Source organism: Cyanobium gracile PCC 6307 (genome assembly GCF_000316515.1).
GTDB lineage: Bacteria > Cyanobacteriota > Cyanobacteriia > PCC-6307 > Cyanobiaceae > Cyanobium > Cyanobium gracile.
Genome location: NC_019675.1, coordinates 166,213 through 614,419, shown reverse-complemented (window position 1 = coordinate 614,419; position 448,207 = coordinate 166,213). Strand labels below are relative to the sequence as shown.

Here is a 448,207-nt window from a genome sequence, read left to right as displayed (position 1 = left end):
TCGTCCCCCAGGACACGGTGCTCTTCGATGGCTCGGTGGAGGAGAACATCACCCTCACCAATCCTGAAGCGAGCACAGAAGAGGTGATCGAGGCCGCCCGCATCGCCGCCGCCCACGATTTCATCATGGAACTGCCGGCCGGCTACTCCACCGAGGTGGGTGAGCGGGGCAGCAGTCTGTCCGGCGGCCAGCGCCAGAGGATCGCCATCGCCCGCACGATCCTGCAGAAGCCCCGGCTGCTGATCATGGACGAGGCCACCTCCGCCCTCGACTACCAGACCGAGCGGGTGGTGAGCGAAAACCTGATGCAGGCCCAACGGGGTTGCACCGTGCTGTTCATCACCCATCGGCTCTCCTCGATCGTGAAGGCCGACATGATCGTCTGCATGGGTCAGGGTGCCGTGCTCGAGGTGGGCAGCCACGACGAGCTGATGGCGGCCCGCGGTCCCTACTACGCCCTCTTCCGCCAGCAGGGTCGCTCGTCATCGAGCAGTTCCCCCCCCCTCCCTCCCCGGCTGTGGCGTTCGCTGCGGCGCGGGGAGTGGATCCGGTCATCCCTCCAGGAGCGATCGAACCATGAGCACCTTCCGCAGCAGCAACGGCAACGGCAACGGCAATGGCAACGGCAATGGCAATGGCAACGGCCACGGGAAAGCTCCGGGACAGGGCCAGGCCGGTCGCACGACCACCCTGGCCCCCCCCGCGGAGGCGCCGCTGCCACTGGTGCGCCTCTCCCGCAGTCGCCGTCGCACCCATCTGCCCCGCTCGACCCGCGGCTGGAGCCGCGCCATCATCTGGAGCCTGATCGGACTGACCGGGTTCGGCGTGATCTACGGCTCCGTCGCCCGTATGGACTCCTCGATCAGTGCCCCGGGCAAGCTGCGCCCGATCGGAGGCACCTTCGACGTCATTGCCCCGTTCACCGCGCCGATCCTGCAGGTCCGCGTCCGGGATGGAGACCTGGTACAGGCCGGCCAGGTGCTGGTGGAATTCGACGGCCGGGAGGCTCGACGCGAACGGCGTGATCTGCTCCTGCAGGCGGATCTCTGGCGCAAGCAGGTGAACCAGGCGGCGCAGCAACTCGGGCTGCCGCCCCTCCCCGGCGGCAGCCAGGAGGAAAGACAGGTGCTGGCCCTGGAGCGGAAGGACATCCAGCTCCGCCATCGGGTGGCCCTGCAGCGGTTGCGGCGCAGCGAGGCCGGGGTGCAGGAGCAGGCCGATGTGCTGGAGGCCCTGCGAGCCCGCTACGCCCTCAACGCCAACATCCGTGCCCGCATGGCGCAGCTGGCCCGGGAGGGAGCGATCTCCCACCTCGAACTGGAGCGCCAGGACGAACGCCAGATGGATCTGCTGAGCACCATCCGCCGCACCGAGCAGCAACTGGTCGCCGCCGGGAGCGGTGTGATCGAGAGCCGGGTGAACCGGGAACAGGTGACCACGGAAAACGGACGGCGACTCTGGGATCGCTATGACGAGGCCCGCCATCGCCTGCTCGAGACCACCACCCGTCTGGGCCAGGTCGACGAACGGCTCCGCCTGGGCCGGGTGGTGGCTCCCCGCCCGGGTCGGGTGTTCGACCTTCAGGCCAGCAACGGGCAGATCGCCGGCCCGGGCCGTCCCCTGCTCAAGCTGGTGGGCCAGCGGGGCCTGGAGGCGGAGCTGGCGATCTCCAACCGCGACATCGCCTTCCTGCGTCCTGGCATGGAGGTGGATGTGCGCGTCACCTCCCTGCCCTTCACCGACTACGGCTCCCTCAAGGGAAGCGTGGTCCGGGTGGGGGCCGATGCCCTGCCGGCCGACTCGAGCACGGGTCAGGAATCCTTCCCTGTGATCGTCAGCTTCGATGGCCGCTCCCTGGGCCGGCGGGGCCAGTCCTATGGCCTGCGGGCCGGCATGGCCGTGACGGGGCTGGTGCAGCTTGGATCAAGGCCGGTGCTGGCCCTGCTGAACGATCGCTTCACCGACTTCTTCGACTCCGCACGCACCCTTCGCTGAGGTCCTCAGGCCGCCAGCCCCCCATGCAACGCAAGGGTGGCGGAGGTCTGGGCGGGGATGCTGTGGGTCAGTCGCAAGGAGGGGAGGGCGGCGATCGTGCTGTAGCTGCCGTTGGCTTCCACCTGAAGCAGGGTGCTGTCGGTGGCGCCGGCGGCGATTGCCAGCTGGGGGCCATTCAGGCCGCTGGCATGAATGCCCGCCAGCAACTGTTCGAGGGGGGCGATGGGCACCAGCCGGGGCTGGCCCAGCCCCTCGAGGCCGGAGGGGGTGAGGGTGATCAAGGTCCCCTTCGACCCATCCGGTCCCGCTGTGCCGGCCTGAATACCCTCCTGGCGCCATGCCAGGCTGTCGGTGAGACCGATCCCACCGCTGCTCGTGTTCTGGAGTTTCAGATCCGCCAGCACAGGCAAGGCCCTCTCGCCCGGTCCGTTGCCCGCCTGAATCGCCTCCAGGCCGGAGAGGACGAAGGTGTCTCGGCCTTCGCCGCCGAAGATCTGAACTCCCGGCTGGTACAGGCCGGAAGCCAGGTTCAGCAGGATCGTGTCGTCACCGGGGCCCCCGTCGAGGCTCAGCGTGTCCTGCCCGGCGCGGAGCTGGTCGTCCCCTGAGCCGCCGCTCACTTCCGAGAAACCGCTGATGCCGCCGAGGATGCCGCTGGCCTCTCCCTCGGCGAGGTCCACCTGCACCGGGACCTCCCAGGCGCTGTAGTCGAGCGCAGCGTGGCCGCCGGAAGCCGCCAATGTTCCGGACAACTCTCCCTGAGCGGCCACCGAAACCTCCACATCCGTGGAACCGAGGTGGAGGTTGTCGATGTTCCTGAACGCCAGGGAGCCCACGGTTCCCTCCCCCGGCGAACTCAGGCTGACTCGCAGGGGATCGGCGGCCACGTCCTGCTGAGGATCCACCGTGGCGGCGTCCTGCAACGGAGCAGGCGCTGAGGGCTGAAGCGCGGCAGGCGCTGTCGCCTGGAGCGTGTTGCCCCCCCCTCCCCCGTCCACGCTGCCGGACACCTGGCCCAGAGGCAGCAGGATCCTGTCATCCCCATCCCCCGTCTGCAGGTTCAGGCCGGCCTGAGCCCCCGGTGCGAGGCTGATGCTCAGGCTGTTGTCTGCCGCGCCGGGAAGGAGGATCCGGTTGGTGGAGTTCGGGCCCAGGATGATCTCGCTGTCCTGTACCGCGTCGCTGATGGTCAGCTGGTTGTCGGCGGTGCCCAGATCGATGCGGGACCCGATCACAGCGCCCACCACGTTCAGCAGGTCGTCGCCATCCCCCAGGCGCACGGTGGAGTTGAGCAGGGCGATCCTCTGATGGTCGGCCGCGTCGGCGATCGTCCCGGATTCGCCCTGGTCCAGCCAGGTCTCGATGCTGACCTGGTCATTGCCTCGACCCGTGTCCAGGCTGCTGTCCACCAATCCGAGGGCCCGGGCCTGCAGCTGGAGAGAGGGATCGCTTCCAGCCACGCCGGCGGCCGGGATGTCGATCAGGAGGCCCGGGCCTGGTCCGTCCAGGTCCCGGAAGCCGCTGGTGATGGTCACCCGGTCGTCCCCGTCCCCCAGGAGGATGGTGCTGTTCTGCATCGCCTGGGCCAGCAGGTCGATGCCCAGCTGCCGGTTCAGGGCGTCCCCAGGAGCCTTCAGGAGGACCCGCGCCAGGCTGCTGAGCTCCAGGGTGCCGCCACCACCGGTGTCCTCCAGACGGCTGTCCAGCATGCCGATCAGGGACTGGAGGATCTGCCCCCGGGCTGCGCCTCCCGCCACCAGTCCCACGACGAGATCATCGGACACCTGGAGGCGGATGTCATTGACCTCAGGACCGAACAGCAGACGCGCCCGATTCAGGCCGGTGTGCTGACTTTCCATGGTCAGGTCGGCATCGTTGAGCACCGAGAGGGCCAGCAGCTGCAGCTGGCGGTCGGAGCTCACCAGCGCCTTCGGGGTGGAGATGTCACGCAGATCGATCACCGCATCGGTGATGGTGCCCATGGTGTTGTGGTAGCGGGTGCTGGCCACGCCCTCCACCGAGCGACTGACGATGCCTTCGTTGCTGCGCAGCACGACGCGGAAGGCGGGGATCTCTGGCTCCGTCGCCAGGTTCTTCTGGGAAGGGACCTCAGCCGTCTCGGACGCCGATGTCCCCCCCGGCGAGCCTGATCGATCCGATCGGACGGGATCCTGGGGGCTGCGATCCGCGCCGCCGGCGCCGGTCAAGGGCATGGCGGAGGAGCTTGCGGCCATGGAGCGGGAGCCCGGCCCGGGTTCCTCCTGGGGTCCGGCGCTGGGGGAGGCTGCCGCCTCGGGAGTGCCCTTGGGCGTGATCCAGCCCCCCGCTCCACCCCCCGGGGGGGGCTGGCCCCCGTCACCAACGCCCACGCCGGCAGCGACGGGGGCGGCGGGCGGGCCAGACCGCTCAGCTCCCTGGGGGGAGGCCCCTGTTCCATCCCCAGAGGCGTCGGAGCTGGAGCCGGTGTCCTCCGGCCCCCCGCCCACGGCAGCGGGCCCGGCCGCAACCCGCTCGCCCTCAGCCGGCCCGGCCGCCATGGCCCCGTCCTGCATCAGGTAGAGGAGAGCCAGCCACAGCGCCGTTCCGGTCAGCACACTCTCCAGGGAGAGGCGACCGGAATCGCTCCGCAGGTTGATCGCCCTGCGGAGATGGCGGACGGCCTGGCTCATCTCCCTCCCCTTCGCCATGGGTGCCTTGCATGCATAAAACGCTTTTGAAGGCGGTTAGGCGTGGTGGTGCAATGACGCTGTGAACATGGCCACCGACTTCATCGTTCGCAACCGCTCAGCGTGTCGGCTCAGCTCCAGACGATGAAGGCTCCTGGGGTGAGGTTGAGCAGCGGGCAGGTCAGGTTCCGGGCCGCGCCGTCACCGACGTCCTCCCCAGGCACACCAGCCACCGATCCCGATCCCGTAGAGCCCGGTGCTGAGGGCACCAGATCGCCCAGCTGCCGCCGCTCGGGCTCCATGTCGATGCTCGGATGGCCCTTGCGGCGCGCATCGGGCGCCAGCAGCAGACTCACGCAGGAGGTGCCCTGCCAGCGGGCCATCTCCATCAGCGGCCCGGCCAGGTCGGCGGCGCTGAGTTGGCGGCTCTGGTGGGCCGCCAGCAGCAGGGCCAGCCCGGGACGGTCGAGCAGGGCCAGCAGGCGGGGATCCTCCTCCCGCTCGAGCAGCAGGCCCTTGCGCCGGGCCCACTCCCGCAGGGTCTCGAGACGGGCGGCCCCCACCAGCGGATCCAGCGGGCCATGCCAGCCGAGCACCGCCGTGAGGCCATGGGACTCTGCCTCCATCAGGTGGCCAAGCTTGGTCCGTTTCACCCGCAGGTAGGCGGCGTTGTGGACCCCGGGGTCCATCACCAGAGGCACCCGGTCCACCACCTCCAGGCCGTAGCCCCCGAGACCGGCGATCTTGCGCGGGTTGTTGGTGATCAGCCGCAGGCGCCGCACGCCCAGATCGCTGAGGATCTGGGCCCCCACCCCGTAGTTGCGCAGATCGGCAGCGAATCCCAGCCGCTCGTTCGCTTCCACCGTGTCGAGACCTCCGTCCTGGAGGCTGTAGGCCTTGAGCTTGTTGATCAGGCCGATGCCCCGCCCTTCCTGGCGCAGGTAGACGACCACCCCCTCCCCGGCCGACTCGATCATGCGCAGGGCCGCCTCCAGCTGGGGGCGGCAGTCGCAGCGCAGCGAGCCGAAGGCGTCGCCGGTGAGGCACTCGGAGTGCACCCGCACCAGCACCGGACCGCTGCTCCGTTCGGGGCAGCCCTTGACGATCGCCACGTGCTCGCTGCCGTCGAGTTCGTTGCGGTAACCGATCGCCCGGAACTGGCCGAAGCTGCTGGGCAGGGTGGCCTCCGCCTGGCGGGCCACGAACCGCTCGGTGTCGAGGCGGTAGCGGATCAGGTCGGCGATGCTGATCAGCCGCAGGCCGTGGTGGCGGGCGTAGTCGGCCAGCTGGGCCAGCCGGGCCATGGAGCCATCGGGATTCTGGATCTCACAGATCACACCGGCGGGATACAGGCCGGCCAGGCGGGCCAGATCGACGGCTGCTTCGGTGTGGCCCGCCCGCTGCAGCACCCCGCCCTGGCGGGCCCGCAGCGGGAAGATGTGGCCCGGTCGGCGCAGGTCACCGGGCCGGGTGTCGGGGTGGATCGCCACCTGGATCGTCCGGGCCCGGTCCTCCGCCGAGATGCCGGTGCTCACGCCCCGCTCCGGACCCGCATCCACGCTCACGGTGAAGGCGGTCTGGTTGCTGTCGGTGTTGCGATCCACCATCAGGGGCAGATCCAGGGCATCGAGCCGCTCGCCCTCCATCGCCAGGCAGATCAGCCCCCGGGCATCGGTGGCCATGAAGTTGATCTGCTGAGGGGTGGCGAACTGGGCCGCGCAGATCAGGTCACCTTCGTTCTCCCGGTTCTCGTCATCGACCACCACGATCGACTCACCGTTGCGGATGGCCGCCAAGGCATCGGCGATGGCATCGAAGTGAATGCCCGTGGACTGGCGAGGGCCGGACAGGACGGTCAAGGGAGCGGGATGGATCGGGGAAAGGATCGAAACTCATTTATAGGGTGCCGGTACGATCCAGCGTTCTTCTGCGTTCCGCATGGCTGGCAAGCGCGTTGCGGTGATCGGTGCCAGTGGCTACGGGGGACTGCAGACCCTCAGGCTGCTGCAGGGCCACCCGGATCTGACGGTGACCTTTCTGGGCGGCGAGCGCAGCAGCGGCAGGCGCTGGAGCGAACTGGTGCCGTTCCTCCCCCTGGAGGACGACCTGGTGGTCCGCTCGCCGGATCCGGAGGCCATCGCCGCCGCCGCTGATCTGGCCGTCCTGAGCCTGCCGAACGGCCTGGCGGCCGGTCTGGTGCCGGAGCTGCTGCAGCGCGGCGTGAAGGTGGTGGATCTCTCGGCCGACTATCGCTACCGCTCCCTGGCCCAGTGGCAGGAGGTCTATGCCGCCGAGGCCCGCCAGGCCGCCCGCCAGGATGAGGACCTCTGCCGGGAGGCTGTCTACGGGCTGGTGGAGGTGGCGGAGGCGCGGATCCGCCAGGCCCGCCTGGTGGCGGCCCCCGGCTGCTTCCCCACCGCCAGCCTGCTGGCCCTGCTGCCGTTCCTCGAGCAGGGGCTGATCGAGACGAGCGGCATCGTCATCGACGCCAAGACGGGCACCTCCGGCGGCGGCCGGGCCGCCAAGGAGAACCTGCTGCTGGCCGAAGCCGCCGAAGCCGTGGCGCCCTACGGGGTGGTGGGCCACCGCCACACCAGCGAGATCGAGCAGCTGGCGGGCCAGGCGGCGGGCCAGGCGATCCAGCTGCAGTTCACGCCCCACCTCATGCCGATGGTGCGGGGGCTGCTGGCCACCGTGTACGGACGACTGCGGGACCCCGGCCTGACGGCGGAGGACTGCACGACCCTGCTCAAGGCCTCCTACCGCCACAGCCCCACGGTGCAGGTCCTGCCGGTGGGGGTCTACCCCTCCACCAAGTGGGTGCGCAACACCAACCGCTGTCTGCTGTCGGTCCAGGTCGACCCGCGCACCGGCCAGCTGATCGTCATGAGTGCCATCGACAACCTGATCAAGGGGCAGGCCGGCCAGGGGGTGCAGTGCCTCAACCTGCTCAGCGGCCTGGAGGCGGGCACCGGCCTGCCGCTGCTGCCCTACTACCCCTGAGCCAGGCGCCGGGCGGCCAGGCTGACGGCCAGGGGGAGGATCCGGTGCTCCTGGTGCTGGATGCGGGCATGGAGTCGCTCCCGGTCGTCGCCCGCAAGCACCGGCACCGCCGCCTGCACCAGGATCGGCCCCGCATCCACCTCGGCGGTCACGAGATGGGCCGTGCAGCCGGCCAGGGTGACGCCAGCTGCCAGGGCCTGGCCCACCCCGTCGGCGCCACGGAAGCTGGGCAGCAGGGAGGGGTGGATGTTCACCAGCCGCTCCGGGAAGGCCTCGATCAGCACCGGGGTGACGATGCGCATCCAGCCCGCCATCACCACCAGATCCACCCGGTGCGCCTCAAACAGACGGATCAGGGCCCCGTCGAGGGCCTCCCGCGAGGGCTGGTGGCGGTGGTCGAGGACCTGGCAGGGGATGCCGAGCCGCTCGGCCCGGGCCCGGGCCCCGCAGTCCGCCCGGTTCACCGCGAGGACGACCACCTGCCCGTGCAACCGCCCCTCGCCGCAGGCCCGTGCCAGGGCCTCAAGGTTGGTTCCGGCGCCCGAGGCCATCACCGCCAGTCGCAGCGGGGCCTCGGCGACCGGAAGCGGCTGTGGCAACGGCCACTGGAGAGACCCGCCGGGATCGCTATGGTCAGCGGAATCGGGCATTGCGTCCATGTCCCATCTCTCCATCCTGCCCACCGTGCTGCGGGATGCCGAGGCCCTGGCGGCCACCCTCGCCAGCCTCGATCTCCCCTGGCGGTGGGGGGGTGAACTGGTCGGATTCGCCGGCGAACGCCAGGCGGTGACGCTGCAGCTGCAGCTCAAGGACGGCCAGGGCCTGGGATGGGCCGCCATGGACGATGGATCCCTCGCGCTGGTGGGCGATCTCCAGCGCCTCAGCCGCAACACCGCCCTGCAGCGCCTGCTGGGCCGGATCACCCGGGCCTATGCCGCCCGGGCGGCCCTCGAGGAGGCCCGCCTGGCCGTCCCCACGGCGTCGATCGAGCTCCGTGTCTGACGACCCACCCCATCCCGCCTCGGCCGCCGGTCCGGTCGTCCAGCTCGACCTGCGCGAACCCCATCGCCATCGGGTCCGGGTCCGCCTCCACCTCACCCCCCGGAGCCTGCGGACGGAGCTGCGGCTGCCCGCCTGGACCCCGGGCTCGTACCTGATCCGGGACCACGTGCGGAACCTGGAGGGTCTGGAGGTGGTTCAAGGGGAGACCCGCGTCGTACCGACGCGTCTGTCGGAGGCCTGCTGGCGGCTGTCCCTCACCAGCCTCGATCCCCTCGTCGTCCGCTACGACCTCCAGGCCACGGAACTGAGCGTGCGCACCTGCCACCTCAGTGCCGACCATGGCTTCCTGGCCCTGGCCGGCGTGGTGCTGGAAGCCACGGGCGAACGCTGGAATCCCCACCGCCTGGAGTTGCGGCTGCCCAAGGGCTGGCAGGCCTTCGTTCCCCTGCCAACCGCCGGCGACGGGGCCTGGATCGCCGGCGACTACGACCGGCTGATGGATGCGCCGCTGGAGGCTGGCCCCCATCCCTGCCACCCCTTCAGCGTCGCCGGGGTGCCGCACCGCTGGGTCACCTGGGGGGGCGACCTGCCCGTGCAGGATCCCGCCTGGCTGGCCGATGTGGAACGGACCGCCCTGGCCTGCTGCCGTCTGATGGGAGAGAGCGCCCCCGCCAGTGACGACTACCTGTTCGTGCTGCACCTGCTGGAGGCGGGCTTCGGAGGCCTGGAGCACGACCACGCCAGCGTGCTCCAGTACGGCCGCCGGGCCCTGGCGGCTCCCGGCGGTCGCCGCAAACTGCTGCAGCTGGTGGCCCACGAGTACCTGCACCAGTGGAACGTGCGGCGCCTCAAACCCGCCGAACTCACGCCGCTCGACTACGGCCGGGCCACGATCGTGTCCGGTCTCTGGTTCGCCGAGGGGGTGACCTCCTACCTCGATCTGCTGCTGCCGCTGGCGGCCGGCATCGGCACGGAGGCCGAGCTGCTCGAGGACCTGGGAGCCGACCTGAGCCGCTACCGGCTCACCCCCGGTCGCCGGGTCCAGGGACTGCGCCAGAGCGCCGAGGAGGCCTGGGTGAAGCTCTACCGCCAGGATGCCTCCTCGGCCGACAGCCAGATCAGCTACTACCTCAAGGGGGCCGTGGTGGCCCTGGTGCTCGACCTGCACCTGCGGCGACACGGCTCCAGCCTGGGGGTGGTGCTGCGGGCGCTGTGGCGCAGCCATGGGGCCGCCGGGCGGGGCTACACGAACGCCGATCTGGTCAACGCCTTCGCGGGCCAGGCCCCTGACCTGGCGGCGCTGCTGCCGCACTGGCTGGAGAGCAGCGACGACCCCGACCTCGACGCCTACCTGGCGGACCTCGGGCTGGCCCTGCGGCCCAAACCGGCCCGGGATCCGTTCCTCGGCTGGCAGCTGGTGGAGCCCACGGCGGCCACGTTGCGGCTGAAGCGGGTGCACAGGGACGGCCCGGCGGAGCGGGCCTGCCTGCAGGCGGGCGATGAGCTGCTGGCCCTCGACGACCTGCGCCTGCGGACCCCTGAGGACCTGGCCATGGCCCTCACCATCCCTGCGGCACCGGCGGAACGGCAGGTGCTTTACGCGCGGGACGGTCGGGTGCGCACCACCCGTCTGGTGCCCGGCCCCCCGGCCATCGACGGCTGGCAGCTGGTGATCGATCCGGATCTGGACAGCCCTCACACCCGCGACAACCGGCAGCGCTGGCTGTCGCTGCAGCCATGACCTCGGCCCTGCGCCCCCTGGTGCTGGCGGTGGCCGGTGCGGGCGTGCTCAGCCTGGGGGGACTCACCTGGCTGGGCCGTGACCTCATCGGCGCTCCAGGCAACGCCGGGGGCCGCGCCTCCCTGCTCGACCTGCTGGAGGAGGTCCGCCAGTCCCCCGCCGATGGGGGAGGGTCGCCGTCGCCCCCTGAGCAGGTCCTGCCGCCGCCCCAGGCCGCCTGGCGCGCTCCCCTGGGGGGGGCCTGTCAGGCTGATCCGACCCTGCGCGCCCGCCTGGCGGGCCTGGCGGAGCGACTTCGCTACGACACCGTCCGGCTGCGCATCGACCCGAGCAACTACGGCGAGCGTTTCCGCCGGGATGCCTTCGGCCAGACGCTCGACACCACCCCCCAGGTCGTCGTGCTGCACGAGACGGTCTTCGGCATCAACTCGGCGATCAACACCTTCATGACACCCCATCCGCGGGACGAGGATCAGGTGAGTTACCACACCCTGATCGGCCTCGACGGCCAGGTGGTGGAGGCGCTGGACCCGGCCAAGCGGGCCTTCGGTGCCGGCAATTCCGCCTTCAACGGCCGCTGGGTGGTGACGAACCCGGAGCTGGCCGGCTCGATCAACAACTTCGCCCTGCACCTCAGCCTGGAGACGCCCCTCGACGGGGAGAACCAGGAATCCAGCCACAGCGGTTACACGGCCGCCCAGTACGACGCCCTCGCCGTGGTCCTGGCCCGCTGGATGCGCCGCTACCGCATCCCCCCCAGCAACATCACCACCCACCAGCACGTGGATCTGGGGGGCGAACGCATGGATCCGCGTAGCTTCGACTGGCGGGAACTCCAGGAGCGGCTGGTCGCTCTCGGTGTGCTCTGCTGATCGGGTCGCGCAGAGGCGCCGGCTCCGATCAGCGGGCCAGCTCAGATCAGCGGGCTGGTGATCGGTTTTCGGGTTCCGTAGACGAGAGCGTGCAGCTCCGGGTCCTGCATGTAGCGCAGCACCCGACCGGGATAGTCCAGCTTGCCGTTATGCAGATAGGCCAGGGTGGCGATCGCCTTGGCGTCGGCTGGGGAGCTGCTGGCCATCAGCAGGGCGTTGCCGGAGAGCCCCAGGGCCTGCTTCAGCCGCACGAACTTGCCCACCAGCAGCCGGACGTTGCGGTCGGGGTCGAGCAGCTCCATGCGCGCCTCGTCGATCCGCTCCGGGGAGGCATTGGCGGGCAGGAGGCCCTGCTTGACGAGCTCGCCGACGCTCAACTGGGCGGGGCCGTGGGTGTTGAACAGGCCGCTGCGGGCGGCCAGGGGCAGGTCTTCACCGGGTTTGGCGTGCTGCAGCTCATCGAAGAGCACCGCGGTGACCAGCATCGGATTGATGTGGTGGCGGCGACTCTCGCTGAGGATCACCGGCCGGAGCTCCTCGAGCCGGCCGAGGGTGTGGCTGCGCAGGGGTTGCAGCTGGTCGATGCCCTCGGTGAAGAGCTGGGCCAGCCGGGGTTGGGGGCCGTGGACGCCGAAGCGGCGGTTGAGCTCGCGCAGTTCCTCGGGAGTGAAATCGACCGGATCGGGGCGCAACCCTTCGCTGGTGGAGGGTGTGATCAGGGGAAAGGACCTGCCCTCGCGCCCTCCATCGGTGAGCAGGAAGGAGCTGCGCAGGACCACCTGGGGTTGCCGGCTCAGGGGAACCAGGGCCATGCCGCCGGCCGCCAGCAGCAGGCCCAGCTTCCGTGCGTGGCGGTGCAGCCGATGGCGGTACAAGCCATGGCGACGCTGGCGAGCAGGGACGGCGACCGCCGACGTGCGGCCGGAGCGTCGTGGCTTAGTTCCGGCGAGGCGGGACAGCAAGCGAAATGGCGCTCTTTAGATCAATTGTAACGAACACGGCCGGATTCTTCCCACTCGGGGGCGCTGCCGGAGCCGGCCCCGTGGTGGAAAGCCCGCATCCGCCGATCCGCTTGCCGAACATGGAGGCTGATGGATACGGTTCGGGGGCCTTTCCCGGCGTCCCAGGAGCCATGTCCCCGCTGCCGCCGTTGAACGGCCAAGATTCCGCCGCCCTCTGGGAGCGATTCCGCCAGCTGCTCTGGCACGACCCTGATCTCGCCCTCTGGCTGGACGTGAGCCGGATGGGCCTGGAGGAGAAGGATCTCGAGGCCTTCGAAGCCCCCTTCGCCCGCGCCTTCGCCGCCATGGAGGCCCTCGAAGCCGGGGCTATCGCCAACGCCGACGAGGGTCGGCAGGTGGGCCACTACTGGCTCCGGGCCCCTGAGCTGGCCCCCGACCCGGCGGTGGCCGCCGCGATCGCCGCGGAGGTGGACCGTCTCGAAACCTTTGGACGGGATGTGCTGGCCGGGACGGTCACGGCCCCCGGGGGTCGGCCCTTCACCGACGTGCTCTGGATCGGCATCGGCGGTTCCGGCCTGGGCCCCCTGCTGATGCTCCGGGCCCTGGCGCGCCAGGGGGTGGGACTGCCGTTCCACTTCTTCGACAACGTCGACCCCGACGGCATGGCCCGCACCCTCGCCGGCCTGGCCGACCGTCTCACCACCACGCTGGTGATCGTGGTCAGCAAGTCGGGGGGCACCCCCGAACCCCATCTGGGCATGGTCCAGGCCCGGGCGCGGGTACTGGCCGCCGGGGGCGACTGGAGCGCCCAGGCGGTGGCCATCACCATGGGCGGCAGCCACCTGGATCAGGAGGCGAAGGCGGCCGGCTGGCTGCGCCGCTTCGACATGTTCGACTGGGTGGGGGGCCGCACCAGCATCACCAGTGCCGTCGGCCTGCTGCCCGCTGCCTTGATCGGCGCCGACCTGCGCGGTTTCCTGGAGGGGGCCGCCGCCATGGACCGGCTGACCCGGGTGCCCGACCTGCGTGCCAACCCTGCCGCCCTGCTGGCCGCCTCCTGGCATGTGGCCGGCGGCGGCCAGGGGCGCCGCGACATGGTGGTGCTCCCCTACCGGGACCGGCTGGAGGTGTTCAGCCGCTACCTGCAGCAGCTGGTGATGGAGTCGCTGGGCAAGCGGCTCGACCGTGACGGCGTCGTGGTGCACCAGGGCCTCGCCGTCTACGGCAACAAGGGATCCACCGACCAGCACGCCTACGTGCAGCAGCTGCGGGACGGCCTCGACAACTTCTTCGTGACCTTCATTGAGGTGCTGGAGGATCCGGCGGACATCCCCACGATCGACGGCGAGTGCCCGGCCGACTTCCTTGAGGGGTTCCTGCAGGGCACGCGGACGGCCTTGGCCGAACAGGCCCGCCAGAGCATCACCATCACCCTGCGCCGCTTCGACGCCCGCGGCCTCGGGGCCCTGATCGGCCTGTTCGAGCGGGCGGTGGGGCTCTACGGCGAACTGGTCAATGTCAACGCCTACCACCAGCCCGGGGTGGAAGCCGGCAAGCAGGCGGCCGCCGGGATCCTGGCGCTGCAGAGCCGGGTGGAGGGCCTGCTCGCCGATGGCCAGCCCCGCTCCCTGGCCGCCATCGGCGCGGAGCTGGGGCTGGAGGCGGTGGAGCCGGTGTTCTGGCTGCTGCGCCACCTCTGTGCCAATGACCGCGGCTATGGGGCGAAAGGCGACTGGGGGCAGCCCGACGGGCTGGTCTTCCAGCACACTTGAGGGGCCTTCCCCCTTAGCCATGGTCCGATCCCGCGCCGCGGTCGCCTGGGCCGCCGGTCAGCCCCTGGAGGTCACCGAGATCGATGTGGAGGGCCCCCGGGCCGGTGAGGTGCTGCTGCGGGTGGTGGCCACGGGCGTGTGCCACACCGATGCCTTCACCCTTTCCGGCGCCGACCCCGAGGGGATCTTCCCGGCGGTGCTCGGCCACGAGGGCGGGGCGGTGGTGGAGGCGGTGGGTCCGGGGGTGACCACCCTGGCGGTGGGGGATCACGTGATCCCGCTCTACACGCCCGAGTGCCGTTCCTGCCGCTTCTGCCTGTCCGGCAAGACCAACCTCTGCCAGGCGATCCGCGCCACCCAGGGCCGGGGCCTGATGCCGGACGGCAGCAGCCGCTTCTCCAGGAATGGCCAGCCGATCTTCCACTACATGGGCACCTCCACCTTCTCGGAGTACACGGTGGTGCCCGAGATCGCGGTGGCGAAGATCGCCCCGGAGGCGCCCCTCGAGAAGGTGTGTCTGCTGGGCTGCGGCGTCACCACCGGCATCGGCGCCGTGCTCAACACCGCCAAGGTGGAACCCGGCAGCAGCGTGGCCGTCTTCGGCCTCGGCGGCATCGGCCTGGCGGTGATCATCGGAGCGGTGATGGCCGGGGCGGAGCGGATCATCGGCATCGACACCAACCCCGACAAGTTCGCCATCGCCGGCCAGCTCGGCGCCACCGAATGCCTCGACCCGAAGGCCTTCGACGCCCCCATCCAGGAAGTGGTGATCGACCGCACCGACGGCGGCGTTGATTACTCCTTCGAGTGCATCGGCAACGTCCAGGTGATGCGCGCCGCCCTGGAGTGCTGCCACAAGGGCTGGGGGGAATCCACGATCATCGGCGTGGCCGGGGCGGGCCAGGAGATCGCCACCCGGCCGTTCCAGCTGGTGACGGGCCGGGTCTGGCGGGGTTCCGCCTTCGGCGGGGTGCGGGGCCGCAGCGAGCTGCCCGGCTACGTCGAGCGGTTCCAGCAGGGGGAGATCCCCCTCGACACCTTCATCACCCACACGATGGGGCTCGAAGACATCAACCGGGCCTTCGACCTGATGCACGCCGGCCAGAGCATCCGCTCGGTGATCCACTTCTGACCCCCCTGCGACCCCGGAGGTCGGCGTCCCCATGCTCGAGCTGCTCAGCGAGAACCGCAGCTTCGGCGGTCTGCACCGCCGCTACCGCCACCCATCGTCCGAGCTGAACGGATCGGCAACCCTGGCGGTGTACCTGCCGCCCCAGGCCCTCGCCGGGGAGCGGGTGCCGGCCCTCTACTGGCTCTCAGGCCTCACCTGCACCGACGAAAATATGATGCAGAAGGGCGGGGCCCACCGTCTCGCGGCCGAGCTCGGCCTGGCCCTGGTGGCACCGGACACCAGCCCCAGGGGAGCGGAGGTGCCCACGGACCCCGGGGGCGGCTGGGACCTGGGCCAGGGGGCCGGCTTCTACGTCGATGCCACCGAGGCCCCGTGGGATCGCCACTACCGGATGCACGCCTACGTGGTGCAGGAGCTGCCCGCCCTGCTGGAAGCGGAGCTGCCTCTGACTCAAGCCCGCAGCATCAGCGGCCACTCCATGGGGGGCCACGGCGCCCTGGTGGCGGCTCTGCGGCACCCAGGCCGCTACCGCTCGGTGTCCGCCTTCGCCCCGATCTGCCATCCCTCCGCCTGCCCCTGGGGCCGGAAGGCCTTCGGGGCCTACCTGGGCCCCGACCCACGGGCCTGGGCTGCCTGGGACGCCACCCTGCTGATTCCGGGTGCCGCCGAGCGCCTGCCCCTGCTGGTGGATCAGGGCAGTGCCGACCCCTTCCTGGACATCCAGCTGCGGCCCGCCGACCTGGCGGCGGCGGCCGAGGCGGCGGGCCATCCCCTGGAGCTGCGCCTCCAGGAGGGCTACGACCACAGCTACTTCTTCATCGCCAGCTTCATCGACGACCACCTGCACCACCATGCCGCCGCCCTGGGGGCCTGAAGCCCGGGGCGGAGGCCCTCAGGGCACCAGGTTGACCAGCTTGCCGGGCACCACGATCACCCGCCGGGGCGGCTGACCCTCCAGCCAGCGCTGAGCCACCTCGCTTTCCAGCGCCAGCTTCTCGAGGGTGGCCGCATCGGCGTCGGCGGGCACCTCCAGGCTGCCGCGCATCTTGCCCTTCACCTGGATCACCAGGGGGATCGTGTCACGCACCAGGGCCGCCGCATCGACGGCGGGCCAGCGCTGGGCATGGACGCTCGCCCCGGCGCTGATGGGCTGCTCCTCCCCGTGGCCGCAGAGTTTCTGCCAGAGCTCCTCGGCCAGGTGGGGGGCGAACGGCGCCAGCAGGATCAGCAGGGTGGCGAGGGCCTCGGTGGCCACGGCCGGGCCTGCCCCTTCCAGGTGGGCGGCCAGGGCGTTGCTGAGCTTCATCAGCTCGGAGACGGCGGTGTTGAGTTGCAGCTCCCCTTCCAGGTCTTCGCTGATGGCGGCGATGGCGGTGTGCACGGCCCGGCGCAGCTCCCTTTCGCCGTCGCTGAGGGAAGCGGCATCCGCTGACACCGGTTGGGGGGCCTCAGGGCCGCTCAGGCGCAGCCCGCGACCGTGGGCCGCGTCCACCAGGCGCCAGAGGCGCTGCAGGAAGCGGTACTGGCCCTCCACATCGGCATCGTCCCACTCCAGATCCTTCTCGGGGGGTGCCTTGAACAGGATGAACATCCGGGCCGTGTCGGCCCCGTAGCGGTCGATCACCACCGCCGGATCGACGCCGTTGTGCTTCGACTTGGACATCTTTTCGTAGAACACCTCCAGCACCTCGCCGCTGACGGGATCGCGGGGGTCGCTGGGGTCAGCCACCTGGGCCGGAGCCACGTACTGCCCGGTCTGGGGGTTGCGATAGGTGATGCCCTGCACCATCCCCTGGGTGAGCAGGCGGGCGAAGGGCTCGGAGAAGCCCAGCAGGCCCCGGTCCCGCAGCACCTTGGTGAAGAAGCGGGAATAGAGCAGGTGCAGGATGGCGTGCTCGATGCCTCCCACGTACTGGTCGACGGGCAACCAGCGGTCGACGGCGGGACGCTCGAACGGCCGCTGGTCGTTGTGGGGGTCGCTGTAGCGCAGGTAGTACCAGGACGAGCACATGAAGGTGTCCATCGTGTCGGTCTCCCGCTTGGCGGGGGCGCCGCAGCTGGGGCAGGGCACGTTCACCCACGACGCCAACTTGGCCAGCGGGGTGCCCCCTTTGCCGCTCAGGGGGATGTCCCGAGGCAATTCCACCGGCAGCTGGTCGTCGGGGACCGGCACCACGCCGCAGCTGTCGCAGTGGATCACGGGAATGGGACAGCCCCAGTAGCGCTGGCGGGAGATCAGCCAGTCGCGCAGGCGGTACTGCACCCGTCCCTGGCCCCAGCCCTGCTCTTCGGCCCAGGCGACGATGGCCGACTTGGCCTCGGTGGTGGTCAGGCCGTCGAAGGAGCCGGAGCCGATCAGAACACCGGATTCGGTCCAGGCCTGGCCCTCGTAGGCATGGGGGTCGGACCCTTCGGGGATCACCACCCGCCGCACCGGCAATTCGTACTGCCGGGCGAAGGCGAAGTCCCGCTGGTCGTGGGCCGGAACGCCCATCACGGCACCGGTGCCGTAGTCGGCCAGCACGTAATCGGCGATCCAGACGGGGATGCGTTCGCCGCTGGCGGGGTTGCGCGCCCAGGCGCCAATCGGCACGCCCCGCTTGGGCCGGTCCTCGGCGGTGCGCTCCTGCTCGCTCTGGCGGCTGACCAGATCGCAGAAGGCGGTCACCGAGAGACGGCAGTCATCCGTGGTCAGTTCCGCCACCAGGGGATGGTCCGGCGCCAGCACCACGTAGGTGGCCCCGTGGATCGTGTCGGGCCGGGTGGTGAAGACGGTGATGGCGGCACCGCTCTCCGTGGTGAAGGTCAGCTCGGCCCCGAGGGAGCGGCCGATCCAGTTGGCCTGCATCGTGCGCACCCGCTCCGGCCAGCCCTCCAGGGTGGGGAGATCGTCGAGCAGGGCATCGGCGTAGGCGGTGATCTTCAGAAACCACTGGCGCAGCCGGCGCTTCTCCACCTGGGCACCGGAGCGCCAGGAGCGCCCCTCCGCATCCACCTGCTCATTGGCCAGCACCGTCTGGTCGATCGGGTCCCAGTTGACGGTCGCCTCCTTGCGGTAGGCCAGGCCGGCATCGAGGAACTGCAGGAACAGCCACTGGGTCCAGCGGTAGTAATCGGCGTGGCAGGTGGCCACCTCCCGATCCCAGTCGATCGAAAGGCCCAGCCGCTTGAGCTGGTCCCGCATCTGGGCGATGTTGCGGTCGGTCCAGTCCCCCGGATCGACGCCCCGCTCGATGGCGGCGTTCTCCGCCGGCAGGCCGAAGGCGTCCCAGCCCATGGGATGAAGCACCTGCCGTCCCCGCAGACGGGCCGCCCGGGCGATCACGTCGGTGATGACGTAATTGCGGACGTGGCCCATGTGGAGGCTCCCCGACGGGTAGGGGAACATTGAGAGGGTGTAATAGGGCTCCCCGGCGGCGTCGTGCGGATCGGGGGTGGCGTGCAGTCCCAACTGCTCCCACTGCAGCTGCCAGCGCTGCTCGATCGCTTCGGGCCGGTAGCGGGAAGGGTCAGTCACGGGCCACAGGGAATGGGAGTGATCGTGTCACAGCCCATGGAAAGGTCAGCTGAGGGCCCGCAGCGAAGCCACGGCGGCCAGGCTGATGAGCAGCAGCGGCGTGCCCGGTTCAGTGCTCATCGCCAGGTAATGGCTGTCCTGCCAGCGGATGATGCCATCGAACTCCTTGCCGGAGAGCAGGACGACATTCACAGGGGTGCGGATGCGGATCAGCTCCTGGACGTGCCGCACACTGGGCAGGGTCGTGTCGAGCCTGGGTCCCCGTCGCTCAAAGAAACTCTGCATAGGATCGACCCCAACCTCCAGGTCTTACGGAACGGTGCTTCAGGTGCTCCAATTCAGCAAATACCAGGGTCTGGGAAATGACTTCTTGCTCCTTGACGGCCGCAGCTTAGAGGATCCTGAGGGCCTGTTCGGCCTGACGCCTGAACGGGTGCAGCGGCTCTGCGACCGCCGCTTCGGGGTGGGCGGGGATGGGGTGATCCTGGCCCTGCCGCCCAGGGAGGGCGGTGAACTGCGGATGCGGATCTTCAACGCCGACGGCACCGAGCCGGAGATGTGCGGCAACGGCATCCGCTGTCTGGCCCGTTTCCTGGCGGACAGCGACGGCGACCAGGCTCCGCGGAGCTGGGAGATCGAGACCCTCGCCGGTCGCATGGTGCCGGCCCTGGCCGAGGACGGTCGCATTCGCGTCGACATGGGCCCGCCGTTCCTGACCCCCGAGAGCGTGCCCACCACCCTGGCCGTGGGGGAGCAGGGGCTGCCGGTGGGTGAGCTGGAGGTGCTGGGCCAGCGCCTGGCGGTGGCGGCCGCCGGCATGGGCAACCCCCACGCCGTCGTGCCCGTCGCCGACGTGGCGGCGATCGATCTGGAGGGCCTCGGCGCCGCCCTTGAGTTGCACGGGGCCTTTCCGGCCCGCACCAACGTCCACTTCGTCCAGGTGCTCGCCCCCGACCATCTGGTGATGCGGGTCTGGGAGCGGGGGGCGGGGCCCACCCTGGCCTGCGGAACGGGCGCCTGCGCCACCCTGGTGGCCTGCCATCGGCTCGGGCTGGCCGCCCGCCACGCCCGGCTCGATCTGCCGGGGGGGCCCCTGGAGATCCATTGGGACAAGGCCAGCGGCCACGTGTTCATGACCGGTCCGGCGGAGGCGGTGTTCGACGGGGTCGTGGCCCCGTCGCTGTTCGGCGAGGACGGGGCGCAGCCTCCCGCCCTGGCGGTGGCAGCGCCGTCCAGCACCATCGATTGCGCCACCGCCTGCGTCAACGGCTGCCTGCGGCCGGAGGCCTGCCCCAGCGCCGAAGCCCGAGCCCGCGTCACGGCCCTGCTGGAGGGTCGCTCCCTCGACGACCTGGTGGCCCTGGCGGGCGAATCCCTGGAATCCCGCACCCGGGGCCGCCTCTCCCGCGATGTCTCCGCCGCCACCTGAGGTCTACCTCGATGCCTGCGCCACCGCCCCCCCGGCAGCGCCGGTGCTGGAGGCCATGGCAAGTGCCCACCGGGAGGCCTGGGCCAACCCCTCCAGCCTCCATGGCCCCGGCCTGGCGGCGGCGGAACGCCTGGAGCGTGATCGCCAGGCCCTCGCCGCCCGGCTCGGCTGCGGCGGCGATGAACTGCTGTTCGTCTCCGGGGGGAGCGAAGCGATCCACACCGCCCTGGTGGGCTCCGCCGGAGCGCTGGAGCCGGGTCGGGTGCTGCTCTCGGCGGTGGAACACCCCGCCAGCTATGCCGCCGCCGCCGCGTTGGCGCGCCGGGGCTGGGAGGTGCAGCTCCTGCCGGTGGACCGGCGCGGCGTGGTCGATCTGGAGGCCCTGCAGCGCCTGCTGACGCCGCCGACCCGGCTGGTGTCGGTGCTCTGGGGCCAGAGCGAGGTCGGCACCCTGCAGCCGATCGAAGCGATCGGTGCGCTGTGCCGGCAGGCGGGCGTGCGCTTCCACGTCGATGCGGTGCAGGTGGTGGGGCACCGCCCGGTCGATTTCAGCCGGTTGCCGGTGGACCTGCTCAGCTGCGCGGCCCACAAGCTGCAGGGTCCCCGCGGCGTGGGGGCCCTGTTAGTGCGGCGCGGCGTCCGGCTCGAGCCCCTGATCGGCGGGGCCCAGGAGGGGGGGCGTCGCGGCGGCACCGAACCGGTGGCCCTGGTGGCCGGCTTCGCCTCGGCCCTCGAGCTGGCCGACCGGCGGCTGGCGGCCCACGGCGGCGGCGATCCGCTGGCGTCGCTGCGGGATCAGCTGCTGGCCGACCTGCGGCGGCTGGAGGGCGTGCGGCTGAGCGGCCCGGAGCCGGACGACCCCGCCGGGCGCCTGCCGCACCACATCAGCCTCCTGGTGGACGGGCCGGACGGGCGGCCGCTGGGCGGTCGGCGGCTGGTGCGGGAGCTGGCCCGCCGGGGCTACGCCGTGAGCAGTGGATCGGCCTGCGCCAGCGCTGGGGCCGCTGCGGGTACGGCGGGCACCAGTGCGGTGCTGCTGGCGATGGGATACGACCCCACCGAGGCGACCAGCGGCCTGCGGATCAGCCTGGGCCCATGGGTCAGCCCAGGGGATCTGGCCGGCCTGCCGGCGGCCCTGGAGCAGGCCCGCCGCAGCGTGGCGGAAGCGCCTGGGTAGGGTCCGATCAGCCCTGCCGCCCGCCGATGCTGCCCGCCGACCTGCGCACCGCCGAAGCCGAAGCCCTCCAGGCCCTGCAGGCGGCCCTGGCGGCCGGATCGGGGGGGCGCTGGACCGTGGAGTTCCGTTTCGAAGGGCTGCGCCTGATGCCCGTGGTGCTGCGGCTGCTTGAAGGGCTGATGGCGGAGCGGCCCGCGGTGCGGCTGCTGTTTCCGGATGCCGGCGCCACCGCCCTGGCCCGCCGGGATGCGCCGGACCTGGCCGAGCAGATCGGCAGTTTTTCCGACCAGCGGCGTCGCCAGCAGGAGGAACCCTCCAGCGGCGTGCTGCTGCTGGTGGGGGCGAGCCAGGCCGAATACGAGCTGGTGGAGGAGGTGTGCGGCCGCCACGGGGACGCGGTGGTGCTCGTCAATCCGGCCCTGGAGGATGCCGCCGTGGGCATCGGCAGCGTGGCGCGCCAGCGGCGCCGCGGCTTTCTGGCCGGCTGGCGGGCCGCCTATGCCCTGCTGCCCAAGGCCGACCGGGCCCTGCGCATCGCCTACCCGGGCGACTGGGAGCTCTACCGGCTCGACCCCGACGGCTTCCGGTTGGCGGGGAGCTTTGAGCAGAAGCCCGATGCGGAGCAGCAGGATCTGGCCCTCAGCGGCCGCCAGGAGGCGGGTCTGGGCGGCAACCTGCGGGCCCTGGGCCAGATGATCGAGGACCTGCAGAACTGAGGCGGCGGATCGAAGGGTCCCCGGTTGGCGCGGCTGGTGCATCCCGGAAAGGCTGCGTACACTTCGCGGGCTTTCCCATGCCCATGCCCAGCGAGTCGCCCCGGCCCCGTTCCCTCAGCCTCGTCGACGTCGGCGCCGCCGCCGCCGCCCTGCTGGCGATCGGGGGCGTGATCTGGAGCCCCCGGCTGAGCGGGGCGGTGGCCCAGGCCACCGGCGCTCTCGAGCCCGTCACCGTGATGGTGGACGTGCGCGGTGCCCCCGCCGCCGCCCCCCTGGAACTGCTGGAGCAGGCCCGGGCCGAGGGCAAGGTGGCGATCGTGATCCGCAACCAGCCCCACGGCAGCGTGGCGGTCAAGCAGATCCTCCCTTTCGACCGGATCATCTCCACCCTCACCCCCGACGGGAAGGTGGTGAGCGCCCCCGATCCCAACCAGAAGACCTTCAGCACCTTCGATGGTCGTTTCGTACTGGAGGGCCAGGGGCGCCGCACCGCCGGTGGGGTGGTCTTCGGCAACCAGACGATCAAGATCGGCGCCCCGGTGGAGCTGGAGGGCACCAACTACCGCTTCAACGGCACCGTGACGGGCCTGAAACTCGGAACCTCCTGACATGACCGCGTCCGCCCGCCCCGGCCACCGCCGCCACCGCCATCCCCTGAGGCTGGTGACTCTGCTGCTGGTCGCCGCCGGCACCGGATCGGCGGGCCTGGCGGCCCGGGCCCAGAACGCGCCGGCCCTGCCCTCGCCCCGCAGCCAGCGGCCCCTGCCGATGGCGGCCCTGCCGCCGGCTCCGCCCCCGGTGGGCATGCCGCGGCTGGCCCGCGAGGTCAGCTGCCCCAGCCTGCAGCGCCAGGTGGCCCAGGTGCTGGGCGAGGAGCGCTCCCGTTGGAGCGTCAGCGTCGCCGACGGCAGCGGTCGGCTGCTGGCCGACGTCAACGGGCGCCAGCCCCGCGTGCCGGCCTCCAACCAGAAGCTGGTCAGCAGCGCCTTCGCCCTCGATCGCCTCGGCCCCGACTACCGGCTCAGCACCCAGCTGTGGCGGCTTCAGAACGGCACCCTGCGGCTCACGGGACAGGGGGATCCCGACCTGGCCCTGCCCCAGCTGCAGCGTTTCGCCCAGCTGGCCATGGCCGCCGGCGCCAACTCGCCTGAGGGTGGCGGTCCGGTGCGGCTGGAACTGGCGGAGGAAGCCTCCCAGAACTGGTGGCCCAGTGGCTGGCATGTGGCCGACCGGGCCTACGCCTACGGCGCTCCGATCACCCGGCTGGCGATCACCAGCAACGCCATTGACGATGCGGTGAGCAATCCCCCCTCCCGGCTGCAGACCCTGCTGCGCCGCGCCATGAACCAGGGCGGAGGGTCGCCCCTGCAGCTGACCCTGGTGTCCGCTCGCCAGCCCCTGCCCGCCGATGCCGTGCTGATCCACGAGGAACCCTCCACCTCCATGCACGGCCTGCTGAGCCTGGCCAACACCGAAAGCCACAACTTCACCGCCGAGGTGCTGCTGCGCCAGGCGGCCGGCACCTGGGACGTGGCCGAGGCCAGCCGCCTGAACACGATCTGGCTGGGCGAACAGGGCCTGCCCATGGAAGGGGTCAGGGTGGCTGACGGGAGTGGCCTCGACCGCGCCAACCGGGTGACCAGCCGCTTTCTGGTGGCCCTGCTGCTGCGCATGGACCATCACCCCTATGCGAGGGACTACATCAGCTCGATGGCCATCGCCGGTCGCCGCGGCACCCTGCGCAATCTTTACAAGGGCACCAGCCTCGATGGCCGTCTCTTCGCCAAGACAGGCACCCTCACCGGCGTGCGCTCAATCAGCGGCGTGCTCCAGACGCCGGATGGCCCCCGTTACGTCAGTGCCGTGTCCGCCGGAGCCGGGGCTCCGAACACCACCATCGGCCGCGTGCTGCGGGAGGTGCAGGCCGTGGGGGCCTGCCCATCGGCGATCTGAGCAGGCTCTGAGGCGCCTGCCTCAACTGGCGAGCCCCCGGCTGGCGGCCCGCCGCAGACGTCCTGCGGCCCGTCGGGCCCGATCCACGGTGGCATTCTCCAGGGGAATGGGGGCTTCCGGCGGACGACTGGCGGCCTGGGTCTCCTGGGCCTGCAGCCGCACCAGCTCCCGCCTGCCGCCGAGCACCACCTGGCTGAGCTCCTTGAGGCGCACTTCCAGCTCCCCCAGCACCTGCTCGGCGTAACGGTTGGCGCCCTCCTGGATGGTGGCCGCCTCCTGGCGGCTGCGGGCGATCAGGGCATCGCACTGCTGCTGGGTCTGCTGGCGGAACTGGAGCGCGTCGGCATGGAGCCGCTCGGCCTCGGCCTGGCTATCCCGCTGGATGCGCAGCCCTTCCTGGCGGATGCCCTCCAGTTCCTGCAGGGCCTGGGCCCGGCTGCGCTCGTGCTGCTCAAGCAGCTGGCGGTTGCGCTCCGCCGCCTCCTGCTCCAGCTGCTGGCGCCGCTGCTGGGCCTCCTGCTCCAGCTGCTGCCGGCGGCCGGCGAACTGCTGCTCGAACTGGGCCATCCGGGCCTGGTGCTCCTGTTCGGTCTGGGCCACCTGCTGGCGGGCCTGCAGCACCATCTGCTCGCACTGCTGGCGGGCCAGTTCCCGCTGTTCCGTCACCTGGCGCTCCGCCTCCTGGCGGATGGCGGCGGCGTTGATCAGCTGCTCCCGCTCGCGCCGCGCCTGGGTGACGATCTCCTCAGCCTGCACCCGGGCCTTCTCGATGAAGCCCTCCCGCTGGCGGATCAGGTCCTCGGCCTGGGAGATCTGCCCGGGCAGGGCCTCCCGCAGCGCGTCCATCATCTCGATGGCGTCCTGCTCGTTCACCAGACGGCCACCGCTGAAGGGGATCCGGCTGCCGTCGAGAACGATGTCCTCCAGCTGGTCCAGCTGATCGAGAACGGTGAATCGGACCTCAGCCATATCGGGTTCCGGGAGCTGCCTGTCGATTAAAGAGCCTCTCCAGGTCAATCGCCACTCCCGGCGGGACCATGTGACCCACGTCCCCGCCGAAGCGGGCCACCTCCTTCACCACCGAGCTGCTGAGAAAGCTGTGGTGCGCTGCGGTGGCCATGAACAGGGTCTCGACCCGGGGGGCCAGGGTCCGGTTGGTGTGTGCGATCTGCAACTCGAACTCGAAGTCGCTCATCGCGCGCAGGCCCCGTAGGATCACCTGAGCGCGGCAGCTCTGGGCGTAGGTCACGGTGAGGCCGTCGAAATGGCCCACCTCGATGCCGGCGATCCCCTCGGTGGCCAGGCGGATCTGCTCCAGCCGCCGCTCCAGGGGGAAGGCGGGTTGTTTGGAGGGGTTCATCAGCACCGCCACCACGACCCCGTCGAAGAGGCCGGCCGCCCGCTCGATCAGGTCAAGGTGGCCCAGGGTGAGGGGATCGAAACTGCCGGGATAGAGCGCTCGCATCGCCCCAGCCTATGGAGACAGGCCCGGGCGGGGTAACCGGCCCGGACGGGTTCCTAGAGTCCAACGATCCCTGCCGCCCACCCCATGACCGACGTTGCCCTGGACGCGGCCGCCAAGAAGACGCTCCTGCGCAAGATCCCCCACGGTGTGTTCATCTGCGGGGTAGCCGAGGGCGAGGAGGTCAACGGCTTCACCGCCAGCTGGGTCACCCAGGGCTCCTTCGAACCCCCCCTGGTGGTGATGGCGGTGCGGGCCGACTCCACCAGCAACGGCATGATCCAGCGCAGCGGGCGCTTCTGCCTGAACGTGCTGTCCGCCGACCAGAAGGACCTGGCGGCGGTGTTCTTCAAACCCCAGAAAGGGGTGGGTGGACGGTTCGATGCCGCCCCGTTCCACCTCGGCCCCCTCGGCCTGCCGGTGCTCGATGACGCCCTCGGGGCGGTGGAGTGCACCCTGGTGGGCCAGGTCGCCCATGGCGACCACACCGTCTTCGTGGGGGAGGTGAAGTCGGCGACCCTGCACCGCGACGCCGCCGCCCTGGAACTAGCCGCCACGGGCTGGCAGTACGGCGGTTGAGGCCGGACCATGGCTGAGCCGGTTGCGCCTCCGGGAGGCACTCCGGGCGGTGACGTCGTCGGGCCGCTGCTGCTCCAGCGCGAGCGGCTCTCGGCCCGGCTGCGGGAATTACCGGCGGAGCCCGGCTGTTACCTGATGCGGGATGCGAGCGACCGCATCCTCTACATCGGCAAGTCGAAGAGCCTGCGGGCCCGGGTGCGCAGCTACTTCCGCGATTCCCACGACATCAGCCCGCGCATCGCCCTGATGGTGCGCCAGGTCTGCGAGATCGAGTTCATCGTCACCGACAGCGAGGCGGAGGCGCTGGCGCTCGAGTCGAACCTGATCAAGAACCACCAGCCCCACTTCAACGTTCTGCTCAAGGACGACAAGAAGTACCCCTACCTCTGCATCACCTGGAGCGAGGCCTACCCGCGCATCTTCATCACCCGCCGCCGCCGGATGCGCAGTCCCCTCGACCGTTTCTACGGGCCCTATGTGGATGTGGGCCTGCTGCGCCGCACCCTGGCCGTGGTGAAGCGGGTGTTCCCGCTTCGCCAGCGTCCCCAGCCCCTCTACCGCGACCGCACCTGCCTCAACTACGACATCGGCCGCTGCCCCGGGGTCTGCCAGGAGAAGATCGGCTCCGAGGACTACCACCGCATCCTGCGCAAGGTGGCGATGGTGTTCCAGGGCCGCAACGATGAACTGCTGGATCTCCTGCGGCAGCAGATGGAGCGCTATGCCGAACGGCTGGATTTCGAGGCCGCCGCCCGGGTTCGCGACCAGCTGCAGGGCCTCGACCTGCTCACCGCCGACCAGAAGATGAGCCTGGGGGACAGTTCCATCAGCCGCGATGTGATCGCCCTGGCGGCAGATGATCGCGTGGCGGCCGTGCAGATCTTCCAGATGCGCGCCGGCAAGCTGGTGGGGCGGCTGGGCTACACCGCCGACGCGGCGATCGCCACCCCGGCGGAGGTGCTGCAGCGGGTGGTCGAGGAGCACTACAGCCAGGTGGAGCCGGTGGAGATCCCGCCGGAGCTGCTGCTGCAGCACCCGCTGCCGGCGCAGGAGCTGATCGGTGACTGGCTGGCGGAACGGCGGGGCCGCAAGGTGCGGCTCGCCGTGCCCCAGCGGCGCCAGAAGGCGGATCTGATCGAGCTGGTGGAGCGCAACGCCGGCTTCGAGCTGGCCCGGGCCCAGCGGGGGGCGGAGCAGCAGCTGCTGGCCACCGAGGACCTGGCCCAGCTGCTGGAGCTGCCGGTGCCGCCGCGGCGGATCGAGGGCTACGACATCAGCCACATCCAGGGCAGCGACGCGGTTGCCTCCCAGGTGGTGTTCATCGACGGCCTGCCGGCCAAGCAGCACTACCGCAAGTACCGGATCCAGAGCAGCAGCATCCGCGCCGGCCACTCCGACGACTTCATGGCCATGGCGGAGATCATGCGGCGGCGATTCCGCCGCTGGTCCCAGGCGAAGGCGGAGGGGGCCGACCTGGCCGCCCTGCGCCGGGCCGGCGCCTCAGCCCTGCACACCGATGGCCTCAGCGACTGGCCCGATGTGGTGATGATCGATGGCGGCAAAGGCCAGCTGTCAGCGGTGATGGAGGCCCTGCGGGAGCTAGACCTGCACGAGGAGCTGACAGTCTGCTCCCTGGCCAAGCAGCGGGAGGAGGTGTTCCTGCCCGGTGCCGGCGAGCCCCTCGACACCGAGGCCGACCAGCTGGGGGTGGTGCTGCTGCGGCGGCTGCGGGACGAGGCCCACCGCTTCGCCGTCAGCTTCCACCGCCAGCAGCGGGGCGAGCGGATGAAGCGCTCCCGGCTCAGCGACATCGCCGGCCTGGGGCCCAAGCGGGTCAAGGACCTGCTGGCCCACTTCCGCTCCATCGACGCCATCCAGCTGGCCAGCCCCGAGCAGATCGCCGCCGTCCCGGGCATGGGGCCGGCCCTGGCCCGCCAGGTGTGGGAGCACTTCCACCCCCCCATGGACGGGGCCGACGAGGCCGACGCCCGCCACGGGGAACCCCTGGAGCTGGCGGGATGAGGCCAGCCGTGCGGGCCTGGGGTGTGGGGGGTTGGGCTGGCCTGCTGCTGGCCCTGCTGCTGCTGGCGTTCGTCCCGGCGCCCGTGGCAGCCGCCCCGGGCCTCTGCGTCGGCCCGGTCTGCGGGGACGAGATCAGCCGCAGCGCCAAGCACCACTGGCAGCTGCGGCTGCGGGTCAGCGACCAGGAGAGCCGGCGGGAGCGGATCGTGGTGGATTGCCGCGATGGCGCCATCAGTCCGCGGCTGGGCCCCGTGGACCGGGCCTACAGCGCCGCCGTGGCCCGCCGCTGCTGCCGCCTGGTGGGGGAAGGCTGAGCCCAGCCCACCCCATGGCGATGAACCGCAGCACGGCGTCTAACTTGACGGTCCGTCGCCCATCGCGCTCCCCCGGGCCCTGACATGACGCTGCCGCTGTCCCTGCCCCTGACCCTCGCCGTGACGTGGCCCCCCGAGGCCTACCTCTGGTTCAAGACCCTCCACATCGTCGGGGTGGTCGTGTGGTTCGCCGGGCTGTTCTACCTGGTGCGCCTGTTCATCTACCACCGGGAGGCCGCCGAGCTGGAGCCGCCCCTGCGCCAGGCCTTCGAGGAGCAGTACGGCCTGATGGAGCGGCGCCTGGCCAACATCATCACCACCCCGGGCATGGTGGTGGCCGTGACCATGGCCGTGGGTCTGCTGATGGTGGAGCCCCTCTGGCTGAAGCAGGCCTGGATGCACGCCAAGCTGGCCGTCGTGGCTGGCCTGCTCGTCTACCACCACCTCTGCTACCGGCTGATGGGCCAGCTGCAGCGCGGCGCGTGCAACTGGAGTGGCCGCCAGCTGCGGGCCCTCAACGAACTGCCCACCCTGATGCTGTTGCTGGTGGTGATGCTGGTGGTCTTCAAGGGCCAGTTCCCCACCGGCGCCGCCACCTGGTTCCTGGTGGCCCTGGTGGTGTTCATGGCCGCGTCGATCCAGTTCTATGCCCGCTGGCGGCGGCTGCGCGCCGAACGGCTGGCCCAGCAGGAGAGTGGCGGTGCTGCGGCCTGAGGCTCTCGCCCATCCCCTCACCCCGGTGCTGCGCCAGGTGCGGGCCGACAGCTGCCCGGAGCGGTTCAACTTTCACTGCCACACGATCTGCAGCGACGGCAGCCTCCACCCCGAGGATCTGGCGGCCGAGGCCGTGGCCATCGGCCTGGAGCACCTGGCCGTCACCGACCACCACGGCCTGGCGGCCCATGGCGCCATCAGCGCCGCCCTGGACGACCACCGCCGGCGGGGGACGGCCATACCCACGCTCTGGCGCGGGGTTGAGATCAGCTGTCTGCTGGAGGGCTGCCTGGTCCATGTGCTCGGCCTGGGCTTCGCCGAGCAGCACCCCTCCCTCCACCCCTACCTGCAGGGCAGTGCCGTCGTGGGGGCGGCCCTGCGGGCCGAGGCGGTGGTGGCGGCGATCCGGGAGGCCGGGGGTCTGGTGCTGCTGGCCCACCCCGCCCGCTACCGGCTGCCCCACCAGCGCCTGATCGCGGCGGCGGCGGATCTGGGCTTCGACGGCGCCGAGGTCTGGTACGACTACGGCATGCAGAGCCGCTGGCAGCCGACGCCGCTGGTGTGCGAGGCGATCGCCGCCGACCTGGAGCGCCGGGGCCTTCTGATGAGTTGTGGTACGGATACCCATGGGCTGGTGCTCCGCGGCCGCTAGGGTTTGCTGACACCTTCCTCCTTGCGTCGATGGGTCTGTTCGATCGTCTGTTCGGTTCCCGTGCCGCTTCGGTGAGCAAGCCCGAGGCTGCCGCCAAGGCCAAACCCAAGGCCGAGACCTTCTTCCTCGATCCCGAGGCCTCCAGCAGCCTCGGTGATGTCAAGTTCATGAAGCGGTCGAACACGATCCGCCACACCTTCCCCGGCAACGCCGACAGCCCGGGTGAGAAGGAGATGGTGGCGGAGGTGGCCTCGATGGAGGCCCGGGTCGAGAAGATGACCCCCGGTCTGGCGGGCATCCAGCCCACCGAGAAGGGATCGGTCAACCTCACCGGCGGCATCCCCAAGCCCGTCAAGAAGACCTTCGCCCAGCAGATGAGCGCCGCCGAGCTCGGCCAGCGCATGAAGGGGGCGGCCGTCACCCCCACCAACCTGCCCGGTGGTCCGGCGGCGGCCAAGCAGCAGAAAGAGGCCGAGGCCCAGGGCCAGCCGGCCGGCTCCCAGGCGGCGGCCAAGCCGGGCACCACCGATCCGTTCCGCTCCATGGTGAGGGATCTGGAGCTCTGATCCCCGGGGCGCCTGGAGCCTGGTTCAGCGCTGCTCCACCAGGCTCTCGCTCTCCAGCACCAGCTGCCGCAGCCTCTCCAGCCGCTCCGGATCGGCCCCGTCCCAGAGGCCCCGATGGTGCGCCTCCAGGAGTCGTTCGGCCATGTCCCGCAGGGCCCAGGGGTTGGCACGTCCCAGGAACGCCCGCACGGCCCCGTCCTCCAGCCAGGCGGCACTGATGGCGCCGTAGCCCCAGTCGGGGACGCGCCCGGTGCTGGCGTCGTAGGCGAAGAGGTAATCGAGGCTGGCGGCCATCTCGAAGCCGCCCTTGTAGCCGTGCTCCTGCATGGCGGCGATCCAGCGGGGATTGAGCAGCCGGGAGCGCAGCACCTTGTCAAACTCGCGCTCGAGTCGGTGCAGCCGGGGGCGCTGGCTGCGGGAATGGTCGCCGAACCACAGGGCCGGGGCCCGGCCCTGGAGACGCTCAGCGGCGGCGCTCAGGCCCCCCTGGAACTGGTAGTAGTCGTCGGAATCGAGCAGGTCATGCTCCCGGTTGTCCTGGTTGTGCAGCACCACCTGCACCTGGGCCAGGCGCCGTTCCAGGCCGGCGCGATCGGCCATGGCGTCGATGGCGCCGCCGCTGGCCCCGTCGACGGGGTCACCGTCGTAGCGCCAGGCGCTCCAGTTGAGGAAGGCTTCGCCCAGGTCGCCGCGTTCCTCCCAGTGGCCGCTGTCGATCAGGCCCTGCAGCCCGGCCCCGTAGGCGCCGGGCGCTGATCCGTAGATGCGACCCCCATGGCCCTCCTGCCGGGCCGAGGCCGCCAGGGGGTTGTCTTCGGGGGCCTCGTCGAGGCCGGCCACCAGGCGGGTGGCCCGGTTGAACCAGCCCACCAGCTGGGGGAACGCATCACGGAACAGGCCGGAGATGCGCAGGGTCACGTCCACCCGCGGCCGGCCGAGCAGGCGCAGGGGAATCACCTCCACGTCCACCAGCCGGCGGGTGGGTCCGTCCCAGACGGGGCGCACCCCCATCAGGGCCAGGGCCTGGCCGATGTCCTCACCGCCGTTGCGCATGGTCGCGGTCCCCCACACCGACAGGGCCAGGGTGCGCAGGTCCTCGCCCTCCTCCTGGAGATGGAGCTGCAGCAGCAGCTCGGCGCTGCGCCGCCCCAGGTCCCAGGCCGCCTCCGTCGGCAGGCCGCGCAGGTCAACGCTGTAGAAGTTGCGCCCCGTCGGCAGCAGGTCCGGCCGCCCGCGGGTCGGCGCCCCGGAGGGACCGGCGGCGATGCGGCCGCCGGCCAGGCCGGTGAGCAGGGACTGCCGCTCCGCCGCGCCGCAGGCCAGCAGGGGCGGCAGCAGGGCCCGGCGCAGGTGCCCGAGGGCCCGTTCGGTGGCGGCTCCCAGCGCCACGGGCGTCCCCGGCAGCTCGGGCGTCTCCGGTGCAGACGCCGTTGTTCCGGGCGCTCCGCCCAGCTCCTCTTCCACCAGTCCCAGGGCGAGGGCCTCCAGCAGCGCCACCCCGTCGCCGATGTGGCGCAGCTGGGGGCCGCTGCCCCTGAGGGCGGCGAGCCGGCCGCGGTCGGCGGCGGAGAGGGGGGCCTCCTCCGGATCGGACCAGGGGTCGAGGTCGAGGCCCAGATCGAGGGCCAGGGCCTGGGTGAGCCCCGGCACCCCCGCCTGGGGCGGACGGGCGAGGCACAGCAGCAGTTCGGCCAGCTTCGCCGGTGCCGGCAGGGTGCCGAAGGTGTGCAGGCCGAGGCGGATCTGGGCCTCCTTGAGCTCGCACAGGTAGCCGTCGGCCGCCTCCAGCTGGCCGTCCAGATCCGGCAGGGCCGTGACGGGCAGCTGCAGCTCCTCCAGCCGCTGGCCCAGTCGCTCCCGCAGCAGCGGGGCCCGGGCGCTGCCCAGCTGGCGCGCCTCCCAGTACTCATCCAGCAGGGCCTCCAGGCCCTGCAGATCCCCGTGCAGCCCGGCCCGGCCCAGGGGCGGGGTCAGGTGGTCGAGGATCACGGCCTGGGCACGGCGCTTGGCCTGGCTGCCTTCGCCCGGGTCGTTGACGATGAACGGGTAGAGGTGCGGCAGGGGGCCGAGGGCCCACTCGGGGAAGCAGTCCTGCGACAGCCCCAGCCCCTTGCCGGGCAGCCATTCGAGGTTGCCGTGCTTGCCCACGTGGACCACCACCTGGGCCTCGAAGCTCTGGCGAAGCCAGAGGTACTGGGCCAGGTAGGCGTGGGTGGGGGGCAGATCGGGGCTGTGGTAGCTGAGGCTGGGATCCCGGTCGTAGCCGCGCTCGGGCTGGATCAGCACGAGCACCCGGCCGAAGCGCAGCCCGCGCACCGGGAACGCCGGGCCCATGACCCCGTCCGCCAGAGCCACCGGCTCCAGGCCCGCGTCGGTATCGGGCGGCCCCCAGACCGCCTCCAGCCGCTGGCGGCCCTCCGGCGGCAGGGTGGCGTACCAGGTCTGGTAGGTGGCGAGGGGCAGGTGGTCCAGGGGCGGGCGGTGGCCGCTCTCCGGGTCGTTACTGCGGCCCTCCAGCAGCCGGTGGATGAGGACATCGCCGTCGGCCGGCAGATCCACGGCCGCCCCCAGGTCGTAGCCGGCCTCCGCCAGCCAGCCCAGCATCAGGGCGGCGCTGGCCGGGGTGTCGAGGCCGACGCCGTTGGCCAGGCGGCTGTTGCGGTTGGGGTAGTTGGCCAGCACCAGGGCCACCCGGCGCCCGGCGGCCGGGGTGCGGCGCAGGTCGATCCAGGCGGCGGTGAGGCGGGCGATCCAGTCGAGGCGCCCCCGGTCGGGCACGTAGCGGTGCAGGGCCGTGGCCAGGCTGTCGCTGGTGGCGCACCATTCCTTGAAGGCCCCCACCCGGGTGGTGAGGCGCCCGTCCAGCTCCGGCAGGGCCACCTGGAGGCTGAGATCCAGGGGTGCCAGGCCGATGCTGCTGGCGCTCCAGACCCCGCGGCTGCGGCCGCTGCAGAGCACCTGCAGCACCGGCACCCCCAACCGCTCCCACAGGGGCGCCCCCAGCCCCGCCTCCTCGAAGGACACCGACGCGAAGCCCGTGCCGCAGAGCACGGCCTCCGCCCCTTCGCGAGCCAGCAGATCGGCCACCCCCCGCTGTACGGCCCCATCCCGCAGGCTGCTCACCCACAGGGCTCGCGGCGCCAGACCCTGGCCGCGCAGAGCCGCCAGCAGCGCCTCCATCAGGGCCAGATCCCCCGCCTGCCAGAGGGCCCGGTAGAGGATCACCCCCACCCGGGAACCGGGCTCGTCGCGCCAGTCGTGGGGGAGGGGGTCGGCGGCCGGGGCGGGCCAGGGGGGCTCGGGTGATTCGCCGGCCAGGAGGCCGGCCAGGGTCCGCAGCAGCAGGCGCAGGTTGGCCGGCCCCCCCTCCCGCAGGCAGGCGGCACAGGCCGACGCCAGGGGGCCGTCGAGGCTGCCGAGGCAGGCCAGGGCCTGCTCCTCCTCGGCGGTGCCGGCCAGCACCAGCAGCTGGCGGCCTTCCGCGGCGTCGGCCCACTGCCGCAGACACTCCAGCCCGTAACTCCAGTGGCCGCGACCCCCCAGCAGCCGCACCACCACCAGCCGGGTGCTGGCCAGGCTGGTGGTCACGTAGTGGTCGATCACCGCCGGGTGCTGCAGGGCCGAGAGGTTCAGGGCCCGCAGCGCGGTCGGCAGCAGCTCCGGCTCGGCCGCGAGCAGCTGGGCCACCGCCAGCAGATCCGTGTCGGCGCTGCTGAGCAGCACCACCGGCGCCGGTGGCTGCTCCACGAAGAGGCCGCCGTCGTCCTCCGTCCTGTCCCCGGCGATGGACGCGAGTCGATGCATCACCCCATCCTGCCGAACGCGATGAGAAGATCGCATCGTCGCCACCGCCTTCCATGCACCAGTTCCTGCCCTATGCCTGGTTCGGCGGACAATGCGTCCCCTTTGCCGAGGCGACCCTCTCGGTGGCCACCCATGCGCTGCATTACGGCACGGGCGCCTTCGGCGGCATGCGGGCCCTCCCCAACCCCGCCGACACCAGCGAGATTCTGCTGTTCCGCGCCGATCGCCATGCCCGCCGCCTCAGCCAGAGCGCCCGGCTGCTGCTGACGGAACTGCCGGAGGAGACGATCCACAAGGCTATCCATGCCTTTCTGCAGGCCAACCGGCCCACCTGTCCGATCTACCTGCGGCCCTTCGTTTACACCAGCGACCTCGGCATCGCCCCGCGCCTGCACAACATCCAGACCGACTTCCTCATCTACGGCATCGAGATGGGCGACTATCTCTCGCCCGAAGGTGTCAGCTGCCGGATCAGCAGCTGGTGCCGCCAGGAGGACCGCTCCCTGCCCCTGCGGGGCAAGATCAGCGGCGCCTACATCACCAGCTCCCTGGCCAAGACGGAAGCGGTCAAGAGCGGCTTCGATGAAGCCCTGCTGCTCAACAGCCGCGGCAAGGTGAGCGAGGCCAGCGGCATGAACCTGTTCATCGTCCGGGACGGCGTGCTGATCACCCCGGGGGTCGATCAGGACATCCTCGAGGGCATCACCCGGGCCAGCATCATGGAGCTGGCGCGCTCCATGGACATCCCCGTGCTCGAGCGCGCCGTCGACAAGACCGAGCTGATGATCGCCGACGAGGTGTTCCTCAGCGGCACCGCCGCCCGGGTCACCCCGGTGCGCCGGATCGAATCCACCGACCTCTCCAGCCACCGCCCCGTGATGGAGCGTCTGCGCGACCGCCTCACCGCGATCACGGAGGGCCGCGATCCCTCCTATGACCACTGGGTCACCCGCATCCGCATCGACGCCTGATGGTCGTCACCGCCGCCATCCACCACCCCACCGACCGCATCGGCTTCCTCGACTGGCTGCACGGTCCCACCCGGCCGGTGCTCGTCTTCGACGGCGCCACGGGCACCTCCCTGCAGGAGATGAACCTGACGGCCGAGGATTTCGGTGGTGCGGCCCTGGAGGGCTGCAACGAGAACCTGGTGTTCACCCGGCCCGATGCGGTCCAGGCGGTGCATCGCCAGTTCCTGGAGGTGGGTTGCGACGTGATCGAGACCGACACGTTCGGGGCCGCCTCGATCGTGCTGGCCGAGTACGGACTGGAGGACCAGGCCTTCGCCATCAACCGCCGGGCCGCCGAGCTCGCCCGCGAGATGGCCGCCGCCTACAGCACGCCGGAGAAGCCACGGTTCGTGGCCGGCTCGATGGGGCCCACCACCAAACTGCCCACTCTCGGCCACATCGACTTCGACACGATGAAGGCCTCGTTCCGCGAGCAGGCCGCCGGCCTGATTGCCGGTGACGTCGACCTGTTCATTGTCGAGACCTGCCAGGACGTGCTGCAGATCAAGGCGGCCCTGCAGGGGATCGAGGAGGCCTTCGCCGCCGCCGGGGAACGGCGGCCCCTGATGGTCTCGGTGACCATGGAGACCACCGGCACCATGCTGGTCGGCTCCGACATCGCCGCCGTCGTGGCGATCCTGGAGCCCTTCCCGATCGACGTGCTCGGCCTCAACTGCGCCACGGGCCCGGAGCAGATGAAGGAGCACATCCGCTACCTGAGCCAGCACAGTCCGTTTGTGGTGAGCTGCATTCCCAATGCGGGGCTGCCGGAGAACATCGGCGGCGTAGCCCACTACCGGCTCACCCCCACCGAGATGCGGATGCAGCTGATGCACTTCGTCGAGGATCTCGGCGTGCAGGTGATCGGCGGCTGCTGCGGCACCACTCCCGCCCACATCGGCGCCCTGGCGGAGCTCGCCTCCGGCCTGAAACCCGCCCCCCGCGAGGTGCGGCAGCCCCGGCAGCGGCTGGAGCGGCCGCCGCTCCACTACGAGCCAGCGGTGGCCTCGATCTATGGCGTCACCCCCTACTTCCAGGACAACTCCTTCCTGATCATCGGCGAGCGGCTCAATGCCAGCGGCTCGAAGAAGGTGCGCGAACTGCTCAATGCCGAGGACTGGGATGGCCTGGTGGCGGTGGCCCGGGGCCAGGTGAAGGAGAACGCCCATGTGCTCGATGTGAACGTCGACTACGTGGGGCGCAACGGGGTGAAGGACATGAACGATCTGGTGAGCCGCCTGGTCACCAACGTCAACCTGCCGCTGATGCTCGACTCCACCGAGTGGCAGAAGATGGAGGCCGGCCTCAAGGTGGCCGGCGGCAAGTGCATTCTCAACTCCACCAACTACGAGGACGGCGACGAGCGCTTCTTCAAGGTGCTCGAACTGGCCCGTGACTACGGCGCCGGCGTGGTCGTGGGCACGATCGACGAGGAGGGCATGGCCCGCACCGCCGAGCGCAAGTTCGCCATCGCCCAGCGGGCCTACCGGGATGCGCTCGAGTTCGGCCTGCCGGCCCACGAGATCTTCTACGACCCCCTCGCCCTGCCCATCTCCACCGGTATCGAGGAGGACCGGGCCAACGCGGCCGCCACGATCGAGGCGATCCGCCGGATCCGCCAGGACCTTCCCGGCGTCCATGTGGTGCTGGGGGTCAGCAACGTCAGCTTCGGGCTGTCCCCGGCCGCCCGCATCGTGCTGAATTCGGTCTTCCTGCACGACTGTTGCGCCGCGGGCATGGATGCGGCGATCGTCAGCCCGGCGAAGATTCTCCCCCTGGCGAAGATCAGCGAGGAGCACCAGCAGATCTGCCGCGATCTGATCCACGACCGGCGGCGTTTCGAGGACGGCATCTGCGTCCACGATCCCCTCACCCTGCTGACCAGCGAGTTCGAGGGGGTGAGCGCCAGGGAGGCCCGGGCCTCAGGGCCCTCGCTGGCCGATCTGCCGCTGGAGGAGCGGCTCAAGCAGCACATCATCGACGGCGAGCGCATCGGCCTGGAGGCCGCCCTGCAGGAGGCCCTGGCGGAGCATCCGCCGCTGAAGATCATCAACACCTTCCTGCTGGATGGCATGAAGGTGGTGGGTGAACTGTTCGGCTCCGGGCAGATGCAGCTGCCTTTCGTGCTGCAGAGTGCCGAAACCATGAAGGCGGCCGTCGCCTTTCTCGAACCGCACATGGAGCGCCAGGAAGGCGAATCCAGCAGCAAGGGCAAGTTTCTGATCGCCACCGTCAAGGGCGACGTTCATGACATCGGCAAGAACCTGGTGGACATCATCCTCACCAACAATGGCTATGAGGTGGTGAATCTGGGCATCAAGCAGAGCGTCGACGCGATCGTCGAGGCCCAGCGGCAGCACAGGGCCGACTGCATCGCCATGAGCGGCCTGCTGGTGAAATCCACCGCCTTCATGAAGGACAACCTCGAAACCTTCAATGAGGTCGGCATCTCTGTGCCCGTCATCCTCGGCGGGGCGGCGCTGACGCCGCGCTTCGTCAATGGCGACTGCCGCCAGGCCTACCGGGGCCAGGTGATTTACGGCCGGGACGCCTTCGCCGACCTGCGGTTCATGGATGCCCTGATGGAGGCCAAGGCGGCCGGCCGCTGGGACGACCACCGGGGTTTCCTCGACGGCGCTCCCGAAGGCCTGGGGCTGGCTGAGCCCCCGTCTGTGGCGGCGGCGGCCGATCCGGACGAGGCGACCGTGGTGGCTGGGGAAGACCCAGCGCCGGCCGGGTCTGGGGCAGCTGGGACGGTGGCGGCCGGCAACGACGACCGCTCCGCGGCGGTGCCGGCAGAACCGGCCATCGCACCGCCCTTCTGGGGCACCCGGGTGCTCACCGAGGCCGAGATCAACCTTGACGACGTCTTCGCCTACCTGGATCGCAACGCCCTCTTCGCCGGCCAGTGGCAACTGCGCAAGACCCAGCAGCAGAGCCGGGAGGCCTACGAGGCGATGCTCGCCGAGAAGGCGGAACCGGTGCTGCAGGAGTGGCTCGGCCGCTGCCGCCGGGAGGGCCTGCTCACCCCCCGGGTGGCCTACGGCTACTTCCCCTGCGGCCGCGCCGGCAATGAGCTGGTGGTGTTCGATCCGACGGCGATGGCCGACGGGGCACCGGCCACCGGCGGCGGCGGCGAGCTGGGGCGTTTTGCCCTGCCGCGCCAGCGCAGCGGCAACCGCTACTGCATCGCCGACTTCTACCGCGACCTGGAGGCCGGCCCGGACGGCGCCCTGCGGCCCGCGGACGTGCTGCCGATGCAGGCCGTCACCATGGGCGAAGGGGCCACCAGCTTCGCCCAGGAGCTCTTCCGGGCTGATCGCTACAGCGACTACCTCTACTTCCACGGTCTGGCGGTCCAGATGGCCGAGGCGCTCGCCGAATGGACCCATGCCCGCATCCGCCGGGAGATGGGATTCGCCGCCGACGAGCCCACGGCCCTCCGGGACGTGCTGGCCCAGCGCTACCGGGGCAGCCGCTACTCCTTCGGCTATCCCGCCTGCCCGAACGTGGCTGACTCCCGCCAGCAGCTCGCCTGGCTGGGCGCCGACCGCATCGGCCTGACGATGGACGAGAGCGACCAGCTGGAGCCGGAGCAGAGCACCACTGCCCTGGTGGCCCTCCACAGCCAGGCCCGGTACTTCAGCGCCTGAAGCCCTCCTCCGACACCGCCTGGGGGCCGGCCATGGCAGGCTTTGCTCACCTTTCGCAACCCTGGCCATGGCCATCGCAGGACCCGGCGGCGTCGATGACGCCATCGCGGCGGGCGTGGATCTGGACGGTTCCCCGATCCCGGCCGCCATGCTCGCCCTCTACGGCGAAGTGATGGAGCTGGAGAGCCGCCGGGCCCGCAGCGGGGTGAAGAAGTCGATGCGCAACCGCATCGTCCGAACCGGCGCCAAGCACATGGATCGACTCACCCTCGACCAGCGCCTGCGGGAAGCGGGCTGGGAGGGCCTCAAGGACAAGGAGATCGCCTTCTTCTACAGCTGACGACGGCCAGACCACCGCATGGCCTGGGGGCTCAGCTGCAGAGCTCCTCCAGGCTGTCGATCACGTCCTGCTGAAAGGCGTCGAGGGCGTCGGAGTCGCTCAAATCGATCCCTTCCCCCGCGGCGTTCTGGGTGAGCTCCTGGAAGTGGAAGGCGCCCTCGCCATGGGCCAGAAACTCCATGGCGGAGGGCTCACCGCTTTCCTTGTAGGCGTCGCAGAGGGCCAGGAAGGCCGCATCCTCGGTGAAATCCCAGCTCATGAAGGGGGTCGTGCTGAAAGACCTTTAACCCCTCTCCCCCGGAATTCGTCAACCTCCTGGGGGCAATTTGTGCCAGTCCTCCGTCAGACTCTCCCCGTTCCTGCACCGCCCCGGCCTTGGTCGCCTCCGCCCCGCAGCCCCCTGCCGAAAGCCGCAACGTGCTGGGAGAACCGTTGCAGGAGTGCGGGTGTGCGCCGCTCACCGGATGGTTCAGGGACGGCTACTGCCATGCCGATCCCGGTGATCTCGGCCGGCACACGGTCTGCTGTGTGGTGAACGAACCGTTTCTCACCTACAGCCGCGCCCAGGGCAACGACCTGTCGACGCCGATGCCGGCCTACAACTTCCCCGGCCTGCGCCCCGGGGATCACTGGTGCGTCTGCGCCGCCCGCTGGCTGGAGGCCTATGAGGACGGCATGGCCCCCCCCGTACGGCTGGAGAGCTCCGCCCTCTCCACCTTGGAGGTGATCCCCCTGGACGTCCTGCGCAGCCACGCCGCCTGAGCGGCGCCCGCAAGCCAAGGCCTCACCAGGGCACCGGCGAGCCGTCCCAGGCGAGGAAGGCGCCGCTGCCGGCAGGCGTCTGGCCCTCCAGCACATCGAGCAGGTGGCCGGCGGCCCGCTCCGGGCTGAACAGGGCCGTGGGCGGCACGGAGCGGCCGAAGGGGGCTGAGAGCGGGGTAGCGGTGGTGCCGGGATGGAGCAGGGTCACGCAGGCCTGGGGGAGGCGGCGCTGCCACTCGATCGCCAGGGTGCGCAGCAGCTGGTTCTGGGCCGCCTTCGCCGCCCGGTAGGCGTACCAGCCGCCGAGGCGGTTATCGCCGATGCTGCCCACCCGGGCCGAAAGGCTGGCGAAGTGCACCGGCCGGTCGCGAGGCAGGGCGGCCTCGATCGCCTGGGCCAGCAGCAGCGGGCCGAAGGCATTGACGGCGAAGCTGCGCTCCAGGGCCTGGCGGTTCACCTGGGAGAGGCGCTTCTCCGGTTGCAGGGGACCGTCGTGCAGCAGCCCGGCGGTGTTGATCACGACCCGGAGCGGCGCGAGCTCGCCGGGGGCACGGGCGGCCAGCGCGGCCAGGCTGGGGTCATCGGCCAGATCGAGCGGGATGTCCGCGCCGCGGCGGCCGGCGCTGCGGATCTGCAGGCCCGGCGCCCGTCGGGCCAGCTCGGCCGCCAGCGCCCGGCCGATGCCCCCCGGACCCACGATCAGGGCCTGACCCTCCCAGTCGTGCCAGCAGGGGTGGGTGGCGGTCGTCATGGCGGGCAGGGGGATGGCGCATGATGGCAGGGCCATCCGGGGATCTGCCCCGCGCGTCGGTCCATGAGTCTGCGCATCACCGTGCTGGGTCGGGGTGCCTGGGGCGGCACGTTGCTGCGGCTCTGGGAGCGCCAGGGGCATCAGCTCCGCAGCTGGTCGCGGCGGGATGGGGGAGACCCGGCGGCCCTTCTGCAGGACTGCGATCTGGTCGTGGTGGCCGTGTCGATGGTGGGGGTCACCCCCCTTGGCCTGGGCCTGCAGGGGCACTGGCCGCAGGGCCTGCCGCTCCTGAGCTGCAGCAAGGGCATTGACCTCGACAGCCTCTGCACCGCCAGCCAGCTCTGGCGGCGCCACCTGCCAGCGCTGCCGCTGGCGGTGATGAGCGGCCCGAATCTGGCCGAGGAGCTGGATCGGGGCCTGCCCGCGGCGAGCGTGCTCAGCAGCGACGACCCCGCGCTGGCCCGCCGGTTGCAGGAGCAGCTGCGGACCCCGCACCTGCGGCTCTACACGAACGCCGATCCGATCGGCACCGAGGCGGCGGGAGCCCTCAAGAACGTGATCGCCCTGGCCGCCGGCATCAGTGACGGGCTGGGCCTGGGGGCGAACGCCAAGGCCTCCCTGCTGTGCCGGGGTCTGGCGGAGATCGCCGTCGTGCTCCAGGCTCTCGGCGGCCAGCCCACCACTCTCTACGGGCTGGCGGGCCTGGGGGACCTGCTGGCCACGGCCAACAGCAGCCTCAGCCGTAACTACCGCTTCGGCAGCCTGCTGGCCGAGGGCTGCGACGAGGCCACCGCCCTCGGCCGCATCGGCGCCACCGTGGAGGGGCCCCGCACCGCCCGTGCCACCCTGGCCCTGGCCGAGCGGGAGGGGTGGCAACTGCCCATCTGCGGGCAGGTGGTGCGCCTGCTGGCGGGGGAGCTGGAGGCCCGCCAGGCGGTGCAGGAGCTGATGCAGCGCGACCTGCGGGCCGAAGCGGCCCCCTGAACGACACGGCTGTGCCGCCGTGCAATGGGGGGACCGTCCTGCGCCGGGCGGCGACGGAGACGGATTCTCCGGCATGATCCATGCACCCTTTGTGGATCTCCGCCGTGAGCCGGCACATCACGGCCGCCATCGTCGCTTTCCGCGCCACCGGCCGGCGACTGCTGCAGGGTTGTCGCCGCCACCCGATCCTGCTCACCGCCCCCCTGGCCGTCGTGGCAGTGGGGGCCGGTTTCGCTGCCCAGGAGCTGATCCCGGCGGGGGCCTCCCGCTCGGATCCCGACCTCCTCGAAGCCCTGATCGCCCAGCCCCGGGAGGTCTCCCAGACGGACACCGGGGCCAGCGAAGCCCCGGACAGGGATCTGCTGGCGGCGGCGTCCCTGCAGGCCCAGCGCACCAGCCTGAGCGATCCCGACCCGGCCCTGGTGGAGCCGGAGGCCGGCGCGGAGGTCCCCCTCGAGATCCGGGTGGCCCTGCTGGGCGCCTCCCCTTCCCCCCGGCTGGGCGCCAGCGGCGTCTGGAGGCTGGTCGACCGGGACGGGCGCCCCGTCCAGGAGGGCGGTCCCGCCGACACCCCCGACCTGGCGGCGGCCATGGACGGACGGGCCGAGGTCTGGATGGAGACGGGGTCCGACCACGTCCTGCAGGTGGACGGCCGTCCCTACGAAGGCCGGCTGAGGGTGCTGCGCGGATCCCAGGGCCTTCAGCTGGTGAACCACGTCTCCCTGGAGCGCTACATCAGTTCGGTGGTGGGTGCGGAAATGCCCAGCAGCTGGAACATGGAGGCCCTCAAGGCCCAGGCCGTGGCGGCCCGGTCCTACGCCATGGCCCACATGGCCCGTCCGGCCAGTGCCCACTGGCATCTGGGCGACACCACCCGCTGGCAGGCCTACCGGGGCCTGGGCAGCGTCACCGCCCGCACCCGCCAGGCCACCGCCAGCACCTCCGGGGTGATCCTCAGCTACCAGGGGGGCATCGTCGAAAGCCTCTACGCGGCCACCACCCGCATCACCCAGGAGGCCCATGGCCATCTGGGGGCCAGCATGAGCCAGCACGGCGCCCAGGATCTGGCGGAGCAGGGACTGCGGTACAACGAGATCCTCGGGCGCTACTACCGGGGCGCCTCCCTGGCCCGACTGCAGGCCGGTGCGAGCTGAGCGCTGTTGGCAACGGGCCCGTGAGGTAACGGAGCGGGCCCGCCGCCAGGGAGCCCTGGTGCCCCTTGATACGTGCATCCTGCCGGTTCCCGGCATGGAGCCGTTCGTTGTCCGCGAGCTGCTCTCCTCCACGCCCCGACACCTGCGCCAGGGTGGGCCCCGGCCCAACCCCTTCCTGCCCTGGGACAGGCCCCTGCAGGTGGAGCTGCTGGAGCCCGCCCACGTGCTGCTGCTGAACAAGTACCCGGTGCAGGAGGCTCACCTGCTGGTGATCACCCGGGACTGGCGCCCCCAGGCCGGCTGGATCGAGGCCTCCGACTGGCAGGCGGTGGCGCAGGTGGGCCGGGACACCGGCGGGCTGTGGTTCTTCAACAGCGGCGCCCGCTCCGGCGCCAGCCAGCCCCATCGTCATCTGCAGCTGCTGCCACGCCGGCCAGGTGAGCCCAGCTGCCCCCTGGCGCCGCTGTTCCTGGAGCAGCTGGAGACGGGGAAGCCCGCCTGGAGCTGGGCCTACCGCCTGAGCCGGCGCAGCGACCCCCTGGGCGGGTCCGATCTGGCGGATCTCTACCACGCCCATGCCAGGGATCTGGAGCTGGGGGATCCGGGCCGAGACAGCGAGCCCCTGCACCCCTACAACCTGCTCTTCGACGACGACTGGTTCCTGACCGTGCGTCGGGTGCGGGAGCACGGGGCCGGCTTCAGCGTCAATGCCCTGGGCTTCGCCGGCTTCCTGCTGATCACCGAGGGCTCCGACAGGAGCTGGCTGGAACGGCATGGCCCCTGGGTCCTGCTGAAGAATGTGGCCGCCCCCCGCTCCTGAGCCCAGCGGCAAACTTCCGTGTTTTCACGGTTGTGCGTTTCGGGCCCCCTGGCCCTCTCTGGAAAAGGAGCGCACCGCCAGCCGTCATCGGCGCAACGGCACGCCCCGCTGTCCCGACATCGCCGACGTCCAGGCCCCACGACCATGGCCCCCTCCCCTTCCTGCCACCAGACCCTTCCCCCCGCCGCCGCCCGCCGCAACCGGCGTGTGGAGCAGTACCGGGGCGTGGTCCGCCCCCTGGCCCTGCACTACGCCCGTTGCAGCCGGGAATCCTTCGAGGACCTGCTCCAGGTGGGGCTGCTGGGGCTGATCCGGGCCGCTGAGCTCTACAAGGAGGAACGCCGCACCCCATTTGAGGCCTTCGCCAGACCCCACATCCGCGGAGCCATCCTCCACTACCTGCGGGATGCGGCCCCGATGGTGCGACTGCCGCGGCGCCAGGCGGAGCTCCAGGAACGGTTCAACCGACTCAGCCGCCACCCCTCCCTGCTGGAGGATCCCGGCCGGGCGATCACCCTGCTCAGCGGCGCCCTGGGCGTCACCCCGGCGGAGTGGCGACGGCTGGAGCTGCAGCGGCTGCTGGCCAGGCCCGCCAACCTGGATGACCCCAGCTTTCTGGAGGCCGTGGCGTCCCAGACGACCAGCGAGCCTTGCCTCCGGGAGGAGCCGGGCCCGTCGGCGGCGATGCTGCTGGAGCTGCTGGATCCCCGCACCAAGCTGGTGGTGCGCCAGGTGGTTCTGGCGGGCTGGAGCTATCGCCGTCTCGGGCGCCAGATGGATGTCAGCCCGATGACGGTGAAACGCTTGCTGCACAAGGGGCTGGAGCAGCTGCGGCGGGAGCTGGACGCCCGCGGACTCACCCCTGGTGATCGCCCTGATCGCGGTGCATCTGCTGCTCAAGGGTGCTGATGGCGGCGTTCATGGCAGCCAGCTGACGCTCGATGCCATCGCGCCAGAAGCTGAGCAGGCGCAGCTTGCGTTCCTGATACCGCCGCAGGGCGCTGGCTCCGGACTCCGACCCGGAGCAGTACCCGAAGGGAGGAATCATGACAAAATCTGCATAGTGGGTCCGTTCTAGCGAGCCCGTCGTTCCATCCGGGGCTGCCCAGTTCCACGCACCCCCCCATCGGTTGGGACGGTCGCATCCCGCCTTACCGTCCTCTGGCCACCCACACCACCAGCCTGTCGCAATTTGAGATCAGTTTCCCCCATTGGTCCCATCGGTGTCTGGCTGACGCTGGGTCTGGGCCTCGTCCTGGCGCAGCCCACCCACGCCTATGTGGCCCTGATGGCGGGTCAGAAGGCCCGGCCGCTGAACGGCACCTTCAACAACGTGCCGGTGCTGCACTCCAACCAGCCCGAGGAGGTCGAGGGGCCGGGGATCCTGATCAACACCGCGCCTGGCTATGCCTACGCCGCCGAGACAGGCCAACCGCTGCGCAATGCCGAATACACCTTCAACGGGGAGTTCGGCATGCACCTGCACCACAAGTACTTCCCCCCCAACCGCCGTTCCATCTCCCCCGGCGACCGGCGGGCGGAGCTCACCCTGGCCGCGATCCTGATCAATCCAGGCGTGCGTCCGGTGCACATCCGCTTTGAGAAGGGGGCGGTGCGTAACAGCTTCGAGGCCCCGTACCTCGCCAACAATCTGATGGGGGTCAAGCCCTTGGGTCCCCGTCCCTGGAACACCGGCCCCGGTGACGCCACCGCCGTGCAGATGCTCCGCGGCCGGCTGGACAGCCGCCTGACCGACGAGATCACGATTCCGGCCCGCAGCCGCATCGTTCTCTTCCAGACCCAGCTGCCGGCCCTCGGCATCGCCAATGCCCTGCTGCGCGGCCGCAGCGACGGCCCCTTCCAGATCGCGGTGGTGGCCGCCAAAGCGCGCGACTCCTACAACGAAGTGCTGGCCGTGCTGGATGAGGGCCGGCTGGCCCCGGGAAGGGTCTACCTCAGTCGGATCAACGACATCCACAACCGGCGCATCTTCTCCCGGGTGGGCGGGGTGGCCCTCGGCGATGCCTACCAGGCCTCGATCAGCCACGACCTCGACATCAAGGGTCCGCTGCACGTGCCCTTCACCAGCACCGACCGGCACAACTTCGGTACCCGGGACGTGCAGGTCAACGCCCTGACCAGCCGCATGGTCGATTCCTCCCTCGACAACGTCGGCACCTACGGGGTTCGCTTCGACATCGACCTGAACCTCAAGGGCAGCGGCCCCTACGAACTGGTGATGAGCCACCCCACCCTGATCGGTGGCCAGCCGTTCACGGCCTTCCGGGGTTCGATCCAGATCCAGACCCCTGCCGGCCTGCGGGAGGTGCATGTGGGCCTGCGCTCGGGACAGAGCCTGTCCCTGGGCCCGATCGACCTGACGCCCGGAGTCGTGAACCCCGTGCGGGTCAGCCTCGTCTACCCAGCCGATGCCACCCCCGGCCACCTGCTGAGCGTGGTGAGCGCCAGCCAGCTGGCCATGGTCCAGGAACGGGAGCGGCAGCTGGAGCTGGCCCGGGCCGGGGCCACCGTCCGTCCGTCCCCGCCGCCCGTCGCTCCTCCGGCGGTCACCATCGTGCCGCCGGCCGCCGCCGTCGCCCCGGCACCCGTCGGCGGCACCGGTCCCCTGGTGCCGCCGTCCCAGATCCTCCGCCCGGCACCGGCCCCTGGCTGGCTGACGCCGCCGCCGCCGCTGCCCTCGTCCAACCGCAGCGTCCTGGCCCCGTCCCCGATGATCACGCCGATGCGCAGCCGCTCGGGCACCACCGCTGGGGGTGGGACGCTGGTGGATCGCTATCGGGAGGCCGTGGAGGCCCAGCAGCAGTTCCTGCGGGACCAGCGGGGACCCTGAAAAGCCGTCCGATGCCCGCGAATCCAGCACCGACGGAGGGCTGCCGTGGCTGAGAAGTCGAATGACGGTCGCCAGCGCATCAGCCTCGACCTCACCCGGGAGCTGGTGGCCCACCTGGATCATCTGCGCCGGGAGTGGGGCATCCGCAGCCGGGGCGATGTGCTCGAACGGCTGCTTGACGATCTGTTCGGCCCCGGCGACGACAGGGACGGCGAGGGAGAGGGTGAGGGGGATCGAGACGGGGATCGCGGTGGCGGCCATGGTCTGGTGCTGGATGGCCGGGCGCTCCAGCGCCACGGCGACGATCAGCAGGACCTGGAGGAGCAGGGGGCCCTGGTGCTGGTGGGACGGGGGGCGATGGACACCCTGCAGGCGGAATTCGAGTGGGAAGCTCCGAAGGAGCAGGCCCCACGCCCCCAGCCCTCGGGGGGGGGGATCGATCTGCCCGGCTTCGTGCGGCGCCGCTCCGATGTGCTCAAGCGCAGCCTGCGGCCGACCGTGTCGCAGGCTGCCGTGCCCCTGCCCCTGACCCCCCTGCCGCCCCTCGGCAGCGAGGTGGTGGAGCAGGCGATGGAGGAGGCCGGCAACCACTGGCGCACGCTCTATGGATCGCCGGCCGGGGCGGCAGTGCTGGAGGCGGCCATGCTCTGGCTGGGCCAGGAGATCTGGCCCCAGTCCGACCAGAGCGAGGGCCGGAGCTTCACCTGGTCGGCGGCCTGCCAGGTGATGCAGCAGTTCGTTCCCGGCTGGAGCGATGGACCGCCGACGTTCGAGCGGGTGATGGTGACCGCCGGGGTGTTGGAAGACCCGTTCAGTGGTTCGACCCTGAGCCTGCGGATTCCCACCCTGATCCGGCGCTTCGTGCACCGTTTCCGGCGCCGCCGCCGGGGCACCTCCTTCCAGACCCTGGAGCACACCATGACCCTGCACGGGGCTCTGCGACTGTTGCAGTTGCCCACCGATCCCGGCCAGCGCCTGACCCTGGCCCAGATCCGCGAGGCTTACCGGGAGATGGCCCAGAGCCACCACCCCGATGCCGGAGGCTCGGTGGAGGCGATGCGGCGCCTCAATGAGGCCTACCAGTTGCTCAAGGAGCTCTACCGGCAGGGGGCCGCGAACGAGCGCTGAGCCGCCGAGGCGAACGGCCGGACCCCCAGCGAGTGGACCAGCAGTCCCACCTGGGACGCCTTGCTGGTCTAGTCATGCGACACAGAGGCGACGTCCAGGACGAAGGATTCGGTTGCCAGGGCCGCCCCAGTCCCAGATTCTGCCGATGAGACTATTTGTAGGTCTCACAGCTGGACCAGAGCGGGTGCAGCGATACCGTGATTTTTCATCGATTTGAGCTGTCACCACCGATGGGACTATCCCCATCGACGCCGTGGGCGCTCGACGATCATCTGGCCGCGAAGCCGGAGAATGTCCAGGGGTTGCGAGTGGTGGACCGTCGTTCTGTCCATGGGTTGGACAGAAGTTGAAAAGGCAGATCCCAGCTAGCTTTCAATTCACTGCGTATCTGCCTTTGACACAGATACGCCGAGTCAATCAAGGCTCGAGTCGGTCATTGACCGCAGAAGCCGCTCGAGGACGGCTGGATAGATCCATCCCCAGGGCCTGTGGGCCTGGGGCGAGCATGCTTCCGTTCACGTGTCTCGCCCATCCAGCCTGGGAGCAGGTTCAGGACCAGGTAAGGGTCTCATCCTGGATAGCTGCGTAGCAGGTGTTGGACCCGTCTCTTCGAGAAGCGAAGGGCTCCTTGTCGACCAGGCGACAGGCCTGGCAACCACGGGTACCGCTGGGAGTCAACATCGCGAACGGCCATCCCATGAAGCCATCGGCGCCACAGCGAGTCAGTGCGTCGCGGCTGGCCGGCTCTGGTCCCATGCGTAGACCCTAGGCGGGTCCCATCGGAGACAGCTGGTGCTACACCAGCTCCTGATCAGATCGTCGTCGACGCGTGCCCTAAGGGACGTCGATCCCAATCCGGGAGGCAAGAAAAAACCCCGTCAGAAGAGTGACGGGGCAGGAGTCACGAGCGATGACGAGAGTCTGACCAACTGTCTTGGCCTGGACTCATCCTAAGCCCAGCTGAGACACCAGGATGGGACGGATGAACAGATCAGGTGGAAGTCTGCAGGCCCTGAATCAGGTAATCGAAGTAGGGGCCGGCGAGGGCGGCTTCCTCACCACCCAGGAGCACCAGGGCTGCCTCCTTGAGTGTGCGCATCGCCTCCACCATCCCGGGCAGGGGCACGCCAAGACTGTTGTACATCTCGCGGGCACCCACCACGCCGATCTGCTGGATCAGCTCGGTGCTGCCGGCCAGGATGCCGTAGGTGACCAGCCGCAGATACCAGCTGTAGTCACGCAGGCACTGGGCCCGCTGCTTCTGGCCGAAGGCGTTGCCGCCGGGGGCCACGTAGTCCGGCTTGCGCAGGAACAGCTGTTTGGACGCTTCGGCGATGATCTTCTTTTCGTTGTCGGTCAGAACCCTGACGACACTCAGCCGGCGGGCCCCGCCGCTGAGGAACTCCACCATCGTGCGCAGCTCGCCGCCGGTGGGATAGCGGAGCTGATCATCGGCCTGGAGGATCAGATCGCGAACGACGCTCATAGCAGCGACCACAGTCCGACGAATCCTATCGAGCCCGAAGCCTCCGCCAGGGCTCCGGGTGCAAGGTGTAACGCCCCTTTGCACGACCCCCGATAGGGTCGCAGCAGTGCAGCGGAATCCAGATGGCCTCGGTGGGCGACAGGCTTGAGCTGGAGATCACCGACCTGGGCCATGACGGGCAGGGGGTGGGGCGCCACGACGGGCAGGTGGTGTTCGTCAGCGGCGCGCTCCCCGGGGACACCGTGCAGGTGCGGCTGCAGGTGGTGGCGCGGCGCCATCTGGTGGGTCAGCTGCAGCGGGTGCTGGCGCCCTCGCCCAACCGCCGCCGGCCCCCCTGCATCCTGGCCGACAACTGCGGTGGCTGCAGCCTGCAGCCCCTGGCGGACGGGGCCCAGGCCGCCTGGAAGCAGCGCAGCCTGGAGCAGGCCCTGCAGCGCATCGGCGGCCTGAGCGCCCCGGTGCGGCCGCTGCTGGCGGCCGATCCGGCCCTGGGCTACCGCAACCGCGCCCTGATTCCGCTGGAGCGCCGGGCCGATGGCCGCCTGCGGGCCGGCTACTACCGCCGGGGTTCGCACCAGATCGTCAACATGGCCCGCTGCCCGGTGCTCGACCCGCGCATCGATGCCCTGATCGCCCCCCTCAAGGCCGACATCGAAGCCAGCGACTGGCCGATCGATCGCCACGGCAACGACCCCGAGGCCGTGGAGGGTCCCGGTCTGCGCCACCTGGGCCTGCGGGTGGGGGCGGCCACCGGGGAGTTGCTCATCACCCTGATCAGCAGCCATGACGACCTGCCCGGCCTCGAGGCCCTGGCCGACGCCTGGTGCGAACGCTGGCCAGAACTGGTGGGTGTCTGCCTCAACCTCCAGCCCCTGCCCACCAATCGCCTGATGGGCGAAGAGACCCGGGTGATCCGTGGACGGGAGTGGCTCCACGAGAGCTTCGCCGGCCTGCGGTTCCGCATCGCCGCCGACACCTTCTTCCAGGTCAACACCGGCCAGGCCGAACGGCTGGTGCCCGATGTGATCGAGGCCCTGGGCCCGGCTCCCGCCGGCGGCTCCCTGCTCGATGCTTACTGCGGCATCGGCACCTACAGCCTGCCCCTGGCCGCCGCCGGCTGGCAGGTCAGCGGCCTGGAGCTGCACCAGGGCTCGGTGACCCTGGCCCGGCTGAATGCCTCCGCCAACGGGCTGGAGGGACGGGCGAGCTTCGAGCAGGCCGACGTGCCCCAGGTGCTGGAGGAGCGCCTGCAGGGAGTGCAGGCCCTGGTGCTGGATCCACCCCGCAAGGGGCTGAACCCGATCGCCACCGCGGCGATCCTGGCGGCGCGACCGGAGCGGATCGCCTACGTGAGCTGCGATCCGGCGGCCCTGGCCCGCGACCTGGCCCAGCTGTGCAGCTCAGGGGTCTACCGGCTGAACTGGGTGCAGCCCGTCGACTTCTTCCCCAACACCAGCCACGTGGAGGCCCTGGCGGCCCTGGAGCGTCTCTAGCGGCGCTGTTCGGCGCCGAAGCGGCGCTCCAGGGCGTCGCGCACCCGTCCATGGGCCGCCTCCACCTCCTCGTCGGTGAGGGTGCGGGCGCTGTCGCGGTAGCGGAGGCGGAAGGCCTGGCTGCAGCGGCCGGCCTCCACCTGGGCACCCTCGTAGCGGTCGATCAGCTCGGCCTGCTCCAGCAGCGGTTTGCCCGCCTTGCGGATCGCCGCCAGCAGGTCTGCTGCCGTGGTGCTGGTGGGAACGACAAGGGCCAGATCACGCTCCGAGGCAGGCACGGTGGGGTAGGGGCGGAAGCTGGGCTGCCAGCGGTTGCGGCGGGTGCCGGCGCTGAGCAGGGGCTCCAGCTCCAGCTGGAACACATAGGTGGCCGCCGGCAGGTCGAGGGCGTCGGCTTCAGCGGGGTGGAGCTGGGCGAACCAGCCGGCGGGCTTGCCTTCCACCAGCAGCTGGGCGGCGCGGCCGGGGTGCAGCAAGGGGGCGTCGCTCAGGGGGCGATCCTCCAGGGGCAGCCGCAGGGGCTCCAGACCGGCCTGCAGCACGCCGCGGGCCTGGAAGTAGTCCGGAGGGGCGGGCTTGCCGGAGCTGCGCCAGCGTTCGGCGCGGCGCTCACCGGCGATCACCCCCACCAGCAGGGTGCGTTCCCCATGGCGCTCTTCGCCGCTGGCCCCACCACCCGGGAACACCCGGCCGATCTCGAAGCCCCAGAAGCCACCCAGGGAGGCCTGCAGGTTGCGGCGGGCGGCCTGGAGCAGCTCCTGGTGCAGGTTGTCGCGCAGGTGGCCGTAGTCGGCCAGGAGCGGATTGGCCAGGGGCACCCGGCCCGGCGCCGCCGCCACCAGCGACAGGGAGACGATCTCCTGGAGGCCGGCGGCGCAGAGGCTGCGGCGCAGACGTCGCTCCAGCTGCTGGGCCGGCTCGAGCCCCCCGGGGATCAGGGGATCGGGCAGGTGGGCGGCGAAATGGTCGTAGCCCACCAGCCGGGCCACCTCCTCGATCAGGTCCACCTCGCGTTTGAGGTCCATGGCGCGCTCGGGCGGCACCCGCACCTGCCAGCCTTCTTCGTCCTCCTCCAGCACGCAGCCGAGGGCTTCCAGGGTGGCGGTGATGCGTTCGTCGTCCAGGTCCTGGGCCTCGCCCTCCACCAGCACCGGACCCAGCAGGTTGTGCAGGGCGTCGCGGCGCAGGGGCAGGGGCGGCTGGGGAGAGGCCGGGAGCTGGTGCAGCCAGCGCCCCTCGACCCGGGCGCCGGCCAGCTCCCGCAGCAGGGCCACGGCCCGGTCGGCGGCGGCCAGGGTGATCTCCCGCGGCACGCCCTTCTCGAAGCGGCTGCAGGCTTCGGTGCGCAGACCGACGCTGCGGGCGGAGCGGCGCACGGCCTGGGGGGCGAACACCGCCGCCTCCAGCCAGATGGCCGTGGTGCTGTCGGTGACGGCCTCGGCGAGGCCCCCCATCACCCCGGCCAGGGCGATGGGCTGGTCGGCGCAGGTGACCACCAGGGCCTCCTCGCTCAGAGTGCGCTCCTGGCCGTCAAGGGAAACGAAGGCTTCACCGCTGCGGCCCTGGCGCAGGCCGATGCTGGCCGGCTCGGGCGTGGCGCCCGTGAGCGCCGCCAGGCGATCCCGATCGAAAGCGTGCAGGGGCTGGCCCGTTTCCAGCATCACCAGGTTGGTGATGTCCACCACGTTGTTGATGGGGCGCACACCGGCGCGCTCCAGCCGCTGGCGCAGCCAGTCCGGGGAAGGACCCACCTTCAGGCCGCTGAGGGCGGTGAGGCTGAACAGTCCGCCCGCCTCGATGGCCTCGCGGTCGGCTGCCGTGGCGGCCAGGGGCTGGGCCGCGACAACGGGGGCCGCGGCGGGGAAGGTGGTGCTGCCGCCGCTGAGGGCCGCCACCTCGCGGGCGATCCCCCGCATCGAGAGGCCGTCGGGTCGGTTGGCGGTGATCGCCAGCTCCAGCACCTGGTCGTCGAGGCCCAGCAGCGGGCCCACGGGGGTTCCCAGGGGGGGCACCTTGTCCAGCAGCTGGTCGAGTTCGGCAATGCCGTCGCTGCCGTCGTCGAGGCCCAGCTCCCGCAGGGAGCAGATCATGCCGCTGCTGGCCACCCCCCGCAGTTCGGCCGGTTTGATCGTCAGCCCCACCGCCGGCAGGGTGCTGCCCACCAGGGCCACGGGCACGTGCAGGCCCTGGCGCACATTAGGGGCGCCGCAAACGATCTGAAGGGGCTCGCCAGCCCCCACATCCACCCGGCAGACGCTGAGCTTGTCGGCGTTGGGGTGGGGATCGCGCTGCACCACATGGCCCACCACCACACCGGCCGCCCGGGCCGCCAGATCCTCGATGGCCTCCACCTCGAAACCGGCGATCGAGAGGCGCTCCGCCAGAGGCGCAGGCTCGAGAGCGGCCGGTTCCACGCTGACCAGCTCCCGGAGCCATTGGAGCGAAACCAGCATCGGTGGGGTGCACAGCAGCCGCCCACATTAGGAAGCGATCAGGGCCCTCCCCATCGGGAGGTATGGTGCAGGATCGTCTCTCTGCAACGCATCCGCGGCGCAACGTCCTTCCATGGCCAAGAACAAGGGCGTCCGGCTGGTGATCACCCTCGAGTGCACCGAATGCCGGTCCAACCCCGCCAAGCGGTCCCCTGGCGTGTCCCGTTACACGACCCAGAAGAACCGCCGCAACACCACCGAACGGATCGAACTCAAGAAGTTCTGCCCCCACTGCAACGCCTCCACCGTCCACAAGGAGATCAAGTGAGGCTGGTTTCCCTGCGGAATCCCATCGCCTGATCCTCCCGCGGCCCCTGCAGCGGCAGTTTTCTCCTTTCGTTCCCACACTCCGTTCCCATGTCCAGTTCCTTCTTCAAGAAGCGCCTGTCGCCGATCAAGCCCGGTGATCCGATCGACTACAAGGACGTCGATCTGCTCAAGAAGTTCATCACCGAGCGCGGCAAGATCCTGCCCCGCCGCCTCACCGGCCTGACGGCCAAGCAGCAGCGCGACCTCACCAATGCCGTCAAGCGGGCCCGGATCGTGGCCCTGCTGCCCTTCGTGAACCCCGAAGGCTGAGTTGCCCTCCGCCTCGCGTCGGTTCACGGCGGGTGACCTGGTCGGCCTCCACGACGACAGCCGCTGTCTGCTGGCGGTCGTGGTGGCCGAGAAAGGCACGCGCCTCGATCTCAAGGTGGGTTTCGAGGCCAAGGCCGTCCAGCGGGGGGTCCGGCAGGTTGATCTGCTGGCCGCTCTTCCGGGCGATCAATCCCCTCCCTCCCGCCTGTCCCAGCCCCCCTGGGGCCTGAGTCCGGAGACGTTGCAGCAGGCCGCCCCCCGCCCCCGGGAGCTGGGGGCGGCCTGGCTGTTGCTGCTGGACGACCCGTCGTCCCTTGAGCTGGGGGACTTCGTTGACCTGATCGGAGACGGCGGCGACGCGGTCCAGCGGGCCGCCTGCTGGCTGTGGCTGCAGGGCCCCCAGACCCTGTTCCGCTGGCGCCAGCAGCAGGTGGAGGCCCGGCCGCTGGTGGATGTGCGCCGGCTGCGGCGGGAAGCCCGCCGTCAGCAGCTGGCCGAGCAGCGACGGCGCCAGTGGCAGGACGCCCTGCGCCAGCGCCGCCCGATCGATCCGCAGCAGCTCGATGCCGAACAGCGCCAGCACCTGGCCCTGTTGCGGGAGTGGGCCAGCGGCGACACCAGCCGCCCCCTGCCCGACGACCTGCACCGGGTCCTGCAGGCGGCCCACTGCGCGATGGAGTCGGCGCCGATCCGGCACCTGCTGGTGGACCTGGGCCAGTGGGAGCGGCACCACCTCCCCTCGCTGGAGAACACCACCTGGCAGGCGGGTTTCTCCGCTGAGCTGGAGGCCGAGGCCCGGCGGCTGGTGGAGCTGGCCGACTCACCCCAGCCCGGAGACGAGCGCCGCCGCGACCTCACCGGCCTGCACACCGTCACCATCGACGATGCGGACACCCGCGACATCGACGACGGTCTCTCCCTGGAGCACGGCCCCGACGGGGCGCCGCGGCTGTGGATCCATATCGCCGATCCCGGCCGGCTGGTGGCACCGGAGAGCCCCCTCGATAAAGAAGCCCGGCGCCGCGCCAGCAGCCTGTACCTGGCCCGGGGCCCCCTGCCGATGTTCCCCGAGGTGCTCAGCACCGGCCCGATGAGCCTGCGCATGGGCGAGCGCAGCGCTGCGTTGAGCCTGTGGGTAGAGCTGACCGAGGACGGCGCGGTGGCGGGCTTTGGGCTGGAGTCCAGCTGGGTGCGGCCCGCCTATCGGCTGAGTTATGCCGATGCCGATGAGCTGATCGAGCTGGCCCCGCCCCAGGAGCGGTACCTCGAGGAGATCCACGCCCTGATGGAGCGGCGGCGCCGCTGGCGGCTGGCCCGTGGGGCCCTCGATCTGGATCAGCCCGAGGGGCGAATCCGCTGTGACGAGCTGGGGGCCCAGCTGGAGATCACCGAACCCTCGCCGGCGCGCACGCTGGTGGCCGAAGCCATGATCCTGGCCGGGGCGGTGATCGCCGGCCTCGGCCAGGAGCAAGGCCTGGCTCTGCCCTACCGAAGCCAACTGGCGGCGGAGCTGCCCCCCGAAGCGGAGCTGGCGGCCCTACCGGCCGGCCCGGTGCGGCACGCGGCCATCAAGCGCTGCCTCAGCCGGGGACTGCTTGGCACCAGTCCGGCTCCCCACTTTTCCCTGGGCCTGCCCTGCTACGTGCAGGCCACCTCACCGATCCGCCGTTACAACGACCTACTGGTGCAACGCCAGCTGCTGGCCCACCAGCAGGGGCAGCCGGTGCTGGAGGAGGCCGAGCTGGGTGCCCTGCTGGGCGAACTGGAGGGGGCCATCCGCCAGGGCCTGCAGATCGCCCGCGAAGACCAACGCCACTGGCAGCAGGTTTGGTTCGAGGCCCAGGACCAGCATCAGTGGCCGGGGGTGTTCCTGCGCTGGCTGCGGCCCCAGGACCGCCTCGGCCTGGTGCACCTGCCGGATCTGGCCATGGACCTGGCCGCGGAGTGCCATGGCGACCCCGCCCCCGGCGACGCCCTGCTGGTGCGGCTACAGCAGGTGGATTCCCTGCGGGACCTGCTGCGCTTCACGGCCGCGGGCTGACGCCGGCGGGCTCAGGGACTGAGGTTGTACTTGCCCATGGCCTGCTGCTTGCAGATGGCTTCGGCCTGGGGGATCGTTGCCCGGGCGTTCACCTGCTCGGCCACGCAGGTGCAGGTGTCCTTGGCCAGGCCCGGCGGCACCGGCTTGCCCGCCTTGGAGAAGTCGGCGTTCACCGCCAGGGTGCAGTAATGGATGATCAGCTGGTCGCGCATGTTGTTGAGGCCCTGGGCCCGGGCGGGCAGGCCGGCCAGCAGCAGTGCCGAACCCGCCACCGAAAGCAGCACGGGCAGGGGCCGATGGGCGGATCCTGGGTTGGCGGAAACCATGGGGCAGTGACGCTGATCCAGCCCATCCTGGCCGATCTCAGCCCGGACAGCCTGTCCGCGGTAAGCGCCGCCGCCGCCACAGCAGCAGCAGCACCACCCCGACGCAGGCCAGGCCCACCGTCGCCGGGAACAGGGCCGTGGTGAGCGTCAGCCGCTCCAGGGAGAGCAGCACCAGCAGGTTGCGCAGCACGAACAGGCTGAAGAAACCGATCCGTTCCTGTTCGGGGTGGCGGTAGGCCCGCCGCAAGGTGGGGCCGAAGCCCAGCAGATCCACCAACGTGAGCACCACCACCGCCCCGAGTGGGTCGGCAGTGAGGAACCAGAAGGGCAGGGCGGAAGCGGCGCCGGCCAGGAACAGCCAGTCGCTGGGGGTGATCTCCCGGTCGGCACCATGGGCATGGGCCAGCCAGGCGATGTGGAAGGTGATCAGGGCCGACACCCCGGTGGGCCAGGCCCCGACCCCACCCCCGCCGGCCAAGGTGGCCAGGAACACCAGCAGGGTGGTGACCCCCCAGATCAGCCAGGAGAACACATGGGGCCGGGTCCGCCCCGAGCGGATCGAGACGATGTAAGGGAGGAAGGCCGCGAAGGTGAGGGCGATGGCCGCACCGCTCAGCAGCAGCTTCACGACACGAGCCGCGAGACCCTCAGCCAGGGGCCCCAGGGGTTGGCGCAGCCGACCAGGGCCACAGAGGTTGGGCGATCGAGACCCAGCAGCCAGTGGTGCAGGGCCGGCTCCAGGGTGATCAGCGGCCAGGCCCCCGCGTCGCCGCGAAGCACGTAGCCGCCCTCGCCATCGGGCACCAGCTCGCCTCGCCAGAGCCGCTCGCCGGGCTCCGGCGGCGGTGCCCAGCCCGCCGGAGCCGCCAGCGCCGCGCTCTCCTCCAGCAGGCCATGGCGGTCGATCCGTTCCGGGGCCTCCAGAGCCTCAAGCTGCCGCTCGCGCCAGCGGGGGTGGTGCCAGGGGGTGTCCCACAGCGGCACCACGGCCGCCGGGGCCACCGGATCACCGATCAGAGCCTCCTGCAGCCGGCGCACCGGCAGGGCGGCCGGATCCACTCCATCACGCACGCAAAGGGCGGCCGCCAGTCCGGCGGCCTGGCCGATGTTGAGCACCAGGGGCTGGAGCCGCGTGGCCCCATTCGCCATGTGGCTGACGCCGAAGCCCTTGTCGGCCGCCAGCAGGTTGGTGACCCCCACACTCACCAGGGCGCCGTAGGGGATGGTGAACGGCGTGCCACTCCAGCGACCGCCCCAGCGGCAGCTCTTGGGGGCCAGGGGCCAGTCGCCGCCGGGGTAGTGGTGGTCGTTGGCGTAGTTGCCGACCCCGATGGTGCTGAGGCTGCCATCGGCGGTGCAGCTGAGGGGGGCGATGCAGGCGCCGCTTCCCTGCGGCAGCAGGTGTTGCTCCAGCACCAGCTCCCGGGCCACCAGCCGGCGCCCCTCCCGCCAGTAGGGCATCAGGGCCAGGTCTCCAGAGCCGCTGAGCCGTCCGACGGCGGCTTCCTCCGGTGTGGGGAACACCTCAGCCGGCCCCAGCCAGCCGCCGCTGGCCTGGCGCAGAGCGGCGGCGAAGGCCTCGCTGTGGTCGCGCATCGCCGCCAGCAGTTCGCCCCCTGCAGCCTCGGCGGCGGCGACGCCGCCGACCCGCTCGGGGAAGGCCCGCTCCAGGCCGTGGTGCCAGTCGTTGCCGTGCAGGGGCCAGTTCAGCATCACCAGGCCCCCGGGCAGGCGGCCGTAGGTGAGGGTGCGCTCCAGGCCGAAGGCGTCGGTGGCGGCCTCGAACGGCTCCGGCAGGCCGGGAGGACTGCGGCGCCAGGCTTCAGCCTCGGGGGCGCCCGCTCCCGTCCATTCGTCCAGCTGGCCCAGGCACACCCAGGTGGGCGACTGGATGGGCTGCCGCTGGAAGAAGGGGTCGTTCCCGATGCGCTCGGCCGTGGGGGCGCTGGGTTCCTGCCACAGCTCCCTGGCCTCCCAGCCGAAGCGGAAGGGGGCCCCGGCCAGGGGATAGAGCTCGCCCCGGTCGCTGCCATCGATCACCACCGTCGGCAGTAGGCGCCGCTGGACGCCCCTGTGCTGCACGGTCACGGCGCTGATGCGGTCGCCGTCGCGCTCCACCGCCTCCAGCCGTACGCAGGACCACCATTCCAGCCGTTCCTCGGCGGCCACCCAGCGGCGCAGGATGCGCTCGGCGCTGGCGGGGCGGTAGCCGAAGCAGCTCACCCAGTTCTGATCCAGCCCCTCCGGCTCGATCCATTGCAGGGCCCGCAGCAGGGCCCCCCACAGGCCGCTCTGCCAGGGGCTCAGCTCGTTGCCATCCGGGGCGCACACCCCGGCGGCGCTCACCATTCCCCCCAGCCAGGGCCCGGGGGTGAGCAGCAGGGTGTCGGCGCCGGAGCGGGCCGCCTGCAGCGCCGCGGCGATGCCACCGCTGCCGCCGCCCCACACGAGCACCTGGGCCCTGCGATCGAAACCCGTACGCATCGGGGAGAAGGGGCCGGGGGCAGGGGGCCAGCATCCCATCCCGGGGCCATGGGTAGGATCCGGTCCCCGGGCCAGTTCCCAGCGGTGTCACGGGGAATCTTCCAGCCGCCGGCGGATCCGGCCGACGTCGCCTGCCGATGACCTATACCCTCACCACCCCCCTCTATTACGTCAACGACCGCGCCCACCTGGGCAGCACCTACACCACCCTCGCCTGCGACAGCATTGCCCGCTTCCGGCGGCTGCAGGGGGAACGGGTCACCTTCATCACCGGCTGCGACGAGCATGGGCTGAAGATCCAGCGCTCGGCCGAGGCCGCCGACCTAACCCCCCAGGCCCACTGCGACGCCATCAGTGGCGAGTACCGCGACCTCTGGCGCCGCTGGGGCATCAGCAACGACCGCTTCATCCGGACCACCGATCCCCGCCACCGGGCGATCGTGGAGCAGTTCTTCGCCCGGGTCGAAGCCAGCGGCGATGTGGTCGAAGGGCGCCAGCAGGGCTGGTACTGCGTGGCCTGCGAGGAGTTCAAGGAGGAATCGCCGGCGGCCACCGAGCCCCACTGCCCGATCCACCTGCGCCCCCTGGAATGGCGCGACGAACTCAATCTCTTCTTCCGCCTTTCTCGTTACCAGGAGCCGATTGAGCAGCTGGTGGCGAGCGACGGCTTCATCGCCCCGCGCTCCCGCCGCCGGGAGGTGGAGAACTTCGTCGCCGGCGGCCTGCGGGACTTCTCCATCTCCCGCCTTGATCTGCCCTGGGGCATCCCCGTGCCCGGCTACGAGGGTCACACCTTCTATGTGTGGTTCGACGCCCTGCTGGGCTACCTCTCGGCCCTGCTGGAACCCGACGATCCCGCCGACCTGAGCCTGCTGGCGGAGCGCGGCTGGCCCGCCCAGCTGCATGTGATCGGCAAGGACATCCTGCGTTTCCATGCCGTCTACTGGCCGGCGATGCTGCTCTCGGCCGGACTGCCCCTGCCGGAGAAGGTGTTCGGCCACGGATTCCTCACCCGGGAGGGCCAGAAGATGGGCAAGTCCTTGGGCAACGTGCTCGATCCCGACGTCCTGCTCGAGCGCTGCGGAGCCGATGCGGTGCGCTGGTACCTGCTGCGGGACATCCCCTTCGGCGATGACGGCGATTTCCAGCAGCAGCGCTTCAGCGATCTGGTCAACAACGACCTGGCCAACACGATCGGCAACCTGCTCAACCGCACCTCATCGATGGCGCGCCGCTGGTTCGACGGGGCCGTGCCGCCGGCCGGAGCCGCTGCCGCCGCTGACCACCCTCTCGCCCTGCGCTGCCAGGCCTGCGGCGAGACCGTCGACGGGGCCCTCGAAGCACTGGATTTCCGCACGGCGGCCGCCGCGATCCTGGAGCTGGCCGAGGCGGCCAACGGCTTCCTGAACGATCGCGCCCCCTGGAAGGCGATCAAGGCGGAGGAGGGGCGCGCCGGAGTAGCCGAGGACCTTTATGCCGTGCTGGAAACGAGCCGCTGGGTGGCCGTGCTGCTGGCCCCCCTGCTGCCGGATCTTTCCGGGCGCATGCTCAAGCAGCTGGCCCAGCCGGCGCTGGCGGCCGACACCGGCTGGACGGCGGCCCGACACTGGGGGAAGCTGGCCACTGAGCTGGCCTTGCCCGAACCGACACCGGTGATGCACCGACTGGAACTGGATTCCCCCCTTTGACGCTTCCTCTCCCCGCGCGACGCTGGCGCCTGTCGGCCCTGCTGGTGCTGCTGCTCACGGGCTGCGGCCGCAGCGACGTCGCCCGCGAGACGGCGCCCACCCCCTTTGTCTTCCGTTCCCTGGATCTGCGCCAGCAGGATGTGTTCGGCCGGCCCAACTGGGAACTCACCAGCCCCGAGGCCCGCTACGACCTGCGCCGCCGCGTCGCCCGGGCCCTGCAGCCCCGCGGCGTGATCTACAGCGACGGCAAGCCGGCCTACCGGGTGGAGGCCTCCACCGGCACCGTGATCAATGACGGGGCCGTGATCCTGCTGGAGGGGCGGATCCGGCTGCAGCGGCTCGGGAAGGAGCCGGTGATGATCCAGGGCTCCCGGGTGCGCTGGCTTCCCTCCCGCAACCTGATGGAGATCGACCGCCATCCGGAAGGGTTCGACCCCCACACCCGGCTCTCCGCCGAGCGGGCCACGTTCCGCCTCGACAAGGACACCCTGGAGCTCCAGGGCAAGCCCCAGCTGCAGCGCTGGGCCCAGGCCTTCGATCCCTTCCGGGCCAACCCCGTCGGCGCCCCCCAGATCCTTGTGACGGTGGCCTCGGTGCTTTGGCAACCCGGCAGTGGTGCCCTCACCGCCCGCGGGCCGGTGCTGGGGGAACGCCGCCCGCCGGGCTCGGCCTCCAACCGCCCGCTCCAGACCCTCACCGCCACCTCACTGGTCGGCAACACCCGGACGCAGCTGTTCAACCTCGGACCGCCGGTGCTGTTCAGCGACCCGGCCGTGGCCGGCGGCGCCAGCGCCCGGGGCAAGGCCCTGCAGGTGGACGCCGGCCAGCATCTGGTGCGGATCCCCTCGGGCTGCTTCCTGCAGCAGGACGGCGCCAGCCTCGAGGCCCGCAGCTGCTCCTGGAACTGGCAGACCCAGGCGGTCACCGCCGATGGCTCGGTGCTGCTGCAGCGGCCGGCCAGCCGCCAGCTCACCCGCGGCAGCGTGCTGCGGGGCCAGCTGGGGAACAAGGGGGCCGTGGTGGTCACCAACCCCGGCGGTCGGGTGTTCAGCCAGTTCCAGGTGCCGCCGTCGACGACACCTCCTCGGCCGGTGGCGCCGCGCCCGAAACCCGAGCCAATTCGCCTGTGAGCCTGCGGGCCCAGCCCTCGATCCAGACCAGATCGCTGCGGCTGAAGCAGCGGGGCGACCAGCCGCCCAGCACCAGCACCCCCTCGGTGCCGAGGGGCTGAACCACCACCGCCGGCAGCCCGGTGGGGAAGCAGCTGAACTCGTCCCGGCCTGGGTAGAGCTTCAGATCCACCAGGGAGATGGCCTTGTCGTTGGCCATGCTGCGCCTGCAGATCGCCCCGGGGAGGAAGTCGCCGCTGCCCAGCACGCCTCGCTCCAGCAGGGTCTGGCCGCGCCAGTGGAGGAGCACCACCGCCGCCGGGGTGGCCGTCAGCAGCATGGTGCTGCCCCAGCCCAGCTCCTCGGCCAGGGACGCCTCCAGATCCGGCGCCAGCCGCAGCCCTTCGCGGCCCTCCAGCGGCACCCGCTCCGGCGCCACCGGCTCCACCCGCTGCCACAGCAGGGCCACCAGCAGCAGGAGCACGGCCAGGATGCTGGCCAGCACCGAGGCCCGCTCCAGGGGAGGGTCCAGGCTGGGGGCGGTCATCTGGTTGAGCACGGCCAGGGCCAGGCCCGTGGCGCCGCAGGCCAGAACGACGCGGGCTGGGGCGGACATCGTCATCGTGGTGTCCGGCACCGAGGCTGCCCTCAGGATGCCGGAACGGGGCCGCAACGGCAGACTGGTGGCGTCTCGCACGATGGCCTTGGCTTCAGTGATGCCTCCGGTGGCGGCAGCGCCCGCCGGCCCCACCGGCCGGTCCGGGCTGCTTCGGTCCCTGCTCTCCCTGGTGCTGGCCCTCGGCCTGGTGCTGGCCGCTCCTGTCGCCGCCGTCAGGGCCCTGTCGGCGACGGACCTCCCCGCCCGACCCCCGGCCGAGCACGTTCTGGACGGCGCCGACGTGCTCAGCCGGGCGGGCAAGGCCGAGATCGAACGCCAGCTTCAGGCCTTCGCCGCCGAACGGGTCGACGCCCGCCTGGTCACCCTCAGCCGGCTGGACTACGGCCTCGACCTCTCCACCCTGGCCGGTCAGCTGGTGGAGCGCTGGTCGGCCGATCCCCCCGCCGGCAGCAGCCCCGATCCCCTGCTGCTGCTGCTGATCGACACCCAGACCCGCTCCACGGCGATCGTCGCCCAGGCCCCCCTCGACCGCCAGCTTCCCGACGAGCTGCTGGAGAGCACCGCCGCCACCACCATGGCCCAGCCGCTGCGCAGCGGTGACCGTTACCGCCAGGCCGCCATCGACGCCCTGCAGCGCCTCACCGCCGTCCTTCAGGGTGGCGAGGATCCCGGCGAACCCGTCGTCGAGGAGGCCGCCGCGGTCGTCAGCAACATCCCCACCCGGGAGGAGACCTCCAGCAGCAACGCCTTCACCTGGGTCATCGTCCTTCTGGTGGTGGGCACCGTGGTGCCGATGCTCACCTGGTGGGTCTTCTCCCGTTGATTCCCCCGCGACCCGCCTCCCCATGGGACTGACGAACTGGATGGGTACCTTCGGGCGGGCCCGCTCCCTCGACCTGAGCTCCGATCTTGAGCGCGGCTACGAAGCCGCCCTGCTGATCCAGAGCATCGAGATGGAGCATTACAACGACCGCCCGGTGCGTCCCGAACTGGAGCTGAGCATCCCGCGGGCGATGCAGGCCCAGGTGCTGCGCCGCTTCCGGGCCGCCCTGCAGGTCTGCCGCCAGTCCAGGGACGTGCTGGCCCCGTACCGCCAGGAGCTCTCCGGCCAGGAACTGCGCCAGTACCAGCTGATCGACACGGTCACCGCCCGCTACGCGGTGGCCCGGGAGGAGCTGCCGGCCCTGAGCCGCACCCCTGAGATGCTGCCCCGCAGCCTGGTGAGCGTGGTCGACCAGGTGCGGCGGCAGCTGGACCCGGAGGCGGAGGCCAGCGTAGTGGCGGGCTTCCGCCGCCGCCGCGATTCCACCCTGGTGTCGCTGCGGATCCTGCTGCTGCTGGTGCTGGTGCCGGTGCTGGTGCAGCAGGTGAGCCGCACCTACGTGGTCTCGCCCCTGGTGGATCGGTTCGCCCCCGACAACAGCTTCCTCACCTACCCGAAACCGCACCTGGAGGAGCGGGCCGTCGAGAAGCTGCGCGTCTATCAGGCGGAGATCGAATTCGACGCCCTGCTGTCCGGCAAGGCCCTGCCCAGCCGGGAAGAGCTGCAGACGGAGCTGGCCAAGCGGGCCCAGGAGCTCAAGGAGGAGGCCGACCAGGAGAGCACCCACGCCATCAAGAACGTCCTGGCCGACGTCTGCGGCTTCATCGGCTTCGTGGTGGTGGCCATCCTCGGACGGCGCGACATCCAGGTGCTGCGGGGCTTCATCGACGAAATGGTGTATGGCCTGAGCGACAGCGCCAAGGCCTTTGCCATCATCCTGTTCACCGACATCTTCGTGGGCTTCCACAGTCCGGAGGGCTGGACGGTGCTGCTCGACGGGGTTGCCCACCATCTGGGACTGCCGGCCCAGGAGAACTTCGTCATGCTCTTCATCGCCACCTTCCCGGTGGTGCTGGCCACGATCTTCAAGTACTGGATCTTCCGTTACCTCAACCGCGTCTCGCCGTCCTCGGTGGCCACCCTGCGCAACATGAACGGTGGCGGCTGAACCCCCGGCCGGGGTCCAGCGCCATCCCCGCCTGACGCTGGTCAGCGGGCCCTCAAGGGGCGGCAAGAGCCGCTGGGCCGAACACCTGGCAAGCGTCAGCGGCCTGGCGGTCATCTACCTGGCCACCGGGCCCTCGCTTCCCGGCGACGTGGCCTGGCAGGAGCGCCTGCGGCGGCACCGCTTGCGGCGTCCGCCCGAATGGGGCTGCAGGGAAGTGGGCGGGGAGCTCGCCGCCGAGCTGGGACGTCTGCAGGACGGGCAGCTGGGGCTGGTCGATTCGCTCGGGACCTGGGTGGCCGCCCACCTGGATCTGGAGCCGCCGGACTGGGGGCTCCGCTGCGGTGAACTGCTCGGCGCCCTCGGCACCTGCCCGGCACCCCTGGTGGTGGTCTGTGAGGAGACGGGCTGGGGTGTGGTGCCGGCTACGGCGGCCGGATCCCGCTTCCGGGATCGGCTCGGGTCGATGCAGCAGACCCTCCTGGCCCGCAGCGAGGCGGCCTGGCTGGTCCTGCAGGGCCGGGCCATCGACCTGCTGGCCCTGAGCCAGCCCGTGCCCCCCGGCTTCTGATCGCACCCCGGATGCCCCGCGTCGTGCTCTACCAGCCCCAGATCCCGCCGAACACCGGCAACGTGGCGCGCACCTGCGCCGCCACCGGCTGCGAGCTGCATCTGATCGAACCGCTGGGCTTCTCGATCAGCGATCGCCACCTGCGCCGGGCCGGCCTGGATTACTGGCCCTGGGTGTCGCTGCACCGCCACGGCGACCTGGAGCGCTTCCAGACGGTGCGGCGGGGGCGGGGCGGCCGCCTGGTGGCCCTCAGCAGCCAGGCGGAGACGGCCTACACCGACTTCCGCTTCCATCCCGACGACTGGCTGCTGTTCGGACGGGAGACGGACGGATTACCGAACGCCCTGCAGGCGTCCGCCGAGGCCCGGCTCACCATCCCCATGGCCTGCCGGGCCCGGGAGGACCGGGGGGGCGTCCGCAGCCTGAATCTCTCGGTGTCCGTTGGCATCGTGCTGTTCGAAGCCCTGCGCCAGATCGGGCCTGCCGCAGCGAGCGACAGCTGAGACCTGGGCGGGACGGTCCCGATGTCCGGACCGCGTTGTGCCTGAGGAACCTTGCCCCCTGTGGTTCATGGCGCTACTCTCTGCCGGACCCGCAGATGTTGGCTTCTCTGCTGGGTTTTGTCCGCTGGATGTGAAATGCATGAAGCCTTTCCGCTTGATTCTTCCCTTTCTCCTCTCCACACCGGCCGTCGTGCCGCTCGTGGCCGTTCTCGCTGACGATTCCCCCAGCACCGTGTCCACCGAGACCCTGCTGGCCTCCCTGCCTTCCGCCACCGACCGGGTCTGGATCAAGGTCCGCCGTCCGGTATCCATCGAGGAGCTCTCCTCCGCCCTCGATCTCGATGAGAGCCGCCTGGCCCGCCTCAACGACGTCGATGAAGACCACCGCTTCGGCAACGGCGACTGGCTGGTGGTGCCGTCCCGCGGCAAGGAGCGCCTTGGCCGCATCGCCTCCCTCGACGCCTCCGTCCAGCGCCAGAGCCCGCCGGTCTCCACCCCGCCGCCGGTGGAGCGGGACGGGGTCGTCCGCTTCGGCGACACGGTGCTCAAGCTGGCCCAGCGCTATGGCCTGAGCGTGGCCGAGCTGATCCGCCTCAATCCGGGCCTGGAAACCGCCCGGCTCGTGGTGGGCAGCCAGGTGCGTCTGGCCCAGTCGGCCCCGGGCCGTTCCCGCATGCTGCTGGGCCTGAAGCCGTCCGTCAGCTGCGGCATCAGCTGGCCCGACACACCGGAGTTCGGTGACCCGCAGCCGCCCTTCAATGGCGGCACCACGGCCCCCTCCACTGCCTGGATCTGGCCCACCCGCGGGGTGTTCACCTCCGGTTTCGGCTGGCGCTGGGGCCGGATGCACAAGGGCATCGATGTGGCCAACAACGTCGGCACGCCGATCATGGCCGCCCGGGAGGGTCAGGTTGTGTTCGCCGGCTGGCATGACGGCGGTTACGGCTTCCTGGTGGAGATCGCCCATCCCGATGGCAGCCGCAGCCTCTACGCCCACAACAGCCGCCTGCTGGTGACCAGGGGCGAGACGGTGGCGCAGGGTCAGGTGATCAGCCAGATGGGCAGCACAGGCCGCAGCACCGGCCCCCACCTGCACTTCGAGATCCATCCCCCCGGCCGCGGCGCGATCAACCCCCTGCAGATGCTCCCCCCCCGGGCCTGACCCGGCCGGGGGCCGAACCGGTCATCGTCTAAAGTCCCATCGATTGGCTCGGTAGCTCAGCTGGTTAGAGCGTGGGATTCATAACCCCAAGGTCGGGAGTTCAAGTCTCCCCCGAGCCATTGTCCTGGGTCATTGCTTCCTGAACCCAGGGTTCCAGGTTGGATCCAATCCAGACCAAATCAACCTCAACGACTGTGGCTAATCCACCGCCGGGGAAGCTTTGATGCAGGCTTGACGCAACCTTGCTGCAATGCCAGAGGCGCTGATTCAGCGCATCTCGATGGCGTTAAGTCGCTCGCGGAAGCTGCGGGCATTGGCCGCCTCCTGGCTTTCCACACTCTCGACCCGGACCGGCACCGGAGCGATCACGGGCAGCGTGGGCGCGGGGGTGACGACGACGGGCTGGGAGGTCTGGACCGGACGGCGACTGCGGCCGTAACCCCCTGCCTGGGAACGGTTCTGGAGCGCGCGGGTGAGGCTCTTGCTGCGGTTGGCGGCGCCCACGGTTTCCCCGTCCTTGGGGCGGATCAGGGGGTTGCCCTTGAGTTCGGAGCGCAGCTGATTGATCAGGCGGAAGTGGCCGGTGGTGTTGTATTTGCGCAGGACGGTCGGATCCCAACCCATGGCAGAGGCATCGCTTCGTTGACAAACATCGTAGGGGCCGGGCTCCTTCAGGCCAGCATGGGTGCCATTCCCCTCCCGAGACGGTGGCCACCATGACCAGAAGCGGCAGGCTCGTGGGCCTCGAAGCCCCCGACTTTCGCGCCACCGCCGTGGTGGATCAGGAGTTCCGGGACCTGTCGCTGCGCGACTATCGGGGCAGGGATGTGGTGCTGTTCTTCTATCCCCTCAATTTCACCTTCGTCTGTCCCACGGAGATCACCGCCTTCAGTGATCGCCACGGGGAGTTCGCCCGCCTCGACGCCGCCATCCTGGCCGTGTCCGTCGACAGTCCCTACAGCCATCTGGCCTGGGTGCAGACCGAACGCCGGAGCGGTGGGCTGGGGGATGTGGCCTACCCCCTGGTGTCGGATCTCACCAAGGAGATCGCCCGGGCCTACCACGTGCTCGATGAGGAGGCCGGCACGGCCCTGCGGGGCTTGTTCCTGATCGATCCCGACGGCGTGATCCGCCACAGCACCGTTAACGACGTGGCCGTCGGCCGCAGTGTGGACGAAACCCTGCGGGTGCTGCAGGCGTTCCAGCTCGTGCGCCACCGGCCGGGCCAGGTGTGTCCGGCCGACTGGACGCCCGGGGCCCGCACCCTGGCCCCCGATCCCCGCGGCAGCCGCGACTTCTTCGCGGGACTGCACTGAAACCTCAGCCCAGCAGCGAGGCGAGCAGGCGACGGCCGTCGAGGCCGCCGGTGACCGGATCACAGGCGCGCTCCGGATGGGGCATCAGGCCGAGCACATTGCCCGCGGGGTTGCTCAGGCCAGCCACATCCCCCCGAGACCCATTGGGATTGGCGACGTAGCGCAGCACCACACAGCCCTGCCCCTCGAGGCGCTCCAGTTCCTCCGGCTCCACCTGGTAGCGCCCTTCCCCGTGGGCGATCGGCAGGCTGATGCGCTCGCCGGCGCCGTAGGCACCCAGCCAGCGGCAGGCCCCGGGCTGCACCTCCAGCGGGCTGCTCTGGCAGAGGAAGTGCAGATCCCGGTTGCGGGTGAGGGCGCCCGGGAGAAGGCCCATCTCGGTGAGCACCTGGAAGCCGTTGCAGATGCCGAGCACCGGGCCGCCGCGCGCGGCGAAGGAGCGCACCTCCTCCAGCACGGGGGCGAAACGGGCGATCGCGCCGCAGCGCAGATAATCCCCGTAGCTGAACCCTCCCGGCAGCACGACGGCCTCAAGGCCGGCCAGGTCGCGCTCCTCATGCCAGAGGAAGCGCACGGGGATGCCCAGGCAGCCCTCCAGGGCCCAGGCCACATCCCGGTCACAGTTGGAGCCGGGAAACACAACGATGCCGACGGTCATCGGTCTGGCCCCCTCAACCGGCTTCGGCCAGATCCAGCGACCAGTCCTCGATCACCGGATTGGCGAGCAGGCGGTCACTGAGCAGTTTGAGCCGGGCCTGGGCAGTGGCCCGGTCCGGCGCCTCCAGATCCAGTTCGATCGCCTTGCCGATCCGCAACCGCTTCACCCCCTCCACCCCGAGCCGGGCGGCGGCGGCCCGGGTGGCCTCCCCGGCGGGGTCCAGCACGGAGGGGCGCAGGGAGACCTGGACGCGGGCGTTGAAGAGCGGCACCGGAGGCACGGACGTTTGTTAAATCTTGGCAGCACGCCCCACCACCACCTCGGCACAGGACCAGCCTGGGGTTGGTTCTCCGCACCGCCGGTCGTGGTGCCTTCCCTGCGAAGGGTTCTGCTGGATCCGCTCGGGCCTCGCGTGCTGGCCTGGCTCATCGGTCTGGCCGTGGTCGCCACGGCCCTGCAGGCCCACTCCCTGCCGGGGCTGGTGGCCCTGAAGTGCCGCCTGGCGGACGGTCCCTGGCAGGACTGCCAGATGCAGGTCGAGGAGCTCGGCCTCCATTGGTTCCTGCTGGTGGGGGGGCAGCGGATCGAGTTCCGCCACGACGGCCGGGGCCGGGTGACGATGCTCAAACCCTCCGGCAGCTGGCAGCCGGTGAACAGCCGCTGGGTGGAGAACACCGATCTCTGCTGGGATGGGGTCTGCGCCAGGGGCGACATCCCCCTCGACTGAGACGGTCTGCGCGTCTGGCACCGGCCCGGGCGCCGCTCGACGCTCAGAGGCGATCGAGGGCCTGGCGCAGGGGGCCGGCGGCGCCGGCGGTGGCCAGCACCACCAGCTCCAGTCCGTCGGGGCCTGCGCCCTCGGCGGAGCCGGCGTCAGGGGAGGCCCCCGCGCGCTCCTCATACCAGCAGTCGAGGCGACGGCCGACCCCCTGGATCTGCAGCGGCAGGCGCTTGCCGCCCTGGCGCAGCCGTCCCTTGAGCCGCACGACGGGGTGATCGATCAGCAGTTGCTGCAGCTGGGTTTCGAGGGCGGCCCGGCCCCACTGGCCGCCGCGGCGCACGACGATCGACTCCATCGCCACATGGGCATGCTCGTGGTGATCGTGGTCGTGATGGTGGTGATCGTGGTCGTCGTGACCCTCGTCATGGTGATGGTCATGGTCATGGTCGCTGGCCGGGTCGAGGCCGGGACCATCCAGCACCAGGGAGGGATCGAGGCGGCCCCGGGCCATGGGCAGCACCACGGTGCCGGGGCGCAGGTCGGCGCGCAGCCTGGCGGTCACCCGGGCGAGGGCCTCAGGCTCCAGGCGGTCGGCCCGGCTCACCAGCACCAGGTCGGCGGCACCGAGCTGGTCGGCGAACAGATCCTCGATGGCGCTGATGTGGTCGAGGCTGGGGTCGGCGCGGCGCTGGGCCTCCACCGCCTCGGCATCCCCCACCACATGGCCGGCGGCCATCGCCTCCCCGTCCACCACCGTGACGACCCCATGCACCCGGGTGCGGCTGCGGATCTCCGGCCAGCCGAAGGCGGCCACCAGGGGCTCGGGCAGGGCCAGGCCGCTGGTCTCGACGACGATGCCGTCGAGCCTGTCGGCCCGCTCCAGCAGGCGCTGCATGGTGGGCAGGAACTCATCCTGCACCGTGCAGCAGAGGCAGCCGTTGGCCAGCTCCACCAGCCGGTCGCCCAGTTCCTCCTCGGGGCAGAAGCCGCAGGAGGCGATCAGATCGCCGTCGATGCCCACCTCGCCGAACTCGTTGACCAGGACGGCCAGCCTCAGGCCGCTCTCCAGCAGCAGGTGGCGCAGCAGGGTGGTCTTGCCGGCCCCCAGGAATCCGGTCACCACCGTGACCGGCAGCCGTCTGGAGCTGGTGGCGGTCATCGGCGCTGGGGCAGGAGACACCGAAACCTAGGGGAAGCCCCGCCGGGCGGTCTCAGCGGCAGCCGAGGCTCTCGCGCGTGTCGACGCCGGTGAGGGGATGGCTGCCGCTGGCCCGGGCGCAGAGGGCCTTCTGCTCCGGCAGATCGAGCACCGCGTCACTGAAGTCAGCCCCGTCGATCCGGGCATCCCGGAAACGGCTCTGCATCAGCATGGCGTTGCGGAACTGGGCGCCGCGCAGGTCGGCCCCATCGAAGCGGGTGGCGAAGGCCACCACGTCCTCCAGGTCGGCCCCGCGCAGGTCGGCCTGGCGCAGGTCGGTGGAGTTGAAGACAGCGCCACGCAGGTCGGCATCCCGCAGATCAAAGCCCTCCATGGAGGCCTTGAGGAACTCCTGCTGCTGCAGGTTGCGGCCCCGCAGGTCGGGGTCGAGGTCCTGGAAGGAGCGCTGGGCCCGCAGCTCGGGGGCGGTGATCGCCAGGGCCGGGCCCGCCGGCAGCACGGTCCAAAACAGCAGCAGGCCCAGCGCGGCGCCCAGGACCGACCCCAGCAGGCCGGCCCGCCGGGCCCGGCGGCGGATCTCGGGGGGAGTTGGGGAGCTGGGAACCATGCCACACCGGTACGCTGCCGGTTCAAGCTATGGCAGACACTCCCCGACATGAGCATGTCCCTGCGGGTGGTGGTTCCTCCCCATCCCCTGATCGGCCACTGGCTCACGCTGCTGCGCGACGGGGCCACCCCCTCGCCCCTGTTCGCCACCGCCATGGCGGAGCTGGGCCGCTGGCTCACCTATGAGGCGCTGCGCGACTGGCTGCCCCACCGTCCGGTGTCGGTCACCACGCCCCTGGGTCACTGCGACGGCCAGGTGGTCGACCCGGAGGTGCCCCTGCTGGTGATCCCGGTGCTGCGGGGCGGCCTCGGCCTGTGGCAGGGGGCCCAGTCGGTGCTGCCGTCGGCCCAGCTGGCCCATGTGGGCATCGAGCCCTGCGGGCCGGAGCACAAGCCCCACTGGTTCCTCGACGACCTGCCGGCCACCATCGAGGCCCGCAGCGGCGTGCTGGTGTTCCTGCCGGTCCTCGCCAGCGGCTCGATCCTGCTGGCCCTGCTCGACCGCCTGGCGGGCCTGGGGGTGGAGGGGCAGCGGCTGCGGGTGATCACCACCCTGGCGGCGAGCCCCGGGCTGAAGGTTGTCGGTGAGCGGCACAGCCAGCTCACCATCTACTGCGCCGGCATCGACCCGGAGGTGGACAGCCGGCACCGTGTCGTGCCGGGCTTCGGCGAAGTGAGCGAGCGGCTGTATGGAATCGCCGCCGCCACTGCCTAGGCTGAATCCCTCCAATCCGGAAGTCCCTTTCCGTGCAGGTCCATGGCTGATTCCAGGCAGCAATCGTCCGCCAGCGGCAGTCTGCTCCTGCTGGCCGGGGCCGCCGGGGCGGTCATGGGGGCCGCCGGCCTCGCCGTCTGGCTGCTGCGCCGGGCCGAACGGCACCGGCTGTCCCAGCGCCAGCTGCGGATGCTGCGCGTCTCGCGCCTCGGCGAAGGCTTCGAGGAGACGCCCGTGAGCAGCGACCAGCTGCACGACCGCGTGCAGAAGCTCAACCAGGCGATCGACGAGGTGCGCCGCCAGCTTGAGCAGCTGCAGCCCCAGCCCTGAACGTCCCAGGCTGAGGTCCCAGGCGTGGCGGTGCAGGCCCCTCGGTAAGTTGCTGCAGACCCGTTCCTCCCCGGCCATGCTGCGCTCCGACGCCATCACCAAGGGCCTCCAACGCTCCCCCAACCGGGCCATGCTGCGGGCCGTCGGTTTCGGCGACGGGGACTTCGGCAAGCCGATCATCGGCATCGCCAACGGCTACAGCACGATCACCCCCTGCAACATCGGCCTCAACGACCTGGCCCGGCGCGCCGAGCAGGCCGCCCACGGGGCCGGAGCCATGCCGCAGATGTTCGGCACCATCACGGTCAGCGACGGGATCTCGATGGGCACCGAGGGCATGAAGTACTCGCTGGTGTCCCGCGAGGTGATCGCCGATTCGATCGAAACCGCCTGCAACGCCCAGAGCATGGACGGTCTGCTGGCCATCGGCGGCTGCGACAAGAACATGCCCGGCGCCATGCTTGCCATGGCCCGCATGAACATTCCGGCGATCTTCGTCTACGGCGGCACGATCAAGCCGGGGAAGCTGGGGCCCTGTGATCTCACCGTGGTGAGTGCCTTCGAGGCGGTGGGTCAGCTCTCCGGCGGCCGCATCGATGAGGCGGAGCTGCTGGCGATCGAGAAGAACGCCTGCCCCGGCGCCGGCAGCTGCGGCGGCATGTTCACCGCCAACACGATGAGTTCGGCCTTCGAGGCCTTCGGCCTGAGCCTGCCCTACAGCTCGACGATGGCGGCGGAGGACCCGGAGAAGGCCGAGAGTGCCGCCCGCTCGGCCGAGGTGCTGGTGCAGGCGATCGCGGCCGACATCCGCCCCCGGGACCTGCTGACCCGGGAGGCCTTCGAGAACGCCATCGCCGTGATCATGGCGGTGGGGGGCTCCACCAATTCGGTGCTGCACCTGCTGGCCATCGCCCGCACCGCCGGTGTGCCCCTCACGATCGACGACTTCGAGACGATCCGCCAGAAGGTGCCCGTGATCTGCGACCTCAAGCCCAGCGGCCGCTACGTGACCGTCGACCTGCACCGGGCCGGCGGCATTCCCCAGGTGATGAAGCTGCTGCTCGACGGCGGCCTGCTGCATGGGGACTGCCGCACGATCGAGGGGCGCACCCTGGCCGAGGTGCTCGCCGACGTGCCCTCCGAACCACCGGCCGGTCAGGACGTGATCCGGCCCCTGTCCAACCCCCTCTACGCCCAGGGCCACCTGGCGATCCTGCGGGGCAACCTGGCGGAGGAGGGCAGCGTGGCCAAGATCAGCGGGGTGAAGAACCCGGTGATCACCGGCCCGGCGCGGGTGTTCGAGAGTGAGGAGGATGCCCTGGCCGCCATCCTCGCCAAGCGCATCAGCGCCGGCGATGTGGTGGTCATCCGCTACGAAGGGCCGGTGGGCGGCCCCGGCATGCGCGAGATGCTGGCCCCCACCGCCGCGATCATCGGCGAGGGGCTCGGCGATTCGGTGGCCCTGATCACCGATGGCCGCTTCTCGGGCGGCACCTACGGGATGGTGGTGGGCCACGTGGCTCCGGAAGCCGCCGCGGGCGGCACCATCGCCCTCGTGCAGGAGGGCGACAGCATCACGGTGGATGCGAAGCAGCGCCTGCTCCAGCTCAACGTGGACGCGGAGGAGCTGGCCCGGCGTCGCAGCGCCTGGACCAAGCCTGCCCCCCGCTACCGCACCGGGGTGCTCGGCAAGTACGCCCGGCTGGTGAGCAGCAGCAGCCTGGGGGCCGTGACCGACCTGCCTGCGGACTGAGGCCCAGGCCTTCAGTCCGCTTTCAGATACGTGCAGTTTGCGCAGGACGATGCAGGCCTGCACTGACGGCGCAGGCCCCCTGCTGCTATCCGCAGCAGGGTGAATCGCTGGCCAGCACTGGCCTCTCGCCCGTGGGGACGGCCGGGCCTTTTATGAAGCGGCTGGCTTCGCACCCTGGCGATGGGCTTAGAGCAGAGGAAGCAACCTCCTCGACCCATGCGAAGCCACTCCGAACCCGGTCCCTTCCTGCGGCCGGTGCGTGTCACGATCACGGTGCCATACAACGCCTACCAAGCTCTGGTGGAGCGCAGCAACGTGCAAGGGCGGTCCCTCTCCAATTTGGCCGCCTACCTGCTCGAATCGGCCCTGCAGACCACGCACCAGAGGGAGCTGCCCCAGGCCCGGCCGGAGTCGGCGGACACGTTCCGACGACGGGCGTGAACACGGCGGTCCCGGCTACAACCGCCGGGACTCCCGCAGCAGCTGGGACGGCTTGACGTGGAAGCGCTGCTGGAAATCCACGCTGAACAGTCCGAGGGAGCGATAGCCGCATTCGCGGGCGATGCTCCCCACCGTGTCGTTCAGACTCGGCCGCTCCAGCCGTTGCCGGGCACGGTCAAGACGCTGATTCTTGATCCACTTGGTAGCCGTGCAGCCCATGCGCTCAGCAAACGAGTACTGCAGCGCTCGGCGGGAGTAATGGCTCCTCGATTCCAGGTCGGTGAGGGTGAGCGACTCGCCCAGATTCTGCTTGATGTAGTCGATCAGTTCGTCGAAGGAATCACGGCCCTGGCTCTGCCGGTGCAGGAGCCGATCCAGGCTCTTGCCCTGGCAGATCCCCGGCAGCAGCATGGCCACCATCAACCGATAGATCTGGTCGTCGAACTGCAGCCGATCTAGCAGCCCACCGCCATACCCCGAGAGCTGTCCTGCCATGGCAATGGTCTGCTGCAACGCCGTCAGCAGGGAAGGGCCGGCGGGATTCTGGGGCGGGCTCCAGCCATGGGCCTGGGCAACACTTTCTTCCCAGCCTTTCGGCTTCTGCAGATAGCCCCCCATGGCCATGGCCGTCTCCAGGAGTCGGTCCCGCGTCAGGGCGAAGGCCACGGCCGAAGACAGGGTGCTCTCCATCGTGCAGGCTGCACTGGCCATCAGCACACAGCCCCCCTTGACACAGGGCCAGGTGGTGGAGGCCTGGCGCAGCCGCTGTTCTCCGCCGTAGCCCAGCACAACGATGTGCTCCTGGCGTGCGGAGAACGTCATCCGCATCGGCCTGGCTGTCCAGGCCGTCACCACGAGGCTGCCGAGGTGGAGATTGGCGCCGCGATACCACCAGGAGGCCTCGGGTTCCAGCGGAATGATCTCCACCAGTGGCAGGGCCTCCTGCAACAAAAACGTGCAGGACTGGGGATCCTCACTCAGCTGAAGCTGGGGCAGCAGGGGATTGGAGAAATGGACAGCTTCAGAGGGCCATTGACTGGAAAAGAAAGGCTCGCTGTACATACGAAGCCCCACCTCCTGTCCTTCTCCGTCTGATCAGACTATCACAAGCAACGCGCAGCCTCTGTGGAGTCGTTAGCTGTTCATAGTCAGACGAAGTCATGTTCTTGAGCTGCCATGTCACCCGGAATTGACATCTGGATGACAGATTTCATGATCGTTCATGACAGTGATCACCTCTGATGACACGTTTTTGAATCATCACGCTCCTTTTTGGGCTTGATCCGTCGCGCAGCCAGCGGTGCTGTCCTTCACGCAGCGTCAGCCTGGAGGGCCCCGGCGGTTTACATTGAGGCCCAACGTTCACGATGCGGGTGTCAATGGAAGAATCCAGTGACGCGGAATCTTCCCCGGCGCCATCCACTCCCCCCGGTTCACCAGCCGGCATGCATCTGGTGGCCATCGGCGCCTCGGCCGGCGGCCTGGAGGCCCTGCAGGCGCTTCTGAGCAGCATCACGCCGGGGGGCAACGTGGCCTATGTGGTGGCCCAGCACCTCTCGCCCGACCATGGCAGCCTGATGGTCGAACTGCTGGCGCGGTTCACGGCGCTGCAGGTGGTCGAGGCGGTCGACGGGGCCGCGTTGCTGGCGGACACGGTCAGCATCTGCCCCCCCAACCACGACATCAGCGTGGAAGGGAACCGGGTGAGGCTGGTGGCGCCCGAACCCCGCTTCGGCCCCAGCCCCAGCATCGACCGGCTGTTCGAGTCGATCGCCGAGCACTGGAAGGGCCACGGGGCCGCCGTGGTGCTCTCGGGCACCGGCTCCGACGGGGCCCGCGGCCTGCGGGCCGTGCGGGCCGCCGGTGGGCTCACCATCGCCCAGACACCCGAGAGCGCCCGCTTCGCGGCCATGCCCACCGCCGCCGTCGCCATGGGGGGGGCCGACCTCATCCTCGAGCCGGCCGCCATCGCCCATCACCTCACCGAGCTGATGGGCTCGAGTAGCGACTGGGTTGATATCAACACTCCCGATCCCCGGAGCCTCAACGTCTCCAGTGCCCTGGAGCTGCTGCTGCACAACAGCGGCATCGACTTCAGCCAGTACAAGGCCTCGACCCTGCAGCGCCAGCTGGCGCGCCGCATGGCGATCCGTCAGATGGAGGACATGGAGGAGTACCTGCGGGTGCTGGCTGCCGACACCAAGGAGGTTTCGGCCCTGGTCCACAACCTGCTGGTCACTGTGACCTCCTTCTTCCGCGACCCGGACTCGTTCACTGTTCTCGGCGAGCTCCTGCAGGCGTACATGGCCCAACGCACCCGCAAGGACCGCCTGCGGGTGTGGGTGCCCGGCTGTGCCACCGGCGAGGAGGTCTATTCCATCGGGATGCTGATCAGCGAGGTCCTCGGCCACCCCCAGGACCTGACCCATCACCTCAAGATCTTCGGCACCGATCTCGACGACGACAGCCTGGCCGTGGCGCGACGGGCCACCTATCCGGCGGCTTCCAGCCTGGCCATTCCGGAATCGCTGCGGGAACGCTTCGTGGTGCCGTTCAACGGCGAGGTCCAGATCTGTGAGGCCCTGCGCAACTGCGCGGTCTTCGCCCGTCACAACGTGGCCGTCGATCCGCCCTTCCCGCGGCTGGATCTGATCTCCAGCCGCAACACCCTCATCTACTTCACCCAGCCCCTTCAGGATCGGGTGCTGGCTCAGTTCCGTTTCGGCCTGCTGCCCGCGGGTCTGCTGTTCCTCGGCCGCACGGAGTCGCTGGGCCACAGGACCGCGGGATTCGAGGTGGCCAACGCCGAGCACCGCATCTTCCATCGCACCGCGGAACACCAGTCCAACCGCTCTAACTCGGCCGTCCAGCCCGCCCAGCGGCCACCGACCCTGTTCAGCCCGATCGGGCGCATTTCGATCCTGCGGGAGACCGTGGTCGAGGAACATGTCGCCACCCTCGAAGCGCTGGTCCGCAGCACCTCTCCCCCGTGCGTGATCCTCGATGAGAACCACGGACTGGTGGAAGTGATCGGCGATGTCAGTCCCTTCTGCCGGCTCACCGAGGGCCGCATCTCCACCGCCGCCACCACCTTCCTGCTCCCGGAACTGCAGGCCGAGGCCCGCGCCCTGCTGCTGATCGTGCGGGCCGACGGCCAGCCTGCCCGCAGCCGGCTGCTGCACCTGCCGGACTTCGCCATCCAACTGCGGCTGGAGGCCCGGCCGCTCCAGGTCAACGAACGGGTGCTGACCCTCCTGAGCTTCCTGCGGGAACCCCCCGACAGCGCTGAGCCGCTGCCCACGGAAGCTCCGCTGATCCGCGATCCGGAGTTCGACCGGCAGATCGCCCGGCTGGAGAAGGAGCTGCTCACCAGCCACGACACCCTGCGCCGCTCCCTGGCGGATCTGGAGGAGGCCAACGAGGAACTAGAGGCCTCAGCCGAGGAACTGCAGGCCTCATCGGAGGAGCTGCAGTCCTCCAACGAGGAGCTGGAATCCTCCAACGAGGAGCTGCAGGCCACCAACGAGGAACTGGCCACCCTCAACCAGGAGCTGCGGGCCAGGAGCTCCGAGCTGCAGCTGCTCAGCACCGACCTCGAGAACATCCAGAACTCCCTCAACCAGGGCATGGTCATCGTCGACCGGGAGCTGTGCATCACCCGGTTCACGCCCCTGGCGGTGCGGGTGTTCGCCCTGGTCGACGACGACATCGGCCGGCCTCTGCTGGGCATCCCCACCACGGTGCCCCTGCCGGGTCTGCGCTCGGCCCTGACAGAGGTGGTCGGCGGCGCTCCCCGGCGCAACATCGAGGCGGTCAACGAGGACATCGCCTACCTGGCCCAGGTGCTGCCCTACCAGGAACGGGAGGGGCAGCGGCTCGGAGCGATCATCACCCTCACCGACGTCTCGGAACTGCTGGCCCTGCGCAGGGCCGCCGAAACCTCCCTCGATTCCTTTGCCAGCCTCACCGATGCCCTCGAGGAGGCGGTCTGGAAACGGGACGCCAGCCTGCGCCGGGTCCTTTATGCCAGCCAGCGCATCCTGCCCCTGACGGGCTGGACCCCGGCCGAGCTGTTCGCCCATCCGCAGCTGCTCGACGACGCCATCCATCCGGAGGACCGGGATCGGGTCTGGGCCAGCCGGGATCCGGCCCGGGGGGGCTGGTCGGTGCAATACCGGATCATCCGCCGCGATGGGGAGCAGCGCTGGGTGACGGAGAACGCCAAGGTGCTCACCGAGGAGATGGATCGCTATGTGGTCGGCACCCTCTCTGACATCACCCAGCAGCGTCAGGCCCAGGAGCATGGCCGCGATCTCTCGGTCCTGTTCGAAACCCTGATCCGAAGTCCCAGCTTCTCGGTGGCGGTGTTCGACAGCAGCCAGCGGGTGGTGATGGTCAATGACAGCCTCTGCCGCAGGATCGGCTTCGAGCGCGACAGCCTGGAGGGGTCACCGGCCTCCCTGTTCTGCCAGCTGCCGGAGGCGGCCACGGCCCCCGTTGTCACCGATGCACCCGCCGATGGCCCGCTGTTCGTCAGTGCGTCCTTTCCCCTGCGCCATCGGGATGGCCGCACCCTGCAGACCAGGGCCGAACTCTGGCCGCTGCCGTCGACGATGGGGACCGGCTCGCTGCTGATGGTGCTGCCGACGCCTCAGCCCTGATCGGGCCGCAGCAGGGCCCGCAGGCGACGGGCCAGGGCCTCCAGCGGCGCGCCATCGGGCGGGCAGTGGCTGCGCAGCCCCGTCGCCCCATCCATCCACACCGGATGGCTGCCCTGCCAGAGCAGGGGGTGGTCCTCCCCCTGCCGCCAGGCCAGGGTGAGGTTGAGATCGTCCCCACTGCGGTAGATCTCCAGCTCCAGATCCTCGGCCGGCACCCGTTCGCCCTCAGGGGTACGGGCCTCCAGTCGCAGGCAGAGATCGAGGCTGTCCACCCCCTCCTCCTCCGCCCCCGGCTCGGCGCTGATGGCGCCTTGGTCGGGATTGACCACCGCATGGCGCAGGGGCCTGCGGCACAGGTCGGCCGCCGCCGCCACCAGCTGGCACAGATCGGTATTGGCGCTGCCGATGGGGGACTCAGGCGACGGCATCGATCGCCATCACCTCCAGGGTGAGCGGGCCAGCCCGGAAGCCCGGATTGGCGGAGCCGTCGTCGCCGAACTTCGAATGCAGAATCTGCAGCCGGGTGATGCGGCTGGGGTCGAAGCGCAGGGGCAGGCCGAGGGGCAGGGCCTCGATCGGCCTGGCCCGGATGGAGGCCCGCAGCTGGGCGAAAGGGATCCGCACCCGGCAGGGGCCCTCGGGATCGGTGGCGAAATTCGCCACCCAGCGCACGCCGCCGGGGATCATCTCGGTGAGACCTGCCACCCCATCGGCGCAGGCCACCGCCAGCTTGTAATGGCGGCCGTCACCTTGCAGCTCCAGTTCGAAGGCGGCCTGGCCGGAGAGATCGAGGGGCGGGGAAAAGATGGGCGAGCGGCAGCTGACGAAACCGCCACCCTGCTCCACCACCTCCGCCTCCAGCCGCAGTCCACGGCTGCTGACCGTGCACAGGCCCGAACTGCGGCCCCCCATGACGGTGTCGTTGAGGGCATGCCAGCCGCTGAAGCCATCGCCGCGGATCACCTGCATGACGGCCTCAGGTGCCGGGGAGGTCGGCGGCGGCGGCGGCATCCGCCAGGATCACCACCACACCGGCCGGCCGCACGAGCCGGGCGGGGGTGCGCTCGGCAGGCTCGACCGGATCGAGCAGCCGGGCGAGCGCCTGACGCTTGCCGGCGCCGCTGACCAGGAAGATCACCCGGCGGGCGGCCGAGAGCACCGGCGCGGTGAGGGTGATGCGGGGCAGGCCCTTGCCCTCGCCGATGGTGACCGGGCGATCGCTGACGCCGGGGGCCGCCGTGCCGGGGAACAGGGAGGCGGTGTGGCCGTCGTCGCCCAGGCCCAGCAGCAGCACGTCGAAGCGGGGCAGCGCGCCGGGGCAGAGCACCGCCAGCTCGGACGCGTAGGCCTCGGCGCTGGCCCGGGGGGTGGGGCGGTCGGTGGGCACCGGATGGAAGCGGGCGTGGCTGGCCGGCGGATGGGCCAGCAGGGTTTCCCGCAGCATGCGGGCATTGCTGGAGGGGTCGTCGGCCGGCACCCAGCGTTCATCCCCCAGCAGCACATCGACCCGCTCCCAGGGCAGGTGTTCCTCGGCCAGGCGGGCATAGGTCGCCCGGGGCGTTTCGCCGCCCGCCAGGGCGATCTGGGCCCGGTCCCGCTCGGCGAGGGCCAGATCGATGCCGGAGGCGATCTGCTCGGCCGCCAGGCGGGCCAGTTCTTCGGGGCTGGTGGCGACGATCAGCTGGTAGCGGGTGCCGGGTTCGGTCAAGCGAGCCACTCGGTATGGAACGCGCCGGGGCGGTCCGTGCGCTCATAAGTATGGGAGCCGAAGCAGTCGCGCATCGCCTGCACCAGGTTCTGGGGCAGGCGACCGGTGCGGTAGCTGTCGATGTAGTCGAGGGTGCTGCTGAGGCAGGGAACCGGGATGCCCGCCAGGGCCGCCCCGGCCACCACCTGCCGCAGGCCGGCCAGGCGCTGGTTGACCTGGGCGGCGAACCAGGGATCGAGCATCAGGTTGGGCAGGGAGGGGTCGGCGCCGTAGGCGTCCTGGATCCGCTGCAGCAGCCGGGCCCGGATGATGCAGCCCCCCTTCCAGATCTGGCCGATGGCCGAGAAATCGAGGTTGTAGTCGTGGAGTTTGGAGGCCTCCTGCAGCAGGGCCATCCCCTGGCCGTAGCTGGCGATGCAGGCCAGGATGCAGGCGTCCCGCAGCGGCGCCATGCCGGTGGCGGGCTCCCCGAGGGGGAAGCTGTGGGGGGCGGGGGCGTGCAGCACCGCTTCGGCCGCCATCCGCTCGCTGCGCAGGGAGCTCAGCACCCGGGCATTGAGGGCGGCGTAGATGGTGGGCACGGGCACCCCCATTTCCAGGGCGCTGACCACCGTCCACAGGCCGGTGCCCTTCTGGCCGGCGGCATCGACGATCAGCTCCACCAGATCACCGCCACTCTCGGGATCCTTGGTGCGCAGGCACACCTCGGTGATCTCCACCAGGAAGGAGGCCAGCTCCTCGGTCTGGTTCCAGCCACCGAGCACATCGGCCATGGCGTCGCCGTCCATGCCGGCGATGCGCTTCATCAGGTCGTAGGCCTCGGCCAGGATCTGCTCGATGCCGTACTCGATGCCGTTGTGGACGGTCTTGACGAAGTGGCCGGCGCCGCCGGGGCCGATGTAGGTGACGCAGGGGCCGTCTTCCACCTGGGCGGCCATCCTGGTGACCAGGCTTTCGATGGCGTCGTAGGCCGCCTTGGTGCCACCGGGCATCATGCTCGGCCCCTCCAGGGCCCCCTTGGCACCGCCGGAGACGCCCATGCCGATGTAGCCGAAGCTCTTGCTCTCCAGCTCAGCCGCCCGGCGTTCGGTGTCGGTGTAGAGGGAGTTGCCGCCGTCGATCAGCAGATCGCCTTCCTCCAGCAGCGGCGAGATGCTGGCGATGGTGGCATCCACCGGATCACCCGCCTTCACCATCATCAGGATGCGGCGAGGCCGCTCCAACGCCGCCACGAACTCCTCGAGGCTGGCCGCTCCCACGATGTCCTTGCCGGCGCCGCGTCCGGCCAGGAACTCCTCGGTCTTGGCGTAGGTCCGGTTGTAGACGACGCTTGAGAAACCGTTTCTCTCAGCGTTGAGGACCAGATTCTCACCCATCACGCCGAGGCCGATGAGTCCGAAATGCGCCTTGCCCATAGGAGCGTGGATGTCGTGATTCGTTGCCACTGTGGCCAGCGGTCGGCGGCGCGTCGGTGTCCCGGGCGGGGATGTCAGCAACTGCTGGCCCAGCCCTGCCCCGGGGCGGCGCTCAGATCACCGTGCCGTCGGCGATCGTGCCGTTCTTCACCACCACGACGATGCCGTTGCGGATGTAGAAGTTGAGCTCGGGCCGGTCGGCCTCCTCCACCCGGTCCTTGTTGACGATGGTGACGTCGCGGCCGATGCGCACGTTCTTGTCGAGGATCGCCCCCTTCACGGTGGTGCCACGGCCCACACCGATCGGGGTGCCGCCCCGCTCGCGCAACACCAACCGTTCCTCGGATGATTCGAAGAAGTCGGCCCCCATCAGCAGGGTGTCCTGGAGCACCACCTCGTCCTCGACCCGCGAGCGCACCCCGAGCACGCAGTGGTGGATGCTGCAGGCCTTGAGCAGGGATCCCTCCCCGATGATCGACTGGGTCACCTGGGCGTCCTGCAGCTTGCTGGGGGGCAGGTAACGGGGCCGGGTGTAGATGGGGAACTTCTCGTCATAGAACGAGAAGGCCGGATTGGGCTGGTCGGTGAGGGCCAGGTTGGCCTCGTAGAACGCCCCGATCGTGCCGATGTCCTCCCAGTAGTCGTCGAACAGGAAGGTCTGCAGATGGTCCCCCTGACCGAGGGAGGTGGGGATGATTTCCTTGCCGAAGTCGGTGGCCTCCGGATGGCTGGCCAGCAGGTCGAAGAGGGTGTTGCGGTTGAAGACGTAGATCCCCATCGAGGCCAGATAGGGCCGCTTGGCGGCCTCCTCGGCGGAGAGGCCGAGGCTCTCGGTGTTCACCCGCATGGCCTCCAGGGCGGCGCCCTTGGGCTTCTCGCTGAACTCCAGGATCCGGCCGTCGGAGGAGGTGCGCATCAGGCCGAAGCCCTCCGCCTGGGCCGCATCCACCGGCAGGGCCCCCACCGTCAGGTCGGCGCCGCAGTCGATGTGGTGCTGGACGAACTTGCTGTAGTCCATCCGGTAGAGCTGGTCACCGGAGAGGATCAGGACGTGGTCCACGTCCCACTCCTGGAACAGCCACTGGTACTTGCGCACCGCATCGGCGGTGCCTTCGAACCAGCTGGGGCTGTCGGGGGTCTGCTGGGCGGCCAGCACCTCCACGAAGCCCTGGCCGAAACCGGAGGAGAGGTTGTAGCTCATCGTCAGGTGACGGTTGAGCGAGGCGCTGTTGAACTGCGTCAGCACGTAGATCTTATTGATCTCGGAGTTGATGCAATTGCTGATGGGAATATCGATCAGTCGGTATTTCCCGGCGAGGGGAACGGCGGGCTTCGCCCGCATCTTGGTGAGGGGATAGAGACGCGTTCCCGCACCGCCTCCCAGAATGATGGCAAGAACGCGTTTCATGAGCCCAGTCCTCGGTCCTTGGCTGGCCAGACCGTACTGGAGCGTGGTGGCGCGGAGAGCGGCGCCGCAGCTTCTCGGTTCATGTTCCGTTGCAGTGAAAGGTGGGGCTGGAGCCGGTGAAGCGGTGTCCCCCCGGGAGGCGGGGCTCAGGCCTCCGGCGGGTCGTCGTGAAGCTCGAACAGGTCCTGCAGCACCCCCATGGCCGCCCGCCGCTGCTGGCGGGGCTGAGGGGCCCGCAGCCGGGTGACCGGCGTGTGCAGGATCTTGTTGATGATCCCCTTGCTCAGGGCCTCGACCACCTTCCGCTCCCGGGCGGAGAGGTCCGGGCCCATGCGGCTGAGGGCCTTCTGCAGCTCCTGTTCGCGGATGTCCTCCAGCTGCAGACGCAGGCGGTTGACCAGGGGCACCGCCTCAAGGCCGTCCCACCATTCCAGGAACAGCCGCGCCTCCTCCGCCAGCAGCCCCTCGGCCTCGGCGGCCATCTCCCGCCGGGCCTCCTGGTTGCGGGCGACCACCTCCTGGAGATCGTCGACGTCGAAACTGTCGACGCCTTGGAGCTCGGCCGCATCGGCACTGATGTTGCGGGGCACGCCGATGTCGATGAGCATCAGGCTGGAACGGCGGTTGAGCCCCTCCAGGCGCCGGGCGGTGATGATCGGCTCCTCGGCGCCGGTGCTGGTGAACACCAGAGAGCAGGTGCTCAGGCAGTGGTCGAGGTCGTCCAGGGGACGGCACTGCACCGGCAGGGCGGGGAAGTCGGCCGCCAGGGCTTCGGCCCGGGCGACAGTGCGGTTGAGCAGCACCACCCCCCGGCAACCCTTGGCCTGCAGGTGCTGCAGCAGCAGCCGGGCCATGCGGCCGGCCCCCACCACGGCCACCTGCTCCTGGTCCAGCGGAACCAGCTCATCGGTGCCCCGGGCCTGGCCCACCTTCAGCTGGGCGAGCTCGACGGCGGCCGAGCTGATCGACACCGCCCCGGTGCCCAGGTTGGTTTCCGTGCGCACGCGCTTGCCGGTGCTCACCGCCTGGTTGAGCAGGCGGTTGAGGATCGGGCCCACGGAGCGGTGCTCCTGGCCCAGACGCACCATCTTCTTCACCTGGGAGAGGATCTGGCCCTCCCCCAGCACCAGGCTGTCGAGACCGGCGGCCACCCGCAGCAGGTGGCCGACGGCCTCCTCGTGGTGGTAGGTGAACAGGTGGGGGCGGAGCTCCTCGACCGCCAGACCGGACTGCTGGCTGAGGAAATCGCCGACGGCGGTGATGCCCTGTTCGGGGTGGCGCAGGAGCGTGTAGATCTCCAGCCGGTTGCAGGTGCTCAGGATCGAGGCCTCGATCACCTGCTCATCCGCCCGCAGCCGCTGGAGGGAATCCTCCATGGTCTGCTCGGGGATGCTGAGGCGCTCGCGGATTTCCACCGGAGCCGTGCGATGGCTCAGACCGACGACGGCGATGTGCATGGAGGCGGGCTCCGAGGTCCGGACTCTGGTGGGATCAGCGCAGGGCGATGCTCTTGGCGCCTTCCTTGATGTGCACCGTATCGGTGAAGCGGGCGCTGCGGTCGAGGGAACTGATGATCAGGCTGCTGGTGCGGGTGCAGTCGGCCTCGAACACGACGCCCTTGAACAGCAGGCCAGGGGTGATGCCGCTGCCGGCGAAGACGACGTTCTCCCCGGAAGCCAGCTCCTCGGCCTCGTAGACCTTGTCGACGTCGGTGATGCCCATCTCGTTGAGCCGGGCGATGTTGCCCTCCTTGGTGTAGTCGGCCCACTCGCTGGTCTGGGCGACGGCGGGGTCGTACACCAGCTGGCCCTGGAAGTGGCCGCCCAAGCAGCGCAGGGCCGCGGCAGAAATCACCCCTTCGGGGGCGGCGCCGATGCCCATCAGGCAGTGGGTGCCGGTGCCGGCGAAGCCACAGGCGATGGCGGCCTGCACGTCACCGTCGCTGATCGGCTTGACCCGGGCGCCGGTGGCGCGGATCTCGGCGATCAGGTCCTTGTGGCGGGCGCGGTCCATGACCACGATGGTGAGCTCGCTGGGGGCCAGGCCGAGGACCTCGCTGAGGATGGCGATGTTCTCGGTGGCACTCTTGCGGATGTCCACCTTGCCCTTGGCGGCCGGGGGCGCCGCCAGCTTCTTCATGTAGAAGTCCGGCGCGTAGAACAGGCCGCCGCGATCACTGGCGGCGAGCACGGCCATCGAGCCGTCCTGGGCGTTGGCGCAGAGGTTGGTGCCCTCGCAGGGGTCGACGGCGAAGTCGACGCCGGGGCCGGTGCCGCTGCCGACTTCCTCACCGATGTACAGCATGGGCGCCTCGTCCCGCTCACCCTCACCGATCACGATCCGGCCCTGCATGGCGATGCTGCCCATGCGGGTGCGCATGGCCTCCACTGCCGCGGCATCAGCTTCGTCCTTCTTGCCGAGCCCGGTCAGGCGGGCGGAGGCGATGGCGGCCTGCTCGACGACTTCGAGCAGTTCCTGGATGAGAGTGCGATCCACAACGGTCCGGCAGGGGAAGGGGCCTCAACGAGGGGCCGGCACGCCGGAGGCGGACCGCAGGCAAAGCGGGGAACGTTCCAGCCGCTGCAAGGCCTCTCGGAATCGAAGCGGGGTCATCGTATCAGCGCGCCCGGGATCCCCCCGGGAGGCCCAAGGTGGGCGGCTCCTTACAATCGCCCCACTCTTCCGCTGCGGTGGCCGTCCATGAGCACCAAGCCCCTGGTGATCTCCCCGTCGATCCTCTCGGCCGACTTCTCCCGCCTCGGAGACGACGTCCGGGCCGTCGACGCCGCCGGTGCCGACTGGATCCATGTGGACGTGATGGACGGCCGCTTCGTGCCCAACATCACCATCGGCCCGCTGATCGTCGAGGCCCTGCGCCCGGTGACGACCAAGCCCCTCGACGTGCACCTGATGATCGTCGAGCCCGAGAAGTACGTGGCCGATTTCGCCAAGGCCGGCGCCGACATCATCAGTGTCCAGGTGGAGGCCTGCCCCCACCTGCACCGCAACCTCAGCCAGATCAAGGACCTCGGCAAGATGGCCGGCGCGGTGCTCAACCCCAGCACCCCCCTCGACACCCTCGAGTACTGCCTTGAGCTCTGTGATCTGGTGCTGATCATGAGCGTCAACCCAGGCTTCGGCGGCCAGAGCTTCATCCCCTCCCAGGTGGAGAAGATCCGCCAGCTGCGCCGCCTTTGCGACGAGCGGGGTCTCGATCCCTGGATCGAGGTGGATGGCGGCATCAAGGCCGGCAACGCCTGGCAGGTGATCGAGGCGGGCGCCAACGCGATCGTCAGCGGCTCCGGGGTCTTCGGCCACGCCGACTACGCCGAAGCCATCACCGGCATTCGCAACAGCCGTCGCCCCGAGCCGGCGTTGGTTTGAACGGTCAGGACCATTTGCCGGAGCGCCACGCACTGCCGATGGCGCCTTTCGAGCCCTGGCAGGCCTTCCGGTGATGCGGCGGAAGGGGTGCGACTTTCGAGCCGATCAGATTGTGCTCCTGTTCTTCGTGCGTCTCGCCATCACGGCTCAGCCGCGCCTGGCTCTTGATCAAGCCATAGGCATCCCCTCGGATGGAACATCCCGATGGGATCCCTATGTCCATCATTGACGCCTATGAACAGCGAGTTCTGATCTGCGAACCAGCCACTGGTGTCACGCCACCATACGGTCTGTTCCACAGTCTCCAAAAGGGAATTCCGCTCAGAAGCTTCCTACGCATCTGCTGCATCAATGCCACATAGCTAAGGAGAACCTGCCCAGTCGTTGCGACTAGGTTGACCAGAGATGTGTCAGGCCTCCTGAATCATGAAGAAGATTCTGCTGTCCATCCTGGTCTTCACCTCGGTCGTGGTGGGTGATCGGGCGGAAGCGAAAGTATCACTACTTCAGAACCTCTTCGTCTTCGGGGACAGCCTGAGCGATACGGGAAACAGCAGGAACGTGACGGAGAACTATGGCCAGATGAACAACCTGCCGCCTGGTTATCCACTCTTCTGGCCCCCTGACCCCCCTTATTCCATGGGCCGCAGTACCAACGGCCTCGTTGCGGCTGAATACCTTTGGCAGGCCTTCAACCCCCGCAGCCAGGGCCCGGTGGCCTCCCTGGAGGGCGGAACGAACTACGCCATCAATGGATCCACCACCGGGCTGGAGAATTTCAACAGTATCAGTCCAGGAGTCCTGCCAGGCTTCCGCCCTGCCTACAACAAACTCGGAGCTGCCTGGCAGCTCCAGGAGTTCGTCACACAGAGGCCCAGCTTCGCTCCAAGCAGCTCCCTGTTCATGGTGTGGTTATTCCCGAATGATCTCCTGTACTGGTTCAACTCAGGATTCATGACGCCTGGGACGGTGTCCGGTGGAGAAGGGAAGCCCGCGGATCCGAGCGGCCTGATCGTCAATGGCATCAGTAACATCGCAGGCACCATCGGAACCCTGGCCTCCTTCGGGGCCACCCAGTTCCTGGTACCGAACATGCCGGATCTGAGCCGCACCCCTCTCTTTCAGGGAGCACCAGATCCGCTGAGAGATCAGATCAGCGCCATCACTGATATTTTCAATGCTGGGCTGGAGTTAACATTGAACCAGCTGGAGAATGATCTGCAAGCGCAGAATCCCTCGATAGACATTATTTCATTCAACACCGAAGCGTTATTTGACACAGTTCTGGACGATCCATCGACCTATGGCTTCACCAATATCGAAGATCCATGCTTGACACGCGTGGAGACGGTGGTGCTCGTCTGCGATGCCCCCGATGCCTTCTTTTTCTGGGACGATTTCCATCCCACCACTGCCGCCCACCAGCTGTTCGGACAACGGTTTGCCGCCGCCATTGCCAGTCCCGTTCCGGGCCCCCTGACGGTCCTGGGGGTGGCTTCCGCCTTCGCCTGGTCCAGGCGACTGCGCCGCCGCGTTCGATCCAAGCGCTGACCGCTGCTCAGCTGCCCAGGAACCAGCCGTAGCTGTGCAGTCCGATGCCCAGCAGGTTGACGCCGATGTAACAGACGGCGATCACCACCAGGCCCGCCGAGGCCACGAGCGCCGGCCGGCGCCCCTGCCAGCCACGGATCAGGCGGGTGTGCAGGTAGGCGGCGTAGACCAGCCAGCAGATCAGGGCCCAGGTTTCCTTGGGGTCCCAGCTCCACCAGCTGCCCCAGGCCTCGTTGGCCCAGACCGCGCCGCTCACCAGGCCCACCGAGAGGAGCAGGAAGCCCACCGTGATCGTGCGGTAGCTGAGGCTGTCGAGCTGTTCACTGATGCGGAAGCTGCTGCTGCTGAGCGCCATGGCGCCGGGGCCGTCGCTGGCCAGCCGGGCCTGGCGGAAGCCGCCGCTGCCGATCGAGCTGCTGCGCAGCTCCAGATCCTCGTTGCGGTCGACGAACAGCACCGCCACCGACAGCAGCGAGCCCACCAGCAGGGCGGCATAGCTGACCATGATCACGCTGACGTGCATGACGAGCCAGCTGGAGCGCAGGGCCGGCACCAGGGGCGAGGCCTCCTGGAGGCGATCCGGCAGGGCGAAGCTGGCGAAGGCCACGCAGCCCAGGCCCATCGGTGTGGCCGCCGCCGCCACCAGGGGGTTGGGCCAGCTGCGCTCCACCAGCAGCTGGGTGAGGGTGCAGGCCCAGGCCAGGAAGCAGAGCGACTCGTAGAGGTTGCTGATCGGGAAGTGGCCCGACTCCCACCAGCGCAGCACCAGCTGGGCGGTGAGGCAGAGATTGGCCGAGGCCACCAGGATCCTGACCACCGGGTTGCTCTGGCCGCCGCTGACGGACCAGAAGGCGATGGGCAGCACCAGCAGGAGCAGGGCGAAGGCCGCGAGGCCGAGGCCGATGACCGGATCGTTCACCAAAGGAGCGGATCGAAACCGATCCACTTTGCCGTGTCGTCCCCCCGGTGGGGGCCTCAGCGGCTCGCCTGGCGCAGCAGCCAGAGTCCTCCGGCCAGGCCGATGACCACCGGCAGCCAGGCCGCCAGGAAGGGCATCAGGGTGCCCGTGATCCCCAGGGAGCTGAAGATGAAGGACATCAGGTAGTAGCCGAAGATCAGCAGGACGCTGATGCCGAAGCCCTGGCTGCGGCTGGTGCGGGAATTGGGGCGCACCCCGAGGCTGCTGCCGATCAGGCCGAACACCAGGCAGATGGCCGGGAAAGCAAACTTCTCCTGGATGCGCACCCGCAGCCGCCGCGCCTCTTTGGTGTTGTTGGCCTCCAGCAGCAGCCGCTCCGCCGTGAGGGCCTGGCCAACGGTCATGGTGCTGGCGTCGGTGGGCAGCTGGGCCACCTCGATCGGGTCCCGGGTGAAGGGGTAGAGGTAGCGGTCGAAGCTGGCGGAGGTGGTGGTGCCGCTGGCGACGTCGATGTTGGTGATGCGGCCCTTGTTGAACTCCCACATGCCCTCCTCCTCGTTCCACTTGCCGGTGAGCGCGGTGAGCATCTGCCGGTAGCCGTGGCGGGAGAAGTCGAGCAGGGTGACATCAAGCATGACCCCCTTGCGGAACTGGCGGGCATGGAAGATGTGGGTCAGCCACTTCACCGATTCGCCGTTGGCCAGCTTGACGTCGGTGAAGCGGGAATAGAGGGCGTTGTCGCTCTGCTCGGTGGCGATGGCCTTGCCGAGGGCCCGCTCCAGGCTGTTGGTGGCCGCCAGATTCGCCCGCGGCACGATCGCGTCGTTGAACACGAAGGTGAGGAGGGTCATCGCCAGGGCCAGGACCATGGCCGGCAGCACCATCCGACGGGTGCTCACCCCCACACTGCGCAGGGCGGTGAGTTCGCTGCTCCCCGACAGCCGGCTGTAGGCCAGCAGGGTGGCCATCAGGGTGGCCATCGGGAAGGAGAGGACCAGGAAGGAGGGAAGGCGCAGCAGCAGCACCCTGACGGCCGCCAGCACCGGCAGGCCGGATTCGGCCACCCGGCGCACCAGCTCGAACACCGCCCCCACCGAGAGGGACACGGCCGTGAAAGCGGCGATGCCGAACAGCAACGGGCCCAGCAGCTCCTGCAGCAGCCAGCGATCGAGCAGGGGCAGGTCCCGCCAGCGCGGCACCCGCTTCCACTCCCGCAGCCGCTCACCGCCCGGCAGCTGCAGCCAGGTGGGGCGCTTCTCCAGCAGGGCCCCCTTCAAAGCTGGAAACCCTCGCCGAGGTAATGACGCCGCACCAGGGGATCGTTGGCCACGGTATGGGAGGCACCGGAGGCAAGGATCCTGCCATCGGCCAGGATGTAAGCCCGGTCGGTGATCGCCAGGGTCTCCCGCACGTTGTGATCGGTGATCAGCACGCCCATACCCCGGCCTCGCAGGCTGTCGATGAGGGCCTGGAGATCGGCGACGGCCATGGGATCCACCCCCGCGAAGGGTTCGTCGAGCAGCAGGTAGCGGGGGCCCTGGTCGCCCACCGCCAGGGCCCGGGCCACCTCGCAGCGGCGCCGCTCCCCGCCGGAGAGCTGGAAGCCGCGGCGGTGCTGGAAGCCGCTGAGATGGAAGTCCTCGATCAGCACCTCCAGACGCCGGCGGCGCCCGGCTGGTTCCGAGCCGCTTTCCTGCAGGGCGAGCATCAGGTTGTCGCGGACGCTGAGCTGGCGGAACACGCTCGCCTCCTGGGGCAGGTAGCCGATGCCCAGACGGGCACGGCGGGGCATCGGCAGGTGGGCCACCGACTCCCCATCCAGCAGCACCTCACCGCAGTCGGGCCGCAGCAGGCCGGTGATCAGATTGAAGGTGGTGGTCTTGCCGGCCCCGTTCGGACCCAGCAGCCCCACCACTTCCCCCGGGCGAAGATCCAGGCTCACGTCGGTCACCAGGGGGCGGCCGGCGAGGGTGATCGCCACCCTCTCCAGAACCAGGCTCACGGCTTGGGGGGGGCAGGCTTGGCGGATCCCTGCTGCTGCAGGCGGAACTTGCTGAAGACCTGCTTGCCGGCCGGCGGCTCCGCCAGCATCCGCTCGCTGTCGAGCTGGTAGACCAACCGCTCCGCCCGCAGGCGCTGGCCGTCGGTGTCGATCACGTCGACATCGCCGGTGAGCACCAGGCGCCCCTCGTTGCTGAAGTACTGGGCCTGGCGCGAGGTGGCCGTCATGCCGCGATCGGCGTAGACGATGCGCACATTGCCTGTGGCGGTGACGATGCCGTTCTGGTTGTCGGCCTGCTGCACGTCGGACTCGATCGTGACCATGCCGGTGGCGGGCGCCTTGGGCCGCGGGGCCTGGGCCGTGCCGGCCGGCGCCTGGGCCGCGACAGGGCGGGACGGGAGCACCAGCAGGGCGGCGCCCACGAACCCCGCGGCGAGCACGAACAGCAGTGGGCGGGGGGGCAGGGTCAAGGTGGAAATCGTGGAGGCCTTGAGTGTGCTCAATGTACCGGCGCCGTGCCCGTTCCCCGCGCCACTTCCAGGCGCGGCAGGGGCAGGCCGCTGAGATCGGCCTGCTGCTGCAGGGCCTCCAGCCGCCGGGCGGCCAGGAGCCGGACGGGCCCAAGGGCCAGCCCCAGGGCCTCGTCGCCACAGCCCCGCAGCCGGCCCAGCCCCTCGCCCATCAGCACCGTGGCGCCGCGGCGGTTGTTGCGCTCGAGGTGCAGTTCGGCCACGGCGATCTGCAGCAGCCCCTGAAGCACGGGCCGCATCGGTCCCTGGGTCTCGTGCCAGAGCTCCTCGAAGCCGTCGTGGCAGGCGTACCACTCGGCCGCGTTGAAGTGCTCGACGGCCTGCCGCAGGCGGGGGTCGGCCTGCAGCAGGGTTTCCTCATCGGCGGACGGGGCGCCGGGGTTCAACGCTTGGCGGGCTTCTTCACCGGCATCTTGCGCAGCCGGATCGACTCGGGGGTGACCTCCAGCATCTCGTCGGGGCCGATATACTCCAGGGCCCGCTCCAGGGTCATCTGGATCGGCGACTGGAGGGTGTCGAGCACCTCGGCGCCGGCCGAGCGGATGTTGGTGACCTGCTTGGCCTTGCAGACGTTGAGTTCGAGGTCGGGCGGACGGTTGTGCTCGCCGACGATCATCCCCTTGTAGACCTTGGTGCCGGGGGTGATGAAGAACTGGCCCCGATCTTCGGCGCCCTTGAGGGCGTAGAAGGTGGCGGTGCCTTCCTCGAAGGCGATCAGGACGCCGTTGCGGCGGGCGTCGAAGTCGCCCTGCATGGGCCGGTAGTCGAGGAAGGAGTGGCTCATGATCCCCTCGCCGCGGCTGGCGCGGATGAATTCGCCCCGGAAGCCGATCAGGCCCCGGGAGGGAACCACGAACTCCAGCTGGGTGCGGCCGTCGCTGGTGGCCTCCATGTTCTGCATCTCGCCCTTGCGGATGCCCAGCTTCTCGATGCAGCTGCCCACCGCCTCCTCGGGCACGTCCATCACCAGGGTCTCGAACGGCTCGTGGGGTGTGCCGTCGATGGTGCGGAAGATCACCTGGGGCTGGGACACCTGGAACTCGAAGCCTTCGCGACGCATCGTCTCGATCAGGATGCCGAGGTGCAGCTCACCGCGGCCGCAGACCGAGAAGCGGTCAGGGGAGTCGGTGTCCTCGACGCGCAGGGCAACGTTGGTGAGCAGTTCCCGCTGCAGGCGGTCGCGCAGCTGACGGCTGGTGACGAACTTGCCTTCCTTGCCGGCGAAGGGGGAGTCGTTGACGACGAAGGTCATCTGCAGGGTGGGTTCGTCCACCTTGATCAGCGGCAGGGCTTCGGGGTGGTCGGGGCAGGCGATCGTCTCACCGATGTTGACCTCATCGAAGCCGGCGACGGCCACCAGATCACCCGCCCGGGCTTCGGGGATCTCCACCCGCTGCAGCCCTTGGAAGCCGAGCAGCTTGCTGATCCGGCCGCGCTTGATGCTGCCGTCGTCGCGGATCAGGGCGACATTCTGGCCGCCGGCGATCGTGCCGTTGTGGACCCGGCCGATCATGATCCGGCCGAGGAAATCGGAGTAGTCGAGGGTGGTGACCTGCATCTGCAGGGGCTTGGTGGGATCACCCACCGGCGGCGGAACATGCCGCAGGATGGCGTCGAAGAGCGGCTTCATGTTGTCGCTCTCAGTGGCCATGTCGGGCTTGGCGTAACCGCCCATGCCGCTGCCGAAGAGATAGGTGAAATCGCACTGGTCGTCGTCGGCGCCGAGCTCGATGAACAGATCGAGGACCTTGTCGACCGCCTGTTCGGGATCGACACGGGCCCGGTCGATCTTGTTGACGAACACGATCGGCCGCAGGCCCTTCTCCAGGGCCTTCTTAAGCACGAAGCGCGTCTGGGGCATGGGGCCTTCGTTGGCGTCCACGATCAGCAGACAGCCATCCACCATGCCCAGCACCCGCTCCACCTCACCGCCGAAGTCGGAGTGACCGGGGGTGTCGACGATGTTGATGCGGATGCCGTTGTAATCCACGGCGGTGTTCTTGGAGAGGATCGTGATCCCCCGCTCCCGCTCCAGATCGTTGGAATCGAGCACACAGGTGGGCACCGCTTCACCTTCGCGGAAGATGCCGGACTGCTCGAGCAGGGCATCCACCAAGGTGGTCTTGCCGTGGTCGACGTGGGCAATGATCGCGATATTGCGTATCGGGGCGCCTTTGATGTCGCCGCTCATGGGGATGTCGTCCTGCGAAGGTGTGGGAAGGGGTTCGACGGAATCGAATCGACGGTGGTCGTTTCCAGGGAAACGGGGCGTTGATGGCGAGACGAAGAAGACATGTCGCTGCCAACGTGGCGTTCAGCTGGACGTTTAGGGGTGGGCGGGACTGAAAGTCCGGGGCCCTGAAGAGGGACCGACCAGCGCTCTGCGCTTCGTCAGGGTTTTCGGGGAAACCCTGCCGCGCCGGCCCGGTGGGACATGTGGCGAACGTTGAAGCGATTCTTTATCCTACTCCCACCCCTTCCCAGGGCATCGGCGGCGGGTCCCCGAACCTCACGGCTCAGCGGGCCAGGCGCTGGGCCGGCTCGAACATCTCCAGGGCTTCGGTGGAACCTTCGAAGCGCCAGTGCCAGGGTTCGTAGCTCACGCCCTGGGGGTTGCCCCTGGGGAAGGAACGCACGAAGTGGAAGCGGGCCGCGTGGCGATCGAGCCAGCGGTAGGCCTCGGTGGTCTCGAAGCTCTCCATCAGATTGGTGGATGGCAGGCGACCGTCCCCCAGATCCACGGCGAAGCCGGTGCTGTGCTCGGAGAAGCCGGGCGGCGCACTGACCCGGGCCCGGTCGGCGGAGGTCTGGTTGCGTTCGGCCTTGACATCGAAGAACAGCTGCTTCTGCAGCTCGACGCTGCGCCAGGCGCTCAGCACGGTCAGGACGACACCGTCGGCATCGGCGGCGGCGCGCATGGCCTCGAGGGCACGGGCCGCCTCCGGCCGCAGGCGCAGTCCGGGGGCGATGGCCACCAGGTCGGCGGGCTCGGCCTCGGGGTAGGGAAAGTGGCCGAGCAGCCGACCGTCCGGCCCGAGACGGGCCGACAGACCCGGAACGGGCGTGGGCGTGATCCAGGTGCGCAGGGGGCCAATCAGCAGCAGAACGGCGCCACCGGCCAGCAGGGCTCCCGTGAGCCCCACCTGGGCGATCCGCCTGGGGAGGGAGGCCGGCCGGCGCGGGCGGGGCGTGGTGCGCCGGGCCAGCGGGATGTCGTCACCGAGGGGCATCACCGGCTGGCATCAGAAGCTGGCCTCAACGGCCGGCCAGCAGCGACGGGCCTCGGCGGAGCGTGGGCGGACATTCCCTCAGCCGCGAGCGACCCACCATCTTAGTTCGGGGTCATTTCATAGGTTTCTGTACCGGTCGGTTACCCGCACGGCGGTGTTAGCTTCCAACCCACATCCCAATGGCGGAGCAGGTTTCAAGATGTTGCGAGTGGCAGTCGTGGGCGGCGGCCCCAGCGGTTCCTGTGCTGCGGAAGTTCTCGCCAAGGCCGGCATCGAGACCTGGCTGTTCGAGCGCAAGCTCGACAACGCCAAACCCTGCGGTGGAGCGATCCCCTTGTGCATGGTCGAGGAATTCGACCTGCCGGAATCGATCATCGACCGCAAGGTGCGGAACATGCGGATGATCTCTCCCTCCAACCGGGAGGTGGACATCCATCTGGAGAACAGCAACGAATACATCGGCATGTGCCGCCGGGAGGTTCTCGACGGCTTCCTGCGCAACCGGGCCGCCGAACTGGGCGCCCACCTGGTCAACGGGCTGGTGCAGAGCATCGACACCGGCAACCAGCGCCAGGGTCCCTATACCCTCCACTACGCCGATTACTCCTCCGGCGGCCCCACCGGTGAACTGAAGACCCTGGAGGTGGATCTGATCGTCGGCGCCGACGGGGCCAACAGCCGGGTGGCCAAGGCCATGGACGCCGGTGACTACAACGTGGCGATCGCCTTCCAGGAGCGGATCCGGCTCCCCGCCGAGGAGATGGCCTACTACGAGGATCTGGCCGAGATGTACGTCGGCACCGACGTGTCGCCCGATTTCTATGCCTGGGTCTTCCCCAAGTACGACCACGTGGCGGTGGGCACCGGCACCATGCAGGCCAACCAGTCCCTGATCAAGGGGCTCCAGAAGGGCATCCGCGAACGGGCCAGCCGCCGGCTGCTGCGGGGTGAGGTGATCAAGGTGGAGGCCCACCCGATCCCCGAGCATCCCCGCCCCCGGCGGGTGGTGGGCCGCATGGCCCTGGTGGGCGATGCCGCCGGTTACGTCACCAAGAGCTCCGGCGAAGGCATCTACTTCGCCGCCAAGAGCGGCCGGATGTGCGCCGAGGAGATCGTCGCCGCCAGCGCCTCCGGCAGCCGTATCCCCACCGAGAAGGATCTCAAGGTCTACATCCGCAAGTGGGACCGCAAGTACGGCGCCACCTACAAGGTGCTGGAGCTGCTGCAGAACATCTTCTACAGCAACGATGCCGCCCGCGAGGCGTTCGTCGAGATGTGCGACGACAAGGACGTGCAACGCCTCACCTTCGACAGCTACCTCTACAAGCGGGTGGTGGCGATGAATCCCTGGCAGCAGATCAAGCTCACCGTGCTCACCCTGGGGGCGGTGCTGCGGGGTCAGGCCCTGGCTCCCGCCGGCTACAAGCCGGTCCCCAGCGCCGTGCGCTCGGTGGAGGAGGCCGAAGCGATCCTGGCGGCCGCCGAGCCCCGCTCGGCGATGAAGCCGGCCGGCGTCCATGCCGTCACGCCGCCCGTGGATCCCGATCCCGATTCCGTCAAGGAGCCCGTGCTGGTCGCCAAGTGACAGCCAGGCCGGCCTGGGGACATCCTCAGGCCGCACCTTTCATCGAGGCGGGGCTGAGCGGCTAACCATCAGCTTGTCGACCCGGTTGCCGTCCATGTCGACGACTTCGATGCGCAGGCCGTCCCACTCGAAACAATCTCCGGCCCGGGGGATGTGCTCCAGGTAGTGCATCACGAACCCTCCCAGGGTCTGGTAGCCGCCCCGGACCTCCTCCGGCAGCCGGCCTTTCCCCACCAGTTCCTTGAAGTCGGCGATGTCCAGGGCTCCGTCGAGGAGCCAGGATCCGTCCTGGCGAACGATGATCATCGGGTCCTCCCGGTCCTGGCCGGAGGAGAGATCACCGACGATCGCCTCCATCATGTCGTTGAGGGTCACCAGCCCTTCAATACCGCCGAATTCGTCGGTGACCAGGGCGATGTGGACGCCCGTGCTCTTGAACTGCTCGATCAGCTTCAGGGCCCGGGTGCTCTCGCCCACGTAGAGGGGCGGCTGCAGCAGGGCCTCGATGTCCCGGGGCCCGTCGCTGAGCTGGGCCGCCAGCAGGGTGCGGCCCCGGACCACGCCCACGCAGTCGTCGAGGTTGCCGTGGGCCACCGGGAACAGGGAGTGGTTCACCTCCATCACCCGCTGCAGGTGGGTCTGGGGAGATTCGGCCAGGTCCAGCCAGCAGATGTCGGTGCGCGGCGTCATGATCGCCTTGACGGGTCGATCGGCCAGGCGGAACACCCGCTCCACTATGGCGTGCTCGGCCACCTCGAACAGGCCGGATTCCGTACCCCGGCGCAGCAGGGTCCTGATCTCCTCCTCGGTGATCTCCGGTTCACCGGTCTCGCCGATGCCCATCAGGCCGAGAAGGCGATCGGTGGAGGCCCCCAGAAGGTGGGCCAGGGGGGCCATCCAGCGCGACAGGGCACGCATCGGAGGCGCCACGGCGCAGGCGATGCGCTCCGGGTCGCTCAGGGCGATGCGCTTCGGCACCAGTTCCCCCAACACCAGGGAGAGGAAGGTGATCGCGGTGACCACGAGTCCAAGGGACAGGGGGTCGGCCCAGGCCCGCAGCGGCGGTACGGCCTCCAGCAGCGGCCGCAGGCCCTCAGCCACCCGTGAGCCGCCCAGGGCACCACTGAGAATGCCGATCAATGTGATGCCGATCTGCACCGTCGAAAGAAAATCGTTGGGGGATCGGATTAGTTTCAGAGCCACTTCCGCCTTGTGGTCCCCGGCCGCCGCCTGGTGCTCAAGGCGCAATCTCCGAGCCGACATCATCGCCAACTCCGAACCCGAAAAGATCCCGTTGATCAGAATCAGAAGAACAATCAGAACACCGTCGAACAGCATCGGCAATTTCAGTGATGGCCCCTCGGCCAGCGGTCGGAGAGAACAGTCAAGTTAGGGGACGCCGGCTGCAGGTCCGTGCCGGAAGACCCTTCTCCGAAGTCCTGGGAGCCCTCCCATCCAGCCGATTCCCCCCACACGACGATGCCGCCCAACCCGCAGCGACGATCTCCGATGCATTGGCAGCCCCTGGGCGAGCGGAACCGACAACCGGAGTGGATGGACCAGGAGGGCATCGACGCCCCTGCCCATGAGCAGGCCCTCAAGGGTCTGCGACGGATCAATGCCCTCAGCGGCGCGGTGGGGTGCCTGTTCACCCCGGTCGAGGCCCTGGCCGCCGCCCTCGGCCCCGACCGGCCCCTGCGGATCCTGGATGTGGCCTGCGGAGGCGGCGACAACACCATCACCCTGGCGGAACGCTGCCGCAGAGGCGGGCTGGCGGTGCAGGTCAACGGTTGCGACCGCAGCGAGCAGGCGGTGGCCATCGCCAGTCGCCACGGCGCCGGCACCTCCGTGGGCAGCACCTTTTTCCAGGCCGACGTTCTGGTGGATCCCCTGCCGGCGGATTACGACATCATGGTCTGCACCCTGTTCCTGCACCATCTCGAGGACGCCGACGCCGTCGCGCTGCTCCGCCGCCTGGGCCAGAGCAGCCGCCACCTGGTGCTGGTGAACGACCTGATCCGCAGTCCTCTGGGCTATGGACTGGCCTGGGTGGGTTGCCGCCTGCTGAGCCGCTCAGCGATCGTGCATTTCGATGGGCCCGTTTCGGTGCAAGGGGCCTTCCGGATGGATGAAGCGCTTGATCTGGCGGCGCGGGCCGGCCTCGGCGGCGCCACCATCCAACACAGCTGGCCCGAGCGCTTCCTGCTCAGCTGGCGCCGTCCTGTTCGGGCGGTGGAGGCACCGTGACGGCTCCGCCGTGGGATGTGATCGTGATCGGGGCCGGACCCGCCGGGTCCCTGGCGGCCCACCAGCTCGCCCGGCAAGGGCTGCGGCTGCTGCTGGTGGAGAAGCGCGGCTTCCCCCGCTGGAAGGTCTGCGGCACCTGTCTCAATGGGGTGGCCCTCGGGGCCCTGGCGCAGGCCGGCTTACCAGACCTGGTTGACCGCCTCGGTGGTGTGCCCCTCACCCGCCTGCACCTCGGACTGCAGCGGCATCAGGCGGAGCTGGAGCTCCCTCTGGGCCGCTCCGTGTCGCGGGGCTGCCTCGACCTGGCCCTGGGTGAGGCGGCGGTGGCCGAGGGCGTGGTGTGGCGGACGAACACCGAAGCCACGGTGGCGGGGCCCTGCCCCGGTGGCCGGGAGGTGCGGCTGCACAGCGGCGCGGTGTCGGAACGCACCAGCGCCCGGGTCGTGCTGGTGGCCACCGGGCTGGGCAGCCCGGGACTGCCCCCGGCCGTCGGGATCCGCCGTCGGGTCCAGCCCCACTCCAGGGTCGGGGCCGGTTGCCGTCTGGACACCGGGGCCGGAAGCTATGGGCGGGGCACGATCCACATGGCGATCGGCCGGCATGGCTACGTGGGGCTGGTGCGCACCGAAACCGGCGCGATCAACCTGGCGGCCGCCTTCGATCGGAACCATCTGATCCAGACCGGTGGAGCGGCCGCCGCCGCCGCGGGTGTGCTGGCGGAGGCGGGCTTCGAGCCTGTTCCCGAGGCCTGTGCGGCCTCCTGGCGGGCCACGCCGGCCCTCACCGCCCGGTGTTGGCCCCCGGTGGCCGAGCGGCTGCTGCTGCTGGGGGACGCCGCCAGTTATGTCGAACCGTTCACGGGGGAAGGGATGGGCTGGGCCCTGCTGGGGGCCCTGGCGGCGGTGCCGCTGGCGCTGCAAGGCCAAGGCCCGTGGAGCAGGGAGCTCGAGCGGCAATGGGTCCGGCGTCAAGGGCAGCTGATCGGATCGCGCCAGCGCTCCTGCCGAGCCCTGGCTTTCGCCTTGCGCCGGCCTGGCCTCAGCCGCTGGGCCCTGGCGGCGGTGGAGCGCTGGCCGTCCTTGGCCGCCCCCTTCCTGCATGCCTTCGACGGCGCCGGCCTGAAGACCCTGGTTCCCGAACCATGTCCCTGACGATCCAGGGGCTGGGAACGGCCCTGCCTCCTGAACGGATCGCCCAGGCCGATGCCGCCAGCATCGCGGCGGAGGTGGCCCTGCCCCACCAGACCCCCTCCCCAGGCCAGCGCCGCCTGCTGGAGACCCTGCACCGCCGCTCGGGTGTCGCCAGCCGCCACAGCGTGCTGCTCCAGCCCGCCGGCAACGACCCCCGGCAGACCTTCTTCGGCACCACCAGCCCCGGCACCAAGGAGCGGATGCGGCGCTACGCCCTCGAAGCCCCGCCCCTGGCCCTGCGGGCCGTCCAGGCGGCCCTGGCGCAGGCCCGGCTGCCTGCCGAGCGGGTCACCCACCTGGTCACGGTCTCCTGCAGCGGCTTCCATGCCCCCGGCGTCGATCTGGCCCTGATGGCCGCCCTGCCGCTGGACGCCGACGTGGCCCGGACCCATGTGGGATTCATGGGTTGCCACGGTGCCCTGAATGGACTGAGGGTGGCCGCCGGGTTCACCGGTGCCGCACCGGAGGCCTGTGTGCTGTTGTGCGCCGTCGAGCTCTGCAGCCTCCATCTCCAGTACGGCTGGGATGCGGAACGGATCGTGGCCAATGGCCTGTTCGCCGATGGCGCCGCCGCCCTGGTCGCCACGGGGGAGCCGCCGGCGCTGCGGGCTGCCCCAACGACGCCGCTGGGGCGGCTGGTCGCCAGCGGCTCCCTGCTGGTGCCCGCCAGCACGGAGGCCATGTCCTGGGAGATCGGGGACCACGGCTTCGCCATGGGTCTGTCCCCGCAGGTGCCTGACCTGATCGGCGCGCATCTGCGGCCCTGGCTGGAGGGGTGGCTGGCTGGCCACAACCTCAGCCTCGACGCCATCGGCTGCTGGGCCGTGCACCCCGGTGGCCCCCGGATCCTCTCGTCGGTCACCAAGGGCCTGGACCTTGATCCACGGCTGATTGAACCCTCGCGGTCGGTGCTGCGGGACTACGGCAACATGTCGTCCCCGACCCTGCTGTTCATCCTCGAGCGCCTGCAGCGCAGCGGCGCCTCCGGACCCTGTCTGGCCATGGCCTTCGGACCCGGCCTATGCATCGAGGTGGCGCTGCTGGCCTGAGGCGGAGGCGGGGCACCCGAAGGCGCCGGGCCGCTTCAGCCCCCCAGACGGCTGAAGTCCGCAAGCACCGAGGCCTGGTTGCGCAGCACCGCCAGGAGCCGCAGGCGGTTGCGGCGCACCTCGGGCTGGTCGCAGAGCACCATGACGCTGTCAGGGCCATCAAAGAAGGCAGCCAGGGTGGTGCCGCTCTCGCCCAGCAGCCGGGCCAGGGGTTCGTAGCGGGCGGTTCCGGTGGCGGCGGCATGGACCGCCAGCCGTTCCAGCACCGCCAGCACGGCGGCCTCGCTGGGGGAACCGAACAGATCCGGATCCACCACCCCATCAGGGCTGACCCGATCCGCCGCCAGGTCGGCCTGCTCGGCCAGCCGGGAGGCCCGCTGCACCACCGCCTGTACCAGGGGCAGGCGGCCTTCGCTGCGCAGCCGCCGCAGCAGCTCCACCCGGGCACGGGCATCGGCCGGATCCCGCAGCAACCGCTCCAGGGAGACCCCGTCACCGGCCACCGCCTGGACCAGATCGGCGCTAAATCCTTCCTCCTCCAGCAGGCTGGCCAGACGCTGGCGCAGGAAGTCGAGCAGGTCGGCGGCGAGGGCCAGCGGCTGCACCGCCAGATCGGGCAGCAGCCGCTGCCAGTGGGCGGTGGCCTCAGCCATCAGGGCCACCAGGTCGAGTGACCAGTCCCGATCCCAGAGGATCTGCAGCAGTCCGTTTCCTGCCCGGCGCAGGGCATAGGGATCGGAGGAGCCGCTGGGCCGCTCCCCCCTGGCGAAGATGCTGAGCAGCAGCTCCAGCCGTTCGGCCAGGGCCAGCACCGCCCCCGCCTCGGAACACGGGAGGGCGTCACCGGCCCCGCGGGGCTGATAGTGCTCCAGCACCGCCAGGGCCACGGCGCGGGACTCGCCCTCCGCCAGCAGGTACTTGGCCCCCATCACTCCCTGCAGCTCCGGGAATTCCCCCACCATCTGGCTCACCAGGTCGTGCTTGCACAGAGGGGCGGCCCGGCGGGCGGCGACGGCGGCGGCGTCAGCCACCGGCAGGCGGCGGCAGAGCAGATCCGCCAGCCAGGCCAGGCGCTGGCTGCGATCGGCCAGGCTGCCGAGACCCTCGGCGAAGGTGACCCGCTCTAGGGCCTCCACCCGCCCGGCGCTGCTCTGACGACGATCCGCCGCCAGGAAGAAGGCCGCATCCGCCAGCCGGGCCCGCAGCACCCGCTCGTTGCCACGACGGATGGTGTCGGCGGCGGCGGCCAGGCCGTTGGACAGGCAGAGGAACCGGGGCATCAGGGCCTCCCCGGCCACCAGCGCCAGGGGGTCGGCCGGGGCGTCCGCCAGGCGCAGGGGCACGTAGCGCTGGTGGGAGCGCATCACGGTGCTGAGCACCTCCGGGGGCAGGGCCAGGTAGTCGGCATCGATGGAGCCTTCGATCAGGCGGGGGGACTCCACCAGGTCGACCAGTTCATCGAACAGGGCCTCCGGCAGATCCAGCTCGGCTCCCGCCGCTGTGGCCGCCGCCTCCAGGGCGGTGCGGATCGCGGCGCCCCTGGCCTGCCGGTCGACCTGGACATCGGCGGCCTCGAGGGCGGCGGCATAGCCCGCGGCGGTGGGGATCGTCACGGTCCCGGTATGGAGACGGTGCCCGCGGCTGAGACGGTCGCTGGCCAGGGGCGGATCCATGTCGGTGAGCGCCACCGGCACCACCGCCTCATCGAGCAGGGCCACCAGCCAGCGCAGAGGCCGGCTGAAGCGACCATCCCCGGCGCCCCAGCGCATGAAGCGCCGCCCCTGCAGGGCGCGGATCCAGCCGGGGATGCAGCCGGCCAGCACCTCGGCGGTGGGGCGGCCGGCCTCGGTGGTGCGGGCGAACACGAAGGGGCCCTTATCGGTGTCGCGGATCTCCAGCTGGTCGGGGCTGCAGCCGCAGCGCCTGGCGAATCCAAGGGCGGCCTGGGTGGGCTGGCCATCGCGGTACGCCTGCTGGGCCGGCGGGCCCTTGCGGTCCTCGACCAGATCCTCCTGCTCGCGGGGCAGGCCGGTGACGGTCACGGCCAGGCGCCGGGGGGTGCCGCCGGTCCTGATGGCGTCGCAGTCGAGGCGGGCCTCCCGCAGGTCGCGGGCCACGATCGCCTCCAGCTGGGGCTGGGCCAGGCGCACGAAATCGGCCGGCAGTTCCTCGGTTCCGATCTCCAGAAGAAAGGTGGCCATGCAGGGGAACGGGCAGGACGCGACTGTATGCAAAGGAGGGAAAGGGCAGGAACCTCCGGCGGAGCGCCCCGTGCCGTTCGCTAGTTTCAGTCCAGATACCCGTCCCCATGCCGATGTCCTCGACGACGGTCGCCGACAGCACGTCGCTCCCATCGGCTCCCCCCGCCAAGCCCCCCACCAAGCAGGAGGCGCTCAAGGCCGGCAGCGGCCACCTGCATGATCCTCTGGCGGCCGAACTGGGCAACGAGCTGCCCAGCTTCACGGATCCCGCCGTCCAGATCCTCAAGTTCCACGGCAGTTACCAGCAGGACGACCGGGACAAACGCCGTAAGGGCGCCGACAAGGACTGGCAGATGATGCTGCGGCTGCGCAACCCCGGCGGGCGCATCCCCACCTCCCTTTACCTGGCGCTCGATTCCCTCGCCGATCGGCTCGGCAACGGCACCCTGCGGATCACGACGCGTCAGGCCTTCCAGATGCATGGTGTCCAGAAGACCGACCTCAAGGAGGTGATCGGCGGCATCGTGCGGGCCCTCGGTTCCACCCTCTCGGCCTGCGGGGACATCAACCGCAACGTGATGGCCCCGGCCGCCCCCTTCGAGCGCGATGGCTACCCGGAGGCCCGCCTGCTCGCCGATCAGATTGCCGACCTGCTGGCTCCCCAGGCCGCCGAGGGCTCCTACCTCGACCTCTGGGTGGACGGGGACCTCAGCTACCGGATCAAGCCCAAAGGCCCCGTGAAGAAGGCGCGCCGGCTGCAGGAGAGCAGCGCCGTGTTCAGCGGTGACGCGGCCGAACCGCTCTACGGCTCCACCTACCTGCCGCGCAAGTTCAAGGTGGCCGTCACGGTCCCCGGGGACAATTCGGTGGACCTGCTCACCCAGGACATCGGCCTGGTGCTGTTCAGCGACCCCTCCGGCCGGCCGCTGGGCTGCAACGTCTATGTGGGCGGTGGCATGGGGCGGACCCACAACAAGGAGGAGACCTTCGCCCGCACCGCCGATCCCCTCGGCTATGTGGCCGCCGGCCATGTGCTGGAGCTGGTGCAGGCGATCGTCGCCCTGCAGCGGGACCACGGCGACCGGGAACAGCGCCGGCACGCCCGCATGAAGTACCTGATCCACGACCGCGGGGTGGACTGGTTCCGCAGCGAGCTGGGCCGCTACTTTCCCCATCCGATCAAGGGGATGCGCCGAGAGCCCCCCGCTGTCCTCACCGACTACCTGGGCTGGCACCGCCAGTCGCCGGGCCTCTGGTTCGTGGGCTTGCCGGTGCTGTGCGGCCGCCTGCAGGGGGAGCTCAAGAGCGGCCTACGCCGTCTCGTCAAAACCTACCAGCTGGAGGTGAGGCTCACCCCCAACCAGGATCTGCTGCTCTGCAACATCGGCAGCGCCCAGCGGGCGTCGGTGCGGGAGGGTCTGGCGGCCCTCGGCCTCTCCGCCCCCGAGGCCCCGGCCCCCCTGGCCCGCCATGCCCTGGCCTGTCCGGCCCTGCCCCTGTGCGGCCTGGCCATCACGGAAGCCGAGCGGATCCTGCCCTCCGTGCTTGAGCGCCTCGAGGCCCTGCTGGAGCGGCTGGAGATCAGCAAGCCCCTGCTGGTGCGCATGACGGGCTGCCCCAACGGCTGCGCCCGCCCCTACATGGCCGAGATCGGACTGGTGGGCAGCGCCGTGGACACCTACCAGCTGTGGCTCGGCGGCAGCCACGGCCTGAGCCGGCTGGCCAGTCCCTACCTGGAGAAGATGCCCCTGGAGAAGCTGGAGGCCACCCTGGAGCCCCTGCTGGTGGCCTGGCGCGATGAAGGCGGTCCCCGCAGCCGCTTCGGCGACTTCGTCGAGCGGATCGGGACCGAGCGGGTCACCCACCTGCTCGCCGCCGCCTGATGGGCAGCCCCTGCACCGGTCGCGTCCAGCCCCTGCTGGGGGCCCTCCTCGGTTCGGTGCTGGCGGGTCTGCTGCCCTGCTCAGGGCGGGCCAGTGACGCCGCGGAGCGCCCGCGCGCGCCCCAGGCCCCGGTGCAGTACTTCCAGTCCGACCCCCTGGCCTGCCAGCCCGACGCGATCCGTGCGGCCTACAAGGCCCATCTGCAGCCCTTCGCCGACCAGAGCCCGGCGGTGCTGGCCAAGCTGCGCCGGGTGCAGGACGACATGACCCTGGCCAGCCTCAAGCGCTGCGTCCAGAAGGGCCTGCTGACCCGCCCCCAGGCCAGCGTGCTGTTCCGGGAGCTGGGGCTGACCCTGCCGGGCACCGTGATCCCCGTGACCAGCGCCCCGGCACCCGGCGCCGCTCAGCCGGCATCGGCACCGGCAACAGCGCCGTAAAGCGCCCGCGGTTCGCCGCGGCGCCAGGCCCAGAGCTGGTCGCCGTGGCTGAAATGCCACCACTCCTTGGGGTGCTGGACGAACCCTGATGCCTCCATCACCGCTGCCAGCAGCCGGCGCCGCTGGTGCCAGTCGGCGGCCTCGCTGCCGGGGACGGCGCCGGCGTAGTGGTCAGGATCGGAGATGGCGCCGATCGCATCGATCGCCCCGCCCATGGCCAGGGGACGGCCACAGGCCTCGGCCAGGGTGAGATCCACCGCGGCACCGGTGCTGTGGGGGGGCGGGGTGGCCGGATCGGCACTGGGTGGGGCCCAGAAGCGATCCACCTCCGCCGCCACGGCCTGCTGGGCGAGGCCGAAGGCGTCGGGGTCAAGGCCCCGCGCGCGGCAGGCCTCACGGAAGGCCTGGCGCACCATGAACGCCTGAACGGCGATGGGACGCCAGGCGTCGAAGATGGCCAGCCGCATGTGGGGCCGGAGCTGCTGCAGCCGCTCCTGGGCCTGCTCCAGCCGCTCGATCGCGCCACGGCGCAGCCGGAACGGACTGGCGCCGGCCCCATAGGGCGCCCCCAGGGCCTGATACGGGTGGGGCTCCAGCCGCCACAGGCTCGGCGGCAGGTCGTTCAGGGGCTCGCCCTGATCAGCGATGGGGATCGGGCTCCAGGGGCGCAGGGGCGGCATGGGGGCAGCGGGTCCGGCTCGGCCCGGTGGTCTGGCTCAATTCAACTGGGCCGCCTCCACTGAGCGGCGGCGCTGGGCCTCGAGGGCTTCGCGCAGGTGTGGGTGGCGGGCCAGGTCGGGATCCTCCCCCAGGATCTGGCGCGCCGCCAGCCGCGCCTCCTCCAGCACGGCGCCGTCGTCGCTGAGGCTGGCCAGGGCCAGGTCCGGCAGGCCCGACTGGCGGGTACCGAGCACCTGGCCGGGGCCCCGCAGCCGCAGGTCCATCTCGGCGATCTCGAAGCCGTCGCTGCTGCGGGCCAGCAGCTCCAGCCGCTGACGGGCCATGGCGTTGTCGCCCTCGTGCAGCAGCAGGCAATGGGAGGCGGCGGCCCCCCGGCCCACCCGGCCCCGCAGCTGGTGCAGCTGGGCCAGGCCGAAGCGCTCGGCATGTTCGATCACCATCACGCTCGCCTCCGGCACGTCCACCCCCACCTCCACCACCGTGGTGGACACCAGCACCTGGGAGCGACCCTCCTGGAAGGCGCTGATGACCCGCTGCTTCTCCTCGCCGGTCATCCGACCGTGCAGCAGCCCCACCGTGAGCTCGGGAAACACCTCCTCGTCGAGGTGGCGGTGCACCTCCACCGCCGAGCGCAGGTCGAGCTTCTCCGATTCCTCCACCAGGGGCAGCACCACGTAGGCCCGCTGCCCCTGGGCCACCTCCTGGCGCACCAGCTCCCAGGCGCCGGCGCGCTCGGATCCCCGCAGCAGGCGGGTGCGGATCGGCGTGCGGCCCGGCGGCAGCTCATCGATCTGGCTCAGGTCCAGATCGCCGTGGATCGAGAGGGCCAGGGTGCGGGGAATGGGGGTGGCGGTCATCGTCAGCAGATGGGGCTGGAGCCCCTTGGCCAGCAGCCGGTTGCGCTGGCGCACGCCGAAGCGGTGCTGCTCGTCGACCACCACCAGCCCGAGGCGATCGAACTGCACCGGATCCTCCAGCAGGGCATGGGTACCCACCAGCAGCTTCACCTGGCCGTTGACCAGGTCCTGCAGGACCTGGCGGCGGCGGCGGGCGGGGGTGGAGCCGGTGAGCAGCTCGATGCTGACGTCGAGCTGGGGCAGCCAGCCGGCCAGCTTATGGAAGTGCTGGGCCGCCAGCACCTCGGTGGGCGCCATCAGGGCCCCCTGGCAGCCGGCGGCGATGGCCCCCAGCAGGGCCGCCAGGGCCACCACCGTCTTGCCGCTGCCCACGTCCCCCTGGACCAGCCGGGCCATGGGCTGGGGGCGCTCCATATCGGCGCGGATCTCCGCCAGCACGCGGCTCTGGGCGCCGGTGAGGGGAAAGGGCAGCAGGTCGAGGAAGCGGCTCACCAGGTCCTCGCCGCCGCTGGGCAGCAGCAGCGGCGGGGCCGGAGAGCGGCGCAGGCGCTCCCGCCGCTGCCCCAGGGCCAGCTGCAGCAGCAGGAACTCATCGAAGACCAGGCGCCGGCGGCAGCGCTGCAGCTCCTCGCGGTCGGCGGGGCGATGCAGCCCCAGCAGCGCCTCACCGCGGCGCGGCAAGGCCAGCTCCAGGCGCAGGGGCTCCGGCAGGGGATCAGGCCAGCGGCACGCCGCCGGCAGCACGGCGGCGATGGCCCGGGCCAGGGTCTCGCCGCTGAGCCCCTCGGTGAGGGCGTAGACGGGCACGAACCGGCCGATCCGCTCCGACCGCACCGGCGCGCCGGGGGCCTCCAGCACCTCCAGCAGGGGATCGGCGAAGCAAGGGCCGTAGGGGCTGTCCTTGACCAGACCGCTCACGGCCACCGTGGCCCCCACCGGGTAGAGCCGCTGCTGGGCCTTCAGCCAGCCCGGGCTGCTGAAGCGGCGGCCGGCGAAGAAGCGCGTCACCCGCAGCCGGCCGGTGACATCCTGCACCTGAAGCTCCAGGATCGCCAGGTTGGGGTTGCGGGGGCTGCCGAAGGCGTGGCAGCGGCGCACCGTGGCCACGATGGTGGCGGTCCGCCCCGGTTCCAGGGCCGCGATGCGCACCAGGTGGGCGTAGTCGAGATAGTCGCGGGGGTAATGGTGCACCAGGTCGCGCACCACCAGCAGGCCGAGGGCAGCCAGTCGGGTGGCGGTCTTCACTCCAATGCCGGGCACCTCCGCCAGCGGGGCTTGGGGATCAAGCCCCCGGGGGCCGCCGGCGGCCGGCACCGCCGGAGGTCCGGCGGGAGCCAGCCGCAAGCGGGGCGGACCGACGGGCCGCACCTCCTGCCGGCGGCGGCGCAGCTCGTGCAGCGCCTGCCGCAGGCGTCGCACCAGGGTCTGGCGACCCGCCAGCGCCAGATCGCCGTAGCCGGCGGCATCCCGGGCGAGGGCGGCCAGCTGCTGACGCTCGGCGGGCTCGAGCCCCTCGGGGGGCACCGCCAGCGTGGTGGCGAGGAAACCGCTGAACCGGTCGCGCCGGCCCTGGAGATCGCCGAAGCCGGCTTCGGCCTCCAGGCGGCAGGCCAGCTGCAGGGGCGTGCACCAGCTCTCCAGAATCTCCGGCGACGGCAGCGCTGGCCCCTCCACGGAGGGGGGGCCGTTCAGTCGTTCGGAATCGATGGGGGGCGGATGTCCTGCAGCCAAAGCTGTTCGGCCTGATGGATCCGTAGCCGCCGTTGCAGGCGACGGAACTGCTGGGCCATTCTGCGAACCTCCTGACGATGCTGCTGCAGCCGCCGCCGGCAGGTGCGCAAGCGGGGCTCCTCCAGCTCCAGATCGGTGGGCCGCAGCAGCACCGCCAGCGTCTGGGCCTGGGAAGCACGGGCGCCAGGGAAGGGCAGGGGCAGCCGCATCAGGTTAGCGGGGGCTGCCATGGTCTCGAGCTGGCCGGCCAGTACCGCATCCAGCAGGCTCACCGGCAGCAGGCTGCGGCTCACACCCCCGCGCAGCAGCTCGACGTTGACGGCGTGGGAAAGGTTGCGCAGGCGGCGGCCCAGGGCCAGCTCCATGCCGTCCATCCAGCGCAGCACCCGTTCGGGATCGTCAGGCAATCGCCCTGCCTGCCACAGGGTGTCCGCCAGCTCCGGGCCGGACCCTACCTTCGCCTCGTCCGAGGGGTCCTCCCCGGAGTCCTCCTCGGCATCATCGTCAGGGTCATCGGTCTGGGCGGCGTCCCGATGCTGCGGTTGCCCGTCGTGCGGATCCTCCTTCTGGCCTTGATCGGAGTCCGGCGGGGGGGCTTCGCCACGGCCCAGGGCCCCCCAGAGGAAGGATCCACCGGCCAGGGGCGGGGCGAAGGCGATCTGCACGGAACCGGGGGGCAGGGGCTCCGGCTCTCCACCCCCGCTGTCCCCCTCCCAGGTGAGTTCCTCCAGCAGCAGCTCCCGCTCATGTCGGTCGCGCCGCTGGCGCTCGCGTGAGATCTGGGCCGCCAGGATCACCAGCTGCTCCACCGTGAGCAGGCTGCAGCAGCGTCCCACCAGCTCCTGGATCTGGCGATGCAGCAGCTGCCGGCGCTCCACCGGGAGCTCGCTGTAGCGCCGCGGGTGGACCTGGGTGGCGAGATGGAAGCAGGCCTGGCGGACCTGCTGGGGCAGCACCTGGCGCAGCACCTGGAGATACAGGGCGACGTGGCGGTAGAGCTCAGGGTTCGACTGGCCCAGCCGCCGGGTCAGGGCCTGGAGCTGACCCGGCAGATCGATCGAATCGGACGGGTCGCTCAACGGCTCGGGCTCAGGCCGCCTTGCCCATCGCCGCCACTTCGGCGGCGAAATCCGACTGCTCCACTTCGATGCCCTCGCCGAGGGTGTAGCGGGTGAAGCGGCGCACCCGGATGTTCTCGCCGGTCTTGCCGGCGGCCGACTTGACCATCTCACCGACGGTCAGGGTGTTGTCGCGGATGAAGGGCTGGTCCATCAGGGCCAGTTCCTTGAGGCGCTTGCCGATGCGCCCGGCCACGATCTTGACCTTCATCTCCTCCTTCTTGCCGGCGAGATCATCGCGACCCATCTCGATGGCCTTCTCCCGCTCCGCCACTTCGGGGGGGATGTCGTCGGTGCTGACGTACTCCACGTTGGGGCAGGCGGCGATCTGCATCGCCACGTTGCGCACCAGCTCCTGGAAGAGCTCACCGCGGGCCACGAAGTCGGTCTCGCAGTTCACCTCGACCAGCACGCCGACGCGGGCACCGGTATGGATGTAGCTGCCGACGGCCCCTTCGGCCGCCGTGCGACCGGCCTTCTTCTCGGCGGTGGCGATGCCCTTCTGACGCAGCCATTCAGCGGCCTTCGTGGCATCCCCACCGGATTCGGTGAGGGCCTTCTTGCAGTCCATCATGCCGGCGCCGGTCTTGTCGCGCAGGTCCTTGACGAGCTTCGCTGTGATCTCAGCCATGGGGTGGGAGTGGGGGAGGTCGGGAGGGAGAGAACGGCTCAGGCGTCGTCGTCGCCGCCGCGCTGATCCTGCGCTCCATGGCGGCCTTCATTGATGGCATCCGCCAGCCGACCCAGCACCAGCTGGACGGAACGCACGGCGTCGTCGTTGCAGGGGATGGGAACGTCGCAGAGATCGGGATCGCAGTTGGTGTCAAGCATCGACACCAGGGGGATGTCGAGCTTGCGGCACTCGAGCACGGCGTTGGTCTCGCGGCGCTGGTCCACCAGCACCACCACATCGGGCAGGCGGCGCATGTTCTTGAGGCCGCCGAGGTACTTCTGCAGGCGGTCGAGTTCACGGCGCAGAACAGCCGCTTCCTTCTTGGGCCGCATGGCGATGGCGCCGGAGGACTCCATCCGCTCGAGATCCTTGAGGCGGTCGATGCGGGCGCGCATCGTGCTCCAGTTGGTGAGCATGCCGCCCAGCCAGCGCTGGTTGACATAGGAGGCGCCGCAACGCGCCGCTTCCTGGGCGATCACTTCAGAGGCCTGCTTCTTGGTGCCGACGAACAGGAAGCGCTTGCCGCTGCGGGCGGCACTGCGGGTCCATTTGTAGGCGTTGTTCATGCAGACGGCGGTCTGCACGAGATCGATGATGTGGACTCCGTTGCGCGCGCAGTAGATGTAGCGCGACATCTTGGGATTCCAGCGACGGGTCTGGTGTCCGAAGTGGGCACCAGCTTCCATCATCTCGGAGAGAGTGACGACAGCCATGGGGGTTGGGGGGGTTTCGGGTTGGCCTCCACCTGCCAGGGATGCCGTGCCACAGGAAGGGCAGCGGATCACCCGAAACGTGCAGGTGTGCGGTGTTTGATTACCAGGTCAACCTACCAAATGGCCCTGCTGGCGGGCTTCGGCATGGAGGGCCCGCACCCCGAAGCGGTTGAGGGGCAGCCGCAGCAGCTCCATCGCCAGCCCCGCCTGGCCACGGCGGATCAGCCAGCGCAGCAGGGGCCGCAGGCTGCGCTCATTGATCAGGCCGCCCAGGGTGAGAAGCTCCCAGAGCGCCAGGTGCAGCCAGGTGTACTGGATGATGAAACGCACCCGCCAGGTGGGGTGCTTGCGGTAGAAGACCAGGCCCATCCGGGCCCGTTCCCGCTCCACCCGCACCAGGTCCGGGATCTGCTCCAAGCTCAGGGGCGGATGCCAGTGATAGCCCACGGCCTCGGGGCAGCGCACCAGCCGCACCCCCATGCGGCGCAGCCGTTCCCCCAGCTCCAGGTCCTCCCAGCCATAGAGGCGGAAGCCGGTGTCGAACAGACCCGACTGCTCCAGCACCCGGCGATCGATCGCCACGTTGCCGGTGGCGAAGTAGGCCCAGGAGAGGTCGCGCAGCTTGTGGGGCTCCGCCGTTGGAGCTTCGAAGTTATGGGTGTTGATCACCGCGCCATAGGTGAAGCAGAGCCGGTCGCCGCTCTCTTCCCAGCTCCGGGCCAGGGCCGTGGCGTGGTGCAGCAGGAACCGCTCCGTCACCACCAGGTCGCTGTCGATGAACACGATCACATCGCCGCGGGCCTCGCTCACGCCGCGGTTGCGCCCTTCGGCCGGACCGCCGTGGTCCTGGCGGATCAGGCGCAGATGGGGGAAGGCGGTGGCATGGGCATCCAGCCAGCGCACCGTGTCGTCGGTGGAGCCGTCGTCCACCAGCACCACCTCATAGGCCTGCAGGGGGCCGCCAGTCTGCTGGCGCTCCAGGGCCTGCAGGCACTGGCGCAGGATCGGCAGCCGGTTGTAGGTGGGGATGACGACGCTGATGAACATCGGGTGTCGGTGCGGGGACGACGGACGGTGGGGAGGCCATGAAAAAGGGGGGATCCGCAGCGAATCCCCCCGGTGCCATGGCCGGACCCGCGCCGGTCAGTCGGCGGCGCCGCCGTTGTTGGCCGTACCGGTCACGCCGTTGCCGGCCCCTTCACCGCGACCGTCGTTACGCAGCTTGCGCTTCTTGAACTTGCGGGCGTAGGCCCGGTTGCGCTCCTGCTTTTCCTTCTTGAGGTTCCTGCGTTTCGACATAGGTGATGCGAGCCTTGAAAAGACTTTGATGCTCCACCCTACTCACCCGACCACGGCCTCCTCGGCCCACAGCCGGCCATCCTCCATCCGCACCAGGCGGTCGGCCACATCGAGGATGCGGGGATCGTGGGTCACCATCAGCACGCTGCAGCCCTCATCCCGGGCCAGGCGCTGGAGCAGTTCCACCACCTCCCGGCCCGTGCGGCTGTCGAGGGCGGCGGTGGGTTCGTCGGCCAGGAGCAGGCGGGGGTGGGCGGCCAGGGCGCGGGCGATGGCCACCCGCTGCTTCTGGCCGCCGGAGAGGTCGTGGGGCAGCTTGCCCAGGTGGTCGGAGAGGCCAACGGCCCGCAGCCATTCCCGCGAGAGATCGCGGCGGGCGCGGTAGCCCAGACCCGGCAGCAGGTCGGCCCCCATCTGCACGTTCTGCTCGGCGGTGAGGCAGCGCAGCAGGTTGTGGCCCTGGAAGATCATGCCGACGCTGCGCCGCAGCAGCTGGCGCTCCTGGCGGCTGGAGCCGTTCAGTTCGCAGCCCAGCACCTGCACCGACCCCTCCATCACCTGGCGCAGGGCCCCCACCAGGGTGAGCAGGGTGGTCTTGCCGCAGCCCGAGGGCCCCGTGAGCAGCACCACTTCGCCGGGGTGGATCTCCAGGTCGATGCCCTGGAGCACCTGGCGCCGCATCGCGCCGGTGCCGTACCAGTGGCTGAGACCCCGCACCGACACCGTGGCGAGGTCATCGGCCGTGGTGGCGATGGGCGGGGCGGAACCGGTGTGGAGCGTGGTCATCGGCTCAGAAGGAAGGGCTCGGAATCGGGATCGGCTCAGAAAATGTCGGCCGGATCGGCGTCGCCCAGCTTGCGCATCGCCATCGCCGCCGAGCCCATGCACATCACCAGGATCATCAGGAAGACGGTCATCGCCCGGTCGCCGGCCATCGCCACCGGCAGCTTGGTGGCGGCATGGATGACGCCGTAGAGCACCTGGCCGGCGAGGTAGGCGGGTACGTAGCCGAAGATCGCCAGGAGCAGGCCCTCGCGCGCCACCACCCCCAGAAGGGTGAGCAGGCTGTAGCCCATGGCCATCAGGGTGGCGTACTCCGGCAGGTGGTCGCTCACATCCGAGTAGAGGATCTGATAGACGATCACGCAGCCCACCACGAAGCCCATGGCGGCTCCCAGGGTGAAGATGAAGCCGATGGCGGTGCTGGTGCGCCAGTAGTCCATCTCCAGATCCAGGAAGCCCTGCTTGGTGAGCACGGTCACGTCCTCCGGGAGCAGGCGGCGCAGCCGCTCCACCACCTGGGCGGGATCGGCACCGGGACGCAGGCGGATCAGCCCCAGTTCGATGCTGCCGGGTGGGTTGTTCGGCACCAGGCTCAGGAGAGTCTCCCGGCTGGTGAGGATGTTGCCGTCGGCGCCGAAAGAGGGCCCTGAGCTGAACAGTCCCGCCACTCGCAAGCGATTGCCGGCCACCTCGCTCTCCACGACGCGGCCCTCCTGGAACCATTTCGCCACCGGTCCGAATTCATCCCGCGACAAGTCATCGAAGAGAACGCGGCCCTTCTGGGTGAGGCGGGGCGCCAAGGCCGTGACAGCCGGATCGAGAAACAGGGGATCCCCCGGCTCGAAACCCAGGGCCAGGATGGCCCGGGTGCCCTTCGTCTGGGGGTTGCGCCAGAGCAACAGATTCCAGTGCACCGGTGTGATGCCACTCACGTCCGGATCGGCCATGGCCTGCACCAGCCGGCGCTCAGGGAAGCCGGTCATGCTGATCGAACTCTTGCTGCGCGGGCTGAGCAGCACCAGATCGGTGTCGAACAGCTTGTGCACCGTGACGCTGGAGTCGAACAGGGCGTCGCGGAAGCCCAGCTGCATGAACATCAGGATCCCGGCGAAGGTGATCCCGGCCAGGGCCACCGCCAGTCGCATCGGCTGGCGGGTGAGCAGCAGCCAGGCCAGCGGGATCCGGCGTCCCTGCCAGAGGGTCATGGCTGCAGGCGGGCAATGACCTTGAGGCCGCTGAGGTCGGCGACCCGGGCTCCGTCCTGGGGATCGAGACGCACCCGCACTTCGACGACCCGGGCATCGGCATCGCCGGTGGGATCGGTGGAGAGCACCTCCCGCTGGCGGACCTGGGGGCTGATGCGGCTCACGGTGCCCCGGAGGGTGCCATCGAAACCGCCGTTCTCGCTGGTGAGGGTGACGGCCTGTCCGACGCGGACACGGTTGATGTCGCTCTCATAGACCTCCACGGAGGCCTCCATGCGGTCGCTGGCCCCCAGCTCGAGGATGCCCTTGTCGCCGGGCCGTTCGCCGACGCGGGACTGGATGCGCAGGACGGTGCCGTCGATCGGGGCTCGCAGTTCGGTATTGACCAGATCCTTTCCGGCCTTGACCAGGGCAGCCCTGGCCTCCTGCAGCTGGCCCTGGAGTTCCAGGGTGCGCTGCTCCAGCACATCGAGGTCGGCGGCGGAAAAGGCCCCGTCACTGGCCAGGCTGCGGTAGCGGGCCAGGTCCCGGGTCTGGATGGCGAGCCGACGGCTGAGGTTGGCGATCCGGGTGCGGATCAGCTCCAGTTCCGCCCGCTGCAGCGGCTGGTTGTCGAAGCGGGCCAGCAGCTGGCCCGCCCGCACCCGGTCGCCCTCGGCCACCAGCAGCTCGGTGATGCGGGGGCTGCCGCCGATGCCGGTGATCGGCGCCGCCAGGACGCGGACGTCACCGTCGGGCTCCAGCTGCCCCAGGGCTGCCACGGCCTCCACCGGCGCCGGCGGCCTGGCGACGGCGGCAACCGGAGGTCTGGCGGGCTGGAGGCGCTGATGCAGCACGACGCCTGCCACCACCAGACCCACCACGCCGGCGGCGATCAGGCCGTTGCGGAAGGGGCCGGTGGGTCGTCGAAGAGCAGGTCCTCGATGTAGCGGTCCGCCCACTGGGGGTTGAAGGCCTTCTCCAGCACCCTCCTGGTCTTGTCGTTTTGTTTCTGTTGCTTGCAATACCTCAGCTGCCCGCGCCATCGCGCAACCGTAGCTGGGTCGTCAGGGGCTTGGGAAGGGCTCGCCGCCGTCGCTGCGGCCAGCACGCCGAGGAACGTGTCCACCTCCTCGACGAACCCCTTCTCCTCCGCCTCCGATTCCGGCCGCACGAAGAGCACATGCGGGGAGAAGATCGAGCCCCAGGGGGGCAGCTCGCGCACCTGGGCGAAGGCGGGCCGGTCCCGTCCGGCCAGGGCCTCGGCGATGGGCTCCGGCAGGGTCTCCCCCACCGGCGAGAGATCGACGATCGCAGCGCTCACCCCGCCCCGACCCGCGACGATGTCGGCGCCGAACACCGGCAGGTCGTGGCGGGGATCGGGGAAGAACACGCAATGGAGGATCTGCAGCCCGGCCCCGAGGCGCGCCGTTTCCAGGTGCAGCTTGCGCAGGCCCCGGCAGCGATGCACCTCGTTGCGGATGAACAGGGCATCCCCGTCCAGGCTGCCGCTGATCGCCTCCAGGTCGGGATTGATCGCCAGGGGGGCGAGATCCGGCAGCGCGTTGCGACAGAGCCGGATCCGCTCCGCCAGGGCATCCACCAGGGGATGGATGCCACCGTCGACGGCCGGAGCGACCTCACCCATGGACACGGCGTCACAGCAGAATGCGGATCCTGCCATGCATCCGTGAGCGATTCCCTGGGTTGTTGCGGGTCCTTTCTGCCCGGTCTGGCCGCCCCTGTCAGCCACACCCTCGCCAATGGCGTCGAACTGGTGCAGCTCGACCTGCCCGACGCCCCCCTGGTCTGCCTGGACTTCTGGTGCCGTGCCGGCAGCGCCTTTGAGGGGCCCTCGGAGAGCGGCCTGGCCCATTTCCTCGAGCACATGGTGTTCAAGGGCAGCGACGGGCTGGCGGCCGGAGAGTTCGATCGCCGTATCGAGGCCCTGGGGGGCAGCAGCAATGCCGCCACCGGCTTCGACGATGTCCACTTCCACGCCCTGATGCCGCCGGACGGGGCGGCCGAAGCCCTCGATCTGCTGATGGATCTGGTGCTCCAGCCCCGGCTTGACCCCGACAGCTTTGCCATGGAGCGGCTGGTGGTGCTGGAGGAACTGGCCCAGAGCGAGGACCAGCCGGAGGAGGTGGCCCTGCAGCGGCTGCTGTCCCTGGCCTGTCCCAACCACCCCTACGGACTGCCGATCCTCGGGAGGCGCCAGGCCCTGCTCGACCATGACCCGGCCGCCATGGCGGCCTTCCACCACCGCCAGTACGCCGCCGGCCGCTGCGTGCTGTCCCTGGCCGGTACCGTCACCGATGGCGCCCTGATCGAGCGGGCCGCGAGCGGTCCACTGGCTTCCCTGGCAGCGAGCGACGTGCCGATGGTCCCGGCGGAGCTGCGGGTCACCCCGGGGGTGCACCGGCTGGCGGTGCCGCGGCTCGAGGCCGCCCGGCTGCTGATGCTGTGGTGGCTGCCGCCCGCCGCCGATCTGGAGGCCATGGCCGGGGCCGACCTGGCCACCACCGTGCTGGCGGAAGGGCGCCGCAGCCGCCTGGTGGAGCGACTGCGGGAGCAGCTGCAGATCGTGGAGAGCATCGATCTGGATCTCCATGCCATGGAGGGCGGCAGCTTCGCCCTGCTGGAGGCCGTCTGCGATCCCCAGGAGCTGGTCGAGGTGCGGCAGGCCATCGAGCAGGTGTGGCAGGAGCTCCGCCAGGACGTCCTGGGCGAGCAGGAGTGGGGGCGGGCCCGGCGCCTCGTCGCCAACGGCTACCGCTTCTCCCTGGAATCCCCCGGCGGCGTGGCCTCCCTGATCGGCAGCAGCCGGCTCTGGGGCCGGCCCCAGGCTCTCGGCCATCCCCTGGAACTGCTGGAGCGCTGGTCGCCGGTGCGGCTCCAGGAGCAGATGCTGCCCCTGCTCGATCCGAGCCGGGCCTGCGTGCTCGAGGCGGTGCCGGCATGAGCATCGCCCCACCCCCCGGCAACCAGCCCCCCGCCAGCCCCCCGACTGGCAGCGAAGACAGCCACGTCCTGGAGGGGGGCCTGCCGCTGCGGATCCTGCACCGGCCCGGGCCGGCGATCCTGGCGGCCCGCCTGGCCATTCCAGGCGGCAGCGGCCATGACCCCGCCGGCGCCCGCGGCGCCCACCAGCTGCTGGCCGGCAGCATGACGCGGGGCTGCGGCGCGCTCGATGCCGAGGCCCTCGCCGACTGCGTCGAGGGAGCCGGTGCGGCCCTGCGGGTGGAGGCGCACGAGGATGGCCTGGTGCTGGCCCTGAAGTGCGCCGCCGCCGACGCCACCACCCTGGTCCCCCTGCTGCTGGCGATGGCCCGGCGGCCCCGGCTGGAGGCCGAGCAGGTGACGATCGAGCGCCAGCTCAACCTGCAGTTGCTGCAGCGCCAGAAGGAAGACCCCTTCCAGCTGGCCCATGACCAGCTGCGCCGCCTGCTTTACGGCGACGGCCCCTACGGCCATGACCCGCTCGGGATCGAAGCGGAACTGGCCGGCCTCGGGCCGGACGACCTGCGGCCCCTGGTGGAACGACTCGGCAGCGACGGCGCCGTCCTGGTGCTCTGCGGCGACGCCCCGCCCGCCCTGGGGGAGGTGCTGGAGCGCGAACTGGCGGCGGCTCCCTGGAGCACCCGCCCGCCCCGGCTTCGGCCCTTCGACGGCCCGCCGCCGGCCACGGGGCCCCTGGGCCAGCTGGTGCAGGACACCGAACAGGTGGTGCTGATGCTGGGGGCCGCCACCGTTCCCCTGGCCCATCCCGACGCCCTGGCCCTGCGGCTGCTGCAGGCGCACCTGGGCCTCGGCATGTCCAGCCGCCTGTTCATCACGATGCGGGAGGAGCGTGGTCTGGCCTACGACGTCGGTGTGCACCTGCCGGCCCATGCCGGCGGCGCTCCGTTCGTCATGCACCTGTCCACCTCGGCCGAGCGGGTGGCGGAAGCCACCACCTGCCTGCTGGACGAGTGGCAGCGGCTCCTGGAGGAGTCGCTGGACGAGGGCTCACGGCTGCTGGCCCTGGCCAAATTCCAGGGGCAGGACGCCATGGGGCGGCAGACCTGCTCCCAGATCGCCGAACGGCAGGCCCTGGTGCTCAGCCACGGCCTGCCCGCCGACCACGTGCGAGGGGTGCTGGAGCGGGCCCCTGGCCTCGGCTCCGAGGATCTGCGCGAGGCCGCCCGCCGCTGGCTCGCCTCCCCGTCCCTGAGCCTGGTGGGCCCGGCGCCGGCCCTGGAGCGGGCGAACCGGGCCTGGCTCGACCACGACCTCAGCCGTCGGCCGGGGCCGGTTCCAGATCCGTCGCGTTGATCAGGAAGGTGCCGCGGCGGAAGCGGATGGCCCGCAGGTCCAGGGCCCGGATCTCCACCACCCGCCCCACCTCCGCGGGATCCACCAGGTCCGGCGGGCGCAGCATCGGCATCGGGTCGGCGGTCTTGAGGTAGCGGAGCGGCTGGCGCAGCCGCACCGCATCCCCCAGGTGGATCTCCGCCGGCTGTACCGGCGTCGCCGTCGCCTCGGGGGTCGCCTCGGGGGCGGACGGATCGGTGGGGATGGAATCCGGCATCGGGGCGGGGGGTCCGGCGGTAGGGGGTCCGCTGGGCGGCGGGCCCTTCTCAGCCGAACCTAGCTGCAGCAGGATGGGCGCCAGCCATGGACGGTTCATTGCGGGCCCTTGCCACCTGGAGCGGAGCGATCGCCGGCCTTCTCCTGATTCTCGTCGGCGGTCTGGTGCCCGCGGCCTTTCCGGTCCATGAGGCGACGGGCTGGGTCGTCCGCCCGCTCGGCATCACCCTGCAGGTGCCGGCCCTCCTGCTGACGGCCCTGGTGTGCGGCCCCCGCAGTGCCACCCTGGCCGCCGTGGCCTATCTCAGTGTGGGTCTGTTCCAGCTGCCGGTGTTCCACGAAGGGGGCGGCATCGGCTACCTGCTCGATCCGGGCTTCGGCTACCTGGCGGGCTTCCTGCCGGCCGCCTGGATCACCGGAAAACTGGCGCGCCAACCGGGCATGGACGACCCCCTCACCCTCGCAGGCGCCGCCGCCATCGGCCTGGTGGTGCTCCATCTCTGCGGCCTGGCCAACCTGCTCCTCGGCAGCCTGGCCGGCCGCTGGGGCGGCGGGACTCTGACCCTGGTGGTGGGCTACAGCCTCGCCCTGCTGCCCCAGCTGCTGCTCTGCTGCTCCGCCGGCGTCCTGGCCTGGCTGCTGCGCCGTCTTCTGCTGGTGCCGTCGTGATGGCGCGAACGCTGCGACTGCGGCTGGCCCCCCTGCTGCTGGCGGCCCTTGCTGTCGGGCTGGATCAACTCAGCAAGCGCTGGGCCCTCGAGCACCTGGCCAGCGGCAGCATCCAGCCGCTGCTGCCCGGCCTGCTGCAGCTGCAGCGCGTCAGCAACACCGGGGCGGCCTTCAGCCTCTTCGCCGGGGCGCCGAACCAGCTGGGTCTGGTGAGCGCCCTGGTGAGCCTCGGCCTGTTCTTCTGGATCCTCTGGCGTCCCCCCGCCGGCCTCTGGAACGTGCTGGCCCTCGGTCTGCTGCTCGGGGGCGCCGTCGGCAACGGCATCGACCGCTGGCGCCACGGGGCCGTGGTGGACTTCCTGGAGTTCGTCCCGATCCATTTCCCGATCTTCAACCTCGCCGACGTCGCCATCAACCTGGCCGTGGCCTGCTTCCTCATCGACCTGCTGCGACCCCATGCCGACCGCCATCCTTGAGGGACGGGAGCAGCGGCTGCGGCCCCGGGGCCCCGGCCCTCGGCTCACGGTGCTGCGGCCCGGCCTGCCGGATCTGGAGCAGCCCCTGCACGGCAGCGTCTACCGGATCGGCCGGGCCGCCGACAACGCCATCGTCATCGACCACACGGCGGTCAGCCGTCACCACGCCCTGCTGGAGAACCACGGCGGGCACTGGCTGCTGAGCGACGCCGGCTCCACCAACGGACTGTGGTGGCGGGGCCGGCGGGTGCGGGAGCTGGTGCTGCGCGAGGGGGACCGGGTGCGCTTCGGACCCGCCGATCAGGCGGATCTGCCCACCCTTCTGTTCGAGAGCGACGCCAGCACCCGCCTCGACCGGCTCGGCCGCTGGGGGGCCCGGGCCGCGGTGGCCGTGGCCGGCGGCGGCAGCCTGCTGCTGGCCCTTTCCCTGCTGCAGGTGCCTACTCGCGGCAGTCTGGCGACGGTGCGCGGGCCCCTGCTCCTCTACGACCGCAACGACCGACCGGTGGCCTCCGTGGCCGATCGCAAGCGACGGGAGCTTCCCGAGCTGGGGGCTTATCCCCCGGTGCTGATCGATGCCCTGCTGGCCAGCGAGGACAACCGCTTCTGGTGGCATCCGGGCGTCGACCCGATCGGCACCGCCCGGGCCCTGGTCACCAACCTGCTGGGGGGCCGGGTCCTCGAGGGCGGCAGCACCCTCACCCAGCAGATCGCCCGCAGCCTCTACCCGGAGCAGGTGGGGCAGGGGGAGACCCTGGGGCGTAAGTGGCGGGAGCTGCTGGTGGCCCTGCAGCTGGAGGCCCGCTTCAGCAAGGAGGAGCTGCTGCTCAGCTACCTCAACCGGGTCTATCTCGGGGCCGTCTGGGGGTTCGAGGATGCCTCCCGGCGCTTCTTCAACCGTCCGGCCTCGGCCCTGAAGCTCGAGGAGGCCGCCCTGCTGGTGGGCCTGCTCCCCTCCCCGAACGGCTACGACCCCTGCGTCGATCCCGCAGCGGCCCTCGCCTCCCGCAACCAGGTGCTCGACAAGATGGCCGCCACCAGCCGCATCTCCGCCGACCAGGCCCGACGGGCCCGGCGCCAGCCGATCCGGCTGGCCGCGGACGCCTGCCGCTCCGCCCAGCAGCGGGGTGCGCCCTTCTACACCGACCAGGTGCGACGCGACCTGGAGAACCAGGTGGGCAAGGCGGTGGCCGCCGAGGGCAACTTCCTAATCGACACCCACCTCGATCCGCTGCTGCAGGAGCGGGTCGAGCTGCTGCTGCGCCAGCGCATCGACGCCAGCCGATCCCTGGGGGTGAGCCAGGGGGCGGTGGTGGTGCTCGACAGCCGCAGCGGCGGGATCCGCGCCATCGCCGGTGGCCGGGACTACCTGCAGAGCCAGTTCAACCGGGCTTCAATGGCCCTGCGCCAGCCCGGCAGCACCTTCAAGCTGGTGCCCTACGTCGTCGCCCTGGAGCGGGGCGCCCGGCCCGGCGACAGGGTCGGCTGCGGACCGCTGGACTGGGGCGGCCAGCACTTCAGCAGCGGCTGCGGCGGCAGCCTCAGCCTGCGCCAGGCCATGGCGATCAGCAGCAACACCGCCGCCCTGCGGCTGGCCCGCAAGGATGGCCTCGATGCTGTTGTGAGCAAGGGCCGGGACCTGGGCTTCACCAGCCCTCTGGCCCCGGTGCCGGGCCTGGCCCTGGGCCAGAGCGAGGTGACCCTGCTGGAGCTCACGGCGGCCTATGCCGCCGTCGCCGCCGATGGGCTCTGGCGCGCCCCGACCACGATCCGGCGCCTCACCGATGCCGAGGCCTGTGCCGGCCCCCAGACGGGGGCAACCCAGGGCGGGGCCGATTGCCGGGCCTCCGCCGGCAGCGCCAGGGCCATCAGCAGCCCGGGGCGGCGGGTGATGAGCCCCGCCACCGCCAGGGCGATGCGAACGCTGCTGGAGGCGGTGGTCAGCGGCGGCACCGGCAGCGCCGCCTATGTGGGCGCCGGCAGCTGGGGCAAGACCGGCACCACCAACGAGGGCCGGGACCTGCTGTTCGTGGGCTATGCCCCCAGGCGCCAGTGGGTGATCGGCATCTGGCTGGGCAACGATGACAACAGCCCCAGCGCCGCCAGCAGTGCCCTGGCGGCCTCCCTGTTCGGCGAGATCGTGCGCTCCGCACCGCCAGGACCGTGAAGCTGCCGCAGCGGCTCTGGATCTGGGTCTTTCTGGGTCTGCTGGCGCTGGTGGGGCTGGGCATGGTGCTGCAGGCGATCCAGCAGCTGCAGTGGACCCTGAGCACGTGGCTGCCCTACTGGATGGTGGGGCCGCTGATGCTGATCCTGCTGGCCGCCCTGGTGGTGGCCCTGGCCCAGGTGGGCTGGCCCTGGCTGCGCCGCCTGCGGCAGGGCGGGGCCACGGGACCCGGCAGGTCCGTCCCGGCGGCGGTGCCCTCCAGCCGCCGCGAGGCGGCCCAGCAGAACCTGGGCGCCATCGACCGCACCCTGGCCCAGGTGCGCGACGCGGTGGAGCGGGAGGCCCTGCGGCAGGAACGCCAGCGGATGGAGGCGGAGCTGGAGCGGGGCGACCTGGTGATCGTCGTGTTCGGCACCGGCTCGACCGGCAAGACCTCCCTGATCCGGGCCCTGCTGCAGGAACTGGTGGGGGAGGTGGGGGCGCCGATGGGCTCGACCACCGCCGCCAGCCGCTACCGCCTGCGGCTGCGGAATCTGTCCCGGGCGGTGATTCTGGAGGACACCCCGGGCATCCTCGAAGCGGGCCGCCAGGGCAGGGAGCGGGAGCGCCTGGCCCGGGAGCTGGCCGCCCGGGCCGACCTGCTGCTGCTGGTGCTGGACGGGGACCTGCGCGCCAGCGAGCTGGAGGTGTTCGAGGCCCTGGCGGGGCTGGGCAAACGGCTGCTGCTGGTGCTCAACAAATGCGACCTCCGCGGCGAGGAGGAGGAGCGTCGCCTGCTGGCGCTCCTGCGGCAGCGCTGCGCCGCCCGCCTCGGCCCCGAGGATGTGATCCCCGCCAGCGCCGCCCCCCAGAGCGTGCCGATGCCGGGGGGCAAGCCGCTGCAGCCGGAGCCGGAGGTGGAGGCCCTGCTGCGTCGCATCGCCGCCGTCCTGCATGCCGACGGGGAGGAGCTGATCGCCGACAACCTGCTGCTGCAGTGCCGTCGCCTCAGCCAGGCCAGCCAGGATCTGCTCGACCGGCAACGCCGCAGCGATGCCGGCACGATCGTCGACCGGTACATGTGGATCGGCGCCGGAGTGGTGATGGTGACGCCGCTGCCAGGCATCGACCTGCTCGCCACCGCCGCGGTCAACGCCCAGATGGTGGTGGAGATCGGCCGCGTGTACGGCGTCAGCCTCAGCCGCGAGAGTGCCCAGGATCTGGCCCTGTCGGTGGGCCGCACCCTGGCGGGACTGGGCCTGGTCAAGGGGGGGGTGGGTCTGATCACCTCGGCCCTCAGCCTCAATCTGCCCGCCCTGGTGGTCAGCCGGGCCGTGCAGGCGGTCAGCGCCGCCTGGCTCACCCGGGTGGCGGGCCGCAGCTTCATCACCTACTTCGGCCAGAACCAGGACTGGGGCGATGGCGGGCTGCAGGAGGTGCTGCAGCGCGAGTACGACCTCAACCAACGGGAGGGGATGCTGCGCCGCTTCCTGGAGACGGCCCTCAGCCGGGTGGTGGAACCGCTGCAGCAGCGGCAGGCGCGGCGGCTGCCGCCACGCCCAGGGCCTCGGGGGGCGGGGGCTGAAGGGGACCGCGGGAATCCAGGACGGTGATCAGCACCAGGTAGGCGACCCCGATCAGGATCGAGAGGGCGCCGGTGAGGATCGCCACCCAGCGGCCGCGCCGGTCGTTGGCAGGGCGTGGCGGCGACACGGGGGTCTGCTTCGGTTCAGCCATCGGTGACCTCCGCCAGGCTCCGCTGCACCACCAGGGCCAGCCGCTCCAGGTGCTCACTGCCCGTGTGGGGGTTGCCCAGCACCGCCTTGAGGTGGTGGAGCCCCCGGTAGACGGGCCGCGAGAGCATCAGCTGCTCGCCCAGCAGGGCCGCCCGGGTGGCCGCACTCCAGCGTTCGGCGCCGGCGGCATCGCAGGCCTCGGGACGGAAGGCGAGCAGGTGCAGGGGGCCGCTGCAGAGGGTCAGGCCGCCGACGGCCCGCAGCCGCCGCTCCAGCTCGCTGCGGCGGCGGACGGCCGCGTCGATCAGGGCGGCCATGCCATCGAGGCCCAGCTGGCGCAGCCCCAGCCAGAGCTTGAGGATCTCCCCCGGCCGGGTGCCCTGCAGGCCCGCCTCCCCCTGGTGGCCGCCGCCCCAGCTGGGCTCCATGTAGGGCAGGCCCGTGCCGAAGGCCCGCTGCAGGTGGCGGGGGTCGGCCAGCAGCAGCAGGGAGGAGGTCTTGGTGATGCCGAGCAGCTTCTGGGGGTTGACCGTGATCGAATCGGCCAGCCCCAGGCCGCCCAGCAGGGGCCGGAGTCGTTGGCTGAAGGCGAAGATCGCCCCGATGGCCCCGTCCACGTGCAGCCAGTGGCCGTAGCGACGGCAGAGGGCGGCGATGGGCTCCAGGGGATCGAGGGCGCCCCGCACGGTCGTGCCGGAGGTGGCCACCACGGCGATCACCGGGATGGCGGCCCGATCGAGCCGGGCCAGCCGCTCCTCAAGAGCCAGGGGGTCGAGGCCGCCGGCGGCGGTCACCGGCAGCCGCACGAGGGCCTCGGCCGGCAGGCCCATCACGGCGACGGCCTTGATCAGCGAAACGTGGGCCTCCTCGCTGCAGAGCACCACCGCGTCGCCCCGGGTCGCCAGACCCCGGTGGTGGCGGGCGGTGACCAGGGCCATCAGGTTGCTGAGGCTGCCGCCGCTGGCGGCCACGCCGCCGGAACCCTCGGGCAGGCCGAGATGCCCTGCCATCCAGGCGCACAGGGCCCGCTCCAGGCGGCTCAGGCTGGGGGAAAGCTCCTCGGCCAGCAGGTTGTTGTTCAGCCCGGCGCAGATCAGGTCGGCCACGATGGAGGCCGACAGGGGCGGCGGGTCGAGGTGGGCCAGGGCCCCGGGATGGTTGGGGTTGTAGGCCCCCTCCATCACCAGCTGGAGATCGGCCAGCAGCCGGTCGCTGCCGAGGCCTTCGGCCTCCGGCTCCACCACCGGCAGCACGCTCAGTCCGGGAAGGGGGGTGCCGTGGCCGGCCTGGCCCAGCCAGCGGCACAGCAGGCTCGACGCCTGCTGCAGAAACGCCTCGAGGGCCGGATCCACCTGGAACGGATCCACGAAAGAACCGCACTCCCTGGGGGGCGGCGCTGGCCGCGGGGCGGGGGGGACGCTGGCCAACGGCGACGGTGGGGGCTTCGGCATTCTGCCGCTTGCCCCACCGGAGGCATGGCTAGAAGGAGTCCATGCTGAGTGACACCGCCAGCCTGCTGTGGATGGAGCGGCTCCTGCGCCTCGCCGACGCGGTCGGGGCGGGGGGGGAGATCCCGGTGGCGGCGGCCCTGCTGGATGAGGCCGGCCGCTGTGTGGGCTGGGGCAGCAACCGGCGCCACCGGCGGGCGGACCCGCTGGGGCACGCCGAACTGCTGGCTCTGCGCCGGGCGGCGGCGGCCCGGGGCGACTGGCGCTTCAACGGCTGCACCCTGCTGGTGACCCTCGAGCCCTGTCCGATGTGCGCCGGCGCCCTGATCCAGGCGCGGGTGGGCACGGTGATCTATGGGGCGGCCGATCCGAAGCGGGGCGGGCTCGGCGGCAGCCTGGATCTGTCGCGCCACCCCAGCGCCCACCACCACATGGTGGTGCGGGGGGGCGTGCTGGGCGAGCAGGCCGGGGAACAGCTGGAGACCTGGTTCCGCCAGCGGCGCCGGGCCAGGCAGGAGCTCCGGGCCGGGGAAGGGGGGCTGGTCTGACTCAGGCGACCCCGGCCGCGACGGCCGCCGGCGACGGCCGGAAGGCCGGCAGCTCGCTCTCGAAGATGGCGAGCAGGCGGTCGACGTTCTCGGGGGTGCTGTTGTAGCCCATCAGGCCGATGCGCCACACCTTGCCGGCCAGGTCCCCCAGCCCGCCGCCCACCTCGATGCCGAAGCGGTCGAGCAGGTGGCGGCTGAAGGCCTTGCCGTCGACCCCCTCGGGAATCCGGACGGTGGTGAGGGTGGCCAACCGCAGGGGCTCGCTGACATGCAGTTCGAGGCCCAGCCGCTCCAGGCCGGCCCAGAGGCGTTCAGCGTTGCTCCGGTGCCGGGCCCAGGCGGCCTCCAGGCCCTCTTCGGCCAGAAGCCGCAGGGCTTCCCGCATGCCGAAGTTCATGTTGACCGGGGCGGTGTGGTGGTACACCCGGTCGCTGCCCCAGTATTTGTTCAGCAGGGAGACATCCAGATACCAGTTGGGCACCTTGCCGGCGCGGGCGGCCAGCTTCGCTTCGGCCCGGGGGCCCATGGTGAAGGGGCCCAGTCCGGGGGGGCAGCTGAGGCCCTTCTGGCTGCAGCTGTAGGCCAGATCCACCTGCCAGGCATCGATGTGCAGCGGCACCGCCCCCAGGGAGGTGACCGTGTCCAGCAGCAGCAGGCAGTCGTGCCGGCGGCAGAGCTCGCCGATGCCCTCCATCGGCTGGCACACCCCGGTGGAGGTCTCGGCGTGAACCATCGCCAGGATGGCGGGCTTGTGGGCGATCAGGGCCGCCTCGATCTCGGCCAGGTCGAAGGCCTCTCCCCAGGGCCGTTCGATGGTGGCCACCTCGGCCCGGTACCGGCCGGCCATGTCGACCAGGCGCTGGCCGAAGTAGCCCATCACCGCCACCAGCACTTTGTCGCCGGGTTCGATGGTGTTGGCCAGCGTCGCCTCCATGGCGGCGCTGCCGGTGCCGCTCATCGGGATGGTGAGGCGGTTGTCGGTCTGCCAGGCGTAGCGGAGCAGCTCCTGCACCTCACCCATCAGGTCGATGTAGAGGGGATCCAGGTGGCCGATCGGCATCCGGGCCAGGGCCTGCAGCACCGTGGGGTGGGCGTTGGAGGGACCCGGACCGAGCAGCAGACGCTCGGGGGTGGCGATGGGGTCCAGGGTGAGCCGGTGGGCGCTGCTGACGGAGGAAGGCACTGGGAGAGAAGGCAAGACCTGGCGGGGAGGCAGTCGTGAAGGGAGATTAGGGAACGGCCGCCTCAGCGGGCCCGGACATTGCTGGAGGAGAGGCCGCGGCAGAGGTGTTCAAAGGGAGCCCGCACCAGGCCGGTGTCGGCCATGCCGGCATCGGCCAGCATCTCGGCGATCACCTCACCGAGCAGGGCGATGCTGCGGACGGTGGGACCGGTGGGCACCCCCAGGCTCTTGTAGGTGTCGTCGAGACCGTTGAGCACCCGCTCGTCGAGGATGGTGAAGTCATCGGCCACCAGGGCGTAGCTGGCGTAGCGCAGGAAGTAATCCATGTCGCGCAGGCAGGCCGCCAGGCGCCGGGTGGTGTAGGCATTGCCACCGGGCAGCAGCAGTTCGGGGTCCTCCAGCCAGAGGCGCTGGGCCGCCTCCCGCACGATGGTGGCGGCTTCCCGGTTGATCAGCTCGACAGCGGCCAGCCGCACCTCCGCCTGGGCGAAATAGGAATCGATCCGATCGATCGCGTTGCGATCGAAGTAGCGGCCCAGCTGGTCGTAGCGACCGATCAGACCAGTGATGGCATCTCGCATGGACGAAACGGATCGACGCACCTGAAGCGGAAGGTAGCACTCGCAATCCGCCAGATTCCTGTGCTGCGGCTGGTTCTGGGGAATCTGACAGAAACGGTTACGCGGCCACTGGCCGATCGGGGGGGCACCATCGTGGCGGCAGCCTTCCCATCCGCCTCCCGCCATGGTCACCTCCGCCCAGGACGTCCTGCGCCGCCTCGGGGACGACGGCATCGAGCGCATCGACCTCAAGGTGACGGACCTGGCGGGGCGCTGGCAGTCGATCAGCCTGGAGGCCCATCACTTCGGGGAGGGGGCCTTCCTGCACGGCCTGGCCCTCGACGGCCTGCTGCTCCACCCCGACCCGGCCACCGCCTGGATCGACCCCTTCCTCTCGCCCCGGAGCCTGAGCCTGATCGCCGCGGTCGAGGGGCCGCCCGACGGCGCTGGGCGCCTCCGCCACTGCCCCCGAACCCTGGCAACCCGCGCCCTGGCTCTGCTGGCGGGCAGCGGACTGGCGGATGCCGCCCGCTTCGGCACCGAGTCCGGCTACTTCCTGTTCCAGGAGCTCACGTCCCGGGCCGACGACCTCGGCTGCGGTTGCCGGGTCGCCCCCGGCGGCGCCATCCCGGAGGCGCTCCACAGCGAGCTGGGGCTGACCCTGGCGGCCCTGGGGATCCGGGCCCGCCTGCCGCTCCAGCGGGCGGCCGGTCCACTGCAGCACCTCACGCTGGCGAGCGACGATCCGCTGCGGGCCGCCGACGCCCTGATGGTGAGCCGCTACGTGGTGCGGAACGTGGCCCGCCGCCACGGCTGGAGCGCCACCTTCCTGCCCCGGCCCAGCCTCGACGCCACCTGTGCCGGCCTGGCGGTGCACCAGAGCCTCTGGAGGGTCGGCCATCCCCTGTTCGCCGGGGAAGGGACCTACGGGGAGCTGTCCCAGACCGCCCGCTGGTACCTGGGGGGGCTGCTGCGTCACGGCCCCTCCCTGGCCGCCTTCACCAACCCGGGCACCAACAGCTACCGACGGCTGGGAAGCGGGCCCCAGGCGCCGAGCCGGCTGGCCTATGCCCGCCATGACTCCGCCACCGTGGTCGCCATTCCCGAGCCCGACGGGGACCCCGGCCGCCGGCGGCTGGTGCTGCGCCAGGCCGACGGCCTGGCCAATCCCTACCTGGCCTTCAGCGCCATTCTGCTGGCCGGCCTCGACGGGGTGCGCCACCAGATCGATCCCGGCCCCCCCGCCGATCGGGAGCCCGCCCACCGTCCGGGCGATCAGCCTGCCGCGCTCCCCGCCGACCTGGGCGCCGCCCTGGCGGCCCTTGCCGCCGACCACGACTACCTTCTGGTCGGCGACGTCTTCAGCCGGGAGCTGCTGGATGACTGGATCGCCCTGAAACACTCGGACGTGGAGGCGCTGGAGCAGCGCCCCCATCCGCTCGAGTTCGTCGGCGAAGCCAGCGCCTGAATCAGGACCTCAGCAGCCAGGCCAGCAGCAGCCCGAGCCCGCCCCAGCGCAGGGCCGTCCAGAAGCGATCACCGTGGCGCCCGCGGGGCAGCAGGGCCTCCGGGAGCGGGTCCAGCAGCCGTTGGGCCAGCTCCAGGCGCTGGCGCCTACGGCGCAGGCTGACGCCGCTGCCGGCCACCGCCCCGGGGCGACCGGCCAGGCTCAGCACCGCCGCCAGGTGGTGAAGCACCCCCGGCGACGGGGGGCGGCGGGGGCGCTGGGGACGTCTCATGGGGGCGCGATCGACAGGGCGAGGCCTGGAGCGACAGGATGGATCCACTTCGGTCCGATCGTCCAGTGGAAGCCCCCGCCGTTCCAGCCGGATCGTCCTCGACGGCCGCCTCCGCCGTCCCGGCGAGCCGTTCCTGGCCCGCCGAGGCCCTGCCCCTGGCCGAGCGCCTGCACCGCCAGCTCAGCATCGGCGATCGGGAGTGGCACGCCCTGAAGCGTCAGCGCCCCCGGCGGGCCGCCGAACAGCTGGCGGCGGCGCTGGTGCAGCTGCTCGCCGCCGACGACCCCGCCGTCACGGCGCCCACCGACGGCCGCCTCCGCGCCATGGCCCTGCTGGAGAACGCCCAGGCCTGGCTCCGGGCTGAGATCAGCGATCCGGGCTGTCCTGCCCACGGGCGCTGACCGCCGCCCGCCGGGCCGCCAGCTGCAGCCGGTTGCCGCGACCGCTCCAGCGCACGTCGTCGAAGCAGTGGTGAATGAGGAACAGGCCCCGGCCGGAGGGGGCATCCTCCTGGCAGGGCAGACAGGCCTGGCGGGCATGGGCGGGCAGGCCGGGGCCCTCGTCCTGCACCTGCCAGATCACCCAGCGCGGCGTGACGATCCGCCGGATCCTCAGGCACTTGCCCGGATCGCAGCCGTTGCCGTGCCGCACCGCATTGACCAGGGCCTCCTGGAGACCGAGCTGGAGCTCCGCCTGGCGCAGGGCACAGCCGATGGGTTCAAGGAGCAACTCCACCAGCGGGGCCAGCTGCAGGGTGGAGGGGGTGATGTAATCGGCCCAGCGGAGCTGCATGAAGCAGGTAGTCCCATTCGCCTAACCGGAACCTAACGCGGGCGCCCCGCCGCTGCCTCCTCCAGGCGCGCCTGGATGGCGGGATGTTGCAGAAGGGCGTCCATGAGGCGCACCCCCCGCAGCTGGTTGATCAGGGGCATGTGGCCCTCGGGGGCCTCGATCGTCCACTGGAAGGAGCCTGGGTAGCGGGTCCAGGTGCCGTCGGTCTTCCAGCCCAGCCGGGGCCAGAGGCGTTCCCACTGCCCCTGGCAGGCCTGCAGCAGCCGGGCCTGGGTGGAGAAGCCGAAGCGCCCCTGGGAGTAGCAGGTCCAGAGGCGGTCAAGGCTGGTGAGATCGATGGCGGGCATGGCCGCCACCTCGCTGTAATAGACGTAGCCCCGGCGCACGGCCCCCTCGCCGGCCAGCTGACGCAGGTGGTCACTGGTGAGCCGGTCGGCCTCCTCGAACGCCTGCCGCATCAGGTGCTGCTGCAGCGGCGCGTAGTCGATCCCGGCGACGCTGGTGACGGCGAGCCAGCCCTGGGGATGGCGGGCCAGCAGGGCCTCCTGGCGAACGGTGTCACCGGAGGCCAGCAGCAGCTGGATCAGGTGGCCGGCGGCCCAGTCGTCTCCGGTGGCATCGAGGCGGTCAAGCCGGTCTGGGATCCGATCCAGCAGGGCGGTGCCGGCCTGACCGAGGCTGGCCAGCAGGCTGCGGCGCTGGCGGGCCGAGGCTGTAAGGAAGCGCTCCAGCAGCTGATCGGCATCGACGGTGCTGGAAACCGGAGGACCGGAGAGCATGGGGGAGACGACCGGCCGGAGAGGCAGCAGGGTGGGTCCCACTATGTCAGGAGCGACGGGCCCTGGCCTGGGGTCTGCGCCGTCAGGGGAGCGGGGACGGGCTCTGCCTAAAGTCACCTTTTGAGCGAGTGCCATGGCCGCCGCCATTCAGTTCTTCCGCGGGGTGGACGAGACGGTCGTGCCCGACATCCGCCTGACCCGCTCACGGGATGGCCGCACCGGCCAGGCCACCTTCGTGTTCGAGGAGCCCGAAGCCCTGGCGCCCCAGTCGGTGGGGGACATCACCGGCATGTTCATGCTGGATGAGGAGGGCGAGATGGTGACCCGGGAGGTGAAGGCCCGCTTTGTCAACGGCAAGGCCAGTGCCCTGGAAGCCACCTACACCTGGAAGAGCACCGCCGACTTCGAGCGCTTCATGCGCTTCGCCCAGCGTTACGCCGACGGCCACGGCCTCGGCTTCGCCGGCCAGGGCGACGAGCCGGCCGAGGAGGCTCAGGAGGAGGTTTGAAATTCGGCCAGTGGCTGGGCCTGATCGCCCTGCTGGCGGCGCTGGTTCTGCTGTGGAGCCTGCGTGACGCCCTGATCCTCCTGTTCGCGGCCGTGGTGCTCGCCATGGCCCTGTGCACCCTGGTGGGCGCCATCCGGGAGCGGATCGGCGTCGCCCGGCCCCTCGCCCTGCTGCTGGCCCTGCTGCTGGTGATCCTGGTGGTGCTGATCGTCGCCACGGTGGTGATCCCACCCTTCATCAGCGAGTTCCGTCAGCTGGTGCTGCAGGTGCCGCGGGCCTGGGACGAGCTGCTCAAGCTGCTGCGCCAGACCCTCGAGGGTGCCTCCCAGATGCTCTATGGCCGCAGGGATGGCAGCCTGGACTGGATCAAATCGACCCTGTCGGTACCCACCTCCCTGCCCCCCGATCTGCTGGGCCGGCTCGGTGGCGGTGCCATCGGCCTGGTGGGCGTGGCCGGCAACCTCGGCGCCGGTCTGCTCCAGACGCTGTTCGTGGTGGCCGTCTCCCTGATGGTGGCCGCCCAGCCCACCGCCTACCGGGAGGCGATGCTGCTGCTGGCCCCCTCCTTCTACCGGCGGCGCCTGCGCCAGGTGCTGGTGGCCTGTGGCACCGCCCTGAGCAGCTGGATGGTGGGGGTGCTGATCAGCTCCCTCTGCGTGGGCCTGCTGGCGGCGATCGGGCTGTCCCTGCTGGGCGTGAAACTGGTGGCGGCGAACGCCCTGCTGGCCGGCCTGCTCAACATCATTCCCAATGTGGGGCCCACGCTTAGCACCATCTTCCCGATGTCGGTGGCCCTGCTGGATGCCCCCTGGAAGGCCCTGGCCGTGCTCCTGGTGTACGTCCTGATCCAGAACCTCGAGAGCTACGTCATCACCCCTTCGGTGATGCAGCACCAGCTGCAGCTGCTGCCCGGCCTCACCCTCACCGCCCAGCTGCTGTTCACCCTGCTGTTCGGCCCCCTCGGCCTCCTGCTGGCCCTGCCGCTGGCGGTCTGCCTCCAGGTGCTGCTGCGGGATGTGCTGATCCATGACATCCTCGATCCCTGGAAGCGGGAACGGCGGCGGACATGAAGGCACGCACCCTGCTCGGGGCCCTGGCCCTGGTGGCGCTGCTGCTGCTGCTATGGGAACTGCGCTGGGTGCTGCTGATCCTCTTCGGCGCCGTGGTGCTGGCGGTGGCCCTCGATGTGCCCACCAGCCTGCTGCGGCGGCTCACCCCCCTGAACCGGGGGGCCTCCCTGTCGCTGGTGCTGCTGCTTCTGCTGACGATCGGCTGGCTGCTCGCCAATCTGCTGCTGCCGGAACTGATCGACCAGGTCCGCCAGTTCAGCCAGCTGGTGCCCGAACTGATCCAGCGGCTCGGCAAGGTGGTCCCCAGCACCCCCCTGCTGCGGGACCTGGAGCGGCAGCTGGCCGAGGGAACCCTCTGGGACCGGCTGCAGCCCCTGGGCGGCCAGCTGCTCGGCGTGGCCGGCGGCGCCGCCAACAGCACGATCCAGCTGCTGCTGATGCTGCTGCTGGCGATCCTGATGGCCCTCGATCCCGCCAGCCACCAGCGGCTGCTGATCGCCGCCACGCCCCGGTTCTACCGGCCGCGCATGCAGGAGCTGCTGGGGGAATGCCGTGAGGCCCTCGGGGGCTGGCTGGCGGGGATGACCATCTCGGGCACGGTGGTGTTCGTCACCACCTGGGCCGGCCTGGCCCTGCTGCAGGTGCCCCTGGCCCTGCTCAGCGGCCTGGTGTGCGGCCTGCTCACCTTCGTGCCCACCATCGGGCCCACCGCCGCCACCCTGCTGCCCCTGGCCGTGGCCCTGCTGATCTCGCCGGCCAAGGTGGTCCAGGTGCTGGTGCTGCGGCTGCTGCTGCAGAACGGCGAGGCCTTCCTGCTCACCCCGCTGCTGCTGAGCCGCACCGTCAACCTGCTGCCCACGGTGGCGCTGATGGCCCAGCTGAGTCTGGGGGCCCTCCTGGGGTTGCCCGGCCTGCTGCTGGCCCTGCCCCTGGTGGTGGTGCTGCAGGTGGTCTGCGAAGAGGTGCTGGTCCGGGATGTGATGGACCGCTGGGATTTGGCCTGATCGCAGGGATCCACCCTGGGGGCCTGATCGCCTCAGCCGCGCACGCGACGGTAGTGGTGCCAGAGGGAGGGCTGGGCCACCAGCACCGTGACGGCCAGGAGGTGGGAGCGGATGGCGGCGGTGAGGGAAGTGAGGGTGAGGTGGTCCCAGAGCAGGATCAGCTCCACCCGCAGGTCGATCAGGGCCAGCACCAGCAGCACCACCGGCAGCAGGGGCCAGCCGCGGCGGTTCGGTTCGCTGCGGTCGGGGCCCCTCATCGCTTCGAGAACACCGGCAGCAGGGTGGGGGCGATGCCGATGCTCGACCAGCTGCCGACGGCGATGCCCACCGTGAGTGCCACGGCGAACCAGAACAGGGTGCTGCCGCCGAAGAAGATCAGGGCCACCAGGGGCAGCAGGGTGGTGAACGAGGTGTAGAGCGAGCGGGTGAGGGTGGCATCCACGGCTACATCCACCTGATCCACCAGGGGAAGATCACCGAGGGTGCGGCGCTGCTCGCGGATTCGGTCATAGACCACCACCGTGTCATTGACCGAATAGCCGGCGATCGTGATCAGGGAGACGGCGAACAGCGAATCGACCTCGATGCCCTGAAGCAACCCCAGCCAGGCGAACAGTCCGCAGGTGATCAGCACGTCGTGGGCCAGGCACAGCAGGGCCAGCCCCGCGAAGATGCCGCTGTAGCTGAAGGTGATGTAAGCGGAGATCGCCACGAAGCTCACCAGCAGGGAGATGAGGCTGCCGCGCAGCAGTCGGGAGCCGAGGGTGGGCCCGATCGTGTTGACCGAGGTGCCGCTGGAGCGCAGCGGCCCGAACCGGGTGGCCAGGTCGCCGACCAGGGCCGTGCTCTGGTCGGCGTCGAGGGCCGGCAGGCGCAGCAGCAGGGAACGGCCGCCGTCCAGGACCTGCACCGAGGCGCTGCCCAGGCTGGGGGGGCGCTCCCCTTCCGTGGACGGCAGGGTGAGGCGGCTGAGGCCCTCTCGCACCTCGGCGGGGGTGACGGGCTTGCAGGGGGCGCAGTCCCGCTCCACCTGCACCTGGGTGCCGCCGGTGAAGTCGAGGCCGGGCCGCAGGGGGGCCCCGATGGCCGGGTTCAGCCAGCAGAGGGCCAGGCCCAGCAGGCTCAGGCCGCAGGCCAGCCCCGAGCCCAGCCAGGCCAGCCGCCGGTGGCGGTTGATGCGGAAGCGGGGGGAGGGGACGGAGGTCATGGCAGTCATTCAGGCCGCGCCCGCCGGGGCGGCGCCGGCCCGGACGGGCGGCAGCTGGCGGGCGGGAAGGAAGTAGGTGGGACGCCGCAGGGCCGGGTAGCTCATCAGAAGCCGCAGCAGGGTGCGGGTGCAGGTGAGGGAGGTGAACAGGCTGAGCAGCAGGCCGATCGCCAGGGTGACGGCGAAGCCCTTGACCAGGCCGGTGCCGAGGAAGAACAGGGCGGCACAGCTGATCAGGCCGGTGACGTGGCCGTCGATGATCGAGGACAGGGCCAGGGAGAAGCCCGTGTCGATGGAGCGGATCAGGGTGTTGCCGGCCCGCAGCTCCTCCTTGATGCGCTCAAAGATCAGAACGTTGGCATCCACCGCCATCCCCATCGACAGGATGAAACCGGCGATCCCCGGCAGGGTGAGGGTGACGGGAATCAGGGCATAGATGGCCAGGTTGAACAGGGCGTAGAGGCTCAGGGCCAGCACCGCCACCATCCCGGGCAGGCGGTACACCACGGCCATGAACACCGCCACCAGGGCCAGGCCCGACAGGCCGGCCACGAGGCTGGAGCGGATGTTCTCGGCCCCCAGGGACGGGCCGACGGTGCGCACCTCGACGATCTTCACCGGCAGGGGCAGGGAGCCCCCCCGCAGCTGGACCTCCAGGTCGCGGGCCTCCTCGGCGCTGAAGTTGCCGGTGATCGAGGCGGATCCGCCGGTGATGCCGGCCACCTTGAACTGCTCACCGACGCTGGCCTCGCTGATCGAGCGGCCATCGAGGACGATGCCTAGCACCCGGTTGGTGCCGGCGATCGACTGGGTGAGGGCGGCGAACTTCTCACCCCCTTCCCGGTTGAAGCCCAGGGTCACCTCCCAGCCGGTGCCGGTGGCCTGCTGCTGACGGCCGGCGCTGGTGAGGTCCTTGCCGGTGATCAGGGGAGGGCCGTAGAGGACAAGGATGCGGCGATTGGTCTCCCGGAGCAGCAGCTCGAGCTGGTCGACCTCGCTGCTGCCGGCGGGAACCTGGATCCCGAGGGAGGTGAGCGCCTTGGCCAGGTCCTCCGCCGACAGGGAGGACGGTGTCGGTGGCGGTGTTGCCGTGGGGTCGTCGAGGGCGGAGGGGGGCCGCTTGGAGCGCAGCACCGACTCGGCCTGGCGCTTGAGGCCCAGGAGGCCCTGCATTTCCTGCTCGGTGCCGGGCTTCTGGGCCCGGAACTCCAGCAGGGCCGTGCTGCCGAGCACCCGGGCCGCCTGGCTGGGATCCTGTTCGCCCGGCAGCTGCAGCACCAGCTGGTCGCTGCCCACGGCCTGGAGGGTGGATTCGGCCACACCCAGGCCGTTGATGCGGCGCTCCAGCACGTCCTTGACGGCCTCCAGCTGCTCGGCATCCACCCGGCTGATGGCCCCGGCCGGCATCACCTGGAGGGTGAGCTGGCTGCCGCCGCGGAGATCAAGGCCGAGCTGCAGGCCGTAGTTGGCCAGCAGGGCCCCGGAGGCGATGGTGAGGGCGAGGATGAGGGCGAACCAGCCCTGTTGGCGTCCCATCTCAGCGTCGACCCGCCTTCAGATCGTGCGCCGCGGCAACGATCTGGTGGGGCTGAATGATGGTGAGGTTCTCCAGATTGCCGTTGTACGGGGTGGGGATGTCCTGGGAGGAGAGGCGCACCGGCCGGGCATCCAGGTCGTCGAAGCAGTGCTCGGTGATCAGGGCGATCAGTTCGGCGCCGATGCCGCCGGTCTTCATGCACTCCTCCACCACCACCACCTTGTGGGTCTTGCGGATCGAGCGGGCGATGGTCTCCATATCGAAGGGCTTGAGGCTGATCAGGTCGATCAGCTCGACATCGACCCCCTCGGCCTCCAGCTGCTCCACCGCCTTGAGGCAGTGGTGGCGCATGCGGGAATAGGTGAGCATGGTGACGTCCTTGCCTTCACGCACGACCTCGGCCTGGTCGAGGGCGCAGATGTAGTCGCCCTCGGGGATGTCCTCGCTGAGGTTGTAGAGAAGAACGTGCTCGAAGAAGAGCACCGGATTGTTGTCGCGGATGGCGGCCTTCATCAGGCCCTTGGCATTGGTGGGGGTGCTCACCGCCACGATCTTGATGCCGGGCACGGCATGGAAGTAGGCCTCAAGGCGCTGGCTGTGCTCGGCTCCGAGCTGGCGGCCGACGCCGCCGGGCCCGCGCACCACCGCCGGGATCGTGTAGTTACCGCCGCTGGTGTAACGCAGCATCCCCATGTTGTTGGAGATCTGGTTGAAGGCAAGCAGCAGAAAGCCCATGTTCATGCCTTCCACGATCGGCCGCAGGCCGGTCATGGCGGCGCCGACGGCCATGCCGGTGAAGCTGTTCTCGGCGATGGGGGTGTCCAGCACCCGCAGTTCGCCGTACTTCTCGAACAGATCCTTGGTGACCTTGTAAGAGCCGCCGTAGTGGCCCACGTCCTCTCCCATGACACAGACATGGGGGTCGCGGGCCATCTCCTCGTCGATGGCTTCGCGCAAGGCGTTGAACAGAAGAGTTTCAGCCACGGAGCAGGGGCCTGTGCGCGGCCAACCTATCTCAGCCGCCGGCGGCGAAGGTGCTGAGCAGCAGGACCGACAGCAGCATGCCCGGCAGCAGCAGGACCACCAGCAGACCCAGATCGTGGGGTGTCATCGGGGGGAAGGGCGGCTGGTGGGCAGCTTAGGAAGGGGATTCGGCCTCGGCCGACCAAAGGCTGCGGATGAACACCAGGAACAGCCCCAGGCCGATGAAGGCGAAGGTGAAGGTGGCCAGGAAACACATCCCCACCATCAGCGTCTTCATGGCGGTGGCGATGCTCTGGGCGAAGGCCGAGTCGAAGTGGGGCGGGTGGGTCACGTACCAGCCCACCACCCGCTGGCTCACCCCCAGGCTCAGCCAGGCCAGCAGGCCGCTGGTGATGGCACCGGAGAGGAAGCTGAGGGGTCCCTTGCGCGGCGGCGGGGCGGGGCGTTCGTCGGTCATGGTGCGGATCCATCCGTCACCAGGCTGACACCGGATCCGCCGCAGCGGCAGCACCAGGTGTCGAAGCCCAGGGCCTCCAGCGGCTCCGCCAGGGCCTCCCGGGCCGCCTCCGCCGTGGCCAGATCCGGGTGCAGCGCGAACAGACTCGGCCCCGAGCCGCTCATCGCGACGGCCAGGGCCCCCGGGCCACTGCGCAGCAGCTCGAGGCCAGCGCGGATGCTCTCCACCTCCGGCTCCACCACCGCCTGCAGGTCATTGCGCAGGTGGGGCAGCGGGCCCCGGCCGGCCAGGGCCGCCACCAGGGGGCCCTGACGCAGGGCCTGGCGCCGCTGTTCGAAGTCCTCCTCGGCGTCGAGGTAGAAATCGCCCCGCAGGTCCCGGCAGCGGCCGTAGGCCCAGGGGGTGGAGACGCTGGCCTGGGGATGCTTGATCAGCAGCAGCGCCTGGCCGGGCGCCCCTGCCGCCGGGACGGGCTCGAGCCGCTCCCCGCGGCCGAAGCAGAGCTGGGTGCCGCCCTCCAGGCAGAAGGGCATGTCCGATCCCAGCTCGGCCGCCAGGCCATGCAGCCGCTCGCGGCCCAGGGCCAGGCCCCAGAGGGCGTCGAGGCCTGCCAGGGCGGCGGCCCCATCGCTCGAGCCCCCTGCCAGGCCGGCGCCGATGGGGATGCGCTTGTGCAGCGTGATGTCCACCCCCAGTTCCGGCAGGCCCACCCGGGAGCGCAGCAGCTCGGCCGCCCTGACGATCAGGTTGGTGCCGTCGCTGGGCAGCTCGCGGCTGTCGCTGCGCAGCCGGATCGTGTCGTCGGCGGTGGTGCGCAGCACCATCGTGTCGGCCAGGTCGATGCTCTGCATCACCATCGCCAGCTCGTGGTAGCCGTCCGGCCGTAGACCCAGCACCTCCAGGTGCAGGTTGATCTTGGCGGGGGCCCGCACCGTCACATCTGCCATCGGGATCACGCTCCGCCGGGGTCGGCGCTCGACGCCCGATTCAAGCCGGTGGCGAGGGCCAGCCAGCGCTCGGGCCCCAGCTCCTGGGGCCGCTGCTGCAGATCGACACCGGCGGCGGCGGCCACCTCCAGCAGCTGGGGCGCCGGCAGCAGGCCCGCCAGGGTGGTGCGCAGCATCTTGCGCCGTCCGGCGAAGCAGCGGGTCAGCAGCCGCTCCACCGCCAGGGCCTGGTCCCGCGGCGGCAGGGACTCCGGCGGGACGGGTTCGATCACGATCACCTCCGAGGTGACCTTCGGCGGCGGGGAGAAGCAGCGGGGCGGCACCGGGCAGATGCTGCTGCAGCGGGCCAGCAGCTGCAGACGCACGCTGAGGGCCGAAAAGGCGCTGGAGCCCGGCCGGGCCCGGATCCGCTGGCCCACCTCCTGCTGCACCAGCAGAACCAGGCGCTCGAAGCGGCAGGGGGCGGTCCGGCCCAGGCGCCCCACCAGCAGCTCTAGCAGCGGTCCGGTGATGTTGTAAGGGATGTTGGCGACCACCTTGGTCGGCGCGGGACTGTCGGGGAACGGCAGCGCCAGCTCCAGCACGTCCCCCTCGATCAGGGTGAAGCGCCCGTCGCCCACGAACCGCTGCCGCAGGCCCGCCACCAGGTCCCGGTCCAGTTCCACCGCCAGCAGCGAGGCCGCCGGCGAGGCCAGCAGCCGTTCGGTCAGGGCGCCCCGGCCCGGGCCGACCTCCAGCACGTGGTCGTCGCTCCGCAGGTCGGCGGCGGCGACGATGCGATCGAGGACCTGACCATCGGTGAGCCAGTGCTGCCCGAAGCGCTTACGGGCCCGGTGGCCGCTGAAGGTCATGGAGGCGCCGGCAGGTCTCCCCAGATTGCAGCGCCGTCCGGCCTGGCTAGAGGTGGAGCAGCGTTTCGCCCTCCCCGCCATGGCCCGTGGATTCCGACTGAGCGACGCCCGACTGAGCGACGCCAGGCGCAGCGGCCCCCTGCTGGCGGGGCCCCTGCTGGCCGGTGCGCTGGTGGCCGGTGCGCTGGCCGCCGTGGTGGCCCTGCCGGCGGGTCCCGCCCGGGCCGGCAGCGTCACCGCCGAATCGATCTTCGACCGTCAGGCGACCCGGCAGCAGGCCAGGAGCCAGGTGCCCAAGGGCGCCACGGTCACCCGCACCGTCTGCGAGGACCTGGAGGTGGGTCTGGACAACACCCGCTACCGCTGCACCGTGTATTACACGATCACGCCGGCCCCGACCCCGGCCGCCACGCCGGCCACAGCCGCCCCGGCCCCCGCCCAGCCCTGAGGCTCCTTCTCCCCCGCCGGAGCGGCGGGCCTTCGGAGGTTCGCTTCAGTCCCCCAGACGGACCCATCGCACCGGAGCCCGGGCAGGCGGCAACGGCACCAGGGCCGCCACCTGCTCCACCGGCGTCCGCTGCCAGCGGGGGTGGGCCGCCAGCCAGCAGTCCCAGGCCCGCGCCAGCCGCCGGCGCTTCTGCCAGCGCAGGGCCGCCGTTCCGCTGCCGTCCAGGCTGCCGGCGCGACGCCCCTTCACCTCCACCAGAAGCAGGCGTCCCGGCTTCCGGACGATGAGGTCGAGTTCCCCCCAGCGACAGCGCCAGTTGCGCTCCAGCAGCTCCCAGCCGCGCAGCCGCAGCAGCCGGAGCACCCGCTGCTCCGCCCAGGCGCCGTCTCGCTGGGCGGCGCTGCGGCAGCGGGCGGGGCCGGGGGCCATGGGCAGGGGATCCTCTGCCCCAGGGTTCCCGGTGGCCGCCACCCCCTGCGGGTGGCGGCGAGCAGACCCTCAGAACCAGTGATGCGGGTAGCGGCGGCCAGGAATCAGCCAGCCGAAGCCCAGGGCCACCAGCAGCAGCACCAGGGAACCGGACAGGACCGGCGCGACGACGTACGACGGCCCGGCGTGAAGCAGCACCCCGAGCAGGGCGACGGCGCCGGCGGGGGGATGGAGGCAGCGCAGCAGCTGTCCGGCGGCGATCGCCAGCGCCACCGCCAGCCCCATCACCCAGGGAGCCGTCCCCAGCCAGGCGACGCAGACCACGCTCGCCAGGGCGGCCAGCCCATTGCCCAGCAGCAGATTGCGGGGCTGGGCCAGGGGGCTCTGCGGATGCCCGAACAGCAGCACGCTGGAGGCCCCCAGGGGGGCGGCGACCAGCGGATAGCGGCTGGCGGCGCTGATCAGGCCCAGCAGCGTGATGGCGACCAGGGCACCGGTCCAGGAGAGGAGCACCTCGGTGGGCCGGAAGCTGGGCTGAAAGGCCCGCCCCTTGCGCCTCTGGGACTGGATCAGGGGGAAGAGGAAGGCCAGAGCCATGGCCAAACTGTATCGGATCTAACCATTCACGGCCCACCAAGTGCCGGCTCCGAGTGTGGCTCAGTAGTACCGGCGCGGGTTCTGGCTGATGGCCAGCTGCACCTCCAGCAGGAACAGCAGCAGGCCCACGATCATGGCGCCCATGGCCGCCACGAACAGGGGGACCACGATGGCCGTGACATCAAGGGCCGCCACCGCGCTGATGAACAGCACCGCCACCACCGCGGCCACCAGCAGGGCGGTGACGGTGACCGCCAGGATCGCCCGGTTGATCAGGAAGGTGCGGCGCCGCTGCACCGCCAGCACCAGCTCCAGCCGCTCCCCGTCCTCCGGATTGGGTTCCGGCTGCGCCCGGCACTTCGCCAGGGCCTCCTGCAGGACGCGGGTGCGGTCGATGATCCGTGCCAGCCGGGAGCTGAACAGGCTCAGCAGCCCGGTGACGCCGGTGAACAGGAACACCGGCGCCACCGACAGCTGGATCGCCTTGGAGAGCCCCGCCACCGAGCGCCCATCGCCGATGTCGATGGACAGCAGCAGGGGGACGCTCCAGACCATCCCGGGGATCCCCTCAGGCCTCCGGTGCGATCTGGCTCTGGAGCAGGGCCTCCAGCTCCTGTTCGGAGAGCGGGGCCGAGAGCTGGTACCCCTGGCCGTGACGACAGCCAAGGGTGAGCAGCATCTGCCGCTGCCGAGAGCGTTCCACCCCCTCCACGACCACCATGATCCCGGTGGCGTCACTGAGCCGGATCACCGCGCTGAGCATGGCCTGCTGCAGCTGGTCGTAATCGATCGCGGAGATCAGGCTCCGGTCGATCTTGACCTCGCTGAAGGGCAGCTCGGTGAGCCGCTGCAGGCCGGAATAGCCGGTGCCGAAATCATCCATGGCCAGCGCGAACCCCTGCCGCCTCAGATCCCGCAGCTGGTCGGCCACGTGGGTGGACATCTCCAGGATGCTGCCTTCGGTGAGCTCCAGAACGATGCGGTCGGGCGTCAGCTGGTGGCGTTCCAGGGCCATCAGCAGGTCGCTGCTCCAGGTCGGGTCCTGCACCTGCAGCGGCGAGACGTTCACGCAGATCCTGCCGAGCTGCAGCCCGGCCAGGTCCCAGCGGTGCAGGGCCTCGAACGCCCGCTCCATCACCCAGCGTCCCAGGGAGGAGATCTGGGCCGTGGCCTCGGCCACGTCGATGAAGTCGGCGGGAGACTGGCGCCCCAGCACCGGGTCATCCCAGCGGCAGAGCACCTCGGCGGCGATCACCCGGCCGGATTCCAGCTCGATGATCGGCTGGAAGGCCAGCTCCAGCTGCTCCTGCTCGATCGCCAGGGCGAGCGGACGGGCCAGGAGCTCCTGCAGCTGGACCGACCGCTCCACCGGCGCCGCGATGCAGCAGCTGGGGAAGGGCTGGCGATGGGTTTCCTCCAGCGCCCGGGTGGCGGCATCCAGCAGCAGTGGGAACTCGCTGCCGTCATCGGGAGCGCGGCTGATGCCCACGTTCAGCGACGGCTCGATGACGTGCTCCAGCACCGTGGTGGGGCTCTTCAGACTGGCCAGCAGCCCGCCGGCCATGTCGCGCACCGCGTCGATGCCCATCGCTCCCGGCACCAGGGCCAGCAGGCGGTCACCCCCCTGGCGGGAGAAGAATCCCCCGGCCGGAAGGGCTGCCTCGAGGCGGTGGGCGATCTCCTCGATCAGGGCCTCGCAGGCGGCGATGCCCAGCCGGCCGCGGACCAGGTCGAGCTGCAGCACCTGCAGATGCAGCAGCACGGCACCGTCCGCATAGCGGTCGGCCACCAGGCCATCCAGATCCGCCAGGTTCACCCGCTGGTCGAGCAGCTCCAGCAGGCACCAGACCGGCCCCGGCCCGACGCCGGAGGGCAGGCGGCTGAGGAACAGGGGAATCGCCGCATCGGCCTGCGGCACACCGACCAGATCACTGCGCAGGGTCGCTGCGCTCCCCGCCAGCAGCGGTGCCACGTCGGCGGCACAGAGCTCCTGCAGGGACCGCTGGCGCAGCGTCGCCGGCTCCAGCCCCGAACGCCGGCAGAAGGCCCCGTTGGCCGCCAGGATCGCCCCCTGTCCATCGGCCAGGGCCGCCGGCCGCTCGATCCTCTCCAGCAGGCCCTCGATCGCCCCGGCCCCCGCCTCGTCGACGTGGCTCACCATCGCGTCTCCGGGCTGTGGGGCCAGCGACTGGCCCCTGATCGCCGGAAGTCCCTGGGCTGGAAGTCCCTGGTCATCAATGGTTGCGGAGATCGAACGGGCCGCCGTTGCGGTCCTGCTTCACGCTAGTCGCCCTGTCACCATCGGCACCCCTCCCAGGGCCTTGGAGCGGCGTGGAGCCCTTGCCTAGGCTGGCCTTCTCCGCTTCATCGCCGATGACGCGCCCCCTCTCTCTGCCACTCTCCTTGCCCAGGTTCCCGGGCCTGCTGCTGGCCCTGCTGCTGGCCCTGCTGCTGGATGGCCTGCTGCTGCTGGCCCGTCCCATGCCGGTGGCGGCGGCGATGGACTACGCCAAGCAGGTGCTGATCGGGGCCGATTTCCACGGCGCCGACCTGCGCGGCGTCACCTTCAACCTCACCAACCTGCGCGACGCCGATCTCTCGGGGGCCGACCTGCGCGGCGCCAGCCTGTTCGGCGCCAAGCTCCAGGACGCCGACCTCAGCGGCAGCGACCTGCGGGACGCCACCCTGGATTCCGCCGTGTTCGAGGGCACCGACCTGCGCAATGCCCGCCTCGACGACGCCTTCGCCTTCAACACCAAGTTCCGTGGGGTGCTCATCGACGGCGCCGATTTCACCAACGTGCCCCTGCGCGGTGATGCCCTCACCAGCCTCTGTGCCGCCGCCAGCGGCACCAATCCCGTCACGGGCCGGCTCACCCGCGACACACTGAACTGCAGCTGAGTCCGCCCCGATGAGCTTCGATGCCCGCAGCCGCGAGCGGCTGGAGGCCCTGGGCCGCCAGCTGCCCCGCCCGCTGCCCGCCCCGCCGCCCCCCACCCCGGCCGCCGGCGCCCCTGCCCCCGGGTCCTCGGCGCTTGAGCGTCGCCATCCGGTGGAGACCGAGCAGGACCCCCAGAAGCTGTTCCGCGCCCTGATGAACGTCAGCGCCGACGGCAGCGTGCCCCCCCATCTGCTGGAGCGCCTGCGGCAGCTGGAGACGCCTCCCGCCGCCAGCGCCCCCCCTCCCGGGGCGCCCGGCGCCCGAAACGGCGAGCCGGGCAGGGAGCCCACCGGCGCCGACGCCTCCCCCGGGACCGCCTCCCGCCGTCCCGCCCAGACCCCCCGGAGCGGGGCGACGCGGCGACCCCCGGCCGACGACACCGAACGGGAGCTCTACACCGCCTTCCAGCAGCTGCTGCTTGAGGACGGGGACTGACCAGTACATCCGTACTAGAGTGAAGCCTGCCGCCCGGGGCCCGTGCCCGATCCCCACCACCCCGACCTGCACCCCCCGGCCGACCCCCGGCCCGGCGGGGACGGCCCCGGGGTCGACCTCAACGCCCAGCTGAACCTCCACCCCGACCGCAGCCTGCTGCTGCGCGTCTGCGGTGACTCGATGGTCGGTGCCGGCATCCGCCACGGTGATCTGCTCGTCGTGGATCGGGGGGTCGCTCCCCGCTCCGGCCGCATCGTGGTGGCCCTGCTGGAGGGGGGGTTCACCCTCAAGCGCCTGGTCCGCCGGGGGCCGCGCTGGTGGCTGGAGGCGGCCAACCCCGCCTACCCGCCCCTGGCCCTCGGCGGCAGCGACGACGACCGCCTCTGGGGCGTGGCCCTGCACGTGATCCGTTCGCTGCCGGGAGGTCGATGGCCCAGGCCACAGTCCTGATCGACGGCAACAACTTCTACGCGTCCTGCGAGGCGGCCCTCGATCCCACCGTGATCGGCAAACCCCTGGTGGTGCTCTCCAACAACGACGGCTGCATCGTCTCCCGCAGCGCCGAGGCCCGCGCCATGGGCATTCCCATGGGCACCCCCTGGTTCCAGGTGCGCCACGACCTGGAACGCCGCGGCGTGGTGGTGCGCAGTTCCAACTACGGCCTCTACGCCGACATGAGCCAGCGGCTGATGGCCAGCCTCGAAGCCTGGGTGGAGGAGCTGGAGGTCTATTCCATCGACGAGGCCTTCGGCCGCCTGCACCGCCCGCCCGGCGACGGCGACCTCACCGCCTGGGGGAAAGACCTGCGCCGCCAGGTGCGCCGCCAGCTGGGCCTGCCGGTGGCGGTGGGCATCGCCCCCACCAAGGTGCTGGCCAAGATCGCCAACCGCATCGCCAAGCGCGACCCCTCCCATGGCGGCGTGTTCGATCTGGGCCAGGCGGGGGATCCGGGCCCCTGGCTGGAGGCCATCGCCATCGAGGACGTCTGGGGCATCGGCCGCAAACTGTCCCGCTGGTGCCGCCTGCGGGGCATCGCCAACGCCCGGGCCCTGCGCGACAGGCCGAGCGGCGAACTGCGGCACCGCTGTGGCGTGGTGGGGGTGCGCCTGCAGCAGGAGCTGCGCGGCCACAGCTGCCTGCCCCTGGTGGCCGTACCGCCGGCGAAGCAGGAAACCTGCGTCAGCCGCAGCTTCAGCGAGCCGGTCACCAGCCTCGAGGGCCTGCGGCAGGCGATCGCCACCTACCTCAGCCGGGCCTGTGAGAAGCTGCGCCGCCAGGGGCAGCGGGCGGGCAGCGTCACCGTGTTCGTGCGCAGCAGCCCCTTCAACGGCACCCGCTTCTACGCCAACGCCGCCACCGCCCGTCTGCCGCTGCCCAGCAACGACACCGCCGTGCTGCTCGCCGCCGCCCTGCCCCTGGCCGAGCGGCTGTTCCGGCCCCACAAGCCGCTGCAGAAGGCGGGTGTGCTGCTGCAGGATCTGCAGCCGGTGGAACTGCTGCAGCACCATCTGCTGGTGCCGCTGCCTCCCGAGCAGCAGCGGCGGCGCGAGGCCCTGATGGCCGCCGTCGACGGCCTCAACCGCCGTTATGGCAGCGGCACGGTGCAGTGGGCCGCCTGCGGCCTGCGGCCCCGCTGGACGATGCGCCGCTCGCGCCTGTCCCGGGCGGCCACCACCCGCCTGAGCGATGTGCCGGTGGTGCGGGCCTGAGGCCCTCAGGGGCGCTCGAAGAGGCTGGCGACCTGGTCGCGGCCGTTGCCCTTGGCCAGCTCAAGGGCCCGCTCGGCCCGCAGGATCAGGTCGGGGAAGCCGTGATCCTGGGGGGCCAGGGCGGTAAGGCCGCCACTGATGTGCAGGCGGAAGTCGGAATGGGTGTACACGCCGGGCAGATGGGCGACGGCGGTGCGGAGGGCCTCCGCCAGGGCCATCGCCTGATCCGCGGCGATGTCCACCAGCAGCAGGGCGAACGCACCATCGCCGACGCGGGCGGCGAAGTCCTGCTCCTGCAGGAAGGTGCGGGCCAGCTGGACCAGATCGGCCAGCACCCGGTCGCCGGCGGCGTGGCCCCAGCGGTTGTTGATCAGCCGCAGATTGTCGACATCGAAGAGCAGCAGCGACAGGGGGTGCTGATCGCGGCGGGCCCGGGCGAACTCCCGCTCGCCGATGGTCAGGAAGGTGTGGCGGGTGGGCAGGCCGGTGACCGGGCAGAGGTGGGCGAGTCGCCGCAGTTCCAGCTCCCGCATGGCCAGCTGGGCCAGACGGTGCAGCACGGCGCGCTGCTCGGCGCTGAGGTCCCGGGGCTCCCGGTCGATGACGCAGAGGGTGCCGAGGTTGTGGCCCTCCGGCGTCTGCAGCGGCGCACCGGCATAGAAGCGGATGTGGGGATCGGCGAAGACCAGGGGGTTGCTGCGAAAGCGCTCGTCGGCGCGGGCATCGGGCACCACCAACACGTCGTCGTGGACGATGGCGTGGGCGCAGAAGGCCATCTCACGGGGGGTTTCCCGCACATCAAGGCCCCGGCTGGCCAGGAACCACTGACGGTCGGCCTCCACCAGGGAGATGGCGACGATGGGCGTCCGGAAGAGGGCGGCGGCCAGATCCAGGATCCGCTCGAAGTGCTCATCGCTATCGGCCTCGAGGAGGCCGTAGCGCTCAAGGTCGCGGAGCCGCTGGTCCTCATCGGGGGGGACGGGAAAGGCCGGATATGACGCCATGGGTCCTCGCCTCCAACAAAACTGTAGGCAGAACGGCTGGCGGCGAGTGGATTCCGGCCTCAGGCGGCCGGGGCGGTGAGGGTCTCCTCGTAGCCGGCGCGGCGGCCGTCATCCAGCTGATTCAGGTAGCGGCGTTCGGCGTAGTAGGCCTCCTGGAAACGCAGGGCGTCGCCGTTGAGCGCATCAAAGAGATCGTGGATGCGGGTCTCCATGTCGAGGCCGGCGCCGGCCGCCGGGGGGGCGACCGCCGGCGGGGGAGCGTCACGCTCCTCCTCCAGCAGCCGGGCGATGCACTGCTCGAGGGTCTGGAGGCGCTGGCTCGACCAGGCATCGAGCAGGTGACGGCAGCGGCGCAGCACCCGCTGGCGCTCCAGCGACGCCGTGGCCCCCCGCAGCTGCAGCGGTGGGTGGGCCAGGGCCAGCCGCTGCACCTCGCTGGGCTCCAGCAGGGGGGTGAGGCGACCGAGCAGGGCGCTCTGCTCCACCAGCAGCCGGTCGCCCAGCAGGCGGGGCAGATCGAGGTCGGCCAGGTCCAGCCCCGGATCGGTGCCCCGGTTGACGGCCTCGAGCCGGCCGGCCCCCAGGTTGTCCTCCTCCAGCTCCCCGATCGCGGCCCAGAGCTGGCGGTGGTGCTGGAGGGCGAAGTCATCGAGCTCCCGGCGCCGCAGCTCGGCGCGGATCACGCCGCGCCAGGCGGGGCAGTGCAGATAGAGGCGCAGGATCTCCGCCTCGGCCCGCTCCCGGTGGCCCACCTCCCCGGGTTGCTCCCATCGGGCCGAGCGGCCATGCCAGCGCTGGCCCTTGACCTGCTGGCGCAGGTCCTCCTCCAGCTGGATGGCCAGCCGGGCCTGACCGCCCGAGAGGCGCTCCGCCACCTGCTGTAGGTAGTGGCTGCGCACGGCCGACTGGGGCAGCTTGCCCAGCAGCTGCACCAGTCCGGAGACAGCCTGCTGGAACTGGTCGGCGCGGGCCAGATCCTTGCCTTCGAGCACCTGCTCGATCTGCCAGTCGAGCCAGAGGGGGGCCTGGTCCAGCAGGGAGCGGTACTCTCCCGGGCCGTGCTGCTGGAGAAACTCGTCGGGGTCCTTGCCGGCGGGCAGGTGCAGCACCCGTAGTTCCAGCTGGCCCTGCAGCGCCAGCTGCTCCACCTCGCCGATGGCCCGCTGGGCGGCCCGGATGCCCGCCCCGTCGCTGTCGAAGTTGAGGATCAGGCGCCGGCTGTCGCAGCAGCGGCACAGCTGGGTGATCTGGCTGGAGCTGAGGGCCGTGCCGAGGGCGGCCACCGCATTGGTGATGCCGGCGGCGTGCAGGGCGATCACGTCGAAGTAGCCCTCCACCACCACGGCCCGGTCATCGCGACGGATGGCGTCGGCGGCCCGATCCAGCCCGAACAGGTGCTTGCCCTTCTCGAACACCTCCGTTTCCGGGGAATTGAGGTATTTCGGCTCGGCCCCGTCCAGCCCCCGGCCGCCGAAGCCGATCACCCGGCCCTGGCGGTCGCGGATCGGCACCATCACCCGGTCGCGGAAGCGGTCGTAGAAGCCGCCGCCCCCCTTGCGGGCCACCACCAGGCCGGCCGCCTCCAACAGGTCGGGGCCGAGGCCCTCCACCTGCTGGAGGTGCTGCAGCAGGCCGTCCCAGCCGGCCGGGGCATAGCCGAGCTGGAACGCCTCGAGGGTGGTCTCGCTGAGGCCGCGGCTCTGGCGCAGGTAGGTGAGGGCCGCCGCCCCCTCCGACGAGCGCAGCTGGCCCTGGAACCAGCCCGCCGCCAGGGCCAGCACCCGGTGCAGCCGGTCGCGGCGGGAGAGCTGCTGGCGCAGGCGCTCCTGCTGGGGACCGTCGAGGGTCTCAACCGGCAGCTGGTACTTGCGGGCCAGATCCAGCACCACCTCGCTGAAGCTGGTGCGCTGCAGCTCCATCAGGAACTTGATGGCGTTGCCGCCGGCCCCGCAGGAGAAGCAGTAATAGAACTGCTTGGCGGGCGACACCGTCATCGACGGGGATGTGTCGTCGTGGAACGGGCAGATCCCAACGAATTCACGGCCCTTCTTCTTGAGCACCACGTGCTCCCCCACTACATCGACGATGTCGGCCCGCTCCTTGACGGCCTCGATCGTGCGGGGGTGGAGACGGGGAAGGTTCAAGGGTGCAGGCTCAAGGAGGACAGGCTCCGGGGGCAGGGGTGAAGGGGAACGGGTGCCGGCACCCACCAGCGGTGGTGGTCGGACTGGCGCCATTCTGGGGCCTGCCACCACCGCTGGAGATCGCCGTGTGAACCGAATCAGCCCTGCCGACGGCGGTGGTGCCCTCCCGGCCGGGGCCTGGATGGTGCTGAGCGCCCTCGCCTTCAGCCTGATGGTGGTGGGGGTCAAGCAGGTGGGCGACCGTCTCCCGCTGGCCGAGGTGGTGCTGGCCCGGGCCCTGGTGAGCCTGGCCCTGAGCTACGCCATGGTGCGCCGGATCGGCGTGGATCCCTGGGGGCAGCGCCGGGGGCTGCTGGTGCTGCGGGGTCTGGTGGGCAGTGCCGCCCTGTTCTGCGTCTACGCCGCCGTCGTGCGCCTGCCCCTGGCCGCCGCCACAGTGCTCCAGTACCTCTACCCCACCTTCACGGCGCTGCTGGCCTGGCTGCTGCTGGGCGAGCGGCTGGGGCGGCGGGTGCTGGCGGCCATGGGACTGGGCTGGCTGGGGGTGCTGCTGGTGGCCCGGCCCACGGCCAGCGCCCCCCTGCCCGCAACCTGGGTGCTGGTGGCGGTGGCCGGCGCCCTGCTCACCGCCGTGGCCTACGTGAGCGTGCGGCGCCTGGCGGAGAGCGAGCATCCGTCCGTGATCATCCTCTACTTCCCACTCGTGGCCGTTCCCCTCAGCCTGCCGGCGGTGCTGCTGGAGCCGGTACTGCCCACACCGCCCGAGCTGCTCTGGCTGGTGGCGGTGGGGGTGTTCACCCAGCTGGGCCAGGTGGGTCTCACCCGGGCGCTCATTCAGCTGCCGGCGGCCCGGGCCACGGCGATCAGCTACGTGCAGGTGGGATTCGCCGCCCTCTGGGGCTGGTGGATCTTCGGAGAACCCATCGATCTGCCCACCGCCGGCGGGGCGGGCCTGATCCTGGTGGCCACACTGATCGCTCTTCGGAAGCCCCCCGGAGTGGGCTCAGCGATGGAATCGGCACGGGAGCCGCCCGTACGATGACGCCGCCGGATTGGGTTCCTCCGCTGTCCCCGCCACTCGCCGTTGGGCTCCATTGCTGGCTGGCCACGGCGGAGGCCGGCCTGGGCCACGGAACCGGGATGAGCCTGCTGCGGCCGGCGATTCCTCCCAGTGTGGTGCCGTTGCCGCTGATGATGGTGACGGTCGGGGGCATCTTTCTCGGCACCCTGGCCATCAGCCGCTTCTCCCTGAAGATCGGGGTCCCGGCCATCCTCGGCGTGCTGCTGTTCGGGCTGCTGATCAACCCCTCGGTCACCCTGTTCAGCCAGGACACGATCCTGCGACTGCAGGCCCTGAGTCTGTCGATTCTGCTGTTCAACGCCGGCCTCGAGACCGACATCCGCTCGATCCGCGGTTTCCTCGAGTACGGCATCATCCTGGCGGTGGGCGGGGTGATCCTCTCCAGCCTGCTGCTGGGGGTGATCATCTGGCTCGTGGCCTCCCCCGATGCCGGCGGCATCGAACTGGGCTTCCAGCAGATGCCGCTGGCGGTGGCCATGCTGATCGCCGCCTGTCTGGGCTCCACCGATGCGGGAGCCACCATGAATGTGCTGCAGTCACTGCAGAAGGCGATCCCGCCGAAGCTGGCGGCCCTGGTGCAGTTCGAATCGGCGGTGAACGATCCCACCGGCATTCTTTTCCTCGGCCTGGTGATCGGCCTGACGAGCATCGATGGCGGCAGCAGTGGCCACACGGTGGTGCTGGAGCAGCTGCAGACGTTCCTGCAGAAGATCGGCTCGGGCCTGCTCGTCGGGGTGTGCGTGAGCTACATCGGCCGCTTCAGCCTCAACCGGCTGGTGCGGGATCCGAGCCAGCTGCTGATTCTTGGCATCTCCATTGGCCTGATCTCCTATGGCCTGGCGGAGCTGCTGGGGGGATCCGGCTTCATCAGCGCCTACATGGCCGGCCTGGTGCTCAGCAATCTTCCCTACAGCAACGAACGGATCACACCGGGGGCCCTGCAGCAGACCCTGCTGCCGTTCAACACCATGACCGAGATCACCGTGTTCCTGATCTTCGGACTCAGCGTCCATCCCCGGGCGCTGCTTCCCTCGGTGCCGGAGGGCATCATCGTCGCCATCGCCATGATGCTGGTGGCCCGACCGGTGAGCATTCTGCTGCTGCAGCGGTTCTCCCCCTTCGATCGGCGCGAGTCCCTGCTCGTGTCCTGGTGCGGTCTGCGCGGAACCGTTCCCCTCGCCCTCAGTTTCGTGATGGTGGAGGCCATCCCCCAGGTGCGCGGCATCGACCCGGCCACCGTGCCCAGCCTGGTGAGGAACGCCGGGGGCATCGTCTTCTGCGTCGTGGTGATCAACCTCCTGGTGCAGGGGCTGACCCTGCCGCGAGTCATCCGCTGGCTGCGGCTCTCCGAAGGGGCCCCCTCAGCCCCGTGAGCGCAGGGGCAGGGGGTCGGTGATCCAGTCCTGGCGGCTGCCATCGCTGCTGCCGCTGGGACGGGCCAGCCGCCAGCTCTCCCCCCTGGAGCCAGGCTGCAGGTAGAGCTCAAAGGGGCTGTCGACCCGGATGGCATCCCCCGGCAGGCGCCAGTCGAAGCGGCCGGTGAGATGCAGGCCGCGGTCCGCCCCGATGGCCACCGCCTCCTGGGCATCCACCCGAACCCGGCTCACCTCGGGCAGGCCGTCCGCCTGGAGGTCGAGAGCCCGGGCGATCGCCCCCTGGGTGAGCTGGATCTGCAGGGACAGGGCCTCGAGCAGCACCCCCCTGGGGGGCTGGCCGACCCGGCTGCAGCCCCCCAGAAGCAGCAGCACGGCCAGCAGCCCCGCCAGCAGCACCCCCGGCACCCGGGCCGGCACCGGGGCAGGCAGCGACGGGATGCGGTGCTGGGGGCTTGGCAGGAGGGGCAGCATGGGGGCTGACGCACGTTTCACCATGATCGGCTGGCTGCAGGGGCGACTGGCCGAACCATGGCAGCAGGCTCACCGATGCGGGGCGCTGCTGATCTGCCAGGGGGTGGGGTACGAGGTGCAGCTCACCCTGCGCCAGTGGCGCCGGTTGCCGGAGGAGGGCAGCGACCTGGGCCTCTACATCCACCACAGCATCCGTGACGACGGCTGGACCCTCTACGGCTTCCCCGATCGCCGCGAGCGGGACCTGTTCAGGGAGCTGGTGGCCGTGAGCGGCGTGGGCCCCCAGATGGCCCTGGGCCTGCTCGGGGCGCTGGAGGTGCCCGATCTGGTGCGCGCCATCGTCCACGCCGACCTGCGCAGCCTCTGCCTGGCTCCAGGGGTGGGAAAGCGCACGGCCGAACGGCTGTCGGTGGAGCTGCGGGCGCGCCTGCAGGAGCGCTTCGCCGGCCTGGTCGATCCCCTGGAGGACGACGGGGAGCCCGGCGATGGGGTCGACGGCGCCCCTTCGGCCCCCTGCCGCGAAGAGGTGCAGATCACCCTGGTGGCCTTGGGCTACGAGCCCCTGGAAATCCACCGGGCCCTGCGGGCCGTCGCCGCGGGCCTCGACGCCTCCGCCGGCGCCGACGACTGGATCCGGGAAAGTCTGCGCTGGCTGTCCCGCGCCGTGGCCTGAATCGGGCGGCTCCGGGGGTGGGCCAACGGGCCGCACGTTAAGGTGTTGGTTTGCACCGTCCGGGCCCCGATCCGCCCATGCCGCTCACCACCACCCAGAAACAGGAACTGATCAATTCCCATCAGGCCCACGGCACCGACACCGGCTCGGTGGAAGTGCAGGTCGCGATGTTGAGCGAGCGGATCCAGCAACTCAGTGGCCACCTGCAGAAGAACATCCATGACTTCTCCTCGCGCCAGGGCCTGCTCAAGATGATCGGCCGCCGCAAGCGCCTGCTCGGCTACCTCCGCGCCCAGAGCGAGACCCGCTACGCCGAACTGATCAAGAAGCTCGGCATCCGCGGCTGAGGACGGTTCCATGGCCCGTCGGCCGAAGCCGAAATCCTTCCGGGCAGACCGTCCCGTACCGACGACCCCGGCCAAGGCGCCGCGCCAGCAGGTGATCCCCGAGGCGGTGGCCAACCGCATGGTGCGGCGCATCGCCATCGCCACCGGCACCCCCACCGTCCTGGGCATGGGGGTGTTCGTCGCCAGCTACCTGCTGGTGAGCCGGGGTGTGCTCGACATTCCCCCCGGCCTCACTCTGGTGGGCTCGGGGGCCTTCTTCCTGCTCGGCCTGCTGGGCCTCAGCTACGGCGTGCTTTCGGCCAGCTGGGAGGATGGCCCGGGCAGCCTGCTGGGCCTCGAGCAGATCGGCGTCAACATCGGCCGGGTGCGGGCCTCGGTGCGGGCGATGCGCCAGGGCGCCGCGGGCCCGGGCTCCGGCTCAGGCACTCCCCAGGGGTGAGCGCAGCCAGGCCCTGAAGTCGGCCGAGGCCAGGGTCTGCACGGCCGCCGACGCATCGGCGACGCAGAACTGGCCTCCCAGGCGCACGAAGCGTGTTTCATCCTGGTGCTTCACCAGCGCCACCACCGGCACCCGCACCCCCGCCTCCTCCTGGCCAGGACGGTGGCGGGTGAGGCATTCCCGCAGGCGGTGCTGGACGGCGATGTCTCCGGCCTGCTCAGGGGCCAGTTCCACCATCACCAGCTGCAGATCCTCGATGCTGCGGCAGTCGTCCACGAGCAGCTGCACCCGGTCGTCGCGGCGGTCGACACCGGCCCAGAGCAGCAGCCGGGCATCCACCATCAGGTGATCGGCCAGGCGGGCGTAGCTCTTGGGGAACACCACCGCCTCGCAGGCTCCGGTGAGATCCTCCAGCTGGAGCACGGCCATGCGGTCCCCCTTGCGGGTGGTCACCGGACGGATCTCGCTCACCATCACCACCACGCTCACCTTGGCCTTGTCGGCCATCTCCTCGAGATTGGCCAGGCCGATCGGCGTGAGCAGCCGCACCTGGGAGGCGAGTTGGCGCAGGGGGTGGTCGGAGATGTAGAAGCCCAGCAGCTCCTTCTCCAGCTTCAGCTTCTCAGTGGGGGGATAGTCGGCCACCGGAGCGGCCTTGGGCGGGGCAGGGGCCTCCACGGCGGCGGCGCCCTCCGAAGCACCCGCAGCACCGCCGCCGAACAGGTCAAACAGATTCCCCTGGCCGCTGGCCCGGTCGCGGGCGCGGGAGCTGGCCCAGTCGAGCACCAGATCGAGGTCGGCCATCAGCTGGGCCCGATTGGCCTTCGGCTCCAGGCCATCGAGGGCCCCGCAGTGGATCAGGGACTCGATCGCCCGGCGGTTGAGCTGCTGGCCGGGGATCCGGTCGCAGAGATCGGCCAGGTGCAGGAAAGGGCCGCCGCTGGAGCGGGCCTCGATCAACTGGCGGATGGCGCCGTCCCCCAGGTTGCGGACGGCGGAGAGGCCGAAGAGGATCTTCTTGCCCACGGGCGTGAAGTCGATGCCGGAGGCATTGACGTCCGGCGGCATCACCTCGATGCCCATGGCCTGGCAGTTGGCGATGTAGCGCTGCACCTTGTCGGTGGTGCCCGCATTCACCGTGAGCAGGGCCGCCATGTAGGCCACCGGATGGTGGGCCTTGAGGTAGGCGGTCTGGTAGGTGACGGCGCCGTAGGCGGTGGAGTGGCTCTTGTTGAAGCAGTACTCGGCGAACAGCACCATCTGGTCGAACAGGGCTTCGGCAATGGCGGCCTCAACGCCGCGTTCGGTAGCGCCGGTGACGAACTGGTGGCGATGCTTCTGCATCTCCGACACCTTCTTCTTGCCCATCGCCCGCCGCAGCAGATCGGCTTCACCGAGGGAATAGCCGGCCAGATCCTGGGCGATCCGCATGATCTGCTCCTGGTAGACCATGATCCCGTAGGTCTCCTTGAGGATCGGCTCCAGCTTGGCGTGGGCCACGTCGATGGCCTCGCGGCCGTGCTTGCGGTTGATGAATTTGGGGATCAGGCCCGCATCGAGGGGGCCAGGCCGGTAGAGGGCCAGGATCGAGGAGATGTCCTCCAGGGAGGAGGGCTTGAGGTCGCGGACGATCTGGCGCATGCCGCTGGATTCGAGCTGGAAGATGCCCTCCAGATCGCCCCGGGCCAGCAGGGCATAGGTGCCGGGATCGTTGGCTGGCAGGGCATCGGGGTCGAGCCGTTCCCCCTCGGCCTGGGCCACCAGCTCGATCGTCTTCTCGATCATGGTGAGGTTCTTCAGGCCCAGGAAGTCCATCTTCAGCAGGCCCATCGCTTCGACGTCCTCCATGAAGTACTGGGTGATCACCTGGCCGTCGTTGTTGCGCTGCAGGGGCACCAGCTCGTCGAGGGGTTCAGCGGCGATCACCACCCCGGCGGCATGGACACCGAAGGTTTTGTTGGTGCCCTCGATGCGGCGGGCCAGGTCGACCCAATGGCGCACCTTGGGATCGTTCTCGTACTTCTCGCGGAACTCCGGCACGGGCGATTCGGGGCCGATCATCTCGGCGAGCTTGGCGGGCTTGCCCCGGGCCACGGGAATCAGCTTGGCCAACCGGTCGGCTTCGCCGTAGGGGATGTCGAGCACCCGGGCCACGTCCTTGAGCACCGCCTTGGAGGTCATCCGGTTGAAGGTGATGATCTGGGCCACCTTGTCCTCGCCGTAGCGGCGGGTGACGTAGTCGATCACCTCGCCGCGGCGCTCGATGCAGAAATCGGTGTCGATGTCAGGCATCGACTTGCGTTCCGGGTTGAGGAAGCGCTCGAACAGCAGGCCGTGCTCCACCGGGTCGATGTTGGTGATGCCGAGGGAATAGGCCACCAGCGACCCGGCGGCCGAACCCCGGCCCGGCCCCACCGGGATGCCGTTCTCGCGGGCGAAGCGGATGTAGTCCCAGACCACCAGGAAGTAGGTGGGGAAGCCCATCTGCTCCATCACCTGCAGCTCGAACGCCAGCCGCTCCCCGTAAGCCGGATCGATGGCGGCGTCGGCGGCGATCCCCAGCCGGTCCCGCAGTCCCTGGTGGCTCACCTCGCTGAGGTAGCTCACCGGCGTGTGGCCCTCGGGGATCGGGAAGCGGGGCATCTGGTAGCGCCCGAGGATGTCGTAGTCCTCCACCTTCTCCGCCACCTTGGCGGTGGTGGCGATGGCGCCTGCGATCACCTCGGGCTCAAGATGGTCGGCGAAGAGCCGGGCCATCTCCGCTTCGCTCTTGATGTATTCGGTGCCCGTGTAGCGCAGTCGCTTCTCGTCGCTGATCAGCTTGCCGGTGAGGACGCACAGCAGGGCGTCGTGGGCCTCGACGTCGTTGCTGGTGAGGTAGTGGGCGTCGTTGGTGGCGACCAGGGGAATGCCCAGCTCGGCACTGATCCGCGCCATCTCAACGTTGACGATGCGGTCCTCGACGCCTCCGTGGTCCTGGATCTCCAGGTAGAAGTCGTCCCCGAACACCTCCCGGTACCAGCTCGCCACCTCGCGGGCCACCTCCGGGCGACCGCGCAGGATCGCCTGGGGGATCTCGCCGCCCAGGCAGGCGGTGGCCACCATCAGCCCTTCGCTGTACTGCCGCAGCAGGGCTTTGTCGATGCAGGCCCGGGCGAAGATCCCCCGGCCGCGCATGCCGCGAAGGTGGCTGATGCTGGTGAGCTTCACCAGGTTGCGGTAGCCGACGGCGTTCTTGGCCAGGACCACCAGGTGGTAACGGCGCTCCTTCTTCGGCTGGGGGTCGTCGATCGAGCCGTTGATGACGTACATCTCGTTGCCGATGATCGGCTTGATGCCCGCCTTGGTGCAGAGCTTGAGCAGCTCGATGGCGCCGTACATCACCCCGTGGTCGGTGAGGGCCAGGGCCGGCATGCCCAGCTCCACGGCCCGCTGCACCATCGCCGGCAGCTGGGAGGCCCCGTCCAGCAGGCTGTAGTCACTGTGGTTGTGGAGCGGAACGAAGGCCACGGCTCGGAGGGCAGCGCCACCACATGTTGCGGCCACCTTACCTGGGACACCACCAGATCTGGTGTCCTGGCTATCGGACCGCCTGGAGATTGGGGCAGGGCGTGGCCCAGAGGTTCTGGAGCTTGGTGGCCTGGTCGGTGTCGCCCTTGGCCGTGAGCTGGTTCACCGTCAGCTGAATCCGCTCACAGTCGACCTGCTTCTCAAGCCTGGCGCGCTGGGTCCGCAGCTCCTGAAGGTCCCGTTCCGCCTGCTGGCGCCTGGCCTGCTGCTGGCCATCGGCGGCCTGGAGCCGGTTCGCTCCGGCGTCCATCTCCCTGAGCTGCAACTGCAGGGCAGCCTCACGCTGCGAGGCGGATTCCAGTTCATTCTTGAGGGCGATTTCGCCCTCCATCCGTTGCATGGCCTCCCGGTTGGCCTGATCCTGGGCCGCCTGGGTCTGGGCCTCAGCTTGAAGCCGTTGCTGATGCTGGTTGTTGAGGATGGCGAAACCGGTCACCGCCAACACCACGGCAGTGACCAGAGCCAGCCAATACCGATTCTGTCGATCCTGGGGACGGCGGTCTTGTGGAAATTGATCTTCTGGATGTTCCATACTTCTCTCTACTCAGGCTGCAGGGCCACGCAGCGAGAACCATGCGGCGGATCCGTGGCCGATGTGATGCAACCGCGTTCATGGAGCCGCAGCCAACCATCCCTGAGCGGGGCTGCCTAGGGCGGTGCCCAGGTGCACCGGCCGGCCTCCAGTGCATCAGAATCATCCACGAACTGGATGATCCTTCCATCGTTGCGGATGTACTGGAAATCATCAATCAGTGCCCCTTCGTTGGTGTAGACATACCGCCCTGCCGATTCAGGAGCGATCGCTTCCATCCACTGCGTCTCGAACTCCGATGGCCTTCCCCCTTCGACCCGCCTGAGCTCCGTCACCTTCAACAGTTTCAGGGGGATGGGCCCACGGCTGCCCTGGTAGAGCACGTAGGCGCTGGAATCACTGTTGGATCGAAGGCCGAACTGGATTCTCTGAAGAGGCTCCACGCCGATGGATCTCAGGCAGCGGACATTGTCCTGAGCGGCCCGGACGGGAAGGGCGGTGGCGATCAGGAACAGCAGGGCGGCCACGCCGCGTTTCATCGGGATCTCCTTGCTGGAGGGCATGATCCATCAGCCCCTGTCGATCGGCCTGGAGACATGCTGATGGGCAACCTTCCATCGTCCGTCACGCTTTCGCAGGCCGAACGTGATCCGCACCATATCGCTGAACATCTGTCCGTCCGGGAGTGTTCCCCCGCACTGGAGCAGGCCAAAGGCATAACCCACGTCGGCTCCTGCCTCGACAGCGAGATCCTGCAGGGCAAACAGCACGGCGCCGCGGGCGTCCGGCTGCCAGGACTCCCAGCTGGCGCGGTACTGGGCCGCCGAGGTGTACCGCAGCGGCGACAGGACATCGAAAATCACCAGGTCGTCCTGATGGTGGGCGAGAACGTCGTCCTGGCGACCCTCCCGGGTGGCTTCGGCCCACCGATTCAGCACCTGTCGGATCGCCGCTTCGTCCGGGTTCATCGCCGGCGACACCCGATCAAGATCACCACCCTAAGGGCGTGTCCGGTGGCTCCTCCGGGAAGGTGGGAATTCTCCCTTCTGATCAGGCCACCAGCGCCGCTGCGGGCCGGGCGTCCATCACCCGGGCCGCCTGCTCGTACTGGTGGGCCACCCGCAGCAGCTTGGGCTCCTCCAGCACGCCGGTGATCAGCTGCAGGCCGATCGGCAGGCCCTGGGCGTCGAAGCCGCAGGGGACACTGATGGCCGGCAGGCCGGCCAGGTTGGCGGGGATGGTGAGCAGGTCGGCCAGGTACATGGCCAGGGGATCGCCGGCGTGGGCGCCGCTGGGAAAGGCGGTGGTGGGCGAGGTGGGGGTCAGCAGCACATCGACAGTCTCGAAGGCGCGGTCGAAATCGCGGCGGATGAGGGTGCGCACCTGCTGGGCCTTGCGGTAGTAGGCGTCCACGTAGCCGGCCGACAGGGCATAGGTGCCGATCAGGATGCGGCGCTGCACCTCCTCGCCGAAGCCCTCGGCCCGGCTGCGGGCGGTCATGGCCGCCAGGCCGTCGCCGCCCGGCTCGCCGGGAGCGGCCCGGAAGCCGTACTTGACGCCGTCGTAGCGGGCCAGGTTGGCGGAGGCCTCCGAGGGGGCGATCACGTAATAGGTGGCGATGCCGTCGTTGAAACGGGGGCAGCTCACATCCACCAGCTCACAGCCCAGGGCCTCCAGCTGGGCGGCGGCCGTCAGCACCGAGGCCTTCACTTCGGGATCAAGGCCCTCCTGGTCGAAGCATTCCCGGATCAGGCCCACCCGCAGCCCGGCGATGGGTGTCTCCAGGTCGGCGGAGTAGTCGGGCACCGGCGCCCGCAGGCAGGTGGCGTCGCGGGGGTCCTCCCCGGCGATCGCCTGCAGCAGCTCGGCGGCATCGGCCACGCTGCTGCTGAACGGACCCACCTGGTCGAGGGAGGAGGCGAAGGCCACCAGACCCCAGCGGCTCACCCGGCCGTAGGTGGGCTTGAGGCCCACCACCCCGCAGAAGCTGGCGGGCTGGCGGATCGATCCCCCGGTGTCGGAGCCCAGCGAACCGATGCATTCACCGGCGGCCACGGCGGCCGCACTGCCGCCCGAGCTGCCGCCGGGCACCCGATCCGGACTCCAGGGATTGCGGCTGGCGCCGAAGGCCGAGGTCTCGGTGGAGCTGCCCATGGCGAACTCGTCGAGGTTGGTCTTGCCCAGCAGCACCGCGCCGGCCCGCCAGAGCCGCTCGGTCACCGTGGATTCATAAGGGGGGACGAAGTTCTCCAGCATGCGGCTGGAGCAGGTGGTGCGGATGCCCTTGGTGCAGAGGTTGTCCTTGATCGCCAGAGGAATGCCGGCCAGGGGGGGCAGGGTCTCGCCCGCCGCCCGGGCCGCGTCGATGCGATCGGCATCGGCCCGCGCCCGCTCGGCGGTGACCTCCAGAAAGGCATGCACGGTGGAATCGACCGCCGCGATGCGCGCCAGGTGGCGATCCGTGAGCTCCCGGGCCGACACCTCGCCCCGCCGAAGCTGCTCCCGCCATTCGGCGATGCCCATCCAACCGCTAGCCAGCTGCGATGGACGCTATCAGTCGGCCAGAATCAGTTGGCCAGATCTGGAGATTCGGTGAACGGCTCGCTGCGGCCGGTGCGCAGGCACTGGTGCTCCAGGGAGGCCGGTGACTCCGCCCGCAGGTCGTCCAGGAAGGCGGGCAGCGCCTGCTCCAGCGTCCGCCGCCGCACGAAGGGCCCGAACCAGTACACCGCGTCGGGGGAGTGGGTTTCCACCCGCGCCCACCAGGCCAGGCCCAGCCCATTGGCGATGCCGCGCATGGGCCAGAGCAGTGGGTTCATGGAGGGGAGGGGGCGGCGAGGTGGCCATTCTGGGGGGCGGCTGGGCCACCCCCGCCGGTGGCATCAGAGGCGGATGTCACCGTCAAAGCCCGGCTGGGGCGATGGCAGGTAAGGCAGGGGCTCCAGGGGAATCGCCGGAGCCTCGGGGACCGGGGGAGCCTCGGGGACCGGGGGAGCCGTCGCCTCCGGCGGCACCGGGAGGGCCTCCGCGGCCGGTTCCATGGCAGCGGTATCCAGCGGTTCGGCGGCTGGTTCGGTGGCTGGCTCGGCAGGTTCGAGCGGTTCGGCCAGCTCGGCGGCGGGCGTTTCAGCTGCCTCCTCCGGCTGGCTCTCCTCAGGCCCGTTCCCATCGTCGAGCTCCTCGGCCGCCGCGTCGTCCGGGAGTGCCGCCTCCACCTCCGGCCCAACCGCCGCTTCAGGCCTAACCTGGGCTTCGGGCCCAACCAGCGCTTCGGGCGAGGCTTCCAGCTCGGGGTCGGGGGGCGCCGGCATCGAGGGCCGCACGATCCTGGGGGCGGGGGCGGTGCCCGTCAGACCCCGCATCCAGCCGCGGCGGGCGACTTCGTAGAGCAGCAGCGCCGTCGCCACCGAGGCGTTCAGGCTCGGCGTGGCACCCCGCAGGGGAATGCGCACCAGCTGGTCGCAGGAGCGGCGGGTGAGCAGGGACAGGCCGTCCCCCTCCGAACCGGTGACCACCACAAGGGGACCCTCCAGGTCCACCTCCTCCAGGCTGACGGTGCCCTCCTCCGCCAGGCCCACCACCCGGTAGCCCTCCTGCTTGAGGGCGTCGAGGGAGCGGTTGAGGTTGACCACCCGGGCCACGGGAAGGTGCTCAAGGGCGCCGGCCGCCACCTTCGCCACCGAACCCGTCAGGCCGGCGTTGCGGCGCTGGGGCAGGACCATGCCGTGGGCCCCCAGGGCCTCGGCGCTGCGGACGATGGCGCCGAGGTTGTGGGGGTCGGTGAGGCCGTCCACCGCGATCAGCAGGGGCGCTTCACCGATGCTGCGGCAGCCTTCGATCAGGCTGGTCAGGTCGAGGGTCTCGGCGGCGGCGGGTTGCAGCACGATCCCCTGGTGCACGGCCCCCCCGGTGAGCTGGCCCAGGCGCGCCCAGGTCACCTCCTCCACCAGCACGCCGGAGGACTTGGCCTCCCGCAGCAGCTGCAGGAAACGGGGGTTGAAGCGCATCTCGGGCGTGCACCACACCCGGTGGATCGGCCGGCCGCTCTCCAGGGTGGCCTGGGTGGAATGGCGGCCCCAGATGAGGTCGGTGGGGGCGGCGGCGGCGAAGGCCTCCGCCGCGCCACGGAAGTCGACGTCAGAACCGTCGGATTCCGGCCGTTCCGGGCTGCGTCCCTGGAAGGGGCGAGGGGCGCGATCCGCGTCCCGGAACAGGGCCGGGCCCCGGCGGGCCGGAGCCGAGCGGGTCGGGCTGGGACGGCCGGTGGTCGGGCGTCCGGCCCCAGAGCGGCCGGGGACGGGTCGGCCGAAGGAGGGGCGGGCGGGGCTGAAGCGCTCGCCCGTGCGGCGCTCCCGGGTCGGGCGGCCGCTGCCGCCGCGGAACTCGCCGGATCCATCACCGCCGGGGCGGCCGTCGGAGGGGCGGCGGCCGTAGGGGCTGCCGGGGCCGCGATCGGGGGCACCCGACCGCTCGCCAGCTCGCTCACTGCCGCGTTCACCGCCCCCCTCAACGCCACGCTCCCGGTCGAAGGGCGGCCTGGCACGGCCAAAGGGATCGCCGGGACGGCGGGGGCGGGGCGAGGCGGAACCGCGGCTGACGGGGCGCCCGCCGGCACCGGAGCCGAGGCGCCGGGGGGTCCGGTCGGCGCCGGGATCGGAGCGGCGGTCAGGACGACGGTCGGGGCGGCGGTCGCCGCGGCGGTCAGGGGAGGGACTCATGGGCTGGCGGATGGGGAACGGGGTTCGGTCTTCTCGAGATGGTCCAGCAGCTCAGCCAGCCGTCTGGGGTCCTGCAGAAAAAGCCATCCCAGCATCGTCTCAAATCCCGTGGCCTGCCCATAGGCCTGGGGTGCTCCTCGGCGCGGGCCCCGCCCGGCCTGGTTGCGTCCCCGCAGGACCACACGGCGCTCCGCCTCACTGAGCAGGGGATCCAGTCGCCGCAGGGCCTCGGCCTGGGCCTCGGCCTGCACCTCCCCCACCACCGCCCGATGCAGATCGGCGGCCTTCGCCGGCTGGCGGCAGTGGCGCAGGCGCTGATGCAGTTCCCACACCGCATCCCCCAGCCAGGCCAGCTGGGCCGTGGCGAGGGCTGTCGCTGGAGGCTGGGGGGGCACGGAGGCCACCCAGTGGCCGGACCCCTCAGGAGGGGGCGAGGCTGCCAAGGGCGGACTCCAGGTCGGGTTGCAGGTGCAGGAAGGCCTCCAGGCGCACCAGCTTGACCGTCTGGACGACCCTGGCGTTGCCGACCACGAGGAACTGGCGGGCGCTGTCGTTGAACAGCTTGGCCAATTGCACCAGGGCACCGAGTCCGGAGGAATCGATGAAATCGATCCGGCTGAGGTCGATGACCACCGGGAGGGTCTCTCCCTTGTGGCGGTCGGTGATGAATTCGGTGAACTGCTTGTCGGAATAGGCGTCCAGCTGCCCTGTGAAACTGAACAGCAGGCACGCATCCCGCCGTTCGCTGCCCCCTCTCAGGGAGACGGTCAGTCGCTGCAGGTCGGTGATGGCCCCAGTCCTCAAGGTGTGGAACGCGCCGAACTGTAGAGACCCCCATCCCGAATGCGGGAACCGCAACGAAACGTGCCGATTCAGCGACGTTCCGCCATCAGCGCCACGAACCGGGCGAAGTGGTGGTCGGCGTCGTGGGGACCGGGGCTGGCCTCCGGGTGGTACTGGATGCCGAAGACGGGCTGATGACGCAGGGCCAGGGCGGCCACGGTGCGGTCGTTGAGGTTGAGGTGGGTGATCGCCACCCGCTCGGACGGCAGGGAGGCCGCATCGAGGGCGAAGCCGTGGTTCTGGCTGGTGATCTCCACCGACCCGGGGGAGCCGCAGGGGTGGTTGAGGCCGCGGTGGCCGTAGCCGAGTTTGAAGCTGCGGCCCCCCAGGGCCAGGCCGAGGATCTGGTGGCCGAGGCAGATGCCGAAGAGCGGCAGCTGCGGCAGCTGCAGCAGATCCCTGGCCAGGGCGATCCCCTCGGCCACGGCGGCTGGATCTCCGGGGCCGTTGGAGAGGAACACCCCTTCCGGCTCCAGGGCCAGCACCTGATCCAGGGTGGCGTCCGCCGGCAGCACGGTGACCGCACAGCCGTGGGCCACCAGGCGCTCCAGGATGGCGCGCTTGATGCCGAAATCGATCGCCACCACCCGGTAGGGACGGTCGGGACGGGGCTGGAGCCGGGTGTCGAACGCGGCCGTACAGCTGCGGTCCCAGGTGTAGGGCTCCCGCGTGCTCACCTGGGCCGCCAGATTGAGGCCGTCCATGGAAGGGGCGGCCCGCACCTGATCCAGCAACGTGGCCGGGTGGGTGCCGTCGCTGGCGATGGCGCCGTTGAGGGCGCCGCCTTCCCGGAGATGGCGCACGAGGGCCCGGGTATCGACACCCCGGATGCCCACCACCCCCTGGCGCACCAGCCAGTGGTCGAGCGTCTCCTCGCAGCGCCAGCTGCTGGGCCGGGGGGCGAGCTGGCGCAGGATGCAGCCGCGGGCGTGGGCGTGGTCGGCCTCCAGGTCCTCGCCGTTGACGCCGGTGTTGCCGAGTTCGGGGTAGGTGAAGGTGACCAGCTGGCCGGCGTAGCTGGGGTCGGTGAGCACCTCCTGGTAGCCGGTCATGCCGGTGTTGAAGACCACCTCGCCGCAGACATGGCCGCGGGCGCCGCAGGCCAGCCCCCGCAGCACGGTGCCATCGGCCAGAACGAGCACGGCCGGCGTGCCGCCATCGCTGCTGGGGGCCTCGGGGGCCGCCTGTGGGGTGTCCAGGGGGGCGTCGGCAGGAATCCCGATCATCCTTCAGACCCCGCCAGAGCGCCGCGCAACGCCTCCAGCCTGGCCCAGGCGCTGCCGTCGCCCAGGGCCTGGCGGGCCCGCTCCAGACCCGCGGCGATGGACGGCTCCAGCCCCGCGGCCCACAGCACCAGAGCCGCGTTCAGGGCCACCACATCGGCCTGGGCCCGGGTGCCGCCGCCCTGCAGGACTGCCTCGAGGATCGCGCGGTTGGCGGCCACATCCCCACCCTTGAGGGCCTCCAGATCCGCCGGGGCCAGCCCCAGCGCTGCGGGGTCGAGCCAGTCGCGACGTACCTCACCGTCCTCCAGCAGGCGCAGCTCGCTGGGGCCCGAGAGGGTGGCCTCATCGAGGCCGCCGTGGCCGTGGACGACGACGGCCCGGCGCTGGCCGAGGCGGCGCAGGGCGTCGGCCATCGGATCGAGCAGGTCGGGCCGGGCCACACCCAACACCTGGGCCTCGGGCGTCAGGGGATTGACGAGCGGTCCCAGCAGGTTGAAGACGGTGCGCACACCGAGGGTGCGGCGCAGGGGGGCCATGCCCACCAGGGCCGGATGCCAACCCGGGGCGAACAGGAAGGTGACGCCGGTGCGCGGCAGGGCCTCCACCACCGCGGCCAGGGGAGCCCCCAGGTCGAGGCCGAGGGCCTCGAGCACGTCGGCTGAACCGACCCGGCCGCTGGCGCTGCGGTTGCCGTGCTTGGCCACATGGGCGCCACAGGCGGCGGCCGTGAAGGCCACGGCGGTGGAGATGTTGAAGCTGTCGGCGCCGGCGCCGCCGGTGCCGCAGGTGTCGATCAGCTCCAGCGGCGGCCGCTCACCCGGCAGGGGGCAGGCCTGCCGCAGGACGGCGGCCATCGCCGCCAGTTCCTCGCCGCTGGTGCCCTTGGCCCGCAGGGCGGCCAGCAGGCCTCCGGTGAGCACCGGGTCGATGCTGCCGTCCAGCCAACCCCGCATCAGGGCCGCGGCCTGGTCGGCCTGGAGATCCCGGCCGTTGAGGAGCTGCTCCAGCAGCTGGGGCCAGGTGGGGGAGGCGGACATCACCGAACGCTGAAGCATCAGCGGCAACTTACGGGAGTCCGGCCATGGGCCGGAAGGGGAGTAAGGCGCGCAAGAAAAAAGCCCGGGTGCAGAGCACGCCGGGCCGGGTGATGGGGACGCTCCCACTATCGCCCGAAGTGGGCCGTTCTGACCAACGGGCCAAGTTGGCCGGCCGCCAGCCCTCAGCTGGCGTCGTCGGAGGCGGTGTCGAAGCCTGAGCCCACCGCTTCGGCCACCGGCGCGGAACCGGGCCGGAACCCGGCCGCCCAGATGGCCCGGGTGCGGGCATGGAGCGCCGCGACGTCCAGACCCCAGAGGCGCAGGATCCGCTCCAGATCGTCACGGATGTCGGCGGCGCCGGGAAAGCCCGCATAGCGCATCAGTAGCCGGGCCGCATCCACCAGGTGGCCGTCCTCGGGGCGCTCCACCGCCAGCAGCCGGTCGACCGTCTCCCGGTCGATGGCATGAAGGGGGTGGTTCTGGTCGTCCATGGCCCGGGCGGCCCGGGGGCCAGGGGAAGGATGCCTAGGTTAGGGACCCCCTTGCCCCGCCTTCCTGCATGGCTGCCCTGCGGCTGGATCTGATCGGGCGGTACCTACGGCCCCACAGACGCACGGTGCTCGTGGGGGCCGCCGCCCTAGTGGTGGTGAACCTGCTGGGCGTGGCGATCCCGTTGGTGGTGCGGCAGTCGATCAACGAGCTCAAGCCGGGCTTTGTGCTGGCGGACGTGCTGGGCGTGGCCGGGCTGATCATCGTGATGGCCACGGTGATGGGGGCCACCCGTCTCTATTCCCGGATGCTGGTGTTCGGGGTGGGCCGCCAGGTGGAGGCGAGCCTCAAGGAGCGCATCTTCGACCACGTGCTCACCCAGGACCCCGGCTGGGTGCAGACCACCGGCAGCGGCGAGGTGATCAGCCGGGCCACCAGCGATGTGGAGAACATCCGGCGGCTTCTGGGCTTCGCCCTGCTCAGCCTCACCAACACGGTGCTGGCCTACGCGCTCACCCTGCCGGCGATGCTGGCGATCGATCCGCTGCTGAGCCTGGCGGCCGTCTCCCTCTATCCGGGGATGCTGATGGTGGTGCGCCTGTTCGGCGGCCGCATGATGAAGCAGCAGCGGCGCCAGCAGGAGGTGCTGGCCAACCTCAGCGACCTGGTCCAGGAGGACCTCAGCGGCATCGGCGCCATCAAGATCTATGGCCAGGAGGTCACCGAGGAAAAGGCCTTCGCCGACCTCAACAAGGTGTATCTGGACGCCCAGCTCTCCCTGGCGCGCACCCGCAGCACCCTGTTTCCGATGCTGGAGGGGATCGCCTCCCTGAGTCTGCTGCTGCTGCTGGCCCTGGGCAGCGGCCAGCTGGAGAACGGTCGGCTGAGCATCGGCGATCTGGTGGCCCTGATCCTGTTCGTGGAGCGCCTGGTGTTCCCGACGGCCCTGCTTGGATTCACCCTCAACACCTTCCAGACCGGCCAGGTGAGCCTGGAGCGGGTGGAATCCCTGCTGAGCCATCCCCCCGCCATCGTCTCCCCCGCCGATCCCCTGCCCCCGGCCCGGCCGGCCCTCGGGGCGGTCGTGGCCCGGGGGCTCACGGTCCGGTATCCGGGGGCGGCGCAGCCATCCCTGGAGAAGCTCAGCTTCACGATCCGCCCCGGGGAACTGGTGGCGGTGGTGGGCCCGGTGGGCTGCGGCAAGACCACCCTGGCCCGGGCCCTCGGCCGGATGGTGGAGGTGCCGCCCGACCAGCTCTTCCTGGACGGTGTCGACGTGACGCGGCTGCGGCTCAGCGACCTGCGCCGCCAGGTGGCCCTGGTGCCCCAGGAGGGCTATCTGTTCACCGCCAGCCTGGCCGACAACCTGCGCTACGGCGATCCGGAGGCCGGCATGGACCGGGTCGAGGAGGCCGCCCGCCAGGCCCGCCTGGAGGGGGACATCAAGGGCTTCCCCGACGGCTACCGCACCCTGGTGGGGGAGCGGGGCATCACCCTCAGCGGCGGACAGCGCCAGCGCACCGCCCTTGGGCGGGCCCTGTTGGTGGACGCCCCCCTGCTGGTGCTCGATGACGCCCTGGCCAGCGTCGACAACACCACTGCCGCGGGCATCCTGCGCTCGGTGCGCGAGGAGCAGCGGCGGACGGTGGTGATGATCAGTCACCAGCTCTCGGCCGCGGCGGCCTGCGACCGGATCCTGGTGCTGGAGGCGGGCCACCTCGTCCAGGAGGGGCACCACAACGACCTCCTCCAGCAGGAGGGCACCTACCGCCGGCTCTGGGACCGGGAGGAGGCCGACCGCCAGCTCCAGGCCGCCTGAGTCGCCTTTGCCTGCTGGCCGCGAGGGGCGGTTTCAAACAGTTGTTGAGCAGCCCGCATCCGGGCCGCCGGCTGGGCTTATCTGGAATGGCCGTGGTTTCCTCAACGCCTGCCACGCCGTTCCCATGGCCCCCACCCCGTCGTTCCTCAGCCAGCAGCCATACAACGTTCGTTGCACCCTGACCTTCGGTGACATCTACGCCCAGGTGCTGATCTGGATGGCGGTGATCTTCGTCAGCCTGGCGGCGGGTCTGGCCCTGATGGGGGCGAGCCGGCCCCTGTTCGCCCTGGTGGGGGTAGGGCTGATCCTGGTGCTGTCGCTGCCCTTCCTGCTGTTCGCCTTCATCACCACCCTGCTGAACCACATCGCCCTGGTACCGCAGCAGGACCAACAGGGCGCTGCCTAGGCTGATTGCCCCGATACGAAACCCCTTGTTCGGCCTCTTCAGCAGCCCTGCGAGCGAAACTAACCCTGCGGGAGGCAGCGCCCTGCATGTGGTTCTCGGCACCCCCTTGATGGCCCCAGCGGCGGTGGGCCAGGCCGAGGCCCAGTTCGGCTGCGGCTGTTTCTGGGGAGCGGAGAAGGGCTTCTGGCGGCTTCCCGGGGTGATCACCACCGCCGTGGGATACGCCGGCGGCCAGCTCGCCTCCCCCACCTACGAGCAGGTGTGCAGCGGCCGCAGCGGCCACGCCGAGGTGGTGCGGGTGGTCTGGGACACCGCCCGGGTCTCCTTCGCCGACCTGCTCAAGCTGTTCTGGGAGTGCCACGACCCCACCCAGGGCAACCGCCAGGGCAATGACCGGGGCAGCCAGTACCGCTCGGCCATCTTCGTCGATGACCCGGAGCTGCTCGCCCTGGCCGAAGCGAGCCGCCAGGCCTATCAGAGCGCCCTCGACGCCGCCGGCGGCGGCCGGATCACCACGGAGATCGCCACTGGCCAGCGGTTCCACTTCGCCGAGCCGTATCACCAGCAGTACCTGGCCAAGCCCGGCAGCCGTCCCTACTGCTCCGCCCAGCCCACCGGGATTCCCCTGGGCGACTTTCCCGGCGCCACCTACCTCCTTCCCGCCCGCGTGTGGGAAAGCTATGACTGGGCCATCCCCCATTGCGTCCTTCGCGGCGACAATGCGCCGATCGCCCTCGTCTGACCGCCTCCGCCATGGCCGCCCCCCCGCTGCTCGCGCTCGGACTTCTGCCGCTGCTGGCGATGCAGTCCCCGTGGTGGGAGAACTACGACATCCGCGAACGGTTCCTCTGCGGTGACCGCCTCTCGGTGGTGCTTGAGCGCAACGCCTCCCAGGCCTCCCTGATCGCCGGCCGCACCCGCGCCACCCTGTTCCGGGAGACCTCCGATGCGCCGGGCCTGCGCTATCAGAACGAGTCCCTGCGGGTGATCCTGCGGGGCGATGAACTCACCCTCGAGCAGCTGCCCATCAAACGGATCTGCGTGCGCAGCGAACAGGTATGAAGCCCCTCTCCGATCGGGTCGTGATCGTGGCCCTGATCGCCGCGGTGGGGATCTGTTTCGCCCTGGCCTTCTGGACCGTGCGCCTGAACCCCTCCGGGGAGCCTCCGCTGCAGTGGCGCCAGGGGGGCCCCAGTGCCCTGCTGCCGGGAGCCCCGGCGGCGGCCTTCCTGCCGTGAGAGACCCCGCCGAGGAGCAGGACCCGCCGAAGCGCCAGCTGCATCCGCTGCCCAGAGGGCTGGTGGAGCTCTACGGCCTGCTGGCGGTGCTGTTCGTTTTGGTGCCCGAATGGATGGCCGGTGGGGCCCTGAAGGGCTTCCCGGAGGGTCGCGGGGGCTCGGAGCTGCCCCTGCCGTCGATGGCCTGGCAGCGGCTGCCGGAACTGCAGCTGGCCACCATGGGACTGGCGGAACTGCGGCTGCTGGCCCGTCGCGAGCACATCCAGGGCTACGCGGGCATGGCCCGCCAGCGGCTCACCAACTGCCTGATGCGACGGCTCTCCAGGCGGCGCGGGACCCCCAGGACGCTGTGATAGCTTCATGCCGCCGGGGCGTAGCGCAGCTTGGTAGCGCACCACTTTGGGGTAGTGGGGGTCGTGGGTTCAAATCCCGCCGCTCCGATTGAGCCGGTCCGCCGAACGTTCACCCTCCGGGGGTGTCGGTGGTTTTCCTTCCCGTCAGCTGATCCCGTCAGCTGATTTTTTTTGCCCCTCCCCAGTTCCCCGTGACACCGACGGTCGGCCTCAGCGCAGGCGGGTGAGCACGTTGAAGCGGACCAGCCAGAGGTTGACCCGTCGCCGCAGCCGGGGGGGCACCTCCTGCACCAGCTGGAACAGCTCCTGGGACGCCAGCCGGCGCAGGGCCCGCACATCGACCCGCCAGAGGGCTTCCGCTTCCCGGATCAGCCGCGCCCAGGTCCGGGCCGTCTGCCAGCGACGCACGCACTGCTGGGCGGGGTCACCGCCATCAGCGGAGCCGGTCGGCGACCGGGTGACCATGGCTCCGACGCCGGAAGAACAACCCAAGGGTGGGGAGGCTGGGCAGCAGCGCCCGGGATCCCCGGTTCTGCTTCAAGCATCGAAACAAAAACGGAAGAGTCCCGGCCGAGTCGCCGCCGGCCTCAGGCGCTGTGGGCCAGCCGATCGGCAGGAATCGGATCCGCCACCAGCTCGACGGGGAAGGGCAGCGCCTCCACTTCCCGCCGGCTCAGTCGGCGGCTCCAGGCGCGCGGCACGGCCTCGTTCCAGCGGAAACCGGCCTCCTTGGCGCGGTGACGCTCGGCGTAGGGCAGTTCGGCGCGATAGAGGCTGCGGGGCTCCAGGGCGGCCAGCAGCAGCGCCTCCAGATCGCCACAGCGCTCGAACACCTGGGCCAGGTAGATGCAGTCGGTGAGGGCCCGGTGGGCGGCCCACACGGGAACCCCATAGGCCAGGGCCAGATCGCGGACCGAGGGGGTACTGCGCAGCTGGCGCTCGGCCGGCCAGCGGATGTCTTCCATCGAGCAGATCCAGGGGCGCTCCAGGGGCGGCAGGGGCCCGAGGCCGAACCACTGGCGATCGAAGGCGGCGTTGTGGGCCACCACGGCGTCACAGGCGGCGGCCATGGCCGAGAAACAGGCCAGGGCCTCCTGCCGGGGCTGCTCCAGCCGCGTCACGGCGGCGGGGATGCCGTTGATGGCCTCGGCGGCGTTGGCCGGGCAAGGCAGCAGGAACGACACCTGGGTGAGCACGGCCCGGTGGGGCACGTGGAACAGGATCGCCCCCACCTCGATGCACTGCCCATGGAGGGTGGAGAGGCCCGTGGTCTCGGTGTCGAGGATCAGCAGGGTCTCGGGAGCCCGGGGAAGGGCCCGCTGGGGACGTCCCGCGCAGGCCGGCAGGGTGATGGCAACGGGCCGCGGCGGTTCGACGGGGGCCGCCAGGCCCAGCAGGTCGTTCTGCTGCCAGAGACCGGGTTGCTCCTGCATCGGCGCCATCCGCACGCTGCCCCATGGTCGCAAGCCGGGCAAGGCCTTCCAGGCCCACCCCTCCGGCCCCACCCTGCGGCCCCGTGCCCGACCCCGCCGGTGCCGGCTTCCTAGAGTCGGTCGATCCTGCCCCGTCCCCCGCTCCGTGGCCCCAGCCCTCGCCCCCGGCGACACCGCCCCCCTGATCGCCCTCCCCGACCAGGACGGCACCGAGCGCCGAAGCGACCGCCTGGAGGGTAGGGCCCTGGTGCTGTTCTTCTATCCCAAGGACGAGACCCCCGGCTGCACCATGGAGGCCTGCGCTTTCCGCGACAGCTACGCCGACCTGCAGGCGCTCGGGGCCGAGGTGTGGGGCGTCAGCGGCGACGATGCCTCCAGCCACCGGCGCTTCGCCAACCGCCACCGGCTGCCCTTCCCCCTGCTGGTGGATGGGGGCAACCGGCTGCGCAAGGCCTTCGGCGTTCCCAGCGTGCTGGGGCTGCTGCCCGGACGGGTCACCTACGTCATCGACGCGACAGGGGTGATCCGCCACGTGTTCAACAACCTGCTGGACGGCCCGGCCCACCGGCGCGAGGCCCTCGATGCCCTGCGCGGCCTCCAGGCCTCCTGAGCCGGCTCGCGATCCAGCACGGGGGGAGCGGACGATGACGGCATGGCGACAGCAGGGGGAGCTCTGGCGGCTGGAGTCGCCGGGGCGGCCCCGCGGGCTGATCGAGTTCATCGGCGGCAGCTACCTGGCCGCCACCCCCCAGCTGAGCTACCGACGCTGTCTCGAGGCGCTGGCGACGCGGGGCTGGCGGATCCACGCCTGGAGCTACGTGCCGGGATTCGACCACCAGGCCCAGGCCAACGCCGCCTGGCGCCTGTTCCGCCAGCAACGGGAACGGGAGCCGGAGCCGCTGGCCCCCGGCGGGGCCGCCTCCCCCCTGATCCGGCTGGGCCACAGCCTCGGCTGCAAGCTGCATCTGCTCGCCCCCGACGGCGGCCGTCGCTGCGATGGCCTGGTGGCCCTCAGCTTCAACAACTTCTCCGCCGAGCGCTCGATCCCCTTCCTGGCGGAGCTGGGCCAGCAGTTCCGCTTCCGCAGCGAGTTCAGCCCCTCCCCGGAGGACACCCTGCGGCAGATCGGCAGCAGCTACCGCCAGCCCCGCAACCTGGTGGTGCGCTTCAGCCGCGACACGATCGACCAGAGCGGCCGGCTGATCGGCGTGCTGCAGGCCAGGGCAAGCGATGCCTCCACCCTGCTGGAGCTGCCGGGGGACCACCTCACCCCGGCCAGTGGAGGCCTGCGCAAGCAGTTTCTGGGGGAATGGGCCGATGATCCAGCCCGCCAGCGGTCCATGGAGCGGCTGGCCGAGCAGATCTGCGCCTGGTCCAGGACGGCCTGAGGCCACCCGACCAGGCCTGCGCCCTCACACCCTCAGGGCATCGAGCACCGAACGGTCCTCCAGGGTGGAGGTGTCGCCGCTGACGTCCTCCCCCGCCGCCAGGGACCGCAGGATGCGGCGCATGATCTTGCCGCTGCGGGTCTTGGGCAGCGCATCGGTGAAGCGGATCACGTCAGGCCGGGCGATCGGGCCGATCTCCAGCCCCACATGGCGGCGCAGCTCGGCCTCCAGGGCCGCATCGCCCTCCAGGCCGACATCAAGGGTGACGAAGGCGACGATCCCCTCCCCCTTGAGTTCGTCGGGCCGGCCCACCACCGCCGCCTCCGCCACCGACGGGTGGCTCACCAGGGCCGATTCGATCTCCATCGTGCCCAGCCGGTGGCCGGAGACGTTGATCACGTCATCGACCCGGCCCATCACCCAGAAGTAGCCGTCCGCATCGCGGCGGGCGCCGTCGCCGGCGAAGTAGAGCCAGCTGCCGTCGGCGGGGCGGATGTGCTCCCAGTAGCTGCGGCGGAAACGCTCCGGGTCGCCGTGGACGGTGCGCATCATCCCGGGCCAGGGACGCCGCACCGCCAGGTAGCCCCCCTGCCCCGTCGGCACGCTGTTGCCCTCCAGGTCGACCACGTCGGCGGCGATGCCGGGCAGGGGCAGGGTGGCCGATCCCGGCTTGGTGGGGGTGGCCCCGGGCAGGGGGCTGATCATCACCCCGCCGGTTTCGGTCTGCCACCAGGTGTCCACCACGGGGCAACGGTCGCCGCCGATCACATCCCGGTACCACATCCAGGCCTCGGGATTGATCGGCTCGCCCACCGTGCCCAGGATCCGCAGCGAGCCCATGTCGTACTGATCCGGCACCGCGCGGCCGCTCTTCATGAAGGCCCGGATGGCGGTGGGGGCGGTGTAGAAGATCGTCACCCCGTGCTTCTGGATCACCTCCCAGAAGGCTCCGGGCTTGGAGGGGCGGGGCGCCCCCTCGTACATCAGCGTGGTGGCGCCGTTGGAGAGCGGCCCGTAGACGATATAGCTGTGGCCGGTGATCCAGCCCACATCGGCGGTGCACCAGTGGATGTCGTCCTCGCGGATGTCGAAGATCCACTGGAAGGTGAGGTGGGCCCAGAGGTTGTAGCCCGCGGTGGTGTGCACCACCCCCTTGGGCTTGCCGGTGGAGCCGGAGGTATACAGCACGAACAGCCGGTCCTCGCTGGCCATGGGCTCGGCGGGGCAGTCGGCGCTCTGGCCGTCCACCAGCTCGTGCCACCAGACGTCACGTCCGGCCTCAAAGGCGGTGGCCTCGCCGGTGCGGCGCACCACCAGCACGTGCTCGACGCTGGGGCATCCTTCTGCCAGGGCCTGGTCCACCGCGGGCTTGAGGGACACGGCCTTGTCCTTGCGGAAACCGCCGTCGGCGGTGATCACCAGCTTCACCTGCCCGTCGATCAGGCGGTCACGCAGGGCCTCGGCCGAGAAGCCGCCGAACACCACCGAGTGGGGAGCCCCGATGCGGGCGCAGGCCAGCATGGCGATGGCCGCCTCCGGCACCATCGGCATGTACAGGGCCACCAGATCCCCCTTGCCCACACCGAGGGCCTTGAGGGCGTTGGCGGCACGGCAGACCTCGGTATGCAGTTCGCGGTAGGTGAAGCGGCGCACGTCGCCCGGTTCCCCCTCCCAGATCAGGGCCGTCTTGTCGGCGCGGGGGCCGTCCAGATGGCGATCGAGGCAGTTGTACGAAAGGTTGGTGGTGCCACCCTCAAACCAGCGGGCGAAGGGCGGGTTGCTCCAGTCGAGCACCGTGTCGAAGGGCTTGAACCAGTGCAGCTCCGACCGGGCCGCCTCGCCCCAGAAGCCGTCCGGATCGGCTTCGGCGTGTGCCGCCAGAGCCTGGTAGGCCGCCATCGAACCGATGCGGGCCTCGGCGGCCAGCTGGGGCGGCGGGGCGAACTGCCGCTCTTCCTGGAGCACCGACTCGATGGTGGGGGAGGAGTCCTGGGTCATGGCGAGGCCTGCCGGGCAGGCTGGGGCATGGTGCATTCAACCGCAGCCGGGCCACGCTGGAGGCCTCCGCCCCCCTCCCATGCCCGCCTGGTTGACGATCCTGCTGGTGATGGGCCTGGTGATCGCCGTCCTCACTCCGAGCCGCCAGCAGTTCGCCTGGTTCCTGCGGCTGCGGCGCCCCCGCTGGCTCACCTTCGAGCGCTGGATCCCGTTGATCTGGTCGCTGATCTACCTCTGCTTCTACGCCTCGGCCCTGCTCCGCTGGCGGGCCGGGGGGGCGGCGGCCCCGCTGGCCATGGTGGGCTATCTGGTGCTGCTGGTTCTGGTGCAGAGCTTCACGCTGCTGATCTGCCGCACCCGCCGGCTGGCCTGGGGAACGGCGGCGGGCCTGGCCGGCTGGATCTGGGGCCTGGGACTGACTCTGGCGCTGCGGCCCGTCTCGCCAGAGGCCGCTCTGCTGCTGGTGCCGTTCCTGCTCTGGAGCCCGATCGGCACCTTCGTCACCTGGCGGATGCAGCGGCTGAACCGCTGAGAGCCGGGCCGTCCGGACCATCCGCCCGGCCGATCAGGGCTGCTCATCCCTGCTTGGCAAGATCGCGTGGCGGCGTTAGCCAGGGGACGACCCCACGGGACTGGAGCGGAAGGCCATGGAGGAGCAGCCGATCACGCCCCATGCCGGCCCGACGCTGGATGCCGACGGCAACCTCACCTACGTGGGGGACGATGGTCGCCGCTACGTGGTGGGGCTGCCGCCAGACATCGATGAGGACAACGTCGAGAAGGTGATGACCCTGCTGCGGGGCGGCACCGCCCTGTTCCAGCAGATCGAGGGGCTCTGCCACCGCTGGATCAGCGAGGTGAGCGGCAGCGAACTCGATGAGCGGGCCGCCCTGGTGCTGCTGCTCACCACCCTGGAGACCGCCCTGGAGGATCGCTACCCCGAGAACGATCCGTCCTGATGCAGGCTGGGGGGATGCCCCAGCGACCCGCCGCCTGCCTCTTCGATCTCGACGGTCTGCTGCTGGACACCGAACCCGCCCATGCCCGGGCCTGGCAGGCGGCGGCCAGCCGCTTCGGTCGCCGCCTCGATGACGCCGAGCTGCTCAGCCTGCGGGGCCGCCGGCGGCTCGACTGCGCCAGCCAGGTGCGCCAGTGGATCCTCGCCGCGGGCGGCCCCCGCCTGAGCGAGGAGGAGCTGCTGGCGGTGCGCCAGCCCATCGCCGAGGCCCTGCTGGCCTCCGCCCCGGCCATGCCCGGTGCCGAGGCCCTGGTGCGGCGCTGCCGGGCCCTGGGGATTCCCATGGCGCTGGCCACCAGCAGTGCCCGCCCGGCCGTGGACAGGAAGGTGGCCCCCCACCCCTGGCTGGCCCTGATCAGCGAACGGGTCCATGGCGACGATCCGGAGCTGGGCGACGGCAAGCCCGCCCCGGATCCCTTCCTGCTGGCGGCCCGCCGCCTCGAGGTGGCACCGACCGCCTGCTGGGCCTTCGAGGATTCCATGGCGGGCGTGTCGGCCGCCCTGGGCGCCGGCTGCCGGGTGCACGTGCTGCTGCCGCCGGGGGTGGGCTGCCAGGCCTATCCCGAAGACGTGGTCTGCCTGAACTCCCTGGAGGAGGTGGAGCTGGATCCCTAGAGCCGGATCAATAGAGGCGGCTGAGGACAAATTCCGGCAGGGCCCGCAGGGCGCTGCGGGGCTCCGAGGGGGGCAGCCACTCGATCGCCTCATGGGCTTCGCGGGCGAAGCCCTCCGCCAGGGCCCGGGAACGGCCGATGGCCTCGCAGCCGCGCACCATCGCCAGGGCCTGGTCGAGGTCGCCGGCCTCGCAGAACTCGCGCTCGATCAGACCCGCCAGGGCCGGACGCTCCTCGAGGGCGTAGAGCACCGGAGCGGTGAGATAGCCGGAGGCCAGATCGCTGGCGGCGGGCTTGCCGAGCTGCTGGTCGCTGGCGGTGAAATCGAGGATGTCATCCACCACCTGGAAAGCCAGGCCGAGCTGGCGCCCGAAGCGGTAGAGGGCATCGAGGCGCGGCTCGCTCAGGCCGGTGAGCACCCCGGCGGCCCGGGCGCTGTTGGCGATCAGGGAGGCGGTCTTGCAGTAGCTCTTCTCGAGGTAGGTCTCGAAGCTCTGGCCGGTGTCGTAGCGGAACAGGCCCTGGCGCACCTCGCCATCGGCGAGATCCATGATCACGCGCGAGAGCAGCTTGACGACATCGAGGTCGTCGAGGTTGGCGAGGTGCCAGCTGGCCTGGGCGAAGAGGAAATCTCCGGCCAGCACCGCCACGCGGTGGTTGAAGCGGCTGTGCACCGTGGCCACCCCGCGGCGGGTGGCGGCCTCGTCGACGACGTCGTCATGGACGAGGGAGGCGGTATGGATCATCTCGGTGATCTCCGCCAGCCTCCGGTGGCGGGGGCTGAGGCCACCGTCGGGAGCGATGGCCCGCGACAGCAGCAGCACGATGCCCGGCCGCAGCCGCTTGCCACCGGCCGCGAACAGGTGCTCGGCGGCCGCCTGCAGGATCGGATGGCCGGCGCCGATCAGGCTGCGCAGGTCGGCCAGCAGGGCATCGAGGTCGGACTCCACCGGCTGGAGCAACTCTGCAACCGTCGCCACGTCACCTCCACGATGAAAGGATCCTAGGGGCCGTGCCTCAGTAGGCGCGGGTGGGCGACTGCAGGCTGACGCTGCGCACCGCCGGCCGGCTGCCCAGCCAGGCGGCGGCGGCGCTGGCGAAGGCGTCGGCGGGGCCGGTGACACAGAAACGGGTGCGCTGCAGGGGCGGCCGCACCGACTCCCCCGCCTGGTCCACTTCGGGGGAATCCCCCAGGCTGGCCAGCAGCGGTCCGAGGCGCTGGGCCGCCGCCAGGGCCGGGTCCACCAGCTGCACATCGGGGGGGAGCAGCTCGGCCAGCAGGGCCCGCAGCAGCGGGTAGTGGGTGCAGCCCAGCACGATCGTGTCCACGTTTGCCGCCAGCAGCGGGGCCAGATAGTCGGCGGCAGCGGCCCGCAGCTCGGGGGCCTGAAGGTTGCCCGCCTCGATCAGGGGCACGAAGGCGGGGCAGCCCACCTCCAGCACCCGGGCCGAGGGGCGGCAGGCCTGGATCGAGCGCCGGTAGGCACCGCTGGCGGCGGTGGCCGGGGTGGCCAGCACCCCGACGTGATCACTGGTCAGTTCGCTGGCCAGGCTGTCAATCAGCCCCACCACCGGCACCCCCGCCTCCGCCACCGCCACGTCGAGGGCCAGGGCATTGGAGGTGTTGCAGGCCATCACCAGCACCCCCACGCCCTGGAGCCGCAGCCAGTGCACCACCTCCGAGGCGATCGCGCGGATCTCCTCCTTCGAGCGCTGGCCGTAGGGGACCCGGGCCGTGTCGCCCAGGTAGAGGCAGGGGGAGTGGGGGTAGAGGGCATGGACCTGGCGCAGCACCGTGAGGCCCCCCAGGCCGCTGTCGAACAGGCCGACCAGGAGGCTCAAGAGGCCCCCTGGAGAAAGTCGAGGATGCCGGCGCTGATCGCCACGGCCAGGCGGCGGCGGAAGGCGGGATCGGCCAGGCGCTGGGCGTCGATGCGGCCGGTGACGAACCCCATCTCCGCCAGGGCCGCCGGCATCACCGTGCGGCGGATCACGAAGAACCGCCCCGGGCGGGCGCCGCGGTCGGGCGTGCCCGGCGAGATCGCCATGATCCGGGACTGGATCGCCTGGGCGAGCCGCTGGGAGCTGCCCGACTGGAAATAGAACGTCTCGACTCCGTTCACATCGGGCCGGGCCATGCTCAGGGCGTTGGCATGGATGCTGACGAACACATCGGCGTTGCTGCTGTTGGCGAGGGCCACCCGCGGCGGCAGGTCGACGTCCACCTCCGAGGTGCGGGTCATCAGCACCTGCACCCCCCTGGCCTGGAGCAGCTGGGCCACCTGCAGGCTGACGTCCAGCACCACATCGGTCTCCCGCAGGCCGCCGATGCCCACCGCGCCCGGATCGGGGCCGCCGTGGCCCGGGTCGATCACCACCCGGAAGCGGCCCCGCGGCACCACCGGCAGCCCGTCGGCGGAGATGGGCCGGCCGGAGGTGGCCCGGCCGCTGCTGCCGAAGCCGGAGGGGCGTGAGGCCGTCCAGCTGGAGGAGGGGGCGTCCATGTCGCCCTCGCCCACATTGCGCGTGAAGCCGCTCAGGGGCAGGCCGGTGAGGGAGAGGCGCCAGCGGTCGCGGGCCGTGCCCACCAGACGCAGCTGGCGCGGATCCAGACGGGTGCCGGGTCTGAACTCCAGCACCAGCCGGGTGGTGCCGGGGTCGGGCCGCCCGATGCGCACCTCCCGCACCAAGCCGCCGACGGGGACCGAGCGGCTGCGCTGGGGGGCACCCGGCAGATCCACCCAGACCCGGGGCCCGGTGAGGCCGGAGCCCTCCTCGTAGTAAGCCTGCAGCCGCACCCCCGGGGAGGTGCGCAGCTCCAGCACCCCCTCCCGGCTCAGGCGCCAGGCCGACAGGGCACTCGCCGCCCTGGCGGGAAGGGCCCCGAGCACCAGGGGCAGGGTCAGCAACCAGGCGAATCGCGCCGCACGCACTCCCATCACCACTCAGAACAACGCCGGATGGCGGTGCTGGAGGCTCGGCATCTGGGTACGGACCCTGGCCTCGTGGGCCATGTCGACCGGGGCCATGGCCAGGCCCGGCTCCACGCCGGCATCCGCCATCACGGTGCCCCAGGGGTCGATCACCAGGGCATGGCCGTGGGTCTGACGGCGGCCGTAGTGGAGGCCCGTCTGGGCGGGGGCGAGCACGTAGGCGGTGTTCTCGATGGCCCGGGCCTGGAGCAGCACCTGCCAATGGTCCTTGCCGGTGTAAGCGGTGAAGGCCGCCGGGATCATCAGCAGCTGGGCCCCGGAACCGGCCAGCTGGCGGTAGAGCTCGGGGAAGCGCACGTCGTAACAGATCGACAGGCCGACCCGGCACAGGCCCGGCACATCGACCACCGGCGGCGGCTCGTGGCCGGGCTGCACCGTGGCCGACTCCCGGTAGGTGATCCCGTCCGGCAGGTCCACATCAAAGAGGTGGATCTTGTCGTAGCGGGCCAGGAGCTGGCCCTCCCGGCCCACCAGCTCGGCGCGGTTGAAGGTCTGGCCCTCTCCGGCCGGCACCGGGAATCCGCCCCCCAGCAGGGTGACCTGGTAGCGGCGCGCCATCGTCACCAGAAAGCGACTGCAGCGCTCGGCCAGGATCGGTGCCAGCTCCAGCCGGCGGGCGTCATCGCCCATGAAGGCGAAGTTCTCCGGCAGGCCGACCAGGTCGGCGCCGCGGCGGGCCGCCAGCTCGATCAGCTCCTCAGCTGCCGAGAAATTGGCGTCCGGGTCCGGCGTGCTGGTGAGTTGCAGGGCCGCCGCCAGAAAACTGCTCACCGCCGGACCGCTCCAAGACCGGCGAATCGTAAGGGAGCCGCCAAGGGGGGCAAGGCGCCGCTCAGCTGGCCCTCAACACCCCGGGTTCGGCCTGGATCGGCACGATCTCGAGGCTGTCGACGGCGGCGCAGCAGGCGAAATCAGCGTCGTGGTTGCCCAGCCTGATCAGGCGCTGGCCGTGGCTGGCGCTGCGCAGGCAGGTCTCGGTGTCATGGCGCCACTGCTGCCAGAGGGCGAGGGCCGCCAGCATCTCGTCGTTGGCGCAGCGCACCCCCATGTGGGGCGCCACCGCCTGCTCGATGGCCGCCGAGGCCACCGCCCCCGCCGCCAGGCTGTCCTCGAGCGAGTAATCCCCCTCCCAGCCGCTGCCGACGATCCAGACCCGCAGGGCCTGGCGCTCGATCAGCCGCCGGGCCACGGCGGTGCGGTTGGGCAGGCAGGCGGTCAGCAGCAGGGGCACGTCCCGGACCCGGTCGAGGGAACGGGTGCCATTGGTGGTGCTGAGGAAGATGCGCTTGCTCTCCACCCGCTCCCGGGTCACCGCCAGGGGGGAGTTGCCCAGGTCGTAGCCCTCCACGCGCTTGCCGCCGCGTTCACCGGCCCGGAGTCGCCGGGCGGCCGGCCAGCCGGCAGCGGCCGCTTCGAGGCTGCCCAGGTCGGCGAAAGCCTGGATCGCCTCGGCCCCGTTCTCCAGGGCCCAGGCGATCGTGGTGGTGGCCCGCAGCACGTCGATGACCACCGCCGCGTCGGGGCCGTCCTCCTCGGGGGGCAGCAGGGGGGGAACCGCTTCGGAGGTGTGGAAATAGGAGAGAAGCACGGAACGCGATCGTCACGGGGGTGCGTCACAGTAGTCAGCAGCTCGACGGCGCAGGACGACGTGGCGGGGGTGGTGGCAGACGGGATCGGCAAAGTCCTGGGGCGGCAGCGCAATCTGCGCGATTTCATGGGCCTGCTCGAGAGGCGCGGCCAGTTGCGGCGCATCACGGCGCCGGTGGATCCGGACCTGGAACTGGCGGCGATCGCCGACCGGGTGCTGGCCATGGGCGGGCCGGCCCTGCTGTTCGAGAACGTCATCGGCTCCCCCATGCCGGTGGCGGTGAACCTGATGGGCACCGTGGAACGGGTGCTCTGGAGCATGGGCATGGAGCGGCCCGAGGAGCTCGAGGCCCTCGGGGAGAAGCTGGCCCTGCTGCAGCAGCCCCGGCCCCCGAAGGGTCTCAAGGAGGTGATGAAGTTCGGAGGGGTGTTCTGGGACCTGGTGCGGGCCCGCCCCGACCTCGACCTCACCCCCCCCTGCCACCAGCAGGTGCTGAAGGGCGAGGCGGTGAACCTGGAGCAGCTGCCGCTGCTGCGCCCCTGGCCCGGCGATGCCGGCGGGGTGATCACCCTCGGGCTGGTGATCACCAAGGACCCGGAGACCGGGGTCCCCAACGTGGGCGTCTACCGGCTGCAGCGCCAGTCGATCAACAGCGCCACCGTCCACTGGCTGAGCGTGCGGGGCGGGGCCCGGCACCTGCGCAAGGCGGCGGCGCTGGGCCGCAAGCTGGAGGTGGCGGTGGCCATCGGCGTCCATCCGCTGCTGGTGATGGCGGCGGCCACGCCGATCCCGGTGCAGCTGAGCGAATGGCTGTTCGCCGGCCTCTACGCCGGCGAGGGGGTGCGGCTGGCCCGCTGCAAGACCCTCGATCTGGAGGTGCCCTCCCACAGCGAGGTGGTGCTGGAAGGCACGATCACGCCCGGGGAAGTGCTCCCGGACGGCCCCTGCGGCGACCACATGGGGTTCTACGGCGGCGAGGAGGACTCGCCCCTGGTGCGCTTCCACTGCGTCACCCAGCGCCGTGACCCCATCTTCCTGACCACCTTCAGCGGCCGCCCCCCCAAGGAGGAGGCGATGCTGGCGATCGCCCTGAACCGCATCTACACGCCGATCCTGCGCCAGCAGATCCCGGAGATCGTCGATTTCTTCCTGCCCATGGAGGGCCTCAGCTACAAGCTGGCCGTGATCGCCATCGACAAGGCCTATCCGGGCCAGGCCAAGCGGGCGGCCATGGCCTTCTGGAGCGCCCTGCCCCAGTTCACCTACACCAAGTTCGTGGTGGTGGTCGACAAATCGATCGCGATCCGAGACCCGCGCCAGGTGATCTGGGCGATCAGCGCCCAGGTCGACCCCCAGCGGGACCTGTTCGTGCTGGAGGACACCCCGTTCGACTCGCTCGACTTCGCCAGCGAGCGGCTGGGGCTCGGCGGCCGGCTCGCCATTGACGCCACCACCAAGATCGGCCCGGAGAAACGGCACGACTGGGGCCAGGCCCTGGGCCGGGATGCCGCTCTGGAGGCCCGGGTGGATGCCCGCTGGAGCGAACTGGGCCTCGATGATCTGGGCCGAGGCGAGCCCGATCCCGCCCTGTTCGGCTACACCCTGGAGCACGTGCTGGAGCGGCTCGCGGCCGGCCGCTGATGCTGCGCCGCAGCGGCATCTACGCCCTCAAGGCCCTGCTGGAGCTGGCCCTCGATCCGCCGCGCTGGCAGTCGGTGTCCGCCCTGGCCGAGGCCCAGGACCTGCCCGGCCCGATGCTGGAGCAGCTGATGCTCAAGCTGCGCCGCGCCGCCCTGGTGGAGGCCCGCCGGGGTCGGCAGGGGGGCTACAGGCTGCGGCGCCCGCCCGCCGAGGTGCCCCTGGCGGCGATCCTGGCGGCGGTGGACGCCCCGGCCGGCAGCCTGATCGCCCTGGGTGAAGGCGAGGACCCCCGGCCCAGCGACCGGGTGACCCGGGTGCTCAACCGCCGCCTGCTGCAGGCCCTGGAGCGGGAACTGGACCAGCTCACCCTGGAGGACCTGCTGTTCGACCTGCGCAGTGCCCGGGCCGCCTTCAGCGAATCGGGGGGCCTGCTGCTGGGCTGAGGACGGCCACACCGATGAACATCACGGCCAGGTCATGGTCGAAGTCCACCTGGAAACCACCCGTGCGGCGGTAGTGGATCAGCCGGCCGAGGGTGCGCAGCGGCCCCCGGCCGAACAGGTCCATGCCCCGCATCGTGATGGCGCTGAAGCCGCTGGCCTCCAGCCAGCGCCGCAGCTCCGCCGGGGGCACGAACCGCCGCCAGTCGTGGACACCGGCGGGGATCAGCCGCAGCAGCGTCTCCAGCAGCCAGATCATCGTCAGCCGGGAGCGGAAGGTGCGGTTGATGGTGTCGAAACAGAACGTTCCTCCAGGGGCGAGCACCCTGGCGATCTCGGCGATCACGGCCTCGGGACGATCGACATGCTCCAGCACATCGACGCAGACGACCACATCGAAGCTGCCGGCAGCGAAGGGAAGCGCCTCCGCCCTGCCGGCGCGGTACTCGATCGCCAGACCCGAGGTGGCCGCATGGCTCCGGGCCGCCGCGATGCAGGGGGCGGAGCGATCGATGCCGGTGACCAGGGCGCCGCGACGGGCCAGGAATTCGCAGGTGTAACCGCCGCCGCAACCCACATCCAGCACCCGCCGATTCCGCCAATCGGAAACGAACCGATCAAAGAAGAGAAAACGAAGCGGATTGAGTTGGCTGAGGGGAAAGATCGTCGCCGACTCTTCCCACCAGCAGGCCGCCTGCTGATCGTAGAATGAAAGATTGTTGCGCAGCAAGGTGACGGCAAGGTCGGTCTCGATCATTATCCCGACCCTCAACGAAGCCAGCCATCTTGGGCGCACCCTGCAGCAGCTGGAGATCCTCGATCCGGCGGCCATTGAGGTGATCGTGGTGGATGGCGGCAGCACCGATGCCACCCTGGCCAGCGCCCACGTGCACGGCTGCCGCGTGATCCGTTCACCGCGGCCGGGGCGGGCGGTGCAGATGAACCGGGGGGCGGCGGCGGCCCGCGGCGAGATCCTCTGCTTCCTCCATGCCGACACCCTGGTGCCCTCGGATCTGGTGCAGCTGGTGGGCGCCACCCTGGCCGACCCGACCATCAGCGGCGGTGGCTTCCTGGCCCTGATGCGGGGCGCCGAGCGCACCCGCTGGGGCGTGAGCCTGCACAACGCCCTCAAGACCCACTACGCGGCCCTGCTGTTCCGGCCCCACCGCTACCTGCTGAACGGCTTCCGGGTGCTGTTCGGCGACCAGGCCATGTTCTGCCGCCGCAGCGACTTCGTGCGCTGCGGCGGTTTCGACGAGCGCTTGCCGATCATGGAGGACGCCGACCTCTGTGCCCGGCTGGGCCGCCTGGGCCGCATCCGGCAGCTCAACCGGGTGGTGGAAACCTCCGATCGACGGGTGGCGCGCTGGGGCTCCTGGAAGGCCACCGGCATCTACCTGGCCATCGGTCTGCTCTGGGGGCTGGGGGTGCCGGCGTCGCGGCTGAAACGCCTCTACGGCGAGGTCAGGGACTGACGCCTGCCGACGGACGCTCCGTGTCCGACGCTCAGCCGTTGAGGGCCCAGTCGTAGGGGAGCCAGGCGATCCGGACATCGGCCGGCAGATCCAGGTCCGGACGATGGCGGCCCACGTAGGCGGCGATCGTGGGGGCCGCTGCCAGGAAGTCCCGGCGGTACCACTGGAAGATCCGGCTGCAGCGCAGGGTGCGGCGGGCCGGGTCGAAGCGCAGCTTCAGGGGGTTGTGCAGGAAGCGGCCGGCGTCCTCCTCCAGCTGCGCGACGATCCGCTCGGGGCGGTAGGCCTCCGGCCGCAGCAGCGGGCAGCCCCTGGCGGCGCAGACCAGGGCGAAATGGAGGCGGGGGTCAGCGAAGCGGGGCCGCAGGATCCCGTGCTCGATCCGGTTCAGACTGAGGGCCTGGCCCTGAAGGGTGATCACCGGTCGGGCGAAGAAGGCCAGGAACGACGGCCAGTTGGGCACCCCGGCCAGGCTGGGGCGGATCGAGGCCAGCGGGAAGCGGGCCAGGACCTGCCGGATCACAAGCGCGTTGTAAAGATTGATCCACAGGGCGAACGCCTCGGGCCCAGCGCCGGGATCCGGATCGAAGGGGCGCTGCGCCGCCAGCCAGCCCTCCAGTGTCCCCGCGTCCTGCCCCTGCCAGGCGGCGTAGTCCACCCGTCCCTCCCCATCGACATGGCGGCGCAGCAGGCCATCCCAGACGGCGACATCGATCATGGGCCGACCCGTTCGGGCCCCATCGTTCCATGCTCCTGCCACTGGAGCTGGTGATCCGCACTCGAACGGGCAGGGGGAGATTCCTAGGCTGAAGCAATGGCTCCCGCCCCCTCCCTGCCCGATCCCGCCGGCGCCCTGCTGGAGGAGATCCTGGTGCCACTGCTGCAGGACTACGCCGAGTCCTTCGATCGCGGCCTGCTGCTGCTCGACCACTGCCCTGAGGCGGTGATGGCCGCCACCGAGCAGGCCGAGCTCCGCCTGCGGCTCGACGAAGCGCGCCGGTCCCTGGCGGCGGCGCGGGCCCTTCGGGCCGCCGCCCCCAGCCCCATGGGCCTGGCCATGGAGACGATCACCCCCTGGCACCGGCTGGTGGTGGAGGTCTGGAGCCTGTCGGCCAGGTTGCGGGCCGTCGGGATCCGCCCCTGAAGGCGCTACCGCACCGAGGTCCCTGACAGGGGGCCTGAACCGGCCGCTCCATAGGATCGCCCCAGTTGGCGCCACAGCCGTTGTCCTCCCCCGCGAGCGTCGATGTCAGCGCTGCCGCGTCGTCGGCGAGCCTGCTGCTGGAGGCCGGCGGCAGCCTGCGGGGGACCGTGACGGTGCCCGGCGATAAGTCGATCTCCCACCGCTCGCTCCTGTTCGGGGCCATCGCCGAGGGCAGCACCCGCATCGAGGGGCTGCTGCCCGCCGAAGACCCCCTGAGCACCGCCGCCTGCCTGCGGGCCATGGGCGTCACGGTCTCGCCGATCGCCGCCGGCCAGGTGGTGACCGTCGAGGGGGTGGGCCTCGACGGGCTGCGTGAGCCCGCCGACGTGCTCGACTGCGGCAATTCCGGCACCACCATGCGGCTGATGCTGGGGTTGCTGGCCGGCCGGGCGGGGCGCCACTTCGTGCTCAGCGGCGATGCCTCCCTGCGCTCAAGGCCGATGCGCCGGGTGGGGGCCCCCCTGTCCCAGATGGGCGCGCGGATCCAGGGGCGCGAGGACGGCAACCTGGCCCCCCTGGCGGTGCAGGGGCAGAGCCTGCACGGCAGTGTCATCGGCACGCCGGTGGCCTCGGCCCAGGTCAAGAGCGCCCTGCTGCTGGCCGCCCTGACGGCAAATGGGCCCACCACCGTGATCGAACCGGCCCCCACCCGCGACCACAGCGAGCGGATGCTGCGGGCCTTCGGCGCCGATCTAGAGGTGGACGGCGACGAGGGTCGGTTCATCACTGTGCGGCCAGGGCCCGCCCTGGTGGGCCAGACCGTGGTTGTGCCCGGCGACATCAGCTCCGCCGCGTTCTGGCTGGTGGCGGCGGCGATCACCCCGGGGGCCGATCTGACGGTGGAAAACGTGGGGCTCAACCCGAGCCGCACCGGGATTCTGGATGTGCTGGCGGAGATGGGCGCCCGGATCACGGTGCTCAACAGCCGCGACGTGGCCGGTGAGCCCGTGGGAGATCTGCACGTCCAGCACGGCCCGCTGCGGGCCTTCCGGATCGAGGAGCCGATGATCCCCCGCCTGGTGGATGAGATCCCCGTGCTGGCGGTGGCGGCCTGCTGCGCCGAAGGGCTGAGCCGCATCAGCGGCGCGGCGGAGCTGCGGGTGAAGGAGACCGACCGCCTGGCGGTGATGGCCCGCCAGCTGACGGCGATGGGGGCCCGGCTCGAGGAGCACGCCGATGGCCTCAGCATCGAGGGCCCCACCCCGCTGCACGGGGCGGAGGTGGACAGCGAGACGGATCACCGGGTGGCGATGAGCCTGGCGGTGGCCTCCCTGGTGGCCCGGGGCGACACCCGCCTGGGGCGGCCTGAGGCGGCCGCCGTCTCCTACCCCGGCTTCTGGGATGACCTGGCCCGCCTGCGGCACTGAGACGGCAGAGCCGGAACCGGGGCCCGAGCTGCTGCCCCGGCGGGGGCGCGACGGCAGCTTCAGCCTCTACAGCCGCGGCTGCGACGAGGGCTTCCACAGTGCCACCGGTGCCCTGCGGGAGGCCAACGAGAAGTTCGTGGTCCCGGCCGCGCTGGAGCGATTCGCCCCGGGCCAGGAGCTGGTGGTGGCGGAGGTGGCCGTCGGCACCGGCACCAACACCGCCGCCCTGCTCGCCGCCACCGCCGCCGCCGGCCTGGACCTCGACTGGTGGGGTCTGGAGCTGGACCACCGGCCCCTGGCCCTGGCCCTGGCGGACGCCGGCTTCCGGGCCCAGTGGCCCGCCGCGGTGATCGGCCGGCTGGAGGGCCTCGCCGGCGGCGACCGCCTTCGGCTGGGCGATGCCCGCCGCCTGCTGCCGGAGTTGCTGGACATGCTGGCGGGTCGCTGCCACCTGGTGCTGCTGGATGCCTTCTCCCCGCCGCGCTGCCCCCAGCTCTGGAGCCGGGAATTCCTGGGGCGGCTGGTGCGGCTGCTGCGGCCCGACGGCCGGCTGCTCACCTACAGCTCGGCGGCAGCGGTGCGCCGCTGCCTGCTGGAGCTGGGGCTGGAGCTGCGGGCGATCCGGCCGCCCGACGACGAACCGGAGCGCTGGAGCGCCGGGACGGCAGCCGGCTTCACTCCCCTGGCCCCCCATCCGGCCCTGCGCCCCCTCAAGCCCTTCGAGCGGGAACACCTGGCCAGCCGCGCCGGAGTGCCCTACCGGGACCCCACCGGCACCGCCACGGCCGCCGAGATCCTGGAGCGCCGCCGCCGGGAGCAGGAGCACAGCGACGCCCCGCCGGCCCGGCTGCCGCGGCGCCGAGGGCCGGGCGGACTGGGCTGCTCCGAAGGGCACCGGTAGATTCCGGCGCAGACACCCCGCCGCCGCCGATGCTCGCCGTTGCCGTCCTGGCCGCCGGGAAAGGGACCCGCATGAAGAGTGCCCTGCCCAAGGTGCTCCAGCCCCTGGCCGGCGCGACCCTGGTGGAACGGGTGCTGGGCAGCTGCCACCGGCTCGCTCCCGCCCGCCAGCTGCTGGTGGTGGGGCACCAGGCCGAGCGGGTGGAGCACACCCTTGCCGGCGTCGAGGGCCTGGAGTTCGTGCTGCAGCAGCCCCAGAACGGCACCGGCCATGCGGTCCAGCAGCTGCTCGGGCCGCTGGAGGGCTTCCAGGGCGAGCTGCTGGTGCTCAACGGCGACGTCCCCCTGCTGCGGCCGGAGACCCTGGAATCCCTGCTCTCCACCCATCGGACCAGTGGCGCCGCCGTGACCCTGCTCACCGCCCGGCTGGCGGACCCGACCGGCTACGGCCGGGTCTTCGCCGACAGGGCGGGCCAGGTGAGCGGCATCGTCGAGCACCGCGACTGCACGCCCGAGCAGCTCGCCAACACCCTCACCAATGCGGGGATCTACTGCTTCGACTGGGCCCGCCTGGCCACGGTGCTGCCCAGCCTGAGCACCGACAACGACCAGGGGGAGCTCTATCTCACCGACACCGTGGCCCTGCTGCGGCCCGCCATGCACCTGGAGGTGGGCGACCCGGACGAGGTGGCCGGCATCAACGACCGCCAGCAGCTGGCCCACTGTGAGGCGGTACTGCAGGACCGGCTGCGCCGCCACTGGATGGCGGAGGGGGTGAGCTTCACCGATCCCGCCAGCTGCACCCTCAGCGAGCACACCCGCTTCGGCCGCGACGTGCTGGTGGAGCCCCAGTGCCACTTCCGCGGAGTGAGCAGCATCGGCGACGGCTGCCGCATCGGCCCCGGCTGCCTGATCGAGAACAGCCAGCTGGGGGCCGGGGTGGAGGTGGTCCATTCGGTGCTGCGCGACAGCCACGTCGAGGACGGCTGCGCGATCGGCCCCTTCGCCCAGCTGCGGGCCGGCACCCACCTGGCCGCCGGCTGCCGCATCGGCAACTTCGTCGAAGTGAAGAACAGCCGGCTGGGGGAGGGCTGCAAGGCCAACCACCTCAGCTACCTGGGCGATGCCGACCTGGGCTCCGAGGTGAACGTCGGCGCAGGAACGATCACCGCCAACTTCGACGGGGTGCGCAAGCACCGCACCGTGATCGGCGGCGGCAGCAAGACCGGGGCCAACTCGGTGCTGGTGGCGCCGATCACCCTCGGGGAGGGGGTGACGGTGGGGGCGGGCTCCACCCTCACCAAAGACGTGCCAGCCGGGGCCCTGGCCCTGGGCCGGGCCCGCCAGCTGGTGAAGGAGAACTGGAACCCCGCCAGCCCCCGCCAGGAGCAGGGGGTGGCGGGGTGAATCCCGGATTCCTGGCTTAGTCTCAGCCCAGGACATCGGCGGACCCATGGCCATCAATCCCGTCATCTGGTTTGAGCTCTACGTCGACGACATGGCCCGGGCCCGGGCCTTCTACGAAACCGTGTTTCAGCTGACGATGGAGCCCCTGCCCGATGCGGGCATGGAGTACGTCACCTTCCCGATGCAGGACGACCGGGTGGGGGCCGGCGGGGCCCTGGCCAAGATGGAGGGCATGGCCCCGGGCGGTGGTGGCGGCACCCTGATCTATTTCCACTGCGACGACTGCGCCGTGGAGGAGAGCCGGGTGGCGGCCGCCGGCGGCACGGTGATCAAGCCGAAGATGTCGCTCGGTGCCTACGGCTTCATGAGCCTGGTGCTCGACACCGAGGGCAACACCATCGGGCTCCACTCCCAGGCGTGACCGCCACGGCCCCGGCACCGCGCTTTCGCTGGTGGCATGGCGCCGCGATCCTGGTGGCCGCCAATGCCGTCAGCTTCTGGCCGGCGGGGGTGCTGGGCGACGCCGCCTTCTACACCAGCTTTCGTCTGCCCCCCTACGCCCCGCCGGACTGGCTCTTAGCCCCCCTGTGGCTGGTGCTGAACATCACCTCCCTGGTGGCCCTGGCGCGGGTGGCCAACCTGGATAGGCCAGACGGCGCCGCATGGCGCCGGGGGCTGGTGCTGGTCTCGGAAGGGGTCGGCTGGCTGCTGTTCGCCGTGTTCACCACCTTCTTCTTCTGGCTGCACAGCCCGGTGCTGGCGGCGGCGGACACGGTGGCGGGTCTGCTGGTGGCGGGGGTGAGCGTGGCGGCGGCATCCCGCCTGGATCGGCCCGCCGCCGGACTGATCGGCCTGCGGCTGCTGTGGCTGCTGCTCGCCAGTGCCGTGGCGGCGAGCGTGGCCCTGCACAACATCGATCCGTTCCTATCCGCCGCCCCGGCGCCAGGTGTGGAAGCGCTCCAGTAGGGCCAGGGTGCGCTGGGGGGCGTGGGCCTTCTTCCAGCTTCCGGCGGCGTACTTGTTGGCTTCGGCGAAGGTGGGATAGGCATGGATCGCGCCCATCACCTTGCCCAGGCCCAGGTTCCATTTCATTGCCAGCACGAATTCAGCCAGCAGCTCCCCAGCCTGCTCCGCCACGATCGTCACCCCCAGGATCCTGTCCTTGCCGGGCACGGTCAGCACCTTGACGAAGCCGGTCTCGGCCGATTCGACGATGGCCCGATCCAGCTCGGCCAGGGGGAAACGGGTGACCTCGAAGGCCACCCCCTGGGCGGTGGCGTCGGTTTCGTTCAGCCCCACCCGGGCCACCTCCGGGTCGGTGAAGGTGGTGCGCGGGATCACGCGCCCGTCGACGGCTAAGCGCACAGGATCGAACAGCCCGTTCACGGCCGCATACCAGGCCTGATGGGCCGCCGTGTGGGTGAACTGCCAGGGGCCGGCGGCGTCGCCGGCGGCATGGATGTTGGGGTACAGAGTCTGGAGATAGGCGTCGGTGTCGATGGTGCGGCCGGTGGGGATGCCCAGGGCCTCGAGGCCGTGGCCCTCCAGCCGGGCCTGGCGCCCCACGGCGCAGAGCAGCTCGTCGGCCTCGAGCAGGAGGGAGGCGTCGCCCACCGCCAGGTGCACCTGCACACCACCGGAGGTGGCGGGCCCCACCCGCTCCACCCGGCAACCGGTGTGGACCCGCACGCCGTCACGCTCCAGCGCCTCGCGCAGCAGCACCCCCACCTCGGGATCCTCCCGGGGCAGCAGGCGGTCGTTGCGCTGCAGCAGGGTCACCGGCAGGCCCAGCTGGGCCAGGGCCTGGGCCAGTTCGCAGCCCACCGGGCCGCCGCCCAGCACCACCAGGCTGGGTTTCGGGGAGCGGTGCTCGGCCAGGGCGTCCCAGAGGGTCTCGCTGGTGAGCACCCGCACCGTGTCGATGCCGGGCAGGGCCGGGATCACCGGCGCGGCGCCGGTGGCCAGCACGATGGCGCGGGCCGTGAGCACGGTCTCGCTGCCATCGGCGGCGGTGATCGCCACCGCCCAGGGGCTGAGCAGGCGGGCCTGGCCGAGACGCACGTCCACCCCGAGGGCTGTGTAGCGCTCGACGCTGTCGTGGGGGGCGACAGCCGCCACCTTCTGCCGCACCCGCTCCAGCACCCGGCGCAGCTCCACCGGAGGCTCCTGGGGGGTCAGGCCGTAGCGGTCGGCATGGCGCAGGCGGGCGGCGAGGCGGGCCGAGCTGATCAGGGCCTTGCTGGGCACGCAGCCGGTGTTGAGGCAGTCGCCGCCCATGCGGTGCCGCTCCACCAGGGTGACCTTGGCCCGCACGGTGGCGGCGATGTAGGCGGTGACCAGGCCCGCCGCTCCGGCACCGATGACGATCAGGTTGCGATCGAAGTGGCGAGGGCGGGGCCAGGGGCGGTAGAGGCGCCAGAGCCGCCAGCGGCCCAGCAGCAGCTTCACGATCCAGGGCAGCAGTCCCAGCAGGGCGAAGGAGGCCAGCAGGGCGGGCGAGAGGAGACCCGTGAGGCTGGTGAGCTGGCCCAGCTGGGTGCCGGCATTCACATACACCAGGGTGGCCGGCAGCATGCCCAGCTGGGAGACGAGGGCGAAGGGCAGCAGGGGCATGGGGGTGAGACCCATCAGCAGATTCACCAGGACGAAGGGCACCGCCGGCACCAGCCGCAGGCTGAGCAGGTAGGCGATACCGTCGCGGCGGACGCCCGCCTCGATCGGCCCCAGACGCTGGCCGAACCGGCGCCGCACCGGCTCCCGCAGCAGGGTGCGGGCCAGCAGGCAGGCCGCCGTGGCCCCCAGGGTGGAGCCGATCGACACCAGCACCGTGCCCTGGAGCAGGCCGAAGATGGCGCCCCCTGCCAGCGTGAGCACGGTGGCGCCCGGCAGGGACAGGCCCGTAACCAGCACGTAGACGGCCACGAAGGCGGCGGCGCTGACCAGCGGTGACCCCTGCCGCCAGGCCATGAGCTGCTCGCGGGAGGCCTGCAGCGCGGCGAGATCGAGCCGGTGCTGCCAACCCTGGCTGAAGAACAGGATCACCCCGGCCAGGAGCAGGACAATCAACAGAAGCCGCACCACGGACGCGCCGGGTTGGTTCTGCTGGGCTGGGGAACTCATGGTTGGCTCACCTGGGATGGCCGGCTCCCCTGGGGCTGGACGGGCGGGGGGCGCTGGACCACCGGCGCCGCGGCGGCCAGGAGCACGGCACGGTCGCCGTTGACGGGCGGAACGATGCGCTCCCCATTGATGAGCCGCTTGGTGCGCTTGGCGCTCTCCCCGGTGGCGACGACCCGGCGCTCCCAGCCTTCGGTGTAGAGGGCCCCCCAGGGGCCCAGATCGAGGATGGTGGTGTACCAGTCGATCCGCAGCGGCAGCACCGGCAGGCCCAGCAGATCACAGACCGCGTTGTGGCCGGCGAACCGGCCCATGGGACGGCTGTGCTGGCAGGACATGACCGTGGTGTGGCCGTCCTCCAGGACGAGACGGGCGCTGTCACCGGCGGCGAACACGCCATTCAGCCCCGCGACCCGCAGATCGGCATCGACCGGCAGCCGGCCGAGGGCATCGGTGGGCACGCCGAAGCCGGCGGTGAGAGGGCTGGCGCGCATCCCAGCACACCAGATCACCGTCTGTGTGGCGATGACCTCGCCGGAGTCGAAGCGGATCTGGCTGCCGTCCAGGGACATCACCCGGACGCCAAGGCGGCACTCCACCCCCAGGGCCGCCAGGGCCGCCTCGATCACGGGCCGGGCCGAGTCGCCCATGTCGGAGCCCACCCGGGGGTTGTGGTCCACCAGCAATACCCGAACCGCTCCAGCCAGACCAGCACGCTCCTGGACCCCCTGCAGCCGGGCCGGCAGCTCGCAGGCGGTCTCGATCCCGGTCAGACCGGCCCCCACCACCACAGCCGTAAACCGACCGGCGCCATCGGTGTGCTTTGCCAGGGCCTCCAGGTGCCCCGCCAGCCGGGAGGCGCCGCCGTAGGTGTCGACATCGAAGCCGTGCTCGGCCAGGCCGGGGACCGGAGGGCGCAGCAACTGGCTGCCCAGGGCGAAGACCAGCCGGTCGTAGGCAAGGGTCTGGGTTCCGGCGGCCGTGTCGACGGTGACGGCGCCGGCGGCCGGATCGATGGAGCCGACCTCCCCCACCAGCCAGCGGACCCTGGCAGGCCCCAGCACCACCTCCAGGGGAACCCTGAGCGGAGACAGGTCAGCCTCGTAGTTGCGCACGCGGAGGCCATGGAAGGCATCGCGGTTGACCAGCAGCACCTCGATGGCGTCGGGGCCGAGGCCAAGCTGATCCAGCTGGCGGGCAGCGGCAAGGGCACTCCAGAGCCCGGCAAAGCCGCCGCCGAGCACCAGGATTCTCTGGGCTCCCATCAAGTGTCTGCGGCAAGCGACTCAGGACTCACCGGATTCGATCAGGCGAATCACACAATAACTGAGACGGGACAGATTCGTGTGGATCTGCACAATTCCGTTCACGCTGCTGCAGATGGAAAAACAGAAGCCGATTAAAGTTGATCAAAACGGTCTGGAAGGATCTACATCCTCCTGCAAAAGGTCCCGATCAGCCGCTCTGCCTACGCTCTTCCAGGCACCCCATGAACCAGACAATTGAGCATGGACGAGAAGTCTTGGTCCTGGGACGTCCAGCCAGCCAGGGGCGATGGCTCCTGATCCCCCTGGGAATGGTGATCCTGCTGTGCCTGGGAAGTGTGTACTCCTGGAGCATCTTCAGGACCCCACTGGAGCAGGAGCTGGGGATCAGCGCAACGGAGAGTTTGCTGCCGTTCACCTTCGTCCTGGTGTTCTATGCGGCATTGATGCCTGTAACGGGATTTTATCTTCCTCGCCTCGGCACCCGCCTGACGACGGTCATCGGTGGCTTCATCGTTGGGCTTGGCTACATTCTCTCAAGTTATGCCACCCATGGGGCTGGTCTCGTCATCACCTACGGGATGATCGGAGGGACCGGAATAGGGATTGTTTATGGTGTCCCGATCCTGGTGGTCTCTCGATGGTTTCCTGACAAGAAAGGCCTGGCTGTGGGACTGACGATCATCGGCTTTGGACTCTCACCCCTGATCACGGCTCCAGTCGCCAACCACCTGATCGAAGCCTATACGGTCAGGCCCACACTGCGTGTGCTTGGTGTGGCGATGATCACCCTCATCAGCGCCATTTCATTCACGATGAAATTGCCTCCCAAAGACTGGAGCCCCCAGCCCAATCGAAGCAGCTGCACTCCAATCCTCACTGGTTCGTCGCCCACGAACATCTTTCAATGCAGATCATTCTATGGGTTGTGGATCTGTTATGCCATTGGAACCCTGCTGGGCTTGAGTGCAATCGGAATTTCCAGTTCGGTCGGTGAGGAATTGATCGCTATCCAACCAGCCGTAGCCGCCAGCAGCATGGCACTCTTCGCCCTGTTCAACGGCGTCAGCCGTCCGCTGTTTGGCTGGTTGAGTGATCGCTTCAAGCCAAGTCACATCGCCATTTTCTCCTACACTCTGAGCTTGATCGCATGCCTTCTGATGCTCAGTGCGGGCCAAGGAGATTTTGGCAACTACCTTGTTGCCTTCAGCCTGTTCTGGTTCTGCCTTGGCGGCTGGCTGGCGATGGCTCCCACCATCACCCTGCGCTTCTTTTCTCCTGATCATTATGCCCAGAATTACGGGATCGTGTTCACGGCCTACGGCGCTGGAGCCCTGATTGGAACGCTGGTCACAGGACGCATCCGCGATTGGTTTGGCAACTACAACGCCGTGTTCGTTCCCCTGGCGATCCTCACCGTGCTGGGGATGGTCACCGCCCATGGCTTATTGAAGCGCGAGCGGAGGCCTACCGCCCCCGGCACCGAACCCTGAAGCTCGGCCATCGGGATGAAAGAACACATCAGCAGCCCAGAGCGGCCTTATCCCGGTGATGTCTTCCCATAGCGAGATTGGCTGTCTCAGACCGATCCCCGAAGACGGTCTGGCGATGCGGATCACGGCGGCCAGGTTCAGACCCTCCACTCCCTGTCGGCAGCCTTCGCGAATGAAGCGCAACGGACTCAGGACTTGATGGCGGCCCGGCAGATGCGCTGGGCCGCTTCCCGCCCACCGAAAAGGTTGCGGGCCGCCGGGCCCAGCTGCAGGGCCGCCAGTCCCCCCATCAGGTGCACCCGGGTGCCCGGCCAGCACAGATCGCCGCTGAGCACAGGCCAGTCGTCGACCAGCGCCAAGGGCCGCTGCGCCTGAAGCTGGCGCAGCAGCGGCTGGTGGCTCACCCCCTGGTGATGGCCCGTGGCCAGCCAGAGCCGGTCGGCACAATGCCGGCTGCCATCACGACAGTGCAACAGCCACTGGCCCTGGACCCACTGGGCCGAGGCGATCTGACACCCCTCGTTCAACTGCAGGTGCCCACGCGCACGGGCTTGCTGCAGCTGGCCGGCCAGCTGGGGTGTGACCGATCCCCCATCGCGGGCCTCCAGCACCTGCTGACGGCGCCGGTGCCAACAGGGCTCGGCCCGGAAGTCCTTGAGGTACCGGGGCCCCAGCCAGCCTGGATCGGCATCGAAGGCCTTGCATCGCAGCTCCCGCCGACAGAACAGGCTGACCCGGGCGCCACGGCGGAGGGCACCCAGGGCCAGGTGGGCGCTGGTGAGGCCACCGCCCACGATGACCAGGTGCTGGCCCGTCAGTCCATGGCAGGCAGCCAGGTCGAGGGCCTGGCTGTGCTGCAGGGCTTCGGGCGGGTGGGGACCGGCGATCGCCCCGACCCAGCCCGGCAGCACCGGAGCGTCGGCGCCCGTGGCGATCACCAGCCGCTGCGCCGCCACTACGGACCCGTCGCTGAGGGTCAGTTCGATGGCGGCGTCCCCACTGGGCGGCAGCCGGATCTCCTCCGCGGCGGCGGCCTGCACCCGACCCGTCAGCTGGAAGTCGGCCACGACGCTGCGGCAGAAATCGGCGAACAACGCCGTGTGGGGTAGGCCGTAGGGGCCCTCCAGCTCCCCAAGGCGCTGGCTCTCCTGGGCGAAGCGGCGCAGGGCATGGGGATTGGGATGGGGATGGTGGGGCGAAGGCGACCGCAGCCAGGGGATCTCATAGCGGCCCATCTGGGACTGCCAGTGGGCCAGCCAGGTGCCACTGGGGTCGAGCACCCGCAGGCGCCGGCGCCACTGGGGCCGTTTCTGCAGCAGCAGGCAGCTGAGGCTGAGGGCCTGGGGACCGGCCCCGGCAATCACCAGCTCAGCCATGGCGGTCGCGGGCGGCCCGCGACAGCGGAGACAGGGGCCCCAGCGGGGAGGTCAGGCCGTGACGAGCGATGGCGGGACAGGGCAGAATGACAACCATTCTCACATGATTCACGCCTGTCGCCCGGCCCGGCGCTCCAGCCGGGGCCACCGACCCCTGGGAGATCGACACAGCCGAACTGTTCCCCCGTCTGGTGGACAAGGCGCAGGAAAACTGGGCTCTGGAGAACAACATCTTCAACCTGGGCTACCGGGCCTATGTGGGCAAACCCTGCGGGCAGAAGACGAACGTCCTCACCTGGGTCAGGGATCTGGCCAATGGCAGCTACAAGCTCCCCTGGGACGAAAAGATCAGGATCCGGGACGGCTGGACGTACGCCCCCAAGGGCGTCAAGCTGGGTTCGATCAGCCAGGCAGGGCTGCCCGGCTAAGCGGCCCAGGTAGGCCCCTCAGGCCCCTGCCGCCACCAGCCCCGAGTGCCGGATCAGGGCCTCCGGGCTAGGGGGCCGGCCCCGGAAGGTCTCGAACACCTCGCCGGGATGGCGGCTGCCGCCGAGGCTGAGCACCGTCTCGCGGAAGCGGCGGCCGGTGGCCCGGATCGCCGCCTCGTTCTCCAGTCCCACCTCCTCAAAGGCGCTGAAGGCATCGGCGCTGAGCACCTCGGCCCACTTGTAGGAGTAGTAGCCGGCGGAATAGCCGCCGGCGAAGATGTGGCCGAAGGAGCAGAGGAAGGCGTCCTCCTCGATCGGCTCCAGCACCGTGGTGGTGACGGCGATCTCCCGGCGCAGCTGCTCCGGTGTCCGGCCGCATTCCGGCGTCCACTGGCTGTGGAGCCGCAGGTCGGTGAGGGCGAAGTGCACCTGGCGCAGGGTGGCCGCACCGCCCATGAAGGTACGGGCGGCCTGGAGTTTGGCGAACTCCGCCTCCGGCAGCGGTTCGCCGCTCTGCCAGTGGCGCGCCATGCCCATCAGGGTGGCGTGGTCGTAGCACCAGTTCTCCATGAACTGGCTGGGCAGCTCCACGGCATCCCATTCCACGTTGTTGATGCCGGCCGCCTGGGGACGCTCCACCGTGGTGAGCATGTGCTGCAGGCCATGGCCGAACTCGTGGAAGAGGGTCTCCACCTCCTCGAAGGTCATCAGGCTGGGGGTATCCCCCACCGGCGGGCTCTGGTTGCACACCAGATAGGCCACGGGCAGCACGGGCGCACCAGCTCGGTCCACCGAGCGCACCAGGCATTCATCCATCCAGGCGCCGCCTCGCTTGCTGCCCGGCCGGCTGTAGGGATCCAGGTAGAAAGCCGCCAGGGGCTCGCCGCTGCCGGCGTCATCGACGCGGAAGAAACGTACGTCCGGATGCCAGACAGGCGCCTCGCCATCGGCCGGGTGGATACGGATGCCGAAGAGGCGGTCGCAGAGCCCAAACAGGCCATCAAGCACCCGGGGCAGGGGGAACCAGGGCCGCAGGGCCTCGCTGTCGAGATCGAAGGCCTCCTGGCGCCGCACCTCCGCCCAGAAACTGACATCCCAGGGCTTCAGGTCCTCCGCTTCGGCGGCCCCCTCGCGGGCGGCGCAGGCGCGCAGCTCCTCCAGCTCCTGGAGGGCCACCGGATAGGCGGCGGCACGCAGATCCTCCAGCAGGGCCTCCACCTCCTCCACCGAGCCGGCCATCTTCGCGGCCAGGCTCACCTCGGCCCAGGACCCGTAGCCCAGGCGCTGGGCCTGCTCGCGGCGCAGGGTGAGGATCCGCTCGATCGCCGGCCAGTTGCCGTCGGTCTTGCCCGAGGCCCGGCTCACATGGGCCTTATAGGCGATCTCACGCAGGTCGCGGCGACGGCTGTACTTCAGGAACGGGCCGAAGCGGGGCATGTCGAGCCCCAGCAGCCAGGGCCCCTCGGCGGCCGTGGCCTCACCATCCCCGGCCTCGCGGGCGGCCTGGGCCAGCTGCTCCTTGAGGCTCTCGGGCAACCCCTCCACCTCGGCCGGTTCGCTGAGCCGCAGGGTCCAGGTGTTGGTGGCATCCAACACTCGGTTGCCGAACGCGGTGGCCAGCTCGGCCAGCTCCTGGCTGGCGGCGTTGAAAGCCTCCTGGGCCTCCCCTTCCAGGCCCACGCCCCGCAGTTCCATGTCGCGCAGTTCGGCCGTCAGGATCCGCTCCTGGGTGGCATCGAGTCCGCCCTGGGCCTGGAGGCTGCGCAGGGCCTCGAACAGCACCCGGCTCTGGCCGGCCCGGTTGCCGAAGGCCACCACCGCCGCCTGCTGGCTGGCATGGGCCTCCCGCAGTTCCGGGCTGTTGCAGACACCGTTGAGGTGGCTGACCACCCCCCAGCTCCAGCGCAGCCGCTCACCCAGCCGGTGCAGGGGATCCATCACCTCCGCCCAGCCCAGGGGCCTGGCCTCCGCGCAGGCCGCCGCCAGATCCGCCTCCAGCCGATCGAGCTCCGCCTGGAGCGTGCTCAGCAGCGCTGGGATATGGGCCACCACCTGGTCGGGGGTGATGGCCTCGAAGCGGGGCAGGCCCTCGCCGGCCAGCAGGGCAGGGGGGCTCTGGAGGGTGGTGGTCATCGCCGGGATGCCGCTTCGATGGAAGAACCCATTTCAGCCCACCGGGGCGCCGGGCGGCGGCTCAGCCGAGGGCGGCCATCCGTCCCAGGGCCACGGCCCCGGTGCCGGCCAGCTCGGCGGCCAGACAATTGGTACTGGCCTCGTAGAGATCGATCGCCACCCGCGGCCAGAAACCGATCACCAGGGTGGGCACCAGCAGGGTGAGTCCGATCAGAAGCTCCCGGGGCTTCATGTCGCCCACCACCGCCAGGGCCGGGATCCGGGGACCGAAGAACACCCGGCGGCAGAGGGAGAGCAGGTACACCGGGGTGAGCACCAGGCCGATGGCGGCCAGCACGATCGTGATCACCCGGAAGCCGACCGTGAAGCCCTCGTACGAGGTGACCCCGAGGAACACGGTGATCTCGCTGATGAAGCCGCTCATCCCCGGCAGGGCCAGGGAGGCCAGGGAGCTGGCCAGGAAGAAGGCGAAGGTGATCGGCAGGACCTTGGCCAGACCGCCCATGTTGGGGATCGAGAGGGTCTCGGTGCGCTCGTAGAAGACGCCGGTGACGAAGAACATCGCCGCGGCGATCAGCCCGTGGCTGATCATCTGCAGCATGGCGCCGCTCATGCCAAGGGCGTCGACGGCGCCGATGCCCAGCAGCACGAAGCCCATGTGGCTGACGGAACTGCAGGCGATGCGGCGCTTGACGTTGTCCTGGGCGAAGGCGTTGAGGGCGCCATAGACGATGTTGATGATGCCCAGAACGATCAGGGCCGGGGCCAGACGCAGATGCACCTCCGGCAGCATCTGAACGTTGAAGCGCAGCAGGGCGTAGCCCCCCATCTTGAGCAGCACCCCCGCCAGCAGCATCGACACCGGCGCATTGGCCTCGCCGTGGGCATCGGGCAGCCAGGTGTGCAGGGGGAACATCGGCAGCTTCACCCCGAAGCCCACCAGGAAGCCCAGGTAGCAGAGCAGGCCGAAGGTGCCGCCGGGGGAGCGGGCCGCCAGTTCGCTGAGGTTGAGGGTGAAGGTGTCGCCGGAGAGGGCCAGGGCCAGGCCGCTGATCAGGATCAGCAGCGAGGCCGTGGCCGTGTAGAGGATGAACTTGGTGGCGGCGTACTGGCGCTGCTTGCCGCCCCAGATGGCGATCAGCAGGTAGACCGGCACCAGCTCCAGTTCCCAGGCCAGGAAGAACAGCAGGAAATCCTGGGAGAGGAAGACCAGGCTCTGGGCCGTGGCCTGCACCAGCAGGAGGGCGAAATAGAGGCGGGTCTTGAGGCGGATGTTCCAGCTGGCCGCCACCGACAGCAGGGTGACCAGGCCGCTGAGCACCACCAGGGGGGCGGACAGTCCATCGGCGGCGAGGGACCATTCCAGGCCCAGGGCCGGCACCCAGGCCACCCGCTGCAGGCCGCCGAGTCCGGCGTCGAAATGGCGGGCGAAGACCCAGAGGATCAGGGCCAGATCCACGCCGAGCACCCCAAGGGCCAGGGTGCGGGGGAGGCGGGGGTCGCTGCCGTCACCGGGCAGCAGGGGCATCACCAGGGCGGCGGTGGCTGGCAGCAGCACGATCAGGCTGAGCCACGGAAAGCCGGCCTCGGTGAGTCCGGAAGGAAGCGATGAGGACGCGAGCGAAAGAGGGAGGCTGGCGTCCATCACGGTGGGGTGCTCCAGGCAGGAAGTATGACGGGAGACGCTGCCGCGTCGGGACGGTGTCCCCGGGCGGCAGAGCCTATCAACTGGGTAGTTCTACTCACCAAGCACGGCCTGTGGTCGGCTCCCCTCCGGCAGGGTGGCCCAGGTGCTGCCGCCCTCCTGGAGTCCCAGCACGGCGCTGTGGCTGCTCACCCCTTCCGCCAGCCAGGCGTGGGTCATGGCCTCACCCACCGCCGCCGCCCGCTCCTCGGGGGCGAGGGCCAGCAGGCTGGGCCCGGCGCCGCTGATCACGCAGCCCCAGGCCCCGACACCGATGGCCGCCTCCCGGACGGCCCTCCCCCCTTGGATCAGTCCCCAGCGGTAGGGCTCGTGGATGCGGTCGTGCATGCCATCGGCGATCAGATCGCCGTTGCCCGTGCGCAGCCCCTGCAGCAGCAGGGTCAGCGCCCCCAGATTCATCACCGCGTCGCTGATCGGGATGCTGCGCGGCATGGCACGGCGCGCCTCACTCGTGCTCAGCCGGATCGTGGGGATCGCCACCACGGCCTTGACGGCAGGGTTCCACTCGCAGCGCACCACCCGCCAGCGGTGGGAGGCGGCCCGGGCCGTCAGGCACAGCCCGCCGAGCAGGGAAGGAACGACATTGTCGGGATGGCCCTCGATGTCGATGGCCAGCTCCAGGAGCTTCTCGCGGCTGAGGGGCTCCCCCACCAGGGCATTGGCGCCGATCAGACCCGCCACGATGGCGGTGGCGCTGCTGCCCAGACCCCTGGCCGGGGGCACCGCCAGCTGCACGCGCGCCTCCAGGGCCACCGCCTCCACCCCCACCTCCCGCCAGACCCGCTGGGCCGAGCGGTAGACGAGGTTGTCGGGGCCGCCGCGCAGGTGGGCCCCCTCGGGGCCCTCGATGATCAGCTCGAACCGCTCACCGCCCCCCTCGATCACCCGCAGCTCGAAGCGGTTGCCGAGATCCAGCGCGGCGCCGAGGCAATCGAAACCAGGGCCGATGTTGGCGGTGGTGGCGGGAACCGCCACCACCACCCCCTGGCCGATCTGGGGCCGGACCATACGTGTTCTGTCGTTGGGCACAGTGTTGCAGCCGGACCCTGTGGGGCCTGCCGGGCTCAGCCCAGCAGCATCCGGGCCCGGCAGGCGGCGCTGAAGGTGCCGACGCCCGGATCCACCACGGCCGTGATGGGCATCGGCTCCAGGGTGGAGCGCAGCCGGCCCTTGTTGAGAAACGGGCCGAGGAAGGCGTCCGAGCGCAGACCCGCCAGCAGCTTGGCCGCCGTGCCCCCCGCCAGCCACAGTCCGCCGCGACTCAGGCAGGCCAGGGCCAGGTCCCCGCAGACGCTGCCGTAGGCAGCGAGCCAGAGCGCCAGGGCCTCGGCCGCCAGGGGGTCACCGGCGGCGGCGGCCAGGGCCACCGCCGCCGGCAGGTCGGCGCGGTCGGGCCCATCGCCGGCCTCCCACCAGAGCCGGGCCGGGCCGCTGAGGGGATGGTCGCCGCCGGGGTGGCGCCGTTCAAGCAGCCAGCGGGCCACGTGGCCCAGGCCGGTGCCGCTCACCACCCGCTCGATCGAGATCCGCTCCAGGGCCAGATCGGCCCTGAGCCACTGCTTGAGATCCCATTCGGCCGCCGAACGGGGGGCGAACTCCCCGTGGGCCGCCTCGCTCGGAAGGGCCCGCAGGCCTCCGGCGGTGGGCAGGCCCATGGCCACCCCCAGGCCGGTGCCGGCCCCCAGCACCAACAACGGGGCGTGCGGATCCCGCTGGCCCTGGCGCACCGGCTCGGTCTGGTCGGCATCAAGATGGGGCAGGCCGTAGATCAGCACGGCGAAATCGTTGACCAGCTCCACCAGCGGCAGGCCGCAGCCACGGGCCAGCTCGGCGGTGTCGAGCACCCAGGGGAGATTGGTGAGCTGGGCCCGTCCCCCCTCCACCGGACCAGCCACCGCGAAGCAGGCGGCCGCCGGAACGCCGCCGGCCACCGGCCCGGCAGCGGCCAGAAAGTGGCGCACCATGGGGGCCAGGTCCGGCCAGTCCGCCGAGACGAACCGCTCCTCCAGCACCAGCTCGGGTCGCTCCCCGCCCGGCCGCCAGAGGCTGAGCAGGGTCTTGGTGCCGCCGATGTCGCCCGCCAGCAGGAGGCTCATGCCAGCGCCAGGGTGGCCAGCCGGCCGGCATTGGCCGCCGCTGCGGCGGCCACCAGGGCGTCGGCGGCCACGCTGCCCAGATCGCCCTGGCGGCGGCTGCGCAGGCTGACCGTACGGGTTTCGGCCTCCCGTGCACCGATCACCCCCAGCACCGGAATCTTCATCTGCTCGCCGTTGCGGATCAGCTTGCCGAGCCGGTCACCGCTGTGGTCGATGCCGACACGGATGCCGGCGGCCGCCAGCAGGCCCCGGAGCTCTTCGGCCCAGGGGAGGGCGTCATCGGTGACGGGCAGCAGCCGAACCTGCTCGGGGGCGAGCCAGAAGGGGAAATCACCGGCGTAGTTCTCCACCATCACGCCGAAGAAGCGCTCCAGGGAGCCGAAGATGGCGCGGTGGATCATGATCGGCCGGCATCGGCTGCCGTCGGCGGCCACGTAGTGGAGATCGAAGCGTTCCGGCAGGTTGAAATCGAGCTGGATCGTCGAGCACTGCCACAGCCGGCCGATCGCATCCTCGATCTTGAGGTCAATCTTGGGTCCGTAGAAGGCACCACCCCCCTCGTCGACCTTGTAAGCCCAGCCCTTGCGCTCCAAGGCCTCCACCAGGCCGGCGGTGGCCAGGTCCCACACCGCGTCCTCGCCGATCGACTTCTCGGGGCGGGTGGAGAGATGGATCTCGTAGCTGCGGAAATCGAAGGTGGAGAGGATGCGCTCGGTGAGGTTGAGCACCCGCAGGATCTCATCGGAGATCTGCTCCGGCAGGCAGAACACGTGGGCGTCGTCCTGGGTGAAGCCCCGCACCCGCATCAGCCCGTGCATCACCCCCGGCCGCTCATAGCGGTAGACGGTGCCGAGCTCGGCCCAGCGGATCGGCAGCTCCCGGTAGGAGCGCAGCCGGCTGGCGAAGGTGAGCACGTGGAACGGGCAGTTCATCGGCTTGAGCTGGTACTGCCGCTCGTCCACCGCCATCGGGCCGAACATGCTCTCGCTGTAGAAGTCGAGGTGGCCCGAGGTCTTCCAGAGGCTGAGGTCGGCCACATGGGGGGTGTAGAGGAGCTCATAGCCGTCCTCGAAATGGGCCGCCCGCCAGAAGTCCTCAATCAGCAGCCGCATGCGGGCGCCGCGGGGGTGCCAGAACACCAGCCCGGCGCCGGCTTCCTCCTCGATGGAAAACAGATCCAGGTCGGTGCCCAGCCGGCGGTGGTCGCGGCGCAGGGCCTCCTGCTTGCGCCGCTGGTACTCGGCCAGCTGCTCGGGCGTCTCCCAGGCGGTGCCGTAGATGCGCTGCAGCTGGGCGCGCTTCTCATCACCACGCCAGTAGGCCCCGGCCACGCTTTCGAGGGCGAAGGCCTTGGGGTGGAGCTCGCCGGTGTGGGCCACGTGGGGGCCGGCGCAGAGGTCCCACCACTGGTCGCCCAGGGTGTAGAGGGTGATCGGCTCGCTGAGCCCCTCCAGGATCTCCAGCTTGTAGGGCTCGTTCTGGGCCCGGATCCGCCGCTCCGCCTCCTCGCGGCTCACCTCGATGCGCTCCAGGGGCAGCTTGCGGGCAATGATCTTGCCCATCTCCTTCTGGATGGCCTTGAGATCGGCGTCGGTGAAGGGTTCGGGGTTGTCGAAGTCGTAGTAGAAGCCGCTCTCGGTCCAGGGACCGATGGTGACCTGCGCCCGGGGGAAGAGCTTCTGCACGGCCATGGCGAGCACGTGGCTCATCGAGTGGCGGATCCGCAGCAGCTGGGGGCTCTCGCTCGTCTTCGGCAGCACGATGGCGGCCGCCTCGGAGGGGGCGTCGCCGGGAGCGACGGGGCTGGAGGCCGGTGGCACCGGCGAAGGGGGCGCGGACGTCATGGAGGCAACCTGTTGAAGGCATGGTATCCAGGCCCACCGGTGCGCCCCCGGCCGGCGCCGCCGCCGGAGGCCGGAGCCGCCATCGATCGGGCCTAGGTTGGAGAAGCTGAGCACCGTGATGGCCGCCCGACCCACGCCAGGACCCGTCCAGAGCGCAGTGCAGCGACCGGCCCCCGGCGGCCCGGAGGGGCCGGGTCTGAACCGGGCCGCCGAGCGGCGCAGCGTCGCCCTCAGCTACCTGCTGTGGTGCACGTGCCTGGTGGGGCTGTGTGGCCTGCCGCGCTTCTACAACCGCAAGCCCCTGAGCGGCACCCTCTGGCTGCTCACCTTCGGGCTCTGCGGCATCGGCCAGCTGCTGGATCTGGTGCTGCTGCCCGACATGGTGCGCCAGGCCAACCAGTCGCTGCTGCTGGAGGAGGCCCTGGCGGGCCGGGACACGGCGGCCTACCCGCCGATCGAGCGCCAGCTGCTCCAGCTGGCCCGCCGGACCGGCAAGGCCGGTTTCACCCTCAACGACGCCCTGCTGGAGCTCCAGCTGCCCCCCCAGGCCAACAGCAGTGTGGTCAGCGCCGAGATCGAGCGGCTGCTGCTCAACCACCTGCTGGACGTGGGCAACGACGAACGGGGCCGGGTGGTCTACCGGGAGCCGTGAGGCCGATCAGGCGCTGGTGAGGCGCCGCTGCCGCTCCAGCTCCCGCTCGTAGAAACGTTGCAGCTCGGTGCGGCACTTCACCGGCTGGCCGTAGTGGCTCTCGCCCGCCAGGGTCGGCAGGGAGGCCCATTCCGGCGCCAGCCGCGCCAGCACCTCGGGCGTCAGGCCCTGCCGATCGAAGCTCCGCAGCGCGCCGCGCTGCTGGATCAGGTGCAGGGCGGCCTGGTCCTGGCTGGCGGGGCCGAAATCCCGGAGCCCGAGGCGTTCGGCGGCCCGGTCCCAGGTGGTGGGCAGGAACTGGTAGGCACCGGCGGCGGCGCTGGCATAGCCACGTCGCACCACGGTGTCGGGGTGACGGCTGAGGTCGCCGAAGCGGTCCCCGCCGAAGAGCACCCGGTAGCCGTCGTCGCTGCCGTCCAGCCAGGTGCCCTCGGCGTAGCGGATCGTGTTCAGCAGGGCCCGCCGCTCGGGGGTGATCCCGTAGGGACCGGGGACGCTGGCCACCACCGGCCGCGCGGTGGGCGGGGCGGCAGGCCGGACCGCCGCCGGTGAAACGGGGGTGGCAGGGCGTTGCACCATCGGCAGCATCAGGAGCAGCACCAGGGTGAGCGGTCCCCGCGGGAGCGGCTTCGACGGCGGCGGCAGGGTGCGACGCAAGGGCAAGCGGTCGTCAGGGATCCATGACCCTGCTCAGGCCCGGGGCCTGGACGCGACACCCCGTCGCCCGTACTGGACAAATAATGACCCAATGTGCTCACAAGCCCTGACCTGGCGGCGGCCATTCAGGACAATTTCAGTTGGGAGCGGGGAGGCGCGAGAAACAGCCGGCCGTTGACCGCCCTCACCGGGCAACCGGCAGGCTCGGCCACACCCACGACAAACGATCAGCTGTCGTGATCAATACAGAACAATTGATTCACGCTTTTCCCCGGCCACTTGCCTCCGGGACCACCCCTCGGTTCAATCCTGAGCCAGGAAACCGAGGGCGCTGCGGACCCGCTGCAGGGTGGCGGCGGCCACGGCTGAAGCCTGCTCCCGTCCATCCCTGAGCACTGCCTTGAGGTGACCCGGGTCGCTGCGCAGCTCGGCGTAGCGCTGCTGCAGGGGCCGCAGGGCTTCCACCGCCGCGTCCGCCAGCAGGGGCTTGAAGGCGCCCCAGCCCATGGCGCCGCACTCCGCGGCCGCCTGCTCGCGGCCCACGCCGGAGAGCAGGGCATAGAGGCCAAGCAGGTTGTCCGCCTCCGGCCGCTCCGGGTTGCCGAATTCCAGCCCCATGACCGGGTCGGTCTTGGCCCGCTTGATCTTGCGGGTGATGAGCTCGGGCGGGTCCAGCAGCGTGATCCGTGAGCCCTCGTTCGGGTCGCTCTTGCTCATCTTGCTGCGGCCGTCGGTGAGGCTCATCACCCGGGCCCCCTCCTTCAGGATCAGGGGCTCGGGCACCTTGAGGACCGGGTGCTCCGGATCCGGCGCAAAGCGGGCGTTGATGCGCTGCTGGGCGATGTCCCGCGCCAGCTCCAGGTGCTGCTTCTGGTCGTCCCCCACCGGCACCAGATCGGCGTCATAGAGAAGGATGTCCGCGGCCATCAGCACCGGGTAGTCCAGCAGGCCGGCGGAGACGTTGTCGCCCTGCTTGAGCGCCTTCTCCTTGAACTGGATCATCCGCTCCAGCCAGTTGAGCGGCGTGACGCAGTTGAGCAGCCAGCAGAGCTCGCTGTGCTCGCTGACGTGGCTCTGCACGAACACCGTCGACCGCTGCGGATCGATGCCGCACGCCAGGTAGAGGGCCGCCGTGGTGAGGGTGTCCTCCGCCAGGCGACGCGGATCGTGGGGCACCGTGATCGCATGCAGATCGACCACGCAGAAAAAGGTCTCGTGGCTGTCCTGCAGGGCCACCCAGTTGCGGATCGCCCCCAGCCAGTTGCCCAGGTGCAGGGCCCCGGTGGGCTGCACGCCGGACAGCACCCGGGGCCGCGCCGTCCTGGCGCCGTTGTCGCTCACGCTTCCGGGGAGGCGTCGCCCTCGGTGTCGGCGGAGGCCATCGCCCCTTCGGCCGCCTCAGGAGCGGCGTCCGTGGCCACCACGGCCTCTTCGGTTTCAACCTCGGCCTCCGCAGCTTCAGCCGGGGCTTCCGCTTCGATCACCGCCACGGGCGCCGCGGGCCGGCTGGGCCGGGCGAAGGGATCGATCCGGGGGGCCCCATGGCCGCCACGGCCCCCCTGGCGGGGCTGGCCATCGCCACTGCCCCGGCGGGGCTCCCCTCCCCGGGGAGCGGGGGCGCGGGATCCTGCCTGGGCCCGGTGCTCGGCCACCAGGGCCTCGAGCTGACCCTTCTCCAACTGGTCGGCGAGGGTGCGCAGGGAAAAACCCAGCACCGCGACGGTGGAGCGCAGGCCGAAGGCCTCCTGCAGGGCACGGGCGGCCTGCATCTCGTTGTCACTGAGGCGGATGCGGAAGCCGCCCGGCTCCCGGTTCGGCCCCGAACGGCCGCCCCGCTCGGGGGAATCCCCGCGGCCGGAGCCCACGGGAAGGGGGGTGTTGGTGTCGTCCGCCATGGCCGCAGCCCGCAATCAGGGGCAAGTGTCGCGCATCGACGGCCGGCCGGCGGCGGCGTCAGGACCCAGCCACAGCAGCCTGTGCCTGTCCCGACGGGCATGGCCCTCCCGCCGCGCCAGCACCAGCAGGGGCACGGGACGGGATCCGCCGGCGGCGAAGCGCAGCCGGTACTGCTGGATCAGGTCCAGGTAGGTCTCGAGCGTCCAGCCCTGGGTGCCCCGCTCCTGGGCGGCCCAGAACCTCCGCAGCGCCTCCCGGCAGGCGTCCGCTCCAAAGTCCTCCCAGCAGAGCCGTTCGGCCTCCCAGGCCGGGTGACCGGCGGCCACCAGTTCCCGGTAGCGGCGCAGCTCAGGGGCCTCCTGGCTGCAGTCCGGCGGCAGGCGATAGGCGAGCCCCTCCACCGGGACCCGGCTGAGGCGCAGCCAGCAGCGCTCCAGCAGCAGCACCGGCAGGCCGCCGTGCCAGTGGTCACTGCCCTCCAGTTCCTGGAGGGCACCACGCAGCTCCTCGCGGTGCGGGTCCAGCAGGAACAGACCATCCACCGTGGCAGCCGAGCCGGACGTCGCAGCCGGGCCGGAGCGGGCATCGGAAGACGGCACGGAGGGGACCCGGACGACAACCTGAATCATGGTGCGTCCGTACGGGATCTGCAGGGACGGTGTCTTAAGGGAGGTGGACGCGGGGGTGTGAGCCCTGTCACTTCTGAGCTAGAGAGGCATCGCCGCCGGTACCCGCCCGTGACGTCCCCGGACCCCCTGCGCCCCGCCGCCCTGGCCTCGTTGCTGTCAGCCGGCTGGGGCAGGCAGGCCCTGCTGCTCGCCGGGGGGGTGATCGGGGCCGAGCTGCTGCTGCGGGCTCTCCCCGGTGAAGGACTGGGCCTGGTGGGGATCGCCGGGGTGGCGGCGGGCTGGTGGTGGCTGGGCCGGCGGCCCGCCCGCCTGGCGCCGCCACGGCTGCCCGCCAGCTTCGACGCCTGGCTGCGGCGCTGCGAGGAGCTGCTGCTCCAGTTCGAGCAGCTGGAGGGGGAACCGGACGAGGGGAGGCCGGGCCACGGTCAGCCGCAGCGCCGCGCCGGCCTGGCCGCCCTGCGGGAGGAAGGGGCCCGGCCCGGTCTCCAGCTCGCCCTGGTGGGCTGCGTCGCCCCCGACGCCGCCTGGGCCCCCCAGCTCCAGGCGGCCCTGCGTGGCCGGCTGGCCCTGAGCCTGCGCTGGGGCGAAGCCCTGCCGGCGGTGAGCCGGGAGCGCCAATGGCCGGAGGGCTTCGCCGCCGCCGACGTGGTGCTGTTCCACCTGGTGACTCCCCTGCGGGCCGCCGATCTGCGCTGGCTGGAGGCGGTGCCCCCGAGCCAGCCCCTCTGGCTGCTGGTGCAGCCGGAGGCCCCCTGCGATCCGGCCGTCCTGGCGTCCGAACTGACCTCCCAGTGGCCGGGCGCCGCCGCCGACCGGCTGCTGCCTTGGGACGGCCGCCCCGAGGCCCTGGCCACCAGCCTGCAGCCCCTCGCCCGCTGGCTGGTGGCCGAGGGCCCGTCCCTGCGCCGGGCCACGCCGCTGCGGCGCATCGAGGCCCTGCACCGGCGCTGGCAGGCCGACCTGGAGCGGCTGCGGCGGCAGCGGCTGGTCCAGCTCCAGCAGCGCACCCAGTGGATGGTGGCCGCGGGGGTGTTCGCCGCCCCCCTCCCCACCCTGGATCTGCTGGTGCTGGCAGCGGCCAACGGCCTGATGCTGCAGGAGATGGCCCGCCTCTGGGGCTGCCCGTGGAGTACGGAGCAGCTCAAGGCCGCCGCCGTGGAACTGGGCAAGGCCTCCCTGCTGCTGGGGGTGGTGGAGTGGAGCAGCCAGGCCCTGATGGCCGCCGCGCGTCTCCACGGCGCCACCTGGCTGGTGGGCGGGGCCATCCAGGCCCTGAGCGCGGCCTATCTGACACGGGTGGTGAGCCACGCCATGGCCGATGTGCTGGCCCTCTCCGCCGGGGTCGAGGCCCCGGACCTCGAGCGGATCAAGCGGGAGGCTCCCCTGCTGGTGGCCCGGGCGGCCGAGGCGGAGAAGCTCGACTGGTCCGGTTTCCTGCAGCAGGGCGGAGCCTGGATCCGCCAGCAACTGGGTCCACCCTCGTCGCCATGCCTGGCCGACCCGTCCCTGCCGCCGGCGATGTGAATCATTGTTCATGAAGTTGCTTCATGAATATTCATTGCGTAACGGACCGATTGCCTGAAGGTTCATTGCTGCCCGGTTCGGCTTCTCCCGGGGTTACTTAATGTGAATCCACCTCCCTTGTGGAGGTATCACTGCCTCTTCCTACCGTCTTACTTCCATGACCACTGCCATTCGCAGCGGCCGCTCGGAAAGCTGGGAAAGCTTCTGCGCCTGGGTCACTTCCACCAACAACCGCATCTATGTCGGTTGGTTCGGTGTGCTGATGATCCCTTGCCTGCTGGCCGCCACCATCTGCTACGTCGTTGCCTTCATTGCGGCCCCCGCCGTCGACATCGACGGCATCCGTGAGCCGGTCGCCGGCTCCCTGATGTACGGCAACAACATCATCTCCGGCGCCGTTGTTCCTTCCAGCAACGCCATCGGTCTGCACTTCTACCCCATCTGGGAAGCCGCCAGCCTCGACGAGTGGCTGTACAACGGCGGTCCCTACCAGCTGGTGGTCTTCCACTTCCTGATCGGCATCTCCGCCTACATGGGACGCCAGTGGGAGCTCTCCTACCGGCTGGGCATGCGCCCCTGGATCTGCGTCGCCTATTCCGCCCCCCTCTCGGCGGCCTTCGCGGTGTTCCTGATCTATCCCCTCGGCCAGGGCTCCTTCTCCGACGGCATGCCCCTCGGCATCAGCGGCACCTTCAACTTCATGCTGGTGTTCCAGGCCGAGCACAACATCCTGATGCACCCCTTCCACATGCTGGGTGTGGCCGGTGTGTTCGGTGGCTCCCTGTTCTCCGCCATGCACGGCTCCCTCGTCACCAGCTCCCTGGTGCGTGAGACCACCGAAAGCGAGTCGCAGAACTACGGCTACAAGTTTGGCCAGGAAGAGGAGACCTACAACATCGTGGCCGCCCACGGCTACTTCGGTCGTCTGATCTTCCAGTACGCCTCCTTCAACAACAGCCGCAGCCTCCACTTCTTCCTGGCGGCCTGGCCCGTGGTCGGCATCTGGTTCACGTCCCTGGGCATCAGCACCATGGCGTTCAACCTGAACGGCTTCAACTTCAACCAGTCCGTCCTCGACAGCCAGGGCCGGGTGGTGAACACCTGGGCCGACGTGCTCAACCGGGCCAACCTCGGTTTCGAGGTGATGCACGAGCGCAACGCCCACAACTTCCCCCTTGATCTGGCCACCGTGCAGTCCGTACCCGTGGCCCTGCAGGCTCCGGCGATCGGCTGATCCATCGGCACCCCCCATCAGCCAGCAGCCCGCGGGCCGCTCGCTGATCCAGCCCCTGCCCCCTCCGTCCCCTGGGGACGCCGAGGGGGCTTTTCCTTGGTGGCGATCCGACCATGGCAGAGCCGCGGAGGCGGCCAGAATGTTCACTCCAAGCTTTCTGCTCGCCAGCGGCCCCTATGCCCCAGCACCGCCGTGACGGCCAGGGCCACGCCGAGGTCCCTCGGCACCCCCTCAAGCAGGCCGTGGTGGCCGCCGCCCTGATGGTCCCCCTGCTGGGGGCTGGCTGCACCCCCGGGCCCCAGAGCGGCGGCACGTCCCCCGCACCGTCGATGACGGGGGCGGCCCCGGGGGCCAGCGAGAGCGCCGGGGTCCGGGACGAACGACCCCTGGTGCTCACCACGTTCACGATCCTGGCGGACATGGCCCGCCAGGTGGCGGGAGAGCGGGTGCGGGTGGAATCGATCACCCGGCTGGGAGCCGAGATCCACGGCTACGAGCCCACCCCCAGCGACCTGAAGCGGGCCTCGGGGGCCCAGATGGTGCTGGAGAACGGCTTCGGGCTGGAGCGCTGGGCCCAGCGCTTCTACGCCGGCCTTCCCGACGTGCCCCACGTGACCCTCACCGAGGGCATCACACCCCTGCCGATCGCCGGCGACGCCTACCAGGGCAAGCCCAACCCCCACGCCTGGATGTCCCCTCGGCTAGCCAAGGTCTATGTGAAGAACATCCGCCGCGCCCTCACCCGGCTCGACCCCGCCGGGGCCGCCACCTTCCAGCGCAACGCTGAGCGCTACAGCGCCGAACTGGACGCCCTCGACAGGGAACTGCGGACCTCCCTGGCCCGGATCCCCCCCGCCCAGCGGGTGCTGGCCACCTGCGAGGGGGCCTTCTCCTATCTCGCCCGCGACTACGGCCTCACCGAGGCCTACCTGTGGCCGGTGAACGCCGAATCCCAGGTCACCCCCCAGCGCATGGCCCGCCTGATCGCCCTGGTGAAGGAGCGCCGGGTGCCGGCGGTGTTCTGCGAGAGCACGGTCAGCGCCGAGCCCCAGAAGCAGGTGGCGAAGCAGTCGGGGGCCCGCTTCGGCGGCGTGTTCCACGTGGATTCGCTCTCCCTGCCTGACGGCCCGGCCCCCAATCTCCTGGAGCTGCAGCGTCATAACGTGGAGACCCTGCAAGCGGGTCTGGCGGGGAGCTGAACCGATGCCCTCTCGCCCCACCCCCTTCGCCGGCAGCGAGCGCATCGCCGTCCTCAACCTCTGCGTCGATTACCACGGGGTGGTGGCCGTCCATGAGGCCTCCCTGCATCTCGATGCCGGCACCATCTGTGCCCTGGTGGGGATGAATGGGGCCGGTAAATCCACCCTGTTCAAGGCCCTGATGGGCTTCGTGCGCCCCTCGGCCGGCAGCATCGCCATCAATGGCCTGCCCCTGCGGCAGGCGCGCCGGGCCCGGGCCGTGGCCTACGTCCCCCAGACCGAGAGCGTCGACTGGAACTTTCCGGTCAACGTCCAGGAGGTGGTGATGATGGGCCGCTACGGCAGCATGAATCTGCTGCGCATCCCCCGTCCGGTCGACCGGGAGGCGGTGCGGGAGGCGCTGGAGCGGGTCGACCTCTGGCCGCTGCGCCACCGCCAGATCGGCGCCCTCTCCGGCGGCCAGCGCAAGCGGGCCTTCCTGGCGCGGGCCCTGGCCCAGGGCGCCTCGGTGATGCTGCTGGATGAGCCGTTCAACGGCGTCGACATCCGCACCGAGAAACTGATGATCGAGCTGTTCGAGCAGTTCCGCCGCGAGGGGCGCACCCTGATGATCTCCACCCACGACCTGGCCCACGTCACCAGCTTCTGCGACCAGGTGGTGCTGATCAACAAGACCGTGCTCGCCTACGGCGAGACCTCCTCGGTGTTCACCAGCGAGAACCTGGCCCTCACCTTCGGCGGCCTGCGGCTGGAGGGCGAGCCGGCCGTCGACTTCGACCCGCACCAGGCACCATGACGGCCGTGCTCACCTGGCTGATCGAACCGCTCCAGCAGGAGTTCATGGTGCGGGCCCTGCTGGTCAGCATGCTGGTGTCGTGCGTCTGCGGCCTGCTCTCCTGCTACATGACGCTCAAGGGCTGGGCCCTGATGGGTGATGCGGTGTCCCATGCGGTGATGCCGGGCGTGGTGATCGCCTACGCCCTGAACCTGCCCTTCGCGGTGGGGGCTTTCGTGTTCGGCGTCGGCTCGGTGGCCCTGATCGGCTACATCAAGCAGATGACCCGGATCAAGGAGGACACGGTGATCGGGCTGGTGTTCACCGGCTTCTTCGCCCTCGGCCTGACGCTGATCTCCAAGGTGCGCAGCAGCATCGACCTCTCCCACATCCTGTTCGGCAACGTGCTGGGCATCAGCTCCTCCGACATCCTCCAGACGGTGGTGATCAGCGTGCTGGTGCTCACCGTGCTGCTGGTGCTGCGCAAGGACCTGATCCTGTTCTGCTTCGATCCCACCCACGCCCGCTCGATCGGCCTCCACACCGGCGTGCTGCACTACCTGCTGCTGTCGATGCTGTCGCTGGCGGCGGTGGCCGGCCTGCAGACGGTGGGGATCATCCTGGTGGTGGCGATGCTGGTCACGCCGGGGGCCACGGCCTACCTGCTCACCGATCGCTTCGACCGCATGGTGTGGCTCTCGATCCTGTCGGCGGTGATCTCCAGCGTGGCCGGGATCTACTGGAGCTACTGGATGGATGCCTCCACCGCCGGCTGCATCGTGCTGGTGCAGACGCTGCTGTTCCTGCTCTGCTTTCTGCTGGCGCCGCGCCATGGCCTGCTGGCCCAGCGGCGCCGTTCGCCGCGGGCCTCCCGTTTCCCCTCCGCGTGAGCGAGCCAGCCACCGACGCTGCCACGGTCCCGGCTGCGGACCAGCGCTGGCCCTGGTGGCCCTTGCTGCCCCTCTACCCCTACGGCCGCCGCCGCACCCTGGTGCGGGAGCTGATCGCCGGGCGCCTCTGGAGCTTCGAGCAGCTGCAGGGGGTCTGGTACGTGGCGGTGCCGATCCGCATGGTGGTGCTGCGGGTGCGGGAGGGGCTGCTGCTCTATGCCCCGGTGGCCCCCACCGCCGAGGTGCGCGCCCGCCTGCGGGACCTGGAGGAGCGCCACGGACCGGTGTGCACCATCGTGCTGCCCACCGCGTCGGGGCTGGAGCACAAGCTGCCGGTGCCGGCCATGGCCCGGGCCTTCCCGAACGCCCAGGTGTGGGTGGCGCCGAAGCAGTGGAGTTTTCCCCTGCCGCTGCCGCCCGCCTGGCTGGGGTTCCCCGCCCGGCGCACCCGGGTGCTGCTGAGCGAGGGGGTGCCCCACGGCGACCAGCTCGACTGGCTGCCCCTGGGCCCCCTGGATCTGGGGCTCGGCACCTTCCTGGAGATCGCCTGCTTCGACCGGGCCAGCGGCAGCCTGCTGCTCACCGATGCCCTGGTGGCGATCCCGCCGGAACCGCCGGCGGTGTTTGATCTCGATCCCACGCCGTTGCTGTTCCATGCCCGCGAGCGCGGTGACGAACCCCTGCGTGATGATCCGCAACGGCGGCGTCGGGGCTGGTGGCGGCTGGTGCTGTTCGCCACCTACCTGCGCCCCAGGCCCCTGGTGGTGCCCCCCCTGGGGGAGGTGCTGCGCCATTGCCTCGCACCGGGCTGCCGCGGGGCCCGGGCCCACTTCGGCTTCTACCCCTTCCGCTGGCAGCCCGGCTGGCAGGACGACTTCGAAGCCCTGGCTCCGGGGGGCCGCAGCACCCTGCAGGTGGCGGCGGTGCTGGAGCGGCTGGTGTTCCCCCGTCAGCGGGCCGCCCTGGTGGCCTGGATCCGGGTTCTGGCGGGCCTGAAGGACCTGCGCTGGGTGGTGCCGGCCCACCACGATGCCCCCGTGGCCACCTCGGCCCAGGAGCTGGCGGCCCTGGCGGATCGGATCGAAACAGAAGAGTGGGCCCCGGATCAGGGAGCCTGGAAGACCCTGGCCGGTATCGACCGCACCCTGGTGGGGCTGGGGCTGGTGCCGGGGGAAGGGGAGGGGGAGGGCTGAGGCCTAGAGCTCCAGTTCGCCGGGGTCATCGTCGAGGCCCCCCTCGAAACCGCCGCTGCCGAGCATGGCCGTCTCCAGCTCCATGCGCTGCTCCATCTGGCGCAGGAAGTAACCGGTCATCATCGCCGAGGCCAGCAGGCCGGCGAGGTTGTCGCGGCTGGCCTGGATCTTGACCTCGAACTGCTCACCGGGGAGCATGCCCAGCAGGCCCTGGACGTTGTGGCGGATGATGTCCTGGATGTCACCGGTGGCCGAGCGCGCCACCCTCTGGAGAACGTCCGGGGACTGTTCCTGCAGGTACTGAATCAGCGAATTGTCGCTGATCGCCTCGTTGTCGGCGGTCAGGAACTCCGGGTTGAACATTTCCCCTCCGGTGTGCTCTGCAACACGACACGCACCCTAACGCAGTCTTTCAGGTGCCCTCTCCCCCGTGGGGAGGGGAGAACCCAACCGGTCCGAACCGGGCCAGGGGCCAGTAGCGCCAGATGGCGGTGCCGATCAGGTCGCTCTCCGGCAAGGGGCCCCAGAGGTGCGAATCCAGGCTGGCATTGCGGTTGTCCCCGAGCACCAGCACCTGCCCAGGCGGAACCACCAGGGGCCCCAGGTCGTAGGCCATCGGTTCACGGGCCCAGTCCGGCTCGACGGGGGAGCCATTGCGCCAGAGACGGCCGCCCTTCACCTCCACCCGATCGCCGGCCACCGCCACCACCCGCTTGATCAGGGCCGCGCCGGGGTCATAGCCCGCCTGTTGCAGGGCGTCCGGCGGATGGAAGACGACGATGCGGCCAGGCTTCACCCCCGTCCCGAAGCGGGGGCTGAGCTTCTCCACCAGGACCCGGTCCTGGAGCTGCAGGGTGGGCAGCATCGAGCCCGACGGGATCCAACGGGGCTCCACCACCGTCCAGCGCAGCAGCAGGGCCACCAGCACCCACAGCAGCAGGCGGAACAGCTGCTGCCCGAGGACCCTGGCGCCACCCGGAGGGGTCGACGGCGGCGGCGTGGGGGTGGGCGTGGGCATGGCGGTGGGCGTGGCGGGGCCGCTGCCCATGGGATCCGTCCGTGAGGATGATCCCCCCATCCTGAACACCGGAGTGCCCCCCTTGGCCGGGTCCCCGACATCGCTGGCCAATGTGCGGGCGGCCCTGACGCTGCTGGGGGCGCTGCGCCGGGGCGGCCTGACCCATGGGGTGCTCTGCCCCGGCAGCCGGTCGGCCCCCCTGGCGGTGGCAGCCGCCCTGCTGGAGCCCGGGGGCCTGCGGCTGCATACCGCCATCGACGAGCGCTCCGCCGCCTTCTTCGCCCTGGGCCTGGGCCGGGCCAGCGGCCAGCCGGCGGCCGTGATCACCACCTCGGGAACGGCGGTGGCCAACCTGCTGCCCGCCGCCGTGGAGGCCGACTTCGGCTCGGTTCCCCTGCTGCTGCTCACGGCCGACCGACCGGCGTGGCTCAAGGGATGCGGGGCGAACCAGAGCGTCAACCAGGAGGTGTTCCTGGCCGGCAGCTGCCGCTGGCTGGGCGCCGGCGACCCGGAGGGGCTGGCCGCCATGGCCCCTGCGGAGCTGGACGACCTGGCCCGCCAGGCCCTGGCCGCCGCCCAGGGGGATGGGGCCGGCCGCTCCGCCGGGCCGGTGCACCTCAACCTGCCCTTCGACGAACCCCTGCATGCCGGCGGCGCGGATCTGAGCCGCCTGGCCGCCGCCCTGGCCGCTGGGCCGCCGCCGCCCCCGGCGTCGGGGGCCCGGGCCACCGGCGCCGACCGCCCGGCGTGCCCCGTTTCCGAGGCCAGCGTCACCACGGCCATGGATCCGGGCCGGCCCGGTGTCGTGGTGGCCGGCCCCTGGCGGGGGGCCCCGACGGCCTGGCCGGCCCACGTGGAGGCCCTGCGGCGCTGGCAGCGGCGCAGCGGCTGGCCGGTGCTGGCCGATGCCCTCTCCGGCCTGCGGGGCCTGCCGGATCTGGACACGGTGACGGCCTACGACCTGATCCTCTCGGAGGGCTCCGCCGGCGAGCTGGCAAAGCCAGCGGGGGAGCTGCAAGTGCTGCGGCTGGGGCCCCTGCCGGCCAGCCGCCGTCTGCAGCGCTGGCTGGCGGCCCAGGGGGGTGGCCAGGTGCTGGTGAGCGAAGGGGACGGGCGCCGCCTCGATCCCCTCGGGGTGGTGCGGGGCCAGGCGAGCGCGGGCCTGGCGGCCTGGCTGGCGGAGCAACCGCCGCCGTCCGCAGCGGGCGATGCCGCCGAAGCCTCGCTGGCGCTGGCGGGCCGCTGGCGACGGGCGGAGGCGGCGGTGCAGGCCCTGCTGGAGCAGGAGCTGGCCGGAGAGCACGGGGAGCCGGCCCTGGCCCGCCGGCTCAGCCGGCTGCTGCCGGCCGGACTGCCCGTGCTGCTGGCCAACAGCAGTCCGGTGCGGGACTGGGAGAGCTTCGCCGACCCGGCCTCCCCGCCCCGGCCGATGCACGGCTTCCGGGGGGCCTCCGGCATCGACGGCACCCTCTCGAGCGCCTGCGGCCTGGCCGAGGCCCTCGGTGCCCTGGTGCTGGTGAGCGGCGATCTGGCCCTGCTCCACGATGCCAACGGCTGGCTGTGGCGCCCGCAGCTGGGCGGCCGCCTCACCATCGTGCTGATCGACAACGGCGGCGGCGGCATCTTCGAGCAGCTGCCCATCCGCACCGAGCCGGCGGCGGCAATGGATTTCGAGCGCCTGTTCGCCATGCCCCAGCCGGTGGACCCGCTGGCGCTGGCGGCGGTGCACGGGGTCCCCGGCCGGCGGCTGGAGAGCCTGGACGGGCTGGATGAGGCCCTGGCCTGGGCCCTGGCCCAGCCGATGGCCCTGCTGGTGGTGCCCACCGACCGGCGACGGGATGCGGCCCTGCGGCAACGGCTGCGCACAATGGCCGCAGATCTGGCCGACCCCCTGGCCACCGGGCCGATCCCCTCCCCATGACCCCCGTTCCCCCCGCCCCACCGCGCTGGACCAGCGCCGGCGCTTACAGCGACATCCGCTTCGAGACCAGCGGCGACGGGATCGCCCGGATCAGCATCAACCGGCCCGAGAAGCGCAACGCCTTCCGTCCGCTCACAGTGCAGGAGCTCTGTGATGCCTTCAACCGGGTGCGGGACGATCCCTCCATCGGGGTGGTGCTGTTCACCGGGGAGGGGCCGGCCGCCGACGGCGTCTGGGCCTTCTGTGCCGGAGGCGACCAGAGCGTGCGTGGCGATGGCGGCTATCTCGACGCCTCGGGGCTGCCGCGGCTGAACGTGCTCGACCTGCAGCGGATCATCCGCAGCCTGCCCAAGGTGGTGATCGCCCTGGTGGCCGGCTACGCCATCGGCGGCGGCCAGGTGCTGCACCTGCTCTGCGACCTGAGCCTGGCGGCCGAGAACGCCGTCTTCGGCCAGACCGGACCCCGGGTGGGCAGCTTCGACGGCGGCTTCGGCGCCGGCTACCTGGCCCGGGTGGTGGGCCAGCGCAAGGCCCGGGAGATCTGGTTCCTCTGCCGCCGCTACTCGGCGGAGCAGGCCCTGGCCATGGGGCTGGTGAACGCGGTGGTGCCCCTGGAGCGGCTTGAGGCCGAAGGGGTGGCCTGGGCGCGGGAGGTGCTGCAGCACAGCCCCACGGCGATCCGCTGCCTCAAGGCCGCCTTCAATGCCGAAACGGACGGCTTGGCCGGCCTGCAGGAACTGGCGGGTCAGGCGACCCATCTGTTCTACCGGACCAGCGAGGGCCAGGAGGGGCGCAATGCCTTTCTGGAAAAGCGGGATCCCGACTTCTCGGGCAGCCCCTGGTTGCCCTGACGCTCGGCGCCGCAGGGACAGCGCTGCCATTGCGTGCTAGAAGATGGGATCGAGAGTTGATCCAGCACAACTTCTCGATCCCTGATTTTAGAAAGAAGTTCACGTGATTCACCCCTCCGGCATTCTCGATGAAGTGAGTGGCAGGGCTTTGCTTGGGGAGGTGTGCCAGGCCCTGAGTGCCGGAGAGGAGAGGGTGGTGATCGCCTGTGAAGGGATCACCTTCATGGACAGCAATGGTTTCAGCGCGCTGGTGCGCTGCCTGAAGAAGGTGCGTGAGGCGGGGCATCGGCTCTCCCTTCAGTCCCCCGGGCCTCAGATGAAGATGGTGCTGGAGATGACAGGGACCGACAAGATCTTCGAAGTCGTCTGAAAGGCCTGGCTCGGCCATCCTCGGCCGTGTCACCTGCCGGTCAGCGCTGGAAGGGAGGACTCCGTTCAGACTCCGCTGGCGGAAGGAGAGGCCCGGAAGCGCAGGCGGATCATCGAGGCATCATCCGGGAAGCTCTTCTGACCCGTCGCCATTCGGATCGCCGTCACCAGCCGGTTGAGATCGGCTGTGGGATCGAACGGCTGGTCGTTGAGGAGCGAGAGAAACTGGTGGTAATCCCACATGCGGTTGTCATTGAGGGGAATCTCGAACAGGCCGTCCGTCAGCAGATAGAGCTCATCGTCGGCACCGATGCCGCACTCCCTGCTCTGGTAGGAGGCTTCGGGGAACAGGCCGATGGGCATCCCTGGAGCCTTCAGCTCCTGAATGGCCCCCTCCCCATGGCGGCTCAAGGATCGCAGCAACGCCGGCGGATGGCCCGCACTGGCATAGTTCAGGCGTCGATTCGGTCGGTCGAACACCCCATACCACATCGTGAAGTACTGGCCATTCTGGGAATCCATCTGGAAGAGCTGATTGAGAACACGCATCACTACTGCGGGCTGCTCCAGAAAGGTGTCGGACTGACGCCGATGGGGGCTGTCTGCTCCTGGGTGGCTGAGCCGCGAGGGGGCCTTGGTGCGCAGCAGATTGTGAACGGAGATGGATGGCAGAGCAGAGGCCAGACCATGGCCGGAGACATCCAGGATGTACATCACCAGATGGTCATCATCCAGCCAGTAGAAATCGAAGCAGTCTCCACCCAGCTGGCTGGAGGGAAGAAACAGGGATGCAATCTCCACCTCGCCAGTCAAGGGAGCCGGCAGGATGGAGCGAACGTAATCGGCAGCCTTGGAGAGCTCCTCCTCCAGGCGGGCTTTCTGCTTCGCCAGATCCAGACTCAGGGCCCTCAGTTGCTGGTTGCTGTCGAAGAGCCGCATCGCGGCTCTGACGCGGGCCATGAGCTCCGCCGGATCCACGGGCTTGATCAGGAAGTCGTCGGCACCGGCATCCAGCCCCGAGACCCTGTCCCCAACCTCGCCTTTGGAGGTCAGCAGAATGAAGAAGATCGCCGCGAGGTCGGCATCGGATTTGAGCCTGCGGCAGACCTCCAGGCCGTCCATGCCCGGCATGCACCAGTCACAGAGGATGATCTGGGGCTGATGGTGCCGGGCCATCGCCAGTCCCTCGTCTCCAGAGGCTGCCAACAACACCTCCAGTCCCTGCTGGCTTAGCCGCGTCTGCAGGATGCGTTGCAGCACCCGGTCATCGTCGATCAGCAGAAGGCGTGTCATGGCTGTCAAGGCTGCGGCCGCAACGACGTCAGCGCGGCCAGGACCCTTTCGAGTTCGCGGAGCAGGTCGTCGATCAGGCCGGCCGGGAGCTCCGCCGCCGCCGCTCCGGCCGCCAACTCCAGCAAACGGCAGCGCTCGGCCAGCCTGAGGGCGCCGAGACTGGCGCTCGGAGACCGCAGGGCATGGGCGGCGGCAACAAGAGAAGGGCGATCACCGGCCTGCCGGGCCTTCAGCAGGGAGGAAACGAGCTGGGCGGCATCCTCGGCGTAGATGTCGATGAGTTCGGCGATCATCGCGTCGGCGTCCGGGCCGCCGAGCTCCCGCAAGTCGTCCCAGGATCGGGTATCGATGGAATCGTCAGATGACAACGTCACGGGAGCTGGGGCCTGCCGGAGCCCATGGGATTCTGGCTCCTTTGCTTCCATTGACGGTAGCGCTGAAGCGCCTGACGAATGTCGGGAAGACGGACGGGTTTGCTGAGAAAATCGTTCATACCGGCTGTCAGGCAGTCGCGCTGCTGTTCGCCCAGGGCAGAGGCCGTGAGGGCGACAACATAGGGCTGATAAACCCTGGAGGCGCGAATGCGGCGCGTGGCCTCCAGCCCATCCATCCCGGGCATCTGCAGATCCATGAAGACCAGGTCGAACTCCGCCAGCTGAACCCTCTCGACGGCAGCATGGCCATCACCGACGAATTCCGCCTGGGCGTCCAGTTTTGCCAGCATCAGCTCCATCACCCGCTGGTTGATCCGGTTGTCATCAGCCACCAGGATCCGCAGCGATGGTTCATCATCCAGAGTCGCTGGTGCGACCGATTCTTCGCGCCTCTCCTCCTCCATCGCGCCGAAGCCCAACGGGATGCTGACGCTGAATCGTGAGCCTTTGCCTTGCTCGCTCTCCACGCGGATCCTGCCGCCCATCAGCTTGCACAGGCGATCGCAGATGGCCAGGCCCAGGCCCGTTCCCTGGTTCCGATGGCCATGGTTCGGGGATCCTTCGTCCTGCGCGAAACTGTTGAAGATCCTGGGAAGGAACTCTGGCGAAATGCCATGACCGGAGTCAGAAACCTGCAGCGAGAGCATCAGTCGGGAGACGCTGAGGGGATTCCAGGTGAGGTCGAGCTGCACAGTGCCGTTGTCTGTGAACTTGACGGCATTGTTCATAAGATTCAGCAAGATCTGCCGGATGCGCAGACTGTCTCCATACAGCTCCTCGGGAAGGTCGGCGGGAATGAAGATGCCCAGGCTCAGGCCCTTGGAGAGAATGGATGGATTCATGATGCGCATACATTCATCCACAAGGGCACGGATGGAGAACGAATCCGCTCGCAACGTCATCTTCTGGGCTTCGATCTTTGAAAGATCAAGAATGTCGTTGATGAGGCACAGCAGAAGCTCTCCGCTGCTGTGGATCGTCTGTACCAGTTCCCTCTGAGCGCCGTTGAGGGGTGTGTCCAGCAGCAGGTCGGTCATCCCGATCACCGCATTCATGGGTGTTCTGATCTCGTGGCTGATCGTTGAAAGAAACTCACCCATGGCTTCCGTGGCGGCCTGGGCTTCATCGCGTGCCTTCTGTAGTTGCCGTGTCCGTGAGGCCACCTCTTCCTCCAGGCTGTCGCGCGACGCGGTGAGTGCATCCTGCACACGGGTGATCTCGCTGAGATCCTTGAAGACGAAAACCAGGGATGGTTCGGGATGGAAATTGACCGGCGACCAGCTGACCTCCATAACCTGGCGGGGACCCGACAGCGCGCGATCCATGATGCTGCGACCGGGACCGTTGCGAGCAAGGGCGATCAGGGAATTCATCGGTTTGTGACGACCCTCCACGTATCCGGTTGGGACGAGATCATCCAGCTCTTTGCCAAGGCTCTTGAGGCGTGGACAGCCAACAAACACGTCGAACGCGCGATTGGTCCACTCGACAAGACCCTTGAAGTCCGTGATCACCAGCCCGTCATCGACGCAGCTGAGCGCAGTATCAAGGCGGCCCAGGGTTTTGCGAAGCTGTTCGAGGAGATCGTCGGTGGATCTCATCGGATCACTCCAGGGGTTTCAGGGTTGCGGCAAAGCTCCATGTATCCCCATGCCGTTCCGCAACGATGAAATGTTCCGAGTTGATTTCCCGTTGATCCTTACAGACAGTCATCAACTCCAGGGGGTGATTCAGCACCTCCGATTCCCCTGTCATCCTGAAGCGTGAAAAGCCAAGGTGATGGGCATCCCGGAAGGATGAGGGCAGAATCATGCCCAGGGACTTCCCGATCAGATCCGCTGGTGACCAGCCATAGATCTCTTCCATCAGGCCATTGACCTCTTCGATGATACCTTCCTGATCGGCTTTCACGAAGGGAAGGTGTCTATGGCGAAGTTCGTCGATGGAGATCATGGCAACCTTCCTGAGCCCGTCTATCGATTCTACCCGTCAGCCAGGCGGTTGACCCAAGGAATTGAAAGCCTCAGGGTGCTCAGCTTTCCTGCAGGTTGCGAGCGGATGTGAGTTTCTCCTGCAGTGCCAGGCCGAGAACGACAAGGCCCGGCCAGTAAAGATAGACGAGGATTTCCAGATTTTCACCAAAGGTATACAGGAATAGGATGATCACCATGCTGAGGCCGACGCCCGCCGTCAGCCTTCGGCGATCCAATCCCTTGATCAACAGATCGATGAAACTCGCCAGCATGGGGACCATGAGGGCGCAGAAGCCGACGATGCCCTTGACGAACAGCAGGCCTGCCCAGGTGTGGTGGGATCCGATGGGCATCCACTCCACCACATGGCTGCCCCTTTCCACCACCCCATGGCCCCAGATGGGGGCTTCCGTTTCCCAGCGGTAGATGGCGATACGTTTCAACGCCATTCTGACCCGGGTGGAATCAGCTCTTGCCGATTTGAACGACTCCCAGAAATCGTTGAAGAAAGCGATCGCCACAGGAGAAAAAAGGCCGCCAAGATAACTTGCGACCCCAAGCAGGATCAGGACGGCCGGTCGTCCGAGATTGGTCAGCATCGTGGTGATGATCGGAATCAGGACCAGGCAGACCTGCGCCAGGCGTGATTTGCAGATCAGGCACATCAGGATCGCTCCAGCCAATCCAAGCACCTTCCATCGCCTGGACTTTTCCTGAAGCGCGAGCATGAAATAGACATTTCCGACAAAGCCCAGGGCCGGCGCCCAGGGGGTGAACAGCCGCCAGCGCAACTGGTTTGTGGTGGGATCAATTTCGTAAAGCCTCACGTCGAAGAACTCTGGTCCGGGACCGCCGACCGCCTTCAACGGTGAGACGTAAAGAATCTCCGGCAGGTGCAGGAAGGGCGTGACCAACAGCAGAGGAGTGATCACCAGGGTCTGCAGGCCGATGATGCAGACGGCGCGGTAGATGATCTGGGGCCGGATGCGAAGGTTTCCCGCCAGGGGATAGAGGGCCAGGGCGGCCCATCCCTTGGCCCAGCCGATGCTGGATTTCACGATCATGGCCATCCCCAGATCGAAATCCAGGTGGCCCACCAGCAGGGCCACCTCCATGATCACCATGCCGATGATCCAGCTCCAGATGACCCAGGAGATGCGAATCCTGGCTTCGGGGGGAGTGGCTCGATCCTGCGCCAGAATCTTGATCAGGAGCAGTAACAGCAGGACCCATCCGAGCAGGGAGCCAACGATGTAGAGCCCACCGATGATCCAGAGGGGATACGTCCAGACGATGGCCCACCAGATGATGCGTTCCGGCACGTTTTCAGGCTGGATCTTTCCGTGGTCGTCGAGGGCATGGGACGACCGCATCCCATCTCTCATGGGGAGATCCACCGCGATAACTTCTTGATCCAGGGTTTGCGGACCCAAAGCAACCAGAGGCCGAAGCTGGAGAAGAACGAGCCTGCCACCGCCCCTGCCAGGACGAAGGTCGTTTTCGGGGCGCTGGGTTTGTCAGGCATGGTGGGCTCCACGGCCATCTGGATGAGGGGGTAGGCGGAAAACAGATCCCCCTGACCCAGATCCAGTTGCGCCAGGGTGGAAGCAAAGACGGCCTGGGCGATCTGTTCATTGCGCATCAGGGACTCCAAAGTGGAGAGGGGTTTGGTGATCCCCCGCAACCGCTGCTCCAGGTTATTGATCTGCACATCCAGCTCCTTGGCCTGCCCGCTCAGGGCCCGCTGCTCGGCCGCCACATTGACCAGACTCTGGAGCAGGGAATCGCGACCGGAGTTGCTGGCGACCGTGGAGAGGGCCAGCCTGTTGATCGCCAAGGGAGGAAGGTCCTTGCCGAGGATCTGCCGGCTCCTCTGCAGCAGATTCCTGAGGGCAAAGCGCTGTCTGTTCTTCTCCTTGATCACCCTGGGATTATTCGGTCCGAACTTTCCGGCCAGCAGGCGCAGGGAGCTGGTGGCCTCGCTGTAGTCCTTGAGGTGCTGCTGGAAGATCTGGTCGACCTGAAGCTGAAAGGCGTCGGCAGCCTGGGATGACGACAGCCCCAGGCTGGCACTCAGCTGCATGAGCCGCTTGGCGGCTGACTGTTCATTGGCCAGGACTTCCGCCCGCTGGCGGCGGAGTTGCTCGATATTCCCGGAAAGGTCCCGCACCTGATCGGACGATGTCAGACCCGACTTGAACTTGAAATCTGTGACCTTCTGCTGGGCATCCTGGAGTTTTTTCTGCACAGACATCAGAATCGACTCGGCCGGGATCTCCCGTTGACGCATTTCTCCTTCCCGTAGCTCGTTCAGCCTTTTTTGCGCTGATTGATAGAGGGCCATCGATTTATTCATCGCCTCCTTGGCGGATCGTCCGCTGACTTCGAACTGCATCATCGTGGTGTTGTCGATGAGCTTGATTTTCGGTTTTCCGAAGTCCCTGCTTTTGATCCCGCTGAGCCGGGCGGCTTCCTTGATCACCTGCTCGCTTTCAAAGATGTATTCATAGTTGGCTCTGGTGTCATAGGTGGAACTACCCAGCCCGGAACCGGAGGAGGAGGTGGCCTGGCCGATGTCAGGCAGATTGAGATTCGTGGCCGAACTCGTGCTGGGCAGAATCAAGGCCCACCTGCTGGTATAGATGGGTTTGGTCAGCAGCAGATAGAGCAGGGCCGAAATCCAGATGAATCCATTGGCCATACCCATCAGGAGGTAATAGCGATTCCACCTGTTTCTTGATAGCCAGTGAAACAGGAATGGGAGTTGGCTGTACTTTTGACTGAGCTTGGTTTTGAGTTCTTGCTTATCGATCACTTCGAGAATCCGTTAATGAGGAGAGCTGCTGGCGTCACGATCTCGGCAATGCTCCTGATGATGTCCCGAACCGTCGTGGTCGCGGAGTCGTAGCAGGCGACGGCATCATTGGGCATCAGGTAGGGATTGTCCGCATCGTTTGCGGAATTCATTAACAGGGAATCCACCTTGCGCTCCACAAAGTTCGTCTTGCCGGTGCTTTCATCCGTACGCACCAGAATCGCCTTCCGACCTGCATTGGTGAGCCGTGTGCCTCCAGCGCAATTGGCGGCCACCACCGCCTGAGAGAACCTGTTGCCATAGGTGAAGGAGGTGGCGTCGCGGCTGATGCCGGATGGCGCGTTTCCGGTGGCGGGAACGGTGAGGTTGGACAGAAACACCTTCACACCGGCCAGGGTGATGGGCGAAGGGCGAATGATCTGGGGGTTCACCTTCTCGGTGGCCGTCACGATGACCTGATCATTGGCGATCAGGGCCACATCCTGAACAGGCTCACCAGTGAAAAGCCCCGAGAAGTCGTGGAGGGATTCTTTGCCTCCCCGGATGAGTTTGATGGCGGAGACATCGGCGGTTGGCTTGACGCCGCCGCTGGATTTCAGGGCCACGGACAGAAACCGGTTGGGCGGGTACTGGCCGGATATCGTGACGGCGGGTTCATCGGGCCGGTCCGCTGGCTTTTCGTTGATCAACACCCGCCCGGGAAAGAACACATCCCCAGCCACGAACACGTTGACCGGCGCCCATTGGATGACGTTGACACTGAGTTGCAGAAAGCTCGGCTGGAAGTAGCCTCCATTCACCAGCAACTGGCGCAGCTCGCCGCGAACGGCGTCCGGTTCCTTCCCCACCACCTTGAGGGGCGACAGATAGGGGATATCGATGTTGCCGTCGAGGTTGACCTCGTAGGTTCCGTTGAATTCTTCCCCATCCAGAATCGTGACCCGGATTCTGTCTCCCGGGGACAACGGCAGCGCTTGGGCGGGAAGCACAAAAAGAACACACTGGAGCGCGGAAAGGCCGATACCCCCGATGGCTCGCAACAGGCGCCTGGGGGTGTCGGTCATCCGAGAAAGCGTCCCATCTGATGTCACTACATTAACGGAGCCCCTACCCCGGGCAAGCTTCCGCCCATCCGCCGTGACCGGCCTCCACGGGTGCACCTCCATAGCATCACTGCGTGCCGTAAAGCCATGGTGTCTGCATGAGTATTCCTGGAGGAAAGCCTTGCCTCCGTCTGTGGGGTCACCCCTTGATTCCTTCTTCCCTTCAGCATCATCTGGGCGCTTGTCTCATCGGAGTGAACTGCTAAGGTCTATTGCAGTCTATTTTTAGGTTGGGAGCCATCGCCGGACCATCCATGGCTTCACCAGGTTCGCTCCATGTCGCACCGCAGACATCAACGTTGCAAGCCGCATTGATCTCGACGCAGACCGTTTTCTTCGGTCCATGAAGGCTCTCCATCTGCTCCCACCGGGAGGCACCAGCTGGGGAGGGGGCATCCCCGCCACCCTCACCAGCCTTGCCGAGTCTCCCCAGCTGCAGTGGGTCACCTTCCGGCAGGTTCCCCTGGATCAGGCGGCTGAGACCATGCGGGACTGGCGGCCCGATGCGCTCATCTGGCATCCAGCCTGTTCCTGGCGCCTGCTCCCCCAGCAGTGGCGTCTGAGGGGGATTCCGCGGGTCCTGGTGGAGCACCACTACTGCCGCGGTTTTGAACTCCATCAGGTGCCCAGTCGCCGGCGCTTCCGGACCATGCTCCGGCTGGCCTATGCCCTGTTCGATCGCGTCGTTCCCGTTTCCCATGGCCAGTCCGACTGGATGGGCGCTACTGGACTGGTGCCGGCTTCGAAAGTGCGGGTGATTCCCTTCAGTCGCACCCTCGATGATTTTCTGAGCCTGCCCCTCGGCCGCCCTCCCCATACCCCCTTCCGGCTCGGGGCCTTCGGCCGCTTCGCCAGGCAGAAGGGCTTCGACACCCTGATCAGGGCCGTACGGATGCTCCCGGCGGGATCCGTGCAGCTCCTGCTCGGCGGTGACGGTGAGCTGGATGCGGAGCTGCGTGACCTGGCCGCCGGCCATCCCGGCATCCGCTTCCTGGGGCCGCTCAGCAATGTCCCGGCCTTTCTGCGCGACTGCGACGGCATCGCCATTCCCTCCCTGTGGGAACCCTGGGGCAATGCCTGTCTCGAGGTGCGGGCCGCCGGTCTGCCGGTGATCGTCAGCGGTGTGGGTGGCCTCAGCGAGCAGGTCGAGGGTTGCGGTTTCGTGGTGCCCCCGGGGTCCGAGACGGGGCTCGCCGACGCGATCCGGCGGCTCATCGCCCTCCCCGGAGCTGAACGGCTCCGCCTGTCCGAGCAGGCCCGGGACTCGAGCATCGGCAGCTGGGACCGGTTCTGCCGGTCGTGGAGCAACCTGCTGCGGGAGCTCCGCTGATGCGCCTGAAGGTCCTGGGTCGCTTCCGCTCGGAGGACCGCTTCCTGCGCAACATCGGCTGGATGGGGTTGTCGGAGTTCGGCATCCGGCTCTCCAGACTCCTGGCCACCGTGATCCTGGCGCGACTTCTGAGTCCGAAGGATTACGGCATCGCGGCCCTGGTGCTGATGACCCACGAATTCATCCGGGTGTTCACCCGCAACGGCATCGGCGAGAAGCTCGTCCAGGCCCCGGAGGCCGAGCTCGATGCGATGTGCCACACGGCCTTCACCCTGAACTGGCTGCTTGGGGGGCTGCTTTTCCTGATCCAGACCCTCGGCTCCTTTGCCGTCGCCGGCTTCTACGGTCAGCCCGAACTGATCAGGCCGATCATCCTGATCGGCCTGACCTATCTGATCTATCCCCTGGGATCGGTCCAGACCTCCCTGATCCTCAGGGAGAACCGCCTCAATGTCTTCGGCCTCACCCAACTGGCTTCTGTCATGACGGACAACCTGCTGATCGCGATCTTCGCGCTCAACGGGTTTGGGATGTGGTCGATCATTCTGCCCAAATTCCTCGTCGCCCCCATCTGGGTGATCATGGTCTACCGCTTTCACCGCTGGCGACCGAACTGGCGACCTTCCCTGCTCCACTACCGCCAGATCCTGGGCTTCGGCTCAAGGATCCTGGGGGTGGAACTTCTCAACACCCTCCGGGACAACATCGACTATCTGCTGATCGGTCGCCTGATCGGCATCAGCCAGCTGGGCACCTACTACTTCGCCTTCAATGCCGGCCTGGGCATGAGCCTGAGTGCCGTCAACGCCATGGGCCTGACCCTCTATTCCGACCTCTGTGCCCTCAGCCACGACCGGGCCCTGCTGCGGGAGCGGTTCCAGAAGAATCTGGTCATCATCGCCAAGGTGATCATCCCCCTGGTGGCGGTTCAGGCCTCCCTGGCTCCCCTCTACGTGCCCATCGTCTTCGGCCAGAAATGGGTGGATCGGGGCGCCGTTCCCATCCTGATCATCATCTGTCTGTCCGCGCTCTCGCGCCCCTTCGCCAACGCCGCCTCGATGCTGTTCCGCTCCATCAACCTTCCCCAGGTGGACCTCTGGTGGAACCTCGGATTCACCCTCGTCCTGGCGGTGGCCGTGATGGTCGGTGCCCAGCACGGCATCATCGGTGTCGCCGTGGCGGTGATGGCCACCCATCTGCTGCTTCAGCCCCTCTATGCCCTCTGGGCCCGCCGGGTGGTGCTGATCCGCCCGGCCGCCTGGGTCAGTTGAACCATGGGGATTCCCGCGGTTTCCGTCATCATTCCCGCCTACAACGCGGCCGGTTCCCTGGCCGAAACGGTGGCGTCCGTCCAGGCCCAGACCTGGACGGACTGGGAGGCGCTGATCATCGATGACGGTTCCAGCGATGGGACGGCCGCCCTGGTGCGTGACCTCCAGGCCGAAGACGCCAGGATTCGTCTTCTCTGCGTCGCGAACGGAGGGGTTTCGGCGGCACGCAACCGCGGCGTGGCCGGGACCCACGCGTCCCTGATCGCCTTCCTCGATGCCGATGACCTCTGGTACCCCGCCAAACTCCGGCTCCATCTCGACCACTTCCGTGGCGATGCCGCCTTGGGGGTGAGCTTCGACCGGGTCGCCTTCCTCACCCCCTCGGGCCTGCCCACCGGCCAGCACTCCCGATCCCGTCTTCGCCAGCTGGCCCCGGAGCACTTTCTGTACGAGAACCCCACCACCACCACCTCCACCTGGGTCGTGCGCCGGACCGTCTTCGATCAGGTGGGTGGCTTCCACCCGCAGATGAGCTACTCGGAGGATCTCGAATGGCTGCTGCGGGTCCGGTGCGCCGGCTGGCGGATCGCCGGGCTGGAGCAGGTGCTCACGGGCTACCGCACCAGCGAGGGGGGGCTGTCCTCGGATCTGCTGCGGATGGAGGCCGGCTGGGAGCGGCTCGTGGAGCAGGCCCGCCCCTATGCGCCGGAGCTGGTGGAGGCCCATCTGAGCCGGGCGCGGGCGGTTCACCTGCGCTACCTGGCCAGGCGCAGCCTGCGCTTGAATGCCTCAGCGACGGGGTTGGGGGTGGGTTTCATGAACCAGGCCCTGCGATCGGACCCCTGGCTCCTGCTTCGCCAGCCCCGGCGCACCTGGCTCACCCTGGCGGCCGTTCAGCTGCGGCGGCTGTGGCGGCAGGCCCGGCCGCTGCTGCCGCCATGGCGGAGGTCGCGATGACCGAGGTCGGGAGGACGGAGGTCGGGAGGACGGAGGCCGCCATGGCCGGACCGCTCGTTTCGGTGGTGATTCCCGTCTACAACAGCGCCGCCACGGTGGCCGAGAGTCTCCGCTCGGTGCTGGAGCAGACCTACCCCCATCTCGAGATCCTCGTGGTGGACGACGGCTCCACCGACGGGGCCGTGGCCATCTGTGAAACGTTCGAGGATCCCCGCCTCCGCATTCTTCACCAGGCGAACCGGGGCCTGGCGGGGGCGCGCAACACGGGCATCCGCCAGGCCCGTGGCGCCTACATCGGCTTTCTGGACAGTGACGACCTTTGGCTGCCGGAGAAGGTGGCCCGCCATGTGGCCCATCTGCAGGCCCGTCCGGAGGTGGGGGTGAGCTTCTCCCCCTCCGGGTTCATCGACGAACACTCCCGGCCCCTGGGGATCTACCAGATGCCCCGGCTGGAGGGCATCACGCCGGAGATCCTTTTCTGCCGCAATCCGATCGGCAACGGCTCCGCCGTGGTGATCCGCCGTGAGGTGTTCGAGGCCATCCGCTTCCGGGCCAATCTCCATGGGGAGCCGGAGGATTTCTACTTCGACGACACGTTCCGGCAGTCGGAGGACATCGAATGCTGGCTGCGGATCATCCTCGATACCCCGTGGCGGATCGAGGGAATCCCGGAGGCGCTCACCCTCTACCGGATCAGCGAGGGTGGGCTCTCGGCCAACCTGATGAAGCAGTACGCGTCCTGGGAGCGGATCCTCACCAAGACGACCCTCACCCATCCGGACTTCATCCGGCGCCACGGGGCCAGGGCCAGGGCCTATCAGCTGCGCTACCTGGCCAGGCGGGCCACACGACAGCGGGAGGGGGCCATGGCCGTCCGCCTGCTGCACCAGGCCCTCGCCACCTACGGGCGGATCCTGATCGAAGAGCCCCGCCGCACCGTGATCACGCTGCTGGCGGCCTACTTGCTGCGTCTGCTTCCCCCTGGCCTCTACCGGGCTCTGGAGCGGCTCATGCTCCGCCTCACCGGCGCCAGCCAGGAGCGGCGTCTGCGCAGGGATGCCCGCCAGACGGCCCCGGCCCTGAAGGTTCTGCTGGTGTGCTCCTCTGGAGGGCATTTCAAGGCGTTGCAGCAGCTGCGGGAGTTCTGGCAACCCCACCCCCATCTCTGGGTCAGCTTCCGCACGCCCACCACCGAGACGGCCCTGCAGGCGGAACGGGTGCGCTGGGCCTACAGCCCCACCAATCGCAATCTTCCGAATCTGTGGCGCAATCTTCTGTTGGCGGTCCGGGTGCTGCGGGAGGAACGACCCACGCTGATCCTCACCACCGGAGCCGGCGTGGCGGTCCCCTTCGTGCTGCTGGGAAAGCTGTTCGGCTGCAGGACCGTGTTCATCGAATCGGTAACGCGCATCCATACACTGAGCCTCTCCGCTCGTCTGGTGCGCCCGTTTCTCGATGTGCTTTACGTGCACTGGCCCCGGCTTCAGGCCCGGTATCCCCGTGCCGAACTCGTTCAGGGAAGGCCGGCGCCATGATCCTGGTGACCGTGGGCACGGAGCAGTATCCCTTCAACCGGCTGATGCGCTGGCTCGAGGTGTTGCGTGAGCAGCGCCTCATCGACGAAGAGATCGTCGTCCAATATGGAACCTGCACGGTGCTGCCCAGTGGTGCCACCGTCTATCGCCTGCTGAAGGAAGACGCCTTCCGGCAGCTGATTGAGAAGGCCCGTGCCGTGATCGCCCACTGCGGCGAGGGCACCGTGCTGATGCTGGATCAGATGGACCAGCCTTTCATCCTCGTTCCCCGCAGCGTCCGTTTCCAGGAGCACGTGGACGATCATCAGGTCGAGCTGGCCCTGGCTCTTGCAGAGATGGGCGTACCCATCGGCTGGTGTCCCGGGGATCTGGTGCGATTTCTGGAAGCCCCCTGCAAGACCTCCATCAGCGACGTGACCGACGCCTCCGCCAGGTCCTTGTGCCGCAGCCTGGACCACCGTTTCGCCCCCGGATGATGGCCGTCTCCCTGGACCAGCCACCGCTTCCCGCCGGGTTCCTGCTCAGCGCCCGCCATGGAACGCTCATCCTCCGGCTTCCCCCGCGGCTCACCGTGGCCGAGGCGGTGACCTTCCGTCAGGGCTTTCCCGACTGGCTCGACCGGTTCGGCGATCTCCGCCAGGTGATCCTCGACTTCGGCCACACCAGCGTCATCGACAGCAGCGGCATCGGCGCCCTCGTCGGCGCCATCAGGATCGCCCGGGAACGCTCCCTGCCGCTTGAGGCCTGGAGTGTGCACCGGCAGGTGGCCCTGGCCCTGGAGATGACCGGGCTGGAGAAGGTGCTGCCGGTGGTGGAGCACACCCAGGGGCTCCTTCCCCATCCCCCCGGCAGGGAGGACCAGCGGCCGCCGCTCACCCACCCGTCGGTGCGCTCCCTCCCCAAACGGCTGATCGACGTGGCGGGAGCGAGCCTCGGCCTGGGGGTCACCGCGCTGCTGTTCGTCCCGATCGCGGTGGCCATCCGGCTGGACGGCCCGGGGCCCATCCTGTTCAGCCAGACGCGCTGCGGCTGGATGGGCCGTCACTTCCGCATCTGGAAGTTCCGTTCCATGGTGAGCAATGCCGAGCAGCTGAAAGCCACGGTGCCGAACCAGGCCAGTGGAGCCTTCTTCAAGAACGAGAACGATCCCAGAATCACGCGCGTGGGTCGCTTTCTGCGCCGAACCAGCCTGGACGAGCTGCCCCAGTTCTGGAACGTGCTGATCGGGGACATGAGCCTGATCGGCACCCGGCCCGCCACCCCCGACGAAGTTCGCCGCTACGCCATCCCCAGCTGGCAGCGTTTCGATGTCAAACCCGGCCTCAGCGGGGAGTGGCAGGTCAGCGGCCGCTCCTCGATCCGGGAGTTCCAGGACGTGATCCGGCTGGATCTCCGCTATCAGCAGAACTGGAGCCTCGCCTATGACCTGAAACTGATCCTGCGAACCTTCATGGTTCTGTTCAGCAAGAATTCGGGGGCGGCGTGATGATCGGCGACCCCATGGCCACGCCGGAGCGCTGCAACCATCTGGCCGTGGCGAGCGACCTCGATGCCATGGACACCGTGCTCGGCTGGTTCGAGGGGATCCCCCACGCCGATGTGCCATCCCTGCTCTGGCTGCAGGGTCAGATGGCCCTGGTGGAGGGCTTCACCAACGCCGTCCGCCATGCCCATGCCGACCTTGATCCACCGCCCGATGTGCAGCTTTCGGTGGGCCTTTCCGATGGGGAATTCTCGCTGGAAGTCACGGACCATGGACGGCCGTTCGATCTGGCATCCGCCCTGGCCCAGCTGGAGGCGGAGGCGCCAGGCATCGAGGATGACCCCCTGGCCCGGGAAGCCCACTGGGGCCTGTTCCTGATGATGAAGTTGCGCCGGGATCACGGCTGGACGATCACCTATCGCCGCCAGGAGGATGACCGGAACTGTCTTTGCCTGCGTCATCCTTTCGAGGCTGCAGGGGCGCTGGATAGCGGATGGTGAAGTATTCGGGGTGACAGCGGGCGTTCTGGAAGATCGACCATCGCGTCCAGAGCTTGAGGAAGTAGTTCGTTCCCTTTGGCCCCCGTCCCCAGCCATTGGCCACAGGTTCTCCCCAGACGATGGCTGAGGCCGCGATCCGCTCCCGATCGGTGGCCGGCAAGGCGGCCAGATCTCCCCGGTAGACGATCCTCTCCCCCCGGTAGAAGAACGAGGGTGACAACGGTTGGCCCCAGTCCCGCTCATCGAGCCTGAACCACACCTTCTTGCTCTTGTGCAGCAGCCAGAAGCTTCGTGAGCAGGTGGGAGCCAGGGCATCGTCGCTGTAGCTGTAGAGCCGGCCCGCTTGCTGCTCCATGGGGTGGGAGGGATGCCTGGGTTCCTGAGACTGGATGGCCGCCAGGAGGGCTCCGGCGGGGGCCGCCAGTTTCATCAGAAGCAGGGCCGAGGTGCCGGCGACGAACCGTTTCAACCCATCCCAGCGGCCGGGCCCATGGCGTGAGGGTATCGCCGTGCCGGCCCTCGTCAGCCGCTCAGGTTCCCCAGACGGCCATGACCGGATCGGCTGCTTCGTCTTCGGTCAGATAGAGGGCGTTCTCCGCCCGCACCAGCAGGTCGGCCATGCTCAGATCCGAAGGCGCCAGGTCCGTCAGACCGATGCGGAGCCGGGCGGCCGGCCTGGATCGTCGCCGGTCGAACTGCAGCGCCCCGGCGGCGGCGTCGAGCGAGCGGCAGGCGACCATGGCGGAGGCCCTGGTGCTGTCGATCATCAGAGCGGCGAACATCCGATCGGCGATCCTGCCGACCAGATCATCAGGGCCGAAGACGGGAAGGAGCGCCTCCGTCAGCGGCACCGGGGGCGGATCCCACGCGAAGCCCAACAGGTGCACGTCATTCCGGCCCAGGCGTCGCGCCCGCTGGAATTCCTTCTCACAGAGGAACAGGAAGGCGCCGCGGTTCCAGAGACCGGTGACGGGGCAACGGGCCAGCCGCTGTCGGATCTCGATCTCCCTGCTGACCTGTTCGGAGAACATCCTGAGGATGCGTTTCTGGTCATCGTTGAAGCCATGGGCCTGCTGATCGATCACGCAAAGGGTGCCCAGCAGGTGGCCATCCATGGCGCGAAGCGGTGCCCCTGCGTAGAAGCGGATGCCGGGTTCACCGGTCACCAGGGGATTGCTACTGAAGCGCTGATCCTGGCTGGCATCAGGAACCACCATCACCTCTTCCGAGAGAATGGCGTGGGCACAGAAGGCCACGTCGCGGCTGGTTTCCGTGGCCTCGATTCCTGTTTTTGCCAGGAACCACTGACGATCCTGGTCGACCAGGGAAATCAGGGCGATCGGCACACCAAGGGTGGCGCGAGCCAGTTCAATGATGCGATCAAGGTGTTGATCCGAAGCTGTATCGAGAAGCATCACCCGTTCCAGTGATCGCAGACGCGACTCCTCGTTTTCTGGAACTGGATATGGTGGAGAAGTCGCCATGATGCCCATCGGTCACGGCAGCCTACTGCGAGGCAACGAGTCCACGTTCGGCTGGCTAACCTCCGATCCATCGAGGCATCAGCACCGCCGTATTCGTCCATGTTTCCGATCGGGACCCCTTCGGATGCGGTCATCGCCTCATCCATCCCCCAGCTCTTGCCGGCCCCGGCCCCTGCGGCCGCCGCCCCCAGCGCCATGCAGGAGGGTCAGCCGGTCTCCCTGAGCCTGGTGCTGGATCGTCGCCGCCGTCTGCTCATGGTCCTCGAGGATGGCCGTCCCCGGCGCCAGTTCCCGGTCGCCGTGGGCATGGCCGGCTGGGAAACGCCGGTGGGCCGGTTCACGGTCCTGGAACGGCAGAGCGATCCGGTCTGGGAACATCCGCAGACCGGCAAGCTCTACCCGGCGGGCCCCACCAACCCGCTGGGCAGCCGCTGGATCGGTTTTCACCGCGACTGTTCCGGCCGCAGGGGCTGGGATGGGGAGCAGATGCTGGACGTGAAGGGATGTGTGGTGGCCGGGTTCCACGGCACCCCCCACCGCTGGACGGTGGGACGCGCCGTCTCCCATGGCTGCGTACGTCTCTATGACGAGGACGTGCGGGAGCTGTTCGAGATGGTCCAGGTCGGCACACCGGTGACGGTGCTGCCCTGAGTCCGCTGGCGCCGGCGGCCGGAGCGCTCCGGGGCGGCCCGTAGAGTTCCAGGCGCACCAGCGATCGAGCGCGGATGAGGGTTCTGTTTGCCGCTGCGGAGTGCGCACCCATGATCAAGGTGGGGGGCATGGGAGACGTTGTGGGCTCCCTGCCACCGGCCCTGGCGGCGCTGGGGCATGACGTGCGGATCATCATGCCGGGCTACGGAAAGCTGTGGAGTCGGCTGCAGATTCCGGCCGAACCGATGTGGCGTGGCCACGCCATGGGCACCGATTTCGCCATCTACGAAACCCGCCACCCCACCAGTGGTCTGACCATCTATCTGGTGGGCCATCCGGTGTTCGATCCCGAGCGCATCTATGGCGGCGAAGATGAGGACTGGCGCTTCACCTTCTTTGCCAACGCCAGTGCCGAATTCGCCTGGAACGGGGGCTGGAAGCCCCAGGTTCTGCACTGCCACGACTGGCATACGGGGATGATCCCGGTGTGGATGCACCAGGACCCGGAGATCAGCACGGTGTTCACCATCCACAACCTCCGCTACCAGGGCCCCTGGCGCTGGAAGCTCGACCGCATGACCTGGTGCCCCTGGTACATGCAGGGCGACCACACGATGGCGGCGGCCCTGCTCTACGCCGACCGGGTGAATGCCGTCTCCCCCACCTACGCGATGGAGATCCGCACGCCCGAGTACGGCGAGCGCATCGACGGCCTGCTCAACTTCATCAGCGGCAAGCTGCGCGGCATCCTCAACGGCATCGACACCGAGGACTGGAATCCCGCCAGCGACGCCACCCTGCCGGCCCCCTTCTCCTCAGGCGACCTCAGCGGCCGCGCCGCCTGCAAGCGTCTGCTGCAGGAACGGATGGGACTGAACGTCAGCCCCCGCTCCTATCTGATGGGGATGGTGAGCCGGCTGGTGGACCAGAAGGGCGTGGACCTGCTCCTGCAGGTCGCCGACCGGGTGCTGGCCTACAGCGACAGCCAGTTCGTGGTACTGGGCACCGGCGACCGGGGCTACGAGTCGGGCCTGTGGCAGATGGCGGCGCGCCACCCGGGCCGCTTCTCGGTGTTCCTCACCTATGACGACGCCCTGTCGCGGCTGATCTACGCCGGCAGCGACGCCTTCCTGATGCCGAGCCGCTTCGAACCCTGCGGCATCAGCCAGATGCTGGCGATGCGCTACGGCTCGATCCCGGTCGTGCGCCGCGTCGGCGGCCTGGTGGACACCGTGCCCCCCAACGACCCCACCGCCGGCACCGGCACCGGCTACGGCTTCGATCGCTACGAAGCCATCGACTTCTACACAACAATCGTGCGCTCCTGGGAGGCCTACCGCAACGAGCCCAGCTGGCAGGAGCTGCAGCGGCGGGCCATGACCACCGACTTCAGCTGGAACCGCTCCGCCCTGGAGTACGACGCCATGTACAGGGAGGTCTGCGGGGTCAAGGAGCCCACCCCCGACGCAGCCCAGGTGGAGCGCTTCTCCCAGGGCCAGGGGGCGGATCCGAGCCTGCTGCACGACGACTCCCGGCCGGAGGGGTCCCCCAAGGAGCCGCCGCCGCCCCAGCGCCCCCGCAACCCCCTGGCCCTGCTGCGCCGCCGCAACGACTCCTGAGCCAGCTCCCCGTGTCCGGCGTCCATGGCTGATCCGGTTCCGCCACCCTCCGATCTGCCGGCGCCCTATGCGAGCCCCTGGGGCCGGCTCGCCCAGGCGCTGCGGGCCGTGCTGGCCTCCCTGCGGCTGAAGCTGCGCGAACTCTGGCGGCGCAACGGCGAGGGGGACCTCTCGGTGCCGGGCTTCTGGCCGCAGGGACTGGCGCCCCTGTTCTGGCCCCTGCTGCTGGCGACCCTGCTGGCCCTGCTGCTGGTCCTGGCCGGCCAGGCGTGGCGCGGGCTGAGCCACCGTGCCGTCAGGCCGCCGGCAGGCCCTGCGGCCCCCCTGGTGGCTCCGGCCACCCCGGCGCCAACGGCCGTCTCGGCTCCAGACGCCACCCCGCCGGCCGCCGCCACGCCCACGGCGATCACCCCGCCGCTGGCCAAAGCCGACCCGCCGCCTGCCCTGGAACTCGACCCCCTTCTGGCCCTGCTGGCGGAGGATGACCCGCAGCACCTGATCGCCTCGGCCCACCCCGAGCCCGCCCAGGGGCTGCTGATGCTGACGATGGCGCCGACCTACTCCGCCCTTGCCCAGGCGAGCCGCGGCCGTTGGGCCGAACGCTGGCAGGAGCGCGCCCGGGGCCTGGGCTACGAACGACTGGAACTGGTGGACGGCCAGGGACGGCTGCTGGCCCGCGGGGCGCTGGTGGGGTCCGGCATGATCCTGCTCGATCCCGGAACTTCAGGTTGATGCTGCTGCCGTTCGAGCCGTTGCGCCAGCTCTGGGGCGAGCCCCTGATGGCCCCGGGAACCGCCGCACCCGCCCCCATCCGACGCGTCAGCACCGACAGCCGCGGCGATCTGGCCGGCGCCCTGTTCGTGCCGCTGGTGGGGGAGCGCTTCGATGGCCACCGCTTCGTGGCCGACGCCTTCGCCGCCGGGGCGGCGGCGGCCGTGGTGCAGCGGGACCGGCTGGACGGGTCGGCCCTGGCGGAGCTGGTGGCCGGCGGTGGCGGGCCGATCTGGCCCGTGGACGACACCCTGGTGGCCTACCAGCAGCTGGCCCGTCTCTGGCGGCGGCAGCTGGGCCTGCCGGTGGTGGCGGTGACGGGTTCGGCGGGCAAGACAACGACGCGGGAACTGATCCGGGCGGCCCTCGCCCCCCTCGGGCCGGTGGTGGCCAGCAGCGGCAACGAGAACAACGACGTGGGGGCGCCGCTCACGGTCCTGAAGGCGGGCACCGGCACCGCGGCCCTGGTGGTGGAGATGGGGATGCGGGGACTGGGGGAGATCGACCGTCTCACCCGCTGCACTGAGCCGGACGTGGCCGTGATCACCAACATCGGCACCGCCCACATCGGCCGCCTGGGCAGCCGGGAGGCGATCGGCCAGGCCAAGTGCGAGATCACCGCCGGACTCGGGCCGGAAGGGGTGCTGGTGATTCCCGCCGGGGATCCGCTGCTGGAGCAGTCCCTGGCCCGGGTCTGGCGGGGCCGGGTGGTGCGCGTCGCCCTGGAGGACGAGGCGGCCGACTTCCCGGCGGGGGTGCCGGCGGCGGAGCTGGTGGGCCGCCTGGAGGGCCCTTCCCTGCGCCTGCTGGACGGCCCGAGCCTGCCGCTGCCGCTGGAGGGCCGCCACAACGCCCACAACCTGCTGCTGGCGGTGGCCGTCGCCCGGGAACTGGGCGTGCCGGCAACGGCCCTGGGCGACCTGGCGGTGGAGCTGCCGGGCGGCCGCGCCCGGCGCTCGCAGCTGGGCGGGGTGGAGCTGCTCGATGAGACCTACAACGCCTCTCCGGAGGCGGTGCTGGCGGCCCTGGAGCTGCTGGCGGCCCCGGGCGGAGCCTGCGAAGGCCGCCGTTATGCGGTGCTGGGCACGATGCTCGAGCTGGGGGAGCGCAGCCTGGAGCTGCACCGCCAGGTGGCGGGGCGGGCCCGGGCCCTGGGGCTCGACGGGCTGGTGATCGTGGCCGCCGAGGCCGAAGCTCAGGCGATGCTCGCCGCCGCCGCCGGTCTGCCGCGGCTGGCGAGGGCGGTGACGCCCGAGGAGGCGGCCTCCCTGCTGCTCGACTGGCTCGAGCCGGGGGATCGGGTGCTGCTCAAGGCCAGCCGTGGGGTGGCCCTGGAGCGGGCGATTCCCTTGCTGGAGGCCGGCCTCGACCCCGCCGCCTGATGGGCGTCCCTTGAAGGGCGGCGTTGCTCCCAGCAGGATGGGAGGACCGCCGAGCCCATCCCCATGGTGACACCCGTGTTCGTGACCACCACCTTCACGATCGAGGGCTACGGCATCACCGCCTACCGGGGCCTGGTGCGCGGGATCGTGGTGCGCTCTCCCACCCTGGTGCAGGGGTTCCTGGGCGGGCTCAAGCAGATCGTGGGCGGCCGCATCGGCGCCTACACCGAGATGTGCGAGCAGGCGAGGGAGCAGGCCTACGAACAGATGATCCAGCACGCCCGGGCCCTGGGGGCCAACGCCATCGTGGGCACCCGCTACGACGGATCGGAGGTGCAGGGTGGCACCGCCGCCGCCACCGAGGTGCTCTGCTACGGCACCGCCGTGGTGGTGGAGCCGCGGCCGAGCAGCAGCGGCAGCAGCGCGTAGAGGAGCAGCAGGGCCAGGTACACGGCACCGGAGACCGGGTCACGGTCGATGAGGATCTCCTTCAGGGGGCGCTGCTGCAGCAGCAGCCCCACCGCCAGCTCCGCCGCCACCATGAACGCCAGGGCAAGGGCCCCGGCGGCCGCCCGGGTGAGGGGGCCGCGGCCGGGGAGCTGCCGCCGCACCACCAGCCGGGCGGCCAGCACCATGGCCAGGGCCATCCACGGCATCTCCAGCAGTTCGGCCAGGCGCTCCCCCAGCCGCGGCACCAGCAACGGCACCCGCACCGCCCCCAGAACGAAGCCGGTGGCGAAGACCAGGGCGAAGTAGGTGGCGGCGGGGCGCAGAATTCCCATGGCAGCGGCAGGGCGGTACGTCCATGCTCGTCCGTCTGAGCCCTCTCGGGCGTCGCTGTCCGATTCTGGAGAGCCCGCCGGAGTCGCCCGATGCCTGGTCCATGCAGCCCAGCCCGGCTCCTGGGGGCCTGGACGGGGGGCGCCATCGCCACCGCATGGCTCCTGACGGGGATGCCGTTACCGCTGCGGGCCGCCCCCCAGACCCCGCCGCTGCAGGGCACCACCTGGCAGCTGGTGGGGATCCAGTCGATGGATGACGCCCAGGGCCTGACGCGTCCGGCGAACCCCTCCCGTTACACCCTCTCGCTGCAGGCCGATGGCCGGGCGGTGCTGCAGCTCGACTGCAAACGCGCCACGGGCCGCTGGCGGGTGGAGCCCAGCGCCGACCCCGGCAACGGCGGCTTCCGCTTCGGGCCCCTGGCCAGTACCAAAGCCCTGTGCCCGGCGGCCAGCCTGGCGGAACCCCTGGCCCGCCAGCTTCCCTATGTGAGGGGCTACCTGCTGCGGGACGGCCGGCTCAACCTGAGCCTGCTGGCCGATGGCGGCATCCTCCTCTGGGAACCCCGCGTCGGCGCCGGGCCCGGCTACAGCAACCGGCCCGATCCGGCGCTGGAGACGGCGATCCTGGCGGCCTCCCCCGACCTGCGCCGCCCCCTGGGAAGCGCCGCCGGGGGCATGGGGCGGATCCGCTACGTGCACGGCCGCACCGACCTCGATGGGGATGGCCGTCAGGACGTGCTCGTCTACCTGATGGGCCCCTACGTCTGCGGCACCGGTGGCTGCACGCTCCAGGTGTTCCGCCAGGAAGCCACCGGCTACCGCCTCATCACCAGCTTTCCCACCAGCCGGCTGCCGGTGATCGTCCCGGCGGGGGGCCGCAGCCGCTGGCGCGATCTCTGGCGTCTGCAGTCCGGCGGTGGCGCCCCGGCCACCTGGGTGCGGGAGGTGTTCGACGGCCGGGGCTACCGCAGCAAGGAGCGCATCCCGGCCTCCGGGAACCCACCGAGGGGCACCGCCTTGCTGGGCGGCGATCCCTCCCTGGCGGACGGGGCGCCGCTGGTGCCAAGCCCCTGATCCATCCCGCCGGCCTTGGGCTCAGCCCTCGCTCTCCAGCCGCCAGTGCAGCACCTGACCGGCATGGAAGGGCACCAGGGTGGTGGCGTCCCCCTCGGCGGCGTTGCCGTGCAGGCGCGGCGGCACCGTGTGGGGCTCCCGCACCAGGGTGATGGTTCCCTCGTTCAGGGGCAGCCCGTAGAAGGTGGGCCCGTGCACGCTGGCGAAGGCCTCCAGGCGATCCAGGGCCCCCTCCTGCTCGAACACCGCCGCGTAGCTCTCCAGGGCGAAGGGGGCGTTGTAGATGCCCGCACAGCCGCAGGCGCTTTCCTTGGCCGAACGGGGGTGGGGGGCCGAATCGGTGCCCAGGAAGAAGCAGGGTTCCCCGGAGGTGGCCGCCTGGCGCAGGGCCAGCCGGTGGCGTTCGCGCTTGGCCACCGGCAGGCAGTAGAAGTCCGGCCGAAGCCCGCCCTGGAACATGGCGTTGCGGTTGATGTGCAGGTGATGGGGGGTGATGGTGGCGGCCAGGTTGGGACCCGCCTGGCGCACGAAGGCGACGGACTCGGCGGTGGTGATGTGCTCCAGCACCACCTTCAGGCCCGGATGGCGCACCAGCAGCGGCGCCAGGTGGCGCTCGATGAACACGGCTTCGCGATCGAAGATGTCGATCTCGGCGTCGGTCACCTCGCCGTGGATGAGCAGGGGCATGCCGATCTGCTCCATCGTCGCCAGCACCGGCTCGATCCGGGCCAGGTCGGTGACGCCGGCGGCGGCGTTGGTGGTGGCATGGGCCGGGTAGAGCTTGCAGGCTGTGAAGACGCCCTCGCGGTGGCCGCGCTCGATCTCCGCCGGATCGATCGTGTCGGTGAGGTAGGCGGTGAGCAGGGGGGTGAAGCGGCTGCCGTCCGGCAGCGCCGCCCGGATCCGGGCGCCGTAGGCCACGGCCGCCGCCACCGTGGTGATCGGCGGGCTGAGGTTGGGCATCACGATCGCCCGCTCGAAGCTGCGGGCCGTGGCCGGGGCCACCATCTGCAGCAGGGCACCGTCACGCAGGTGCACATGCCAGTCGTCGGGACGGCGCAGCTTCAGCCGGGAGGTCACCATCGAGAGGCCTTGAGGAACCGGTTCATGTCACCCAGTCTCTAGAACAGGCGCTTGCCGCCGCTGCCCGTGACCAGATAACCGCTCAGCGCCAGCAGCAGCACGCTCAGGCAGAAGAAGGCCAGCGAAGGCCCATCCTTGATCGGCAGGGTCAGCATCGCCTTGAAGGCCGACACGATCAGGGCCACCACCAGCACCTTGACCAGTTTCTCCTTCAGCTGGTCGAGGTCACGGATGTCGAGCAGGCCGCCGCCCCCCTGGTCGTGTTCACGGGCCGCCTCGATCGGTGAGATCAGCAGCTCATACACGCCATAGCCGAAGATCAGCAGGGCGATGCCGATCAGATAGAGATCAATCCCGGTAACGATCGCCCCCAGCAGTTCGGCCACGAAGGTCTTCTTGGTGTGGGCCACATCCCCCAGGCTGACCAGGGCCTTGACGATCTCGAGCGTGCCGAGCACGAAGGCGACCACCGTGCTGACCAGGCTCATCATCACCGGCAGGATGGCGATCAGCCGCAGGCGCCACAGAATCCGCTCGAAGCGATGCTCAAACCGCTTGAATCGGCCCTTCATACTCGAGGCCATGGAGCCGGATATGTGTTCGGCCAACCTTAGGGAGCGCTCTGGTTTCGTTCAGGTGTGCGGATCCGATGCTGCCGGCGATGGCGAAACGCTCATGGATTGGCCACGCCGAACAGACGGCCGACCCCCGCCGTGAGCGCCATGGCCAGGCCCCCCCAGAACAGCATCCGCAGAGCTCCCTTCCAGAGCGAGGCCCCTCCCGCACGAGCCGCCAGGGCGCCGAGGGCCGCCAGGGCCACCAGGGCACTGGTGGTGGTGACCAGGGTGATCTGCCGCGGGGGACTGAGCAGGATCGCGGTGATCGGGACGACCGAGCCCACCGCGAAGCTGGCGGCCGAGGAGAGGGCCGCCTGAATCGGCCGCGCCCGCAGGGTCTCGCTGAGGCCCAGTTCCTCCCGGGCGTGCGCACCGAGGGCGTCGTGAAGGGTGAGCTGTTCGGCCACCTGCCGGGCCAGGGCCTGATCGATCCCCCGTTGCCGGTAGATCTCGGTGAGCTCGGCCAGCTCACCGGCCGGATCCATCAGCAGCTCACGCCGCTCCTTGGCCAGATCGGCCCGCTCGGTGTCGACCTGGGATTGCACGGAAACGAATTCCCCGGCGGCCATCGACATGGCCCCGGCCACGGTGGCGGCAAGGCCCGAGAGCAGGATGAAGTCTCGGGTGGCACCGGAAGCGGCGATGCCGACCACCAGGGACGCCACCGAAATGGTGCCGTCATTGGCTCCGAGCACAACGGCGCGTAACCAGCCGGCCCGCTGACTCCGGTGCTGTTCGTGGTGGCGGCGTCCACCATGGGACTGGTGAACGCTGGCCTGAACGGCCTTGTCCTCCCTTGCCATGACCCGAAGCGTGGGCTCAGACAGCATGGCGCCCGTTAGCGTCGGCTTCAGCGGGGCCGTCGGCCCAGCAGGAATACCACCGCCATCGCCAGATAGCCCAGGGCCCAGGGGGTGCCGCTGCCCCAGCCGGGGTCGAGGACGGTGTCGGCCAGGGTGAAGCTCCAGGCGTGGATCAGGCCCAGCCAGGAGGCGGCCGCCGCCACCAGGGCGCAGAGGGCGGCGGCGCGGAAGCGCTGCTCGATCACATACACCAGCATCGCCGCCAGCAGCATGGCCGCCAGGATCTGGCCCTGCTCGAGGGCGAAGGCGCCGGCGGCCCACACATCCGCCTGCTGCAGCGGCAGCAACAACTGGGGACCGAAGGGGTTGGCCGGGGTGCCGCTGCCCCCGGCCCGCAGCCCCGCCTTCAGCATCAGCGACCCCCAGCCCGCCAGGCCGGGCAGCAGCCCGAGGGCCACGGCGGGGGCATGGGCCGGCGGTGTGGCCTGGAAGGCCTGGGCCGCCATCACCAGGGCGATGTAGAGCACGATCGCCATGCCGGCCTCGATCGGCACCAGCTGGCCCACCACCCCGAACAGCCCCAGGAGGCAACCCAGGCCCATCACCAGGCCGTTGAGCCAGGAGTAGCCGATGCGGGCGCCCATGCCCTTCCAGCCGGGGTGGCCGATGTAGATGGTGGTGGGGAAGCAGGAGCCCAGCACGGCGGCGGCGACCGTGCCGATGCCGTTGATCAGCAGGGAGCTCTTCACGGGGTAGGCATCGCCGGCCGCCTCGGCGCTCTCCAGGTTCTGCAGCGACCCCAGCAGGTTGAACAGACCCATCGGCACGGTGACCCCGAGCCAGGGGATCAGGGCGTCACGGCCCTCCCAGAGGGCGCCGAGGCGGGGCACAGGCAGGTGCAGGCCCACCTGGGCGATGTTGGCCTGCCAGGTTGGACCATCCAGCCGCAGCAGGCCCGTGGCGGCGGCCAGGACGATGCCCACCAGCACCGCCAGCACCCCACCCGGCAGGGGCAGCCGGGCCTGGCCGAAGTAGGCCAGCAGGATCACCGCCAGCACCGCCAGCCCCACCACCGGGACGGCATAGGTGCGCAGCAGGAAACCCAGCCCGATGTAGCCCAGGGCGATGCCGGCCAGCGTGGAGAGCAGGGCCGCCCGGGGCAGCCAACGGCGCAGGGGGGCCACCAGGAAGGCCCCTCCGGCTTCGATGAGCCCGGACCCCAGACAGGCCAGCAGGCCGGCGCGCCACGAGAGCAGGGAGGCGGCCTGGGGGTCCAGGCCCTGGCCGGTGGCCGCCAGCTTCACCGGCAGCATCACCAGAAAGACATAGGCGAACAGGCTGACCGTGTTGATGCCATAGGGCAGGGCGGTGCGGTCGTCACGGCCCTCGCGGCGCCCCAGCCGGTGGGCCTGGAGCGCGTAGGCCACGTTGCCCACCACCAGGCTGATGCCCATGGCCGGCAGGATCGTGCCGAAGATGAGGCCATCGGGGTAGCCCAGCACGCCGCGGCAGAGGGCCACGATCAGCAGGATCTGGATCAGGTTGTCCAGACCCAGCCCGAGGAAGCCGTCCAGGTCGCCGCGCACCCACCAGCGGGGGCCCGGCTGCGGGACGGCTCCGCTGAGCTCAACCACGGGGCAGCCCCGCCGGCACCCGATCCGGGAACAGCACCCCATCGAGGTGGTCGCACTCGTGCTGCACCACCCGGGCATGGAAGCCCTCCACCTCCCGCTCGAACGCCTGCCCCTGGCCGTCGAAGCCCCGGTAGCGCAGGCGGCGCCAGCGGGGCACCCGGGCCCGCCAGCCGGGCACGCTCAGGCAGCCCTCCCAGGCGTCGTCGTCCTGCCCGTCGCCGAGGGGCGTGAGCACCGGATTGATCAGCACCGTCTCCGGGATCGGGGGCGCCTCCGGGTAGCGGGGGTTGTGGGTGATGCCGAAGATCACCACCCGCAGGGGCACACCGATCTGGGGGGCGGCCAGGCCGGCTCCCGCGTTGGCGGCCATGGTGTCGCGCAGGTCGTCGAGCAGGGCCGCCAGGGCGGGGGCATCGAAGCGTTCCACCGGCACACTCACCTGGCGCAGGCGCGGATCTCCGATGGTCAGCACGTCACGGACGGCCATGGGCGCCTCAGGATCGGTCCCACTGTGACGCCTTCCGGCCGCCCCGTCCGTACCATCCGCAGATGATGCTGCGATCGGCGGATTCATGGCCGTGAGCTCCCTGCGGGTGGCGGTGCTCTGCTGCGACGGCCTCTACCAGCGCCACCTGGTGCGGCGGGCGGCCGAGGCGTTCACCCTGGTGGGGGTGGTGCTGCAGGTGTCGCCGCCGGCCAGCCGCAGCACCCTCTCCCGGCTGGCGAAGTACCGCCGCCCCCTGCGGCTGCTGCGCCAGCTGATCGCCCGCGTGCTGCTGCGGCCCCACGACCGCCGCGGCGCCGCCCTGCAGCGACAGCTCTTCCACCGGGACGGCGCCCCGCCCGAGCTGCCGGACGGGGTGCCGGTGCTGGTCACCTCGGCCATCAACGAGGAGCGCACCGCCGACTTCCTGCGCCACGTCGCCCCCGACATCGTCCTGGTGAACGGCACCCAGCTGCTGCGGGCGCCGGTGCTGGAGCTGATCCCCACCATCCGCCACGGCCTCATCAATCTGCACACCGGGCTGTCGCCCTACTCCCGCGGCGCCAACTGCAACCTCTACATGCTCTTGGAGGGGCATCCGGAGCTGGTGGGGGTCACCGTGCACCACATCGACCCCGGCATCGACAGCGGCGACATCATCCTGTCGGCCCACGTGCCGATGGAGCCCGATGACGACGTCGAGACCATCGAGGTGCGCAGCTTTCAGGTGGGCATCGAGCTGCTGATCGATGCGGCCCGCCGGCTCGAGGCCGGTACCGCGCCGCGGGTGCCCCAGTGGGAGAAGGGCAAGCTGTTCCTGCGGCGCACCGGCTACGTCTACGAGCCCTGGCAGCGGCTGATGGCCAACCGCCGCATCGCCCGGGGCCTGGTGCGCGACTACCTGGCCGACCAGGAACGCCGCGACGGGGCCGTGCGGGTGGTGCGGGGGGAGCAGCCATGAGCCGCCTGGGACGGGCAGCCAACCGGGCGGCGGACCTGCTGTTCCTGCCGCCGCTGGATCGCCTCTGGCTGCGGCGCCTGCGGGGCAAGGTGCTCTGTCTGCTGTATCACCGGGTCGACCGGCCGGGCCGGGAGCCCTTCCTCGACCGCTTCGGGGTGCCGCCGATTCCCCCCGCCGAGCTGGCCGCCGAGCTCGGTGTCCTGCAGCGCCGCGGCGCCCGCTTCCTCACCTACGCCGATCTGCGGGCCGGCCGCTTCCCCACCGGCTCCGAGTTCGGGGTGATTGTCAGCTTCGATGACGGCCTGCGCTGCAACTATGAAGAGGGGATGGAGGTCCTGGGGAACCTGGGCATCCCGGCCGTGTTCTTCCAGTCGACCGCGATGGACGCCGGCGGGGAGCTGGTCTGGGAGCACGCCCTCTACTGGTACGGCGCCCATCCCACCCTGGCGCCCCGGCTGGAGGAGCTGGCCCGGCGGAGGCTCGATCTGCCGGCCGATCTGGAGGGCGCGGCCCTGATCGCCCGCCTGCGGGATGCCACCCCCGTGGTGCGTGTGCGGGAGCTGCTGGCGGAGCTGGCGGAGCGCTTTGACACGGCCGGCGAACTGGCGGCGGCGGCCGCTCGCCTCTACCCCAGCGCCGCCCACCTGCGGCGGGCCCGGGAGGCCGGCCACGAGCTGGGCAGCCACGGCCACCACCACGTTCCGCGCTGCAACATCAGCCCGGAGGCGTTCGAGCTGGAACTGAGCCACTCGGCCGCCTGTCTGGAACACGTCCTGGGGGAGGCCCCGCGGGCCTTCTCCTACCCCTTCAACAGCCATCTGCCAGGCGACGGGGAGATCTGCGGCCGCCACTACCTCCAGGTGGCCACCGTCGACGCCGCCCTGGTCACCCCCGCCACCCCGGCCCTGGCCCTGCCCCGCTTCACCTGGCCGGGACCCCACGCCAACCGGCTGCGCCGCCGCCGCTGGCTCTGCACCGGAACACTGGCCTGGCCGGGGAGATAGGGTCTGGCTTCCCTCTCCCATGCGATGGCCTGGCCCCTGGCCGTGTTCGACGGGACCATCAGCCTCACCACCCTGGAATCCCTCCTGCAGGACTGGGGGTACTGGGTGGTCTTCGGCGCCATGCTGCTGGAGAACGCCGGAGTGCCCCTGCCCGGCGAGACGGTGACGCTGCTGGCGGGCTATGCGGCCGGCAGCGGCCAGCTGCAGGTGCTCGGGGTGATGGGGGCGGCGGCCGGCGGGGCGATCCTGGGGGACAACATCGGCTACTGGGTGGGGCGCCGGGCCGGCTGGGGCCTGCTGCTGCGGGCCGGACGGCTGCTGGGCCGGACACCGGAGCAGATGGAGGCGCTGCGGGAACGGTTCCTCCGCCATGCCGGCAAATCGGTGCTGCTGGGCCGGTTCGTGGCGGTGCTGCGGGTGCTCGCCGGCCCCATCGCCGGCGCGGTGCGCATGCCCTACCGCCGCTTCCTGCTGTTCAACATGCTGGGGGCCGTGCTCTGGGCCTCGACGATGGTGGGCCTGGCCTGGCTCGGGGGGCGCTGGATCCCCTTTGATCAGATGGTCAAGGGCGTGGTGGAGTTCGGCCTCGGCGCCCTGGTGCTGCTGGTGATCGTGCTGGTGGTGCCGAAGCTGGTGGGCCGCTTCGAGGAGAGGGGCCTCGAGACCGGTGGCGAGGAGCCTCCCGCTTAAGGAAAATGGCGGATGGGACCGGCCGGGCAGGATCGGCCGGGCGCAGTCCTAGAGCCCGAAGTGGCGGCAGATCAGCCAGGGCACCACCAGGGCCAGGACGATCGAGAGGGGCGCCCCGTAGCGGGCCATGTCGAGGAAGCGATAGCGGCCGGGGCCGAACACCATCAGGTTGGTCTGGTAGCCGATCGGGGTGAGGAAGCTCTGGCTGGCGGCGAAGGTGATCGCGAAGATGAACGCCATCGGCGGCAGCGCCAGGCCCTTGGCAAGTTCGGTGGCGATCGGAATCAGCAGCACCACCGTGGTGCCGTTGCTGAGAGCCTCGGTGAAGGCCTGGCCGAGCACGAACACCACCAGCAGCACCCCATAGGCGGGCCAGCCCCTGAGGGACTGCAGCAGGTCGGTGGCCAGGGCCTCGGCCAGGCCGGTCTTCTGCATCGCCACGCTGAAGCAGGAGAGGGAGCCCAGCAGCAGGATGACGTCCCAGCGGATCGAGCGCAGCAACTCGCCGGAGCGCAGGCAACCCGTGGCCACCATCGCCACCATGGCCAGCAGCACCGAGGCCATCAGGGGCAGGATCCTGAGCATCGGCAGCAGGATCATCAGGCCCGCGATCACCATGCCGACGAGCTTGCGATCGGTGGTGGGCAGGTCCTTCTCCAGCTCGTCGAGCAGCACCAGGTCGTTGTTGGCCTGCATGCCGCGGATGGCATCCACCGGCGCCTGCAGCAGCAGCACATCGCCGGCCTGCAGCACCACCCGGCCCAGCAGCTCCCGCAGCACCTGGTTGCCCCGCCGCACGGCCAGGAGGGTGGCGTTGTAACGCTGGCGGAAGCGCATGTCCCGCACGCTGGCGCCGGCCAGGGTGGAGCCGTTGGGCAGCAGCACCTCCACCACCCGCTGGGGGGAGGTGGCCTCGCCGGAGAGCTCCCGCAGATCCTCCTCCTGCTCGCCGATCGGGGCCAGGGTGACGGTGTGCTCCTGCTGGAGACGCAGCAGGTTGTCCCGGTTGCAGCGCAACAGCAGCCGGTCACCGGCCTGCAGGGGCAGGTCCGCCAGGGGGGCGCTGAAGCTGTCCTGGCCCCGGTGCAGCTCCAGCACGTCCACGTCGAAGCGGCGCTGCAGGCGGCTGTTGTGCAGCGACTGGCCGATCAGCTCGGACTGCTCCGGGATCAGCACGTCGGTGAGGTAGCCGTCCCGGGCGAGGCCCCCCAGCAGGTCCTCATCGCCCTTGCCGCGGTCCGGGAGCAGCCGGTCGGAGACGGTGAGCATGTACAGCCCCCCCAGCAGCCAGACCGGGATGCCGATGGCTGTGAAGCTGAACAGCTCCAGGGAGCCGTAGCCCAGCTGGCGGCTCACATCGCTGGCCAGCAGGTTGGTGGAGGTGCCGAGCAAAGAAATGGTGCCGCCCAGCACGGTGGCGAACGACAGGGGCAGCAGCACCTTCGAAGGGGAGACGCCGCGGCGGTGGCACCAGCCCTCGATCACCGGCAGCAGGGTGGCCACGATCGGGGTGTTGGGGATGAAGCCGGAGATGGGGGCCACCACCCCCACCATCAGGGCGATCATGCGCCGGGGGCTGCGGACCGCCTCGGAGCCGATCAGGGCCCGGAGCCGATCCAGGCCACCGCTGCGGAACAGGCCGGCGGAGACGGCGAACAGGCCCATCAGGGTAACCAGGGCGGGGCTGCCGAAGCCCTGCACCGCCTCATCGGGCTTGAGCACCTGAAAGCTGACCAGCAGGGCTGCCGCCAGCAGTCCCGTGACCTCCGGCGCGAGCCAGCCGGTGACGAACAGCACCATCGCCCCGACGAACACCGCCAGCGTGATCAGACCGGCCGGTGTGGCGGCGACCGTGAGGAACGCTGGCATCGGGCCGTTCAGAGGTAGAAGCCGACCGTAGTGACGACCCGGGTGCCGCGCTCGCGCAGGGCGCGTCTGAGGCGGATCGTCGACTGGTTGTGCAGCAGGTTCTCCCAGCGGTGCCGGGTGACGAACACCGGCAGCACCACCATGCAGAAGGAGTGGCGGTCCTTGTGGTGGGCCTGCTCGAAGCGCCCCACGAACCGGGTCACCGGGTCCACCAGGGAACGGTAGGGGGAGGGCAGCACCTCCAGGGGGACGTCCGGCAGCTGGCGGCTCCACCGCTCGCGGAAGTCCTCCCCCTGGTCGCCGGCGAGATCCACGTGCACCGCCACCAGGTCACTGGCGATACTGCGGGCGAAGCAGAGCGCCTCATAGCTGCCCCGGTGCAGCTGGCCCACCAGCACCACCGTGGGGGTACCGCCGCCGGGCGGGGGGGGAGGCGGCAGGGTCAGGCGCCCGTCGGAGGCCATCTGCAGGCGCCGGGCGACGTGGTCGTAGTGGGTGCGGATGCGCAGATACATCATCACGAGCAGGGGGATGGCGAGCAGCACCACCCAGGCCCCCTGGGTGAACTTGCTGATCAGCAGCACCGCCCCCACCACGGCGGTGATCACCGCCCCCACCCCGTTGACCAGGGCCCGGGTGCGCCAGCCCCGGTCCCGCAGTTTCCACCAGTGCATCACCATCCCGGCCTGGGAGAGGGTGAAGCTGATGAACACCCCCACGGCGTAGAGGGGAATCAGCCGGCTGACGCTGCCCTCGACGATCACCAGCAGCACGCCGGCCAGGGCGCTGAGGGCCAGGATGCCGTTGCTGAACACCAGCCGGTCGCCGAGGGAGGTGAGCTGGCGGGGCAGGAAGCCGTCCTGGGCCAGGAAGGCCGCCAGCCGCGGGAAATCCGCAAAGGCCGTGTTGGCGGCGAGCAGCAGGATCAGCAGCGTCGCCAGCTGCAGGACGAACAGCAGCGGGCCATCCCCGAAGATCCGCTCCCCCAGCTGGTACAGGAGCGTCGGGCCGTTGTCCTCCACCACCAGGCCGCTCTGGCTGGCCAGGACGCTGATGCCGCTGAACATCACCGCCAGCATCACCACCATCACCACCAGCACCCGGCGGGCGTTGCGCCACTCCGTCGGTCGGAAGGCGGCAACGCTGTCGCTGATCGCCTCGATGCCGGTGAGCGCGGCGCAGCCGGAGCTGAAGGCCCGCATCAGCAGCAGGGGGCCGATGGCCTGCAGCCCCTGGCGGCCCTGGTGGGCGGCCTCCAGCAGCCGCTGCTGCTCGGCCACGGGCAGGGGTGGTAGCTGGCCCATGCCGGTCTTGATCGCCCCGGCCACCAGCAGGGTGACGACGGCCGCCATGAACAGGTAGGTGGGCACACTCAGGAACCGGGCGCTGGAGCTCACACCGCGCAGATTGGCGAGCATCACCAGCAGCACCGCCAGCAGGCAGAGGGGCACCCGCTCGGGATCCAGCACCGGGAAGTAGGAGGTGAGGGCGGCGATACCGGCGGCCACGCTCACCGCCACCGTGAGCACGTAGTCGATCGAGAGCGAGGCCCCGGCCACCAGGCCCGGCGTCTGCCCGAGGTTCTGCTGGGAGACCCGGTAGGAGCCGCCCCCATGGGGGTAGGCCTTGATCGTCTGCCGGTAGCTGCTGGCCACGACCAGCATCAGAGCCACGATCAGGGCCGTGATCGGCAGGGTGTAGCCCAGGGCAGCAGCCCCGCCCATCCCCAGCACCAGCACGATCTCCTGGGTCGCATAGGCCACCGACGAGAGGGCATCGGAGCTGAGGATCGCCAGGGCCTCGGCGTTGCTGTACCGCTCCTCGTGGTGGGCGCTGGTGGGCAGGGGAGTGCCGATGAGCCGGCGCCGCAGGTTGTCGAGGCGGGGCATGCGTCGTCGACTCGGCCGTGGGATGCCCTAGGACGCTAGGGGCCGTGGTCCAAGCCGTCCTGGGCGCGCCGAACCGTCCGCCTTCCCCCTGGGTCGATCCGTGCGATGGCGCAACCCACCCTCCTGAGCACCCTCCTGATCCTGCTGCTGGGGGTGCTGCTGGCCCGCCTCTCGGAGGGCTGGATGGCCCGGCTGGCCGTGCCCGCGATCGTCATCGAGCTGGTGATGGGGTTCGTCCTCGGCAACACCGTGGTGCCGTTCGAGGCGATGGCGCCCCTGAGCGGCCTCACGGAGCTGGGGGTGCTCACCCTGTTCTTCCAGGTGGGCCTGGAGGTGCGCGGCGACCTGCTCAGCTCCCGGCGGGCCGCGATTCTGCGCACGGTGGCGTTGAGCTTCTGCACGCCGCTGCTGGCCTTCTGGCCCCTCCGGACGCTGTTCGACCTCTCCATCCCCACCACCCTCCTCTGCCTGGCGGTGCTGAGTGCCACCGGCACGGGCGTGACCCTGCGGGTCCTCGCCCAGCGGGGTGCCATCCAGACCCCCTCCGGCCGGCTGCTGGTGGGGGTGTCGGTGCTCGATGACCTGCCGGCCATCGGGCTGCTGGCGATCGCCACCGCCAGCGCGGGCCTGCGGCTGGGAAGCCAGGGCATCGGCTGGGGGGGGCCACTGGTGGGGCTGCTGCTGGCGGGGCTGAGCTGGCTGGCGGTGACCCATTGGGCCCGCCGCCACAGCCGGCGGCCCACCAGCGCCCTGGCGATCCTGATGCTGCTGATCGGTTCGGCCTGGCTGGGGGAGGCCTGCGGCCTGACCAGCCTGCTCGGCGCCCTCTGGGGCGGGGTGCTGATGGCCCGGCTGGGGCCGGTGGAAGGGGAGGTGCAGCGGGTGCTGACCGTGCTTTCGGAGGTGTTCCTGCCCCTCTACTTCATCAGTGTGGGGATGCGGATCAGCGCCGGCACCCTGCTGCAGCCGGCGGCCTGGAGCCTGGCGGCGGCCCTGATCGTGATGGCGGTGCTGAGCAAGCTGGCCTGCGGCCTGGGTATCGATCGCCACGATCGGCGGGCGGGGGTCGACCGCTGGCTGGTGGTGTTCGGCCTGATCCCCCGGGGCCTGCCGGGGCTGGTGTTCGCCACCACGGCCCTGAACCAGGGCCTGATCGATGCCGTCCAGTTCTCGTCCCTGGTGCTCATGGTGACCGTCACCACGGTGGTGGGCCTGCTGCTGCTGGAGCGGCGGCTGGGTGGCGCCGCGTCCGCCCCACCGGGCGCGCCCGGCTGACAGAAGCCATTGCTTCCTGTGTCTAAGGTTTGAGCGATTCGTGAGCCACCGCGTTGACCGCTTCCCCTGCCGCGAGCCCCTGGCACGCTCTGGCACCTGAAGAGTGCCTCAAGGGCCTCGAGGCCAGCGCCGACGGCCTGAGCACGGCCCAGTGTGCCGAACGCCTGGCCAGGGTTGGCCTGAACCGACTGGAACTCAAGGCAGGGCGCAGCAACCTGCGCATCCTCTGGGACCAGTTCAGCAACGTGATGCTGATCATGCTGCTGGCGGTGGCGGCGGTGTCCGCGGGTGTGGCCTACGCCGCCCAGCGGTTCCCCAAGGATGCGATCGCCATCGTGCTGATCGTGGGCCTCAACGCCCTGCTGGGCTATCTGCAGGAAAGCCGCGCCCAGCAGGCGCTGCAGGCCCTGCGCGACATGGCCCAGCCCCTGGTCACCGTGCGCCGTGACGGCATCTGGGAGCGGCTGCCGAGCGAGCAACTGGTGCCCGGGGACCTGATCCGGGTGGAGGCCGGCGATCGGGTGCCCGCCGACGCCCGCCTGCTGGAGGTGGCCGAACTGGGCCTGCGGGAGGCGGCCCTCACCGGCGAAGCCGAAGCGGTGAACAAGCTGGCTGTCCTGGTGCTGGAGCCTGGCACCCCTGTCCTGGAGCGCCAGAACTGCCTGTTCCAGGGCACCGAGGTGGTGCGGGGCCGCGGCCTAGGGGTGGTCACCGCCACGGGCATGCAGACCGAGCTGGGCAAGATCGCCGAGATGATCAACACCGCGGGTGGCGAGACCACACCGCTGCAGGAACGGCTCGACGGTCTGGCCAACGTGCTGGTCGGCTCCGCCCTGGCCCTGGTGGCCGTGGTGGTGCTTTTGGGCTGGCTGCTGGGCCAGCGCCTGCTTGATCTGTTGGAGGTGGCCCTGTCGATGGCGGTGGCGATCGTGCCGGAAGGCCTGCCGGCGGTGATCACCGTGACCCTGGCGATCGGCACCCAGCGCATGGTGCAGCGCGCCGCCCTGATCCGCCGCCTGCCGGCGGTGGAGGCCCTGGGTTCGGTCACGGTGATCTGCACCGACAAGACGGGCACCCTCACCCTCAACCGCCAGGTGGTGCAGGAGCTGCGCAGCGGCACCACGGCCCTGGCGGTCAGCGGCAACGGCTACGACCCCCACGGGGAGTTCCGGGCCACCGACCTGGCCCCGCCCGCGGGTGCCACGGGCGGCCTGGCCCCCGGTGGCCGGAATCTGCTGCTCCAGGCCGGAGTCCTCTGCAGCGACGCCGAACTCAAGCAGGAGCCGGATGGCCGCTGGGAGATCCTCGGTGACCCCACTGAAGGGGCCCTGGTAGTGGCCGCCGCCAAGGCCGATCTGGATGGCTTCGCCCTGCGCAGCCACTACAAGCGAGAGGCGGAGATCCCCTTCAGCTCGGAAAGGCAGCTCATGGCCGTCTGGGTGCAGGACAGCGAAGGCACCCTGCAAGCTCCCCTGGGGGCCAGTGCCACCGGTTCGGCCACCTTGATGATCAGCAAGGGGGCCCCCGAGGTGATCCTCGGCACCTGTGACCGCTGGCTCGATGGCTCCGGCGTGGCGGCCCTCAGCGAGGAGCAGCGCCAGTGGTGGCTGGACCAGGCGCGTGACCTGGCCGCCTCCGGCCTGCGGGTGCTCGCCTTCGCCTGCGCTCCCCACCACCCCAGCCCCGAGCAGGAACTGCAGCACCAGGTCTTGCTCGGTCTGATGGCCCAGCTCGATCCCGCCCGCCCCGAGGTGGCCATGGCGGTCTCCCGCTGCCGCGAGGCAGGAATCCGGCCGGTGATGATCACCGGCGACCATCCCCTCACTGCCCGGGCGATCGGCGTCAACATCGGCCTGGTGGACAGCGGGGCCGAGGTGGTGCTGGGCCGCCAGCTGGAGGAGGCCGATGCCGGCGAGCTGGCCGCCATCGTCGGCCGCTGCAACGTCTACGCCCGGGTGGCGCCGGAGCAGAAGCTGCGCATCGTCAAGGCGCTCCAGGGGCTGGGGCAGGTCGTCGCCATGACCGGCGACGGCGTCAACGACGCCCCGGCCCTGAAGCAGGCCCACATCGGCGTGGCCATGGGCATCACCGGCACCGAGGTGAGCAAGGAGGCCTCCGACATGGTGCTGCTCGATGACAACTTCGCCACGATCGTCAACGCCGTGGAGCAGGGGCGGCTGGTGTACGCCAACATCCGGCGCTTCATCAAGTACATCCTCGGCAGCAATGTGGGCGAGCTGATCACGATCGCCTCCGCCCCGCTGCTGGGTCTGGTGGGGGTGCCGATGACCCCGATCCAGATCCTCTGGATGAACCTGGTGACCGACGGGGTGCCCGCCCTGGCCCTGGCCCTGGAGCCCGGCGAGGCCGGCCTGATGCAGCGGCCACCCGCCGAACCCGGCGAGTCGATCTTCGCCCGGGGGATCGGCAGCTACATCCTGCGCATCGGCGTGGTGTTCGCCGCCATCACGATCACGATGATGGTCTACGCCTCCCGCTCCGGCGCCCCCTGGAAGACGATGGTCTTCACGATGCTGTGCCTGGCCCAGATGGGCCACGCGCTTGCCGCCCGCAGCGACCGTCCTCTGGTGCAGGTCAATCCCTTCACCAATCCCTGGCTGCTGGGAGCGGTGGTGTTCACCACCCTGCTGCAGTTGTCGCTGCTGTACGTGCCGGTGCTGGCCACATTCTTCGGCACCGTGCCCCTCTCGGGCCGTGACCTGGGCATCTGCGTGGGCTTCAGTCTGGTGTTCTTCCTGTACCTGGAACTGGAGAAGGTGTGGCGCCTGTGGCGCCGGCGCCGCAGCGCCAACGCCTGAGTCCCGGTCCGTCCCCGGCTGACTGATAACGAGTGCTTGGAGAAGCTATAGGTCTTTCCTTCCTGGAAAGGCCTCCGCCCGGCGCCTGGGATCTTAGTGTTCGCCACCACGCGGGCCATCTCCGGTCCCGACCGTTCTCCCGCCATGACCCTGTTCTTCGCCCAGACGGCCTGGCTGGTTCCGCTCTACCCCCTGGTGGCGTCCCTGCTGTCGCTGCTGTGGTCTCCGGGGCTGATCTCACGCACGGGCCCACGCCCCTGCGGCTATCTCAACCTCACCCTGGTGAGCGTGGCCTTCGTCCACAGCGCCGCCGCCCTGATGGCGCTGCATTCCAATTCCGCCGCCGGTGCGGCCGCTCTCTACAAGCCCCTCTCCTTCGGCTGGACCTGGCTGGAGACCGCCGGGCTCAAGGTGAGCTTCGACGGCCTGATCACCGAGCCGGCCCTGATCGCGATGACGGTGATCACCGGCCTGCATGTGCTGGTGCAGATCTACGCCATCGGCTATCTGGAGATGGACTGGGGCTGGCCCCGCTTCTTCGGGTCCCTGAGCTTCTTCGAGGCCGGTCTGTGCGCCCTGGTGCTCACGGACTCGCTGTTCTTCAGCTATGTGATCCTCGAGCTGCTCACCCTGGGTACCTACCTGATCGTGGGCACCTGGTACAACCAGCCCCTGGTGGTCAAGGGCGCACGCGATGCGTTCCTCACCAAGCGGATCGGCGACCTGATCCTGCTGGCGGGCCTGATCGCCCTGCTGCCGATCACCGGCACCTGGAACTTCCACGGGCTGCAGGCCTGGGCCGCCGATCAGATCAACAACGGCAACCCCCTTCCCCAGTTTCTGCCGTTGATCCTGCTGGCCTTGATCGCCGGGCCGATGGGCAAGTGCGCCCAGATCCCCCTCCACCTGTGGCTCGATGAGGCCATGGAGAGTCCCTTGCCCTCCACCGTGCTCCGTAACTCGGTGGTGGTGGTGGGCGGTGCCTGGGTGCTGCTGCGGCTTGAGCCCCTGATCGAACTGAGCCCCCTGGTGCAGACCGTGCTCGTGATCGTGGGCGGAACCACCGCACTGGTGGCCTCCCTGATCGCCCTCGCCCAGATCGATGTGAAGCGCGCCCTCTCCTTCCTGGTGAGCAGCTGGCTCGGCCTGCTGTTCGTGGCGGTGGGTCTGGGCGGCATCAGCGTGGCCGATCACCTGATGCTGGTGTATCCCCTGCCGATGGCGCTGATGTTGATGGTGATCGGCGCCATCGTGATCACCAACGTCACCCAGGACCTCACCCAGCTCGGGGGCCTGTGGAGCAAGCGTCCGCTGATGGGCTTGGCCTTCCTCACAGGCGCGGCCGGCCTGATGGCACTGCCACCCTTCGGTGGCTTCGCCGCCCTGCGCGAGCTGCTTGAGTTGACCGCCGAGAGCTCCCACCCCGTGCTGCTCGGCTCCCTGGTGCTGTTCACCAATGCCCTGATCAGCGCCGGCCTGATCCGCGTGTTCGGCCTGATCTTCGGAGGCCGTCCCTCGGTGTTCACAACCCGCTCCCCGGAGGTGCTGTGGCTGATGGCCCTGCCCACCCTCGTGCTGATGGGGCTGGTGCTGCACCTGCCGCAGCTGATGGTGATCAACGGTGTCTTCGCCCTGTCCCCCCTTCCGGGCTGGGGTCCGCTGGCGGTGCCCCTGCTGATCTCCACCCTCGTGGGCGGCGGCCTCTCGGCGGCGTTTTACCTGCGGCCCCACCCCCTGGCCCATCTGCCCGCCGCCCTCGGCGGCCTGCAGGACTGGCTGGCCCACGACATGCAGACCGAGCGCTTCTACCACCGCACCGTGGTGTGGCTGGTGGTGGCCTTGGCCCGGCTCAGCGCCTGGTCGGATGACCGGCTGTTCGAGGGCTTCAGTGGTGCCTCCGGCAGCGCCGCCCTCGAGGGTGCCCGCCGCCTCAGCTTCACCACCTCCGGCCGCACCCAGGCCTATGCCCTCACCCTCCTTCTCGGGGTGCTGCTGATGGCCGCCTGGCTGCTGGCCTCCGCCCCTTCCGTTTCGTCCGAACTCGTTCGCCCGTTCCGCTGATGGGATCGTCCTCGCTCCTGCTTCTCCTGGCCGCACCCCTGGCCGGCACCCTGCTGCTGCCCCTGCTGCCGGCCACCGTTCCTTCCGTTCGGGTCCGCGGCATCGCGGCCCTGTTCGGCGCCCTTCAGCTCCTGGTGGGCCTGCTCTGTTGGCAGTACCCCCCCGCCGACCTGCAGCTTTCCTGGCTGCCGAAACTCGGCCTCCGGCTCGATCTCGGTCTGGATGGCCTCTCGCTGCCGCTGGTGCTGCTCACCGCGCTGATCACCTCTCTTTCGATCCTCTCGGCAGCGGCTGACCAGTCCCGGCCGCGGCTGTTCTTCTCCCTGATGCTGGCCACCAACCTGGGTGTGGTCGCGGGATTGCTGGCCCGCAACGCCCTGCTGTTCCTCCTGGCCTTCGAGCTGGTGCTGATCCCGATCACCCTGCTGGTGGCGGTCTGGGGGGGCGAGAAACGGGCCGGTGCCGCGGTGCGTTTCCTGCTCTACAGCGCCGTCTCCGGCCTGGCCCTGCTGGCGGCCGTGCTGGCCTTCGCCTGGTTCAATCCCGCCGGTCCGCTCTTCGCTTTCGAGGATCTTCGCCAGGCCCAGTTCTCCCCCACGGCCCAACGCTGGATCCTGGCGCTGCTGCTGCTCTCCTTCGGCCTGAAGCTTCCTGTCTTTCCCCTGCACGGCTGGCAGCCCTTCACCTACGGCCAGGCCCCCACCCCGGTGGTGATGCTGCTGGCGGGCTCCGTCTCCAAGCTGGGCGCCTACGGCCTGCTGCGCTTCGGCGTGGGCTTCCTTCCGGACACCTGGGCCGCCTGGTCGCCCTGGATCGCCGCTGCCGGCGCCATCAGCGCGGTCTACGGGGCGCTCAACGCCATCGCCCAGAGCGACATCCGCCGCCTGATGGCCTTCAGCTCCCTCGGCCACATGGGCCTGCTGGTGCTTGGGCTCTCGGCCGCCACCCCCCTGAGTCTGCAGGGGGCGGTGGCCCAGATGCTCGCCCACGGCATCATCGTGGCCCTGCTGTTCGCCTGCGTCGGCCTGATTGAACGCAAGACTGGCACCACGTCCATCCCCGAGCTCTCGGGCCTGATGAATCCGCTGCGCGGGCTGCCCTTCACCATGGGCATGCTGCTGCTGGCCATGATGGCGGCCGCCGGCATCCCCGGCCTGGCGGGCTTCCCGGCCGAGCTGATGGTGTTCGAGGGCAGCTGGACCACCTTCCCCCGCGCCACCCTGGTCAGCCTGATCGCCTCGGGCTTCACCGCCGTCTACGCCATCCGCCTCTTCAACAGGGTGGGCTTCGGCCGCCTCGATAACGAGCGCGCCGAATGGAGCTCCACCTGCTGGAGCGAGCGGGCGCCGGCCATGGCCCTCACCGTTCTGGTGATCGCGGCGGGGCTCTGGCCTACGGCCCTCACGGGCTGGAGTGAGACCGAATCCACTGGCCTGGCCCTGCGCACCCAGCCGTTCCTCAGCCGGGATGCCGCCCAGCCCCTCACCCTCGCCGCCGCCGCCTCCCCCCTGGTCGCCGTCACCCTCCCTTCCGCCTCGGAGCTGCGCACGTCATGACACCCCCCACCGCCACGGCCACCGAGACCGTCACCGCTCCCCTGATCCCGCCCTCCACCCATCGCTATGCCGATGTGATCCACCGGCTGGAGGCCGGCGGCTCGATGCTGCCGGACACGCCGGAGAACCTGATGCAGATCATCGGCATTTACAAGGCCTATGCCGTGCCGATGGACTTCTACTGGCGCGACCTGCTCTACATCGCCGAGCAGGTGTTCCTCGATCCCCTCCCGGCCTTCAAGTACTTTCCCAGCCAGGAGTACCTCGATCTCCCCAATTCCTACGCGGGCGATCAGTCGAAGCTGCGGATCTGGCGTGGTGGTGAAAAGGCCCATCCTGAACTGCTGGAGTTCATGGAGAAGGGCGAAACCGGCAAGATGTCGAAGCTGCTCCATCACCTCTGGCACGACCGGATCAACATGGAGTTCGCCGAGGCGTGCATGGAAGCCATGCTCTGGCATCAGGGCATGGGCGGCCGCTTCTACGACTATCTCGCCAGTGACGCTTACCGGGTCAACGCCGATCGCGCCATCAAGGCCTACTTCCGCGGCAATCCGCTGATGCTTGGCCTCTATCGCCTGTTCCCTGAGATGTTCATGGAGCAGGTGAAGAAGATGAGCTACTACGCCAACCTCGGCCTGTTCTGGGAGGTGATGGCGCCGGTGTTCTTCGAGATGAGCGACATCTACGACGAGGGAGGTTTCAAGGGTGTTCCTGACGCCATGAACTTCCTGGTGAACGGGATCTTCGCCGTAGCGGGCCGGCCCATCTATCACCACGTTTACATCAAGGGCGAGTGTTTCGAGATCATCCCCAAGAGCGAAGGCTTCACCTGGCTCTATGAAGCGGCTCTCCCCTACGTGGAGGCGGTCTTCTATCGCACGGCGCCATTTCGCGGCACCAAGAGCTACAACGCCCAGGCCTATCAGGTACCTGCCGATCAGGCCGATTTTCACTACGGCATCCTCTATGCCGACGTGTTCCCCGTGGGCTCGGCCGGCATCCCTCCCACCCTGCTGATGCAGGACATGCTGCATTTCCTGCCGCCCTATCTGGAGGAGCTTTACAAGCACCACAAGCGTGGCGATGAGGACAAGCTCATCCAGCTGGGCATCACCTTCCAGCGCTCCATGTACAACGTCACCTCGGCGGTGATCCAGGCCCTGCGCTGCGCCCTGCTCTATCCCCTCGATGACACCGACCCTGTCCATCTGATGGCCAACCGGAAGTTCTTCGAGGCCCAGATGGATCGCTTCCTGCGGCCCGAGGCGCGCCTGCCCCAGATCCAGACCCAGGACTACCGCTAGGAGACTCCCATGGCCAACATCATCGAAACCGCCAAGGGAGCCGGGGTCTTCGGCACCCTGCTCACCGCCGTCGAGGTGGCCGGTCTCACCGGCGCCCTGGAGAGCCCCGGCCCCTTCACCGTCTTCGCCCCCGTCGACGACGCCTTCGCGGCCCTGCCCCCGGGCACGGTCCAGACCCTGGTGGACAACGTCCCCCAGCTGGCCCGGATCCTCAAATTCCATGTGCTCTCCGGCGCCTACCTGCGGGAGCAACTGGTGACGCAGCCGGAATGGGAGAGCCTGGAAGGGGCGCCGGTGGCGATCCGCCGGGCCGAGCCCTTCGAGGTCAAGAACGCCACCGTCGTCTCCGCCGACATCGTCTGTGACAACGGCATCGTGCACGTGATCGACCGGGTGATCCTGCCCGGATGACCAGAGCGGGGCTGCTGGCGGTCCTGGGAGGCCTGTTCGCCGGCCTGGTGGGCTGCGCCGCCGGCAACGACGCCCCCGGCAGCCCCACCATGGCCAAGATCCGCGAGCGGGGACGGCTGGTCTGCGCCGTCGATGGGGCGGTGCCGGGATTCAGCACGGTGGGCCCCGGCGGCGCCTTCGTGGGCATCGACGCCGACTTCTGCCGAGCGGTGGCCGCCGCGGTGCTCGGTGACCCCAGCAAGGTGGAGTTCCGGCCGGTGACGGCCGGCGAGCGTTTCGTGGCCCTGAGCAGCGGCGAGGTGGATCTGCTCTCGATCAGCTCCACCCACACCCTCAGCCGTGACGCCCCGGGGGGCAATGCCCTCAGCTTTGGGCCTGTCTTCTTCTATGACGGCCAGGGGGTGATGGTGCCGGTGGCCAGCGGCATCCGCAGCCTGCGACAGCTGGCCGGCAAGCCGATCTGCGTCGAGAGCGGCACCAACACCGAGCTGAACCTGGCCGATCGCATGCGCGAACTGGGGATCCCCTACCAGCCGCTGCGGTTCCAGTCGGGCGAGCAGGCTTATCCGGCCTACGAGCAGGGCCGCTGCGCCGCCATCACCAGCGACAGCTCCCTGCTGGCGGCCAAGCGCAGCGGCTTCAAGGAGCCGGCGGCCCATGGGCTGCTCCCCGAGCTGCTCAGCAAGGAACCCAGCGCCAAGGTGACGGTGCAGGCCGATCCGGCCTGGGCCGATGCCGTGCGCTGGATCAGCCACACCCTGGTCCAGGCGGAGGAGAGCGGCCTCACCCAGGCGAACATCGAGGCCCGCCTCGCCGCGGCCCGGCGGGACCCCAGCCAGGCCGAAGCGCGCCGCTTCCTGGGGATCGAAGGGGATTTCGGCCGCCAGCTGGGCCTGCCCGCCGACTTCACGGTGCGGGTGGTCAAGGCGGTGGGCCACTACGGGGAGCTGTTCGAACGTCACCTGGGCCGCGCCACCCCCCTGGGGCTGGAGCGGGGCCTCAACCGGCTCTGGAGCCAGGGCGGTCTGCACATCGCGCCCCCCTTCCGCTGAGGAGGTTCCACAGGGCCTACCTGCACCGGCCCGCACCTGCAACAATGCGGCCACCTTTACGTCGCAGGCATGTTCCGGAACCGGACCCGCTCCCTGGTGGTTTCCCTCTGTGCCGCAGGCCTGCTGGCCGGTTGCGCCGGCGATGGTGGCGGCGTGCAGAGCCAGAAGCTCTCCACGATCACGGGGCGGGGCAAGCTGATCTGCGGGGTGGAAGGCAAGCTGCCCGGCTTCAGCTTCGTGGGCCCCGACGGCAAGTACCTGGGCCTCGACGTGGACGTCTGCAAGGCCGCCCCCGGGTTCAGGAAAGATGTCACCCCTCTCATTCGTACACCCGGGGGCTTGAGGACATGACCAATGCGTCGTTACAGCGAGGCCGTCAAGGCTGATGTGAGGAGGCGGATGACCCCGCCGCACCGGCAGAGCGTGGCCCGGATTTCAGAAGAGCTGGGCATCCACGTGATCACCCTCTACAAATGGAGGAAGACCTGGCGGTTGCAGGGAGAAGTGGTGCCGGCATCCGAGAAGGAACCAGAAGGCTGGAGTGCTGCCGACAAGTTCACGGTGGTGCTGGAGACCGCTGGCCTCAATGCCACCGAGCTCAGCGCCTACTGCAGGGAGCGGGGGCTGTTTCCTGAGCAGGTGAGCCGTTGGCGGCAGGCAGCCCAGGATGCCAACGCCAAGCCGGTGCTGACGATGGCCGAGCAGAAGGAGCTCGAGAAGCTCCGCGCCCAGGACCAGCGGGAGATCAAGGCCCTCAAGAAGGAGCTGCAGCGCAAGGAGAAGGCCCTGGCGGAGGCGGCAGCCTTGCTGGTGCTGCGAAAAAAGTGGGAGGCCTTCTGTTCGGAGGACGAGGAAGGCTGACCAGCGCCGCGCACCGGCGGAAGGTGATCGAGCTGATCGGCGAGGCGAATGCCGCTGGCGCCGGCCTGGTGAGCGCCTGCGCTGAGATCGGCATCTGCCTGCGCACCCTCAAACGCTGGCGGAAGGCCTTTGGTGGTGATGGGGACGGCGAGGATCGCCGTAAAGGCAGCCCCCGCGATGTCGCTCACCGCCTGAGCGAGGAGGAGCGGCAGCGGATCCTGCTCACCTGCAACCAGCCGGAGTACGCCTCGCTGCCGCCGGGACAGATCGTGCCGGCCCTGGCTGATCAGGGGCTCTACATCGGCTCTGAGAGCAGCTTTTATCGGGTGTTGCACCAGGCGGGGCAGTGCCACCGCCGAGGCCGGGCCCGGCTGCCGCAGGAACCGCGCTCCGTGCCGCGTCTGATGGCGGATCGCCCCAATGCGGTCTGGTCGTGGGACATCACCTATCTGCCGACCACGGTGCGGGGTGTTTGGCTGTACCTCTACCTGGTGATCGACGTCTGGAGCCGCAAGGTGGTGGCCTGGGATGTGGCCGAGGTGGAGTCGGCTGAGATCGCGGCTGATCTGGTGCAGCGGGCCTGCCTCAAGGAGCGCTACCGCCGGCCCAGTGGCTTTGGCAGCCACCAGTGCCACCAGCCTCCACTGATCCTCCACGCCGACAACGGCAATGCCATGCGTGGGGCCACGTTGGAATCGCGGCTGGAGGAGATGGGAGTGCTCAGATCCTTTTCCAGGCCAAGAGTCTCAAATGACAACCCCTACTCAGAATCCCTATTCCGAACGGTCAAGTACCGGCCCGACTACCCGAGTCGGCCATTCGCCAGTAAAGACGAGGCATGCGAGTGGGTGAAAGCGTTCGTGGACTGGTACAACCACCGGCACCGCCACAGCGGCATCAAATTCGTGACGCCCCATCAACGCCACAGCGGAGCGGCCACGGCAATTTGCCAGAGGCGCTCCGAGGTCTACGAGACAGCCCGCCGGGCAAATCCATCACGATGGAGCCGAAGCACCCGCTGCTGGCGTCAACCCGAAGAAGTGTGGATCAACAAGCCAGCAGAAGAGCCCGAAGTGATCAAGGCGCTACCCTTGATTCAGGCCGCCTGAGTGGCAGCTAAGGAGTGACACCTTCCCTGAAAGTCACCGCCGTGGCCGCTGCGGTACTGGGGGATCCCGAGAAGGTGGAATACCGCGACCTGAACTCCAGCGAGCGCTTCGCGGCCCTGGCCAGCGGCGAGGTGGACCTGCTCTCGCGCAACACCACCATGACCCTCAGCCGCGATGCGGCCGGCGGCAACGGCCTCAGCTTCGCCCCCACCACCTTCTATGACGGTCAGGGCGTGCTGGTGCCGGTGGCCAGCGGCATCAAGGACCTCAAGGGCCTCGCCGGCAAGCCGATCTGCGTCGAGAGCGGCACCACCACCGAGCTCAACCTGGCCGACCGGATGCGGGAGCAGAACATCCCCTACACGCCGCTGAAGTTCCAGACCAGCGACCAGACCTTCGCCGCCTACCTCGGCGACCGTTGCGTGGCCGTGACCAGCGACCGCTCCCAGCTGGCCGGCAAGCGCACCAGCTTCCCCAAACCGGACGACCACACCCTGCTGCCGGTGGTGATGAGCAAGGAGCCCCTCACCCCCGCCACCACCAACGGCGATCCGGCCTGGGCGGATGCGGTGCGCTGGATCGTCTACGGCCTGATGCAGGCCGAGGAGAGCGGCATCACCCAGGCGAATATCGACGCCAAGCTGGCCGAGGCCAAGGCCAACACCAACCAGGCCGACCTGCGCCGCTTCCTGGGGGTGGAGGGTGACTTCGGCAAGCAGCTCGGCCTGCCGCCCGACTTCGTGGTCAAGGCGGTGAAGGCCGTGGGCAACTACGGCGAGATCTTCGATCGCAACGTCGGGCCCGCCTCCGCCCTCAAGCTTGACCGCGGCCTCAACCGCCAGTGGAAGGACGGTGGCCTGATCTACTCGCCGCCCTTCCGTTGATGGCGCCGGTGCCCCCCGCCGACCCGGCCCCTGCCCCACCAGCTCCGCCATCGCCGCCCTGGTGGCGCGACCGCCGCATCGTGCCCTGGGTGGTGCAGGCGGTGGTGGGACTGCTGGTGCTGCTGCTGATCGCCTTCCTGCTGGGCAATCTGGTGCGCAACCTCACCGCCGCCGGCCTGCTGCTGAGCTGGCGCTGGCTGCAACAGCCCGCCGGCTTCGATATCTCGGAATCGGTGATTCCCTTCAATGCCCAGCTGCCCTACTGGCGCGCCCTGGCCGCCGGTCTGGTCAACACGATCCGGGCGGTGCTGGTGGGCCTGGTGGGGGCCACCCTGCTGGGCACCCTGGTGGGGATGGCCTCCTTCAGCCACAACGGCCTGCTGCGGCGGCTGGCGCGGGTCTACGTGGAGGTGGTGCGCAACATCCCCCTGCTGCTGCAGCTGGTGTTCTGGTACTTCGTGGTGTTCCTCACCCTGCCCAACGGCGTGGCGGCGATCCAGCTCCCCGGCGTGGTGCTGGCCAAATCGGGGCTCTACATCGCCGGTTTCGGTGAGGGGCTGCGCTGGATGGGGCCCAGCCTCGTCAACGGGGTCTGGCAGGCACCGGTGCGGCTCAGCGTCGAGTTCGGGGCCCTGCTCACCGGCCTGATCGTGTACTCCGGCGCCTTCATCGCCGAGGTGGTGCGGGGCGGCATCGCCGCCGTGCCGAAGGGGCAGTGGGAGGCGGCCTCCTCCCTGGGGCTGAGCTGGTTCGCCACCCTGCGCCGCATCGTCCTGCCCCAGTCGCTGCGGGTGATCGTGCCGGGGCTCAACACCCAGTACATCTCCCTGGCCAAGAACTCCTCCCTGGCCGTGGCGGTGGGCTACACCGACCTCTATTCCGTCGCCGAGACCACCCTCAACCAGACCGGACGGGCCGTGGAGGTGGTGCTGGTGCTGCTGGCGGCCTACCTCACCCTCGACCTGCTGATCTCGGCCCTGATGAACGGTCTCAACCATCTGGTCCAGATCCGGGAGCGCTGAGTTGCAAGCCCTTCTGCGCCGCCTGCGCTCCGAACTGTTCGCCACCCCCGCCGACGCGGCGCTGAGCCTGGCCCTGATCACGCTGCTCAGCCTGGGGGCTTTCGGTTTCCTGCGCTGGGCCCTCACCCAGGCCCAGTGGGCCGTGGTGAAGGTGAACAGCACCCTGTTCGCCGTGGGGCGCTACCCGATCGAGCAGCAATGGCGCCTCTGGCTGCTCACCGCCCTGCTGGTGGCGGCCAGCGGCGCCACCTGGGGCCTGCTGCGCGCCCACCCCCGCCCCGACCGCACCGGGGTGCTGTGGCCCAGCAACGACCGGCTGGCCCTGGCGCTGCTGGCCCTGATCGCCCTGGCCGTGCCCTCGGCCCTCGGTCTGACCCTGGCCATCCAGTCCCGCTGGTGGGGGTTCATCCTGCTGCTGGCCCTCTGCCGCTGGCTGGCCGGCCGCTACGGGACCCGGCTGTCGTCCACCGGCCGGCGGCTGGCCGCCCTGGTGTGGCCGCTGCTCTACCTGGGGGGCATGGTGCTGATCAGCGGCGGGCTGGGGCTGGTCACCGTGTCCCCTTCGGAATGGGGCGGGCTGCTGCTCACCCTGCTGGCCTCGAGCTTCGCCATCCTCCTGTGCTTCCCGATCGGGGTGCTGCTGGCCCTGGGACGCCGCAGCGAGCTGCCCCTGTTGCGCTGGGGCTCGGTGCTCTACATCGAGTTCATCCGCGGCGCGCCGCTGATCACCCTGCTGTTCCTCGGCCAGAACATCCTCGGCTTCCTTCTGCCCGGCGGGCTCGCCCCTGAGCGGGTCTGGCGGGCGGCCTGGGTGCTCACCTTCTTCGCCGCCGCCTACCTGGCGGAGGCGGTGCGCTCCGGCCTGGCGGCGGTGCCGCGGGGCCAGCTGGAGGCCGCCCGCTCCCTCGGCCTCTCCTACCCCAAGGCCCTGCAGCACGTGGTGCTGCCCCAGGCGCTGCGGGTGGCCCTGCCGGCCATGGTGGGCCAGTTCATCTCGCTCCTGCAGGACACCACCCTGCTGTCACTGATCGGATTGCTGGAACTGCTCGGCACGGCCCGCACCGTGATGGCCAACCCGGCTTTCCTGGGCCGAAACGGTGAGGTGTACCTCACCCTGGCCGTGCTGTTCTGGGGCTGCTGTGCCGCCCTCGGTCTGGGCAGCCGGGCCCTGGAGCGGCGCCTCGATCCCCACGCGGTGCCCAGCGCCACCTGAGACGGTTCGCCACCACCCGACTCCCCCGCCTCTTTTCCGCCTCCCGCACCATGAGCCAACCCAGCAGCGAACTGATGATCGAGGCGCGGGCCGTGGAGAAGTGGTATCCCAACGGATTCCAGGCCCTGCGCGGCGCCAGCCTGACGGTGCGGCGCGGCGAGGTGGTGGTGATCATGGGCCCTTCGGGCTCGGGCAAGAGCACCTTCATCCGCACCTTCAACGCCCTGGAGGACTTCCAGAAGGGCAGCATCACCGTCGACGGGATCGTGCTCTCCAACGACCTGCGCAACATCGACGCCGTCCGCCGGGAGGTGGGGATGGTGTTCCAGCAGTTCAACCTGTTTCCGCACCTTTCCGTGCTGGACAACCTCACCCTGGCGCCGGTGCTGGTGCGAAAGCGCCCCAAGGCCGAGGTGGAGAAGCAGGCCTGGGCCCTGCTGGAGCGGGTGGGCATCGCTGAGCAGGCCGGCAAGTATCCCGGCCAGCTCTCGGGGGGCCAGCAGCAGCGGGTGGCGATCGCCCGGGCCCTCTGCATGGAACCCCGCATCCTCCTGTTCGATGAACCCACCAGCGCCCTCGACCCGGAGATGGTGCGGGAGGTGCTGGAGGTGATGCAGGATCTCGCCGCCGACGACATCACCATGGTGGTGGTGACCCACGAGGTGAAATTCGCCCGTCACGTGGCCCACCGGGTGGTGCTGATGGCCGACGGCGAGGTGGTGGAGGAGGCCGAACCGGAGGTGTTCTTCACCAACCCCAGCCACGAGCGCACCCGCCGCTTCCTGGATCAGATCCTCTGAGGGAGTCCGCCATCGGGAGGCGCGGCGGGTGCGTCAGCCCCGACTCGCCCAGTCGGCAGCGTTGAGCTGGGGGAACAGCCCGTCCTCCCGCTCCACCCCCACCAGCCACTCCCGGGGCAGGTCGGTGCCGTGCTCGAGGGCATCGATCAGCCGCCAGAAGCGGTCGAGGTGGCGGCGGATCCTCTCCCGCGCCAGCCCGGTGGTGGTGCCGGCCCGCAGGATGAAGCTCCAGTCGGAGCTCTGGGCCAGCAGCAGTTCGCGGCCCGCCTGGGTGAGCAGGGACCGCTGGGAGGTGCTGCCCACGCCCCGGTTCACCCGCTGCACCATGGCGCGGGAGGCGCGCTGCCACTCCGCCACCACCCAGGCGTTGGTGTCGTTCAGCCAGTAATCGTGGTAGCCCCCCTGGCCCCAGCTGGAGGGGGCCGGCCGGCAGACCTGAAGGGACCGCCCCTCGCTGAGCACATCGCGCAGGTGGGTGAAGCGCACGTCCAGGGCCGAACCCTGGCGGAAGAGTTCGGCCAGGAACCGGGGGCCCTCGAACCACCAGTGGCCGAACAGCTCCGCATCGAAGGGGGCCACCAGCAGCGGCGGCGGCTCGATCGTCGCGGCCAGCTGCTCCATCTGGCCAGCGCGGCCCCGCAGGAAGGCTTCGGCGTGCTCCGTCACCCGCTCCGCCGCCCGCGCCGGGTCGTAGGGCTGCTTCAGTTCGAGGGGGCAGCCCTGGGCGGTGACACGGTGCAGCTTGAGTCCGAGGGGGCGGCGATCGTGGATGCCCTGGGCCTCCAGGTCCGCTTCCGGCAGGTCCCAGCCCAGGTCGCGGTGGAACTCCCGGTAGGCGCCGTCACCCGGATAGCCCTGGCTGGCGCTCCACACCGGCAGGGTGGACTCACTGTCGCGGGCGAAGAAGGCCACCCCCGCCGGGGAGCAGATCGGGGCGTAGACCCCGTAGCGCGGACGCGGCAGACCATGGAGCAGGCCGTGGCCGTCGAGCAGGGAATAGCGCAGGCCGCACTCGGCCAGGAGCCGGTCGAGATCCTCGTAGTAGGCGCACTCCGGCAGCCAGATGCCCAGGGGCCGCTGGCCGAGCAGGCGCTGGTGCTCCCTTACGGCGGTCAGCAGCTGGGCCCGCACCGCCTCCGGCGAATCCCGCAGCAGGGGCAGGTAGCCGTGGGTGGCCCCGCAGGTGATCAGATCCAGGACCCCCTGCTCCTGCAGCCGCTGGAAGCGGGGCAGGAGATCCCCCTCCATCTCCCGCCACTGGGCCTCGATGGCCGAGAGGGTGCGCTGCAGCTCACGGGCCGGAACCGCCAGGTCGGGATCGGCCCCGTCGAGCAGGGTGCGGCGCAGGACCAGCCAGGCCGGGAAGCGGCCGTTGAGGGCCCGGTCGCTCAGCAGCGACAGCAGGGTGGGGGAAAGGCCGAGGGTGAGCCGGGGCCGCTGCTCCGGATCGGCGGCCGCCCGCTCCAGCACCTCCAGCAGCGGCAGATAGCATTCCTGGAGGGCCTGGAAGTACCAGTCCTCCTCCAGCGAACCGGGCTCGCCGGAGCGCACGTAGGGGAGGTGGGCATGCAACACCAGGGCCAGATCGCCTGCGGCCATGGGGAAACCTCTGTGGCGCCACTGTACGTTCCGCTCCAGGAGCAGGGCCGGCCGGCCCCTAGAGTGGGTCTAACTCATAGCTGTTCCGCTTAACCCCATGGCCCGCGATCCCGGCCGGGTATTGATTTTCGATACCACCCTCCGCGACGGGGAGCAGTCCCCTGGCGCCAGCCTCAACCTCGAGGAGAAGCTCGCGATCGCCCAGCAGCTGGCCCGCCTGGGGGTCGACATCATCGAGGCCGGCTTCCCCTTTGCCAGCAGCGGCGATTTTCACGCCGTTCAAAAGATCGCCGCCAGCGTGGGGACCCCGGATGGGCCGGTGATCTGCGGCCTGGCCCGGGCCGCCAGCGGCGACATCAAGGCCTGCGCCGAGGCCGTGGCCCCTGCCGCCCGCCGGCGCATCCACACCTTCATCGCCACCAGCGACATCCATCTGGAGCACAAGCTCCGCAAGAGCCGCGCCGAGGTGCTCGCCATCACCGCGGAGATGGTGGCCTACGCCCGCTCCCTCGTCGATGACGTGGAGTTCTCCTGTGAGGACGCCGGCCGCAGCGACCCTGCGTTCATGCATCAGGTGATCGAGGCGGCGATCAACGCCGGCGCCACCACCATCAACATTCCTGACACCGTGGGCTACACCACCCCGGCTGAATTCGGCGCCATAATCGCCGGCATCAACCGTTCGGTGCCCAACATCGACCAGGCGGTGATCTCAGTGCATGGGCACAACGATCTCGGCCTGGCCGTCGCCAACTTCCTCGAAGCGGTCAAGAACGGCGCCCGCCAGCTGGAGTGCACCATCAACGGCATCGGCGAACGGGCCGGAAACGCCTCCCTCGAGGAGCTGGTGATGGCGCTGCACGTGCGCCGCAGCTACTTCAACCCCTTCCTGGGCCGGCCGGCCGAGAAGCGCGACCCCCTCACCAACGTGCGCACCGAGGAGATCACCAAGACCTCCCGGCTGGTCTCCAACCTCACCGGCATGGCGGTGCAGCCCAACAAGGCGATCGTGGGCGCCAATGCCTTCGCCCATGAATCCGGCATCCACCAGGACGGGGTGCTCAAGAACCGGCTCACCTACGAGATCATCGACGCCCGTACCGTCGGCCTGGCCGACAACCGCCTCTCCCTCGGCAAGCTCTCCGGCCGCAGCGCCTTCCGGGCCCGGCTCGAGGAGCTCGGCTACACCCTCGAGCGCAACGACCTCGACGACGCCTTTGCCCGCTTCAAGGAGCTGGCCGACCGCAAGCGGGAGATCACCGATCGGGATCTGGAGGCGATCGTCAGCGAGCAGGTGCAGCAGCAGGACCAGCCCCGCTACGCCCTGCAGTCGGTGCAGGTGAGCTGCGGCACCAACCTGCAGCCCACCGCCACTGTCACCCTGCGGGACGGGGACGGCATCGACCTCACCGAGGCGGCGATCGGCACCGGCCCGGTGGATGCGGTCTGCCAGGCCCTCAACCACCTGGCCCAGGTGCCGAACGAGCTGGTGGAGTTCAGCATCAAGTCCGTCACCGAGGGCATCGACGCCATGGGCGAGGTGACCATCCGCCTGCGCCACCAGGGGGTGCTCTATTCGGGCCATGCGGCCGACACCGACATCGTCGTGGCGGCGGCCCATGCCTTCGTGAACGCCCTCAACCGGCTGGTCTCCGGCGGCCAGCGTGCCCCGCTCCATCCCCAGAAGACCCCCCTTCCGGTGGCGGAACTGCCGCGTCTGTGAACGCCCCCAACCGCTCCCCGCTGGCGACCGGGCTGCAGCTCGCCCTGCTGCTGCTGGTGGCGGTGCTGATGCTGCTGCCCCTGCTCTGGCTGGTCAGCACCTCCCTGAAGGGGCCGGCGGAAGACATCTTCACCAGCCCTCCGGCCCTGCTGCCCAGCCAGCCGAGCCTGGAGGCCTACGGCCGCCTGTTCGCCGCCAACCCGATGGGCACCTACCTGCTCAACAGCACGATCGTCAGCGCCCTGGCGGTGCTGGCCAACCTGCTGTTCTGCTCCCTGGCGGCCTACCCCCTGGCGCGGATGCGCTTCCGGGGCCGCGGACTGGTGCTGGCCCTGGTGGTGGCCACGATCCTGATCCCCTTCCAGGTGGTGATGATCCCCCTTTATCTGCTGATGGTGCAGGTCGGGCTGCGCAACACCCTCTGGGCCCTGATCGTGCCCCAGGCGGCCACGGCCTTCGGCATCTTCCTGCTGCGCCAGAGCTTCCTGGCGGTGCCGGTGGAGCTGGAGGAGGCGGCCCGGATCGATGGCTGCACGCCCATCGGCGAATGGTGGAACGTGATGCTGCCCGCGGCCCGGGCCGACCTGATCACCCTGGCGATGTTCGTGTTCATCGGCACCTGGAGTGACTTCCTCTGGCCGCTGATCATTCTCGACGACCCCACCCTCTACACCCTGCCCCTGGGCCTGCAGCAGCTGGCCAGCAGCTTCTCCCTCGATTGGCGCCTGGTGGCGGCCGGCTCGGTGGTCTCGATCCTGCCGGTGCTGCTGCTGTTCGTGCTGCTGCAGCGCACCATCCTGCCCAGCGCCAGCGGCGACGCCGTCAAAGGCTGAGGCCCCCCAAGGGGGCTCAGGGGCTGCCCACGGGCGGCGGACGCAGCACGCCGCCGCCGTCGCCACGGTCGGCCGGGGCCTGGCCGGGGCGGCCGCCGGACCCCGCCGAAGGCATCGGTGCGGCGGGAAAGGGGTCCGGATCCCGCTGCGGGCGCCGCACCGCCCGCCCCTGCAGGTCGGCCAGGGCGGAACGCCACTGGTCCTGCTGCTGCTCGAGGGCCTCCAGCCGCTGGGCCCCGGCTTCCAGGGTCTGGAGGCGGCCCACCATCGCCCGCTGCTGCTCCTCCAGCACGGAGGTGCGATCGAGGGCGCGGCTGTTCTCCAGTCCCTGCAGGCGCTGCTCCAGCCGCATCAGGAGCTGGCTCTGCTCCCGCGTCTTCGCCAGGATCACGACGAACAGCACGGCCAGCGTGGTGCTCAGGCCGATCTGCAGCCAGCTGGTCCACAGCGGAGGGCCTGGGACCGGGGGCGTGGGCGGGGGGGAACGCCGGGAGCCATCGTCTTCGCGGTCGGTGATCGAGACCATGCGCCCCCTGTCCTGCCCCATCCTGCCCTGAGCGGCCCGGAGCGTCAGCCACCGGCCGCCGGAGGCACGGCCCCGCGGCGGGCGCAGGCCCCCGCCAGCAGCTCCGCCACCGTGGAGCGGTAGACGGCGGAGGCCTGCTCCGGATCGCGGCCGATGCAGGTCATGCCCAGCTTGCCGAACTCCGAGAGGCAGCCCAGCAGGTGAAAGACGCTGCCCTGCAGGCGGGCCGGATCGTAGTGGAGGCCGGCCTCGGCGACGATGTCGATCAGGTCGAGGGGCATCAGGCCCCGCAGGCGGGGGTCGCTGAGGTTGTCGGTGGCGCGGTAATGGAGCGGCTGGCCGGTGGGGGAGAGGAAGCGGCCGGTGGCGGGGTCGAGGCTGCCGGCGGTGATCGCCCGCAAGGCCATGAACGGATGGGTGGTGCCCCCCTGGCGCAGGTTGACCTCGATGGCCTGCAGGTCCCAGCGCTCGCCGAAGCGGCGGGCGATGAAATCGACCCCGAAGCGCTCCAGGGCACCCTCGGCGGCAAGGGCCCGGCCCACGGCCAGGCCGTGCTCCATCAGCGCCACCCGGTAAGGCTCGGCGGCGGGGAAGCAGCAGCCCAGGTAGGTCTGGCCGCCGGCACCACCGAGGATCTGCTCGTGGGTGGAGAGCACCTCCACCATCCCGCCCGGGTGAATCGTGCCCTGCACGCTCGGGGAGCGCAGGTCGTCGCCGCCCTCCAGCCAGGCCTCGGCCAGGGCCCCCTGGCTGCCCAGCAGCTCCGTCCAGCCGGCCGCCGGCATCGGCAGGTCCTTGAGGGCCCGCCGGATCCGCCCGACCCGTTCCCGCCTGGCCAGCCCGGCCAGCGCCAGGGGGGTGAGGTTGAGGCGGGCATTGCCCTCACCGCTGAAGCCCTCGTTCAGCTTGATCACACAGCCGCCCACCCCGGGGTCGCTCTCCCACAGGTCGGCCACCGCCTCCGCCAGGTCTTCGAGACCGTGGGCCAGTCCGGTGCCGGGAGGGTGGGGCACGCCGCAGCGGGCGAACAGCTCCCGGCTGCCCGCCTTGGTGCCCCAGTAGCCAAGGGCCGGGTCCGTGCCCAGCAGGGGCACCTGCAGGCGCTCGGAGAGGGTCTTCTCCAGCTCGGTGACGACGTAGCAGATGATGAAGCTCCGGCCCGGGCGCAGCCGCTCCCGGATCCGGCCGAGCAGGGCCGGCCGCTCCAGCAGCTTCTGGGTCAGGGGCCGGGCGGAGCCGTCGTCGGTGTCGAACAGGTGCAGCCGGCGGCGGGCATGGGAGGTGGGGACCCCCGGCATCAGCTCCAGCACCGCATCCACCACCAGCTCGGGCAGCAGCTTGCTGGTCACATAGACCACCTGCACGCCCGGGTTGCGCAGCCGCATCAGGGAGAACAGCTGGCGCTCCTCGTAGTGGTGGGCCCCTGTCACCAGGGCCAGCTGGGAGGGATCCATGGTGAGTGAGGGCACCATCAGCAGATCGAAATCCGCGCCCGCCCCGCCGCCGGCGTCGCCATGCTCCCGGCCCCACGGGGCCTGCAGTCCCTGCTGCAGTTCGCGGAAGCTCAGGGCCATGGCCGGATGGGCGGAATGTGGTCATGCTGACCACCACAGCGACCAGCGCCAATGGAGTCGTTCACGGTGAGTGCCCTCGGGTACGGAGCCGCCTCCCTCACCACCTTGAGCCTGTTCCCCCAGGCGCTGAAGACCGTGCGCAGCGGCGACACCAGCGCCATCTCGCTGCGGATGTATGGCCTGTTCACGCTGGGGGTGCTGGCCTGGGCGGTCTACGGCCTGCTGCGGGCCGACGGGCCGGTGATCGCCGCCAACCTGATCACGCTGGTGCCGGCGTCGGTGGTGCTGGAACGCAAGCTGCGGGCCCTGCTGGAGGGGAGGCGCTGAGGTGGCCGGTCCGATGGACAACGACGCCCTGTTCGTCGCGATCGGCGCGGTGCCGGGGGCCTGGCTGCGCTTCCGGGTGGTCAACCACTTCGAGCCGATGCTGCCCCGCAAGCACTGGGGCACCTTCGGCGTGAACCTGATCGCCTGCTTCGCCATCGGCCTGCTGGTGAGCCTGGAGGCCAGCTGCGGCGGGGCAGCCGGTCGCACCCTGCTGCTGCTGGGCACGGGCTTCCTGGGCAGCTTCAGCACCTTCTCCACCTGGATCGCCGAACTGCACGAGACCCTCCACCGCCAGCAGCGCCGCGAGGCCGTCCTGCTCTGCGGCGGCTCGGTGCTGGGGGGCCTGCTGGCCGCGGGTGCCGGCCTGGCCATCGGCGGCAGCTAGGGAGGAACCATGGCGCCATCCCCGAGCGAAAGCCCCCCCAGCCTGCGCCGAGAGGCCCGGGACCTGCTGCTGGTGGCGGCGGGCGCGGTGCCCGGTGCCCTGCTGCGCTGGCGCCTGGAGGACCTGGGCAAGGGCTGGGAGGGTCTTCCCAACGGGCTGATCGAGGCCGACCTGGTGGCCAACCTGATCGGCACCTTCCTGATCGGTGTGATCGCCGCCCAGCGTCCCCCCCGGCCCCGGCTGCTGCTGCTCGGCGCCATCGGCTTCTGCGGCTCGCTCACCACCTTCAGCAGCTGGATGCTGGAGATCAGCCTGGCGCTGCGGCGCGGACGCGCCGATGAAGCGCTCGCTGTGGTGCTGGTCAGCCTGCTGGGGGGCCTGGCGGTCGTGACGCTGGGGCTGGTGGTGGGCCGGTCGCTGGGGCGCTTGCGACTCAGGCGCTGAAGGCCTTGCGAGGGGGGATGGGGTAGGGAATGCGCCGGTGGCGCATGCGCTTCCAGACCCGCACGAAGGCGCGGATCACCAGCTCCAGCTCCGCCCGGGAGATGCCGCTGCCGTCGAGCTGGCCGTCGTTCTGGCGGGCCTCCACCAGCCGCCGGACCATGGCCCGGGCCTCGGCTTCGGTGGTGCCCGGCGGCAGAGAGCGCAGGGCCGCCTCGCAGCCGTCGGCCAGCATCAGGATCGCCGTCTCCCGGCTGCGGGGCGCCGGACCGCGGTAGCGGAACTGCTCCTCCCGCACCGAAGGGTCCCGCTCCTTGGCCTGGTGGAGGAAGTAGCCCATCTTCAGCCGGCCCTGGTGCTCGGGGATGAAATCGGCCAGGGGGCGGGGCAGCCGGTAGCGGCGGGCCAGCTTGAGCCCTTCGTCGACATGGGCCTGGAGAATGGCGGCACTGGCGAAGGGATCGTCCAGTTCATCGTGGGGATTGGCCCCCTGCTCCTGGTTCTCGATGAACCACTGGGGGCCATGCAGCTTGCCGACGTCGTGGTACAGGGCGCCGGTTCGGATCAGGTCCACATCGGCCTGGATGGCGCGGGCCCCCTCCTCGGCCAGGCCGCAGATCATCAGGGTGTGCTCGAAGGTGCCCGGGGCCTCCATCGAGAGGCGCCGCAGCAGCGGCCGCTCCAGATCGGCCAGCTCCATCAGCCGGGCCCGGGTGAGCAGGCCGAAGAAGCTCTCCACCAGCGGTGCCAGCAGCAGTCCCGCCATCAGCAGTCCCGCCACCAGCAGGGCCTCCTGCAGCAGATCCGTGCCGCTGAACGGCCCCGCGGAGGCCTCGAAGCTGTGCAGATGGAACAGGTGGATCAGCAGCCACTGCAGCAGAACCGCGCCAACGGGCAGGAGCAGGGCCAGCTGCAGCAGCTGGGCCCGGTTGCGCTGCCGCCCCGCCAGCACCGCCGCAACGGCGGCCACCACCGCCGCCACCCCCAGCTGGGGCACCAGCAGGCCCTCGACGGGGACCGGCCAGAGCATGGCGGCCACGGCCAGCCAGGCCAGGCCGGCGGCCGTGCCCAGCCCCTGGGAGAGCAGCAGGGTGGGGGGAACCAGCAGGGCCAGGGGGCTGACCTGACTGCCGAGCCAGAGTTTGCACCCCTGCACCAGCACCAGCATCGCCAGGGTCAGCAGGGCCTGGCGCGGCTCGAGGCTGGCGCGCCAGCGGCGCATCACCAGCAGCATCACCCCGCAGGCGGCGAGGGCCTCACTGAAGCGGCCCAGCCAGGCCACGGGCCGGGGGCGATGGTTGACCAGATCGAAGTGCTCGAGCACATCGAAGGCCTGGGGGCTGATCGGCTCCCCCTGCCGGGTGATCAGGTCGTTCTTGCGCACCCGGATCGTGGGCAGCCCCTGGCGGGTGAGCAGGTCCTCGATGCGGCGCTGGCTGAGAAAGCTGTCGCTGCGGAGGTTGGTGCGGCCCTGCAGGCTGGCGGCCAGCAGGCGGCTGCCCAGGCTGCGGGCGGGGGGCGAGAGGTCCTGCAGCTGGAGCTCCGCGGCTGTGAGCAGCTGGCCCTCGGAGAGGCTGGCGACGACGCCCTGGCTGAGCATCCGCTGCTGGGCCCGTCGCAGGGAGACCTTCCAGCGCATCAGCTCAGGGGGAGTCAGCCCCATCAGCCAGCGGCGCTCCTGTTCGGTGAGATTGAGGGAATCGGGCCGGGGCTGGTCGTCGGCAACCGTCTGGCGCACCCGCTGCAGCCGCAGCTCCAGCTGCTGCACCAGGGCTTCACTGGCCTGGGGGTCGACCACCTGGATCTGGCTGCGGGGCAGCATCTGGCTGCGGCGCTGCTCCAGGTCGGTGCTGTCGATCACCGTCGCGTCGGTGGGGGCGCGGGCCGTGAAGGGCGCCGGCATGCCGGGACGCAGGTTCGGCTCCACCAGCCAGGGCCAGCTGGAGAGCAGGGCCACCAGAAGGCAGAGCAGCAGCACCGGCAGGCCGCCCCCGGGGCGCCAGGCCACCAGGGCCTGGCGGGGACGCTCGAGCCGCAGCAAGTGGCGCCACAAACCCCTGATCCGCCGCAGCCCGAATCTCATCGGTCCAGGCTAGCCAACGGATGCGGCTCCCTTTCCGGGTGGTGTCGGTGCATGCTGGGGACCGGCAGCGCTTCCCCCCGATGGCCACCCTTCTCGATGGCAGGCGACTGGCGGCGGCGATCGAGGAACGGCTGAACGCCGTGATCGCCGATGGGCTGGCTGTGGCGGGACGGCCCCCCGGTCTGGCCGTACTGCGGGTGGGGGACGACCCCGCCAGCGGCGTCTACGTGGCCAACAAGGAGAAGGCCTGTCGCCGTGTCGGCATCCGCAGCCACGGGGACCATCTGGCGGCGGACACCCCGGCCGGGGAGGTGCTGGCCCTGATCGGGCGCCTCAATGCCGACCCGACGGTCGACGGCATCCTGCTGCAGCTGCCCCTGCCGCAGGGCCTCGATGAGGGGCCGCTGCTGGCGGCGATCGACCCGGACAAGGACGCCGATGGTCTGCACACCCTCAACCTGGGGCGCCTCCTCAAGGGGGAGCGGGGGCCGCGCAGCTGCACACCGGCCGGGGTGATGGCCCTGCTCAGGACTGCCGCCGTGCCGATTGCCGGCGCCCGGGCCGTGGTGGTCGGCCGCAGCATCCTGGTGGGCAAGCCGATGGCCCTGATGCTCCAGGCCGCCGATGCCACCGTCACCATGGCCCATTCGCGCACCCATCATCTGGCCGAGGTGACCCAGGAGGCCGAGATCCTGGTGGTGGCGGCCGGCCGCCCCCAGCTGATCGGCGCCCAGCACGTCCGACAGGGAGCGGTGGTGGTGGACGTGGGCATCCACCGGCTGGAGGGCCGGCTCTGCGGTGATGTGAACTACGAAACGGTCGAGCCGCTGGCGGCGGCGATCACGCCGGTGCCCGGTGGGGTGGGGCCGATGACGGTGGCGATGCTGCTGGTCAACACCGTGCTGGCCTGGTGCGAGCGCCACGGGCTGGACACGTCGGAGCTGGCTGATCTGCGGCACTGAGAACAAGCCACGTCCCAGGCTGGCTCAGGGGCTAGGGCCGCGACGCCATGGTGCGGGTCGCATCGTGGGGCTCGCCGTTGCCCACCAGCAGGGGGACACCCAGGCCGATCCGGACCAGACCCGACGCCAGCAGCAGACCGGCCAGCAGCAGGCCACTCAGGCTGCCGCAGATCAGGGGTACCAGGTCCGGCTCGCTGTCCAGAGGGGCCTGCATCGCGCGCAGAAGCGCCACTGCGCTCAGAATGGCGCTAATGCCGTTTCCGGGCCGCACACCTTCACCGGGCTTCACGTGGGGACTTCGAAGCGTGTCGAATCATCAAGGCGGCGGCGCCCGGCTCGCAGCCTGAGAGAATCCGCGCGAAGACTCAGGACCCCATGGCCCCGGCGGTGAGCACGGCTTTCGACTTCACCGCCTATCTGGAGGCGGCCCGCTGGCGGGTGGAGGCCGCCCTGGAGAGTGCCCTCGGTCCCGAGCGGCCCGAGTCGCTGCGGGAGGCGATGCGCTACTCCCTGCTGGCGGGCGGCAAACGCCTGCGGCCGATCCTCACCCTGGCGGCCTGCGAGCTGGCGGGCGGCGACGCCGACCTGGCCATGCCCACGGCGGTGGCGATGGAGATGATCCACACCATGTCGCTCATCCATGACGACCTGCCCGCCATGGACAACGACGACCTGCGCCGCGGCCGGCCCACCAACCACAAGGTGTACGGCGAGGCCAAGGCCATCCTGGCCGGCGACGCCCTGCTGACCCGCGCCTTCGAGATGGTGGCCCTGCGCAGCCCGGGGGTTCCCGCCGAACGGCTGCTCCAGGTGGTGGGCGAGCTGTCCCTGGCCTCCGGCGCCCCCGGCCTGGTGGGCGGCCAGGTGGTGGACCTGGAGTGCGAGGCCCGCCAGGTGGACCTCGACACCCTCGAATACATCCATCTCCACAAGACCGGCGCCCTGCTGCGGGCCTGCGTGATCTCGGGCGCCCTGATCGCCGGGGCCTCCGAGGAGCTGCTGACGGCCCTGCGCACCTACGCCCGCGGCATCGGCCTGGCCTTCCAGATCATCGACGACATCCTCGATGTCACCGCCAGCAGCGATGTGCTGGGCAAGACGGCGGGCAAGGACCTGGCCGCCGACAAGACCACCTACCCCAAGCTGCTGGGCCTGGAGGAGTCGCGCCGGCGCGCCGATGCCCTGGTGGGCGAAGCCAAGGCGGTGCTGGAGCCGTGGAGCGCCAAGGCCGCCCCCCTGCTGGCCCTGGCCGACTACATCACCAGTCGCGACCGATGAGCGAGACCATCGCTGCACTGGATGCCCTCGGCGAGCTGCTGGCCAACGGCGTGCTCGCCTGGGGCCTGGCCGCCTGCGGCGTGGCCCAGCTCTCCAAGCTGCTGATCGAGCTGGTGGTCCATCGCCGCTGGCGCCCGGCGGTGCTGGTCGAGACGGGCGGCATGCCGTCGAGCCATTCCTCCCTGATGACGGGCACCGCCGCGGGCCTGGGCTGGGAGCTGGGGTTCGCCGATCCCCTGTTCGCCCTGGCGGCCGTGCTCTGCTTCATCGTCCTCTACGACGCCAGCGGCGTGCGGCGGGCGGCCGGACTGACGGCCCAGCGCGTGAACGGGCTCCCCGACGGTCTCTGGGACACCCATCCCCAGGACGGGCCGTCGGAGGGCCCCCCGCTGCTGCGCCCCCTGAAGGAGAACCTCGGCCACACCCGCCCGGAGGTGCTGGTCGGCAGCCTGATCGGGCCCTTGGTGGCACTGCCGGGCCTGGCCCTGCTGGGCTCCCCCTTGCAGATCGCCCAGGGCGCCGGCTGGCTGCCGCTGGGGTGAGCGATCACGCCGGCCTGAGCGACGACCAGCAGCAGGCGGCCGCCGCCTTCGCCGCCTGGCTGGAGGCGCCGGCCGATGGGGTGCCGTTCGTGCTGGAGGGCTACGCGGGCACCGGCAAGACCTTCCTGTCGATGCGGTTCCTGGCCCAGGCGGAGCGGGCCGGCCTCTGCTGGACGGTGGTCGCCCCCACCCACAAGGCGGTGGGCGTGCTGCGCCACCACCTCGCCCTGGCGGGTCTGCACCCCACCTGGTACCCCTCCACCATCCACCGCCTGCTGCGACTCAAGCTGAAGCGCCAGGGGGACCGGGAGCGCTGCGAGGAGACCCTGCAGACCGCCCTGGCCCTGGAGAACCTGGCTCTGGTGCTGGTCGACGAGGCCTCCATGGTGGACGGCGGCCTGCTGGAGATCACCCTGCGCTGCGCCCAGGCCTACCGCACCCGGCTGGTGTTCGTGGGGGATCCGGCCCAGCTGCCGCCGGTGGGGGAGGAGCGCAGTCCGGTGTTCGCCCTGGGACGGGCCCGGCGGGTGGCCCTGACCCACGTGGTCCGCCATGGGGGGCCGGTGCTGCGCCTGGCCGGCGGCCTGCGGGAAGGGGCCCTGCCCTGCCGCCGGCCGCCGCTGCTGGATCCGGTGCGCACCGCCGAGGGCCGGGTGTCGCTGCTGGGGCGGACCGACTGGCTGGCGGCCGCCCAGGCGGGCCTGCGCCGCAGCGCCGAAGCCGACGATCCCGACCTGGCCCGGATCCTCTGCTACACGAACCGCTCCCTGGAGCGGCTGGTGCCGATCGCCCGTCGTGCCCTGCATGGCGCCATGGCCGACCAGCTGCCGGTGCTGCCCGGCGAGGTGCTCATCACCCGCACGGCCGTGATGGCGCCGGCCTGCCGGGAAGGGGACGCCGCCGCCGAGGAGCCGGACCTGCTGCTGGGCAGCAACCGGGAGCTGGTGGTGCGGGACGTGCGGCCCGACCGCTGCGATCTGGCCGAGTTCGGCGTCGATGCCTCCCTCGGCGCGGCGGTGATCGACACCCTGACCGCCACCGTGGAGGCGGGGGAGGCCCAGCTCAACCTGCGCCTGCTGCCGCCGATCGGCAGCGCAGCGCGGGCCTGCCTGGACAGGGTGCTGGAGGGGCTGCGGCTGCAGGCCCGGGAGGCGGGCCAGAAGGACGGCAAGGCCCTCTGGCGCCGCTTCTTCCTGGTCCGCGATGCCTTCGCCTCCCTCGGGCCGGCGGCCGTGCTCACCGTCCACCGCAGCCAGGGCAGCACCTTCGGCGAGGTGTTCATCGACGAAGACGTCTTCTGGCCCCGGGACCAGCCACTGCGCCAGCGGCTGGTCTACGTGGCGGTGAGCCGGGCCAGCCAGGCGGTGACCCTGATGGCGGGGGCCGCGGACGCTGGCGAGCGGGAGCGCTGGGACCGCTGGCTCCGGGACACCGGCGACGCCGCCAGCAGGGCCTGAAGCGGAGATGCACCTACCGCCCTGACCGGTTACTCTCTTAAGGATGGACTCGTGGTGGACGTCCGATTCGTGCTGGAATCCCGTCCCCCGTCCGCACCGTTCGCCATGGCGACTCCCCAGGCCGGAGCCTTCAAGTGGGTCGGCACCGCCCCGGCCCCGGATGCCAAGCCTGCCGACGCCGGAACCCACGGCGGGTCCGCCGGCACGGAGCTGCTGACTGACGTGGGCGCCCTGGGGATCACTGCGGCCCTGGTGGGCGTGGTGGTTCTGGTGCGGCGCTGGTTGACGCTGCGCTCCCGCCAGCCCCTGCCGGGCCTGCCGAAGGAGCGCGTGCTGCCCCTCTCCCGCCACGGCACCCTGCACGACCCCAAATATCTGGGCCGGATCCTGGAGGCCGAGGAGCCCCCGGCCGGCCCCTGAGCCTCACCCCGCCCGCAGTCCTTCCACCCCCTGCCAGCCCAGGTAGACGGCGAGGCCGAAGCAGAGGGCCGCCACGATCAGTTCGGCGTTGTCAAACAGCCAGAGCTTGCCCGCCTGGAGCACCGGCAGCAGCCGCTCCTGTCCCACCAGCACCAGTCCAGCCAGGGGCAGCAGCAGCAGGGTGCCGGAGAACAGGCTGAAGACCGCCGTGGTCAGCACCTCCCTGGGCCGGCTCAGCCCAGCCTCCAGCAGGCTGGCGGCGGTCCTGGCATAGAGGAACAGGTCGTCGGGGCTCGACACCTGCACGGCGGCGCTGAGGCCGAGCAGGAGCGGCAGGGGCAGGGCGCAGAAGCCATCCAGCCGGCGGGTCCAGCCGGGGGGGCCGCCCCCCTGGCGGCTGTTGAGCAGGCCGTTGAGGCCGAGGGCCAGCAGTCCGCCCGCCCCCAGCAGGTCGAGGCCGGTGCGCTGGTCGGTGCCCCGCTCCATGGTGAGCAGCAGGCCGTGGCCGACGGTCAGCAGCAGGGCGATGGCCGCCGCGGAGGTGAGAAGCCAGCCGAACACGAACCAGCTGCCCCGGCGGAGCGGGCTGGGGCCCAGCAGGATCAGCAGCAGCAGGCCGATGTGCAGCGGACTGAAGCTGATCGCCAGGCCGAATCCGAACAGTTCGCTCCAGAGGCTGGGGGTCGGCATCGCTGCGGTCCGTGACGCCCCATTGTCCGGTGCCGTGACGCTGCTGTCCGGCGGCCGCCGGTGCTCAGGGGCGGATCTCGAACCAGTCGGTGCCCGCCACGGCCACCTGGCCGCTGGTGACGCCACTCACCTGGGCACCCTGGGGACCCTTCTCGCACCAGAGGCGCAGTTCCACCAGGCGGTCCGGCAGCCCCTCGGCCTCCACCTCCACCGAACCGTCGGGACGGTTGCGCACCCAGCCGCTGAGGCCCAGGTCGATGGCCTTCTGGCGGCAACCCAGCCGGTAACCCACCCCCTGCACCAGACCGCGCACGCTCATGCGCCAGCGCTCCTGGGGCGTGGCCGTCACCCGGAGACTGGGTTGCAGGAAACGGCGTTCCTCGGCAGCGGCACGGCGCTGGCGGCGGATCTGGCCAGTCTCGAGGGAATCGCCGGGCATCCAGCCCAGTGGAGGTGCAGCCAGGTGGCGTGAACGGTCGGGGCGCTCCATCCTTCGATCCTCCCGGGTGATCCCCAGCCTTCAAGTTGCCACAGGCTCTGGGCCTCTGCCAACACGTCGCCGCCGGAGGGCTGGGGCAGCAGCTGCCAGCGGTGGAACTCATGGCCGCAGAGGGATTCACCGCGGCGCACCAGCAGCCCGTCAACCTCCGGCACCGCCTGGCGGTAGCCGAGGCTGAGGGGCCCCCGGCGGGCGCGGAAGGGGAGCAGCCCGGCCATGGGGTGGGGCAGGCCGTCCGGATCCTCCAGCTCCCGACCCAGCAGCAGCAGGCCGCCGCACTCGGCCACGATCGGCAGGCCGCCCCGGGCGGCGGCCCGCAGGGATCCGAGGCTGCGGCGGCTGGCCGCCAGGCGGGCAGCATGGAGTTCGGGGTAGCCGCCGGGCAGCAGCACCGCCCGGCAGTCCGGCGGCAGGGGATCGTCGGCCAGGGGGCTCCAGGGCACGGGGCTGAGGCCGCAGGCCTGCAGCAGCTCCTGGGCTTCCGGGTAGCGGAAATGGAAGGCGGCATCGCTGGCGATCGCCACGGGCAGGGGGGTTCCGGCCCCGCCGGCTCCATCACCCAGGGCGGACCCCGCCGCAGCCCCGGCGGCGGCCGGCTCCGGCGGGACCTCGTCGAGGCACCAGCGGATCGGATCACGCCGTTCCGGAGCCGGCGCCGGCGGCGCCAGCAGCGGCCACAGCCGCGCCAGGTCGAGGTGCTCCTCGGCCAGAGCGGCCCAGATCCGCTGGCGTTCGCCCAGATCCCCCAGCTCCCCGGGGGTGAGCAGGCCCAGGTGGCGGGAGGGCAGCTCCAGGCTGGGGTGGCTGGGCAGCACCCCCAGCAGGGGCACCTCGATGGCGGCCAGGGCCTCGGCCAGGAGGCGCCGGTGCCGTTCGCTTCCGACCCGATTCAGCACCACCCCGGCCAGGGTCACCCGGGGCGGGCCGTGGTCGCGGAAGCCGCGCACTAGGGCCGCCAGGCTGCCGGCCTGGCGCGACGCTTCCACCACCAGCACCACCGGCAGCCCCAGCAGGGCGGCCACGGCGGCGGAGCTGCCCTCACTGCCGGCCCCGCGGCCGTCGAACAGGCCCATCACCCCCTCCACCAGCACCCGTCCGGCCCGGCCGCCATGCCAGCGGTAGCTGCGCCGCACCCACTCCTCGCCGCAGAGCAGCGGATCGAGGTTGCGGCAGGGCCGGCCCGCCACCGCCCCCAGCAGCTGGGGGTCGAGGTAGTCGGGTCCCACCTTGAAGGGCTGGATGGTCTCCCCCCGCGCCCGGGCCACGGCCGCCAGGCTGAGGCTCAGCAGGGTCTTGCCGCTGCCGCTGCAGGGGGCCGCGATCAGGCAGCTCATGCGGTCGGCGGCATCGGCCGCTCCGGCGGAAGGTGCCTCAGCCTGGCAGCAGGCTCGCCGCCAGCGGGGCGGCCGCCGCCAGCAGCGGTGAGGTGGAATCGTGGCCCCCCGAGAGCAGGCGGGCCATCTCCATCTCCTCGCTCTCCTCCGGCAGGGGTACCACCCCCTCCGCCAGCTCCATGCTGGCCATGCCACCGGACTCCAGCCGCATGCAGCCGCCGGACTCGGAGCAGAGAATCACGCACAGGGGCGGGCGCTGCTGGGGTTCGCAGATCAGCCGCATGCCGACGATGGCGCCGGGGTGGGTCTTGGGCGCGCCCATGGGCACGGGCATCAGGGTGAACTGGACCGCCACCCCGTCGGTGCGCTCGAACTCCGCCGTGATCCCCGGGCCCGGCCCGTCCACCTCCACCGCGTAGCTGGTGATCAGGTGCCAGCCGAGGCGGTCGGCGATCCAGGCGGCCAGCAGCAGCCCCTTCACCGGGTGGTCCCCCTCCACATCGATGTCGAGCTGCACCACGTGGCCGAGGGCATCGCGGCGGGACGGGGGATCGAACACCATGGCCAGGGATTCGCGCCAGGTGCGCAGCCGCAGCCAGTTGAGATCGTTGACGGCCTGACCGGCGCTGATCCGGGCCAGCATCAGGTCGAGGCAGCGGCGCGGCTCCCCGAGGGAGCTGTCGATCACCAGCCGCCGGGGCACCGGCGCCAGGGCCTCCAGCATCTCGGAGGGCTCATCCAGGCTGCTGTTCCACCACACCCAGCAGGGCAGGGAGTCGTCCACAAGGGAGCCGATCAGATCGAGGCTCTGCTTGAGGGCGCCCATGCCGCCGCGCAGCACCACCACGTCGCCGCAGGCGGCGCCGGCGCCCCCCTCCTCCGGCAGGGGGCAGTAGGCCGCCACCAGGGTCTCGAGCGGATGGCCCGGGTCGAGGGTGGGGGCCAGGGTGATCAGGCGCCGGGGCATGTGGGCGCTGATGGCGCTCTCGACGAACTGGCCGCGCAGGTCTTCGGTGCGGTGGTGCCCCTCCTTCTGGCCGATGGCCCAGGCCAGGCGGGGATCCATGGGTGCCGTGCTGTACGGCAGACCGGTCTCGGGCACGGCCAGGCGGGCCGCCTCCAGCAGCTCCTCGCGCAGCAGGCCGGTGATCGGCCCGTCGACCCGGCCGATGCGCACCATCTGCTGCTCCAGCCAGGAGGGCTCCCACACCACCAGGGTGAAGGTGGCGGCCCCGGTGGAGCCCTCCAGATCATGGGTCCAGAGGCGGTGCAGGTAGGGGTTGACCTCCTCGGGCGGCAGATCGAGGGGGGCCTGGAGGGTGAGCTGGGGAGCCATGGGCGCGGGAGGGGGGGCAGGAGTCGCAGGGCTGCGGAAGGGAAGGGGCGCGGGGCCCTGGAGCCGTGTCTCAGGGACGCCGCCAGATCAGGCCGTCGCTGGCCAGGAGGCCATCGGCGGCGGCCGGCCCCCAGGTGCGGGCTTCGTAGGGCTGGACCGGCAGCTGCCAGGGGGATTCCTCGATCAGCGCCAGCAGCGGGGTGTACAGCCGCCAGGCCGCCTCCACCTCGTCGCTGCGGGTGAACAGGGTGGGATCGCCCAGCATGGCGTCGGCGAGCAGCCGCACGTAGCCCTCGTCGGAGGGCTCACCGAAGGATTCGTCGTAGCTGAAGGCCATGTCGACCGGGCGGCTGCGCATCCCGGAACCGGGGGCCTTCACCTCGAACTTGAACTCGGCGCCCTCATCGGGCTGGATGCGCAGGATCAGCTGGTTGGGGGTGGGGGCGCCACCGGCGGCGTCGAAAAGGTGCACCGGGGCCTCACGGAACGTGAGCACCACCTCGCTGAGGCGCTTCGGCAGCCGCTTGCCGGTGCGCAGGTAGAAGGGCACCCCCTGCCAGCGCCAGTTGTTGATGGCCACCTTCATGGCCACATAGGTTTCCGTGGTGCTGTTGGCGTTCACCCCCGGCTCCTGGCGGTAGCCGGGCAGGGGCCGGGCCATGCTGCCGCCGGCGGCGTACTGGCCCCGCACGCAGCACTTCCAGGGCTCCGCCTCGTTGGCCAGGCTGGCCGACTGCAGCACCTTGGCCTTCTCGTTGCGGATGGCCTCCGGATCGAAGCGGCCCGGAGCCTCCATGGCGGTGAGGGCCAGGATCTGGGTGAGGTGGTTCTGCACCATGTCCCGCAGGGCGCCGGACGACTCGTAGTAGCCGGCCCGCTCCTCCACCCCCACGGTTTCGGCCGCAGTGATCTGGACACTCGAGATGTAGTTGCGGTTCCAGATCGGCTCGAAGATCGTGTTGGCGAAGCGCAGCACCAGGATGTTCTGGACCGTTTCCTTGCCCAGGTAATGGTCGATGCGGAACACCTGGCTTTCCTTGGCGCACGCCTGCACCACCTTGTTGAGGGCCTGGGCGCTGGCGTAGTCGCGGCCGAAGGGCTTCTCGATCACCACCCGGCTGCGCTCGGCATCGGCCAGCAGGCCGGCACCGGCCAGGGCGCGGCAGCCACTGCCGTAGAACTCCGGCGAGACGGAGAGGTAGAAGGTGCGGTTGCCCCGGGTGGCCCGCAGCCGGTCGATGCTCTCCAGGCGCTGGCCGAGGCGCACCAGGTGCTCGCTCTGCTGCAGGTCGACCGGCTCGTAGAAGAGGCCCTGGGCGAACTGCTCCCAGGCGGTGCGATGGGAGGCGATCTCATCGGCCAGGGCGGCGCCCATCTTCTCGCGGAACTCCTCGTCACTCCAGGGGCGCCGGGCGCAGCCGAGCACGGCGAATTCGCTCGGCAGCCGTCTCTGGCGGAACAGCTCGAACAGCGCCGGAATCAGCTTGCGGTGGGTGAGATCACCGCTGGCCCCGAAGATGACGATGCACTGGGGCGAGATCACCCGCTCCTGGCGCAGACCCACCCGCAGGGGGTTGGTGAGGATGGCGGTCATGGGGAGGGCGTCCGATCACCCTGGTTTAACGGCTGCCCCGACATCCCGCTGCATCGCCGCCGCAGGGAGCCGGCCGGTGTGTGCATTCTCGGATCGTCGCCCATGAAAAAGCCCGCCAGAGGCGGGCCTTGGGGCACAGGCGGGGACGGGTCCGGGGCCAGGGTCAGTAGGTCTCGACGTGCCAGCGGTCGGCCTTCTTGAGCTGGGGCCGCAGTTCGCTCCAGTCGAGGCCCTTGGCGGCGGCGGCGGCCGTCATGGCCTCGTCGATGCCGGGCTCCATGCCGCGCAGACCGCACATGTAGACGTGGGTCTTGGGATCCTCGATCAGGGAGAAGATCTCATCGGCGTGCTCGGTGACGCGGTCCTGGATGTACATCCGGCCGCCGCTGGGGTTCTGCTGCTCGCGGCTGATGGCCTTGGTGTAGCGGAAGTTCTCCGGGTACTCGGTCAGGTAGCGCTGGAAGTCGTCCTCGTAGAGGAGGTTGGGCGTCTTGGGGACCCCCATGATCAGCCAGGCCTTGCCGCGGAACTGGTATTCGGGGTTCTTGGCGCGCTCGGACGGCTCGAACATGCGGCGCAGGTAGGCACGCATCGGAGCGATGCCGGTGCCGGTGGCCAGCATGATGATGTTGGCGTCCTCATCGGGGGGCAGGAGCATCTCCTTGCCGACCGGGCCGGTGATCTTCACCTTGGCGCCCGGTTCGATGTCGCAGAGGAAGGTGGAGCAGACGCCGTTGATGGTGCTGCCGTCCTTCTCGTACTGGAGCTGGCGGACGCAGAGGGAGACGGTGCCGCCCTCGCAGTTGTCGCCGTGGCGGGTGCTGGCGATCGAATAGAGACGCAGTTTGTGGGGCTTGCCGTTGGCGTCCTCGCCATCGGGAATGATGCCGATGCTCTGACCCTCCACGTAGTGGAGGTTGCCTTCCGAGAGGTCGAAGGTGATGTGGTTCACCCGGCCGATGGCCCCCTCGGCCAGGAGGCTGTAGTTACCGGTGACGGTGCCGATGAAGGGATCCTTCGGCTTGTAGAGGTTGACCGGGACGTCGGCGTGGCTCACGGGGGCTTTCTTGGCGGGGGTGGAGGTGGCGGCCGGGGGGTCGGAGACGGCAGCGTCAGAGGCGGCCGGGGAGGCGGAGTCTGCGGGGACCTCCTCGGCGGTCACGGCCTTGATGCGACCGCCCTGCTGGGCGATGGTCTGCATCAGGCGCTGCAGCTGGGGGAAGGGCACGGTGATCCGCCGCTCGGCCCGCCGCTGCACGCCGACGCCGAAGCCTTCGACCACAACCGTGAACATGCGGCCGTCGGACTGGGTGGCCTTGCCGGTGGAAACACGCATGCGGGCGTCGGAGCCGAAAATCGGGCCGATCATAGAGAACTCGGCCCACACCCCCTCGGTGCGGATTCGTTGACCGGAATCCGGACACACCGGTTAGTTTGTGTTCCGTCGCACCATTCCCGGTGCCGACCGCTGCCACCCTCACGCAAGCCCCGAGCGAGCTCCGATCCGTCTTGGCACAGCTTCTGGCGTCGTTTCCCAGCCCCGTGCACCTCCCGTCAAACGAGGCCATGGTCGCCAGAGAGGCCAGTTGCGCCCTCGACACGATTCAGCAGGAGATGGAGCGTCTCCCCCAGGGCACTCGGCGCCTGGCGGTGCAGCTTCGCCTTGATCTCGCCCCTGAGTGGATCTGGGCGGTGCTCACCGACTACGACCACCTCGACCGCTTCATCCCCAACCTGGCCAGCTCCCGCCAGCTCTGGCGCCGCGGCAACCTGGTGGCCCTGGAGCAGGTGGGAACCCAGCAGTTCTGCGGTCTGCGCTTCAGTGCCCGCGTCCAGCTGGAGCTGAACGAGGAGCCGGAGCAGGGCCGCCTGGCCTTCCGGATGCTGGAGGGTGATTTCCGCTGCTTCCAGGGCGTCTGGCAGGTGGGCGCCGACGACACCAGCACCTGGCTCCTCTACGACCTCACCGTGCAGGGCAAGCCGGGCATGCCGATCGGCCTGATCGAGCAGCGGCTCAAGGAGGATCTGGCCAGCAACCTGCGGGGCGTGCAGCGGGAAGCCCAGCGCCGCGCCCAGCAACTCTGAGGCGCTTCGCCATCAGGCCCTGAGGCCAGCGACATGCCCTGGGAGCTTCTGAACAGCACCCATCTGAGAAAAAGGCGCGGGTCAGGACGAAATCGTCCCGAGCCCGGAACCGATGCATACCCCCAAGGGGATTCGAACCCCTGTCGCCTCCGTGAAAGGGAGGTGTCCTAGGCCTCTAGACGATGGGGGCGAGGCCACAGCCGGCTTGACGCCGATCTGATGTGCTGGACGCTACGGGCCGGAGGGACCCTTCGTCAAGGAAGGTCCTCGGCGGCGGACCGGCCGGGGGCGGAACGGTCCGGTTCCGGGGAGCTCTGGCCGGTCCAGACCGGCACGGTGAAGTTGAAGCAGGCGCCCTCACCCGGCTCGGACACCACCCAGATGCGGCCCCCGTGCACCTCGGCGATGCGGCGGCACACCGACAGGCCCACGCCGAAGCCGGAGGTGGTGCCGGAGGTCTGGGGCAGCCGCACCCGGTCCTGGAAGATGCGGTGCTGCTCCTCGCGGGGAATGCCCGGCCCGCTGTCGCAGATGCTCACCTGCACCCACTGGCTGGTGCGGTGCATGAGGCTGAGGCTCACCTTGCCACCGTCCGGGGTGAACTTGAGGGCGTTCTCCAGCAGGTTGAGGAACACCTGGCGCATGCGCCGCTGGTCGGCGTGGACGTCGGGCAGGTCGGCGGGGATGTCGGTGACCAGCTGCAGGCCCCGACCCACCCAGAGCTTCTCCAGCTCCAGAATGGCCTCGGCCGCCACCTGGCTCAGGTCGAGGCGCTGGGGGTTGAACAGGGCCTCCCAGCGGGTGGTGCCCACCTCCAGCAGGTCCCTGGAGAGGGCCTCGATGTCGTCGAGCCGGCGGTTGAGCACGTCGCGGAAGCGGCTCTCGTCGATCTGGCCCAGGGCGTGGCTCTGCAGGGCCAGCTTGGCGGCGGTGAGGGGGGTGCGCAGCTCGTGGGCCACCATGCGCAGCAGCCGTTCCTGGACGCCCAGCCGCTCGATCAGGGTTTCGTTCTCCTGACGCAGCACCAGCAGCTGGTCCTCGAGCTGGACCTCCCGCTGGCTGCGGCTGCCGTCGATCTCCGCCGGCCGCAGGCTGAGCCCGAGGGTGGTGACCACCTCCATCTGCTGCCAGCGGGGCAGCCAGATGCGCAGCTGCTGGGCCAGGGTGTTGCCCGCGAAGACCTGCTTGGGCAAGGGATCGAGCTTGATCAGGGCCGGGGTGGCCACCAGCCGGTGCAGTTCGAGCAACTCGGGGTGGTCGGCCGGATCGGCCACCTGGAGGGACAGCTTGCAGGTGCACTCCTCGGAGTTCAGGAAGGCCAGCAGGGCCCTCAGATCGGCGGAGGCCATGTGATGGCGGGCCGCCACCAGCAGCAGCTTGAGCGGTTTCTGGGCCTCACCGGTGGCGGTGACGGCCTCGGCCACCGCCGACGCCGGCGAGGTGGGCGGCGAGGTGGGCGGGACATCGGGCTCCCCCAGGACCGGCAAAGGCAGGCATGCGGCAACGCCCCCAACCTTATGGGGTTTTGGGCAGAACCCGGAAACGTCGCTAGGACTTCAGAGATCGCGTCCGTGAGCCTGGGTGGGCCCGCCATGACCACACCGACCCAGCCCGGTCTCTCCAGGGTTTCCCCCGTGCAGAGCCGCATCCGGCTCGACAGCAGCCTGCGGCGCTGGTTCGCCCGCAACCTGGGGCTGTGGCGGTCGCGACGCACCTACTTCTTCACCGAGGACGACGCGGTGCTGCGGGTGGACATGAACCTGCGCATCGAGGTCCACAGCGAACTGGTGGACGGGGATGAGGGCTACCGGTTCACCTGGTGGGCGGAGGGGCAGCAGCCGTTCTTCGACAGCAAACCCGACTACCGGCCCGAGGGGACGATGGAGGCCTGGCTGTGCGGTCACCAGCTGCGGCGCAGCTGCGGCTACCTGGCGGGGGCCCCCACGGTCAGCCAGATCCGCCAGATCGATGAGCACACCATGGCGTTCCAGTCCCACTACGACGACTGGGAAGTGCTCGAACAGATCCGCCTCGTCGACCAGGACCGCTACCGCTCCCGCTCGATCCACACCTGGCGCCACGGCAGCCTCGAGCTGGTGGAGCTCCACCACGAGATCCGGCTGGAGGCGGCGGGAGAGCCGATCGGTTAATCGCTGTCAGGGCCGGGGCCCCGGCGGCTGGGCCGCTGCATGGAACGGTGCATGGGGCGAAACTGCGGCAGCCGTGGTCACCATCGGCAACCGGCCCACGTCAGGAGCCCCAGGCCAGCGATAGAGGATGATCAAGAAGCCCAGTAGGAACCAAAATGCTTGCCAAGCGCTTCCTCGTCACACTTACCTTGTTTGGCCTGTATCTGTCGGCAAGCCCATCAGCCAATGCTGAACTGGCACAGGCAAGCCCGCCCGCGACTCCCAGGGCGACTCCTCCCCCAACGAAGCCAGCAACGGATGACGAGATCACGACCTACATGGCCATGGCGGCCATCAACATGTGCACCTTGTCTGAGCTGAAACAGCCATTCAAAGAATCCCTCAGTGCTAATGCCCAAATGGTTGGAAGCGTCCTGGCACAGAGACATGGCTTCCTCGTGACAGGCAATCCCAACAAATTGACCCCAGAACAACTCCTCAACGGAGCCGTTGTTCAGATTGTCCCAAGGGTTGAGGCCATCTGCGGTAAGTCGCTCTCTCCTGCTTGGAGAAAAGATGTGGATAGCATTCTCAGCGATATCAGGAAGCAGGCAGGGGGTGGCTCGGGAACAAAATAGGTACACCTGAAGTTTTTAGGGACGAACCCAAGGCGCTGAAACTGTACCTAAAATCATGTTGTTCTGCTGTTTGGTCAACGCCCCGACGCCCGGACCCACTCTGGGTGCCAATCTCTAGCTGGGATATAGGAGCCTCGTGACACCCGAGCAACGCAGCCAGTACAGGGCGGTTGGTGGTCGACTGGCGGCATACGTGCGCCAGCTCGCTGATGATCTGCCCCCTTCTGCGTCCCTTCAGGCTGTTGTGTCTGATCTAGTGGGAAACAATGGAGAGCTGGCCCTTCCCTTGAAGGATCTGGTGTCGCGGCCCGGATTCCGCAGCCTTACCAGGAAAGCTGGCAGTGGTAGTGGTTCATTGGAGCGCAATGCTCTCCTGCAGTCGATGCAAGCGACCTTCTCGCTCCAGGTGATCGAGGCCCTCGTTGAGATGCTTTCCGGATTCCTGGACCTTCCCAGTGGATCTTGTGACCCGCATACCACTGCAGAGAAAAGACGGGGGGGCTCCATGGGAAGGGACGGTGGTATGCCGATCCGTGTCTCAGTAGAAAGCTCTGCTCAACAGCCGATTTTCGAGCCTCCAGCCCTGCAACGCAAAGTCACTGCCCCTCCGCGAAAGCGCATGCCGATTCTGGCCGGCGTTGCTGGGAGAGCTGTTTTGGCCGGCAGGCGCCATGTTGTCACTCAATAGTCCGCAGCTCTGTAGGCCCCTGGGGCTCTGCCCAGATCGACCTGCTCAACCTGCCTTGGAACAAGCTCTCCAAGCTGGCAGTAAGGCTGAACAGGATCTTCGCCGCGCCAAGGGCCTTGCCGACTACCGCCAGGCGACCGAGCAGCTGGAGCGTGAGCTGCTCAAACTTAGCGGTCTCAGCCTGACCTCTGCACAGCACAAGCAGCGTGAGCAACTGCAGATAACAGCCAGGCAAGCCCGGGAAATCCTGGCGGAGGAGGTAGCTGACCTCATCCAGCTACAACGTGCTTCTGAGGCGCTGGATGCCGCTCAAACAGTTGGCCGTGATGCACGCCATAGTGAGCTGGAGACGGCACGGCAGGCGTTGAATCAGATCCCTCCCCGCAGTTTTTCAGCCAACCAGGCAAAGCGGTTACGGAGACAACTCAATGCGCTGGATCAGTAAATCTCCACACCAGCGATGCCCGAGGCCGAACCCGCACAGCCGGCACAACCTGCCTGGAGCAAACCTGCGGCAAGGCCAGCCCCACAACTACCAGCCACGCCACAGTTACCCAGTGCCCCACGAGAAGAGCCTGCCTACCGTGACCAGCCGCTGTTCTGATTTGGGTATGTGAACGAACAACAGCCGTGACAAGCTACATTTGGAACACGATTGGTAAATAGCTATGAAGCGTGAACCCCTCCTTTCAGGCTTGGTTGCCCTGGCATGCGGCTGGGGCGTCAGCTTGGCGCAACAGCCGGTTTCTGCCAGTGTCTCCGCTCGTGGCTTTGTCTGTGGTAAGGCTGCCGGTGCCCCGGCCACAATTGTGGTCACCGCCGACGGCCGGCAGGTGCCTGTGATCCGCTGGACCAGCAGCGTGTTCAACGATGCCGGCTGGAGTCAGGAACGTCGCTGCAAGGAGGTTTCAGACCGCTTTAACGGCTTCCTCAGGCAGGGCCGCCTGGCCTACATCACTACCGGCCGTATGAATGGCTTGCCGGTGATCTGCACCGCTACCAGCAAAGGGAGTGGCTGTGATGGCCTGCTTTACACCCTCAAGCCTGGGCAAGATGCCACCTCCACCTTAAGGAATCTTCTTGACATCCGGGTCAAGGCGCGTGGTCCCCTGAACGAGACGTACAGTCGGTTGTATGTGAGCCTCGATGAGCTGCTAGACACGGCCCAGGGCAAGGCCAGCAATGGTGCAAGTCCGGCCACATCCCAGCCAGCCCGCCCTCTCTTTTGACAAGTCGCGCCAGCACTCTCACCGTAACCCTGTTGATAGGGGATGGTAGCTGCACCTTCGCTGCAGAGCAGCAACCGCCAGTTCGGACACGCGCTACTCCCGATAAGCCAGCTTCAAGGGTCAGAGCACTGACCTATCGGCAGTCCGTTACTGTCCTACAGCGTGAGCCAACTGGTGCGCAGCTTGGCTCTGGCGTTGTGATCGGCAGCGCCTCTGGCGGCCAATAGGTGGTCACCAACCGTCATGTGGTGCATGGGCAGACGGCAGTTTGCATAGTCACAGCCGATCGACAGGTACTGCCCTCCTTGGTGATGCCCGCCAACCAATCGAAGCACCAAAGCGAGTTGGATCTAGCCCTGCTCTGGTTGCCGCACAGCAGCACGGGGCCGTTGATGGTGGCTGCGCTATACCGGAAACCTGTGGATGCTTCCTCACTGTCGGTGGTGATCGCATCCGGGTATCCAACGCCCCTGCAGATGCACCCCGATGGCCCGCCATACACTGAGCGATCGGGTCTGTTGGTACCTTTGCTTAGCAAGCCGCTGCAAGGAGGCTTTAATCTGGCCTACACCGCTGCCGTGGAGAAGGGGATGAGCGGGGGCGCCGTGTTTGTCGGCGGTGAACTGATCGGCATCAATGGTGCCCATGCCAATCCGCTCTGGCCTGGACAATGGAAGACCCAGCAAGGCAAAGCAGTGGATAAGCAGCTGAACGATAAATTGGAGTTGGTGTCCCTGGGCATTGCATGGCCAACTATCCAGAGCGCTCTGAAGGCATTGCGGCCTCCAAAAGCTGCAGAGCAGAACGTCCTAGTTGGACTGGACTGTGGCATGCCAAGGCTGCCGTCACCAATTGGCAATGCAAGCAGCAAGGTCTGGTGAACGAGAGCACTGGCGTTACCACAAAGGGAGCTGAGTTGAAAAGAATGTTGGCATCGATAGGATCCGCACTGCTGCTTTTACCAGCGAGTCCGTCGACTGTGTTGATTTCTGCCCTGTCAATGGGAGCACCTCTGATCTCCTTGGCACCCGCTCAGGCACAGAGCGAAGAAGCTGTCGCCAAGGTCGCCCAAGCCATCACAGTGCGTATAGAAGGTGCAACTCAAGGTTCGGGAGTTCTGGTCAAGCGGGTCGGAAATCGCTACACGGTGCTGACAGCCTGGCATGTGGTGAGCGGGCAGAACCCTGGAGAAGAGCTGTCTGTTTATACTTCTGATGGCCGTCAACATCCAGTAGAAGCTGGAAGCATTCGAAGAGTTGGCGATATAGATCTTGGAGAGCTAACATTCAGTAGTACCATTGACTATCAGCTAGCCAAGTCAGGCAACACAAGTGATTTGCGGATTGGCGCCCCAGTCTATGTTTCTGGCTACCCATCTTCAACAAGTGCTATCCCATCTCGTATCTTTCGATTTCTAAGGGGAGCAATCATCAACAATGCGAGCGAAAGGCTTCCTGGAGGGTACCAATTATTGTACGACAACTCCACTCTTCCTGGCATGAGCGGAGGCTCGGTGCTGAACATCAATGGGCATCTCGTTGGCCTTCATGGCCAAGGTGAAACCGATGCCAAGCTAACGGAAGTTTTTGGCGTTGCTGTCAAGACAAATACAAACCAAGGCATACCAATTTCTTCATACACAAATTGGGTGGGTCGATCAGACAGATCTCAACCGAGCGATATCTCTGCAGGAATCATCCAACGGGAATCTACTGTCGGAGAGGGCTTCAAGAGAACTGATTTAAGCAACTCTTCGAATTCCATTACTGGTTTCGCAACTCCAAAGCAAATGGCTTTGTACACGCGAATAGGTGCTGTCAATACCTGCATTTCCCGCGCTGCAGGCCTCAGTTTCGAGCAAGCAGTGGGAGTGGCCGGCGAAACCATTGCTCAGTTGATCCTTGGCCAGCATAAGGGTTTAATCCAGGAGGTGGGTTCCAAGGCTCTCACCATCGAAGAGCTGCGCCGAGGCGCGATTAATTCATCCGTGCTCGGCGCGGCAGAGTTTTGTCCAAAGGAGGTGCCGGCGGACGTTATGAGGAAAGTTAATGAGGCCATCAAAAGGCAAGGAGCCGGAGGCTCGGCGTCCTTGCACTCACCAATACCAACCGGTTCCGCCCACTTCCATAGTAGCAACTCACTCTCAAAGATTAAACCGGATGAACCAATAGCGATTGAAGGACTCTCCTCAGACAATTCATATGTTCTTCCTAGGCAATTTCGTTCTTTGCCTAGCTGGGAGATTGCCGTAACGACTTCAGTTGCCGGAGGGGAGTCAGATTCTGCCTCTATGGGGATTCTTCATGAGCCCGTAATTGCCTTTCCTATTTATCCTAGGTCGACTTCGGATTCAACGCACATGTTTGGCGATTCTTCTCAATCACATGTTGTTGCTTTGGCCGCTACTCCTATAGAGATGGGTTTGTACACCAGGATTGGCACCGTAAATTTCTGCATCCTTAGAGCCGCCGGCATCGACTTCGAGAAGTCGGTGGGGATCGCGGGGGAAACTATTGCCCAGCTGCTCCTCTTCAAGCACAAGGGTGAGATCCAACAGGTGGGCTCCAAGGCCCTCACCATCAAGGAACTGCGACGCGGCGCCTTCAATTCGGCCGTCATCGGTGGTGCTGAGATCTGCCCCAAGGAAGTGCCGGCCGACGTCATGAAGAAGGTTCAGGACGCCATCAGGAAGCAATCCGCCACGTAAGCCTCAAATAGTCCTCATTCCTTGTCCTTTACATCTTCACTATTGCCATGACTGTTATCCACCTCGTCGACTACCGTCCGGCGCCCTACCGGCTCGAGCGCACCGATCTGACGGTGCGCCTGTTCGCCGACCATGCCCTGGTGGAGGCGCGACTGGCGTTCCTCCCCGGGCCTGGTGCAGGCGGGCCGCTGGAGCTGAGGGGCGTGGATCTTGAGCTGCGTTCCCTGGAGCTCGACGGCGTTCCCCTGCCCGCCGACGCTTTCCAGCTGGAGCACGGCCGCCTGCTGGTGCTGCAGCCGCCCCAGCGGCCCTTCGTGCTCACCAGCACGGTGTGGCTCGATCCGCGGGCCAACACCAGCCTGAAAGGGCTGTATGTGAGCGGCGGGATGGTCACCACCCAGTGCGAGGCGGAAGGGTTTCGCCGCATCACCTATCTCCCGGATCGCCCCGACCTGCTCAGCCGCTTCCGGGTGCGGATCGAGGCCGACCGGGACACCTGCCCGGTGCTGCTCTCCAATGGCAACGGCATCGGGAGCGGCGAGCTGCCGCCCGGGCCAGGCGGGGAAGCCCGCCATTACGCCGTCTGGGACGACCCCTTCCCCAAGCCCTCCTATCTGTTCGCCATAGTGGCGGGCCGGCTGGAGGAGATCCGCGACAAGTTCGTTACCGCCAGCAGCCGGACGGTACACCTGCGCCTGCACGTGGAGCAGGGCGATTGACAACTTCTACACCACCACGATCTACCAAAAGGGGTCGCGGGTGATCCGGGTGCTGCAGACCCTGCTGGAATCTGCCATACCTGGCAAAACCTCATACTCATCGGGCAAAACTAGGGAGACTTATTGTGGTAGTCCTTCCCTTTCGACAGATCTCTCCATCACATCGGACCTTTGTGGTCTTTAGATTGTGCAGCCGGAGGACCTGCCTAGTTGGGTCATAGGTCCACCTGGCGCGAAGGGCGATGTTGTTGGGTTGGGGAAGGAGGCTTGGATGGATAAAGTTGCCCAGACTCGTTGCGAGGACCCCCGAGCCCCTAGGCGTCTGGATCACCTTCACAGACTCAGCGACGTGGGGGCCCGACCCGATCGCAATATCGACCAAGCCCTTTTCAAGCCAAGAGCGGAGGATAGCCTTGAGTCGTGTATGGCTACGAGGGTCCCAGCTATGGAGCGCAAGGACTCTCAATCCCGCATGCTTGGCCATCACGGGAGAAAACTGGTCTAAGTTCCGATCACAAACAATGTGGCGGCAGTGCTTGGCATCTCCGCCAACATAGGCGCTGAGGAATCGCACAGGCACCTGACCTCCAGCCACCGGAAAGTCGACCTGTGGCGCTTCATGGTCAGGGGTGAGGAAGACCCCACTGAACAGAGCCACCGTACCCTTTTGGCGAAGGTTCTGCAGGATGCGAGTAAGGTGGCCGTAGGATTGGATAGGGCCATTGCCTTCAGGAGAACGGATACAGTCATAGCTATTGTTATTGGCCAATCCAATGAGATTAAAGCCGACTTGAACAACGTCTTCCAGCTCTTCGGGCCGGGTCAGGAAGGCAAACCTGGTGGCCGATGGCTTGGACCAGAAGGTATCGCACCGGCGTCCGACACTGGTTTCCCAGTTGATGTAGCTGATATCACCAAGAATGTTACCTGGCCGGCTGAAGGCAAGAAACGATCGCTTGAATCCCGCCCGATAAACGGGGCGTGGAGAGTGGGACTTGGCCCACCCCGCGTCGCCAAAGGCCGTAAAGGTAAACGCCACATTCTGTGGCGATTCACGTTCTGGAGTAACACCCTTTGGCAAGGGCTTCGCCTCGCCGTGGACAGGAGGTTCTGCTTCGCTGATCCATAGGCTCTCATCACCTCCGCCGGATGTGTCCGTGCTGGAGCTCGCCTTGCATGCCGAGGAAAGGCTGGCGGCGGCCAGAACAGTAGGTATCCAGAACGCCAGCCTCCTGACGGATCCCATGGGCCTGAGCCATCCGCTGAGACTATGGGGAAGGGGACGCACGATCTTTGTAGCAAACTTGGCTGTTGGCAAAGGGTTGGCGTCCAATCTCAGGAAACGATGGAAAAAGTAGATGGGTGAGCGAGGGTGCTTGGAAGGTGAGAAGTACTCACCAGCCAGAGGAATCACCGCCAAGTGATCGAAGACTTAGCGTCTTAGGATCCAAAGAGTTGAAACCTTACTAGCGAGACTCGGCCATCACCTAAACAGGCCAACTCTGAACATTGTATGCCCTCTTGCTCTCTCCACGAATCGTTGCCCAGAGATTCATTAGCCGCCCCCTTCTAGCCCCTGCAGTTTTGGTGAGTTTGCATGTTCCAGCTTTCCTGGTGGCTACAGAAGCCGTATGCTACCGCGGTAGCAATGGTGTGCAGTTCGCTCTTCTGAATGCCTTCGCGGCCCCCTGTGTCTGGGAAAGCCTTCAGAATTTGCAGCTATTCGTGAATAGCAATACCCGCTATGGCCGTTTACAGGTGCTAGATGGTGGGGATGTGCACAAAGCAGAAACAATTCCTTATGCCTGACCCAAACAGCATTCGGCAAAGAATGTCTCCCCCATCTGTCAGGGCTGCAGGCAATGATCACAATCCTTGGATAGGCTTCCAGTCCCCATTGAGTTGCCAGGCTGCCCAATAGTAGGGATGCCTCCATTCGGGTTGCTTCGGGTTCAAACGGAACTCCGCCTGAACGCGTTGAAGCGCGTCAAGGCGACCATGTCCTTGTTTCAGCAGTTGATAGAACCGTACCATGAACTCCCTGGTTGCCTGATCATCCACTTTCCATAGGGAGAGAAGTGTTGATCGTGCACCGGCCACAGCAAGGGCACGCTGCAGGCCATACACACCCTCGCCGGTACGCGCCTCACCCTGACCCGTAGAACAGGCAGAGAGAACGACGAGTTCCGTGGCGTGCAGAGGCAGTGATGTTGCTTCAGCGGCGGTCAAGTAGCCATCATCCAGACTGTTGGCGGCTGGATAGTTTGCACCAGCAAGAACGATCCCGCTGCGGAGCATCGGCTCCTGCTTCACCAAAGGTTCGAGCAGACCAAAGCGCGGCTCACCCGATTGGCTGCCGGCGGTACTGGATGGAGCCCGATCAGGCAGAAAAAAGCCATGAGTGGCCACATGGACGATCCTGGCAGGTTGCATCCGCTGCAAAGTCAGGCTAGAGGCATCCGTACCGAAAATAGCCGTGGTCGAGAGCATCGCCGCCACCGCCGTCCCTTCACCTTGTGTTGCCTTCAGCCGCTGCCATCTGGTCGCGGATAGATCCGTGGATCGCCGTTGGGCTTGGTGTTTGGCCGCGTTCGCATTGGAGAAGGGAACCCCGGACCCAGGCCTGTCAAAATCGGGGTCAGCCATCACCAACTTCCCGTGCCCTCGCATGGGTGGCTGTTGCAGCCGCAGCAAATCACGGCCGGTCGTAAGGATCTTGATCTTGACCTGCTCGCTGAGGGGATTGCTCCCAGCAGATTCACTGGGCAGGGCCAAAAAAGGAATCCTATTGAGCTCTGCGTCGGGGGAGAGAAACCAGCGGCTGGAGCCTCTCGTATGTGGTCGAATGGGATCAACCACCAGCCGGCGGACTTCGGCAAGCTGCGATGGAGCATCGGCTGTGGCTTGTTCAAGGCTTGTGTGCATCCTTGTGATCGCCGTGTCGATCACGGAGGCTCTGCCCAGCGAAACTGCCTGGATGGTTCCGTTGGGCTTCAATATCAACGCTATGTAGTGTGCTTCCCCCCAGGAGGGTTGACCGCCGATCATCCCGACGTTGAACGGACGGTATCTCTGAAACTCAACCAGCACACCATCAGCGGGAAGGACGTTGGCAATGTCCTGTGTGGAAACAAGCGTTGGTTTGAGTTGGGGCAACTGCCGGTAGAGTTGCTGCTCAAGTTGAAGCCTTTTGAGTTGCAACGCTTCCCGTTGCTGAGGCGGAGTTGCTATTGATGCCAACTTCGTAGACACAGAGTCTATCTGTTCAGCAGCTTTGCGATGGGCGGGATGGCGTATCAGCAATGCTTGATGAAGCTCCAGGTCCTGCAAAAGGCCTTGACGGTTGAGCCGAGTGAACAGGGCAAGGGGCCATGCAGAGGATGATCGTTCAGCCAATCCAATCGCAGCTTCCCAAGCTCCTCCAACCTCCGTGACCCGATCCTGACGCCTTTTGATCGGCAGCAATGGGATCTGGCGGCGCAGATAGAGCGTTTCACCCTCAACAGCCCGTTGAAAGAATGCAATGCTCTGCTCGACATCACCCATCGCCCCATACACCGCGCCAAGGGAGGCGAAGACAATGGTCGTACCTGGATGGGTTGGGCCCAGGAGTGATTCACTTGTCTTCAGGGCTTCCGCAAACAGTTCTGTAGCCCTAGCGAGTCTGCCTGTCTGGGAATAGACCAAAGCTAGGTTGTTAAAGGAGTCGGCGGTTTGAGGATGACGGCTTCCCAACAACTTCTGCCTAGCCAAGAGAGCCCGTGCCAAAAATTGCTCCGCTTGGCGATAAAGACCTTGCTGATGGTAGATCATACCCAAATCACTGGCCACCGATGCTGATTCAAGATGATCGGCTCCAAGAGCAGCCTCTTTGATCCTCAGCGATTCCTCTAGAAGGTCCTGAGCAGCCTTTAGATTTCCTTTGCGGCGGCTTAATCGTGCGAGACTATCCATTGAGCGAGCGGTCCTGAGATGGTCAGCCCCTAGTGTCTTCTGATGAATACTGAGAGCACGCGGAAGCAGCATTTCAGCCATGGGGATGGATCCCTGCATCATGTACAAGGTGCCCAGCATCTCGATCGCCTGTGCGGTTTCAGGATTCGACTCACCAAAGACTTTGACTCGACTAGCGACGATTGTCTCCAACAGTGGCTGTGCCTTCTCATAGTCACCCTGATAAAAATAGAGTTGGGCCAGCGCACCTTTGGCCTGCAGCAGAGCGCTGAACTCTATGGGTGAGATCTTCTGTTTACGACGGAGAGCCTGCTCCCAAATCCTTGCAGCTTGAACGAGAAGTGGCTCGGCCTCTCTATAGGCTCCTTGGAGAACAAACAAGCCTCCGAGGTTCCCCAGGGCGGATCCCGTATAGGGATGGTTATTGCCAAGACGTTGGCGATTGATGTCAACCGCTCGTCTTAACAAGGGTTCTGCTTTGTCATACGCTCCCTGTCGAGCATGGGAGACGCCCAGGTCTCCGAGGAAACGGGCAGTATCGGGGTGATCCGGCCCGCGACTCCTTTCTGACCACAAGAGAATCTGCTGCCGGAGGATCGTTGCCTGTTGATGCGCGCCCTTGGCGCTCAACGCTTCCGCCTCTGCCAGCCAAGCCTGCACCTGCTCGGGCAGGGCACGTGTGGGAGTGGCCGCTGCGTTGGCACGTCCGTTTGGCTGCTGAACACTCACCGCAGCAGAACCATCCAGCTTCTGCCTGGCGATGGCCGGTGATGGGGTTGCTTCCTTGCTCAGCACAGCCAACAGCACGATGGAACCCAGGGAGCACCATCTGTTCAGGCTTGGCTTGGACTGGTGCATGGCTGCTGTCCGGATGAATGGATCTCACGCATCGGCCGACCGTTGTTCCTGATAGCAAATCCCTGCCGATCTGTCAGGAATGAGAATGTACACGAGGCTCTCTGGCAGATCGGCGGCTATCAACTGACTTTTGAATCCTGGTGACTGATGCATCGACTCAGCTTTACAGACTCAGCCCGTCGCCGGCAGAATGTGTCTTGGGTGAGGCCTCTGGATCTGGACGACAGCGACAGCTACGACGCACTCAAGGCGCTTGTGCCTGCCCAGGCCGCCCACCCTGGCGGGTTCCAGTCTGGGGGGCTGGTCATCGGCACCCTCCGCCCCCGGCACTCCGCTCAAGCCATGGCGCGCCACGGCCTGGAGGAGGCGGTCCCCGACGACGCCACAGATCTGCGCCTGTTGGCCGCCTGCCGTGACCAGGGTGACCAGGAGGCCCTGGTGTGTCTGCGTTGCCGGGTCAGCCACCCGGCGGTGAGAGCCTTGCGGAGCTTCCATCGCCGCTATGCGACCTCCTATGGGCTCGACCTCCTCGAGATGGCCGTACTGGTGCTGGACGACCGCGGTGACCTCTACCCCTACGCCTCGCCGCAGGTGCAGCGAGAGGCGGCCACTCCGGCTATCCGGCACGAACCCTTCCTGCTGGTCGAAGTCCTCCGCACGTTCAAGCCAGGCTTCTGCGGCCTCCCCCATTGGACGAAGCTCAGGATCCAGGCCTGCGGGGAACTCAAGGCCTATCTGAAAGAGCATGGCCTGCTGCTCAAGTCCGACTGGTCCCTGTTGGCCGACAGCTCCGGGAAGCGCGTCCGTGAGGCCTGGTCGCTGTATGGGCGCGGCAGTCTTCAACCGGACCAGGCCGTGGCCCTGCTCAAGGCCTATCAACCGCTCTACCGACAGGCCAAGGAAGCGTTTCTTGCTGCCACCGGTCGCAGCAGCGGCTGGCGGCCGAGTGCCGATTTCCTCCAGCAGCTGTCCCGGGAGGTCTCCACGCCCGTGCTCGCTGATGATCTGAGCGCCGTGGCCCAGGCCGTCCGAAGTTTCCTGGTCGGTCCTCGCGGGGCGTTCCAGCCCTTCGATGAAGGCAGCGAGCACCTCGTCGCCGGAAGCCATGATTCGCTGGAGGAACTGGAAGCTGATCAGCTCCCGGCGGCGGAGCAGCGACGGCTGATTGACGCCGCCCTGAAGCGGGCGATGGATGCCTATCTACCCACCGTTCTGGCGTCTTCCGGCACCAATCCGTCCCTGGTGCACTGTCTGTGGCAGGGCTATGGGGACGGGCTCAGCAACCGGCCAAATGCGGAGCGCTGCGGCTGTACCCCTGGCACCGTCAGCAAAAAGCTCACACCGGAACTCCACGCCCATCGCCTGGCGCTCTCTGCAGCCCAGGAACTCCAACGCCATGGGGCCTTTGCCGCCATCGGCCAGTCGCTCGAAGCCACGGAGCGCTGCGTGACGGCACTGAAGAATCACCTGCTCAACCCAGAACGAGAAGGGGAGGAAGCTCCGATGCGCTTCTGGATCCGCACCTACCTCTCCCGTCCATGACCACCTTCGATCTCCACGACAGCGGACCCGAGTTGATCCCTCTGCCCGCCGGGGCCGTGGTGCTGGTTGGCCAGGAAGTGGGGGTGGGCTTGCGACGCCAGCTTGCCCTTGCGGCACTGCGCCAGGGCCTGGTGGAGCGGCAGCTGCAGTCCCTGAGCCTCGGACCCACGTTGGATCCCGAGGATCCAGACCATCTGCTCAGCCTCAATGGCATCGCCGTGCAGCTGGCCTGTGGAGGTTTGACCAGTGAGGAGATCCAGGTCGATCTGAGCTTCTGGCGCCGGGCTGAAACGGCGCCCCAGTTGGTCCTGGCGGCAGCGGTGGATGGGGAAAACCAGGTCGTTCACTTCCCCGGGGTGCTGACGGGCAAGGAGTTCGTGGATCTTGCCCAGGGAGCATCGGCTGATGCGGCAGCGGCCATCCCCCTGGCCATCGATAAATTCCGGGGGGGCTTCGAGCGACTGTTGACGCTGGCGCTGTTGATGCAACCGGAGGCGTTGCCTCGGCTCGCTCTGCCGAAGGCCGCCGTCACCCCCATCGGCAGCGGTGTGGTCAACGTGCTGGACTGGCTGGAGGGAAGACTGGCCGAGGCTCTCGCGGGCCTGGGTGCCTCCCTGCAGCCCGTCCCTGCGGCAGCCTTCCGGAACCTCGCACTGGCGATTCCGGAACCGGATCAAGCCCTTGCCGTTCTCTCGATCCCCCTGGCCATCAGCAACGGCGCCCTGGTCTGCGGTCCAGCCGCGCGTGAAGCAATCGAGCGGATGCAGTTGCTGGTGATCCCCAGCGGCTCCGAGATCGCCAGCACCCTGCTGCTTCGCATCATTGGCGACACTCCGGGGGCCTTGCTACCCGATCAGCTCACCCTCACGGCGCAGCAGGGAGAGCATGAGCAGAGCATCACCTCCAACGACAGCACCAGCCTGGATCTTCGCTGCCCGGCCTGTTCCCTTTCCGTGATCATCCGGCTGACTTTTGCGGATGGCGAACCCTTGGCCCCCATCCCTCCGTTCCTGTTGCTGCCGGATCAGCCGTTGCCATGACGATGGTTGACCTCCACCTGCTCAGCACCACTCCCAACAGCCTTACGGTCCTGGTGGTGGCAGAGGGGATCCAGGAAACCCTCACCATCCCGATGGCTGCACGCGTGTTGGATGCACAGGCGTACTGGCTGCGGCAGTTTCAGGCCCACCATGACCAGCGCCGGCGTTCCCATGCCGGCAAGTCACCCGTCTCCGCGGACGCCGTTGCCCATGCCTCGGAGCAGTTGCGCCGGGAGCTGATGGCCTGGTTCCAGCAGCCGCCGTGGCAGCCACTGCACCGTGTGCTTGAACGCGATACCGCAGCACCGCTGCGGCTGCAGCTTGATGCCAGCGCACGAGCGCTGGAATCCTTGCCATGGGAGAACCTGTTTGCGCAGCGGCCCTTCTGGCGATTGGCCTCGAGCCACCGACGCGAGGCCGGGCAACCCGCAAGGGTCAGCCGACCGCCCCGGGTGCTGCTGCTGGTGGGCGATGCCCAGGGCCTCGATCTTGCTGAGGAAGTCCGCCAGCTCACGCGGCTGAATCAACGGGGTCGAATCGATCTCCTCACCCTGCAGAACACGGATTCGAACCACACCAAGCTGCGACAGGCCTTGCTACGCGCGGGTGGTTGGGACGTGCTCATCTTTCTTGGCCATGCCGAGGCGGACCCCCGCGCTGGTGGACGCTTTCACCTGGGAGACGGAAGCATCCTGACCGCCGAGAGCATCCGCCAGGAACTCGAACAGGCGGCCAGCCATGGCCTGCATCTGGTGTTGCTCAACAGTTGTGAGGGGATCGACCTGGCAAGACGTTGCGTTGGCGCCGGGGTGGACTGGGCGTTCTGTTTCCTCGATCGTGTTCCCGATACGGCTGCCGCCCAGGTGTTCGTGGCCCTGATCCAGCAGCTGGAGGCAGGGGCCTCGCTTGTTGCCGCCACGGCAACGGTGCGTGAACGGTGGGCAAGGAACGACCGCTGTGGACTCGATCTGTTGGTGGCTGCCTACAGCCAACCCCAGGCGCTGCCGTTCCGGCTGCCGTTGAGCAGGCGGCGACAGTTCGTGCAGCGTCTTGAGCGCACCCAGAGGCGGCAATGGATTGCAGCGGCCTGCGCGGTGGCCTTGGCGGTGGCCTTGCCACTCGATCCCACAAGCTCGCTCAGCACGGCACTGCTCGACTGGCGCCTGGATCTGCAACGCCAGTGGCGAGCTCTCAGATCGGTACCGGGGCCAACGGGATTGCCCCTGCCCGTCATGCTCCTGGATGACTGGGCCTATCCAGCGGCGGGCGGTCAAGGCCCAAGCCAAGGAGCCCAGGTGTCACGCGCCGCCCTGGCCACGGTGCTGGAGCAGACGCCAGCGACGGTTCACACCGTGGCCCTCGACTTTGCGCTCGACGGCGAAGAAGCAGGAACGAACCAACTGGCCGCCGTGATCCAGCGCCAACAACGGCCACTGGTGGTGGCGGGTTACTTCGGCGGACCCTGCCCCGCTGTGGCGGCGGGAGGACGTAACTCCGAGCTGCACCCTCTGCTGAAGGGAAGCGGCCTGAAACAGCGCGACCTCAGCACCCAGATTCTTGCCAGCAACACCTGCCAGAGCTTTCCCCTGGATCAGCGACGGCGGGTTCCGCTTCAGCTGGGACCGGCCCTCACCGGAGAGCAGATGGCTGGACTGCTGTCGGCGAAAGCCGATCCCATCCTTCCCGCCCACAGCGTGATCGATTGGTCGATCGACTGGTTCGGACAAGGCGGTCGGCCACCGCTCGTGGTTCGGGTGAACAGACCGCAGGAGCTGCCGCAGTTGAGCAGTCCGGTGCTGCTGGTGGGCAAGGGCATGCTGCGCTTTGCCCCTGGCACCGACTCCTTCACCGCTCCCAGGGCTGTGGAGGAGACGCTCGGACCGGCCTGGGGCGGCAGCAGCGCAGAGCTGCCAGGTGTAGTGCTCCAGGCGGTGCTGACCCAGAGCCTCAGCCTCAACCACTGGCTGACGCCCCTTCCCTACCTGGTGGGGATTGGGGTGGTGGGCCTGACGTCCGGGCTCGGAATCCTGCTGGCAGCGGCCGTGCCACAACAGCCGTGGCGGATCTTGTGGCTCACTGTGATCACCGTGGTAGCCGTTCCGGTGGCGTTCGAACTGGCTGTACAGCAGCGCCTGCTGTTTCCGATCGCTCTGCCGTTGGTGGGCATGGGCGCCAGCAGCCTGCTGCGTCGGGAAGCCTCGCCGCCATGAAGACAGCCACCACGCCAGCTTCGATGACGGTGAGGGCAGGCTTGGCACTCCTGGCTAGCGCCTGCGTCACGGCCGTCGCTGCGGCGGCGGAGAAACCACCGCAACCCAAACGACCACCACCCACGCTGCTGGAACGAATCCAGCGGCTGATCCACCGGAATCCCGCCATCAGTCCGGCCGGGAGCCGCAGTGGCGGATCAAAGGCTGTCTGCCTGATCACGCCCCATCTCACGGCAACGCACCTCGAAGAGGGGGTGGAAGTGGGCGAAGCCGTTGTGCCGCTTGGAGCTCCCGTGCTGATCGTTCCAGCCCCGCTCAGCGCCATCAGGCTGACGGGCAATGGCCATGGCAAACCCTACGTTCGCCTGGCAAGCCTGGGGCAACCACTGCCTGGAAGGATCCCCTGGCCGGTGGCTCCAATCCAGCCTCGAGAGAGGATCAACGTGCAGCTGCGCCTGACCAACACATCGGGCGCAGAGCATGCAACGTTCAGGATAGTGGGAGCGTCAGCGCAGGAGATGGAGCGGGGTCGGCAGATCCTGCAAACACTTGGCAACGATCCAAGCCGCTGGTTGGCAGCCGTCCAGCAGGAGTTGCTGACAGGGAATCAAGCGATGGCCTCCGCCTTGCTCTTCCATCCCGAGATACCTAATGTCAATGATGTCATTGGCCTGCAGAGTGCTGTCATTCGGAGCCAGTGCACAAACAGACGACCATGAGATCCCCGATGCCATTCACCCAGCATGGTGTATTGATTGCCTTGGCGCTGCAGGTGGTCATGAGCACACAGGCAGGACTCACAGCCTCGCCAACGACTCCGAAAATGTCCGGCAAAGGGCATCAAGAGCACCTGGTCAGGCAGTCAGGCAATGCCGTCTACCTGGATAAGAACTGTCAACGCGCCACAGAGGGATGGGATGCATGGCAAGTCGCGTATCGTCGTTCATTTGATGTTGGCGGACAGCCGTATTGGTTTTCAGTAGCCAAATATCAGGATGGCTCGTCCTTGCTCTGCATTTCGCGGCCAGGATACCTGCAAGGACAGCGGTTGGCCGTCAGCCAGTTGCAGCATCGGTTCATTGGACAAGTAACGCAGGAAGGCAAGACGCCATCGTTCCTCGTCATCGTGAATGGAGGCAATGGGAGATTGGTACCGCTGACTCAATATCGGCTTAACCTGGGCAATCCATTCAGGCCGACTCTGATCAGACTAAAGCAATGGCAGGGTTCTCCCTTGTCGATAGGAGGATGAAGCCAATGGCGGTGTCCTCTATTCTCGCATCCCTTACCAGCAGAACAGCTTGAAGCACACAACACTCTCTCAACCCATACCGCCAACGTACGACGCCTTGAGGCGAGGGATAGCCGCGATAGTTCTTGATTGCGTCCTCAACAAAGGTCCTTCGCATGCTGCTCTGCGTTGCCGGGAGGTTCTCGACACCATCAGTCGAGAGAATGAGCAGAAGTCAGGCGCAAGATACTACAGGCAGTAGTGTTCGCAAGTTCCCGTTCTCGTTAGGTGGTGGAAGACTTCGCCCAAGCTCGACCGTACCTGCACAGGGGAAGTCTGACTCGTTTATGCTGCAGCTGGTCGATGACAGACCAGGAGTTGGAGCACTCGGCGGAAAGGCCACAAGAGCACAGAGTGCAGCCAACACTGGGATGATGAGCAATCCATCGCTGCTCCGCAGTTTACACAATCAATCACTGTTGCCTGTCCAACAGTTACCCGTATCAGATTCCATTGGAGATGGTAGACAGAAACCTTCTCATCAATGGGCAGCGGCAATCTCAGAAAGGATCAGTTCATCCACCCATCCAAACGGTTATCGGGCCCTCACTGCGGAGAGAACATTTGCAAGAATGAGCGGGAGTCGCTCTATGGTGCTCCCAACTGGAATCACTACGCTCCACCCAGAACAAGAAGGTGATGTCCAGCCGCCCCACCGCCACCAAGGGTCACTTGCACCTCCGACTCCTGTTGAACAGATGAACAAGTCTCTCCTTTCCACCATCTCAACACTCGCCATCACAGTGGCGCCCATCAGTGCCGTCGCTCAATCCGTGCCCATCACTGTGGGGATGAATTACGGCATCGCTCGGCAACGGTTGATCCAGGCTGGATGGCAGCCTTTGAGAAGCGCTTACCCTGCGGCCAACTGGATTTATAAAAGTGCGGAGAATTCATCTTATAATCATCTAGAAGCTCAAACACGACTTGCGAGTTACTTTCGGCAACGGGGGTGGTATGAAACTCTTGACTGCGCACCGACGGGTCATGGTATGTGTGGACAGCAGTTCTTTAATGCCAAGGGAAAGGGGCTGATTGTGACAACAACGAATGGCGAGGTTAGTCCGCCTATTGTCAAAGACTACACGTTTGGAAACGGAACACGATGAATATCGACAAGCAATCTGCACATGATCCGCTTGAGACAGCTGCGTATTCATCCCTAAGCAGGGTAAACGAAACACACCTGAACTCCCAAGGGACAAGCATAGAGTCCAAGACGATCGGGAAGCCGTTGTCCGCCTAGCCATTCTCACCATGAAAGCACCGGTTATGACTGAGTCTCCTGTCAAGTCCGTATGGAAAACATCCACGAAAGCCCTTCTGCTGGTACTCGCCTGTACAAGCCCTTGCCATGCAACAACGACATCAGAGCCACTCCCCCCTGTCTCACTGATCAGCTGCCAGCAATCAATCGATAAGACGCGGGAGTGGCTGGTCTCCAAACAGGCGTTTATCCCCTTTGTATCCAATACAAGACCTGGTCGGATTGAGCCACGGCTCACCATTGAGAATGGCAACTATTCACAGCTGTACCGTACGTACCCATCAGGCCGCCCCAAAAAGATCGTCTTCTACCTGTCAGGGGATGCCGATCGTATCTGGCAAGGAGTACTGGGATCCCCACAGACGCTGACAACCTTTGCCTCGCTGATGATGGCATCGTGTCCAAGAGTTGGACTGGTTGAATATCGCCACTGGTGGGAGGGCTATCTGCCGGTGGGCTTCTTCCCAGACAATACGGCAAAAGCATTCACCTGGGTGGATGCATCGGACTCCCGCGTGCGGGACTGGGGATTTTTCTATTCCCCTTAAGTGGCTGTTTGATTCATTGGACTGAGGGTGCATTCCTTGTGAAGCATCAGATGAATGCACTTCGAGAGCTAGCTCACCCAATGAAACTGTGTACCGATAAACAGACTGACTTCAGACAAACACACACCCCTCCTTTACCAGCCTATGAATGTCCAGCAGCCGTTCAATACAGTTAAACGAGCATCAGGTTTGAATAAGCCAAAACCTCATTCACATGATCGTTTTAGGCACTCCATAGAGCGTCAACCCAGGTGCACCCTCCACCTCGAACGAACAGGCCATGTCCTACCATCGGCTGGTTCACAGGAAGATGCGAACAGCACCTCACCATACGCAGGAGAACATGCTGCTTGATTCCACTATCTCAGTAGCAGCAATGGCGGCGACGATAAAAATAGGATCAGCCGAGTCGCTGCCCCGCGCGACGGACTTGAGCTACGAAGTGGCCCAGCAACAATTCGGAGACAAAGTGCAACATCAAGTGAACGTGCGCTCAGCGTCGAAGTCTCTACTCTGGGCGTTTAGCGCTGTTATTCTGACGCTCCATTCAAATGCCGCCCAAAGCCAGCCAACTCAGTTGCCACGAAGCTGTCTATCTGGCATCGAGCGTGCAGCAGCATCTGCAGGCTTCAGTCTCAAACCTGAGGGCTACGTCCTGAGTCGAATGAGACAGTCTTCGTCAGCGGGTAAAGCGGAAGCGGCTATGTGGGGTACCAGCAAACCTCCAACAGAGATCAGCTATTCAGAGATACGTTCGAAGGGCAAGTTCTATGTATCACTAACTCTCCCACCCTCTCCGGAGCGAGGAGGCGTCGTTACGCCTAGGATCCAAGAGAAGATCCGCCAACTTCAGAATGCCGCGCATCGACAAGTCGACTGTATCCAGACACTCCGCATCGAGTTCCTTCGGTCGGGGCCCTACGAATGCACATGGCTAGATAGGAGTAGAAATACAGTAAGGAATATCCAACATCTAGAAGCAGCAGGAAGTGGCAGGGGCACGCCTCGGCCTGGATTTGACTATTGTGATTAAGCCATGTGTAGATTCAGACATGCTCCCCCCTCAGGTTCTTAATAGCATGCGTAAGGATAGGGCGTTCATTCATTCCTTCTTGTTCAGGCTCGGCTTGGCTCCATTACTGATTCTTCTAGAGCCTGGTACTGCTCGAGCGATGGATGGATTCGTGCTGCCCTCACGTAACATCTATTGTGTGTTATACAGCGGTGACTTGTTTTGTGATGTCATCCAGCATAGGTGGGCAAACTGGGGCTGCGAAGATGGTGGATGCAGGGGCACTCGATTTCAGCTCCGGCAGCAAGGACCAGCCAATGCCATTCGATCCTCTGACTCCATGGCTGGAAGTAATTGGCCGGTTCTTGCCTATGGACGCAGCATTCGGCGTGGAACGATTCAGTGCGTCTCGGCGACGGAAGGTCTGACGTGCAAAAACGATAGTGGAGGCAGGCTGCATCTCAATCGATTGTTCTACACACTTCGTTGAGGGTTGGATTTCAGAGACCACAGACTTCCTCCTCTGGATCGAAAGCATAGTGCAGAGATAATCGATGCTCATGGCTTTTTCTTGTCAGAAGTCTGGTCATTTTGTAGCGTCCATTTTGACTTGGGTAAGTTCGAGCGTACTGGCTTTAGTGTGTCATTCTATGCACGTTACAGCAGCTGCCCAGTCGGTGCAGTCAAGCCTGTCCTTGATCTCTCAACTTCATCGCCCGGGACCCACGGGAGCCTGAAAAGACAAACAAGGAGAATGGATTAACCCGTGGTAACCCCCCGGGTTCAGGAAAGATGTCACCCCTCTCATTCGTACACCCGGGGGCTTGAGGACATGACCAATGCGTCGTTACAGCGAGGCCGTCAAGGCTGATGTGAGGAGGCGGATGACCCCGCCGCACCGGCAGAGCGTGGCCCGGATTTCAGAAGAGCTGGGCATCCACGTGATCACCCTCTACAAATGGAGGAAGACCTGGCGGTTGCAGGGAGAAGTGGTGCCGGCATCCGAGAAGGAACCAGAAGGCTGGAGTGCTGCCGACAAGTTCACGGTGGTGCTGGAGACCGCTGGCCTCAATGCCACCGAGCTCAGCGCCTACTGCAGGGAGCGGGGGCTGTTTCCTGAGCAGGTGAGCCGTTGGCGGCAGGCAGCCCAGGATGCCAACGCCAAGCCGGTGCTGACGATGGCCGAGCAGAAGGAGCTCGAGAAGCTCCGCGCCCAGGACCAGCGGGAGATCAAGGCCCTCAAGAAGGAGCTGCAGCGCAAGGAGAAGGCCCTGGCGGAGGCGGCAGCCTTGCTGGTGCTGCGAAAAAAGTGGGAGGCCTTCTGTTCGGAGGACGAGGAAGGCTGACCAGCGCCGCGCACCGGCGGAAGGTGATCGAGCTGATCGGCGAGGCGAATGCCGCTGGCGCCGGCCTGGTGAGCGCCTGCGCTGAGATCGGCATCTGCCTGCGCACCCTCAAACGCTGGCGGAAGGCCTTGGTGGTGATGGGGACGGCGAGGATCGCCGTAAAGGCCAGCCCCCGCGATGTCGCTCACCGCCTGAGCGAGGAGGAGCGGCAGCGGATCCTGCTCACCCTGCACCAGCCGGAGTACGCCTCGCTGCCGCCGGGACAGATCGTGCCGGCCCTGGCTGATCAGGGGCTCTACATCCGCTCTGAAAGCAGCTTTTTATTGGGTGTTGCACCAGCGGGGCAGTTCCACCGCCGAGGCCGGGCCCCGGCTGCCGCAGGAACCGCGCTCCGTGCCGCGTCTGATGGCGGATCGCCCCAATGCGGTCTGGTCGTGGGACATCACCTATCTGCCGACCACGGTGCGGGGTGTTTGGCTGTACCTCTACCTGGTGATCGACGTCTGGAGCCGCAAGGTGGTGGCCTGGGATGTGGCCGAGGTGGAGTCGGCTGAGATCGCGGCTGATCTGGTGCAGCGGGCCTGCCTCAAGGAGCGCTACCGCCGGCCCAGTGGCTTTGGCAGCCACCAGTGCCACCAGCCTCCACTGATCCTCCACGCCGACAACGGCAATGCCATGCGTGGGGCCACGTTGGAATCGCGGCTGGAGGAGATGGGAGTGCTCAGATCCTTTTCCAGGCCAAGAGTCTCAAATGACAACCCCTACTCAGAATCCCTATTCCGAACGGTCAAGTACCGGCCCGACTACCCGAGTCGGCCATTCGCCAGTAAAGACGAGGCATGCGAGTGGGTGAAAGCGTTCGTGGACTGGTACAACCACCGGCACCGCCACAGCGGCATCAAATTCGTGACGCCCCATCAACGCCACAGCGGAGCGGCCACGGCAATTTGCCAGAGGCGCTCCGAGGTCTACGAGACAGCCCGCCGGGCAAATCCATCACGATGGAGCCGAAGCACCCGCTGCTGGCGTCAACCCGAAGAAGTGTGGATCAACAAGCCAGCAGAAGAGCCCGAAGTGATCAAGGCGCTACCCTTGATTCAGGCCGCCTGAGTGGCAGCTAAGGAGTGACACCTTCCCTGAAAGTCACCGTAACAAGGCATGCAATGGCTGAATGTACATGGATCACGAACTTTCATCAGTGATTCTGATGATGGATATGCATGGCTTGGGGCCAATACCATTATCAGAAAAAGGGACAGTATAATGTTTGAATCTACTGTTCCAGGAACCTACGCCCGATACAGAGGCACCTGTCGTAAGCGCATTGTGGACGTCCTCTTTGCCTCAGATAGCCTTGTCAGTCCTAGGAGGTTCAGCTCTGCAAACGGATTCATAGGGCGAGTCCTTGATGATGGTTGTGGTGTCAGTCGCTAGATGGTGGAAGATCAACGGATCATGCTGGTTCTCACCATCTGACCTCATCAGGACTGCAACCTGCAAACCGCGCCCACCAAAACTCGAAAAGCTACTAGCGCAGACCGATGTTGGATAAACGCGGGTGATTGTCTATTGTGCCGCAATGACCTCAGAGCTGTTTTGCGACTGCTGCTCTCGTGGCCTTGTTTCCACGATTCAGGAATCACCCATTCAAGCCTGGAACGAGAAGGAGATGTCCGCAGGCAATGCTTGCATTCACGTCCCCTTCCATGACCCAGTTCTATCCCTCGTCTTTGAATGCGCGGTTGATCAGGCAGGCAGCACTGTTCTCACTGGCTGCTCTTGTTCTTGCTCCAGTGTTTGAGGTGAATGCACAAGGATCTGGTTTGTGCCCCGGTCTGAGCGGCAATGCTCGCCATCAATGCCTCCAGGCAGAGAATCGTCGTGCAGCACAAGCTGCAGCCGCAGCAAACCGAAAGGCTCAAAACTGGGATGCCATCATGAAGGGTGCATGCATGGGGAACAGTGTTGGAGGGGCTATCATCAGTGGCCAATCAAAGTTCCTTGGCAAGGCGGTCTATTCTGGTGCGCAATCCATTACCTATAGAGCCATGGGGAGAGAGAATCCCTGCGTGAAGACAGTGAGATGACATGCGGGATGTATCTGGCAAACTTGTGGTGATCGCACAACAAGCGTGAGATCAGGCGGAGAATGGCTGGTGCACCTGCTTCTTTGTGAGGTTTCCCTAGCCCACTGCTCCGCTTTGACAAGCTAACGCTGGTAAACAGCAACTAAAGACCTTGCCACTTCCATTTACACATGAACCATTCAACTTCATCTCCAGCTCAGATTGCCAGTCACCCGGCAATCGATTTCCCTATATGTCTCAACCGTGACTTACTCCATTGCGCTGACGACCATATCGGCCATTGCATTTCATCTTCGTCTCTGAGTTACCGATGGAATTGCAGAAATATATGCGGCGCAACAGCAGCTACTGCGCAGTCATGTCGCTGACATAGCAATTTAGATTTCAGGGCGAGAGTCATTCCAAGAGAGACTAAGACCAGCCAAATCATGAAAACCATCAAGCAAGATTCTCCATCTACTCTTATGGCCACTTATCGGCCCGTTCCGAGGCACTTATGAAGCCACTCCACAGTTCTTAGAGCTCAGATTTAATAATCAAGTATTTGACAATTCAATTGTGAGCTATCCAGCCATGTTGCCTAGAGCTGCAAAAGCGCTACTCATTCATTTAATTCTATGGAGTGCGTCTCCTACATATTCATCAGAACTGAAGACTGAATGTGTTATGAATATAACCGGTCGCCCAATGTCTGTATTCCCGTGTTCGGTAAGATTTGATCGACAGCTGAATAAGGGAGTCATTCGAGACGCGAGATCCGGCAGGGTTTATGGCAAAGATTGGGCAGAAGGCAGGGGTTGTCTCTATAGAGAGGGATATGGCTCAATATGCACCAAGAACTACAGGTGGATCCTCCCTGATGGCAGGGTTATGCAGTAAGGTCTAGAGTTTAAATCAACTAGTGGTAGGTGCAGCACAAGCTGTAGCAGAAGGCTTATTCGCAGCAGTAGCCGTTCACGGCGGCAAGCTCATTGTGGCAGCGGCCGGAATCCAGATGATGGATCACAAGCCGGAAACGGCCCCACTGGTTCAAGCAGACATTGGGGTAGCTAAGCATAGGGACTTGAGGCATCGGTTGGTGGGCCTCACTTCAAGCCGTTCCGGTCTGACTACCCTGGACAATGAATAACCTGCTGAGATAGAAGTAGTAGCAGGCAAACCACCTGACACAGGGAGACGCTACTTAGTGTAAGATCTATCATGCTTTTAGGTGCGTAGCATCTGCTGCCATGCTCTTCAACATCATTCTCTTGTCAGCCTCAATATTCCAATCATCAGTAGGCTTACCCCAGCACACTGAAGTTGCATCGGTCGTCGCCTCTTCAGCGAGGATTTATCACCGAGATTCCAAGGGCAGACGAATTGGAGTGCTGTTACCGAGTGGGTATCGAGCAGTTTCATGCAGCACAATCGTGGCCAATGAGGGCGTTCGCACAACGTTACCTACTGTGTTGCTAGTTAAGGTGGGCGTGACTCGGGGCGCCACAGCCTTGTGTCAGATGCCAGGAATACGCCTTCGGGAGGTATTCGATCCAGAGATGACCTTCTCAATCGGCCAGAAACCACTGCTTCAACACAAGACAAACGGTGGCTTTCCTGTATCGGTGTATCGGATCCCAGAACGGTCGTCTCTTGCTCCAGAAGGCTATCTCGCGGCTTGGATATTCACGGAGAACAAGAATCTTGTAATCACTTACTCGCCGTCCCAGCAGACAACCGCGATGGCCTTGGCAAACTCCATCGTTGTCAGTTCATTGAGATAGCGTTTTCATAGAGGCGACATGCACTGACTCGACGCATGTATACTTTTTACTTCTCCCCCTTGACCTATCAACACAGCGACGGCGTCGATCACAATCATCCGGATGCCTCACCTTTGAGCAGCCCCTGGAGCGGGAGCAGGACACATAGGTGCAAGAAGAACGGACTGCGCAATCAGCTTCCAGGCAGTCATCCCCTTAATTGCGCCTGTTCACCCTCCGGAATGGGGCGCAGTACCTCCTGAATTACACCAATTGGATGGGTGTTAAGGAACTCTGGGCCACAGCGTTTTCAGCTATGCTGAAGGAACCAATCGCCGTAAGGTTAAGACTATCTATATATAATTACAGAAAGGGGATGTGGTGAAAAGTGGCCACTGTCAGTGATCTGCCAGCTGCTGATGCCTGGAATCACTCCTGAGGGATTGGAACGATAAGCAGATGTGGGCAAATTCTCAAGTCTGCGTCCACTCTAGACACCATGACTTTGATCCAAATCGAAATCACCAAAGTCACGCTGATGATTATCTCTGCCACCGCCGTTTCGTTTGGATCACTGCTGATCTTCGCCAGTTCCCTTGTCCATACCAGAAGCGAGCATATGTAATCAAGATTCTCCCTGCTTCCTCATAGCACCATCACTCTCCTCTGTTTCTCAACCCTAAGGAACTGGTGATAGCAGTCAGAAATGGGGCAGCCAAGCTAAAGATGAGTGACTGAGCAGCAGATGTATAGGTCAAGCAGATCGATTTCCTCACCTGGTAGCCACAGGTGCTGCCACAGGGCAACGCTGAATAGGTGGTATTGAGGATTTTGACATTACCTTTATTGACCCTTATGATGCTCAGCTGCTTTCGCGAAACTAAACGAGGGCAAAGCCCCATGCTGATTTACCGTGAACAATCTTTAGCATAAATAGAATTACAAGTCGACGATTCGCTTTCGGTTGCTGGATCTAATCTCTAATGAAAAGCATACATGTTGCTTCATAGCTATTGTGCGTTCCAGGCTTGGCCTTGTCATTAAATGCCCGACCAAGGATTGCCAATGCAAATGTATTCAGCGCCCTGCCCTCTAAGCAAGCATTCGCCATTCCTCATCGCTGGCGCATACCATCCTTGTTTTTCGTCGTGTCTGGAGAGCATTTTTGAATTAAGTGATCTGCTTGCGTATTCATCAATGAATATCACCTTTCCATTCGACCCGTTAGTGACAACTCTACAGGGGAATCTCTTCTGAGTGCCTTTTATGCGATTTCCATATGTGCATATTGGATATTTAGGGGCGGGATCAACAACGCTTTGAGCGAGTGTGGCCGTACCAGAGGCGGCTGCAATGAGCATCATGGCAATCAGTTTAGTCATCCTGCAGCACTGAGAGCATCTAATCTAGTCTACTCCGCGGTACTCCGTTGCTGTCGATTAACCTTTCAGCATCTATGCCCCTTCTGCCAGGAGAGTTGAGGCCTCTCCATTCTGACCATTTCAACCACCAGGGGGCCTGATGGAATCGATCAATGCGTCCCTACACCGAGGCCGTCAAGGCTGATGTCCGCCGGCGGATGAGCCCGCCTCACCGTCAGGGCGTGGCGTAGATCGACCAGGAGCTGGGCATCCATGTGATCACCCTCTACAAGTGGAGGAAGGCCTGGCGGTTGCAGGGGGAGGTGGTGCCCGCCACCCAGAAGGATCCCGAAGGCTGGGGTCCGGCCGACAAGTTCACGGTGGTGTTGGAGACCGCCAGTCTGAACGCGACTGAACTGGCTGGATACTCCCGCGAGCGCGGCCTGTTCCAGAGCAGGTGGACCGCTGGCGTCAGGCGGCCCAGGATGCCAATGCCCAGCCGCTGCTGACCATGGTTGATCAGAAGGACCTCCAGAAGCGGCAGCAGGAGGACCAGCGCGAAATCAAGCGGCTGCAACAGGAGCTGCGGCGTAAGGACAAGGCGTTGGCAGAGGCGGCGGCATTGCTGAACGCGTCAAAAAAGATCCAGGCCAACTGGGGCGAGGACGAGGGGGACCGACCGCACATGAGTGTCCCGTGTCAATCAGGTTGACGGGCGCTTTGCATCAATAACTTGTTACCTGTCTTAATTGACGCCTGGTAACACTCCTTCCCTTGTTCCTGGTTTGGTTTCCGGCCGTTCGGATGCACTGGCTACACACTTTTCCACCCTTGCCACACGCCAATCTCTGATTCGCCGCTGCAGCGTGCGTTTGTGTTGGGCCCCATAGCGCTGGGGATCCAGATCGATCAGCCTGTCCAGGAGCTCCTGGCTGCCCACATCTGGTTCTGCTGTCAGCCATTGGGGGATCAGCTCAGCATGGGCCTCAAAGGGATCTACCCGGCTGCGGCGGCCCTGCCGCGGTTTGGGCTTTTTCTGTAGTGGCCTGCTCTGGCGCCACAGCGCCTGTAACCCCTGCAGAAACCCTTCCAGCTCTCGCTTTTCTTGCTCAGGTGTCCGCCAGCTCAGCGGCTCCCCCGCCATGGCACTGGTGTGTTGGCCGCTGATCAACAGGGCCAGCCGGCTCTGGCAGCTCCGAATCGTGGCCAGCAGCGCCACGGGGTCGCACCGCTTTCTCAGCTCTTTGAGGTCCTGGGCTTCCTGATCGCTGAGCACTCCGGTGCGCAGCAGCTGTTGCAGCGGTGTTCGTGGCGGGTGGTGCAGCCGCTTGATACGGCCCCCTTCCCGCACGCTGCTTTTGAGCTTGAACGATGGCTGAAACAGGTTGGTGAACAGCCGCAGCGCCGCGTAGAGCTCCCCCAGCAGCTGGGCCGCCTCCAGGCCCACCAATCGCTCGTAGCCCACCACCCGGCGGATCAGCACCCCGTTTTTTTGTTCCACCCAGGCCTGATCGTTGCTCTGGTACGCCCGCGAGCGGGTGAGCTCGATCCCCTGCTCCGGTGCATCGCACCACTGCTCAATCAGGGCGTTCATGAAGGCTGGATCGTTATCCGCATCGATCCCGCGCAAGGGGAAGGGAAGGTGCTGACGCAACCGCTGGATTGCCGCCAACACCGAGGCCCCATCCCGCGTGATCACCGGCAGGCTCTCGCTCCAGCCGGTGGCGATGTCGGTGGCCACCAGGGTCCAGATGAACCTCCCCTCCAGGCGGCCGCCGCAATGGGCCACCAGGTCGATCTCCAGCCAGCCGGGATCCTTGTGCTCATCCCAGCCTTTGAACGTGCGCACCTGCACCCGACGGCGTACACCGCTGTAGGCACGGGGAGGGCGGCGCCATCCATTGCCCCCGCTACTTTTGCGGACTGGAGCCAGAAGCCGGTCAATCGTGGCGCTGCTCATCGTCAACACCCGCGCCCGGATGCCCGGCTCCAGCTGCACGTGGCCGTGGTGCTCCAGCGATTCCACCAACTGCGGCAGAAGGGCATGGAGGCGCTTGCCGCACAGCCGATCACTGGCCTCCCACAGTGGCACCAAGGCCTCCACCACCTCGGGGCCGTAGCGGCGGCGGTGCTGCCCGCGCAGGCTGGTCTGCCGCTCGTCGGGCCGCTGGTTTAACCGGCGCAGCAGGGATTTGCGGTGATAGCCGGTCAAGGCTTGCAGCTCATCCAGCAGCCGCTGTTTCCCTACCCGGCTGAGGCTCCTGTAACGGGCTGTTGCCGCGCTGATCGCCAGCGCCATCCGCTCTCCTTGTTTGAGAGAGGCCGGTCGGCCTGGCTTCACGCCTTGCGCGTCGCCCCGTGCCGGTGCCACAGGCGGTTGCTACTTCTGATGCAACAACCCTAGCGAGGTAACAGCTCTTAAGATGCAATGCGCCCTCAACCAGATTGTCGTCGGACACATGAGGATCGCCGCAAGCCCCTGGAGATCCTTGATGCCGCCATGGCGGCCGGTGAACGTGCTCGGGAGGTGGCCGCTCTGCTGGGCGTGGGGCTCACCACGCTGCAGCGCTGGCGGCAACAGTTCGCGGATGATGGGGACGGCACCGACGGCCGTAAAGGCAGCTACCGCCTGGTGTCTCACCGGCACAGTGACAAGGAGCGCCAGCGGATCCTGCTCACCTGCACCCAGAGCGAGTTCGCGGCGTTGCCGCCGGGCCAGATCGTGCCGATCCTTGCAGATCGAGGCCTGTATATCGGTTCTGAGCGCAGCTTCTACCGGGTGCTCCATGACCATGGCCAGGCCCATCGCCGTGGCCGTGCCCGGCCGCCTCAGCAACCCCGCCCGGTGCCGCGGCTGGAGGCCCGAGGGCCGAACCAGATCTGGAGCTGGGACATCACCTACCTGCCCACCAGCGTTCGTGGCGTCTGGCTCTACCTGTATCTGGTGATCGACGTCTGGAGCCGCAAGGTGGTGGCCTGGGACGTGGCCGAGCGGGAAGAAGCCCAGATCGCCGCTGATCTGGTCAGCAGGGCCAGCCTGCGGGAGCGGATCAGCAAAAGCCGGTCCCTGCCCCTGATACTCCATGCCGACAACGGCAACGCCATGCGGGCTGCCACGCTGGAGAGGCGGCTGGAGGAGCTGGGGGTGCTCAGATCCTTCTCCAGGCCCCGGGTCAGCAACGACTAGCCCTACTCGGAGTCGCTGTTGCGCACGGTCAAGTACCGACCAGCCTACCCCAGGCGGCGCTTCCGCAGCCAGGAAGAGGCCTGCCGCTGGGCCTGTGCATTCGTGGCCTGGTACAACCACAGCCACCGCCACAGTTTCATCCGGTTCGTGACGCCTGATCAGCGCCACAGCGGTCAGGCCGTTGAACTCTGTCCTCACCGCGCCCGTGTCTACGCGCAGGACCCCAGCGACACCCCCGCCGCTGGAGCCGCGGAACCCGCTGCTGGGGTCAGCCGAAGGTGGTCTGGATCAATCCACCGCCACCGGAAAAAGCCATGGATCCAGCTACGTTGGTCATGCCCGCCTAATCAGCGTCAGGGGCGTCATCTTTTCTGACAGCTACCGCCCTAGACCAACAAGACATATTCGCAGGCCAAATCCAGGCAACTAACAAGTCTAATCATTGCACATCGCGTTCGCAATCCTTGCTTCTGCAGAAGTTCTCTTGAACTTGGTCCACGGAGAATCCATGCCAGCGATTAACCACTTGAAATTCATCGTTGAGCAGTTAACGACTAGCTGGTGAATGAGAGAAGGATTCATGTCTTCATTCCGTATTCTGGCATTCACAACAAAGGTTGACGCTGCTCCAGCCAGCTTGCGCCTGCTCTTAAAGTCAATGTAGTATTCAGGTGTGTAATACCATGTCCTGCTTGGACCTACGCTGAGTGGGTAAGGCTCCCCCCGAAACGTCGTCCAAACTGGAGATGCGACGAGCGGATCGACCATTTCTAGAACTACAATTAGTGTGATGACTTAGAATGCGCCTACAGCAAGTGTCGAATAATTCATGATGAGCACTTAGAAATGGCCTCGGCAGATAAAACACTCAACATCCATAGCAGATTGACTGTGATCTGGCGGCAATGCAAATCATGACTCGTCGGCCTTGATTTAAGATGCTTCGGCCTTGGGCTGAAGAGAGCTTTGCTGCTGTAGCCGGGTCTCTGAAATACTCTCGGCCACAGGCCCCATTGAGAGAATAGTTTGTTGCTGGACAAGGATTCTCGCCCCTACCCTGAAGCCCAAATGCAATATCATGCTTTTGCCCATTGCTAACGAACAATCGAATGACTCCTCCACCTGTCCAAGAAACCAACTTGTAAGTGCAGACCTCATCGACCTGTTTCCTGTTGCCGACTAAGCTCCAGCATCGTGTCTCCCTTTGCTCCTCATAGGCCTTAGCGGGGCGAGAAGACAGGATGAACTGAACAATTATCACATAGGTCAATAGACTCAAGGGGAGAGCGGTTGCGCTTTTCAGCGCCAGCACTCTTCGAGTTGCTGTCAGTGAATAAAAGCATAGAGCTGTGATGAAGCTGGTCATGATGGGGCTTCTGCTTGAGTTCATAGCAGGCTTGATGTTAGCGGCCGCAGGTGCGCCTTATGATATGTATAGTATGCGGCTTCGAGCCTGCTTTCAGCAACCTCAATCCCTTGAGCCCTTGCCATCCTTCCATTGCTACAATCCACCAGAAAGTCGAAGTCCATATCGCAACCAGGTTCATAGGGAACAACTACTTTAACTTGATAGATGTTTTCGTTGACCCGTATTTTCGAATAGCGCTTTACTGAATTAATCTGCGTCACATTCCTGATGTATCGTCCAGGGATATCATACTTTGCGCCCAGTGTGTTTGGAACTTTATTGGCCTGGGCCAGGGTGAGCTGAGGCCAGAGAATCAATCCCAGGGCGGTGGTCAACATCAACAATGTTGCCTGGCGTATTAAAGAGCTGCGAGTGGTGGGCTGGTCAAGCTGGGGCATCATGCTGTGATGGTTTCAAAGGAGAGGTATTGTCGCTGAAGACACGCTTTGGAAGTCTACTTCGCTAAATCTTTTGTTTATCTACAAAGATCCTCAACGCGAACATTTTGATTCTACTCATCTGCCACTAATCCTGCATAGACTCCCGATGAATCCGTGAGAAGGTCTTCATGGCGCCCCCGCTGCACCACCCTGCCGTGCTCGAGCACCAGGATCTGATCGGCATCGCGAATCGCGCTGAGCCGATGAGCGATCACGATCTGCGTACATCCCCGTCGCCGCAGAGCCTCGCTGAGCCGCTGCTCGGTGATGGCATCCAGCGCTGAGCTGGCCTCATCCAAAATCAGGATGGCAGGGTTCTGCACCAGGGCCCGGGCGATCTCCAGCCGCTGGCGTTGACCACCCGACAAGCTCTGGCCACCCTCGCTCAGCAGGGTGTCGAACCCCTGGGGCAGCTTGCGGATGTCATCGAGGATCTGGGCGTCGCGACAGGCTTCCTCGAGCTGCTCATGCGGGATGGCCTGATTCCAGAGGGTGAGATTGTCGCGCACCGACACCCCATAGAGCTGCACCTCCTGTTGCACGAGAGCAATCGAGCCAACCGCCACCGAGCGGGGAATGGCCTCCAGCGCATGACCGTCGTAAAGAATCTCGCCTACATCGGGGCGCTCCAAACCGGCGAGCAGCCGTGCCAGGGTACTCTTTCCCGAGCCGCTTCCGCCCACAAGGGCCAGCCGTTGCCCTGGAGCCACCCTCAGATCGATCGGCCCAAGCAGTGGCTGCTGGGTGGGGATGTAGCCAAAGCTCATGGCCTCCAGCGTGATCGCACCCGACAGACGGCTCCCACCCTCTGAGTCCATGGAGCAGAGCCTGCCATTCACCAGGGGATCCACAGGCTCCCCCAGCACATCTTCTAGTCGCAGCAGGGAGGCCTGCATCGTTGGCAACTCCCGCACGAAGGCGACCCAGCGATCAACCTCGCCCTTCAACCCACCACTCACCTGCTGGGCCGCCAGCACCATGCCAAGGGTCATCTCGCCTCGGAGCAGCAGCACAAACCCCACAATCAGCACCGCCAGATTGTTCACCTGGTTCAGCAAGCCAGGCACGAGTTCCAGCCGGGCTTGGCGCAGTCCGATCCGCTGGCTTCCATTCAATGCCGTGCTGAGGTGGCCGCCGTATCGCGTGGCGAGATCCGTTTCCACCGCTGCAGTCTTCACCGTCTCGATGTCGCGGATGGCGGCTGTCACCACACTCTGGGCTTTGGCCCCATCCTGCTGCAAGCGAAGACTGTCTTCCTGATGGGCATGGTGGGTGAAGGCAACCAGCAGGGCATTCAGGCCTGTGCTGATCCCCACCACCCCACCCAGCCATGGGCTGTACGAAAGCGTCAGCACCAGATAGAAGACCAGCAGCATCACCCCGCTCAGCAGGGGGATGAGCTGTTCCGCCAGGAAGGAAGCCACCTCCCGGTTCAACTCCACCCTGCCGTTGATGTCGCCGGCATAGCGCTGGCTGAAATACCGCTCCGGCAACGACAGCACATGCCGCTCAAACTGGGCCGAAAATCGGCTGTCCAGGCGGCGAGTGAGCCGACGGATCGCCGTCAGCTGCAGATGCTTCAGCAATGTCTGCAGCAGGAGCACGAGCACCAAAGCCCACAGCATGGGCTTGAGCCACGCCTGCATCCCCTGTCCCCAGATCTCATCGATGTAGACCTGGGAGAACACGGGGATCAGCACCTGAGGAAGCACGAGCAACAGCCCGGTGATCAGGGTGAAAAGCACGCCGGCCTTTTCCAGCGCCAGCCGCTGGGCGATGGCTCCCCAGAACCTTGGGGGATGCCCTCCACGCCGGAAGCTGCTCCCAGGTTTCAGATCGAGAAAGACACCTGTGAAGGAGCGTTCGAATTCCGCGAGCGTCACCCTTCGTCGCCCGATGGCGGGATCATTCAGCATCACGTTCCTGCCGCTGATGCCCTCCAGCACCAGGAAGTGATTGAACTGCCAATGCAGAATCACCGGCCGTTCCCAACGGCGCAGATCCTTCGTATCCTCCGCCATAAATCCATCCACCTCCAGCCCATAGAGCCGCGCTGCGGCCTGGATCGCGGCGGCATTCGTGCCATCCCGGCTCACGCAACAGGCATCGCGGAGCTGGCTCATAGGCACATGGCGCCCATGGTGCTGAAGGATCACGGCCAGGGAGGCGGCTCCGCACTCCGTGGTTTCCATCTGCAGAACGGTGGGGGTGTGTTTCATGGATCAATAGATCCCAGAGAGATTGCGAAGTTGTGGGATCAGGTAGCTGATCGGTTGCCGCTCTTCCACGTCCACCTTCACGGTGGTGGTGGTGCCGGCACTGAGAACGAGATCGGGGTCGGCGCCTCCGCCCCAGTCGTATCCGCTTCGGGTGGCTGCACTGCGGGCCAGGGAGGTGCGCACCTGGATCATGGGCTCATGTCCCTGGCCCCCTTCCCCGCGGTTGGCCGCTTCCACCGTGTTGACCAACGAAGGAATCCCGAGCCGATGGAGCAGGGTGTCGCGATTCACCGGAAGGGGCTGGATCTCCACGATCGTTCCCACAATCCCTCCATGACGCTGGGCCTGGGTGGTGCTGGGAGTGACGCGCACCCGTTGGCCGATCTGCAGCCGCTTGCCATCCTTCACCGGAAAGAAGGCAAGACTGATCAGCGGATCGCTGGGGCGTGATTTGTCGATCTCAAGCAGCGAGGCCCCAACCTGCACCATTTGCCCAGGCTGGGCATTGACATTGACCACACAGCCGCTTGCCGGTGCCAGCACGACGGCGTTCTGCGCCATCTCCTGATCGAGACTGCGGATCGCGGCCTGCCGGGCCTGGATGGCCTGCAGCCTGCGGTTGGCGGATGCCGCCGTTTCCGTGCGCACCCGTTGAATTTCCTTTTCCTTGTCGATGAAGCTCTGCTCAGCGATCGCACCCGTGCCCCGATAGGGCAGCAGGCGCGCGAGGTCGGCTTCCACCATCGCCAGCAGGTTGCGTTCCCGCGCTCCCTCCTGGTCATCCTGGGCTGCCAGCAGAGCGAGGGCCTGCACCTCTTCCTCCCGTTTCAGCCGCTGCTGCAGGGGATCGATGCGTGCGACCACCTCACCCTTGCGGACACAACTGCCGGTCTGGATCGACAGGCTCGTGAGAGGGCCTGCGCTCCGGCTCTGGACCGGTTGCAGACTGCCTGGGCGCACCAGAAGGCCACGACCCTCGATCCGCACCGGCAGCCGCCCCTGAAGGGACCACTGCACGAGATAGCCACTGAAGCCAAGGATCCCCACCAGCAGCAGCCAGAGATTCGGGCGGATCAGTCGCTGCGGTTGATGGAACTGTTCAGCGCTCGTGACGGATTCGAGCGCCTGACGTCGAAAGAGTTGCATGGTTTCAGGCCTCCTGTCTGGCCATGAGTTGGGTGAACGGGCCCGGCTGCCGCATCAGGTCTTGAAACGTGCCTTGCTGGCTGATGCGCCCCTCTTCCACCACCACGATCCGGTCGGCCTGACGAATCGTGCTGATGCGATGGGCCACCAGAATGCGGGTGGCGGGAAGGGAGTGCAGATTCTCTGCGACCTCCCTTTGTGTGCGGTTGTCGAGGGCGCTGGTGGCTTCATCGAAGATCAACACCCTGGGGGTGCGCGCCAGGGCACGGGCGATCGCCAGTCGCTGCCGCTGGCCGCCGGAAAGTGTGCCCCCGCCCTCTGGCAACACGGTGTGCATCTGCATCGGCATGGCGCGGATGTCGTCGGCGATGGCCGCCAGTTCAGCCGCTCGCCAGGCCTGCTCCGGGGTGATCAGCGCACCGGCGGCGATCGCCTCGTGGATGGAGCCGGCGAACAACCGGGCGTCCTGCAACACGCAGCCGATCTGGGCGCGCACCCGGTCGATACGAAGCTCAGCCAGTGCCCGACCGTCGTAGCGCACCTCTCCGCTCTCGGGCTGATCAAGGCCGAGCAGCAGGCGCACGATGGTGGATTTACCACTGCCGGATGGCCCGACAATCGCCAGGCATTCACCGGGGCTTGCCTGCAACGTCACGCCTTTCAGCACCGCCTCCTGCTCGGGCCCATAGCGGTACCAGACCTCCTCCAAAGCCACGGATCCCTTGAGGTCTCCAGGGTCGATGGCCTGCCGCTGCCGTTCTGGTTCAGTTGTCAGAATCGGCCACGCACGCTCCACCAACACCGGCAGATCAAAGGCCCCAACCGCAAGATCCGCCATGCTCGCCATCGAGCCGATGAACACACCGAAGGCGGAGAAGAAACCAAGCAGCTCTCCCAGATCTGGTGCCGGAGAGCCCGGATTGCGTGCAGCATCCGCGATCAGTCGTGCAATCACCATGTAAAGCAGCAGCTGACCAAGGCCCGGCACGATGGTCTGCAGGAGTTCGGAGATGCCCGCCCGGGCATCCAGGGCAAAGGCATAGGCCACACTGGGGCTGTAGGCCTCTCCCCAGTGCCGCGCTGCCCTGGTTTCCGCGCCCGCCACCCGCAGCTTGGCCACGCTGCTGATCAGCTCCAGATTCGTGGAGGAGGCCTCCGCCGCTGCGCTCTCCCGTCTCCGCTCGAAACGGCGGCTCTGCCAGCCCACCACGCCGGTGGGAATCAGAAGCAGCAGGGCGAGGGCAACGGCCAGCGCGGTGAGCACCTTGCTGATCTTCAGCATGAAGAGCAGGTAGAGGAGGCTCAAGAGCGTTTTCAGCAGCCCCCCGGAGAGCAGCGTCTGCAGCTCGTCGTTCAGCTGGCTGATGGCGTCGAAGCGCAGCGCCAGCTCCCCTGCCCCGAACCTCTGAAAAAATGTGGTGGGCAACTTCAGCAGACGATCGAAGACCCCGTACTGCAGGCGCATGGCACCCCGCAGCTGGATGGCAAGCAGCGACAACGACTGAGTCCATTGCAGGCACACATCAGCCATGGCGGCTGCCAGCAGCACCCCCCCGAGCTGCCACACCAACCCCAGATCACGATTGGGCAGGGCCCCATTGGTGAGGATGGTGTTGAAGCTGGGCAGCAGGAATCCCAGCAACGTGCTCATCAAGCTGGTGATGACTGCCAGCCGGAAGCCATTGCTGAGAACGACCAGGCTGATGCCCAGCAGCAAGCCGGCAGCCCCCACTCCGAAGATCCACTGGGCTGCACCTCCCTCCTGGCCGATCGCCAGGCCGAAGCCCAACAGCAACCCGAGGATGGAGCAGGCCGCTAGCAACGGCATCGGCTGAGTGGCCGCTCCGAAGCTGAAGCGCAGAAGCACCCTGGCGTTCAGCCCTGTCTCTGGGAGGGCGGGCTGAATGGCAAGCATCCGCTCAGGAAGGCGACTGCCGCGCAGACACCGACCATTGAAGGGCACAGGCCCAGCCATCTCGGCCGGCTTCCAGAGGAGATAGCCGTTGCATTCCGAGAGCAGGAGCACCGGCTGGTGGGGCGCATCCGACTCGATTCCAATGAGATCTCCACCATCCCAATTCAACCGTTGGCCATCGATCAGCACCTCACGCCAAAGCAACCCTGAGCCTGTGAGCGCAAGCCGCAGATCGGCTTTCCCCTGGGGGGGATGATCGCCTAGCCACTCCACTCGGGTGCCATGGCGTCTCGCCAGCACCTTCACAGCTCTCAGGAGCGGATCTGCCTCAGCACCCAGACCAGGCGCCATGCGAAAGCCCTGGGCGCCCTGCTGCTGATCGATTGCCGTCATCAACTGTTGCTCAAACAGCTGATCCAGCGGCTCATGCTGAGGAACCTCGCCGTTGGGGCGCCAAGATGGGGATTCAGCCTCAAGGGGAAGACATTGGAGGGAGGGACATTTCTTCACGGGTGGCAACAGCCGAGGGTTCAGGGCCTCCTCGTTCAGCCAGCTGTGCCCTGATTCCTTGTTGTTGCATGGAATCAGGTTGTCGGATCCGGAACGAAGGGGAAGAGGGCTCCATCAACTGGAACCCCTTCGACCATTTCAACCGCACGAAATGCGATCAACCATGAACCGCAATAACCACAACCCTAGGACCATGCCCTCGCATGGACTGATTCCCTTTTCAGATCAAGATCTGTATCAGGTCACAGGAGGAATCACTTGGCGACCACCAACTCCTCCAGAGAACTGGAAGAGATTGATTTCATGGAATCAACAACGGTATCGTATTCCTTTCAGAAACCGCTGAAAGCATTCGTTAAGATGGATTCTTCGTGCGGGGTTGGTTGAGCGACCCCGCATTTTTGTGCCATGGAATCACCGGATGGAACTCGGAACGAGAGGAGTGTGTGGCGAGCCCAACCAGGCCCCGCCACCCATCACCTTTGCATGAGTCATCATGAAGCTTCGTCCCACACCCTCCGCCACTTCCCAGGCTGGAGGGCTCACCCCGCTGACAGAACAAGAGCTGGCCCAGGTGGCCGGTGGTGCTCATCCAGTGGTCAGGGAGTTTGTCAAACGCGGGGGCCAATGGGTCTGGAACAACCGCGGAGAGGTCTCCCTGCAGGCCAGGGCCTTTGTGACCCTGGTTCGGATGGGCAGGGTGCCAGGCGTAGACCGCAGCGCTTGGCAGAATCCCTTTGCTGGGCGTCCTTTCTGAGCTTCTGAAAGGCCATGTCCCGCGTGAAGCCCCTTGTCCGTCGGTCAACGTGTTGTCGGCGAACAAGGCCAGCTGAAATGGGGAATGACCATCCGGTCTGAATCCTTTTCACGATGGCGCGGCTCTCTGCCATAGCCGCGCCATTTTTTCGTAGTCCCAAAGAAGGCTCAGAAAACCATCTAAAAGCATGCTATCCCGCCTCGCCAGGACAGGATGTTCTATAGTTGGATTGTAGATAGTCGTTCTGTAGGCTTCCAGCCACAATTGCGCTTCTTGAATCATGAGTCAATTTTTCCGCTTTGTTCGTAATGGAACACTCCCGTGCATCTTGGGGGCATTATCGGGAGCCACAGCGCTTGCACAGCAGAGTTGGCACATTCCTGGTTATCCAATCCAGTCCGAACTGACAAGTGACTCTCCCCTCAGGAATAATGGGCGACATTTCGGGAAGCATTCATTCAGGTGTTGGGACTATCGCGTCGGTTCATCGCAAAAGATCCCAGCTCGTTCCTGTGGAGTTGGCGGTGGGGTCGTTGCAAGGGCATCCTCAGGAACATTTCGTCCTACCATTAAGGTGATAGGTCCCAGCAACAGACTTGAGGGAAGTGACTCCCATGAGGTTGAGTTTTGCCCAAGGATGGCGGGCAACTATCAGGTTCAGGTTTCATCACTCCATGAACGTGCCACAGGACCCTACGAAGTCGAGGTTGTTTATATGCCAAGCTGCCAACTATGATCCTTGGCCTGAGGTGTGCTGGAGGTTATGCAAAACTCAATTCCTGATCCAACATGAACCAACCCATACATTCGGCGCTCCATCTCGCATCGATTCAGTTTGGATCACATGATTTAATCGATCAAGGCCTCTGCCTGGCCTCCCTGAGAAGTAGGCATTGGCGCTAGTTACTCTCTTTCATATGCAACCTACCCAGCGGTATCCTGCAGGGTCTGCTTTCAGGGAGCAGACTCCTCGAGAACCTGGACTTGTTTGCTTGAATCCAGTCATTCGTGCAGAAGAAATCCATTGATTCGATAATGTGTAATTCCAGTCTCCACCTTCAACGCAAGGAACTCTTGTGATTGCTGCAGCAGCAAACACCCTTGCTTCCGGCCCATAACTTACGAGGCAAGCCAACAGCAACGAGGAGAAGAGTAACAACAACCTTCCGGAATGAAATTCTTCATTGTCAGCAGTGTCTCGCGTTTCTTTTGGATTCGCCATTGCTGTCTGTGTAACAGAAAGAAGTCGTGCATTCTCAACTATGAGAGCTGGGCTTAGGCTGAGTTGGATCGTAATCTCGCCCTGGCTTTCCATGGAACGCGTCCAAGACTCAGTCGTTATACCGCTGCATTACTATCTTCATGTTCTATTTGTCAGCTTTTCCTTTGGACTTCAAGGTGCTGAATCCATGAAGAGATCACGAACTATCACCATTGTTCAGCAATCACCACCATTACCAAGTGGTGGCTGCTGGCGGGAACGCGGCGGCCCTTAGCTAGAGCGCTGCTATCAACGTGTCAAATGGAAATCTGTTCCATGACCTAGAACAGTTGTCGAAGGAAGCGCTGAGAGGCATACATGACTAGGAAGCAATTCAATCATCAGAAATGGCAACGCTAGTACCCTTGACTCCTGATCTGAAGTTAGCTTTCTACGCTATCGAGCAAACTGTCGCTCCAGGATGCATTCCATTGTTGCGGCATCGGATGCCATGGGTGACCCAGACAACTGTAAAGCAGTGAATGACTACATTGGCAGAGTCATGACTTAAGCCTTCTCCATCAGCTAGTAGTCCTTACAATCATTGGTATCACATCAACGTTATCTTATGATAGACTTGAATAACGGCCCAGTTCTTTTACTTGCTTCCTTCCTGGAAGCCGACTTATCGAGATCTCTCCTTTCTTGTCTCCAAACCAGGCATTTACCCCCGGAATGCGTTACGCCTTAGGGACTGAGGTATATGGATATTATTGCCCCGTTAGAAACATTTCGTTGTTGCCAATGAGCAATCGGACAAACAGATTCTGAAATCTGCCAGATTGCGATGTTCCGCTGTCAGGAGTAAGCGAAACGCAAGGCCGTTGTTGCAGCGAAAAGCAAGCTGATGTCCGGCACCAGGGCATCAAATAATTCGAAGGCAAGAGTGAGGTGGTCTGGTTTTTCTGGACAGGCTCCATCGTTAACCTGTGAGGCGGGGCACCGCCCCTGAAGGGGGCTCCCACCCATGAGCAAACGCCGCACCCATAGCCCCGAGTTCAAGGCCAAGGTCGCCATGGCCCCCTCTGCCAGGAAAGTTGACGCCTCTCCATCCTGACCGCTTTTTCCACCAGGGGGCTTGATGGAGCAGAGCAATGCGCCGTTACAGCGAGGCCGTCAAAGCTGATGTGAGAAGGCGGATGAGTCCACCGCACCGGCAGAGCGTGGCCCAGATCTCAGCAGAGCTGGGCATCCACGTGATCACGCTCTACAAGTGGCGGAAGGCCTGGCGGTTGCAGGGCGAGGTGGTGCCGGCCACCCAGAAGGACCCCGAGGGTTGGGGCCCAGCCGACAAGTTCACGGTGGTGCTGGAGACCGCCGGGCTGAACGCGACTGAACTGGGTGGATACTGCCGCGAGCGGGGCCTGTTCCCCGAGCAGGTGGACCGCTGGCGTCAGGCAGCCCAGGATGCCAATGCCCAGCCGCTGCTGACGATGGCCGATCAGAAGGACCTCCAGAAGCGGCACCAGGAGGACCAGCGTGAGATCAAACGGCTCCAGCAGGAGCTGCGCCGCAAGGACAAGGCCCTGGCGGAGGCGGCGGCACTGCTGATCGCCTCAAAAAAAGATCCAGGCCTACTGGGGCGAGGACGAGGGGGATTGACTGCGGCGGCCGATCGCCGTAAGGCCCTGGAGATCCTCGATGCCGCCATGGCGGCCGGTGCGCGGGCCCGAGAGGTGGCCGCTTTGCTGAGCGTGGGGCTCACCACGCTGCAGCGCTGGCGGCGGCAGTTCGTGGGTGATGGGGGCGGCCTGGACGGCCGTAAAGGCAGTCGCCGCCTGGTGTCTCACCGGCTCAGTGACGAGGAGCGCCAGCGGATCCTGCTCACCTGCAACCAGAGCGAGTTCGCGGCGTTGCCACCGGGGCAGATCGTGCCGATCCTTGCCGATCGCGGGATCTACATCGGCTCTGAGCGCAGCTTCTACCGCGTGCTTCATGACCATGGCCAGGCCCATCGCCGTGGCCGTGCCCGGCCGCCCCAAGGGCCCCGGCCGGTGCCGCGGCTGGAGGCCAGAGGGCCCAATCAGGTCTGGAGCTGGGACATCACGTACCTGCCCACCAGCGTGCGTGGCGTCTGGCTGTACCTCTACCTGGTGATCGACGTCTGGAGCCGCAAGGTGGTGGCCTGGGATGTCGCCGAGCGGGAGGAGGCCCAGATCGCCGCTGATCTGGTGAGCAGGGCCTGCCTACGGGAGCGGATCAGTAAGGGCCGGCCCCAACCTCTGATCCTCCATGCCGACAACGGCAACGCCATGCGGGCTGCCACGCTGGAGAGCCGGCTGGAGGAGCTGGGGGTGCTCAGATCCTTCTCCAGGCCGAGGGTCAGTAACGACAACCCCTACTCGGAGTCGCTGTTCCGCACGGTCAAGTACCGACCGGACTACCCCAGGCGTCCCTTCCGCAGCCAGGAAGAGGCCTGCAGCTGGGCCTGTGCATTCGTGGCCTGGTACAACCACAGGCACCGCCACAGTTCCATCCGGTTCGTGACGCCTGATCAGCGCCACAGCGGTCAGGCCGTTGAACTCTGTCGTCACCGCGCCCGTCTCTACGAGCAGGCCCGCCAGCGACACCCCCGCCGCTGGAGCCGCGGAACCCGATGCTGGCGTCAGCCGAAAGTGGTCTGGATCAATCCACCGCGTCCAGAAAACGCCATTGATCCAGCTACCTTGGTCATGGCCGCCTGATCAACGGCAGGGGCGTCATCTTTCCTGGCAGTCACCGTGGAGGCGATCAGTGGCCGCAAGACGCTTCAGGAGATCGCCGCCGACCACGCGGTGCATCCGATCCAGGTGAGCCAGTGGAAGAAGCAACTACTGGAGGGTGCCAGCGACTTGTTCACCCGGGGCAAAAAGACACAGGCCAAGGATGAGAGCCAGGCCAAGGAGGCTGAGCTGTTCCAGCAGATCGGCAAGCTCCAGATGGAGCTGGAGTGGCTGAAAAAAAGTCTCAACTCCTCTGATGCCCGTGAACTGCGCAAACTGGTCGATCGTGGCCACCCTGATCTCACGGTCACTCGCCAATGCGAGCTGCTGGGCCTGCCTCGCTCCACGCTGTATTACCAGCCGGTGCCTGTCCGTGACTCCACGCTGCAGATCATGGCGAGGATCGATGCCCTCTACCTGGAGGATCCCACCGCGGGCAGCCGGCGGATGGTCCATTACCTGGCCAGAGACGGCATCCCGATCACCCGCGACCGTGTCCGAAACCTCATGCAGCGCATGGGTTTACGAGCGATCTATCAGAAACCCCGCACCACGGTATCGGGTAAACCATCCGAGCGCTTTCCCTGCCTGGTGGACCTCCAGCTCCTCACGGCTCCAGATCAGGTCTGGGCGACAGATATCACCTACATCCCACTGCGGAAGGGCTTCCTGTACTTGGTGGCGATTGTGGACCTGTTCTCCAGGCACGTGCTCGCCTGGAGACTCTCCAACAGCCTTGACACGGAGTTCTGTTTGGAGGCCCTGGCGATGGCACTGGCGAGCGGCCGCAAGCCACAGATCTTCCATTCCGACCAAGGCTGTCAATTCACCTCCTCAGCCTTCGTTCAACGACTCAAGGATGAGGAGATACAGATCAGCTGGTCAGGAAGAAAGCGCTGTTTTGACAACATCCTGGTGGAGAGGCTGTGGCGCACCGTCAAGTATGAGGAAGTGTATCTGCGTGCCTACAGCGATGGCTGGGAGGCGGAGATCAGCCTGGCCCGCTTCCTGTGGAGGTACTGCCATGTAAGGCCCCATAGCTCCCTGGGAGGCAGAACTCCCCATGAGGTCTACACTGATGCCGAATCCCGTTCCTCCCGTCCGAGGCTAACGATGTCAGGGGCCGCATCTGTCCAATAAAAGGCACCCACCTCAGAGCACCTAGACAAAGATCGGGCCTGGTTATTGCTACACATATAATCCAGACTTGTCGTGCAATACGTTCACTGTTGAATAGCCGTGAATTATTCATAAGTGTAGTTCCAGTCCCCGAGGACAAATCCTTTGGGAGTAAAGCTTCTTAGTATCCTCCGTCGGTATTCAGGCAGATAGTCTGAATCCGAGATGAACACGCAACCTGGTCTCAGGCAGACTCCCCGATAGACATTGGTGATTGCGCCCTGGCGGCTTGGTGGAATCCAGACTGTAATCTTGGTGTTGGACGTGGTGCTTGTAACCTTGACCCACACCCTTCCTCCATTGCCCGTACCAGGGCCAACAAAGGTTGACCAAGCTGGACGTGAACCTGAAGGAGGCAGTTCACCTGCAAGAACGATGTTCGGCAGAATACACGATAGGTTTATCGGCAGAAGAAGCATTGTTGGAAGTTTGCGTAACAAAAACAGCGTGTGCTCTCGCATGGACAAGAGGCTTCATGAAATCCCACAGTAGTTTAGCATTATCAGCTCAATGCTCCCGCGTGAGATTCCATATTGTAAAGTGGGTTCTCACGCCTATTGCAAGGAATGCATTGACCTCACCAACTCAGTAGTAGGTCTCTGCCGGAGTCACGTTAGGAACAGCAGAATGTCCATTGATGACCACAGGTGCTGAACCCAGCGTCTAGAGTTTTTTTGAAGAATAAGGTTAAGTCAGAAGTGAGTTCTGCCTACAGAAGGGCCTCTCGAGCAATGCCATGCCTCTCTTAAGTTTACAGGCATACCTCCACAAGCCCTACGACAGAAAGCTGCACACCAGCATGGAGCGTGCTTAGCTCAACCAGATCATTAATGAAGACCCCGAGCTCAGGGAGAAAAAGATTCACCTCAGTGTGACATCAGCGGCCCCGACCAATGAGCAGCTACCTTCAATAGAATGTGCCAACCAAAGTAAAAAGAACTATGATTGACAATTGTCTGTGTGACAGAGCCGCCAGCTGGGGCTTAGCCTTAGTCGAGTTAGCACAGGAGTTGGTTCTTTGAGATCCGTACCTCTATGAAGATGGAGGGATCCAGGGATCCCCCTCACTCTTGATGGCAGCGGGGCAACTTTAGTGAAGATGGATCATTCTGCTACGGATAGGTAGAACTTTTCAGTTGCTAGCGAAAGGTTCGGCAGGTGGCTCCTCAACTCCTGATAGATATCCGTCGAGAGCTTGCGATGATGAGACTAATTTGACGGCGGACACAAGCCTGGGACCCGCCGCTGTGAGGACACACAGAGCAGTTCCATCGCCACCATGCTCGTTGAAGTGGTCGGGATGGAATGGCCTCATCCATCTTGGCGCAGAAGGTGGCTCAAGGCTTACACTAAGGAGAGTCGATAGTAAAAGATGCACCGAACAACAGCCATCCTCAGGCTAGTAGTCATGACGGGGACTGTTTGTCTGAGCAGTTGCTCCCTGCAGGGAACTCCTTCGGAAAGCCAGGCGAGGCAAGTATTGGAGGAACGATTGTCGAGTTGGCCACATCCATGGCTAGGATCCTTTAGCTTGGGTGATGTGCGGGTATCGTCTTTCAAAAAGACAGATGGACTTGCAAGCACTGAGAATGATGTTCGAAAGTACCGGCTTGACTACGAGGCAAAGTTAGAATATCCCAGTGGACATAATTCATTCTGTCTTGACTCCAACCCGTCTCCACCAGCCGGTAAGAACGTGTTCATCTGCCTCCTGCCGACAGGGAATGCTCAGGCAAAAGGGGCGGTGCAGGAGTTGAAAGGATCGGTCGAGTTTGTGAAATCTGAGGCCGGCTGGAAATCAGAGTCAGTCACAGCAAACTGCGAGCCAAGCCACCTCACTCACAAATGGTGCGCCAATTGAAAGCTATTGTCGTGGCATGACAGAAAGATCTTGTAGAACTAGGGAATCAAAGAGCAGACTGGCTCTCTACCAAAGAGGTACTTCACGGTAGGGACCAGTCGATCGGCCACCCGTAGCTGCAGGTGAAGATGAAGATTGTGGTGGGACGTAGCGTCCTGCGGAAGCAGGAGTTTGGGGCATCAAGGGAGCGGAATCAAGCGAAGGGATAGGATCTGGAGCCGTCGGCACCGTGACTGGCTGCAGCCGCGGTGGAGCAAGCTCTTCACGCAGTGCCACGGCCTGTGAAGAGGCAAAGCTCTCGCTGGGAACGGACTCCAAGCGACGCAGCAGAGCGGAGCGACGCTCAGTCGCAGCCTCCAAAGGCATGGCATCCGTCGAATCTAGACCGGACTTGACTTGCCGAACGGTCAACTGATGACCCTCCTCCTGTTTCAAACGGTCACGCCCCTTGCGTGCCTTCTCTTCGAGCTGCTTCCTGGTGTCCTGGCCAGTACGACCAAGCAACGCATCGGTCTCAATCTTGTCAAGGTGACGATCAAGATCAGCGAGGGACTGCTCATAGGCAGTGAGGTCCTTGGCCTTGCCCAAGGCGACGGCAGCTTCCTGCGCCTCATCCAGCGCTGCATTCGCGGCAGCGATGGAAGCGGCTGAACACAGCCCAAAGGGTGCGCACAGAACATTGGATCGAAGGGCAGCGCCCACCGCCAAGGCCATCACCACAACCGAGCCGGCAACCAGTAACGGCATCCGCCTACGGCTTGATCGCGTGTCGGAGATGCTTGCGGTTGAAGCTGACGCAGGCGGCGATGCGAAAGGAACACCAGGTGGCGGTGTTGCCAGGTCCTGAGGGTCAGCGATGACGGTCATCGGCACCGTGGAGGCGGGGTTCCAGGAAGAGACCGGCACCGTCGATGGCTGGGCAGATGACTTCGGCAGAATGGAGCCTCCGTCCGAGACACTGTTTGGTGCTTGGGACTCCAGATAACCATCAAGAAAAGCTGCAAGGCGAGCCAAAACCTGGGGGTTATAGGTTTCTCCCAGCGACTGGAGCAGTGCATCGCGCTGGGCCTTGCGACTGCCTTGACCCAAGCGCAAGGAGTCAAGAGACTGGAACCCTGGACGACTCACTAGGTCCCTCAGCGGGAGCAACAGACTGACGTCCGCCCCGAGCAGATCGCTCAACACGGCAATGGCATGCGACGGGGGTGGGTGAGATTGCGTTTGCAACGCTTCAGCAAGCCGCTGTCCCAATAGCCAGTCGTCCATCCCTAGCCCTGCCGTCGGCTCAGACTACCGCGAAAGACCGGCACGATTACAACCCTCTCCGCCGAGAGAGGCTGATCAGGGCCAGGAGACCAAAACAAAGCCATTGGGTCAGAAGAACCCCAAGAGATTCACGGACATTGCCAGTCGTTGAAGCATAGGGACTGACATCCAGTGGTTCGAGACCTGGGATCTCCACGTCCAATGAGAGGCTGCTGAGGGAAGAGAAGGCTCCAAAAAGCTTCACCGACCAGCGACTGGCCACAAGGGGAAACAGGAATGCAAGCTGCTCAATAGGGAATAGGACGCCAGAAAGAATCAATTGGGGCATCAACAACAGTGGAGAGGTGCTGCTGGCCTGACGCTGATCACGGACCAACGTGGAGACCAGCAGGGCCAGCGAGCCACTGGCCAGGATTGTCAATAACGCCGAAAGGCCATACCCATGGCAAGGATCGCCAATCGAAAGACCCCCAGGAAGGTCAAAAAGCAACACGACAGTGAGAGAGATCATGACAGCCTGGGCCAGGCCAAGCAACAACATCTGCAGCATCTTGGAACTCAAGTACGCAGCAGGAATGAGATCGAAACCACGCTCACGCTCATAGATTGGACGCTCCCTTGCCACACTGGTCACCTGGCTGCTGATGCCGCTCCAGAGGCAGGCACAGGTGATCAAGAACACAACCTTGATCGCCAGTGGCATGCTCTCCGCCGTGATCTCTCCAGTCGGCACGATAAACACACCACGATCCTGAATCGCCAAGGCCAACAGCAAGATGGCGAACGGTCCGGTGAACAGGTTAAGGCCGAGCGTCACACGATCGCGCAAGGTAATCAAAAGCTCTCGATGGGCCAAGGTTCGCACCTGGGAAATGAACCGGCTGACATCAGGAAAGGAGACAATGGGCGTGCGAATGGATCCAGGCTTTGGAGCCCCGACGCCAAGTGGGTTGATCGAAGGCAAGACGCCATGGGGGGAGCTGCGGAACTTTTCCGACCACATCTGAATGCGATCATCATCACCGTCTAGATGTTCATAGACAGCGGCAAAATCATCCCCCACCTCGAAATGATCAAGGCACTGCCTTGGTGGTCCTGCAAAGCAGAGGTGCCCACCCCTGGCCATGAAAACAACCTGGTCGCACAAGGCGACATTGGCGGTGGCGTGGGTAACGAGTACGACCGTCTGTCCCCTGTCAGCCAACTGACGCAACAGGCGCATCATTCTCCGATCAAGTCCGGGATCAAGACCGGAGGTCGGTTCATCAAGAAAGAGCAAGCGCGGATCCGCCACCAGCTCCATGCCAATGCTCACCCGCTTTCGCTGGCCGCCACTGAGTTGGCGCACCCGCGACAGGCGACGATGACCGATCTCAAGAACATCTAGCACCCGCTCAACAGCCTGCTCCTGGGCCTCCTGATCGGGCAGGCGCAGCCGTGCTGCAAACCGAAGAACCTCCTGCACGGTCAACTCTTCATGAAGAATGTCATCCTGAGGTACGAAGCCCATCTGAGGGCGAAGGGCATTAATAGAGCGACGCAGATCTTCTCCAGCCACAGCAACCAGACCGTGGTAAGAACGATTGTGGCCAGCCATCGTCGTCAACAGACTTGACTTGCCGGCTCCGCTGCCACCAACAAGAGCAACCAGTTCACCTCCATTGATCGACAGGGAGATATCCTGAAGCCTGCCGTTCAACATCAACTGACGGACATGAAGGTCATAATGCTGAAAGTCATTTGCCTGCAGAAGCGCTCCCGACTGCCAGACATAGCGAGCCCGGCCGATATGCAAGGTCGTGCCACTTTGAATCCGACTTAGACGACTCGCCTTCAAGCCGTTGAGGAAAACGCCATTTCGACTCCAGTCCTCCACAGTGGCGGAGCCATCAACATGGGGCCGCAAAACAACATGTAGACGCGAAACGCTGGGATCATCCAGTACCACATCACAATCCGGACTGCGACCGATCCTGATCAGATGACTATCGTCTTCAGGGCTCAACGATGGGGGAGCACCAGAGGCAACAGACCCAACAACTTCTGGAGATGGTGCATGGACCCCACGGCTAAGCCCGCGGAGCGTCACGGAGATCGCCAGAGGCCCGCGGCCGATCACGAAGGAGAGATCCGGCCCCGCCCTGAGGGCTAAGCCATGGCCGGCGGAAGTGCCGTCCAGCAGAAAGGTGCCGTTGATGCTGGGACGTTCCGTCGTGCCGTCCCGCAACCACCAGATGCCCTCATGCCACCAAAGTTGCGCCTGCACCCGCGAGCATTCACTCCAGTCGGTCGGTACGATCAGATCGCTGACATCGCTGCGACCGATCGTCAGAGTCAATCGGGAAGCAATCTGTTGACGGACAACAACTCCGTTGCGCTCCAGCTCTGCCTCTGGCATGCGAGTCCCATCACAGGCACTCACTTTATCGTGAAGTCAGTGAGTGGCATGCCGAACCAAGCCCATCGCCATCGTCGTTCGGCCATCTCGCCCTGGTGGAAAGCCGCCAAAGGCATCGCCCCGCCATCAGCTGTCGAACGTCACAGCCATCAGGGCCCTACGGGGCGGCGGCAACAGGCATCAAACGTCTGCCTGCGATAGCCTGAAGAGCCAACACCGCAGAAGCCAGAGTGCTCCATCCGCGTGTCGGGTTGGTTGGGAGGAGCATCAACTGGTCGACGACATGACGACTTACGTGCATCTGAGCCTGGACGACGGCAGCCATTCATTACGGTGCCGTCTCAAAGGAAGGTGACCAGACATCCATCGATGTGCGACCCAATGTGAAGCAGGACCCTCCATCCGGATTACCATTGCTCTGATGGTTTATAGGCCGTCATCCATTGACCACCTCTGGGTCCCCCATCAGCATCACAAGAGCCGTGAGCCCTGTTAAGGCGGCTGAGGACATCTGAGAATCATCAACTTAGATGAATACCGATTACCACAACTTTTCGACGACTGCTCCCTCAGATGACATTGTCCACTCGGAGAATCTTCACGCTTCTGTCAACACTAAACCTGGCGGTGATGGTCTTCGCCGTGCCCGATTCCGATGCAAAGGCCACTCCAAAGCAGCAACTGGATCAACGGATCCTAAAAATCAACACCGCAGGCGATCATGGCAGTGGCTTCGTGATCGGTCCAGACAGCAACGGGCGCTGTGTCATCGTCACGGCCTTTCATGTGATCAAAGGCAATACAGCTAGCGAACCACTATTCGTCCATACGCCGCTCGGCCAGAAGTTCAGCCTGTCAAGGTCGGCCTTCACCGTCGATGAAGCACTGGACCTTGCCTTCACCCCTGCTGCCACCTGCACCAACAGCCTATCGATTCCGTTCGCCAGAGCCAGCGCGATCACTGTTTCAACCAGAGTTCATATCAAAGGATATCCCCTTGATCAGGAACACGGTGTTGGACAGAGGGTAGCTCCGGCTACAGCCACGGGCAGGATTAGCCAGTACAATGACAATCATGGGTATGATCTTAGCTATGATGCCCCAACACGTCCTGGTTACAGTGGGGGCCCTGTGATCGGTGAAAGCAGTGGAGAACTGATCGCTGTCCACGGAATGTCTGACACCGTCGGAGACAGCCAGGATGTGGATTCTCGAGAGCGCTTGAGAGTTGGCGGAAGAGGTGTTTCGGCACCATTGCTGCACCGCTTCCTTCGGCGTCATGGATTTACGATGCCCAGGTCAGATCGTGCCGTCTGCCTGGTCGGTGTCTGCTGACGCCACTGCCATGCCATCAGACGCTTCAGTTTTCAGATCATGACTCAGACGCAACGCACCTCCTTCCTCAAACCTTTGGCCAGCGTGCTGCTCTGCAGTGAGCTCGGCCTTACTTCCTTGGCCAAGGCGGAAGAATTCATTTGTACGCCCCCCGCCGTACAAACCAACAGCAAGCCCACATGCACCTTCTCGCGAGACATCGTCGCCGAGTGCTCAGGCTTACCTGCCTCATCAATCTTTGCCCAGTGCAACATCTTTGCACTGAATGTTGGGCAGGTTCAGACTCGCACCGACGACAACAGCCAGGAATATCAGTCGGCAATCTTTAAATACTCAGAGCGCAACAATTGCTTTACTGGCGACAATGATGCCATATCTCTGCTTGGACAGTGCGACACATTTGCGGCCTATGCCCAAATTCTTCGCAACACGGCGACCAACAAATGCTACGCACTTGTAAACTCAGCACTGCTTGGTGTTCAGCTGAGGGAGAATAGTCTACGCAATAACCCAAGCAAGTGGATCCAGAAGCTTGAGATTCCAGGGGTGGCTCGTCGGATCACATTCACTCCGGTTACCAATGCCGCGATCATGGCGCAGCCCAGTTCCCTGTTGATTCGTTCCGCTACGACAGACCAACGCTACAGAAGAACAGGCCCTTCCATCAGCGGATTGCACTGGCTTGAGCTGGAAAGCCCTCTGACGGTCAAGCCTGAAAACCTCAGGCCAAATCCCGCTAAAATGCGTATCACACGTGGTTCCGGTTCAGGATCAGACTTTCTTGACATTCAGCTTGGAAGGCGAGAGGAGTCGTCGTTAAATACCATCTTAGCCGGATGCTCCTAAACCCTATCTTGCTTGGTTTTAGATGTTGATTCCATTCTGTTCACGCCTGTCACACCCATGAAGCCGTTCCGCTTGATTCTGATGGCTATCGGCATCATGAATCTTGGCCTGTCGCCGCAACCAGCAGTTGCCAGTCGTAATCAACTGAGCGACGAAGATATCCTTAATCCAGGTAGGCTCATCTTTAATCGGGTCGTTCCCTTGGTTGACAGCTTTGACGGTGCCCCAGTGGGTACGGTCTTCGTCACGAAACGCTCCGTCTTAGGCCACCCCAAAGTTGGGATCATTGGCGAGGTCGGCTCGGATACTCATCGACGTCTTTGCCTATTCTTTTGTCCCATGGGCACATCTGATATCGATGCCAGTTATGTCTATGTGATCCAGAAGAAAGGAGAGTGCACCATCGGCGTGAGGGGCATTGGCTGGGCGGAGAAAGCGGAGAGGTTTCAAGGAAGTTTCCTCACTGGAAGCACGGTGGAAACTGGACGGGTACGCCACACGTCTCAGGCAGCCAACATCCTGCAGATTGCTGTGAACGGCGTTACGGTCGAACCACCCCTGAACAAAGACCAGTTGACAGGGCCCCATGGGACGAATTACAAGTACTTCCCCAGAAAGCGCGATTACATTGGGAATCAGACCACAGCGGATGAAGGTTTCATTACGGATATCCACTACTTCTCCGCCAAAGAGCTGGTGAAGGCAGCGAATCAAGGTCAGTCGATCACCATTGATCTACCCGCCTGGAAGCCTGGCCGCCACCATATCGCCGGGAAAGAGCTGAAGGAGCTAGCCAAGTTAACGTCAACATGTGACGCGGAATAGGCCCTTAGCCAAGTCGATTCTCTATGGACGTGAAGGGCGTTGGCATGATTCAACCGGTATTCGAGTCAACCCATGACTTGAGTTGATAGCCTCTCTTTGTCGCCATGGCGATCCAAACGACGCAGTCCACGTCGAGCAGGCTCCTCCGCTGAACCTTCGCGACATCGCCCGATGTTCAGATTTGTTGACCTGCTCCAATAGCAGATAGAATCGCGCTAGACTATTGAGAATCATTTGCAATCTATTCCATGCCTGCGAGTTCCAGCCGGCTTGCGCTCATGCTCTCGGCCCTGGTGGCCGGGGCAGCCTCTGTTGTCGTCCCCCATCCAGCGGAAGCCCGCGCCAGAAGCTTCCTCTGCTCCACCATCGGGGGAGTGCCCACAACCGTCGCTGCCACGGCGGATGGTCGTTCGGTTCCCGTGATTCGCTGGACGAGCCGCGCATTTGATAACGCTGGATGGACGGCAGCGCGTCGCTGCCAGGATGTATCCACTCGCTTTGACATCTATAATCGTGAAGGCAGGCTTAAGTACCTAACAACTGGCAGAATTAATGATATGCCTGTGATCTGCACGACTACAAGCATGGGCGGAGGTTGCGATCGCCTACTTTACACTTTAAAGCCTGGGCAAAGCGCTTCGGCCACCCTGCAGAATCTATTGGATGTGCGTGTAAAGGCCAGGGCTCCTTTGGTTGAATCGAATGGGCGCACTTACCTTAGTATCAATGAGCTTCTTGATCCATCGCCTGTCACCACTCCTGCTGTCCCGGCTGTTGAGCCAACGGGAGCGGATGCGAATCGTCTCTTCTAAGTGTCACTTTGCTCGTTGTGGATTCGCCCTGTTGTCATGCTTTGTGCTTCCACCCAGTTGGGCCGATGAATCCGTCGTCAATGAAATCCATCGGCGCCACGTTACGGCCCTTCTGACAACTGTTGATGGCGATCCACTCGGCTCTGGGGTGGTGGTTGGTTACAGGAATGGAGGCTATCTTGTTGCCACGAGCCAGCACGTGGTGGAGGGCCTCCAGCGTGTGTGTGTCAGCAGATTCGACGCCAGAGCAACGGCTGCGCACGTCCTGCGCCCCACGGGCAAAAATCAACAGACCAAGTCAGTGGATCTGGCCTTGGTGTGGCAGCCTGATTCTCTCAACTCCGCTGAGAAACGGAAGACACCCGTCGTCGCTAACATTGACGGTCCACCGCCTTCGCTTGCGGAGTTTCCACTGGTCACAGCCAGCGGCTTTCCCACTCCCAGCCAAGCCAGTCTGACGGCACCGCAGTACACCGAAGCCAGCGGTCTGCTGTTGCCCCTGCTCGCCAAACCACTGCAGGGAGGCTTTGATCTCACCTCAACGGCCGCCGTGCGGAAAGGGATGAGCGGCGGAGGGGTATTTCTCGACGATCGCCTGATCGGCATCAATGGAACCCACGCCGACCCCCTATGGCCGGGGGCGCTTCTTGATGAAACAGGTCAGCCGGTTGGCGTCCTGTTGAACCGGAAACTGGAGTTGGTGTCGTTGGGCCTCTCGGTGTCCAACGTTCGCAAGGCCCTGAAGGTGGCGGCGATTCCCACGCCGAACGAACAGAAGGGGTTGGCGAGCCTCCCCTGCGGATCCAGGAGCCCCGCCCAGCAGCCAGCGCGTTGATCCCTTCACTTCGGGTGCTTGTTTCGGCTGCGCAGCCGAAGCAAAGGGATCCGCGTCCTGTGGCGTCGATGGTGGGCAGGGGAAACCGCTGAGGGGCCATCCCGACGCTGCGCAGCACGGTAAGCAACTCCGCCGTGCTCCCCACTGGGACAACCAGCCCCGTTGGAATGCGCTCGGACGGCATGATGAATCGCCTCGCATCCATCAAGCGGGCAGGGCGGGCGCCGCCACGCACGTCTTGAGGCCCTCCACCTCGACCCCCTCCCCCTCGCCAACACTCCGATGGCCGTCGTCCACCTCGCCGACTACCGTCCAGCGCCCTACCTGCTGGAGCGCACCGACCTGACGGTGCGCCTGTTCGCCGACCATGCGCTGGTGGAGGCGCGGCTGACGTTCCACCCCAGGCCCGGCGCGCCGGAGGGGGCCGACGCGGCGCTGGAGCCGCTGGAGCTGCGGGGGGTGGACCTGGAGCTGCGGGCCCTGGGGATCGATGGCGTGCCCCTGGACGCCGGGGCCTTCCTGATCGAGGCCGACCGGCTGCTGGTGCTGCAGCCGCCCCGGCGGCCGTTCATGCTCACCAGCACGGTGTGGCTCGACCCACGGGCCAACACCAGCCTCGAGGGGCTTTACGTCAGCGGTGGGATGGTCACCACCCAGTGCGAGGCGGAGGGCTTCCGGCGCATCACCTATCACCCGGATCGTCCCGACCTGCTCAGCCGCTTCCGGGTGCGGATCGAGGCCGACAGCGACAGCTGCCCGGTGCTGCTCTCCAACGGCAACGGCGTCGAGGCCGGCGACCTGCCGAGCGGGCCCGACGGGGCCCCGCGCCACTACGCGGTCTGGGACGACCCGTTCCCCAAGCCCTCCTATCTGTTCGCCCTGGTGGCGGGCCGGCTGGAGGAGGTGCGCGGCACGTTCATGACCGCCGAGGGCCGCACCGTGCAGCTGCGCCTGCACGTGGAGCCGGGCGATGCCCCCTTCACCGCCCACGCCATGGCCTCCCTGAAGCGGGCGATGGAGTGGGACGAGCGCGTCTATGGCCTGGCCTACGACCTCGACGAGTACAACATCGTTGCGGTGCGCCACTTCAACATGGGCGCGATGGAGAACAAGAGCCTCAACATCTTCAACTCCAAGCTGGTGCTCGCCGACGCCGCCACCGCCACCGATGGCGAGCTGGAGCGGATCGAAAGCGTGATCGCCCACGAGTACTTCCATAACTGGACGGGCAACCGCATCACCTGCCGCGACTGGTTCCAGCTGTCGCTGAAGGAGGGGCTCACCGTCTTCCGGGACCAGAGCTTCTCGGCCGATCTGCATGGCCATGCGCTCAACCGGATCGAGAACGTGGCGATGCTGCGCAACACCCAGTTCCGGGAGGATGCGGGGCCGACGGCCCATCCGGTGCAGCCGGATCAGTACCAGGCGATCGATAATTTCTATACCACCACGATCTACGAGAAGGGATCGGAGGTGATCCGGGTGCTGCACACCCTGCTGGGGGAGGAGACCTTCCAGCGGGGCATGGCGCTGTACGTGGAGCGCCACGACGGCACGGCCGCCACCTGCGAGGATTTCGTCCAGGCGATGCAGGACGCCGCCGGCGAGGTGGACGACAACTGCCGCCTGCCGCCCTTCGATTTCGTGCAGTTCCGCCGCTGGTACCACCAGGCGGGCACGCCGATGCTGCGGATCCGGCGTCGCTGGAACAAGGCGGCGGGGACCCTGGAGCTGTTCGTGCGCCAGGCCACCCCGCCCACCCCCGGCCAGCCCCAAAAGCAGCCCCTGGTGATCCCCCTGGCCGTCGGGCTGGTGGGCCAGGCGGGCCAGCCCTTGCCGATGCGGCTGGTGGCTGAGGACCCCGACCACGGCGCCGCCCCCCTGCTGGGTCGCCGCTGGGGGGCGGGCACGCGGCTGCTGCTGATCGACAAGGAGGAACAGGTCTTCCGCTTCGAGGGGCTGCCGGCCCAGGCGCCGCCCCCGGCCCTCTCCCTGCTGCGCCAGTTCTCGGCGCCGGTGAAGGTGGAACTGGGGCGGCCCTCCAGCGAGCTGGTGCATCTGCTGGCCGCCGACAGCGACCCCTTCGCCCGCTGGGACGCGGGCCAGGTGCTGCTGCGCCGCGCCCTGCTGCGGCGGGCCGCCGGCCGGGTGGACCTGGTGCTGGAGGACGCCCTGATCGCCGCCTTCGAGCGGATCCTGGCCGATCCCTCCCTCTCGGAGGCCAGCCGCAGCGTCTTGCTGGCCCTGCCGGGCCTGGCCGAACTGGAGGACGCCGCGCCGGAGCCCGATCCGCCGGCCCTGTTCGCCGCCCTGCAGGCCCTGCGCCGCCGCTTCGGGGAGGCCCTGGCCGAGCCCCTGGAGCGGGCCCTGGAGCGGGTCAGCGCCCAGTGGTCGTTGGCGTGGCCCGAGGGGGTGGGCGACCGGATGCTGACCGGCTCGATCTGGAGCTGGCGGGTGGCCGCGGGTGATGCGGCGGCGATCGCGGCGGCCCGCGCGGCGGTGGATGGCCCCTCGATGACCCTGGCCCGGGCGGGCCTGCGGGCGCTTCAGGACCATCCGATCCCTGCCCGCCAGGAGGCGGTGGACGCCTTCTACGCCCGCTGGGAGGAGAAGCCGGTGATCCTCGATTCCTGGTTTGCCCTGGAGGCGTCCGCCCCCTTCGCCGATGGGCTGGAGCGGGTGCAGCGGCTGCTCGACCATCCCCGCTTCGATCCGGCGGCGCCCAACGCGGTGCGGGCGGTGCTGGGGGGGCTGGCGGGCAATCCGCCGGTGTTCCATGGCGCCGATGGCAGCGGCTACCGCTTCATGGCCGATCAGATCGTCGCCCTGGACCAGCGCAACCCGATCACGGCCTCACGCATGGCCAAGGTGTTCACCCGCTGGCAGAGCTACGGCCCCGGGCGGCGGGAGCGGATGCGGGAAGCCCTGGAGGGGCTGGCGGCAGCCGGGCTCTCCACCAACACCCGCGAAGTGGTGGAGCAGTGCCTCAAGGGCGCCGACGTGAGCTCCACCTAGAAGCCTTGGACGCACCGGCGGGTGCTGGGCGGACAGGCGCGAAGCGAGCGATCTTCATTTTCTTGATAGAATCAGCCAAGACTGCCTGTTCCCCATGAAGAGCACGGCAAAGGCTTGCGGGTCTGGCAAACGGGCAGAACGTGAAGAAGGCAAGCGACAACAGCAATGCTCGCTGGCAACGGCCATGGTGTGTCGGACGGCAGGATTCAGACCGAGCAGATCACCGTTTCCCGACGGAGAACGGCCACGCAGGGAAACGCGGAACACCTGGTCGGCACCGATCTGGAGTCATGGGCTCGGCGGGTTCACGCCGATGGCGTGGGTTGGAGCCCCCAAGGGCAGCCGCTTCTGGTAATCGGCATGCACACCGACATCGACGAGCGGGCACGGGCTGAGGCGACCCTCCAGGCCGAGAGATTGCGCCTGCAACTGGCCTTGGAGGCCTCACAGATGGGCACCTGGGCTCAAGACCTGACCACGGGCAGACTGGAGTGGTCGGAGCGGGCTGGATCGATTCTGGGGCTGCCGGCGGAAGGGCTGCCGGGCGATCAAGACACGCTGCTGACGCTGATCCATTCCGACGACCGCGATCGGTTCCATCAAGCCGTGACCAGAACCCAGGAAGGCGGCGAAGCCTTGGCCATCGAATGTCGCCTCTGCCGGCCCGGGGTGGACATGCGCTGGGTGGCCATGTGGGGAAAACTGTCACAGGACAGTGTCCTCTCAGAGCGGCAGCTCATTGGCGTGATCACCGATATCAGCGATCGAAAAAAAGTCGAAGCGGAGCTGCGGGAAAGGGAAGGATGGGCACGCTCGGCCATGCAGGTCGGGCGGCTGGGAGCCTGGCGGATCCAGATCGACACCAATCATGTCGAGATGGACAAGCGGATGCGAGAGATCTGTGGGGAACCGCAGGACGCTCGTCCTCTTCCGATGGGCAAAGTGCTAGAGCGGGTGCATCCGGAGGATCGGGACCGGGTCGCAACGGCTGTGGAGGAGGCCATGAAGCCTGACTCCGACGGAATCTACGAAATTGACTATCGGCTCCGTTGGAATGACGGCTCGGAACGCTGGGTGTTGGCCAATGGCAGGGCCGAATTCGAGGGACAGGGGATAGCTCGCCGGCCAGTCAGTTTTGTTGGAACGCTGCTGGACATCACCGACCGCAAACAGCTGGAGACACGATTACGGGAGAAGTTGCGTCAACTGGAGCAACTGAACGACAACGTGCCGGCCATTGTCTACAGGTATGTTCGTGAGCCAGACGGTCGAGAGTATTTTTCCCACCTCAGCGAGAATGCCAAGGATATTTTCGGCATGCCTCTGCAGACATGTCTCGAAGACGTTGCTGCGGTCTGGGGGCGAGTCCATCCCGACGATGTGTCCGCCATGCAGAACTCAATCGCGGATTCCGCCCGGACATTGCGACCCTGGAAACAACAGCTGCGATTGGCGACCCCGGAAGGTACCTATAAATGGCTGGAGGCAAAGTCGACCCCGCAGCGCCAACCAAATGGCGACGTATTCTGGGACGGTGTGGTGGTTGACATCACCGACCGGAAGGACTCCGAACTGGCACTCCAGGAGAGCGTGCATCGCCAGGAGCAGATTCTCGATTCAGTCCAGGACATGGTGTTCTGTAAAGACAGTCATTCAAGAGTGATGTATGCCAATCAGGCAACCTGCCATTATTTCGGCATGGCCTCGGAGAATCTGAAGGGACTGAAGGACGTTTCATTAAATCCAGAGAATACAAACCAGTATCGACGGGACGACCTGGAAGTGTTCCAGACTGGACAAACGATCGAACGACTTGAGGAGCCCCACCAACGGGCCGATGGAACCATTCGCTACTTTCATACGATCAAAACCCCCGTCTTCGATCGTGAAGGCAAGGCGGTTGAGCTGGTAGGAGTCTCCCGGGACATCACCGAAAGGAAGTTCTTTCAAGAATCACTTCTGATCCACGCACGACAGCAGGATGCTGTGGCTCAGCTTGGACAACTGGCGGTCGCAGAAACGAATCTGGCCGTGGTCATGGACAGAGCCGTGTCATTGGTGGCTGAAAGCCTTGACCTCGACTACGGCATGATTCTCGAACAACTGCCAAACGGGACAGATCTCAGGCTCAAGGCGGGTTTTGGGTGGCGGCCGGATCTGGTGGGTCAGGTGATGATGAGCCTTGATCCCTGCACCCAGAGTGGGTACTCCCTGCTGAAGAATCAAACGGTGATCGTGGAGGATCTGGAAGCAGATCTTCGCTTCAACGCATCGAGCCTGCAGCGGGAGCATCTGGTGCAGAGCGGCCTGAGCGTGGTCATCCATGGCAAGAGTCAACCCTTCGGCATCCTTGCTGCTCACTCCCGAAAGCGGCGAATATTCTCCAAGGATGATGTCAACTTCCTGCAGGCAGTCGCCAACATTCTGGCAACAGCCATCCAAAGGAAGGATACGGAACAGTCGCTTCAGAACTCGGAAGCTGAATTCCGAGCACTCTTTGCGGCCATGACCGATGGAGTGGCGGTCAGAGACCGAGAAGGACGCTGCTTGAAAGTCGCCCCGACCAATGCAGTTCTCTACAGACCCGCAGAAGAGTTACTGGGTAAGACGCTCCATGAAAGCATTCCAAAGGCACAGGCAGACAGGGTCCTTGAAGGGATTCAGGCGGCCTTGGCCGCCCAAAGGACCATCCATATTGACTACTCGCTAGAGATTGAAGGACAAGAAGTCTGGCACACGGCAAGTGTTTCGCCGATGACCGAAGACAGCGTCATCATTGTGGCAAGGGATATTTCCGATCGCAGACGAATCGAAGAGGAACTCAGCATATCCATGAAAGCCCTGGACAACCACTTTGATACATCACTCTTAGGCATCATTGAGTGGGATCGAAATGGCAGAGTCAGGCGATGGTCTAAGCAGGCGGAGCTCATCTTTGGCTGGAGTGAGGCCGAAGTTCAAAGTATGGACATTCCTCGCTGGCAATTTGTCCATGAAGAAGATGCCGCCTGGGTCGCGGAAGAAATGACGGCTCTGAGAAAAGGACTCACCAAGAGCTGCCGTTTCGAGAATCGCAACTACAGGAAAGACGGGATCATCATCAGCTGTGAGTGGCACTCATCAGCGCTATTTGATAGCTCGGGCAACCTTCAATCAGTGCTCTCCTTTGCACAGGATATTACTGATCGACGACACCAGCAGGAGCAGCTGCAGCGGCAGAAAGAACTGTTGCAGACCATCATTGATCACCTCCCGGCGATGGTGATGCTCTACTCAAGCAATGATGAAGTCCTGATGGTGAATCGTGGAATGGAGACCTTGACGGGATGGAGCATGGAAGAATACAAAACCATCGATGGGCTGCGTGCGTGCTATCCAAATCCGGAAGACTATCGTCAGGTTGCTGAACATATGATGGTCGCTGATTCAAGCTGGAGAGATTTCAAGACTTTAGTCCGCAATGGTCGAGTGGTGGATACAACATGGGCCCACATACGCCTTTCTGATGGACGCCGGCTTGGGCTCGGTCAGGACATCACTGAACGCAAGGCCGCAGAGCAGCAACTCCAGAGTCTGGTGGAAGCCACCGCTGCCGTGACGGGGCAGGATTTTTTTCCAACACTCGTGAGTCATATCGCGAAGGCACTGAATGTCTCCTATGCGCTTGTCACTGAACTTGTGAACAGTGAATTACATAGTCTGGCGTTCTGGGCGAACGGGTCGCTGCAGCCTGCCGTTCGTTACCACCCCGCGAAGACTCCCTGCATCTACACATTGAGAGAGAAGACATTTCATGTGTCCAGTGCTGTGCAACAACACTTCCCGGAGGACACTGACCTCACTGAGATGCAGGCGGAGAGCTACCTGGGGATTGCGCTGCTTGGTTCCAGCGGTCAGGTGATCGGAAGTCTTTGCATCCTCGACAAGGGTCCGCTTCAGGATCCGACGCATGCAGAGATGCTGCTTCATGTGTTTGCCTGTCGCGCGGCCGCCGAATTGGAACGGGCTCAGGCAACATGCAAATTAGAGCAACTCAACCGAAATCTCGAAACACTTGTAGAGCAGCGTACAGCCGAGTTAAGACAGCGTACACTTGAGTTGGAAGCGAGTAACCGGGAGCTCGAGTCTTTTTCCTATTCTGTATCTCATGACCTGAGGGCGCCCCTTCGGCATATCAATGGATTCGTCAATGCCCTGAAGCAGAGGCTGGAGGGATCACGGGCTCTCGACGACCTCAAAGTCGCGCACTATCTGCAGGTTGTTGAGGCCAGTAGTCAGAAGATGGGCCAGTTGATTGACGGTTTGCTGTCCCTCTCTCGCATGGGTCGCAAACCGATGGAGTACCAACCCGTGGACCTGCGAGTCTTGGTGGACCAGGCCATCGCGCTGACCCAGGAGCATTCACAGCGTGCCCACAACGTGGCCTTTGCGATCGGTCCATTGCCAATCGTGCAAGGGGATGCCATCCTTTTGCAACAGGTATTCAGCAACCTGATCAGCAATTCAGTCAAATTCAGCACCCACCTGGTGAGTCCGGAAGTTCAGATTGGTACCCTGCCGGATCACACGATATTTATACGGGATAACGGGGTCGGGTTTCAGATGCAATATGCAGACAAATTATTTGGAGCCTTCCAACGGCTGCACTCTCAGTCTGAGTTTGAGGGAACTGGGATTGGGCTGACCATCGTCCAACGGATCATCCATCGCCATGGCGGAACCATCTGGGCCGAGGGCCAGCCCGACCATGGTGCCTGCTTCTACTTCACACTGAAGAACCCTTCAGAAGAGATCACCCGATCGTCAGAGGATCCCTATCCGACTGGTGGATGGCCATGACAAGATAGGCTTCATGAAAAGTCTGGTTCTGAACATGCAATTTGAAAGGATCGATCCCGCCAAAATACTGCTAGTGGAAGACGACCCCAACGATGTCGAGTTGATCAAACTGGCCTTGGAAAACCATAAGGTCGTGAACCAGATTGATGTCGTTACCGATGGAGAACAAGCTCTGAATTACCTGCATGAACTCTCCTCTTCAGGGCTTCCGGCAAGAGATCTTCCACGACTCACGCTACTTGATCTTAAGCTTCCCAAGATTGATGGTATTACAGTCCTGGAAAGAATCCGCAACGAACCAAGAACTCGTGACTTGATCGTTGTTGTGATGACCTCTTCATCTGAAAATCAGGACCTCAAAGCTTGCTATCAGCTTGGTGTCAACAGCTATGTCGTTAAACCACTTGGTTTCAACCAGTTTATGGACGTCTCTCGGCAGGTTGGTTGTTACTGGATGATGCTAAACCAAGTAGCTCAAACCATGTGAGATCCATCACGCCCACTGAGCCGTATCGCTTGTCGGACCAGTTCACCAAAACGTAGGTCCCTGCCCGAAACAGGGGCAAGAGCTCGGCGGCAGGACAACCGTTATAGTCGATGTTTGGCTGCATGCATTACCATGACGTCTCCGGGTCTTCACGATCAATCCCCAATGGGTATGCGAATGCCTCACTCGGATACATGATCCCCTCGTCCATGCAGGCATGGGCAATCGATTGATGGGCCCAGCAGACCACTTCCCCCCCGTAAAGGCTCATAGCCCCTTGGGCCAGGCACTCCAAAGGCAGAAGGGGTCGTACAGGAGGTTTTTGAATGAGATGAGGTGTGCAGCACGTCAGGACAGGAGTCATTGCATCCTTCCATGGACTGACAAGCTGATCAACCAAGATCCCAGAAACAGGGCTACCTATCAGAGCGCCTGAGATTCCTGCATGAATTCATTAGCATCTAAGTGACATGGATCTCTCCTCACGGAGCCAAGCAGGGGATGGTTACGGGATTACAGATCGTCTTTTGAATATCCTGATTGTTGAGGATGTTCCCGAAGATGTTGAACTCATTGTCTTGACCCTGGAAGCCAATCATATATCCTTTCGATATGACAATGCGGTGTCTTCAGCCGAGGCAGAGCACTATTTGTCAAATGCCCGCTATGACGTTGTTCTTTCCGACTACAGCTTGGCCCACTTCAATGGGGCACAGGCATTTGATATGTTGAAGGAATCTGGTCAAGAGATTCCTTTTATTCTTGTCACTGGAAGCCTTGGAGAGGAAGCCGCCGTCGAATTCATCAAGGCGGGCATGACTGACTACGTACTCAAGGATCGTCTATTTCGGCTTCCCATGGTCGTGGCACGAGCATTGGAGGAATTTGAGCTGCGAAGGCAACAACAACAGGCCATCAGCCAGATTCAACGCCAAGCCAAGCGAGAAGCGATGGTGAATAAGATCGTTCAAGCGATGCGTGAAACACTGATTCTTCAGAATGTGCTGCAGACAACTGTGGATCAACTCCATGACATTCTTGAAGTCAGTCGATGTTGTATTTTTCAACCTGACTGCGAAGAAGGCAGCAAGGCAATTATTGCTTATCTGAACAGGAGTACAGAGCAACATTCTGACATCCTTGGCCTCAGTTCTGATCTTTACAATTACTATCAGGAATCCTTACTTCAGAGCCATTCCGTCTTGATGCACGAGATGGACCAGCTGCCAGAAGCCCTGCATCAACAGGCGATGGCTGATGGCGTGCGCTCCACGATGTTGATGCCACTGATCTATCAAAACACCTATCTGGGAGGGATTTGCTTGCAGCAGTGCGATCAATCGCGTGTGTGGACGGAGGATGAAGTGGCCATCGTCAAAACCATTTCTGATCAGTGTGCGATCGCTATCCATCAAGCCAGATTGTATGAGCAGGCACAACGGGAAATTGCCGAACGAGAGCGCATTGAAGCGAGACTGCGCCATGACGCCTTCCACGACGCCTTGACAGGTTTACCGAACAGGATCCTGTTCATTGACCGCCTTGAGCATGCCTTGCAATTGGCAAAACGACGTTACGATAAGTCTTCTTGGGCGAACAGTCATCGCTTTGCCGTTCTGTTTCTTGATCTCGATCGCTTCAAGGTCGTCAACGACAGCCTAGGGCATGGCACCGGTGACCAACTGCTTCAGAAAGTCGCTGATCATCTAAAGGTCTCCGTCAGGAGGGGCGACACGATTGCCCGATTAGGCGGCGATGAATTTGTCATTCTGCTGGAGGATCTCAAGAGTCCCAGTGAAGCCATTGATGTCACTCTGAGAATTCATCAGCAACTGAAGCAGCCCATCGTGCTGGGCGGTCAAGAGATCTTTATCACCACCAGCATCGGTATCACTCTCGACTCCGAACGCTATACCTCTTCTGATCAGATGTTGCGGGATGCGGATATTGCCATGTATCACGCCAAAAGGGCAGGTCGGGCTGGCTATGAGATTTTTGATTCGTCCATGCATGTGGTCGCTGTTCAGCAACTACACCTTGAGAGTGACCTACAACGGGCGATCGATCGGGATGAATTCCGTGTGCATTATCAACCCATCATCAATCTTGACAGCCGCCAGATCTTAGGCTTTGAAGCGCTCGTACGCTGGCAGCATCCTGACAGGGGAATGATTGATCCCGGTGAGTTTATCCCTGTTGCCGAAGAAGCGGGCCTGATCGCTGACATTGATCTCTGGGTGATGCGTCAAGCTGTGCAGCAGATGCAGCTTTGGCAACAGGAGTTTCCGGAGCTTTCCCATCTGAAAGTCAGTGTCAACCTCTCAGGAAGACACTTCTCCAATGGGGAACTGATCTCTCGCATTGATCAAGTGCTGGAAGACACTGGCATCTGTGGCTCCAAACTGAAGATTGAAATCACAGAAGGGGTTCTGATCAACAATGCTGAGTTCGCAGCTCTGATTCTGGAGCAGCTTCGGGACAGGGGGATCCAAGTGTGTTTGGATGACTTTGGCACGCGCTATTCGTCGCTGAACTACCTCCATCGATTCCCCATCAGCTGCCTAAAGATTGATCGGACATTCATCACATCCTTGGAGACAGATACTTACAAACGTGAAATTGTCAAAGCCATCGTGAGTCTTGCTCTGAATCTGAAAATCACGGTTGTCGCCGAAGGCGTGGAGTCGACCAGTCAGCTCTCCTTTTTGCAATCCATTCATTGTCAGCTGGGGCAAGGCTATATCTTTTCTCCTCCTCTGAATCGACGGTCTGCAACCGAGCTTCTCCGTAGCAACTCCCTCATTTGACCCATCAGGCGTCTGTGAGCTTGGTGCGACCCCCAACCGGATTGTCGTCAAACAGAATGGTTTCCGAATTCACCTCAAGAGCAGGTTCTGCTGAGGCTTCTAGGGCAGGGGTGTCTTTGGAGAGATCGGATGCTTCTCCTGGAACGTCAGACGTCTAACGACCGCCGAACACCTCGCGGTTGAGGCGGCGGAAGGCCGCCTGGCGGAAGGCGGCCCCCTCCGGACCGGCGTGCTGGCCCCAGAGCCCCTCCCAGTAGAAGAAGATCACGCCGTGGCCGCGGGCGGCGGAGAGGCGCACCTTCTGCTCGAGGATGGCCATGTCGGGGGTGCGGCCGCCGAAACCGGAGAGGATGCCGATCTCCACGGGCATGCCCCAGCGGCGGGCCTTCACCAGCGCCGGCTGGTCGAGGTCGCGGGCGAAGCCCTTCACCGAATAGGCGTAGTTCTGGACGATCAGGTCGTCGACCAGCTCGCCCAGGGCCCAGAGCTCCCAGTCCTGCAGCCAGTGGTTGTAGGCGAAGCGGAAGGGCCCCGGCGACAGGCTGATCACCGTGCGCCGCGAACCGCCCGCCTCCTGCATCGTGCCCCGCAGTTCCCGCAGCAGGGCGGTGAGCCGCTGGCGCCGCCACTTCATCCAGTAGCGGTCGTTGAAGTTGGCGGGAGGCTCCCGGCCGGTGTCCGCCAGGTAGAGGGCCCGGGTGTAGGGGTCGTAGCCCAGCTCCACCGGCCAGGCGAAGTGGTCGTCGAGCTGGATGCCGTCGACGCCGCAGCGTTGGACGATCTCCTTGATCAGGCCGATGAAGCGGGCCCGCACCCCCGGGTGGGCCGGGTTCAACCACACCCGCAGGTCCTTGAGCGGGGAGGTCTTGAGGTTGGCGCCGTGCATGGCGTAGAGGGCACTGCCGTCGGAGCGGCGCAGCACCCACTCCGGGTTCCGCTGGACCACCTCCGCATCGGCCGGCTCCATCAGGCCGTACTCGAACCAGGGGATCACCTGCATGCCGCGGCGATGGGCGGCCTTGGTCAAGCGGCAGATGGGGTCGAGGCCGGGGTTGGAGCGGGCCAGGGCCGGCTCCAGCGGCGCCCAGCGGCTGCGGTGGAAGGTGGCGCCGCGGCTCCAGACGTTGGGGTAGAGGGTGTTGAAGCCGGCGGCGTCGAGCTGCGCCACGGCGGTCTCAATGCGTTTGGCGTCGTAATAGAGGGGGCTGGGGCTGTTGGTGAGCCAGACCCCCACGCGGCGCTCAAACCCCTTCGGCAGGCGGCCCTGGGCGACGGCAAGGCTGGGCGCCCCCACGGTGAGGGCCAGCAGGGCCGTCACGAGCACGGTGAGCGGCACCGGCAGGTGGCGCTTGAGGCGGGCGAAGCGCTTCAGGGGCACCCGATGGGCCGGTGCAGCGGGAGCCTCCATGGCGGTGGCGCTCAGCGGAACATCGAGCTGACCGAGCTCTCCTGGTGGATGCGCCAGATCGCCTCACCGAGCATGTTGGCCACCGACAGCACCCGCAGCTGGGGGAAGTGGAGATCCGGGCCCAGGGGGATGCTGTTGGTGACCACCACTTCCTCGAACAGGCCCGGCTCGGAGAGGCGCTCGATGGCCGGGGGGGAGAAGACGGCATGGGTGGCGCAGGCCAGCACCCGGGCGGCGCCCCGCTGGCGCAGCAGCCGAGCTCCCTGGCAGATGGTGCCGCCGGTGTCGATCATGTCGTCGATCAGGATCGCCGTCTTGCCGGTCACATCGCCGATCACGGTGAGGCTCTCGGCCACGTTGTGGCCGGAGCGGCGCTTGTCGATGATGGCCAGGGGCGCATCCTTCATCTGCTTGGCGAAGGCGCGGGCCCGGGCCACGCCGCCCACGTCGGGGGAGACCACCACCACTTCGCCGAGATCGCGGGTGGCGAGGTAGTCGACCAGCACGGGGGAGCCGTAGATGTGATCGCAGGGGATGTCGAAGTAGCCCTGGATCTGGGAGGAGTGCAGGTCCATGGCCAGCACCCGCTCGACGCCGGACTTGACCAGCAGGTTGGCCACCAGCTTGGCGGTGATCGATTCGCGGCCGGCGGTCTTGCGGTCGGCGCGGGCGTAGCCGTAGTAGGGGATGACCGCGGTGATCTGGCGCGCCGAGGCCCGCCGGCAGGCATCCACCATGATCATCAGCTCCATCAGGTGATCGTTCACCGGAGCGCAGGTGGGCTGGATCAGGAAGACGTCGCAGCCGCGGATCGACTCCTGGATCTGGATGTAGACCTCGCCGTCGGCGAAGCGCTTGATCACCCGCGGGCCGTCGGGAACGCCGAGATAGGCGCCGATCTCACGGGCCAGATCGGGGTTGGCGTTGCCGCAGAACAGCCGCAGCCGCCGGGGGTCGTGGCTGGTGAGGGGCGGATGCCCGCTCTGCTCCACCCGTTCAGCGGTTGAGAAAGTGGACAAGGGCGCAGGCGGCGATGCTTCGCAGCACGATGGTAGAAGCGAGCCGGCCCGGAGAGTGCAAACAACCATGTCGGTTTCAGGGTTCGATGCGGAGCCGAAGGGCGGCCTGCTGCTGGTGGGCCTGGGGCGACAGCAGGAGCTGGAGGGCCTGGCGGCGGTGGCGGCACGGCTGGCCGCCGCCGAGGGCGTGGCCCTGCGGGAGCTGGCGGGCGCCGGCGATCCCGATGCCGGCCTGGCGGCCCTGACGGCGGAGGCGGCGAGCCCCTGGCTGGCCGCCCTGCCCCTCGATCCCGGCCTGCCCCTGGAGCGGGGCGGCAGCTGGGCCGAGGCGCTCGGCGCCTGGCGCCAGCCCTGCCTGCTGGTGGTGCGCGGTGAGCAGCTAGACACCGGACTGCCGGCGGCCGGCGCCGCCCTGCTGGAGCGCTGGCAGGTGCCCCTGGCCGGCCTGCTGCAGGTGGGCGGCGACTGGGTGCCCAGCGAGCGCCGACGCGACGGCTTGCCCTGGCTGGGCTGGCTGCCGGAGAGCGGCGAGGACAGCGGCGAGGCGATGGCGGCGCTGAGGCAGGTGCTGCGGGGCCGATGGCGGGTGCTGCAGGCGGCCTAGCGGCCCACGGCCCTCACTCGCTGGCTTCCTGCTCGCCTTCTTCTGCCTCTTCGGCCCCACCGCCGGCTCCGCCCGTCCCCGGGGCCTCGGGCTCCATTTTGACGCCGAGCTCGCGGCAGGTGCCGATCGGATCGATGCCCGGTGCCAGACCGAGGGCCTTACGGAGCGCGTCCATCTGGCTGACCGACTGGAGGTCGATCGTGTTGGCCACCTGCTGGCAGGCAATCATCTGAAGGGCCCGGCCGTCGGGGCGGCCGCAGCCGGCCACCAGCCCAAGGGCCAGCAGGGCAGCGAGCGACGCAAGCCTGGTCATGGGCGATCGGACACGACGGAGGGCAAGGTAAGGGGTGCCGGTGGGGCGTGGGTGACCCGTTGCAGAGGCCAGCTCAGGGGTCCTTGGCGTTCCCCACCCGGCTGATGCCTGCGAGCCCCATCACCACCGGCGGCTGGATCGGGGTGAGCTGCTGGGCAGCAGCTTCCAGGAAGGCGACCAGGATGGTGATCAGCAGGATGTAGTCGCGCAGGGCAGGCTCCAGGGGGCCATGGGCGGAGACGGGCTGAGCATCCAGGGCGGTTTCCAGTGGCGCCCAGAGGGGATTGGCCCGGGCTTCGGTGTAGACATCGGCCAAGCGTGAGCTGTGGGCGGGATCAGCCAGGGAAGCGGACTCCGCAGAGTGGGCGAAGGCATTGCGCAGCTTGCGCAGGGCAGAGATGGCCCGCTCCACGGGTTCATCGATGAGCCCGAGCCGGCGCGCCAGGGCCACCTTGGCGCCGAGGGAACCAAGAGGACGATCGGGCAGGAACAGTCCATCCCTTTTGTCCGTTGCCGGAGCCATCAGCGCCTGAAGCAGGTGCTCCAGCGCCGCATCCACCCTCGCCACACCCACCAGCACCGCCCCCCGGCCCCGCTCTTCCAGCATCTGGAGAGCGATGGTGCGCGCGGCCTGGGCGGCGGCAGCTTCCGGGGTTGGTAGCGACGTCATGCTCACCTCAAGGGCGTTGAACCTGGCGTAGCGAAGCTGGCCCGTTATCAACAGATGCCCTCACCTTGCCCGGATCAAAGGCGTCCAGCATCAGCCCAGCCATTGCTGGGGGAGCTGGGCGAGGGCATTGAATTCCGGGTCCTGATGCACCAGCACGGCCCCTTCCTGCCGGGCGGCAGCGGCGATCCAGGCAGCGGCGACGGACAGAGGATGGCCGGCCTTGAACGCAGCCGCCTGCTCCGACAGAGCGTCGCTGCCCGGCACCCACTGAATCGGCAGCGCCTGCAACTGGGCATCGGCGAGGCGTGCCCGGCGTTCGCCTTCGTCCTTCCAGACGCGGTAGAGCACCTCCATGCGGCTCATGAAGCAGACGAAGCAATGGCTCTCGCCGGTCTGGGCTGCCTGAAGCAAGCCGGCCACCTGGTCGGCACCGGACTCATCGTCCCGCAGAGCGAGCAGGGCGGAGGTGTCGAGCAACCAGCGGGAGGCCATCAGCGCTCCTTCGCCCGGTCGAGGCTGCGGTCGGCCAGCAGGCGGGCGGTGCTGCCACCGGCACCGGAGGCACGGAAGGCGCGGATCGGATCGAGGTCGACGGGCACCACGCGGATGGAGCCGTCGCTGTCGATGATCCACTCGAGGCGGGAGGACGGCCCGAGCCCGAAGCGCTCCCGAATCGGGGCAGGCACGACGGTCTGGCCGCGGGAGGTGATGGTGCTGCGCACGACGTGAATTACCTAAGCTTCTTCATGGTAATTCAGAGGACCGGTCCGTTACGCGGAGCCGGTGGATGCGAGAGCCCGTGTCGGCTCCACCAGCTCCAGCAGCCGCTGCCTGATGACCGCGTGGCTACCAGCCAAATCCACCGTGGTAAAACGCATCCGGTGCCCCTGGATCCGCAACGATTCGTCGAAGGCGCCATCGATCGCGGGGTGGAGCAGCAAGCCATCGGCGCCGTTCGCGAGGGGATCGTCGTTGCGCGCCTGGGAGCGGAGATAGGCATAGAGCTGGTAGACGTAGCCGGTCTTGAGCGATTGCTCCCGATACCAGCCTCGGCCGAGCACATTGGTGAACTTGGTGTCGATCACCTTGCGCTGGGGCGGGTCCATTCGGTCGATAACGATGTCGGTGCGCATCAAGGGGCACAAGACCCCGTTTCCCACGCCAAGGGGGGTGCTGCGGCGGGAGCCGCCCGGCCCACGGCCCTCAATCGTTGCCTTCCTGCTCGCCTTCTTCAGCCTCACCGTCGGCGGCTCCAGCCCCCGGGGCGGAGGGCTCCATCATCACGCCGAGTTCGCGGCAGGTGCCGATCGGATCGACGCCCGGTGCCAGGCCGAGGGAGAGGAGGGCGGCGGCTTGCACAACCCGGGTCATGGAGATGTCACAGACAACGGCCCACATCAACCGGATGGGGTACAGGGTCTGCCATCACATTCCTTACTCAGCTCATCACAGACCGCGTAGAGCCGATTGAGGAGCTGGTGAATTCGGGTGGGATTGGCCATGGGCGGAGGCGTTGGATTCAGGCCGAAGGCTTCCCAGCGGTTGCGATGAAGGAGGAGGGCTTGCCGCTGAAACTCACGACCACCCGCTTCTTGGCGCGGGTGGCGGCCACATGCAGGAGTGAACGCTCCTGCTGCTCGAACAGCGCTTTGGAGAGCTGGTCGGGGCACCCATCGATGATGCGTCGCAGGGGAAGTTGATCGTCCGTCAGACCCGGCAGGAAGATCTGGTCGAATTCCAGACCCTTGACGCGATGCATCGTCGCCAGACGCAGCGCAGGATCGCTGGGGTCGTCGGACTCATCGGCGTTGATCACACGGGTGGCGAAGCCCTCGGCCTCAAGCGAGGCAACGAGCTTCTCGACGGCTTTCCTGGTTCTGGCCGTCACGCAGGTGGACGCCAGGGACTGTTGCGCATCACGCAGCTGCCGCAAGGTGCTGACCAGGAAGGCCTGCTCCTCGGCCGGATCCTCGAATCCACGCACCAAGGGATGGTCGCCGTGGAGCAGCGAGCGGTAATCGCTGGCTTGATCACTGCCGCCGTCCAGGTCGTCAAAGTCGAGGCCGTGAAGCACGGCGGTGGCCCAGGCGCGGGTTTCCTCGGTGGTGCGGTAGTTGATGCGCAACTTGCGGGCCCTGCCACGGACATCGATGCCACAGCGGCTCAGCACCACCGGCTTGCCGTAGATGCGTTGGTGGGGATCGCCGACGATGAAGAGGTCGTTGGCGCGGGGCTCACCCACCAGGGCGCGCAGCAGGGAAAAGGAGGCCAGGTCGAGATCCTGCGCCTCGTCCACCACCACGGCGGCATAGGGGGGCGGCGGGCCGGAGCGGTTGAGCAGGTCGGCGGCGATCTGCTTGGCTTCCTCCGGTTCCCACAGCCCCCGCTGGCGGAATTCGGCACGCACCGCATCGAACACGGGCCAGATCTGGGCACGCTGCTGCCGGTTGAGACGGGTGCCGCGTCCGACCCGCCGGGCCATCAGATAGTCGTCGCGGCTGCGGCAGCCCTGGGCGAGCACCACGTCTTTCCACTCCTCGCGGTAGAAGCGCTCATCGAGACCCAGCGACGTCTCGGCCACATCCATGGCCAGGCTCCAGCAGCTGTCGCGGGCCTCGTCGTTGAACACCCGCACCTGCAGGCCCTGACCCTTGAGAAACGTCATCACCCAGCCATCGAGATGAATCACCTCCAGACGCTGCAGTTCCTCGGGGCTGCAGATCTTGGTCAGGTTGGCGCGGATGTCGGTGGCCAGGTTGCGGGTGAAGGTGGTGAACAGCACCCGACCGGCGGCGCCGGATTCGAGCAGCTGATGGGCAAGCCAGCGGGCACGATGCATGGCCACCACGGTCTTGCCGGTGCCGGCACCGCCGAGAACCCGCACGGCACCGCTCCAGTGACGCTCGACAAGTCGGCGCTGGCTGGGGTGGAGAAACACACGCCAGCGCTCCAGCGGCGCGGACAGCATGGCCTCGAGCACGTCGTCATCCGTGATGACCAGGAACTCGGCTTTGCTCTCCGGGGTCTCAAGGGCGGCGGCCACATCGGTGGGGTCGATGGTGGAGGGCCGCTGACGTTCCAGCTCGTCGATCACCGCCTCGATCGGCCGGCCATCGGCCAGCAGGATCAGACCATCGACGCAATCCTGCGGCACCCACTCGATCAGACGGCTGAGGGTGTCTTCACTGCTGACGGCCCGAACGGCCGGTAGCAGGGCCTCGGGAACACCCGGGAGCATCAACTGGTCGTCGCTGCAGTGCGCGAATAGCGATCCGGCCTGGGCAGAGGCCTGCTCCGCCGGCGCCTGGTTCGCCAGGGCCTCGGTGACGGCGGCGGCGATGGCATCCCCCACGGCCATTTCGGCGGCCTCGACATCCACCACCTGCAGCGCGCCGGACACCCTGTTCACATGGCAGGTGCGTCGCCGTGCCCATTGGTAGGCGTCGTCGTGCTTGTCGATCCAGAGCAGCACGTAGGTGTCGCCCGCTTCGGGGGCGCGCACGATGCAGCGGATGTCCTGATCCACCCGGATCGAGCGGATGAAGGGGTCCTTGCCACCCTCGATGTGCTCGTAGTTGAGCCCTGGGCTGCGGGGGTTGTCGCGGAACTTGGAGAGGAAGGTGGCCACCTTGCCGCGCGCCTTCTCAGGCAACTTGCCAAACGCCTTGAAGAAGTCGTTGGAGAGGGCAACGGTGAGACGGGGCTCGCTCATGGCAGGTTCGGGGTGTGAATCAGGACGTTGCGAGCGCCTCGCGGATGGCGGCGGCCGTGCTGCCGGGAGGATCCTCCAACGGCCAGCAACGCCAGCCTGCTGCGGCGAAGGCATCGGCGTCGGTTTGATCCACCGTCACCGCCAGCCGCTGCTCAGGCCAGGCCAGCTCCGCCTGGGCGAGCACCTCACCACGGGTCCCCTCCAGCTCGAACGCCTGCTCCGGCATGGGCAGATCCGATCTCTGCCAGGCAGCCGCCAGTGCCACCAGCAGCGGCTGGGCCTGCTGAGGGGCGTAGCGGCCGAGCTCCAGCCAGGCCCGCTGCTGCCCGGCCGCCGCCGCTTCCTGGGCGGCGGGCCCATCGGGCGGGTTTTCTCCCGTGCTGGCGCTCACCCACACCTGGGGCGGATCCACCGCGGCCGGCTCCTCGTTGCCGCCCCAGCCAGGGGTGGAGAGCAGCAGGTGGGGGAGGAACTGGAAGAGATTGCCCTGGCGCAGCCACTCCCGCCAGGTGGCTTGTCTCTGCGGCTCCGGGCCGGCGGCATCGGCCTGCAGGTGAATGGCCCGGAAGCTGGCGGCGGGATGGCGCCGCTCATGCAGGCCCATATCCACCAGGTTGTGGATCTGCAGCCCGGGAGCGGGGGTGAGGTGCTGGCCAACGCGGCGTGAGGGCTCAGCGCCTTGCCATTCCTGGACGTGCGCCCCCAGCGCCAAGGTCTCGGCAGCGGCCGTAAGTTCAGGGGAATCGATCGCCAGGGGCGAGGCCTGGGCCAGGCAGAACTGCTGCGCCATACCCTGCCACAGGGCCTCGGAGGGATTGGCGAGGTAGGCCATCAGCAGCTGCAGGCTGCTGGCCAGCTGGGCCTGGCGGGGCATCAGCGGCGGCGGCACAGACAGGCTGTCCAGAAGCCCAGGGGGCCACCAACGCGCGATGAATGTTTCGGGCTTGCTGGCGAAGGCCGGGATCACCCCCACCGTCAGGCCATTGGGATCGAGCGGCAGCTGGGCGGTAGGCAGAGCCTCCACCACGTCGTCCCAGCTGAGGGCCCAGAACAGATAGCGGCCGCTGCGCTGCAGGGCCATGCGCTGCTCGGCATCGGTGGCCAATCGGCCGCGGTGATACTCCCAGCCATCGGTGTAGATGGCGATTGGTTTACCGCCAGCGGTGGGCGTGAGCAGGAAGTCGGCACGGGAGAAGGCGCGTACCCCTTCGGCTTCGCCGATCGGCACCTGCTGCTCCACCTTCCAGCTCACCAGGGCTGGGCTGCCGTTGTGGCCCTGGGCGCTGCTGAAGGTGAGCAGGTAGCCCTTGTTGCCCTTGATGAAGTCGTCCCGCAGGGTGACGGTGACGCCTGGCGGAGCGCCCTTGCCCTCCCGCAGCTTCTCGATGAAGCGGAGTTCCAGTTCGCTTTCGGCGCGGGTGTTGATCACCACCTCCGAAAGGCTGCTGTCGGTGGGGTGCAGGTCGTCCCAGCGGCGCAGGATCGACTGCAACTGCTCGATCGCACGGCGCTTGCTGGTGCGTTCGCGATCAAAACGCTGCCGGTACATGAAGATGCAGCGGTAGCAGCCATCGCTGCAGGAGCAGGCCTGCAGGGTCTGCAGCGATTGCTCGAACACCGAGCGCAGATCCTTGGCTCCGGCCTCGATCAGCTGGCGCACATAGCCGGTGCCGCCGGGCACCGAATCAAACAGGTAGAGGAAGGTCTTGCGCTGCTGGCTTCCGGGCTGGGGTTCTTCGCCGAGGGCGGATTGCAGGAGATCCACCTTGCCGCCGAAACGCTGGCGCAGGCCCAGGTGCAGGGCACCGATGAAGGAGGGCTGGCCCGCCTCATCCCAGAAGCTGGCGCCGGGAAGCAGGAAACGCAGGGCTTCGGAGTTGAACTCCCGGTACATGAACAGCAGCTGGCGCAGCTGGGCGTCGTCAGGCTTGTCGCGGTACTTGCAGGCCCAGGTGTGGTTGGTGGCCTTGGGCGGGCCGTGCTGCACCTTGCCGCAGTGGCGACAGAGTTCAAAGCCCTTCACCTTGAGGGCCTTGCCGGCGATGGCATGGGTGGCGCCCACCACCGCCTGCTCGCCGAAGTTGATCTCACGGAAGGTGGTGCTGGCCAGGTACTCCGCGCCGAACGGGAAGTCTTCATCAGCGATGGCCAATGAGATCTCGCGGCGGCTGTGGTCGGGAACGATCAGCAGTTCGCGGTGGAAGAAGAGCGGATTGCGCTCGTCGGAGTCGTCGCCGAAGCGGCTGCGGGCGTCTTCGGTGGTGGCCTGCACCTGGCGCAGGCGAGCCATCTCCTTGATCTGGCCGTGATCGGCGTAGCCACTGTGGCCGCAGCGGGGACACTCCTTGCGGGTGAAGTCGTCCTCGGTCTCGCGGCTGGTGTAGGAGCATGAGGGGCAGAAGCGCCAGCGTTCCGGTTTGTTGAGGTTGGGATCGACCTGATCCACCTTGACGCGACGGCCCTGGGCATAGAACTGGCCATCGGGCACCAGCTCGCGAATGGCCACATTGGCGGGGCGCTCGTAGCTCAGCGGCGGCAGCTCCTCGCTGCGTCGGCCTGCACCGCTTCGCCCCTCACCTGAGCGGCCCGGCAACTTGCGCCAGAGCACGGATTTGAGCGTGACACCGGATTCGGGGAAGGCGTAATTCGGCAGGAAGCCTTCATCGGTGAGCATCGCCAGCAGGGGCCGGCTGTCGAGGTCCTTGCGCAGCTGGTTGTAGGCGAACTGTTCGCGGCGGATGGCGTCCTTGGCGTCCCGCTCCTCGGGGGTAAGGCCGTCGTCGGGGCGCTCGCACAGCTTGTTGAAGCGCTCCCGCAGCTTGCGGGCCTCGGCGCCGAGGCGCTTGCGCTCGGCCACCAGATCACGCAGGCGGGCCAGCAGCTCTTCCGCGAAGGGGGCGGCGAAGGGCGCATCGAAGGCGCCATCTCCTCCGGCGCCAGCGGCGGGGGTGAGCAGGAACAGGCCCAGATCGCGGCGGCTGGCGGGCTGCAGCTCCTCGCCGAACAAGGCGCAGAAACGCTCCAGCAGATCAAGCTGCTGAGCCTGCACCCAGCCGAGCCAGGTGTAGGGGAACTGCTCGGGAATGCTGCCGGCGCTGGCTTTCTCGACGGCATCGAGCACCGGCTTGAGCTTGCGGGGCAGGGCCAGGTGATCGAGGCCACTGGCCACCCAGCGATCCAGGCTGTAGGCGAGCAGCTGGCGGCGCAGGATGGCGGCCGCATCGAGATAGCAGCCGGGCGGATTCACCTGCCCCTGCAGCATCTCGCGCGGATCGGAGAAGAAGTAAAGGTCGTGGGCGGTGCCCGTGACCACGGTGCCCACCATGGCGTTGCCATCGCGGCGGCCGGCGCGGCCGATGCGTTGCAGGTAGTTGGCGGGCTCCGGTGGCACCGACGCCAGCAGCACCGAAGAGAGATCGCCGATGTTGATGCCCATCTCCAGGGTGGAGGTGGCCGAAAGCAAGTTGGGATCGCTGCGGAATTCACCCCGGATGAACTGGGTTTCCAGCCGCTCCCGATCGCCGCGCTCAAGCAGGCCGGTGTGCTCACGGGCCACGATGCGATGCACCTCACCCCGCTGGTAGAGGCGGCGGTAGAGCTGCAGGCCGCCGCGGGGATCGGGCCGGTAGCGGCCGGCGCAATGACGCACCTGGCAGGGCAGGCCATCCCAGAGGCTCAGCTGCTCAGTGGGCACACTGTGCCTGTCACCGCAGTCCTCGCAGCGCACTGCGTGGGCCTCACTGCTCACCGTGATCACCGCCGGCGGGATGGCCCAGATCCGCTCGTTCCGCGGGCCGCTGAACTGCAGCAGCAGGCCGGCCTGGCCGAGCGCGTCCACCACGGCATGAAGGGCTTCCTTCTGCTGCTCGGCGTCGAGGGGGGCGGCTGGGGAGAGGGTGCGGAGCAGCCAGTGCTGGGCCCAGGTGGGGCGGCCGGATTCGCGTACCAGCTGCTCGAAGCGCCCCTTGCCGCGGAAGCTGGTGAGGAAGATCGGCCGGGTCGAGTTGCGCCCGAAACCGGGGAGGTACGGGATCTGATTGAAGGGGTAAGTGTTCTCGCCACCGCTGTCGAGGTACTCGCTGGTTTTGCCCTCGCGGCCCACCAGCTCGGGAAGGGCCAGCCCACCGCGCTGGCGCAGGTGCTGCAGGAGGCCCACCACCAACTGCTGCAGCTGGCCGAGGCGCAGGCCACGCAGGGGCTCGATCTCGTTCTCAAGCCGGCCGAGCAGGCCCGGCAGCAGCTTGTTCACGGCGGCCGGATCCGCGGCGGCGGCCAGGGCACCGGCCTGCTCCACCGATGAGCCCAGACGGGCGCGGTAGCCGAACTCGGCCGCCACGTCCCAGCGCAGCCGATCGCAGCCATAACGCATCAGCGTGCCGCTGGCCTCCAGGCTTGGGGTGAGCTGCTGCTGGAGGGCATCCCACTCGCTGAGCCACTCCAGGTCGTGGGGAATGAAGGTGGCGGCAAAGTCGACGGGGTTGGGGAAGCGCTGCTGCCAATGGCTGATCAAGCGTTCCTGGAGCGCATCGAGCGGCAGGGGGCCATCTGCCTGCTGCACCGTGGTGGTGAGGGCGGTGCGGAAGGAGGTGCGGTAGGCCCGGCCGGCAATGAAGCCGGCGCGGTGGGCGGCATCCTGCACCGAATCAGAGAACGCCAGCAGCTTCTTGTCGCCGTTGAAGGCGGAGGCGAACAGCGAGGCGCTCCAGGTGCTGGTGAGGTTGGCGGCTGACGAGCCGATCAACAGCAGGCCTTGCTGGGCGTTGCAGTAGGGGCAGTCGCGGCTGACGCGCGGGTGGTTGTGCTCGTCAACGGTGCTGCAGTCGGGGATGTCGACCGGCACCAGCTCCCGGCTCTGACAGGTGGGGCAGACGGGCAAGGCGCCCGTGGGGGTCGCCTCGACCAGCTCCTTGGCGGGGTGGAACGACAGGCAGGAGGCACAGAGCTGGTGACTGCAGCTGTCGGCCCTGGCCGCGGGGCCCTGGGGGAAGAGGTAGCGGAGCTCGGGGGCGCCGGAGAAGAAGGCCTTGTAGAAGGACCTGAGGTTGTTGGCCCGATCCAGCCTGTTGCTGCCGGAATTGAGCACCGTGGAGGTCCAGGCGGTGGCGCCGCAGTCGCGGCAATGGACCACCGGCAGGTGCAGGCTGATGTCGCTGCCGGCCAGATCATCGGAGTGGCGCAGCTGGGGCTCGGCCTCCACCGAGGCCACCATGCGCTTGAGCTCCCGCAACCACAGCTGCACGCGCAGGTTGAGCCAGGGCACCACCACCGCCTGACCATCGAGCCTGGTGGTGGAGCGGCGGGCATGGGCCACCAGCGCCAGCAGGCTTTCCAGGAGCAACACGCGGTAGCGGCGGGGATACCGATCCCCCAGACCCAGCTGGCGGGAGAAGCGCTCCAGCAGCTCCTCGATCGAGCAGGTGCCGGCGGCCTGGCGCACGAGGTTGTGCACGGCCGGCAGGGTGCCGAGCTGCCAGCCCAGGGCCAGGCGCCACCCGTCGTCGTGAACGTTGCCTTCCGGTGGAGAAGGGAGGGTGTCGCCCAGCCAGAGGGCCGCCTGGGTGGCGATGTAGGCCTCAGCCGCGGTGGCGTGTTCGGGGTCGAGCCGATCGACGGCGTCGAGGCCGGGCAGTGGCAAGGCGAACAGGCCGCCGTTGTCGGGATCGCCATAGGCGGTGTGACCGGTGAAGAACTCCTCGGGGCTGAGGCGCTCCTCTTCGATCAGGGCGGCGGACTCGAACCGGCTGGCGAAGATCTGGCCGGCGTAGGTGAGCATGGCCTCTCGCGACTCGGGACCGCCGAGGGTGGCCGAGGTGCCGACGCACACCAGCTCCTCGCCGGGGCAGTGGAGGCGATCGCGCAGGCGGCGGATCAGGCAGGCCAGGTCAGTGCCCTGGGCGCCATCGAAGCTGTGGAACTCGTCGACCACTAAGTAACGCAGCACGCTGGTGCCATCGCTCAGGCGGCCGTTGTGCTCCCACAGGCTCTGCACGTGGGGCTGGATCAGCAGATAGTCGAGCTGCTTGTAGTTGGTGAGCAGGATGTCGGGTGGGGCCTTGTGCAGGGCGTCCTTGTCGGTGATGACGCTGGAGGCCGTCATCGCCGCCGTTTTCGCCTCATCGTCCGAGCCGATGTAGAGGCCGGCGCGCAGGCCCGCCAGGGCAGGGATGGTGTGGATCAGATCGGCGAGGCGCCGGGCCTGGTCGGTGGCCAGGGCATTCATCGGGTAGATCAGGATCGCCTTGATGCCACGGATGCCCTGGGCGTGCTGCTGGCGGCAGTGCTCCAGAAGGGGCAGCAGGAAGCACTCGGTCTTGCCGGAGCCGGTGCCGGTGGCCACCAGGGTGTTGCGCGGACTGCCGGGCAACAGCCGATCGAAGGCCTTCTCCTGGTGGCGGTAGGGCGGGAACGGCAGGGGAATCTGGGGGAACCAGTTGCGGCTGGAGCCCTGGTGAAAGGGCAGCGCCACCGTCACGTAGGGCCCCTTGAAGAGGCGCTCGCGATCGTCGAGAAAGCGATCGATCAACCCCGCGAAACCGGGTGTGGTGGGGTGAAAGGCCGTGCGGATGGCGTCGGCGGCCACCTGCTCCAGCTCGCTGGCTACAACGGAGGGGAGCAAGATCGAGCCAGACTCTGGATCTTCAGGATAGGCGAGATCTCAGTATTGCCAGTGGTTCTGCATGGATGCAGGCCCTGCATGGAACCACCTGCTCACGGCACGGGCCAGCGCCCGTCCACCAGAAACTGCTCCCTGGCGAAGGTTCCCTTGAGCCCCCCTGCAAAGGACACAGCCGTCACCCCTTCGGCGCTGATCTCCAGAGTCCAGTCCTGGAAATCGAACGGCGTGCTGCTGAAGGCATAGGGGGTGAGGACCCCAACCACAGGAGGCGTCTGGGGGGAGCGGGCCGACGGCACTTCGAAGGCCTGAACGCCGCGCTCCCGCATGGCATCGCCGCAGCGCTGACTGGCTGCGTAGCTGCTGGGATCCGTGATGGCAGACAGGGCCTCGGGTGTGAGGTGGGTCTGCAACGACAGGCCGCGTTTCGCTGTGATCTCTACCGAGAAGGCGGTCTGCAGGCGCTGAAGGCGGGCACCTTCGGGCAGCGGCGAGTCTTCCAGCATCCGCAGGGCGTGGAAGGAGCGCTCGGCCAGAGCCGTCTCCAGCGATCGCGCCCCGTAGAAGAGATGGCGCTGGTGCGGGCGCCCAAAGCGAGAGCCACTGATCAGGGGCGGATAGCGAAAGGGAGTCAGCAACAGCGGGTGCGACGGCATCGGCCGGCCTTCGGAAGCATCAGCCCAGTCGCAGGGAATCGGCGGCTTCACCGTGTCGATCAGCTGCTCCAGGCGTGCCTGTTCCAGGAGCCCATCCACCAGATCAGCGGTGCCGCTTTCGCCCTGTCGATCGGTGATGCGAACCAGCGCCCCCGTAAGAGGGAGCAGGGGGGCAGCCTGGCAATCAGCCGCGGAGGGCATCGAGGTAGCTGACAACGCGGGTGAGGCCTTCCACGCGCGCCAGCAACTGACGCGGCGGCTGTTGGCCGAAGTGGAGGTTGGGCTGCTCCATCCAGTGGCGCATCAGGGCCTGATCGCCACCCATGAGGGCATGCAGGCTGCGATAGACCCGCACGAACAGCAGCGCCAGCTCGCCTTCTTTGGTACTGGGATCCAAGCCCGTGCGTTCGATGCTGGTGCGGTGCTTGCCCACCACGGCGCTCAGCTCGTCGCGCGTGAGGCCCAGAGCCTGGGCCGCACGATTGCAGGCCTCGGCCACCAACTGGGCATCGGACTTGGTGAGCGGCTCCTGGGGGAGCGGAGCTAGGGCAGGAGGCATCGGAGAACCTGGGCTGGTTGTGCAGATGCACGCATCATTGCCCAGATCGAGCGTTTAAGCAATTCGCCAGGCCGGCCTGGGTCGGATTGGCCGCTGATCTGCCGAAAGGCATGGGCTGCATGGTGGTGGTATGGGCGCTGTTCATGGTGTGGCGGCCAGATCCAGTCGCTCACCGGTGCGACCGACCGCCACCCAGCGGCGGCAACCACCGAGGCGACGGCTGAGCTGCTGAGCACCATCACTCCGAAAAGATCTGTCTCCACTCGTCTTCTGGCAGTTGCCCCCGCAATTGATCCTTTAGCTCGGTATAAAGCTTTGCTTCTTGCTGAGCAACTGAACGCGCCATAGCCTTGGCCATGGCAATATCTTTATTTGCAGCGTAAACAGCGATCTTGTCTCGAATGATCTTTGGAGCACCATGCTTGCTGGAAAGAATGTCTTTCAAGATAGTGGCACCCAGGATCTGGCCAACAACAACAGGATTGATCCCCCACATCGCTCGTCTCAGGAATTCATGAACTCGGAAAACGCGCCAGAGTCTCGCGAGCGAGTTGCGAATAGGTCAAAGAGACTGCGGATCATCTCGCGGTACATGGCCTTGGTTTCTTCATCGCTTCCATCGCTCTTGGACAGTTCCGTGAGCCCCTGGACCAGGGAGGAAAAGTTCTGACTGTTGATCTGGAGTTCAGCGCAGCGCGACTGAAGAGCTGCCTGGAAAGCCTGCTTTTTGGTTCGTAGGGCGTAGACCTCCTTGAGGCCATCAATAATCACTGGAAGATTATCGATCAGCCCCTGAGCTAGCAGGGCCCCGGACGTCCTGGGTTCACTTGGCGTCATGGAAGAGTCGGTCATGTCTCTGTCGATGGGGTTAGGAGTTAGGAGTTAGGAGAGTGGATTAGTCCGATTTGGTCACAAGGTCAACAAGTTTCTTGACGCCCCAAACTGAGCCTACGGCGATGGCGGGAACAACGAGGACTGTGCCAGCCAACATCCCGCCGCCAACCAGCGCACCCAAGGCTGCGAGACCGGAGGTGATACCAGCGGCGCTGAGGCCGAATACAGAGCCCGAGGCGGCCACCGCCGCGATGGGAACACCGGCTCCGGCCAGGTTTGCCGCAGATTCCTTGATGAGCTTTTTAAATGAGTCAGAATCGCTGGGAGTATTCCGGAGTTGCCAGAGGCCAAACTGAACTTGCTTGATGGCCTTGATCTGCTCATCTTCTACTCCGAGCTTGCGGCCAATCTCAAAGACGTAATCCTGCTCTTCGACCGAGATATAGTTGTTGGCCAGGGCTATGATGAACAGATCTGTGATCAGCGTGAAGCGCAGATCCGAATCAGAAAGAGCCTTGATGCCAGCGATGATGGCCTCTCTGTGTGAGTCTCTCAGGTCATAGACGGCAGCATAGACGCGCGCCTTTCCTTGATCCGAGATATCGAGCACATTCATCTGCTGTTCAAGCTGCATGCGTTCCTGGTCATCGAACTGACGATCGACATAGCAGAGCTCTCCCAAGAGGGAGACATAGGCAATTCGAGCTTCCTCTGGATAGCTGAGGATCGGATGGGAGGCATGATCTGTCATCGGTTTGGCCTGGCGTAAAGATGAATATGATGAAAAAGATATGCAGCTATGTGGCAGATCTACCCATCCAAAGGATAGATCATGCCTGTCACTTCGCCAATGGCCGAGCTGATCAGCTCCAGCCGCTGCTGCAGGAACTGCTCAAAGGAGTCGGTCCAAAGTCCCGACTCGCCCCCATGGGGAATCAAGTGGCTGCCGAGCACCATCGCCATGGGGAAACCCAGCTCATCGCGCAACTCCGCCATGTAGTCGGATGGAGCGCGACAGCTGATGCGCTGATTGGTTTGTCTGTCAATCAGGCAGCGGTTGAGTACGCAGTCGCGAGGACGGGACTCAATGCCGCGGTCTTCCAGGTATTTTGCTGGGAAGATGTGATGATCGTCGATGCCGCTGCTGACCAGGAGTTGATCGTTGAGCACGGCACGGCTGTGGAAATCGAGAGGGCGTACGCCGCTGGCGAGGATCAGGCAGATGGTGGCGCGGTAGAGGGAGCGCTGCCTGGGGGTGACATCGCGCAGCTGCTCGGGGTTGAAGTGGAAACTGCGCACGTTTTCGGGAGCCGGTGCCGCTGAATCCCTGAGCCAGGGGATCAGCTCTCCCACATCACGGCTGCTCTGGGTGTTGGGGGAGCTCTCGTAGGCCTGGCTGAACACCGAGCACCAGAACCAACGCTTGATCTGCTCCCGCTGGGCACCAACTGCAACGCCCCTGGTGGCGCCAGCTCGTGCGAGGGCAGCAGCCATGGGAGCGAGCATGGTGTTGAACGGCAACCAGCGAGGCTCAAGCACCCAGCAGTCGTCGTGGAGGATCGTGAGGGAGAGCGCCAGGGCCTCAATCACCGGCTGCCACCACTGGGTGACGGTGTCGGCGGTGAGGTTGAGCACGTCGCCGCGCTTGCAGCTCGGGGTGTTGCCGCCGGCCAGGGCGATGGCCATCAGCACGTAGTGAGGATCCACATCGAAGTGGGCGATCAGCGGGTGATCGCTGCGGGCCTGATCCCAGAGTTCGCGCAGCTTGAGGTCTTGACTCCAGAAGCGAGCGGTGAGCAGCTCGAACACGCTGAGCTTCACGCCGGTGCGGTTCAGCGTTTCGAAGATCGTGCAGAGGGCTGCCGGCTCGGTTTCGGCAGACAAGGTGACGACAGGGAAGACGTATTGGTCAATGCGGTTGATCCACCGAGCTTCCAGCTCCTGCAGCTGATCCTCCAGTTGGTCGCGCTCAGCGCCCTGGCGGGTGCGAGCTACCTGGGAAGCCCACCTGGAGAAGCCGGTACTGCCCTTGTGGAGTACAGACAGCGGCAAGAGCAGCTGTTCAGCCTGCAGCACAAACGCCTCTCGCCTGGCCACGGCACCTTTAGTGCGCCTGAGGTAGCCGATGGCGTCCTCAAAGTCGGCACCGTCGATGAGGGCGCGGATGTCAAGGTAGTAACGGTGATCGCCAACGCCATAGAAGGCCTGGTAGAGCGAGGTGAGCCGCTGCTGGCCGTCGAGCACGAGGAAGGTGTGCTCAGTGGTGGGCAGTGGAGCACCTTCAAACTCACGGCTGGAGAAAGCGCGCTGAAGGTCGCGGACCCGGAGGATGCTGCCGGCCGGGTAGTTGTTAGCGATGGAGACGATAAGTGCCTGGGTGGCACTGGGCTCCCAGACGAAGTCGCGCTGGAAATCGGGCAACACCATGTCGCCGCTGTGGATCCGATCCAGCAGATCGAGTAGAGGCTTGGAGTTGGTGTCTTCGTAGATGGTCATGCGCCGATCCCCTCCTTCTCGAAGAACTCCCAGGTAATCCGGTAGTCCGCCACCCGATCACAGCGATCAAATGGCGCCTCATAGGTGATCGTCCGCTCCACGGGCCCCCCAGGCAGGGTGTCATCCATGGTCGTGCGGGAGACGGTGCCGGAGGTCATGTCCGCGATGTCTTCCCATCCCGTGGTCTTGTTGGGGCCACGGCCTGAGCCTTTGCGGGGGAAGCCGACACCAGTGAGGCCCTTGCTGGCGGTGAAGACGATGCGGCCGTTGCGGTCATACCAGGTGTCGCGTTCGTATTGCTGCATCACCGGGAACTGCACGCGGTAGATGGTGATCAGTTCTTCGAGGGTGAGCTTGAGGGCCTGGGCCACCAGCACATCGATCTCCACCAGGGCTTGGCGGCGGGCGTAATCGGTGCGCAGGGCGCAATCGCGCTGCCAGGTGGGGGTGAGGTTGGTGAAGAAGCTGTTGGGGAGGCGGGAATCCTGTTTGGCCCAGCGTTGCTGGCGGAAGGCTTCGTCCCAGCATTCGCTCCAGAGATCGGCGTAGTGGGTGGTGAGGCAGTTGAGGGCGAGAGTACGTATTGAAGAGTTGGATGCAGATGTCGTTAGGGGAAGCTGATCAGCAGTGTTCTCCATGAAATCAGCTTTGCCAGTTGTTTTAATAAAGAAATCAATAGGCAGCGACATGAAAAGGCATGCCACGTGCGCAAGATCAAGAGAATCGGAAAAAATATGGGAGTAGCATCCATTGATATGCCCCACTTCTGGCGGGCAAATTGATGAAATCAAGGTTCTTTCGCCCGACTGGCTAATCCTTTTTCGGCTTATAATACGATAATAATCCGATACTGGCTTTTTGTTTCCCCACGGCACATATGGCATTCTGGCTCGATATTCTTCTCTAGAGATATCTGGATGATAGTTTGTTCTGGGAACGTAATCGCCTGGGAGTGTGATGAGGTCAATGGTGTCGTAGTGGCTGTTCTGCGAGCAGATTGATCGTGGGGTCTTGTAGATTGGCGTGCCAACGAAGAAATGGGGGCCTGAAAGCACTAAGTCAGAGATTGAGGGCGGGAAAGAAGTGCCAGGTCGGATGGTAAGGTCTTTTTTTACTGCGAAAGTCTCGTCCCACATCTTGGTGGCCATATAGCGCTTCTTAATATCACAAAGTCTGCCTGGGGAGGCGGCTAGCTTCTCCAAAACGCTTAGCAGTTGCTGTGAATGAAGTGCGGGAAGTCTCGCCTGTCCCGCCGGCGTTCCAGGGTCATCATATAGCCGTGAAAACAATTCCAGCCTCTGTATGTCAACAGGAATAAAGCGCCGTTGGTGCCCTTCAGTATTCCATTGATTTGCCTCGTTCTTAATGCCGCCGACTAGGCCGGTACCATTGTGCCTAGCCGATGCATCGATCGTACTGGTTCGAAAGATATTGCAAAAATGAGTAAAGCTAGGGCGCCGCTGAGATCCGTAATGGTTGATACTAAACTTAGTGTTATGATGAATCTCTGAGAATACTGAAAGCTGATTTTCGAATTGGAAGTGATTCCTGAGTCGACGATAGAGTACCTCACGCAGTGCTCCGCCTTTCGGGTCGTCATAGACTCCTTCGGGATGCAAAAATCCTTGCACGCCTTGGCCTGTAGCCACACGCCAGGCCTGGGGGAGAAAGCACTTGTAGAGGTTGGACTGACTTCCCTTCAGCAGCGGGTAGTTCGCTACCGCATTGAGAAACGCCTGGCTGCCGTTCTGCCCCTCAAACTCCTCCAGATAAGCCGCCCGCAGATCTGGATGAGCCTCAAACGCCTCCTTGCGCCGTTTCGCCAGTTCGCTGGCGCTCACTTTGCGGATCAGCACCATCGGGTCGGCGTCACCGATCACGCCCTTTTCCTCCCACTCCACCTTCAGCCAGGGAGGGTTGCCCACGATCAGGCCGAAGCCGCCAGCCGCCAGCAAATCGGCAAACTCCAGATCCCAGTGCAGCGGCCGGACGCGTTCGACCACCGATTGCACCTGGCGCAGACGCTCGAAGTCTTCGAGCAGCTTGTTCACATTCACAAAACCGTGTTGGTCGCTGAAGTTCACCGCCAGCTGCTTCGGTTGGGTATCGGCAAACAGGTTTCCCTGCCCCAGCTCCGGTGTGATCCCCTGTTCCAGGTCGCCCAGGATCATGCTCAGCTCCATCAGCCACTCATCGCGGCTCGGCAGCTGCCCCGCCTGGCGGATCGGCCAGAACCACAGCGCCACCCAGTAGTCCATCGCCCACTTCAGTCGCAACCGTGCATTGGTGTTGGCCACATCGCGGCCCAGAACTTCCTGGTCCTGGATGCGGTCCTTCAGGCTCAGTGGGGTCCATGCTCCGTCCTCAGTGTCGGTGGGGTCTTCCCACACCGGTAACGGATCGGTGGTGCGCTGGCGCAGGGCCGTCTGATCGTGGGCCCATTTCTTCCAGAGCCCATCCACCAATTGGCTCAGGCGCAACAGGTGGTCAATCTGGGCCTCGGTGAAGGCCTCGCCCACAAAGGCTTTGTTCCAGCGCTTGCAGCGCTCGATCGCTTCGGGTTCCAGCTCCTTGATCACCTTGTCGGAGTAGGCGGCCATGCCCGGATCGGGCAGCAGGAAGTGAAAGATCCCGTCGGCCGGCAAGGCCGCATCCCAGGCCAGCTCCTCAGGCGCGTGGTCATGCCAGAGCCTTGTGGGTTTCGCTTTGCGGCCGGTGCCCGTGGGCAGCTGGCTCACCCTGTAGATCTGCCTGCGCGCCCCGAGCAGCGAATTGCCGCACACCAGCTGTTGGCTGAACCAGGGCACAAACGCCCGCCCCTGCTCCGGCGCAAAGATGCTGTTGAGCCACAGGCTCACCTCCGCCAGCTCCACCGCCACCGGGTTGAGGTCCACGCCGAACACGTTCTGATCGGCCAGGCGCATCTTCACCTTCTGCAGTTCCTGCTGGAAGCCCTCGTGGGGGATGGTTTTGCCCGTTTCCTGCTGGCGCCGCTCCAGGTAGGCCTGGGCCAGCTGGTTGACCAGCTCATTGAGATAGGCGGCCGATCCCATCGCCATCTCCAGCAGCTTCAGCTGGAGGATCTCGGCAGCGCTCTTGTCCACCAGCGCTTCCTTGAGCGTGTATTTGATCTGGCAACTGGTGAGCACCTCCGGCGTGTAATAGCTGGCGCTCTTCTGGCGGTTGCGGCCCGCCAGGCGATAGAGGAAGCTGCCCTTCTCGTATTTCTTGGCTTTGCCGGTGAGTGGATCGGGCACGATCTCCTCGGCCTTATAGGCCTTGAGCTGCTCGGCGGTCACGAAGTGGCCCACCTCCAGTTCATCGTGTTGCTGACCGCTTGCCTTGCTCGTTTCGTCGCTGTCTTCCTCATCGCCAGTGTCGAGATCGTCGTCGTCTTAATGGCGGCAGCTTTGGCTTTCTTCGGGGCGGGTTGCACCTCGTAGAGATCCACCTCGGCGAAGAAGCCGGTGAAGCTGAGCAGCGCCTCATACACCGCCCCCAACTGGTTGATGCCTAGCTGCGAGTAGCTCACCCGGCCGCGCCGCTTGCCCTTGCCTTCCTTGGTGAGCGACATCATCTCGATCACCTGCCGGAGCACAGCGTTGCGGAAGCGCACCTTCGGCCAGCGCTTGTCGCCTTTCTCGTCCTTGAGCAGGCCATTGATGATCGGCAGCCGCTCCGGATCAAACAGGTGCGAGCGCAGCGGCACGATCTGGAAGGTGTCGAACTCAGGCTTCTCTGCCGTGAGGTGCGGCTGCACGGCCTCCTGCTCGCCTCGCTTCGGGTACCCCTCCCAGATCATCTGGAACAGCCGATCCAGGGATTCGCTGATGTAGGTGCTCTCGCGGTCTTCCTCCGTGGCCAGCTCGGCCGTATCGAGAGCGCGCAGGCTCTCCAGGCTGTAGCCGAGCCGGTACACGTCGTTGCCCATCGGGGCGTAGCCCAGCTCCTTCGGCCGGCTCTCGATGAAGAACAGGAAAAGAAGCCGGTACATGAAGCGCAGCAGCTCCAGCGTCAGCTGCTCCGGATCCAGCCGCTCCTCGTAGACCCCCTTCTTCTGGGCCTTGATAAACGCCACCACCTCATTGCCCAGCAGCTCGATCGAGCGGCGCAGGGCGTACTTGAGATCGCCGCTCACCTCATAGGCGTGCTTGTGGCTGTTCTCATCCAGCTCATCCAGCAGCGGCGTGCCACCCCCGCTCGGGCAGGTGTGCTCCCGGTGCAGCAGGGTGGCCGCTGCCAGCACGGCATCGGGGTTGTTCTCGCCCAGCAGCGTGTCGAACTCAACGCGCAGCAGCCGTGAGGCGGCCCACTTCTGACGGTCGATCAACAGCAGCTGGTCGCGGCTCACCGCCAGCACCCAGCGTGGTGGAATCTCCTGGCCGAACACCCGCTCGCTGATCAGCTCCTCCCAGGTTTCCTCGCCCTGGCCGTCGCCATCGGTCAGCACCGCGCCCAGCGACGGGTCGTCGATCTGGCAACCCCACGTGGTGGCGATGGTGAGCTCAAGTGGGTCAGCCTCTCCATCGCTTGGGTTGAAGCACTCCACCAGCCATAGCCAGGGCTCGCCCTTGGCGTTGCTCACCTCCCCCAGCAGAGGCACCTGGAACGCCTCACCGCCGATCAGCACGGGCTCCGCCCGCGGGGTGAAGGGGTAGCCCAGGGCCTCGCACAGCGGCCGGAAGAACAGCTCCCGCTGCAGCCGCAGCCGTTCGGCGGGATCGTTGTTGATGCCCAGCTCGGCTTCCCTGAGTTTCTGCCATGGTTTGCGAAGCGCCCGGAAGCGTGCATCCGGGGTGCTCACATCAGCGGCAGGATTCGCCTCCAGCTGGGCCCTGGCCTCGTCCGTCCAGCGTTCGCGGACCTTCTTGATGTCGCCGGTGAGCACGCTTTCCAGATAGTGGGCGGAATAAAACTCGTTGCCGTTACTGATGCCGGGGAGGGCCATGGGTCAAACCTCCCGGTGCAGCACCGCCACCACCTTCAGGTAAGGGGAGGGTTCGATGGTCATCACCTCGTTCACAAAGCGCTCGTGGTCGTCGAAGCGCCCGTCGATGGCCTTCTGCTCGGCCAGTCGGCGCTTCTCCTTGATCTGCTGCGGTCGCTGGTCGGCCGCGAAGCTGAGCTCCAGCTGCTGCTCCTGCCGGCCTCGCAATCGCTTCAGGCGCTCGCGCTGGGCCTCCAGCTCCGGCTGCATGCGGGCCGTCCAGCGGTCGCCGCAGTCGCGCAGGTAGGCGTTCGCCTGCTCCACCGCATACGGCAACTGCTCCCGCAGGTGCCCAGGGATCGGCGCTTGGGGGTTGGCGTAGGCCTTACGCCCCAACTGCAACCGCTCCGCCACCGCCTGGAGCGGCTCCACCCCAACCACCTTGAGGCCGGCGCCGGCAAAGCGCACCGCCACCCACTCCTGCACCACCGGCACCCCCTTCTGATTCGGGATCGTGCCCTGAAACACCATCACCACTGCACCGGACTCCAGGCCATCGCTGAGTTGGAGCACCGGTGCGCAGTGGCGTTGGAAGGTGATCTGCCCCCGGTCGGACAGCCAATCCACCAGGGGGTGCAGATCCCAGAGGAACTCCAGCTCCGGCCGGCTGCTGTCCTGCCGGCGGCTCTGCTCCAGGGCCCGCTGCAACGCCACCACTTCGGTGGAGAGGGCCAGCCGCTGGCCACGAGGTGGCTGCAGTTCCCGGGGATAGCGCTCGTAGCGGCGCTGCAGCTCGGGGGGCGGAGTGATCTCCAGCCGCTGCTGCTCGGGGAAGACCCGTAGATCAAGCTTTTCGCCCCGGCGCTCCATCTGCTGGGCCACCGCCTCAAGGGCCGTATCCACATAGCTCCAGAGACTGGAGAAAAGGCTGAAGGGCTGGCGTTGCTGCACCAGCGGCTGAACCGGGGTGTTTCCCCCGCTTTCACTGCCGCCATCTGTACTGCCGAACAGTTCCTCGAACAGGTTGTCGCCGCTGGTCGGTCCGAGATAGGGCTGGGCGTTGGCCTCCATGCGCTGCTCCAGCGCATCCACCCTGCCGGTCTCGAAGGCCTCGCTGATGACGTCCTCTTCCCCAGCGGCGTCGTAGATGCCCAGAAACACAGCCGGATCGCCGATGTTCTGCTGGGCCTGCTCGTCCTTGCGCTTGAGCAGACGCAGCACCTTCTCGGCATCGCCCATGCCGTCGCTGCGGGAGCAACTGAGCAGGTAGCGGATCTGGGGCTGTTGCGGCTGGCCATAGCGATCGATGCGGCCATTGCGCTGCTGCAGCGTCATCAGCGACCAGGGAATGTCGACATGCACCAGCCGGTGGCTGAGGTAGTGCAGGTTCAGGCCCTCTGATGCGACCTCGGTCGCGACGAGGATCCGCACCGCCTCCTTTTCCTGGGCGAATTGCTCCACCACCCGCGTCTGCTCCACATCGGGCATAGCGCCATCGAGACCCACCACGGCGCCCTTGGGCAGGCCCAGATCTTCAGCCAGGTGCTCCACCAGGAAGCGCTGGGTTTCACGCCGGCCGGTGAACAGCACGATCCGGTCTTTGGGATCCTTGCCGCTCCAGCCCCAGTCGCTGCGAATCATTTGCAGCAGAAGCTGGTATTTGGAGAACTCGGCCGGGCCGATAGCGGCCAGCAGCGGTTCCAGCTCCTGCAACGCCGCCTGGTCGGCCGGGGCCGGGGTGGCCTCGAGACGCTTGAGCCGGTTGCGCACCGTTTGCAGCGCCGCCATCGGGCTGGAGAGCAGGCTCTTGACCAGGGTGGTTTTGAAGAGCTGGCCCGCCTTGGCCTTGGCGTCGGTGTCAGGGAGCTTGAGGTCTTTCAGCAGGGCGAACACCCGCTCTTCCTGCTCGCTCGCCGGGCAGTCCACATCGGCGCTGTCGCGTTCCTTGACACTGCTCCGCAGATCGGCGATCACATCCTTGCGGAAGCGCCGCACATACAGATCCTTGATGTCGTCCTTGGTGTACTGGCTCGGGTCGGCGATCGCCGTGGGGTCGAGCATGTTCATCAGGCTCGCGAAGCTCTCCGGCTTGCCGTCGTGCGGCGTGGCCGACAGCAGGATCAACGTCTCCGAGCGGGTCGCCAGGCGTTCGGCCAGCTTGGCCCGCTGGCTCTTCTGGGCACCCCTGGCCCGCTCAGCCACGTTCTGGCACTCATCGATCACGATGATGTCCCAGCTGGCGTTATCGAGATAGAAGCGGTAGTCGCGATCGTTCTTGAGCGTGTCGACCGAAACAATCGCCTTGTCGTAGTAGTGAAATGGGTTCTGGTTGGTGGGAATCTGCTCGCGGATCCGCTGGATTCCCACCGAATCCAGGCGCACCAGCGGGATCGAGAAACGCGTCCAGAACTCCTTCTGGAACTGCACCAGCATGCTCTTGGTGGTGACCACCAGCAGCCGCTTGCCGCGCCCGCGCCGGATCAGCTCGCTGCAAAGGATGCCGCACTCCAGGGTCTTGCCCAGACCCACCGCATCGGCGATCAGCAGCCGCTGGCGCGGCATCGCCAAGGCCTTGGCGGCGGGTTCCAGCTGGTAAGGCAGGGCGTCCATCGCCGCCCGATGGCCCACCACAAGGGAGGAATCGGTGGGGATGGAGCGGCGCAGATGGGCCTCAAGGAACAGCAGGCTGTCGCGGTACAGAGGCGACGGGTCGCTGACCAGGGCGGTGTCTTCCGGCTGGAGCACCTTGAAGCTGCCGGCAGCCTTCTCCACTGCCACCAGGAAGCGGGCTTCCTTGTCGCGCAGGAAGGGCGACACGCCCACCACATCCACCACCTGCTGGCCGTCGGAGCTGCGACCCAGGCTGCGGACCATCCATTCGGCACTGCGGCACTCGATCCGGGCTCCTGGCGCGAGAACGGCTTCTTGCATCAGCAGCCCGTTGGCTGGAGGGTGGGAACGCATCCAGTCTGCGTCGCTCTGCTGCAAACGACACTCCTTCTCATCGCTGCACCTCCGCCTTGGTTGCCGCGGCGACATGGGCCTGGCTGATCACCGCCCGCAACCCCTCAAGACACTGCCGCGCCGGGTTGGTATTCACCGCCACCTCCGGCAACAGAAGCCAGAGCTCCTCCTCCAGGGGGGGCAGCTCGGCCAGAGGCTCCAGGCCGTTGGCGGCCAGCCAGTCGGTGCCCAGCAGCGGCGGGCAGAGCGGCAGGGCCAGCCCGCGGTCCCGGGCCCGCTTCACCCAGGCGGCCGGCTCCTGGCAGGCCACCGGCTGGGGCTCCACAACGAAGCCCAGGGCCACCACGGCCTGATGGAGGAGCGGGGCAGCGCCCCTGGGGGGCAGCAGCACCCGGCGCGTTCCGGGCGGAGCGGCCACCAGCCGCAATCCCAGCCGCCCCAGCGGCAGGGCCCGGAGGCCATCCCAGCGGAGTTCTTCGCCGGGGGGCAGCGGCTGCGGGAGGGAGAACGCGCTCACGATCGCCCCATCCAGCAGGCCATGGCCCACCAGTGCGGCCCAGTGGTCGCCGCTGCGGCAGCGGGGCGGCACCCGCTGCACCCCGGCCAGGCCGGCCAGCAGGCTCTGGTGGAGCACATCGGTGCCGATGCGCAGCAGGCCCTCCATCAGGCGGTGCTCCCGGGAGGCCAGCCGCAGGTGCTGCAGGCACGGGTTGTGGCCATGGCGGCACACCGGCGAGCCCCGCTCCGGCTCCAACCGGAACTCCTGCTGCATCAGCTGCAGGCTGCGGCTCACCGTGGACTGGTGCATGGCCAAAGCCGCTCCCGCCCTGGCCTGGGATCCGGCCAGTTCGAGGTAGTCCAGGACGTGGAGGTCCTCCAGCGGCATCGGCGGGCGGTAGGGGCTGGCCACGCGGGGCAGACGGGTTGCGGATGCCAGCATCGGCGACCCCATCCCTCTCCAGGGAGTCCTTCGTGCGAAAAAGGCGACGCCCATCGCCACCGGCGCCTGGAGCATCGAAGTCGTCATCAAATGACGCCTAAACTGATGGCAGCCGTGGGCACAGCATGCGAACCACCGTGACGCTCGACGACGACCTGCTCGCCAGGGCCGAGCAGCTGTGCGGCGATCTGGAACGCAGCGCCCTGCTCAAGGAAGCCCTTCGGGCCCTCGTGCAACGCGAAAGCGCCAAGCGTCTCGCAGCGCTGGGAGGCAGTGAACCCGCGCTGGAGCCGATCCCCCGTCGCCGCAGCACGACGTGATCCTCGTCGACACCTCCGTGTGGGTGGATCACCTGCGCTGTGGTTTGCCGCGCCTCGCTACGCGCCTCCAGGACGGTGAGGTGCTGATCCATCCCTGGGTGATCGGCGAAATCGCCTGCGGGAATCTGCGCGATCGCGGGCAGGTGCTGAGCCTTCTGCAGGGTCTGCCGGCAGCCGTGGTGGCCAGCGACGAGGAAGTGCTGCTGCTGATCGAGCGCGACCAGCTGATGGGCCGAGGGATCGGTTATGTGGATGTTCACCTGATCGCCTCCGCCCGATTGAGCCGCTGCCACCTGTGGACCCAGGATCGTCGCCTCGCCGCCGTGGCTAAGGAGCAAAGGTTGGTGGTGGCGGAGGCAGAGTCCGGGTAAGGCCGCCTGGCCGCAGCCCCTCGTCGCAGCAACTGGCCTGCCCAGCAGGCGCTTCTCCTTGATCTGGGGGCTGCCGCAAGGCAGACGGCGGCACCCTCGTGCGAAAGAGTGGTGATGCCTCCCCAGTTGCTGTCGCCATGGCTCCCCTGCGCTGCCACCTGCTGATCGGCCAGCCCGCCAGCGGCAAGACCACCCTCGCCCGGGCCCTGGCGCCCCTGCTCACCGGCCCCGGAGAACCGCCGGCGCTGGTGCTCAGCACCGATGCGATCCGGGCGGAGGTCTTCGGCGATGCGGCGGTACAGGGCCCCTGGGTGGACATCCAGCAGCGGCTGCATCAGCGCCTGGTGGAGGCGGTGGCGGCCGGCATCCCGGTGATCGTGGATGCCACCCACGCCCGCCGGGCCTGGCGCCTGACGATCCTCCAGGCCCTTGCCCTGCCGGCGCCCGTGGAGTGGATCGGCTGGTGGCTGTTCACCGACCTGCCCACCTCCCTGGAGTGGAACGCCCGGCGCAGCCGGCCGGTGCCGGTGCCGGTGATCCAGGAGATGGCGGCTGCCCTGGCCGATCCCCACTTCGGGCCGATGCGTGCCGAGGGCTTCGCCGCCCTGTGCAGCGTCGTGCCCAGCCACCACAGCGATCTGGGGCCGGTGCTGGCGGCCGAACTGGCCGGCCTCGACCGCCGCATCCGCTCGGCCACCAACCGGGAGCGCCAGGTGCAGCGCCACGGCTATTCGCGCCTGCTCGATCTGGAGCGGCTGCTGCACCTGATCCGGCTGCTGAGCACCTGGCCCGACCTGGCGGCCAGCGATCCCGCCGCCGCCGAGGAGCTGGCGGCGATCCTCTCCCCCCTGCCGGAGGGCGATCTGGCCGATCGGGCCGCCGCCTTCCTGGGCCGCCTGCACGGCAGCTGCTTCGCCGATGCGGCCGCAATCCGGCAGGACCTGGCCTGGCTGGAGGCCAACGGCTTCTGCAGCGCCCTGCCGGCCACCACGCCGATCCAGCTGGCGCCCCTGGCCCGCAGCCGGCCAGGGGCCGTCCATGGCGGGCTGCCGCCGATGGGCGATGGGCCGGTGTTCCTGCGGGTGATGACCCTGCTGCGCCACCTGCTCCAGGTGCCCTTCGACCGGCCGACCGAGCGCGGCGGCAACCTGCACCAGCACCTGATCGCCGCCACCGCGTCGATCCCGGGGGCCTACCTGCCGGGGGAAACGGCCACCCTGCGCAAGGACCTCGAGAAGATCCTCACCCCCTACGGCTTCCGCAACCGCAACGACAACGTGCGCCACGGCTACTGCCTGGGCACCGCCGTGCTCTCGCCGCCGCGGCTGCGGGAGCTCCACAACGTGGTGCGCCAGACCGCCGGACGCCTGGCCGACCCCTCGGCCCAGGACCTGCTCAGCGAACTGGACGAGCGGCTGGGCTGGTCCGGCATCAGCGCCACCGAGCAGGCGCCGGTGCGCAGCTACGCCCGGCACACCGTGGTGGACATGGCCCTGGTCCGGCGCGATTCGCTGGCCGCGCCGCGCCGCGCCGAGGCGATCGAGACGGCGATCGTGGAGCACCGTCGCGTGCTGCTGAAGCGTTTTGCGGAGATGGGCAGCTTTGCCGACGGCCCCAGCGGTGAGCTGCGGGTCTGGCCGCTGCAGCTGATCTTCCACAACGTGGGCTGGTATCTCCTGTTCGAGGAGGACCACCTCGGCCACGACCAGGGGCTGATCCGCTGCGAGCGGCTGGATCGCCTCGCCATGGGCCAGGCCCACGGCGACCTGCGCCGCGGTGCCGACAGCCACGCGGCGGCCCTCAAGCGGCTGGAGCGGCTGCTGCACCACAGCGGCGGCATCTACTTCGGCACCGACCTGGAGCAGCAGCGGCAGATCACCGGCGCCTCCCTCCAGCGCCGCGGCCAGGCGCTGGTGACCCTGCGTTTCCGCTGCGCCCCCTGGGCCTTCGCCTTCATCCGCGAGGGCCTGCAGCGCTACCCGATTGAGCACACCCGCTTCTCCCGGCCGCTCCCGGAGGACTCCTGGTGGCACCACCCCAGGGCCCCCCATGTGCTGGAGCCCGGCCCGGCCGGCAGCCGCCACCCCTACCCGGTGGAACTCGACCTGCCCTCCTGGACCGTGGCTGCCGACATCGACCTGCGCAGCTGGCTGTTCGCCTTCGGTGGCGGCATCCGCATCGAGAGCCCCGATTCCCTCCGCCTCGAGCTGCTGCAGCGCTGCCGGGAGACGATCGAGGCCAACGGCAGCGAGGAATCCCAGCCGGAAGGGTTCAGCTTCCGGCGGCGGGCCCGGCCCGACTGAGCGCCTCCTGCCCGATGGAGCCTCCCGGCCCGCTCAGATCTTGAGCGTCACCCGGCTGAGAATCATGCCGGCTCCTTCCACAGCGGTGGTGTCGCACCGGCCTCCAGCTGGCGCAGCCCCTTGTGCTTCTCCTCGGCGGGCTTCAGCGGCAGGCTGGCGAACTGCACCGGCCTGCTGCCATCCAGCCCGGCCGCCAGCAGGCTGAGGGTCTCGCCCGGCGTGAGGTTGGTCTCCACCTTCGGCTGCAGCTGGCTCACCAGGAACGGCAGCTTGGCCAGCCGCTCCGGTTGCAGCATCCGCTCCCTGAGGCTGGTGGCCACCAGCTGCTGGTTGCTGCGCCGGCCGGTGTCGCCCAGCCAGGGGTCGCGGAAGCGCACCAGCTGCTCCACCTTGGCGCCCCCCAGCTGCTGCAGCCCGGCCTGCAGGTCGATGGTCAGTTTCTGGGTTTTATCCGAATAGCTCATCCGCCGCGGTGGGCTCAGTTCCAGGCCCCCCAGGCCATTGACCAGATCCCGCAGCGCCCCCCGGGGGAGCACCAGGTAGCGGTCGGGGGCAGGGGGCTCCAGCCCCACCAGCTCCCGCACCGCATCGGCGGTGAGCGCCACGCCCCCGAGGCGGAAGGCCTCCCCCAGGCGCTTGGGGCCCTTCTGCCCGGGGAGGTTCACCGCCAGCTCGGTGGGCAGGTTGAGCACCTGCAGGGGGCCCTGGGGATTGACGCGCACCAGCAGCAGGGCATCGGCGTTGGCCGGGCCCGCGGGGGCGGCTTTGTTGATCGGCGCGCCGATCGTCTCGGCATCGCTGCCGATCACCAGCAGGGTGATGGCCCGCGCCGGCGGGGCGGCCAGGCTGGCCGGGCCCACCTCGGGGGTGGGGGCCAGGGCCCGGTCGGGCATCGGCCAGAGCAGCCCCAGGACGCCCATCCCCACCACGGCGCCGGCGGCGGTGATGGCGAGGCTCTTCAGCAGCCGTCCGGTGGCCAGGCGCCGCTTGGGAGCCGCTGTCTGGGCCGTGGGGGTCCCGCTTCCAGGGGCCGGGGGGGCGTCGGGGCGTCGGGGCTTCCGGCGGGCGGGCATCGGGGCCGAAACGGAGGGGAGCTGGGGGCACTCTCGCGCAGGCGGCGCCGCCCATCGGCCCGGAGGCCATCGCAGAGCGGCGGCATGGGAGCGCAACGACGGATAGCTTGAGCGTCGAGCTCCTGCGCCCACCACCGCTTGTCCTCCGTTCCTTCACCGGCGCCGTCGTCCCTGGCGCCGCACGATCGAGCCCGACCCCTGGCCAAGGGCAGCCCCAAACCGGCCAAGGATCTCTGCAGCGACTGCGGTCTCTGCGACAGCCGCTGGGTGGCCTACGTGCGCCGGGCCTGCGCCTTCCTGGAGCAGCGCTTCGAGGCGATGGAGGAGCAGGCCCACGGCCGCAGCCGCCGCCTCGACGACGAGGACGAGCTCTACTTCGGTGTCCACCAGCGCATGGTCACCGCCCGCCTGCGCCAGCCGATTGAGGGGGCCCAGTGGACCGGCATCGTCAGCCGCATCGGCGTGCGGGCCCTGGAGAGCGGCTTGGTGGATGCGGTGCTGTGCGTGCAGCAGAGCCCGGACGACCGCTTCACACCGGTGCCGGTGCTGGCCCGCACCCCCCAGGAGGTGCTGGCGGCGCGGGTGAACAAGCCCACCCTCTCCCCCAACCTCGAGGTGCTCGAGCAGCTGCCGGGCAGCGGCATCGAGCGGCTGCTGGCCATCGGGGTGGGCTGCCAGATCCAGGCTCTGCGGGCCGTCCAGGCCACCCTGCCCCTGCAGAAGCTCTACGTGCTCGGCCTGCCCTGCGTCGACAACGTCAGCCGCCAGGGCTTGCAGACCTTCCTGGAGAGCGCCAGCCGCTCCCCCGACACGGTCGTGCACTACGAGTTCATGCAGGACTTCCGCATCCACTTCCGCCACAGCGACGGCCAGGAGGAGACGGTGCCCTTCTTCGGCCTCGACACGCCCGCCCTCAAGGACGTGTTCGCCCCCAGCTGCCTGAGCTGCTTCGACTACACCAACGCCGGCGCCGATCTGGTGGTGGGCTACATGGGCGCCACCTTCGGCCGCCAGTGGGTCACCGTCCGCAACCCCCTCGGCCAGGAACTGCTGGATCTGGTGGAGCCGGAACTCGATCTTGCGCCGGTGACCAGCTCCGGCGACCGTCGCCAGGCGGTGCAGCAGGGCATCGACGCCTACGAGAAGGCCCTCAAGCTCCCCATGTGGCTGGCGGAGCTGGTGGGGGTGTTCGTGCAGCGCTTCGGGCCCAAGGGGCTCGAGTACGGCCGCTTCTCGATCGATTCCCACTTCACCCGCAACGCCCTCTGGCTGCAGCGCCACCACCCGGAGAAGGTTGACGCCCACATCCCGGCCTTCGCCCGCCGGATCGTGGCCCGCTATCGCCTTCCGACACCGTGAGCGGCGACCCCCGCGCCTGCGGCGTGCTGCTCCACCCCACCGCCCTGCCGGGCACTCCGGCCTGTGGCAGCTTCGGGGCCGCCGCCCGCGACTGGATCGACCTGCTGGCCGCCGAGGGGGTGGGGGTGTGGCAGCTGCTGCCCCTGTCCCCCACCGACGGCACCGGCTCCCCCTACAGCTCCCCCAGCGGCTCGGCCCTCAACCCCTGGCTGATCGATGCCGACGACCTGGTGGCCGACGGCCTGATCCCCCCCGCCGACCGTGACGCCCTGCCCACCGGACCCGAGGATCACCTCGATCCGGCAGCCGCCGCTGCGCGGGCGGCCGCCATCGCCACGGCCCTGGCCCGGGGCTGGGCCGGGCAGCCGCCGGAGCGGCGGGCGGCCTTCGATCGCTGGGAGGAGCGCCAGCGTTTCTGGCTGGTCGACCACTGCCGCTTCATGGTGATCCGCCGCCTCCAGGACGGCCGGCCCTGGTGGGAGTGGCCCGAACCCCTGGCCCGGCGCCAGCCCGCCGCCCTGCGGGCCCTGGTCGACGCCCGGAGCCAGACCCTGCAGGAGGAGGCCCTGCTGCAGTGGCAGCTCCAGGTCCAGTGGGGCCGGCTGCAGGAGCGGGCCCATCGCCAGGGGGTGCGCCTGGTGGGGGACCTGCCCTTCTACGTGGCCCACGACAGCGCCGACGTCTGGAGCCACCGGCGCCTGTTCTCCCTGCGGGCCGGCGGCGGGCTGGTGGAGCAGAGCGGCGTGCCGCCGGACTACTTCTCCGCCACCGGCCAGCTCTGGGGCACCCCGGTCTACCGCTGGTGGGTGCACCGCCTCACCGGCTTCCGCTGGTGGCTGCAGCGGCTGGGGCGGCAGCTGGAGCTGATGGACCTGCTGCGGCTCGACCACTTCCGGGCCCTGGAGGCCTACTGGAGCGTGCCCGGCTCCGATGCCACCGCCGAGCACGGCTCCTGGCGTCCCTCCCCCGGCGCCGCCCTGCTGGGCCGCCTGCGCTCGCGCTGCCGCCGCCAGGGTCGACTGCTCCCCGGCGACCGGCTGCCGCTGATCGCCGAAGATCTCGGCGTCATCACCCCGGCGGTGGAGGCCCTGCGGGACCGCTTCGCCCTGCCGGGCATGAAGATCCTGCAGTTCGCCTTCGACGGCAACGACGACAACCCCTACCTGCCGGCGAACTACACCGGCAGCCGCTGGGTGGTGTACACCGGCACCCACGACAACGCCACCAGCCTCGGCTGGTGGCGGGACCTCGACGACGGGGCCCGGGGACGGGTCGCGGCGGTGGTGGGGGCTGAGGTGCGGGCGCCGAGCTGGCAGCTGCTGGAGGTGGCGCTGGCCTCGCCGGCCGATCTGGCGGTGGTGCCCCTGCAGGACCTGCTGGAGCTGGGCGACGAGGCCCGCTTCAACACCCCCGGTACCATCGACGGCAACTGGAGCTGGCGGCTCTCGCAGCCGGTGTCCGCCCTGGCGGGCCCCCTGCAGGGCTTCGGCGCCATGGCGGCCCGCTACGGCCGGGGGCGCGGGGGGGCGGCCGCAGCCGGGGGCGGGTAGAGGAACTGGGCCTGGCCCTGGGGCGTGGCCGCCACAGCGCCGGGATCGGCGGCCGCCGCGGGCGCCAGCGGCTGGCCGTTCCAGCGCACGGACCCGGCCGGTGGGGGCGGCTCGAGGCGCAGGCTGAAGGGGGGCAGCACCGGCAGGCTGAGGCTGCCCTGCACCGCCGGCAGCTGGGTTTCAACGCCCCGCTCGCTGCGCAGCGACACCCGGGTGGGCCGGGCCAGCTCGAGGCGCAGCAGGCCGAGGGCGAGATCGGGCCGGTTCTGGCTGGTCTCGCGGCGTAACCGCTGCAGCCCCTGACCGGCGGCGGCCTTGCCCAGGGGGCGCAGGTCGGGATAGGCCCCCAGGATGGCCCGATCCGCATCCTCCAGATCCGCCCGGTCGCTCTGCTCGGCACTCAGGGGCGGGATCGGCCGCAGCACATGCAGCCCCTGGGCGGCCAGCTGGCGCTGCTGCAGGTTGAGCCCGTAGATCAGACCGCCACACAGCACCGCATAGAGCACGGTGCCCTGCCAGGTGGTGAACACATCGATCGAGCCCGGGGTGAAGCGCAGCAGCACCGTGTCCCGCCGCCGGCCGTGGTGGCGGTCCTGCTCCGGCGGCAGCACACCGTCCAGGCTGCCGCCGGGCAACTCCAGGTGCTGCTCCAGCAGGGGCAGCATCGTGCGCAGATAGGCCGCCTCCGGCAGCCGGTCCCGCCAGCCCCGCTCTAGGGCCTCCAGCACGGCGGTGCTGATGCGGGTGTCGAGGGCGAGCTGGCGCAGGCCGAGGCCGCGGCTCTCGCGGGCCTCCCGCAGCTGCTGGCCGGCGAGCAGCAGGGGATCCTGAGGCCGCTCCTCGACGACCGGACGCGACGGGCGCTGGCCCGGCAGTCGCTCGCGCAGGCGCTGGAGCAGGGGCTTGGCCGGGGTGGGCAAGGAAGGGGGGCTCAGGGAGCGACGGCCAGGGGGCCCCATTCTCCCGGTTCGACCCTGCGCCAGGCCCCTTCCGCCAGATCCCCCAGCTGCACAGGGCCGATGGCGACCCGGCTGAGGTCGATCACCGGGTGGCCGAGGATCTCGGCGGTGCGCCGGATCTGGCGGTTGCGACCCTCCCGCAGCACCAGCTCCAGCAGGGTGGCGCCGCGGTGGTGACGCAGCCGCCGCAGCTCCACCGGCAGGCTGGGCAGGCCGTCGAGGGGCACGCCGGCCCGCCAGCGCTCCAGGGTGGCCGTGCGGGGCAGCCCCTCCACCCAGACCCGGTAGGTCTTGCGATGGCCGTAGCGGGGATGGGTGAGGCGCAGGGTGAGGGCGCCGTCGTTGCTGAGCAGCAGCGCGCCGTGGCTGTCGGCGTCGAGCCGGCCCACCGGATGCAGGCCGGGGCGCAGTTCTGGCGGCAGCAGCTCCAGCACGGTCGGGCGGCCGTGGGGGTCATGGCAGGTGCTGAGCACCCCGGGCGGCTTGTTGAGCAGCAGCGTCAGGGTGGTGCTGGGCAGCTCCAGGGGCCGGCCATCGACGCTGATCCGGTCGCAGGCGGGGTCGGCCCGATCCCCGAGCTGGGCCGGCTCGCCGTTGACCCGCACCCGGCCGTCGCGCAGCCAGATCTCCGCCTGACGGCGGGAGCAGAGCCCAGCGGCCGCCACGAGTTTCTGAAGCCGTTCGGCGCCCATGGCTCCATTGTGGGCACCGCTCCAGGTCGGAGCGAGTCCGCGAAGTGATGGTAGATTTACGAAACCAAACGGTTTCGTAACAAGGGACGATGCCTTCGATCACCGTCACGGCTGCTTCCACGGTTACGGCTGCTTCCGCGTCCCTGCTGGTCCCCACCGGCGATTCGCTGCGTTCCTACCTGCGGGACATCGGCCGTGTGCCCCTGCTCAGCCATGAGCAGGAGATCACCCTGGGCCGCCAGGTGCAGGAGCTGATGGTCCTCGAGGAGCTGCGCGAGGAGCTCACCCTGCGCTCCGGTGGTGAGGAGCCCAGCCCCGAGCTGCTGGCCGCCGAGGCGGGTCTCACCCCGGCCCTGCTGCGCAAGCGCCTGCACGCCGGCCGCCGCGCCAAGGAGCGCATGGTGGCCGCCAACCTGCGCCTGGTGGTGAGCGTCGCCAAGAAGTACACCAAGCGGAACATGGAGCTCCTGGACCTGATCCAGGAGGGCACCATCGGCCTGGTGCGGGGCGTCGAGAAGTTCGATCCCACCCGCGGCTACAAGTTCTCCACCTACGCCTACTGGTGGATCCGCCAGGGCATCACCCGGGCGATCGCCGAAAAGAGCCGCACGATCCGCCTGCCGATCCACATCACCGAAACCCTCAACAAGCTCAAGAAGGGCCAAAGGGAGCTCAGCCAGGAGCTGGGACGCACCCCCACCCTGAGCGAACTGGCCCTGGCGGTGGAACTGCCCGAGGAGGAGGTGAAGGACCTCCTGTGCCGCGCCCGCCAGCCGGTGAGCCTGGAGACGAAGGTGGGCGACGGTGAGGACACCGAGCTGCTGGATCTGCTGGCCGGCGACGACCTGCTGCCCGCCGATCTGGTGGACGGCGAATGCCTCAAGGGGGACCTGCGGGCGCTGCTGGAGCAGCTGCCGGAACTGCAGGGGCGGGTGCTGAAGATGCGCTACGGCATCGACGGCGAGGAGCCGATGAGCCTCACCGGCATCGCCCGCACCCTGGGCATGAGCCGGGACAAGACCCGCAACCTGGAGCGGCGCGCCCTCGAAGGCATCCGCCACCACTCACGCTCCCTGGAGGCCTACCTGGTGGCCTGAGCCCCAGGGGGCACGGCCGGAGGCAAGGCCAGAGCCTCGGCCATGAAAAAGCCCCCGTTTCCGGGGGCTGCCGAGGGTTTCGGAAGGGATCAGTAGCGGGCGCGGCCGCCACCGGCGCCACCGCCGCCACCACCACCGGTGCGGGGCTGGGCCTTGTTGACCCGGATCATCCGCCCCATCCACTCGACGTCCTGAAGGTCGTCGATGGCCTTGGTTTCGTCGGCCTCGTTGGCCATTTCCACGAAGGCGAAGCCGCGCTTGCGGCCGGTTTCCCGGTCGAGGGGCAGGCTGCAGTTACGCAGCGCTCCATATTGCGCAAACAGATGGTTGAGGTCATCCACCTCCGCATCGAAGGAGAGATTTCCAACGTAAATCGTCATGAACAGGGAAACAATTATGAACCGATTCGTCGATAGCCCTTGCTGGACGTTGCCACTCGCCGAAGAGAAATCTTTGAATCAACAGAAGCGTACAGCCTGGCTGGGCTGGCAGGCTGGGCCCCAGCGCAGGCCGAACCGATGAAGGAGCAGGCAACAGCCGTCGCCCTGGTGGCGCTATGGGTGCTGGGCTGGGGTGTGGGCGGCTCGCTGATCGATGCCGGCCTGATCGGTGCCGGGGTCTACGACCTGGACGGGGGCCAGACGGGAACCCTGATCACCTTCCTGCTGTGGAGCCTGCTCTGGGGCGGCGTCGGCCTGAAGCTGTGGCGCCGAAGGGGCGCCGGCAGCTCCGAAGACGGGAACAGTGGAACCTGAGTGCCCTGAACGGGCGGAACTCCTCGGCCTACTTGCGGATGCCGAGCAGCTGTGCGCCGTAGTGCTCGCTGAACTCGGCCTGGTGCTGCCAGGCGGAAAGGAGGGTCTTGGCGACCTTGCGGAGTTCCTCGATGTCGTTGCAGCTGTCGATGGCGCGGGAGTGGACGGCGATCGAGAACTGGCGGTTGAGGGAAAGAGAGGCCTGCATGTCCTGCTTGCGTTGTTTCAGAACATTACGAGCAGTTGCCGGCGGGCGGGCAGAGGCCCTCGGAGCGGCTATCCGTACCGGGCTTCCCATCAAGCCCAGAACCCTTCCCTGCACCGGGCTCAGAAGAACTGGTCGAAATTGTCGAAGTCCACGGCGCTGAAGGTGCCGTCCTGCACCTGGGCCATCAGCCGCTCCAGCTGCACCCACAGGGCACCGCCGGTGAGCAGCGACAAGACGAAGGCCACCAGCAGGGCGGCACCGGCGGCGAAGCCGAACACCTGCAGGCTGGCGCCGATGAACAGGGTCACCCCGATCACCAGGCCCGCGTAAGGCATGGTCGTCTCCAGGTTGGCGATCGGCAGCAGGGCCAGCCGGTCCTGCTTCCAGCCCTCCAGCCGGTTCTGGATCATCCGGGCGAACGTGAGCCCGCACAGGACGGCCATGGCCAGGCCGATGCCGGCCAGCATGTAGGGCGGATAGGTGAGCGGGGCGTACTCCAGCAGGATCTCCATGGCGTCGAGATCGCCGTAGGCGCCGCTGGCCTGGTCCAGCCCCGCCTGCCGGAGGGTCACGGGAGCAGCGTCGAGGGCGGCCAGCAGCAGGGACACGGCGGGGATGGGGACGGGCGATCGCGCCCGACCCTAGGCGCCGAAGCCGTCCCATCAGAGGAAGCCGCCGACGGAACCCCTCAGCGGAACCGGCTGCGGAAGCGATGGACCAGGGCATTCAGGGCCAGCAGCAGCAGCCCGACGCCGACGAACACCAGCCCCCGCAGCCCCAGGTCGGCCTGGGCCATGTCGATGGACAGCAGCCGCAGCAGGCAGGCCCCCAGCCCCACCAGGGCCACCTGGCGGAACTGGGGCTCCCGCAGCACCACCCCCAGCAGGTAGACGGCCAGGGCCTGGGCCGTCCAGAGCAGGGTCAGCAGGGCCCGGTCGTAGCCGCTGGCCAGCACCACAGCCACGGCGATGAACAGGGGATGGCCGAGCAAGAGGTTGCGGCGGCGCGCCACCCGCCCGCCGACCCAGGCCAGGGGCGGCCACCCGCCCGGATCGGCCAGCCGTTCGAGGTCGAGCCAGCGGCGACAGGCCAGGACGAAGGCCGTCTGCAGAGCGATCGCCACCAGCCCGGCGGTCTGGGCCGCTCCGGTGGCGGCGGGGAAAGTCGGCAGGCCGATGCTGAGGCCGACCAGCAGCGTCGCCACCGCCAACCAGTAGACGATCACCCCGTAGACCTGCAGCCGGATGGCGAAACGCCGCACCAGGGCCGGCCAGACCAGGAGCAGGGCCAGCAGCGTCCAGGCGACGGCTCGCCAGGGGGCGCTGATCTCCCCCTGCAGCAGCACCATCACCCCGATCAGGGAGCCCTCGAGGAAGCAGGGCTGCACCGCCTTCCAGCTGGGGAGCCGTGCCAGCTCCGGCCCCGCCCGGAAGAACCAGCCGTGGAGGCCGACGGCGATCGCCAGCAGCTCGATCAGCAGGCGGCCGCGCACCTGCAGGACCCCGAGCGTCACCAGCTCCTGGCTGGGTCCGATCACCACCAGGAAGGAGGCGCCGAAGGCGGCCAGGTAGGCCAGGGAGAGCCCCAGACCCACCCGCAGGGCGCCCCCCCGCAGCCAGCGGGTCCCGGCCAGGGCCCCGGCGGACAGCAGCAGCCAGGCCGCCCCCGGCAGCAGTGGCGAGAGCGGCTCGAGCAGCCACAGCACACCCAGGCCGGCATCGACACCCAGCAGCGCCAGCCCCAGGCCCTGCAGTCGGCCGCCGCCAGCACAGGCCGTCAGCAGCAGGGCCAGGACCCCCATAGGGAGCAGGCGGGCCAGCAGGGGCAGCGGCGGCCAGGAGGCCTGGGCCAGCAGGGTCAGCCAGCCGGCGGCATGGGCCAGGGCGATCGCCGCCGTGATGCCGCCCAGCAGGCCGGGGGGACGCCAGCGGCGTGCCGCCACCAGGAAGGCGCCCATCACCACCAGGCTCAGGGCCGAACGCCAGTCCTCCGGCACCACCAGGGCGGTGCCCACCGCGACCAGGCCCCCCGCCAGCCAGCCCAGCAGGGGCGGCAGGGGCAGCGGCACACCGCGGCGCTGCAGCAGCACCTGCATCCCCGCCGTCAGGCCCGCCCCGACCGTCAGCACCGCCCCGGTCTGCAGCTGGTTCACCGTGTCGCCGCGCAACAGCGCGGCCCCCAGCCCGCTCAGGGCCAGCACCACGCCGGCGGCGGCGCTGAGCCACCAGCCGACGCGGCCCAGGGGTCTGGAGCCCTCCCGCACGGCGATCGCCAGGAACAGCAGTGACTCCAGCAGCACCACCCCGGCCAGCAATGGCCCGTCGGCGATCAGCGAGGCCAGGCTCAGCAGGGCCGCCAGCACCAGGGTCTGGCCCACCAGGCCATCGCCCAGGGCCAGCCAGCGCGGTCCCCGTCGCCGGGCGCCCTGGCCCAGCAGCAGGGCTGCAGCGGCGGCGGCCGCCAGGGCCCCGGCGCGGACGGCCGCCGCCGGTGGATAAAGCAGCAAGGCCAGGCCGAGGCCGCCCCACTGGCTGAGCAGCAGGGCCGCCGGCACGGCCTGCAGCCGGGGAGGCGCGACCCCAGGGAGGTGCAGCCGCAGCAGCCCCGGGCCGAACACCAACACCGCCGCCAGGACAGCACCTGCGGCCAGGGCGGGGGAGGCCGCCAGGGCGGGGCCGTTGCGCAGGAACCAGACCACCTGGAAGGCGCTGAACACCCAGCTGACCACGAGCCGGTGCCTCGGCCAGCAGTGCCGCAGGGGCAGCTCGGAGCCCACCAGGGCAATGGCGCCGGCGATGGCCAGGGCAGGCCCGCCCTGGGGACCGATGGCCAGGGGCACCAGGCTCACGGCCACGTGCAGGGAGGCGATGGCGGCGGTGCGGGCGATGGCGGCCAGGGCCAGGTTGGCGGCCACGCCCGCGGCCAGCAGGGCCAGGGCCGTGAATGGGTCATCGATCCACTGGAGCCCGAGCTGGGGCAGACCGCCGCCGGCGGCGCAGGCGAACAGGACCAGGGCGCCGCCACCGCTGCGCATGGCGTCGGTGAGGTCGCGCCAGCGCGGGCGCCGGCCCCACAGCACAGACGGCAGGGCCAGGCCCCCGCCCGCCAGCAGGGTGAGCAGGAACCGCTCGCGGGGCCCCAGCTGCAGGCCCGCGTTGATCGTCAGGAAGGTGACCCCGGCCACCACCACGAGCACGCCGAGCAGGCCGCTCCAGTTCTCCACCAGCAGCCGCTCGATCCGCTTCCAAGGCCCGCCCCCCGCCCCGCGGGGCCGGGGGGCGCGGGGCGCGGGGGGGCTCAGCGCGGGGGTCGCCGGGGGGCGCAGCGCGGGGGTGGCCACCGCCGCCGCCACCAGGGGTACGGCCTCGGGTTGGGATCTGGCTTCTGCTTCGACTGCAACTTCGAGCTCCGGGGCCGCTGGGGGGAGTTCCTCAGCGTCGGCGAGCCGGGCCGGTTCGGGTGCGGTGTCCCCGTCGAGGCGCTTCTGGAGCACCTCGCTCCACAGCGACAGAGCGAAGAAGCGCTCGCTCAGGGAGGCGGCCTGCTGCTCGAGGCGCCGGACCCGCCGCTCCAGGGCGCGGACCTGCAGGATCCAGCCCGCCGCCAGCAGAGGCAGGAGGATCAGCAGTAGCGCCTCGTTCAAGGGGCCGGCGGATGTGGGGGGACGACCAAGCTTCGCCCGACCCGCGTCAGGCGGCCAGCGGATTCAAACGGGCCAGCAGGCCGGTGGCCAGCTTGCGGGCCGAGAAGGTGCGCCGCACCAGCCCCAGCAGAGCCTGGAGATCATCGGTGTGCAGCCGGTCGTGGCTCACCAGGCTCAGCAGCAGCCGCTGGCGCAGGCTGGTGCCCTCCTTGCCCAGCAGCAGGCGCAGGCCGTCGCGGGCCACCGGCAGCAGATCGGTGGAGGCCGAACCGTTCTCGACCACGGCCAGCAGGTTCTCCAGCCGCTCCACCCGCAGGCGCCCCTCACGATCGAAGATCACCTCCAGCAGCTTCTCCCGCATCTCGGCGGTGTCGCCGGCCAGCAGACGCTTCGCCACGTAGGGGTAGGCCACCCGGATGATGCGGAAGTCGGGGTCGAGACGCATCGCCAGGCCCTCCTGGCTCACCACCGCGCGGATGATCAGGGCGAAGCGGGCCGGCACCCGGAAGGGGTAGTCGTACATCAGCTCCGAGAAGCGATCGGTGATCGCCTTGAAGTTGAAGCTGCCCACGTTCTCCCCCAGGGCACCACCGAGCACCTCCTCAAGGGCCGGCACGATCGGTCTCAGGGGGGTGCTGGGGTTGAGGAAGCCCAGGGCCACGAAATCCCTGGCCAGGGCATCGAAATCCCGGTTGATCAGATGCACCACCGCCCCGGTCAGGGTGAGCCGGTCGGCATCACTGAGCGAATCCATCATGCCGAAGTCGACATAGGCCACATGGCCCAGGCCGTTGGTCTTCCCCGGCAGGGCGAACAGGTTGCCGGGGTGGGGATCGGCATGGAAGTAGCCGAACTCCAACAGCTGCTGCAGGCCGGCGATCACCCCGGTGCGGATCAGGGCCGCCGGATCCAGATGGTGGGCCTCCAGTTCGCGGCGGCTCTGCAGCTTGGTGCCGTTGATCCAGCTGGTGGTCAGCACCCTACGGCTGCTGAGGCTGCGCACCACCGCCGGAACGGTCACTTCCGGATGGTCCTGGAAGAGGGTGGCGAAACGTTCGGCATTATCGGCTTCGCGCCGATAGTCGATCTCCTCGAACAGGGTGTAGCCGAACTCATCGATGATCGCCCCGAGCCCGAAGCCCAGATTCAGCGGCAGGAACGGGGCCGCCAGGACCGCCAGCGAGCGGATGATGACCAGGTCGCGGCGCAGCACGAAGGGCAGGTCGGGCCGCTGCACCTTCACCGCCACCCAGTGGCCCTCGCTCAGACGGGCCCGGTACACCTGGCCCAGGCTGGCGGCCGCCATCGGGTAGTCGGGGAACTCCTCGTACAGCTGGTGGGCCGGGGCCCCCAGCTCCTCCTCGATCAGCGCCAGGGCGACCTTGTGGGGGAAGGGGGGCAGGTCGTCCTGGAGACGGGCCAGTTCCTCCAGCCAGTCGCGCCGCACCAGGTCGGGACGGGTGGAGAGGGCCTGCCCCACCTTGATGAAACAGGGGCCTAGGTCGTTGAGGGTCTCAAGGATGGCGCGGGCGAGCCGCTGCTGCACCCGGGCGTCGGTGCTGCTGGACTGGACCGCCAGCCGCAGACCCAGCCCCGCCAGGCGCCACAGCACCACGATCAGCCGGCTGACCAGAACCCAGGGCCGCAGAAGGAGCCAGCGCAGGTCCGCGTTGGGGTCGTAGCGCGGGGTGGGGGTGACGTCCTCGGCCAGGGTCCTGCCGCATCGATGGCCAGACTCTAGGAACTGCGTTCCCCGCTCCATGGGCCCCTTCTGGCGGCCAGCGCCGCTGGCCCTGCACCTGCCGGCCCATGGCCGCGGCCGGGCCCTGGCCCCCGACCTGCGGCGCCTGCTGCGCCAGCCGCCGGGCCGCTGGGATCTGCCCGAACTGCCCGGCTTCGGGGGACCGCTGGAGCCGGAGGGCATGGTGGCCGAGGCCCAGCGGCGCGCGGCGGCCCTGCTGGGGGCGGAGCGCTGCTGGTTCGGAGTGAACGGGGCCTCGGGGCTGCTGCAGGCGGCCCTGCTCGCCCTCGGCCCGCCGGGCTCCCGGGTGCTGCTGCCCCGCAACCTGCACCGAAGCCTGCTGCACGGCTGTGTGCTGGGCGGCCTGGAGCCGCTGCTGTTTGACCTCAGCAGCGATCCGCTCACGGGCCTGTGGCAGCCGCCGGAGCCCCGGCGGCTGGAGCGGGTGCTGGGGGCTGCTGCCGCCGATGGCGGCAGCCCCCCGGCGGCCCTGGTGCTGGTGGATCCCACCTACCAGGGGCTGGCGGCCGATCTGCCGGCCCTGGTGGCACTGGCCCACCGGGCGGGCCTGCCGGTGCTGGTGGACCAGGCCCACGGGGGCGGCGAGGCCCTGGCCGCCGGCGCCGATCTGGTCGTGCTCTCCGTCCAGAAGAGCGGCACCGGCCTGGCCCAGAGCGCCGCCCTCTTGGCCCAGGGCGAACGGGTGGCACCCGCCGCCATCGAGCGGGCCCTGCTGTGGCTGCAGACCTCCAGCCCCAGCGCCCTGCTGCTGGCCTCGACGGCCGCGGCCCTGGAGCACGGCGCCACCGCCGCCGGCCGGCGCCAGCGCCAGCGGGCCGTGACCAGGGCCGGCCGGCTGCGGCGCCGGCTGGAGGCCCTGGGCCTGCCGCTGGTCGCCAACGGCGATCCCCTGCGCCTGGTGCTGGCCACGGCCCCGCTGGGGATCAACGGCCTGGAGGCCGACACCTGGCTGCTGGATCGGGGGGTGATCGCCGAGCTGCCGGAACCCGGCGCCCTCACCTTCTGCCTGGGGCTGAATCCTCCCCGGGCCGCGGAGCGGCGCCTGCCGTGCCAGCTGGAGGGTCTGCGCCGGGCCCTCGGCGGGCCGCCCCTGCCCCCGTTCACACCGCCCCCCCTGCCGCTGCTGGCGGCACCGGAGCTGCCGATCGGCGCGGCCTGGCGCAGCCCCGCCGAGGCCATCCCCCTGGAGGAGGCCGCCGGCCGGGTGGCGGCGGCACCGATCTGTCCCTACCCGCCGGGGATCCCGCTGCTGGTGCCGGGGGAGCGGATCGATCCGGCCCGCGCCGACTGGCTGCTGGAGCAACGGCGTCTCTGGCCCGGTCAGATCGCTGATACGGTGAGCGTCGTGGCCGGTTCGTGAGCCCGTTGCCGAACCCCTTCCACTGGGATTTCGTCACCCCCGGACTGCCGGACAGCGCCTTCGAGGACGCCCCGGGCTTCAGCCCCACGCCGCTGGAACTGCGGGTGATGCTGCTGGCCCACCTGCGGCCCCGGGCCGATTCCCTCGTCTGGGACGTGGGCGGCGGCACCGGCGCCCTGGCCCTCGAGATCGCCCGGCTGATGCCCGGCGGTGCGGTGCACACCCTGGAGCGGGATCCGGAGGCGATCGAGCTGCTGGAACGCAACCGGCAGCGGTTCGGCATCCACAACCTGCACATCCATGCCGGGGAGGCCCCGGAGGGCCTGGCCCTGCTGCCGCCCCACCCGGACCGGGTGCTGCTGGAGGTGGGGCGGCCCCTGGAGGACGTGCTGCGGGCCGTCTGGGGGGCTCTGCAGCCCTCTGGACGGCTGGTGATCAGCACCGTCAACCTGGAGGGCCTGGTGAAGGCCACCGACACCCTCGCCCAGCTGGGCGCCCACGATGTGCAAGTGGTGCAGGCCACCGTGCACCGCATGCAACGCCGCGGCAGCCAGGCCAAGCTGGCGGCCGCCGAACCGCTGTTCGTGATCGCCGCCGAGCGCTGAGTCCAAGCCCTTGCTTCCCGCCCCCCGCACCGCCACCTCCTTCCCCCGCCTGCTGAGCGGCTGGCTGGCTGGCGGCTTCGGGCTTGTGGTCGTGGGCCTGGGTGGCTGGTGGTTCACCGTCGCCGTGGGAGTGATCGTGCACCTGGGCCTGCTGGAGTTCTTCCGCATGGCCCAGTTCAAGGGCATCCGGCCGGCCGTGAAGACCACCCTGGTGGCGGTGCAGTTGCTGCTGGTCTCCACCCAGGTGGCCGCAGGCAGCCTCTGGGGGGGGAGCGGCATGGCGGGCGACGTGGCGGCGGCGGTGCTGCCTGCGTCCGGGGCGGTGATCTGCGGCTGGCTGCTGCTCCAGCCCGTCACCGGCACCATCGCCGACATCGCCGCCTCGGTGTTCGGCCTCTTCTATCTGGGCTTCCTGCCCAGCCACTGGATCAAGCTGCGGGATCTGACCGACCCGGCCCTGGCCCCCGCCCTCGACGGCCTGGGCTGGCCCTGGAGTCCGGGCATGGCCCTCACCCTGCTGGCCTGCCTGATGATCGTGGCCACCGACATCGGCTCCTACGTGATCGGCCGGCGCCTGGGGCGCCACGCCCTCTCGCCGATCTCCCCCGGCAAGACGGTGGAGGGCGCCCTGGGCGGGGTGTTCTGCGCCCTGCTGGTGGGGGGCCTGGGCGGGGTGCTGCTGGGCTGGCGCTGGGGCTGGCTGATCGGGGCGATGCTTGGGGCGTTGGTCTCCCTGTTCGCCCTGGTGGGCGACCTGACCGAATCGATGATGAAGCGGGATGCGGGCCTGAAGGATTCCGGCGATGCCATCCCCGGCCACGGCGGCATCCTCGACCGGATCGACAGCTACCTCTTCGTGCCGGCGGTGGTCTATTCCCTGGTGACCCTGGTGCTGCCCCTGCTGCAGCGGGGCTGAGGCTCCCCCTCCTGGCCCCTCAGGCTCCGGACTCAGGGGGAGACCCGGGCCTCCCCCTCAAGGTGCAGCAGGCCGGCGCCGAGCTCGGCCCGCTCGATGCGGATGTTGGGATCCATCGGCAGCCGGGCCTGGGGGGTCCCCTCGGCACAACGCAGTTCCACGGTGCCGCCATCGGCCCGCACCACCACCTCCCGTTCCACCGGATCCCGGTCGCCGCTGGCGAAGGCCCGCAGCAGCAGCCGGTCCTCCCGGATGCGCAGCCCCGCCAGGGGGGTGAGGCCCAGCAGGTCGTCGGCCAGGCCGTCGCCGAGGCCGCGCCAGGCCGGGGTGCTCAGGGAGCGGCTCAGCCCATCGCCGCTGAAGCTCACCTGCCCCTGGATACGGAAGGGCGACTCCAGCTTCACCGCCTGGTTGCGCACCAGGGAGCCCATGCGCACCTGGATGCCGTCGCAGCGCAGCTCCACCTCCTCGATCTCCATCGCCTGGTAGACCACCCGCCGGGCCCGCAGCCGCACGCCATCGAGGCGGCCCCGCAGCAGCCGCAGCCCCGAACCCTCCAGGCGGATCTCCAGCCGCTCGATGGCCTCGCACTGCTGGCGCAGCCACAGCTCGAGCCCCCGGGCCAGCAGGCCCATCACCGGGCCCCCGGTGGGCTCCGGGGCTTCGGGCGCCATCCCCTCGCTGGGTCGCACGGTGTGTCGCTCGCCGTCCGGGGTCTCGCTCATCCGCCACCAGGGGACAGGGCTCCCCAGATTCTCACTCCGTCCGGGCCTGGCGGGCGGCGCGGAAGGCCTCGGCGGCCGTGATCGCCGCTAGCAACAGCAGCCCCCCCAGGCCGATCAGCTGGTCGGAGGGATCGGCGGTCGACGGGTCCGCCGCGATGCCGGCGCCGCCCAGCACCGCCCCGAGCAGAAACCAGCCCGTGGCCAGCGCCGTGGTGATCCAGTAGGCACGCCAGCGGCGCTGGTAGATGTAGCCGCTGCCCAGGCCGGGCACGACGTTGAGCAGGGCCCCCAGCCAGGGGGCAGACGCCGCCAGGATGGCTTTGTCGTTAGGTGTCATCGTCATCGCTCCATGGCTGGTTCCACCGCCGAGTCTGGCCAGCCGGGACCGGGAGCTGCGCCCTCGCTGGCGGTGATCGGCGCCGGGGTGGCCGGCTGCGCCCTGGCCGCGGGGCTGCGGCGCGGCGGCTGGGGGGGGTCGATCGTGCTCTGGGAGGCAGGCCGGGGTCCCGGCGGCCGGGCCGCCACCCGCCGCTCGCGCCACGACCCTGGCTGGCAGATCGACCACGGGGCACCGCTGTTCAACCTGCTCGATGGCCCCGAACCGGATCTGATGGCGCCCCTGCTCGCGGGGGGCTGGATCGAGCCCTGGCGGGAGCCGGCGGCCCTGCTCGACGGCGAAGGGCACCTGGGGCCGGCCGATGGGGATCCCCTGCTGCGCGGCCGCCTCTACCGGGGCCGCCGGGGCATGGACGACCTCGGCCGGGGGCTGCTGTCCCTGGCGGCGGCGTCAGGATCCCCCGGAACTCTCGATGGCCGCTACGGCACCCTGGTGCGCCACCTGAAGGCCCGGCACGGCGGGGGCTGGCGCCTGGCCGATGCCACCGGGGCCGTGCAAGCGGAGGCCGACTGGCTGGTGCTCACCGGCACCCTGCTGGCCCATCCCCGGGCCCGGGAGCGGTTCGGCTGGCCGCAGGTGCCGCTGCAGCAGGCGTCGCGCGGCCTGGGCGACGCAGGGCTGGAAGCCGCCCTGGCGGCCATCGCCAGTATGGAGATGGACGAGCGCACCAACCTGATGCTGACGATCGAGCCCGCCGCGGCGGCCCGCTGGCTGGCCCTGCCCTTCCGGCTGCTGGGCTTTGACGGCCCCGCCCGGCTGCGCTGGGGGCTGCGGCGGCTGTCGATCCAGCCCCTGGCCGATGGCCGCTGCGCCGTCGTGGCCCATGGGGTTCTGGAGGAGCCCGATGACGCCGCGGCGATCACCGCGCTGGAGGCGGCCGTCGGTGCGGCCCTGGCCCCCTTGCTTGGGCAGCGGCCCGGCGGCGGCGAGGCTCTGGCGGGGGTGGAGCGGCGTCAGCTGATGCGCTGGGGGGCCGCCTTCCCCGCTGCCGGCGGCCTGCCGGCCGACGCCACGGTCTGCCCCCGCAGCCGGGTGGCCTTCTGCGGCGACTTCGTCGCGGGGCCGGGCTTCGGCCGGATCGAAGGGGCGCTGCGCAGTGCCCAGGCCCTGGCGGGCCGGCTGCTGGCCCTGGTGCTGCTGCTCTGCTTCGCCCAGGGGAGCCCGGCGACGGCGGCGGCCGATGCCATCGCCTACCGCTGCGACGGCGACCCGCTGCTGGCGACCAGCGACAACGGGGCGGTGGATGCCCCGGGGATCCCCAACACCGCCGCCGGCACGGTGCCCGGCGCCACGGTGCTGCTGGAGTGGCGCGACCTGCGGCTGCAGCTGCCGCGCACCAACAACGCCGGTCCGCCCAGCTACACCGACGGGATCTGGTGGTGGAGCCTGGAGGATCCGGCCCAGCCCCGCTTCCTGCACCGCCGCGGCGCCATCGAGAGCTTCAGCTGCCAGGCAGTTCCTGCTGCAGGGCCGCCAGCCGGCGACCGTTGACGCCCAGGTCCGAATCCCCCAGCCGGGAGCTGGAGCGGGCCTGCAGCACCCCAGCGGCCGGCTGGGCGTACAGCTCGAGGTCGTCGACGAAGCCGAACAGCCGGCTGGTGGAGGTGGCGTGCAGGTAGCGGCCCTCCCGTTCGAGGATCCGCATCCCCTCGGTGGTCTCCAGGATCGGCACCAGCGCGCTCAGGGCCGCCTCCGGATCGGTGAGCGTCCAGTCGGCCCGGGCGCAGTGGGCCGGCGCCGCACAGGGGGACAGGGAGCCGCCATGGACGCCGAGATCCTCCGGCACCGGCCCCTCCAGGTGCAGCAGCGAGGCCTGGACCCGGCCGGGGAGGGCCAGGGCGGGGACCCCGAGCAGCAGCACGAGCAGCAGGCCGGCGAGAAGACGCGGCAGGGAGAGGCGGGAGGCAGGGGTCATGGGTGGATGGGGAGGGGGGCGCAGGGGGCGCCCAGCCAGGCGGCGGCGACCTGCTCGGGCTGGTCGATGTGGGGCAGGTGGCCGCAGGCCGCCAGTTCGGTGATGCGGGGGCCCAGCAGGGCCTGGGCGGCGCGCTTCTGGGGGGCCCGCAGGATCCGGTCGTCGGCGCCCCAGAGCACCGCCAGGGGCTGGGGGGGCATAGGGTCGCCGCAGCCGGCGAAGCCGCCGCTGCGGGCGAAACGGCCCAGTGCAGCGGCCCAGCCCGGCGTCTTCAGGTGCAGCGAGGCGATCTCCAGCTCCGCCGGACCCACATCCCGGTCGGGGTCGGCGAAGGCGCTGCGGCAGAGGCCCTGGCGCACCGAGGGCAGGGCCAGGAAGCGCACCCCCAGGCCGTCCAGCAGGGGCGGCAGGGGCATGGGCCGACCCGTGAGACCGGCCGGGGCCAGCAGCAGCAGGCGCTCGAAGCGTCCGGGATGGCGCCGGGCCAGGGCCACCGCTACCGCACCTCCCATCGAGGCGCCGATCAGGCCCATCCGGCGGCCGCCGGCGGGCTCCCGCTGCTCCAGGGCCTCCAGCACCGCATCGAGGTGGGCCAGCACGGCGGCCGGGGAGTACTCCCGCTCGGCGGGCCTGGGACAGAAGCCGAAGCCGTGCAGGTCCGGGATCAGCAGGCGGTGATGGGCCGCCAGCAGGGGGGCCAGGCGGCGGAACTCCAGGAACGAGCTGTCGAATCCATGCAGCAGCAGCAGGGGCGGACCCTCCCCCAGCACGGCCACGGGCCACTGGCCGGGGTGCTCCGGCAGCTCCCACCACTGCACCCGGGCAGCCAGGTCGCGGCCAAGGGGATCAAGCAGCGACGCGGCGGCGGTCGCGACCAGCTCGCGGCCGCTGGAGGGGCCGTCCGTCACGCCTGCTGCCGCTCGGCGGTGGCGCCCACCATGGCGGCAAGCAGATCCTCGGGGGCGACCGCGAAGGGCAGCCGGTGCAGGTCGGAGCCCTCCCGGCAGGCGAAGCGGCAGACCTGGCGGAGCTGGTCGAGGCTGGCGCCGGCCAGTCCCAGGGCCTCGAGATCGGTGGGCAGCCCCAGCGTGCGGAAGAACGGCAGCAGCTGGCGGCGGGCCTGGGCCGCCAGGCGGTTGCCCGCCAGCTGCTCCTCCAGCCACAGTTGCACCAGCACCCCGAAGCCCACCTTCTCGCCGTGCAGGCAGCCGTGGGTGGCGGCGAGCTGGGTGAGTCCGTTGTGGACGGCATGGGCGGCCACGGTGCGGCAGCGGGCACCGCCGATGCCGCCGATCAGACCGGCGGTGAGGGCACAGCCCTCCGCCACCCGCACCCAGGCCTCGCCGTGGGGGTCGGCCAGGGCGGCTTCCCCCTCGAGCAGCAGCAGATCACGCAGCAGCCGGGCCATCTGCACCGCCTGCTGCACCAGCCCATCGCCGCTGGAGCCGCTGCTCACTGAAGCCTCGTACCACTTGGCCACCGCATCGGCGATGCCGCTGGCCAGGGTGCGGGGCGGTGCCTGCCGCACCAGAGCGTGGTCGAAGACGAGCAGGTCCGGGCAGCGGTCGAGGGCGACATCCCCGAGGAAGGCGCCCTCGGGGGTGTAGAGGTTGGCTAGGGCCGTCCAGCCGGCGCAGGTGGCGGCGCTGGTGGGGACCGTGATGCAGGCGAGGCCGAGGCGGTGGGCCAGCAGCTTGCCCGCATCCAGCACTTTGCCGCCACCGGCGGCGATGACCGCATCACAGCCGGCGGCCGCGGCGTCCCGGGCCAGGGGGTCAAGGTCGTCGTCACAGCAGTCGCGCAGGCCCTGGCTGGCCACGGGGCGGGCACCGGCCTGCTCCAGGTCGACCGCCAGCTGTTGACGCAGCCCGAAGGTGGCAGCGCTGCGGCCGAGCAGCAGGGGGCTCCGGCCCAGGGCGACGATGCGGGGCAGGGCCTGCTGCCAGGCCCCGTCCCCACGGAGGACCACCGCCGGGGCGATGGCCTGGGTCTGAAGAGGATCCGTCATGGCCGCCATCTCATGGTTGAAATGTAGAAGTCGGCCGATCCGGGTCGCGATCGATCAGGCGCTGGCGCTGGCCAGCTCCGGCAGCGGCGGGGTGATGGTCTGCTTGCGGATCACCACCTGCTTGTCGTCGTCGACATCCACCAGGCAGGCATCGCCCTCGCCGATCCGGCCGGAGAGGAATTCCTCCGCCAGGGAATCCTCGAGCAGGCGCATCACGGCACGGCGCAGGGGACGGGCGCCATAGCTGGGGTTGTAGCCCTCCTCCACGAGGCGCTCCTTGAAGGCCTCGGTGACGGACATGCCGATGCCCTTGTCCTGCATACGGGCGAAGACCTCCCGCAGCATGATCTCGGCAATCAGCTTCACCTCGTCGCGGGTGAGCTGACGGAAGACGATGATCTCGTCGAGACGGTTGAGGAATTCGGGGCGGAAGTACTGCTTGAGCTCCTCGTTGACCAGGGAGCGGATGCGGTTGTACTGGGTTTCCTCCACGTCGCCGCCGCCGAACTCGAAGCCGAGGCCGCCGCCGCCCTTCTCGATCACCTTCGAACCGATGTTTGAGGTCATGATGATCAGGGTGTTCTTGAAGTCGACCGTGCGTCCCTTGGAATCGGTGAGCCGGCCGTCCTCCAGCAGCTGCAGCAGCAGGTTGAAGACATCGGGGTGGGCCTTCTCGATCTCGTCAAACAGCACCACGGTGTAGGGACGACGGCGCACGGCCTCGGTGAGCTGGCCGCCCTCGTTGAAGCCCACGTAGCCCGGAGGCGAACCGATCAGCTTGCTGACGGTGTGGCGCTCCATGAACTCGCTCATGTCGAGGCGGATCATGGCGTCCTCGCTGCCGAAGAAGTAGGCGGCGAGAGCCTTGGTGAGTTCCGTCTTGCCGACGCCGGTGGGTCCGGAGAAGATGAAGCTGGCGATGGGACGGTTGGGGTTCTTGAGGCCGACCCGCGCCCGGCGGATGGCCCGGGAGACGGCCTTGACGGCCTCGTCCTGGCCGATCAGTCGCTGGTGGAGGGTCTCCTCCATGTTCAGCAGCTTCACCGACTCGCTCTCGGTCAGCTTCTGGACGGGCACGCCGGTCCAGGAGGCGACGATCTGGGCGATGTCCTCCTCGGTGACCAGGGGCGAGCGGCTTTCCTCGCTGGCGTCGTCGGCCACGGGGCCACCCAGCAGGGCCGGGGTGTCGGTCTCGCCGGAGTTGCCGGCGGGTTCGTCGTCGCGACGGGCCTGGAGGATCGTGCGGATCTGGTCGCGCAGCTCCACCTCCTTGTCGCGCAGTTCACCGGCCTTGGTGAAGTCCTGCTGGCGGACGGCGTCCTCCTTCTCCTTCTGGACGCCACGCAGCTGCTTGTCGACCTCCTTGGCCGCGGGCGGCAGCTTGGAGTTGAGCAGGCGCACCCGGCTGCCGGCCTCGTCGATCAGGTCGATGGCCTTGTCGGGCAGGAAGCGGTCGCTGATGTAGCGGTCGCCCAGGGTGGCGGCGGCGACGAGGGCCTCATCGCTGATCTTGAGGCGGTGGTGCTGCTCGTAGCGCTCCCGCAGCCCCTTGAGGATCTCGATCGTGTCGACGACGGAGGGCTCGCCCACCATCACCGGCTGGAAGCGGCGCTCCAGGGCCGCATCGCGCTCGATGTGCTTGCGGTATTCATCGAGGGTGGTGGCGCCGATGCACTGCAGCTCGCCCCGGGCCAGGGCCGGCTTGAGGATGTTGGCGGCATCGATGGCACCTTCGGCCGCGCCGGCGCCGATCAGGGTGTGCACTTCGTCGATCACAAGGATCACGTTCCCGGCGGAGCGGATCTCCTCCATGATCTTCTTGAGCCGTTCCTCGAACTCACCCCGGTACTTGGTGCCGGCCACCAGCAGGCCGATGTCGAGGGTGAGGACGCGCTTGTCCTCGAGGATGTCGGGAATCTCCCCCTGGGTGATCCGCTGGGCCAGGCCCTCGGCGATGGCGGTCTTGCCGACGCCCGGCTCACCGATCAGGACGGGGTTGTTCTTGGTGCGGCGGCCGAGGATCTGGATCACCCGGTCGATCTCGTTCTGGCGGCCCACGACAGGGTCGAGCTTGGACTCAGCCGCCAGCTGGGTGAGGTTGCTGCCGAACTCGTCGAGGGTGGGGGTCTTGGTGGAGCCCTTGCCCGAGCTGCCGGAGGTCACTTCGGCCGTCTCCCCCAGCATGCGGATCACCTGGGTGCGGACCTTGGCCAGGTCGACGCCGAGGTTCTCGAGCACCCGGGCGGCCACGCCCTCGCCCTCACGGATCAGCCCCAGGAGCAGGTGCTCGGTGCCGATGTAGTTGTGCCCGAGCTGGCGTGCCTCCTCCAGGGAGAGCTCCAGCACCCTCTTGGCCCGCGGGGTGAAGGGAATCTCGACGGCAACGAAGCCGGAACCGCGGCCGATGATCTTTTCGACCTCGACCCGGGCGTCCTTCAGGTTGACCCCCATCGACTTGAGGACCTTGGCGGCGACACCGGTGCCCTCGCCGATCAGGCCCAGCAGGATCTGCTCGGTGCCGACGAAGTTGTGGCCGAGGCGGCGGGCCTCTTCCTGGGCCAGCATGATCACCTTGATGGCCTTCTCGGTAAACCGCTCGAACATGGGGCGGGACCTGATGCAAGTGGAACCAACCTATCAGGATTGAAGGGCCGTGTGGGAGGTGGGGAGCACACTCCGCCGAAACCCACGTGCCGCAGGCGCTCAGACGAATCAGAACACAAACGAAACGCCAGGATTGACAAGGAATAGGTATAAGAATCTACGGTTATCCACACCCCTGTCACATTGTCAGGAGCCCAATGTCAGGGGCCCATGGCCAGGTTGACCCATTGGATCAGGGCGTCCTCTCCATTGCGGTAGTAACCATGACGGATGCCGGCGGTGCGGAACCCCAGGGCCCCGTACAGCGCGATCCCCGGGCCGTTGCCGGCCGCCACCTCCAGGGTGGCGCGGCTGGCGCCGCGCGCCCGGCCGGCGGCCATCAGTTCCTGCAGCACCCTGCGCCCCAGCCCCCGCCGGCGCTGGTCCGGCGCCACCGCCACGAGGGTGATGTGGAGCTCGTCGACGACGAGCCAGCCACTGGCCATGGCCAGCAGGTCGGGTCCCTGGCGCAGGCCCAGGCCCGGCCGGCCCTCCTCCTCCAGCTCCCGGCGCCACTGCTCCAGGCTCCAGAGACCGCCGAGGGCGGCCCGGTCGAGGGCCAGGCAGGCCCCTGCGTCAGCCGGGACGAGCGGAGACAGGGTCGGGGCGGGCAGCGGTGGCGGAGGAGGTGCCGGCACGGCCGTTGGACACGATCATCCTTACGATCAGACATCCTGACCCCACCGATGAACAGGCCGCCATGGTGACCAGCGCCTCCCCGGCGACCGATCCGGTCGCTCCCGTCCCCGCGGCGCCGATCGCCCCCGGGGGGCCCTTCGAGCAGGGAAGTGATCCCCTCAGCCCCAACCGCAACCTGGCTCCGCTGACCGCCCGCCTCGATGCCCTGGGCCGCCTGGAGGTGGGGGGCTGCCTGCTGAGCGATCTGGCCCGCACCTACGGCACGCCGCTCTACGTCCTCGACGAGGCCAGCCTGCGGACCACCTGCCGGGCCTACCGGGAGGCGCTGGCCGCCCATTACCCCGGGGAGGCCCTGGCCCTCTACGCGTCCAAAGCGAACAGTTCCCTGGCGATCACGGCCCTGGTGGCCTCCGAGGGTCTCGGCCTCGACGCCGTCTCGGCCGGGGAACTGCTCACGGCCCTGCAGGGCGGCATGCCCGCCGAGCGGATCGTCTTCCACGGCAACAACAAATCGGCCGAGGAGCTCCAGCTCGCCGTCGACCGGGGCGTGACGGTGATCCTCGACAACTGGAACGACATCGACCTGCTCGCTACCCTGGCGGCCGGACGGCCCGCGCCGGTGAGGGTGCTGGTGCGGTTCACCCCGGGCATCGAGTGCCACACCCACGAGTACATCCGCACCGGCCACCTCGACAGCAAGTTCGGCTTCGACCCCGACCAGCTGGAGGCCGTGCTGCGCCACCTGGCCGCCTGCCCCTGGGCGCGGGTGGATGGCCTGCACGCCCACATCGGCTCCCAGATCTTCGAGCTGGAACCCCACCGCGACCTGGCCGGGGTGATGGCCGAGGCCCTGTCCCTGGCCCGTTCCCTCGGCCACCCCTGCGGCGACCTCAACGTCGGCGGCGGCCTCGGCATCCGCTATGTGGGCTGCGATGATCCGCCGAGCATCCAGGAGTGGGTGCGGGTGGTGGCGACGGCGGTCGCCGAGGCCTGCGGCCTGCGCCAGCTGGCGCTGCCGCGGCTGCTGTGCGAACCCGGCCGCTCCCTCGTGGCAACGGCAGGGATGACGCTCTACACGCTGGGGAGCCGCAAGGAGATTCCCGGCCTGCGCACCTACCTGTCGGTGGATGGCGGCATGAGCGACAACCCGCGGCCGATCACCTATCAGTCGCTGTACACCGCGGTGCTGGCCGACCGGCCGCTGGCGGAGACCACCGAGGCAGTGACCGTGGCCGGCAAGCACTGCGAGTCCGGCGACGTGCTGCTCCATGACGTCCGCCTGCCGCTCACCAGCCCCGGAGACGTGCTCGCCGTGTTCGCCACCGGCGCCTACAACGCCGCCATGGGGTCCAACTACAACCGCATCCCCAGGCCGGCGGCGGTGCTCGTCCACGACGGTGTGGCCGAGGTGGTGCAGCGGCGCGAGCAGCCGGAAGACCTACTGCGCTATGACGTCCTGCCCCACCGGCTCCTGCCGGTATCCTGACGGCGTCAGGCGGCCACCCGTTGAACCGGCCTGCCCCTCCTTTGTGTTGTGATCTGGCTGCGGCTCATCGATTTCCGCCTGCTGCTGGATCTCCTGTTCGCTTCCCTGCTCGGGCTGCTCCTGTTGGGCCGGGTCACCGAAGCGCGCACCCTGTGGCTGTTGCGCGGCTATCTGTTCCTGGTGGCACTGGCCTGGTTCGTGCAGCGCTACGCCAACCTGCCGCTCACCAGCAGTCTGGTGGATGCGCTGGTGCTGGCCTGCAGCCTCGCCCTGGCGATCCTGTGGCAGGGGGAACTGCGGCGCCTGATGGAACTGCTGGGCACCGGACGCCTCGGCGTCCTGTTCGCCGACCGCAGCCGAGACCAGCTGGCATCGGGGTCGGTGAGCCTGCTCACCGAGGCGGCCGGCCGCCTCTCCCAGGCGCGCTGCGGCGCCCTGATCGTCCTCGACCTGGGCAGTGATCTGCGCCCGGAGGACTTCCTCAACCCGGGCATCCGCATCGATGCCCAGCTCTCCGTCGACCTGTTGCTCAACCTCTTTGCGGTGGACACGCCCCTGCACGACGGTGCCGTGCTGGTTCAGAAGAACCGCATCGTGGCGGCCGGGGTGATCCTGCCCCTCTCCCGCCAGGGCCTGAACCGCTACGGCACCCGCCACCTGGCCGCCATGGGACTGACCGAGCGCCACGACGGCTGTTTCTGCATCGTCGTCTCCGAGGAGACGGGTACCCTCTCGCTCGCCTCCCAGGGCCGGCTGGAGCGGCCGATCACCAGCAGCCGCCTTCACGACCTGCTCACCGACGCCCTGGCCTCCGCGCCCACAGGGCGTAGCGTGGCTGCGGACCCGCCGGAACATCGCGGATGAGTCGCGCCCTGGCGACCACTCCATCGTCCGATCCCGACCAGCTGCCCGCCCAGCTGGATCCGGCTCGGCTGCCCCGCCACGTGGCCGTGATCATGGACGGCAACGGCCGCTGGGCCCGGCAGCGGGGGCTGCCCCGGGCCATGGGCCACCGGGCCGGGGTGGAGGTGCTCAAGCGCACCCTGCGCCACTGCAGCGACTGGGGCATCGGTGCCCTCACCGCCTACGCCTTCTCCACCGAGAACTGGACCCGGCCCGGTGAGGAGGTGGCCTTCCTGATGGCCCTGTTCGAGCGCGTGCTCGCCCGGGAACTGGAAGCCCTCGAGCGCCAGCAGGTGCGCATCCGCTTCCTCGGTGATCTGGAGCCCCTGCCGGAGGGTCTGAAGGTCCTGATCACCGATGCCACCGAGCGCACGGCCGGCAACACCGGCATCCATTTCAACGTCTGCACCAACTACGGCGGCCGCAGCGAGCTGGTACGGGCGGCCCGCCGCCTCGCCGAGCAGGCGGCCCGCGGTGAGCTCGACCCGGCCCTCATCGACGAAGAGATCTTTGCCGCCGAACTGTTCACCGCCGGCGATGCCGACCCCGACCTGCTGATCCGCACCAGCGGTGAGCAGCGCATCAGCAACTTCCTGCTCTGGCAGCTGGCCTATGCCGAGCTGCACATCACCGAGGTGCTCTGGCCCGACTTCGACACCGAGGCCCTGCTGGCGGCGCTGCTGGATTATCAGGGGCGCCAGCGCCGCTTCGGCGGCGTCCATAACGGTGTGGAGAACGCCCCATGACCCTGCGCCACGACTGGTCCCGCCAGGAAATCCAGGACCTGCTCGACCTGCCCCTGATGGATCTGCTGTGGCAGGCCCAGGCGGTGCACCGCAGCGCCAACCCCGGCTACCACGTGCAGCTGGCCTCGCTGCTGAGCGTCAAGACCGGCGGCTGCGAGGAGGACTGCGCCTACTGCCCCCAGTCGATGCACCACCCCAGTGACGTGGCTGGCCGTCCGGAGCTGGCGGTGGAGCCGGTGCTGGAGCGCGCCATGCAGGCCAAGGCGGCCGGCGCCCACCGCTTCTGCATGGGCTGGGCCTGGCGGGAGATCCGGGATGGTGCCCCCTTCGAGGCCATGCTCGCCATGGTGCGCGGGGTGCGGGAGCTGGGGCTGGAGGCCTGCGTCACCGCCGGCATGCTCACAGGCGGCCAGGCGGCCCGACTGGCGGAGGCGGGACTGACCGCCTACAACCACAACCTCGACACCAGCCCCGAGCACTACGACCGGATCATCTCCACCCGCACCTATCAGGAGCGTCTCGACACCCTGCAGCGGGTGAGGAGCGCCGGCATCGACCTCTGCTGCGGCGGCATCATCGGCATGGGCGAGACGCCGGACGACCGGGCCGGGCTGCTGCAGGTGCTGGCCTGCCTGGATCCCCACCCCGAGAGCGTGCCGATCAATGCCCTGGTGCCCGTGGAGGGCACCCCGCTGGAGGACCGGCCTCCGGTCGATCCCCTGGAGCTGGTGCGCATGGTGGCCACCGCCCGCATCCTCATGCCCCACAGCCGGGTGCGCCTCAGCGCCGGGCGCGAGCAGCTGGGGCGGGAAGCCCAGATCCTCTGCCTGCTGGCGGGGGCCGATTCAATCTTCTACGGCGACACCCTGCTCACCACCGCCAACCCGGCGGTGGCCAGCGACCGGGAGCTGCTGCGGGCCGCCGGGGTGCGGGTGCAGCTGGAGGGGCAGCCCGCCACGGCCACCCCAACCGCTCCCGCCACCGCCATTGCCGGCCGCTGAGGGTGCAGGTCGCCAGCTTCTACCGGTTCGTCCCCTTTGGCAGCGAGGAACTGCCGCTCTGGCGGGCCCGGCTGCTGGCCCTGGGCAGCGAGGCCGGCCTGAAGGGCACGGTGCTGCTGGCCCGCGAGGGCATCAACGGCACGGTCTGCGGGCCGGCGCCCTCCGTGGCCGCCCTGCTGGCGCTGCTGCAGGCCGACCCGCGCCTGGCGGACCTGGAGGTGAGGCGCAGTGAGGCCACCGGAGCGGTGTTCCACCGCTTCAAGGTGCGCCTCAAGGAGGAGATCGTGACCATGGCCGAGCCCTCGGCCCAGCCGGCGCGGGGCACGGGAATCCCGGTGCCCCCCGGGCGCTGGAACGCCCTGCTGGACGATCCCGACACCCTGGTCATCGACACCCGCAACCACTACGAGGTGGCCCTGGGCAGCTTCGCGGGGGCCATCGACCCGGGCACCGAGCACTTCCGCGACTTTCCCGCCTGGGTGGAGCGGCACCTGCGGCCCCTGGTGGCCCAGCGGCGGCCGCAGCGTCTGGCCCTGTTCTGCACCGGCGGCATCCGCTGCGAGAAGGCCACCGCCCACCTGCTGAACCAGGGGTTCGAGGAGGTGCTGCAGCTGCAGGGGGGGATCCTCAACTACCTGGAGCAGATGCCGGAAGCGGAGAGCCGCTGGCACGGCGAGTGCTACGTGTTCGACCAGCGGGTGGCCCTCGACCACCGGCTGCAGCCGGGCGCCTACCACGTGTGCCATGCCTGCGGCCTGCCCCTGGCCCCCGCCGACCTAACCCTGGAGAGCTACGTGGCCGGGGTGAGCTGCCGCCACTGCATCGATCGCTTCACCACGGCCGACCGGGAGAGGTTCGCCGAACGCCAACGCCAGATGGGACGGGCGGACGCCTGCGGTGAGGCGCACATCGGCCGGGTGATGCCCGGCGTGGGCGGCTGAGCGGATGGCGCAGGCCCTGCCCATCCTCTACAGCTTCCGTCGCTGCCCCTTCGCGATCCGGGCGCGGCTGGTCCTGGCGTCGGCCGGGCTGAGGCCGGGGGTGGATCTCGAGCTGCGGGAGGTGCATCTGGGCCGCAAGCCCCCCGAGTTGCTGGAGGCCTCCGCCGCCGCCACCGTGCCGACCCTGGTGCTGCCACCGGACGCGGCCTCCACCCCCCCGGTGGCTGCCCGGGTGCTGCCGGACAGCCTGGCGGTGATGGCCTGGGCCCTGGAGCGCCACGACCCCGGCGACCTGGGGCGCCAGGGGGGCAGCGAAGCCGCTGGGCGGGACCGTGGCCGGATCGCCGCCCTGATCGCTGAGAACGACGGGGCGTTCAAGCACCATCTGGATCGCTTCAAGTACGCCCACCGCCATCCCGAGGACGACCGGGAGCAGCAGCGCGGGGCGGCGCTGGCCATCCTGCGGGGCTGGAGCGCGACCCTGGAGGCCGGCGGCTGGCTGGTGGGGGGGCGGCCGTCCCTGGCCGATGTAGCCCTGCTGCCCTTCGTGCGCCAGTTCCGGCTTGCCGATCCGGAGGGGTTCGACCGACAGGCGGATCTGGCGCCGCTGCAGGACTGGCTGCAGCGCTTCCTGCAGGGGGCCGATCTGGCCGCGGTGATGGCCGAGCCCTGGGCGCCACGGCGGCCCTGGCGCTCCGACGGTTGGATCTATCACCTGGCCCTGGGCGGCGAGTGGCGGGATGCCAAAGCCCGCGGCGTGTACGAGCGCTCGACCCGCGGCCAGACGCTGCAGGAGGTGGGCTTCATCCATGCCAGCGGTTCCCACCAGGTGGAGGCCACCTACGGGCGCTTCTACGCCGATGCGGAGGAGGTGCTGCTGCTGACCATCGACCCCCGGCGCCTGAGCGCGCCACTGCTCTGGGAGCCGGCACCAAACAGCGGCGAATGCTTCCCCCACATCCACGGACCGCTGCCCCTGGAGGCGGTGCTGGCCGCCGAGCCCTTCCCGCCGCCGCTGGCTGGCGCACGATGCTGACGCTGGAGGAGCTGGAGCGGCAGGCCCGGGAGCGCGGCCTGCTGCTGCGGCTGCAGGTGAAGGGGCTGGCGGGGGTGCGGGGGCTGCGGGTGGCTCTGGCGCGGCCCCGGGCGGAGCAGCCGCCGCTGCTGCTGGGGGAGCTCAAGGGCTGGTGCCTGCCCCTGGCCGATGGCCTGCGGCTCGACACGATGCGGGTGCAAGGGGAGCGCACCGCAGCCGTTGGACCGCTCATCTGGGCCGCCACCTTCGCCTGGGCCCTGGAGGAGACACGCTGCCGCTCGGCGCGCCTGCTGGCCATCCGCGATGGGGAGCGCCAGCACCGGCGGCTGGTGCGCTACTTCCGGCGGCTCGGCTTCACGCCGCTGCGGGAGCTGGGCGGCGGCCCGCTGGATCTGGCCCCGCGGCTGGTCTGGGGTGGGGCGGGCCTGCTGATGCTGGGCGACTGCGACGAAGGACTGCAGCGCAGCGCCCGCTGGCTGACGTCCATCCGGTGACACCTAGCGTTGGTTGCGAGTTTCGAACTGGACCATGGCCACCGCCTCCCTGACCATCAACAACCAGTCGGGAGGCAGCCTCTATTACTACGTCGTCGGGCCAGAATTCAGCATTCAGCCCATCCCACCCGGCCAGGCCAGCACCCTCTCGCCGGGCCTGAACACCCTGGCGATCGAGGCCGCTCCTCAGATGAGGATTTACGTCTCGAGCTCGGCCACGCTGTTCGCCAACCCTGGCCAGGAACCGATCGGCTGGAACATCATAGCCCCCTTCTCCTTCTACGAATACACGATCGATGGCAGCGGCTTTTCCGCTGACATGTCCTACATCGATGACTGGGCCTATCCGATCCAGACCAACATCACCGACAGCAGTGGAAGCGTCCACAATTTCGGCTTCCTGAACGCGGCGGCGATCGCCATGGATTTCGCCGCCCTGCCGCCGGGCGGATTCGTCACCAGCGCCGCCTCGGGGAAGGGTGTCGGGACGGCATCGAATCTCTGGGATGCCCCGAACCGGCGATTCGTCGGCCCGATGCGGCTCTGGCAGCAGCAGGTGATCATGGCCAATGCCGTTCAGTTGGGGCAACCGGCCTACTGGCCGCCGAATGCTCCCGCGGGCTGGGTCCAGTTCCTCAAGGAGGTGCCCTACGGGCCCTCCCCCTTCGGCTACCCCCGTTCCGCCGGCGCCAGCAGCCTCAATCCCCAGCAGACCTATCCCGCCTTCGGTTTCGACTTCTCCACCAACACCTCCTGGACCGCCATGAATGGCAAGCAGGGGGGGCTGGTTCCCCAGCCAACGGGAGAACAACTCTATGCCCACAACTGGAATGTATGGAACTACGGCTACACCGACGCCGACCCCAGTGCGGACAAACCGAATCCGAACTATTCTTTTGAATTGAATGCGTACACGTCCATCCTCCGCTCCCAGGCGGCGCGGGAGAAGGCGGCCGGCCGACTCCCCGACACCGCCGGAACATCACCGACGGCCAGCAACCCGAACTTCGTCGGCTTCTATACGGCGTCCAAGGACGACTACTACGGCACGTTCACGGTCGCCGCGATCGCCAATGTCAGCCTCACCATCGGAGCCTTGGCCCCGTCCAGCATCGGCACCAGCGGCCATGACGGCATCGTCGGCACTGGCGGCCCCGACATCCTCTCGGGTGGCTACGGAGCCGACTGGCTGGCGGGTGCCCCCCTGGCCCCGAACTGGTCCGCACCGAACAACTTCCGCGACCTGGCGTTCTTCGCTCTGCCCGGAGTGCCGGCCCAGTGGAAAGGTCTGGTGGGCGGTGGCCGCGATACCTTCGTTTATGTCCGGGCCGACAGCAGCCTCAGCAGCCCCCAGCGGCGCGATGTGATCACCGACTTCGCCGCCGACGACAGGATCGATCTCTCGAGGGTGGACGCTGACAGCCGCCGCGCTGGCGTTCAGTCCTTCACCTGGATCGGCTCCAGGGCGTTCTACGGGGAGGCGGGCCAGCTGCGACTGGAGCAGAACCGCCGGCAGAATCACGCCCTCCTGCAGGGAGATCTCGACGGCAACGGCAGCAGCGACTTCGAAGTGATGCTCATGGGGCCGGTCCAGTTCTCGGCCTCCAACCTGATCCTCTCCTGACCCCTGAGCGGGACAGCTGAGGGGCTCCGCGCTGGGCACCGAGCGATTCCGGCGGGGCGACAAGGGCAACGGCTACTGCCTCTGGAGCCTGGCGGCGAATCCCGGAAACATCGCCGTGGCGTGGACCCGGGGTCGGATCATGCGGCGCTGGTGGCTCGCTTCGAGATCGGAGGGGGATCGGAAGAATCCTTGCGGGCGCGGTTGCGGTTGCGTCGGCAGCGCTCGGAGCAGTGGCGCACCTGGTCCCAGACATCCTTCCACTTTCTGCGCCACTGGAACGGTCGTCCGCAGACCGGGCAGAGCTTGGTGGGGCGATCCAGGTGTTGGGGCATCCGGCCAGGGAGCTGGGCACACCAGCCTGACAAAAGCGAACCCGCTCCCGTGACACGATGGAACCAATGGCTGACCCCAGCTTCTATCGGATCGGCCGCACCGGCCCGGCGATGCGTGTGGCGTCGGCCGAGGAGGCTCTGAGCACAAGCGAAGCGGACGGATTTGCCTGGCTGCATTACCGCGAGGCCAGCCGGGACGAACTGGACCAGCTCGTCGGTCTGCTGGGCCTGCACGCGCTGTCGATCGAGGATTGCTTCGATGATCATCAGATTCCCAAGATCGACGAGTTCCCTGACAACACCTTCATTCTCTTCAATACGTTTCTGTACGACCACGGCGTCCTGGAGGTGGGTGAGATCAACCTCTTCCTCGGTCAGCGATTTCTGGTCAGCATCAGCCATCTGGATGCCAGGCATCGCTCCTATCTCGATGGGGTGGAGAAGATGGTGGAGAGGGGGATCGAGGAGGCCCGCCAGGGTCCGTCCCACCTCATGCACCTGATCCTCGATCAGGTCGTCGATCAGAAGTTCGTGGCCATCGAGGCCCTCGAGGATGAGCTGAATGGAGTGGAAGAAGCCCTGATGGCGGATCCGGCGAGTTTCCAGCCAGCCGAGCTGATCCGTTTCCGGCGCTACCTGCTAAGGCTGCGCAAGAGCCTGTTTCATGAGCGGGAGATCCTCAGCAAGATCTGCCGGGGCGATTTCCCCTTGGTGTCGAAGAAGGCGATCTACCACTATCGCGACATCTACGACCATCTGGTGCGGTTCTACGAGGTGACCGAGTCGTACCGGGACATCGTCACCAGCCTGATGGAGATGTATCTGTCGATGCTCAACAATCAGATGGCCAAGGCCGCCAACGACACCAACGCCACCGTCCGGCGCCTGACACTGATCACGACGATCTTCATGCCGCTGACCCTGCTGGCGGGCATCGGCGGCATGTCCGAATGGACGATGATCACCGGCCCCCGCAACTGGCACATCTCCTATCCCGCGTTCATGCTCGCCATGGTCGTGATCGGCTTCGCCAGTTACCGCGTGCTCAGCCGCCTGGACCGGAATCCAAAGGCGACACGGCGCACTCAGTTGAGCCGGCGCTGGCGGGCCTGACGGCGGGAGGCGGCCTGGACCGTCCTGAGCTCGGCGGCCTCCTCCAGCAGCTCACCGGAGAGGGACTCCAGATCATCGGCCGCCTGCTGGAGCCGGGCGCTGAGTCGCAGGCCCTCATCGATCGACTGGCCATAGGCCTCACTGGCCTGATCGATGGCCGCGAACAGCTCCCTGAATTCCTCGGGAGGATGGGTGTCCCAGTCGGGATAGGCGGCCGCCGCCTGCTGGAGCACCTCCAGGGCAGTACACCAGCTCGCCTTGAGGCGGAAATCGAGATGGCGCAGGTCCTGGTTGGTTCGCTTGAGCTCCCGGGTGCTGGAGACTCCGGCCAGGGCCAGGACCTCGCGCTTCAGCTCGGTGATGGTGGGCGGCTTCGGTCGGACCGGTGCGGAGCGGGGGGATGGGGGTCTGGCCATGGGCCTAATCGGCCAGGCCGAGGCCCAGCTGCTCCCCGGCCCGGAGCCGTTCAAGCTCCCCGCGCAGCTGCAGGTTGGTCTGACGTTCGGCCCTGAGGGCCCGCTGCAGGGCAACCAGCTCCTTCTGCAACTGCAGCTCGGCCCTGGACTGCTGCTGCTCGGAGCGAAGCGCGGCATTTTCCGCCTCCAGGGCCTGGAGGCGGGCTTCGAGGCGATCGATCTTGATCTGCTGGCCCCGCAGCGCCTGCTTGAGCTTCTGGAGGAGGGCGCCAAGCCGGGAGCGTTCCTTCTGCTCTCCTGCGAAGAAGGAATCAGCCCGCTCAGCCCAGCACCCCTCCCAGACGAATCAGGGCACCCACCACCACAAAGGCGATGGCCAGGGCGGTGATGGCACAGATGTGCCAGGCCAGGCCGCTGAGATTGGCGTCGCTGAGGTTGGGAATCAGGCGCAGCCGGGCCCTCGGCAGCACGCCTAGGTCCAGCACCAGATGGCCGCCGGTCCACACCGTGGCGGCCAGGGCGTGGACGATCACCAGAACGGGGAAGGGGGAGATGGCCTCGACGCAGGAGCAGCTCCCACCTTGGTGGCGCGGGCACTCCGACACGCGAGGGCCGGACGGGGCCGTGGGGCCCAAGATCTGTAGCAGGAGATACAGTTGAGGTGAGAACTCCAGCGGCAGGACACCTCCCATGGCCAGCGGTTGCTTTCCCCATCAGTTCGAAGGCAGCTTCTCCGCCTTCAAGGAGCGGCAGCTGGTGTTTGCGCTCACCCGACAACTGGCCGACGCCCAGTTCCGGCGGGGCGACCGTTCCCGGAGCGAGCGCCTCTGGCAGGAAGCCGCTGCGGAGGCCATGGACCCCGAGCGGATCACCCGGCTGCTTTACGGCGTCCACGACCATGACGACGTGGCGGCGATGGAAGCGGTGGATCGCCCCTTCCGCGAGCGGCAGCGGGAGGCCCGGCGTCGCGCCAGCGGCCCCCTGGCCCGGCTGGCCCGCCTCACCGGCCGTCGATCGGCACGGACGTCACGGCCGCACCGATCGGCGGGGTCGGGCCAGATGCCCCTCGCAGGCTCCGGCCGCTGAGCCCGCCGGCCCATGGACAACAGTGAAGCAGCGGAACAGGAGCAGCTGGAGAGCTTTCTGGCCCACGCAGCAGCTTCCGGGACGTTGCGGGCCCGGTTGGGCGGGTTGGATGCCTACCAGGTGGTGGCCATCGCCGCCGAGGAGGGGTTCCATTTCGGCGTGACCACGCTGCATCGGGCCGTCTGTACCGGCTACGTGATGCGCAGGCCCCGCTGATCGGGAGCTTCAGGACACGAAACGGCCGTAGAGCCAGCGCACGAAACCACCCAGCAGCGGCACCGGAGCAAAGGTGGGGCCGACGAAATCGAAGTAATCGCGGTGCTCGACGATCCGACCATCGGCGCCGAAGCGGAGGCCAGTGGTGCGGGGTAGACGAACTCGATGCCCTTGATCTTCAGCCCCATCGTCCACTCCACGAAGGCGGTGTCACCGCTCAAGGCCACGGCCCCTGGCACCAGGACCACATCGTCACAACGCCGCAGGAGACCTTCCTGGGCCGCGATGTAGGCCTCGAGGCCCTGACGCTCCTGGGTGGGGTCCTGAAAATGGACGTTCGGGTCGTAGACGGCTCGCCACTGCTGCTCTGTAGGCCCCGGTGCGCCGTAGGTCTTGGTGAACAGAGCCCGGAGCGCATCTTCTGCCAGCGGCGGCTGCAGCACGACGGTCATGGCTTCAGGCGGCGGCCGGCCGTGGACGGTTCAGGGCCAGGGCCAGGCCGCCGAGGGCCGCCAGGCCCAGGGCTCCGGCGGCGGCCAGGAACACCAGGGTCTGCAGGGCCAGCAGGAACAGACCCAGGGCCGAGGCTGCCTTGATCTGCACCCTGGCCTTGATCAGCAGGGTGAGCAGCAGCAGCACCGTGGCCTGCAGGCCGGCCATCCTGGCGGCCGTGAAAGGGCAGAGAGGCAGCGGCATCAGGGAGAACCGATCAGAAGCAGAAGGGCAGGAACTGGGTGCGGCAGGCGGCGTAGCCGTCGGTCAGGGCGCCGAGGCCGATCTGATGGGCGATGCCGGAGCCGGTGATGGCTTCGGTGAGCACACCGATTACCAGACCGATCATGGCGGCCCGGCCGTTGAAGCGTTCGACGCGCTTGAGCTGCTCCATGTGGATGGAATGCTCACTGTCGCCCTGGAAAGCGTTGGCGGTGGTGTCGGTCATGGGTCAAACAAGGGGGGACGGGAAGGGAAACGCTGGGCCGTCGGGCGATCAGCCCAGGCCGATCTGGGAGAGGATCCCCTGGCCGGTGAGCAGTTCGGTGCCGAGGCCGATCACGAAGCCGAGCATGGCGAGACGGCCGTTCCAGGTTTCGGCGAAGGCGACGAAGCCGAAGCGGGCGGAGGAGTCGGACATGTGTGTTTCAGTTTGTTTCGCGAATTGTAACAGCTTGTAAACGTTGGCGTCAAGTTCGGCCCCATGGGCTGGTAGCTGCGGCCCCGGTACCATCGAAATCTCCCGCGGCCCGGTGGATGTCGAGCGTCTCCCTGCCGGCCGAACTGATGCGGCGCTACCGCCGGCTGTTCCGGTTCTACGACCGCGACGGCGACGGCCGCCACACCTTGGAGGGTGACTTCGAACCGGTGGCGGTGCGGATCGCGCGGCGCTGGCAGGGCCGGCCCAGCCGCTTCCCCGATCTGCTCGGGCTGCTGCTCGACACCTACCGGCACGAGAACACTCGCCGCGACCGCAACCACGACGGCACGGTGGATCAGGAGGAGTTCGTCGCCTCCCATGGCCGCGTCTTTGACGCCTTCCAGAGCGATCCCCGGGCCGCGCGGGAGTTCATGGCCCGATCCGCCGGCGGTTTCTTCGATGTGCTCGACCTCGATGGCGATGGCCAGCTCGACGTCGACGACCTGGCCGCCTTCGCGGCCGCCTACGGCCACACCACCGCCGGCATCGCCGCCAACCTCGATCGGATGCTCGCCGGCCTGGGGCTGCCCCCCGGCCGCCTGCCGCGGGAGGCCTTCCTGACGCTGGTGGAGCAGTACTGGTTCGATCCCTCACCGGAGGCCCCCGGCCGCCATCTGTTCGACGGGGTGGGCCTGAATCCGGCGGCGCTCGCTCCCTAGGCTCGGCCGGGGTATCTGGATCCGGTCGAGCCATACCTTGATCTCGAGCACCCCTGGCTGTCGGAGTGGCTGGTGGCCTGGCCGATCTTCGCCAGCGGCGAGCTGCCATGGGAGTCGGCGCTGAGCGTGCGGGTGTTCACCCTGCCTGTCCTGCTGGTGCGGGGGGGCGATGGGCGGGTGTCGGCCCCCTCGATGCCTGCCCCCACCGGCTCGTGGCCTTTTCCTCTGCGGGCAAGCCGTCGTCGGTGAAGGGGTCGGTCGTGCGCTGCCGGTACCGCTTCCAGGAATTCGATCAGGACGGCCGCGGGGTCGTCATGGGCCACCCGGGCGGGGAGGTTCTTTCGTAACTCCTCGGCCTTCGCCTCGTCTGAGGGGGACAGCGGGAGCAGGCGCTGGTGGCTCGGGAGGGCCAGGGCAGCGGCAAGTCGGTGGTCGGCTCGGGCATGGAGGCAAGCCAGGGACATTGGCTGTTGGTCGTGAGGTGATCGGCGCTGTCCATGGCGGCATCGGATCCCGACGCCTTTCCGCCTTCAGGGTCTCTGCGCGAACGGGCTTGATGAGCCCACTCCCTGGCGGTGGCTAAGGAAGCGGCGGTGGCAAGGGCGGCGGTGAGTCTCTGCGCGCCCTGGGGGCGGCCAGCTTCTGCTGACGGGGGCCCAGCATCTGAGCTAGCCCGGCGATGCGCTCGGCGGGCGGCTCGGGACCCAGGCTCCACAGGCTCTCGAAGTAGAAGAACGCCACCCCCAGGCCCCTGGCGCGGTTGGCGGCCAGCTTCTGGGCCATCAGCGCCAGGGGGGTGGGGCGGTTGCGCTGGCCGCTCAACACGGCGATGGCGGTGGGGATGCGCTGGCGGGCCTCCTGCACCTCCGGCCGGCTGAGGTGAGGGTGGTAGCTCTCCAGATCGGGGCGGTAGATCTGCACCAGCAGTTCATCGGCGATGCCGCGCCGCACCCAGGCGCGCCAGTCCTGCAGCTGAAGCTTGTAGGCGAAGTCGTAGTAGTTGGGGGAGATCGAGATCAGGGCGCCGGGGCGGGCGGCCCGCACCGCCCGGGCCAGCTGGTCGAGGAAGGCGGTGATCCGGTCAGCGCGCCATTTCACCCAGGCCGGGTCCTCAGGGTTGGCCGGTGGATCCCTTCCGGTCTCCTTGCGGTAGAGCGCCGTGGTGAAGGGGTCGTAGCCGAACTCCCGCGGCAGGCTCATGTGGTCGTCGAACTGGATGCCGTCGGCGCCCCAGTCATTCACCAGCTCCAGCACAAGGTCGGTGATCAGCTGCTGCACCTCCGGCCGGAAGGGATTGAGCCACACCACCCGGCCGGCGGCACTGGTGGAGGTGAGCCCGCCGTCGCGGGTCTGGGTGAGCCAGCTGCGGTGCCGCCGGGCCAGCGGCGACTCCGGTGGCGCCATGAAGCCGAACTCGAACCAGGGGATCACCTTGAGCCCGCGATTGCGGCCGGCGCTGATCAGCTCGGCCAGGATGTCCTGCCCCTGCAGGCCGCGGAAGGTGAAGTCCTGCAGCTGGCGCGCCTCGCTCACCCGGCTGGGGTAGTAAGCGAAACCGCCGTTCCAGACCACCGGATAGAGCCGGTTGAAGCCCAGCTCCGCCAGCTGATCCACGGCAGCCTGCATGCGGCCGCGGTCCCGCAGCACCGGCATGTCGTTGGCGGTGAGCCACACCCCCCGCAGTTCCTCGGGCTGCCCCTGAACCGTCGCTGGCGGCTCCTGGGCTTTCACGGGCGGCGTCAGCAGCGGCAGGCTCGCCAGCACACCCGACAGCACCCCGGCCAGCAGGCCCCCGCAGAGGACCAGGGCGGCCCGGCGAAGGGGGCCGTGTCGGTTCAAGCCGGCCATGGCATCAAGGGATCGGCGCTGCTGTGCCCTCCACGATGGGGCCGGATCCGTCCTGCAGCGGCCGGGCTCCGCCGGGCGATCAGGTGGCGCCACGGGCCCGTTAGGGTCCGCGGGCGTCATGGCAACCGTGATGGGCCTGCTCGTGGACGGAGTCTGGAAGGACCAGCGGTACGACACCGGCAGCAGCGCCGGCCGCTTCGAACGCTCACGGGCGGCCTTTCGGAACTGGATCACCCCGGACGGATCGGCCGGTCCGAGCGGTGAGTCCGGCTTTGCCGCCGAGGCCGGTCGCTACCACCTCTACGTGTCACTGGCGTGCCCCTGGGCGCACCGCACCCTGATCGTGCGCGCCCTCAAGGGGCTGGAGGATCTGATCCCGCTCTCCGTCGTGCACTGGTTCATGGGCGAGCGGGGCTGGACCTTCCAGGGGGGGGAGGGGGAGGTGCCGGATCCGAACGAGGGCGCCGAAGCCCTGCACCAGCTGTACACCGTGGCCGATCCCCACTACAGCGGCCGGGTCACCGTGCCGGTGCTGTGGGACAGGCAACGGCGCACGATCGTGAGCAATGAATCCTCCGAGATCCTGCGGATGTTCAACAGCGCCTTCGATCACCTGGGTGCTCGGGAAGGGGACGTCTATCCCGCGGCGCTGCGCGAGGAGATCGACCGCCTCAATGAGCGGATCTACGCGACCGTGAACAACGGGGTGTACCGCTGTGGTTTCGCCACCAGCCAGGAGGCGTACGAGGAGGCGCTGGGTCCCCTGTTCTCCACACTCGACTGGCTGGAGGGGCACCTGGCCGGCCGGCGCTATCTCCTGGGATCGGCGATCACCGAGGCGGACTGGCGCCTGTTCACCACCTTGGTGCGCTTTGATCCGGTCTACGTGGGGCACTTCAAGTGCAACCTGAAACGGCTGGTGGATTACCCCCACCTGTTCGCCTACACCCGCGATCTCTACCAGGTCCCGGGGGTGGCGGAAACCGTGAACATGGCGCACATCAAGCGCCACTATTACCAGAGCCACACCATGCTCAACCCCACCGGCGTGGTGCCGGTGGGTCCGCTGATCGACTATCTCCTTCCCCATGGCCGGGAGCATGTGTGAGCCGCAGATCGGCCGCCATCAACACCAATAAGAAATGTGGGACCCCTCCGGCGCACTCTGACGTGCCACTGAGACTGGGCCCCAGATGATGGCATCAGGACAACGCGAATGGCAGATTCCGAACGGGGCCGAACATTCAACAATATCGTCTCAGGCATCGCCGCCATCGCCGGCACCATCGGCCTGATCGTCGCCACGATCACTTCCAATGAGGTCAACAAGCTGTCGCAGCAATCACGTACGGCGGGACTGGTTGGTGATCTCACCGATAAACTCACATCAAAGCAACTTGGCAGAGACATCTCCCTGCTGGCCATCGAGCACATGCTCAACACGGAGCCTGGGAAAGACAAGGCACCGAGGGACAAGTTACTGCTCGCACGAATCTCGATTCTGCTGATTGAGGGGTCATCCGGGGAAGAGTCGATCAATGCCCAGAACAACAATTCCCGCCATGCGTCCGCCACCCAGACCCAGTTCAACCATGGTGTCGACCAGGCCGCGAGGGTGCTGAATCGTCTGGTTCAGAGTTCCGGCGAAGCCTGCAATGACTACTACCAGCAACAGGTGTTCAATCTCCATCTGAAACTTGGTGGCCAGGATCTGACGCCGGCCGCTGACATCCAAGCCGATTGCGGTGAGGCCGGGGCGCTGGCGATCGAAGCGCTGCGCAAGCAGGTGGAAGGCAAGGACAGCAATGGCGAACAGTCGGTCAGCGTCTCCCAGCTGGCCCAGGACCCGATCATCGATCCGAGGCTGGTGGCGGGCTCCCTGGCCCAGGCCAGGGTGGTCAACCAACTCAATGCCGTCAGGCTCGAAACGGCTCGGGCCAAAAGTGCCTACACCGAACCAAGTCTGGCCGTCGTCACCGTCCATCTGGACAATCCGTCCATCGCCGAGCAACTGAAACCCATCCTGGTCCAGCTCTCCGCCAAGCGCTGGTACATCGTCTCTGGCGTGCGCGTCGTGGAACCGTCATCGAGCAGCTGCGGGCCGTACAACTCCGTTCGTTTCTTTCACAAGGCCGACAACGACTTGGCCGAGAAGCTGATCGCCCAGATCAACGCCCTCAAAACAACGTCGCCATCTGTCCGCGCCCTTCTTGCCGGAACCGGCAATACGAAGCCGGGCATCTCTCCCATCGACCTGAGCACATGGAGGTACGCACGCTCCGTCCCCCAGGGCACCGTGGAACTCTGGCTGGCCTCCAAAGGAACCAGCTGCCAGTCGGCGGTGGGCCCCACGTGACGGGGTCAAAGTGAGAGGTGGCCAGCCATCCCGCACCCTTGGATCGCCCCCTGCTGCTGAGCGCCGCCGGCCTCGAGCGGCAACTGGGGGATCGGCTGCTCTGGAGTCGGCTGGATCTCGCGCTGGCCGGCGGTGATCGCCTGGGGCTGGTGGCACCCTCGGGGGCGGGCAAAACCTTGCTGCTGCGCACCCTGGCCCTGCTCGATCCTCCGCAGGCGGGAACCTTCCACCTGCTGGGGCGCCCTCCGGCGGCGTGGGGTCTGCCTCGCTGGCGGTCCATGGTGCTGTACCTCGCCCAGCGGCCCGTCGCCGGTGGGGGAACCGTGGCGGCGAACCTTCGCTCACCCTGGCGGTTCCGGGAGCGGCGCGGGCGGGGTGGATGGAGCTACGAGCGCATCACCGGCTGGCTGGCGGCCCTGGGGCGCGATCCCTCGTTCCTGGACTACGACGCCGAGCGGCTGTCCGGCGGCGAGCTGCAGCTGCTGGCCCTGCTGCGGGGCCTGCAGTTCGATCCCACCGTGTTGCTGCTGGATGAACCCACCGCCTCCCTGGACGGGGCCACCACCGCCGCCGTCGAGACCCTGCTGACCGACTGGCTCACCGCCGGTCCGCGCGCCTGCGTGCTCATCAGCCATGACGGCGAGCAGATCGGGCGCTTCGCCACCCGCACCCTGGAGCTGCAGCCATGACCCCCTCGAGCGCCGGCGCCCTGACGATCAGTGATGGCCGCCTGGCCCTGTCCGCCCTGCTGATCCTGGTGAATGTGGGGCTTTCGGCGGCGCTGCGCCTGGGCCTGTCCCGCAGCCTGCTGGTGGCGTCCGTGCGGATGGTGGTTCAGCTGCTGCTGGTGGGGTTCGTGCTCGAGTGGCTGTTCCACCAGGACCAGGCCCCCCTGATCCTGCTGGTGGGGGCGGCGATGGCGATGATCGCCGGGGTGTCCGCCGTCCAGCGCACCCGGCACCGCTTTGCCGGCATCTACCTCAACAGCCTGCTGTCGGTGATGGCCTCCTCGGCGCTGGTCACGGGCCTGGCGGTGTCGGGGCTGATCCGGCCCGAGCCCTGGTACAACCCCCAATATCTGATCCCGCTGCTGGGAATGGTGCTGGGCAACACGCTCAACGGCATTTCCCTGGGACTCGATCGCTTCATGGAAGGCCTGCGCAGCGGTCGCGATCAGGTCGAAACGGATCTGGCCCTCGGGGCGACCCGCTGGGAGGCCTGCCAGACGGTGGTGCGCGACGCCATCCGTGTGGCCATGATCCCGACGATCAACTCGATGATGGTGATGGGCCTGGTGAGCCTGCCCGGGATGATGACCGGCCAGATCCTCCAGGGGGCGGCGCCGGCGGCGGCGGTTCGCTACCAGATCGTGATCCTGTTCATGATCGCGTCGGCGACGGCGCTGGGGGTGTTCGGCGTTGTGGGCCTGGCCTACGGACGGCTCACCAGCGCCGACCACCAGCTGCGGCTCGATCGACTGGTGCGGGCGGACGGGGCGGGGGTACGGCGATGGTGACGCGACGGGAACTGCTGCTGGGGGCCGGCGCTGCCGCGGTGGCTGGGGGCGGTGGGATCTGGGCCCACAGGAGCCGCAGGGGCTCGATGGAGGCGTACAACGCCGCCGTCGCCGCCATGCGCCGAAGGCCCGCCCTGGCTCCGCAGACCCTCGATCTGATCCGTTACGCCAGCCTGGCGGCGAACGGACACAACACCCAACCCTGGCTGTTCCGCCCGGACGGCGACGGGATCACGATCCTTGCTGATCTCCAGAGGCGCACCCCCATGGTCGACCCCGACGATCACCACCTGTATGTGTCGCTGGGCTGCGCCGCGGAGAACCTGGCCCTGGCGGCCGGTGCCGCCGGCCGTGCCGGGGCCATGTCTTTCGATCCAGTCGGCGACGGCAGCGTGCGGTTCCACTACGGGACGGGCAAGGGCGGCGATCAGGCCCTGTTCGAGGCGATCCCCCGGCGGCAGTCGACGCGGGCCGACTACGACGGATCGGGCGTCGAGGCTGGCGATCTGCGCCAGCTGAGGGCGGCGGCCTCGGTCCCGGGGGTGGCCCTGATTCTGGTGAGCGAACGGCCGGCGATGGCGAGGCTGCGGGATCTGATCCTGGCGGCCAACGCAGCCCAGATGGGCGATCCGGCCTTCGTGGCGGAGCTGAAGCGGTGGCTGCGGTTCAGCCCGAACGCCGCCCTGCGCAGGGGGGACGGGTTGTTCAGCGCCGCCAGCGGCCAACCCCCCCTGCCGGAGTCGCTGGGGCCCTGGCTGTTCGATCGGGTCTTCACCGTCAAGGCCGAAACGGCCCGCTATGCCCGGCAGATCGCCTCCGCCGCCGGGATCGCCGTTTTCGCCGGCGCCGAAGCGGACCCAGCCCACTGGGTGCAGGTGGGGCGGGCCTGCCAGCGCTTTGCCCTGCAGGCGACGGCCCTCGGCCTGAGCTGCTCCTTTCTCAACCAGCCGGTGGAGGTGCCGGAGTTCCGCGCCGATCTGGCGGCCCTGGTGGGTCTGCCGGGTCGGCGTCCGGACATCGTCCTGCGCTTCGGGCGGGGAACGCCGCTGCCCTTCTCGGCCCGACGACCGCTCGCGGCGGTGATCCTCTGAATGGACTTCTCGGGGACTGCCGGAGATCAGCCCTGCAGGTCGAATGGCTGGAAGAACCCTCCAATGCCCACTCCCGCCCAGGGGAGACGGCCCACCGTTTCAGTGTGGTTGCCATAGGGTGGCATCAGCGCTGCCTCTGAGTTGAAACAGATTGTCGGGCCACTGCGTAGGGCATCCATCTATGGCGTCATCAGCTATCTGGGTCTTGTTCTGATCAACAACTCGGAGCTGAACCTTGCCAACATGTGGATTGCCTATCTTCCGATGTTTATCGGTGTCTACGTGGTGACTCAATGGTTGGATAAGAAGTTTGGGGACTGACAACCTAAAGACCGGCAGCGTTGGTTCGGCGGCGTGGGAGCACCAGCAGGCCATCCTTCGGCGAGGGGCTGGGAATGACCAACAGCGTCAGGTCCTGATCCGGCTCCAGGGCAAGACTCACCTGCTTGAGCAGCCCCACGGCCAGCAGACGGATATCCAGCTCCGCCAGCGCCTTGCCCAGGCAGACACGCTCACCACCGCCGTAGGGCAGCAAGGTCACGGGTTCGGCTCCCCCCAGATGGCGCTGGGGCCGGAAGGCGGCCAGATCCTCAGGGTCCGTGCCATTGCGGTGGCTGGCGGTGATGCTCACCTGCACCACCCGCTCCGCCGGCACCAGCACACCGGCCAGGGCGATGGGCTCCCGGGTGCGGCGAAAGAAGCCCCCCACCGGCGGGGTCAGCCGCATCACCTCCTTCACCACCGCATCCAGCCGGGGGGCCCGCACAGCGTCGTAGGCGCTCACGGCGTCAGCCTCGGCAGGGGGCCAGGACAGGCCGTCGAGCTCCTCCCGCAGCCAGGCCAGCTCGGCGGGATGCTGCAGCAGGGTGAGCAGCAGGCAGCTCAGTGCGGAGGCGGTGGTTTCGTAACCGGCGAACAGCAGCAGGAGCAACTGCTCGGCCACATCGTCGTCGGCCAGGGGGAGGCCGGCTTCATCCAGGCCACCGGCCAGCAGGTCGAGCCCGCCAGCCACAAGGGGGGCTCCGGAAGCCGAGGCGGCCTGGGCCTTCTGAAGCACGGAACCAAGGCGCCGCAGCAGCCGCTGACGGGCCTGACGGGCACGGGCGAAAGGACTGCCGGGAAGGGCGAGCGGGAAGGAGAACAGGCCCCGGCACCAGACCTCGAAATCCTCGAACAGGGCGTCGCGATCGGCGCCATCAAGCCCGAGCACCGTGGTGGCGATCACGGTGAAGGCAAAACGCCGCAACCGGGGCACCAGAGCCACGGGTGCCGGTGCCGCCAGCAGCTCCTGGTTGAGGCCCTCCACCAACGCCACGATCGCCGGGCTGTAGCGCCTCAGGGCGGCGGCGGCGAACAGCTGGCCCACCACCCGGCGGCGCGCCTTGTGGTCAGCGCCGTTGCGATTGGCCAGCGACAGCGGCCCCAGCAGTTGCCTCACACTGTCCGGCCACCAGCCCTCGACCGCCTCACCCTGGGCCAACAGGTCGGCGATGGCCTGCCCACCACGGATGAACACGGTGCGCTGCCCCAGCAGGCTGGTTTCGTAGACATCGCCGTAACGCTCGAAGCGAGAGCGGGCGAAATCCGGATCGCGAAAGAAGGCGAGGGTTTCGAGCACGCCGCTCACCACTGCTGTGCTGGGGACGGGTCGAAGGGTGGCGGGATCGGGGAGCAAGCAGCGTCATCCGGGGCGGTTGACAGGCTGGCAGCCAGGTGAGCGCGGCGCGAGACCTGGCGGCAAGCGCCACGGCCTGCCGCAGCGGCGATGGACAACGGAACCAACCTGGTGGCCCTGCGTACCAGAGACCGTCACTGGATGACAAGCGATCGTTCCCAACGACGTGAATCGGGATGTGCTCAATGGATGCAGACAAGCTGCACGCAACAGGGCATCTCGAGACAGCAAGCACCACTAAACTTTTAGTCTCAAGACGTGTCGATGGAACCGAGGATGAGCCATGCGATCTAGGAGATGGATACGCCTGGTCAAGGAAACCATTGCTGAATGGAAGAAGGACAACGTGCCAGTCCATGCCGCTGCCTTGGCGTACTACACGATCTTCTCGTTGGCTCCGCTGCTGCTGATCGCCATAGCGGTCGCGGGAGCCGTCTTTGGCGAGGAGGCCGCTCGGGGAGAGCTGATGCGTCAGATCCAAGGACTGATGGGTAAGGAGGGGGCTGTCGCGATTCAAGCGATGATTGAGAATGCCAGTCGGCCTGGATCTGAGGGCGTGCTGGCCTCGGTGGTCGGGTTCTTGCTGTTACTGCTGGGGGCCTCGGGTGTGTTTGGTCAGCTGCAAATGGCCTTGAACACAATCTGGGATGTGGAAACAAAGCCGGGGCGCGGATGGCGTGACTTTCTGATCGAACGGTTTCTTTCCTTTGCCATGGTTCTGGTCATTGGTTTTCTGCTGTTGGTGTCGCTGCTGCTTTCCAGTCTTCTCGTCGCCGCTGGTGATGCGCTCAACAGGTTGATGCCAGGGCTCCCCGTCCTGGGGCAGGCCCTGAACCTGGTGATCGCGCTGGTCGTCATCACGGTTCTGTTTGCATCAATTTACAAGTACTTGCCTGATGTACGGGTTCCATGGCGAGATCTGTGGGTGGGCGCGGCAGCCACCTCTGTTCTGTTCAATCTCGGCAAGACTGTCATCGGCCTCTACATCGGCAACAGCAGCTTTGACTCCACCTACGGAGCAGCAGGCTCCCTGGTGGTTCTCCTGATCTGGATCTTCTATTCGACGCAGATTCTATTGATTGGTGCGGAGTTCACTCAGGTCTATTCACGCAACCAGGGGAAGCTCAGGCAGGCAGCAGAACTGTCTGGCTGATTGGGAGTTCCGCAGCTAAAGCGGCAATGCCATCGAACGTATCGGGAAGAAAGGGCATGGCCACAGATGCGTCCTGCGCTCTTCAAAAGCCGTAATGACTGTCAAAGTCCAGTGACGGCAACAGAGGGGGCAACAGGCTCGATGACTCAGCGCTGCGTGTCGATGCATGTTCGCTGCACATCATTCAAAGCAGCCTTCAACAGCACTTAGGGTTGAGTAGACCATCCCATGAGAGCCGACATGAAGACTTTATTGATGTCCATTTTTTCGTTGGCCCTGCTGATAGCTTCTGTGCTGCTTCCAGCTCCAGTGATGGCCCTTTCGAATCCGATGTCCCAACCTCAGACACTGCTCGGAGCTAAAGCAGACAAAGTCCCTGCCTCAACGCAAGAAACAGACAGCCAGCTTCAATCCACCATCGGCGCTGTCACAGGGGACGGGGGCCAAACGGGGAAAAAAGGAAACACGCAAGACAGGGCCGAGGATGGCCAGAAGGTCGATCAGATGACCAATGAATTGGTCGAGGAGAGCGGCACATAGGCACGCATGGCCTTGGCCAGTCTCGGTGCCCAGTCAGGCGATAGCGAAAACTGGTCCGGCGCTTTGCATCACTAAGTGTTCCATCGACACGCCATTCCATCGAACGCAGCTGACCCTCGTGGCAGCTGCCTGGAGCCAGGGCAAGGAGACGCCTGAGGATCTTGGCGGCATTCAGGCTGGCCTCGCTCTCCAGTCACACCAGCTGCAGGTTCCTCGGAAACCGGTTGAGTATGCGCAGCTCCTGACTGGCCTGTTCAGGCACCACCGCACCGGCCCTGGGCCTCTGCTCCGGTGTTCTTGCCTGGCCGAGGGGCGGGGCGGGGAGGCCTGGCAGCGCCAAAGCGTTTCCAGCAACGCCACCGGGGATCACTGCTGCGTTGCCGCGCCTCCAGCGCCTGCCGCCGGGCATCCCTGAGCTGGCCGAGGGCCTGCAGCCTCTGCGGCGGCGTGCGCAGTGGGTGGTAGGTGGTGGCGCGATTTCAGCCTGGCACCCTCGCGGATGGTCCCGTTGAGCTTGAACGAGGGCGGGTAGAAGTCGGTGACCAGCCGCAGCGGTCCGGCGGGTGCAGATCGCGCTGCTGGAGGTCCTGGACTGGAGCAGCCCCAATGGAGTGTCTGACCCACCACCCAGGCTCGACTCGTCACCACCACTCCGTCAGGTGCGGCTTCTGCTGCTCGACGAACGACTTCAGGCAGGAGCTTCCAGTTGCCCAACAGGAAACGGAGAATGAACCATCCGGATCCAGGTTCTCTCCAACCTTGGTCCAACCGGAGGTGATTGACAATCCCTGAAAAGTCAATCGGGGCGACAGGATTCGAACCTGCGACCTAGTGCTCCCAAAGCACCCGCGCTACCAAGCTGCGCCACGCCCCGTCGGACCCACCATACGCCACGATTGGCTGACAAGCACTGCAGTGACAGAAACCCTGGCCCTGAGAGGGGTCTGGGACTGATGTCGGTGCTGAGGCGGGCTTGACCCAGATGGCTCCTATCTGCGCCATGCTGATGCCCTTCAGCTCTCACACAGCTCTCACGCGAGAGCTACGCAGACTCCATGGCCACCCCTGCTTCACCCGAGTCCGTCCCTTTGTGGGTGCGGGGGTTGAGGAGCAGTTTGTTCAGCAGCGTTGGCCGTGCTTGGTCGGTTTCTCCCATGCGTGGCAAAGCCAAGCTGTTCGCCCGCTTCGACGACGGCAGCAGAAAGAGCGTTGTCCTGCCGATCCCCTGGGTGCCAGCCTCCACGAGTGACATCCTCAACACCACTGTCGCCATAGCCCAGCTTGTGGCCACAGGCAAGAGCTTTGACGACGCGAAGAACCTCGTGCTCGGGGGGGGGCTTGGTTCGCTGAAAGCTTTACCAGCCGAATCGTCCCCAGATGTAGACCTTATCAACTGCTGGAAGACGTTTGGGGAGAACAAGGTCCATCGAACAGGCCAGATCAAGGCAACGACTTGGGCAAAAGACTATGCACCCACAACGGCTCGCATAGCGGAGCTTGCATGTGCAGAAGCCAAAACCCCGAGCACGGCAAAGCAGCTGCTGGCTGAAGCGGGGCTTCCTTGGCCCCCAGGATCCAGACGCCGCCAGATGGTGATACAGCAACTCGCCGCGATGTTGCGCTGGGCCGTGGCAGAGAGTTTACTTGAAGAGGCTGCATGGAGCCCCCCTCAAGTCTTGCGGCTCTTCATCGGAGAGAAGCGAAGTGCAACACAGGGTGCAATCCCTTTTTCAGATGCGCAAATCCTCAGTTTGCTGGAAGCGCTTCCACATGACTCCGCGGGTAAACGCTGGCGGTTTGCCATTCAGCTCTGCGCTGCTTATGGTTTGCGTCCAATTGAACTCAGATATTTGCAGGATCGAGGGACTGCAGGCTTGTGGTGCAGCTACCAAAAGCGCTCGGGAGGCGGAACAACAAAACCTCGACGCTTAAGAGCTCTTCATCCTGAGTGGGAAACTGAGTGGAGTTTACGAGAACAGCTTAAGGCCACAACTACATTACCCCCGCTGGAGTCTCCAGCAGGTCCCGCAGACGCCATGAGAAAGTACCTGTTGAGACACAAAGTGTGGATTGAGCTTACTTCTGAGGAGCGGTACACACCATACAGCTTCAGGCATGGATATGCATTGCGTGCTCACCAGATGTACGGACTTAGTCCACGCGTGACAGCAGCGCTTATGGGTCACTCAGTCTCTACACATACGCAGCACTACGGCCAATGGACTGATGATGAGGCGATCGACTCTGCTCTTGAAGCAGGCTTGCAATACAGAAATCGGATTGGGGTGTAGTCCTGAAATCCGACTTTTAACAACCTGTTGATGTACGTCTTAGGCGACCTTCACGCACCTCCTTTTCCATATTTGACTTTTTTTCCCAGAGCCTCACTCATTAGGAGTCATCAATCTCAGGATTTAGTTGCGCTACGTCCTTGTTATAGTCAGCGGCAGGGCGACTACATCAGACAGAATCTCCTAGGCGGGCCCGATTCGAGCCCGCTCGTTGACAGAATGAGCAAGAATGGCCTACTATTGGTCAATCGCCAAACGAGCGTTTCCGGCTTCCAGATTCATCACATTTTTCTCAACCGGCACTACCCGGTCAGCTTTGCATGGCTCCCGACACTGAACAACCCGTCAGGTGGGTGAAGACATCCGATGCTCTTAAAGAGCTTTCAATCAGCCGGAGTCATTTGACTAGGCTTAAGTCACAAGGTCTGCTTAAGCCTAAGCATCACTATGTGCGTACCGGGATCACTCGCACCTCGCCGTGTCTTTGGAACATTCAGGCAGTTCGCCAAAGCATGGCTAAGTGGGCCAATTATCGGTAGGGGAAATCATATACGCTTGACAACTTGGCGACACCCCTATGCCCAGTGAACCAAGTCCCCAGATATAGCGGCAAACTGTTTACTCTCTAGGCTAACTTTCTGCGGTCTACCAGCTCGTCTTCAATTATAGATGTAGCTGTCTCTAACTTTGTGGCTGTCATAGCTGTGGCGGTGTTCGCCAGCTCTGTGCTGACCAGGAGATGGAGCTTTTTTTTGGCGAATTGGATTGCTGAGACGACTGCTTTCATACGTCTTCAACCAGCCAGACAGTAGTTAAAGAGCAACTCGATACTCGCGTCACCACATATCATGGGAGTTGACCAAACACATGAAGTCAATCCGGGATAGTTACTGGGTTTGCACATATATATCGTGTGCGTTCTAGATCATGTCGTTTGCGTCCTCTGTATTCTTCGCAGGCCTTCCAGACCCCGAAGACTTGCCGATTTAGGGCAGACTCCCGATCCTGCTCAATTCTCCTCACGCCCCCCCTCTTGCTGTCGTGATGGCACTGCGCTAGCTCGACAGCACCCCAGATCCACGGCATCCTGCTGTCGAGCCAGCACCGCGACACCATGACAGCACCTGCCGACGTGGCTCCCGCCGACGTCTCGATCCGCGATCTAGAGAAACGTTGGGGGATCAGCCGCAACGGCCTCAAGGCCCGAGCCCGCGCCCTCGGGGTTGAGCTGATCCGCGTCTCCTCCACCCTCACCACCTGGCCAGGAGACTTCATCGAGCTCGGGGAACGGCTCCAAGACCACCTCCAGTCAGGGCAGCCCATGGGTACCTTCCCTGGCCTCAAGCCAGCGTCGGCTGCTGGCAGTGCGACGGCAGTGACACCAGCAGACACCACCGCGATCGTGAAGGCCCCTGGCAGCGACCTGGCGGCACTGGTGGCGGCCCTCAGGGAGGCGGCCTCAAACCCAGCTACGGATGCCCTACGGCGGGCTCGGGGGCTGGCGGAGGCTGCCGATAACGCCCTGGTCCTCACTACCAGTGATCTGGCGGCCCTACTGGGTCAGGGGGTGATGTCCTGGCGGAGCGGGCATGAAGCCTATGGCTACCGCTTCGAGAGGCACCACCAGGGCCGGCAGGTGCTGTGGACGGTTTCCCGCGCCATTGCCGTAGGCGCACCCTCTGGAGTGCGCTCCCTTACCGGTGGCAATCCCACCACCAGCGGAGAACGCCGCGTGGGGTTCGCGGCGGAGGCGGTGATCGATGTGCCCTGGCGGATGGCGGACACCACGGGGACCCGGCTGTTCTTGCAGAACCGCATCGGTTGATCAGGAGGGATGGCCAGGGGAAGAAAAGGCCGGCAGAGGGAGGCAATCGCTCCGCAGGAGTCCTCCCCACTCATGAACAGGTCAGAGCGACTCAGTAGAACCGCTTCCACGGATGCTCGTCTGTCTCACTCATGAGTCCAGCGTCCGCGGGGGGAAGGGCTGGTCCCAACTGGATCCCATCGACCTGGGCCACGAACATCTCCAAGCCCTCGGGGCCACCCCAGGTCTGCCCCTCCTTGACCGGCCCGCCAGCCTCTCGCGTGTGAGGACCGGGAGGGTCCGCGCAGAAACCATTTTCGTCCTCGGGATCCGTTGTGATGACTAGCTCCAAGGTTTCTGCGCGAGGTGTGCAGAAACCTCCCTCAGCCTCGTTCGCGCAGAAACCTCCACCGTCCTCGGGGGGTGCGTCCGGAGGTTTCTGCGCGGTTGCCTCCGAGAAGGGTTTCTGCGCGATTCTCACTCCGTCGCGCATAAACCGAGAAACCTCTGCTGGCAATGAGTCTCGCTTGTCCAAATCATTAAATGTGTTAATTCCCCCTCCCCCCCGCACACGCGAGGCCGTTGAGCTTGATGGAGGGACCAACTGCTCCCCCCTCTCACCCCCGAGCACATAACAACCCGTCGCCCCTAAATCAAGGCGCACATCTCCTGCAGCGTCAGCGCCCGGATTGAGGCCCTCAGGGCCTCTAGGACCAACCCGTGATGCTGGGTCCCCTTCCGAGCTGCCTAGCCGCCTTCCCGGCCCGTATGGATGGCTGAGGTGCGGAGTCTTCCGTCCTGCCCGGACCCTCGTTCTTGGGGGAGGGTGTGGCTCCGGTCCGCGCAGGACCCAATCGCCCTAGAACCACCAGATCTTCTCGCCCTCGGGTCCACCGCCGGTCACCGCCTCCACGACCGGCCTGCCATCCCCTCGCGTGTGAGGACCGGGAGACCCCGCGTCAGTATCCATTTCAGCCTCGGGATCCATTGCGGCACCTGAGTTCTGAATACTGACGCACCCCGCGTCAGTATTCATCTCCTGGATCCCCGCGTCAGTATTCCCAGCGTCCTCGGGGGGAAGCATCGGAATACTGACGCGCTTCTCGGATTTTCGATTAATGACGGGATTCTCACCCCTTCGCGTCAGAAATGCCAAAACCTGTGGTGGCAATGAGTCTCGGTTGTCCAAATCAATAAAAACACTATTTCCCTCTCCCCTCGCACGCGCGAGGCCGTTGGCTTTGGTGGAGCGAACACCCACCCAGGCTCCCCGAGGTGAGTTCCACCCCATCAACCCCAGACCAAGGCACCCACCCTGGAGCGTCAGCGACAGTCTTGAGGTGCGGAGCCGTTTGTATTGCTCAGACCTTCGCTCTCGGGAGGCAGCACAGGTCCCTGCTGGATCCAGTCCGCCGCCTGGACCCACATCTCCTCGCCCTCGGGGCCACCGCCGGTCACCGCCTCTTCGACCAGGCCGCCAGCCTCCCGCGTGTGAGGACCGGGAGAGCCCGTGGCGATAACGGTTTCGTCCCCTGGATTGCTGACCTGGACAGGGTTCTGAATACTGCCATTCACCGTGGCAGTATTCCCCGCCTCAACATCACTGGCAGTATTCCCACCCTCCTGAGAGGGAGCGCCGTGAACCGCAGGGGCAGAACTCGGGGGATTACTGCCACGCTCCTCTGAAATCCCGATTCTCCCGCGATTCTCACCAGGGTGCGGCAGAAATTCAGAAACCTGTGGTGGCAGTGAGTCTCGGTTGTCCAAATCAATAAAACCACGTTCTCCGTCTCCCCTCGCACACGCGAGATGAGTGAGCTTGGTGGAGGGACCACCCCTCTCCCGCTCCTCTCCCCCGAGCACGTAGCAACCCTTCGGCCCCAAACCGTGACGCACATCTCTTGAAGCGTCAGTGCCCGCTCTGAGGCCCTTCAGGGCCTCCAGAACCACCCTTGACGCCAAGACAGCCTCCCAGCCACCTGGCCGCCTTCCTGGGTCGTATGGACGCCTGAGGTGCGGAGACTTACGTCCTGCCCCAACAATCGTCCTCGGGTGGCAGCTTCGGTCCAAGCATCACCCCCCATCGACCTGGACCGTGAACATCTCCAAGCCCTCGGGGCCGCCCCAGGTCGCCCCCTCCTTGACCTGGCTGCCATCCCCTCGCGTGTGGGGTGCAAGAGGGTATTCACAGAAAATGCCACCGTCCTCGAGATCCGTTGCTGTGACTGGGTTCGGATTTTCTGTGGAGGTTTCACAGAAAATGCCCTCGCCCTCGGTTTCACAGAAAATCCCACCGTCCTCGGGGGACCCCTCCTGCATTTTCTGTGAAACGGCCTCGGGGGAGATTTTCTGTGAGATTCTCACGGTGTCGCACAGAAATTTAGAAAGCTGTGGTGGCATTGAGTCTCGGTTGTCCAAATCAATATCTGAGAGGTTTCCTCCACCCTCCCCACACGCGAGGCAGTTGACCTTGGTCGGGCATCAGTCTTTGCCCCGAGCCCGTAGCGACTAGCGGACAAGGGGAAGCCATCCTCCTGCACTCGCCTCCTGCTGTATCAGTGGCCGCTCTGTGGCCTTCAGAGACGCCACAGCGAACTCCCATGGCGTTGAGGACATCCCAAGCCCTCGGGGCCCATTTGGACGGCCACCACCAGACCTTCAACCCACTCCACGGCCGGATCCCCCCTCTGCCAGGAAAGTTGACGCCTCTCCATCCTGACCGCTTTTTCCACCAGGGGGCTTGATGGAGCAGAGCAATGCGCCGTTACAGCGAGGCCGTCAAAGCTGATGTGAGAAGGCGGATGAGTCCACCGCACCGGCAGAGCGTGGCCCAGATCTCAGCAGAGCTGGGCATCCACGTGATCACGCTCTACAAGTGGCGGAAGGCCTGGCGGTTGCAGGGCGAGGTGGTGCCGGCCACCCAGAAGGACCCCGAGGGTTGGGGCCCAGCCGACAAGTTCACGGTGGTGCTGGAGACCGCCGGGCTGAACGCGACTGAACTGGGTGGATACTGCCGCGAGCGGGGCCTGTTCCCCGAGCAGGTGGACCGCTGGCGTCAGGCAGCCCAGGATGCCAATGCCCAGCCGCTGCTGACGATGGCCGATCAGAAGGACCTCCAGAAGCGGCACCAGGAGGACCAGCGTGAGATCAAACGGCTCCAGCAGGAGCTGCGCCGCAAGGACAAGGCCCTGGCGGAGGCGGCGGCACTGCTGATCGCCTCAAAAAAGATCCAGGCCTACTGGGGCGAGGACGAGGGGGATTGACTGCGGCGGCCGATCGCCGTAAGGCCCTGGAGATCCTCGATGCCGCCATGGCGGCCGGTGCGCGGGCCCGAGAGGTGGCCGCTTTGCTGAGCGTGGGGCTCACCACGCTGCAGCGCTGGCGGCGGCAGTTCGTGGGTGATGGGGGCGGCCTGGACGGCCGTAAAGGCAGTCGCCGCCTGGTGTCTCACCGGCTCAGTGACGAGGAGCGCCAGCGGATCCTGCTCACCTGCAACCAGAGCGAGTTCGCGGCGTTGCCACCGGGGCAGATCGTGCCGATCCTTGCCGATCGCGGGATCTACATCGGCTCTGAGCGCAGCTTCTACCGCGTGCTTCATGACCATGGCCAGGCCCATCGCCGTGGCCGTGCCCGGCCGCCCCAAGGGCCCCCGGCCGGTGCCGCGGCTGGAGGCCAGAGGGCCCAATCAGGTCTGGAGCTGGGACATCACGTACCTCGCCCACCAGCGTGCGTGGCGTCTGGCTGTACCTCTACCTGGTGATCGACGTCTGGAGCCGCAAGGTGGTGGCCTGGGATGTCGCCGAGCGGGAGGAGGCCCAGATCGCCGCTGATCTGGTGAGCAGGGCCTGCCTACGGGAGCGGATCAGTAAGGGCCGGCCCCAACCTCTGATCCTCCATGCCGACAACGGCAACGCCATGCGGGCTGCCACGCTGGAGAGCCGGCTGGAGGAGCTGGGGGTGCTCAGATCCTTCTCCAGGCCGAGGGTCAGTAACGACAACCCCTACTCGGAGTCGCTGTTCCGCACGGTCAAGTACCGACCGGACTACCCCAGGCGTCCCTTCCGCAGCCAGGAAGAGGCCTGCAGCTGGGCCTGTGCATTCGTGGCCTGGTACAACCACAGGCACCGCCACAGTTCCATCCGGTTCGTGACGCCTGATCAGCGCCACAGCGGTCAGGCCGTTGAACTCTGTCGTCACCGCGCCCGTCTCTACGAGCAGGCCCGCCAGCGACACCCCCGCCGCTGGAGCCGCGGAACCCGATGCTGGCGTCAGCCGAAAGTGGTCTGGATCAATCCACCGCGTCCAGAAAACGCCATTGATCCAGCTACCTTGGTCATGGCCGCCTGATCAACGGCAGGGGCGTCATCTTTCCTGGCAGTCACCGATCCGCATCTCCCAGCCCTCGGGGCCACCCCAGAGCTGTCCCTCCTCAACCGGGCTTCTACACCCCCTCGCGTGGGGTGCGGAGAGGGCCGTGGATTTAATGGTTTTGTCCTCGGGATCCTTTGCGGTGACAGGTTCGGGATTAAATCCAAGCCCCGTGGATTTAATGCCTGGGGAGAAATCCGTGGATTTAATGCCATCGCTCTCGGGAGAAGTGGTCCGGATTAAATCCACGGATCCCTCAGATTCGGTTTTATCCACGAATCTCATCCCACCCTGGAAGAATTCAAAAGCCCTGCGAGGCAATGAGTCTATGTTGTCCAAGTCAATAAATACAGAGGTTCCCTCTCCCCCCGCACACGCGAGGTTTTACGTCTTGGCGGGCTGACCCCTTTGCCCCGAGACCTTCACCGCCTCGACGGCGACCAGCTCGTCGACCCCCCAATCGCTAGAGTACTTTCTTGTCGTTGTACTTTTTGGATCCGATCGTGCACCTTATCCTGTAGATATTCTTGCAGCTTCTGAGTTGCGTCCTCCTCCTTCAGCGGTTCATCTGCGGACCTCAGGACTTTTGGTAAAGTCCCTGCGGGGCAAGCCATTTTCGCCGCCGAGGTGTCTTGTGCTGGCTGTGGAAGTATCTTGTGGGGAAGTACTTCCGTTAGCAGTAGATCTACTTCCGTCTATGGGTAGATCCTGAAGACTCAGTCGAACCTCGACCAGAAATCCTCATCCGGCTCATCACTGAGTGCAGAGTTCTCGGGGAGATGCTCTCAGGTACTTGCTTAGTTCCATAAATCGGGACCTCCAACGCCATCCCCTTTGCTGCAGGGCACACGCTCCTCGCGCCTGCCAAATGGGTGATCATCTGTGAAGGAAGTTCCACTACCCTCGGGGCAACCGCCTCAATAGTTTTGAGGGCACTAGTGCTTGGTTCGGAATCATTGCAAAACGGACCAAACGCAAACCACAGTGAATGAGAAGGTCCGTTCCCGCGAGAGAGCCCATTGGAGTTAAGTCAAAATCTCTGCGCGGTTAGCATTATTCACGATCCTCATGCAGTAGCGAAAGAATCGAGAAATGATTCGGGCCATAAATCTCGATCTTTCAGATCAGTTTCCCCAATTCCTTGCTTTTTCTCGACACGGGTGAGGCTGTAAAGATGGGTGGGTCGACCACTCTGCCCAGAGACCCTCAACGGCTCGACCCGAACCATCCCGTCAACGATCCAGCAATTGAGGTACTTCCTGATCGCCCCCTCCTTAGGGATCCGGTCCTGTCCCTCAGCCTGCAGATACGCCTTTACCCCGGCCCAGACCTCCCTATTGGTCAGCGGCCTCTCAGCGGTCCGCAGGACCTCCAGAACGACCCCCGACGGGTCGAGCTCCCCATTCCGGTTCACACCCATCCTGTGGAGCGTCGGGGTGAGGTCCTTGATCTCGTAGTTCAGGTTGTGGTCCCTGGTCACCAGCAACCTGTCCCGAGAGCGGTCGAACCGGCTCTTGCCGATGGTCAAGATCCTGCTGTTACGCCCGTACTGGGCCTCTTCCTCTGCAGTGAGCTCATTGAGCGCCCAGGTCTCGTCCACTACATTCAGAAGCCGATCCGTGCCCCTAAAGCTTGCGTTGTCCTTCGTGTTGTGGTGGATCCAGATGATCGCCGCAGACGGGAAGCCATCCTCCAAATCCGTGGCCCCGTTCCTCCTAGCGATGTCGTAGAGCGGCGCGGCATAGGCCCCCTCGTTCTCCCCCGCATCCCCGAGGTCGGAAACAGACCCCAGCGAGTCCACCACAATCAGTGAAGGCTTGACCTCCATCACGATCTTGTTGAACTCCTGCGGAAGGTCGATCCTCCAGTCACTCACTAGGCGAAACCACCCATCTCCCTGCGAAGGATCAATCCCCATCCGCGTCAACTGAGCTGCCAGTCGGATCCTGCTTTGGTCGTTGGAGATCCACAAGACATTACCCTGCACACACGGCACTTGGATCCCCCGGATGTTCATGACTTCCCCTCTTCCAATAGCTTTCGCGAGGGCCATCACCGACTCCGACTTACCCACCCCACCCCTGGCGTGGATCATCACCTGAGATGGCTTCCTAAGAAAACCAGGTATGATGTAGTCCTCTGGTGACAATGTAGTTTGCCAGTTATTCGGCCGCAGCAACGTCAGCTCTTCGTTCCGCTTGAACTCGTTGTCTCTGATCACTAGAGCTCTAATGTGCGAAGCTTTCAGCTTGTAGTACCCGTAGCGATCCGCTAGATCCGTCAGTTCTAAGGACTGCAATGCCGGATTGGTCACCTCCTTGATGATTTCCCTGCACTTATCCAGGAATGTCCTCCTATTCCTTTTCTCCCGAGTTTCAGGCGTTGCGGCATCAGCGCTTCGGGCTGCTTTAGACTGATGTATACTGAGTTTCTGGGGAGTGGATTGTGACGGATCGTTCGGAGGGGTAATCATCATGATCAGAGGGGTGTAGAGTAAAGGGGGAAGTGCAAGTAGATAGCGATCAGTCTTTGACTACATCTTGATGATGTATCAAAAGCTCCTGGTGCTTCAACCCGAAACAGATCAGGTTCCTGGCTAGAAGCGACTTGCTGCAGCCCAAGTCGGCGGAAAGCAGCTCCAGCGCCAGCATTTCTGTTCTGCCAAGACGGACCCCGAGAATCGGTCGTCGGCCGCAGGGTGTGGCGTATGAGGATCGCGTGTCAATCGAGTGACTTAGTAGTCCTTGCGAAGGAATCATGGCGAGAGAATCACTGTCATGGTAAACCTAACCCCGGCGGATAACCGAACACATATATGCCCATTCCTGCCTCCACAACTTCAAGGTATTATCCAAATATAGGTCCTATGTCGCTATGCACTACATCCTTCATTTCCCTAGTGTAGTAAAAGTTCTGGCTGTTATTCCAAATGCAGTCATGCACTGTATTGCTCGCTGGCCTTCAATACTCAAGGCGATCACAAGTACAGTAGGTACTCGACCGCGCCTATATCGTCCTTCAGATATGGTCTATGTGCATCACCCCTTCTGGAGAATCGATCAACTCGTCTGTTCATGCCCATTGCCTCGACTACATTGCGTCTGCCAATGCTGCAGTAAAAGTGACATCAGACCTACTACATCAGCTCGATCGAACCCACTCTCCCGAGAGCGTCACGGCGGGATAAGCCACAGAAGGGCAGCCCCTACTCCTGCCCACCCGCCCCCCCCCCCACCCTGCCAAGACAGATTCCGGCAGGCCAGGTCGGGGGTATATTTTGGGTATCAGAGTCTGGTTCGAAGCTTGACCCGTGATCGCTTGGAGCCCTGGCATGTCATCCGCAACTGGCTCTCCAAGCCGCTCATCACCCGATTTAACCAGTGCGCTGATGCTGAAGCGGCGAGCGGTGATCTCTGGATCAAGACGTAAGTCCAGGGTCTTTTATGTTTAGGAATACGCGGAGAAACTGACGAAATCCGACCCGAAGTGAACCTTCTATGACCTCAGCAACCCTGAAACCCAGGCAGAGAAAGGCCGTATTGATGACGGCTGAGGGGATGCAGCTCCGCCAGATCGCTCAGGAACTCAACATCGGCTACACGACACTTCTGTCATGGGGGCGGAATCCTGCGTATGTCAGCGCGGTCAATGAAGCTCTGCAACAACTGGAGTCAGAAGCAACCAAGGAGTTGCAGCAGGGATATGGCGATGCGGTCAAGAAAGCCCGAGAACTGCTGACCTCACAGTCTGAATCGATTGCTCTAGGCGCCGCAAAGCTGATACTCAACACCATGAACCATATAGTCGAGCGTCGAGAATCCGCTGCCAGGTGGGCAGAGATGGCAGAGCAGGTGGAGACAATGGAGAAGCGGCTGGCCCTGATTGAG

Annotated in this window: 409 protein-coding genes, 4 tRNA genes and 3 pseudogenes (2 of these 416 running past the window's edge); 223 read left to right on the top strand and 193 right to left on the bottom strand. The window is 67.9% G+C overall.

From position 1 onward, the window contains the following. Together CYAGR_RS02755 and CYAGR_RS02750 are read left to right on the top strand one after the other, a co-directional pair. A protein-coding gene (locus CYAGR_RS02755; protein WP_015108240.1) for a peptidase domain-containing ABC transporter crosses the window boundary here: on the top strand, nt 1-1,025 show its end. Its footprint begins 2,518 nt before the window's first position; 1,025 of the gene's 3,543 nt are visible here — the last part of the coding sequence; its start codon lies beyond the left edge, outside the window; the stop codon is at nt 1,023-1,025. After that, on the top strand, nt 985-1,995 hold the full coding sequence (locus CYAGR_RS02750; RefSeq protein WP_172637147.1) for an HlyD family secretion protein: 1,011 nt from the start codon (nt 985-987) through the stop codon (nt 1,993-1,995). Before CYAGR_RS02755 ends, CYAGR_RS02750 begins: the two co-directional genes overlap by 41 nt. A gap of 5 nt (nt 1,996-2,000) precedes the next feature. Here CYAGR_RS02750 and CYAGR_RS02745 read toward each other — a convergent pair whose 3' ends face one another. Together CYAGR_RS02745 and ribBA are read right to left on the bottom strand one after the other, a co-directional pair. Then, nucleotides 2,001-4,664 carry a calcium-binding protein gene (locus CYAGR_RS02745; protein ID WP_043325357.1) on the bottom strand — a complete coding sequence of 888 codons (2,664 nt, stop codon included), beginning with the start codon at nt 4,662-4,664 and terminating at the stop codon, nt 2,001-2,003. A 128-nt stretch (nt 4,665-4,792) separates the two neighbouring features. Further along, a complete protein-coding gene (gene ribBA / locus CYAGR_RS02740) occupies nt 4,793-6,520 on the bottom strand; it encodes a bifunctional 3,4-dihydroxy-2-butanone-4-phosphate synthase/GTP cyclohydrolase II (protein WP_015108237.1) in 1,728 nt (575 codons plus the stop codon). 79 nt (nt 6,521-6,599) lie between these two features. Here ribBA and argC point away from each other — a divergent pair, with 79 nt between their 5' ends. Continuing rightward, a complete protein-coding gene (gene argC / locus CYAGR_RS02735; protein WP_015108236.1) occupies nt 6,600-7,664 on the top strand; it encodes an N-acetyl-gamma-glutamyl-phosphate reductase in 1,065 nt (354 codons plus the stop codon). Here the strand turns inward: argC and purN are convergent. Beyond that, nucleotides 7,655-8,314, bottom strand: coding sequence for a phosphoribosylglycinamide formyltransferase (gene purN, locus CYAGR_RS02730; protein WP_015108235.1), 660 nt, complete (start codon nt 8,312-8,314; stop codon nt 7,655-7,657). The genes argC and purN overlap by 10 nt on opposite strands. A gap of 7 nt (nt 8,315-8,321) precedes the next feature. Between purN and CYAGR_RS02725 the strand changes: the two genes are divergently transcribed. The 3 genes from CYAGR_RS02725 to CYAGR_RS02715 are packed head-to-tail and all read left to right on the top strand — an operon-like array spanning nt 8,322 to nt 11,279. Next, nucleotides 8,322-8,666: a DUF1257 domain-containing protein gene (locus CYAGR_RS02725; protein ID WP_015108234.1), complete on the top strand. Its 345-nt coding sequence runs from the start codon at nt 8,322-8,324 to the stop codon at nt 8,664-8,666. Further along, the gene (locus CYAGR_RS02720; protein WP_015108233.1) at nt 8,659-10,407 is read left to right on the top strand and encodes a M61 family metallopeptidase; all 1,749 of its coding nucleotides are present in this window, start codon (nt 8,659-8,661) and stop codon (nt 10,405-10,407) included. The genes CYAGR_RS02725 and CYAGR_RS02720 overlap by 8 nt, the downstream gene beginning before the upstream one ends. After that, on the top strand, nt 10,404-11,279 hold the full coding sequence (locus tag CYAGR_RS02715) for an N-acetylmuramoyl-L-alanine amidase (RefSeq protein WP_015108232.1): 876 nt from the start codon (nt 10,404-10,406) through the stop codon (nt 11,277-11,279). Before CYAGR_RS02720 ends, CYAGR_RS02715 begins: the two co-directional genes overlap by 4 nt. 41 nt (nt 11,280-11,320) lie before the next feature. Here the strand turns inward: CYAGR_RS02715 and CYAGR_RS02710 are convergent, their stop codons facing one another. Then, nucleotides 11,321-12,154, bottom strand: coding sequence for a hypothetical protein (locus CYAGR_RS02710; protein ID WP_015108231.1), 834 nt, complete (start codon nt 12,152-12,154; stop codon nt 11,321-11,323). 257 nt (nt 12,155-12,411) lie between these two features. Here CYAGR_RS02710 and CYAGR_RS02705 point away from each other — a divergent pair, with 257 nt between their 5' ends. Genes CYAGR_RS02705 through fghA form a run of 3 tightly spaced genes read left to right on the top strand, consistent with a single transcriptional unit; the run spans nt 12,412 to nt 16,019 of the window. Beyond that, nucleotides 12,412-14,013 (top strand): glucose-6-phosphate isomerase, encoded by a 1,602-nt coding sequence (locus CYAGR_RS02705; RefSeq protein WP_015108230.1) that lies wholly within the window; start codon nt 12,412-12,414, stop codon nt 14,011-14,013. A 19-nt stretch (nt 14,014-14,032) separates the two neighbouring features. Then, entirely contained in the window at nt 14,033-15,145 is a 1,113-nt protein-coding gene (locus CYAGR_RS02700) for an S-(hydroxymethyl)glutathione dehydrogenase/class III alcohol dehydrogenase (protein ID WP_015108229.1), read from the top strand. Between the two features lie 31 nt (nt 15,146-15,176). Continuing rightward, nucleotides 15,177-16,019, top strand: a complete 843-nt coding sequence (gene fghA / locus CYAGR_RS02695; protein ID WP_015108228.1) for an S-formylglutathione hydrolase — start codon at nt 15,177-15,179, stop codon at nt 16,017-16,019. Between the two features lie 18 nt (nt 16,020-16,037). Here fghA and leuS read toward each other — a convergent pair whose 3' ends face one another. Further along, nucleotides 16,038-18,662 carry a leucine--tRNA ligase gene (leuS, locus tag CYAGR_RS02690; RefSeq protein ID WP_015108227.1) on the bottom strand — a complete coding sequence of 875 codons (2,625 nt, stop codon included), beginning with the start codon at nt 18,660-18,662 and terminating at the stop codon, nt 16,038-16,040. A 45-nt stretch (nt 18,663-18,707) separates the two neighbouring features. Further along, nucleotides 18,708-18,947 carry an Hfq-related RNA-binding protein gene (locus tag CYAGR_RS18100; RefSeq protein ID WP_015108226.1) on the bottom strand — a complete coding sequence of 80 codons (240 nt, stop codon included), beginning with the start codon at nt 18,945-18,947 and terminating at the stop codon, nt 18,708-18,710. A gap of 43 nt (nt 18,948-18,990) precedes the next feature. Between CYAGR_RS18100 and dapF the strand changes: the two genes are divergently transcribed. From dapF to CYAGR_RS02660, 5 genes are all read left to right on the top strand, one after another. Next, complete coding sequence (gene dapF, locus CYAGR_RS02680) at nt 18,991-20,091, top strand: diaminopimelate epimerase (protein WP_043326263.1); 1,101 nt, start codon at nt 18,991-18,993, stop codon at nt 20,089-20,091. After that, nucleotides 20,072-21,268 carry a cysteine desulfurase family protein gene (locus tag CYAGR_RS02675; protein ID WP_015108224.1) on the top strand — a complete coding sequence of 399 codons (1,197 nt, stop codon included), beginning with the start codon at nt 20,072-20,074 and terminating at the stop codon, nt 21,266-21,268. The genes dapF and CYAGR_RS02675 overlap by 20 nt, the downstream gene beginning before the upstream one ends. A 26-nt stretch (nt 21,269-21,294) precedes the next feature. After that, nucleotides 21,295-21,984: a DUF1995 family protein gene (locus CYAGR_RS02670; RefSeq protein WP_015108223.1), complete on the top strand. Its 690-nt coding sequence runs from the start codon at nt 21,295-21,297 to the stop codon at nt 21,982-21,984. A gap of 83 nt (nt 21,985-22,067) precedes the next feature. Then, entirely contained in the window at nt 22,068-22,592 is a 525-nt protein-coding gene (locus tag CYAGR_RS02665; protein WP_043326261.1) for a DUF4330 domain-containing protein, read from the top strand. A 1-nt stretch (nt 22,593) separates the two neighbouring features. Further along, entirely contained in the window at nt 22,594-23,937 is a 1,344-nt protein-coding gene (locus tag CYAGR_RS02660; RefSeq protein WP_015108221.1) for a D-alanyl-D-alanine carboxypeptidase/D-alanyl-D-alanine-endopeptidase, read from the top strand. A gap of 21 nt (nt 23,938-23,958) precedes the next feature. Here CYAGR_RS02660 and CYAGR_RS02655 read toward each other — a convergent pair whose 3' ends face one another. Together CYAGR_RS02655 and coaD are read right to left on the bottom strand one after the other, a co-directional pair. Continuing rightward, entirely contained in the window at nt 23,959-24,906 is a 948-nt protein-coding gene (locus CYAGR_RS02655; protein ID WP_015108220.1) for a coiled-coil domain-containing protein, read from the bottom strand. After that, complete coding sequence (coaD, locus tag CYAGR_RS02650) at nt 24,899-25,402, bottom strand: pantetheine-phosphate adenylyltransferase (RefSeq protein ID WP_015108219.1); 504 nt, start codon at nt 25,400-25,402, stop codon at nt 24,899-24,901. The genes CYAGR_RS02655 and coaD overlap by 8 nt, the downstream gene beginning before the upstream one ends. 84 nt (nt 25,403-25,486) lie before the next feature. On the opposite strand from coaD, the gene CYAGR_RS02645 reads away from it, so the two are divergent. From CYAGR_RS02645 to CYAGR_RS02620, 6 genes are all read left to right on the top strand, one after another. Continuing rightward, complete coding sequence (locus CYAGR_RS02645; protein ID WP_015108218.1) at nt 25,487-25,978, top strand: flavin reductase family protein; 492 nt, start codon at nt 25,487-25,489, stop codon at nt 25,976-25,978. Nucleotides 25,979-25,987: 9 nt separating this feature from the next. Continuing rightward, nucleotides 25,988-28,000: an excinuclease ABC subunit UvrC gene (gene uvrC, locus CYAGR_RS02640; RefSeq protein ID WP_015108217.1), complete on the top strand. Its 2,013-nt coding sequence runs from the start codon at nt 25,988-25,990 to the stop codon at nt 27,998-28,000. After that, nucleotides 27,997-28,314: a hypothetical protein gene (locus CYAGR_RS02635; RefSeq protein ID WP_015108216.1), complete on the top strand. Its 318-nt coding sequence runs from the start codon at nt 27,997-27,999 to the stop codon at nt 28,312-28,314. The genes uvrC and CYAGR_RS02635 overlap by 4 nt, the downstream gene beginning before the upstream one ends. Before the next feature lie 84 nt (nt 28,315-28,398). Continuing rightward, nucleotides 28,399-29,028, top strand: coding sequence for a protoporphyrinogen oxidase HemJ (gene hemJ / locus CYAGR_RS02630; protein ID WP_015108215.1), 630 nt, complete (start codon nt 28,399-28,401; stop codon nt 29,026-29,028). Then, complete coding sequence (locus tag CYAGR_RS02625; RefSeq protein ID WP_015108214.1) at nt 29,015-29,680, top strand: PHP domain-containing protein; 666 nt, start codon at nt 29,015-29,017, stop codon at nt 29,678-29,680. The genes hemJ and CYAGR_RS02625 overlap by 14 nt, the downstream gene beginning before the upstream one ends. 29 nt (nt 29,681-29,709) lie before the next feature. Beyond that, nucleotides 29,710-30,246: a hypothetical protein gene (locus tag CYAGR_RS02620; RefSeq protein WP_015108213.1), complete on the top strand. Its 537-nt coding sequence runs from the start codon at nt 29,710-29,712 to the stop codon at nt 30,244-30,246. A gap of 24 nt (nt 30,247-30,270) precedes the next feature. On the opposite strand, the gene cobN is transcribed toward CYAGR_RS02620, so the two are convergent. Next, nucleotides 30,271-34,050, bottom strand: a complete 3,780-nt coding sequence (cobN, locus tag CYAGR_RS02615; RefSeq protein WP_015108212.1) for a cobaltochelatase subunit CobN — start codon at nt 34,048-34,050, stop codon at nt 30,271-30,273. A 53-nt stretch (nt 34,051-34,103) separates the two neighbouring features. On the opposite strand from cobN, the gene CYAGR_RS02610 reads away from it, so the two are divergent. The 3 genes from CYAGR_RS02610 to CYAGR_RS02600 all read left to right on the top strand — a co-directional run bounded on the left by CYAGR_RS02610 (nt 34,104) and on the right by CYAGR_RS02600 (nt 39,053). Then, the gene (locus CYAGR_RS02610) at nt 34,104-35,021 is read left to right on the top strand and encodes a branched-chain amino acid transaminase (protein WP_015108211.1); all 918 of its coding nucleotides are present in this window, start codon (nt 34,104-34,106) and stop codon (nt 35,019-35,021) included. Beyond that, a complete protein-coding gene (gene metH / locus CYAGR_RS02605) occupies nt 35,021-38,713 on the top strand; it encodes a methionine synthase (RefSeq protein WP_015108210.1) in 3,693 nt (1,230 codons plus the stop codon). The genes CYAGR_RS02610 and metH overlap by 1 nt, the downstream gene beginning before the upstream one ends. 67 nt (nt 38,714-38,780) lie before the next feature. Further along, a complete protein-coding gene (locus CYAGR_RS02600; protein ID WP_015108209.1) occupies nt 38,781-39,053 on the top strand; it encodes a small RNA NsiR4-regulated ssr1528 family protein in 273 nt (90 codons plus the stop codon). Between the two features lie 31 nt (nt 39,054-39,084). Here the strand turns inward: CYAGR_RS02600 and CYAGR_RS02595 are convergent, their stop codons facing one another. Beyond that, nucleotides 39,085-39,312 (bottom strand): hypothetical protein, encoded by a 228-nt coding sequence (locus CYAGR_RS02595; RefSeq protein ID WP_015108208.1) that lies wholly within the window; start codon nt 39,310-39,312, stop codon nt 39,085-39,087. A gap of 116 nt (nt 39,313-39,428) precedes the next feature. On the opposite strand from CYAGR_RS02595, the gene CYAGR_RS02590 reads away from it, so the two are divergent. Continuing rightward, entirely contained in the window at nt 39,429-39,815 is a 387-nt protein-coding gene (locus CYAGR_RS02590; protein WP_015108207.1) for a DUF2237 family protein, read from the top strand. 22 nt (nt 39,816-39,837) lie between these two features. Here the strand turns inward: CYAGR_RS02590 and CYAGR_RS02585 are convergent, their stop codons facing one another. Beyond that, nucleotides 39,838-40,602 (bottom strand): SDR family NAD(P)-dependent oxidoreductase, encoded by a 765-nt coding sequence (locus tag CYAGR_RS02585; RefSeq protein WP_015108206.1) that lies wholly within the window; start codon nt 40,600-40,602, stop codon nt 39,838-39,840. Between the two features lie 27 nt (nt 40,603-40,629). Between CYAGR_RS02585 and CYAGR_RS02580 the strand changes: the two genes are divergently transcribed. The 4 genes from CYAGR_RS02580 to CYAGR_RS16295 all read left to right on the top strand — a co-directional run bounded on the left by CYAGR_RS02580 (nt 40,630) and on the right by CYAGR_RS16295 (nt 44,433). Then, a complete protein-coding gene (locus CYAGR_RS02580; protein WP_015108205.1) occupies nt 40,630-41,550 on the top strand; it encodes an NAD(P)H-dependent glycerol-3-phosphate dehydrogenase in 921 nt (306 codons plus the stop codon). 80 nt (nt 41,551-41,630) lie between these two features. Further along, the gene (locus CYAGR_RS02575) at nt 41,631-42,704 is read left to right on the top strand and encodes a SpoIID/LytB domain-containing protein (protein WP_015108204.1); all 1,074 of its coding nucleotides are present in this window, start codon (nt 41,631-41,633) and stop codon (nt 42,702-42,704) included. Further along, nucleotides 42,694-43,524 (top strand): ATP adenylyltransferase family protein, encoded by an 831-nt coding sequence (locus tag CYAGR_RS02570; protein WP_015108203.1) that lies wholly within the window; start codon nt 42,694-42,696, stop codon nt 43,522-43,524. The genes CYAGR_RS02575 and CYAGR_RS02570 overlap by 11 nt, the downstream gene beginning before the upstream one ends. A 144-nt stretch (nt 43,525-43,668) precedes the next feature. Beyond that, entirely contained in the window at nt 43,669-44,433 is a 765-nt protein-coding gene (locus tag CYAGR_RS16295; RefSeq protein ID WP_015108202.1) for a sigma-70 family RNA polymerase sigma factor, read from the top strand. On the opposite strand, the gene CYAGR_RS16835 is transcribed toward CYAGR_RS16295, so the two are convergent. Then, complete coding sequence (locus CYAGR_RS16835; protein ID WP_015108201.1) at nt 44,381-44,572, bottom strand: hypothetical protein; 192 nt, start codon at nt 44,570-44,572, stop codon at nt 44,381-44,383. The genes CYAGR_RS16295 and CYAGR_RS16835 overlap by 53 nt on opposite strands. A 144-nt stretch (nt 44,573-44,716) precedes the next feature. On the opposite strand from CYAGR_RS16835, the gene CYAGR_RS02555 reads away from it, so the two are divergent. Then, the gene (locus CYAGR_RS02555; RefSeq protein ID WP_015108200.1) at nt 44,717-46,375 is read left to right on the top strand and encodes a DUF3370 family protein; all 1,659 of its coding nucleotides are present in this window, start codon (nt 44,717-44,719) and stop codon (nt 46,373-46,375) included. Nucleotides 46,376-46,420: 45 nt separating this feature from the next. After that, a complete protein-coding gene (locus CYAGR_RS02550) occupies nt 46,421-47,503 on the top strand; it encodes a J domain-containing protein (protein WP_015108199.1) in 1,083 nt (360 codons plus the stop codon). Between the two features lie 991 nt (nt 47,504-48,494). Here CYAGR_RS02550 and CYAGR_RS02545 read toward each other — a convergent pair. Next, nucleotides 48,495-48,989 (bottom strand): allophycocyanin subunit alpha-B, encoded by a 495-nt coding sequence (locus CYAGR_RS02545; protein ID WP_015108198.1) that lies wholly within the window; start codon nt 48,987-48,989, stop codon nt 48,495-48,497. Nucleotides 48,990-49,111: 122 nt separating this feature from the next. Here CYAGR_RS02545 and rlmD point away from each other — a divergent pair, with 122 nt between their 5' ends. Then, complete coding sequence (rlmD, locus tag CYAGR_RS02540; RefSeq protein ID WP_015108197.1) at nt 49,112-50,482, top strand: 23S rRNA (uracil(1939)-C(5))-methyltransferase RlmD; 1,371 nt, start codon at nt 49,112-49,114, stop codon at nt 50,480-50,482. On the opposite strand, the gene pheT is transcribed toward rlmD, so the two are convergent. Continuing rightward, the gene (gene pheT, locus CYAGR_RS02535; protein ID WP_015108196.1) at nt 50,479-52,935 is read right to left on the bottom strand and encodes a phenylalanine--tRNA ligase subunit beta; all 2,457 of its coding nucleotides are present in this window, start codon (nt 52,933-52,935) and stop codon (nt 50,479-50,481) included. The genes rlmD and pheT overlap by 4 nt on opposite strands. 112 nt (nt 52,936-53,047) lie before the next feature. Between pheT and rpmG the strand changes: the two genes are divergently transcribed. The 3 genes from rpmG to CYAGR_RS02520 all read left to right on the top strand — a co-directional run bounded on the left by rpmG (nt 53,048) and on the right by CYAGR_RS02520 (nt 55,594). After that, nucleotides 53,048-53,242, top strand: a complete 195-nt coding sequence (rpmG, locus tag CYAGR_RS02530) for a 50S ribosomal protein L33 (protein WP_015108195.1) — start codon at nt 53,048-53,050, stop codon at nt 53,240-53,242. An 89-nt stretch (nt 53,243-53,331) separates the two neighbouring features. Next, nucleotides 53,332-53,553, top strand: a complete 222-nt coding sequence (rpsR, locus tag CYAGR_RS02525) for a 30S ribosomal protein S18 (protein WP_006041316.1) — start codon at nt 53,332-53,334, stop codon at nt 53,551-53,553. 1 nt (nt 53,554) lies between these two features. Further along, nucleotides 53,555-55,594 (top strand): ribonuclease catalytic domain-containing protein, encoded by a 2,040-nt coding sequence (locus CYAGR_RS02520; protein ID WP_015108194.1) that lies wholly within the window; start codon nt 53,555-53,557, stop codon nt 55,592-55,594. A gap of 11 nt (nt 55,595-55,605) precedes the next feature. Here CYAGR_RS02520 and CYAGR_RS17615 read toward each other — a convergent pair whose 3' ends face one another. From CYAGR_RS17615 to CYAGR_RS02505, 3 genes are read right to left on the bottom strand one after another with little or no spacing between them, the layout of a single operon-like run. After that, entirely contained in the window at nt 55,606-55,920 is a 315-nt protein-coding gene (locus CYAGR_RS17615; protein WP_015108193.1) for a hypothetical protein, read from the bottom strand. A gap of 37 nt (nt 55,921-55,957) precedes the next feature. Beyond that, on the bottom strand, nt 55,958-56,548 hold the full coding sequence (locus tag CYAGR_RS02510; RefSeq protein WP_015108192.1) for a hypothetical protein: 591 nt from the start codon (nt 56,546-56,548) through the stop codon (nt 55,958-55,960). After that, nucleotides 56,545-58,404, bottom strand: a complete 1,860-nt coding sequence (locus CYAGR_RS02505) for an FAD-dependent oxidoreductase (protein ID WP_015108191.1) — start codon at nt 58,402-58,404, stop codon at nt 56,545-56,547. Before CYAGR_RS02505 ends, CYAGR_RS02510 begins: the two co-directional genes overlap by 4 nt. A gap of 137 nt (nt 58,405-58,541) precedes the next feature. On the opposite strand from CYAGR_RS02505, the gene metG reads away from it, so the two are divergent. Together metG and lptC (CYAGR_RS02495) are read left to right on the top strand one after the other, a co-directional pair. Continuing rightward, nucleotides 58,542-60,092: a methionine--tRNA ligase gene (metG, locus tag CYAGR_RS02500; RefSeq protein ID WP_015108190.1), complete on the top strand. Its 1,551-nt coding sequence runs from the start codon at nt 58,542-58,544 to the stop codon at nt 60,090-60,092. Next, nucleotides 60,089-61,222, top strand: a complete 1,134-nt coding sequence (gene lptC, locus CYAGR_RS02495; RefSeq protein ID WP_015108189.1) for an LPS export ABC transporter periplasmic protein LptC — start codon at nt 60,089-60,091, stop codon at nt 61,220-61,222. Before metG ends, lptC (CYAGR_RS02495) begins: the two co-directional genes overlap by 4 nt. On the opposite strand, the gene CYAGR_RS02490 is transcribed toward lptC (CYAGR_RS02495), so the two are convergent. Further along, on the bottom strand, nt 61,140-61,898 hold the full coding sequence (locus CYAGR_RS02490; RefSeq protein WP_245552586.1) for a cofactor assembly of complex C subunit B: 759 nt from the start codon (nt 61,896-61,898) through the stop codon (nt 61,140-61,142). The genes lptC (CYAGR_RS02495) and CYAGR_RS02490 overlap by 83 nt on opposite strands. Before the next feature lie 19 nt (nt 61,899-61,917). Here CYAGR_RS02490 and psb32 point away from each other — a divergent pair, with 19 nt between their 5' ends. From psb32 to CYAGR_RS02460, 6 genes are all read left to right on the top strand, one after another. Further along, nucleotides 61,918-62,643 (top strand): photosystem II repair protein Psb32, encoded by a 726-nt coding sequence (gene psb32, locus CYAGR_RS02485; RefSeq protein WP_156818522.1) that lies wholly within the window; start codon nt 61,918-61,920, stop codon nt 62,641-62,643. 22 nt (nt 62,644-62,665) lie between these two features. Continuing rightward, nucleotides 62,666-63,811: a proton extrusion protein PcxA gene (pxcA, locus tag CYAGR_RS02480; RefSeq protein WP_015108186.1), complete on the top strand. Its 1,146-nt coding sequence runs from the start codon at nt 62,666-62,668 to the stop codon at nt 63,809-63,811. Next, nucleotides 63,801-64,379, top strand: a complete 579-nt coding sequence (locus CYAGR_RS02475; protein WP_015108185.1) for a bifunctional adenosylcobinamide kinase/adenosylcobinamide-phosphate guanylyltransferase — start codon at nt 63,801-63,803, stop codon at nt 64,377-64,379. Before pxcA ends, CYAGR_RS02475 begins: the two co-directional genes overlap by 11 nt. Before the next feature lie 11 nt (nt 64,380-64,390). After that, on the top strand, nt 64,391-64,882 hold the full coding sequence (locus CYAGR_RS02470; protein WP_015108184.1) for a tRNA (cytidine(34)-2'-O)-methyltransferase: 492 nt from the start codon (nt 64,391-64,393) through the stop codon (nt 64,880-64,882). Nucleotides 64,883-65,036: 154 nt separating this feature from the next. Then, the gene (locus tag CYAGR_RS02465) at nt 65,037-66,044 is read left to right on the top strand and encodes a LysM peptidoglycan-binding domain-containing M23 family metallopeptidase (protein WP_245552584.1); all 1,008 of its coding nucleotides are present in this window, start codon (nt 65,037-65,039) and stop codon (nt 66,042-66,044) included. A gap of 45 nt (nt 66,045-66,089) precedes the next feature. Further along, nucleotides 66,090-66,163, top strand: a tRNA-Met gene (locus tag CYAGR_RS02460). A gap of 148 nt (nt 66,164-66,311) precedes the next feature. Here the strand turns inward: CYAGR_RS02460 and CYAGR_RS02455 are convergent. Next, nucleotides 66,312-66,668: a hypothetical protein gene (locus CYAGR_RS02455; RefSeq protein WP_015108182.1), complete on the bottom strand. Its 357-nt coding sequence runs from the start codon at nt 66,666-66,668 to the stop codon at nt 66,312-66,314. A 92-nt stretch (nt 66,669-66,760) separates the two neighbouring features. Between CYAGR_RS02455 and CYAGR_RS02450 the strand changes: the two genes are divergently transcribed. Further along, nucleotides 66,761-67,360: a peroxiredoxin gene (locus CYAGR_RS02450; protein WP_015108181.1), complete on the top strand. Its 600-nt coding sequence runs from the start codon at nt 66,761-66,763 to the stop codon at nt 67,358-67,360. A 4-nt stretch (nt 67,361-67,364) separates the two neighbouring features. Here the strand turns inward: CYAGR_RS02450 and purQ are convergent, their stop codons facing one another. Next, a complete protein-coding gene (purQ, locus tag CYAGR_RS02445; protein ID WP_015108180.1) occupies nt 67,365-68,018 on the bottom strand; it encodes a phosphoribosylformylglycinamidine synthase subunit PurQ in 654 nt (217 codons plus the stop codon). A gap of 13 nt (nt 68,019-68,031) precedes the next feature. Further along, nucleotides 68,032-68,289, bottom strand: coding sequence for a phosphoribosylformylglycinamidine synthase subunit PurS (gene purS / locus CYAGR_RS02440; protein ID WP_015108179.1), 258 nt, complete (start codon nt 68,287-68,289; stop codon nt 68,032-68,034). 93 nt (nt 68,290-68,382) lie between these two features. Here purS and CYAGR_RS02435 point away from each other — a divergent pair, with 93 nt between their 5' ends. Further along, on the top strand, nt 68,383-68,745 hold the full coding sequence (locus CYAGR_RS02435; protein ID WP_156818364.1) for a hypothetical protein: 363 nt from the start codon (nt 68,383-68,385) through the stop codon (nt 68,743-68,745). Between the two features lie 43 nt (nt 68,746-68,788). Here the strand turns inward: CYAGR_RS02435 and cobW are convergent, their stop codons facing one another. Both cobW and CYAGR_RS02425 read right to left on the bottom strand, forming a co-directional pair. Beyond that, on the bottom strand, nt 68,789-69,898 hold the full coding sequence (gene cobW / locus CYAGR_RS02430; protein WP_015108177.1) for a cobalamin biosynthesis protein CobW: 1,110 nt from the start codon (nt 69,896-69,898) through the stop codon (nt 68,789-68,791). A gap of 52 nt (nt 69,899-69,950) precedes the next feature. Continuing rightward, the gene (locus CYAGR_RS02425; RefSeq protein WP_015108176.1) at nt 69,951-70,505 is read right to left on the bottom strand and encodes a pentapeptide repeat-containing protein; all 555 of its coding nucleotides are present in this window, start codon (nt 70,503-70,505) and stop codon (nt 69,951-69,953) included. 48 nt (nt 70,506-70,553) lie between these two features. Between CYAGR_RS02425 and upp the strand changes: the two genes are divergently transcribed. The 4 genes from upp (at nt 70,554) to CYAGR_RS02405 (ending at nt 73,743) form a co-directional block, all read left to right on the top strand. Further along, a complete protein-coding gene (gene upp / locus CYAGR_RS02420) occupies nt 70,554-71,219 on the top strand; it encodes a uracil phosphoribosyltransferase (RefSeq protein ID WP_015108175.1) in 666 nt (221 codons plus the stop codon). A 42-nt stretch (nt 71,220-71,261) separates the two neighbouring features. Beyond that, nucleotides 71,262-71,549, top strand: a complete 288-nt coding sequence (locus CYAGR_RS02415; RefSeq protein WP_015108174.1) for a hypothetical protein — start codon at nt 71,262-71,264, stop codon at nt 71,547-71,549. A gap of 76 nt (nt 71,550-71,625) precedes the next feature. Beyond that, complete coding sequence (ilvD, locus tag CYAGR_RS02410) at nt 71,626-73,302, top strand: dihydroxy-acid dehydratase (protein WP_015108173.1); 1,677 nt, start codon at nt 71,626-71,628, stop codon at nt 73,300-73,302. Between the two features lie 216 nt (nt 73,303-73,518). Then, the gene (locus CYAGR_RS02405) at nt 73,519-73,743 is read left to right on the top strand and encodes a ribbon-helix-helix domain-containing protein (RefSeq protein WP_015108172.1); all 225 of its coding nucleotides are present in this window, start codon (nt 73,519-73,521) and stop codon (nt 73,741-73,743) included. 15 nt (nt 73,744-73,758) lie between these two features. On the opposite strand, the gene CYAGR_RS02400 is transcribed toward CYAGR_RS02405, so the two are convergent. Continuing rightward, nucleotides 73,759-74,805 carry a helix-turn-helix domain-containing protein gene (locus CYAGR_RS02400; protein WP_015108171.1) on the bottom strand — a complete coding sequence of 349 codons (1,047 nt, stop codon included), beginning with the start codon at nt 74,803-74,805 and terminating at the stop codon, nt 73,759-73,761. A 383-nt stretch (nt 74,806-75,188) separates the two neighbouring features. Between CYAGR_RS02400 and CYAGR_RS02395 the strand changes: the two genes are divergently transcribed. Next, on the top strand, nt 75,189-78,404 hold the full coding sequence (locus CYAGR_RS02395) for a chemotaxis protein CheB (protein ID WP_015108170.1): 3,216 nt from the start codon (nt 75,189-75,191) through the stop codon (nt 78,402-78,404). Here CYAGR_RS02395 and CYAGR_RS02390 read toward each other — a convergent pair. The 7 genes from CYAGR_RS02390 to glpX all read right to left on the bottom strand — a co-directional run bounded on the left by CYAGR_RS02390 (nt 78,395) and on the right by glpX (nt 85,431). Continuing rightward, nucleotides 78,395-78,832 carry a hypothetical protein gene (locus CYAGR_RS02390; RefSeq protein ID WP_015108169.1) on the bottom strand — a complete coding sequence of 146 codons (438 nt, stop codon included), beginning with the start codon at nt 78,830-78,832 and terminating at the stop codon, nt 78,395-78,397. The genes CYAGR_RS02395 and CYAGR_RS02390 overlap by 10 nt on opposite strands. After that, nucleotides 78,819-79,373, bottom strand: coding sequence for a CIA30 family protein (locus CYAGR_RS02385; protein ID WP_015108168.1), 555 nt, complete (start codon nt 79,371-79,373; stop codon nt 78,819-78,821). Before CYAGR_RS02385 ends, CYAGR_RS02390 begins: the two co-directional genes overlap by 14 nt. Nucleotides 79,374-79,380: 7 nt before the next feature. Continuing rightward, nucleotides 79,381-80,112, bottom strand: coding sequence for a 6-phosphogluconolactonase (pgl, locus tag CYAGR_RS02380; protein WP_015108167.1), 732 nt, complete (start codon nt 80,110-80,112; stop codon nt 79,381-79,383). Next, a complete protein-coding gene (gene gndA / locus CYAGR_RS02375; RefSeq protein WP_015108166.1) occupies nt 80,109-81,527 on the bottom strand; it encodes an NADP-dependent phosphogluconate dehydrogenase in 1,419 nt (472 codons plus the stop codon). The genes pgl and gndA overlap by 4 nt, the downstream gene beginning before the upstream one ends. Nucleotides 81,528-81,639: 112 nt before the next feature. Further along, a complete protein-coding gene (locus tag CYAGR_RS02370) occupies nt 81,640-82,935 on the bottom strand; it encodes a glucose-1-phosphate adenylyltransferase (RefSeq protein WP_015108165.1) in 1,296 nt (431 codons plus the stop codon). Between the two features lie 146 nt (nt 82,936-83,081). Next, nucleotides 83,082-84,392, bottom strand: a complete 1,311-nt coding sequence (locus tag CYAGR_RS02365) for a glutamyl-tRNA reductase (protein ID WP_015108164.1) — start codon at nt 84,390-84,392, stop codon at nt 83,082-83,084. Between the two features lie 34 nt (nt 84,393-84,426). Next, complete coding sequence (glpX, locus tag CYAGR_RS02360) at nt 84,427-85,431, bottom strand: class II fructose-bisphosphatase (RefSeq protein WP_015108163.1); 1,005 nt, start codon at nt 85,429-85,431, stop codon at nt 84,427-84,429. A gap of 204 nt (nt 85,432-85,635) precedes the next feature. Here glpX and rpe point away from each other — a divergent pair, with 204 nt between their 5' ends. Further along, complete coding sequence (gene rpe / locus CYAGR_RS02355) at nt 85,636-86,319, top strand: ribulose-phosphate 3-epimerase (RefSeq protein ID WP_015108162.1); 684 nt, start codon at nt 85,636-85,638, stop codon at nt 86,317-86,319. A gap of 4 nt (nt 86,320-86,323) precedes the next feature. On the opposite strand, the gene CYAGR_RS18095 is transcribed toward rpe, so the two are convergent. Beyond that, a complete protein-coding gene (locus tag CYAGR_RS18095) occupies nt 86,324-86,491 on the bottom strand; it encodes a hypothetical protein (RefSeq protein WP_156818362.1) in 168 nt (55 codons plus the stop codon). 254 nt (nt 86,492-86,745) lie between these two features. On the opposite strand from CYAGR_RS18095, the gene CYAGR_RS02350 reads away from it, so the two are divergent. Next, nucleotides 86,746-87,870, top strand: coding sequence for an SGNH/GDSL hydrolase family protein (locus CYAGR_RS02350; protein WP_015108161.1), 1,125 nt, complete (start codon nt 86,746-86,748; stop codon nt 87,868-87,870). A gap of 7 nt (nt 87,871-87,877) precedes the next feature. On the opposite strand, the gene ccsB is transcribed toward CYAGR_RS02350, so the two are convergent. The 7 genes from ccsB to CYAGR_RS02315 form a co-directional block, all read right to left on the bottom strand. Beyond that, complete coding sequence (gene ccsB, locus CYAGR_RS02345; protein ID WP_043326237.1) at nt 87,878-88,789, bottom strand: c-type cytochrome biogenesis protein CcsB; 912 nt, start codon at nt 88,787-88,789, stop codon at nt 87,878-87,880. A 56-nt stretch (nt 88,790-88,845) separates the two neighbouring features. Continuing rightward, nucleotides 88,846-90,006 carry an LptF/LptG family permease gene (locus CYAGR_RS02340; protein WP_043326235.1) on the bottom strand — a complete coding sequence of 387 codons (1,161 nt, stop codon included), beginning with the start codon at nt 90,004-90,006 and terminating at the stop codon, nt 88,846-88,848. Nucleotides 90,007-90,062: 56 nt separating this feature from the next. Continuing rightward, the gene (gene lptB / locus CYAGR_RS02335) at nt 90,063-90,791 is read right to left on the bottom strand and encodes an LPS export ABC transporter ATP-binding protein (RefSeq protein WP_015108158.1); all 729 of its coding nucleotides are present in this window, start codon (nt 90,789-90,791) and stop codon (nt 90,063-90,065) included. Further along, nucleotides 90,788-91,261, bottom strand: coding sequence for an LPS export ABC transporter periplasmic protein LptC (lptC, locus tag CYAGR_RS02330; protein WP_156818361.1), 474 nt, complete (start codon nt 91,259-91,261; stop codon nt 90,788-90,790). The genes lptB and lptC (CYAGR_RS02330) overlap by 4 nt, the downstream gene beginning before the upstream one ends. A 29-nt stretch (nt 91,262-91,290) precedes the next feature. Further along, nucleotides 91,291-91,707, bottom strand: coding sequence for a DUF309 domain-containing protein (locus CYAGR_RS02325; protein WP_015108156.1), 417 nt, complete (start codon nt 91,705-91,707; stop codon nt 91,291-91,293). Then, nucleotides 91,704-93,512 (bottom strand): translational GTPase TypA, encoded by a 1,809-nt coding sequence (gene typA, locus CYAGR_RS02320; protein ID WP_015108155.1) that lies wholly within the window; start codon nt 93,510-93,512, stop codon nt 91,704-91,706. Before typA ends, CYAGR_RS02325 begins: the two co-directional genes overlap by 4 nt. A 325-nt stretch (nt 93,513-93,837) precedes the next feature. After that, nucleotides 93,838-94,551, bottom strand: coding sequence for a M15 family metallopeptidase (locus tag CYAGR_RS02315; protein WP_015108154.1), 714 nt, complete (start codon nt 94,549-94,551; stop codon nt 93,838-93,840). A gap of 199 nt (nt 94,552-94,750) precedes the next feature. Here CYAGR_RS02315 and chlP point away from each other — a divergent pair, with 199 nt between their 5' ends. Beyond that, the gene (gene chlP / locus CYAGR_RS02310; protein ID WP_015108153.1) at nt 94,751-96,136 is read left to right on the top strand and encodes a geranylgeranyl reductase; all 1,386 of its coding nucleotides are present in this window, start codon (nt 94,751-94,753) and stop codon (nt 96,134-96,136) included. Between the two features lie 39 nt (nt 96,137-96,175). Here chlP and CYAGR_RS02305 read toward each other — a convergent pair whose 3' ends face one another. Beyond that, on the bottom strand, nt 96,176-97,474 hold the full coding sequence (locus tag CYAGR_RS02305) for a hemolysin family protein (protein WP_015108152.1): 1,299 nt from the start codon (nt 97,472-97,474) through the stop codon (nt 96,176-96,178). Between the two features lie 171 nt (nt 97,475-97,645). Between CYAGR_RS02305 and CYAGR_RS02300 the strand changes: the two genes are divergently transcribed. Genes CYAGR_RS02300 through CYAGR_RS02290 form a run of 3 tightly spaced genes read left to right on the top strand, consistent with a single transcriptional unit; the run spans nt 97,646 to nt 100,622 of the window. Beyond that, complete coding sequence (locus CYAGR_RS02300) at nt 97,646-98,383, top strand: methyltransferase domain-containing protein (protein WP_043325341.1); 738 nt, start codon at nt 97,646-97,648, stop codon at nt 98,381-98,383. Then, nucleotides 98,380-99,534, top strand: coding sequence for an NAD(P)/FAD-dependent oxidoreductase (locus CYAGR_RS02295; protein ID WP_015108150.1), 1,155 nt, complete (start codon nt 98,380-98,382; stop codon nt 99,532-99,534). Before CYAGR_RS02300 ends, CYAGR_RS02295 begins: the two co-directional genes overlap by 4 nt. Further along, nucleotides 99,525-100,622, top strand: coding sequence for a type III polyketide synthase (locus CYAGR_RS02290; protein WP_015108149.1), 1,098 nt, complete (start codon nt 99,525-99,527; stop codon nt 100,620-100,622). Before CYAGR_RS02295 ends, CYAGR_RS02290 begins: the two co-directional genes overlap by 10 nt. Before the next feature lie 35 nt (nt 100,623-100,657). Here the strand turns inward: CYAGR_RS02290 and glyS are convergent, their stop codons facing one another. Then, nucleotides 100,658-102,823 (bottom strand): glycine--tRNA ligase subunit beta, encoded by a 2,166-nt coding sequence (glyS, locus tag CYAGR_RS02285; protein ID WP_015108148.1) that lies wholly within the window; start codon nt 102,821-102,823, stop codon nt 100,658-100,660. A 113-nt stretch (nt 102,824-102,936) separates the two neighbouring features. Between glyS and sir the strand changes: the two genes are divergently transcribed. After that, complete coding sequence (sir, locus tag CYAGR_RS02280; protein ID WP_015108147.1) at nt 102,937-104,706, top strand: sulfite reductase, ferredoxin dependent; 1,770 nt, start codon at nt 102,937-102,939, stop codon at nt 104,704-104,706. After that, nucleotides 104,706-105,143, top strand: coding sequence for a hypothetical protein (locus CYAGR_RS02275; RefSeq protein ID WP_015108146.1), 438 nt, complete (start codon nt 104,706-104,708; stop codon nt 105,141-105,143). Before sir ends, CYAGR_RS02275 begins: the two co-directional genes overlap by 1 nt. Here the strand turns inward: CYAGR_RS02275 and CYAGR_RS02270 are convergent. The 11 genes from CYAGR_RS02270 to CYAGR_RS18995 form a co-directional block, all read right to left on the bottom strand. Continuing rightward, nucleotides 105,110-105,823, bottom strand: coding sequence for a M15 family metallopeptidase (locus tag CYAGR_RS02270; protein ID WP_015108145.1), 714 nt, complete (start codon nt 105,821-105,823; stop codon nt 105,110-105,112). The genes CYAGR_RS02275 and CYAGR_RS02270 overlap by 34 nt on opposite strands. Before the next feature lie 36 nt (nt 105,824-105,859). Further along, nucleotides 105,860-108,355, bottom strand: coding sequence for an ATP-dependent DNA helicase RecG (recG, locus tag CYAGR_RS02265; RefSeq protein WP_015108144.1), 2,496 nt, complete (start codon nt 108,353-108,355; stop codon nt 105,860-105,862). A 14-nt stretch (nt 108,356-108,369) separates the two neighbouring features. After that, a complete protein-coding gene (locus CYAGR_RS02260; protein ID WP_015108143.1) occupies nt 108,370-109,491 on the bottom strand; it encodes a hypothetical protein in 1,122 nt (373 codons plus the stop codon). A gap of 10 nt (nt 109,492-109,501) precedes the next feature. Continuing rightward, complete coding sequence (gene tsf, locus CYAGR_RS02255; protein ID WP_015108142.1) at nt 109,502-110,161, bottom strand: translation elongation factor Ts; 660 nt, start codon at nt 110,159-110,161, stop codon at nt 109,502-109,504. A 38-nt stretch (nt 110,162-110,199) separates the two neighbouring features. Continuing rightward, nucleotides 110,200-110,916 (bottom strand): 30S ribosomal protein S2, encoded by a 717-nt coding sequence (gene rpsB, locus CYAGR_RS02250; RefSeq protein WP_015108141.1) that lies wholly within the window; start codon nt 110,914-110,916, stop codon nt 110,200-110,202. Nucleotides 110,917-111,024: 108 nt separating this feature from the next. Then, the gene (locus CYAGR_RS02245; protein ID WP_015108140.1) at nt 111,025-111,963 is read right to left on the bottom strand and encodes a glycosyltransferase family 2 protein; all 939 of its coding nucleotides are present in this window, start codon (nt 111,961-111,963) and stop codon (nt 111,025-111,027) included. Between the two features lie 96 nt (nt 111,964-112,059). Next, the gene (locus CYAGR_RS18090; protein ID WP_011293689.1) at nt 112,060-112,215 is read right to left on the bottom strand and encodes a hypothetical protein; all 156 of its coding nucleotides are present in this window, start codon (nt 112,213-112,215) and stop codon (nt 112,060-112,062) included. A 42-nt stretch (nt 112,216-112,257) separates the two neighbouring features. Continuing rightward, nucleotides 112,258-113,001: a DevA family ABC transporter ATP-binding protein gene (locus tag CYAGR_RS02240; protein ID WP_015108139.1), complete on the bottom strand. Its 744-nt coding sequence runs from the start codon at nt 112,999-113,001 to the stop codon at nt 112,258-112,260. Nucleotides 113,002-113,036: 35 nt separating this feature from the next. Continuing rightward, on the bottom strand, nt 113,037-114,203 hold the full coding sequence (gene devC / locus CYAGR_RS02235; protein ID WP_015108138.1) for an ABC transporter permease DevC: 1,167 nt from the start codon (nt 114,201-114,203) through the stop codon (nt 113,037-113,039). Further along, nucleotides 114,200-115,066: an efflux RND transporter periplasmic adaptor subunit gene (locus CYAGR_RS02230; RefSeq protein ID WP_015108137.1), complete on the bottom strand. Its 867-nt coding sequence runs from the start codon at nt 115,064-115,066 to the stop codon at nt 114,200-114,202. Before CYAGR_RS02230 ends, devC begins: the two co-directional genes overlap by 4 nt. Before the next feature lie 11 nt (nt 115,067-115,077). After that, on the bottom strand, nt 115,078-115,830 hold the full coding sequence (locus CYAGR_RS18995) for a phycocyanobilin:ferredoxin oxidoreductase (protein WP_015108136.1): 753 nt from the start codon (nt 115,828-115,830) through the stop codon (nt 115,078-115,080). 42 nt (nt 115,831-115,872) lie between these two features. On the opposite strand from CYAGR_RS18995, the gene CYAGR_RS02220 reads away from it, so the two are divergent. Continuing rightward, nucleotides 115,873-117,147, top strand: a complete 1,275-nt coding sequence (locus CYAGR_RS02220) for a M16 family metallopeptidase (RefSeq protein WP_015108135.1) — start codon at nt 115,873-115,875, stop codon at nt 117,145-117,147. Further along, the gene (locus CYAGR_RS02215) at nt 117,144-118,499 is read left to right on the top strand and encodes a M16 family metallopeptidase (RefSeq protein ID WP_015108134.1); all 1,356 of its coding nucleotides are present in this window, start codon (nt 117,144-117,146) and stop codon (nt 118,497-118,499) included. Before CYAGR_RS02220 ends, CYAGR_RS02215 begins: the two co-directional genes overlap by 4 nt. Here the strand turns inward: CYAGR_RS02215 and CYAGR_RS02210 are convergent. After that, entirely contained in the window at nt 118,459-118,755 is a 297-nt protein-coding gene (locus CYAGR_RS02210) for a DUF3148 domain-containing protein (RefSeq protein WP_015108133.1), read from the bottom strand. The genes CYAGR_RS02215 and CYAGR_RS02210 overlap by 41 nt on opposite strands. 86 nt (nt 118,756-118,841) lie before the next feature. Between CYAGR_RS02210 and CYAGR_RS02205 the strand changes: the two genes are divergently transcribed. From CYAGR_RS02205 to CYAGR_RS02190, 4 genes are read left to right on the top strand one after another with little or no spacing between them, the layout of a single operon-like run. Then, a complete protein-coding gene (locus CYAGR_RS02205; RefSeq protein WP_015108132.1) occupies nt 118,842-119,423 on the top strand; it encodes a biotin transporter BioY in 582 nt (193 codons plus the stop codon). Continuing rightward, entirely contained in the window at nt 119,423-119,899 is a 477-nt protein-coding gene (gene lspA / locus CYAGR_RS02200; RefSeq protein WP_015108131.1) for a signal peptidase II, read from the top strand. The genes CYAGR_RS02205 and lspA overlap by 1 nt, the downstream gene beginning before the upstream one ends. Beyond that, complete coding sequence (locus tag CYAGR_RS02195; protein ID WP_015108130.1) at nt 119,880-122,066, top strand: transglycosylase domain-containing protein; 2,187 nt, start codon at nt 119,880-119,882, stop codon at nt 122,064-122,066. The genes lspA and CYAGR_RS02195 overlap by 20 nt, the downstream gene beginning before the upstream one ends. After that, nucleotides 122,063-123,658: a YcjF family protein gene (locus CYAGR_RS02190; RefSeq protein WP_015108129.1), complete on the top strand. Its 1,596-nt coding sequence runs from the start codon at nt 122,063-122,065 to the stop codon at nt 123,656-123,658. Before CYAGR_RS02195 ends, CYAGR_RS02190 begins: the two co-directional genes overlap by 4 nt. 116 nt (nt 123,659-123,774) lie before the next feature. On the opposite strand, the gene CYAGR_RS02185 is transcribed toward CYAGR_RS02190, so the two are convergent. Further along, nucleotides 123,775-125,232, bottom strand: a complete 1,458-nt coding sequence (locus CYAGR_RS02185) for a pyridoxal phosphate-dependent decarboxylase family protein (RefSeq protein ID WP_043325336.1) — start codon at nt 125,230-125,232, stop codon at nt 123,775-123,777. Nucleotides 125,233-125,273: 41 nt separating this feature from the next. Between CYAGR_RS02185 and CYAGR_RS02180 the strand changes: the two genes are divergently transcribed. Next, entirely contained in the window at nt 125,274-125,777 is a 504-nt protein-coding gene (locus tag CYAGR_RS02180; RefSeq protein ID WP_015108126.1) for a nucleoside deaminase, read from the top strand. Between the two features lies 1 nt (nt 125,778). Here the strand turns inward: CYAGR_RS02180 and CYAGR_RS02175 are convergent, their stop codons facing one another. Both CYAGR_RS02175 and CYAGR_RS02170 read right to left on the bottom strand, forming a co-directional pair. Continuing rightward, nucleotides 125,779-126,960 (bottom strand): pyridoxal-phosphate-dependent aminotransferase family protein, encoded by a 1,182-nt coding sequence (locus CYAGR_RS02175; RefSeq protein WP_043325334.1) that lies wholly within the window; start codon nt 126,958-126,960, stop codon nt 125,779-125,781. A gap of 62 nt (nt 126,961-127,022) precedes the next feature. After that, nucleotides 127,023-127,541 carry an allophycocyanin subunit beta gene (locus CYAGR_RS02170; protein WP_015108124.1) on the bottom strand — a complete coding sequence of 173 codons (519 nt, stop codon included), beginning with the start codon at nt 127,539-127,541 and terminating at the stop codon, nt 127,023-127,025. A gap of 163 nt (nt 127,542-127,704) precedes the next feature. Between CYAGR_RS02170 and CYAGR_RS02165 the strand changes: the two genes are divergently transcribed. Further along, nucleotides 127,705-128,988: a type I glutamate--ammonia ligase gene (locus tag CYAGR_RS02165; RefSeq protein ID WP_015108123.1), complete on the top strand. Its 1,284-nt coding sequence runs from the start codon at nt 127,705-127,707 to the stop codon at nt 128,986-128,988. Between the two features lies 1 nt (nt 128,989). On the opposite strand, the gene CYAGR_RS02160 is transcribed toward CYAGR_RS02165, so the two are convergent. Continuing rightward, entirely contained in the window at nt 128,990-129,259 is a 270-nt protein-coding gene (locus CYAGR_RS02160; RefSeq protein ID WP_015108122.1) for a hypothetical protein, read from the bottom strand. Between the two features lie 38 nt (nt 129,260-129,297). Between CYAGR_RS02160 and CYAGR_RS02155 the strand changes: the two genes are divergently transcribed. Further along, on the top strand, nt 129,298-129,660 hold the full coding sequence (locus tag CYAGR_RS02155) for a DUF6439 family protein (RefSeq protein ID WP_015108121.1): 363 nt from the start codon (nt 129,298-129,300) through the stop codon (nt 129,658-129,660). Here CYAGR_RS02155 and CYAGR_RS02150 read toward each other — a convergent pair. After that, on the bottom strand, nt 129,626-130,051 hold the full coding sequence (locus tag CYAGR_RS02150; RefSeq protein WP_015108120.1) for an ATP-binding protein: 426 nt from the start codon (nt 130,049-130,051) through the stop codon (nt 129,626-129,628). The genes CYAGR_RS02155 and CYAGR_RS02150 overlap by 35 nt on opposite strands. A gap of 32 nt (nt 130,052-130,083) precedes the next feature. Further along, entirely contained in the window at nt 130,084-130,830 is a 747-nt protein-coding gene (locus CYAGR_RS02145; RefSeq protein WP_015108119.1) for a GUN4 domain-containing protein, read from the bottom strand. Between the two features lie 133 nt (nt 130,831-130,963). On the opposite strand from CYAGR_RS02145, the gene psb28 reads away from it, so the two are divergent. The 3 genes from psb28 to CYAGR_RS02130 are packed head-to-tail and all read left to right on the top strand — an operon-like array spanning nt 130,964 to nt 133,412. After that, nucleotides 130,964-131,338 (top strand): photosystem II reaction center protein Psb28, encoded by a 375-nt coding sequence (psb28, locus tag CYAGR_RS02140; protein ID WP_015108118.1) that lies wholly within the window; start codon nt 130,964-130,966, stop codon nt 131,336-131,338. Next, nucleotides 131,335-132,408, top strand: a complete 1,074-nt coding sequence (locus CYAGR_RS02135; RefSeq protein ID WP_015108117.1) for an AI-2E family transporter — start codon at nt 131,335-131,337, stop codon at nt 132,406-132,408. The genes psb28 and CYAGR_RS02135 overlap by 4 nt, the downstream gene beginning before the upstream one ends. Further along, entirely contained in the window at nt 132,405-133,412 is a 1,008-nt protein-coding gene (locus tag CYAGR_RS02130; protein WP_015108116.1) for an AI-2E family transporter, read from the top strand. The genes CYAGR_RS02135 and CYAGR_RS02130 overlap by 4 nt, the downstream gene beginning before the upstream one ends. Nucleotides 133,413-133,444: 32 nt before the next feature. Here the strand turns inward: CYAGR_RS02130 and CYAGR_RS02125 are convergent, their stop codons facing one another. From CYAGR_RS02125 to rsmA, 7 genes are all read right to left on the bottom strand, one after another. Then, nucleotides 133,445-133,669, bottom strand: a complete 225-nt coding sequence (locus CYAGR_RS02125; protein ID WP_015108115.1) for a hypothetical protein — start codon at nt 133,667-133,669, stop codon at nt 133,445-133,447. Next, a complete protein-coding gene (gene secF, locus CYAGR_RS02120; protein ID WP_015108114.1) occupies nt 133,666-134,619 on the bottom strand; it encodes a protein translocase subunit SecF in 954 nt (317 codons plus the stop codon). Before secF ends, CYAGR_RS02125 begins: the two co-directional genes overlap by 4 nt. Before the next feature lie 9 nt (nt 134,620-134,628). Further along, on the bottom strand, nt 134,629-136,155 hold the full coding sequence (gene secD, locus CYAGR_RS02115; RefSeq protein ID WP_015108113.1) for a protein translocase subunit SecD: 1,527 nt from the start codon (nt 136,153-136,155) through the stop codon (nt 134,629-134,631). A 1-nt stretch (nt 136,156) separates the two neighbouring features. Continuing rightward, a complete protein-coding gene (locus CYAGR_RS02110) occupies nt 136,157-137,140 on the bottom strand; it encodes a pyruvate dehydrogenase complex E1 component subunit beta (RefSeq protein WP_015108112.1) in 984 nt (327 codons plus the stop codon). Between the two features lie 154 nt (nt 137,141-137,294). Beyond that, nucleotides 137,295-137,597 (bottom strand): DUF3082 domain-containing protein, encoded by a 303-nt coding sequence (locus CYAGR_RS02105; protein ID WP_015108110.1) that lies wholly within the window; start codon nt 137,595-137,597, stop codon nt 137,295-137,297. Further along, nucleotides 137,594-138,544: a 4-(cytidine 5'-diphospho)-2-C-methyl-D-erythritol kinase gene (ispE, locus tag CYAGR_RS02100; RefSeq protein ID WP_015108109.1), complete on the bottom strand. Its 951-nt coding sequence runs from the start codon at nt 138,542-138,544 to the stop codon at nt 137,594-137,596. The genes CYAGR_RS02105 and ispE overlap by 4 nt, the downstream gene beginning before the upstream one ends. Nucleotides 138,545-138,549: 5 nt before the next feature. Beyond that, complete coding sequence (rsmA, locus tag CYAGR_RS02095) at nt 138,550-139,395, bottom strand: 16S rRNA (adenine(1518)-N(6)/adenine(1519)-N(6))-dimethyltransferase RsmA (protein WP_015108108.1); 846 nt, start codon at nt 139,393-139,395, stop codon at nt 138,550-138,552. A gap of 25 nt (nt 139,396-139,420) precedes the next feature. On the opposite strand from rsmA, the gene CYAGR_RS18800 reads away from it, so the two are divergent. After that, complete coding sequence (locus CYAGR_RS18800; RefSeq protein ID WP_015108107.1) at nt 139,421-139,843, top strand: hypothetical protein; 423 nt, start codon at nt 139,421-139,423, stop codon at nt 139,841-139,843. A 45-nt stretch (nt 139,844-139,888) separates the two neighbouring features. On the opposite strand, the gene CYAGR_RS02085 is transcribed toward CYAGR_RS18800, so the two are convergent. From CYAGR_RS02085 to CYAGR_RS02070, 4 genes are all read right to left on the bottom strand, one after another. Further along, entirely contained in the window at nt 139,889-140,272 is a 384-nt protein-coding gene (locus CYAGR_RS02085; protein ID WP_015108106.1) for a YraN family protein, read from the bottom strand. 69 nt (nt 140,273-140,341) lie between these two features. Further along, nucleotides 140,342-140,869, bottom strand: a complete 528-nt coding sequence (locus CYAGR_RS02080; RefSeq protein WP_015108105.1) for an HPP family protein — start codon at nt 140,867-140,869, stop codon at nt 140,342-140,344. A gap of 60 nt (nt 140,870-140,929) precedes the next feature. After that, nucleotides 140,930-141,424 (bottom strand): DUF2721 domain-containing protein, encoded by a 495-nt coding sequence (locus CYAGR_RS02075; protein WP_015108104.1) that lies wholly within the window; start codon nt 141,422-141,424, stop codon nt 140,930-140,932. A gap of 13 nt (nt 141,425-141,437) precedes the next feature. Beyond that, nucleotides 141,438-143,030, bottom strand: a complete 1,593-nt coding sequence (locus CYAGR_RS02070) for a putative bifunctional diguanylate cyclase/phosphodiesterase (RefSeq protein ID WP_015108103.1) — start codon at nt 143,028-143,030, stop codon at nt 141,438-141,440. 212 nt (nt 143,031-143,242) lie between these two features. On the opposite strand from CYAGR_RS02070, the gene CYAGR_RS02065 reads away from it, so the two are divergent. From CYAGR_RS02065 to CYAGR_RS02050, 4 genes are read left to right on the top strand one after another with little or no spacing between them, the layout of a single operon-like run. Beyond that, complete coding sequence (locus tag CYAGR_RS02065) at nt 143,243-143,770, top strand: pentapeptide repeat-containing protein (RefSeq protein WP_015108102.1); 528 nt, start codon at nt 143,243-143,245, stop codon at nt 143,768-143,770. A 10-nt stretch (nt 143,771-143,780) separates the two neighbouring features. After that, on the top strand, nt 143,781-144,245 hold the full coding sequence (locus CYAGR_RS02060) for a hypothetical protein (protein WP_015108101.1): 465 nt from the start codon (nt 143,781-143,783) through the stop codon (nt 144,243-144,245). Between the two features lie 42 nt (nt 144,246-144,287). Further along, nucleotides 144,288-144,695: a LexA family protein gene (locus tag CYAGR_RS02055; protein ID WP_015108100.1), complete on the top strand. Its 408-nt coding sequence runs from the start codon at nt 144,288-144,290 to the stop codon at nt 144,693-144,695. Next, nucleotides 144,674-145,954, top strand: a complete 1,281-nt coding sequence (locus CYAGR_RS02050) for a Y-family DNA polymerase (protein ID WP_015108099.1) — start codon at nt 144,674-144,676, stop codon at nt 145,952-145,954. The genes CYAGR_RS02055 and CYAGR_RS02050 overlap by 22 nt, the downstream gene beginning before the upstream one ends. A gap of 5 nt (nt 145,955-145,959) precedes the next feature. Here the strand turns inward: CYAGR_RS02050 and CYAGR_RS02045 are convergent, their stop codons facing one another. Together CYAGR_RS02045 and dnaG are read right to left on the bottom strand one after the other, a co-directional pair. Further along, nucleotides 145,960-146,958 carry a GGDEF domain-containing protein gene (locus CYAGR_RS02045; protein WP_015108098.1) on the bottom strand — a complete coding sequence of 333 codons (999 nt, stop codon included), beginning with the start codon at nt 146,956-146,958 and terminating at the stop codon, nt 145,960-145,962. Between the two features lie 59 nt (nt 146,959-147,017). Next, nucleotides 147,018-149,102: a DNA primase gene (dnaG, locus tag CYAGR_RS02040; protein WP_015108097.1), complete on the bottom strand. Its 2,085-nt coding sequence runs from the start codon at nt 149,100-149,102 to the stop codon at nt 147,018-147,020. Between the two features lie 127 nt (nt 149,103-149,229). Here dnaG and CYAGR_RS02035 point away from each other — a divergent pair, with 127 nt between their 5' ends. Together CYAGR_RS02035 and CYAGR_RS02030 are read left to right on the top strand one after the other, a co-directional pair. Further along, nucleotides 149,230-150,144, top strand: coding sequence for a DMT family transporter (locus tag CYAGR_RS02035; RefSeq protein ID WP_245552582.1), 915 nt, complete (start codon nt 149,230-149,232; stop codon nt 150,142-150,144). Between the two features lie 98 nt (nt 150,145-150,242). After that, complete coding sequence (locus CYAGR_RS02030; protein ID WP_043325327.1) at nt 150,243-151,556, top strand: cation:proton antiporter domain-containing protein; 1,314 nt, start codon at nt 150,243-150,245, stop codon at nt 151,554-151,556. On the opposite strand, the gene CYAGR_RS02025 is transcribed toward CYAGR_RS02030, so the two are convergent. Further along, on the bottom strand, nt 151,545-152,030 hold the full coding sequence (locus CYAGR_RS02025) for a hypothetical protein (protein WP_015108094.1): 486 nt from the start codon (nt 152,028-152,030) through the stop codon (nt 151,545-151,547). The two genes, CYAGR_RS02030 and CYAGR_RS02025, sit on opposite strands and share 12 nt — an antisense overlap. Nucleotides 152,031-152,052: 22 nt before the next feature. On the opposite strand from CYAGR_RS02025, the gene ruvA reads away from it, so the two are divergent. From ruvA to CYAGR_RS02010, 3 genes are all read left to right on the top strand, one after another. Further along, on the top strand, nt 152,053-152,703 hold the full coding sequence (ruvA, locus tag CYAGR_RS02020) for a Holliday junction branch migration protein RuvA (protein ID WP_015108093.1): 651 nt from the start codon (nt 152,053-152,055) through the stop codon (nt 152,701-152,703). 77 nt (nt 152,704-152,780) lie between these two features. Then, nucleotides 152,781-153,050, top strand: coding sequence for a 30S ribosomal protein S15 (gene rpsO / locus CYAGR_RS02015; RefSeq protein WP_015108092.1), 270 nt, complete (start codon nt 152,781-152,783; stop codon nt 153,048-153,050). 10 nt (nt 153,051-153,060) lie between these two features. After that, complete coding sequence (locus CYAGR_RS02010; protein ID WP_015108091.1) at nt 153,061-153,489, top strand: PAM68 family protein; 429 nt, start codon at nt 153,061-153,063, stop codon at nt 153,487-153,489. On the opposite strand, the gene CYAGR_RS02005 is transcribed toward CYAGR_RS02010, so the two are convergent. The 12 genes from CYAGR_RS02005 to CYAGR_RS01950 form a co-directional block, all read right to left on the bottom strand. Continuing rightward, nucleotides 153,469-156,999, bottom strand: coding sequence for a DNA polymerase III subunit alpha (locus CYAGR_RS02005; RefSeq protein ID WP_015108090.1), 3,531 nt, complete (start codon nt 156,997-156,999; stop codon nt 153,469-153,471). The two genes, CYAGR_RS02010 and CYAGR_RS02005, sit on opposite strands and share 21 nt — an antisense overlap. 70 nt (nt 157,000-157,069) lie before the next feature. Beyond that, nucleotides 157,070-157,495 carry a hypothetical protein gene (locus tag CYAGR_RS02000; protein WP_172637145.1) on the bottom strand — a complete coding sequence of 142 codons (426 nt, stop codon included), beginning with the start codon at nt 157,493-157,495 and terminating at the stop codon, nt 157,070-157,072. Nucleotides 157,496-157,707: 212 nt separating this feature from the next. After that, nucleotides 157,708-158,154, bottom strand: a complete 447-nt coding sequence (locus tag CYAGR_RS16285) for a hypothetical protein (RefSeq protein ID WP_015108088.1) — start codon at nt 158,152-158,154, stop codon at nt 157,708-157,710. A gap of 6 nt (nt 158,155-158,160) precedes the next feature. Next, nucleotides 158,161-158,559: a YybH family protein gene (locus CYAGR_RS01990; protein ID WP_015108087.1), complete on the bottom strand. Its 399-nt coding sequence runs from the start codon at nt 158,557-158,559 to the stop codon at nt 158,161-158,163. An 82-nt stretch (nt 158,560-158,641) separates the two neighbouring features. Continuing rightward, nucleotides 158,642-160,114, bottom strand: coding sequence for an Asp-tRNA(Asn)/Glu-tRNA(Gln) amidotransferase subunit GatA (gene gatA / locus CYAGR_RS01985; protein WP_015108086.1), 1,473 nt, complete (start codon nt 160,112-160,114; stop codon nt 158,642-158,644). A 44-nt stretch (nt 160,115-160,158) separates the two neighbouring features. After that, nucleotides 160,159-160,410: a DUF1816 domain-containing protein gene (locus CYAGR_RS01980; RefSeq protein WP_015108085.1), complete on the bottom strand. Its 252-nt coding sequence runs from the start codon at nt 160,408-160,410 to the stop codon at nt 160,159-160,161. A gap of 63 nt (nt 160,411-160,473) precedes the next feature. Then, on the bottom strand, nt 160,474-162,309 hold the full coding sequence (gene rlmB / locus CYAGR_RS16815; protein ID WP_015108084.1) for a 23S rRNA (guanosine(2251)-2'-O)-methyltransferase RlmB: 1,836 nt from the start codon (nt 162,307-162,309) through the stop codon (nt 160,474-160,476). After that, nucleotides 162,306-162,713, bottom strand: a complete 408-nt coding sequence (locus CYAGR_RS01970) for a Mini-ribonuclease 3 (protein ID WP_015108083.1) — start codon at nt 162,711-162,713, stop codon at nt 162,306-162,308. Before CYAGR_RS01970 ends, rlmB begins: the two co-directional genes overlap by 4 nt. A 16-nt stretch (nt 162,714-162,729) precedes the next feature. Further along, nucleotides 162,730-163,113, bottom strand: a complete 384-nt coding sequence (locus CYAGR_RS01965; RefSeq protein ID WP_015108082.1) for an STAS domain-containing protein — start codon at nt 163,111-163,113, stop codon at nt 162,730-162,732. 68 nt (nt 163,114-163,181) lie between these two features. Further along, nucleotides 163,182-164,378 carry a glutamine-hydrolyzing carbamoyl-phosphate synthase small subunit gene (carA, locus tag CYAGR_RS01960; protein ID WP_015108081.1) on the bottom strand — a complete coding sequence of 399 codons (1,197 nt, stop codon included), beginning with the start codon at nt 164,376-164,378 and terminating at the stop codon, nt 163,182-163,184. Beyond that, entirely contained in the window at nt 164,375-165,415 is a 1,041-nt protein-coding gene (trpD, locus tag CYAGR_RS01955) for an anthranilate phosphoribosyltransferase (RefSeq protein ID WP_172637144.1), read from the bottom strand. Before trpD ends, carA begins: the two co-directional genes overlap by 4 nt. 182 nt (nt 165,416-165,597) lie before the next feature. After that, nucleotides 165,598-165,906: a DUF3288 family protein gene (locus tag CYAGR_RS01950; protein WP_015108079.1), complete on the bottom strand. Its 309-nt coding sequence runs from the start codon at nt 165,904-165,906 to the stop codon at nt 165,598-165,600. Between the two features lie 68 nt (nt 165,907-165,974). Here CYAGR_RS01950 and CYAGR_RS01945 point away from each other — a divergent pair, with 68 nt between their 5' ends. The 7 genes from CYAGR_RS01945 to CYAGR_RS01915 all read left to right on the top strand — a co-directional run bounded on the left by CYAGR_RS01945 (nt 165,975) and on the right by CYAGR_RS01915 (nt 169,808). Next, nucleotides 165,975-167,723: an ABC transporter ATP-binding protein gene (locus CYAGR_RS01945; RefSeq protein ID WP_015108078.1), complete on the top strand. Its 1,749-nt coding sequence runs from the start codon at nt 165,975-165,977 to the stop codon at nt 167,721-167,723. A gap of 124 nt (nt 167,724-167,847) precedes the next feature. Next, entirely contained in the window at nt 167,848-168,129 is a 282-nt protein-coding gene (locus tag CYAGR_RS01940; protein ID WP_015108077.1) for a hypothetical protein, read from the top strand. A 109-nt stretch (nt 168,130-168,238) separates the two neighbouring features. Next, nucleotides 168,239-168,871: a peptide-methionine (S)-S-oxide reductase MsrA gene (gene msrA / locus CYAGR_RS01935; RefSeq protein WP_156818357.1), complete on the top strand. Its 633-nt coding sequence runs from the start codon at nt 168,239-168,241 to the stop codon at nt 168,869-168,871. 11 nt (nt 168,872-168,882) lie between these two features. Further along, a complete protein-coding gene (locus CYAGR_RS01930) occupies nt 168,883-169,191 on the top strand; it encodes a hypothetical protein (RefSeq protein WP_015108075.1) in 309 nt (102 codons plus the stop codon). Beyond that, entirely contained in the window at nt 169,188-169,367 is a 180-nt protein-coding gene (locus CYAGR_RS01925; protein WP_015108074.1) for a hypothetical protein, read from the top strand. The genes CYAGR_RS01930 and CYAGR_RS01925 overlap by 4 nt, the downstream gene beginning before the upstream one ends. Continuing rightward, nucleotides 169,364-169,720: a hypothetical protein gene (locus tag CYAGR_RS01920; RefSeq protein ID WP_015108073.1), complete on the top strand. Its 357-nt coding sequence runs from the start codon at nt 169,364-169,366 to the stop codon at nt 169,718-169,720. Before CYAGR_RS01925 ends, CYAGR_RS01920 begins: the two co-directional genes overlap by 4 nt. A 14-nt stretch (nt 169,721-169,734) precedes the next feature. After that, nucleotides 169,735-169,808: transfer RNA gene (locus CYAGR_RS01915), tRNA-Pro, on the top strand. A 122-nt stretch (nt 169,809-169,930) separates the two neighbouring features. Here CYAGR_RS01915 and CYAGR_RS01910 read toward each other — a convergent pair. After that, nucleotides 169,931-170,185: a hypothetical protein gene (locus CYAGR_RS01910; protein WP_015108072.1), complete on the bottom strand. Its 255-nt coding sequence runs from the start codon at nt 170,183-170,185 to the stop codon at nt 169,931-169,933. 122 nt (nt 170,186-170,307) lie between these two features. After that, the gene (locus tag CYAGR_RS01905; protein ID WP_015108071.1) at nt 170,308-171,153 is read right to left on the bottom strand and encodes a 3'-5' exonuclease; all 846 of its coding nucleotides are present in this window, start codon (nt 171,151-171,153) and stop codon (nt 170,308-170,310) included. A 145-nt stretch (nt 171,154-171,298) separates the two neighbouring features. Between CYAGR_RS01905 and CYAGR_RS01900 the strand changes: the two genes are divergently transcribed. Together CYAGR_RS01900 and CYAGR_RS01895 are read left to right on the top strand one after the other, a co-directional pair. After that, complete coding sequence (locus CYAGR_RS01900) at nt 171,299-171,763, top strand: peroxiredoxin (protein WP_015108070.1); 465 nt, start codon at nt 171,299-171,301, stop codon at nt 171,761-171,763. Nucleotides 171,764-171,797: 34 nt separating this feature from the next. Continuing rightward, complete coding sequence (locus CYAGR_RS01895; RefSeq protein ID WP_015108069.1) at nt 171,798-172,541, top strand: DUF1350 family protein; 744 nt, start codon at nt 171,798-171,800, stop codon at nt 172,539-172,541. Nucleotides 172,542-172,565: 24 nt separating this feature from the next. Here CYAGR_RS01895 and acs read toward each other — a convergent pair whose 3' ends face one another. Beyond that, on the bottom strand, nt 172,566-174,539 hold the full coding sequence (acs, locus tag CYAGR_RS01890; protein ID WP_015108068.1) for an acetate--CoA ligase: 1,974 nt from the start codon (nt 174,537-174,539) through the stop codon (nt 172,566-172,568). 79 nt (nt 174,540-174,618) lie between these two features. On the opposite strand from acs, the gene CYAGR_RS01885 reads away from it, so the two are divergent. From CYAGR_RS01885 to CYAGR_RS01875, 3 genes are all read left to right on the top strand, one after another. Beyond that, nucleotides 174,619-175,071: a TspO/MBR family protein gene (locus tag CYAGR_RS01885; protein WP_015108067.1), complete on the top strand. Its 453-nt coding sequence runs from the start codon at nt 174,619-174,621 to the stop codon at nt 175,069-175,071. Between the two features lie 115 nt (nt 175,072-175,186). Then, nucleotides 175,187-175,498 (top strand): hypothetical protein, encoded by a 312-nt coding sequence (locus CYAGR_RS01880; protein ID WP_015108066.1) that lies wholly within the window; start codon nt 175,187-175,189, stop codon nt 175,496-175,498. A gap of 14 nt (nt 175,499-175,512) precedes the next feature. Next, complete coding sequence (locus tag CYAGR_RS01875; RefSeq protein WP_015108065.1) at nt 175,513-176,172, top strand: HAD family hydrolase; 660 nt, start codon at nt 175,513-175,515, stop codon at nt 176,170-176,172. A gap of 7 nt (nt 176,173-176,179) precedes the next feature. Here CYAGR_RS01875 and sds read toward each other — a convergent pair whose 3' ends face one another. The 5 genes from sds to CYAGR_RS01850 form a co-directional block, all read right to left on the bottom strand. Continuing rightward, the gene (gene sds / locus CYAGR_RS01870) at nt 176,180-177,151 is read right to left on the bottom strand and encodes a solanesyl diphosphate synthase (RefSeq protein ID WP_043325320.1); all 972 of its coding nucleotides are present in this window, start codon (nt 177,149-177,151) and stop codon (nt 176,180-176,182) included. Between the two features lie 37 nt (nt 177,152-177,188). After that, nucleotides 177,189-178,013 carry a glutamate racemase gene (gene murI / locus CYAGR_RS01865; protein ID WP_015108063.1) on the bottom strand — a complete coding sequence of 275 codons (825 nt, stop codon included), beginning with the start codon at nt 178,011-178,013 and terminating at the stop codon, nt 177,189-177,191. Continuing rightward, nucleotides 178,010-179,110 (bottom strand): N-acetylmuramoyl-L-alanine amidase, encoded by a 1,101-nt coding sequence (locus tag CYAGR_RS01860; RefSeq protein ID WP_015108062.1) that lies wholly within the window; start codon nt 179,108-179,110, stop codon nt 178,010-178,012. Before CYAGR_RS01860 ends, murI begins: the two co-directional genes overlap by 4 nt. Nucleotides 179,111-179,116: 6 nt before the next feature. After that, complete coding sequence (locus CYAGR_RS01855) at nt 179,117-179,935, bottom strand: carbon-nitrogen hydrolase family protein (protein WP_015108061.1); 819 nt, start codon at nt 179,933-179,935, stop codon at nt 179,117-179,119. 61 nt (nt 179,936-179,996) lie between these two features. Next, a complete protein-coding gene (locus CYAGR_RS01850) occupies nt 179,997-180,752 on the bottom strand; it encodes a 2-phosphosulfolactate phosphatase family protein (RefSeq protein ID WP_015108060.1) in 756 nt (251 codons plus the stop codon). A 126-nt stretch (nt 180,753-180,878) separates the two neighbouring features. Here CYAGR_RS01850 and CYAGR_RS01845 point away from each other — a divergent pair, with 126 nt between their 5' ends. After that, complete coding sequence (locus CYAGR_RS01845) at nt 180,879-182,393, top strand: UbiD family decarboxylase (protein WP_051017177.1); 1,515 nt, start codon at nt 180,879-180,881, stop codon at nt 182,391-182,393. Continuing rightward, a complete protein-coding gene (locus CYAGR_RS01840) occupies nt 182,393-182,836 on the top strand; it encodes an RrF2 family transcriptional regulator (protein WP_015108058.1) in 444 nt (147 codons plus the stop codon). Before CYAGR_RS01845 ends, CYAGR_RS01840 begins: the two co-directional genes overlap by 1 nt. Here CYAGR_RS01840 and ubiG read toward each other — a convergent pair. Continuing rightward, entirely contained in the window at nt 182,805-183,590 is a 786-nt protein-coding gene (gene ubiG, locus CYAGR_RS01835) for a bifunctional 2-polyprenyl-6-hydroxyphenol methylase/3-demethylubiquinol 3-O-methyltransferase UbiG (protein ID WP_245552579.1), read from the bottom strand. The two genes, CYAGR_RS01840 and ubiG, sit on opposite strands and share 32 nt — an antisense overlap. Between ubiG and CYAGR_RS01830 the strand changes: the two genes are divergently transcribed. After that, nucleotides 183,565-184,308: a TIGR04283 family arsenosugar biosynthesis glycosyltransferase gene (locus CYAGR_RS01830; protein ID WP_015108056.1), complete on the top strand. Its 744-nt coding sequence runs from the start codon at nt 183,565-183,567 to the stop codon at nt 184,306-184,308. The genes ubiG and CYAGR_RS01830 overlap by 26 nt on opposite strands. Nucleotides 184,309-184,339: 31 nt before the next feature. Here the strand turns inward: CYAGR_RS01830 and CYAGR_RS01825 are convergent, their stop codons facing one another. Beyond that, the gene (locus CYAGR_RS01825; protein WP_015108055.1) at nt 184,340-185,026 is read right to left on the bottom strand and encodes a DUF547 domain-containing protein; all 687 of its coding nucleotides are present in this window, start codon (nt 185,024-185,026) and stop codon (nt 184,340-184,342) included. A gap of 96 nt (nt 185,027-185,122) precedes the next feature. On the opposite strand from CYAGR_RS01825, the gene CYAGR_RS01820 reads away from it, so the two are divergent. From CYAGR_RS01820 to CYAGR_RS01795, 6 genes are all read left to right on the top strand, one after another. Beyond that, nucleotides 185,123-185,452, top strand: coding sequence for a DUF2605 domain-containing protein (locus tag CYAGR_RS01820; RefSeq protein ID WP_015108054.1), 330 nt, complete (start codon nt 185,123-185,125; stop codon nt 185,450-185,452). Nucleotides 185,453-185,532: 80 nt separating this feature from the next. Beyond that, a complete protein-coding gene (gene aroA / locus CYAGR_RS01815) occupies nt 185,533-186,879 on the top strand; it encodes a 3-phosphoshikimate 1-carboxyvinyltransferase (RefSeq protein WP_071881542.1) in 1,347 nt (448 codons plus the stop codon). Continuing rightward, the gene (locus CYAGR_RS01810; RefSeq protein WP_015108052.1) at nt 186,854-187,780 is read left to right on the top strand and encodes an MnmC family methyltransferase; all 927 of its coding nucleotides are present in this window, start codon (nt 186,854-186,856) and stop codon (nt 187,778-187,780) included. The genes aroA and CYAGR_RS01810 overlap by 26 nt, the downstream gene beginning before the upstream one ends. Nucleotides 187,781-187,809: 29 nt before the next feature. Next, nucleotides 187,810-189,186, top strand: a complete 1,377-nt coding sequence (glmU, locus tag CYAGR_RS01805) for a bifunctional UDP-N-acetylglucosamine diphosphorylase/glucosamine-1-phosphate N-acetyltransferase GlmU (RefSeq protein ID WP_015108051.1) — start codon at nt 187,810-187,812, stop codon at nt 189,184-189,186. Nucleotides 189,187-189,232: 46 nt separating this feature from the next. Beyond that, a complete protein-coding gene (locus CYAGR_RS01800; RefSeq protein ID WP_015108050.1) occupies nt 189,233-189,607 on the top strand; it encodes a VOC family protein in 375 nt (124 codons plus the stop codon). Next, on the top strand, nt 189,604-190,152 hold the full coding sequence (locus CYAGR_RS01795; protein ID WP_015108049.1) for a TspO/MBR family protein: 549 nt from the start codon (nt 189,604-189,606) through the stop codon (nt 190,150-190,152). Before CYAGR_RS01800 ends, CYAGR_RS01795 begins: the two co-directional genes overlap by 4 nt. Here the strand turns inward: CYAGR_RS01795 and CYAGR_RS01790 are convergent. Next, a complete protein-coding gene (locus CYAGR_RS01790) occupies nt 190,111-192,306 on the bottom strand; it encodes an FAD-dependent oxidoreductase (protein WP_015108048.1) in 2,196 nt (731 codons plus the stop codon). The genes CYAGR_RS01795 and CYAGR_RS01790 overlap by 42 nt on opposite strands. Continuing rightward, nucleotides 192,303-193,568, bottom strand: a complete 1,266-nt coding sequence (locus CYAGR_RS01785; protein WP_015108047.1) for an NAD(P)/FAD-dependent oxidoreductase — start codon at nt 193,566-193,568, stop codon at nt 192,303-192,305. The genes CYAGR_RS01790 and CYAGR_RS01785 overlap by 4 nt, the downstream gene beginning before the upstream one ends. Nucleotides 193,569-193,879: 311 nt before the next feature. Here CYAGR_RS01785 and CYAGR_RS01780 point away from each other — a divergent pair, with 311 nt between their 5' ends. Further along, nucleotides 193,880-195,061, top strand: a complete 1,182-nt coding sequence (locus tag CYAGR_RS01780) for an L-lactate MFS transporter (protein ID WP_245552578.1) — start codon at nt 193,880-193,882, stop codon at nt 195,059-195,061. A gap of 188 nt (nt 195,062-195,249) precedes the next feature. On the opposite strand, the gene CYAGR_RS01775 is transcribed toward CYAGR_RS01780, so the two are convergent. Next, nucleotides 195,250-196,437, bottom strand: a complete 1,188-nt coding sequence (locus CYAGR_RS01775) for an FAD/NAD(P)-binding protein (RefSeq protein ID WP_015108045.1) — start codon at nt 196,435-196,437, stop codon at nt 195,250-195,252. A gap of 191 nt (nt 196,438-196,628) precedes the next feature. Here CYAGR_RS01775 and CYAGR_RS01770 point away from each other — a divergent pair, with 191 nt between their 5' ends. Continuing rightward, a complete protein-coding gene (locus CYAGR_RS01770) occupies nt 196,629-196,865 on the top strand; it encodes a hypothetical protein (protein ID WP_043325316.1) in 237 nt (78 codons plus the stop codon). Nucleotides 196,866-196,883: 18 nt separating this feature from the next. Here CYAGR_RS01770 and CYAGR_RS01765 read toward each other — a convergent pair whose 3' ends face one another. The 5 genes from CYAGR_RS01765 to thrS all read right to left on the bottom strand — a co-directional run bounded on the left by CYAGR_RS01765 (nt 196,884) and on the right by thrS (nt 204,643). Continuing rightward, on the bottom strand, nt 196,884-198,998 hold the full coding sequence (locus CYAGR_RS01765) for a M3 family metallopeptidase (RefSeq protein WP_015108044.1): 2,115 nt from the start codon (nt 198,996-198,998) through the stop codon (nt 196,884-196,886). Between the two features lie 61 nt (nt 198,999-199,059). Next, the gene (locus tag CYAGR_RS01760) at nt 199,060-200,643 is read right to left on the bottom strand and encodes an NAD(P)H-quinone oxidoreductase subunit 4 (RefSeq protein ID WP_015108043.1); all 1,584 of its coding nucleotides are present in this window, start codon (nt 200,641-200,643) and stop codon (nt 199,060-199,062) included. 93 nt (nt 200,644-200,736) lie between these two features. Next, the gene (gene thrB, locus CYAGR_RS01755; RefSeq protein WP_015108042.1) at nt 200,737-201,711 is read right to left on the bottom strand and encodes a homoserine kinase; all 975 of its coding nucleotides are present in this window, start codon (nt 201,709-201,711) and stop codon (nt 200,737-200,739) included. A 56-nt stretch (nt 201,712-201,767) separates the two neighbouring features. Then, nucleotides 201,768-202,799 (bottom strand): glucokinase, encoded by a 1,032-nt coding sequence (locus CYAGR_RS01750; protein ID WP_015108041.1) that lies wholly within the window; start codon nt 202,797-202,799, stop codon nt 201,768-201,770. Further along, nucleotides 202,796-204,643 carry a threonine--tRNA ligase gene (thrS, locus tag CYAGR_RS01745; RefSeq protein WP_015108040.1) on the bottom strand — a complete coding sequence of 616 codons (1,848 nt, stop codon included), beginning with the start codon at nt 204,641-204,643 and terminating at the stop codon, nt 202,796-202,798. The genes CYAGR_RS01750 and thrS overlap by 4 nt, the downstream gene beginning before the upstream one ends. Before the next feature lie 118 nt (nt 204,644-204,761). On the opposite strand from thrS, the gene CYAGR_RS01740 reads away from it, so the two are divergent. Continuing rightward, nucleotides 204,762-205,295: a TM2 domain-containing protein gene (locus CYAGR_RS01740; protein WP_083891419.1), complete on the top strand. Its 534-nt coding sequence runs from the start codon at nt 204,762-204,764 to the stop codon at nt 205,293-205,295. Between the two features lie 6 nt (nt 205,296-205,301). On the opposite strand, the gene CYAGR_RS01735 is transcribed toward CYAGR_RS01740, so the two are convergent. The 4 genes from CYAGR_RS01735 to CYAGR_RS18990 all read right to left on the bottom strand — a co-directional run bounded on the left by CYAGR_RS01735 (nt 205,302) and on the right by CYAGR_RS18990 (nt 208,447). After that, nucleotides 205,302-205,952 (bottom strand): glycoside hydrolase family 24 protein, encoded by a 651-nt coding sequence (locus CYAGR_RS01735; RefSeq protein ID WP_015108038.1) that lies wholly within the window; start codon nt 205,950-205,952, stop codon nt 205,302-205,304. Nucleotides 205,953-206,255: 303 nt separating this feature from the next. Next, the gene (gene trpS / locus CYAGR_RS01730; protein WP_015108037.1) at nt 206,256-207,293 is read right to left on the bottom strand and encodes a tryptophan--tRNA ligase; all 1,038 of its coding nucleotides are present in this window, start codon (nt 207,291-207,293) and stop codon (nt 206,256-206,258) included. Then, on the bottom strand, nt 207,290-207,847 hold the full coding sequence (locus CYAGR_RS01725; RefSeq protein WP_015108036.1) for a hypothetical protein: 558 nt from the start codon (nt 207,845-207,847) through the stop codon (nt 207,290-207,292). Before CYAGR_RS01725 ends, trpS begins: the two co-directional genes overlap by 4 nt. Before the next feature lie 15 nt (nt 207,848-207,862). After that, nucleotides 207,863-208,447 (bottom strand): hypothetical protein, encoded by a 585-nt coding sequence (locus CYAGR_RS18990; RefSeq protein ID WP_245552576.1) that lies wholly within the window; start codon nt 208,445-208,447, stop codon nt 207,863-207,865. 138 nt (nt 208,448-208,585) lie between these two features. On the opposite strand from CYAGR_RS18990, the gene CYAGR_RS01715 reads away from it, so the two are divergent. The 6 genes from CYAGR_RS01715 (at nt 208,586) to CYAGR_RS01690 (ending at nt 215,292) form a co-directional block, all read left to right on the top strand. Next, entirely contained in the window at nt 208,586-210,001 is a 1,416-nt protein-coding gene (locus CYAGR_RS01715; RefSeq protein WP_015108034.1) for a YcjF family protein, read from the top strand. 157 nt (nt 210,002-210,158) lie between these two features. Beyond that, on the top strand, nt 210,159-211,235 hold the full coding sequence (gene psbA, locus CYAGR_RS01710) for a photosystem II q(b) protein (RefSeq protein ID WP_015108033.1): 1,077 nt from the start codon (nt 210,159-210,161) through the stop codon (nt 211,233-211,235). 176 nt (nt 211,236-211,411) lie between these two features. Next, nucleotides 211,412-212,434 carry a metal ABC transporter substrate-binding protein gene (locus CYAGR_RS01705; RefSeq protein WP_015108032.1) on the top strand — a complete coding sequence of 341 codons (1,023 nt, stop codon included), beginning with the start codon at nt 211,412-211,414 and terminating at the stop codon, nt 212,432-212,434. Nucleotides 212,435-212,438: 4 nt separating this feature from the next. Beyond that, the gene (locus tag CYAGR_RS01700; protein ID WP_015108031.1) at nt 212,439-213,230 is read left to right on the top strand and encodes a metal ABC transporter ATP-binding protein; all 792 of its coding nucleotides are present in this window, start codon (nt 212,439-212,441) and stop codon (nt 213,228-213,230) included. Continuing rightward, a complete protein-coding gene (locus CYAGR_RS01695) occupies nt 213,227-214,099 on the top strand; it encodes a metal ABC transporter permease (RefSeq protein ID WP_015108030.1) in 873 nt (290 codons plus the stop codon). The genes CYAGR_RS01700 and CYAGR_RS01695 overlap by 4 nt, the downstream gene beginning before the upstream one ends. Beyond that, nucleotides 214,096-215,292, top strand: a complete 1,197-nt coding sequence (locus CYAGR_RS01690) for a DUF4336 domain-containing protein (RefSeq protein ID WP_015108029.1) — start codon at nt 214,096-214,098, stop codon at nt 215,290-215,292. The genes CYAGR_RS01695 and CYAGR_RS01690 overlap by 4 nt, the downstream gene beginning before the upstream one ends. A 3-nt stretch (nt 215,293-215,295) precedes the next feature. On the opposite strand, the gene CYAGR_RS01685 is transcribed toward CYAGR_RS01690, so the two are convergent. Both CYAGR_RS01685 and lepB read right to left on the bottom strand, forming a co-directional pair. After that, nucleotides 215,296-215,655, bottom strand: coding sequence for a DUF760 domain-containing protein (locus CYAGR_RS01685; RefSeq protein ID WP_015108028.1), 360 nt, complete (start codon nt 215,653-215,655; stop codon nt 215,296-215,298). 49 nt (nt 215,656-215,704) lie between these two features. Next, complete coding sequence (gene lepB / locus CYAGR_RS01680; protein ID WP_015108027.1) at nt 215,705-216,310, bottom strand: signal peptidase I; 606 nt, start codon at nt 216,308-216,310, stop codon at nt 215,705-215,707. A 28-nt stretch (nt 216,311-216,338) separates the two neighbouring features. Between lepB and menD the strand changes: the two genes are divergently transcribed. From menD to CYAGR_RS01665, 3 genes are all read left to right on the top strand, one after another. Beyond that, nucleotides 216,339-218,231, top strand: coding sequence for a 2-succinyl-5-enolpyruvyl-6-hydroxy-3-cyclohexene-1-carboxylic-acid synthase (gene menD, locus CYAGR_RS01675; protein ID WP_015108026.1), 1,893 nt, complete (start codon nt 216,339-216,341; stop codon nt 218,229-218,231). Further along, a complete protein-coding gene (gene menB / locus CYAGR_RS01670; protein ID WP_015108025.1) occupies nt 218,228-219,082 on the top strand; it encodes a 1,4-dihydroxy-2-naphthoyl-CoA synthase in 855 nt (284 codons plus the stop codon). Before menD ends, menB begins: the two co-directional genes overlap by 4 nt. Nucleotides 219,083-219,185: 103 nt before the next feature. Then, nucleotides 219,186-219,452: an STAS domain-containing protein gene (locus tag CYAGR_RS01665; RefSeq protein ID WP_015108024.1), complete on the top strand. Its 267-nt coding sequence runs from the start codon at nt 219,186-219,188 to the stop codon at nt 219,450-219,452. A gap of 65 nt (nt 219,453-219,517) precedes the next feature. Here the strand turns inward: CYAGR_RS01665 and CYAGR_RS01660 are convergent, their stop codons facing one another. From CYAGR_RS01660 to CYAGR_RS01630, 7 genes are all read right to left on the bottom strand, one after another. After that, nucleotides 219,518-220,744, bottom strand: a complete 1,227-nt coding sequence (locus CYAGR_RS01660; protein ID WP_015108023.1) for a PP2C family protein-serine/threonine phosphatase — start codon at nt 220,742-220,744, stop codon at nt 219,518-219,520. A gap of 5 nt (nt 220,745-220,749) precedes the next feature. Then, nucleotides 220,750-221,118 (bottom strand): Hpt domain-containing protein, encoded by a 369-nt coding sequence (locus CYAGR_RS01655; RefSeq protein ID WP_043325313.1) that lies wholly within the window; start codon nt 221,116-221,118, stop codon nt 220,750-220,752. Further along, on the bottom strand, nt 221,115-222,779 hold the full coding sequence (locus CYAGR_RS01650) for an ATP-binding protein (protein ID WP_015108021.1): 1,665 nt from the start codon (nt 222,777-222,779) through the stop codon (nt 221,115-221,117). The genes CYAGR_RS01655 and CYAGR_RS01650 overlap by 4 nt, the downstream gene beginning before the upstream one ends. Before the next feature lie 4 nt (nt 222,780-222,783). Then, nucleotides 222,784-223,131 carry a PAS domain S-box protein gene (locus CYAGR_RS01645; RefSeq protein ID WP_015108020.1) on the bottom strand — a complete coding sequence of 116 codons (348 nt, stop codon included), beginning with the start codon at nt 223,129-223,131 and terminating at the stop codon, nt 222,784-222,786. A gap of 79 nt (nt 223,132-223,210) precedes the next feature. Further along, the gene (locus CYAGR_RS01640; protein ID WP_015108019.1) at nt 223,211-224,524 is read right to left on the bottom strand and encodes a hypothetical protein; all 1,314 of its coding nucleotides are present in this window, start codon (nt 224,522-224,524) and stop codon (nt 223,211-223,213) included. Between the two features lie 8 nt (nt 224,525-224,532). After that, entirely contained in the window at nt 224,533-225,966 is a 1,434-nt protein-coding gene (locus CYAGR_RS01635; RefSeq protein ID WP_015108018.1) for a GumC domain-containing protein, read from the bottom strand. Beyond that, nucleotides 225,963-227,030 carry a polysaccharide biosynthesis/export family protein gene (locus CYAGR_RS01630; protein ID WP_015108017.1) on the bottom strand — a complete coding sequence of 356 codons (1,068 nt, stop codon included), beginning with the start codon at nt 227,028-227,030 and terminating at the stop codon, nt 225,963-225,965. The genes CYAGR_RS01635 and CYAGR_RS01630 overlap by 4 nt, the downstream gene beginning before the upstream one ends. 382 nt (nt 227,031-227,412) lie before the next feature. On the opposite strand from CYAGR_RS01630, the gene CYAGR_RS01625 reads away from it, so the two are divergent. The 7 genes from CYAGR_RS01625 to CYAGR_RS01595 are packed head-to-tail and all read left to right on the top strand — an operon-like array spanning nt 227,413 to nt 234,145. Beyond that, nucleotides 227,413-228,399, top strand: a complete 987-nt coding sequence (locus tag CYAGR_RS01625) for a glycosyltransferase family 4 protein (RefSeq protein ID WP_015108016.1) — start codon at nt 227,413-227,415, stop codon at nt 228,397-228,399. Continuing rightward, nucleotides 228,399-229,670, top strand: coding sequence for a lipopolysaccharide biosynthesis protein (locus CYAGR_RS01620; protein ID WP_015108015.1), 1,272 nt, complete (start codon nt 228,399-228,401; stop codon nt 229,668-229,670). Before CYAGR_RS01625 ends, CYAGR_RS01620 begins: the two co-directional genes overlap by 1 nt. A 3-nt stretch (nt 229,671-229,673) precedes the next feature. Beyond that, on the top strand, nt 229,674-230,627 hold the full coding sequence (locus CYAGR_RS01615) for a glycosyltransferase family 2 protein (RefSeq protein WP_015108014.1): 954 nt from the start codon (nt 229,674-229,676) through the stop codon (nt 230,625-230,627). Between the two features lie 41 nt (nt 230,628-230,668). After that, a complete protein-coding gene (locus tag CYAGR_RS17605) occupies nt 230,669-232,162 on the top strand; it encodes a glycosyltransferase (RefSeq protein WP_015108013.1) in 1,494 nt (497 codons plus the stop codon). Next, on the top strand, nt 232,159-232,638 hold the full coding sequence (locus tag CYAGR_RS01605) for a glycosyltransferase (protein WP_015108012.1): 480 nt from the start codon (nt 232,159-232,161) through the stop codon (nt 232,636-232,638). The genes CYAGR_RS17605 and CYAGR_RS01605 overlap by 4 nt, the downstream gene beginning before the upstream one ends. Beyond that, on the top strand, nt 232,638-233,648 hold the full coding sequence (locus CYAGR_RS01600; RefSeq protein WP_156818356.1) for a sugar transferase: 1,011 nt from the start codon (nt 232,638-232,640) through the stop codon (nt 233,646-233,648). Before CYAGR_RS01605 ends, CYAGR_RS01600 begins: the two co-directional genes overlap by 1 nt. After that, nucleotides 233,648-234,145, top strand: coding sequence for an ATP-binding protein (locus CYAGR_RS01595; RefSeq protein WP_015108010.1), 498 nt, complete (start codon nt 233,648-233,650; stop codon nt 234,143-234,145). Before CYAGR_RS01600 ends, CYAGR_RS01595 begins: the two co-directional genes overlap by 1 nt. Here CYAGR_RS01595 and CYAGR_RS18085 read toward each other — a convergent pair. Then, nucleotides 234,057-234,614, bottom strand: coding sequence for a hypothetical protein (locus CYAGR_RS18085; RefSeq protein ID WP_015108009.1), 558 nt, complete (start codon nt 234,612-234,614; stop codon nt 234,057-234,059). The two genes, CYAGR_RS01595 and CYAGR_RS18085, sit on opposite strands and share 89 nt — an antisense overlap. Nucleotides 234,615-234,675: 61 nt before the next feature. Continuing rightward, the gene (locus tag CYAGR_RS01590) at nt 234,676-235,491 is read right to left on the bottom strand and encodes a sensor domain-containing diguanylate cyclase (RefSeq protein WP_051017009.1); all 816 of its coding nucleotides are present in this window, start codon (nt 235,489-235,491) and stop codon (nt 234,676-234,678) included. 237 nt (nt 235,492-235,728) lie between these two features. Here CYAGR_RS01590 and CYAGR_RS01585 point away from each other — a divergent pair, with 237 nt between their 5' ends. From CYAGR_RS01585 to CYAGR_RS01565, 5 genes are all read left to right on the top strand, one after another. Next, the gene (locus CYAGR_RS01585; protein ID WP_015108007.1) at nt 235,729-236,280 is read left to right on the top strand and encodes a L,D-transpeptidase; all 552 of its coding nucleotides are present in this window, start codon (nt 235,729-235,731) and stop codon (nt 236,278-236,280) included. A gap of 74 nt (nt 236,281-236,354) precedes the next feature. Further along, nucleotides 236,355-237,899: a glycogen synthase GlgA gene (glgA, locus tag CYAGR_RS01580; RefSeq protein ID WP_015108006.1), complete on the top strand. Its 1,545-nt coding sequence runs from the start codon at nt 236,355-236,357 to the stop codon at nt 237,897-237,899. A 24-nt stretch (nt 237,900-237,923) separates the two neighbouring features. Then, nucleotides 237,924-238,631, top strand: a complete 708-nt coding sequence (locus CYAGR_RS18080; RefSeq protein ID WP_015108005.1) for a hypothetical protein — start codon at nt 237,924-237,926, stop codon at nt 238,629-238,631. Next, nucleotides 238,631-240,052 carry a UDP-N-acetylmuramoyl-tripeptide--D-alanyl-D-alanine ligase gene (locus CYAGR_RS01570; protein ID WP_015108004.1) on the top strand — a complete coding sequence of 474 codons (1,422 nt, stop codon included), beginning with the start codon at nt 238,631-238,633 and terminating at the stop codon, nt 240,050-240,052. The genes CYAGR_RS18080 and CYAGR_RS01570 overlap by 1 nt, the downstream gene beginning before the upstream one ends. Nucleotides 240,053-240,115: 63 nt before the next feature. Further along, on the top strand, nt 240,116-240,481 hold the full coding sequence (locus tag CYAGR_RS01565; RefSeq protein ID WP_015108003.1) for a YbjQ family protein: 366 nt from the start codon (nt 240,116-240,118) through the stop codon (nt 240,479-240,481). Here CYAGR_RS01565 and CYAGR_RS01560 read toward each other — a convergent pair. Then, on the bottom strand, nt 240,424-240,834 hold the full coding sequence (locus tag CYAGR_RS01560; RefSeq protein WP_015108002.1) for a hypothetical protein: 411 nt from the start codon (nt 240,832-240,834) through the stop codon (nt 240,424-240,426). The genes CYAGR_RS01565 and CYAGR_RS01560 overlap by 58 nt on opposite strands. A 171-nt stretch (nt 240,835-241,005) precedes the next feature. Here CYAGR_RS01560 and CYAGR_RS16280 point away from each other — a divergent pair, with 171 nt between their 5' ends. Next, the gene (locus CYAGR_RS16280; RefSeq protein ID WP_015108001.1) at nt 241,006-241,908 is read left to right on the top strand and encodes an META domain-containing protein; all 903 of its coding nucleotides are present in this window, start codon (nt 241,006-241,008) and stop codon (nt 241,906-241,908) included. Nucleotides 241,909-241,929: 21 nt separating this feature from the next. On the opposite strand, the gene pyrC is transcribed toward CYAGR_RS16280, so the two are convergent. The 5 genes from pyrC to def all read right to left on the bottom strand — a co-directional run bounded on the left by pyrC (nt 241,930) and on the right by def (nt 246,532). After that, nucleotides 241,930-242,991 (bottom strand): dihydroorotase, encoded by a 1,062-nt coding sequence (gene pyrC, locus CYAGR_RS01550; protein WP_015108000.1) that lies wholly within the window; start codon nt 242,989-242,991, stop codon nt 241,930-241,932. 38 nt (nt 242,992-243,029) lie between these two features. Beyond that, nucleotides 243,030-243,575, bottom strand: coding sequence for a YqhA family protein (locus tag CYAGR_RS01545; RefSeq protein ID WP_015107999.1), 546 nt, complete (start codon nt 243,573-243,575; stop codon nt 243,030-243,032). An 89-nt stretch (nt 243,576-243,664) separates the two neighbouring features. Beyond that, on the bottom strand, nt 243,665-244,411 hold the full coding sequence (locus tag CYAGR_RS01540; protein ID WP_051017007.1) for a VIT1/CCC1 transporter family protein: 747 nt from the start codon (nt 244,409-244,411) through the stop codon (nt 243,665-243,667). Between the two features lie 47 nt (nt 244,412-244,458). Next, on the bottom strand, nt 244,459-246,087 hold the full coding sequence (locus CYAGR_RS01535) for a hypothetical protein (protein WP_015107997.1): 1,629 nt from the start codon (nt 246,085-246,087) through the stop codon (nt 244,459-244,461). Further along, nucleotides 246,038-246,532 (bottom strand): peptide deformylase, encoded by a 495-nt coding sequence (gene def / locus CYAGR_RS01530; protein WP_015107996.1) that lies wholly within the window; start codon nt 246,530-246,532, stop codon nt 246,038-246,040. The genes CYAGR_RS01535 and def overlap by 50 nt, the downstream gene beginning before the upstream one ends. A gap of 85 nt (nt 246,533-246,617) precedes the next feature. Between def and CYAGR_RS01525 the strand changes: the two genes are divergently transcribed. The 3 genes from CYAGR_RS01525 to CYAGR_RS01515 are packed head-to-tail and all read left to right on the top strand — an operon-like array spanning nt 246,618 to nt 249,184. Beyond that, nucleotides 246,618-247,490 (top strand): formyl transferase, encoded by an 873-nt coding sequence (locus tag CYAGR_RS01525; protein WP_015107995.1) that lies wholly within the window; start codon nt 246,618-246,620, stop codon nt 247,488-247,490. Then, entirely contained in the window at nt 247,487-248,494 is a 1,008-nt protein-coding gene (locus tag CYAGR_RS01520) for a polysaccharide deacetylase family protein (RefSeq protein WP_015107994.1), read from the top strand. The genes CYAGR_RS01525 and CYAGR_RS01520 overlap by 4 nt, the downstream gene beginning before the upstream one ends. 24 nt (nt 248,495-248,518) lie before the next feature. Then, a complete protein-coding gene (locus tag CYAGR_RS01515) occupies nt 248,519-249,184 on the top strand; it encodes a DedA family protein (RefSeq protein WP_015107993.1) in 666 nt (221 codons plus the stop codon). A gap of 48 nt (nt 249,185-249,232) precedes the next feature. Here CYAGR_RS01515 and CYAGR_RS01510 read toward each other — a convergent pair whose 3' ends face one another. Next, nucleotides 249,233-251,053, bottom strand: coding sequence for an SLC13 family permease (locus CYAGR_RS01510; RefSeq protein ID WP_015107992.1), 1,821 nt, complete (start codon nt 251,051-251,053; stop codon nt 249,233-249,235). An 8-nt stretch (nt 251,054-251,061) separates the two neighbouring features. Then, nucleotides 251,062-252,942, bottom strand: coding sequence for an APC family permease (locus tag CYAGR_RS01505; RefSeq protein WP_015107991.1), 1,881 nt, complete (start codon nt 252,940-252,942; stop codon nt 251,062-251,064). Nucleotides 252,943-253,047: 105 nt separating this feature from the next. Here CYAGR_RS01505 and CYAGR_RS01500 point away from each other — a divergent pair, with 105 nt between their 5' ends. The 13 genes and pseudogenes from CYAGR_RS01500 to CYAGR_RS01435 all read left to right on the top strand — a co-directional run bounded on the left by CYAGR_RS01500 (nt 253,048) and on the right by CYAGR_RS01435 (nt 269,312). Then, entirely contained in the window at nt 253,048-254,217 is a 1,170-nt protein-coding gene (locus CYAGR_RS01500) for a cation:proton antiporter (protein WP_015107990.1), read from the top strand. Nucleotides 254,218-254,270: 53 nt separating this feature from the next. Further along, nucleotides 254,271-257,036 (top strand): cation-translocating P-type ATPase, encoded by a 2,766-nt coding sequence (locus tag CYAGR_RS01495; RefSeq protein ID WP_015107989.1) that lies wholly within the window; start codon nt 254,271-254,273, stop codon nt 257,034-257,036. Between the two features lie 144 nt (nt 257,037-257,180). Then, complete coding sequence (locus CYAGR_RS01490) at nt 257,181-259,097, top strand: NAD(P)H-quinone oxidoreductase subunit F (RefSeq protein ID WP_015107988.1); 1,917 nt, start codon at nt 257,181-257,183, stop codon at nt 259,095-259,097. Continuing rightward, nucleotides 259,097-260,653: an NADH-quinone oxidoreductase subunit M gene (locus CYAGR_RS01485; RefSeq protein WP_015107987.1), complete on the top strand. Its 1,557-nt coding sequence runs from the start codon at nt 259,097-259,099 to the stop codon at nt 260,651-260,653. The genes CYAGR_RS01490 and CYAGR_RS01485 overlap by 1 nt, the downstream gene beginning before the upstream one ends. Beyond that, nucleotides 260,650-261,960, top strand: coding sequence for a CO2 hydration protein (locus CYAGR_RS01480; protein WP_015107986.1), 1,311 nt, complete (start codon nt 260,650-260,652; stop codon nt 261,958-261,960). Before CYAGR_RS01485 ends, CYAGR_RS01480 begins: the two co-directional genes overlap by 4 nt. Before the next feature lie 9 nt (nt 261,961-261,969). Next, nucleotides 261,970-262,371, top strand: coding sequence for a fasciclin domain-containing protein (locus CYAGR_RS01475; RefSeq protein ID WP_015107985.1), 402 nt, complete (start codon nt 261,970-261,972; stop codon nt 262,369-262,371). Beyond that, the gene (locus CYAGR_RS01470) at nt 262,368-263,423 is read left to right on the top strand and encodes an amino acid ABC transporter substrate-binding protein (protein ID WP_015107984.1); all 1,056 of its coding nucleotides are present in this window, start codon (nt 262,368-262,370) and stop codon (nt 263,421-263,423) included. Before CYAGR_RS01475 ends, CYAGR_RS01470 begins: the two co-directional genes overlap by 4 nt. Before the next feature lie 69 nt (nt 263,424-263,492). Next, nucleotides 263,493-263,774, top strand: coding sequence for a hypothetical protein (locus CYAGR_RS18985; RefSeq protein WP_043325307.1), 282 nt, complete (start codon nt 263,493-263,495; stop codon nt 263,772-263,774). A 3-nt stretch (nt 263,775-263,777) separates the two neighbouring features. Continuing rightward, nucleotides 263,778-265,393, top strand: a pseudogene (locus CYAGR_RS01455) (IS3 family transposase). A gap of 14 nt (nt 265,394-265,407) precedes the next feature. Then, a complete protein-coding gene (locus CYAGR_RS01450; RefSeq protein WP_083891328.1) occupies nt 265,408-266,277 on the top strand; it encodes an amino acid ABC transporter substrate-binding protein in 870 nt (289 codons plus the stop codon). Next, nucleotides 266,277-267,299, top strand: a complete 1,023-nt coding sequence (locus tag CYAGR_RS01445; protein ID WP_015107983.1) for an ABC transporter permease subunit — start codon at nt 266,277-266,279, stop codon at nt 267,297-267,299. Before CYAGR_RS01450 ends, CYAGR_RS01445 begins: the two co-directional genes overlap by 1 nt. Nucleotide 267,300: 1 nt before the next feature. Continuing rightward, nucleotides 267,301-268,512, top strand: coding sequence for an amino acid ABC transporter permease (locus CYAGR_RS01440; protein ID WP_015107982.1), 1,212 nt, complete (start codon nt 267,301-267,303; stop codon nt 268,510-268,512). Nucleotides 268,513-268,562: 50 nt separating this feature from the next. Beyond that, nucleotides 268,563-269,312, top strand: a complete 750-nt coding sequence (locus CYAGR_RS01435) for an amino acid ABC transporter ATP-binding protein (protein ID WP_015107981.1) — start codon at nt 268,563-268,565, stop codon at nt 269,310-269,312. Nucleotides 269,313-269,345: 33 nt separating this feature from the next. Here CYAGR_RS01435 and CYAGR_RS01430 read toward each other — a convergent pair whose 3' ends face one another. Beyond that, the gene (locus CYAGR_RS01430; protein WP_015107980.1) at nt 269,346-270,911 is read right to left on the bottom strand and encodes a glycoside hydrolase family 57 protein; all 1,566 of its coding nucleotides are present in this window, start codon (nt 270,909-270,911) and stop codon (nt 269,346-269,348) included. A gap of 97 nt (nt 270,912-271,008) precedes the next feature. On the opposite strand from CYAGR_RS01430, the gene CYAGR_RS01425 reads away from it, so the two are divergent. After that, on the top strand, nt 271,009-272,634 hold the full coding sequence (locus tag CYAGR_RS01425; RefSeq protein WP_015107979.1) for a 2-isopropylmalate synthase: 1,626 nt from the start codon (nt 271,009-271,011) through the stop codon (nt 272,632-272,634). Continuing rightward, complete coding sequence (locus tag CYAGR_RS01420; protein WP_015107978.1) at nt 272,631-273,467, top strand: carbohydrate ABC transporter permease; 837 nt, start codon at nt 272,631-272,633, stop codon at nt 273,465-273,467. Before CYAGR_RS01425 ends, CYAGR_RS01420 begins: the two co-directional genes overlap by 4 nt. Before the next feature lie 16 nt (nt 273,468-273,483). On the opposite strand, the gene CYAGR_RS16275 is transcribed toward CYAGR_RS01420, so the two are convergent. Then, nucleotides 273,484-274,014: a hypothetical protein gene (locus tag CYAGR_RS16275; RefSeq protein WP_015107977.1), complete on the bottom strand. Its 531-nt coding sequence runs from the start codon at nt 274,012-274,014 to the stop codon at nt 273,484-273,486. A 23-nt stretch (nt 274,015-274,037) separates the two neighbouring features. Beyond that, nucleotides 274,038-275,567, bottom strand: a complete 1,530-nt coding sequence (locus CYAGR_RS01410) for a peptide ligase PGM1-related protein (protein WP_015107976.1) — start codon at nt 275,565-275,567, stop codon at nt 274,038-274,040. Nucleotides 275,568-275,618: 51 nt separating this feature from the next. Here CYAGR_RS01410 and CYAGR_RS01405 point away from each other — a divergent pair, with 51 nt between their 5' ends. The 3 genes from CYAGR_RS01405 to CYAGR_RS01395 are packed head-to-tail and all read left to right on the top strand — an operon-like array spanning nt 275,619 to nt 276,723. Then, complete coding sequence (locus CYAGR_RS01405; RefSeq protein WP_015107975.1) at nt 275,619-275,894, top strand: SemiSWEET family sugar transporter; 276 nt, start codon at nt 275,619-275,621, stop codon at nt 275,892-275,894. A 13-nt stretch (nt 275,895-275,907) separates the two neighbouring features. Further along, nucleotides 275,908-276,279, top strand: coding sequence for a FluC/FEX family fluoride channel (locus CYAGR_RS01400; protein WP_015107974.1), 372 nt, complete (start codon nt 275,908-275,910; stop codon nt 276,277-276,279). 9 nt (nt 276,280-276,288) lie between these two features. Beyond that, nucleotides 276,289-276,723, top strand: coding sequence for a FluC/FEX family fluoride channel (locus CYAGR_RS01395; RefSeq protein ID WP_015107973.1), 435 nt, complete (start codon nt 276,289-276,291; stop codon nt 276,721-276,723). Here CYAGR_RS01395 and CYAGR_RS01390 read toward each other — a convergent pair. Continuing rightward, complete coding sequence (locus tag CYAGR_RS01390) at nt 276,713-278,803, bottom strand: HDIG domain-containing metalloprotein (protein ID WP_015107972.1); 2,091 nt, start codon at nt 278,801-278,803, stop codon at nt 276,713-276,715. The two genes, CYAGR_RS01395 and CYAGR_RS01390, sit on opposite strands and share 11 nt — an antisense overlap. 80 nt (nt 278,804-278,883) lie before the next feature. Here CYAGR_RS01390 and folD point away from each other — a divergent pair, with 80 nt between their 5' ends. Further along, nucleotides 278,884-279,765: a bifunctional methylenetetrahydrofolate dehydrogenase/methenyltetrahydrofolate cyclohydrolase FolD gene (folD, locus tag CYAGR_RS01385; protein ID WP_015107971.1), complete on the top strand. Its 882-nt coding sequence runs from the start codon at nt 278,884-278,886 to the stop codon at nt 279,763-279,765. Between the two features lie 31 nt (nt 279,766-279,796). Here the strand turns inward: folD and CYAGR_RS01380 are convergent, their stop codons facing one another. Further along, complete coding sequence (locus CYAGR_RS01380) at nt 279,797-279,979, bottom strand: hypothetical protein (protein WP_043325301.1); 183 nt, start codon at nt 279,977-279,979, stop codon at nt 279,797-279,799. A 161-nt stretch (nt 279,980-280,140) separates the two neighbouring features. On the opposite strand from CYAGR_RS01380, the gene crtE reads away from it, so the two are divergent. Genes crtE through CYAGR_RS01360 form a run of 4 tightly spaced genes read left to right on the top strand, consistent with a single transcriptional unit; the run spans nt 280,141 to nt 283,462 of the window. Further along, nucleotides 280,141-281,043 (top strand): geranylgeranyl diphosphate synthase CrtE, encoded by a 903-nt coding sequence (crtE, locus tag CYAGR_RS01375; protein ID WP_015107969.1) that lies wholly within the window; start codon nt 280,141-280,143, stop codon nt 281,041-281,043. Beyond that, a complete protein-coding gene (locus CYAGR_RS01370) occupies nt 281,040-281,585 on the top strand; it encodes a divergent PAP2 family protein (RefSeq protein ID WP_015107968.1) in 546 nt (181 codons plus the stop codon). The genes crtE and CYAGR_RS01370 overlap by 4 nt, the downstream gene beginning before the upstream one ends. Next, the gene (locus CYAGR_RS01365) at nt 281,582-283,042 is read left to right on the top strand and encodes an AAA family ATPase (RefSeq protein WP_015107967.1); all 1,461 of its coding nucleotides are present in this window, start codon (nt 281,582-281,584) and stop codon (nt 283,040-283,042) included. Before CYAGR_RS01370 ends, CYAGR_RS01365 begins: the two co-directional genes overlap by 4 nt. A gap of 54 nt (nt 283,043-283,096) precedes the next feature. Further along, nucleotides 283,097-283,462: a hypothetical protein gene (locus CYAGR_RS01360; RefSeq protein WP_216593360.1), complete on the top strand. Its 366-nt coding sequence runs from the start codon at nt 283,097-283,099 to the stop codon at nt 283,460-283,462. 3 nt (nt 283,463-283,465) lie between these two features. On the opposite strand, the gene CYAGR_RS01355 is transcribed toward CYAGR_RS01360, so the two are convergent. The 6 genes from CYAGR_RS01355 to petH all read right to left on the bottom strand — a co-directional run bounded on the left by CYAGR_RS01355 (nt 283,466) and on the right by petH (nt 290,251). After that, nucleotides 283,466-284,152 (bottom strand): GAP family protein, encoded by a 687-nt coding sequence (locus CYAGR_RS01355; protein ID WP_015107965.1) that lies wholly within the window; start codon nt 284,150-284,152, stop codon nt 283,466-283,468. A gap of 64 nt (nt 284,153-284,216) precedes the next feature. After that, nucleotides 284,217-284,501 (bottom strand): acylphosphatase, encoded by a 285-nt coding sequence (locus CYAGR_RS01350; RefSeq protein ID WP_015107964.1) that lies wholly within the window; start codon nt 284,499-284,501, stop codon nt 284,217-284,219. Further along, on the bottom strand, nt 284,498-285,985 hold the full coding sequence (locus CYAGR_RS01345; RefSeq protein ID WP_015107963.1) for a cobyrinic acid a,c-diamide synthase CobB: 1,488 nt from the start codon (nt 285,983-285,985) through the stop codon (nt 284,498-284,500). The genes CYAGR_RS01350 and CYAGR_RS01345 overlap by 4 nt, the downstream gene beginning before the upstream one ends. 37 nt (nt 285,986-286,022) lie before the next feature. Next, nucleotides 286,023-287,321: a glucose-6-phosphate dehydrogenase assembly protein OpcA gene (locus tag CYAGR_RS01340; protein ID WP_015107962.1), complete on the bottom strand. Its 1,299-nt coding sequence runs from the start codon at nt 287,319-287,321 to the stop codon at nt 286,023-286,025. A 70-nt stretch (nt 287,322-287,391) separates the two neighbouring features. Beyond that, nucleotides 287,392-288,915: a glucose-6-phosphate dehydrogenase gene (gene zwf / locus CYAGR_RS01335; RefSeq protein WP_015107961.1), complete on the bottom strand. Its 1,524-nt coding sequence runs from the start codon at nt 288,913-288,915 to the stop codon at nt 287,392-287,394. 163 nt (nt 288,916-289,078) lie between these two features. Next, nucleotides 289,079-290,251, bottom strand: a complete 1,173-nt coding sequence (gene petH, locus CYAGR_RS01330) for a ferredoxin--NADP reductase (protein WP_043326144.1) — start codon at nt 290,249-290,251, stop codon at nt 289,079-289,081. A 230-nt stretch (nt 290,252-290,481) separates the two neighbouring features. On the opposite strand from petH, the gene CYAGR_RS01325 reads away from it, so the two are divergent. After that, nucleotides 290,482-291,000, top strand: coding sequence for an SRPBCC family protein (locus tag CYAGR_RS01325; RefSeq protein WP_015107959.1), 519 nt, complete (start codon nt 290,482-290,484; stop codon nt 290,998-291,000). Between the two features lie 117 nt (nt 291,001-291,117). On the opposite strand, the gene CYAGR_RS01320 is transcribed toward CYAGR_RS01325, so the two are convergent. Together CYAGR_RS01320 and CYAGR_RS01315 are read right to left on the bottom strand one after the other, a co-directional pair. Continuing rightward, nucleotides 291,118-291,190 (bottom strand) — tRNA-Glu (locus CYAGR_RS01320). Nucleotides 291,191-291,254: 64 nt separating this feature from the next. Next, nucleotides 291,255-292,349 carry a histidine kinase gene (locus tag CYAGR_RS01315; RefSeq protein ID WP_245552695.1) on the bottom strand — a complete coding sequence of 365 codons (1,095 nt, stop codon included), beginning with the start codon at nt 292,347-292,349 and terminating at the stop codon, nt 291,255-291,257. A gap of 243 nt (nt 292,350-292,592) precedes the next feature. Here CYAGR_RS01315 and CYAGR_RS01310 point away from each other — a divergent pair, with 243 nt between their 5' ends. The 7 genes and pseudogenes from CYAGR_RS01310 to CYAGR_RS16270 all read left to right on the top strand — a co-directional run. After that, a complete protein-coding gene (locus tag CYAGR_RS01310) occupies nt 292,593-293,150 on the top strand; it encodes a hypothetical protein (protein WP_015107957.1) in 558 nt (185 codons plus the stop codon). A 155-nt stretch (nt 293,151-293,305) separates the two neighbouring features. Beyond that, the gene (locus CYAGR_RS18070) at nt 293,306-293,767 is read left to right on the top strand and encodes a hypothetical protein (protein ID WP_015107956.1); all 462 of its coding nucleotides are present in this window, start codon (nt 293,306-293,308) and stop codon (nt 293,765-293,767) included. A 743-nt stretch (nt 293,768-294,510) separates the two neighbouring features. Continuing rightward, entirely contained in the window at nt 294,511-294,900 is a 390-nt protein-coding gene (locus tag CYAGR_RS18065; protein ID WP_156818354.1) for a hypothetical protein, read from the top strand. Nucleotides 294,901-295,123: 223 nt separating this feature from the next. Next, nucleotides 295,124-295,684: a COP23 domain-containing protein gene (locus tag CYAGR_RS16805; protein WP_015107955.1), complete on the top strand. Its 561-nt coding sequence runs from the start codon at nt 295,124-295,126 to the stop codon at nt 295,682-295,684. A gap of 227 nt (nt 295,685-295,911) precedes the next feature. Further along, the gene (locus CYAGR_RS16800) at nt 295,912-296,565 is read left to right on the top strand and encodes a S1 family peptidase (protein ID WP_071881540.1); all 654 of its coding nucleotides are present in this window, start codon (nt 295,912-295,914) and stop codon (nt 296,563-296,565) included. Beyond that, the gene (locus CYAGR_RS18060) at nt 296,562-298,391 is read left to right on the top strand and encodes a S1 family peptidase (protein WP_172637142.1); all 1,830 of its coding nucleotides are present in this window, start codon (nt 296,562-296,564) and stop codon (nt 298,389-298,391) included. The genes CYAGR_RS16800 and CYAGR_RS18060 overlap by 4 nt, the downstream gene beginning before the upstream one ends. A gap of 47 nt (nt 298,392-298,438) precedes the next feature. Then, nucleotides 298,439-299,107: pseudogene (locus CYAGR_RS16270) on the top strand (aminopeptidase N); the annotation flags it as partial. A gap of 1,869 nt (nt 299,108-300,976) precedes the next feature. Here the strand turns inward: CYAGR_RS16270 and CYAGR_RS16785 are convergent. Beyond that, nucleotides 300,977-303,922 (bottom strand): tetratricopeptide repeat protein, encoded by a 2,946-nt coding sequence (locus CYAGR_RS16785; protein ID WP_015107952.1) that lies wholly within the window; start codon nt 303,920-303,922, stop codon nt 300,977-300,979. Between the two features lie 342 nt (nt 303,923-304,264). Between CYAGR_RS16785 and CYAGR_RS01285 the strand changes: the two genes are divergently transcribed. The 12 genes from CYAGR_RS01285 (at nt 304,265) to CYAGR_RS18970 (ending at nt 320,080) form a co-directional block, all read left to right on the top strand. Next, on the top strand, nt 304,265-305,464 hold the full coding sequence (locus CYAGR_RS01285; RefSeq protein WP_043325290.1) for a hypothetical protein: 1,200 nt from the start codon (nt 304,265-304,267) through the stop codon (nt 305,462-305,464). Then, on the top strand, nt 305,461-306,504 hold the full coding sequence (locus CYAGR_RS01280) for a hypothetical protein (RefSeq protein ID WP_015107950.1): 1,044 nt from the start codon (nt 305,461-305,463) through the stop codon (nt 306,502-306,504). The genes CYAGR_RS01285 and CYAGR_RS01280 overlap by 4 nt, the downstream gene beginning before the upstream one ends. After that, nucleotides 306,501-308,714: a CHAT domain-containing protein gene (locus tag CYAGR_RS01275; RefSeq protein ID WP_015107949.1), complete on the top strand. Its 2,214-nt coding sequence runs from the start codon at nt 306,501-306,503 to the stop codon at nt 308,712-308,714. The genes CYAGR_RS01280 and CYAGR_RS01275 overlap by 4 nt, the downstream gene beginning before the upstream one ends. Further along, nucleotides 308,711-309,433, top strand: coding sequence for a hypothetical protein (locus CYAGR_RS18050; protein WP_015107948.1), 723 nt, complete (start codon nt 308,711-308,713; stop codon nt 309,431-309,433). The genes CYAGR_RS01275 and CYAGR_RS18050 overlap by 4 nt, the downstream gene beginning before the upstream one ends. An 8-nt stretch (nt 309,434-309,441) precedes the next feature. After that, on the top strand, nt 309,442-309,966 hold the full coding sequence (locus CYAGR_RS18045; protein WP_156818352.1) for a hypothetical protein: 525 nt from the start codon (nt 309,442-309,444) through the stop codon (nt 309,964-309,966). Nucleotides 309,967-310,703: 737 nt separating this feature from the next. Beyond that, nucleotides 310,704-311,114: a hypothetical protein gene (locus CYAGR_RS18040; RefSeq protein WP_156818351.1), complete on the top strand. Its 411-nt coding sequence runs from the start codon at nt 310,704-310,706 to the stop codon at nt 311,112-311,114. Nucleotides 311,115-311,262: 148 nt separating this feature from the next. After that, a complete protein-coding gene (locus CYAGR_RS18035) occupies nt 311,263-311,820 on the top strand; it encodes a hypothetical protein (protein ID WP_015107945.1) in 558 nt (185 codons plus the stop codon). A 1,052-nt stretch (nt 311,821-312,872) separates the two neighbouring features. Next, the gene (locus tag CYAGR_RS19545) at nt 312,873-313,322 is read left to right on the top strand and encodes a DUF6636 domain-containing protein (protein WP_425386788.1); all 450 of its coding nucleotides are present in this window, start codon (nt 312,873-312,875) and stop codon (nt 313,320-313,322) included. Nucleotides 313,323-313,716: 394 nt separating this feature from the next. Next, a complete protein-coding gene (locus CYAGR_RS18980; protein ID WP_043325248.1) occupies nt 313,717-314,178 on the top strand; it encodes a helix-turn-helix domain-containing protein in 462 nt (153 codons plus the stop codon). A 327-nt stretch (nt 314,179-314,505) separates the two neighbouring features. After that, nucleotides 314,506-315,288, top strand: a complete 783-nt coding sequence (locus CYAGR_RS18975; protein WP_245552572.1) for a DDE-type integrase/transposase/recombinase — start codon at nt 314,506-314,508, stop codon at nt 315,286-315,288. 596 nt (nt 315,289-315,884) lie between these two features. Next, nucleotides 315,885-316,265 carry a hypothetical protein gene (locus CYAGR_RS18030; protein ID WP_156818349.1) on the top strand — a complete coding sequence of 127 codons (381 nt, stop codon included), beginning with the start codon at nt 315,885-315,887 and terminating at the stop codon, nt 316,263-316,265. A gap of 3,560 nt (nt 316,266-319,825) precedes the next feature. Next, the gene (locus CYAGR_RS18970) at nt 319,826-320,080 is read left to right on the top strand and encodes a transposase (RefSeq protein ID WP_156818348.1); all 255 of its coding nucleotides are present in this window, start codon (nt 319,826-319,828) and stop codon (nt 320,078-320,080) included. Between the two features lie 33 nt (nt 320,081-320,113). Here the strand turns inward: CYAGR_RS18970 and CYAGR_RS01255 are convergent, their stop codons facing one another. Further along, nucleotides 320,114-321,667, bottom strand: coding sequence for an integrase catalytic domain-containing protein (locus tag CYAGR_RS01255; RefSeq protein WP_015107936.1), 1,554 nt, complete (start codon nt 321,665-321,667; stop codon nt 320,114-320,116). 201 nt (nt 321,668-321,868) lie between these two features. Here CYAGR_RS01255 and CYAGR_RS18965 point away from each other — a divergent pair, with 201 nt between their 5' ends. Continuing rightward, the gene (locus CYAGR_RS18965; RefSeq protein ID WP_245552571.1) at nt 321,869-322,555 is read left to right on the top strand and encodes a DDE-type integrase/transposase/recombinase; all 687 of its coding nucleotides are present in this window, start codon (nt 321,869-321,871) and stop codon (nt 322,553-322,555) included. Between the two features lie 1,386 nt (nt 322,556-323,941). Here CYAGR_RS18965 and CYAGR_RS18020 read toward each other — a convergent pair. The 4 genes from CYAGR_RS18020 to CYAGR_RS01235 all read right to left on the bottom strand — a co-directional run bounded on the left by CYAGR_RS18020 (nt 323,942) and on the right by CYAGR_RS01235 (nt 330,076). After that, on the bottom strand, nt 323,942-324,361 hold the full coding sequence (locus CYAGR_RS18020) for a hypothetical protein (protein WP_156818347.1): 420 nt from the start codon (nt 324,359-324,361) through the stop codon (nt 323,942-323,944). A 113-nt stretch (nt 324,362-324,474) separates the two neighbouring features. Beyond that, the gene (locus CYAGR_RS01245) at nt 324,475-326,622 is read right to left on the bottom strand and encodes an NHLP family bacteriocin export ABC transporter peptidase/permease/ATPase subunit (protein ID WP_015107933.1); all 2,148 of its coding nucleotides are present in this window, start codon (nt 326,620-326,622) and stop codon (nt 324,475-324,477) included. A 3-nt stretch (nt 326,623-326,625) separates the two neighbouring features. Then, nucleotides 326,626-327,609, bottom strand: coding sequence for an HlyD family efflux transporter periplasmic adaptor subunit (locus tag CYAGR_RS01240; protein WP_216593359.1), 984 nt, complete (start codon nt 327,607-327,609; stop codon nt 326,626-326,628). Between the two features lie 163 nt (nt 327,610-327,772). After that, entirely contained in the window at nt 327,773-330,076 is a 2,304-nt protein-coding gene (locus tag CYAGR_RS01235; protein ID WP_156818346.1) for an ATP-binding cassette domain-containing protein, read from the bottom strand. A 3,229-nt stretch (nt 330,077-333,305) separates the two neighbouring features. Between CYAGR_RS01235 and CYAGR_RS01230 the strand changes: the two genes are divergently transcribed. The 3 genes from CYAGR_RS01230 (at nt 333,306) to CYAGR_RS01220 (ending at nt 338,604) form a co-directional block, all read left to right on the top strand. Next, a complete protein-coding gene (locus tag CYAGR_RS01230; protein WP_015107930.1) occupies nt 333,306-334,895 on the top strand; it encodes an IS3 family transposase in 1,590 nt (529 codons plus the stop codon). A gap of 36 nt (nt 334,896-334,931) precedes the next feature. Then, complete coding sequence (locus tag CYAGR_RS01225) at nt 334,932-336,053, top strand: IS3 family transposase (RefSeq protein WP_015107929.1); 1,122 nt, start codon at nt 334,932-334,934, stop codon at nt 336,051-336,053. A gap of 2,314 nt (nt 336,054-338,367) precedes the next feature. Further along, the gene (locus tag CYAGR_RS01220) at nt 338,368-338,604 is read left to right on the top strand and encodes a hypothetical protein (protein ID WP_156818344.1); all 237 of its coding nucleotides are present in this window, start codon (nt 338,368-338,370) and stop codon (nt 338,602-338,604) included. A gap of 661 nt (nt 338,605-339,265) precedes the next feature. On the opposite strand, the gene CYAGR_RS16775 is transcribed toward CYAGR_RS01220, so the two are convergent. Further along, on the bottom strand, nt 339,266-341,617 hold the full coding sequence (locus CYAGR_RS16775; RefSeq protein WP_015107926.1) for an ATP-binding cassette domain-containing protein: 2,352 nt from the start codon (nt 341,615-341,617) through the stop codon (nt 339,266-339,268). Nucleotides 341,618-342,190: 573 nt separating this feature from the next. Between CYAGR_RS16775 and CYAGR_RS16770 the strand changes: the two genes are divergently transcribed. From CYAGR_RS16770 to CYAGR_RS01195, 9 genes are all read left to right on the top strand, one after another. Continuing rightward, nucleotides 342,191-342,952 (top strand): S1 family peptidase, encoded by a 762-nt coding sequence (locus tag CYAGR_RS16770; protein WP_015107925.1) that lies wholly within the window; start codon nt 342,191-342,193, stop codon nt 342,950-342,952. A 39-nt stretch (nt 342,953-342,991) separates the two neighbouring features. Next, the gene (locus tag CYAGR_RS18015; protein WP_015107924.1) at nt 342,992-343,798 is read left to right on the top strand and encodes a hypothetical protein; all 807 of its coding nucleotides are present in this window, start codon (nt 342,992-342,994) and stop codon (nt 343,796-343,798) included. 57 nt (nt 343,799-343,855) lie between these two features. Then, nucleotides 343,856-344,623: a hypothetical protein gene (locus CYAGR_RS18010; RefSeq protein ID WP_156818342.1), complete on the top strand. Its 768-nt coding sequence runs from the start codon at nt 343,856-343,858 to the stop codon at nt 344,621-344,623. Between the two features lie 248 nt (nt 344,624-344,871). After that, nucleotides 344,872-345,435, top strand: a complete 564-nt coding sequence (locus CYAGR_RS16265; RefSeq protein ID WP_156818341.1) for a COP23 domain-containing protein — start codon at nt 344,872-344,874, stop codon at nt 345,433-345,435. Then, nucleotides 345,350-346,270: a S1 family peptidase gene (locus CYAGR_RS16765; RefSeq protein ID WP_015107921.1), complete on the top strand. Its 921-nt coding sequence runs from the start codon at nt 345,350-345,352 to the stop codon at nt 346,268-346,270. The genes CYAGR_RS16265 and CYAGR_RS16765 overlap by 86 nt, the downstream gene beginning before the upstream one ends. Nucleotides 346,271-346,552: 282 nt before the next feature. Further along, on the top strand, nt 346,553-349,285 hold the full coding sequence (gene pepN, locus CYAGR_RS01205; RefSeq protein ID WP_015107920.1) for an aminopeptidase N: 2,733 nt from the start codon (nt 346,553-346,555) through the stop codon (nt 349,283-349,285). Between the two features lie 165 nt (nt 349,286-349,450). Further along, nucleotides 349,451-354,124 carry a PAS domain S-box protein gene (locus tag CYAGR_RS18005; RefSeq protein ID WP_156818340.1) on the top strand — a complete coding sequence of 1,558 codons (4,674 nt, stop codon included), beginning with the start codon at nt 349,451-349,453 and terminating at the stop codon, nt 354,122-354,124. Then, entirely contained in the window at nt 354,111-354,611 is a 501-nt protein-coding gene (locus tag CYAGR_RS16760; protein ID WP_245552570.1) for a response regulator, read from the top strand. The genes CYAGR_RS18005 and CYAGR_RS16760 overlap by 14 nt, the downstream gene beginning before the upstream one ends. Before the next feature lie 470 nt (nt 354,612-355,081). After that, nucleotides 355,082-357,418, top strand: coding sequence for an EAL domain-containing protein (locus tag CYAGR_RS01195; RefSeq protein WP_015107916.1), 2,337 nt, complete (start codon nt 355,082-355,084; stop codon nt 357,416-357,418). A 154-nt stretch (nt 357,419-357,572) separates the two neighbouring features. Here the strand turns inward: CYAGR_RS01195 and CYAGR_RS01190 are convergent, their stop codons facing one another. Both CYAGR_RS01190 and CYAGR_RS01185 read right to left on the bottom strand, forming a co-directional pair. Beyond that, nucleotides 357,573-358,826, bottom strand: a complete 1,254-nt coding sequence (locus CYAGR_RS01190) for a glycoside hydrolase family 10-like protein (protein WP_015107915.1) — start codon at nt 358,824-358,826, stop codon at nt 357,573-357,575. Nucleotides 358,827-358,837: 11 nt separating this feature from the next. After that, nucleotides 358,838-359,845: a ribose-phosphate pyrophosphokinase gene (locus CYAGR_RS01185; protein ID WP_015107914.1), complete on the bottom strand. Its 1,008-nt coding sequence runs from the start codon at nt 359,843-359,845 to the stop codon at nt 358,838-358,840. A 67-nt stretch (nt 359,846-359,912) separates the two neighbouring features. Here CYAGR_RS01185 and CYAGR_RS01180 point away from each other — a divergent pair, with 67 nt between their 5' ends. Beyond that, nucleotides 359,913-360,449 carry a hypothetical protein gene (locus CYAGR_RS01180; RefSeq protein WP_015107913.1) on the top strand — a complete coding sequence of 179 codons (537 nt, stop codon included), beginning with the start codon at nt 359,913-359,915 and terminating at the stop codon, nt 360,447-360,449. Nucleotides 360,450-360,462: 13 nt separating this feature from the next. On the opposite strand, the gene CYAGR_RS01175 is transcribed toward CYAGR_RS01180, so the two are convergent. The 18 genes from CYAGR_RS01175 to CYAGR_RS01105 all read right to left on the bottom strand — a co-directional run bounded on the left by CYAGR_RS01175 (nt 360,463) and on the right by CYAGR_RS01105 (nt 385,133). After that, nucleotides 360,463-360,762 (bottom strand): hypothetical protein, encoded by a 300-nt coding sequence (locus CYAGR_RS01175; RefSeq protein WP_015107912.1) that lies wholly within the window; start codon nt 360,760-360,762, stop codon nt 360,463-360,465. A gap of 73 nt (nt 360,763-360,835) precedes the next feature. Then, nucleotides 360,836-361,432, bottom strand: coding sequence for a hypothetical protein (locus CYAGR_RS01170; protein WP_051017173.1), 597 nt, complete (start codon nt 361,430-361,432; stop codon nt 360,836-360,838). Nucleotides 361,433-361,522: 90 nt separating this feature from the next. Next, complete coding sequence (locus CYAGR_RS01165; RefSeq protein WP_015107910.1) at nt 361,523-361,924, bottom strand: PIN domain-containing protein; 402 nt, start codon at nt 361,922-361,924, stop codon at nt 361,523-361,525. Beyond that, a complete protein-coding gene (locus tag CYAGR_RS01160) occupies nt 361,924-362,154 on the bottom strand; it encodes an AbrB/MazE/SpoVT family DNA-binding domain-containing protein (protein ID WP_015107909.1) in 231 nt (76 codons plus the stop codon). The genes CYAGR_RS01165 and CYAGR_RS01160 overlap by 1 nt, the downstream gene beginning before the upstream one ends. A 48-nt stretch (nt 362,155-362,202) precedes the next feature. Next, complete coding sequence (locus CYAGR_RS01155; RefSeq protein ID WP_156818338.1) at nt 362,203-362,565, bottom strand: McrC family protein; 363 nt, start codon at nt 362,563-362,565, stop codon at nt 362,203-362,205. A 70-nt stretch (nt 362,566-362,635) separates the two neighbouring features. Then, nucleotides 362,636-362,803 carry a hypothetical protein gene (locus tag CYAGR_RS18000; protein ID WP_156818337.1) on the bottom strand — a complete coding sequence of 56 codons (168 nt, stop codon included), beginning with the start codon at nt 362,801-362,803 and terminating at the stop codon, nt 362,636-362,638. A gap of 148 nt (nt 362,804-362,951) precedes the next feature. Continuing rightward, nucleotides 362,952-365,144, bottom strand: a complete 2,193-nt coding sequence (locus tag CYAGR_RS01150; RefSeq protein WP_015107907.1) for a 3'-5' exonuclease — start codon at nt 365,142-365,144, stop codon at nt 362,952-362,954. 19 nt (nt 365,145-365,163) lie between these two features. Further along, on the bottom strand, nt 365,164-371,760 hold the full coding sequence (locus tag CYAGR_RS01145) for a DEAD/DEAH box helicase (protein WP_015107906.1): 6,597 nt from the start codon (nt 371,758-371,760) through the stop codon (nt 365,164-365,166). Nucleotides 371,761-371,852: 92 nt separating this feature from the next. Next, the gene (locus CYAGR_RS01140) at nt 371,853-372,512 is read right to left on the bottom strand and encodes an RES family NAD+ phosphorylase (RefSeq protein ID WP_051016990.1); all 660 of its coding nucleotides are present in this window, start codon (nt 372,510-372,512) and stop codon (nt 371,853-371,855) included. An 85-nt stretch (nt 372,513-372,597) separates the two neighbouring features. Further along, nucleotides 372,598-372,972, bottom strand: a complete 375-nt coding sequence (locus CYAGR_RS01135; protein ID WP_015107904.1) for an antitoxin Xre/MbcA/ParS toxin-binding domain-containing protein — start codon at nt 372,970-372,972, stop codon at nt 372,598-372,600. A gap of 238 nt (nt 372,973-373,210) precedes the next feature. Continuing rightward, complete coding sequence (locus tag CYAGR_RS17995; protein WP_156818336.1) at nt 373,211-373,468, bottom strand: hypothetical protein; 258 nt, start codon at nt 373,466-373,468, stop codon at nt 373,211-373,213. A gap of 8 nt (nt 373,469-373,476) precedes the next feature. Continuing rightward, nucleotides 373,477-373,824, bottom strand: coding sequence for a hypothetical protein (locus CYAGR_RS01130; RefSeq protein ID WP_015107903.1), 348 nt, complete (start codon nt 373,822-373,824; stop codon nt 373,477-373,479). 43 nt (nt 373,825-373,867) lie between these two features. Then, nucleotides 373,868-374,557 carry a tellurite resistance TerB family protein gene (locus CYAGR_RS17535; RefSeq protein ID WP_015107902.1) on the bottom strand — a complete coding sequence of 230 codons (690 nt, stop codon included), beginning with the start codon at nt 374,555-374,557 and terminating at the stop codon, nt 373,868-373,870. Between the two features lie 59 nt (nt 374,558-374,616). Then, nucleotides 374,617-376,302 (bottom strand): GmrSD restriction endonuclease domain-containing protein, encoded by a 1,686-nt coding sequence (locus tag CYAGR_RS01120; RefSeq protein WP_015107901.1) that lies wholly within the window; start codon nt 376,300-376,302, stop codon nt 374,617-374,619. Continuing rightward, nucleotides 376,299-379,601, bottom strand: a complete 3,303-nt coding sequence (locus CYAGR_RS01115; RefSeq protein ID WP_245552569.1) for an Eco57I restriction-modification methylase domain-containing protein — start codon at nt 379,599-379,601, stop codon at nt 376,299-376,301. Before CYAGR_RS01115 ends, CYAGR_RS01120 begins: the two co-directional genes overlap by 4 nt. Further along, complete coding sequence (locus CYAGR_RS18960) at nt 379,598-381,250, bottom strand: hypothetical protein (RefSeq protein ID WP_245552568.1); 1,653 nt, start codon at nt 381,248-381,250, stop codon at nt 379,598-379,600. Before CYAGR_RS18960 ends, CYAGR_RS01115 begins: the two co-directional genes overlap by 4 nt. A 3-nt stretch (nt 381,251-381,253) precedes the next feature. Beyond that, the gene (locus tag CYAGR_RS01110; RefSeq protein ID WP_015107900.1) at nt 381,254-384,160 is read right to left on the bottom strand and encodes a DEAD/DEAH box helicase; all 2,907 of its coding nucleotides are present in this window, start codon (nt 384,158-384,160) and stop codon (nt 381,254-381,256) included. 70 nt (nt 384,161-384,230) lie between these two features. Next, nucleotides 384,231-385,133 carry a hypothetical protein gene (locus CYAGR_RS01105; protein WP_015107899.1) on the bottom strand — a complete coding sequence of 301 codons (903 nt, stop codon included), beginning with the start codon at nt 385,131-385,133 and terminating at the stop codon, nt 384,231-384,233. 137 nt (nt 385,134-385,270) lie between these two features. On the opposite strand from CYAGR_RS01105, the gene CYAGR_RS01100 reads away from it, so the two are divergent. From CYAGR_RS01100 to CYAGR_RS01090, 3 genes are all read left to right on the top strand, one after another. Beyond that, entirely contained in the window at nt 385,271-385,453 is a 183-nt protein-coding gene (locus tag CYAGR_RS01100) for a type II toxin-antitoxin system VapB family antitoxin (RefSeq protein ID WP_245552567.1), read from the top strand. Further along, nucleotides 385,450-385,824, top strand: coding sequence for a type II toxin-antitoxin system VapC family toxin (locus tag CYAGR_RS01095; protein WP_015107897.1), 375 nt, complete (start codon nt 385,450-385,452; stop codon nt 385,822-385,824). The genes CYAGR_RS01100 and CYAGR_RS01095 overlap by 4 nt, the downstream gene beginning before the upstream one ends. Nucleotides 385,825-385,961: 137 nt before the next feature. After that, nucleotides 385,962-388,127 (top strand): AAA family ATPase, encoded by a 2,166-nt coding sequence (locus CYAGR_RS01090; RefSeq protein WP_015107896.1) that lies wholly within the window; start codon nt 385,962-385,964, stop codon nt 388,125-388,127. A 62-nt stretch (nt 388,128-388,189) separates the two neighbouring features. Here the strand turns inward: CYAGR_RS01090 and CYAGR_RS01085 are convergent, their stop codons facing one another. After that, nucleotides 388,190-389,200, bottom strand: coding sequence for an LCP family protein (locus CYAGR_RS01085; RefSeq protein WP_015107895.1), 1,011 nt, complete (start codon nt 389,198-389,200; stop codon nt 388,190-388,192). Nucleotides 389,201-389,371: 171 nt separating this feature from the next. On the opposite strand from CYAGR_RS01085, the gene CYAGR_RS01080 reads away from it, so the two are divergent. Then, on the top strand, nt 389,372-390,559 hold the full coding sequence (locus CYAGR_RS01080; protein WP_425386800.1) for a Coenzyme F420 hydrogenase/dehydrogenase, beta subunit C-terminal domain: 1,188 nt from the start codon (nt 389,372-389,374) through the stop codon (nt 390,557-390,559). After that, nucleotides 390,556-392,109: a 4-alpha-glucanotransferase gene (malQ, locus tag CYAGR_RS01075; RefSeq protein ID WP_015107893.1), complete on the top strand. Its 1,554-nt coding sequence runs from the start codon at nt 390,556-390,558 to the stop codon at nt 392,107-392,109. Before CYAGR_RS01080 ends, malQ begins: the two co-directional genes overlap by 4 nt. Here the strand turns inward: malQ and CYAGR_RS01070 are convergent. Both CYAGR_RS01070 and CYAGR_RS01065 read right to left on the bottom strand, forming a co-directional pair. Then, nucleotides 392,064-393,029, bottom strand: coding sequence for a helix-turn-helix domain-containing protein (locus tag CYAGR_RS01070; RefSeq protein WP_015107892.1), 966 nt, complete (start codon nt 393,027-393,029; stop codon nt 392,064-392,066). The genes malQ and CYAGR_RS01070 overlap by 46 nt on opposite strands. Nucleotides 393,030-393,040: 11 nt before the next feature. Next, on the bottom strand, nt 393,041-393,760 hold the full coding sequence (locus CYAGR_RS01065) for a pseudouridine synthase (protein WP_015107891.1): 720 nt from the start codon (nt 393,758-393,760) through the stop codon (nt 393,041-393,043). An 89-nt stretch (nt 393,761-393,849) separates the two neighbouring features. Between CYAGR_RS01065 and CYAGR_RS01060 the strand changes: the two genes are divergently transcribed. Beyond that, complete coding sequence (locus tag CYAGR_RS01060) at nt 393,850-394,857, top strand: RpoD/SigA family RNA polymerase sigma factor (RefSeq protein WP_015107890.1); 1,008 nt, start codon at nt 393,850-393,852, stop codon at nt 394,855-394,857. A gap of 89 nt (nt 394,858-394,946) precedes the next feature. On the opposite strand, the gene CYAGR_RS01055 is transcribed toward CYAGR_RS01060, so the two are convergent. After that, complete coding sequence (locus tag CYAGR_RS01055) at nt 394,947-395,237, bottom strand: RNA recognition motif domain-containing protein (RefSeq protein ID WP_015107889.1); 291 nt, start codon at nt 395,235-395,237, stop codon at nt 394,947-394,949. A gap of 138 nt (nt 395,238-395,375) precedes the next feature. Between CYAGR_RS01055 and CYAGR_RS01050 the strand changes: the two genes are divergently transcribed. Next, entirely contained in the window at nt 395,376-395,612 is a 237-nt protein-coding gene (locus tag CYAGR_RS01050) for a hypothetical protein (RefSeq protein WP_015107888.1), read from the top strand. A gap of 28 nt (nt 395,613-395,640) precedes the next feature. Here CYAGR_RS01050 and CYAGR_RS01045 read toward each other — a convergent pair whose 3' ends face one another. The 4 genes from CYAGR_RS01045 to CYAGR_RS01030 form a co-directional block, all read right to left on the bottom strand. Further along, entirely contained in the window at nt 395,641-395,820 is a 180-nt protein-coding gene (locus CYAGR_RS01045; RefSeq protein WP_015107887.1) for a hypothetical protein, read from the bottom strand. A 119-nt stretch (nt 395,821-395,939) separates the two neighbouring features. Continuing rightward, a complete protein-coding gene (locus CYAGR_RS01040; protein WP_043326120.1) occupies nt 395,940-396,419 on the bottom strand; it encodes a hypothetical protein in 480 nt (159 codons plus the stop codon). Nucleotides 396,420-396,508: 89 nt separating this feature from the next. Further along, entirely contained in the window at nt 396,509-399,463 is a 2,955-nt protein-coding gene (locus tag CYAGR_RS01035) for a hypothetical protein (RefSeq protein WP_015107885.1), read from the bottom strand. A gap of 46 nt (nt 399,464-399,509) precedes the next feature. Continuing rightward, entirely contained in the window at nt 399,510-401,225 is a 1,716-nt protein-coding gene (locus tag CYAGR_RS01030; RefSeq protein WP_015107884.1) for an ABC1 kinase family protein, read from the bottom strand. On the opposite strand from CYAGR_RS01030, the gene CYAGR_RS01025 reads away from it, so the two are divergent. From CYAGR_RS01025 to CYAGR_RS01015, 3 genes are read left to right on the top strand one after another with little or no spacing between them, the layout of a single operon-like run. Next, on the top strand, nt 401,224-402,585 hold the full coding sequence (locus CYAGR_RS01025; protein ID WP_015107883.1) for an aminotransferase class I/II-fold pyridoxal phosphate-dependent enzyme: 1,362 nt from the start codon (nt 401,224-401,226) through the stop codon (nt 402,583-402,585). The two genes, CYAGR_RS01030 and CYAGR_RS01025, sit on opposite strands and share 2 nt — an antisense overlap. A 5-nt stretch (nt 402,586-402,590) precedes the next feature. Further along, entirely contained in the window at nt 402,591-403,190 is a 600-nt protein-coding gene (gene cbiT / locus CYAGR_RS01020) for a precorrin-6Y C5,15-methyltransferase subunit CbiT (RefSeq protein WP_015107882.1), read from the top strand. Nucleotides 403,191-403,200: 10 nt separating this feature from the next. Continuing rightward, complete coding sequence (locus tag CYAGR_RS01015) at nt 403,201-404,106, top strand: phosphatidate cytidylyltransferase (protein ID WP_015107881.1); 906 nt, start codon at nt 403,201-403,203, stop codon at nt 404,104-404,106. A gap of 32 nt (nt 404,107-404,138) precedes the next feature. Here CYAGR_RS01015 and CYAGR_RS01010 read toward each other — a convergent pair whose 3' ends face one another. Next, the gene (locus CYAGR_RS01010) at nt 404,139-404,831 is read right to left on the bottom strand and encodes an LmeA family phospholipid-binding protein (protein WP_245552566.1); all 693 of its coding nucleotides are present in this window, start codon (nt 404,829-404,831) and stop codon (nt 404,139-404,141) included. A 31-nt stretch (nt 404,832-404,862) separates the two neighbouring features. After that, nucleotides 404,863-405,174 (bottom strand): hypothetical protein, encoded by a 312-nt coding sequence (locus tag CYAGR_RS01005; RefSeq protein ID WP_015107879.1) that lies wholly within the window; start codon nt 405,172-405,174, stop codon nt 404,863-404,865. Nucleotides 405,175-405,180: 6 nt separating this feature from the next. Between CYAGR_RS01005 and CYAGR_RS19460 the strand changes: the two genes are divergently transcribed. Beyond that, complete coding sequence (locus CYAGR_RS19460; RefSeq protein WP_015107878.1) at nt 405,181-406,719, top strand: NAD(P)-binding protein; 1,539 nt, start codon at nt 405,181-405,183, stop codon at nt 406,717-406,719. Here CYAGR_RS19460 and CYAGR_RS00995 read toward each other — a convergent pair. The 5 genes from CYAGR_RS00995 to CYAGR_RS00975 form a co-directional block, all read right to left on the bottom strand. Next, nucleotides 406,670-407,143, bottom strand: coding sequence for a DUF1499 domain-containing protein (locus CYAGR_RS00995; RefSeq protein ID WP_015107877.1), 474 nt, complete (start codon nt 407,141-407,143; stop codon nt 406,670-406,672). The genes CYAGR_RS19460 and CYAGR_RS00995 overlap by 50 nt on opposite strands. Then, the gene (locus CYAGR_RS00990) at nt 407,140-408,051 is read right to left on the bottom strand and encodes an alpha/beta fold hydrolase (protein WP_015107876.1); all 912 of its coding nucleotides are present in this window, start codon (nt 408,049-408,051) and stop codon (nt 407,140-407,142) included. Before CYAGR_RS00990 ends, CYAGR_RS00995 begins: the two co-directional genes overlap by 4 nt. Then, nucleotides 408,048-409,151 (bottom strand): iron-containing alcohol dehydrogenase, encoded by a 1,104-nt coding sequence (locus tag CYAGR_RS00985; RefSeq protein WP_015107875.1) that lies wholly within the window; start codon nt 409,149-409,151, stop codon nt 408,048-408,050. The genes CYAGR_RS00990 and CYAGR_RS00985 overlap by 4 nt, the downstream gene beginning before the upstream one ends. A 54-nt stretch (nt 409,152-409,205) precedes the next feature. Next, complete coding sequence (locus CYAGR_RS00980; protein ID WP_015107874.1) at nt 409,206-411,755, bottom strand: ATP-dependent Clp protease ATP-binding subunit; 2,550 nt, start codon at nt 411,753-411,755, stop codon at nt 409,206-409,208. Nucleotides 411,756-411,955: 200 nt separating this feature from the next. Further along, complete coding sequence (locus CYAGR_RS00975; protein ID WP_015107873.1) at nt 411,956-412,432, bottom strand: GNAT family N-acetyltransferase; 477 nt, start codon at nt 412,430-412,432, stop codon at nt 411,956-411,958. A 62-nt stretch (nt 412,433-412,494) separates the two neighbouring features. Here CYAGR_RS00975 and lysA point away from each other — a divergent pair, with 62 nt between their 5' ends. The 8 genes from lysA to CYAGR_RS16255 are packed head-to-tail and all read left to right on the top strand — an operon-like array spanning nt 412,495 to nt 420,664. Then, complete coding sequence (gene lysA, locus CYAGR_RS00970) at nt 412,495-413,919, top strand: diaminopimelate decarboxylase (RefSeq protein ID WP_015107872.1); 1,425 nt, start codon at nt 412,495-412,497, stop codon at nt 413,917-413,919. Between the two features lie 48 nt (nt 413,920-413,967). Further along, the gene (gene cdaA / locus CYAGR_RS00965; protein WP_015107871.1) at nt 413,968-414,783 is read left to right on the top strand and encodes a diadenylate cyclase CdaA; all 816 of its coding nucleotides are present in this window, start codon (nt 413,968-413,970) and stop codon (nt 414,781-414,783) included. Further along, entirely contained in the window at nt 414,780-415,568 is a 789-nt protein-coding gene (locus CYAGR_RS00960) for an undecaprenyl pyrophosphate synthase (RefSeq protein ID WP_015107870.1), read from the top strand. Before cdaA ends, CYAGR_RS00960 begins: the two co-directional genes overlap by 4 nt. Then, nucleotides 415,565-416,569 (top strand): biotin synthase BioB, encoded by a 1,005-nt coding sequence (bioB, locus tag CYAGR_RS00955; protein ID WP_015107869.1) that lies wholly within the window; start codon nt 415,565-415,567, stop codon nt 416,567-416,569. The genes CYAGR_RS00960 and bioB overlap by 4 nt, the downstream gene beginning before the upstream one ends. Then, nucleotides 416,566-417,510: an oxygen-dependent tRNA uridine(34) hydroxylase TrhO gene (gene trhO, locus CYAGR_RS00950; RefSeq protein WP_043325276.1), complete on the top strand. Its 945-nt coding sequence runs from the start codon at nt 416,566-416,568 to the stop codon at nt 417,508-417,510. The genes bioB and trhO overlap by 4 nt, the downstream gene beginning before the upstream one ends. A 4-nt stretch (nt 417,511-417,514) precedes the next feature. Further along, entirely contained in the window at nt 417,515-418,546 is a 1,032-nt protein-coding gene (locus CYAGR_RS00945) for a DUF952 domain-containing protein (RefSeq protein WP_015107867.1), read from the top strand. After that, entirely contained in the window at nt 418,540-419,040 is a 501-nt protein-coding gene (locus CYAGR_RS00940) for a hypothetical protein (RefSeq protein WP_015107866.1), read from the top strand. Before CYAGR_RS00945 ends, CYAGR_RS00940 begins: the two co-directional genes overlap by 7 nt. 34 nt (nt 419,041-419,074) lie before the next feature. After that, nucleotides 419,075-420,664, top strand: coding sequence for a M10 family metallopeptidase C-terminal domain-containing protein (locus CYAGR_RS16255; protein WP_015107865.1), 1,590 nt, complete (start codon nt 419,075-419,077; stop codon nt 420,662-420,664). A 137-nt stretch (nt 420,665-420,801) separates the two neighbouring features. On the opposite strand, the gene CYAGR_RS16750 is transcribed toward CYAGR_RS16255, so the two are convergent. Continuing rightward, the gene (locus tag CYAGR_RS16750; protein ID WP_015107864.1) at nt 420,802-420,996 is read right to left on the bottom strand and encodes a DUF2256 domain-containing protein; all 195 of its coding nucleotides are present in this window, start codon (nt 420,994-420,996) and stop codon (nt 420,802-420,804) included. A gap of 66 nt (nt 420,997-421,062) precedes the next feature. Here CYAGR_RS16750 and CYAGR_RS00930 point away from each other — a divergent pair, with 66 nt between their 5' ends. Beyond that, a complete protein-coding gene (locus CYAGR_RS00930) occupies nt 421,063-422,109 on the top strand; it encodes a magnesium transporter CorA family protein (protein WP_015107863.1) in 1,047 nt (348 codons plus the stop codon). On the opposite strand, the gene CYAGR_RS00925 is transcribed toward CYAGR_RS00930, so the two are convergent. The 3 genes from CYAGR_RS00925 to CYAGR_RS00920 form a co-directional block, all read right to left on the bottom strand. Further along, a complete protein-coding gene (locus tag CYAGR_RS00925; protein WP_015107862.1) occupies nt 422,082-422,525 on the bottom strand; it encodes a hypothetical protein in 444 nt (147 codons plus the stop codon). The two genes, CYAGR_RS00930 and CYAGR_RS00925, sit on opposite strands and share 28 nt — an antisense overlap. A gap of 4 nt (nt 422,526-422,529) precedes the next feature. Next, nucleotides 422,530-422,655: a hypothetical protein gene (locus tag CYAGR_RS19360; protein ID WP_281104592.1), complete on the bottom strand. Its 126-nt coding sequence runs from the start codon at nt 422,653-422,655 to the stop codon at nt 422,530-422,532. Nucleotides 422,656-422,845: 190 nt separating this feature from the next. Further along, nucleotides 422,846-423,058, bottom strand: a complete 213-nt coding sequence (locus CYAGR_RS00920; protein WP_043325275.1) for a hypothetical protein — start codon at nt 423,056-423,058, stop codon at nt 422,846-422,848. Nucleotides 423,059-423,215: 157 nt separating this feature from the next. On the opposite strand from CYAGR_RS00920, the gene CYAGR_RS16250 reads away from it, so the two are divergent. Together CYAGR_RS16250 and CYAGR_RS00910 are read left to right on the top strand one after the other, a co-directional pair. Next, on the top strand, nt 423,216-423,611 hold the full coding sequence (locus tag CYAGR_RS16250) for a hypothetical protein (protein ID WP_015107861.1): 396 nt from the start codon (nt 423,216-423,218) through the stop codon (nt 423,609-423,611). A 12-nt stretch (nt 423,612-423,623) separates the two neighbouring features. Further along, complete coding sequence (locus CYAGR_RS00910) at nt 423,624-423,827, top strand: Nif11-like leader peptide family natural product precursor (RefSeq protein ID WP_015107860.1); 204 nt, start codon at nt 423,624-423,626, stop codon at nt 423,825-423,827. Nucleotides 423,828-423,836: 9 nt separating this feature from the next. On the opposite strand, the pseudogene CYAGR_RS00905 reads toward CYAGR_RS00910, so the two are convergent. The 4 genes and pseudogenes from CYAGR_RS00905 to CYAGR_RS00890 all read right to left on the bottom strand — a co-directional run bounded on the left by CYAGR_RS00905 (nt 423,837) and on the right by CYAGR_RS00890 (nt 424,959). Beyond that, nucleotides 423,837-424,279 (bottom strand): annotated as a pseudogene (locus CYAGR_RS00905) (nuclear transport factor 2 family protein). Between the two features lie 4 nt (nt 424,280-424,283). Next, a complete protein-coding gene (locus CYAGR_RS00900) occupies nt 424,284-424,523 on the bottom strand; it encodes a hypothetical protein (protein WP_015107858.1) in 240 nt (79 codons plus the stop codon). Between the two features lie 13 nt (nt 424,524-424,536). Then, on the bottom strand, nt 424,537-424,767 hold the full coding sequence (locus CYAGR_RS00895; RefSeq protein WP_015107857.1) for a hypothetical protein: 231 nt from the start codon (nt 424,765-424,767) through the stop codon (nt 424,537-424,539). Between the two features lie 48 nt (nt 424,768-424,815). Then, complete coding sequence (locus tag CYAGR_RS00890) at nt 424,816-424,959, bottom strand: chlorophyll a/b-binding protein (RefSeq protein ID WP_015107856.1); 144 nt, start codon at nt 424,957-424,959, stop codon at nt 424,816-424,818. A gap of 116 nt (nt 424,960-425,075) precedes the next feature. Between CYAGR_RS00890 and CYAGR_RS00885 the strand changes: the two genes are divergently transcribed. Next, nucleotides 425,076-425,678 carry an EF-hand domain-containing protein gene (locus CYAGR_RS00885; RefSeq protein WP_015107855.1) on the top strand — a complete coding sequence of 201 codons (603 nt, stop codon included), beginning with the start codon at nt 425,076-425,078 and terminating at the stop codon, nt 425,676-425,678. A gap of 72 nt (nt 425,679-425,750) precedes the next feature. Then, nucleotides 425,751-425,927, top strand: a complete 177-nt coding sequence (locus CYAGR_RS17990) for a hypothetical protein (protein WP_156818333.1) — start codon at nt 425,751-425,753, stop codon at nt 425,925-425,927. A gap of 330 nt (nt 425,928-426,257) precedes the next feature. On the opposite strand, the gene CYAGR_RS00880 is transcribed toward CYAGR_RS17990, so the two are convergent. Then, complete coding sequence (locus CYAGR_RS00880; RefSeq protein ID WP_015107854.1) at nt 426,258-427,526, bottom strand: glycoside hydrolase family 10-like protein; 1,269 nt, start codon at nt 427,524-427,526, stop codon at nt 426,258-426,260. 130 nt (nt 427,527-427,656) lie between these two features. On the opposite strand from CYAGR_RS00880, the gene CYAGR_RS00875 reads away from it, so the two are divergent. From CYAGR_RS00875 to CYAGR_RS00850, 6 genes are all read left to right on the top strand, one after another. Continuing rightward, nucleotides 427,657-428,634, top strand: coding sequence for a glutathione S-transferase family protein (locus CYAGR_RS00875; RefSeq protein WP_043325272.1), 978 nt, complete (start codon nt 427,657-427,659; stop codon nt 428,632-428,634). Between the two features lie 108 nt (nt 428,635-428,742). After that, entirely contained in the window at nt 428,743-429,882 is a 1,140-nt protein-coding gene (locus CYAGR_RS00870) for a hypothetical protein (protein WP_015107852.1), read from the top strand. Nucleotides 429,883-429,920: 38 nt separating this feature from the next. Further along, a complete protein-coding gene (locus CYAGR_RS00865; RefSeq protein ID WP_015107851.1) occupies nt 429,921-430,571 on the top strand; it encodes an ABC transporter ATP-binding protein in 651 nt (216 codons plus the stop codon). Next, a complete protein-coding gene (locus CYAGR_RS00860; protein ID WP_015107850.1) occupies nt 430,568-431,398 on the top strand; it encodes an ABC transporter permease in 831 nt (276 codons plus the stop codon). The genes CYAGR_RS00865 and CYAGR_RS00860 overlap by 4 nt, the downstream gene beginning before the upstream one ends. After that, complete coding sequence (locus CYAGR_RS00855; RefSeq protein WP_015107849.1) at nt 431,392-432,489, top strand: Acg family FMN-binding oxidoreductase; 1,098 nt, start codon at nt 431,392-431,394, stop codon at nt 432,487-432,489. Before CYAGR_RS00860 ends, CYAGR_RS00855 begins: the two co-directional genes overlap by 7 nt. A 141-nt stretch (nt 432,490-432,630) precedes the next feature. Continuing rightward, nucleotides 432,631-432,810, top strand: a complete 180-nt coding sequence (locus CYAGR_RS00850; RefSeq protein ID WP_015107848.1) for a hypothetical protein — start codon at nt 432,631-432,633, stop codon at nt 432,808-432,810. Nucleotides 432,811-432,814: 4 nt separating this feature from the next. Here the strand turns inward: CYAGR_RS00850 and CYAGR_RS00845 are convergent, their stop codons facing one another. Further along, the gene (locus CYAGR_RS00845) at nt 432,815-434,164 is read right to left on the bottom strand and encodes a cytochrome P450 (protein WP_043325270.1); all 1,350 of its coding nucleotides are present in this window, start codon (nt 434,162-434,164) and stop codon (nt 432,815-432,817) included. A gap of 367 nt (nt 434,165-434,531) precedes the next feature. On the opposite strand from CYAGR_RS00845, the gene CYAGR_RS00840 reads away from it, so the two are divergent. Both CYAGR_RS00840 and CYAGR_RS17985 read left to right on the top strand, forming a co-directional pair. Next, nucleotides 434,532-435,317, top strand: a complete 786-nt coding sequence (locus CYAGR_RS00840) for a YihY/virulence factor BrkB family protein (protein WP_245552565.1) — start codon at nt 434,532-434,534, stop codon at nt 435,315-435,317. Nucleotides 435,318-435,545: 228 nt separating this feature from the next. Next, the gene (locus CYAGR_RS17985) at nt 435,546-435,857 is read left to right on the top strand and encodes a hypothetical protein (RefSeq protein ID WP_156818332.1); all 312 of its coding nucleotides are present in this window, start codon (nt 435,546-435,548) and stop codon (nt 435,855-435,857) included. An 800-nt stretch (nt 435,858-436,657) separates the two neighbouring features. Here the strand turns inward: CYAGR_RS17985 and CYAGR_RS00835 are convergent. Next, nucleotides 436,658-436,731 (bottom strand) — tRNA-Pro (locus tag CYAGR_RS00835). A 280-nt stretch (nt 436,732-437,011) separates the two neighbouring features. On the opposite strand from CYAGR_RS00835, the gene CYAGR_RS17980 reads away from it, so the two are divergent. From CYAGR_RS17980 to CYAGR_RS18935, 5 genes are all read left to right on the top strand, one after another. Then, nucleotides 437,012-438,148: a site-specific integrase gene (locus tag CYAGR_RS17980; RefSeq protein ID WP_156818331.1), complete on the top strand. Its 1,137-nt coding sequence runs from the start codon at nt 437,012-437,014 to the stop codon at nt 438,146-438,148. A gap of 1,114 nt (nt 438,149-439,262) precedes the next feature. Beyond that, complete coding sequence (locus tag CYAGR_RS00825) at nt 439,263-439,973, top strand: hypothetical protein (protein ID WP_015107844.1); 711 nt, start codon at nt 439,263-439,265, stop codon at nt 439,971-439,973. Nucleotides 439,974-442,753: 2,780 nt separating this feature from the next. Next, a complete protein-coding gene (locus CYAGR_RS18945; protein ID WP_043325261.1) occupies nt 442,754-443,215 on the top strand; it encodes a helix-turn-helix domain-containing protein in 462 nt (153 codons plus the stop codon). Then, nucleotides 443,212-443,712, top strand: coding sequence for a helix-turn-helix domain-containing protein (locus tag CYAGR_RS18940; protein ID WP_083891319.1), 501 nt, complete (start codon nt 443,212-443,214; stop codon nt 443,710-443,712). Before CYAGR_RS18945 ends, CYAGR_RS18940 begins: the two co-directional genes overlap by 4 nt. Next, on the top strand, nt 443,679-444,299 hold the full coding sequence (locus CYAGR_RS18935; protein ID WP_245552564.1) for a DDE-type integrase/transposase/recombinase: 621 nt from the start codon (nt 443,679-443,681) through the stop codon (nt 444,297-444,299). The genes CYAGR_RS18940 and CYAGR_RS18935 overlap by 34 nt, the downstream gene beginning before the upstream one ends. A gap of 1,087 nt (nt 444,300-445,386) precedes the next feature. Here CYAGR_RS18935 and CYAGR_RS00800 read toward each other — a convergent pair. Further along, a complete protein-coding gene (locus CYAGR_RS00800) occupies nt 445,387-446,793 on the bottom strand; it encodes an AAA family ATPase (RefSeq protein WP_216593358.1) in 1,407 nt (468 codons plus the stop codon). Between the two features lie 1,024 nt (nt 446,794-447,817). On the opposite strand from CYAGR_RS00800, the gene CYAGR_RS00795 reads away from it, so the two are divergent. Then, on the top strand, nt 447,818-448,207 hold the 5' portion of the coding sequence (locus CYAGR_RS00795; protein WP_015107837.1) for a sigma-70 family RNA polymerase sigma factor. It continues 75 nt past the right edge of the window; the window shows 390 of its 465 coding nt (coding positions 1-390); it begins with the start codon at nt 447,818-447,820; its stop codon lies off the right edge, out of view.

What these genes read in the sequence shown, in the direction of transcription:
- CYAGR_RS02745 (WP_043325357.1), bottom strand. Translation starts at nt 4,664, where the DNA reads ATGAGCCAGGCCGTCCGCCATCTCCGCAGGGCGATCAACCTGCGGAGC.
- argC (WP_015108236.1), top strand. Translation starts at nt 6,600, where the DNA reads ATGGCTGGCAAGCGCGTTGCGGTGATCGGTGCCAGTGGCTACGGGGGA.
- purN (WP_015108235.1), bottom strand. Translation starts at nt 8,314, where the DNA reads ATGCCCGATTCCGCTGACCATAGCGATCCCGGCGGGTCTCTCCAGTGG.
- CYAGR_RS02725 (WP_015108234.1), top strand. Translation starts at nt 8,322, where the DNA reads ATGTCCCATCTCTCCATCCTGCCCACCGTGCTGCGGGATGCCGAGGCC.
- CYAGR_RS02715 (WP_015108232.1), top strand. Translation starts at nt 10,404, where the DNA reads ATGACCTCGGCCCTGCGCCCCCTGGTGCTGGCGGTGGCCGGTGCGGGC.
- CYAGR_RS02705 (WP_015108230.1), top strand. Translation starts at nt 12,412, where the DNA reads ATGTCCCCGCTGCCGCCGTTGAACGGCCAAGATTCCGCCGCCCTCTGG.
- CYAGR_RS02700 (WP_015108229.1), top strand. Translation starts at nt 14,033, where the DNA reads ATGGTCCGATCCCGCGCCGCGGTCGCCTGGGCCGCCGGTCAGCCCCTG.
- fghA (WP_015108228.1), top strand. Translation starts at nt 15,177, where the DNA reads ATGCTCGAGCTGCTCAGCGAGAACCGCAGCTTCGGCGGTCTGCACCGC.
- CYAGR_RS18100 (WP_015108226.1), bottom strand. Translation starts at nt 18,947, where the DNA reads ATGCAGAGTTTCTTTGAGCGACGGGGACCCAGGCTCGACACGACCCTG.
- CYAGR_RS02675 (WP_015108224.1), top strand. Translation starts at nt 20,072, where the DNA reads ATGTCTCCGCCGCCACCTGAGGTCTACCTCGATGCCTGCGCCACCGCC.
- CYAGR_RS02670 (WP_015108223.1), top strand. Translation starts at nt 21,295, where the DNA reads ATGCTGCCCGCCGACCTGCGCACCGCCGAAGCCGAAGCCCTCCAGGCC.
- CYAGR_RS02665 (WP_043326261.1), top strand. Translation starts at nt 22,068, where the DNA reads ATGCCCAGCGAGTCGCCCCGGCCCCGTTCCCTCAGCCTCGTCGACGTC.
- CYAGR_RS02660 (WP_015108221.1), top strand. Translation starts at nt 22,594, where the DNA reads ATGACCGCGTCCGCCCGCCCCGGCCACCGCCGCCACCGCCATCCCCTG.
- CYAGR_RS02655 (WP_015108220.1), bottom strand. Translation starts at nt 24,906, where the DNA reads ATGGCTGAGGTCCGATTCACCGTTCTCGATCAGCTGGACCAGCTGGAG.
- coaD (WP_015108219.1), bottom strand. Translation starts at nt 25,402, where the DNA reads ATGCGAGCGCTCTATCCCGGCAGTTTCGATCCCCTCACCCTGGGCCAC.
- CYAGR_RS02645 (WP_015108218.1), top strand. Translation starts at nt 25,487, where the DNA reads ATGACCGACGTTGCCCTGGACGCGGCCGCCAAGAAGACGCTCCTGCGC.
- uvrC (WP_015108217.1), top strand. Translation starts at nt 25,988, where the DNA reads ATGGCTGAGCCGGTTGCGCCTCCGGGAGGCACTCCGGGCGGTGACGTC.
- CYAGR_RS02635 (WP_015108216.1), top strand. Translation starts at nt 27,997, where the DNA reads ATGAGGCCAGCCGTGCGGGCCTGGGGTGTGGGGGGTTGGGCTGGCCTG.
- hemJ (WP_015108215.1), top strand. Translation starts at nt 28,399, where the DNA reads ATGACGCTGCCGCTGTCCCTGCCCCTGACCCTCGCCGTGACGTGGCCC.
- CYAGR_RS02620 (WP_015108213.1), top strand. Translation starts at nt 29,710, where the DNA reads ATGGGTCTGTTCGATCGTCTGTTCGGTTCCCGTGCCGCTTCGGTGAGC.
- cobN (WP_015108212.1), bottom strand. Translation starts at nt 34,050, where the DNA reads ATGCATCGACTCGCGTCCATCGCCGGGGACAGGACGGAGGACGACGGC.
- CYAGR_RS02610 (WP_015108211.1), top strand. Translation starts at nt 34,104, where the DNA reads ATGCACCAGTTCCTGCCCTATGCCTGGTTCGGCGGACAATGCGTCCCC.
- metH (WP_015108210.1), top strand. Translation starts at nt 35,021, where the DNA reads ATGGTCGTCACCGCCGCCATCCACCACCCCACCGACCGCATCGGCTTC.
- CYAGR_RS02600 (WP_015108209.1), top strand. Translation starts at nt 38,781, where the DNA reads ATGGCCATCGCAGGACCCGGCGGCGTCGATGACGCCATCGCGGCGGGC.
- CYAGR_RS02595 (WP_015108208.1), bottom strand. Translation starts at nt 39,312, where the DNA reads ATGAGCTGGGATTTCACCGAGGATGCGGCCTTCCTGGCCCTCTGCGAC.
- CYAGR_RS02585 (WP_015108206.1), bottom strand. Translation starts at nt 40,602, where the DNA reads ATGGCCCTGCCATCATGCGCCATCCCCCTGCCCGCCATGACGACCGCC.
- CYAGR_RS02580 (WP_015108205.1), top strand. Translation starts at nt 40,630, where the DNA reads ATGAGTCTGCGCATCACCGTGCTGGGTCGGGGTGCCTGGGGCGGCACG.
- CYAGR_RS02575 (WP_015108204.1), top strand. Translation starts at nt 41,631, where the DNA reads ATGCACCCTTTGTGGATCTCCGCCGTGAGCCGGCACATCACGGCCGCC.
- CYAGR_RS16295 (WP_015108202.1), top strand. Translation starts at nt 43,669, where the DNA reads ATGGCCCCCTCCCCTTCCTGCCACCAGACCCTTCCCCCCGCCGCCGCC.
- CYAGR_RS16835 (WP_015108201.1), bottom strand. Translation starts at nt 44,572, where the DNA reads ATGATTCCTCCCTTCGGGTACTGCTCCGGGTCGGAGTCCGGAGCCAGC.
- CYAGR_RS02545 (WP_015108198.1), bottom strand. Translation starts at nt 48,989, where the DNA reads ATGAGCGTCGTTCGCGATCTGATCCTCCAGGCCGATGATCAGCTCCGC.
- rlmD (WP_015108197.1), top strand. Translation starts at nt 49,112, where the DNA reads ATGGCCTCGGTGGGCGACAGGCTTGAGCTGGAGATCACCGACCTGGGC.
- pheT (WP_015108196.1), bottom strand. Translation starts at nt 52,935, where the DNA reads ATGCTGGTTTCGCTCCAATGGCTCCGGGAGCTGGTCAGCGTGGAACCG.
- rpmG (WP_015108195.1), top strand. Translation starts at nt 53,048, where the DNA reads ATGGCCAAGAACAAGGGCGTCCGGCTGGTGATCACCCTCGAGTGCACC.
- rpsR (WP_006041316.1), top strand. Translation starts at nt 53,332, where the DNA reads ATGTCCAGTTCCTTCTTCAAGAAGCGCCTGTCGCCGATCAAGCCCGGT.
- CYAGR_RS17615 (WP_015108193.1), bottom strand. Translation starts at nt 55,920, where the DNA reads ATGGTTTCCGCCAACCCAGGATCCGCCCATCGGCCCCTGCCCGTGCTG.
- CYAGR_RS02505 (WP_015108191.1), bottom strand. Translation starts at nt 58,404, where the DNA reads ATGCGTACGGGTTTCGATCGCAGGGCCCAGGTGCTCGTGTGGGGCGGC.
- metG (WP_015108190.1), top strand. Translation starts at nt 58,542, where the DNA reads ATGACCTATACCCTCACCACCCCCCTCTATTACGTCAACGACCGCGCC.
- psb32 (WP_156818522.1), top strand. Translation starts at nt 61,918, where the DNA reads ATGCCTCCGGTGGCGGCAGCGCCCGCCGGCCCCACCGGCCGGTCCGGG.
- pxcA (WP_015108186.1), top strand. Translation starts at nt 62,666, where the DNA reads ATGGGACTGACGAACTGGATGGGTACCTTCGGGCGGGCCCGCTCCCTC.
- CYAGR_RS02470 (WP_015108184.1), top strand. Translation starts at nt 64,391, where the DNA reads ATGCCCCGCGTCGTGCTCTACCAGCCCCAGATCCCGCCGAACACCGGC.
- CYAGR_RS02455 (WP_015108182.1), bottom strand. Translation starts at nt 66,668, where the DNA reads ATGGGTTGGGATCCGACCGTCCTGCGCAAATACAACACCACCGGCCAC.
- CYAGR_RS02450 (WP_015108181.1), top strand. Translation starts at nt 66,761, where the DNA reads ATGACCAGAAGCGGCAGGCTCGTGGGCCTCGAAGCCCCCGACTTTCGC.
- purQ (WP_015108180.1), bottom strand. Translation starts at nt 68,018, where the DNA reads ATGACCGTCGGCATCGTTGTGTTTCCCGGCTCCAACTGTGACCGGGAT.
- cobW (WP_015108177.1), bottom strand. Translation starts at nt 69,898, where the DNA reads ATGACCGCCACCAGCTCCAGACGGCTGCCGGTCACGGTGGTGACCGGA.
- CYAGR_RS02425 (WP_015108176.1), bottom strand. Translation starts at nt 70,505, where the DNA reads ATGGTTCCCAGCTCCCCAACTCCCCCCGAGATCCGCCGCCGGGCCCGG.
- upp (WP_015108175.1), top strand. Translation starts at nt 70,554, where the DNA reads ATGAGCATGTCCCTGCGGGTGGTGGTTCCTCCCCATCCCCTGATCGGC.
- CYAGR_RS02415 (WP_015108174.1), top strand. Translation starts at nt 71,262, where the DNA reads ATGGCTGATTCCAGGCAGCAATCGTCCGCCAGCGGCAGTCTGCTCCTG.
- ilvD (WP_015108173.1), top strand. Translation starts at nt 71,626, where the DNA reads ATGCTGCGCTCCGACGCCATCACCAAGGGCCTCCAACGCTCCCCCAAC.
- CYAGR_RS02405 (WP_015108172.1), top strand. Translation starts at nt 73,519, where the DNA reads ATGCGAAGCCACTCCGAACCCGGTCCCTTCCTGCGGCCGGTGCGTGTC.
- CYAGR_RS02400 (WP_015108171.1), bottom strand. Translation starts at nt 74,805, where the DNA reads ATGTACAGCGAGCCTTTCTTTTCCAGTCAATGGCCCTCTGAAGCTGTC.
- CYAGR_RS02395 (WP_015108170.1), top strand. Translation starts at nt 75,189, where the DNA reads ATGCATCTGGTGGCCATCGGCGCCTCGGCCGGCGGCCTGGAGGCCCTG.
- CYAGR_RS02390 (WP_015108169.1), bottom strand. Translation starts at nt 78,832, where the DNA reads ATGCCGTCGCCTGAGTCCCCCATCGGCAGCGCCAATACCGATCTGTGC.
- CYAGR_RS02385 (WP_015108168.1), bottom strand. Translation starts at nt 79,373, where the DNA reads ATGCAGGTGATCCGCGGCGATGGCTTCAGCGGCTGGCATGCCCTCAAC.
- gndA (WP_015108166.1), bottom strand. Translation starts at nt 81,527, where the DNA reads ATGGGCAAGGCGCATTTCGGACTCATCGGCCTCGGCGTGATGGGTGAG.
- CYAGR_RS02370 (WP_015108165.1), bottom strand. Translation starts at nt 82,935, where the DNA reads ATGAAACGCGTTCTTGCCATCATTCTGGGAGGCGGTGCGGGAACGCGT.
- CYAGR_RS02365 (WP_015108164.1), bottom strand. Translation starts at nt 84,392, where the DNA reads ATGCACATCGCCGTCGTCGGTCTGAGCCATCGCACGGCTCCGGTGGAA.
- rpe (WP_015108162.1), top strand. Translation starts at nt 85,636, where the DNA reads ATGAGCACCAAGCCCCTGGTGATCTCCCCGTCGATCCTCTCGGCCGAC.
- CYAGR_RS02350 (WP_015108161.1), top strand. Translation starts at nt 86,746, where the DNA reads ATGAAGAAGATTCTGCTGTCCATCCTGGTCTTCACCTCGGTCGTGGTG.
- typA (WP_015108155.1), bottom strand. Translation starts at nt 93,512, where the DNA reads ATGAGCGGCGACATCAAAGGCGCCCCGATACGCAATATCGCGATCATT.
- CYAGR_RS02315 (WP_015108154.1), bottom strand. Translation starts at nt 94,551, where the DNA reads ATGCCCCTCGGTGACGACATCCCGCTGGCCCGGCGCACCACGCCCCGC.
- chlP (WP_015108153.1), top strand. Translation starts at nt 94,751, where the DNA reads ATGTTGCGAGTGGCAGTCGTGGGCGGCGGCCCCAGCGGTTCCTGTGCT.
- CYAGR_RS02305 (WP_015108152.1), bottom strand. Translation starts at nt 97,474, where the DNA reads ATGCTGTTCGACGGTGTTCTGATTGTTCTTCTGATTCTGATCAACGGG.
- CYAGR_RS02300 (WP_043325341.1), top strand. Translation starts at nt 97,646, where the DNA reads ATGCATTGGCAGCCCCTGGGCGAGCGGAACCGACAACCGGAGTGGATG.
- CYAGR_RS02290 (WP_015108149.1), top strand. Translation starts at nt 99,525, where the DNA reads ATGTCCCTGACGATCCAGGGGCTGGGAACGGCCCTGCCTCCTGAACGG.
- glyS (WP_015108148.1), bottom strand. Translation starts at nt 102,823, where the DNA reads ATGGCCACCTTTCTTCTGGAGATCGGAACCGAGGAACTGCCGGCCGAT.
- sir (WP_015108147.1), top strand. Translation starts at nt 102,937, where the DNA reads ATGTCCTCGACGACGGTCGCCGACAGCACGTCGCTCCCATCGGCTCCC.
- CYAGR_RS02275 (WP_015108146.1), top strand. Translation starts at nt 104,706, where the DNA reads ATGGGCAGCCCCTGCACCGGTCGCGTCCAGCCCCTGCTGGGGGCCCTC.
- CYAGR_RS02270 (WP_015108145.1), bottom strand. Translation starts at nt 105,823, where the DNA reads ATGCCGCCCCTGCGCCCCTGGAGCCCGATCCCCATCGCTGATCAGGGC.
- tsf (WP_015108142.1), bottom strand. Translation starts at nt 110,161, where the DNA reads ATGGCTGAGATCACAGCGAAGCTCGTCAAGGACCTGCGCGACAAGACC.
- rpsB (WP_015108141.1), bottom strand. Translation starts at nt 110,916, where the DNA reads ATGGCTGTCGTCACTCTCTCCGAGATGATGGAAGCTGGTGCCCACTTC.
- CYAGR_RS02245 (WP_015108140.1), bottom strand. Translation starts at nt 111,963, where the DNA reads ATGTTCATCAGCGTCGTCATCCCCACCTACAACCGGCTGCCGATCCTG.
- CYAGR_RS18090 (WP_011293689.1), bottom strand. Translation starts at nt 112,215, where the DNA reads ATGTCGAAACGCAGGAACCTCAAGAAGGAAAAGCAGGAGCGCAACCGG.
- CYAGR_RS02240 (WP_015108139.1), bottom strand. Translation starts at nt 113,001, where the DNA reads ATGACCACGCTCCACACCGGTTCCGCCCCGCCCATCGCCACCACGGCC.
- devC (WP_015108138.1), bottom strand. Translation starts at nt 114,203, where the DNA reads ATGACCCTCTGGCAGGGACGCCGGATCCCGCTGGCCTGGCTGCTGCTC.
- CYAGR_RS18995 (WP_015108136.1), bottom strand. Translation starts at nt 115,830, where the DNA reads ATGGGTGAGGTCGCTCCGGCCGTCGACGGTGGCATCCATCCCCTGGTG.
- CYAGR_RS02215 (WP_015108134.1), top strand. Translation starts at nt 117,144, where the DNA reads ATGAGCATCGCCCCACCCCCCGGCAACCAGCCCCCCGCCAGCCCCCCG.
- CYAGR_RS02210 (WP_015108133.1), bottom strand. Translation starts at nt 118,755, where the DNA reads ATGCCGGATTCCATCCCCACCGATCCGTCCGCCCCCGAGGCGACCCCC.
- CYAGR_RS02205 (WP_015108132.1), top strand. Translation starts at nt 118,842, where the DNA reads ATGGACGGTTCATTGCGGGCCCTTGCCACCTGGAGCGGAGCGATCGCC.
- lspA (WP_015108131.1), top strand. Translation starts at nt 119,423, where the DNA reads ATGGCGCGAACGCTGCGACTGCGGCTGGCCCCCCTGCTGCTGGCGGCC.
- CYAGR_RS02195 (WP_015108130.1), top strand. Translation starts at nt 119,880, where the DNA reads ATGCCGACCGCCATCCTTGAGGGACGGGAGCAGCGGCTGCGGCCCCGG.
- CYAGR_RS02185 (WP_043325336.1), bottom strand. Translation starts at nt 125,232, where the DNA reads ATGCCGAAGCCCCCACCGTCGCCGTTGGCCAGCGTCCCCCCCGCCCCG.
- CYAGR_RS02180 (WP_015108126.1), top strand. Translation starts at nt 125,274, where the DNA reads ATGCTGAGTGACACCGCCAGCCTGCTGTGGATGGAGCGGCTCCTGCGC.
- CYAGR_RS02170 (WP_015108124.1), bottom strand. Translation starts at nt 127,541, where the DNA reads ATGCGAGATGCCATCACTGGTCTGATCGGTCGCTACGACCAGCTGGGC.
- CYAGR_RS02165 (WP_015108123.1), top strand. Translation starts at nt 127,705, where the DNA reads ATGGTCACCTCCGCCCAGGACGTCCTGCGCCGCCTCGGGGACGACGGC.
- CYAGR_RS02160 (WP_015108122.1), bottom strand. Translation starts at nt 129,259, where the DNA reads ATGAGACGTCCCCAGCGCCCCCGCCGCCCCCCGTCGCCGGGGGTGCTT.
- CYAGR_RS02155 (WP_015108121.1), top strand. Translation starts at nt 129,298, where the DNA reads ATGGATCCACTTCGGTCCGATCGTCCAGTGGAAGCCCCCGCCGTTCCA.
- CYAGR_RS02150 (WP_015108120.1), bottom strand. Translation starts at nt 130,051, where the DNA reads ATGCAGCTCCGCTGGGCCGATTACATCACCCCCTCCACCCTGCAGCTG.
- CYAGR_RS02145 (WP_015108119.1), bottom strand. Translation starts at nt 130,830, where the DNA reads ATGCTCTCCGGTCCTCCGGTTTCCAGCACCGTCGATGCCGATCAGCTG.
- psb28 (WP_015108118.1), top strand. Translation starts at nt 130,964, where the DNA reads ATGGCCGCCGCCATTCAGTTCTTCCGCGGGGTGGACGAGACGGTCGTG.
- CYAGR_RS02130 (WP_015108116.1), top strand. Translation starts at nt 132,405, where the DNA reads ATGAAGGCACGCACCCTGCTCGGGGCCCTGGCCCTGGTGGCGCTGCTG.
- CYAGR_RS02125 (WP_015108115.1), bottom strand. Translation starts at nt 133,669, where the DNA reads ATGAGGGGCCCCGACCGCAGCGAACCGAACCGCCGCGGCTGGCCCCTG.
- secF (WP_015108114.1), bottom strand. Translation starts at nt 134,619, where the DNA reads ATGACCTCCGTCCCCTCCCCCCGCTTCCGCATCAACCGCCACCGGCGG.
- secD (WP_015108113.1), bottom strand. Translation starts at nt 136,155, where the DNA reads ATGGGACGCCAACAGGGCTGGTTCGCCCTCATCCTCGCCCTCACCATC.
- CYAGR_RS02105 (WP_015108110.1), bottom strand. Translation starts at nt 137,597, where the DNA reads ATGACCGACGAACGCCCCGCCCCGCCGCCGCGCAAGGGACCCCTCAGC.
- ispE (WP_015108109.1), bottom strand. Translation starts at nt 138,544, where the DNA reads ATGGCAGATGTGACGGTGCGGGCCCCCGCCAAGATCAACCTGCACCTG.
- rsmA (WP_015108108.1), bottom strand. Translation starts at nt 139,395, where the DNA reads ATGACCTTCAGCGGCCACCGGGCCCGTAAGCGCTTCGGGCAGCACTGG.
- CYAGR_RS02085 (WP_015108106.1), bottom strand. Translation starts at nt 140,272, where the DNA reads ATGGCCCCCGGCCCCGCCCGCTGCCGCAGCGCCGCCCAGCGAGACGGC.
- CYAGR_RS02080 (WP_015108105.1), bottom strand. Translation starts at nt 140,869, where the DNA reads ATGGCTCTGGCCTTCCTCTTCCCCCTGATCCAGTCCCAGAGGCGCAAG.
- CYAGR_RS02075 (WP_015108104.1), bottom strand. Translation starts at nt 141,424, where the DNA reads ATGGTCTGGAGCGTCCCCCTGCTGCTGTCCATCGACATCGGCGATGGG.
- CYAGR_RS02070 (WP_015108103.1), bottom strand. Translation starts at nt 143,030, where the DNA reads ATGGTGAGCCACGTCGACGAGGCGGGGGCCGGGGCGATCGAGGGCCTG.
- CYAGR_RS02065 (WP_015108102.1), top strand. Translation starts at nt 143,243, where the DNA reads ATGACGCGCCCCCTCTCTCTGCCACTCTCCTTGCCCAGGTTCCCGGGC.
- CYAGR_RS02060 (WP_015108101.1), top strand. Translation starts at nt 143,781, where the DNA reads ATGAGCTTCGATGCCCGCAGCCGCGAGCGGCTGGAGGCCCTGGGCCGC.
- CYAGR_RS02050 (WP_015108099.1), top strand. Translation starts at nt 144,674, where the DNA reads ATGGCCCAGGCCACAGTCCTGATCGACGGCAACAACTTCTACGCGTCC.
- CYAGR_RS02045 (WP_015108098.1), bottom strand. Translation starts at nt 146,958, where the DNA reads ATGGCGTCATATCCGGCCTTTCCCGTCCCCCCCGATGAGGACCAGCGG.
- CYAGR_RS02030 (WP_043325327.1), top strand. Translation starts at nt 150,243, where the DNA reads ATGAGCCTGCTGCGGCCGGCGATTCCTCCCAGTGTGGTGCCGTTGCCG.
- CYAGR_RS02025 (WP_015108094.1), bottom strand. Translation starts at nt 152,030, where the DNA reads ATGCTGCCCCTCCTGCCAAGCCCCCAGCACCGCATCCCGTCGCTGCCT.
- ruvA (WP_015108093.1), top strand. Translation starts at nt 152,053, where the DNA reads ATGATCGGCTGGCTGCAGGGGCGACTGGCCGAACCATGGCAGCAGGCT.
- rpsO (WP_015108092.1), top strand. Translation starts at nt 152,781, where the DNA reads ATGCCGCTCACCACCACCCAGAAACAGGAACTGATCAATTCCCATCAG.
- CYAGR_RS02010 (WP_015108091.1), top strand. Translation starts at nt 153,061, where the DNA reads ATGGCCCGTCGGCCGAAGCCGAAATCCTTCCGGGCAGACCGTCCCGTA.
- CYAGR_RS16285 (WP_015108088.1), bottom strand. Translation starts at nt 158,154, where the DNA reads ATGCCCTCCAGCAAGGAGATCCCGATGAAACGCGGCGTGGCCGCCCTG.
- CYAGR_RS01990 (WP_015108087.1), bottom strand. Translation starts at nt 158,559, where the DNA reads ATGAACCCGGACGAAGCGGCGATCCGACAGGTGCTGAATCGGTGGGCC.
- gatA (WP_015108086.1), bottom strand. Translation starts at nt 160,114, where the DNA reads ATGGGCATCGCCGAATGGCGGGAGCAGCTTCGGCGGGGCGAGGTGTCG.
- CYAGR_RS01980 (WP_015108085.1), bottom strand. Translation starts at nt 160,410, where the DNA reads ATGAACCCACTGCTCTGGCCCATGCGCGGCATCGCCAATGGGCTGGGC.
- rlmB (WP_015108084.1), bottom strand. Translation starts at nt 162,309, where the DNA reads ATGAGTCCCTCCCCTGACCGCCGCGGCGACCGCCGCCCCGACCGTCGT.
- carA (WP_015108081.1), bottom strand. Translation starts at nt 164,378, where the DNA reads ATGATCGGGATTCCTGCCGACGCCCCCCTGGACACCCCACAGGCGGCC.
- trpD (WP_172637144.1), bottom strand. Translation starts at nt 165,415, where the DNA reads ATGTCCGCCTCCCCCACCTGGCCCCAGCTGCTGGAGCAGCTCCTCAAC.
- CYAGR_RS01950 (WP_015108079.1), bottom strand. Translation starts at nt 165,906, where the DNA reads ATGGACGACCAGAACCACCCCCTTCATGCCATCGACCGGGAGACGGTC.
- CYAGR_RS01945 (WP_015108078.1), top strand. Translation starts at nt 165,975, where the DNA reads ATGGCTGCCCTGCGGCTGGATCTGATCGGGCGGTACCTACGGCCCCAC.
- CYAGR_RS01940 (WP_015108077.1), top strand. Translation starts at nt 167,848, where the DNA reads ATGGCCCCCACCCCGTCGTTCCTCAGCCAGCAGCCATACAACGTTCGT.
- msrA (WP_156818357.1), top strand. Translation starts at nt 168,239, where the DNA reads ATGGCCCCAGCGGCGGTGGGCCAGGCCGAGGCCCAGTTCGGCTGCGGC.
- CYAGR_RS01930 (WP_015108075.1), top strand. Translation starts at nt 168,883, where the DNA reads ATGGCCGCCCCCCCGCTGCTCGCGCTCGGACTTCTGCCGCTGCTGGCG.
- CYAGR_RS01925 (WP_015108074.1), top strand. Translation starts at nt 169,188, where the DNA reads ATGAAGCCCCTCTCCGATCGGGTCGTGATCGTGGCCCTGATCGCCGCG.
- CYAGR_RS01910 (WP_015108072.1), bottom strand. Translation starts at nt 170,185, where the DNA reads ATGGTCACCCGGTCGCCGACCGGCTCCGCTGATGGCGGTGACCCCGCC.
- CYAGR_RS01905 (WP_015108071.1), bottom strand. Translation starts at nt 171,153, where the DNA reads ATGCAGGAGCAACCCGGTCTCTGGCAGCAGAACGACCTGCTGGGCCTG.
- CYAGR_RS01895 (WP_015108069.1), top strand. Translation starts at nt 171,798, where the DNA reads ATGACGGCATGGCGACAGCAGGGGGAGCTCTGGCGGCTGGAGTCGCCG.
- acs (WP_015108068.1), bottom strand. Translation starts at nt 174,539, where the DNA reads ATGACCCAGGACTCCTCCCCCACCATCGAGTCGGTGCTCCAGGAAGAG.
- CYAGR_RS01885 (WP_015108067.1), top strand. Translation starts at nt 174,619, where the DNA reads ATGCCCGCCTGGTTGACGATCCTGCTGGTGATGGGCCTGGTGATCGCC.
- CYAGR_RS01880 (WP_015108066.1), top strand. Translation starts at nt 175,187, where the DNA reads ATGGAGGAGCAGCCGATCACGCCCCATGCCGGCCCGACGCTGGATGCC.
- CYAGR_RS01875 (WP_015108065.1), top strand. Translation starts at nt 175,513, where the DNA reads ATGCCCCAGCGACCCGCCGCCTGCCTCTTCGATCTCGACGGTCTGCTG.
- CYAGR_RS01860 (WP_015108062.1), bottom strand. Translation starts at nt 179,110, where the DNA reads ATGGGAGTGCGTGCGGCGCGATTCGCCTGGTTGCTGACCCTGCCCCTG.
- CYAGR_RS01845 (WP_051017177.1), top strand. Translation starts at nt 180,879, where the DNA reads ATGGGCCTGCTCGAGAGGCGCGGCCAGTTGCGGCGCATCACGGCGCCG.
- CYAGR_RS01840 (WP_015108058.1), top strand. Translation starts at nt 182,393, where the DNA reads ATGCTGCGCCGCAGCGGCATCTACGCCCTCAAGGCCCTGCTGGAGCTG.
- ubiG (WP_245552579.1), bottom strand. Translation starts at nt 183,590, where the DNA reads ATGATCGAGACCGACCTTGCCGTCACCTTGCTGCGCAACAATCTTTCA.
- CYAGR_RS01825 (WP_015108055.1), bottom strand. Translation starts at nt 185,026, where the DNA reads ATGATCGATGTCGCCGTCTGGGATGGCCTGCTGCGCCGCCATGTCGAT.
- CYAGR_RS01820 (WP_015108054.1), top strand. Translation starts at nt 185,123, where the DNA reads ATGGCTCCCGCCCCCTCCCTGCCCGATCCCGCCGGCGCCCTGCTGGAG.
- CYAGR_RS01810 (WP_015108052.1), top strand. Translation starts at nt 186,854, where the DNA reads ATGACCTGGCCCGCCTGCGGCACTGAGACGGCAGAGCCGGAACCGGGG.
- glmU (WP_015108051.1), top strand. Translation starts at nt 187,810, where the DNA reads ATGCTCGCCGTTGCCGTCCTGGCCGCCGGGAAAGGGACCCGCATGAAG.
- CYAGR_RS01800 (WP_015108050.1), top strand. Translation starts at nt 189,233, where the DNA reads ATGGCCATCAATCCCGTCATCTGGTTTGAGCTCTACGTCGACGACATG.
- CYAGR_RS01790 (WP_015108048.1), bottom strand. Translation starts at nt 192,306, where the DNA reads ATGAGTTCCCCAGCCCAGCAGAACCAACCCGGCGCGTCCGTGGTGCGG.
- CYAGR_RS01785 (WP_015108047.1), bottom strand. Translation starts at nt 193,568, where the DNA reads ATGGGAGCCCAGAGAATCCTGGTGCTCGGCGGCGGCTTTGCCGGGCTC.
- CYAGR_RS01780 (WP_245552578.1), top strand. Translation starts at nt 193,880, where the DNA reads ATGGTGATCCTGCTGTGCCTGGGAAGTGTGTACTCCTGGAGCATCTTC.
- CYAGR_RS01775 (WP_015108045.1), bottom strand. Translation starts at nt 196,437, where the DNA reads ATGGCTGAGCTGGTGATTGCCGGGGCCGGTCCCCAGGCCCTCAGCCTC.
- CYAGR_RS01765 (WP_015108044.1), bottom strand. Translation starts at nt 198,998, where the DNA reads ATGACCACCACCCTCCAGAGCCCCCCTGCCCTGCTGGCCGGCGAGGGC.
- CYAGR_RS01760 (WP_015108043.1), bottom strand. Translation starts at nt 200,643, where the DNA reads ATGGACGCCAGCCTCCCTCTTTCGCTCGCGTCCTCATCGCTTCCTTCC.
- thrB (WP_015108042.1), bottom strand. Translation starts at nt 201,711, where the DNA reads ATGGTCCGGCCCCAGATCGGCCAGGGGGTGGTGGTGGCGGTTCCCGCC.
- CYAGR_RS01750 (WP_015108041.1), bottom strand. Translation starts at nt 202,799, where the DNA reads ATGAGCCTCCTGCTGGCGGGCGACATCGGCGGCACCAAGACCCTGCTC.
- thrS (WP_015108040.1), bottom strand. Translation starts at nt 204,643, where the DNA reads ATGACGTCCGCGCCCCCTTCGCCGGTGCCACCGGCCTCCAGCCCCGTC.
- CYAGR_RS01740 (WP_083891419.1), top strand. Translation starts at nt 204,762, where the DNA reads ATGGCCGCCCGACCCACGCCAGGACCCGTCCAGAGCGCAGTGCAGCGA.
- CYAGR_RS01725 (WP_015108036.1), bottom strand. Translation starts at nt 207,847, where the DNA reads ATGGCGGACGACACCAACACCCCCCTTCCCGTGGGCTCCGGCCGCGGG.
- psbA (WP_015108033.1), top strand. Translation starts at nt 210,159, where the DNA reads ATGACCACTGCCATTCGCAGCGGCCGCTCGGAAAGCTGGGAAAGCTTC.
- CYAGR_RS01705 (WP_015108032.1), top strand. Translation starts at nt 211,412, where the DNA reads ATGCCCCAGCACCGCCGTGACGGCCAGGGCCACGCCGAGGTCCCTCGG.
- CYAGR_RS01700 (WP_015108031.1), top strand. Translation starts at nt 212,439, where the DNA reads ATGCCCTCTCGCCCCACCCCCTTCGCCGGCAGCGAGCGCATCGCCGTC.
- CYAGR_RS01695 (WP_015108030.1), top strand. Translation starts at nt 213,227, where the DNA reads ATGACGGCCGTGCTCACCTGGCTGATCGAACCGCTCCAGCAGGAGTTC.
- CYAGR_RS01685 (WP_015108028.1), bottom strand. Translation starts at nt 215,655, where the DNA reads ATGTTCAACCCGGAGTTCCTGACCGCCGACAACGAGGCGATCAGCGAC.
- lepB (WP_015108027.1), bottom strand. Translation starts at nt 216,310, where the DNA reads ATGCCCACGCCCACCCCCACGCCGCCGCCGTCGACCCCTCCGGGTGGC.
- menD (WP_015108026.1), top strand. Translation starts at nt 216,339, where the DNA reads ATGGGATCCGTCCGTGAGGATGATCCCCCCATCCTGAACACCGGAGTG.
- menB (WP_015108025.1), top strand. Translation starts at nt 218,228, where the DNA reads ATGACCCCCGTTCCCCCCGCCCCACCGCGCTGGACCAGCGCCGGCGCT.
- CYAGR_RS01660 (WP_015108023.1), bottom strand. Translation starts at nt 220,744, where the DNA reads ATGACACGCCTTCTGCTGATCGACGATGACCGGGTGCTGCAACGCATC.
- CYAGR_RS01650 (WP_015108021.1), bottom strand. Translation starts at nt 222,779, where the DNA reads ATGAGATCCACCGACGATCTCCTCGAACAGCTTCGCAAAACCCTGGGC.
- CYAGR_RS01645 (WP_015108020.1), bottom strand. Translation starts at nt 223,131, where the DNA reads ATGATCTCCATCGACGAACTTCGCCATAGACACCTTCCCTTCGTGAAA.
- CYAGR_RS01640 (WP_015108019.1), bottom strand. Translation starts at nt 224,524, where the DNA reads ATGCGGTCGTCCCATGCCCTCGACGACCACGGAAAGATCCAGCCTGAA.
- CYAGR_RS01630 (WP_015108017.1), bottom strand. Translation starts at nt 227,030, where the DNA reads ATGACCGACACCCCCAGGCGCCTGTTGCGAGCCATCGGGGGTATCGGC.
- CYAGR_RS01625 (WP_015108016.1), top strand. Translation starts at nt 227,413, where the DNA reads ATGAAGGCTCTCCATCTGCTCCCACCGGGAGGCACCAGCTGGGGAGGG.
- CYAGR_RS01620 (WP_015108015.1), top strand. Translation starts at nt 228,399, where the DNA reads ATGCGCCTGAAGGTCCTGGGTCGCTTCCGCTCGGAGGACCGCTTCCTG.
- CYAGR_RS01615 (WP_015108014.1), top strand. Translation starts at nt 229,674, where the DNA reads ATGGGGATTCCCGCGGTTTCCGTCATCATTCCCGCCTACAACGCGGCC.
- CYAGR_RS17605 (WP_015108013.1), top strand. Translation starts at nt 230,669, where the DNA reads ATGGCCGGACCGCTCGTTTCGGTGGTGATTCCCGTCTACAACAGCGCC.
- CYAGR_RS01605 (WP_015108012.1), top strand. Translation starts at nt 232,159, where the DNA reads ATGATCCTGGTGACCGTGGGCACGGAGCAGTATCCCTTCAACCGGCTG.
- CYAGR_RS01600 (WP_156818356.1), top strand. Translation starts at nt 232,638, where the DNA reads ATGGCCGTCTCCCTGGACCAGCCACCGCTTCCCGCCGGGTTCCTGCTC.
- CYAGR_RS01595 (WP_015108010.1), top strand. Translation starts at nt 233,648, where the DNA reads ATGATCGGCGACCCCATGGCCACGCCGGAGCGCTGCAACCATCTGGCC.
- CYAGR_RS01585 (WP_015108007.1), top strand. Translation starts at nt 235,729, where the DNA reads ATGTTTCCGATCGGGACCCCTTCGGATGCGGTCATCGCCTCATCCATC.
- glgA (WP_015108006.1), top strand. Translation starts at nt 236,355, where the DNA reads ATGAGGGTTCTGTTTGCCGCTGCGGAGTGCGCACCCATGATCAAGGTG.
- CYAGR_RS18080 (WP_015108005.1), top strand. Translation starts at nt 237,924, where the DNA reads ATGGCTGATCCGGTTCCGCCACCCTCCGATCTGCCGGCGCCCTATGCG.
- CYAGR_RS01570 (WP_015108004.1), top strand. Translation starts at nt 238,631, where the DNA reads ATGCTGCTGCCGTTCGAGCCGTTGCGCCAGCTCTGGGGCGAGCCCCTG.
- CYAGR_RS01565 (WP_015108003.1), top strand. Translation starts at nt 240,116, where the DNA reads ATGGTGACACCCGTGTTCGTGACCACCACCTTCACGATCGAGGGCTAC.
- CYAGR_RS01560 (WP_015108002.1), bottom strand. Translation starts at nt 240,834, where the DNA reads ATGGGAATTCTGCGCCCCGCCGCCACCTACTTCGCCCTGGTCTTCGCC.
- CYAGR_RS16280 (WP_015108001.1), top strand. Translation starts at nt 241,006, where the DNA reads ATGCCGTTACCGCTGCGGGCCGCCCCCCAGACCCCGCCGCTGCAGGGC.
- pyrC (WP_015108000.1), bottom strand. Translation starts at nt 242,991, where the DNA reads ATGGTGACCTCCCGGCTGAAGCTGCGCCGTCCCGACGACTGGCATGTG.
- CYAGR_RS01545 (WP_015107999.1), bottom strand. Translation starts at nt 243,575, where the DNA reads ATGGCCTCGAGTATGAAGGGCCGATTCAAGCGGTTTGAGCATCGCTTC.
- CYAGR_RS01540 (WP_051017007.1), bottom strand. Translation starts at nt 244,411, where the DNA reads ATGGCAAGGGAGGACAAGGCCGTTCAGGCCAGCGTTCACCAGTCCCAT.
- CYAGR_RS01535 (WP_015107997.1), bottom strand. Translation starts at nt 246,087, where the DNA reads ATGGGGTGCTGTTCCCGGATCGGGTGCCGGCGGGGCTGCCCCGTGGTT.
- def (WP_015107996.1), bottom strand. Translation starts at nt 246,532, where the DNA reads ATGGCCGTCCGTGACGTGCTGACCATCGGAGATCCGCGCCTGCGCCAG.
- CYAGR_RS01525 (WP_015107995.1), top strand. Translation starts at nt 246,618, where the DNA reads ATGGCCGTGAGCTCCCTGCGGGTGGCGGTGCTCTGCTGCGACGGCCTC.
- CYAGR_RS01520 (WP_015107994.1), top strand. Translation starts at nt 247,487, where the DNA reads ATGAGCCGCCTGGGACGGGCAGCCAACCGGGCGGCGGACCTGCTGTTC.
- CYAGR_RS01515 (WP_015107993.1), top strand. Translation starts at nt 248,519, where the DNA reads ATGGCCTGGCCCCTGGCCGTGTTCGACGGGACCATCAGCCTCACCACC.
- CYAGR_RS01510 (WP_015107992.1), bottom strand. Translation starts at nt 251,053, where the DNA reads ATGCCAGCGTTCCTCACGGTCGCCGCCACACCGGCCGGTCTGATCACG.
- CYAGR_RS01505 (WP_015107991.1), bottom strand. Translation starts at nt 252,942, where the DNA reads ATGCCCCGCCTCGACAACCTGCGGCGCCGGCTCATCGGCACTCCCCTG.
- CYAGR_RS01500 (WP_015107990.1), top strand. Translation starts at nt 253,048, where the DNA reads ATGGCGCAACCCACCCTCCTGAGCACCCTCCTGATCCTGCTGCTGGGG.
- CYAGR_RS01490 (WP_015107988.1), top strand. Translation starts at nt 257,181, where the DNA reads ATGACCCTGTTCTTCGCCCAGACGGCCTGGCTGGTTCCGCTCTACCCC.
- CYAGR_RS01485 (WP_015107987.1), top strand. Translation starts at nt 259,097, where the DNA reads ATGGGATCGTCCTCGCTCCTGCTTCTCCTGGCCGCACCCCTGGCCGGC.
- CYAGR_RS01480 (WP_015107986.1), top strand. Translation starts at nt 260,650, where the DNA reads ATGACACCCCCCACCGCCACGGCCACCGAGACCGTCACCGCTCCCCTG.
- CYAGR_RS01475 (WP_015107985.1), top strand. Translation starts at nt 261,970, where the DNA reads ATGGCCAACATCATCGAAACCGCCAAGGGAGCCGGGGTCTTCGGCACC.
- CYAGR_RS01470 (WP_015107984.1), top strand. Translation starts at nt 262,368, where the DNA reads ATGACCAGAGCGGGGCTGCTGGCGGTCCTGGGAGGCCTGTTCGCCGGC.
- CYAGR_RS18985 (WP_043325307.1), top strand. Translation starts at nt 263,493, where the DNA reads ATGTTCCGGAACCGGACCCGCTCCCTGGTGGTTTCCCTCTGTGCCGCA.
- CYAGR_RS01445 (WP_015107983.1), top strand. Translation starts at nt 266,277, where the DNA reads ATGGCGCCGGTGCCCCCCGCCGACCCGGCCCCTGCCCCACCAGCTCCG.
- CYAGR_RS01435 (WP_015107981.1), top strand. Translation starts at nt 268,563, where the DNA reads ATGAGCCAACCCAGCAGCGAACTGATGATCGAGGCGCGGGCCGTGGAG.
- CYAGR_RS01430 (WP_015107980.1), bottom strand. Translation starts at nt 270,911, where the DNA reads ATGGCCGCAGGCGATCTGGCCCTGGTGTTGCATGCCCACCTCCCCTAC.
- CYAGR_RS01425 (WP_015107979.1), top strand. Translation starts at nt 271,009, where the DNA reads ATGGCCCGCGATCCCGGCCGGGTATTGATTTTCGATACCACCCTCCGC.
- CYAGR_RS16275 (WP_015107977.1), bottom strand. Translation starts at nt 274,014, where the DNA reads ATGGGGCAGGACAGGGGGCGCATGGTCTCGATCACCGACCGCGAAGAC.
- CYAGR_RS01410 (WP_015107976.1), bottom strand. Translation starts at nt 275,567, where the DNA reads ATGGCCCTGAGCTTCCGCGAACTGCAGCAGGGACTGCAGGCCCCGTGG.
- CYAGR_RS01405 (WP_015107975.1), top strand. Translation starts at nt 275,619, where the DNA reads ATGGAGTCGTTCACGGTGAGTGCCCTCGGGTACGGAGCCGCCTCCCTC.
- CYAGR_RS01400 (WP_015107974.1), top strand. Translation starts at nt 275,908, where the DNA reads ATGGACAACGACGCCCTGTTCGTCGCGATCGGCGCGGTGCCGGGGGCC.
- CYAGR_RS01395 (WP_015107973.1), top strand. Translation starts at nt 276,289, where the DNA reads ATGGCGCCATCCCCGAGCGAAAGCCCCCCCAGCCTGCGCCGAGAGGCC.
- CYAGR_RS01390 (WP_015107972.1), bottom strand. Translation starts at nt 278,803, where the DNA reads ATGAGATTCGGGCTGCGGCGGATCAGGGGTTTGTGGCGCCACTTGCTG.
- folD (WP_015107971.1), top strand. Translation starts at nt 278,884, where the DNA reads ATGGCCACCCTTCTCGATGGCAGGCGACTGGCGGCGGCGATCGAGGAA.
- CYAGR_RS01380 (WP_043325301.1), bottom strand. Translation starts at nt 279,979, where the DNA reads ATGCAGGCCCCTCTGGACAGCGAGCCGGACCTGGTACCCCTGATCTGC.
- crtE (WP_015107969.1), top strand. Translation starts at nt 280,141, where the DNA reads ATGGCCCCGGCGGTGAGCACGGCTTTCGACTTCACCGCCTATCTGGAG.
- CYAGR_RS01370 (WP_015107968.1), top strand. Translation starts at nt 281,040, where the DNA reads ATGAGCGAGACCATCGCTGCACTGGATGCCCTCGGCGAGCTGCTGGCC.
- CYAGR_RS01355 (WP_015107965.1), bottom strand. Translation starts at nt 284,152, where the DNA reads ATGCCGACCCCCAGCCTCTGGAGCGAACTGTTCGGATTCGGCCTGGCG.
- CYAGR_RS01345 (WP_015107963.1), bottom strand. Translation starts at nt 285,985, where the DNA reads ATGAGCTGCCTGATCGCGGCCCCCTGCAGCGGCAGCGGCAAGACCCTG.
- CYAGR_RS01340 (WP_015107962.1), bottom strand. Translation starts at nt 287,321, where the DNA reads ATGGCTCCCCAGCTCACCCTCCAGGCCCCCCTCGATCTGCCGCCCGAG.
- zwf (WP_015107961.1), bottom strand. Translation starts at nt 288,915, where the DNA reads ATGACCGCCATCCTCACCAACCCCCTGCGGGTGGGTCTGCGCCAGGAG.
- petH (WP_043326144.1), bottom strand. Translation starts at nt 290,251, where the DNA reads ATGCGTGTTTCCACCGGCAAGGCCACCCAGTCCGACGGCCGCATGTTC.
- CYAGR_RS01325 (WP_015107959.1), top strand. Translation starts at nt 290,482, where the DNA reads ATGGTCGCCAGAGAGGCCAGTTGCGCCCTCGACACGATTCAGCAGGAG.
- CYAGR_RS01315 (WP_245552695.1), bottom strand. Translation starts at nt 292,349, where the DNA reads ATGGCCTCCGCCGATCTGAGGGCCCTGCTGGCCTTCCTGAACTCCGAG.
- CYAGR_RS01310 (WP_015107957.1), top strand. Translation starts at nt 292,593, where the DNA reads ATGACCACACCGACCCAGCCCGGTCTCTCCAGGGTTTCCCCCGTGCAG.
- CYAGR_RS18070 (WP_015107956.1), top strand. Translation starts at nt 293,306, where the DNA reads ATGCTTGCCAAGCGCTTCCTCGTCACACTTACCTTGTTTGGCCTGTAT.
- CYAGR_RS16805 (WP_015107955.1), top strand. Translation starts at nt 295,124, where the DNA reads ATGAAGCGTGAACCCCTCCTTTCAGGCTTGGTTGCCCTGGCATGCGGC.
- CYAGR_RS16785 (WP_015107952.1), bottom strand. Translation starts at nt 303,922, where the DNA reads ATGCACCAGTCCAAGCCAAGCCTGAACAGATGGTGCTCCCTGGGTTCC.
- CYAGR_RS01285 (WP_043325290.1), top strand. Translation starts at nt 304,265, where the DNA reads ATGGCGCGCCACGGCCTGGAGGAGGCGGTCCCCGACGACGCCACAGAT.
- CYAGR_RS01280 (WP_015107950.1), top strand. Translation starts at nt 305,461, where the DNA reads ATGACCACCTTCGATCTCCACGACAGCGGACCCGAGTTGATCCCTCTG.
- CYAGR_RS01275 (WP_015107949.1), top strand. Translation starts at nt 306,501, where the DNA reads ATGACGATGGTTGACCTCCACCTGCTCAGCACCACTCCCAACAGCCTT.
- CYAGR_RS18050 (WP_015107948.1), top strand. Translation starts at nt 308,711, where the DNA reads ATGAAGACAGCCACCACGCCAGCTTCGATGACGGTGAGGGCAGGCTTG.
- CYAGR_RS18045 (WP_156818352.1), top strand. Translation starts at nt 309,442, where the DNA reads ATGCCATTCACCCAGCATGGTGTATTGATTGCCTTGGCGCTGCAGGTG.
- CYAGR_RS18040 (WP_156818351.1), top strand. Translation starts at nt 310,704, where the DNA reads ATGAACAAGTCTCTCCTTTCCACCATCTCAACACTCGCCATCACAGTG.
- CYAGR_RS18035 (WP_015107945.1), top strand. Translation starts at nt 311,263, where the DNA reads ATGAAAGCACCGGTTATGACTGAGTCTCCTGTCAAGTCCGTATGGAAA.
- CYAGR_RS19545 (WP_425386788.1), top strand. Translation starts at nt 312,873, where the DNA reads ATGCTCCCCCCTCAGGTTCTTAATAGCATGCGTAAGGATAGGGCGTTC.
- CYAGR_RS18980 (WP_043325248.1), top strand. Translation starts at nt 313,717, where the DNA reads ATGACCCCGCCGCACCGGCAGAGCGTGGCCCGGATTTCAGAAGAGCTG.
- CYAGR_RS18030 (WP_156818349.1), top strand. Translation starts at nt 315,885, where the DNA reads ATGACCCAGTTCTATCCCTCGTCTTTGAATGCGCGGTTGATCAGGCAG.
- CYAGR_RS01255 (WP_015107936.1), bottom strand. Translation starts at nt 321,667, where the DNA reads ATGGCGCTGGCGATCAGCGCGGCAACAGCCCGTTACAGGAGCCTCAGC.
- CYAGR_RS18965 (WP_245552571.1), top strand. Translation starts at nt 321,869, where the DNA reads ATGGCGGCCGGTGAACGTGCTCGGGAGGTGGCCGCTCTGCTGGGCGTG.
- CYAGR_RS18020 (WP_156818347.1), bottom strand. Translation starts at nt 324,361, where the DNA reads ATGCCCCAGCTTGACCAGCCCACCACTCGCAGCTCTTTAATACGCCAG.
- CYAGR_RS01245 (WP_015107933.1), bottom strand. Translation starts at nt 326,622, where the DNA reads ATGAAACACACCCCCACCGTTCTGCAGATGGAAACCACGGAGTGCGGA.
- CYAGR_RS01235 (WP_156818346.1), bottom strand. Translation starts at nt 330,076, where the DNA reads ATGACGGCAATCGATCAGCAGCAGGGCGCCCAGGGCTTTCGCATGGCG.
- CYAGR_RS01230 (WP_015107930.1), top strand. Translation starts at nt 333,306, where the DNA reads ATGCGCCGTTACAGCGAGGCCGTCAAAGCTGATGTGAGAAGGCGGATG.
- CYAGR_RS01220 (WP_156818344.1), top strand. Translation starts at nt 338,368, where the DNA reads ATGACCCTCCTCCTGTTTCAAACGGTCACGCCCCTTGCGTGCCTTCTC.
- CYAGR_RS16775 (WP_015107926.1), bottom strand. Translation starts at nt 341,617, where the DNA reads ATGCCAGAGGCAGAGCTGGAGCGCAACGGAGTTGTTGTCCGTCAACAG.
- CYAGR_RS16770 (WP_015107925.1), top strand. Translation starts at nt 342,191, where the DNA reads ATGACATTGTCCACTCGGAGAATCTTCACGCTTCTGTCAACACTAAAC.
- CYAGR_RS18015 (WP_015107924.1), top strand. Translation starts at nt 342,992, where the DNA reads ATGACTCAGACGCAACGCACCTCCTTCCTCAAACCTTTGGCCAGCGTG.
- CYAGR_RS18010 (WP_156818342.1), top strand. Translation starts at nt 343,856, where the DNA reads ATGAAGCCGTTCCGCTTGATTCTGATGGCTATCGGCATCATGAATCTT.
- CYAGR_RS16265 (WP_156818341.1), top strand. Translation starts at nt 344,872, where the DNA reads ATGCCTGCGAGTTCCAGCCGGCTTGCGCTCATGCTCTCGGCCCTGGTG.
- CYAGR_RS16765 (WP_015107921.1), top strand. Translation starts at nt 345,350, where the DNA reads ATGAGCTTCTTGATCCATCGCCTGTCACCACTCCTGCTGTCCCGGCTG.
- pepN (WP_015107920.1), top strand. Translation starts at nt 346,553, where the DNA reads ATGGCCGTCGTCCACCTCGCCGACTACCGTCCAGCGCCCTACCTGCTG.
- CYAGR_RS18005 (WP_156818340.1), top strand. Translation starts at nt 349,451, where the DNA reads ATGCTCGCTGGCAACGGCCATGGTGTGTCGGACGGCAGGATTCAGACC.
- CYAGR_RS01195 (WP_015107916.1), top strand. Translation starts at nt 355,082, where the DNA reads ATGGATCTCTCCTCACGGAGCCAAGCAGGGGATGGTTACGGGATTACA.
- CYAGR_RS01190 (WP_015107915.1), bottom strand. Translation starts at nt 358,826, where the DNA reads ATGGAGGCTCCCGCTGCACCGGCCCATCGGGTGCCCCTGAAGCGCTTC.
- CYAGR_RS01180 (WP_015107913.1), top strand. Translation starts at nt 359,913, where the DNA reads ATGTCGGTTTCAGGGTTCGATGCGGAGCCGAAGGGCGGCCTGCTGCTG.
- CYAGR_RS01175 (WP_015107912.1), bottom strand. Translation starts at nt 360,762, where the DNA reads ATGACCAGGCTTGCGTCGCTCGCTGCCCTGCTGGCCCTTGGGCTGGTG.
- CYAGR_RS01170 (WP_051017173.1), bottom strand. Translation starts at nt 361,432, where the DNA reads ATGACGTCGCTACCAACCCCGGAAGCTGCCGCCGCCCAGGCCGCGCGC.
- CYAGR_RS01165 (WP_015107910.1), bottom strand. Translation starts at nt 361,924, where the DNA reads ATGGCCTCCCGCTGGTTGCTCGACACCTCCGCCCTGCTCGCTCTGCGG.
- CYAGR_RS01155 (WP_156818338.1), bottom strand. Translation starts at nt 362,565, where the DNA reads ATGCGCACCGACATCGTTATCGACCGAATGGACCCGCCCCAGCGCAAG.
- CYAGR_RS18000 (WP_156818337.1), bottom strand. Translation starts at nt 362,803, where the DNA reads ATGACCCGGGTTGTGCAAGCCGCCGCCCTCCTCTCCCTCGGCCTGGCA.
- CYAGR_RS01150 (WP_015107907.1), bottom strand. Translation starts at nt 365,144, where the DNA reads ATGAGCGAGCCCCGTCTCACCGTTGCCCTCTCCAACGACTTCTTCAAG.
- CYAGR_RS01135 (WP_015107904.1), bottom strand. Translation starts at nt 372,972, where the DNA reads ATGCCTCCTGCCCTAGCTCCGCTCCCCCAGGAGCCGCTCACCAAGTCC.
- CYAGR_RS17995 (WP_156818336.1), bottom strand. Translation starts at nt 373,468, where the DNA reads ATGTGGGGGATCAATCCTGTTGTTGTTGGCCAGATCCTGGGTGCCACT.
- CYAGR_RS01130 (WP_015107903.1), bottom strand. Translation starts at nt 373,824, where the DNA reads ATGACCGACTCTTCCATGACGCCAAGTGAACCCAGGACGTCCGGGGCC.
- CYAGR_RS17535 (WP_015107902.1), bottom strand. Translation starts at nt 374,557, where the DNA reads ATGACAGATCATGCCTCCCATCCGATCCTCAGCTATCCAGAGGAAGCT.
- CYAGR_RS01120 (WP_015107901.1), bottom strand. Translation starts at nt 376,302, where the DNA reads ATGACCATCTACGAAGACACCAACTCCAAGCCTCTACTCGATCTGCTG.
- CYAGR_RS18960 (WP_245552568.1), bottom strand. Translation starts at nt 381,250, where the DNA reads ATGGCCCTCCCCGGCATCAGTAACGGCAACGAGTTTTATTCCGCCCAC.
- CYAGR_RS01110 (WP_015107900.1), bottom strand. Translation starts at nt 384,160, where the DNA reads ATGCAAGAAGCCGTTCTCGCGCCAGGAGCCCGGATCGAGTGCCGCAGT.
- CYAGR_RS01105 (WP_015107899.1), bottom strand. Translation starts at nt 385,133, where the DNA reads ATGCTGGCATCCGCAACCCGTCTGCCCCGCGTGGCCAGCCCCTACCGC.
- CYAGR_RS01090 (WP_015107896.1), top strand. Translation starts at nt 385,962, where the DNA reads ATGGCTCCCCTGCGCTGCCACCTGCTGATCGGCCAGCCCGCCAGCGGC.
- CYAGR_RS01085 (WP_015107895.1), bottom strand. Translation starts at nt 389,200, where the DNA reads ATGCCCGCCCGCCGGAAGCCCCGACGCCCCGACGCCCCCCCGGCCCCT.
- CYAGR_RS01065 (WP_015107891.1), bottom strand. Translation starts at nt 393,760, where the DNA reads ATGGGCGCCGAACGGCTTCAGAAACTCGTGGCGGCCGCTGGGCTCTGC.
- CYAGR_RS01060 (WP_015107890.1), top strand. Translation starts at nt 393,850, where the DNA reads ATGCCTTCGATCACCGTCACGGCTGCTTCCACGGTTACGGCTGCTTCC.
- CYAGR_RS01055 (WP_015107889.1), bottom strand. Translation starts at nt 395,237, where the DNA reads ATGACGATTTACGTTGGAAATCTCTCCTTCGATGCGGAGGTGGATGAC.
- CYAGR_RS01050 (WP_015107888.1), top strand. Translation starts at nt 395,376, where the DNA reads ATGAAGGAGCAGGCAACAGCCGTCGCCCTGGTGGCGCTATGGGTGCTG.
- CYAGR_RS01045 (WP_015107887.1), bottom strand. Translation starts at nt 395,820, where the DNA reads ATGCAGGCCTCTCTTTCCCTCAACCGCCAGTTCTCGATCGCCGTCCAC.
- CYAGR_RS01025 (WP_015107883.1), top strand. Translation starts at nt 401,224, where the DNA reads ATGGGCCCCTTCTGGCGGCCAGCGCCGCTGGCCCTGCACCTGCCGGCC.
- CYAGR_RS01030 (WP_015107884.1), bottom strand. Translation starts at nt 401,225, where the DNA reads ATGGAGCGGGGAACGCAGTTCCTAGAGTCTGGCCATCGATGCGGCAGG.
- CYAGR_RS01010 (WP_245552566.1), bottom strand. Translation starts at nt 404,831, where the DNA reads ATGAGCGAGACCCCGGACGGCGAGCGACACACCGTGCGACCCAGCGAG.
- CYAGR_RS01005 (WP_015107879.1), bottom strand. Translation starts at nt 405,174, where the DNA reads ATGACGATGACACCTAACGACAAAGCCATCCTGGCGGCGTCTGCCCCC.
- CYAGR_RS19460 (WP_015107878.1), top strand. Translation starts at nt 405,181, where the DNA reads ATGGCTGGTTCCACCGCCGAGTCTGGCCAGCCGGGACCGGGAGCTGCG.
- CYAGR_RS00995 (WP_015107877.1), bottom strand. Translation starts at nt 407,143, where the DNA reads ATGACCCCTGCCTCCCGCCTCTCCCTGCCGCGTCTTCTCGCCGGCCTG.
- CYAGR_RS00985 (WP_015107875.1), bottom strand. Translation starts at nt 409,151, where the DNA reads ATGACGGATCCTCTTCAGACCCAGGCCATCGCCCCGGCGGTGGTCCTC.
- CYAGR_RS00980 (WP_015107874.1), bottom strand. Translation starts at nt 411,755, where the DNA reads ATGTTCGAGCGGTTTACCGAGAAGGCCATCAAGGTGATCATGCTGGCC.
- lysA (WP_015107872.1), top strand. Translation starts at nt 412,495, where the DNA reads ATGGTGACCAGCGCCTCCCCGGCGACCGATCCGGTCGCTCCCGTCCCC.
- CYAGR_RS00960 (WP_015107870.1), top strand. Translation starts at nt 414,780, where the DNA reads ATGAGTCGCGCCCTGGCGACCACTCCATCGTCCGATCCCGACCAGCTG.
- bioB (WP_015107869.1), top strand. Translation starts at nt 415,565, where the DNA reads ATGACCCTGCGCCACGACTGGTCCCGCCAGGAAATCCAGGACCTGCTC.
- CYAGR_RS00945 (WP_015107867.1), top strand. Translation starts at nt 417,515, where the DNA reads ATGGCGCAGGCCCTGCCCATCCTCTACAGCTTCCGTCGCTGCCCCTTC.
- CYAGR_RS00940 (WP_015107866.1), top strand. Translation starts at nt 418,540, where the DNA reads ATGCTGACGCTGGAGGAGCTGGAGCGGCAGGCCCGGGAGCGCGGCCTG.
- CYAGR_RS16255 (WP_015107865.1), top strand. Translation starts at nt 419,075, where the DNA reads ATGGCCACCGCCTCCCTGACCATCAACAACCAGTCGGGAGGCAGCCTC.
- CYAGR_RS16750 (WP_015107864.1), bottom strand. Translation starts at nt 420,996, where the DNA reads ATGCCCCAACACCTGGATCGCCCCACCAAGCTCTGCCCGGTCTGCGGA.
- CYAGR_RS00930 (WP_015107863.1), top strand. Translation starts at nt 421,063, where the DNA reads ATGGCTGACCCCAGCTTCTATCGGATCGGCCGCACCGGCCCGGCGATG.
- CYAGR_RS00925 (WP_015107862.1), bottom strand. Translation starts at nt 422,525, where the DNA reads ATGGCCAGACCCCCATCCCCCCGCTCCGCACCGGTCCGACCGAAGCCG.
- CYAGR_RS16250 (WP_015107861.1), top strand. Translation starts at nt 423,216, where the DNA reads ATGGCCAGCGGTTGCTTTCCCCATCAGTTCGAAGGCAGCTTCTCCGCC.
- CYAGR_RS00910 (WP_015107860.1), top strand. Translation starts at nt 423,624, where the DNA reads ATGGACAACAGTGAAGCAGCGGAACAGGAGCAGCTGGAGAGCTTTCTG.
- CYAGR_RS00900 (WP_015107858.1), bottom strand. Translation starts at nt 424,523, where the DNA reads ATGCCGCTGCCTCTCTGCCCTTTCACGGCCGCCAGGATGGCCGGCCTG.
- CYAGR_RS00895 (WP_015107857.1), bottom strand. Translation starts at nt 424,767, where the DNA reads ATGACCGACACCACCGCCAACGCTTTCCAGGGCGACAGTGAGCATTCC.
- CYAGR_RS00890 (WP_015107856.1), bottom strand. Translation starts at nt 424,959, where the DNA reads ATGTCCGACTCCTCCGCCCGCTTCGGCTTCGTCGCCTTCGCCGAAACC.
- CYAGR_RS00885 (WP_015107855.1), top strand. Translation starts at nt 425,076, where the DNA reads ATGTCGAGCGTCTCCCTGCCGGCCGAACTGATGCGGCGCTACCGCCGG.
- CYAGR_RS00880 (WP_015107854.1), bottom strand. Translation starts at nt 427,526, where the DNA reads ATGGCCGGCTTGAACCGACACGGCCCCCTTCGCCGGGCCGCCCTGGTC.
- CYAGR_RS00875 (WP_043325272.1), top strand. Translation starts at nt 427,657, where the DNA reads ATGGGCCTGCTCGTGGACGGAGTCTGGAAGGACCAGCGGTACGACACC.
- CYAGR_RS00870 (WP_015107852.1), top strand. Translation starts at nt 428,743, where the DNA reads ATGGCAGATTCCGAACGGGGCCGAACATTCAACAATATCGTCTCAGGC.
- CYAGR_RS00860 (WP_015107850.1), top strand. Translation starts at nt 430,568, where the DNA reads ATGACCCCCTCGAGCGCCGGCGCCCTGACGATCAGTGATGGCCGCCTG.
- CYAGR_RS00855 (WP_015107849.1), top strand. Translation starts at nt 431,392, where the DNA reads ATGGTGACGCGACGGGAACTGCTGCTGGGGGCCGGCGCTGCCGCGGTG.
- CYAGR_RS17985 (WP_156818332.1), top strand. Translation starts at nt 435,546, where the DNA reads ATGAGAGCCGACATGAAGACTTTATTGATGTCCATTTTTTCGTTGGCC.
- CYAGR_RS17980 (WP_156818331.1), top strand. Translation starts at nt 437,012, where the DNA reads ATGCGTGGCAAAGCCAAGCTGTTCGCCCGCTTCGACGACGGCAGCAGA.
- CYAGR_RS00825 (WP_015107844.1), top strand. Translation starts at nt 439,263, where the DNA reads ATGACAGCACCTGCCGACGTGGCTCCCGCCGACGTCTCGATCCGCGAT.
- CYAGR_RS18945 (WP_043325261.1), top strand. Translation starts at nt 442,754, where the DNA reads ATGAGTCCACCGCACCGGCAGAGCGTGGCCCAGATCTCAGCAGAGCTG.
- CYAGR_RS00800 (WP_216593358.1), bottom strand. Translation starts at nt 446,793, where the DNA reads ATGATTACCCCTCCGAACGATCCGTCACAATCCACTCCCCAGAAACTC.